This window comes from Burkholderia sp. BCC1996, assembly GCF_905339955.1.
In the GTDB taxonomy this organism is placed as follows: Bacteria; Pseudomonadota; Gammaproteobacteria; order Burkholderiales; family Burkholderiaceae; genus Burkholderia.
This window is the reverse complement of record NZ_CAJPHM010000005.1, coordinates 1-418,951: the sequence shown is the minus strand read 5'-3', so window position 1 is coordinate 418,951 and position 418,951 is coordinate 1. Positions and strand designations below refer to the sequence as shown.

380 protein-coding genes, 1 tRNA gene and 10 pseudogenes are annotated in these 418,951 nt (G+C 65.4%); 169 read left to right on the top strand and 222 right to left on the bottom strand.

Features of this window, described 5'->3' with window-relative positions; all coding sequences use genetic code 11:
• The 4 genes from U4Z64_RS10045 to U4Z64_RS10030 form a co-directional block, all read right to left on the bottom strand.
• Window positions 1-337, bottom strand: a 337-nt coding sequence (locus tag U4Z64_RS10045; RefSeq protein WP_415750560.1) for an ABC transporter permease subunit, incomplete at its 3' end; no start/stop codon positions are given.
• A gap of 10 nt (window positions 338-347) precedes the next feature.
• Window positions 348-1,298 carry a branched-chain amino acid ABC transporter permease gene (locus tag U4Z64_RS10040; RefSeq protein ID WP_321819881.1) on the bottom strand — a complete coding sequence of 317 codons (951 nt, stop codon included), beginning with the start codon at window positions 1,296-1,298 and terminating at the stop codon, window positions 348-350.
• 319 nt (window positions 1,299-1,617) lie between these two features.
• Window positions 1,618-2,763, bottom strand: coding sequence for a branched-chain amino acid ABC transporter substrate-binding protein (locus U4Z64_RS10035; protein ID WP_321819890.1), 1,146 nt, complete (start codon window positions 2,761-2,763; stop codon window positions 1,618-1,620).
• 460 nt (window positions 2,764-3,223) lie between these two features.
• Window positions 3,224-3,973: an IclR family transcriptional regulator gene (locus U4Z64_RS10030; protein WP_321819889.1), complete on the bottom strand. Its 750-nt coding sequence runs from the start codon at window positions 3,971-3,973 to the stop codon at window positions 3,224-3,226.
• A 128-nt stretch (window positions 3,974-4,101) separates the two neighbouring features.
• Between U4Z64_RS10030 and U4Z64_RS10025 the strand changes: the two genes are divergently transcribed.
• Together U4Z64_RS10025 and U4Z64_RS10020 are read left to right on the top strand one after the other, a co-directional pair.
• Complete coding sequence (locus U4Z64_RS10025; RefSeq protein WP_321819880.1) at window positions 4,102-5,286, top strand: fumarylacetoacetate hydrolase family protein; 1,185 nt, start codon at window positions 4,102-4,104, stop codon at window positions 5,284-5,286.
• Window positions 5,287-5,321: 35 nt separating this feature from the next.
• The gene (locus tag U4Z64_RS10020) at window positions 5,322-6,764 is read left to right on the top strand and encodes an aldehyde dehydrogenase family protein (protein WP_321819879.1); all 1,443 of its coding nucleotides are present in this window, start codon (window positions 5,322-5,324) and stop codon (window positions 6,762-6,764) included.
• 139 nt (window positions 6,765-6,903) lie between these two features.
• Here U4Z64_RS10020 and U4Z64_RS10015 read toward each other — a convergent pair whose 3' ends face one another.
• The gene (locus tag U4Z64_RS10015; protein ID WP_319017703.1) at window positions 6,904-7,350 is read right to left on the bottom strand and encodes an Lrp/AsnC family transcriptional regulator; all 447 of its coding nucleotides are present in this window, start codon (window positions 7,348-7,350) and stop codon (window positions 6,904-6,906) included.
• Between the two features lie 174 nt (window positions 7,351-7,524).
• Here U4Z64_RS10015 and U4Z64_RS10010 point away from each other — a divergent pair, with 174 nt between their 5' ends.
• Together U4Z64_RS10010 and U4Z64_RS10005 are read left to right on the top strand one after the other, a co-directional pair.
• The gene (locus tag U4Z64_RS10010; RefSeq protein ID WP_193093160.1) at window positions 7,525-8,319 is read left to right on the top strand and encodes an HpcH/HpaI aldolase family protein; all 795 of its coding nucleotides are present in this window, start codon (window positions 7,525-7,527) and stop codon (window positions 8,317-8,319) included.
• A complete protein-coding gene (locus tag U4Z64_RS10005) occupies window positions 8,312-9,535 on the top strand; it encodes a pyridoxal phosphate-dependent aminotransferase (RefSeq protein WP_321819878.1) in 1,224 nt (407 codons plus the stop codon). Before U4Z64_RS10010 ends, U4Z64_RS10005 begins: the two co-directional genes overlap by 8 nt.
• Window positions 9,536-10,286: 751 nt before the next feature.
• Here the strand turns inward: U4Z64_RS10005 and U4Z64_RS10000 are convergent.
• From U4Z64_RS10000 to U4Z64_RS09960, 9 genes are all read right to left on the bottom strand, one after another.
• On the bottom strand, window positions 10,287-11,234 hold the full coding sequence (locus U4Z64_RS10000) for a proline dehydrogenase family protein (RefSeq protein WP_321819877.1): 948 nt from the start codon (window positions 11,232-11,234) through the stop codon (window positions 10,287-10,289).
• A 264-nt stretch (window positions 11,235-11,498) separates the two neighbouring features.
• Window positions 11,499-12,596: a CaiB/BaiF CoA-transferase family protein gene (locus U4Z64_RS09995; RefSeq protein WP_321819876.1), complete on the bottom strand. Its 1,098-nt coding sequence runs from the start codon at window positions 12,594-12,596 to the stop codon at window positions 11,499-11,501.
• The gene (locus U4Z64_RS09990) at window positions 12,596-13,627 is read right to left on the bottom strand and encodes a phosphotransferase family protein (protein WP_321819875.1); all 1,032 of its coding nucleotides are present in this window, start codon (window positions 13,625-13,627) and stop codon (window positions 12,596-12,598) included. Before U4Z64_RS09990 ends, U4Z64_RS09995 begins: the two co-directional genes overlap by 1 nt.
• Window positions 13,624-14,640, bottom strand: a complete 1,017-nt coding sequence (locus U4Z64_RS09985; RefSeq protein WP_321819874.1) for a branched-chain amino acid ABC transporter permease — start codon at window positions 14,638-14,640, stop codon at window positions 13,624-13,626. The genes U4Z64_RS09990 and U4Z64_RS09985 overlap by 4 nt, the downstream gene beginning before the upstream one ends.
• Window positions 14,641-14,643: 3 nt before the next feature.
• Complete coding sequence (locus U4Z64_RS09980; protein WP_321819873.1) at window positions 14,644-15,516, bottom strand: branched-chain amino acid ABC transporter permease; 873 nt, start codon at window positions 15,514-15,516, stop codon at window positions 14,644-14,646.
• 2 nt (window positions 15,517-15,518) lie between these two features.
• Window positions 15,519-16,235, bottom strand: a complete 717-nt coding sequence (locus U4Z64_RS09975; RefSeq protein ID WP_321819872.1) for an ABC transporter ATP-binding protein — start codon at window positions 16,233-16,235, stop codon at window positions 15,519-15,521.
• Window positions 16,232-17,035, bottom strand: a complete 804-nt coding sequence (locus tag U4Z64_RS09970) for an ABC transporter ATP-binding protein (protein WP_321819871.1) — start codon at window positions 17,033-17,035, stop codon at window positions 16,232-16,234. The genes U4Z64_RS09975 and U4Z64_RS09970 overlap by 4 nt, the downstream gene beginning before the upstream one ends.
• A gap of 41 nt (window positions 17,036-17,076) precedes the next feature.
• Window positions 17,077-18,255, bottom strand: coding sequence for an acetyl-CoA C-acetyltransferase (locus U4Z64_RS09965; RefSeq protein WP_321819870.1), 1,179 nt, complete (start codon window positions 18,253-18,255; stop codon window positions 17,077-17,079).
• Between the two features lie 32 nt (window positions 18,256-18,287).
• Window positions 18,288-19,070 (bottom strand): SDR family NAD(P)-dependent oxidoreductase, encoded by a 783-nt coding sequence (locus U4Z64_RS09960; protein ID WP_321819869.1) that lies wholly within the window; start codon window positions 19,068-19,070, stop codon window positions 18,288-18,290.
• A 193-nt stretch (window positions 19,071-19,263) separates the two neighbouring features.
• On the opposite strand from U4Z64_RS09960, the gene U4Z64_RS09955 reads away from it, so the two are divergent.
• The 6 genes from U4Z64_RS09955 to U4Z64_RS09930 all read left to right on the top strand — a co-directional run bounded on the left by U4Z64_RS09955 (window position 19,264) and on the right by U4Z64_RS09930 (window position 26,554).
• On the top strand, window positions 19,264-21,891 hold the full coding sequence (locus U4Z64_RS09955) for a LuxR C-terminal-related transcriptional regulator (protein ID WP_321819868.1): 2,628 nt from the start codon (window positions 19,264-19,266) through the stop codon (window positions 21,889-21,891).
• 131 nt (window positions 21,892-22,022) lie between these two features.
• The gene (locus U4Z64_RS09950; RefSeq protein ID WP_321819867.1) at window positions 22,023-23,246 is read left to right on the top strand and encodes an ABC transporter substrate-binding protein; all 1,224 of its coding nucleotides are present in this window, start codon (window positions 22,023-22,025) and stop codon (window positions 23,244-23,246) included.
• A 56-nt stretch (window positions 23,247-23,302) separates the two neighbouring features.
• Entirely contained in the window at window positions 23,303-24,076 is a 774-nt protein-coding gene (locus tag U4Z64_RS09945) for an enoyl-CoA hydratase-related protein (protein ID WP_321819866.1), read from the top strand.
• Window positions 24,077-24,119: 43 nt separating this feature from the next.
• A complete protein-coding gene (locus tag U4Z64_RS09940) occupies window positions 24,120-24,803 on the top strand; it encodes a nitroreductase (RefSeq protein ID WP_321819865.1) in 684 nt (227 codons plus the stop codon).
• 260 nt (window positions 24,804-25,063) lie between these two features.
• On the top strand, window positions 25,064-25,681 hold the full coding sequence (locus U4Z64_RS09935; RefSeq protein WP_059731761.1) for a TetR/AcrR family transcriptional regulator: 618 nt from the start codon (window positions 25,064-25,066) through the stop codon (window positions 25,679-25,681).
• A 447-nt stretch (window positions 25,682-26,128) separates the two neighbouring features.
• Window positions 26,129-26,554 carry an ATP-binding protein gene (locus U4Z64_RS09930; protein ID WP_321819864.1) on the top strand — a complete coding sequence of 142 codons (426 nt, stop codon included), beginning with the start codon at window positions 26,129-26,131 and terminating at the stop codon, window positions 26,552-26,554.
• Between the two features lie 602 nt (window positions 26,555-27,156).
• Here the strand turns inward: U4Z64_RS09930 and U4Z64_RS09925 are convergent.
• The 4 genes from U4Z64_RS09925 to U4Z64_RS09910 all read right to left on the bottom strand — a co-directional run bounded on the left by U4Z64_RS09925 (window position 27,157) and on the right by U4Z64_RS09910 (window position 32,227).
• A complete protein-coding gene (locus tag U4Z64_RS09925; RefSeq protein ID WP_321819863.1) occupies window positions 27,157-27,933 on the bottom strand; it encodes an enoyl-CoA hydratase/isomerase family protein in 777 nt (258 codons plus the stop codon).
• 147 nt (window positions 27,934-28,080) lie between these two features.
• Window positions 28,081-28,842, bottom strand: a complete 762-nt coding sequence (locus U4Z64_RS09920; RefSeq protein ID WP_193093144.1) for an SDR family NAD(P)-dependent oxidoreductase — start codon at window positions 28,840-28,842, stop codon at window positions 28,081-28,083.
• 261 nt (window positions 28,843-29,103) lie between these two features.
• Entirely contained in the window at window positions 29,104-30,282 is a 1,179-nt protein-coding gene (locus U4Z64_RS09915; protein ID WP_321819862.1) for a porin, read from the bottom strand.
• Between the two features lie 268 nt (window positions 30,283-30,550).
• On the bottom strand, window positions 30,551-32,227 hold the full coding sequence (locus U4Z64_RS09910) for a tannase/feruloyl esterase family alpha/beta hydrolase (protein WP_321819861.1): 1,677 nt from the start codon (window positions 32,225-32,227) through the stop codon (window positions 30,551-30,553).
• A gap of 529 nt (window positions 32,228-32,756) precedes the next feature.
• Between U4Z64_RS09910 and U4Z64_RS09905 the strand changes: the two genes are divergently transcribed.
• The 4 genes from U4Z64_RS09905 (at window position 32,757) to U4Z64_RS09890 (ending at window position 37,065) form a co-directional block, all read left to right on the top strand.
• Complete coding sequence (locus U4Z64_RS09905) at window positions 32,757-32,903, top strand: hypothetical protein (RefSeq protein ID WP_321819860.1); 147 nt, start codon at window positions 32,757-32,759, stop codon at window positions 32,901-32,903.
• A gap of 94 nt (window positions 32,904-32,997) precedes the next feature.
• Window positions 32,998-34,539, top strand: coding sequence for an acyl-CoA synthetase (locus U4Z64_RS09900; protein WP_415750559.1), 1,542 nt, complete (start codon window positions 32,998-33,000; stop codon window positions 34,537-34,539).
• A 491-nt stretch (window positions 34,540-35,030) separates the two neighbouring features.
• Entirely contained in the window at window positions 35,031-36,167 is a 1,137-nt protein-coding gene (locus U4Z64_RS09895) for an acyl-CoA dehydrogenase (RefSeq protein WP_321819859.1), read from the top strand.
• A 184-nt stretch (window positions 36,168-36,351) separates the two neighbouring features.
• The gene (locus tag U4Z64_RS09890; RefSeq protein WP_321819858.1) at window positions 36,352-37,065 is read left to right on the top strand and encodes a helix-turn-helix domain-containing protein; all 714 of its coding nucleotides are present in this window, start codon (window positions 36,352-36,354) and stop codon (window positions 37,063-37,065) included.
• A 143-nt stretch (window positions 37,066-37,208) separates the two neighbouring features.
• Here the strand turns inward: U4Z64_RS09890 and U4Z64_RS09885 are convergent, their stop codons facing one another.
• The 11 genes from U4Z64_RS09885 to U4Z64_RS09835 all read right to left on the bottom strand — a co-directional run bounded on the left by U4Z64_RS09885 (window position 37,209) and on the right by U4Z64_RS09835 (window position 51,892).
• Entirely contained in the window at window positions 37,209-38,357 is a 1,149-nt protein-coding gene (locus tag U4Z64_RS09885; protein WP_193093139.1) for an acyl-CoA dehydrogenase family protein, read from the bottom strand.
• A gap of 62 nt (window positions 38,358-38,419) precedes the next feature.
• Window positions 38,420-39,421, bottom strand: coding sequence for an NADPH:quinone oxidoreductase family protein (locus U4Z64_RS09880; protein ID WP_321819857.1), 1,002 nt, complete (start codon window positions 39,419-39,421; stop codon window positions 38,420-38,422).
• Window positions 39,415-40,401, bottom strand: coding sequence for a nitronate monooxygenase family protein (locus tag U4Z64_RS09875; RefSeq protein ID WP_321819856.1), 987 nt, complete (start codon window positions 40,399-40,401; stop codon window positions 39,415-39,417). The genes U4Z64_RS09880 and U4Z64_RS09875 overlap by 7 nt, the downstream gene beginning before the upstream one ends.
• A gap of 222 nt (window positions 40,402-40,623) precedes the next feature.
• Window positions 40,624-41,871 (bottom strand): acyl-CoA dehydrogenase family protein, encoded by a 1,248-nt coding sequence (locus U4Z64_RS09870; protein ID WP_321819855.1) that lies wholly within the window; start codon window positions 41,869-41,871, stop codon window positions 40,624-40,626.
• 9 nt (window positions 41,872-41,880) lie between these two features.
• Entirely contained in the window at window positions 41,881-44,043 is a 2,163-nt protein-coding gene (gene fadB / locus U4Z64_RS09865; protein ID WP_321819854.1) for a fatty acid oxidation complex subunit alpha FadB, read from the bottom strand.
• Between the two features lie 508 nt (window positions 44,044-44,551).
• The gene (locus tag U4Z64_RS09860; RefSeq protein ID WP_321819853.1) at window positions 44,552-45,802 is read right to left on the bottom strand and encodes an MFS transporter; all 1,251 of its coding nucleotides are present in this window, start codon (window positions 45,800-45,802) and stop codon (window positions 44,552-44,554) included.
• A 380-nt stretch (window positions 45,803-46,182) separates the two neighbouring features.
• Window positions 46,183-47,388 (bottom strand): 3-sulfinopropanoyl-CoA desulfinase, encoded by a 1,206-nt coding sequence (gene acdA / locus U4Z64_RS09855; protein WP_193093133.1) that lies wholly within the window; start codon window positions 47,386-47,388, stop codon window positions 46,183-46,185.
• A complete protein-coding gene (locus U4Z64_RS09850; RefSeq protein WP_321819852.1) occupies window positions 47,361-48,596 on the bottom strand; it encodes a CaiB/BaiF CoA-transferase family protein in 1,236 nt (411 codons plus the stop codon). Before U4Z64_RS09850 ends, acdA begins: the two co-directional genes overlap by 28 nt.
• Window positions 48,597-48,836: 240 nt before the next feature.
• Window positions 48,837-50,063: a MalY/PatB family protein gene (locus U4Z64_RS09845; protein WP_321819851.1), complete on the bottom strand. Its 1,227-nt coding sequence runs from the start codon at window positions 50,061-50,063 to the stop codon at window positions 48,837-48,839.
• A gap of 49 nt (window positions 50,064-50,112) precedes the next feature.
• A complete protein-coding gene (locus U4Z64_RS09840; RefSeq protein WP_321819850.1) occupies window positions 50,113-51,333 on the bottom strand; it encodes an amino acid permease in 1,221 nt (406 codons plus the stop codon).
• A 187-nt stretch (window positions 51,334-51,520) separates the two neighbouring features.
• A complete protein-coding gene (locus U4Z64_RS09835; RefSeq protein ID WP_319017700.1) occupies window positions 51,521-51,892 on the bottom strand; it encodes a PaaI family thioesterase in 372 nt (123 codons plus the stop codon).
• A gap of 494 nt (window positions 51,893-52,386) precedes the next feature.
• Between U4Z64_RS09835 and U4Z64_RS09830 the strand changes: the two genes are divergently transcribed.
• Together U4Z64_RS09830 and U4Z64_RS09825 are read left to right on the top strand one after the other, a co-directional pair.
• Window positions 52,387-53,283 (top strand): LysR family transcriptional regulator, encoded by an 897-nt coding sequence (locus U4Z64_RS09830; protein ID WP_321819849.1) that lies wholly within the window; start codon window positions 52,387-52,389, stop codon window positions 53,281-53,283.
• A gap of 187 nt (window positions 53,284-53,470) precedes the next feature.
• Window positions 53,471-54,067: a cysteine dioxygenase gene (locus U4Z64_RS09825; protein ID WP_321819848.1), complete on the top strand. Its 597-nt coding sequence runs from the start codon at window positions 53,471-53,473 to the stop codon at window positions 54,065-54,067.
• Between the two features lie 267 nt (window positions 54,068-54,334).
• Here U4Z64_RS09825 and U4Z64_RS09820 read toward each other — a convergent pair.
• Together U4Z64_RS09820 and U4Z64_RS09815 are read right to left on the bottom strand one after the other, a co-directional pair.
• Window positions 54,335-55,005: pseudogene (locus U4Z64_RS09820) on the bottom strand (SDR family NAD(P)-dependent oxidoreductase).
• Window positions 55,006-55,430: 425 nt separating this feature from the next.
• Window positions 55,431-56,039, bottom strand: a complete 609-nt coding sequence (locus tag U4Z64_RS09815) for a helix-turn-helix domain-containing protein (RefSeq protein WP_321819846.1) — start codon at window positions 56,037-56,039, stop codon at window positions 55,431-55,433.
• A gap of 107 nt (window positions 56,040-56,146) precedes the next feature.
• On the opposite strand from U4Z64_RS09815, the gene U4Z64_RS09810 reads away from it, so the two are divergent.
• Both U4Z64_RS09810 and U4Z64_RS09805 read left to right on the top strand, forming a co-directional pair.
• Window positions 56,147-56,896, top strand: a complete 750-nt coding sequence (locus U4Z64_RS09810; protein ID WP_193093124.1) for an SDR family oxidoreductase — start codon at window positions 56,147-56,149, stop codon at window positions 56,894-56,896.
• 4 nt (window positions 56,897-56,900) lie between these two features.
• Window positions 56,901-57,150: pseudogene (locus U4Z64_RS09805) on the top strand (4Fe-4S dicluster domain-containing protein); the annotation flags it as partial.
• A gap of 18 nt (window positions 57,151-57,168) precedes the next feature.
• Here U4Z64_RS09805 and U4Z64_RS09800 read toward each other — a convergent pair.
• The 11 genes and pseudogenes from U4Z64_RS09800 to U4Z64_RS09750 form a co-directional block, all read right to left on the bottom strand.
• Window positions 57,169-58,740 carry a methyl-accepting chemotaxis protein gene (locus U4Z64_RS09800; RefSeq protein WP_321819845.1) on the bottom strand — a complete coding sequence of 524 codons (1,572 nt, stop codon included), beginning with the start codon at window positions 58,738-58,740 and terminating at the stop codon, window positions 57,169-57,171.
• Window positions 58,741-59,102: 362 nt separating this feature from the next.
• Complete coding sequence (locus U4Z64_RS09795; RefSeq protein ID WP_321819844.1) at window positions 59,103-60,476, bottom strand: MFS transporter; 1,374 nt, start codon at window positions 60,474-60,476, stop codon at window positions 59,103-59,105.
• Between the two features lie 37 nt (window positions 60,477-60,513).
• The gene (locus U4Z64_RS09790; RefSeq protein ID WP_321819843.1) at window positions 60,514-61,974 is read right to left on the bottom strand and encodes an NAD-dependent succinate-semialdehyde dehydrogenase; all 1,461 of its coding nucleotides are present in this window, start codon (window positions 61,972-61,974) and stop codon (window positions 60,514-60,516) included.
• 104 nt (window positions 61,975-62,078) lie between these two features.
• A complete protein-coding gene (locus U4Z64_RS09785) occupies window positions 62,079-62,786 on the bottom strand; it encodes a GntR family transcriptional regulator (protein WP_321819842.1) in 708 nt (235 codons plus the stop codon).
• 11 nt (window positions 62,787-62,797) lie between these two features.
• The gene (locus U4Z64_RS09780; protein ID WP_321819841.1) at window positions 62,798-63,904 is read right to left on the bottom strand and encodes an ABC transporter ATP-binding protein; all 1,107 of its coding nucleotides are present in this window, start codon (window positions 63,902-63,904) and stop codon (window positions 62,798-62,800) included.
• Between the two features lie 11 nt (window positions 63,905-63,915).
• On the bottom strand, window positions 63,916-64,716 hold the full coding sequence (locus U4Z64_RS09775) for an ABC transporter permease (protein ID WP_205672899.1): 801 nt from the start codon (window positions 64,714-64,716) through the stop codon (window positions 63,916-63,918).
• A 1-nt stretch (window position 64,717) separates the two neighbouring features.
• On the bottom strand, window positions 64,718-65,602 hold the full coding sequence (locus U4Z64_RS09770; RefSeq protein ID WP_193093110.1) for an ABC transporter permease: 885 nt from the start codon (window positions 65,600-65,602) through the stop codon (window positions 64,718-64,720).
• A 162-nt stretch (window positions 65,603-65,764) separates the two neighbouring features.
• The gene (locus U4Z64_RS09765) at window positions 65,765-66,805 is read right to left on the bottom strand and encodes an ABC transporter substrate-binding protein (protein ID WP_321819840.1); all 1,041 of its coding nucleotides are present in this window, start codon (window positions 66,803-66,805) and stop codon (window positions 65,765-65,767) included.
• Between the two features lie 176 nt (window positions 66,806-66,981).
• Window positions 66,982-67,434: pseudogene (locus U4Z64_RS09760) on the bottom strand (flavin reductase); the annotation flags it as partial.
• 287 nt (window positions 67,435-67,721) lie between these two features.
• On the bottom strand, window positions 67,722-68,408 hold the full coding sequence (locus U4Z64_RS09755) for a GntR family transcriptional regulator (protein WP_205672897.1): 687 nt from the start codon (window positions 68,406-68,408) through the stop codon (window positions 67,722-67,724).
• A 150-nt stretch (window positions 68,409-68,558) separates the two neighbouring features.
• Entirely contained in the window at window positions 68,559-68,849 is a 291-nt protein-coding gene (locus tag U4Z64_RS09750) for a DUF1330 domain-containing protein (RefSeq protein WP_205672896.1), read from the bottom strand.
• A 111-nt stretch (window positions 68,850-68,960) separates the two neighbouring features.
• Here U4Z64_RS09750 and U4Z64_RS09745 point away from each other — a divergent pair, with 111 nt between their 5' ends.
• The 7 genes from U4Z64_RS09745 to U4Z64_RS09715 all read left to right on the top strand — a co-directional run bounded on the left by U4Z64_RS09745 (window position 68,961) and on the right by U4Z64_RS09715 (window position 75,751).
• Window positions 68,961-69,563, top strand: a complete 603-nt coding sequence (locus U4Z64_RS09745) for an amino acid synthesis family protein (RefSeq protein ID WP_071335971.1) — start codon at window positions 68,961-68,963, stop codon at window positions 69,561-69,563.
• Entirely contained in the window at window positions 69,532-70,350 is an 819-nt protein-coding gene (locus U4Z64_RS09740) for an alpha/beta hydrolase (RefSeq protein ID WP_321819839.1), read from the top strand. The genes U4Z64_RS09745 and U4Z64_RS09740 overlap by 32 nt, the downstream gene beginning before the upstream one ends.
• Window position 70,351: 1 nt before the next feature.
• Window positions 70,352-71,287 carry a flavin reductase gene (locus tag U4Z64_RS09735; RefSeq protein WP_321819838.1) on the top strand — a complete coding sequence of 312 codons (936 nt, stop codon included), beginning with the start codon at window positions 70,352-70,354 and terminating at the stop codon, window positions 71,285-71,287.
• 11 nt (window positions 71,288-71,298) lie between these two features.
• Complete coding sequence (locus U4Z64_RS09730; RefSeq protein WP_321819837.1) at window positions 71,299-72,336, top strand: LLM class flavin-dependent oxidoreductase; 1,038 nt, start codon at window positions 71,299-71,301, stop codon at window positions 72,334-72,336.
• Between the two features lie 12 nt (window positions 72,337-72,348).
• Complete coding sequence (locus U4Z64_RS09725; RefSeq protein WP_321819836.1) at window positions 72,349-73,818, top strand: aldehyde dehydrogenase; 1,470 nt, start codon at window positions 72,349-72,351, stop codon at window positions 73,816-73,818.
• A gap of 115 nt (window positions 73,819-73,933) precedes the next feature.
• Window positions 73,934-75,346 (top strand): purine-cytosine permease family protein, encoded by a 1,413-nt coding sequence (locus U4Z64_RS09720; RefSeq protein WP_321819835.1) that lies wholly within the window; start codon window positions 73,934-73,936, stop codon window positions 75,344-75,346.
• Window positions 75,347-75,361: 15 nt separating this feature from the next.
• The gene (locus U4Z64_RS09715) at window positions 75,362-75,751 is read left to right on the top strand and encodes a carboxymuconolactone decarboxylase family protein (RefSeq protein ID WP_321819834.1); all 390 of its coding nucleotides are present in this window, start codon (window positions 75,362-75,364) and stop codon (window positions 75,749-75,751) included.
• 583 nt (window positions 75,752-76,334) lie between these two features.
• Here U4Z64_RS09715 and U4Z64_RS09710 read toward each other — a convergent pair.
• A pseudogene (locus tag U4Z64_RS09710) lies at window positions 76,335-76,571 on the bottom strand (transposase); the annotation flags it as partial.
• Window positions 76,572-76,945: 374 nt separating this feature from the next.
• Between U4Z64_RS09710 and U4Z64_RS09705 the strand changes: the two are divergent.
• The 5 genes from U4Z64_RS09705 to U4Z64_RS09685 are packed head-to-tail and all read left to right on the top strand — an operon-like array spanning window position 76,946 to window position 82,689.
• Entirely contained in the window at window positions 76,946-78,547 is a 1,602-nt protein-coding gene (locus U4Z64_RS09705; protein ID WP_321819833.1) for an SAVED domain-containing protein, read from the top strand.
• Between the two features lie 12 nt (window positions 78,548-78,559).
• Window positions 78,560-79,894 (top strand): nucleotidyltransferase, encoded by a 1,335-nt coding sequence (locus U4Z64_RS09700; RefSeq protein ID WP_321819832.1) that lies wholly within the window; start codon window positions 78,560-78,562, stop codon window positions 79,892-79,894.
• A 10-nt stretch (window positions 79,895-79,904) separates the two neighbouring features.
• The gene (locus tag U4Z64_RS09695) at window positions 79,905-81,596 is read left to right on the top strand and encodes a HesA/MoeB/ThiF family protein (protein WP_321819831.1); all 1,692 of its coding nucleotides are present in this window, start codon (window positions 79,905-79,907) and stop codon (window positions 81,594-81,596) included.
• Window positions 81,593-82,117 (top strand): Mov34/MPN/PAD-1 family protein, encoded by a 525-nt coding sequence (locus tag U4Z64_RS09690; RefSeq protein ID WP_321819830.1) that lies wholly within the window; start codon window positions 81,593-81,595, stop codon window positions 82,115-82,117. Before U4Z64_RS09695 ends, U4Z64_RS09690 begins: the two co-directional genes overlap by 4 nt.
• Window positions 82,118-82,131: 14 nt before the next feature.
• Entirely contained in the window at window positions 82,132-82,689 is a 558-nt protein-coding gene (locus U4Z64_RS09685) for a 3'-5' exonuclease (protein WP_321819829.1), read from the top strand.
• Window positions 82,690-83,141: 452 nt separating this feature from the next.
• Here the strand turns inward: U4Z64_RS09685 and U4Z64_RS09680 are convergent, their stop codons facing one another.
• The 3 genes from U4Z64_RS09680 to U4Z64_RS09670 form a co-directional block, all read right to left on the bottom strand.
• On the bottom strand, window positions 83,142-85,418 hold the full coding sequence (locus tag U4Z64_RS09680; RefSeq protein ID WP_321819828.1) for a S8 family peptidase: 2,277 nt from the start codon (window positions 85,416-85,418) through the stop codon (window positions 83,142-83,144).
• A 187-nt stretch (window positions 85,419-85,605) separates the two neighbouring features.
• Window positions 85,606-86,631: an ATP-binding protein gene (locus tag U4Z64_RS09675; RefSeq protein WP_321819827.1), complete on the bottom strand. Its 1,026-nt coding sequence runs from the start codon at window positions 86,629-86,631 to the stop codon at window positions 85,606-85,608.
• Window positions 86,632-86,669: 38 nt separating this feature from the next.
• Entirely contained in the window at window positions 86,670-86,972 is a 303-nt protein-coding gene (locus U4Z64_RS09670; protein ID WP_212266549.1) for a helix-turn-helix domain-containing protein, read from the bottom strand.
• A 2,123-nt stretch (window positions 86,973-89,095) separates the two neighbouring features.
• On the opposite strand from U4Z64_RS09670, the gene U4Z64_RS09660 reads away from it, so the two are divergent.
• Together U4Z64_RS09660 and U4Z64_RS09655 are read left to right on the top strand one after the other, a co-directional pair.
• Window positions 89,096-89,404 carry an ArsR/SmtB family transcription factor gene (locus U4Z64_RS09660; RefSeq protein ID WP_059449595.1) on the top strand — a complete coding sequence of 103 codons (309 nt, stop codon included), beginning with the start codon at window positions 89,096-89,098 and terminating at the stop codon, window positions 89,402-89,404.
• 71 nt (window positions 89,405-89,475) lie between these two features.
• On the top strand, window positions 89,476-90,537 hold the full coding sequence (locus U4Z64_RS09655; RefSeq protein ID WP_321819826.1) for an alkene reductase: 1,062 nt from the start codon (window positions 89,476-89,478) through the stop codon (window positions 90,535-90,537).
• A gap of 15 nt (window positions 90,538-90,552) precedes the next feature.
• Here the strand turns inward: U4Z64_RS09655 and U4Z64_RS09650 are convergent, their stop codons facing one another.
• A complete protein-coding gene (locus U4Z64_RS09650; protein ID WP_321819825.1) occupies window positions 90,553-91,080 on the bottom strand; it encodes a GNAT family N-acetyltransferase in 528 nt (175 codons plus the stop codon).
• An 83-nt stretch (window positions 91,081-91,163) separates the two neighbouring features.
• On the opposite strand from U4Z64_RS09650, the gene U4Z64_RS09645 reads away from it, so the two are divergent.
• Window positions 91,164-91,775 (top strand): LysE family translocator, encoded by a 612-nt coding sequence (locus U4Z64_RS09645; protein WP_044846680.1) that lies wholly within the window; start codon window positions 91,164-91,166, stop codon window positions 91,773-91,775.
• Window positions 91,776-91,815: 40 nt separating this feature from the next.
• A complete protein-coding gene (locus tag U4Z64_RS09640; RefSeq protein WP_257769430.1) occupies window positions 91,816-92,154 on the top strand; it encodes a hypothetical protein in 339 nt (112 codons plus the stop codon).
• Window positions 92,155-92,268: 114 nt separating this feature from the next.
• Here the strand turns inward: U4Z64_RS09640 and U4Z64_RS09635 are convergent, their stop codons facing one another.
• Window positions 92,269-93,189 carry a phosphatidylinositol-specific phospholipase C gene (locus U4Z64_RS09635; protein ID WP_321819824.1) on the bottom strand — a complete coding sequence of 307 codons (921 nt, stop codon included), beginning with the start codon at window positions 93,187-93,189 and terminating at the stop codon, window positions 92,269-92,271.
• 6 nt (window positions 93,190-93,195) lie between these two features.
• Here U4Z64_RS09635 and U4Z64_RS09630 point away from each other — a divergent pair, with 6 nt between their 5' ends.
• A complete protein-coding gene (locus U4Z64_RS09630) occupies window positions 93,196-94,218 on the top strand; it encodes a LacI family DNA-binding transcriptional regulator (protein WP_321819823.1) in 1,023 nt (340 codons plus the stop codon).
• Window positions 94,219-94,227: 9 nt separating this feature from the next.
• On the opposite strand, the gene U4Z64_RS09625 is transcribed toward U4Z64_RS09630, so the two are convergent.
• The 11 genes from U4Z64_RS09625 to U4Z64_RS09575 form a co-directional block, all read right to left on the bottom strand.
• A complete protein-coding gene (locus U4Z64_RS09625; protein ID WP_044846678.1) occupies window positions 94,228-95,088 on the bottom strand; it encodes a carbohydrate ABC transporter permease in 861 nt (286 codons plus the stop codon).
• Window positions 95,085-95,954, bottom strand: coding sequence for a sugar ABC transporter permease (locus U4Z64_RS09620; protein WP_321819822.1), 870 nt, complete (start codon window positions 95,952-95,954; stop codon window positions 95,085-95,087). Before U4Z64_RS09620 ends, U4Z64_RS09625 begins: the two co-directional genes overlap by 4 nt.
• Window positions 95,955-95,988: 34 nt before the next feature.
• The gene (locus tag U4Z64_RS09615) at window positions 95,989-97,227 is read right to left on the bottom strand and encodes an ABC transporter substrate-binding protein (RefSeq protein WP_321819821.1); all 1,239 of its coding nucleotides are present in this window, start codon (window positions 97,225-97,227) and stop codon (window positions 95,989-95,991) included.
• 193 nt (window positions 97,228-97,420) lie between these two features.
• Window positions 97,421-98,629, bottom strand: a complete 1,209-nt coding sequence (locus U4Z64_RS09610) for a porin (RefSeq protein WP_321819820.1) — start codon at window positions 98,627-98,629, stop codon at window positions 97,421-97,423.
• A gap of 176 nt (window positions 98,630-98,805) precedes the next feature.
• Entirely contained in the window at window positions 98,806-99,744 is a 939-nt protein-coding gene (locus U4Z64_RS09605) for a helix-turn-helix domain-containing protein (protein ID WP_044846726.1), read from the bottom strand.
• A 60-nt stretch (window positions 99,745-99,804) separates the two neighbouring features.
• Complete coding sequence (locus U4Z64_RS09600; protein WP_321819819.1) at window positions 99,805-100,395, bottom strand: DUF3156 family protein; 591 nt, start codon at window positions 100,393-100,395, stop codon at window positions 99,805-99,807.
• On the bottom strand, window positions 100,392-101,894 hold the full coding sequence (locus U4Z64_RS09595; RefSeq protein ID WP_321819818.1) for an APC family permease: 1,503 nt from the start codon (window positions 101,892-101,894) through the stop codon (window positions 100,392-100,394). Before U4Z64_RS09595 ends, U4Z64_RS09600 begins: the two co-directional genes overlap by 4 nt.
• A gap of 252 nt (window positions 101,895-102,146) precedes the next feature.
• A complete protein-coding gene (locus U4Z64_RS09590) occupies window positions 102,147-103,487 on the bottom strand; it encodes an aspartate aminotransferase family protein (protein WP_044846672.1) in 1,341 nt (446 codons plus the stop codon).
• A gap of 106 nt (window positions 103,488-103,593) precedes the next feature.
• Window positions 103,594-105,096, bottom strand: a complete 1,503-nt coding sequence (locus U4Z64_RS09585; RefSeq protein ID WP_321819817.1) for an aldehyde dehydrogenase family protein — start codon at window positions 105,094-105,096, stop codon at window positions 103,594-103,596.
• 306 nt (window positions 105,097-105,402) lie between these two features.
• A complete protein-coding gene (locus U4Z64_RS09580) occupies window positions 105,403-106,134 on the bottom strand; it encodes a helix-turn-helix transcriptional regulator (RefSeq protein ID WP_124489048.1) in 732 nt (243 codons plus the stop codon).
• A 524-nt stretch (window positions 106,135-106,658) separates the two neighbouring features.
• Window positions 106,659-107,534 carry a neutral zinc metallopeptidase gene (locus tag U4Z64_RS09575; protein WP_321819816.1) on the bottom strand — a complete coding sequence of 292 codons (876 nt, stop codon included), beginning with the start codon at window positions 107,532-107,534 and terminating at the stop codon, window positions 106,659-106,661.
• A 425-nt stretch (window positions 107,535-107,959) separates the two neighbouring features.
• Here U4Z64_RS09575 and U4Z64_RS09570 point away from each other — a divergent pair, with 425 nt between their 5' ends.
• From U4Z64_RS09570 to U4Z64_RS09550, 5 genes are all read left to right on the top strand, one after another.
• Complete coding sequence (locus tag U4Z64_RS09570; RefSeq protein WP_321819815.1) at window positions 107,960-108,751, top strand: SDR family oxidoreductase; 792 nt, start codon at window positions 107,960-107,962, stop codon at window positions 108,749-108,751.
• 222 nt (window positions 108,752-108,973) lie between these two features.
• Window positions 108,974-110,080, top strand: a complete 1,107-nt coding sequence (locus U4Z64_RS09565) for a LysR family transcriptional regulator (RefSeq protein ID WP_321819814.1) — start codon at window positions 108,974-108,976, stop codon at window positions 110,078-110,080.
• A gap of 99 nt (window positions 110,081-110,179) precedes the next feature.
• Window positions 110,180-110,866 carry a DUF4286 family protein gene (locus U4Z64_RS09560; RefSeq protein WP_044846664.1) on the top strand — a complete coding sequence of 229 codons (687 nt, stop codon included), beginning with the start codon at window positions 110,180-110,182 and terminating at the stop codon, window positions 110,864-110,866.
• A 90-nt stretch (window positions 110,867-110,956) separates the two neighbouring features.
• Window positions 110,957-112,276, top strand: coding sequence for an MFS transporter (locus U4Z64_RS09555; RefSeq protein ID WP_044846663.1), 1,320 nt, complete (start codon window positions 110,957-110,959; stop codon window positions 112,274-112,276).
• A 49-nt stretch (window positions 112,277-112,325) separates the two neighbouring features.
• A complete protein-coding gene (locus tag U4Z64_RS09550; RefSeq protein ID WP_321819813.1) occupies window positions 112,326-113,027 on the top strand; it encodes a DUF2848 domain-containing protein in 702 nt (233 codons plus the stop codon).
• A 74-nt stretch (window positions 113,028-113,101) separates the two neighbouring features.
• On the opposite strand, the gene U4Z64_RS09545 is transcribed toward U4Z64_RS09550, so the two are convergent.
• Window positions 113,102-114,082 carry an NAD-dependent epimerase/dehydratase family protein gene (locus tag U4Z64_RS09545; protein ID WP_321819812.1) on the bottom strand — a complete coding sequence of 327 codons (981 nt, stop codon included), beginning with the start codon at window positions 114,080-114,082 and terminating at the stop codon, window positions 113,102-113,104.
• A 99-nt stretch (window positions 114,083-114,181) separates the two neighbouring features.
• On the opposite strand from U4Z64_RS09545, the gene U4Z64_RS09540 reads away from it, so the two are divergent.
• On the top strand, window positions 114,182-115,081 hold the full coding sequence (locus U4Z64_RS09540; protein ID WP_124489057.1) for a LysR family transcriptional regulator: 900 nt from the start codon (window positions 114,182-114,184) through the stop codon (window positions 115,079-115,081).
• A gap of 42 nt (window positions 115,082-115,123) precedes the next feature.
• On the opposite strand, the gene U4Z64_RS09535 is transcribed toward U4Z64_RS09540, so the two are convergent.
• The 3 genes from U4Z64_RS09535 to U4Z64_RS09525 are packed head-to-tail and all read right to left on the bottom strand — an operon-like array spanning window position 115,124 to window position 116,669.
• Window positions 115,124-115,444 carry a hypothetical protein gene (locus tag U4Z64_RS09535; protein WP_257769343.1) on the bottom strand — a complete coding sequence of 107 codons (321 nt, stop codon included), beginning with the start codon at window positions 115,442-115,444 and terminating at the stop codon, window positions 115,124-115,126.
• Between the two features lie 26 nt (window positions 115,445-115,470).
• Entirely contained in the window at window positions 115,471-115,737 is a 267-nt protein-coding gene (locus U4Z64_RS09530) for a hypothetical protein (RefSeq protein WP_321819811.1), read from the bottom strand.
• Between the two features lie 59 nt (window positions 115,738-115,796).
• Entirely contained in the window at window positions 115,797-116,669 is an 873-nt protein-coding gene (locus U4Z64_RS09525; protein WP_321819810.1) for a LysR family transcriptional regulator, read from the bottom strand.
• 159 nt (window positions 116,670-116,828) lie between these two features.
• On the opposite strand from U4Z64_RS09525, the gene U4Z64_RS09520 reads away from it, so the two are divergent.
• Window positions 116,829-118,289, top strand: coding sequence for an MFS transporter (locus tag U4Z64_RS09520; protein ID WP_321819809.1), 1,461 nt, complete (start codon window positions 116,829-116,831; stop codon window positions 118,287-118,289).
• 72 nt (window positions 118,290-118,361) lie between these two features.
• Here U4Z64_RS09520 and U4Z64_RS09515 read toward each other — a convergent pair whose 3' ends face one another.
• Window positions 118,362-118,556 (bottom strand): oxidoreductase-like domain-containing protein, encoded by a 195-nt coding sequence (locus tag U4Z64_RS09515; RefSeq protein ID WP_374692674.1) that lies wholly within the window; start codon window positions 118,554-118,556, stop codon window positions 118,362-118,364.
• A 105-nt stretch (window positions 118,557-118,661) separates the two neighbouring features.
• Here U4Z64_RS09515 and U4Z64_RS09510 point away from each other — a divergent pair.
• A pseudogene (locus U4Z64_RS09510) lies at window positions 118,662-118,745 on the top strand (RidA family protein); the annotation flags it as partial.
• A gap of 88 nt (window positions 118,746-118,833) precedes the next feature.
• Here the strand turns inward: U4Z64_RS09510 and U4Z64_RS09505 are convergent.
• The gene (locus U4Z64_RS09505; protein WP_257769334.1) at window positions 118,834-119,547 is read right to left on the bottom strand and encodes an SDR family NAD(P)-dependent oxidoreductase; all 714 of its coding nucleotides are present in this window, start codon (window positions 119,545-119,547) and stop codon (window positions 118,834-118,836) included.
• Between the two features lie 422 nt (window positions 119,548-119,969).
• On the opposite strand from U4Z64_RS09505, the gene U4Z64_RS09500 reads away from it, so the two are divergent.
• Window positions 119,970-120,647: a dihydrodipicolinate reductase gene (locus tag U4Z64_RS09500; protein ID WP_321819808.1), complete on the top strand. Its 678-nt coding sequence runs from the start codon at window positions 119,970-119,972 to the stop codon at window positions 120,645-120,647.
• Between the two features lie 82 nt (window positions 120,648-120,729).
• On the opposite strand, the gene U4Z64_RS09495 is transcribed toward U4Z64_RS09500, so the two are convergent.
• Window positions 120,730-121,539 (bottom strand): SDR family oxidoreductase, encoded by an 810-nt coding sequence (locus tag U4Z64_RS09495; protein ID WP_321819807.1) that lies wholly within the window; start codon window positions 121,537-121,539, stop codon window positions 120,730-120,732.
• On the bottom strand, window positions 121,536-122,369 hold the full coding sequence (locus U4Z64_RS09490; RefSeq protein WP_321819887.1) for a molybdenum cofactor biosynthesis F family protein: 834 nt from the start codon (window positions 122,367-122,369) through the stop codon (window positions 121,536-121,538). The genes U4Z64_RS09495 and U4Z64_RS09490 overlap by 4 nt, the downstream gene beginning before the upstream one ends.
• 170 nt (window positions 122,370-122,539) lie before the next feature.
• On the opposite strand from U4Z64_RS09490, the gene U4Z64_RS09485 reads away from it, so the two are divergent.
• From U4Z64_RS09485 to U4Z64_RS09475, 3 genes are all read left to right on the top strand, one after another.
• Complete coding sequence (locus U4Z64_RS09485; RefSeq protein WP_321798962.1) at window positions 122,540-123,334, top strand: AraC family transcriptional regulator; 795 nt, start codon at window positions 122,540-122,542, stop codon at window positions 123,332-123,334.
• A gap of 206 nt (window positions 123,335-123,540) precedes the next feature.
• Window positions 123,541-124,500: a DMT family transporter gene (locus tag U4Z64_RS09480; protein WP_321819806.1), complete on the top strand. Its 960-nt coding sequence runs from the start codon at window positions 123,541-123,543 to the stop codon at window positions 124,498-124,500.
• Between the two features lie 125 nt (window positions 124,501-124,625).
• Complete coding sequence (locus U4Z64_RS09475; RefSeq protein WP_321799050.1) at window positions 124,626-125,174, top strand: permease; 549 nt, start codon at window positions 124,626-124,628, stop codon at window positions 125,172-125,174.
• A 97-nt stretch (window positions 125,175-125,271) separates the two neighbouring features.
• Here the strand turns inward: U4Z64_RS09475 and U4Z64_RS09470 are convergent, their stop codons facing one another.
• A complete protein-coding gene (locus tag U4Z64_RS09470; protein WP_006752948.1) occupies window positions 125,272-125,406 on the bottom strand; it encodes an entericidin A/B family lipoprotein in 135 nt (44 codons plus the stop codon).
• A 234-nt stretch (window positions 125,407-125,640) separates the two neighbouring features.
• On the opposite strand from U4Z64_RS09470, the gene U4Z64_RS09465 reads away from it, so the two are divergent.
• Window positions 125,641-126,936: an aspartate carbamoyltransferase gene (locus tag U4Z64_RS09465; protein WP_044846652.1), complete on the top strand. Its 1,296-nt coding sequence runs from the start codon at window positions 125,641-125,643 to the stop codon at window positions 126,934-126,936.
• A gap of 138 nt (window positions 126,937-127,074) precedes the next feature.
• Here the strand turns inward: U4Z64_RS09465 and U4Z64_RS09460 are convergent, their stop codons facing one another.
• Together U4Z64_RS09460 and U4Z64_RS09455 are read right to left on the bottom strand one after the other, a co-directional pair.
• Window positions 127,075-127,494, bottom strand: coding sequence for a type II toxin-antitoxin system VapC family toxin (locus tag U4Z64_RS09460; protein ID WP_044846651.1), 420 nt, complete (start codon window positions 127,492-127,494; stop codon window positions 127,075-127,077).
• Complete coding sequence (locus U4Z64_RS09455) at window positions 127,491-127,730, bottom strand: FitA-like ribbon-helix-helix domain-containing protein (protein WP_257769310.1); 240 nt, start codon at window positions 127,728-127,730, stop codon at window positions 127,491-127,493. The genes U4Z64_RS09460 and U4Z64_RS09455 overlap by 4 nt, the downstream gene beginning before the upstream one ends.
• A gap of 321 nt (window positions 127,731-128,051) precedes the next feature.
• Between U4Z64_RS09455 and U4Z64_RS09450 the strand changes: the two genes are divergently transcribed.
• The 6 genes from U4Z64_RS09450 (at window position 128,052) to U4Z64_RS09425 (ending at window position 133,432) form a co-directional block, all read left to right on the top strand.
• On the top strand, window positions 128,052-130,295 hold the full coding sequence (locus U4Z64_RS09450; protein ID WP_321819805.1) for a TonB-dependent siderophore receptor: 2,244 nt from the start codon (window positions 128,052-128,054) through the stop codon (window positions 130,293-130,295).
• 3 nt (window positions 130,296-130,298) lie between these two features.
• Window positions 130,299-131,054: a tetratricopeptide repeat protein gene (locus U4Z64_RS09445; RefSeq protein ID WP_124489071.1), complete on the top strand. Its 756-nt coding sequence runs from the start codon at window positions 130,299-130,301 to the stop codon at window positions 131,052-131,054.
• The gene (locus tag U4Z64_RS09440; RefSeq protein WP_321819804.1) at window positions 131,051-131,734 is read left to right on the top strand and encodes a Fe2+-dependent dioxygenase; all 684 of its coding nucleotides are present in this window, start codon (window positions 131,051-131,053) and stop codon (window positions 131,732-131,734) included. Before U4Z64_RS09445 ends, U4Z64_RS09440 begins: the two co-directional genes overlap by 4 nt.
• Window positions 131,735-131,846: 112 nt before the next feature.
• On the top strand, window positions 131,847-132,086 hold the full coding sequence (locus U4Z64_RS09435) for a type II toxin-antitoxin system Phd/YefM family antitoxin (RefSeq protein ID WP_011659184.1): 240 nt from the start codon (window positions 131,847-131,849) through the stop codon (window positions 132,084-132,086).
• The gene (locus tag U4Z64_RS09430) at window positions 132,083-132,478 is read left to right on the top strand and encodes a type II toxin-antitoxin system VapC family toxin (protein ID WP_044846647.1); all 396 of its coding nucleotides are present in this window, start codon (window positions 132,083-132,085) and stop codon (window positions 132,476-132,478) included. The genes U4Z64_RS09435 and U4Z64_RS09430 overlap by 4 nt, the downstream gene beginning before the upstream one ends.
• Before the next feature lie 369 nt (window positions 132,479-132,847).
• Entirely contained in the window at window positions 132,848-133,432 is a 585-nt protein-coding gene (locus U4Z64_RS09425; RefSeq protein WP_044846646.1) for an NTP transferase domain-containing protein, read from the top strand.
• 411 nt (window positions 133,433-133,843) lie between these two features.
• Here U4Z64_RS09425 and panE read toward each other — a convergent pair whose 3' ends face one another.
• Complete coding sequence (gene panE / locus U4Z64_RS09420) at window positions 133,844-134,782, bottom strand: 2-dehydropantoate 2-reductase (protein ID WP_257769293.1); 939 nt, start codon at window positions 134,780-134,782, stop codon at window positions 133,844-133,846.
• A gap of 246 nt (window positions 134,783-135,028) precedes the next feature.
• On the opposite strand from panE, the gene U4Z64_RS09415 reads away from it, so the two are divergent.
• Window positions 135,029-136,582 carry a methyl-accepting chemotaxis protein gene (locus U4Z64_RS09415; RefSeq protein WP_321798954.1) on the top strand — a complete coding sequence of 518 codons (1,554 nt, stop codon included), beginning with the start codon at window positions 135,029-135,031 and terminating at the stop codon, window positions 136,580-136,582.
• 227 nt (window positions 136,583-136,809) lie between these two features.
• Here U4Z64_RS09415 and U4Z64_RS09410 read toward each other — a convergent pair whose 3' ends face one another.
• From U4Z64_RS09410 to U4Z64_RS09400, 3 genes are all read right to left on the bottom strand, one after another.
• The gene (locus U4Z64_RS09410; RefSeq protein WP_321819803.1) at window positions 136,810-138,153 is read right to left on the bottom strand and encodes a virulence factor; all 1,344 of its coding nucleotides are present in this window, start codon (window positions 138,151-138,153) and stop codon (window positions 136,810-136,812) included.
• A gap of 134 nt (window positions 138,154-138,287) precedes the next feature.
• Complete coding sequence (locus U4Z64_RS09405) at window positions 138,288-140,600, bottom strand: hypothetical protein (protein ID WP_321819802.1); 2,313 nt, start codon at window positions 140,598-140,600, stop codon at window positions 138,288-138,290.
• 333 nt (window positions 140,601-140,933) lie between these two features.
• Window positions 140,934-141,653 (bottom strand): response regulator transcription factor, encoded by a 720-nt coding sequence (locus tag U4Z64_RS09400; RefSeq protein ID WP_321819801.1) that lies wholly within the window; start codon window positions 141,651-141,653, stop codon window positions 140,934-140,936.
• A 376-nt stretch (window positions 141,654-142,029) separates the two neighbouring features.
• Between U4Z64_RS09400 and U4Z64_RS09395 the strand changes: the two genes are divergently transcribed.
• Window positions 142,030-142,521: a hypothetical protein gene (locus U4Z64_RS09395; RefSeq protein WP_321798950.1), complete on the top strand. Its 492-nt coding sequence runs from the start codon at window positions 142,030-142,032 to the stop codon at window positions 142,519-142,521.
• Between the two features lie 79 nt (window positions 142,522-142,600).
• Here U4Z64_RS09395 and U4Z64_RS09390 read toward each other — a convergent pair whose 3' ends face one another.
• The 6 genes from U4Z64_RS09390 to U4Z64_RS09365 form a co-directional block, all read right to left on the bottom strand.
• The gene (locus U4Z64_RS09390; protein WP_321819800.1) at window positions 142,601-144,022 is read right to left on the bottom strand and encodes a sigma-54 dependent transcriptional regulator; all 1,422 of its coding nucleotides are present in this window, start codon (window positions 144,020-144,022) and stop codon (window positions 142,601-142,603) included.
• Between the two features lie 112 nt (window positions 144,023-144,134).
• Window positions 144,135-144,719, bottom strand: coding sequence for a hypothetical protein (locus tag U4Z64_RS09385; RefSeq protein WP_321819799.1), 585 nt, complete (start codon window positions 144,717-144,719; stop codon window positions 144,135-144,137).
• Between the two features lie 155 nt (window positions 144,720-144,874).
• On the bottom strand, window positions 144,875-146,530 hold the full coding sequence (locus U4Z64_RS09380; RefSeq protein WP_321819798.1) for a chemotaxis protein CheA: 1,656 nt from the start codon (window positions 146,528-146,530) through the stop codon (window positions 144,875-144,877).
• A gap of 44 nt (window positions 146,531-146,574) precedes the next feature.
• The gene (locus U4Z64_RS09375) at window positions 146,575-146,847 is read right to left on the bottom strand and encodes a hypothetical protein (protein WP_321819797.1); all 273 of its coding nucleotides are present in this window, start codon (window positions 146,845-146,847) and stop codon (window positions 146,575-146,577) included.
• A gap of 72 nt (window positions 146,848-146,919) precedes the next feature.
• On the bottom strand, window positions 146,920-147,510 hold the full coding sequence (locus U4Z64_RS09370) for a hypothetical protein (protein WP_321819796.1): 591 nt from the start codon (window positions 147,508-147,510) through the stop codon (window positions 146,920-146,922).
• A gap of 111 nt (window positions 147,511-147,621) precedes the next feature.
• Window positions 147,622-147,945, bottom strand: coding sequence for a hypothetical protein (locus U4Z64_RS09365; RefSeq protein ID WP_321819795.1), 324 nt, complete (start codon window positions 147,943-147,945; stop codon window positions 147,622-147,624).
• A 774-nt stretch (window positions 147,946-148,719) separates the two neighbouring features.
• Here U4Z64_RS09365 and U4Z64_RS09360 point away from each other — a divergent pair.
• A complete protein-coding gene (locus U4Z64_RS09360; RefSeq protein ID WP_321819794.1) occupies window positions 148,720-149,079 on the top strand; it encodes a hypothetical protein in 360 nt (119 codons plus the stop codon).
• A gap of 778 nt (window positions 149,080-149,857) precedes the next feature.
• On the opposite strand, the gene U4Z64_RS09355 is transcribed toward U4Z64_RS09360, so the two are convergent.
• Window positions 149,858-150,784 (bottom strand): AraC family transcriptional regulator, encoded by a 927-nt coding sequence (locus U4Z64_RS09355; protein ID WP_321819793.1) that lies wholly within the window; start codon window positions 150,782-150,784, stop codon window positions 149,858-149,860.
• A gap of 180 nt (window positions 150,785-150,964) precedes the next feature.
• On the opposite strand from U4Z64_RS09355, the gene U4Z64_RS09350 reads away from it, so the two are divergent.
• From U4Z64_RS09350 to U4Z64_RS09325, 6 genes are all read left to right on the top strand, one after another.
• Window positions 150,965-151,426, top strand: coding sequence for a (2Fe-2S)-binding protein (locus tag U4Z64_RS09350; protein ID WP_044846636.1), 462 nt, complete (start codon window positions 150,965-150,967; stop codon window positions 151,424-151,426).
• Window positions 151,427-151,428: 2 nt separating this feature from the next.
• A complete protein-coding gene (locus U4Z64_RS09345) occupies window positions 151,429-153,639 on the top strand; it encodes a xanthine dehydrogenase family protein molybdopterin-binding subunit (RefSeq protein WP_321819792.1) in 2,211 nt (736 codons plus the stop codon).
• Window positions 153,640-154,102: 463 nt separating this feature from the next.
• Window positions 154,103-154,501 carry a winged helix-turn-helix domain-containing protein gene (locus tag U4Z64_RS09340; RefSeq protein WP_044846633.1) on the top strand — a complete coding sequence of 133 codons (399 nt, stop codon included), beginning with the start codon at window positions 154,103-154,105 and terminating at the stop codon, window positions 154,499-154,501.
• Between the two features lie 420 nt (window positions 154,502-154,921).
• Complete coding sequence (sctQ, locus tag U4Z64_RS09335) at window positions 154,922-156,100, top strand: type III secretion system cytoplasmic ring protein SctQ (RefSeq protein WP_321819791.1); 1,179 nt, start codon at window positions 154,922-154,924, stop codon at window positions 156,098-156,100.
• A gap of 3 nt (window positions 156,101-156,103) precedes the next feature.
• Complete coding sequence (gene sctR / locus U4Z64_RS09330) at window positions 156,104-156,778, top strand: type III secretion system export apparatus subunit SctR (protein WP_044847619.1); 675 nt, start codon at window positions 156,104-156,106, stop codon at window positions 156,776-156,778.
• A complete protein-coding gene (locus tag U4Z64_RS09325) occupies window positions 156,775-157,593 on the top strand; it encodes a lytic transglycosylase domain-containing protein (protein ID WP_321819790.1) in 819 nt (272 codons plus the stop codon). The genes sctR and U4Z64_RS09325 overlap by 4 nt, the downstream gene beginning before the upstream one ends.
• 168 nt (window positions 157,594-157,761) lie before the next feature.
• On the opposite strand, the gene asnB is transcribed toward U4Z64_RS09325, so the two are convergent.
• From asnB to U4Z64_RS09250, 15 genes are all read right to left on the bottom strand, one after another.
• Window positions 157,762-159,729 (bottom strand): asparagine synthase (glutamine-hydrolyzing), encoded by a 1,968-nt coding sequence (asnB, locus tag U4Z64_RS09320; protein WP_321819789.1) that lies wholly within the window; start codon window positions 159,727-159,729, stop codon window positions 157,762-157,764.
• A 256-nt stretch (window positions 159,730-159,985) separates the two neighbouring features.
• Window positions 159,986-161,017, bottom strand: coding sequence for an EscU/YscU/HrcU family type III secretion system export apparatus switch protein (locus U4Z64_RS09315; protein ID WP_321819788.1), 1,032 nt, complete (start codon window positions 161,015-161,017; stop codon window positions 159,986-159,988).
• Window positions 161,018-161,042: 25 nt separating this feature from the next.
• Entirely contained in the window at window positions 161,043-161,852 is an 810-nt protein-coding gene (gene sctT / locus U4Z64_RS09310) for a type III secretion system export apparatus subunit SctT (RefSeq protein WP_044847615.1), read from the bottom strand.
• Window positions 161,846-162,550, bottom strand: a complete 705-nt coding sequence (locus tag U4Z64_RS09305) for a hypothetical protein (RefSeq protein ID WP_321819787.1) — start codon at window positions 162,548-162,550, stop codon at window positions 161,846-161,848. The genes sctT and U4Z64_RS09305 overlap by 7 nt, the downstream gene beginning before the upstream one ends.
• The gene (gene sctN, locus U4Z64_RS09300) at window positions 162,543-163,928 is read right to left on the bottom strand and encodes a type III secretion system ATPase SctN (protein WP_321819786.1); all 1,386 of its coding nucleotides are present in this window, start codon (window positions 163,926-163,928) and stop codon (window positions 162,543-162,545) included. Before sctN ends, U4Z64_RS09305 begins: the two co-directional genes overlap by 8 nt.
• Window positions 163,925-164,554 carry a type III secretion system stator protein SctL gene (gene sctL, locus U4Z64_RS09295; protein WP_321798919.1) on the bottom strand — a complete coding sequence of 210 codons (630 nt, stop codon included), beginning with the start codon at window positions 164,552-164,554 and terminating at the stop codon, window positions 163,925-163,927. Before sctL ends, sctN begins: the two co-directional genes overlap by 4 nt.
• Entirely contained in the window at window positions 164,536-165,276 is a 741-nt protein-coding gene (locus U4Z64_RS09290; protein WP_044847611.1) for a SctK family type III secretion system sorting platform protein, read from the bottom strand. Before U4Z64_RS09290 ends, sctL begins: the two co-directional genes overlap by 19 nt.
• Window positions 165,273-166,160, bottom strand: a complete 888-nt coding sequence (sctJ, locus tag U4Z64_RS09285; protein WP_044847610.1) for a type III secretion system inner membrane ring lipoprotein SctJ — start codon at window positions 166,158-166,160, stop codon at window positions 165,273-165,275. Before sctJ ends, U4Z64_RS09290 begins: the two co-directional genes overlap by 4 nt.
• Window positions 166,161-166,213: 53 nt before the next feature.
• Window positions 166,214-166,708 (bottom strand): hypothetical protein, encoded by a 495-nt coding sequence (locus U4Z64_RS09280; RefSeq protein WP_321819886.1) that lies wholly within the window; start codon window positions 166,706-166,708, stop codon window positions 166,214-166,216.
• 124 nt (window positions 166,709-166,832) lie between these two features.
• On the bottom strand, window positions 166,833-167,042 hold the full coding sequence (locus U4Z64_RS09275) for a hypothetical protein (protein ID WP_044847609.1): 210 nt from the start codon (window positions 167,040-167,042) through the stop codon (window positions 166,833-166,835).
• Between the two features lie 151 nt (window positions 167,043-167,193).
• The gene (sctD, locus tag U4Z64_RS09270; RefSeq protein WP_321819785.1) at window positions 167,194-168,552 is read right to left on the bottom strand and encodes a type III secretion system inner membrane ring subunit SctD; all 1,359 of its coding nucleotides are present in this window, start codon (window positions 168,550-168,552) and stop codon (window positions 167,194-167,196) included.
• Entirely contained in the window at window positions 168,533-170,572 is a 2,040-nt protein-coding gene (gene sctC, locus U4Z64_RS09265) for a type III secretion system outer membrane ring subunit SctC (RefSeq protein ID WP_321819784.1), read from the bottom strand. The genes sctD and sctC overlap by 20 nt, the downstream gene beginning before the upstream one ends.
• Window positions 170,572-170,850 carry a type III secretion system export apparatus subunit SctS gene (gene sctS, locus U4Z64_RS09260; protein ID WP_044847606.1) on the bottom strand — a complete coding sequence of 93 codons (279 nt, stop codon included), beginning with the start codon at window positions 170,848-170,850 and terminating at the stop codon, window positions 170,572-170,574. The genes sctC and sctS overlap by 1 nt, the downstream gene beginning before the upstream one ends.
• Window positions 170,847-173,060: a type III secretion system export apparatus subunit SctV gene (gene sctV, locus U4Z64_RS09255; RefSeq protein ID WP_321798907.1), complete on the bottom strand. Its 2,214-nt coding sequence runs from the start codon at window positions 173,058-173,060 to the stop codon at window positions 170,847-170,849. Before sctV ends, sctS begins: the two co-directional genes overlap by 4 nt.
• 238 nt (window positions 173,061-173,298) lie before the next feature.
• Window positions 173,299-174,132 (bottom strand): helix-turn-helix transcriptional regulator, encoded by an 834-nt coding sequence (locus tag U4Z64_RS09250; RefSeq protein WP_044847604.1) that lies wholly within the window; start codon window positions 174,130-174,132, stop codon window positions 173,299-173,301.
• Between the two features lie 280 nt (window positions 174,133-174,412).
• On the opposite strand from U4Z64_RS09250, the gene U4Z64_RS09245 reads away from it, so the two are divergent.
• Complete coding sequence (locus tag U4Z64_RS09245) at window positions 174,413-175,318, top strand: helix-turn-helix transcriptional regulator (protein ID WP_321798903.1); 906 nt, start codon at window positions 174,413-174,415, stop codon at window positions 175,316-175,318.
• A gap of 87 nt (window positions 175,319-175,405) precedes the next feature.
• Here U4Z64_RS09245 and U4Z64_RS09240 read toward each other — a convergent pair whose 3' ends face one another.
• Both U4Z64_RS09240 and U4Z64_RS09235 read right to left on the bottom strand, forming a co-directional pair.
• Window positions 175,406-177,052 carry an Nramp family divalent metal transporter gene (locus tag U4Z64_RS09240; RefSeq protein ID WP_044847603.1) on the bottom strand — a complete coding sequence of 549 codons (1,647 nt, stop codon included), beginning with the start codon at window positions 177,050-177,052 and terminating at the stop codon, window positions 175,406-175,408.
• A gap of 112 nt (window positions 177,053-177,164) precedes the next feature.
• A complete protein-coding gene (locus U4Z64_RS09235; protein ID WP_193759822.1) occupies window positions 177,165-177,302 on the bottom strand; it encodes a hypothetical protein in 138 nt (45 codons plus the stop codon).
• A 252-nt stretch (window positions 177,303-177,554) separates the two neighbouring features.
• On the opposite strand from U4Z64_RS09235, the gene U4Z64_RS09230 reads away from it, so the two are divergent.
• The 3 genes from U4Z64_RS09230 to U4Z64_RS09220 all read left to right on the top strand — a co-directional run bounded on the left by U4Z64_RS09230 (window position 177,555) and on the right by U4Z64_RS09220 (window position 180,244).
• The gene (locus tag U4Z64_RS09230; RefSeq protein ID WP_321819783.1) at window positions 177,555-177,884 is read left to right on the top strand and encodes a hypothetical protein; all 330 of its coding nucleotides are present in this window, start codon (window positions 177,555-177,557) and stop codon (window positions 177,882-177,884) included.
• A 487-nt stretch (window positions 177,885-178,371) separates the two neighbouring features.
• Entirely contained in the window at window positions 178,372-178,641 is a 270-nt protein-coding gene (locus U4Z64_RS09225) for a hypothetical protein (protein ID WP_321819782.1), read from the top strand.
• 112 nt (window positions 178,642-178,753) lie between these two features.
• The gene (locus U4Z64_RS09220) at window positions 178,754-180,244 is read left to right on the top strand and encodes a carbohydrate porin (protein WP_321819781.1); all 1,491 of its coding nucleotides are present in this window, start codon (window positions 178,754-178,756) and stop codon (window positions 180,242-180,244) included.
• Between the two features lie 89 nt (window positions 180,245-180,333).
• Here the strand turns inward: U4Z64_RS09220 and treA are convergent, their stop codons facing one another.
• Together treA and U4Z64_RS09210 are read right to left on the bottom strand one after the other, a co-directional pair.
• The gene (treA, locus tag U4Z64_RS09215; protein ID WP_321819780.1) at window positions 180,334-182,049 is read right to left on the bottom strand and encodes an alpha,alpha-trehalase TreA; all 1,716 of its coding nucleotides are present in this window, start codon (window positions 182,047-182,049) and stop codon (window positions 180,334-180,336) included.
• Between the two features lie 179 nt (window positions 182,050-182,228).
• A complete protein-coding gene (locus tag U4Z64_RS09210; RefSeq protein WP_185500302.1) occupies window positions 182,229-182,429 on the bottom strand; it encodes a hypothetical protein in 201 nt (66 codons plus the stop codon).
• Here U4Z64_RS09210 and U4Z64_RS09205 point away from each other — a divergent pair.
• Both U4Z64_RS09205 and U4Z64_RS09200 read left to right on the top strand, forming a co-directional pair.
• Complete coding sequence (locus tag U4Z64_RS09205; protein WP_124485360.1) at window positions 182,380-183,768, top strand: MFS transporter; 1,389 nt, start codon at window positions 182,380-182,382, stop codon at window positions 183,766-183,768. The two genes, U4Z64_RS09210 and U4Z64_RS09205, sit on opposite strands and share 50 nt — an antisense overlap.
• Window positions 183,769-184,114: 346 nt before the next feature.
• A complete protein-coding gene (locus U4Z64_RS09200) occupies window positions 184,115-185,326 on the top strand; it encodes a winged helix-turn-helix domain-containing protein (protein WP_321819779.1) in 1,212 nt (403 codons plus the stop codon).
• 168 nt (window positions 185,327-185,494) lie between these two features.
• On the opposite strand, the gene U4Z64_RS09195 is transcribed toward U4Z64_RS09200, so the two are convergent.
• Window positions 185,495-186,553, bottom strand: a complete 1,059-nt coding sequence (locus tag U4Z64_RS09195; RefSeq protein ID WP_415750563.1) for an alpha/beta fold hydrolase — start codon at window positions 186,551-186,553, stop codon at window positions 185,495-185,497.
• A 479-nt stretch (window positions 186,554-187,032) separates the two neighbouring features.
• On the opposite strand from U4Z64_RS09195, the gene atpG reads away from it, so the two are divergent.
• Both atpG and atpC read left to right on the top strand, forming a co-directional pair.
• Entirely contained in the window at window positions 187,033-187,902 is an 870-nt protein-coding gene (atpG, locus tag U4Z64_RS09190) for an ATP synthase F1 subunit gamma (protein WP_321798890.1), read from the top strand.
• Window positions 187,903-187,913: 11 nt separating this feature from the next.
• Window positions 187,914-188,375 (top strand): ATP synthase F1 subunit epsilon, encoded by a 462-nt coding sequence (atpC, locus tag U4Z64_RS09185; protein ID WP_044847595.1) that lies wholly within the window; start codon window positions 187,914-187,916, stop codon window positions 188,373-188,375.
• Window positions 188,376-188,422: 47 nt separating this feature from the next.
• Here the strand turns inward: atpC and U4Z64_RS09180 are convergent, their stop codons facing one another.
• The 3 genes from U4Z64_RS09180 to U4Z64_RS09170 all read right to left on the bottom strand — a co-directional run bounded on the left by U4Z64_RS09180 (window position 188,423) and on the right by U4Z64_RS09170 (window position 189,631).
• Window positions 188,423-188,641, bottom strand: coding sequence for a DUF1653 domain-containing protein (locus U4Z64_RS09180; protein ID WP_006751720.1), 219 nt, complete (start codon window positions 188,639-188,641; stop codon window positions 188,423-188,425).
• A 55-nt stretch (window positions 188,642-188,696) separates the two neighbouring features.
• Window positions 188,697-189,140, bottom strand: coding sequence for a GNAT family N-acetyltransferase (locus U4Z64_RS09175; RefSeq protein ID WP_044847594.1), 444 nt, complete (start codon window positions 189,138-189,140; stop codon window positions 188,697-188,699).
• A 110-nt stretch (window positions 189,141-189,250) separates the two neighbouring features.
• Window positions 189,251-189,631, bottom strand: coding sequence for a DUF4087 domain-containing protein (locus U4Z64_RS09170; RefSeq protein ID WP_207671168.1), 381 nt, complete (start codon window positions 189,629-189,631; stop codon window positions 189,251-189,253).
• Window positions 189,632-189,857: 226 nt separating this feature from the next.
• Here U4Z64_RS09170 and U4Z64_RS09165 point away from each other — a divergent pair, with 226 nt between their 5' ends.
• Entirely contained in the window at window positions 189,858-190,481 is a 624-nt protein-coding gene (locus U4Z64_RS09165; RefSeq protein ID WP_321798885.1) for an HAD hydrolase-like protein, read from the top strand.
• A 387-nt stretch (window positions 190,482-190,868) separates the two neighbouring features.
• Window positions 190,869-191,441 carry a DUF4142 domain-containing protein gene (locus U4Z64_RS09160; RefSeq protein WP_321819777.1) on the top strand — a complete coding sequence of 191 codons (573 nt, stop codon included), beginning with the start codon at window positions 190,869-190,871 and terminating at the stop codon, window positions 191,439-191,441.
• A gap of 98 nt (window positions 191,442-191,539) precedes the next feature.
• On the opposite strand, the gene U4Z64_RS09155 is transcribed toward U4Z64_RS09160, so the two are convergent.
• Window positions 191,540-192,139: a GNAT family protein gene (locus U4Z64_RS09155; RefSeq protein WP_321819776.1), complete on the bottom strand. Its 600-nt coding sequence runs from the start codon at window positions 192,137-192,139 to the stop codon at window positions 191,540-191,542.
• 75 nt (window positions 192,140-192,214) lie between these two features.
• Entirely contained in the window at window positions 192,215-193,129 is a 915-nt protein-coding gene (locus U4Z64_RS09150) for a LysR family transcriptional regulator (protein ID WP_044847589.1), read from the bottom strand.
• 109 nt (window positions 193,130-193,238) lie between these two features.
• On the opposite strand from U4Z64_RS09150, the gene lysA reads away from it, so the two are divergent.
• From lysA to U4Z64_RS09125, 5 genes are all read left to right on the top strand, one after another.
• Window positions 193,239-194,477 (top strand): diaminopimelate decarboxylase, encoded by a 1,239-nt coding sequence (lysA, locus tag U4Z64_RS09145; RefSeq protein ID WP_321819775.1) that lies wholly within the window; start codon window positions 193,239-193,241, stop codon window positions 194,475-194,477.
• 352 nt (window positions 194,478-194,829) lie between these two features.
• The gene (locus tag U4Z64_RS09140) at window positions 194,830-195,438 is read left to right on the top strand and encodes a ribosome-inactivating family protein (protein ID WP_321819774.1); all 609 of its coding nucleotides are present in this window, start codon (window positions 194,830-194,832) and stop codon (window positions 195,436-195,438) included.
• 20 nt (window positions 195,439-195,458) lie between these two features.
• Entirely contained in the window at window positions 195,459-196,100 is a 642-nt protein-coding gene (locus tag U4Z64_RS09135) for a hypothetical protein (protein WP_321819773.1), read from the top strand.
• 59 nt (window positions 196,101-196,159) lie between these two features.
• Window positions 196,160-197,278 carry a hypothetical protein gene (locus U4Z64_RS09130; protein ID WP_321819772.1) on the top strand — a complete coding sequence of 373 codons (1,119 nt, stop codon included), beginning with the start codon at window positions 196,160-196,162 and terminating at the stop codon, window positions 197,276-197,278.
• A gap of 1 nt (window position 197,279) precedes the next feature.
• A complete protein-coding gene (locus tag U4Z64_RS09125) occupies window positions 197,280-198,344 on the top strand; it encodes a hypothetical protein (RefSeq protein WP_321819771.1) in 1,065 nt (354 codons plus the stop codon).
• Between the two features lie 101 nt (window positions 198,345-198,445).
• Here U4Z64_RS09125 and U4Z64_RS09120 read toward each other — a convergent pair whose 3' ends face one another.
• Window positions 198,446-199,129, bottom strand: coding sequence for a helix-turn-helix transcriptional regulator (locus U4Z64_RS09120; protein WP_044847586.1), 684 nt, complete (start codon window positions 199,127-199,129; stop codon window positions 198,446-198,448).
• A 283-nt stretch (window positions 199,130-199,412) separates the two neighbouring features.
• Here U4Z64_RS09120 and U4Z64_RS09115 point away from each other — a divergent pair, with 283 nt between their 5' ends.
• The 8 genes from U4Z64_RS09115 (at window position 199,413) to U4Z64_RS09080 (ending at window position 205,469) form a co-directional block, all read left to right on the top strand.
• Window positions 199,413-200,105, top strand: a complete 693-nt coding sequence (locus U4Z64_RS09115; protein ID WP_124485342.1) for a DUF2589 domain-containing protein — start codon at window positions 199,413-199,415, stop codon at window positions 200,103-200,105.
• Window positions 200,106-200,120: 15 nt separating this feature from the next.
• A complete protein-coding gene (locus U4Z64_RS09110; protein ID WP_321819770.1) occupies window positions 200,121-201,098 on the top strand; it encodes a DUF2589 domain-containing protein in 978 nt (325 codons plus the stop codon).
• On the top strand, window positions 201,082-201,528 hold the full coding sequence (locus tag U4Z64_RS09105) for a lysozyme (RefSeq protein ID WP_044848970.1): 447 nt from the start codon (window positions 201,082-201,084) through the stop codon (window positions 201,526-201,528). The genes U4Z64_RS09110 and U4Z64_RS09105 overlap by 17 nt, the downstream gene beginning before the upstream one ends.
• 166 nt (window positions 201,529-201,694) lie before the next feature.
• A complete protein-coding gene (locus U4Z64_RS09100) occupies window positions 201,695-202,837 on the top strand; it encodes a poly(3-hydroxybutyrate) depolymerase (RefSeq protein ID WP_321819769.1) in 1,143 nt (380 codons plus the stop codon).
• 55 nt (window positions 202,838-202,892) lie between these two features.
• Window positions 202,893-203,435: a hypothetical protein gene (locus tag U4Z64_RS09095; protein ID WP_044848968.1), complete on the top strand. Its 543-nt coding sequence runs from the start codon at window positions 202,893-202,895 to the stop codon at window positions 203,433-203,435.
• Entirely contained in the window at window positions 203,432-204,052 is a 621-nt protein-coding gene (locus U4Z64_RS09090) for a hypothetical protein (RefSeq protein WP_044848967.1), read from the top strand. Before U4Z64_RS09095 ends, U4Z64_RS09090 begins: the two co-directional genes overlap by 4 nt.
• A gap of 111 nt (window positions 204,053-204,163) precedes the next feature.
• Window positions 204,164-204,781, top strand: coding sequence for a hypothetical protein (locus U4Z64_RS09085; protein ID WP_044848966.1), 618 nt, complete (start codon window positions 204,164-204,166; stop codon window positions 204,779-204,781).
• Between the two features lie 70 nt (window positions 204,782-204,851).
• On the top strand, window positions 204,852-205,469 hold the full coding sequence (locus U4Z64_RS09080; protein ID WP_044848965.1) for a hypothetical protein: 618 nt from the start codon (window positions 204,852-204,854) through the stop codon (window positions 205,467-205,469).
• A gap of 67 nt (window positions 205,470-205,536) precedes the next feature.
• On the opposite strand, the gene U4Z64_RS09075 is transcribed toward U4Z64_RS09080, so the two are convergent.
• On the bottom strand, window positions 205,537-206,424 hold the full coding sequence (locus U4Z64_RS09075) for a DMT family transporter (RefSeq protein WP_124485338.1): 888 nt from the start codon (window positions 206,422-206,424) through the stop codon (window positions 205,537-205,539).
• Window positions 206,425-206,550: 126 nt separating this feature from the next.
• Between U4Z64_RS09075 and U4Z64_RS09070 the strand changes: the two genes are divergently transcribed.
• Window positions 206,551-208,029: a PLP-dependent aminotransferase family protein gene (locus U4Z64_RS09070; RefSeq protein ID WP_321798846.1), complete on the top strand. Its 1,479-nt coding sequence runs from the start codon at window positions 206,551-206,553 to the stop codon at window positions 208,027-208,029.
• A gap of 148 nt (window positions 208,030-208,177) precedes the next feature.
• On the opposite strand, the gene U4Z64_RS09065 is transcribed toward U4Z64_RS09070, so the two are convergent.
• Together U4Z64_RS09065 and U4Z64_RS09060 are read right to left on the bottom strand one after the other, a co-directional pair.
• Window positions 208,178-209,611, bottom strand: coding sequence for a nicotinate phosphoribosyltransferase (locus U4Z64_RS09065; RefSeq protein ID WP_321819768.1), 1,434 nt, complete (start codon window positions 209,609-209,611; stop codon window positions 208,178-208,180).
• A 74-nt stretch (window positions 209,612-209,685) separates the two neighbouring features.
• Complete coding sequence (locus U4Z64_RS09060) at window positions 209,686-210,726, bottom strand: bifunctional nicotinamide-nucleotide adenylyltransferase/Nudix hydroxylase (protein WP_124485334.1); 1,041 nt, start codon at window positions 210,724-210,726, stop codon at window positions 209,686-209,688.
• Window positions 210,727-210,910: 184 nt separating this feature from the next.
• Between U4Z64_RS09060 and U4Z64_RS09055 the strand changes: the two genes are divergently transcribed.
• A complete protein-coding gene (locus U4Z64_RS09055; RefSeq protein WP_124485333.1) occupies window positions 210,911-211,363 on the top strand; it encodes a type II toxin-antitoxin system RatA family toxin in 453 nt (150 codons plus the stop codon).
• A gap of 18 nt (window positions 211,364-211,381) precedes the next feature.
• Here U4Z64_RS09055 and U4Z64_RS09050 read toward each other — a convergent pair whose 3' ends face one another.
• The 6 genes from U4Z64_RS09050 to U4Z64_RS09025 form a co-directional block, all read right to left on the bottom strand.
• Entirely contained in the window at window positions 211,382-211,978 is a 597-nt protein-coding gene (locus U4Z64_RS09050; protein ID WP_321798838.1) for a DJ-1/PfpI family protein, read from the bottom strand.
• A gap of 103 nt (window positions 211,979-212,081) precedes the next feature.
• Complete coding sequence (gene speD / locus U4Z64_RS09045; protein ID WP_124485331.1) at window positions 212,082-212,459, bottom strand: adenosylmethionine decarboxylase; 378 nt, start codon at window positions 212,457-212,459, stop codon at window positions 212,082-212,084.
• On the bottom strand, window positions 212,456-212,602 hold the full coding sequence (locus U4Z64_RS09040; RefSeq protein ID WP_170296473.1) for a hypothetical protein: 147 nt from the start codon (window positions 212,600-212,602) through the stop codon (window positions 212,456-212,458). Before U4Z64_RS09040 ends, speD begins: the two co-directional genes overlap by 4 nt.
• Entirely contained in the window at window positions 212,602-214,122 is a 1,521-nt protein-coding gene (locus U4Z64_RS09035; protein ID WP_321819767.1) for a DUF4178 domain-containing protein, read from the bottom strand. Before U4Z64_RS09035 ends, U4Z64_RS09040 begins: the two co-directional genes overlap by 1 nt.
• A 9-nt stretch (window positions 214,123-214,131) precedes the next feature.
• Entirely contained in the window at window positions 214,132-215,184 is a 1,053-nt protein-coding gene (locus tag U4Z64_RS09030; protein WP_321819766.1) for an SPFH domain-containing protein, read from the bottom strand.
• Between the two features lie 26 nt (window positions 215,185-215,210).
• On the bottom strand, window positions 215,211-215,597 hold the full coding sequence (locus U4Z64_RS09025) for a DUF350 domain-containing protein (protein ID WP_014898735.1): 387 nt from the start codon (window positions 215,595-215,597) through the stop codon (window positions 215,211-215,213).
• Window positions 215,598-215,718: 121 nt separating this feature from the next.
• Between U4Z64_RS09025 and U4Z64_RS09020 the strand changes: the two genes are divergently transcribed.
• The 5 genes from U4Z64_RS09020 (at window position 215,719) to U4Z64_RS09000 (ending at window position 220,837) form a co-directional block, all read left to right on the top strand.
• Window positions 215,719-217,233 (top strand): polyamine aminopropyltransferase, encoded by a 1,515-nt coding sequence (locus tag U4Z64_RS09020; RefSeq protein WP_321819765.1) that lies wholly within the window; start codon window positions 215,719-215,721, stop codon window positions 217,231-217,233.
• Window positions 217,233-218,852, top strand: a complete 1,620-nt coding sequence (locus U4Z64_RS09015; RefSeq protein ID WP_321819764.1) for an FAD-dependent oxidoreductase — start codon at window positions 217,233-217,235, stop codon at window positions 218,850-218,852. Before U4Z64_RS09020 ends, U4Z64_RS09015 begins: the two co-directional genes overlap by 1 nt.
• Window positions 218,853-218,999: 147 nt before the next feature.
• Window positions 219,000-219,761, top strand: coding sequence for an N-acetylmuramoyl-L-alanine amidase (locus U4Z64_RS09010; RefSeq protein WP_321819763.1), 762 nt, complete (start codon window positions 219,000-219,002; stop codon window positions 219,759-219,761).
• Window positions 219,762-219,811: 50 nt separating this feature from the next.
• Window positions 219,812-220,201, top strand: a complete 390-nt coding sequence (locus tag U4Z64_RS09005; RefSeq protein ID WP_321819762.1) for a lysozyme inhibitor LprI family protein — start codon at window positions 219,812-219,814, stop codon at window positions 220,199-220,201.
• Window positions 220,202-220,309: 108 nt separating this feature from the next.
• Entirely contained in the window at window positions 220,310-220,837 is a 528-nt protein-coding gene (locus U4Z64_RS09000) for a GNAT family N-acetyltransferase (RefSeq protein ID WP_321819761.1), read from the top strand.
• A gap of 23 nt (window positions 220,838-220,860) precedes the next feature.
• Here U4Z64_RS09000 and U4Z64_RS08995 read toward each other — a convergent pair whose 3' ends face one another.
• The 3 genes from U4Z64_RS08995 to U4Z64_RS08985 form a co-directional block, all read right to left on the bottom strand.
• Entirely contained in the window at window positions 220,861-222,207 is a 1,347-nt protein-coding gene (locus U4Z64_RS08995; RefSeq protein WP_321819760.1) for a glutamine synthetase family protein, read from the bottom strand.
• A 147-nt stretch (window positions 222,208-222,354) separates the two neighbouring features.
• A complete protein-coding gene (locus U4Z64_RS08990; protein ID WP_044847929.1) occupies window positions 222,355-222,912 on the bottom strand; it encodes a helix-turn-helix domain-containing protein in 558 nt (185 codons plus the stop codon).
• 16 nt (window positions 222,913-222,928) lie between these two features.
• Window positions 222,929-224,218 (bottom strand): FAD-binding oxidoreductase, encoded by a 1,290-nt coding sequence (locus tag U4Z64_RS08985; protein WP_321819759.1) that lies wholly within the window; start codon window positions 224,216-224,218, stop codon window positions 222,929-222,931.
• A 448-nt stretch (window positions 224,219-224,666) separates the two neighbouring features.
• Here U4Z64_RS08985 and U4Z64_RS08980 point away from each other — a divergent pair, with 448 nt between their 5' ends.
• Together U4Z64_RS08980 and U4Z64_RS08975 are read left to right on the top strand one after the other, a co-directional pair.
• Entirely contained in the window at window positions 224,667-225,032 is a 366-nt protein-coding gene (locus tag U4Z64_RS08980) for a hypothetical protein (protein ID WP_321819758.1), read from the top strand.
• Window positions 225,033-225,537: 505 nt separating this feature from the next.
• A complete protein-coding gene (locus tag U4Z64_RS08975; protein WP_321819757.1) occupies window positions 225,538-225,999 on the top strand; it encodes a hypothetical protein in 462 nt (153 codons plus the stop codon).
• A gap of 66 nt (window positions 226,000-226,065) precedes the next feature.
• Here the strand turns inward: U4Z64_RS08975 and U4Z64_RS08970 are convergent.
• The 17 genes and pseudogenes from U4Z64_RS08970 to nac form a co-directional block, all read right to left on the bottom strand.
• Window positions 226,066-226,249, bottom strand: a pseudogene (locus U4Z64_RS08970) (SDR family NAD(P)-dependent oxidoreductase); the annotation flags it as partial.
• 23 nt (window positions 226,250-226,272) lie between these two features.
• Window positions 226,273-226,812 carry a gluconokinase, GntK/IdnK-type gene (locus U4Z64_RS08965; RefSeq protein WP_321819756.1) on the bottom strand — a complete coding sequence of 180 codons (540 nt, stop codon included), beginning with the start codon at window positions 226,810-226,812 and terminating at the stop codon, window positions 226,273-226,275.
• Window positions 226,813-226,869: 57 nt separating this feature from the next.
• A complete protein-coding gene (locus tag U4Z64_RS08960) occupies window positions 226,870-227,718 on the bottom strand; it encodes a transporter substrate-binding domain-containing protein (RefSeq protein ID WP_321819755.1) in 849 nt (282 codons plus the stop codon).
• Between the two features lie 86 nt (window positions 227,719-227,804).
• Entirely contained in the window at window positions 227,805-228,533 is a 729-nt protein-coding gene (locus U4Z64_RS08955) for an amino acid ABC transporter ATP-binding protein (RefSeq protein ID WP_321819754.1), read from the bottom strand.
• Window positions 228,534-228,560: 27 nt separating this feature from the next.
• The gene (locus U4Z64_RS08950) at window positions 228,561-229,310 is read right to left on the bottom strand and encodes an amino acid ABC transporter permease (protein WP_321819753.1); all 750 of its coding nucleotides are present in this window, start codon (window positions 229,308-229,310) and stop codon (window positions 228,561-228,563) included.
• Window positions 229,311-229,312: 2 nt separating this feature from the next.
• Window positions 229,313-230,014 (bottom strand): amino acid ABC transporter permease, encoded by a 702-nt coding sequence (locus tag U4Z64_RS08945; RefSeq protein WP_321819752.1) that lies wholly within the window; start codon window positions 230,012-230,014, stop codon window positions 229,313-229,315.
• 300 nt (window positions 230,015-230,314) lie between these two features.
• Window positions 230,315-231,328, bottom strand: a complete 1,014-nt coding sequence (locus tag U4Z64_RS08940; protein ID WP_321819751.1) for a D-glycerate dehydrogenase — start codon at window positions 231,326-231,328, stop codon at window positions 230,315-230,317.
• Between the two features lie 122 nt (window positions 231,329-231,450).
• Window positions 231,451-234,243 (bottom strand): phosphoenolpyruvate carboxylase, encoded by a 2,793-nt coding sequence (locus tag U4Z64_RS08935; protein ID WP_321819750.1) that lies wholly within the window; start codon window positions 234,241-234,243, stop codon window positions 231,451-231,453.
• A gap of 3 nt (window positions 234,244-234,246) precedes the next feature.
• Complete coding sequence (locus U4Z64_RS08930) at window positions 234,247-234,915, bottom strand: RraA family protein (protein ID WP_174419884.1); 669 nt, start codon at window positions 234,913-234,915, stop codon at window positions 234,247-234,249.
• 42 nt (window positions 234,916-234,957) lie between these two features.
• Complete coding sequence (locus U4Z64_RS08925; RefSeq protein WP_124646086.1) at window positions 234,958-235,701, bottom strand: SDR family oxidoreductase; 744 nt, start codon at window positions 235,699-235,701, stop codon at window positions 234,958-234,960.
• 121 nt (window positions 235,702-235,822) lie between these two features.
• Complete coding sequence (locus U4Z64_RS08920; RefSeq protein ID WP_321819885.1) at window positions 235,823-236,605, bottom strand: 5-oxoprolinase subunit PxpA; 783 nt, start codon at window positions 236,603-236,605, stop codon at window positions 235,823-235,825.
• On the bottom strand, window positions 236,595-237,068 hold the full coding sequence (locus U4Z64_RS08915) for an acetyl-CoA carboxylase biotin carboxyl carrier protein subunit (protein WP_321819749.1): 474 nt from the start codon (window positions 237,066-237,068) through the stop codon (window positions 236,595-236,597). The genes U4Z64_RS08920 and U4Z64_RS08915 overlap by 11 nt, the downstream gene beginning before the upstream one ends.
• Before the next feature lie 3 nt (window positions 237,069-237,071).
• On the bottom strand, window positions 237,072-238,076 hold the full coding sequence (locus U4Z64_RS08910; protein ID WP_321819748.1) for a biotin-dependent carboxyltransferase family protein: 1,005 nt from the start codon (window positions 238,074-238,076) through the stop codon (window positions 237,072-237,074).
• Entirely contained in the window at window positions 238,073-238,744 is a 672-nt protein-coding gene (gene pxpB / locus U4Z64_RS08905; protein ID WP_321819747.1) for a 5-oxoprolinase subunit PxpB, read from the bottom strand. The genes U4Z64_RS08910 and pxpB overlap by 4 nt, the downstream gene beginning before the upstream one ends.
• Window positions 238,745-238,827: 83 nt before the next feature.
• Window positions 238,828-240,180, bottom strand: coding sequence for an acetyl-CoA carboxylase biotin carboxylase subunit (gene accC / locus U4Z64_RS08900; protein ID WP_321819746.1), 1,353 nt, complete (start codon window positions 240,178-240,180; stop codon window positions 238,828-238,830).
• A gap of 69 nt (window positions 240,181-240,249) precedes the next feature.
• On the bottom strand, window positions 240,250-240,714 hold the full coding sequence (locus U4Z64_RS08895) for an acetyl-CoA carboxylase biotin carboxyl carrier protein subunit (protein ID WP_321819745.1): 465 nt from the start codon (window positions 240,712-240,714) through the stop codon (window positions 240,250-240,252).
• A 223-nt stretch (window positions 240,715-240,937) separates the two neighbouring features.
• Complete coding sequence (gene nac / locus U4Z64_RS08890; protein WP_321819744.1) at window positions 240,938-241,873, bottom strand: nitrogen assimilation transcriptional regulator NAC; 936 nt, start codon at window positions 241,871-241,873, stop codon at window positions 240,938-240,940.
• 228 nt (window positions 241,874-242,101) lie between these two features.
• On the opposite strand from nac, the gene U4Z64_RS08885 reads away from it, so the two are divergent.
• The 6 genes from U4Z64_RS08885 to U4Z64_RS08860 all read left to right on the top strand — a co-directional run bounded on the left by U4Z64_RS08885 (window position 242,102) and on the right by U4Z64_RS08860 (window position 248,699).
• Window positions 242,102-243,310, top strand: a complete 1,209-nt coding sequence (locus U4Z64_RS08885; RefSeq protein ID WP_321819743.1) for an aspartate transaminase — start codon at window positions 242,102-242,104, stop codon at window positions 243,308-243,310.
• Between the two features lie 156 nt (window positions 243,311-243,466).
• Window positions 243,467-244,537 carry a porin gene (locus U4Z64_RS08880; protein ID WP_321819742.1) on the top strand — a complete coding sequence of 357 codons (1,071 nt, stop codon included), beginning with the start codon at window positions 243,467-243,469 and terminating at the stop codon, window positions 244,535-244,537.
• A 108-nt stretch (window positions 244,538-244,645) separates the two neighbouring features.
• Window positions 244,646-245,788, top strand: coding sequence for a Re/Si-specific NAD(P)(+) transhydrogenase subunit alpha (locus tag U4Z64_RS08875; RefSeq protein WP_321819741.1), 1,143 nt, complete (start codon window positions 244,646-244,648; stop codon window positions 245,786-245,788).
• A gap of 10 nt (window positions 245,789-245,798) precedes the next feature.
• Window positions 245,799-246,119, top strand: coding sequence for an NAD(P) transhydrogenase subunit alpha (locus U4Z64_RS08870; RefSeq protein ID WP_174380120.1), 321 nt, complete (start codon window positions 245,799-245,801; stop codon window positions 246,117-246,119).
• The gene (locus tag U4Z64_RS08865; RefSeq protein ID WP_321819740.1) at window positions 246,116-247,555 is read left to right on the top strand and encodes an NAD(P)(+) transhydrogenase (Re/Si-specific) subunit beta; all 1,440 of its coding nucleotides are present in this window, start codon (window positions 246,116-246,118) and stop codon (window positions 247,553-247,555) included. The genes U4Z64_RS08870 and U4Z64_RS08865 overlap by 4 nt, the downstream gene beginning before the upstream one ends.
• Before the next feature lie 109 nt (window positions 247,556-247,664).
• Complete coding sequence (locus U4Z64_RS08860) at window positions 247,665-248,699, top strand: L-idonate 5-dehydrogenase (protein WP_321819739.1); 1,035 nt, start codon at window positions 247,665-247,667, stop codon at window positions 248,697-248,699.
• A 538-nt stretch (window positions 248,700-249,237) separates the two neighbouring features.
• On the opposite strand, the gene U4Z64_RS08855 is transcribed toward U4Z64_RS08860, so the two are convergent.
• Genes U4Z64_RS08855 through U4Z64_RS08840 form a run of 4 tightly spaced genes read right to left on the bottom strand, consistent with a single transcriptional unit; the run spans window position 249,238 to window position 252,805 of the window.
• Complete coding sequence (locus U4Z64_RS08855) at window positions 249,238-250,689, bottom strand: DHA2 family efflux MFS transporter permease subunit (RefSeq protein WP_321819738.1); 1,452 nt, start codon at window positions 250,687-250,689, stop codon at window positions 249,238-249,240.
• Between the two features lie 16 nt (window positions 250,690-250,705).
• Window positions 250,706-251,557, bottom strand: coding sequence for a pirin family protein (locus U4Z64_RS08850; protein ID WP_321819737.1), 852 nt, complete (start codon window positions 251,555-251,557; stop codon window positions 250,706-250,708).
• 36 nt (window positions 251,558-251,593) lie between these two features.
• Complete coding sequence (locus U4Z64_RS08845; RefSeq protein ID WP_321819736.1) at window positions 251,594-252,199, bottom strand: FMN-dependent NADH-azoreductase; 606 nt, start codon at window positions 252,197-252,199, stop codon at window positions 251,594-251,596.
• A 27-nt stretch (window positions 252,200-252,226) separates the two neighbouring features.
• On the bottom strand, window positions 252,227-252,805 hold the full coding sequence (locus U4Z64_RS08840) for a YceI family protein (RefSeq protein ID WP_321819735.1): 579 nt from the start codon (window positions 252,803-252,805) through the stop codon (window positions 252,227-252,229).
• A 118-nt stretch (window positions 252,806-252,923) separates the two neighbouring features.
• Between U4Z64_RS08840 and U4Z64_RS08835 the strand changes: the two genes are divergently transcribed.
• From U4Z64_RS08835 to U4Z64_RS08825, 3 genes are all read left to right on the top strand, one after another.
• Complete coding sequence (locus U4Z64_RS08835; protein WP_321819734.1) at window positions 252,924-253,847, top strand: LysR family transcriptional regulator; 924 nt, start codon at window positions 252,924-252,926, stop codon at window positions 253,845-253,847.
• A 131-nt stretch (window positions 253,848-253,978) separates the two neighbouring features.
• Window positions 253,979-254,845, top strand: a complete 867-nt coding sequence (locus U4Z64_RS08830) for an MFS transporter (protein WP_321819733.1) — start codon at window positions 253,979-253,981, stop codon at window positions 254,843-254,845.
• On the top strand, window positions 254,778-255,047 hold the full coding sequence (locus U4Z64_RS08825) for an IclR family transcriptional regulator domain-containing protein (protein ID WP_321819884.1): 270 nt from the start codon (window positions 254,778-254,780) through the stop codon (window positions 255,045-255,047). Before U4Z64_RS08830 ends, U4Z64_RS08825 begins: the two co-directional genes overlap by 68 nt.
• A gap of 84 nt (window positions 255,048-255,131) precedes the next feature.
• Here the strand turns inward: U4Z64_RS08825 and U4Z64_RS08820 are convergent, their stop codons facing one another.
• The 10 genes from U4Z64_RS08820 to U4Z64_RS08775 form a co-directional block, all read right to left on the bottom strand.
• Window positions 255,132-256,193 (bottom strand): maleylacetate reductase, encoded by a 1,062-nt coding sequence (locus U4Z64_RS08820; RefSeq protein ID WP_321819732.1) that lies wholly within the window; start codon window positions 256,191-256,193, stop codon window positions 255,132-255,134.
• Between the two features lie 38 nt (window positions 256,194-256,231).
• Window positions 256,232-256,528, bottom strand: a complete 297-nt coding sequence (locus U4Z64_RS08815) for a Dabb family protein (protein ID WP_321819731.1) — start codon at window positions 256,526-256,528, stop codon at window positions 256,232-256,234.
• A gap of 161 nt (window positions 256,529-256,689) precedes the next feature.
• Window positions 256,690-257,913, bottom strand: a complete 1,224-nt coding sequence (gene mmsB / locus U4Z64_RS08810; RefSeq protein WP_415750562.1) for a multiple monosaccharide ABC transporter permease — start codon at window positions 257,911-257,913, stop codon at window positions 256,690-256,692.
• Window positions 257,900-259,429: a multiple monosaccharide ABC transporter ATP-binding protein gene (gene mmsA, locus U4Z64_RS08805; protein ID WP_321819730.1), complete on the bottom strand. Its 1,530-nt coding sequence runs from the start codon at window positions 259,427-259,429 to the stop codon at window positions 257,900-257,902. Before mmsA ends, mmsB (U4Z64_RS08810) begins: the two co-directional genes overlap by 14 nt.
• A gap of 56 nt (window positions 259,430-259,485) precedes the next feature.
• Complete coding sequence (chvE, locus tag U4Z64_RS08800; protein ID WP_321819729.1) at window positions 259,486-260,556, bottom strand: multiple monosaccharide ABC transporter substrate-binding protein; 1,071 nt, start codon at window positions 260,554-260,556, stop codon at window positions 259,486-259,488.
• A gap of 82 nt (window positions 260,557-260,638) precedes the next feature.
• A complete protein-coding gene (locus U4Z64_RS08795; RefSeq protein ID WP_321819728.1) occupies window positions 260,639-261,727 on the bottom strand; it encodes a Gfo/Idh/MocA family oxidoreductase in 1,089 nt (362 codons plus the stop codon).
• A gap of 24 nt (window positions 261,728-261,751) precedes the next feature.
• Entirely contained in the window at window positions 261,752-262,744 is a 993-nt protein-coding gene (gene iolG / locus U4Z64_RS08790; RefSeq protein ID WP_321819727.1) for an inositol 2-dehydrogenase, read from the bottom strand.
• 53 nt (window positions 262,745-262,797) lie between these two features.
• A complete protein-coding gene (locus U4Z64_RS08785; RefSeq protein ID WP_321819726.1) occupies window positions 262,798-263,679 on the bottom strand; it encodes a sugar phosphate isomerase/epimerase family protein in 882 nt (293 codons plus the stop codon).
• Window positions 263,680-263,746: 67 nt separating this feature from the next.
• On the bottom strand, window positions 263,747-264,670 hold the full coding sequence (locus tag U4Z64_RS08780; protein WP_321819725.1) for an intradiol ring-cleavage dioxygenase: 924 nt from the start codon (window positions 264,668-264,670) through the stop codon (window positions 263,747-263,749).
• A gap of 144 nt (window positions 264,671-264,814) precedes the next feature.
• Entirely contained in the window at window positions 264,815-265,729 is a 915-nt protein-coding gene (locus U4Z64_RS08775) for a LysR family transcriptional regulator (protein ID WP_321819724.1), read from the bottom strand.
• A 358-nt stretch (window positions 265,730-266,087) separates the two neighbouring features.
• Here U4Z64_RS08775 and U4Z64_RS08770 point away from each other — a divergent pair, with 358 nt between their 5' ends.
• On the top strand, window positions 266,088-267,131 hold the full coding sequence (locus U4Z64_RS08770) for a LacI family DNA-binding transcriptional regulator (RefSeq protein ID WP_321819723.1): 1,044 nt from the start codon (window positions 266,088-266,090) through the stop codon (window positions 267,129-267,131).
• Between the two features lie 60 nt (window positions 267,132-267,191).
• Here the strand turns inward: U4Z64_RS08770 and U4Z64_RS08765 are convergent, their stop codons facing one another.
• Window positions 267,192-268,379 carry a porin gene (locus U4Z64_RS08765; protein WP_321819722.1) on the bottom strand — a complete coding sequence of 396 codons (1,188 nt, stop codon included), beginning with the start codon at window positions 268,377-268,379 and terminating at the stop codon, window positions 267,192-267,194.
• 560 nt (window positions 268,380-268,939) lie between these two features.
• On the opposite strand from U4Z64_RS08765, the gene U4Z64_RS08760 reads away from it, so the two are divergent.
• Complete coding sequence (locus tag U4Z64_RS08760) at window positions 268,940-269,326, top strand: hypothetical protein (RefSeq protein ID WP_321819721.1); 387 nt, start codon at window positions 268,940-268,942, stop codon at window positions 269,324-269,326.
• Between the two features lie 1,449 nt (window positions 269,327-270,775).
• On the opposite strand, the gene U4Z64_RS08755 is transcribed toward U4Z64_RS08760, so the two are convergent.
• The 3 genes from U4Z64_RS08755 to U4Z64_RS08745 all read right to left on the bottom strand — a co-directional run bounded on the left by U4Z64_RS08755 (window position 270,776) and on the right by U4Z64_RS08745 (window position 274,794).
• Complete coding sequence (locus tag U4Z64_RS08755) at window positions 270,776-271,564, bottom strand: enoyl-CoA hydratase/isomerase family protein (RefSeq protein WP_321819720.1); 789 nt, start codon at window positions 271,562-271,564, stop codon at window positions 270,776-270,778.
• 32 nt (window positions 271,565-271,596) lie between these two features.
• The gene (locus U4Z64_RS08750; protein ID WP_321819719.1) at window positions 271,597-273,333 is read right to left on the bottom strand and encodes an AMP-binding protein; all 1,737 of its coding nucleotides are present in this window, start codon (window positions 273,331-273,333) and stop codon (window positions 271,597-271,599) included.
• Between the two features lie 345 nt (window positions 273,334-273,678).
• Window positions 273,679-274,794, bottom strand: coding sequence for a porin (locus U4Z64_RS08745; protein WP_321819718.1), 1,116 nt, complete (start codon window positions 274,792-274,794; stop codon window positions 273,679-273,681).
• A gap of 276 nt (window positions 274,795-275,070) precedes the next feature.
• Between U4Z64_RS08745 and U4Z64_RS08740 the strand changes: the two genes are divergently transcribed.
• From U4Z64_RS08740 to U4Z64_RS08710, 7 genes are all read left to right on the top strand, one after another.
• Window positions 275,071-275,568, top strand: a complete 498-nt coding sequence (locus U4Z64_RS08740) for a hemerythrin family protein (RefSeq protein WP_321819717.1) — start codon at window positions 275,071-275,073, stop codon at window positions 275,566-275,568.
• A 32-nt stretch (window positions 275,569-275,600) separates the two neighbouring features.
• Window positions 275,601-276,599, top strand: coding sequence for a PDR/VanB family oxidoreductase (locus U4Z64_RS08735; RefSeq protein WP_321819716.1), 999 nt, complete (start codon window positions 275,601-275,603; stop codon window positions 276,597-276,599).
• A gap of 45 nt (window positions 276,600-276,644) precedes the next feature.
• Window positions 276,645-277,946, top strand: a complete 1,302-nt coding sequence (locus tag U4Z64_RS08730; RefSeq protein WP_321819715.1) for a Rieske 2Fe-2S domain-containing protein — start codon at window positions 276,645-276,647, stop codon at window positions 277,944-277,946.
• 24 nt (window positions 277,947-277,970) lie between these two features.
• Window positions 277,971-279,248, top strand: a complete 1,278-nt coding sequence (locus U4Z64_RS08725) for a Rieske 2Fe-2S domain-containing protein (protein ID WP_321819714.1) — start codon at window positions 277,971-277,973, stop codon at window positions 279,246-279,248.
• A gap of 11 nt (window positions 279,249-279,259) precedes the next feature.
• The gene (locus U4Z64_RS08720) at window positions 279,260-280,087 is read left to right on the top strand and encodes an SDR family oxidoreductase (protein WP_321819713.1); all 828 of its coding nucleotides are present in this window, start codon (window positions 279,260-279,262) and stop codon (window positions 280,085-280,087) included.
• Between the two features lie 5 nt (window positions 280,088-280,092).
• Entirely contained in the window at window positions 280,093-281,040 is a 948-nt protein-coding gene (locus U4Z64_RS08715; protein WP_321819712.1) for an alpha/beta hydrolase, read from the top strand.
• 112 nt (window positions 281,041-281,152) lie between these two features.
• Complete coding sequence (locus U4Z64_RS08710) at window positions 281,153-281,836, top strand: MarR family winged helix-turn-helix transcriptional regulator (RefSeq protein WP_321819711.1); 684 nt, start codon at window positions 281,153-281,155, stop codon at window positions 281,834-281,836.
• A gap of 462 nt (window positions 281,837-282,298) precedes the next feature.
• Here U4Z64_RS08710 and U4Z64_RS08705 read toward each other — a convergent pair whose 3' ends face one another.
• The 3 genes from U4Z64_RS08705 to U4Z64_RS08695 all read right to left on the bottom strand — a co-directional run bounded on the left by U4Z64_RS08705 (window position 282,299) and on the right by U4Z64_RS08695 (window position 284,164).
• Window positions 282,299-282,694: a hypothetical protein gene (locus U4Z64_RS08705; RefSeq protein ID WP_321819710.1), complete on the bottom strand. Its 396-nt coding sequence runs from the start codon at window positions 282,692-282,694 to the stop codon at window positions 282,299-282,301.
• A 3-nt stretch (window positions 282,695-282,697) separates the two neighbouring features.
• A complete protein-coding gene (locus U4Z64_RS08700) occupies window positions 282,698-282,844 on the bottom strand; it encodes a hypothetical protein (RefSeq protein ID WP_321819709.1) in 147 nt (48 codons plus the stop codon).
• A 204-nt stretch (window positions 282,845-283,048) separates the two neighbouring features.
• A complete protein-coding gene (locus U4Z64_RS08695; protein WP_321819708.1) occupies window positions 283,049-284,164 on the bottom strand; it encodes a porin in 1,116 nt (371 codons plus the stop codon).
• 459 nt (window positions 284,165-284,623) lie between these two features.
• On the opposite strand from U4Z64_RS08695, the gene bamA reads away from it, so the two are divergent.
• A complete protein-coding gene (gene bamA / locus U4Z64_RS08690) occupies window positions 284,624-286,936 on the top strand; it encodes an outer membrane protein assembly factor BamA (RefSeq protein ID WP_321819707.1) in 2,313 nt (770 codons plus the stop codon).
• Between the two features lie 55 nt (window positions 286,937-286,991).
• Here the strand turns inward: bamA and U4Z64_RS08685 are convergent, their stop codons facing one another.
• From U4Z64_RS08685 to U4Z64_RS08670, 4 genes are all read right to left on the bottom strand, one after another.
• The gene (locus U4Z64_RS08685) at window positions 286,992-287,861 is read right to left on the bottom strand and encodes a response regulator transcription factor (protein ID WP_321819706.1); all 870 of its coding nucleotides are present in this window, start codon (window positions 287,859-287,861) and stop codon (window positions 286,992-286,994) included.
• Between the two features lie 158 nt (window positions 287,862-288,019).
• Window positions 288,020-289,492: an efflux transporter outer membrane subunit gene (locus U4Z64_RS08680; protein ID WP_321819705.1), complete on the bottom strand. Its 1,473-nt coding sequence runs from the start codon at window positions 289,490-289,492 to the stop codon at window positions 288,020-288,022.
• Window positions 289,489-292,653: an efflux RND transporter permease subunit gene (locus U4Z64_RS08675; RefSeq protein ID WP_321819704.1), complete on the bottom strand. Its 3,165-nt coding sequence runs from the start codon at window positions 292,651-292,653 to the stop codon at window positions 289,489-289,491. Before U4Z64_RS08675 ends, U4Z64_RS08680 begins: the two co-directional genes overlap by 4 nt.
• Window positions 292,654-292,662: 9 nt before the next feature.
• Window positions 292,663-293,967 (bottom strand): efflux RND transporter periplasmic adaptor subunit, encoded by a 1,305-nt coding sequence (locus U4Z64_RS08670; protein WP_415750561.1) that lies wholly within the window; start codon window positions 293,965-293,967, stop codon window positions 292,663-292,665.
• A 220-nt stretch (window positions 293,968-294,187) separates the two neighbouring features.
• Here U4Z64_RS08670 and U4Z64_RS08665 point away from each other — a divergent pair, with 220 nt between their 5' ends.
• Window positions 294,188-294,910: a response regulator transcription factor gene (locus U4Z64_RS08665; RefSeq protein WP_321819702.1), complete on the top strand. Its 723-nt coding sequence runs from the start codon at window positions 294,188-294,190 to the stop codon at window positions 294,908-294,910.
• Window positions 294,910-296,205 carry an ATP-binding protein gene (locus tag U4Z64_RS08660; RefSeq protein WP_321819701.1) on the top strand — a complete coding sequence of 432 codons (1,296 nt, stop codon included), beginning with the start codon at window positions 294,910-294,912 and terminating at the stop codon, window positions 296,203-296,205. The genes U4Z64_RS08665 and U4Z64_RS08660 overlap by 1 nt, the downstream gene beginning before the upstream one ends.
• Before the next feature lie 78 nt (window positions 296,206-296,283).
• On the opposite strand, the pseudogene U4Z64_RS08655 reads toward U4Z64_RS08660, so the two are convergent.
• From U4Z64_RS08655 to U4Z64_RS08630, 6 genes and pseudogenes are all read right to left on the bottom strand, one after another.
• Window positions 296,284-296,544 (bottom strand): annotated as a pseudogene (locus U4Z64_RS08655) (fumarylacetoacetate hydrolase family protein); the annotation flags it as partial.
• A 141-nt stretch (window positions 296,545-296,685) separates the two neighbouring features.
• The gene (locus tag U4Z64_RS08650; RefSeq protein ID WP_321819700.1) at window positions 296,686-297,612 is read right to left on the bottom strand and encodes a LysR substrate-binding domain-containing protein; all 927 of its coding nucleotides are present in this window, start codon (window positions 297,610-297,612) and stop codon (window positions 296,686-296,688) included.
• A gap of 298 nt (window positions 297,613-297,910) precedes the next feature.
• Entirely contained in the window at window positions 297,911-298,774 is an 864-nt protein-coding gene (locus tag U4Z64_RS08645) for a transporter substrate-binding domain-containing protein (protein ID WP_415750558.1), read from the bottom strand.
• 103 nt (window positions 298,775-298,877) lie between these two features.
• On the bottom strand, window positions 298,878-300,440 hold the full coding sequence (gene hutH, locus U4Z64_RS08640; protein WP_321819699.1) for a histidine ammonia-lyase: 1,563 nt from the start codon (window positions 300,438-300,440) through the stop codon (window positions 298,878-298,880).
• 40 nt (window positions 300,441-300,480) lie between these two features.
• The gene (locus tag U4Z64_RS08635) at window positions 300,481-300,735 is read right to left on the bottom strand and encodes a hypothetical protein (RefSeq protein ID WP_321819698.1); all 255 of its coding nucleotides are present in this window, start codon (window positions 300,733-300,735) and stop codon (window positions 300,481-300,483) included.
• 54 nt (window positions 300,736-300,789) lie between these two features.
• Window positions 300,790-301,322: pseudogene (locus tag U4Z64_RS08630) on the bottom strand (SDR family oxidoreductase); the annotation flags it as partial.
• A 46-nt stretch (window positions 301,323-301,368) separates the two neighbouring features.
• Here U4Z64_RS08630 and U4Z64_RS08625 point away from each other — a divergent pair.
• Both U4Z64_RS08625 and U4Z64_RS08620 read left to right on the top strand, forming a co-directional pair.
• Window positions 301,369-301,565, top strand: a pseudogene (locus U4Z64_RS08625) (integrase); the annotation flags it as partial.
• Window positions 301,566-301,892: 327 nt separating this feature from the next.
• On the top strand, window positions 301,893-302,630 hold the full coding sequence (locus U4Z64_RS08620) for a sulfite exporter TauE/SafE family protein (protein WP_124485404.1): 738 nt from the start codon (window positions 301,893-301,895) through the stop codon (window positions 302,628-302,630).
• Window positions 302,631-302,810: 180 nt separating this feature from the next.
• Here U4Z64_RS08620 and U4Z64_RS08615 read toward each other — a convergent pair whose 3' ends face one another.
• The 5 genes from U4Z64_RS08615 to U4Z64_RS08595 all read right to left on the bottom strand — a co-directional run bounded on the left by U4Z64_RS08615 (window position 302,811) and on the right by U4Z64_RS08595 (window position 307,828).
• On the bottom strand, window positions 302,811-303,389 hold the full coding sequence (locus U4Z64_RS08615) for an NnrU family protein (RefSeq protein WP_044847924.1): 579 nt from the start codon (window positions 303,387-303,389) through the stop codon (window positions 302,811-302,813).
• Between the two features lie 86 nt (window positions 303,390-303,475).
• Window positions 303,476-304,009, bottom strand: a complete 534-nt coding sequence (locus tag U4Z64_RS08610; protein WP_321819697.1) for a TfoX/Sxy family protein — start codon at window positions 304,007-304,009, stop codon at window positions 303,476-303,478.
• Window positions 304,006-305,115: a malate/lactate/ureidoglycolate dehydrogenase gene (locus U4Z64_RS08605; RefSeq protein ID WP_321819696.1), complete on the bottom strand. Its 1,110-nt coding sequence runs from the start codon at window positions 305,113-305,115 to the stop codon at window positions 304,006-304,008. Before U4Z64_RS08605 ends, U4Z64_RS08610 begins: the two co-directional genes overlap by 4 nt.
• 60 nt (window positions 305,116-305,175) lie before the next feature.
• Window positions 305,176-306,630, bottom strand: a complete 1,455-nt coding sequence (locus tag U4Z64_RS08600; RefSeq protein ID WP_059506616.1) for a M20 family metallopeptidase — start codon at window positions 306,628-306,630, stop codon at window positions 305,176-305,178.
• Between the two features lie 127 nt (window positions 306,631-306,757).
• Window positions 306,758-307,828, bottom strand: a complete 1,071-nt coding sequence (locus U4Z64_RS08595; protein ID WP_321819695.1) for a nitronate monooxygenase — start codon at window positions 307,826-307,828, stop codon at window positions 306,758-306,760.
• A gap of 428 nt (window positions 307,829-308,256) precedes the next feature.
• Between U4Z64_RS08595 and adiC the strand changes: the two genes are divergently transcribed.
• Both adiC and U4Z64_RS08585 read left to right on the top strand, forming a co-directional pair.
• Window positions 308,257-309,789 carry an arginine/agmatine antiporter gene (adiC, locus tag U4Z64_RS08590; protein ID WP_044847919.1) on the top strand — a complete coding sequence of 511 codons (1,533 nt, stop codon included), beginning with the start codon at window positions 308,257-308,259 and terminating at the stop codon, window positions 309,787-309,789.
• A gap of 3 nt (window positions 309,790-309,792) precedes the next feature.
• On the top strand, window positions 309,793-312,141 hold the full coding sequence (locus U4Z64_RS08585; RefSeq protein ID WP_321819694.1) for an Orn/Lys/Arg decarboxylase N-terminal domain-containing protein: 2,349 nt from the start codon (window positions 309,793-309,795) through the stop codon (window positions 312,139-312,141).
• A 67-nt stretch (window positions 312,142-312,208) separates the two neighbouring features.
• On the opposite strand, the gene U4Z64_RS08580 is transcribed toward U4Z64_RS08585, so the two are convergent.
• Complete coding sequence (locus tag U4Z64_RS08580) at window positions 312,209-312,952, bottom strand: hypothetical protein (protein ID WP_044847917.1); 744 nt, start codon at window positions 312,950-312,952, stop codon at window positions 312,209-312,211.
• A 149-nt stretch (window positions 312,953-313,101) separates the two neighbouring features.
• Window positions 313,102-314,076, bottom strand: a complete 975-nt coding sequence (ftrA, locus tag U4Z64_RS08575) for a transcriptional regulator FtrA (RefSeq protein ID WP_044847916.1) — start codon at window positions 314,074-314,076, stop codon at window positions 313,102-313,104.
• A 111-nt stretch (window positions 314,077-314,187) separates the two neighbouring features.
• Between ftrA and U4Z64_RS08570 the strand changes: the two genes are divergently transcribed.
• Entirely contained in the window at window positions 314,188-314,607 is a 420-nt protein-coding gene (locus U4Z64_RS08570) for a rhodanese-like domain-containing protein (protein ID WP_321819693.1), read from the top strand.
• Window positions 314,608-314,697: 90 nt separating this feature from the next.
• Window positions 314,698-315,024, top strand: coding sequence for a superinfection immunity protein (locus tag U4Z64_RS08565; protein ID WP_044847914.1), 327 nt, complete (start codon window positions 314,698-314,700; stop codon window positions 315,022-315,024).
• Between the two features lie 18 nt (window positions 315,025-315,042).
• On the opposite strand, the gene U4Z64_RS08560 is transcribed toward U4Z64_RS08565, so the two are convergent.
• The 5 genes from U4Z64_RS08560 to U4Z64_RS08540 form a co-directional block, all read right to left on the bottom strand.
• Window positions 315,043-316,218: a cytochrome P450 gene (locus tag U4Z64_RS08560; protein WP_321819692.1), complete on the bottom strand. Its 1,176-nt coding sequence runs from the start codon at window positions 316,216-316,218 to the stop codon at window positions 315,043-315,045.
• Window positions 316,219-316,363: 145 nt separating this feature from the next.
• Entirely contained in the window at window positions 316,364-316,630 is a 267-nt protein-coding gene (locus tag U4Z64_RS08555; RefSeq protein WP_044847912.1) for a YodC family protein, read from the bottom strand.
• 334 nt (window positions 316,631-316,964) lie between these two features.
• Window positions 316,965-317,825 carry an isocitrate lyase/phosphoenolpyruvate mutase family protein gene (locus U4Z64_RS08550; protein ID WP_321819691.1) on the bottom strand — a complete coding sequence of 287 codons (861 nt, stop codon included), beginning with the start codon at window positions 317,823-317,825 and terminating at the stop codon, window positions 316,965-316,967.
• A gap of 216 nt (window positions 317,826-318,041) precedes the next feature.
• On the bottom strand, window positions 318,042-318,902 hold the full coding sequence (locus tag U4Z64_RS08545; RefSeq protein ID WP_044847909.1) for a MurR/RpiR family transcriptional regulator: 861 nt from the start codon (window positions 318,900-318,902) through the stop codon (window positions 318,042-318,044).
• A 63-nt stretch (window positions 318,903-318,965) separates the two neighbouring features.
• Window positions 318,966-319,319, bottom strand: a complete 354-nt coding sequence (locus U4Z64_RS08540) for a NirD/YgiW/YdeI family stress tolerance protein (RefSeq protein ID WP_321819690.1) — start codon at window positions 319,317-319,319, stop codon at window positions 318,966-318,968.
• A 226-nt stretch (window positions 319,320-319,545) separates the two neighbouring features.
• Here U4Z64_RS08540 and U4Z64_RS08535 point away from each other — a divergent pair, with 226 nt between their 5' ends.
• The 3 genes from U4Z64_RS08535 to U4Z64_RS08520 all read left to right on the top strand — a co-directional run bounded on the left by U4Z64_RS08535 (window position 319,546) and on the right by U4Z64_RS08520 (window position 322,641).
• Window positions 319,546-320,208, top strand: coding sequence for a response regulator (locus U4Z64_RS08535; protein WP_044847907.1), 663 nt, complete (start codon window positions 319,546-319,548; stop codon window positions 320,206-320,208).
• Window positions 320,205-321,581 (top strand): ATP-binding protein, encoded by a 1,377-nt coding sequence (locus U4Z64_RS08530; protein ID WP_321819689.1) that lies wholly within the window; start codon window positions 320,205-320,207, stop codon window positions 321,579-321,581. The genes U4Z64_RS08535 and U4Z64_RS08530 overlap by 4 nt, the downstream gene beginning before the upstream one ends.
• 859 nt (window positions 321,582-322,440) lie before the next feature.
• Complete coding sequence (locus U4Z64_RS08520) at window positions 322,441-322,641, top strand: membrane protein (protein ID WP_044847905.1); 201 nt, start codon at window positions 322,441-322,443, stop codon at window positions 322,639-322,641.
• Window positions 322,642-323,161: 520 nt separating this feature from the next.
• Here the strand turns inward: U4Z64_RS08520 and blaPEN-bcc are convergent.
• On the bottom strand, window positions 323,162-324,055 hold the full coding sequence (gene blaPEN-bcc, locus U4Z64_RS08515; RefSeq protein WP_321819688.1) for a PEN family class A beta-lactamase, Bcc-type: 894 nt from the start codon (window positions 324,053-324,055) through the stop codon (window positions 323,162-323,164).
• Between the two features lie 116 nt (window positions 324,056-324,171).
• Here blaPEN-bcc and penR point away from each other — a divergent pair, with 116 nt between their 5' ends.
• Window positions 324,172-325,062: a beta-lactamase transcriptional regulator PenR gene (gene penR, locus U4Z64_RS08510; RefSeq protein ID WP_044847903.1), complete on the top strand. Its 891-nt coding sequence runs from the start codon at window positions 324,172-324,174 to the stop codon at window positions 325,060-325,062.
• A gap of 494 nt (window positions 325,063-325,556) precedes the next feature.
• Here the strand turns inward: penR and U4Z64_RS08505 are convergent, their stop codons facing one another.
• The 3 genes from U4Z64_RS08505 to U4Z64_RS08495 all read right to left on the bottom strand — a co-directional run bounded on the left by U4Z64_RS08505 (window position 325,557) and on the right by U4Z64_RS08495 (window position 335,395).
• Window positions 325,557-325,811 (bottom strand): hypothetical protein, encoded by a 255-nt coding sequence (locus U4Z64_RS08505; RefSeq protein ID WP_044847902.1) that lies wholly within the window; start codon window positions 325,809-325,811, stop codon window positions 325,557-325,559.
• Between the two features lie 101 nt (window positions 325,812-325,912).
• On the bottom strand, window positions 325,913-328,138 hold the full coding sequence (locus tag U4Z64_RS08500) for an amylo-alpha-1,6-glucosidase (protein ID WP_044847901.1): 2,226 nt from the start codon (window positions 328,136-328,138) through the stop codon (window positions 325,913-325,915).
• A 156-nt stretch (window positions 328,139-328,294) separates the two neighbouring features.
• A complete protein-coding gene (locus tag U4Z64_RS08495; protein ID WP_321819687.1) occupies window positions 328,295-335,395 on the bottom strand; it encodes an autotransporter-associated beta strand repeat-containing protein in 7,101 nt (2,366 codons plus the stop codon).
• Here U4Z64_RS08495 and U4Z64_RS08490 point away from each other — a divergent pair.
• Window positions 335,388-335,606, top strand: coding sequence for a hypothetical protein (locus tag U4Z64_RS08490; protein WP_135801009.1), 219 nt, complete (start codon window positions 335,388-335,390; stop codon window positions 335,604-335,606). The genes U4Z64_RS08495 and U4Z64_RS08490 overlap by 8 nt on opposite strands.
• 644 nt (window positions 335,607-336,250) lie before the next feature.
• Here the strand turns inward: U4Z64_RS08490 and U4Z64_RS08485 are convergent.
• Entirely contained in the window at window positions 336,251-337,285 is a 1,035-nt protein-coding gene (locus U4Z64_RS08485) for a rod shape-determining protein (protein ID WP_044847899.1), read from the bottom strand.
• A 270-nt stretch (window positions 337,286-337,555) separates the two neighbouring features.
• On the opposite strand from U4Z64_RS08485, the gene U4Z64_RS08480 reads away from it, so the two are divergent.
• Window positions 337,556-339,982: a patatin-like phospholipase family protein gene (locus tag U4Z64_RS08480; protein ID WP_321819686.1), complete on the top strand. Its 2,427-nt coding sequence runs from the start codon at window positions 337,556-337,558 to the stop codon at window positions 339,980-339,982.
• Between the two features lie 70 nt (window positions 339,983-340,052).
• On the opposite strand, the gene U4Z64_RS08475 is transcribed toward U4Z64_RS08480, so the two are convergent.
• Together U4Z64_RS08475 and U4Z64_RS08470 are read right to left on the bottom strand one after the other, a co-directional pair.
• Window positions 340,053-341,183: an ATP-binding protein gene (locus tag U4Z64_RS08475; RefSeq protein WP_321798764.1), complete on the bottom strand. Its 1,131-nt coding sequence runs from the start codon at window positions 341,181-341,183 to the stop codon at window positions 340,053-340,055.
• Between the two features lie 64 nt (window positions 341,184-341,247).
• Window positions 341,248-341,958, bottom strand: coding sequence for a response regulator (locus U4Z64_RS08470; RefSeq protein WP_044846903.1), 711 nt, complete (start codon window positions 341,956-341,958; stop codon window positions 341,248-341,250).
• A gap of 221 nt (window positions 341,959-342,179) precedes the next feature.
• Here U4Z64_RS08470 and U4Z64_RS08465 point away from each other — a divergent pair, with 221 nt between their 5' ends.
• Window positions 342,180-343,094 (top strand): glutaminase, encoded by a 915-nt coding sequence (locus tag U4Z64_RS08465; protein WP_044846902.1) that lies wholly within the window; start codon window positions 342,180-342,182, stop codon window positions 343,092-343,094.
• Between the two features lie 228 nt (window positions 343,095-343,322).
• Here U4Z64_RS08465 and U4Z64_RS08460 read toward each other — a convergent pair whose 3' ends face one another.
• On the bottom strand, window positions 343,323-344,114 hold the full coding sequence (locus U4Z64_RS08460) for an SDR family NAD(P)-dependent oxidoreductase (RefSeq protein ID WP_044846901.1): 792 nt from the start codon (window positions 344,112-344,114) through the stop codon (window positions 343,323-343,325).
• A gap of 75 nt (window positions 344,115-344,189) precedes the next feature.
• The gene (locus tag U4Z64_RS08455) at window positions 344,190-344,954 is read right to left on the bottom strand and encodes an SDR family oxidoreductase (RefSeq protein WP_124485304.1); all 765 of its coding nucleotides are present in this window, start codon (window positions 344,952-344,954) and stop codon (window positions 344,190-344,192) included.
• 138 nt (window positions 344,955-345,092) lie between these two features.
• Here U4Z64_RS08455 and U4Z64_RS08450 point away from each other — a divergent pair, with 138 nt between their 5' ends.
• Window positions 345,093-345,998 carry a LysR family transcriptional regulator gene (locus U4Z64_RS08450; protein WP_321819685.1) on the top strand — a complete coding sequence of 302 codons (906 nt, stop codon included), beginning with the start codon at window positions 345,093-345,095 and terminating at the stop codon, window positions 345,996-345,998.
• 224 nt (window positions 345,999-346,222) lie between these two features.
• On the opposite strand, the gene U4Z64_RS08445 is transcribed toward U4Z64_RS08450, so the two are convergent.
• From U4Z64_RS08445 to U4Z64_RS08435, 3 genes are all read right to left on the bottom strand, one after another.
• Window positions 346,223-346,783: a hypothetical protein gene (locus tag U4Z64_RS08445; protein ID WP_321819684.1), complete on the bottom strand. Its 561-nt coding sequence runs from the start codon at window positions 346,781-346,783 to the stop codon at window positions 346,223-346,225.
• 149 nt (window positions 346,784-346,932) lie between these two features.
• Window positions 346,933-347,316, bottom strand: coding sequence for an ATP-dependent protease (locus U4Z64_RS08440; protein ID WP_321819683.1), 384 nt, complete (start codon window positions 347,314-347,316; stop codon window positions 346,933-346,935).
• A gap of 270 nt (window positions 347,317-347,586) precedes the next feature.
• Window positions 347,587-348,213 (bottom strand): class I SAM-dependent methyltransferase, encoded by a 627-nt coding sequence (locus tag U4Z64_RS08435; RefSeq protein WP_321819682.1) that lies wholly within the window; start codon window positions 348,211-348,213, stop codon window positions 347,587-347,589.
• 260 nt (window positions 348,214-348,473) lie between these two features.
• Here U4Z64_RS08435 and U4Z64_RS08430 point away from each other — a divergent pair, with 260 nt between their 5' ends.
• Window positions 348,474-349,109 (top strand): isochorismatase family cysteine hydrolase, encoded by a 636-nt coding sequence (locus tag U4Z64_RS08430; protein WP_321819681.1) that lies wholly within the window; start codon window positions 348,474-348,476, stop codon window positions 349,107-349,109.
• A gap of 79 nt (window positions 349,110-349,188) precedes the next feature.
• Here U4Z64_RS08430 and U4Z64_RS08425 read toward each other — a convergent pair whose 3' ends face one another.
• Window positions 349,189-349,920: a ribonuclease T2 gene (locus U4Z64_RS08425; protein ID WP_321819680.1), complete on the bottom strand. Its 732-nt coding sequence runs from the start codon at window positions 349,918-349,920 to the stop codon at window positions 349,189-349,191.
• Window positions 349,921-350,334: 414 nt separating this feature from the next.
• Complete coding sequence (locus U4Z64_RS08420; protein ID WP_257769070.1) at window positions 350,335-351,738, bottom strand: HdeD family acid-resistance protein; 1,404 nt, start codon at window positions 351,736-351,738, stop codon at window positions 350,335-350,337.
• A 545-nt stretch (window positions 351,739-352,283) separates the two neighbouring features.
• On the opposite strand from U4Z64_RS08420, the gene U4Z64_RS08415 reads away from it, so the two are divergent.
• Together U4Z64_RS08415 and U4Z64_RS08410 are read left to right on the top strand one after the other, a co-directional pair.
• On the top strand, window positions 352,284-352,841 hold the full coding sequence (locus tag U4Z64_RS08415) for a helix-turn-helix domain-containing protein (protein WP_044846911.1): 558 nt from the start codon (window positions 352,284-352,286) through the stop codon (window positions 352,839-352,841).
• Between the two features lie 109 nt (window positions 352,842-352,950).
• Entirely contained in the window at window positions 352,951-353,532 is a 582-nt protein-coding gene (locus tag U4Z64_RS08410) for an HD domain-containing protein (protein WP_321819679.1), read from the top strand.
• 176 nt (window positions 353,533-353,708) lie between these two features.
• Here the strand turns inward: U4Z64_RS08410 and U4Z64_RS08405 are convergent, their stop codons facing one another.
• Window positions 353,709-355,247, bottom strand: a complete 1,539-nt coding sequence (locus U4Z64_RS08405; RefSeq protein WP_321819678.1) for an MFS transporter — start codon at window positions 355,245-355,247, stop codon at window positions 353,709-353,711.
• Window positions 355,248-355,435: 188 nt separating this feature from the next.
• Here U4Z64_RS08405 and U4Z64_RS08400 point away from each other — a divergent pair, with 188 nt between their 5' ends.
• Window positions 355,436-356,371: a LysR family transcriptional regulator gene (locus tag U4Z64_RS08400; RefSeq protein WP_044846889.1), complete on the top strand. Its 936-nt coding sequence runs from the start codon at window positions 355,436-355,438 to the stop codon at window positions 356,369-356,371.
• A 42-nt stretch (window positions 356,372-356,413) separates the two neighbouring features.
• Here U4Z64_RS08400 and U4Z64_RS08395 read toward each other — a convergent pair whose 3' ends face one another.
• From U4Z64_RS08395 to U4Z64_RS08370, 6 genes are all read right to left on the bottom strand, one after another.
• Window positions 356,414-357,553: an enoyl-CoA hydratase/isomerase family protein gene (locus U4Z64_RS08395; RefSeq protein WP_321819677.1), complete on the bottom strand. Its 1,140-nt coding sequence runs from the start codon at window positions 357,551-357,553 to the stop codon at window positions 356,414-356,416.
• Window positions 357,550-358,341 carry an enoyl-CoA hydratase gene (locus tag U4Z64_RS08390; protein ID WP_321819676.1) on the bottom strand — a complete coding sequence of 264 codons (792 nt, stop codon included), beginning with the start codon at window positions 358,339-358,341 and terminating at the stop codon, window positions 357,550-357,552. The genes U4Z64_RS08395 and U4Z64_RS08390 overlap by 4 nt, the downstream gene beginning before the upstream one ends.
• A complete protein-coding gene (gene mmsB / locus U4Z64_RS08385) occupies window positions 358,338-359,240 on the bottom strand; it encodes a 3-hydroxyisobutyrate dehydrogenase (RefSeq protein ID WP_321819675.1) in 903 nt (300 codons plus the stop codon). Before mmsB (U4Z64_RS08385) ends, U4Z64_RS08390 begins: the two co-directional genes overlap by 4 nt.
• 18 nt (window positions 359,241-359,258) lie before the next feature.
• Window positions 359,259-360,788, bottom strand: coding sequence for a CoA-acylating methylmalonate-semialdehyde dehydrogenase (locus U4Z64_RS08380; protein ID WP_124667451.1), 1,530 nt, complete (start codon window positions 360,786-360,788; stop codon window positions 359,259-359,261).
• 114 nt (window positions 360,789-360,902) lie between these two features.
• Window positions 360,903-362,609, bottom strand: a complete 1,707-nt coding sequence (locus tag U4Z64_RS08375; protein ID WP_321819674.1) for an AMP-binding protein — start codon at window positions 362,607-362,609, stop codon at window positions 360,903-360,905.
• Between the two features lie 402 nt (window positions 362,610-363,011).
• Window positions 363,012-364,145, bottom strand: coding sequence for an acyl-CoA dehydrogenase family protein (locus tag U4Z64_RS08370; protein ID WP_044846910.1), 1,134 nt, complete (start codon window positions 364,143-364,145; stop codon window positions 363,012-363,014).
• 137 nt (window positions 364,146-364,282) lie between these two features.
• On the opposite strand from U4Z64_RS08370, the gene U4Z64_RS08365 reads away from it, so the two are divergent.
• The 3 genes from U4Z64_RS08365 to U4Z64_RS08355 all read left to right on the top strand — a co-directional run bounded on the left by U4Z64_RS08365 (window position 364,283) and on the right by U4Z64_RS08355 (window position 367,768).
• Window positions 364,283-365,317 carry an AraC family transcriptional regulator gene (locus U4Z64_RS08365; protein ID WP_321819673.1) on the top strand — a complete coding sequence of 345 codons (1,035 nt, stop codon included), beginning with the start codon at window positions 364,283-364,285 and terminating at the stop codon, window positions 365,315-365,317.
• A gap of 121 nt (window positions 365,318-365,438) precedes the next feature.
• Window positions 365,439-366,998: a nodulation protein NfeD gene (locus U4Z64_RS08360; RefSeq protein ID WP_321819672.1), complete on the top strand. Its 1,560-nt coding sequence runs from the start codon at window positions 365,439-365,441 to the stop codon at window positions 366,996-366,998.
• Window positions 366,995-367,768, top strand: a complete 774-nt coding sequence (locus U4Z64_RS08355; protein WP_044846881.1) for a slipin family protein — start codon at window positions 366,995-366,997, stop codon at window positions 367,766-367,768. Before U4Z64_RS08360 ends, U4Z64_RS08355 begins: the two co-directional genes overlap by 4 nt.
• Before the next feature lie 127 nt (window positions 367,769-367,895).
• On the opposite strand, the gene U4Z64_RS08350 is transcribed toward U4Z64_RS08355, so the two are convergent.
• On the bottom strand, window positions 367,896-369,173 hold the full coding sequence (locus U4Z64_RS08350) for a haloacid dehalogenase-like hydrolase (protein WP_044846880.1): 1,278 nt from the start codon (window positions 369,171-369,173) through the stop codon (window positions 367,896-367,898).
• A gap of 499 nt (window positions 369,174-369,672) precedes the next feature.
• Here U4Z64_RS08350 and U4Z64_RS08345 point away from each other — a divergent pair, with 499 nt between their 5' ends.
• The 5 genes from U4Z64_RS08345 (at window position 369,673) to U4Z64_RS08325 (ending at window position 374,354) form a co-directional block, all read left to right on the top strand.
• The gene (locus U4Z64_RS08345; RefSeq protein WP_321819671.1) at window positions 369,673-370,572 is read left to right on the top strand and encodes a M24 family metallopeptidase; all 900 of its coding nucleotides are present in this window, start codon (window positions 369,673-369,675) and stop codon (window positions 370,570-370,572) included.
• A gap of 49 nt (window positions 370,573-370,621) precedes the next feature.
• A complete protein-coding gene (locus U4Z64_RS08340; RefSeq protein ID WP_321819670.1) occupies window positions 370,622-372,409 on the top strand; it encodes an SDR family oxidoreductase in 1,788 nt (595 codons plus the stop codon).
• A 34-nt stretch (window positions 372,410-372,443) separates the two neighbouring features.
• Window positions 372,444-373,349 carry a metal-dependent hydrolase gene (locus tag U4Z64_RS08335; RefSeq protein ID WP_044846877.1) on the top strand — a complete coding sequence of 302 codons (906 nt, stop codon included), beginning with the start codon at window positions 372,444-372,446 and terminating at the stop codon, window positions 373,347-373,349.
• A 90-nt stretch (window positions 373,350-373,439) separates the two neighbouring features.
• Complete coding sequence (locus tag U4Z64_RS08330) at window positions 373,440-373,727, top strand: hypothetical protein (protein ID WP_044846876.1); 288 nt, start codon at window positions 373,440-373,442, stop codon at window positions 373,725-373,727.
• A gap of 252 nt (window positions 373,728-373,979) precedes the next feature.
• Window positions 373,980-374,354 (top strand): DUF2917 domain-containing protein, encoded by a 375-nt coding sequence (locus U4Z64_RS08325; RefSeq protein ID WP_321798710.1) that lies wholly within the window; start codon window positions 373,980-373,982, stop codon window positions 374,352-374,354.
• A gap of 173 nt (window positions 374,355-374,527) precedes the next feature.
• On the opposite strand, the gene U4Z64_RS08320 is transcribed toward U4Z64_RS08325, so the two are convergent.
• Window positions 374,528-374,806, bottom strand: a complete 279-nt coding sequence (locus U4Z64_RS08320) for a hypothetical protein (protein ID WP_027807295.1) — start codon at window positions 374,804-374,806, stop codon at window positions 374,528-374,530.
• A 768-nt stretch (window positions 374,807-375,574) separates the two neighbouring features.
• Here U4Z64_RS08320 and U4Z64_RS08315 point away from each other — a divergent pair.
• Complete coding sequence (locus tag U4Z64_RS08315; protein ID WP_044846874.1) at window positions 375,575-376,876, top strand: NCS2 family permease; 1,302 nt, start codon at window positions 375,575-375,577, stop codon at window positions 376,874-376,876.
• Between the two features lie 174 nt (window positions 376,877-377,050).
• Here the strand turns inward: U4Z64_RS08315 and U4Z64_RS08310 are convergent, their stop codons facing one another.
• Complete coding sequence (locus U4Z64_RS08310) at window positions 377,051-377,902, bottom strand: LysR substrate-binding domain-containing protein (protein WP_044846873.1); 852 nt, start codon at window positions 377,900-377,902, stop codon at window positions 377,051-377,053.
• A 202-nt stretch (window positions 377,903-378,104) separates the two neighbouring features.
• Between U4Z64_RS08310 and U4Z64_RS08305 the strand changes: the two genes are divergently transcribed.
• The 3 genes from U4Z64_RS08305 to U4Z64_RS08295 are packed head-to-tail and all read left to right on the top strand — an operon-like array spanning window position 378,105 to window position 379,852.
• Window positions 378,105-378,644 carry a sugar ABC transporter gene (locus tag U4Z64_RS08305; RefSeq protein WP_321819669.1) on the top strand — a complete coding sequence of 180 codons (540 nt, stop codon included), beginning with the start codon at window positions 378,105-378,107 and terminating at the stop codon, window positions 378,642-378,644.
• Window positions 378,645-378,657: 13 nt separating this feature from the next.
• Complete coding sequence (locus tag U4Z64_RS08300; protein ID WP_321819668.1) at window positions 378,658-378,984, top strand: hypothetical protein; 327 nt, start codon at window positions 378,658-378,660, stop codon at window positions 378,982-378,984.
• Window positions 378,985-378,988: 4 nt separating this feature from the next.
• Window positions 378,989-379,852 (top strand): MBL fold metallo-hydrolase, encoded by an 864-nt coding sequence (locus tag U4Z64_RS08295; RefSeq protein ID WP_321819667.1) that lies wholly within the window; start codon window positions 378,989-378,991, stop codon window positions 379,850-379,852.
• Between the two features lie 171 nt (window positions 379,853-380,023).
• Here U4Z64_RS08295 and U4Z64_RS08290 read toward each other — a convergent pair whose 3' ends face one another.
• Both U4Z64_RS08290 and U4Z64_RS08285 read right to left on the bottom strand, forming a co-directional pair.
• The gene (locus U4Z64_RS08290) at window positions 380,024-380,311 is read right to left on the bottom strand and encodes a DUF1488 domain-containing protein (RefSeq protein WP_014898618.1); all 288 of its coding nucleotides are present in this window, start codon (window positions 380,309-380,311) and stop codon (window positions 380,024-380,026) included.
• Window positions 380,312-380,554: 243 nt separating this feature from the next.
• On the bottom strand, window positions 380,555-380,830 hold the full coding sequence (locus tag U4Z64_RS08285) for a DUF2964 family protein (RefSeq protein WP_235879236.1): 276 nt from the start codon (window positions 380,828-380,830) through the stop codon (window positions 380,555-380,557).
• 343 nt (window positions 380,831-381,173) lie between these two features.
• Here U4Z64_RS08285 and U4Z64_RS08280 point away from each other — a divergent pair, with 343 nt between their 5' ends.
• The 9 genes from U4Z64_RS08280 (at window position 381,174) to U4Z64_RS08240 (ending at window position 386,540) form a co-directional block, all read left to right on the top strand.
• Window positions 381,174-383,063, top strand: a complete 1,890-nt coding sequence (locus U4Z64_RS08280; protein WP_321819666.1) for a sigma-54-dependent Fis family transcriptional regulator — start codon at window positions 381,174-381,176, stop codon at window positions 383,061-383,063.
• A gap of 134 nt (window positions 383,064-383,197) precedes the next feature.
• Entirely contained in the window at window positions 383,198-383,500 is a 303-nt protein-coding gene (locus tag U4Z64_RS08275; protein WP_321819665.1) for a 2Fe-2S iron-sulfur cluster-binding protein, read from the top strand.
• A 56-nt stretch (window positions 383,501-383,556) separates the two neighbouring features.
• Window positions 383,557-384,051, top strand: a complete 495-nt coding sequence (locus U4Z64_RS08270) for an SRPBCC family protein (RefSeq protein WP_044846907.1) — start codon at window positions 383,557-383,559, stop codon at window positions 384,049-384,051.
• 103 nt (window positions 384,052-384,154) lie between these two features.
• The gene (locus tag U4Z64_RS08265; protein ID WP_044846867.1) at window positions 384,155-384,532 is read left to right on the top strand and encodes a DUF2946 domain-containing protein; all 378 of its coding nucleotides are present in this window, start codon (window positions 384,155-384,157) and stop codon (window positions 384,530-384,532) included.
• Window positions 384,533-384,621: 89 nt separating this feature from the next.
• Window positions 384,622-384,765, top strand: coding sequence for a hypothetical protein (locus U4Z64_RS08260; protein ID WP_321819664.1), 144 nt, complete (start codon window positions 384,622-384,624; stop codon window positions 384,763-384,765).
• The gene (copC, locus tag U4Z64_RS08255) at window positions 384,762-385,127 is read left to right on the top strand and encodes a copper homeostasis periplasmic binding protein CopC (protein ID WP_044846865.1); all 366 of its coding nucleotides are present in this window, start codon (window positions 384,762-384,764) and stop codon (window positions 385,125-385,127) included. Before U4Z64_RS08260 ends, copC begins: the two co-directional genes overlap by 4 nt.
• A 43-nt stretch (window positions 385,128-385,170) precedes the next feature.
• A complete protein-coding gene (locus U4Z64_RS08250; RefSeq protein ID WP_044846864.1) occupies window positions 385,171-385,617 on the top strand; it encodes a copper chaperone PCu(A)C in 447 nt (148 codons plus the stop codon).
• 32 nt (window positions 385,618-385,649) lie between these two features.
• A complete protein-coding gene (locus U4Z64_RS08245; protein WP_185733800.1) occupies window positions 385,650-385,826 on the top strand; it encodes a hypothetical protein in 177 nt (58 codons plus the stop codon).
• 84 nt (window positions 385,827-385,910) lie between these two features.
• Window positions 385,911-386,540 (top strand): LysE family translocator, encoded by a 630-nt coding sequence (locus U4Z64_RS08240; protein WP_321819663.1) that lies wholly within the window; start codon window positions 385,911-385,913, stop codon window positions 386,538-386,540.
• A gap of 44 nt (window positions 386,541-386,584) precedes the next feature.
• On the opposite strand, the gene U4Z64_RS08235 is transcribed toward U4Z64_RS08240, so the two are convergent.
• Entirely contained in the window at window positions 386,585-387,910 is a 1,326-nt protein-coding gene (locus U4Z64_RS08235; protein ID WP_321819662.1) for a leucine-rich repeat-containing protein kinase family protein, read from the bottom strand.
• 150 nt (window positions 387,911-388,060) lie between these two features.
• Here U4Z64_RS08235 and U4Z64_RS08230 point away from each other — a divergent pair.
• Window positions 388,061-388,145, top strand: a tRNA-Leu gene (locus U4Z64_RS08230).
• 249 nt (window positions 388,146-388,394) lie between these two features.
• Here U4Z64_RS08230 and U4Z64_RS08225 read toward each other — a convergent pair.
• Entirely contained in the window at window positions 388,395-389,741 is a 1,347-nt protein-coding gene (locus tag U4Z64_RS08225; protein WP_321819661.1) for an MFS transporter, read from the bottom strand.
• A 202-nt stretch (window positions 389,742-389,943) separates the two neighbouring features.
• Here U4Z64_RS08225 and U4Z64_RS08220 point away from each other — a divergent pair, with 202 nt between their 5' ends.
• The 4 genes from U4Z64_RS08220 (at window position 389,944) to U4Z64_RS08205 (ending at window position 392,453) form a co-directional block, all read left to right on the top strand.
• Window positions 389,944-390,672 carry a winged helix-turn-helix domain-containing protein gene (locus U4Z64_RS08220; RefSeq protein WP_321819660.1) on the top strand — a complete coding sequence of 243 codons (729 nt, stop codon included), beginning with the start codon at window positions 389,944-389,946 and terminating at the stop codon, window positions 390,670-390,672.
• A 108-nt stretch (window positions 390,673-390,780) separates the two neighbouring features.
• Entirely contained in the window at window positions 390,781-391,035 is a 255-nt protein-coding gene (locus U4Z64_RS08215; protein ID WP_321819659.1) for a hypothetical protein, read from the top strand.
• Between the two features lie 93 nt (window positions 391,036-391,128).
• On the top strand, window positions 391,129-391,512 hold the full coding sequence (locus U4Z64_RS08210) for a cytochrome c (protein WP_321819658.1): 384 nt from the start codon (window positions 391,129-391,131) through the stop codon (window positions 391,510-391,512).
• Between the two features lie 302 nt (window positions 391,513-391,814).
• The gene (locus U4Z64_RS08205) at window positions 391,815-392,453 is read left to right on the top strand and encodes an SGNH/GDSL hydrolase family protein (protein WP_321819657.1); all 639 of its coding nucleotides are present in this window, start codon (window positions 391,815-391,817) and stop codon (window positions 392,451-392,453) included.
• 126 nt (window positions 392,454-392,579) lie between these two features.
• Here U4Z64_RS08205 and U4Z64_RS08200 read toward each other — a convergent pair whose 3' ends face one another.
• A complete protein-coding gene (locus U4Z64_RS08200) occupies window positions 392,580-392,813 on the bottom strand; it encodes a hypothetical protein (protein ID WP_321819656.1) in 234 nt (77 codons plus the stop codon).
• A gap of 1,073 nt (window positions 392,814-393,886) precedes the next feature.
• Between U4Z64_RS08200 and U4Z64_RS08195 the strand changes: the two genes are divergently transcribed.
• Together U4Z64_RS08195 and U4Z64_RS08190 are read left to right on the top strand one after the other, a co-directional pair.
• Window positions 393,887-394,249 (top strand): hypothetical protein, encoded by a 363-nt coding sequence (locus U4Z64_RS08195; protein ID WP_321819655.1) that lies wholly within the window; start codon window positions 393,887-393,889, stop codon window positions 394,247-394,249.
• Window positions 394,250-395,045: 796 nt separating this feature from the next.
• Complete coding sequence (locus U4Z64_RS08190; RefSeq protein ID WP_321819654.1) at window positions 395,046-395,714, top strand: hypothetical protein; 669 nt, start codon at window positions 395,046-395,048, stop codon at window positions 395,712-395,714.
• A 236-nt stretch (window positions 395,715-395,950) separates the two neighbouring features.
• On the opposite strand, the gene U4Z64_RS08185 is transcribed toward U4Z64_RS08190, so the two are convergent.
• Together U4Z64_RS08185 and U4Z64_RS08180 are read right to left on the bottom strand one after the other, a co-directional pair.
• Window positions 395,951-396,280, bottom strand: coding sequence for a hypothetical protein (locus U4Z64_RS08185; protein WP_321819653.1), 330 nt, complete (start codon window positions 396,278-396,280; stop codon window positions 395,951-395,953).
• A gap of 354 nt (window positions 396,281-396,634) precedes the next feature.
• Window positions 396,635-397,519 (bottom strand): LysR family transcriptional regulator, encoded by an 885-nt coding sequence (locus U4Z64_RS08180; protein WP_193759824.1) that lies wholly within the window; start codon window positions 397,517-397,519, stop codon window positions 396,635-396,637.
• A 77-nt stretch (window positions 397,520-397,596) separates the two neighbouring features.
• Between U4Z64_RS08180 and U4Z64_RS08175 the strand changes: the two genes are divergently transcribed.
• The 3 genes from U4Z64_RS08175 (at window position 397,597) to U4Z64_RS08165 (ending at window position 400,306) form a co-directional block, all read left to right on the top strand.
• Entirely contained in the window at window positions 397,597-398,898 is a 1,302-nt protein-coding gene (locus tag U4Z64_RS08175) for an aspartate aminotransferase family protein (protein WP_321819652.1), read from the top strand.
• Between the two features lie 86 nt (window positions 398,899-398,984).
• The gene (locus U4Z64_RS08170) at window positions 398,985-399,854 is read left to right on the top strand and encodes an AraC family transcriptional regulator (RefSeq protein ID WP_321819651.1); all 870 of its coding nucleotides are present in this window, start codon (window positions 398,985-398,987) and stop codon (window positions 399,852-399,854) included.
• Window positions 399,855-399,898: 44 nt separating this feature from the next.
• Window positions 399,899-400,306 carry a DUF2000 domain-containing protein gene (locus U4Z64_RS08165; RefSeq protein ID WP_082088634.1) on the top strand — a complete coding sequence of 136 codons (408 nt, stop codon included), beginning with the start codon at window positions 399,899-399,901 and terminating at the stop codon, window positions 400,304-400,306.
• Between the two features lie 136 nt (window positions 400,307-400,442).
• Here U4Z64_RS08165 and U4Z64_RS08160 read toward each other — a convergent pair.
• From U4Z64_RS08160 to U4Z64_RS08150, 3 genes and pseudogenes are all read right to left on the bottom strand, one after another.
• Window positions 400,443-401,246 (bottom strand): annotated as a pseudogene (locus tag U4Z64_RS08160) (DMT family transporter); the annotation flags it as partial.
• A gap of 14 nt (window positions 401,247-401,260) precedes the next feature.
• Window positions 401,261-402,247: a 2OG-Fe(II) oxygenase gene (locus U4Z64_RS08155; protein ID WP_321819650.1), complete on the bottom strand. Its 987-nt coding sequence runs from the start codon at window positions 402,245-402,247 to the stop codon at window positions 401,261-401,263.
• A gap of 36 nt (window positions 402,248-402,283) precedes the next feature.
• A complete protein-coding gene (locus U4Z64_RS08150) occupies window positions 402,284-403,264 on the bottom strand; it encodes a hypothetical protein (protein WP_321819649.1) in 981 nt (326 codons plus the stop codon).
• A gap of 133 nt (window positions 403,265-403,397) precedes the next feature.
• Here U4Z64_RS08150 and U4Z64_RS08145 point away from each other — a divergent pair, with 133 nt between their 5' ends.
• The gene (locus U4Z64_RS08145; protein ID WP_044846850.1) at window positions 403,398-404,249 is read left to right on the top strand and encodes a LysR substrate-binding domain-containing protein; all 852 of its coding nucleotides are present in this window, start codon (window positions 403,398-403,400) and stop codon (window positions 404,247-404,249) included.
• Window positions 404,250-404,435: 186 nt separating this feature from the next.
• On the opposite strand, the gene U4Z64_RS08140 is transcribed toward U4Z64_RS08145, so the two are convergent.
• The 5 genes from U4Z64_RS08140 to U4Z64_RS08120 form a co-directional block, all read right to left on the bottom strand.
• Window positions 404,436-405,137 carry an ABC transporter ATP-binding protein gene (locus U4Z64_RS08140; protein ID WP_044846849.1) on the bottom strand — a complete coding sequence of 234 codons (702 nt, stop codon included), beginning with the start codon at window positions 405,135-405,137 and terminating at the stop codon, window positions 404,436-404,438.
• Window positions 405,137-405,910 carry a high-affinity branched-chain amino acid ABC transporter ATP-binding protein LivG gene (gene livG / locus U4Z64_RS08135; RefSeq protein WP_044846848.1) on the bottom strand — a complete coding sequence of 258 codons (774 nt, stop codon included), beginning with the start codon at window positions 405,908-405,910 and terminating at the stop codon, window positions 405,137-405,139. Before livG ends, U4Z64_RS08140 begins: the two co-directional genes overlap by 1 nt.
• Window positions 405,907-407,178 (bottom strand): high-affinity branched-chain amino acid ABC transporter permease LivM, encoded by a 1,272-nt coding sequence (locus tag U4Z64_RS08130; RefSeq protein ID WP_044846847.1) that lies wholly within the window; start codon window positions 407,176-407,178, stop codon window positions 405,907-405,909. Before U4Z64_RS08130 ends, livG begins: the two co-directional genes overlap by 4 nt.
• 11 nt (window positions 407,179-407,189) lie before the next feature.
• Window positions 407,190-408,116, bottom strand: a complete 927-nt coding sequence (gene livH / locus U4Z64_RS08125; protein ID WP_044846846.1) for a high-affinity branched-chain amino acid ABC transporter permease LivH — start codon at window positions 408,114-408,116, stop codon at window positions 407,190-407,192.
• Window positions 408,117-408,301: 185 nt separating this feature from the next.
• Window positions 408,302-409,420 carry a branched-chain amino acid ABC transporter substrate-binding protein gene (locus tag U4Z64_RS08120; protein ID WP_044846845.1) on the bottom strand — a complete coding sequence of 373 codons (1,119 nt, stop codon included), beginning with the start codon at window positions 409,418-409,420 and terminating at the stop codon, window positions 408,302-408,304.
• A 784-nt stretch (window positions 409,421-410,204) separates the two neighbouring features.
• Here U4Z64_RS08120 and U4Z64_RS08115 point away from each other — a divergent pair.
• Window positions 410,205-410,849, top strand: coding sequence for a hypothetical protein (locus tag U4Z64_RS08115; protein ID WP_415750557.1), 645 nt, complete (start codon window positions 410,205-410,207; stop codon window positions 410,847-410,849).
• Between the two features lie 85 nt (window positions 410,850-410,934).
• Here the strand turns inward: U4Z64_RS08115 and U4Z64_RS08110 are convergent, their stop codons facing one another.
• A complete protein-coding gene (locus U4Z64_RS08110; protein WP_124920914.1) occupies window positions 410,935-411,153 on the bottom strand; it encodes a hypothetical protein in 219 nt (72 codons plus the stop codon).
• 820 nt (window positions 411,154-411,973) lie between these two features.
• On the opposite strand from U4Z64_RS08110, the gene U4Z64_RS08105 reads away from it, so the two are divergent.
• Complete coding sequence (locus U4Z64_RS08105; RefSeq protein WP_321819647.1) at window positions 411,974-415,684, top strand: SIR2 family protein; 3,711 nt, start codon at window positions 411,974-411,976, stop codon at window positions 415,682-415,684.
• 116 nt (window positions 415,685-415,800) lie between these two features.
• The gene (locus tag U4Z64_RS08100; protein ID WP_321819646.1) at window positions 415,801-416,520 is read left to right on the top strand and encodes a DUF4145 domain-containing protein; all 720 of its coding nucleotides are present in this window, start codon (window positions 415,801-415,803) and stop codon (window positions 416,518-416,520) included.
• A gap of 310 nt (window positions 416,521-416,830) precedes the next feature.
• Here the strand turns inward: U4Z64_RS08100 and U4Z64_RS08095 are convergent, their stop codons facing one another.
• The 3 genes from U4Z64_RS08095 to U4Z64_RS08085 are packed head-to-tail and all read right to left on the bottom strand — an operon-like array spanning window position 416,831 to window position 418,811.
• Window positions 416,831-417,337 (bottom strand): hypothetical protein, encoded by a 507-nt coding sequence (locus tag U4Z64_RS08095; RefSeq protein ID WP_321819645.1) that lies wholly within the window; start codon window positions 417,335-417,337, stop codon window positions 416,831-416,833.
• A 46-nt stretch (window positions 417,338-417,383) separates the two neighbouring features.
• The gene (locus U4Z64_RS08090) at window positions 417,384-417,962 is read right to left on the bottom strand and encodes a hypothetical protein (RefSeq protein WP_321819644.1); all 579 of its coding nucleotides are present in this window, start codon (window positions 417,960-417,962) and stop codon (window positions 417,384-417,386) included.
• Window positions 417,963-418,811: a hypothetical protein gene (locus tag U4Z64_RS08085; protein ID WP_321819643.1), complete on the bottom strand. Its 849-nt coding sequence runs from the start codon at window positions 418,809-418,811 to the stop codon at window positions 417,963-417,965.
• Between the last annotated feature and the right edge of the window lie 140 nt (window positions 418,812-418,951).

Genomic DNA, 418,951 nt, shown 5'->3' with positions numbered 1-418,951 from the left:
ACCCGCCGGGCGCGAGCGCCGCGATCCACTCGAACTGCGAGCTCAGGTGCGGCGAGCTCAGCAGTGCCGCCGTGTACGCGCCCACCGCGTAGAACGCGATGTAGCCAAGGTCAAGCAGGCCGGCGAAGCCGACCACGACGTTCAGGCCGAGCGCGAGCATCACGTACAGCATCGCGAAGTCGAGCACGCGGACCCAGTAGTTGCCGCCTGCCGAGCCGATGACGATCGGCGCCGCGATCACGAAGGCCGCGGTCAGGATGCCGATGACGACGGTCTTGGCGGTATTGCGCTCTTCGACGAGAGTCAGCGAAGATTCAATCTGTTGGGTGGAATTCATCTAATTCTCCTTATGCGCGATCGGCCACACGCTCGCCGAGCAGACCCGACGGACGGAACACCAGCACGATGATCAGCACGATGAATGCGAACACGTCCTGGTAGTTGCTGCCGAAGAGGCCGCCCGTGAGGTTGCCGATATAGCCCGCGCCGAGCTGCTCGATCAGGCCGAGCACCATGCCCCCTACCATCGCGCCACCGAGGTTGCCGATCCCACCAAGCACTGCTGCCGTGAATGCCTTGAGACCCGGGATGAAGCCCATGTAGAAATGCACGTTGCCGTATTCCGACGCCACCATGACACCCGCAAGTGCCGCAAGCGCTGAGCCGATCATGAACGTCGCCGAGATCACGAAGTTCGGGTTCACACCCATCAGGCTCGCGTTATTGGGGTTCTCCGCAATCGCGCGCATCGCGCGGCCGAGCTTGGTCTTGTGCACGAGCAGCAAGAGGCCGCCCATCACGATGAACGCCACCGCGATGATCACAATTTCGGTCAGCGAGATCACGGCGCCGGGCATCGTGTCGGTCGCCTTGATCACGTTGATCGGATCGGTCGGCAGCAATTGCGGGAACGGCAGCGGGTTGCGCGACCAGATGATCATCGCAGCCGTCTGCAGCAGGATCGACACGCCGATCGCGGTGATCAGCGGCGCGAGACGCGGCGCGCGGCGCAGCGGCCGGTACGCGACCCGCTCGATCGTGTAGCCCACGCACGCGCAGACGATCGCCGCGATGCCCAGGCCGATCGTCAGTGTCGCGACGTTGCCGAGTCCGGGGAAATGATTCTGAAGCACGGTGATCGCCGATAACGCTACCATCGCGCCGATCATCAATACGTCCGCATGGGCGAAGTTGATGATGCCGAGAATGCCGTACACCATCGTGTAACCCAACGCGATGATGGCGTACACACTACCGAGCACCAGCCCGTTGAGAATCTGCTGGACGAAGATGTCCATATAAAACTCCTTAGCTTTCGCAATCCGCCCCGCACGACGGGCCTTCATACACCGACGAGCTTTGGCGAAACATAGTGACGAAAAATCGTGGCTGACCTTCGCCACTCGGAATATGCGAAGCTGCGATGAAATACTCCAACACCGCTCCACTTAAGGACCGACACCACGATGCAACTCTGTGCCATCGCCTATGACAAATCCATACGCATCGTGCATCAGCACGTCGTACGCGTTTCAATCCATTTCGAATGAGAACGCTTGCAGTCAGCATCGAGTGATGCCGACTGCGTCCGATAGCGCGTATAAACCCTTTTGATGTTTACTGCTTAACAGTGCTCAACAAACCCTTCTTCCCGTCGACGAACTGATACACCGAGATGCCCGTATTGTTGAGATCGCCGTTGGGCTGGAACGAAATGGGGCCGATCACACCTTTGACTTGCGTGGCAGGAAGCGCAGCGAGAACCTTAGCCGGATCCGTTGAGTTGGCGCGCTTCATCGCATCGACGATCACGTTGACCGCATCGTAGCCGAATGGTGCATACCCCTGGATCGGTTGATTGAATCGCGCTGCAAAGCGCTTTGCGAATCCGGGTCCGCCTGGCATCTTCTCGAGCGGCACGCTCGCTTCCGAACAAATCAAATTCTTGGACGCAACGCCTGTCAACGCCGCGGATTTCTCGGTGCACATCCCGTCTCCGCCAAGAATCTTAGCCCGCAACCCCAGCTGGAACGCTTGCTTCACCAACTGCGACCCCGCCGCGTCAGTACCCCCGTACATAATGACGTCAGGATTCTCGCCCTTGATCTTCGTGAGAATACCTTTGAAGTCAATGGTCTTATCTGTACTCGAATCACGAGAAATGACCTTCATTCCCTGTTGGGACGCGCCTTTTGCGAATTGATCCGCTAAGCCCTGACCGTATGCAGTCGCATCGTCGACGACAGCGACCGTCTTTGCACCGAGTTGCTTTGCAGCGAATGTAGCGAGCGCCGGCCCTTGTTGAGCGTCCGTCGCCATCAGGCGATAGGTTGTCTTGAAACCCTGCTGGGTATAGAGCGGATTGGTTGCCGCCGGCGAGATCTGTACGATACCTGCGTCGGAGTAGATTTTGGACGCAGGGATAGACGTCCCGGAAGTTTGATGCCCCACGACTGCAATAACTTTGTCGTCGGCGAGCTTCTGAGCCACTTGGGTTGCGGTTCTAGGGTCACCGCCGTCGTCTTGGGAATCGAGCACCAACACGACGTTTTTGCCGTTAATGGTCAATCCTTTGGCATTCGTCTCCTCCACCGCGAGTCGCGCACCGCTCTCAGAATCCTTTCCGAGATGCGCGAGTCCGCCCGTCAGCGCAAGTGCAGCGCCGATCTTGACTGTCTCAGTACTTGCAGCCGAAGCAAGTGACGAGGCGCCGATCGATGCCATAACCATCACCGGCACGAATGTTCTCTTCTTGGACATCATCATGATTGCATCCCAAACATGTAAGTTGATCGGTATGGTGCGCACCGACATTGTTAGCAATAGAAACCACACGTCGCAGAAGTCGTATCCGGACGAGCTAAGCACCCGAAAACCATCGAGCGCGGCGGGGAACTATAGCCAGCCAATTAATCTGTTTCGTTCCGATCTCACGGCCGTGATCAGGATTTTGTAGAACGCTTGGGTGACGAACACGACATGAGCGCAATGATCATTGCGTCGGCCACTCTGGTATCGATGTAACCGCTATCCCGCCCAAGGTCGAGTCTAGCTTTATACGTTTTCGCAAGCCCGGGTTTCCACTAGGCAGATGTCGTTGAAGCATCTTCGAGTTGCACGTTCTGGGACCACTGGAATCGAAGCGACAGAATGTTCACCGCTTTTGGCGTGTCAATTTTTCTGGCATCCCGCCCAAGAGTTGGCAAACCAACTAAATCCGAGATCATGTAAGAACACGACCAATGCGCTGCGCCATGGTTACCACACCGACCCGTATCTGCTTCTCCAACTTAGCTGATAGCCGACCAAGTGGAGCACTACAACTCACCGCAACGCGCTTGCCCAACGGGGTGATGCCGACGAAGGCGGCGAAACACATAAGTCCGAGAACGGCTTCTTCTCGCTCGGTTGCAATCCCCGTGCGTCGGATCGCATCCAACTCGATAAGCAATTTCGATCGATGCGTTTGCGTGTGTTCCGTTAAACCTTCAAGCCTTGCTGGCAGCAAGCTAGTGACGGTCTCGTCGTCGAGTCCCGCAAGCAGCGCCTTCCCCAACGCGCAGCAATGCACAGGCAATCGCGATCCTAGGTCAGAGACAAGGCGGACCGGGCGTGGAGCGTCCTCACGTGCGATATAGACGACGTGTGCACCGTCGAGCACGGCCAATTGCACGACTTCATTGTGCCGCAGTACAAACGCGGCGGACTCGCGTCGAAACGCAGCAAGTAGGCTATCGTGACGGACATATGCGTTCCCAAATTCGAACAGGGTCAGCCCGATGATGTAGCCGTCCACGCGCCTCTCAATCCACTTTCGACGCTCGAGCGCATCCAACAACAGGTACAGCGTACTTCGCGACATCCCCGTCATCTCGGCAAGCACTGGGGCTTTAACCGGTCGCATGGAGGTCGACAGAATACTCAACACATCGTGCGCCCGCTTCAATGCAGGGACGTCATATTCGTCTTTCATATGGAGATAAGAAGGAAGCAGTCGACGTTCCATTTTATTCCAGCCTGTTGGAATCCAGGTTGCTATGTTGGACGCCTTTGACTTCCTACTCTACGATTTCCCCATCATTTTTTTATGGGACGTCGACCATGTCTGTTGCAGCTACCTATCTCCCGAGCGATCTTGACCGTTCACTCCTCATCGGACGCGTCTGGATTGAATCCCCAGAAGCCTCGGGCCCGAGCGTGGTCCTTGTGAGGGAGGGTCGTGTATTCGACATTACCCGCGTGACTCCGACGGTGTCCGACCTTCTCGAGCGGGACGATCTGGTCGAATTCGCACGCCAGGTCGACGGTGAATCCCTGGGTCACGTAAACGAGCTTATCGAGCACAGCCTCACCAGCGAGGACGATTCGAGCCAGCCGCGGCTGCTTGCTCCTTGCGATCTGCAGGCGATCAAAGCATGTGGCGTCACGTTCGCTGTGAGTCTGCTTGAGCGGGTTATTGAAGAACAGGCGGGGGGCGATCCATCAAAGGCAGTGGAGGTTAGGAATGCCATTACGAAATTCATCGGCACGGACCTCTCGAAGATACAACCGGGGTCGGAAGCATCGGTCAAACTGAAGGAAGAGCTGCAACGTCGTGGCGCCTGGTCGCAATACATGGAGGTCGGTATCGGCCCGGACGCGGAAGTATTTTCTAAATCACAGCCGATGTCTGCAGTCGGCTTCGGTTCGCAAATCGGTCTCCACCCGGCCTCGAAGTGGAACAATCCGGAACCGGAGATTGTCTTGGCAGTGAATAGCAAAGGGAAAGTCGTCGGAGCGACCCTCGGTAACGATGTAAACCTTCGCGACATCGAAGGTCGATCGGCGCTCCTTCTCGGCAAGTGCAAAGACAACAACGGATCGTGCGCTATCGGGCCCTTTATCCGACTGTTCGACGACGAGTTCACCATGAACACCATCCGGGGGACCAGCGTCTCCCTTCGTGTCGATGGCGTCGACGATGATTTCTCGCTCGAGGGCATCAGCCATATGTCTGAGATTAGCCGCGACCCGCTCGACCTCGTATCTCAAGTATGGGGTCGCTATCACCAGTATCCGGATGGATTCATGCTTTTCCTCGGCACGATGTTCTCGCCAATCAAGGATCGCGACGCAGTGGGTGGCGGCTTTACACATCATCTCGGCGATCAGGTCACTATTAGTGCCCCGCCTCTTGGCGCTATCGTCAATACGGTTCAGCTTTCAACCGAGATCGCGCCGTGGAGCTTTGGCGTGCGTGCGTTGTACGCCAATCTGGCCCAGCGGGGCCTCGTAACGGCCGCGTAAACAGGTGTATGGATCAAAGACCGAACGGAATTTACATGACTCAGTTCAACAATTTCATTGGCGGTGAATGGCTGGACGGACACGACTTCGCTCAAAACGTGAATCCGTCCAATCTTGACGACATAATCGGTGAATTTGCCCGCGCCAGCGAGGAGCAAACTGTGGCAGCTGTAGCCGCTGCGCGATCCGCGTTTCGGACGTGGTCACTCAGCACGCCTCAGCGACGATTCGATCTCCTCGACCAAGTTGGCACAACCATCCTTTCGCGCAAGGATGAACTCGGCAAGTTGCTCGCGCGCGAAGAGGGTAAAACGCTGCAGGAGGCAATTGGGGAAGTTGCCCGCGCCGGCCAAATCTTCAAATTCTTTGCCGGCGAAGCGCTCCGAATCGGCGGGGAAATTGTCCCCTCCGTGCGCCCGGGCCTGACCGTAGAAGTGACACGGGAGCCACTTGGTGTAATCGGACTGATCACCCCATGGAATTTCCCGATTGCAATACCTGCATGGAAGATCGCACCGGCGCTCGCTTACGGCAACTGCGTCGTCATCAAACCCGCTGAACTGGTTCCAGCGAGCGTATGGGAACTGGTCAAGATCATCGCCGAAGCAGGTGCTCCAGCTGGCGTTATCAATCTCGTGATGGGTCGCGGTTCCGTGGTTGGCGAGGCGCTCGTTGGCTCACCTGACGTCGATGCTATAAGCTTCACCGGGTCCGTCTCCACCGGCCAAGCGATTGCTGCTAAATGCGTTGCTACGGGAAAGAAGGTCCAGCTTGAGATGGGCGGAAAGAATCCGATGGTGGTCCTTGATGACGCTGATCTTGATGTGGCAGTTGAAGCGTGTATCAACGGGTCTTTTTACTCGACCGGGCAACGTTGCACCGCGTCAAGCCGGTTGATCGTGACGGCGGGCATCCACGATCGTTTCGTTCAAGCGATGCTGGAACGCATGAACGCCCTCAAGGTCGGCGATGCGCTGGAGTCAGCAACGCAGATCGGTCCGGTGGTCGACGCCTCGCAGCTGGCACAAGACGAACGCTATATCGCGATTGCACGCGAGGAAGGTGGTTTTGTGCATGGAGGAAACCGTGTCGACTCGTCGACTCGTGGCTTCTTCCTCGCGCCCGCGCTCGTAACCAACACCACACGTGAGATGACAATCAACCGCGAAGAGGTTTTTGGTCCGGTCGCATCGGTGATCAAGGTCAAGGACTACGAAGAAGCACTTGAGGTCGCGAACGACTCGCGTTTTGGCCTATCTGCTGGTATTTGTACTACCTCACTACGGTATGCCAGTCATTTCAAACGCCATGCTCAGGCCGGTATGGTGATGGTCAACGCGGCTACGGCAGGCGTTGACTACCACGTTCCCTTTGGCGGGCGAAAAGGCTCGAGCTACGGGCCGCGAGAACAAGGAAGCTACGCGCGCGAGTTCTACACTTCCGTGAAGACGGCATATATCAGCTCGGGTGCACTGTAAGAATTCAAAGCACCGATACTTTGAGCACAAAGCCCAACGGGCCGGCTGCACAGGCAGCCGGCCCGTTGTTACGTCTTCCCTTCGAGCTGAAATACATCGGCGGCAAGGCGCAATAAGTAGACCGCTCCTCACAAGATCGTCACGCCGGCGGCGCCACCTCCGACTTAATTTCTTCGAGAACAAACGACGTGTAGACATCCTTAACATGTGGCAAGCTATTGATGTAGTCCTTAGCGTAGGCGCCGAAGCTTCCGAGATCCTCTGCCACGACCAACATTTGGTAGTCAAAGCGCCCCGAGACCCGATGGCACGACAAAATTTCGGGGAGCGATCGCACGACGTTTTGAAATTCGTCCAATCGCGTGCTGTCGACCCGCTCAAGCGATACAAACACAAAGGCCTTTACCGCGTAACCCATGCGTTCCGCGCTAATTTTCGCGTGATATCCCGCGATAACTCCTGCCTCCTCAAGCTGCTTCACGCGTCGCCAGCACGGTGACGCAGTAAGTGCGACCTTATCCGCCAATTCTGCACTCGACAGTCGTGCATCGTTCTGCAGTGCACGAATGATCTTCAGATCAAGCACATCAAGCTTGACCCCCGAAGACGGTTCTCTCGCCCTCATCGTACCCCCAAAAATGTTGGAACATTCATTTCAATTATAGTCCACCGCCTGCGTAAATTTGGAAAAACTTCGCGCTTTGTTAGAACTAATATTTCCTTCATCGGTTGTGGAGCCGCTAATCGAAGGAGACATCTCGTGAAAGACAATTGGAACGACCCAAGCGCTCGGACTCATCCTACGTTGCTTGGCTGCTGGCTAACACTGGCTAGTGCCGCTGCGGCCGAGGCGCTTGCACATGTCGGATTCGATTGGTTGCTCATCGACACGGAGCATGCGCCCAACGACACAAAAGACGTTGCGGAACAACTCAGAGCGATCGACGCGGCACGCGCTCACGGTGCATCGCCGGACGTCGCCGTCCGAGTCGCCTGGAACGATCCCGTTCTCGTGAAGCGGGTGATGGATTGCGGCGCGCAAACGATCTTTTTTCCAACAATCGATACAGTCGAGCAAGCAAGGCGCGCAGTGGCGTCGACGCGGTTTCCCGACGGCGCAAACGGTGGGACCCGCGGCGTAGCAGGCCTCGTTCGTGGTGGAAAGTTCGGCATGGATCCGGCATACGTGCCTGCCGCAAATGCGAAAGCTTGTGCAGTGGTTCAGATTGAGTCCGTTACTGCAGTCGAAAACGTTGAAGAGATATCACAAGTCGAAGGCGTCGATTGTCTGTTCATCGGGCCAGCTGACCTCAGTGCAAGCCTTGGGCAAATCGGAAAAGGCAGGTCACCCGTGCTCCTTCAAGCAATCGACCGGGTATTGCGTGCCTGTGAGCACGCCGGCAAACCAGCCGGAATCTTTGCGGCAGACGTGGAGGAAGCCGCGTTCTATCGTGGGCGAGGAATTTCGGTCATCGCACTCCACTCGGACGTGGCGTGGCTCACCCGTGGAGCTACGAGCGCCATTAAATCATTTGAGGAATTTCGCAATGCATGAAGTTGAAAGCAATACAACGTTTGCGCCTGTAGCACGTAGCGCAGTGACTGAACTTCGTTCGTCGAAGATTCGGGAAGTCGCCAACGCAGCAATGGGCAAGCCCGAAGTTCTACCATTCTGGTTCGGTGAACCTGATGTGCCCACTTCGGCAGGAATTCGCGCCGCAGCGATCAAAAGCATCAACGATGCAGAGACACTCTACGTCCAGACGCTGGGGTTACCTGCATTGCGGGAGCAATTGGCACAGTATGTTAGTGATCTTCACTCGACAAGATCTGTTGAGAACATCGCTGTGACGAGCGGTGGCGTAACGTCGTTGATGATTGCCGTGCAATCGATTGTCGGCTATGGCGACACTGTCGTGGCGGTGACGCCGATTTGGCCTAATCTCGTCGAGATGCCGAAGGTTCTAGGCGCATCTGTCACGAACGTGAGCCTCGAGTTCACCGAGCAGGGGTGGCAGCTCGATATGAACAAACTGATCGACGCGCTGCGTCCAGGCACAAGGGCATTGCTGATCAATTCGCCGAACAATCCGACCGGATGGGTGATGTCGCGCCAGGAACGTGAGCTGGTGCTCAATCATTGTCGGAAGCATGGTATCTGGATTATCTCCGACGACGTCTATGAGCGCTATTACTTCGAAGGGAAAGTCGCGCCCACGTTCCTCGATTTCGCACACCAGGAAGATCGAGTTATCAGCTGCAACTCATTCTCAAAGACATGGAGAATGACCGGGTGGCGTGCGGGCTGGATTGTTATGCCCCACCAGCTGCTTGCGGATATCGGGAAGCTGATCGAATACAACAGCACCTGCGCCCCCGCATTTGTGCAACGAGGCGCAATTCATGCGCTCGTGCACGGCGAAGACGAAATCAAGAGTGATGTCGAACGCCTGAAGCGAGCCCGCGATCGGCTTGCTGCCGGACTCGCAGCGATTCCCGGCGTGTTGTCCGCGCCCCCAGCGAGCGGTGCTATGTACACGTTCTTCAAAGTCGAGGGGCTGCAGGACAGCCTCACCTTCGCCAAAGAGCTCGTGTCGAGGGGCAAACTCGGACTCGCGCCCGGTATCGCGTTTGGTCCCGAAGGGGAAGGATTCCTCCGCTGGTGCTTCGCAAGTAGCGACGAGCGGTTGGACGAGGGCATCGCTCGCCTAAAGGACTACCTCGCACGATACGGGGTGGCTGGTACGGCCTCGATCACCACCGCGGCGTAATCTCCCCGCCAGTTATCAATTTTGATTAAACCGACAGAGGGCTTTACGAATATGCTCGTTAGCCCATGTCGGCATCATAGCCTGCGCGATGTTACCGCTGACGATGCATCGAAAAAATCGATCGAGCTATTGCACAGTGGGGGAATGGATTATCCGTGAAATTCGCCTGAAGGCCCCTAAGAGTTTGGCACTAAAATCGCCTTTTCTCGTATTCGTGACGTCGCTTTCTCTGACAGTCTCGACGTTAGGCTCATGTTCCCTTCTTTTCGGGATAGTGTGTCTGCCGCGCTGGCGAATCGTTGTAGCGTTGTTGACACTATTCGCATACGCCGGCGTCGTACTAGTGTCGCATCTATGGCTTACACGGCAGAAGCACTCAGAGCGGACGGAACCAACTTCATGACTTGGCTCCGAGGTCCTTGTGTCCCTGAGCTTGAATGGAGCGGAGCGTGCGGACATTGTTAAACATGCTCGATATCGACTCGTCCCTTCGCTTAACGTCATCGTGACGATCAAGGCGTGCTTCGGGGCTGTCGCCTACTGTGACATGAGCAAGCTGCCCCCCGTTACTATCTTCACGCCCCGATTATCGGGGCGTGAAGATAGTAACGGGGGCGATATTGAACGGATTGGCCAGATCGGCGCGCTGCAGGCCGTGACAATCATTGCCCACCTGCACGACCGTCTTCTGCTCGACCAGTGTGGAACGCGATTGACCGTTCAGTTCGAGAAGCGACGTTCACCGCACGAATCATTGACGCACCGATCGTCGGTTGTGTTCGACACGCGCCGGGTTAAGAAACAGGGATCCAATCCCACGCCAGATGGCGTCAGGGTACTCGTTGAGAATTCGATTGCTGTAGCCATTCCGATTCTTGCCAAATGGCACGTAGACTCGCACACGAAATCCCATTTGCCTTAGCCTGCCCCGCACCTCTTCACGCATGCCAAGCGCCACCTGGAACTCGAAGCGACCTCGCTCGACGCCGCATCGCAAACTACGCGCGACAACTTGATCGATCAAATTTTCGTCGTGGGTCGCAATCGTGACGAACAGATCCGCTTCGAAGCAACGCTCAACATGATGCAAAAAATATGATGAAATCTCGTCCCGACTGCCAACCGTACCCGCAACAAGGCGGACGGGAGTTTCCTGGTGCATGACGTTGTTTATTCCTGCGGCGGACCGTTGCCTCGCAAAGGAAGCGAGGACGGAATACGTGTGAGGAACGCCTGCACGCAATGCGAAGCTTACATTTCGGTACTTACCCGGCCATTGCTCCGTGGCATCGAGTCCCCCGTGAGCAAGCCGTATGTCTTCCATGTCGATCCGTACGACGACGTTACCGCGGCCTGCCCATGCGATGATGGATTCAACCCGCTCTATCGATCTGCATTCTTTTCCCGTTGCACCGAGACCTGACACCTTGATCGCGGCTTCCGCGTCCAGATTATTTCGCTCGATAGCGTCGATCAAATCCATGTAGGGTTCGGCCATCGTGCGAGCCTCATCCCCCCGCACCGGGGCATCACCAAGGTAGTCCAGCGTCGCGGAAAAACCTTCGGCATTAAGGAAACGAACACACCTGACCGCATCCTCAAGGGTCTCACCCGCAAAGAGGCAACGCGACATTCCGGCCACGACTAGATCGGGCAGGAGTTGGCGCATACACGCAGCAATCGTGCTGAGGAAATGCATCGCGCTCATCCAATGACTACGGCATAAATCGGCGCCGGACCACCGATCTGGTAGAACGGCTGCAGCGATATCATATGCATCGCACGGCCGATTCCACTCGGCCAACACATCAGACCGGTCGACCACGTTAAACAGTCGCACTCCAGAACCGTTTATAAAAAACCGCCTCTCAAAAAGACGAGAGGCGAAAGGCACCGCAAGGAACGGAAATCAAGAGATCCCTATCTCACCATCGCCGTCTGGCCGCTTCATGCACTGCATCGGTCACGTCGCACTCGGCGACGCGTCGACGCTCCAGGTTGCTAATGCCTCTTGTATCGACATGGACCGTGTCGGCTGAGGTACCGCGTTGGCGGACCTCGAGAAGCGCGGCGCCGGTGCCGGCTGTGCCACACCTTCCACAGTCAGATAGGTCTCCCGGGCAACGTTGTGAGGATGCTGCAACGCTTCATCCCAATCCAGCACCGGCGCAAAGCAGGCATCGGTGCCCTCGAGAAGGTCACACCATTCTTGTCGAGTACGCGTCCGGAACACGTTTGCCAGGCGCAGCTTCAACAGCGGCCATCGTGCGACATCGAGTTGCTCGTCGAACAACGGATCATCGAGTCCGCATAGTTCGCGCAATTCTGCGTAGAACTGCGGCTCGATCGCACCGATCGCGATGAACTTGCCGTCGGCACATGCATACGTGTCATAGAAATGAGCGCCCCCGTCGAGCAGGTTTTCACCGCGCTGGTTACCCCATTGCCCCATGGCCCTGAGTCCATACAGGAAAGCTGACAACAGAGCCGTACCATCCGTCATCGCCGCGTCGACGACCTGACCGTGACCCGAGTTCTTCGCCTCCAGCAATGCCGCCAGCAGGCCGACGGCCAACAGCATGCCCCCTCCACCGAAATCTCCGACGTAATTCAACGGCGGCGGCGGTGCCTCGTCAGGCCGGCCGATCGCGTTCAGCGCACCGGAGATGGCGATGTAATTGATGTCATGCCCCGCGGCCTGCGACAGCGGCCCGTGTTGCCCCCATCCCGTCATCCGGCCATAGACCAGCCTCGGGTTGACCTCGAGGCAGTCTTGCGGCCCCAGGCCCAACCGCTCCATTACGCCGGGACGGAATCCCTCGATCAGGCAATCGGCCGCACCGATCAACGACATGACCTGTTCCCGCGCGCCATCGGCACGCAGGTCCAGTTGCACCGTGCGTCGGTTGCGGGTCGTCACGTCACGCGCATCCGGTGACTGGCCCGGCCGTGCGATGCGCACCACGTCGGCACCCAGGTCCCCCAATACCATCGCGCAGAAAGGGCCCGGGCCGATCCCCGCGAATTCCACGACCTTCAATCCTGCCAGCGGTCCGGCCATCATTGTTCTCCCTTATCGATCGCAATCAATTCCACCGCATAACGCGCAAAGCGAGACGACAGGCTACCGACCGCCACGGCGTCGTCGGCGACGGCGTTGCCGGCCTTCGCTCGTGCCGTGATTCCCTCCAGGATCACGGCGAAGCGGAAAAGAGAAAACGCGTGATGGAAGGGCCGAACCGCGTTCGCTCGGCCACTGGCGGCCAGGTAGGCTGCAAGGTATTCCTGCTGAGCGGGCAGTTGCAATGCCTGCAGATCGAGGCCCTTGACGCCTTCGAACACGTCCGGCTCGGTCAGCCACGGCAAGCTGCTGTACGCGGCGTCCGCCAACGGATGGCCCAGTGTCGAGAGTTCCCAGTCCAGCACCGCGATCACGCGCGGCTCAGTGGGGTGAAACATCACGTTGCCGAGGCGGAAGTCACCATGGGCAATCGTCGTTTCGTCGCCCGGCGGAATATGGCTCGGCAGCCATTCAATCAGGCGTTCGATATCCGGATTGTCACCAGTCCTGGACGCCTGCCACTGGCGCGTCCACCGATCGATTTGACGCGCGAAGAAGTTGCCCGGCTTTCCGTAGTCAGCCAAGCCGACGCTGACCCAGTCGACTGCGTGCAGTTGAGCCAGCGTCTCGGCCAGAGCGAACAGATAGCTGCGCCGCCGTTCCGGGTCAATCTCGGGCATCGCGTAGTTGCTCATGACTCGACCTTCAAGACGCTCCATCACATAAAACGGCGTCCCGATGATTTCCCGGTCGTCGCAATACAAGAGTGCATGGGGTACCGGTACGTCTGTCTTGTGCAACGCGCGCAGGATACGAAACTCCCGGTCGATCGCGTGCGCCGACTTCAGCAGTTCCCCCGGCGGCTGCTTGCGCAGGACCAGGCGCGGGCCGTTTTCGAACGTGACGAAGAACGTCGGATTGGACTGACCGCCTCCGATGCGTTGCAGCGCCATCCGGCCACGCAGCTCCGGCATGCGGGTTCGCAGATAGTCGGCGAGGACAACCGGATCGAACTCGGGTTGGTGGCTCATGCTTGCCCTCCGTCTCGTTGCTGCAGTCGCGAACGTACGCGTGTGATCAGGCCCATCACGCCGCCTGGTAGAACGAAAACGAAGAGGATCAATACCAGCCCGTAGATGCCCCAGGCCGCATCCTTGGAAATCGTCTCGGCAACGCTTGGCACGAACATGATGAAGGCGGCACCGAACAGCGCGCCCCAAAGCGTGCCGATGCCGCCGACGACCACGCCGACCAGCAGCGAGATCGACAGGAACATCGTGAACGAATCCGGTGAAACGAACTGAACGGCAAGCGCAGACAGCCCCCCGCCGATGCCGGTAAATGCAGCGGATACGCCGAACGTCATGGATTTGTAGTGCCGGTTGTCGATGCCCATGGACTCGGCGGCGAGCTCGTGATCGCGGATGGCACGCAGTGCACGGCCCGTGCCGCTGTCGATCATGTTCCGGGCCAGGACGAAGACCACCGCCGCCACGACCAGCGCGAAGAGGTACAGATACTGATCGGAATCGAGCGGCAGACCGAACGGCGCATCCGGCTTGGTCAACACGATACCGCCGACGCCGCCGGTCCACGGTTCCAGGTACTTGTACTTCAGCAGCTGCGGCGTCACCACACCGAGCGCGAAGGTCGCGAGCGCCAGATAAAGGCCCTGCAACTTCAGCGCCGGTCGACCGAACAGGTACCCGACCAGCAGGCACACCAGGCCGGCGGCAGGAATGCAAAGCCAGTAAGGAACCGAGGCCTTGTCCATCAGAATGGCAACGGTGTACGCACCGATCGCATAGAAGGCGCCGTGTCCCAGCGAGATCTGGCCGTTGTAACCGGTCAGCATGTTCAGTCCGACCAGTGCGACGGCATACGAAAGCACCATGGTGATCTGGAACAGGACATACCCATGAGCGGCGAACATCGGGACGATCGCGAGCGCCAACAGAGCCAGACTTCGCGGCAAGCGGGCACGCTGGCTGCGCGCGGGCCCCGAAAAGGGAGCAGGATGAGAGGTCATGGACTTCGGATTCATGGCTTAGACACGTTGTACGATGCGCCGCCCCAGCAGGCCCGCGGGCCGTACGATGAGGACGACGACGATAAGAACCAGCGCCACCGAAAGCTTGAGCTCGGTGCCGACGACGTAGGTGCCGATCAGGTTTTCGAGCACGCCCACCAGGAACCCGCCGATCACGGCACCGACCGGGTTGTCGATACCTCCGATGAGCGCCCCCGCGAACGCGTAGATGAGGACGCCGCTCATCATGCCGGGGTCGAGGAAGACCACCGGCGCGACCATCATTCCGGCAACCGCGCCGATGGCGCCGGCCAGGCCCCATCCGAGCATGAGCATCCGGCCCACACGAATGCCCAGCAGACGCGACGACCCCGGGTTCTGCGCAGCGGCGCGCATGGCGAGACCCAGCGTGGTAAAGCGGAAGAAGGTGAACAGTGCGGCGACGATGCACAACGCGACGAAGATCGTCCCGACCTGATGCGCCGACATCAGCGCACTTCCGAACCACGCATCTTTCGGAAATGGACTCGGGAACGCCTTGATCTGGCTGCCGAACAACCAGCCTGCCATACTATGGAAGATCACCATGAGACCGATGAAGACCACCACGACGCTCAGTTCGGGCGCCTTGTGCAACGGCCGTATTACGATGAACTCCAATGCCGCCCCCATCGCGAAGGACAACACGATCGTGACGAAGAACGCGCCCCAGTACGGCACGCCTGCCTGAATCAACGCCCATGCAATGAAGGTCGAGAACATCGCCATCTCGCCTTGCGCAAAGTTCACCTGATGCGTCGCCTGATAGATCATGACGAGCGCGAGCGCGAGGCACGCATAGATGCCGCCGGTCGACAGGCCGGTTACCAGTTGCTGAACGAAAGACTCCATGGTCACTCTCCGAGGTAGGCGCGACGCACGGCGTCGTCGCCGCGCATCGACTCGCTGGTGCCGTGCTTGACAATGCGGCCCGACTCGAGAAGATAGGCCGTGTCCGCCAGCTCCAGCGCGATCCGCGCGTTCTGCTCCACCAGCAGGATGGCAACCTGCTGCTCGTCGCGGATGCGGCGCATGATGGCGAAAATGTCGCGCACCATCATCGGTGCCAGGCCGAACGAAGGCTCGTCCAGCAGTAGCAACGCGGGACGCGCCATCAGTGCACGCGCGATCGCCAGCATTTGCTGCTCCCCACCGGAAAGCGTGCCGGCCTGCTGCGCGCGACGCTCCTTCAACCGGGGAAAGTAGTCGTACATGCGCTCCACGTCTTCCTCGACCGCCCGCCGGTCCTTGCGCGCATGGCATCCGAGATACAGGTTCTCCCTGGTCGTCAGCCCCAGGAACGTGCCACGGCCATCGGGCACATGCCCGACGCCGAGCACGGCGATCTGTTCGGTCGAACGGTTCTCGATCTGCTGCCCGCGAAACGTGACCGTGCCGCTCGTACGCGCCATGAAGCGGCAGATCGCGCGCAACGTGGTCGTCTTGCCGGCTCCGTTCGCGCCGAGCAGGGCCGTCACCTGACCGGCTTCCACGTTCATGTCGATGCCGTGCAGGACTTCCGACGCGTTATAGCTTGCCCGCAGATCGCGGATTTCCAGGAGCCGGGTCATGCTGTCTCCCCTTCTTCCGCGCCGAGATAGGCCCGAATCACGTCGGGATGGTTGCGCACATCCTCGGGGCGTCCGTCGGCGATCTTGCGACCGAAGTTCAACGCGACGATCCGGTCGCATACGCCCATGATCAGCCCCATGTGGTGCTCCACCAGCAATACCGTCAGGTTCAGGCGCTTGCGGATGTCCAGGATCAGTTCGCCGAGACCGCTCAGCTCCTCGTGGTTCAGGCCGCACGCGGGCTCGTCCAGCAACAGCAACGACGGCTCGCTTGCAAGCGCACGCGCCAGCTCGACCCGCTTTTGCGTTCCGAACGGCAGGTCGGCGACGATCCGGTGGGAAAACGCCGACAACCCGACGAGCTCCAATGCCTCATCCACGCGTGCCTGGGCCGCGCGCTCGGTGCCGACAGCCCCCGGCAGTCGAAGCGCGTCCGCAAGGAAGCCGTTGTGGTGATGCGAATGGACGCCGACCAGTACGTTGTCGCGCACCGTCATGGTCCGGAACAACGCCAGATTCTGGAAGGTTCTACCCACGCCCAGCTTCGCGATGCGATGTCGCGGCATTCGGGACAACACATGGCCATCGAAGTGGATCGTGCCGCTGTCGCAGCGATAGAGTCGGGACAGGCAGTTGAACAAGGTGCTCTTGCCTGCGCCGTTCGGACCGATCAGGCCGCGAACTTCACCCCGACGCACATCGAAACTGACGCGGTCCAGTGCCACGATCCCGCCGAAGCGCACGGACACGCTGTCCACCGTCAGCAAAGGCGCCTCCACACGTTCTTGTCTTTGTTGCATCCCAGTCTCCATGGGTGGGCCTGCCCGGCCCGCGCGCCGTATCAGAGGCGTTCGACGATCGTCACGTTCGCCATGCCACCGCCTTCGCACATGGTTTGCAGGCCGTAGCGACCGCCGCGCTGTTGAAGGACGTTGATCAGCGTGGTCATCAATTTGGTTCCCGACGCACCCAGCGGGTGGCCCAGCGCGATCGCGCCGCCATTGACGTTCAGCCGCTCGGGATCCGCACCAATCGCTTGCAGCCAGGCCAACGGTACCGGTGCAAACGCTTCGTTGACCTCGTACGCATCGATGTCCTGAATGTTCAGGCCGGCCTTGCGCAACGCACGCTCGGTCGCGGGAATGGGCGCCTCGAGCATGATGACGGGATCGTGGCCCATCACCGACATGTGATGCACGCGCGCGATGGGTTCGAGTCCGAAGGTCTTGAGCGCGCGCTCGTTGACAACCAGGACACCCGCTGCGCCATCGCAGATCTGGCTGGCATTGGCCGCGGTGATGACGCCGCCTTCCTGCAGGAGTTTCACGCCGGCGATGCCTTCGAGGGTTGCATCGAAACGGATGCCCTCGTCCGCGGCATGCATATCTCCCGTGGCTCCGCTTTCCTTGGTACGGGCTTCCAGCGCGATGATCTCGCGCGCGAAACGCCCCTCCCGCGTCGCCACGGCAGCGCGCCGGTGGCTCTCGAGCGAATACGCGTCGAGTTGCTGCTTGGTCAGTTCGTACTTCCGGGCGATCATCTCGGCACCGGAGAACTGACTGAACTGGACACCGGGGAATCGCTCGTCCATGCGCGGGCTGTTGTATACGCCCAAGCCTGCCTTCCGCGGAAGTTCGCTCGGCGTGAACATCGGCACGCGCGTCATGCTCTCGACGCCGGCTGCAATCACACAGTCCATGGTGCCCGACATCACGGCCTGCGCCGCGAAATGCAGCGCCTGCTGCGATGACCCGCACTGCCGGTCGACCGACGTCGCGGGCACCGAATCCGGCAGCGTGGATGCCAGCACCGCATTGCGGGCGATGTTCATCGACTGCTCGCCGGCCTGACCGACGCAGCCCATGATCACGTCCTCGACTGCAGCCGGATCGATCCCGGTGTCTTCCATCAGAGTGTCCAGGACGACGGACGCCAGGTCGGCAGGATGCCAGCCCGACAGGCGGCCATTGCGGCGGCCGCCCGCGGTGCGGCGGGCGGCGACGATATATGCTTCAGCCATGAATACTTCTCCTGCGGTAATGAAGGGATTGATCAGCGGGGCGCCATGCGAATCGCGCCATCGAGACGGACGCACTCGCCGTTGAGGTATCCATTGGTGATCGTGATTTCGACCATCTGGGCGAACTCGGTTGGCGAACCGAAGCGTTTGGGGAACGGAACCGATGCGGCCAGCGCGTCCTTCACCTTGTCGGGCGCGGCCTGCATCAGCGGCGTGTCGAAGATGCCGGGGAGGATGGTGTTGACACGGATGCCGTCGTCCATCAGGTCGCGGGCGATCGGCAGCGTCATGCCTGCGATCGCAGCCTTCGACGCAGCGTAGGCCACCTGCCCCATCTGGCCATCCTGCGCGGCGACCGACGCCGTGTTGACGATGACGCCGCGCTCTCCATCCGGGCCCGGCGGCAAGTCGAGCATTCCTGCTGCGGACTTTGCTGCACAGCGAAAGGTCCCGAGCAGGTTGATCTGGATGACCCGCTCGAAATCCTTCATCGGAAAATGTCGACCCGCGCCGGTGGTCTTGTCGCGGCTCGCCGTCTTCGCGGGGTGGCCGATACCGGCGCAGTTGATCATGATGCGTTCCTGGCCGTGTGCAGCACGCGCTTTGACGAAAGCAGCGTCGACCTGCTCGTCGGACGTGACGTCCACGGAGCAGTAGATGCCGCCGATCTCGCTGGCCAGGGCTTCACCAAGCTCGGCGTTGAGATCGAACACGGCGACTTTGACACCGCGGGCCGCCAGACGACGCGCCGTGGCAGCCCCGAGGCCGGAAGCGCCGCCGGTCACGACGGCAGCAATGGAAGAATCAAGTTGCATAGTGAGAGCAATGTCTGCTGGACGGCCATCCGTCCACTGCGATTCGTAGTCTAGGGACGCACCGGGTGCGATACCATCGTCGGAAGAGACGAGTGCACGCCGGACCTTCACACGCAACAATTCGACACCCCCCCGTATGCGATCCACTTCTGCGCCCCCAGTGTCCGCCTATCCTCCCCATCACACCACGCCGATGATTTCACTGGCCAAGCTGGCACCGTTGGTGCAGCGCGCGGCCGAGGTGAAGCGCGCCGGCGTTGCCGGCCGACTCGCCAACGCCGGCGCGGTCAAGTTGATCCTCGTGCGCGCCCCCGCCGGGTTCGGCAAAACGATGGCAATGGTCCAGATCCGCGAAGCGCTCGAAGATCGCGGCGTGGCGACTGCATGGCTGACGCTGGATGCCGCCGACAACGACGTGCCGCGTTTTCTGGCCGGCCTGTCAGCCGCGCTGGGCCAGATGGGCCTCGAGCGCGGGGCCGCCGCGCAGGATCCGCTGGCGCAACTGGTTTCGGAACAAACCCCCTACGCGTTGTTCCTGGACGATTTCGAGGTAATCCGGGAAGGAGGCGTGCTCGGCCTGGTGCGAGAGCTGCTGGAGCAGTTGCCGCGCAACGGGCAAGTGATCATCGGCTCGCGCAACCTGCCCGACCTCGGCGTCGGTCGTCTGCGCGCGCGCGGCCTGCTCCTGGAACTCGAAACGGATTCGCTGCGTTTCTCGCCCTCCGAGGCTGCTGAATTCTTCCGGCTGCGCGGGGCCGAACTGTCGCTGGAAACGCTGGACCGCGTCCTCGGGAAGACCGAAGGCTGGGTAGCGGCCCTTTGGCTGCTGTCGCTGGCGCTGCAACGTTCGGATCAATCCGCGGATGTCGTCGCGCGACTCTCCGCATCGGACCGCGACGTGGCCGACTACCTCACCGAAGAGGTGTTCTCTCAGCAAGAGCCCGTCGTTCGGGAGTTTCTGCTGCGCACGAGCGTGTTGCATCACCTCAGCGCGCCCGTCTGCCAGGCGTTGCTCCCGCAGGCGGATTGCGATGCCATGCTGCAGTCGCTGCACCGCGGTAATGTTTTTCTGATCCCGGTCGAAGACGCGCCCGATCTGTTCAGGTACCACAGCCTGTTCGCGGACTTCCTGCGCCGTCAGCTTGAGCGGGAACGCCCCGACGATGCCGCGCGACTGCACCTGGCCGCCTCCGGCTGGTACGAGTCGCAGCAGCGGCCCGTGCCCGCGATCGACCACGCCATTGCCGGTGGCGACTATCCGCATGCGCTGGAACTGCTCGAGCGCCACGCGCACGGGCTCCTCGAACAAGGCCGCATGCGGCTGCTCGACCGCTGGTTTACCACGATCACACCCGAATTGCTGCGCGCGCGACCCCGGCTGCAGGTGATCGCGGTATGGGCACGCTGTTTCAGCCAGGGCCCGTGGACCGCGATGAAGTGGCTGGAAGAGTCAGGCTGCCGGGAGAGCGACGATCCGCAGGTTCAGGCCCATGTCCGCGCACTCCTGCCGGTGCTGCTGGCGATGATGGATCGCTACGAAGAGGCCAATGACGCCGGCCATTCCGGCCTGGCTCGACTACCGACCGGCAACGCGTTCGTCGACAGCGTGCTGCTCAACGCGATGGCGCATATCCTGTCGGTCATCGGCGAGCGCAAGGAAGCGCACCGCTTCCTCGAGGACGCCCGCCACGCCCAGGCGGACGGCGCCTTCAACCGCATGTACACCGAGACCGTCGGCGGGATGCTGGACCTGCGCGAAGGTCATCTGCGACAGGCGACCGCCCGCTTTCGCATGGCGGTCACTGCAACGTCGAGCACGTCGGCCTACAACTACGCGCACGGCAATGCATGGGCCGGGGTGCCCTATGCAGGCGCGCTTTACGAAGCCGACGATCTCGTGGCGGCCGAACGACTGTTGAACGTCTACCTGCCGCTGGCCCGGGATGTCGGGCTGCCAGACCACATGATTTCCAGTCACCGCCTGCGTGCGCGTCTTGCGTTCCTGCGCGGAGAAGTGGACACCGCGTTGCTTACGTTGACGGAGCTCGAATATCTGGGCCATCAGCGCCAGTTGCCGCGCGTCACGGCCAGCGCGAAGCTGGAACGTTCGAGACTGCTGACGTTGCAAGGGCATGCCGTTGCAGCACGCGAGGAATTGGCGCGAGCCCTGGCGCTGGACGCCCTCAACTCCGATACGAAGCCCGCACAGGACGTCGACGATGCTTTCATCACACAGATGCGGCTCGATCTCCATGCCGGCGATCCCGGCGCGCTGGTGCAACCGCTCGAAGTTCAGTTGCGCGTTGCCCAACAGTCCGGCCGCCAGCATCGCGCGCTCAAGCTGCGCCTGTTTCTGGCGCTCGCCTTCTTCCGCCATGGTGACGTGGGGCGCGCGATGAACTGGGCGAATCCGCTTCTACAGGAAACCTGTCGCGAGGGTTTCGTCCGCTTGCTGCTGGATGAAGGCCCGATCGTCGCGCCGCTCCTGCATCGCATGCAATCGGGTTCGGCGGATTCCGCCCAGGACCCGATCCTGCAGGAGTATGTCCAGCGCCTGGCCGACCGACTGGGCCCGATCGGCGCCGACGATGAAGCCGACACCAGCCACGCTGTATCCGGGCCTAGCGAACCGCTTACGCGCAAAGAGATTCGCGTTCTCCAGCTGCTCGCGGAGGGTTACTCCAATACCGCGATGGCCGAGAAGCTGTTCATTTCCGACAGCACCGTACGCACGCATCTTCGCAACATCAACACCAAGCTCGACAGTCGCAGCCGAACCCAAGCCGTCGCAATCGCGCGCCGACTGGGCATTGTGCGCTGACCGGCTTGTCTCCGGATGTGCAATTCGTCGCTTCCGACGATGGGGGGCCGGCCATACCGCGCCTAGGATGCCAAGGGACCACCAGCAGAAAAAACACAGGGGCATCCGCACCCTGCATCCCAGGAGACACTATGACCGTCCGAATCGATCGCAGAGCGTTTATCGCAGGCGTGGCCGCCGCTTCACTGATGCTGGCCACGACCGAGGCCCACGCGCAAAAGAAATACGATCCCGGCGCCACCGATACCGAGATCAGGATCGGCAACATCCTGCCCTACTCGGGCCCGGTATCGGCGTATGGCACGATCGGCAAATCGGCGGCCGCCTATTTCGCGAAGATCAACGCCGAAGGCGGTGTCAACGGCCGCAAGATCAATTTCATCTCGGTTGACGATGCCTATACGCCGTCCAAGACTGTCGAGCAGGCGCGCAAGCTGGTCGAACAGGATCAGGTACTGGCAATCTTCCTGCCGCTCGGTACGGCCAACAACCTCGCGATCCAGAAATACCTGACGATCAAGAAGGTGCCACAGCTCTTCGTCGGCTCGGGTGCCACCCGCTTCGGCGAAGTCAGGCAGAACCCGTGGACCATCGGCTGGCAACCCACCAATCATGCCGAGGCCGTCGCATACGCACAGCACATCCTGCAAACCCAGCCGAATGCGAAGGTCGCGATCCTGATGCAGAACGACGACTTCGGCAAGGACTATTACCAGGGCATCGTCGACGGCCTGGGCAGCAAGGCCAAGTCGATGGTGGTGTCGTTCCAGACGTATGAGACGACCGACCCCACGGTCGACAGCCAGATCGTGTCGATGAAGGGTTCGGGCGCCGATACGCTGATTCTGCTGACCACGCCGAAGTTCTCGGCAATGGCGATCAAGAAGGCGGCCGAAATCGGCTGGCAACCCGCTCGGTATGTCGTCAGTTCCGCCAGCTCCGTGGGTACGGTTCTCAAGCCGGCTGGCTTTGGCGCGTCGAAGGGCGTGATCAGCGCGACCTATCTGAGGGATCCGACGGATCCGGCCACGAAGACCACGAAGGAATATCAGGATTACGCGGCGTTCATGAACCAGTACTACCCGGCGGGTGACGTGTCGGACACGCTGAACGTGCTCGGTTACTCGATTGCGCAGACGCTGGTGCAAACCTTGAAGCAGGCAGGCGACAACCTCACGCGAGAGAATGTGATGAAGCAGGCGCTTAGCCTGAATGTGACCCTGCCGATGCTTCAACCCGGGATCACCGTGCAGACGTCGCCAACGGACGCCTATCCGATCAAGAAGCTGCAGCTGATGCAATTCAACGGCACACGCTACGAGCTCATGGCCGGCGTGTTCGGCAGCGGCAAGTGACGCAACCGGTGTTGCGCGGGCGCCGTCCGGCGGCGCCCGCTTCGCGGAGAGCAACTTTGGATTTCCGATTTGAGCGCATCGAGTCTGGTGCCGTCTTCACGATCACCCGTCCCGATCGGTTGAATGCACTGAATCGCGCAGTCTGGGACGGACTAGCGTCTTGTCTGGACACGGTGGAACGGGACGGCACGCGATTTCTGCTGATCACGGCAGAAGGCACCCGTGCGTTCAGCGCCGGTAGCGATCTGAAGGACAACGCGATTGAGACCTGGGACCAGCAAGCCGAGAAGAACGACCGCATTCGAAATCTGCTGCTGCGACTTTCGCAATCGCCAGTGTTCACGATCGCGGCGATCAACGGCGCCGCGTTCGGCGGAGGACTGGAGCTCGCGCTCGCGTGCACCGTGCGGGCCGCAGTGAACGACGCCACGTTCGCGATGCCGGAAATCCGGTTGGGCGTGATGCCGACATACGGCGGAACCCAATTCTTGCCGGCCATCGTCGGTCGTTCGCGCGCGGCGGAATTGATGCTGACCGGACGCGTGCTGAACGCTCGGGAAGCCCTCATGTGGGGACTCGTGAGCTTCGTGAAAGAAGACCACGCTGCCCTGCTGGCCCACGCGATCGCGTTAGGGACCGAGGTGGCCGGGTTCGGCGCCATCGCGTATCGGAGCATCCTCGACAGCCTTCCCGCGACCGACGGCCCTGCCGACCAGGCCGGGATGGACAGGGAAGCCGCACTGATGCGGCGGGTGCTCGAAACCGACGACGCGAAGGAAGGTATTGCTGCGTTCCTGGAGAAACGCAGGCCGGTCTTCAAAGGCCAATGAGATTCCCCAACACGAACCCACGCGCGCATGCGCGACAGGACCCATGACAGACACGCCCCTTTTCGACGCTCTGCGTTCCGTTCTCGACGCCCGTTTCAGTTGCCGCGGCTATCTCTCCCGCGAGGTGCCTGGCGAAACGATCGACGCAATTCTCTCGATCGCACAACGCACGCCGTCCTGGTGCAATTCGCAACCGTGGCAAATCATCGTCACGAGGCCCGCCGCCACGGATCGGCTTCGTTCCGCATTGCAGGCCGCGTCCGCGTTACCCAACGATCGGTGGGAAATCGCTCCGCCCGCGGAATATCGCGGCGTGTACCGCGATCGCAGACGCACCTGCGGCTTGCAGCTGTATGAAAGTGTCGGCATCGCCGCCGGAGACCGCGAGGCATCCGCTCGCCAAGCCGAAGAAAATTTCAGGCTGTTCGGCGCGCCGCATGTGGCCGTCATCACGACCGACGCACTGCTCGGCACCTATGGCGTTCTCGATTGCGGCTCATACGTGAACAACTTCATGCTCGCTGCAGCGAGCCTTGGTGTGTCGGCGATCGCGCAAGCCGCCCTTGCGTCCAAAGCGCACGTCCTGCGCGAGATCCTGTCGATCCCGCCGGAGCGGCGCGTCGTCTGCGGCATTTCCTTCGGATATGCGGATCCTTCGCATCCCGCGAATGCGTTTCGAACCGAACGGGCGCCGCTGGACCAGGTTGCCAGGTTCGTCACGGAGTAGGACTCCGACTGGCTCGCGATCCCGGCGCCCCGGATCATGAGCGCGCTCTCGAAACGACATCGCGCCGACGCCCCCGCGTCGCGATGCGTGCCGTGAGACTCACCGACACGCAGCACTACCCGGAAGTATAGATTCGACGTCATGGTAGTATCCGCCATTCGCATACTGCGGTTGCCGCCACCGCTTGTCGATCCGTTACTTTGCCTCGTGCAAGGCAGACATGCACGGGAGGCGGACACGACGAATCCGAGGGAGTCTTCATGGGCGCTACCGCTTCACCGTGGAAGAAGGCTGAAGCTCGCGAAAGCGAGAGAGAACGAAAGCGGCTGGCCGTGCTTCGAACCGCCGCACGCCTTTTCAATGAAAAGGGGTTTCACGCATCGTCGCTGGACGAGGTTGCCGAGCGCCTCCACATCACGAAGCCGACGGTCTATTACTACGCAAAGAACAAGGACGAAATCCTGTTCGAATGCGTACGCATGGGCCTGGACATGATGCAACAGGCGATCCGCGATATCACGGTGACGGGTGGCAGCGCAGTCGAGAAGTTTGAAGCGGCCATGCTCGAATACGCGAAGATCGTCACGATGGATTTCGGCATGTGCGTCATTCGCATCGGTGAAGAATCCCTGATTCCGGAGAACCGGGTCAAGCTTCGCAGGCTCAAGGCGGACATCGATCACGAGTTCCGGATCCTGCTCGAAAAGGCCATCGAGGAGAAAGCCTTCGCCCCGATCGAGCCCAAGCTCGGTGCCTTCGTCGTCGCGGGCGCGCTGAGCTGGATTGGCCGGTGGTATCGCGAGGACGGACAAATGACCGCGGAGGAAATCGCTCGCCAGGCAACTTCCATCTTGCTGAACGGCCTGCGAGCGCGATAAGCGCGCAGCAGATGCGCAACCGCGGTTACTGGGCGAAGCTCCGCCGCATCTGCCTGCATCCTGTGATCGTCGTCACGCGTTGCGTCACAATCGAGTCCTCCCCCCTTCCCGTTCCTCCGCGTCATTCCGGAAAGCCAGGACGTTCAGCACCAGAACTCCCGCACCGCAGGCAGCAACAGCGCCGCGCGTCTATCCAAATGCATTCGGGGCACAGGGGCACCTCCCCGCTTCCCGCGCTCCGATGCCATGACCCGGATCAGGCCTGCCCCCGCTTCATGCGAGGCAAACGACATCGGTCGTATCGCTCTAAATCCGTGCTCGCTTGACTTTCCGCGCGCATACCGGCGGGCCACAAAAAAATATCGGATCGGCGGGAATAAAGCGCTCTGCCGCGCGTCTACTGCGTGATTCAGCGTAACCGATACACCCCACTCCCAAGGAAAACAAATGAACCAGCTCAAGTCCTTTCCCCACTCCATCGCGCGGCAGTCGCTTGTCCTAGCCGCAACAGCAGTCGCGCTGAATCTCACCGGGTGCGCAAGCCAAAGCATCGGCACGTCGTCGGTCCCGATGTCGGTCAAAACGGCCAATGGTGTCCTGACCGATGCACGCGGAATGACGCTATACACCTTTGATCGCGATAGCGTCGCCGGCAAGAGCGCATGCATCGGCAATTGCGCAATCAAGTGGCCGCCGCTGACCGCCGATGGTACCGACAAGGAGGTGGGAGACTACACCGTTATCGTCCGCGACGACGGCACGAAGCAGTGGGCCTATCGCGGCAAGCCGCTATATCGCTGGTCGCAGGACAAGGCGCCCGGCCAGACCACCGGCGACGGCTTCATGAACGTCTGGCATACCGCAAAGCCGTAATGCCGCCGCAGCCCCATGCTGATCCTCGCAGGGCGCTCGTTCGCACGCTCGCCCAGGCGGCTGTGGCGCGCGGGCGGTCTCGAAGGCGATGCCACCCTAGCCGGGGATCTCGCCTGGCACACGCCGAAACGCGCGTGGCGCTTGCGTTTCGGCAGTCACCGACGGCCGGCAGTAGCCACGCGTGTTGAATCGGAAGCAGTGCCCTGCTCGTGTCGGTTCCGAGGCGGTGTTTCGCAACCGATGCGTTCGTGTTGCCCGTTGTATGTGCGCCAGGGACCCGAGCATCGGGTGGAGCACGGCCGGAGATGAAGCACATCCAGTGGCATGGTCATCGGAGCGACTGGATGCCCGCTCCTACATCCGGTTCCCCCCCGCCGGCGTACCGATTAGTCGGCGGGCGCCCGCGCGTGGCAAGAGATTTCCGGCGGCCGTGCGGATGCATGAAAACGAAACCGGCAAATGGGCCTCGATGTGTTGCGAGCATGCCAGACGATCAAGACACGTCGCTACGGAGATGTCCGGAAGTCGTCGGGCTCCTCTCCCGTGGCCCTGCATCACACTGTATCCCGCACGGCGATCACCGCGGCGGCACACCAGCTAACTCAGATGCCTCGACGAAACTGGGGTTTTCGCCGTTCGGTGAAAGCCCGAATGCCTTCGCCAGCCTCGTCTCCAGCGCCGAGCGCGGCGATCGAGCGCGCTTCCCGCTCGAGGTGCGCCTCGAACTCCCCGTGAAACGATTCGAGCAGCAGCTCACGACTAGCCGCAATGGCTTTCGTCGCGGAGTCCACGAGCGTACGCGCAGTTGCTCGCCCCTCACTCACGAGATCGTCATCATCGACGACTCGGTTGATCAGCCCCATTGCCTGTGCATCGTCGGCCCGGACACGCTGGTTCAAAAGGAGCATTTCCTGGGCGCGCCTGAATCCCACCAGGCGGGGAAGTTGCCATGACATCCCGCCATCCGGACTGAGCCCAACCGCACCATACGCAGGCGTGAAATGTGCGGAGCGCGTGGCAATGACGATATCTCCAGCGATTGCCAGGCTGAAGCCCGCACCGGCGGCGGGCCCGTTGACCAGAACGAGAAGCGGTTTGGGCATTCGCATGAAGCGCGAAAGCGAAAGATGAAGCGTACCCGCCAGTTCACTGAGAAAGCCGGGCAGGTCATTGCCGACCGCCCCGAACGAGCCCAGATCGCCCCCCGCGCAGAAGAGCCGTCCCATGCCCGTGAGTACGACACAGCGAATGGAAGGATCCTGATCGCACCGGATAGCGGCCCGCATGAGCGCCTGTGCCAGGGGCAAATCGATTGCATTTCCCGATTCCGGCCGATTGAGTGCAAGGGTTGCGATGCCATCCTCGACGTCGACCAGCAAGCTTTCTCCATTCATACACGTTCCCAAGTTTCAGGATCGGAAACGCCAATGTCGTTTCCAATCGTCTACCGCACAGCGTCACAAGTCTGCTTTCAGCGCGACGGCTTGTAGCGCACGTTCGAATGCTCGGCCGGCACCCGCGTTACATCATCGCGGCGCCATCCGGATTGCACCGTCGAGCCGAATCACCTCCCCGTTGAGCATCGAGTTCTCGACGATGGACTGCACGAGCTTGGCGAATTCGTCGGGTTGCCCGAGACGGCTCGGAAACGGGACCTGCTTGCCAAGGGAGTCCTGAGCGTCCTGCGGCAAGCTAGCCAGCAACGGGGTAAGGAAAATGCCGGGAGCGATCGTCATGACCCGAATCCCGTACCGCGCAAACTCGCGTGCTATGGGAAGCGTCATGCCGACAATGCCCGCCTTCGATGCGGCATAAGCGGGCTGACCGATCTGTCCATCGAATGCCGCTACGCTCGCGGTATTGACGATGACGCCGCGCTCCTCGCCGATCGGTGCTTCCGTGTGCAATCGAGCCGCGAATTTCGACAAGACGTTGAAGGTCCCCATCAGGTTGATGTTGACGATCCGCGCGAAGTCGTCTAGCGCGAGCGGAGATCCATCGCGATTGATGACCTTTCCCGGCGGCCCGATGCCGGCGCAGTTCACCAGCAAGCGCGCCTTTCCATGGAGCCCTTCCGCCGTCGCGAGCGCCGCATCGACCGCAACCTCGTCGCACACGTCGACCTTGACGAAATGGCCGCCGACTTGCCGGGCACAGGCGCGGCCCAATTCCTCGTTGAGATCGAGAATCGTGACCTTGGCACCTTTCTCCGCCAGCAGGCGCGCGACCGCACCGCCGAGTCCGGACGCGCCCCCCGTTACAATTGCAGCCAATCCCTCGATATGCATGCCAATCTCCATTCGGATAACAGTACAACGCGTCTCTCAGCCGTCTCGGGAAACGTCACGAACCCGAAAATACTTAAAAGTATGTTTTATACTCGTGAGTAGATATTGGGGCGGCGCTCTCCCACTGTCAAGCATCGAGGCGTTGTCCGCGTCTTGATCTTCGCCGTCGATGAAGAGGGGCGACTGGGTCCGCGCTACGTTCGTGGAGAGTTGCACGCGGCACGGTCTCGTGGACGCGTCCGCATGCAGCCCCGCCCAGATTTAGAAGCGATGGCGCAATGCCGCGCGAATCAGAATCTGATGATTGTTCGACGAATCGCCATAGTTGCCGATATCCGCAACGGCAGCCTTTCCGGTCGACGAGATGCCAGACGCGCGTTGCCAACCCATGGTCCAGTAAACGTCCGTCCGTTTGGAAAGGAAGTAGTCGGCCATCAATCCGATCTGGTTGTAGTGTTGACCACCAATCGTCGCGCCGCTGGCTGTACCGACACCCCGGCCGTTCAGGTAGTTGTACATGATGCCGGCGAAGAAGAACGGCGAAAACTGGTACTGCGCACCGATGTCGAAGTTGTTGAAGCGTGCCGTTCCGCCCAGCAACTCACCGTTGAGGTGGCCATACTGAATGTTCGAGTACGACGCCGCCAGTGTCAGTGCCCCGATCTTGTAGTTGGCCGCTACGATCGCGTTCTGAAAGGACTGCGCGCTCTTGTATCCGGAGTTGAGCGAAAATGCCAGCGGCGATGCCCCGCTGGCGTTGTCAGTGAAGAAGCCGGATCCGGCCGTCGCCGAAGTCGGATTCTTGAAGTACTCGTACGCACCCGCAACCTTAAACGGCCCGTATTCATAAGACGCGCCGACCGAGTAGCCGCTATTGGCCGTCAGGTTGCCGGCAACACCGCCGACGCTGTATTCGCCACCGAATTTGAACCCGTTGAATGTCGGGCTCATGTAGCGAATCGCGTTATTCACGCGAATGGTATTGGCGGCATTATCGAGATCGCCCGGATGCGACGAGGCCGGACCGCCGAGCAGCCCTTCGGCGGTCAGGGGCTCCGGGAAGTAGAAAATCATGTCATATTGCCGCCCAAGGGTAAGGCTGCCGAGGCGATCGCTGCTGAGACCCACGAATGCCTGACGCCCGAATGCGGTTCCACCCTGGCCGAATGCACCATTGTTCAAGTTGACGCCCGATTCGAGCGTGAAGATCGCCTTGAGGCCCGCGCCCAGATCCTCGCTGCCCGTCATCCCCCACCGACTGCCGAAAATGCCGCCCAGCGAGTCGAGCGAGACCCGCTTGCCGGCTCCGCTATTGCTTTGGAACACCACACCTTCGTCAATGACGCCATACAACGTAACGGTGCTTTGCGCATAGGTTGCGGCCGAAAACACACCCAGCAGTGCCGTACAGAGAAGGTTTCGATAGAACGGATTTTTCATACATAGATCTCCTAACCAAAATGTAAGAATATTTTTTTGTTTCCGGATAGTTGTTTGCCGTCAAGCAAACTCGCTTGCTCCAACGCCTCCGCTCGATCTCCGGGAACGCGAGCATGGCTTGCTAGGGCGGGTGCTCCGATTAAGCAATCCAGGATCACAAGCGGCGCATTCGGCCAGACAGCCGCCTGCTCATGCCGATCCTTGCATCCGGATGGCCCCCTCGCATATGCTTGGACTCGGGCCATCAGGTGGAACCGAGTCCTGCCCTTTAGCTGTCAGCGCAAACGAAGCTGGAAGCAATATTCGCGTCGCCGGTTCCCTTGTACTTCGGGAACTGCGGGTATTCGCACAATGGCCGAGTACGCCCCGCCGTGGAAGAATTGCCATCCGTCACGACTGGACCAATGGGCGCCTGTCCGGATGCTACCCAGCCGTCCAGCGCTGCCAGAGAGTCCCACTGCAACGCAAACGCGCCGTTGCCGTGGCCAAACCCCGGCGCAACGTAATACCGGACAAAGCTGGTTATAGAGTCTCCATATCGGGCCGCGACCTTGTTGAAGTAAGCGGTTGTTTGATTCGGTGTCACGAGCATGTCGGTAGTGCCTTGCACCAGAATCAGCTTTCCGCCCTTCTTCTGAAACGCGTCGAGATTCGGATTCGTCGCGTCCAGTTCGGTGGATAACTGGGTGACACGAGACTGCCACGCACGATAGTCAAAACCAACGCTCGTAGCATTCGGATTTTGAAGGTCGAAATACGTGATGACGGCATTGGCAAGGCCGAAGTACCCGGTATGAGTACCGTCGGTGCCCAAGGGGTCGAATAGCGTTCCCTCCATGTCCCCCCCCTGAAACACAGGGTAAGGCCCATTGCTCGTGACTCCGTTCGCCAGCGGGAAAGCAAACTCCATCGGCGTCGCCGCAGTGATCAACGTATTGATCTGGGCATCGGACAGACAGGTATCGCCTGTGTCCGCTCCGCCGGAGCAGCGCAAGCTGTTGATCGAGAATGTGGCCTGGCAAGCCGGAATGTTGCTCACGATGCCATCCACGACACCATCCAGTCCGTCGCATGCAGCCACAACTTTGGCTCGAACCAGAGCCTGTTTGGCCGGATCGAGCGCCCCACCACTGGTTGAATATGCAGCATTCCACATCCGGAACCACGACATCACCATGGCCTGATTCTGGTTCGCGGGATAGTACGCGACGATTCCGTCATAGTCGCTCGCATACCGTTGCGCCGCCACCAGGCTCTCATGCCCCCCCTTGGACCCACCGATGTGATACATGCGATGTGGCGCGGTCTTGTAGAACGCATTGATAAGGAATAGTGCCGTGTCATGCGTGCGCTTAACGCTCTCCCCGCCATAATTGGCGAGTGCTTGAGCGTTGAGGCCGAACGATCCATCAAAGGTTGTACCGCCGTCGCTGCCGAAAGTCACATAGTTCATCGACAGCGGTTGCTTTTCGCCCGACGGCCAGTTGGGCACACCACCGATCTGTCCACCAAGACCGGTCACCAGGATGCCATTGAAGCCCCCGCCCCCCAACTGCAATGCCTTGAAGTTCCAGGTAGTCGGGAGATTGACTTCGAAGTTGATCGCGGGGTCAGCGGCATTGGCAGCCAGCACCTTGCCAAGCACTTGGCAGTATTCCGGAAGGCCTGTCTTGCTGTCAGCTGCGACGAGTGAAGCGGATGTGATGGTTGCGCCTTGCGTCGGCAATGCAATGGCGCTGGCGGGGACGCCGGCGCCGACAAGAGCCGCACATGCACTCGCAGCATTCTGCACTTGCATCGTCGTCGGTGCCGCCGGTGTCGGCGCTGCGGCATTGTCTACCTCCCCCCCACAAGCAGCGAGGCCCAAAGCCACCACCGCGCCCACGATGCCAGTCGCGGCCAACCCCCTGCGAAAGCGCGAGGTTGTCTGATATTCGTCGGTCATGTTGTCTCCACCTTGTCTGAGTGTGCCGACCCGCGATCCGCGTCACGGCCGGCACACGGATTAGGCGCGCACTCGCGCAGGTGAGACCATCGTCGAAATAGACGAGATCGCAGTGCGCAGAACTAACGACTCAGCAGATACCCCAATCCCCGGGAATCAGGATGTGACGCAGGACCGGTTCCAAGGTGAACTAGTTCATATGAACAGCATTACAAAGAACTACAGCACGCCTTGCACTGCGCTTATCCACGGATTGATACGAGAAATTAGGGCGTACTTGAACACGTTACCGACATGCAACGAATCGACCAATGAACCGCGCGATATATTGATCGCGCGCTGATCGCGCGCGCGTCGCCGGCCGACTGCGCCGGAGACATACAAACACACAGTCGACATTGTTCTTACGTCGAAGTATTGTATATACTTCAAAGTAGGATTCGGACTCGATGAAGCGCGACTCAGCGACACAGCAGCGCTATCGCGCGAAGCCCTGATTCGCAGAACGATGCAAGATGGAGAGGAGACGATGTGCCAGTTCAACATGCTCATGGAGTCGGTCGCCGTCGACTCGTCACGAACTTTGCAGCGCGATCGCGGCGCCAGCGCGGCGGCGATCGGCACCCATCCGCTGGAGTCTTTCGCGTCTTCGCAAACGCCGAGCGCTCCTTCGTGATCCGGAAGTCGCCCGCGATGCCGCCTTCTTATCGATCCGCCATGCCATCCAGGCTGGCTCTCGCCTCCAGAGCAACCCTACTTTCCTGACAGCAATGTACCCCGGAACGCACGCACAAACCCATCCCTCGAAGCCCGCCGTGATCATGGCTGCATCGGGGTTCCATGTAACCTTTTCCGAGCTCGAAGAACGGTCTCTCAGGATCGCGAACTGGCTTCGCGCGCAAGGGATGAACCGAGGCGACGTCGTCGCCATCCTTTCGGAGAACGACCACCGCATATTCGACGTCTACTGGGCGGCGCAGCGCTCGGGGCTCTACGTCGCGGCGATAAACTTTCATCTCAAGAGCGACGAGATCGAGTACATCCTGCGGAACTCCGGGGCGAAATGTCTCTTCGTCGGAGGCGTGGGTCAGGACCTCGCGCGTCCATGGGCCGACCTCCCGTCTCTTTCGCATGTCGTGCATTTCGACGCGGCCTTGCCCGGCTCCATCTCGTTGGGCTCCGTGCTGGAAGCGGCATCATCGGAACGTCCAAGGGACGAACCGCGGGGCGCGGACATGCTCTATTCGTCGGGAACGACCGGACGTCCGAAGGGGGTGCGACTTCCGCTGCCCGACCGTCAGGTGTCGGACGACGGCGACAGCATGGTCGCCATGTTCGGCGGTCATTTTCGGTGCGGCAGCGATACGGTCTATCTCTCCCCGGCGCCGCTCTATCACGCCGCACCGCTGCGGACGTGCGCCGCGATTCAGGCCATGGGCGGCACCGTCGTCGTGATGGACAAATTCGATGCCGAAGCCGCACTCGCGGCAATCGAGAAATATCGCGTGAACGTCAGCCAATGGGTGCCGACAATGTTCGTCCGGATGTTGAAACTGCCGGACGACATCAGAAGCGCGTATGACGTCAGCAGCATGAAAGTTGCAATACACGCGGCGGCCCCGTGTCCTGTCGACGTGAAGCGCAAGATGATGGACTGGTGGGGGCCGGTACTCTACGAGTTCTATGCAAGCACTGAGCTGAACGGGATTACGACCATCAGTCCGTCGGAATGGCTGAACAAGCCGGGGTCGGTCGGACGTTCGATACTCGGCACAATTCACATCTGCGACGAAAGCGGCGATGAACTGCCGGCCGGCTCGGACGGGCTCGTCTATTTCGAGCGTGAAACGGTGCCATTCGCGTATCACGAGGATCCCGACAAGACACGTGCGTCCCAACACCCCGTTCATTCGACGTGGACGATGGTGGGCGACATCGGCCATGTCGACGACGATGGATTCCTTTACTTGACCGACAGAAAGGGCTTTATGATCATTTCCGGCGGGGTGAACATCTATCCGCAGGAAGTCGAAAACGCGCTCGCACTCCACCCGGCCATTCTGGACGTGGCGGTCATCGGCATCCCCGACCCGGAAATGGGGGAACGCGTAAAGGCCGTCGTCACCCTCGCGGAAGGCTATGCAGGAACGGCCGAACTCGAGAAGGAGATTATCGATTTCGCGAAGTCGCGGATTGCCTCGTACAAGGCACCGAAGAGCGTCGACTTTGTCGACGCATTGCCGCGAACGCCTACCGGAAAGCTGCAGAAGGGCGAATTGCGAAAACAGTATCTCGCTCGCGAAAGCGCCTGATGTGCATGACGCGCCCGCAACCTCTTCTCGCATTCCTTCGCGCGGTAACGGCGCGCTCTTCCCGGATGAGACGGATGATCCCATGAGCACAGGCGCGAAATCCCTGCATACGCTGGTCGAGTATTGGCTGGGGCGGCCCTCGACCAGGCAAACCAGAGTGGTTCGCTTGGCAGGACGCGGCGCTCGACGATGCGTGTATGTCGAGCTCGCCGGTCCTGGCGAGCTCGTGAGCATGTACTTCTTCCGCCACCCCGACCGGGTGTGGCGGGTATTCCCGCCTTCGCACGAACGCCCCGCCATGCGGGTTTGATGAGGCGCGCGTGGGCGTCTGCAGGCTCGCACTCGGACACGTTCGAGTGATATCCGTTCCCCCGATATCGATCATTAAATTCGTCGTCCGATTCATCTTGATTGGCGTGACATCTCACGTGCAGACGCAGTTCTTAAAGCGTCCGCCGAACTTCTAACCTGAACGAAATACGGAACCCGGAATGATGCTGAACGATGAGCAGGAGATGATTCGCGACTCGATGCATGCGTATGCGCAGGAGAGACTTGCGCCTAATGCGGCAGAGTGGAGTCGCAACCACACGTTTCCGTCCGAAGCCCTGAAAGAGCTTGGCGAACTCGGTGCACTGGGCGTCGTGGTGCCCGAAGAATGGGGTGGCGCCGGCCTCGACTATCTTTCCCTGGCCGTGGCACTGGAGGAAATCGCCGCGGGTGACGGCGCTACTTCGACGATCGTAAGCGTTCAAAACTCGCTCGTCTGCGGCATCACGCTCAAGTATGGCTCGATGCAGCAGAAGCAGGAATGGCTGCCCTCGCTTGCGCAAGGAAAGTCGTTGGGGTGCTTCTGCCTGACAGAGCCGCATGCGGGATCGGACGCGGCAGCCATCCGGACGACCGCGGTACGCGACGGCGACGAGTGGGTCATCAACGGCGTGAAGCAGTTCATTACGACGGGAAAGAACGCCGACGTCGCGATCGTGTTCGCCGTAACCGACAAAAGTGCCGGCAGGCACGGCATCTCCTGCTTTCTGGTGCCGACGCGCACGAACGGCTACATCGTCGGCCGCATCGAGGAAAAGATGGGCCAACACGCGTCCGATACCGCGCAAATCCTGTTTGAAGATTGCCGGGTTCCCGGATCCGCCCTGATGGGGAATACGGGTGACGGCTACCGCATCGCATTGTCCAACCTCGAGGCTGGCAGGATCGGCATCGCCGCGCAAGCCGTCGGGATGGCGCGCGCTGCATTCGAGGCAGCGTTGCGCTACGCAAAAGAGCGAACCGCTTTCGGCAAGCCCATCATCGAACAACAGGCCGTTTCCTTCCGGCTTGCCGACATGGCAACGTCCCTCGATGCGGCCCGCTTGATGGTGTGGCGCGCGGCGCAGCTGAAGGATCGCGGTTTGCCGTGCCTGAAGGAAGCATCGATGGCAAAGATGTTCGCGTCCGAAGTAGCCGAGCGCATTAGCTCGGACGCGATTCAGATCCATGGCGGCTACGGCTACGTGGCGGATTTCCCGGTCGAACGCATCTATCGCGACGTCAGGGTTTGCCAGATTTACGAAGGAGCCAACGACATCCAGCGCCTGGTGATCGGCCGGGCACTCGCGGAAGAGTAACGTCGATCGGTTCCCCCGGAAAATTCTGCTAGCCACGCTGGCCCAGCAGAGAATGACTATCTGTACGCTGCGATCTCGATCATGCTGCCAGTCAAACACGAGGTATTCGTGCGAGATGTCGGCAACGGACTGCGCCGGGGGCTAGGAGAGCCACCCACGACGCAACGCGCGACGATCGTCCAACATGATTCATACCGTTCATTCGCCGACCGTGGTCGATGCGAACACCGTCTCCGCCAGGGAGCCCACCACGCGCGGCGGCCGTCCGCTGCGCCTCTACAACCTGCGCCTGCCGTTTCCGATCCATTTGAGCGCTCGGCGCGGACATCATCTGCTCGCCGGCGAGCGACGCCGTGGCGTGCTGACGCAGGGGCGGTCGGCCGTCCTCGCGCCGTATCGCACCGTGCATTACGAAGGCGCGGTCGCCATTGATCCGCGAACCGGTTACGAGTTGCATCTCACCATCGACCGGCACGTCGAGCACGTTGCGACAGACGCGTGGGATACGACCGCGACACCCGTCCTTGCAGTCCGTGTCGCCCGCGCGGTATTCAGCGATCCAGCCTCGGCGTGGTCGGTTCCGTTCACGGCGGAACGGCTGCAGATGACCCCGCGAACGCTCACCGGACAGCTGTTCCGCGAAAATAACGCGCTCACCGCGATCGTCCGCGAACAGCGCTTGATGCGCGCACTGCTAGCATTGCTCGCGTACCCGCAGACACGCGACGACTTGGGCGCCCTTGCGGTCCAGCTCGGCTTCGCGTCGGCGGCACGCCTGAACGACACATTCGACGAGCATTTCGGCAGCACCGCGACGCGCATCGCCACGCTCGCATGGTATCCGGCATTGACATGGTCGTTTGCGGGCCGTCCGCGTTCGCGCGACTCGTTGGGCTGACGCGTACGCGGAGGGCCGTACGCATTCGAACCGCCGTCACGAGCTCGAGTCGGAAACACAAAAGGCCCTGCGAACTTCCCGGTTTCGCAGGGCCTTACGTGCAGTTCGTACGCCATGCATGATGCTCGGCGCAACCCGCACGGTCACAATGCGCGTGCGATCACTTCCTTCATGATTTCGCTCGTGCCGCCGTAGATGCGCTGAACCCGGGCATCCGTGTACATCCTCGCTATCGTGTACTCGTTCATGTAGCCGTAGCCGCCGAACAACTGCAGGCACGCATCGACCACTCTGCCCTGGGCCTCCGAACCCCAGAGTTTCGCCATCGAAGCGGTTGCGGTATCCAGACGACCGACCAGCAAGTCCTGTACGCAGCGATCGACGAAGGCCCGCCCGACCTGTATTTCCGTGGCGACCTCCGCCAGCTTGAAGCGCGTGTTCTGGAATGCGGAAATTGCCTGCCCGAATGCCTGCCGATCACGCACATACGCGAGTGTTTCCGCATAGGCGCCCTCCATTGCGGCCAAGGCCATCACGCCGATGAGCAGCCGTTCGTAGGGAAGATCGGCCATCAGCTGGTAGAACCCCTGTCCTGGCAGTCCGCCCAGGATCTGATCCTCACCGACGAGCACGTCGTCGAAAAACAGCTCGGCGGTGTCCTGCGCCTTCATGCCGATCTTGTCCAGCAACCGTCCAACCCGGAATCCGGCGCAATCGGCCGTCTCCAGCAGGAAGATCGACATGCCGCGCGCACCCTCACCCGACTCCGTCTTCGCCACCACTAGGACAAGGCCGGCCAAAAACCCGTTCGAAATGAACGTCTTGGCGCCATTGATACACCATCCGTCCTGCGTGCGCTGGGCCCGGGTACGAATGCCCTTCAGATCCGATCCGGTGCCTGGTTCAGTCATCGCAATCGCGCCGACCAGTTCGCCCGCTATCAGACGCGGCAGGTAGCGACGTTTCTGCGCCTCCGTACCGTGGTTCAGGAGATAGTGAGCCACGATCGCGTGCACAGATGCATTCATGCCCGAGAGCGCTCGTCGAGCCATCTCTTCATGGAATACGGCTTCGTGACGGAAGTCGCCCCCCGCACCGCCCCATTCCTCCGGGAGATCGGCACACAGGATCCCAAGTTCTCCAGCTTTCCGCCACAAATCATGCCCAACGTGGCCGCGATGGCGAGCAGCCTCGTCGTGCGGAAGCATTTCCTCTTCGATGAACCGTACGACGGTGTCGCGATACTGCTCGAGATCGGGATCACTCCACGAGCGGTTGAATTGGATCGTCATAGATATGATTTTCCTAGTAGAACGCCGGCTGCCCTGCTAATTCGCCGTGGTCCTCGACGCGGTCAACCCAGCGCCTTCGGTGAATTCATTCCCCAGTCCAGAACGACTCGGCCCACTGTCGAAACGTCCTGAGCTTGCCTGATCGCCTTTGCCCAATCGGGAGCGGCATAAACCTGGGCCACGCGCGGTCGAAGCTGACCGGCCGCCAGCATCGCAACCGCTTCGGCCAGATTGGCTCGTGCACGGTCAGGCTCGCGCTCTCGGAACTGGCGAATGTCCACGCCGACGAGCGAGGCACCCTTGAGTAGCGGCAAGTTGGAGCGGATTGCGGGAATATTGCCGCCGGCAAAACCGATAACCAAATGACGGCCGCCCCATCGAAGGGTGCGGAATGCCGTCTCCGTGAACGAATCGCCAAGCATGTCTATCACGACATCGATTCCTTCGGGCACGGCTGCCTGCACAGCGGTACGCCACTCAGCGTTTCCAACGTCGACGACGTGATCTGCCCCTTCTTGCTGAGCGACTTTCATCTTTTCGTCCCCGGTCACACCGGCAACGACGGTTGCACCAAGTGCCTTCGCGACTTGTACGCAAGCAAGGCCGACGCCTCCTGCCGCCCCCAGCACTAAAACGGTCTCCCCTAGCTGAAGGGCTCCACGGCGCTTCAACGCATACAGTGCCGTCGCGTACGTAACGGGCAGTGCCGATGCCGCGTGCATGTCCACATGCGGGGGCAAGACCTCCAGCGCACTGGCAGGGACATTGGTGCGCTCGGCCCATGCTCCACCCACAGTCATGCCCACAACATGCTGTCCCACTTGCAAGCCCCCCTCGACGCCGGGACCAAGGGCCGCAACGATACCGGTGAACTCAGTGCCGGGCACGAGGGGTAGCGGCGGCTTTACCTGATAACCTCCTCGCGCAAAGAGTAAATCCACATACGAAATCGCACTTGCCAGAACGCTGACCTGGACCTCACCGAAACCGGGCGAGACTTCCGGTGCCTGCTCCAGCATCCATTGATGAAGACCGTCAAATCCGTGTACGCGCAGCGCTAGCATGATTCAGCTCCAGTCGCCCGTCTAGACGCGCTCGCGAGTGCGGCCCGGCAATCGGCCACCATCCGCTCCAGCAGTTCACCACAGGTCGGAATATCCTTAACCAAGCCGACAGTTTGTCCTGCCCATACGAGGCCGGCGTTCACCTGGCCACTTTGCAACGCGGCACGCCCCCGCTGACCAGACACCAGCGGCTGGATGTCTTTGAACTCACACCCGCCCGGCCGGCGTTCGATCGAGACGACTTCGTCCGACACTTGATTTCGCAGAACCCGACCAGTGTTGTGCAAGGTCCGGAAGATCAGGTTCGTCTCCCGCTCACTGGCGTAGACTAGTGCCTCTTTGATCTCTTTGTGGATCGGTGCTTCGACGGTCGCGCAGAAGCGCGTCCCCATGTTTACGCCCTCTGCCCCCAAGGCCAATGCTGCAGCCAGCCCCCGGCCATCAGCGATGCCGCCGGACGCAATCACCGGGATGCTCAGTGCACGTGCCGCAAGCGGAATGAGCACCAATCCCCCGACATCATCTTCTCCAGGGTGACCGGCACATTCAAAGCCGTCGATGCTGACAACGTCGACACCATTGCGTTCAGCCGAGAGTGCGTGGCGAATACTCGTGCACTTGTGGATCACCCGAACGCCAGCTGCCTTCAAGCGCGCGGTAAACTCCTTGGGGCTGCTGCCAGCGGTTTCGACCACCGGAATACCTTTCGCAATCACAACTTCGAGATACTCGTCATACGGAGGCGGCTTGACTGTAGGCAGAATGGTCAGGTTGACGCCGAACGGGCGATCGGTCATCTTCCTGCATCGGTCGATCTCGGCGCCCAACGCGTCCGGCGTCGGCTGGGTGAGTGCCGTGAGGATGCCCAACCCGCCTGCATTCGACACCGCGGAAGCCATTTCGGCGGTGCCAACCCATTGCATTCCGCCCTGAATGATCGGGTAGCGGATGTCGAACATCTCAGTGATACGAGTCTTCATCGTTCAACTTCCTTGAAAGCTGGTGTTACGTTTGATGAGGAAGGCATTCGGGCCACCCTCAGAATCAGCGGCAATACCGCGTACCTAAGCGACAGTGTTGGCCATACCGACGGACACATCGAGTACGGTCGGCCCGGGCTAGTCCCGAGGAACGATGCTCCCTCGCCCCGTCACTGCCAGACCGTTGCCCGCGATGGCATGGACGTGACATACAGCGAGCCTTCAATGGTGACGGTAGTACGGCGCCGTCGACCCGAGCTGTTCCTTGGCCTTTGCCAACTCGGCGCGAGCGATGGCGCGCAGGTGAACTTCGTCGGGACCATCGAAGAAGCGCATTGCCCGCCCCCAGGACCAGAGGTAAGCCAGCGGCGTGTCGGGCGTGATACCCATCGCGCCGAATACCTGGATCGCACGATCGACGACGCGTGTCTGCAGCTGTGCCGCGACGAGCTTGATGGCCGAAACATCCAGGTGTGCGGACTTGTTGCCATAGGTGTCCATCTTCCAGGCCGCCTGCAAAACGAACAGGCGAGCCTGGTCGATCTCGACGCGCGAATAGGCGATCCAGTCCTGAATGTTGGCGAAGTCCGACAAGGTCTTGCCAAACGCGCGGCGTGACAGCGCGCGCTCGCACATCAGATCCAGCGCGACTTCGCACTGGCCGATCGTTCGCATGCAGTGGTGGACCCGCCCGGGCCCCAGGCGGGCTTGCGCCAACGCGAACCCGCTGTTCTCTTCGCCAAGCAGGCTGGACAGCGGCACGCGCACGTTCTCGAACGCGATTTCGCAGTGCCCCTCCGGCAGATGGTGGCTCATGATCGGCACGTTGCGGACGATGCGCACACCCGGCGTGTCCATCGGAACAAGCACCATCGAATGTCGGCGATGCTTGGCCGCGTCCGGATCGAAGTCGGTCACCCCCATCACGATCGCCAGCTTGCAATTGGGGTGCATCGCGCCCGTGGTGAACCATTTTCGGCCGTTGATGACGTACGCGTCGCCCTCGCGCCTGATAGACGTCTGGATGTTGGTTGCGTCTGACGAAGCCACGTCGGGTTCAGTCATGGCGAAGCACGAGCGAATGGTCCCTTCGAGGAGCGGAACCAGCCATCGATCCCGCTGTGCGGAATTCGCGAAGAGGTGCAGCAACTCCATGTTGCCGGTGTCCGGCGCGTTGCAGTTGAACACCTCGGATGCCCACGCAACCCGCCCCATGATCTCGGCCAGCGGCGCGTACTGCATATTGGTCAGCCGCGTACCCGGCTCGTTGTCGAGCAGCCCCGGCAGAAACAGATTCCATAGACCCGCGTCGCGCGCCTGCTGCTTGAGCGGTTCGACGATCTCCGTCGGGAAGCGGCCGGAATCGGCGATGCGCTGATACTCGTTGTCGCGAGGGAGTATCCGCTCATCCACGAACCGGCGCAGCGTCTGCTGCATTTGCTGAACGTCTTCGGGAAGCTGGAAGTGCACGTCATGCCCTCACTGGGAAATCGGATAGAAGCGTTCGTTGGCCGACGCCATCTCGCGCAGTTGCTGGCCGGGCTCATAGGCCGGCCCCAGTGCATTCAGCTCGTCGCAACGGCGCACCACTTCGGCAAGGCCCAGCCAATCGGCATACTTGAGGGGGCCGCCGGCATAGGCTGGGAAGCCGAGACCAAGCTGCATCGCCAGGTCCACTTCCGCCGCGGTTCCGACCACACCCTCGTGCAACGTCCGCGCCGCCTCGAGCACCATCGGGAGCATCATGCGGTCGACGATCTGTTCGTGAGTAAAATTCCGGCGCCCCTCCGACTGCAGTTGCGCAAGCAGCGCGTGTGCGTCCGTCGACGACGTACGCCGCGGCTTGCCGCCGGTCGCACTGGCCTCGTAGCGGTAAAAGCCCAGGCCGTTCTTCTGACCGAAGCGGCCATGTCGCACCATCACGCGCAACGCATCGTCGGCGAGCTCGGGCATGCGATCCGCATAGCCCGCTGAAATGACATTGTTGACATGGCTACCCGTGTCCATGCCGACCACGTCTTCGAGATACGCCGGCCCCATCGGCCAGCCGAACGACTCCATGACCTTGTCGACCTGCTCGAAGTCCGCGCCGTCGGCAATCAGTTTCAGAAAACCACGCATGTATGCGGTCAGCACCCGGTTGACGAGAAACCCGGGGCAATCGCGTACGACAATGGCGGTTTTGCCCAGCGCTGTCGCGTAGGCCACCGCGGTCGCCACGGCCCGATCGGAGGTACGCGTGCCGCGCACGACTTCCACGAGCGGCATCATCGGAACCGGGTTGAAGAAATGCATGCCGACAAACCGTTCGGGACGCTTGAGCGGCGCCGCGATGTCGTCGATGCGCAGACTTGACGTGTTGGACACCAGGATCGCCCCTTCCTTGAGCGACGGCTCCAGATCTGCGAGGACCTTGCGCTTGACGTCCAGGTTCTCGACGATCGCCTCGACCACGGCATCGGCGTCGCCGATTCCGGCAAGATCCAGCTGCGGCTGGACAGCCGACAGAATCTCGACGCTTGCGGATTCGCTCAGGCGCCCGGTCTTGACCTGACGGGCAACCTGCTTGCGCGCCTCGGCCATGCCCTGATCGAGCGCTCGCTGCTGCAGATCGTACATGCGGGCCGGGATCTTCCGCAGCGCGTGGGTGATCGCTATCCCGCCGCCCATGATCCCCGCGCCCAGCACCAACGCGCCGGACACCTTGCCCGCCTCTTTTGCCTTGTGGCGCGCGATCTTCTTGACCGCCTGTTCGCTCAGAAAGGTCTGAACCATCGACGATGCGGCCTGGGTACGGGCGATTTCGCCGAACACCTTCGCTTCGAGCGCCAGCGCACCGGCACGGTCGAGGGCCGCCCCCTCGGCCATCATGTCGATCGCCGCGAGTGCGGCAGGCTGGTGCGGCGAGCCACGTTCGGCTGCGATGGCGCGAGCTTGCTCGAAAGCAGCCGCGGCTTGCGCTGATTCCGCTGACAGCGGTTTGCGTTTTCGATCCTGCAGCGCTTGCCAATCGACTTCGTTCGCGATCGCCCGTTCGAGCAAATGGATCGCACGGGACCGCAGTTCGTCCGGTGCCGCGATATCGTCCACCACGCCGGCGGCGAAGGCCGCCGCAGGCTTGGCAGGTTTGCCGCCGGCAACCCAGTCGCACGCCACCGCGGCCCCTGCAATGCGCACCAGCCGGACCGTGCCCCCGAACCCGGGGAACAGGCCGAGCTTCACTTCCGGCACACCGATCTGCGCGTCGCTCGACATGACGCGCATCGCGCCAGTCAGTGCAAATTCGAGGCCCCCGCCCAACGCGAAGCCGTTGATCGCCACCACGGAAGGAACCGGCAGGTCTTCGAACTGGATGAAGGCGTCGTTGCTTCCCGCGACGTCCGCGGCAATGGCCGCCGCCGGCTGCGCGAACTTGGACCCAAATTCGGTGATATCCGCTCCGACGATGAAAACGTCCTTCGCGCTCGTCACCAGGACGCCTCGCAGGCCGGCCTGATTCAGCAGGTACTGATTGGCCTGCCGCAATTCGTCGATCGTCCTGCGGTCGAATTTGTTGATGGATTCGCCCTGACGATCGAAGCACAATTCGAAAATGCCGCTATCGCCCAGCGGCGAGACGCGCAAGCTTTGCCCTTGAAACACGATGACTCCTACTGGCACCGACCAGAATGCAGTGAAGTCTAGAAGGCTGCGCGTGGAGCGCCCATCGTCGGAAGCGACGAATCCATTCGCCCTAGAACCGGCGAAAGTCCGGTTGGGGTACACATTGCGGCAACCCAGTATCGGTATCCTTCCGGAAGATAATACTCGGCCATCCCATCCCACTTCTCGGCAACGTCAACGCATGCTTAAAATAGCTACCTAGGGGCAGTTCGGCGTTGCTCCGGAACGAACTTCCTGAACCTCGAAGGCGGTGCTGGCAAATTCTGGGCACGTGTTCCGTACCTGCATCGCCGTTCGCGCAAGGCCGCTCACGCGTTCGCAAGCAGCGAGGATCCAAACCTCCATGGCGGCAGCAATCCTGATTGCAGCATCCCCTCGATCGAGGTGAGTATTACCCAGTATCCTCGTCTATTTGTATCTACCTTTCGGAATGTACAATACGTCGCAGCGGACAACTTTTTGCTGTGAACGCAAAGCCTGCACTCGTTCAAGTTCGAATCTTACGTACGTTCGAAGTCGCGCTTGTGGACGATGGCGATTGATGCGACTCGATCTCGCTTGACTGGCTGCTCTTTCGCAACACCAAAGCAGCAAGGGACGCAACGATTCCGCCCGCGGCCAGCGGCATATACGCCCATCCCCAGTGATGAGTCCAATCGAGTGTTGCCCCGAATGTCACCGGTGCAAATGCTCCAACTCCAAACCCCAGGATCGACCTGACGCCCATCACCCGTCCCAGATACGCTGCGGGCACCTCGTCGGTCATGGCGGCCGAAAGTACGCCCGAATCGGCAAGGATGAAGAAGCTGCCGGTCGCGGCCAAAGCGATCACCCAGCCTGGCCCCCACTCTTCGGACCAGCCCATCAGCATCGAACACAACGCCCCCATTGCACCGACGCAAATGAGTACGCGCGCTCGCCCCCAGCGATCGGACAGCGCCCCGACAACTCCCGTGGCAATCATGCCCGACAGGTGAATTGTGCCGGCCACAACCAGGCTCGTCGTCATCGCGCCCAGGTTGCGCGCGTGCAGTGTTGTCGCCAGCAAGGTTGGAGTCCAGGCCCAGCTTCCCAGCAGCTCCCAGCAGTGGGCAACATAACCGACCAGAAGGCACAAAGAGGTCGTGCCAAACACGCTCCGCCACTTGAGGGGCTCGGACGACACCGACGCCTCGCTACCGTGCCGTCGATTCTCCACGCCTTTGAGAGCGATCTGGCCAGATACGGCACCGGCCAATGCACCTATCGCACAAATGGTGAACCCCGCAGCCGCGCCATAGGTGGTCGCTGCCCACATGGAAAGAAACACCGAGAGCAGATAACCCAACGAGGCTGCAGCCAGAATCTGTCCCATCCTGCGACCCCGCTCCGCTGCCGGGCTCAGTTCCGCAACGAGGAGCAGCACCGGCGCGTACGCGCCCCCTTGCGTCAGGCCGACGAACACGATCAGAGGCAGCGCGGTGTGAGGTGAGCGGGCGAAAATCGCGAAGACCATCAATGCTGCAGCACCCGCCCAAGTACTGGCCAAGTACACACGTTTTGCGCCCAGACTATCGGAAAGCCACGCGGTAACCAGGAGTGCAAGCGCATTGGACAGATTGAACGCGGTCTGAATCGAACCTGCAGTAGCGGCATCCATGTGCCATGCGGAGCGAAGTATTGGCAATGCGCCGGCAAATGCCATCGTACCCATGCACGTGCCGACACGACTGAGGCACAGAAGGAGCTGTCGATTCACGCGCACCTCCCTGTAGCACGACATCTTTGTTGCACAGAGCGATATGCACGACGGCTAGACCGAAAGCGAGACACGATAGTCGTAAGAATATTGAATTGCTTGACCCTTTGCGCATGGACAGGCCCGCGCATTAACGGTCGTGGACATGGCACATGCCATCGGAATACTGCAGCCGGTCAGCCGCCGTTCCACCATTCCTTCCATGAGATCACCTCCTCGATTGTCGACAACGTACGATGCACTCTCGATCTGCTTCCCGGGCGGACTCGGCACTGACGTCGATAGTCCGCCCGCAAGCTCACGAGCGCCGGCGCTCGGAGCCGATACCTTGAGCACACCAGGTTTCGGTTCGCGTCATCGGTGACGTAACGCGTGCTGGCTCAGGGGTTACTGCTCTGCACCGCCTTCAGAAAACCTTCACGCGTCTGCGGCAGCTTCATGCCCAGCAACGTGGCAGCGACCTGCGTGCGCAAGATCTGCGCCGTCCCGCCTGCGATGGTGAACATGCGCGCATCCCGCACGTGCCTCTCCATCGGGTTATGACGGCCATACCCGGAAGACCCATAGAACTGCAGCGAATCATTGGTGACCTTGTTGGCCGTTTCAGCCGCAAAGATCTTCGCCCGCGCTGCCTTGTCGATATCCGGAAAGTCCGCACCACTGGCGGCGGCGGAGCGCAGCAGCAATCTCGCGGCTTCCAGTTGAGTCGACATGTCGGCAAGCATCCACTGCAACCCCTGGAATTCTGCGATCGGCCGGCCAAACTGCTGCCTGGATTTGAGGTAAGCCATGCCTTCCTCGAATGCGCCTTGAGCAATACCCAGGGCAACCGTTCCCGCGCCGACACGCTGGGCGTTGTAGGCCGTCATCAAGGATGCGAACCCGCGCTTGAGACCACCGGGAGGCATCACAAGCATCGACTTGTGCACCTTGAGGTCGCGGAACTCGAGATGGGTTTCCGGAATGCCGCGCACGCCCATCGCGTAAAGCCTGCGACCAACAACGAGTTCGGCGGGTGTGTTTCCGTCTCGCACGCAGATAAATGCACCGATGCCCTGTTCGACACCATCATCGAATACCCGCGCAAAGATGAGGTGTAGCTTCGAAACGCCGCCGCCGGTAATCCAGTACTTCTCGCCATTCAGGACGTAGTCGTCCCCTTTCCTGTCGGCGCGCGTCGTCATCTCGCTGGCCGCGCTGCCGGCATCAGGCTCCGAGATGCAGATCGCCGGCTTGTCCCCCGCCAGGACGAGATCAGCCGCCACCTTCAATTGGGCCTCGGTCCCGTACTTGGCAATGGCACCGATCGCGCCCATGTTTGCCTCGACGGTGATTCGCCCCATGGTCGCGCACGCCTTGGCCATCTCTTCAATGACGACCACGGTATCCAGATAGGAAAGACCGCGTCCGCCGAGGCTCTTGGGCAACGTCATTCCCATGAATCCGGCATCGCGCAGTGTTGCGACGTTGTCCCACGGATACTGTTCGGTGAGGTCCGTATTCGCGGCAGTCGGAGCGAATACTGACTGCGCGAGTTCCCGTGCTTGCACCTGGAGATTCAGTTGTTCGGGAGTGAGGTCGTACATGGTGCCTCCTTATAAGTTTGATTGTTTTGAAGCCAATCCATCAGGACTTCTTCGGCGTGCTCGTCGAGCCGCGGCGGCGGGCGCCTGTAGCTCGGCGGCGTCGCGGACATCTTCAACGGGTTTGCGAGGAGGCGAATCTCGCCGCCCATCGCCCACTCGCACGGCATATGCAGCTCGGCACCGCGAGCCTGGACATGGGGGTCGGCGAACACGTCTTCCAGATCGTTCACCGGCCCGCACGGAACCCCGACCGCCTCGAGTTCTTGCAGCCAGGTCGCGCGCTGCTTGCCTCTCAGCGCTTTGCCCACGAGTTCACACAGTTCAATCCGATGCCGGATACGCATCGGGTTCGTCGCAAAGCGTTCATCGGATGCGAGCGCACCAATTCCTGCGACCTCGCAAAACCGGCGGAACTGTGCATCGTTTCCAACGGCGAGGATCATCGGCGAATCCGCTGTCAAGAACACCTGGTATGGGGCGATGTTCGGATGACCGTTCCCCAAACGCGACGGCACTTTCCCGTCAGCCAGATAATTTGTTCCGGCATTGACTAGCCAGGAGATCTGCGTATCGAGAAGGGCAATGTCAATATGTTGCCCTTCCCCGGTTTGCTGACGATGGTGCAAAGCGGTCAGGATGCCGACCGTGGCATACATCCCAGTCATGACATCGGCGATTCCGACACCCACCTTCATCGGCTCCCCATCCGGCACGCCGGTCAGACTCATGATTCCACCCATCCCCTGGATCAGAAAGTCGTATCCGGGTCGGGAGGCGTACGGGCCCGTTTGCCCGAAGCCGGTGACGGAGCAATAGATCAAGCGAGGATAGCGATCCTTGATTTGCTCATACGCCAGGCCGTACCTGGCGAGACCGCCCACCTTGTAGTTCTCCACCAGCACATCTGCCTGTGCAATGAGCCGATGCACAAGCTCCCTACCCGAATCGGAACCGATGTCGATCGCGATCGAACGCTTGTTGCGATTGGCCGAGAGGTAATAGGCACTTTCGTCGGTGTCCTCACCGGATGTCCCGCGCACATAGGGCGGGCCCCATTTACGCGTATCGTCGCCCTCATTGGGCTTTTCGACCTTGACGACATCCGCGCCCAGATCGCCGAGGAGTTGCGCCGCGCTCGGCCCCGCCAGGATGCGGGACAAGTCTATGACTTTGATTCCTGCCAACGCCATCTTCTGATCTGCCGTCATGCAGCACCACCGTTTGAGCGTTGTTCGGCAAACGTCATGATGCAACCATCTGACCACATGGAACCGCGCGAAAAGACAACCCGATCCATCGTCTTCCTCCTCACTCCAGTGACTTGGTTAATATCGTATGACTCACGTCTTTCACAAACAAATGAATCCGACTTCAATCACACTTCGCAAACCGGCCGTCGAGCGACGCGCAGGCCGTTGACCATCCCGTCCACACGCTGATGCGGCTACTTAGCGCGCGGCAAGTGCCCGCGAGATGCGGTCGATCGCCAGGTCCACCGTTTGCCGCGAACAGCCCAGATTTGCCCGCATGAAACCGTGCCCCTCCGCGCCAAATTTGGGTCCCTTGTCGAGCCACACCTGCGCCTTGACAAGCATGAAGTCCTCCAGCGCTTCGGGTGTCATTCCCAGCGCGCGGCAGTCCATCCATGCGAGGTAGAGCGAATCCATTTCAATCACGCTCACACCCGCATCGAGCGCGTTGATCCGATGGGCGAAGTGCTTCTGGTTCTGCGAAACGTAGGCGACGAGCGCTTCAACCCACTCCGCTCCATGCGTGAAAGCGGCTTCGGTCGCGACCATTCCCAGCAGATTGATGCGCGTGTTGTGGTTTCGGTCAATCGTCCGTACGACTTCGTCACGCTTGATCTTGTCGGCGATGAACATGTTTCCGCATTGCAGTCCCGCCAGATTGAACGTCTTGCTGGCAGAGGTGCACGTGATGCTGTTGTGCGCGAATCGCGCATCGAGCGATGCAAACGGCGTATGTTTCCTTCCTGCCGCAAGCACGAAATCGCAATGAATCTCGTCGGCCAGTACGAGCACACCATGCTTCAGGCAGATTTCGCCCATGGTGCGCAGTTCATCACCTGTCCACACATTACCCGTGGGATTGTGCGGGTTCGAGAGGATGAAAACCTTGGTGTTGTCGCGAATCGCGTCCTCGAACACCTTTGCATCGAAGCGGTATCGCACTCCATCGAACTGCAGCGGCGCCGCGGCGACGTGGCGACCATTGATCACGACGTCATTGTGAAAGTGGACGTAGACCGGCGGCTGGATCAACACCGAATCGCCAGGCTGCGAGAAGGCCTGCACGACGATCTTGATCGCCGCAACGACGCTCGCGACGGGCACGACCCACTCCGGGCGGACGTCCCAACCGAAGCGCTTGTGCTGCCATCCGGTCACCGCATCGAGGTATCCCTGCGTCGGCCCTGCGGGATAGCCGTAGACACCGTGCGACACCGCTTCGTACAACGCTTCGTTCACGGCAGGCGGCGACTTGAAATCCATGTCCGCGACCCACATCGGCAATGGCCTGGCGCGTGCCTGCTCAGCGCTCATGAAAGCAGCCGGGTCGCCCCACTTCATTGAATTGCTTCGACTGCGGTCCACAACGGTATCGAAGTCGAATCGAGGCTTGTCAGCCGGGAACATGTTCGTAACTTGAGTCATAACGTTCAACCTCACTCGGTCTTGCCTGAGCTGAAACTGCGCGGCGGAATCAGTAGCCCATCGCCTTGAGAACGGGCGACAAGCTCACGACGACACCCAACAAAAACACGAAAAACACGCGGCTAGACCGGTACTTTTCAAGCGCGGGCACCTTGTACACGAGTACGCAGGGAATGATGAACGACGCAATCCCGTAGATCGGAGATGCGAGCTGTTGCAACAGCAGAATCGAGAAGCGCGTCTGCACCCATAACCACAAGCTGAGCACGATGAATACGCACACGTAGACAGATACCACGCGGGAATCGATACGCTCTTGCGGAACGAAGCGCGTGATGATGTTCATCACCACACCTTTAATCGATTCCTCGAACCCGAGGTAGATCCCGAGAAACGCAGTGAGAATGGCGAACACGTTGAGCGCGGTTGTCATGTACAGCACACCGTTCCCGGGCATGACGCTACCCGCCAACGCCAGGGCCGAAATGTTCTGCGCTTTGGCCGAAAGCGCCTGTTCGTGCGAAATCGAAAACGAAAATGACGTAGCAAAGAAGAGCACCGCGACAACGAGTACCGCGTATGCAATACGGCTGGCTCGAATGGCTCGGTACGTCGCAACTCGCGGATCGTTCTCTACCCTGCGAAACGCAACGTTCATCGGGCTGAGGATCTGCACGAACAGGATGGAAAACAGCGTGAACGGAACGGTCAGGATGGTGTCGGCGACGAAGCGCTTGAGCTCGGGCAAGGGCGGCAAATTCGCCCGCATATCCCAATGGGGAATCATCACAATGCCGAGCAGAACGATCACGCCGAGCTTGAAGATCACCAGTGGGCCCGATACCTTGAAGATCAGCCTCTCGCCCTGTGCCGCGATCAGCACCAACCCGCTCAGGATGGCCAGCGAGAACAGCGGGCTGTCGGAAAGCAATCCCGTCGTTACGCCGAAGCTTTGCAGGTATTTGGCCGTGTCGAAGGTGACTGCCAGCGAGTACGTGAGCATGCCTTTGACGAGCATGAGGAAATACACTATGGCGAGGACGATGCCCCAGTTCTTGCCGAAGTACTGCGAGATGATTCCCGCATAGTTCTCGCATTCGTCGCTTTCGGACAGGGTCTGCAAGTAGAGCTTCTGCATCATGTACAACGCCGGGTATGCGAGCGTCACCGAGGCAGCAAACACCCACACGCCGACAATTCCGATCTGTACCGGAAGAAAGACGATGCCGGCGCCAATCGCCATGCCGATGCAAAGGATGACCCATCCCATGTCATATCGGGTGAACGGTATCCTGGTCGGAGATTCGACGGACAATCCCAAATCAGCTAGCGCACTCAATGTTGTCTCCTTTGTTTGTGAGCGGTGCAACGCGTGCAATTTCATGTACAGCGTCGACCCGTTCAGTATTTCTTATTATTTTATGAAGCAGGCTTCGGACGCCTGGAGTGGAACCCGGCTAAGCGCCGTTTTGTTCCGGCAACCGAATTGCCAGCATTTCGCCGACGGCGCATGTGACGCCATTTGCAGTCAACGTCAAGTCGATCCATGCCTTTCGCCCTTCCAGCGATCGAAGCTTGCCGGTCACGACGAGTTCGATTCCGAGCGGAGTCGGCTGCCTGAAGTCGACCTTCAGCGAGGCCGTCACGAAACGAATCGGCTGTGGACCGTCGCCGATCTCACGCCCTTCTCTCTGACAGGCAAATGCGGCGGCCGACGCAGCGCCGTGGCAGTCGAGCAGCGACGCAATCATCCCGCCGTAAACGTGATCGGGAACACCCCCGCTGTATCGGGCTTCAGGCGTGAACCTGGCGACTGTCTGGTCACCCACGAGGTGGCTCTTCAGGTGATGACCGTGCTGGTTTTGAGGTCCGCAACCATAGCAATGAGCAAACTCCGGGGAGTACAAGTCCTGTATTGCGCATGTCGACATCTGGCGCCTCCATTTTTTGAATTTGAGCCTCCAACAGCGACCCGGAACCCATTGACGGGAGCCGCTGTTGGCTGCTTTCCGATCTTGAAGTTATCGTATGTTTCATCACATTCATGAACAATTGAATTTGACCTCAAGTCATCCGATTGAACACAAACTCGGTAATTGCGCATCGCTGCTGCCTCCCCCGGGTCTGTGGAAAGCGTGCTTCGTCACCGACCGACAGCCCTGCCGATCGCTGCCGGTCTCATCCAGCTCCGGTACATTCGTTCGATCATTGCACTGGTGAAGTACATGCATCGCCGTCCATCTTGCAAGTGAACCAGTCCGGAAATAGGATTCATGTATTCGAAAATTACTTGAAGGCAAGCTCAATGACGCGTCGACCCGGCATGACCACCCCCACCCTCAGGCAGCTCGAGCTTCTGCTGGCCCTCACTTCGTCTGATGGAATAGCCGGTGCCGGAGCGAAGCTCGGCATGTCGCCGTCAGCTACCAGTCACGCATTGCGCGCACTTGAGACGGCACTTGGTACAGAACTGATCGACCGGAATGCCTCTGGCGTCGCACTGACCTATACCGGGGAACATGTCCTTCCCCATGTACGCGATGTCTTTGCGTCCCTGCAGCTGGTTCAGGCGACGGCGCTCGCCGGTGCCGAGCTGAAGACGGGCTTGCTACGCCTCGGTTCGTTCGGTGCGAGCGCCACGATCAGGGTTCTTCCGGCGCTGATAGAACGCTTCAAGGCCCGATATCCCGGTGTCGACGTCATGGTGACGGAGAAGCCGGACGAACAAACGTTACGAGATTTGATCGAGCGGCGGCTCGAACTCGCCGCAGTCACGCTTCCGAAGTCAGACTTCGATTCGCAAACGCTTGCCGTTGATGAACTCGTAGCAGTCTTACCGTCCAACCATCGTCTGGCCAAGCTGGAGGTCGTACCGCTCAAGGAACTGACAGCGGACCCTTTCATCCTGACTCGTGCCGGTTCACAGGCGCTGGTGACGAAGCTGTTCGCGAGGAACAACCTCCATCCGCGAGTGGCTTACGAACTTCTTCAGTTGATGTCGATACTCGAACTGGTCGCGAGAGGCAAGGGAGTCTCCGTCCTCGCAAAACTCGCGCTTCCGGACCGGTACGACGGCACAGTTTTCCGTCCTATTTCGCCGAGCACTTCGCGGCGTATCGGTCTGGTATGCCTGAACGAGAACCGCCTTTCTCCAGTTGCTCGTGCGTTTTGGCAAGAAACACGTCGGCATCAAACGAGCCTCAAGCCTACGACTCGCTGATCATTCGGCAGAGGGAAGGAGCGGCGCAGAGCAAGCTTGATGATTGAAATCAGATTCAATTGCTCGTGACGATTGCTGAGAGGAGAATCATCTCTAAACGCCCAACGCCGTGTCATGATGCCAAATACAAGGCTTACCGAAGAGCACTTGGGTGACCGTGACAACATCCAACATCCGGAGACATCTGATGCCTGTTTCATCCCCTCGCTTCGGGCGCTTCGTCCGCGACTTTACCCGGCTTGTTGACACCTTCTCCGGCGACGAGCACCAAATCTTGAGCACGGGGCGAGAGCTCCTTCAGGACATCGTCCGCAACGATGACTGGCTTCCCGACGAATACGCGCAGCCGCATCCTCAGTACTATCAGCAGTACCTGCTCCATGCGGATCCGGCCAACCGCTTCTCGGTGGTCAGTTTCGTTTGGGGGCCTGGCCAGCAGACCCCGATCCACAATCATACGGTCTGGGCACTGATCGGCATGCTGCGAGGCGGAGAGCGTGCCGAATCATACGAGCTGGGTCTGCCAAACTGTCCTATGCGATCACGTGGCGTGGACTATCTCGAGCCAGGCATCGTCGAAAGCATTTCTCCGCGCACGGGCGATATTCATCGGGTCTCCAACATGTATGAGGATCGCGTCTCGATCAGCGTCCATATCTATGGTGGAAACATCGGAAGGATTTCGCGTTACGTCTTCGATCCCGAAACGAGTGCGCTCAAACCCTTCGTTTCCGGTTACTCCAACGAAAGCGAGCTTTCACGACAAGACGTAAGTCATTCGTGAGTGACTGACGCGGCCATCGCGGGTTCGTACTTCAGACAGAAATCCAGGATCTGCCTCCGATCGCCCCACGCAGTCCACATCTCGCAGATTTTCGATGCGAGGTGTGGAGAGCATGTTTTTGACGCTAGGCGGACCGATCACGCTCACCGATGCCATAAATGCGGGCTCGTCGTTCGGCCGTCGCCCATGCAAGACACCGCAAACGACAAAGGTATGGCAGGTTGCGGTACTGAGGCATGCCAAGATTGCTCCTGTCGTGGAGTCAAGTCACCACGGAATATGGCCACCGTCGTCGGAAAAGGTTCCGGTCGTTCCACGCGCGTCAAGGAGCGCCAAGCGGACCGGCTCTCGTGCTGCATCCTCAACCGATCCCGCCCCTGCAGCAAAGTTGCTCAGATCCGTTGCGGTAAAGCCCGGACATGCTGCGTTGACCTTGATGCCCGTCCCTTCCAGCTCGATCGCAAACGCTTGAGTGATCGCGTTGAGCGCAGTCTTCGACGCATGGTACACCCCGACCTGGCTTCGAAATGGGTTTGATGGATCGTCCTTCAATCCAAACGAGCCAGTAGCGCTCGATATGTTGACGATACGTCCAGCCGGTGATTTGCGAAGAAGTGGCAGCATCGCCTGCGTTACCGCGACAACCCCAAACACGTTTGTCTCAAACACGATACGCAGATCGTCGGCAGCGATGCGGCTTAACCTGCCCGACTGAATAACGTCATCCAGATGAGTCCCCGGCTTCGCAGGGTTCGAGATCCCTGCGTTATTGACCAGCACGTCAAGACGTCCGAGCGTCTCGTCAATTTGCTTGGCAGCTGCGGAAATTGACAGGATTCAAGGTGCTTGTCGGAGCCTTTCGATGCCAGATCCTTGGCGATCTGAAGACCGATCCCTTTGTTTGCGCCCGTAACGAGTGCGACAGGTTTGCAATGCATGTTTGCTCCCTTCGAAACGATTATCGGTATCGACGAGCGCGGCCACAACCATAACCGGAACGCCGATCCGGTTACAGACTATACGGAACATCGTTCCGGTTATCAAGGCGATAATTGCGTGTCAGAGCAGCCAGCCATTGAAACGCATAGCAACATGTCTATATGCTCGGCGCTACCGATACCGCCCTACCGGCTACCGGACAGCATCCGACACTGTTGAAGTCAACGCCCGTATGCGAGATCACCGACGAAGAAGAGATTTCCAGGAGTTGCTCAAACATTGGGATGAAGTGAGCGCGATAGCCTGTTCACAGAGTGAAGGGATGGTTCGACGCGGAATTTGCATTTTCTAGTTCGCTGTGCCTTGGCCTATCGCCCCCACCTATAACTCTCGCCATAGCCGTTTCACAGGAGCACCCTACAAGTCAGCCTGCGCGGTAGCGCAAGCCGTCCATGAACATTCCGACCATGCGTTGCGGATCAGTAGGTTCGCCACAATGAGACGGAACACACAGCATCGCAACAGCATGGAGAAGTTCGCTCGCCTTCACACCGGCACGAACTTCCCCGGCTTCTGCCGCGGCATCCAGTAAGTCTTGAACGGCTGGCCGCAATCGCTCGTAGAAATGCGCCGGCAAACCCTTGAGGGCGGGATCGCCCGAATTCAGTGCCTCTGCAAGTCCACGATGGGTGTCGATGAATTTGACGTAATGCTCGACCCATCGCGCAAGCGCATCGGCGGGCGGGTAGCCGGCTATCAACACGGACACCGTATCAACGCACCCGTCGACCTCTTTGCGAAACACCGCAACGACGAGGTCGGCACGCGTTGGAAAATGGCGATAGAGCGTGCCGACACCGACCCCTGCACGCTCGGCGATCTCGCGCACGGATACATCGACGCCCGAACGGCTGAAGCTCTTCGCGGCAGTGCGAAGAATGGCGTCGATATTCCGCTGCGCATCGGCCCGCACGTGACGTCGCGCGTCCACGGTCGTCAGAGCACTCTTCAATCTCTTTTCGTTGTCTGCCAATTCTGCCTCTTGATAAACGGAGCGATGTTCCGTATATTACAAACGGAACTATGTTCCACATATAGCGCAAATGCGCGACTTTGTCTATTTTCGTTCGGAGATTGAGTATGCATGACACTCCCGTTGCCCTCATTACCGGAGCCAACAAGGGAATCGGCCTGCAGATCGCCAAGGATCTTGCCAAGAACGGCTTCACTGTTTTACTCGGCTCGCGCCAGCTTGAGGCAGGCGAAGCCGTTGTCAAGAGCGTCGGCACCAATGCGGACGTGGTTCAACTCGACGTTACCGACCCGGAGTCCATCGCAGTAGCGGCACGATATATCCGTCAAACGTATGGACGGCTCGATGTTCTCGTGAACAATGCGGGAATCTCTCACGCCGGTCCGTCAACCCGGACGCCTGAACAAATGATGGGGGAAACGTATCTATCGGTCGTCGATATGGACGAATTGCGAGCGGTATACGAAACCAACGTCTTCGGCGTCATCGCTGTCACACAGGTCATGTTGCCGCTACTTCGCGAAGCGCCCGAAGGCAAAATTGTCAACATATCGAGCATCACCGGCTCGTTGACGCAAAATGCAGATCCTTCGAACCCGTTCCGCCGCTATGCCGGAACCTACTCTTCATCGAAAACGGCTCTGAATGCGGTCACACAGGCGTTCGCAATCGAGCTTCAGGACACCAACATCAAGGTAAATGCCGTATGCCCGGGGTTCACGGCCACCGACAACAATAAATTCATCGGGCCCGGTACAGTCGAGGAAGCTGCGCGTGAGCCCGTCCGACTGATTTTGCTTGGCCGTGATTGTCCGATGGGCGGCTTCACAAACGTCGAGGGTCCGCTCCCGTGGTGAACTGCCGGCCCGGCCGACGCTGAAGGATGCAACGTCCGGTGAACATGAACCTGCGTACGTATGCTGGGCCGGAGGGTCGATTCTGCTCTGCAGACGTGTACGAATTCGTGAAGAACGACGACGGCAGCGACCGCCTCGTGATCAACGCGCAGAACTGCGTGCACTGCAAGAGCTGCGACATCAAGGACCCGACGCAGAACATCGCGTGGGTCACACCCGAAGGCGGCGGCGGGCCGAATTATCCAGGCATGTGACGTTGAGTTCGCTCAATTTTATGCAGACGATTCGCTCTCGGAGACCTTGAATACCGAGACAGCATCGCTCAGATTCATTGCCTGCTCTTCCAGCGAATGTGCCGCTGCTGCTGCCTGCTCGACGAGAGCCGCATTCTGCTGTGTGACCGTATCCATCTGCACGACGGCCTGATTGACCTGTTCGATCCCGCAGCTCTGCTCGTCCGAAGCAGCAGCGATCTCGCCGACGATTTCGGACACCTGCTTAATCGCCTGCTTGACTTGCCCCATCGTCCCGCCGACGTCCGTCGCCTGCTTCGCACCGTCCTGGATCATGGCAACGGACGTGCTGATCAGTTCCTTGATTTCTTTCGCAGCTGAAGCAGAGCGCTGTGCCAGACTGCGCACTTCGCTCGCAACCACAGCGAAGCCGCGCCCCTGCTCGCCAGCGCGGGCAGCCTCGACGGCAGCGTTAAGTGCAAGGATGTTCGTCTGGAAGGCAATGCTCTCGATAGTTCCGGTGATTTCCGAAATCTTGGTCGAACTGTCACGGATCTCACCGATAGTCTGAACCATACTTTGCACGGCATCGTTGCCCATATCGGCCACGTCGGTCGCACGCATTGCCAGTGCGTTGGCCTGGCGTGCGTTATCTGCATTCTGCTTCACTGTTTCAGTGAGTTGCGTCATGCTGGAAGCAGTTTCTTCGAGCGAGGCCGCCTGTTCCTCGGTTCGACTGGAAAGATCGATATTGCCCGCCGCGATCTGAGACGTGCCGTCTTTTACCGCCTGACACCCGGATCGAACCTTCTCGATAATGGAGAGGAGCGACAGTTGCATCTGCTGAATCGCATGCAGCAACCGCCCCGTTTCATCCATGCCATATGTTCTGACCGCCCTATCGAGATGGCCATTTGCTACCATCTCCGCGGCTTGCACCGCTTGGGCTAGCGGATCGCGGATATTTCGTGCCAGCCATCGCCCTGCAAATACGGCTGCGACCACTGCACCGGTTGATGCAAGCAGCATGCTGATCGAAATCGTGAACCCGAACGCATCGAGTTCGGCTTGCCGTTTGATCACCTGCGCTGTTTCGTACTGTTCCAGCCTCGCAATTGACCCTACAAGCGCGTCGGTGCCCAAATATGAGCCAAAACTTTCCGTAAGTTCGGAGAGGTCACTGATGTTCGAACTGTATGCATCGACCTTGGCTCGCATCGCGAAGAGCGGATCGACCACCTTGCGTTTCCATGCGTTGTAGTTGGCGATGCTATCGTCAACCAGCCTGTCGCGCGCACCATCCCCTTCCAGCGCCTTGATGTCGAGTAGTCTTCGCCTGAAGTCGTTGATGTGTTCTGTTTTCCACTTTTTGTGACCGGGTTGGCCGTTCAAGTTGTTCGCAAGCACTGCCCAGATGATATTGAGATAGTCGGTGTCGCCGTCCTTGATCAGTTTCAGCGCCTGTTCGGACAATGCAACCTGCTTTTCCTTCTCGGCAATCGCCTGGACGCTGTAGAAACAGACACCCGAACTGGTCAGGAACATGAGAATTAAGCTCGCAAACGCAATGGTGAGCTTCATCCCGATTGATAGATCGCCGGTCTTCTTCATTTGTCGTCCTCGCCCCGTTGGTATGCCATATTACGGCGCGTAACGACACTACTTTAGCCCCACATGGTTCCGGACGACCAATATTCACAAACCTAATTGTGATTGTGTCCGCATAGAAACGCTGAAGTGGCTGTCGCAGTTTGCGCCGGACATGAAGGGGCCCCGATCCGGACGCGCGCCGGCTGCGTTTTCTGGTCGTTCGCCACGTCCCCAGACACTGTCGGAACCAAGGCAATGCTCCCTTGATGCAATGGCGGAAACGCCCGTTGGCGTTCACCCAGAGTCGACGCGCGCGAACCTGTAGCGGGTCAAAACTCGGTAATCGCCAACAGGAAACGCCTACCACTTCCACACGAGGGCTTTCATGGCACGACGAGGACAGCGACGGCAGCCGCCACCCCGGCACCAGCAAATGCGTAAAAGTTCCAAGGCAACGGCGCCCCGGCTTGCGCGAGCCATCCGCCGATCAACGGCCCCGCGATCGCACCGAACCGGCCGATTCCCAGCGCCCACCCGATCCCGGTCGCCCGGTTGTGCGGCGGGTAATACCGCGTGATGAATGCGCCGAGCAGCATGGTATTGCCGATCGTGCCGACTCCGGCGATGCCGACGAGCACATAGGTCTGCACCGTGCCGTGAGCGAACGGCAGCGCGCACAGGCTCGCAGCCGCCAGCAGATAGAGCACGCTGACGACCGGCCGCGAACCCAGGCGGTCGGCCACCACCCCGCCGGCGAGCGAACCCAGCGCCGCGGTCGCATTGAGCATGACGAGCAACCCGAGGCTCGACCCGAGCGCGAAACCGGACTTTCGCATCAATTGCGGCAGCCACGTGCTCAATCCATAGAGCAGCAGCAGGCCCATGAACATCGCGACCCAGAACGCGAGAGTTGCGCGTAGCGTCGACGCTTCGAACAATGACCGGACCGGCGCGGCCGCTTCTCGATCGCCGGCGATGCGATCGTGCATTGCCCGCTCGTCGGACTGCCCGTTCGCCAGAGCATCGAGTGCCGGATGTCGAATCGCCAGCGTTCGTGCGAGCACTCGCGCGTCGCCCACCCGATTCCTGGCCAGCAGAAAATCCAGCGATTCAGGCACATAGCGCGCCGCCAGCAGCACGATGAGCAGCGGCGTGGCACCAAGCCCGAACAGCAGCCGCCAGCCGTACAATGGCAGCCAGTTCATCGCGAGCAGCGCAACCAGGATGCCGCCAACTGAATATCCGGTGTAGATCAACGCATAGTTGAACGATCGACGCCCGGGTGGCGAATACTCGACGGTAAGCGCCGCCGCGGTCGGCACCACGCCGCCGAGCCCCAGCCCGCCGACGACGCGCGCAACGACGAACCACATCGGCGTGGGCGCGAGCGCGGCGGCGGCCATCATCGCGGAAAACAACGTCACGCTGCCGAGCAGCATCCGGCGCCTGCCGATGAGGTCGCTCAACGTACCGGCGCCCATCGCGCCGAGCATCATGCCCACGAGCGAGCAACTGGCAATCGCGCCGAGCTGGAACGGCGACAACGACCAGTCGGTGCCGTGTGTGAGCATCGGGAGCACGGCGCCATAGATCGCGACGTCGTAACCTTCAGCGAGGATCATCGCGAGGCAGATCGACACGACGCTCCGTGTCACCCGGGCAGGTATCGCGATGCCTGCAACCTCGCCTGCATTGAAGACCGTGTGCCCGGTGCGATCGCGCGTGAGCTCGGCGTTTCTGGACGACCACGTATTCATGTCAGCATGCCCCTTTTTCAGTCAAACGAACCGACGATCAGACCGCCATGCACAGGTACTTGATGACCAGGTAATCGTCGATGCCGTAGTGCGATCCTTCGCGGCCGAGCCCCGATTGCTTGACACCGCCGAACGGCGCGACCTCGTTCGAGATGAGCCCCGTATTGATGCCGACCATCCCGTATTCGAGCTGCTCGGCCACCCGCCACACGCGCCCGATATCGCGGCTGTAGAAGTATGCGGCAAGCCCGAATTCGGTGTCGTTGGCGAGCTTCACGACCTCGTCGTCGCTCGAGAAGCGGAACAGCGGCGCGAGCGGCCCGAACGTCTCTTCTCGCGCGACGTCCATCTGCGCAGTGGCATTCAGAAGCACGGTCGGTTCGAAGAACCCGTGTCCGAGCGCATGTCGCTTGCCACCTGTGGCGAGCGTCGCACCCTTGGCGAGTGCGTCTACGATATGTGCCTCGACCTTGCCTAGCGCCGCGTCGTTGATCAGCGGCCCGAGGGTCACGCCGCCTTCGGTGCCGTGCCCGACCTTCAGGCCCTGCACCGCAGCCACCAGCTTCGCGGCGAACGCGTCGTACACGCGGTCGTGTACGTAGAAGCGATTGGTGCACACGCACGTCTGTCCGTTGTTGCGGTACTTGGACGCGATCGCTCCTTCGACGGCGGCATCAAGATCGGCATCGTCGAACACGATGAACGGCGCGTTCCCGCCGAGCTCGAGCGTCACCTTCTTCACGGTGGGCGCGCTTTGCGCCATCAGCAGCCTCCCCACACCGGTCGATCCGGTAAACGACAGCTTGCGCACCACGGGACTGCTTGTCATCACGCCGCCGATCGCCTTCGGGTCGCCGGTAATGATGTTGAGCACGCCGTTCGGCACCCCCGCGCGCTCGGCAAGCACCGCGAGTGCAAGCGCCGAAAACGGCGTGGCTTCGGCCGGCTTGACGACGATCGGGCAGCCGGCCGCAAGTGCTGGCCCAACCTTACGCGTGATCATCGCGTTCGGGAAATTCCACGGCGTGATCGCCGCGCATACGCCGATCGGCTCCTTGACGACCACGAGGCGCTTATCGGACGCGGGCGTCGCGAGCGTTTCGCCGGCCACGCGCTTGCCCTCTTCCGCGAACCATTCGATGAACGACGCGCCGTAGACGATTTCACCCTTCGCTTCGGCCAGTGGCTTGCCCTGCTCGGCAGTGAGGATCAGCGCGAGATCATCGGCGTTTTCGATCATGAGCTCGTACCAGCGGCGCAGGACGCGCGCGCGCTCCTTCGCCGTCTTCGCACGCCACGTCGGCCATGCGGCATTCGCGGCGTCGATCGCGCGCGACGTCTCCGCCGCCCCCATCGACGGCACGCTGCCGAGCGTTGCGCCCGTCGCCGGGTCGAGCACGTCGAAGCGCCCGCCCGAGTCGGCGTCGCACCATTGCCCGTCCACAAAAGCCTGCTGACGCAAGAGCGCCGGATCCTTCAACAGCGTGTTCAATTTCACGATCGTTCCTTCCGGGATAAAAATGCATGAGGCGACCCGAGTACGACTCGGGCCGCGAATACAGTGAATGTCGAATTGCGGCCGGCAGTGACTCCGCGGCGTCTCTATCCGGCCTGCCGCCAGGAAGCGCTCTCGTGACCATGGGTCAGCAGCTTGCGCGCGATCTCGGCCACCCTGGCCACATGCGCGACGGCTGCGTTGCGCGCCGCCACCCCGTTGCCGGCCGCGATGCCCGCGAGAATCGCGTGCATCTCCTCGACCGCCTGGTGCCCGCGATCGTCGGACGCAATCGTCAGCGCACGCAACCGGTTGATCCGCGCGATTAGCGTCTGCACGATCTCCCACGCGACGTGCTTTCTTCCGGCGTTGAACATGCGCTCGTAGAACGCCGACGTGAGCGCCTTCACCGCCTGATGGTCCTGTGCGTCGAACGCTTGGCGGATCTGGTCGATATACGCGGCCAGCTCGGCGACGAGCAATTCGTCCGCATGCTGCGCACAGGCCATCGCGGCCTCGCCTTCCAGCAACGCGCGTATTTCGTAGATCTCGGCGGCCGTGTCGAAATCGAGAACCGCGACGATCGGCCCCTGGTTCGGTATCGAGTCGACGAGGCCTTCCGTTTCCAGATGCCGCAGGACCTCTCGCACGACGGTTCGGCTCACGCCCAGGATCTCGCAAAGCGAGCGCTCGACCAGCCGCTCGCCCGGCTGGAAATGCGCGTCCAGGATCGCGGTACGCATCTTCTCGAGCGCAAGCTCGCGCAGCGTCGCGGTGGGCCGCTGGACTTTCAGGGACGGCAGTGCGGGATTCATGGCTGCCGCCGTCAGGCCTGCGCGAACAGGCGCACGTCGCGTGCGTCCCAGTCGACGAGTGCCTGCGCACCGATCACGATGCCGTTGTCGTGCCGATGGGCGGCCGGCATGCGGATCGAGATTTCCTGCTGCCACGGGGTCGCGACCGCGTAGTGCATCGCATCGCCGAGATAGGTAACGTCGCGCACGGTCACGGGCAGGCCCGCGGTGCCGTTCGAACCGTTCGACCCGCCGGCGCGTTGCAGCGAGCTGATGCGCATCTGTTCCGGGCGGATCATCAGCGCGCCTTCGTCGCCGGTGGCGAGCGTCGGGTGGAACAGGTCGGACGGCATTTCGAGGCCGTTGGGCAACACGCCGCCGATACGGCCGTCGCCGTGCTTCGTCACCTTGACCGGCAGGAAATTCGAATTGCCGATGAAGCTCGCGACAAAACGCGACGCCGGATTCGCATAAAGCTCCTCGCCGGTGCCGACCTGCTCGATGCGCCCCTGGTTGAACACGGCGATGCGGTCGGACAGGCGCAGCGCCTCTTCCTGGTCGTGCGTGACGTACAGGATCGTCACGCCGGTTTCCTGGTGAATGCGGCGCAATTCCAGCTGGATTTCCTCGCGCAGCTTCTTGTCGAGCGCGGAGAGCGGCTCGTCCATCAGCAGCACCGGCGGATCGTAAGCCAGCGCACGCGCGATGGCGACGCGCTGCTGTTGCCCGCCCGAGAGCTGCGCGGGCATGCGGTCGCGGCATTCGGACAGGTGCACGAGTTTCAGCATTTGCTCGACCTTCGCGCGCACTTCGGCATCGGGCCGGCGGCGCACGCGCAGCGGGAACGCGACGTTCTCGCCGACAGTCAGGTGCGGGAACAGCGTGTAGCGCTGAAACACCATGCCGATGTTGCGCTGGTTCGGCGCGACCGACAGCAGCGGCTTGCCGTCGAGCAGCACGCGGCCGTCGGTCGGCTCCTGGAAGCCCGCGACGATATAGAGCGTCGTGCTCTTGCCCGAACCCGACGGCCCGAGGAAGGTCATGAATTCGCCCTTCCGAATGTCGAGCGACACCTGGTCGATCGCGACGACGTCGCCGTAGGTCTTGCGCAGGCGCTGGATTTGCAGGAATGCAGTCATGGCGTGTTACCTCAGTTAGCGCGTGCGCGGCGCACTAGGGCGCCCGCCAGCATCAATACGGTTGTCAGTGCGACGAGCAGCGACGACGCGGCCGCGACGACGGGTGTCAGGTCTTGCCGCAATGTCGCCCAGATCCGCACGGGCAGCGTTTGCAGCGTCGGGCTCGACATGAAGATCGACACCACGACTTCGTCCCACGACGCGAGGAACGCGAAGATCGCGGCGGCGAACAACCCGAGTCGGATCGCGGGAAGCGTGACGCGCAGCTTCACGGTGAGCGGCGACGCGCCGCAGATCAGCGCGGCGTCTTCGAGCGCGGTGTCGAAGCTCACGAGCGAGTTGCTGATCGAGATGATCGAAAACGGCAGCGCGATGATCAGGTGGCCGATCACGAAGCCTGTCATCGTCCCGTTCAGGCCGATGCGCAGGAAGAACGCATAGAGCGCGACGGCGAGCACGACGACGGGCAGCACCATCGGCGTCAGGAAGAAGCCCCGCACGGCCTCGCGGCCGCGAAACTTGCCGCGCACGAGCGCCAGCGACGCGAGAAACCCGATCGCGACCGACAGCGCCGTGACGATCACCGCGAGCTTCGCGCTGGTCATCAACGAGTCGATCCAGCCGGCATCGGTAAACAGCTGCCGGTACCATTCGAGCGTCCAGCCCGGCGGCGGGAAGATGAGCCACTGCGAATCGCCGAACGACAGCGCGACAATGAAGAAGATCGGCAACAGCAGGAACAACGCAACGGCCGCGCCCACGGCCACGAGGATCCAGCGCAGCGCGCCCAGGCGATCGAAATCGAGCAGCATCTCAGCGACCTCCGGTGGTAGCTTGCGCGCGGTTGGTAAAACGCAGCTGCAACGCATAAAGCGCGAGCGTCACGGCGAGCAGCACGAATGCCGCGGCTCCCGCAAGGCCCCAGTTCAGCAGTTCCTGCACGAGCTGCGCGATGAGTTCCGCGAGCATCATGTAGGACGGGCCGCCCAGCAGCGTCGGGGTGACGAAGTAGCCGAGCGCCATCACGAACACCATCAGCGCGCCCGATGCGACACCGGGCATCGCGAGCGGCACGAGGATGCGCCAGAACGCCTGCCAGCGGCTCGCGCCGCACACGGCGGCGGCGCGCAGCGTCGACGGGTCGATGCCGCGCAGCGTCGCGTGCAGCGGCATCACGAGGAACGGCAGCATGATGTAGGTCATGCCGATGGTCACGCCGGTCAGGTTGTTCACGAGCGCCAGCGGCTCGTGAATCACGCCGATCGCCATCAGCGCGCGGTTGATCGGCCCCGTCCCCTGCAGCAGCACCATCCACGCGAAGGTCCGCGCGAGCAGGTTGGTCCACATCGACAGCAGCAGGATCGCGAACAGCACGGCACTGAGCTTGCGCGGCGCGATCGCGAGCAGCCACGCCATCGGGAAGCCGACCAGCAGCGTGACGAGCGTCACGACCGTCGCGACGAGAAACGTATTGCCGAACACGCGCACGTAGGTCGTCGAGCCGAGCAGTTGCTCATAGTTGTGCAATCCGGGCGTCGGCTCGAGCACGCTGCGCAGCAGCAGCGACAGCACGGGCAGCAGGAAGAAAATCACGAGCAGCAGCATCGCGGGCGTCAGCAGCCGGATGCTGCGCCAGTCGCGCCGCTTGCGCGCGGCCGCCAAGGGCGGATGTGCGACGGTACTCAATACGTTGGGCATGGTGTCTCCTTTGTCGGCCAGGGCCGGCGTTTCAGCGCCCTTCAGCGCCCGCCACCCATGGCCCCATGCAGATGCGTTGCTCGGCCGGCTCGGTCCGATTCGATTCGATTCGATTCGCGATCCTGATCGGAACGCGTGCCGGCACCCTGCTTCCGGGCCTGCTTACTTCGATTGCCACGCGTACCAGCGCTTCGCGATCGCGTCGCGGTTCTCGGCCCAGTACTTCATGTCGAGATTGATCTGCGAGCTCTTGTACTGGTCGGGCAGCGTCTTCGCGATGGCCGGCGGCATCAGCGCGGCCGACTTAACGTTGATCGGCGCATAGCCGGTATCGGCCGCGAATTTCGCCTGGGACTGCGCGCTCGTCGCGGCGGCGAGGAACTTCATCGCCGCGTCGCGATGCTTCGCACCCTTCGGGATCACGAGCATGTCGGCTGCGGTCAGGTTCTGGTTCCACGACATGCCGACCGGCACGCCGGTCTGCGCAAGCGCATGCAGGCGGCCGTTCCAGAACATGCCGACTGGCGCCTCGCCCGACGCGAGCAGCTGCTGCGACTGCGCACCGCCGCTCCACCAGACGATTTCGCCCTTGATCGAATCGAGCTTCTTGAACGCGCGATCGAGATCGAGCGGATACAGCTTGTCGGGTGCGACGCCGTCGGCGAGCAGCGCGATTTCGAGCACGCCCGGCGCCGACCACTTGTAGAACGTGCGCTTGCCCGGGAAGCGCTTGGTATCGAACAGGTCGGCCCAGTTCTGCGGCTGCGCGCCCGTGTACTTCGCCTTGTTGTAGCCAAGCACGAACGAGTAATAGAAGCTGCCCACCGCGGAAGGCGTCGCGAAGCGCGGATCCAGGTCGGCCTTCTTCACCACGCCGTAGTCGATCGGCTCGATCAGGCCGGCCTTCTCCGCTGCGTACGCGAAGTCACCTTCGACGTCGACCACGTCCCAGCTGACATTGCCGCTGTCGACCATCGCCTTGAGCTTGCCGTAGTCGGTCGGCCCGTCCATCAGCACGCTGACGCCGCTCGCCTGCGTGAACGGCTGTGCCCAGTCCTTCTGTTGCGACGACTGGGTCGTGCCGCCCCAGCTCGTGAAGACGATCTGATCCGCGGCCATTGCCGGCACGGCGCACAGCGCGACCAACGGGGCGATACGGACGAGGCGCGATGCTGCGAAACGCGGGATGCTTCTGCTGCTCATGGTCTCTCTCCAGTGAAACGGGTGCGGGTTGCGGCTACCGGGACGGCGGCCATCCGAATACGCGTGTTCAGGCCGGCAGCATCAGCGCGCCGGCTTCTCGATCTTGTCGTTCATCGCCGCGCGACGTTGGCGTCGAGAGCCACCCGCGCGCGGCACGTCGGCTCCAGGCGGCGCCGTCAGTGCGCGAATGCGAGCGGCTGCACCGTGCCGGCTTCCGTGTCGCCGACATAGATGCCGTATGCGTCCTGCCGGCGTTCGCGCACGTAGCGCTCGAGCATCGAACGCACGGCGGTGTCGGTGATTTCGTCCCACGGCACTTGCCAGAGCGGCACGATGCGAATGCTGCTATCGAACCACGGCGATGCGGTCGGAATCACGCGACCGCGGTAATAGATATGGACGCCCGGCTCGCGCTTGCCGGTCGCCTCGAATACGGCAAACAGGAAGTCGAGATGCGCATTGAGGCCGAGCTTCGCGAGCACGCCGCACAGGCTCGCCGCGTCGCTCGCAGGTTCGAGCCGGGTGCCGGTCGGCAAGCGCAGCCCTTCCGGCGTATCGACGAGCACCAGCCCGTCGCGATGTTCGAGGATCGCGCCCACATGGGCACGCTCCCCGGCAGCGGACAACGCGCGACGGAATCCGAGCGTATTGAATGCCTGTTGCTGCGCGGTTGGTCCGGTCATCGACTCAGTCATGGCGTGCTCCCGTAATCACTGCGTTACCCGATGAGATTATGGTATGCCATCTTATGGGCTACAACAATGAACATCGTATTATGGAATACCATGAGTCGAATCCACCGACAAAACGGCATGGAAAAGCGACTGGCAAAACAAAAGGCCGCCGGCGTTGTGCGCCGGCGGCCTTTGATGTGCAGCCCGAACCGCGCGGATCGAAACCCGCGCGCCGGATCCCGTCAGCTTTCGTCGACGGCCTCGTCCTGTTGTGCGAGCGCCGACAACGCCAGCTCGGCCACCCGCTTGATGTGCGCGGCCGATGCGGCCGACGCCGCGTCGCCGTCGCGCCGCTCGATCGCGTCGAGCAGGCGGTTCATCTCGGTATTGGAATCGCCGCCGCGCCCCGGCATCGCAATGGTCAACGCCCGCAGCCGGTTGATGCGCGCGTTGAGCGTCTTGACGACCGTCAGCGACACCTGCTTGCCCGCGGCCTCGAACAGCGCTTCGTAGAAACGCTCGGTGTATTCGAGCACGCGCGGCAGTTCCTGCTTCTCGAACGCGTCTTCGATCGTTGCGCGGATCTCGCGCAGCTGCCGCACGACGTCGGGCGTCGCGCCCGCGGCGCACGCGCGTGCGGCATTGGCCTCGAGCAGGCCACGCAACTCATAGATCTCGCCGACCTGCGCCGGATCGAGCCGCGCGACCACCGGGCCTTGGCGCGACACGGTCTCGACCAGCCCTTCGGTCTCCAGATGCCGCAGCACTTCGCGCACCACCGTGCGGCTCACGCCGAGTTCGTCGCACAGCGTGCGCTCGACGAGCCGCGCGCCGGGGCGGAAATAACCCTGCACGATCGCGCCGCGCAGTTTGTCGAGCGTCAGTTCGCGCAAGGTCTTGGCATTGCGGTCGATTTTGAGGTCTTGCATGGGCGGCACTCTGAAAACGGATGGGCGGCTGGCACCCGGCGATGCGCCGGACACGGACATGGAATGCCATATTATGACTTAACTGCCGGTCGGCTTTCCATACCGCGCCGCCACACGCCGCCGTCCCACGCAATACCAGCCCTCGCGCCCTCAGCCCTCCAGCCCCTCGACGATCGAGACCTGCGCGCGGCAATGCCCATCCCGCTTCGCCTTCGCCGCCTGGTACTCGGGCGAGTGATAGCACGCGAGCGCCGTCTCCATATTCGGGAAGCGGATCACGACGTGGCGCTCGAACGACTCCCCCTCCAGCACCTGCGATGCGCCCCCGCGCGCGAGGAATACCGCGCCGAACTGCTTGAACGCCTGCGGCGCGAGGTCCGTGTAGTCCTTGTACTTCGCGGGGTCCAGCACCTGCACGTGGGCAATCCAGTACGCACTCATTTTTCACCTCCACTGTCGGGAAATTTCGAGACACGGGTTAACACTCATGGCATGCCGTAACATGGTATACCACAATGAATCCCACAATCAACGCACGAAAGGAAAGGTGCCATGAGCCTGATTCGGAAATCCGTCCTCCATGTCGAGACGCTCTACGTGGATGGCGACAAGGTCGCTGCCAAACCGCTGAAGATGATCGGCGCGGTTGCCGTGATCAAGAACCCGTGGGCAGGCCGCGGGTATGTCGAGGACCTGTCGCCGGAGATCCGCGCGCTGGCGCCGCAGTTGAGCGAACACCTGACCAAACTGATCCTCGACGAAGCCGGTTCGGGCGACGCGGTCGAAGCGTTCGGCAAGAGCGCGATCGTCGGCCTCGACGGTGAGATCGAGCATGCGTCCGCGCTGATCCACACGCTGCACTTCGGCAACACGTATCGCACGGCCGTCGGCGCGAAGTCGTACCTCGCGTTCAACAACACGCGCGGCCCGGCCAATGCGCCGCTGCTGATTCCGATGATGGACAAGAACGACGAAGGCCGCCGTTCGCACTACCTGACGCTCCAGTTCTCGATTCCGGACGCCCCGGCCGCCGACGAGCTGGTCATCGCCATCGGCGCCGCCACCGCCGGCCGCCCGCACCACCGCATCGGCGACCGCTACAAAGATCTCGCAGAGCTCGGAAATGACGTCAAGAACCCTGCCGCTGTCAAATAAGCGCGTCGCCCACTATCTCGACCAGGGCGCCGGCGAACCGTTGGTGCTGATTCACGGCGTCGGCATGCAGGCGAGCGCGTGGTATCCGCAGATCGACGACCTGTCGCGCGACTTCCGCGTGATTTCGGTCGACATGCCCGGTCACGGCACGAGCGATGCGCTCGCCACCGACGCCGACCTGCAGCAATTCGTGCAATGGGCGATCGAATTCATCGAGGCGCTGCAGGTCGGCCCCGTCAACCTGGCCGGCCATTCGATGGGCTCGCTGATCGCCGCCGGCGTCGCGGTGACGCGGCCCGACCTGGTCAAGCGCGTGGCAGTCCTGAACGGTGTGTACCGCCGCACCGAGCAGGCGCGCGAAGCCGTGCTGCAACGCGCCGCCGAACTGCGCTCGGGCACCATCGACGTCGATACGCCGCTGCGCCGCTGGTTCAACGCCGAGGAAGCGCAGCAGGTCGCCGCGCGAAAGGTGGAATCGTGGCTGCAGTCCGTCGACCTGGCAGGCTACGCGACCGCGTACACCGCGTTCGCGAAGGGTGACGAGGTGTATGCCGACGGCTGGCACCGGATTACCTGCCCTGCCCTCGTGCTCACCGGATCGGACGACCCGAACTCGACGCCCGAGATGGCCCGGCAGATGGCGCAGGCCGCGCATGACGGCACAGCCGTCGTGATCGAGAACGAGCGCCACATGGTGAACCTGACCGCGCCCGAGGAAGTCAATCGCGCCCTGCGTGCCTGGTTGCAGACCGAGCCACAGGCGGAAACCCTGAAATCGGAAGTGTGACATGAGCCAAGCAACCAGCCAGGAAGCCCCGACCATCAACACCCGGGAGCTGCGCGACGCGTTCGGTGCGTTCATGACCGGCGTGACGATCGTCACCACCGCCCGCGACGACGGCCAGCCGCTCGGCTTCACCGCGAACTCGTTTTCGTCGGTGTCGCTGGACCCCGCGCTGCTGCTCGTCAGCATCGCGAAGACGTCGAGCAATTTCCAGACGTTTTCCACCACCGGCCACTTCGCGATCAACATCCTCGCGGAAGGGCAAAAGGATCTGTCCAACACGTTCGCGCGACCCAGCGACGATCGCTTCGCGAAGGTCGGCTGGCACCTGAGCGCGCATCGCAACCCCCTGATCGACGACGTCAGCGCGTGGTTCGACTGCACGACGCACGCGGTGATCGACGCGGGCGATCACGCGCTCATCGTCGGCAAGGTCGAGGCGTTCCATTCCGCCGGCTACGCAGGGCTCGGCTATTACCGCGGCGGCTATTTCACGCCGGCGAAGCTGTCGGCCGAGGTGATCGCCGGCCCGAAGGTCATCGTGAGCGCGATCATCACGCGCGACGACAAGGTTCTCATGGTTCGGACGACCGACGGCAAGTGGGCGCTGCCGACGAAGGAGATCGGCAACGAAGGCGCGGACAAGGCGCTCGCCGAACTCTTCAGGCAATACCAGCCGGACGCTTCGGCAAGCTTTATTTATTCGGTCTACAACAATACCGAAACGCACTACCAGTACATCTCGTTCCTCTGCAGCGCACCGGACGAAGTGGCGGCCGCCGGCGAATTCGTGAGCCTCGACGACATCGAGGCCGACGCGTTCCAGGACAGCGCCCTCGCCAGCATGCTCGAGCGCTATCGCAAGGAGAGCCAGTTGAAGAGCTACGGCCTCTACTTCGGCGATCACAGCACCGGCACCGTCCGCCCGCTTCTTTCCTGAAAGGTCACATCATGCGTTTTTCGCTTTTCGTTCACATGGAGCGCGTCTCCGACCAGACCAGCCAAAAGCAGCTGTACGACGAAATGGTCGAGCTGTGCCAGATCGCCGATCGCGGCGGCATGCACGCCGTCTGGACCGGCGAGCACCACGGCATGGACTTCACGATCGCGCCGAATCCGTTCATCAACCTCGCCGATCTCGCCAACAAGACGAAGCGCGTGCGGCTCGGCACCGGCACGGTCATCGCACCGTTCTGGCACCCGATCAAGCTCGCCGGCGAAGCCGCGATGACCGACATCATCTCGGGCGGCCGCCTGGAACTGGGCATCGCGCGCGGCGCCTACTCGTTCGAATACGAGCGCCTGATGCCGGGCCTCGACGCGTGGGGCGCGGGCCAGCGCATGCGCGAACTCATCCCGGCCGTGAAGAAGCTGTGGGAAGGCGACTACGCGCACGAAGGCGAGTTCTGGCAATTCCCGTCGACGACGTCGTCGCCGCTGCCGCTGCAGCGCCCGCATCCGCCGATCTGGGTGGCCGCGCGCGATCCGAACAGCCATGAGTTCGCGGTGGCGAACGGCTGCAACGTGCAGGTCACGCCGCTGCACTTCGGCGACGAGGAAGTCGAGAAGCTGGTCGGCCACTTCAACGCCGCGTGCGAGAAGTTCCCCGACGTGCCGCGCCCGCAGATCATGCTGCTGCGCCACACCTACGTGGCGAGCAGCGAGGACGACGCGCAAGTGGCCGCCGACGAAGTGAACGTGTTCTACAACTACTTCGGCGCGTGGTTCAAGAACGAGCGGCCGGTCAGCCGCGGGATGATCAAGCCGCTGAGCCGCGACGAAATCGCCGCGCACCCGTTCTACACGCCGGAAGCGATGCGCAAGAACAACGTGATCGGCACGCCCGCCGAGGTCATCGAGCGTCTGAAGGCATACGAAGCGCTCGGCTTCGACGAGTACTCGTTCTGGATCGATACCGGCATGAGCTTCGAGCGCAAGAAGGCGTCGCTCGAACGGATGATCCGCGACGTGATGCCTGCGTTCCAATAAGGGGACGACGCCATGAACGTGCATTTTCAGCTGTATATCGACGGGCAGTTCGAGCCCGGCGCCGCGACCTTCGGCAGCCTCAATCCGGCAACCGGCGCAGTATGGGCGCAGATGCCGGAAGCGCGGACCGACGAAGTCAATCGTGCGGTGGCGGCAGCCGGCCGTGCGTTGACCGATCCGGCCTGGGCCGGGCTGTCGGCGTCCGCGCGCGGCAAGCTGCTGTACAAACTTGCGGATCTCGTCGAACGGGCCGCGCCGCGACTCGCTGAAATCGAAACGACCGACACCGGCAAGATCATCCGCGAAACGTCGAGCCAGATCGCGTATGTCGCCGAGTATTACCGCTACTACGCGGGTATCGCCGACAAGCTCGAAGGCAGCAGCATCCCCGTCGACAAGCCCGACATGCAGGTGTGGCTCGAGCGGCAGCCCGTCGGCGTGGTCGCCGCGATCGTGCCCTGGAACAGCCAGCTGTTCCTGTCCGCGGTCAAGGTCGGCCCGGCCCTCGCGGCCGGCTGCACGGTGGTGCTGAAGGCATCCGAGGAAGCGCCGGGGCCGTTGCTGGAATTCGCGCGCCTCGTGCACGAGGCCGGATTCCCGCCGGGCGTCGTCAACGTCATTACCGGCTTCGGCCCGGAATGCGGTGCGGTGCTGAGCAGCCATCCTGGCGTGGACAAGGTCGCGTTCACCGGCGGCCCCGAGACCGCGCGCCACATCGTGCGGAACACGGCCAACAACCTCGCGAAGGTGTCGCTGGAACTCGGCGGCAAGTCGCCGTTCATCGTGTTCGCCGATACCGATATCCAGAGCGCGGTGAATGCGCAGGTCGCCGCGATCTTCGCGGCGAGCGGCCAGAGCTGCGTCGCGGGTTCGCGTCTGCTGATCGAGGCGTCCGTCAAGGAGCGGTTCCTTGCGTTGCTGGTCGAGCGTGTGTCGCGCATTCGCGTCGGATCGCCCAACGAGCGGGAAACCGAGTACGGCCCGCTGTGTACCGAGCGGCAGCTTCGCAACATCGAGGCAGTAGTCGCGAGCTCGGTGCGCCAGGGCGCGAAGGTGCTCGCCGGCGGAAAGAAGCTGGAGCGCGACGGGTTCTACTACGCACCGACGATCCTCGACTGCACCGGCGTCGCCCAAACCGACAGCATCACGACCGAACTGTTCGGCCCGGTGCTGTCGATCGATACGTTCGCATCCGAACAGGAAGCGATCGACAAGGCGAACAGCACGGCCTATGGCCTCGCGGCCGGCATCTTTACGACCAATCTCACGCGCGCGCACCGCGTGTCGAAGCGCGTGCGCTCGGGCATCGTCTGGATCAACACCTATCGGGCGGTATCGCCGCTCGTGCCGTTCGGCGGCTTCGGCCTGTCCGGGCACGGCCGTGAAGGCGGCCTGAGCGCCGCGCTCGAATACACGACCACGAAGTCCGTGTGGCTGCGCACGTCGGACGATCCGATCAGCGATCCGTTCGTGATGCGTTGAGCGGCTGCGCGTTAGCCTGCAGTATCAATTCAAGGCTGCGAAAACCATGCATCGCCGCGCGCGTCATCAAACGCGTGCGGTGACGCATGGCCCCGGCAATAAAGATGGAGACAGCATGACAAAGCAGGAAAGCGACGGCGGCGTTCTCGCCATCGAAAGCAACTCGATTGAATATGTTCCGCCGGAGGCGCGGCACGGCAAGCCGGCCGACCTCTTCACCCTGTGGTTCTGCACGAACCTCGCCCCGCTGGCCGTGATCTCCGGCGCGACGTCGGTACTGGTGTTCCACCTCGACCTGATAAGCGCGATCGTCGCGATCGCGGCCGGACAGTTCTTCGGCGCGATCTTTCATGCGCTCACTTCCGCGCAGGGGCCACTGGTCGGCGTGCCGCAGATGATCCAGAGCCGCGCGCAATTCGGCCGCTACGGGTCGCTGCTGGTGGTGGGATTCACCACGCTGATCTATCTCGGCTTCTTCGTGTCGAACATCATTCTTGCGGGCAAGACGCTGCACACGGCGGCGCCCGCGGTGCCCGTGCCGGTCGCGACGGTGATCGGCGCGATGCTCGCAACGCTCGTCGGCGTGATCGGCTGCCACTTCATTCATCGCTTCAACAAGATCGGCGCGTGGTTCATGGGCGGTGCGCTCGCGATCGGCATCGCGCTGATGGCGCCGGGCCTCGACGCGCGGATCTTCGCGCAGGGCCATTTCGACTTCGCGAACTGGTTCGCGATGTTCGGGCTGTGTGCGGTGTGGCAGATCAGCTTCGCCCCCTATACGTCCGACTATTCGCGCTATCTGCCGGCTTCCGCCGGATTCGGGAGGACCTTTGCGTACACGTACTTCGGCACGTCACTGGGGACGATCTTCGCGTTCCTGTTCGGCGTGCTCGCCGTCAGCACCGGCCATTCGTCGGACGCGATGCAGGCGATCCGCGAGCAGACCGGCGCGTTCGGCTACGTGCTGATCTTCCTGTTTCTGGTCAACATCATCGGCCACAACGGGATGAACCTGTATGGCGCGGTGCTGTCGTTCATCACCGCCGCGCAGACGTTCCGGCCGCACTGGGTGCCCGGCCGCAATGTGCGCGTCGTCGTGTCGGCGGTGCTGCTTGTGGCGTCGACCGCGGCTGCACTGTGGGCATCGAGCAATTTCATCTCGATCTTCCTCAACGCGATCTTCGCGCTGCGCATCGTGCTGGCGCCGTGGATCGCGATCAACCTGATCGACTTCTACCTGGTCAACAACCGCCGCTACCGGGTCACGGAAATCATCAGCAGCAGTGGTGGCGTGTACGGGGCGTTCAACGTCAAGGCCATCGCGATCTACGCGCTCGGGATTGCGGTCCAGGTGCCGTTCATGGAGGAGAGCTTCTTCCACGGCGCGTGGGCATCGGTTCTCGGCGGCGCGGACGTGTCGTGGATGGTGGGCCTCGTCGTCACCGCGACGGTCTGCTACCTGTTCGCGTCGAAGGACGGTTCGCGTTCGCGCGGACGGTGCCCGGCGGGCGCCGGGGCTTTGGAATAACGGAGGAAATCACTCATGAACGAAGACGATGCACTGTTTCAAAAGGGTTTGCCGATTCGCCGGGAAGTGCTCGGCCCGGAATACGTCGACGCGTCGATGGAAAAGGCCGATGCCTTCATGATGGCGTTCCAGCGCGCCACCACAGCGTGGGCGTGGGGCTGGGCGTGGGGCGACGAGACTCTCGATCGCAAGACGCGCAGCCTGCTCAATCTCGCGATGCTGACCGCGGCCGGTCATACGAACGAACTCAAGCTTCACGTGAAAGGCGCGCTCAACAACGGCGTGAGCGTCGATGAAATCAAGGCGACGCTGCTGCATGCGACCGCCTATTCGGGCATTCCGAACGGGCTCAGTGCGTTCAAGGCCGCGCATGAGGTACTGGTGGCCGAGGGAGCATTGAAATGAGCGGACCGCTTGAGAATAAGTGAACTTGTCACGTCGACGATCGCAGTCTCCCGAAGCATGCGAAAACCTCCTGAATTCAGGAGGCACCGCGCACTGCTGTCGTCACCGAGAGTGCTGTCACGAAGACCAGTGTCGACTCGCCCACTGCTCCGTTGCAGCATCTGCGGCGGTGGTCACGCTGGGCGTAGACCAAAATAAAGTCGTCACCGTTTGCGAAGCAAAGATGTCACTTCGTCCGTCGTCGTTGACCAAAGAATCCGAAACCCTCGGGAATTCATGAGGTTGCACATCGCGCAATAAAGTTGTTACTGTGCGTGGCATCGCGAAGAGCGGTGTCAACTCCCCCGCGCTCCCGTTGTAGCGTCGGCCATCGCGGTCACTCGTCGATCGAAACCTGAGTTTGAACGCACAATAGTGCAGTAGCGATAAGGTTCCCTATCGCTAGAGCGTCGATCCCGATGCCCCGAACTGCACGCGACAGTGAATGGCGGCTCTGCAGCGACGCGAACGACTCTTAACGACGGTGGATTCAACCCGTCGAGCAACAAGCTTGATGGAATCGTTCAGCCGGTATATCGAAGTTTAGTGTCTTGCGTGGACGTTCGTTGAGCATTGATTCGGCCAACAGGCGCTTGAGCTTGTTGTTCAGTTCCTTCAGGCGCCGCGCTTCGGAGACCGTCATCCCGCCGAACTTCGCTTTCCAGTTGTAGTAGGTCGCTTCCGAGATGCCGTACTTGCGGCACAGCTCCGCCGGCTTCAGGCCAGCCTCAGCTTCCTTCAAGATGCCGATGATTTGTTCTTCGGTGAATCGCTTTTTCATTGCCGTTCCTCTCTGGAACGGACTCTACACCGTCACCGTACTAAAACGCGGGAAGCAGGTCAGACGCGCCCCAATCCACCGCGGGCTGACGGAGGCATATCGTGAAAGACGAGGCAGGCGACTCTGACCTCACAGCGCGGAGGGAGGCCGTCGTTGCGGTCAGCTTGCATGTCCACCATCATTCAATGTGCAAAAAAATGAAGGATCACCTTCTTGTTTTCATTGGGCAAACGTTTGCAATTCCAAAAAAGTGAAATTAAAAAACTCCTTTGCGAGTCGCAAAAATAATTTCCCATTATTCGTAAAACGATGTCTTGAATTGGTTCAGGTGCGCGCATATATAGTGTCCGCCCGTCACCACGAACTCCTGGCCCATGACAGTTGCATCGACCGCAGTCCCAACCTCGCCCGCCACCGGCCCAAGCTCGGCTGCGCTCACTGGACTTGACGACGTCGCTCTTTCCGCGTGGCTGAAACAACAAAAGACCAATAGGAATGAGGTCGTTCTCGTCTACGCTGGAACTACTTGCAAGGTGTACGAGAAGGCTAGTGACCGTGGCGTCCTTCAGTCGGCGGACCCGGAAGGTAAGTCGAAGACTGCCTTCAAGGCGCTGGCGAGGCAGGGGCGTCTCTACTCCGTCGAGATTCCGTCCGCAGAAATGGCTGCTGTGGCGACGGCGAACGCAGCGTGGGCTCCACAAAAGATGTCCGAGGAAGACATCGACGAATTCGTGGAGCGGCGCAAGGTGCACTTGGGACGCGTGGAAGGGCGCGGGGAGGCAATCACCCCGGACACGGCGAATCAGGTTTGGGCTGATGCCGGTGGATGCTGCATGTTCCAGGGTTGCGGACATGATTTGAGCATCGTGCCGTTGTACAACAAGGGGGCACGGATTGCCTATCTGGCACACATCATTGCCTCTGACCCGTGCGGCCCGCGAGGAACCGACGAGGACTCCCACAGGCTTTCCAACGCACCCGAAAACATCATGCTGATGTGCGATGCACATCACCGATTGATTGACAGCTTCGCACCTGATCGTTTCGACGCTCAACGATTGCGCGACATGCGGCGGCACCACACTGCGATGGTCCGGAGCTATCGCGCTGCAATGCGGCACCGCGTAGCGCAGGTAGTGACCATTTTCGGCGACATCGGCGCTACACCAACGCACTTTCCTGATAGCGAGTTCATGGAGGCACTCCTGTCCGAGGAGCTCTCCATGCACCCTGACGTGAAACGGCATCTGGTATATCAGAGCCGTGACGACCGGACAGCTCCTGGTTTCTGGGGAAACTATCTGCGGGAAATGCAGCTACAAATCGGGCTGATGGTGCAATCGCTCAGTCGACCCAGTGCATCCGCGCCAGACGAACTCGCGGTGTTTCCGCTGCATCACTCGGCAACTCTCGTGCTCGCCGGTCGCATCGTCGGCGAGGCGCGCCGGGTTCGGGTGTTTCAGCCTTCGCGCGGGCGCAGGTCGTGGTTGTGGAACCGGGACGCCGAGGCACATCCGGCCGGTACCTTCAAGGTTATCGGGGATACGGACTCGCCGACCGATGAAGTGCTTCTCACGGTCGAACTGACTGCACATCTCGATGAGAGCGCCATTCCGCAGAGCCTCGCCACAGCCGTCGTCAGCGGTGCTATTCCGCGGATTCGACTCACGACTGACACGCCGAATGGTGAGTGCCTCCAGCGGAAAGAGGACCTCGACCAGGTCATACGTATTGCTCGAAATGCCATCAACGACATCCAGGACAAGATGCACGCTCGACGTGTGCACCTCATCGTCGTCGCTCCGGCAAGCGCGGCGTTCAGCATCGGGCAACTCCTGCAGGCGGGGCACCACACCCAATTCACCCTGTATGACCGCGCGAACTGGGAACAACCGTTCGGAGAGGCTTTCACCATCAATGGCCACAGTGTTGTTCCGCCTGCTGGGTCTGACCAAACCCCTATAACGATTCGCTAAAGGAGACATCGCATGGCCTTGACCAAAAACGCAATGCTCGTTGAGCAAGCCATCAAACGCCGCGGTGGTGTTGCGGAGCTAACGAAATCCATGGTTATCGCCATGGACAGCTACGCGGACAGCGTGTTCGATGGCGTCCAACGCTCAGACCTGCCCACGAAAATCATTCGCGAGCGAGAGCCGTTCACGCATGCTTTGAGCCTAATAAACGACCACATCACCGTACGGCAGGAGGAAATCGAAGCTGCTTCCGCCGCCTATGAGGATATTTCCACACGGCTGGTGAACAGGCTCGATTGGCCAAAGAATGCCATCAACATCCATCCGCAAGGCTCCGCAAGTACCAAAACCCTGATTCGCATGCCAGATCGCACAAAGTTCGATATTGATGCGGTCTGCGAAGTCGACATTACCAAGGTACAGGCGCAAGACCCCATGGCATTCTTCGAGGCTATCGGCGAAGCATTGGATGGGCTGGAGGTTGAACCCAAGAAGCGCTGCTGGAAAATCAACTTCAGCGGCAAGCCGTTCTATATTGAGTTCACGCCTTCCGTACCCTTGGAAACGATTGCAGTGTCGCAGCGGGAAGCGTTGCACCTCAAGCCGGCCGAACCTGAGTTCGCAAACACCGCGTTGGCGGTCGTCGACACGCCGCAAAAAAAGTGGAAGACCTCGAATCCAGCCGGAATTCGAAACTGGGTCGAACGTGTTTCTGCTCGGACCATCGTCGCGAACATGGTGTTGGAAGCATTCGCGAAGTCCGCACACGCGAACATTCAGCCAGTGTCCAAGCAGAGCGTTGAGGTGGAAGAAACTCTCCGCGTGGCCATTCGTCTCTTTAAGAGGCACCGAGACATGCGTGTCCATAGACACGAAATCGATAGAGATTTTCAACCCATCTCCATTATTCTTGTCACGCTAGTTACAACCTGCTACGACGGCCTCGCAGATCTCATTGATGCAGGAGAGCTACCGCCCTTCGCGCACCCGGTTGATGCTCTTATCGCAATAGCTGACCTGCTTCCTGAAATGATTCCGCACAACCCTGATTGGGGCTACCAGTTGGCGAATCCGACTGTGGTCGGCGAGAACTTTGCGGAACGCTGGAATGACGATGACGGCGAACGCGCGCAGACGTTCGATGCCTGGTGTGGGCTTCTGCGCGCAGACCTCGAGAGAATCGCAGCGTTGACCGATCCCAAGGAGATTGAAGCGGAAACTCGTGACGTCTTCGGCTGCCATGCGGAAAGCAATCCGTCCGGCTCTGGTGGCTCGGGTGGTTCCGGACCTTCCATCTCGATTCCCCGCCCGCCTTCGCCTGCTCCCAGCACCCCGGGCTTGGCATAACGGTCATCGCATGAGCGTCGAACTCTCGTCCCTTCGTGATGAGCTCTCGGAGGTACTGCTTGAACCTCCGATCCGAAACCGTGACGGCTCCACCGCGTACAGGCTCGCATTGTCGAACGTTCCAGCGTGGGGGCCAATATCGACCGCCGAAGTCGTCTTTCCGACAGGATTCCCGGACCGTGCTATCGCTCGCGTCCGTCTTTCGTCGGATGCGGTGCTTCAGGTACCTCACGTTGAGGAGGGAGGGTTCCTCTGTATCGACGGTGACCCTGGTCCAGGGCGAGGTCTGACCACGCTCGAGCGAGTGCAGAACCTCCTTATCAGCTTCCAGGAGCAGTTCCTCGTCCCATGGGCAAACGGAGACCTCAACGACGACTTCGCGAAAGAATCCCAGAACTATTGGGATATTTACGTCGCTCGCCTTTCGACCAAGGATGATGTAACTCGCGCGGTCTGGACTGTTGGCCCGGCCCCGCGACGAGCTCAAGTTCGTGAAGGTTTGCTTCTGCAGGGGGGCGGACTCATCGTGGCGGGAGAACTCGACAATCCGTTCGTGCAGCGGCTGATTAAGTCGCTCGGTCACAACGCGCCCCCGCACCGCCGCGTCATCATTGCTGAAATTCCCATCTCCCATCCCTTTGTACCATCAACGTGGCCGCGGAACACGGAGGCTCTACTTCGAATTTTGAAAGCACGACTCAAGGCGCCTGACTTCCGCCGCTTTCTCGATCAGAGCATACGTCGACAACGGTCTCGCGAACACCGGATAGCTCTGTTTCGCTCCCGCGAAGGAGCATTTGCGTTTGCGCTGCCCGGCGGCCCTCCAACGATTCGTCCTGCAATGCGGCCCTACAGCGGACAACGTGCGCGGTCGCGCCGATCGCTCCAGCCGTTGTTGGTCGAGCGCGTTGACCCAGACTGGACAGTCGGACGTGACCAGTTTCCGCAGGTATCTTCTCGACAAGCCAAGCACGTAGTCGTGTTTGGTGCGGGAGCCCTTGGTAGCCCGGTCGTCGAACAACTTGCAAAGGCCGGCATCGGCCGCATAACGCTCGTCGATTTCGACAATATGGAAACAGCCAACATTGGGCGCCATCTCCTTGGTCTTCAACATGTCGGCCATCGCAAAGTAACGGCAGTCGCCGATGCTATCAACAAAAGTCACCCTTCCTGTGTCGTCATCCCATTTTCGGGGAAGGCTCAGAAATGGCTCCAAGGAAATTCACTCCGTGATTTTGATTTGGCCATCGATTTGACCGGCGAGCCCACGGTGCAGTGGTATCTGAACGAGGCCCGACGCAACGAGCCATGTCCGCTCATTGTCGGCTGGATGGAACCGTTTGTCGCCGCGGCGCACGTCTGTATGTTGATGCCTCATACGCTCTGGTTCCCGAATGGGGCCCGCACAGACCGGCTCAAGCTTCTCGAAGCTATCGATTGGCCTAGCGATGTCACGCGACAGGTTCCTGGATGCAGCAGCCGCTTCCAGGCATATACGTCGGCAAACGCAGCATATGCTGTGGCTCTAGTGTCAGAAAATGTTCTCCGGGTCATCGACGGTGAAGTGGAGAGTTCCACGATTCTGAGCTGGGTACGAGGCCGGCAATTCCTCGATAAGCAGGGGCAAGATTTGAGGTATCGAGAGTGGGCAGCCGACGCAGCGGAACACGTCGGCATTACGAAGGAGCGTCCGTTCGTATGAGTTGTCGCACCTTCTTTTCGCACGACAAAGCGCGCTACGTGTTATTCACCGAAAGCGTGCTGCAGCATATGTATGGGTATGCACAGCGGGCCCGACACCAAACGGAAGCAGGCGGTGAGCTATTTTCGCCTTCGCCGTACTCCGCTAGCCTACTGGTGGATGCCATCGCAGGGCCTCACCCAGGAGACCGTCGCAGTCGATGTGCATGCAACCCCGATGTTCAAGCTACAACACAAGCTCGCAACACGCAGTATGCGTGCGGCCGTCATGCTGTCGGCCTGTGGCACACACACCCCGAGGCTCGGCCTAGCCCGTCTGGCCGGGACAGAGCGACTACGGAAGACTATCTTCGGGCGTTTAACGAGGACCGCGAGCGATATTTGACCGTCATTCTCGGGAATCGCGGTGATACGCCAGCGCTGACGGTTTGGTCCGCGGAGAAATGTGGGAGCTGGCAGCGTTGGACCGAATTCCGTGGGCAGCCGTCCGAGTTGCCGCTGGCAACACTTTCGATGCGATAAAGGTGGAGATTCGAATGGAAGTTCGGAATGAGGTTTTCATATCAGTCGACGTCGAAACGTCCGGCCCAGTCCCCGGCGAATACAGCATGCTCTCCATCGGAGCGTGCCTGGTCGATGCTCCTGAGTCGAGCTTCGAGCGCACGTTGAAGCCGTTGAATCGGAACGCCGACCCTGAAGCACTCGCTGTGACCGGGTTCTCGATCGAAGAGCTTGAGCAGAACGGAGCGGAGCCTCGTCAAGTCATGACCGAGTTCGGTGCTTGGGTCAAAGCTGCCTGTAGCGAAGGAGAAGTGCCGGTGTTCGTCGGGTTGAACGCCCCATTCGACTGGTCCTTCGTCAACTACTACTTCCACCGTTTTCACGTTGAAAATCCGTTTGGCTTTACCGCGCTCGACATCAAGGCCTACTACATGGGAGTGACGGGGTGCTCGTGGAGAGACACGCGCTCGAGCGCTATGGCTGGCCACCTACATCCCGCGCAAAAAGGAAATCACAATGCGGTTCAGGATGCCGTCTACCAGGCGGAGCTGTTTCGCTTAACTCGAGAGCACCGGAAGAAAGGCGGAAGCTGACCGAATTGCCGCACGACGGCAGTCGGTGCAGGCGGCAACCAACAAGCGCTGGCTGGGTCGACGGGACAGCGATAGCCCTGCTGCAATGGTTCGTTATCTCGGTGGCGCGCCTTATCTCAATGGCTCGCCTTGCGGCAATGTGTCTGGATGAAAGACTGCGACATCAAGTGACCGATGTGGCGAGATGCGAATAGGTGCTTGCGACCCAACGCGGTCATCCGACATGTCGGCCGTCGGATAGCCGCTTCTCGGCGCGCTGCTGTCAGCTTATCCCTTGGTGGGGGATAACGAGTAATTGGGCCGCTGGCCCCGTTCAAAGCATCCTCGAGCGGGGCTTCGGAACGCCCTGACCTCTGACTGAATTGGTAACGGCAATGATAACCTTGTCCAGATTGCTTGCGGCGTCATTTGCGCGTATGGAGGTGAGCGCTTTGCGGCGTTCGAGCCGACTATCAGACCTCGATCGCAATCTTGTTCGCGATCACGCTGTACAGGTCTATGTCCGTCTGCTCCGTCCGCAACGAAACGATGAGGCTATAGCGAGCCGGCAAGGCGTAGCGCTCGAGACCAGGACGCGTACGCCACCAGCCTGCGGCCGGATAGACCGCGAGAAAACCGCGGCTGGCCAACTCCGCGGCGGTGCCTTCCCAGACATCCTGATGTAGCGAGCCTCGGTGCCGCTGTCGATCGCCCAAGTGCCACCCGGTGTCGCTAAGGTTGGGAGCAGAGCCATCGCCTTCCTGCTGCGCGGCCGCGTTGATCCGAGCCACGAAATCCTCGACTGATGCCTCAAGGGGCCGCTTGAGGTCAAACCGCAGGCGATGCGACGGATAGTGGAATTTCGAGGCTGCACCGCGGGCAGAAGGATTGGGCTCCACAAAGTAAGACAGCGTCACCCGCATCTCCACCCGGACGTCCTGCAGGGCCTCAAGCTCCTCCTTCGGCCATGGCAGCGCATGCAGATTCATGTCGCGGCTGACCACGCCGCGCCCCCTCTCCTTGGTGTAAGGGTGGACTGCATCCTCGATGACCAAAGACAAAGAGTTGCCCGCGCTCCACAGGGCGAGCTCGAGGTCCGGCGTCCCCCAGCCGCAATGACGAATCAGGTTCACGTAGTCTTGCTTACTGGGTTTTCCAGCCGCAGGCAGGAACATCTGTCGCATCGCTGGCGTCCACTCAGCGGCGTGAACGATCAGGGCCCGTACGGTTTCCGGCCGGAATTGCGGGTACGCCGCCATGATCTGCGCTGCCATCCTCGCGCAAAGCGCCGATGCCGCACTCGTCGCATTGGTGGTCGTAAACAGACGCTCATTCGGTACGTTATGCGTAGTGAGCAGATTGAGGGCGGGAACTCCAGAAGCACCCAGCTCGTCCTTGCCGACATTGCCCCCTTCGAAAACCACGTCGGGTTTTAAGGGCCACGCGCTGTCCCAAGTACGCGATGTCGTGGTGTAGGGGCTGAGGCCGCCTTCTGCAGCAATCGCCGCCAGACCCGCGATCTCAGTGTCGATCTTGTGGGTACAGGCGCCGACGGTCAGTGCATTCCAGGTTTGCCCCGGGTCGTGCACGAGATTCGTCGCCAAGCTATCGGGATACGTCATCCAGGCGTCATGACTGCGGGTGTTGCCGGCTGCCAGAACGAACAGCCGCGGGGTTTCGCCGCCGCCGTCGACATCTGATGCAAGGCGGTCGAGCATCGCCGACCACGAGGAGGGGCGACCACGATCACGGTAGTCGGATGCGGTAACCGCCGTCGCGAAAACCCGCGCACGGTCGGGCTGGGTAATCTCGGGTCGGCTGACCGCCTCGGCGAACAGATAGGCATGATGCCTGGCGTCACCCGCGTTGTCACCCTCTGCGGAAACGAGCTTCACGGATTCGAGCCGATGCGTCACTGTGACAGGCGCGGCCTCTCCAACGGCCGCGGTGAGTTCGCCGTAGGCAGCCAGACCAGCTAGGCCCGTCCCGTGATTGGCGGTATCGTCGACCCCCCAAGTCGGGTCGACAGTGTGCTGGTCGGGCCCGTCCAGCAGCGGCGCCAGCATCGGATGACCACGATTGACCCCGGAGTCGATGAGGCAGATATGCGGCGCGCCGGCAGCAGGCCAAACGGCGTGCTCCAGCATGTCGTCCATCCACGTGCCTTGCTCTTCGATCCCCATCCCATCGAAGAACTCAGCCGTGTCCTTCGCCTTGCGAAGTTCGGCAACGCAGTTGAGTAGCAGTACTGACTGGCTCAACTGCGCTTCGGATCCGAACATTGTGATGACCGTTCGCTCGGGAAAATTCGCCTGGTGCTCGTTGACTTCGCAACCCGCAGATTGCGCAAGTTTCTGAAAATCTTCAACAACCGCCTGCCGATCCTCTCGTACCGGCAGCCACACTTCCCACCAGAACGCCGTGTCAGCGTCGTCGGGTAGGAGTGCCGAGTCGTCGGTCCACAGTGCGCGTAGCTCCGCTCGACGGATAGACGCGATGGTATTCAACAGTGGCTTGTGGTCGAGCGATTGACCAGATGCACCCTTGCGATCAGCTAGGTACTCGGCGACGTAGGTCTCAAAGTGCTCCAGCTTGCCATCAGGAACGAACACGTTCGCAAAGGTCACGTCGCCCGCCTTGCGGACGCTGAGCAGCTCGATGCGCTTCGTCTCGTTTCCGAGGCTCTGGAATGCCAGTTCAACGTCGGGCTGGCCCTCGAATTCGACCTGAAGGCCGACACCGCTTTCCATGCCGCGTTCTCGCTGGGCCTGTGTTGCCTGCACCATCAACGGTCTGAGGGCCTGCAACTGTCTCTGGAGCGCCCGGCCATGTGTTTGTCGATCCCTCGCTGGTAGTGGCGGCGACGAACCACCACCCGGGCTGTGTGCTGTAAAGGCAACGGCCTCAGACGTGTTGGGAAGTACGAGGTGGGGTCGCTTATCGGCCTCTAGTGGCATCTCTAGATGGTTTGTTGTTATTTTCGAGTCGCGCGCTCAGGCGGCGTCGCTCCTCCAATGCCCGAACGAGCATCTGCGCCGAAACCTGCTCGCCTTCGTGCATCACAGTTTCCTTGATAGCTTCGTCCACCGCGCGCCGGATCTCTGCATAGCTGAGACCTTCCGCTTTGGCCGCCAGGGACTTCAACGCGAGCGGCTTCGGCGCAAATCGCGCGAGTCGACTGCGGATCAGTTCTCCCGCTTGCTGAGCGCTGGGTAGGTGGTACTCCAGGACATCATCAAATCGGCGAAAGAGCGCGTAGTCGAGGATCTCGGGATGGTTGGTCGCGGCGACGATCAGACTGTGCGATTGGTCGTGCTCGATCATCTGCAGGAAGCTGTTGAGCACGCGTCGTATTTCTCCCACGTCGTCCGCCAGCCCACGCTGAGATCCAATGGCATCGAACTCGTCGAAAAAATACACCCCGCGCACGTCACTGATGGCGTCGAACACCTGCCGCAGCTTAGCCGCGGTTTCGCCCATAAATTTGGTGATCAGCGCATCGAGGCGCACCAGAAAGAGCGGCACGCCAAGTTCGCCGGCTAGCACCGAGGCGGTCATTGTCTTTCCGGTGCCAGGGGGCCCTACGAGCAGCAACTTGCGTCGCGGCGATAGCCCGTGCTCGCGTATGCGCGCGCTCAACCGCTGCTCCTTCAGGATGCGCTGAATCTGTTCGCCGGCGCCTGCATCCAGGACCATGTCGACCAGCCGGCTCTTGGGATAGGTCACATGTAGCAGATTGGCCAGTTCGCCGCGTGGTTTGGCAAGCGGCACCAGCTTGCCTGCCTCTGCGTTGAGTCCACGAGACCTCGCGATGTCGATCATGTCACGCAGCTCTTCAGCCAACTTGCCGTGGCCGACCTTGGCCTCATGCGCTGCCACCTGCATCGCCACGGAGTAGAACTGGCCATCGTCACGATTGATATGTGACTTAACGAGCGCTCTGAGTTGATCAGCGCTGGCCATGATGGACTACCTCCCTACGAATCGTTGCAAGCTGCGAATCAGCCATGCGCGACCTCATCCTCATCAGCAGGCGCCGATGACACCACCGCGCGCCGCAATTCATCAACCAGACGTTCGTCGATGCGCCCCAGGTCGGAAGGCTCGGCAGCCACCAGAAACAATGTCCCGAGAGGCACATGCAAAGCGTCTGCAATTTTCGCGACCGTAGAAAGCGTAGGGTCGCGCTTGTTGTTCTCAAGAAGCGACAGGTAAGAGACAGAACATGCGGCGCGGCGGGCCACATCGCCCTGTGAGACCCCTTTATGCTGGCGAAACCAGCGAATCGCTCGTCCTACGTTCATGTTGATCCTCGACGGCGACCACTTGACTCGCCTCAACCCATCTAGACCTCACCATTTTACCAGTAGTCAAATGGATCGGGGGCCCTTTCGAAGGCTGCGGCACGATACCTCAAAGGGTCCCCGTGGCAGTCTGAGCTCTCGGGACGTTTGCGCGCCCTGCGCAAGCATCTAGGCCTCCAAGGGACATTGCTCCGACCAGATTCGCTGGGCATTACCGCTACTGGCGAGCGCTCATAGTGAGTTCAAACATTGTCGCCATCCTCGATGGCTTTGGAAACAGCCAGGATGTCGGTCAAGAGGGGGGCGGAGACGAGTTCGGGCATCTTGTCAGGAGTGGAGGAATCGGCGGGTCGGCGCGCGCCAGCAGTGGCCACGTTACCGGAATCTCAGCAACGGCGGAACCCTGCCGGGCGCTCCCCCAATTCTCTCCGCACCGCGGAGAGAATTCAGCCACCTAGCCGCCGAGGCCCTCACCTCTCACCTTGCTATTTGGGAGCGCTCGCAATTGAGCTTCCGCACCACCTGAGGCGAAGCCGTCTCTCCAGCAGCCCCGCCCGCATCGAAAAACCTCCAAGCCCGCGTGTGACGCAATGCCCAATGAACCCGCCCACCGGCACGTCGTCGCCTGCGCCAGAAACACAGGGGCGCCGAAACGGTGGCGGCAGCGTTTTTCGATCGCCGCGGCGGGGGCGCTCAATGCCCCTCGGACACGGTGCCTCGCGCGCGGAGGCTTCGCTCGATATCCCGAAATGAAGGGTAACATAGCCATTACTATGTGCCCCTCCACTTAAGGTGACTGCGTACAGCGACATCAATGACGCTGAATCCCCCTTCGTCCCCTCTCCACCCAATATTCCGATGAACGACGGTGCATGATGATACTTATTAACATCGTGCCGAGCGATCGACTTCCCCGCACCTCAACGTCGCACACCCGCGCCTGATCGACAACGCGGCGATCCGACGCGATGTGGTCGTCAGATGGCCGGCCGACCGCAATCGTGCAGACGTCTGCACGCTCCGACCGGTATGCTCCCGACAATCTGAGCCGGCGCTCAAGACGCGTTTTCGGCATCTTTGAACGACTTGCCCGTCGCCGCTACTGCGATTGCTATCTCAACGCCCGCCATCGGATTTCTACCGGTTCGTGCTGCCCGTTGCCCTTGAGCATTTCCGCGGAAGTCGGCAGACCACCGATTTCCCGAAAACCCTTGTTGGACAGCGATAGGACGGGTTCTCTGCGGATCTGGGCGCACATCGGAGACAACGATCACAATCGTTTACGTTTGGGCCGTGCCGGCCTGGATTTTTTAATTCCAACCGGACTCTCCACTCCGGCCGCACGCGACCGTCTGCGTGTACGGGCTATCGCTATCGTCTCGCCAGTCCGGCAACAGCGTCGCGAGCACGCCGGCCCCGGCGAAGTCGAGCAACTGCCGGCGGCGCACGCTCGCCGACGTCGGTGCCCGGCAGGAGATTGAACCGATACGACACGGTTTCGTCGTCGCCCCACCACCAGCCGTCGCCGCTATACACGTAGGGCGCGCTACTCGGGCAGACGGCCGCCACGTCCCTTTCCATTTCGTCAACGTCAGACTGCCGTCCGCGTCCACGGCGAGCGTCGTGGTCGCGCGTTGGCGTGGATCGCCAGTCTGAACTGGCGATCGAACTGTCGTGCTAGGGAGGCCAATCTTGCTGCTGCCTTGTCGGCAACGTCAGCATTGACGTTTGTTTAGGCAAAACCCGCGCCTTAATTCGAAAGCATTCTGAAATAATTTCGTTTCCCCTTGCCAGATCGCTCGCGTGCAAACTTTCACTTAGGACTATTGATTATTCACTCCGCAGTAGTAAGTTCTCGCGCTCGCTCTTGAACCTCCGACGCATCCAACAAAAAAATGCACACAACCCCTTTACATCAATCATTTACGTGACATTCGTCACATACTGAAATGTGAGGTGTGGACTTTTTTGTACGTTACCTCGCCATACCCCCAAGTGCGGGCTTTTTTGTTTGTCGACACCAACACCCCCACTTCCATCAGTGCCTTCATGCGTATCGTTATATTACGATATATGATTCGCCCATCGACGATACCCGTTTGCCCCGAACACCACGCCCTTCCATGCCGACCGAACTCGACATCGACGCGATCCTGAAAGCGCTCTCGAACCCCGTGCGCCGTGAAATCCTCGTCTGGCTGAAAACGCCGGGCGCGCACTTCCCGGAGCAGACGCTGCCGTACGACCACGGCGTCTGCGCCGGGCAGATCGACGCGCGCTGCGGGCTGTCGCAGTCGACTGTCTCCGCGCACCTCGCGACGCTGCAGCGCGCGGGGCTCGTGACGTCGACGCGGATCGGCCAGTGGGCGTTCTTCCGGCGCAACGAGGCCGTCATCGACGCATTTCTCGACGCCCTGCGTCGCGAACTCTGACCCAGGCCATGCGGGCCACCCGCCGCGCACGACGCGACGGCCATCCCGTCTTTCGTGAAAAGGTTATCTCCATGCCCACCCTCTTCGACCCCGTTACCCTCGGCGACCTGACCCTGCCGAACCGCGTCGTGATGGCGCCGCTCACCCGTGCCCGCGCCGGCAGCGCGCGCGTGCCCAACGACCTGATGGCTCGCTATTACGCCGAGCGCGCGTCGGCCGGCCTGATCATCAGCGAAGCGACTTCGGTCACGCCGCAGGGCGTCGGCTACGCGGACACGCCGGGCATCTGGTCCGACGAGCAGGTGGAAGGCTGGAAGCGCGTGACGCAGGCCGTGCACGCGGCGGGCGGCCGCATCGTGCTGCAGCTCTGGCACGTCGGCCGGATTTCCGATCCGGTGTTCCTGGACGGCGACCTGCCGGTCGCGCCGAGCGCGATCGCCGCGGGCGGTCACGTGAGCCTCGTGCGGCCGCCGCGTCCGTACGTGACGCCGCGCGCGCTCGACATCGATGAAATTCCGGGTATCGTCGCCGCGTACCGCAGGGGCGCGGAAAACGCGAAGAAGGCGGGCTTCGACGGCGTCGAGATCCACGGCGCGAACGGCTACCTGCTCGATCAGTTCCTGCAGGACAGCACCAACCTGCGCACCGACGCGTACGGCGGCCCGATCGAGAACCGCGCGCGCCTGCTGCTCGAAGCGGTCGACGCGGCGATCGACGTGTGGGGCGCGGGCCGTGTCGGCGTGCACCTCGCACCGCGCGGCGACGCGCACACGATGGGCGATTCCGATCCGGCCGCGACGTTCGGCTACGTCGCACGCGAACTCGGCCGCCGCAAGATCGCGTTCATCTTCACGCGTGAATCGTATTCGGGCGACCAGCTGAGCCCGCGTCTGAAGGAAGCGTTCGGCGGCCCGCTGATCGCGAACGAGCAGTTCACGCTCGAATCGGCGCAGGACACGCTCGCGAGCGGCCACGCCGACGCGATCGCGTGGGGCAAGCTGTTCATCGCGAATCCGGACCTGCCGCGTCGACTCGAACTCGGCGCACCGCTGAACAAGCCGGTGCCGGAGACGTTCTACGCCGAAGGCGAGACGGGTTACACCGACTACCCGGCGCTCAGCGACGCGGCATGACGGCCGGCGGCACGTTCATGCGCGCACGTCCGCGCGCATGAACACACGCTGCGTCTCGTCGAGCCCGCGTGCGACGTGATGCGCGCGGATCGCATGCAGCGTGTCGTCGAGCGATGTGTCGTCGATGATGTGGAAGCCCAGGCGCGCGTAGTACGGCGCATTCCACGGCGCGTCGCGGAACGTCGACAGCACGACCTGTGCGATGCCGTCTTGCGCGGCGCGCGTCATGATCCGATCGATCAGGCGCGCGCCGATCCGCTGCCCCGCATGCGACGGCGCGACGTCCAGCTCCTCCAGATAAAGCCGCTGCGCATCGAGCAGCCGGTAGAACGCGAAACCCACGCAGGCCCCCGCTTCGTCCGTCGCCACATACGCGCGACCGTCGTCGATGCGTGCGAGCACGTCGGCCGCATCGGTCGGCTCGCCTTCGGCGATGTCGGACATGCCGATGTCGCGAAAGCGCTGGGCGGCGGCCACTTCCACGGCGGCCATCGCGGCCGCGTCTTCCCGCGTGGCGGGACGAATCCGGATCGATACTGTCATCACGACGAGGTAGGCAGGCGGGAACGGCCGTCACTATAATCGAAACTTCATACCTTTCGAACGCCTTGCCCACGAGGTTCGCCATGACGCTGTCCGCGCTCGCCGTGTTCGCCATCGCCCTGCTCGTCACCGCCGGCACGCCCGGCCCGAGCGTCGCCGCGCTCGTCGCGCGCGTGCTGACGAACGGCGTGCGAGACGTGCTGCCGTTCCTCGCCGCGATGTGGATCGGCGAGGCGCTGTGGCTCACGCTGGCGGTGGCCGGGCTGTCGGCGTTCGCACGCACGTTCGAGACGGGCCTGCTCGTGCTGAAGCTGCTCGGCGTCGCGTACCTGCTGTTCCTCGCGTGGAAGATGTGGACCGCGCCGACCGACACGCAGGCCGGCGACCTGCCGCGCGGGCAGTCGCCGTGGCGCATGTTCGTCGCGGGCACGCTGGTCACGCTCGGCAACCCGAAGATCATGCTGTTCTATCTCGCGCTGCTGCCGACGATCGTCGATCTGACGCATGTCGGTGTGCTCGCGTGGGCCGAGCTCGTCGGCACGATGCTCGCGATCCTGATCCTCGCCGACTGCTTCTGGTCGCTGCTCGCGGTGCGTGCGCGGGCATTTCTGACGTCGGCACGCGCGAAGCGGGTCGCGAACCGCACGAGCGCGACCGCGATGGCGGGTGCGGCGGTGGCGATCGCGACGCGGTAGTCCGTCGATCGCACACCCTACCGCTCTCTGCAGACCTGCGATGCCGCAACTCGAGAAAATTCCCGCGGCACTTGCCGCACTGTCGATTTCTCGTCGCGAGATCGTGCTTCCGCTCGACGCCGCGCTCGAATGCATTGACTATTGCGAGCGTCATCGCATTCCGATCTATGGTTGGGAAGGTTGGGTCCTGACTGCCGACGGACGTGTCGGACATGGCAGCGCTCCGCAGGGCACCGTGAGTCTTGATGATTGGCCGCTGGCGGAGGCCGCCGCGTTCTGCCGCAGCACGATGGTGTCCGAATCGAAGGTGTGGCACAACGAATACCCCGGGACAACCGACCAGCTGCATTTCTGCATCACGATCGGCGACACGTACTGATTGCCCCACCCGCGCGATCGGTCCTCAATATCGACGGCGTCTCGAATGCCACGCATTTCACCTTTCTCAGGCAGTGCCCCGATCAGCTAGTTCGCGATCGTCAATGCGAATGCGCTAACAACCCACCGACCTGCGCCTGCCACCCGCCACAGGCACATCCTCATTACACTCAACCAACGCCCGCACCAACGCCCAGTCATCGTCGTCGCAGAAGTCGAGCAGCATCGCGCCACACGGCCCGCGCGCTTCTCGCAACCGCGCCGCGAGCCGCGCCTGAATCCCGACCACCCTGCCGTCGCCGCGCGCGACCACCGACGGATTCGCGCCCATCCCCGTGCCGCTGCAGAAATTGATCGCCCAGCGCCCGCTCTCCGGCGACGGCATGCGGCTCAGCAGCGCATCGATCACACGCCACTTGTAGTGGATCGACCCGGCGGCAGGCACACGGTATTCATCCTGGATCACGAACGCCGCATCCGGATGATCGACCGTAAACGTCGCATTGTCGGGCCACGCGGTCAGGTCGATGCCCAGCGGCCGGCTGCTGCGGAACCGCCGCAACAGCACCACCGCGCCGCGCACGTCGCCGAGCGCCGGCAGCGCGCGGCCCGCATGCCAGCGCAGCCGCGGATGCCGCGCGCAATGCGCATCGAACGTCGCGTCGAAACTGCGCGTGCACGCATGCGCGGGCCATTCGTCCTTCACCGACATCACGATGCATTCGCGCGGATGCGCATCGAGAAAGCGCGTGCAGTCCGCGAGCACGTCGTCGAACGACAGGCCGAGCGCGATGCCGCCGTGATGGATGTCGAACGTATCGCCCCGGTGCCGGCAGCGAATGTCGAGCAGCCGCACGCCATGCGCGAGCTGCGCATCGAGCGGCGCGCGCTGCGTGCGCACGAGCGGATCGTCGACCGTATACGCACAGGTGTCATGGCTGCCCGGTAGGGTCAGCGTATGCAGCGGCCGCGCGTCGTCGAGTGCCGACATCCAGTCGGCCAGCGGCGTGGAGGCTTCGTGTCGCGAAGGGATCATGAATCGATGACTGACAAGGAAAGAAAGACATGGGTGACCGCGTCGGATGTCGCCGTGCGGGCCGGCGTGTCGCGCTCCGCGGTGTCGCGCGCGTTCTCGCCGACGGCGAGCATCGCGCCCGAGACGCGCGAACGCGTGATGGCGGCCGCGCGTGCGCTCGGCTACCAGGTCAACCTGATCGCGCGCGACATGATCACGCAGCGCAGCAGCATGATCGGCGTCGTGACGGCCGGGTTCGAGAATCCGTTCCGCGCGCGGCTGCTGTCGGACCTGATGGCCGCGCTCGGGCAGCGCGCGTTCACGCCGCTCGTGACCAATGCGGACGATCCGCATCAAGTCCGGCAATCGCTCGAACGGCTGCTCAGCTACCGGATCGCGGGCCTGGTGATGACGTCCGCTTCGCCGCCGCTGTCGGTCGCGCAGCAGTATCTCGATCACCGGATTCCCGTCGTGATGATCAACCGCGAAGCGAACCTGCCGGGCGCGGACGTCGTCGTCAGCGACAACGCGGCGGGCGCCGTCCATGCGGCGCAACGGCTCGTGCGGACCGGCGCGCGCCGGCTCGCGTTCGTCGGGCCGCGCACCGCGAGCTACAGCGCACGCGCGCGCGCGGATGCGTTCGCGCAGGCGCTGCAACACGGCGACGCGTACGATGCGGCGCTCGTCCGCGTGATCGATACGGACTCCGACACGCATGCATGCGGCCTCGACGCCGCACGGCAACTGTTCGCGACGGGCGAGCGGCCGGACGGTGTGTTCTGCTCGTCCGACCTGCTCGCGCTCGGCATGATCGACGCCGCGCGCGACGCCTTCGGCTTGCGCGTGCCCGACGACCTGCGCGTGATCGGCTTCGACGACATCCCCGCCGCCGCATACGACGCCTACCGGCTCTCGACGCTGCGCCAGGACACGCAAGGCCTCGCGCACGCGGCCGTCGACCTGCTCGCCGACCGGATCCAGACGTTCGACGGCGCGTCGCGCACGCGGGTCGTGCCGGTTACGCACGTGGTGCGGCATAGCTGCGCGTAACGCGTCGCGTCACTTCAGCCCGCCGGCGAAGCCGCGCAGCAGGTAGCGCTGCACGTAGCCGGCCACCGCAAGGGTCGGTAGCGACGCCAGCAGCCCCGCGCTCATCAGGTCGCCCCAGTCGATGCCGTTCTCCGTCACGTAGCCGGCAATCGCGAGCGGCAGCGTAAAGCGGCTCGGCGTCGACACGAACAGCAGCGCGATCAGGAACTCGTTCCATGCGGCGATGAACACGAAGATCGCGGTCGCGATCAGCCCCGGCGCGCACAGCGGCAACACGATCTGCACGAGCCGCCGCGCGAGCCCCGCGCCGTCGATGCACGCGGCCTCCTCGTATTCGACGGGCACGTCGCGCACGAACGCGAGCAGCATCCAGATCGCCATCGGCAGCGCGTAGATCTGGTAAGCAAGCATCAGCCCGAGCGTCGAATCGAGCAGATGCAACCGCTTCGCGAGCGCGAACAGCGGCACCGCGATCGTGATCGGCGGCATCAGCTTCAACGCCAGCACGAGCATCAGGAACAGCACATCCAGCCGTGCCGGAAACCGCAGCCGCACGAGCGCGTATGCGGCCGGAAACGCGAGCGTCAGCGCGAGCAGCGTCGTGCCGAACCCGACCAGCAGCGAATTGGCGAGCGGCGCGCCGATACCGTTCGACCACACCGACGCGAAATGCTCGAACGTCGGTGCAGCCGGCCAGATCCGCAGCGGATGATCGAGGCGTTCGAGCGTCGGCATGAACGCCGCGCCGGCCATCCACAGACACGGCAGCAACAACAGCGCGAGCGCAATGATGCGCAGCGCCCACGGCGCGGCATGCGCGAACGCGGCACCCTTTCGCGCGTGCGCGAGGTACGCGGATCGCGCCGTCATGCGCGCCGCTTGCGAACCGTCTGCCATACGTACCCCGAAACGAGCAGCGCGGACGCCGCGAGCATCAGCACCGACGCGGCGCTCGCCGGCCCGACGTTGAAGAAGCGGAAGCCCGTGTCGTAGATGTAGGTCGACAGCGTCTGCGTCGCGTTGCCGGGGCCGCCGCCCGTCAGCGCGTAGACCTTGTCGAACAGCTTGAACGTGTCGATCGAGCGCAGCAGCAGCGCGAGGCCGATCTGCGGCGCCGCGAGCGGCAGCGTGATGTCGCGCAGGCACTGCCATTCGCTCGCGCCGTCGGTGCGCGCGGCTTCGTACAGTTCCTGCGGGATCGATTGCAGCCCGGCCAGCACGATCAGGAACGCCATCGGCGTCCACTGCCATACGTCGACGAGCGCGAGCGACCACAACGCAAGATGCGGATCGGACAGCCAGCGCACGCCTTCGACGCCGAACGCGGCGAGCAGCGCGTTCAGGAAGCCGTCGAAGTTGAGCCAGTTGCGCCAGATCGCCGAGCACACGAGCGTCGAGAGCATCATCGGCAGGATCGCGAGCGGCAGCGCAATGCGCCGCCCCGGAAACGCGCGCACGAACAGCAGCGCGAGACCGAAGCCGAGCGCGACCTCGACGAGCGACGCCGCGATCGTGAAGCGCAGCGTGTTGCCGAAACCGGCCGCGAACGCGTCGTCGCCGAGCACCGCGCGATAGTTCGCGAGCCCCGCGAATGCGCGACGGCCCGCCGTGTAGTCGACCTGGCAGAACGAGTCGATCAGCACCTGCGCGACCGGGTACAGCGTGAGCGCGGCCAGCACCAGCAGCGCGGGCCCGAGCAGCGCGACGAACGGCAGGCTGCGGCCGAGGGCTTTCATGCGCGGATTCCGGACGATGCGTGGCGGCGTGCCGTCATTTGCCGGGCGCAGCCATCGCCTGCGCGATCTTCTGCTGCGCCTGGCGCAGCGCGGCGTCGGGAGCGGCCTGCCCGGTCAGCGCGAGCTGCAGCTGGTCGCCGAGAATGCTCTCGACCTGCTGCCAGTCCTTCACGCGCGGCCGCGCACGGCCGGCCTCGAGCGCCTTCAGCTGATCGGGGTACCAGCGGTACTGGCGCACCAGCGCCGGATCGGCGAACACGCTGCGGCGCGTCGGCGGAATGCCGATCCCGGCGAGACGCGTTTGCGTGTCGCGCGAGCTCAGGTAGGCCAGGAAATCCTGCGCGAGCTTCGCGTGCGGCGCATCCTTCGGAATGCCCATCTGCCAGATGCCGAGCATCGGCGCCGGGCCGGCCGTCTGCCCGGGCGGCGGCTGCAGCGCGATCTGCCCGACCACGCGCGACTGCTTCGGATCGTCGAGCGCCGGGATCCACGCCGGCCACACCTCGATCGACTGCGCGGCCGTGCCGCGCTGCAGTGCGTCGCGCACCTCGGCGGCGCCGTATACGTCGACGTCCTTCGGCGCGGCGGTCTTCAGCGCAAGGAAAGTCTTGAGCGCGGCCTGCGACTCGCGCGAATCGATCGTCACGTTGCCGGCACGGTCGAACACGTCGCCGCCGTAGGCCCACAGGATCGGCAGGAAGCCCGTCACGACCGGGTTGCCCTTGGTGCCGCGGAACACGACGCCCGACACGCTCTTGTCCGCGCCGCCGATGGTCTGCGCGATCTTCAGCACGTCGTCCCAGTTGCGCGGCGGCTGCAGCTGGTACTTCGCGAGCAGGTCCCTCCGGTACGCGAACATCTCGACGTTGCCGACGATCGGCAGCGCGTACAGCGCGCCCGCCGCGTTGCGGCCGAGCGCGACCGCCGACGGCACGAGATCGGCGTCGGCGAGCGCTGCGGGCAGCGGCTTCAGCCAGCCGTTGCCGATGAATTCGGGTGCCCACGTATCGTCCATCATCACGAGGTCGTACGTGCCGGTGCCTTCGCGCATCGACAGCTTCAGCTTCTGGTACAGGTTCGCGTTCGGCAGCTTGAGCAACTCGATGTCGGTGCCCGGATGCAGCTTGGTGAAGCCGGCGACGGCGTCGGCCAGCCCCTTGCCGTAGATGTCGTCGCGGCCCGCGATGACGAGGTCCGCCGCGAAGGCGTGCGAGGCGGCAACGGACAGCGCAACGGCGGCGGACAGCGCGCGCAGGCGGCTCAGCAGGGTCATGTGGTCTCTCTCGATCGGCGTGGTGGCGAGCCGCCGGGCGTTGCACACGTGTGCAACGCGGGCGACGCTTCGGGCGGCCTGAAGCGAACGCCATTGTTCACGTCGATCGTTAAGAATTTGTGGCACGCGGCGAAAGCGGCCGACGGTGCGGCCGCCCGCCCCGCCCGCCGCCCGTGCCGTCGTGTGCGTGCCGTCAGAAGTTCACGCGAATCCCGGCCATCACCGCGAGCTGCCGGCTCGAATTGCTGTTCGCGAGCACCGGAATCTGCGCGTAGTTCACCGCATTGCCGTTCGCGTCGGTGCCGAGCCCCGTGCCGCTCGCGATCTGCCCGATCGCGACCGCATACAGCGCGGTGCGCTTCGACAGGCTGTAGTTCGTGCCGACGTTGACCTGGTGAAAGCGCGTCGTGCCGCGGCCGTCCGTGTGCGCGGCGTTGAAGATGTACGCGACGCCGCCCTGCAGCGCGGGCGTGAACATGTACGTGACGTTCAGCTCGCCGATGTCGAACGTGAACGCCTGCGTGCGCGGCTGCGCGCCGGTCGAGAAATAGCGGCTGTCGCCGAGGCGCGTGTGCGTGTAGGTCAGCGCGACCGTCGCCGCGCCGAGCGTCACCGAGCCGCCCGCGCCGAACGCGCGCATCGAGCCGGCGTCCTGCAGCAGGCAGTACATCGCGCCCGGGTTGCTGCACGCGAAGTCGCCGATATAGCCGCTCGCGCCGCCGAGCGCCGCGTCGAGCGGCTGGTGCAGGTCGAGATAGCCGACCGAGAACGCGACCGGCGCACGCGTGTAGGTCGCGGCGACCGCATAGCCGCGCTTCGCGGAAAAGTCGCCGGCCTGGCCGCCGAAGCTGAACGTGCCGCCGAACGTCAGGCCGTTGAAATCCGCGCTGGTGAACTTCACCGCGTTGTTGAAGTTGAACGCGGCGTTCAGGTTGTCGACGTCGCCGAGGTGCGAGCCGTACGGCGTCGCCCAGTTGTTGCTCGATACGTATGCGCCGAGCATGTCCGTGTACGAGTCGTATTGCCGGCCGAGGCCGAGCGTGCCGATCGCCTCCTGGCGCAGCCCGACCCACGCCTGCCGGCTGAACGCGGTGCCGCCCTGCAGCGCCTGCCCATTCGCGGACAGGAACTGCTGCTCGAGCGAAAACACCGCGTCGAGCCCGCCGCCGAGCGGCTCGGCACCCTGAAATCCGAAGCGGGACGGCACGAGGTTGCCGCCGCCCATCTGCCATGCATGGCCGCCGCCCGTGCTGCCGTCGGCGCGCGTGAACTGCTGGTTCGTCGAATAGATGACGCCGGTGTCCACGGTGCCGTACAGCGTCACGCTGCCGGAGGTCTGCGCGTGCGCGTGCATGCAACCCAGCGTGGCCGCGGCCGCGGCCAGTCTTCGTCCGATCTTCATGTCCCGTCCCTCTGTTGTCATCGATTCGCAGTGCGAACAGATGATGTTGTCGATTTCGGTGACAGGACTCTATCCAGCGAAAATTCGGGACCCCTATCCCAAATCAGCAAATGGTGAAGCGAACGGAACGGGCGGCACGCGACGACGCCCGGCGGCGCCGTCGCGATGCGAAGACGTCATTCGGGGCGCAAGGTTTGCGACGGCAGCTCGCCGAACAGGTCGCGATACTCGCGCGCGAAATAGCCGAGATGCGTGAAGCCCCAGCTTGCTGCGGCCTCGCCGACGCCGAGCTGATGCGCGGACGTCGTGCGCAGCAGGCGCCGCACCGCGTTCAACCGGATCGTGCGCAGATAGCCGACGGGCGTGACGTCGGCGACGCGCTGGAAGCTCGTCTGCAGCGTGCGGCGGCTGCAGCGCAGCGCGCGGCACAGCTCGAGCACGGTGACGGGTTCCTCGGGCCGGTCGCGCAGGTGTTTCTCGCAACGGCTGACGATATCGCTGTAGGTGGCGTGCGTGATGTCGCGGCGCTCGACGCCGATGCCCTGCTCGAGCGCATCGAGGAACATGCCGAGCATCGTGTCGCGGAACATCTTGCGGGTGGCCGCGTATTCGAGGCAGCCGGGGTTGCGCTGTGCGTCGTCGATCAGCGACGACAGCCGCGCGCCGAGCGCGACGCCTTGCGCGTCCGACAGCCGCGTGACGTGCCGCAGCTTGCGCGCGCCGGCTGCGCCGAATTCGGCCTCGCAGAGCTCGTCGACCATGTCCGACGCCGCGCTGATCCCGACCAGCCCCATCCCTTCCGGCGTATGGAATTCGAAATCCTCGCCGGCGCGCAGCGCGAGCAGCGCATAGCCGTCGACCGGCTGGCTCTGGAACGTGCCGGCGAGCGGCACCGACAGCGGCACCGCGAGCGACGTGCGCCCGGCCGGTGCGAGGCCGGTTTGCGCGACACGCCGGTTGGTCGTCTCGCGGAAGAAATGGAAATCGTCGTACAGCACCTGCGTGACGGTGCCCCTGAAGCGGCCCGGCGTCATCTGGCGGTAGACCTGATGCCAACCCGCGATCGCGAGCCCGTGGTCATGCACGTCTTCGTGTGAGCGTGACTGGAACAGCATCGGCATCTCCGGTAAAACCCTGATTCCACGCTGCGGCCGCACGGCACGCAGCGCCACAGCTTACCCCCGCAAAATTCCGCGCAGTGCAGTTTCGAATGCAAGACAGGCCGCCGACAGCGCGGCGGCCTGCTCGCCGGTCACGCGCACGTAGCGGCGAAACGACGGCATCCGGTTCACGACCTCGCTGCCGCCGAACGGCACGACGGCGAGCGTCCAGCGGCCGTCGCGCGCGGCGATCGTACAGTCGGTCAGGTGCAGCGGGCGCAGCGCGCCGGCGAGCGACGGCTGCGCGGCGAGTGCGGCCACCGTCCGCGCGAATCCGGGGTCGCTTCCCGGCTCGGGCGCGGCCGCGATGCCGGTGCGCCGCAGCCAGCCGGTCTGCAGCACGCGCGTGAGACCCTGCCCGGCCGGGCCGTCTGCGTGGATCGACAGTTGCACGCTGACCGTATGCATCAGGAACTGCCGGTCGATGCGCTCTTCGATGCTCACGCGCACGCCGTTCGGCAGCCGGGCCAGGATTTCGGCCGCGCCGCCGTCCGCGTCGCGCACCGCACCGAGGTCGGCGAGCACGCGCGCGGCGATCGCGCCGGGCCGGTGGCCGGGCGGCGGTGCGTCGGGCGCCGCGCGCCAGCGGGCGAGCGCGGCCCTCACGAGGCGACGTGCTCGTTGCGCAGCACTTCCTCGACCGGCACCGGCCTGAACGGATGCCGGCGCTGCACGACGAGCGTCCAGAACAGCGCGTACAGCGCGGTGAGCCCGAGCATCACGCCGAACGGCACGTAGATGTCGCGCGCATTCATGCCGGGCGGCGTGATGTACCAGATCGCGAGCACGATGCCGACGCTCGACACGATCTGCGGCAGCGGAAACAGCGGCGAACGGTACGGGCGCGGCAGGTCCGGGCGGCGGATGCGCAGCATCACGACCGACGCGGTCACGAGCAGGTATGCGGTGCCCCATGCGCAGGTCGCGGCGAGCACCAGGTGCAGGATGCTGTCGAGATTGCCGTTGATCAGCCACGCATGGAAGATCGGCACGACCGCCGCCGCGACGATGCCGACCACCGGCGTCTTGAAGCGCGGATGCAGGTATGCGAAGCAGCGTGGCAGCGCACCGTCGATCGCCATCCCGTACAGGATGCGTGGCAGCCCGGCCATCAGCGTGTTGATCGTCGCGGCGCCCGCGCACAGGAACGCGATGCCGAACCAGATGCGGCCGAAGGGCCCGAGCACCTGCAGCGCGAACGCGGGAATCGCGCCCGGCGTGTCGAGCAGGTGCGTGAGGCCGTCCGCGCTCACCGGCACGTTCGCGACCTGGCGCCGGATCGCCGCGCCGTACAGGAACATGCAGATCGCGACGCCGACGAGGCCGAGCGCCATCGCGCGCGGAATCGTGCGGCCCGGCGCCTTCATTTCCGGCGCGAGCGGCGTGACGAACTCGCAGCCGACGAACATGAACATCGCCATCCCGACCAGCGACAGCACGGCCGGCACCGACGTGCCGACTTCCGAGCCGCCGAACCAGCCGTCGAGATGCACGGCCGGCGCGGCCGCGAGGCCGAGGATGCCGAAGATCATCAGCGACAGCCACATGCCGGCCGTCAGCACGATCTCGAGCTTGCTGAACACCTTGATGCCGATGATGTTGGTGATCGCGAACGTGACCACGAGGCCGACGCCGACGAGCCACGAGCTGTTGTGCTTCTCGAGCGCGGCGTTCAGCGATTCGAAGTTCACGAGCGCCATGATGCCGCTCAGGATCGTCTCCGCCGTGCCGGCGAACACGTGCACGAGGAAATACGCGGAAATCGTGCCGGTGATCGCCCAGAAGCGGCCGAGCCCGCATGACAGGTAATCGTAAACCGAGCCGGCCGTCGGCAGCATCGCGGCGGCTTCGGAGAACGTCGTCGCCTGCGCCTGCATCATCACGAACGCGATGATCATCGCGACCGCGAACGCCCAGCCGCCCATCCCGAAGCCCGAGGTCGCGGTGAGAATCACCGGGCTCGCCATGATGAGGCCGACGGCGCTCGCCAGCGCGGTCGGAAACCCGACCGCACCGGCCTTCAGCACCGTGCCGCCGCCCGCTTCAGCCGACGCACCGGCGGGCGTGTCGCCCGCTGCGCCGGTCATTCCAGACCATCCCGACATCTTCGTCTCCTTCCCTTTTCGGGCCGGAACCGGCGCTGCGGCGCCCGCTCCGAGCCATGCTTCGCGGTCGGCCCGGGGCGGCGCTCAAGCGCCGGCACCCGGACCCCTGTCGATCCAAACCTGATCCGATGTCGAAAAAATACGCAGGCAAAATAATCCGGTCATAGCGCAAATCGGCAAACCGGCGGTGGCGAACGGGTTATCCCGCCCTCCACCGCCGGTTCGGCGTCATGCGCTCATGCCGTCACGGCCTCATGCGAACGGCACGGCCTCGAAGCCCGCCGCGAGCGCGTCGACGATCCGGTCGAGCTGCTCGCGCTGGATCACGAGCGGCGGCGACAGGATGATCTTCGTGCCGACCGGCCGCACCAGCACGCCGTGCTCGCGCGCCACTTCCGCGACCGCGTTCGCATAGCCGGACAGCGGGTCGATCGGCTCGCGGGTCTGCTTGTTCGCGACGAGATCGAGCGCGAGCATCAGCCCCTTGCCGCGCACCTCGCCGACCGCCGCGAAGCGTTCCGGGAACGACTGCAGCGCTTCGAGCAGATACGCGCCCTGCTTCGCCGCGTTCGCCGGCAGGTCTTCCTTCACGACGATGTCGAGGCTCGCGATCGCGGCCGCGCAGGCGACCGGGTGCCCTGCGTACGTGTAGCCGTGCATGATCGCGCCGCCGAAGTCCGCGTTCGCGGCGAACGCATCCTCGATCCGCGCGTTCACGGCCGTCGCGCCGAGCGGCACGTAGCCGGACGAGATCCCCTTCGCGAGACACATGATGTCGGGGCGCACGCCCCAGCCGCGGCTACCGAACAGGCTGCCGCTGCGGCCGAAGCCGGTCACGACTTCGTCGGCGATCAGCAGCACGCCGTACCGGTCGCACACCTCGCGCACGAGCGGCCAGTAGTTGGCCGGCGGCACGATCACGCCGCCCGCGCCCTGCACCGGCTCGGCAATGAACGCGGCGACCGTGTCGGGGCTCTGGAACTGGATCTCGCGCTCCAGCATTTCCGCGCAGATCCGGCCGAGCTCCTCCGGATCCTGCGTGAACGGGTTGCGGTACAGCCACGGCGTCTCGACGTGGAAACAGCCGGGCAGGTTCGGCTCGTAATTACGGCGGAACACCGTGTTGCCGTTCACCGACGCGCCGCCGAAGTGCGTGCCGTGATAGCCCTGCTTCAGCGAGATGAACTTGGTGCGGTCGGCCTGGCCGCGCACCTTCCAGTACTGGCGCGCGATTTTCAGCGCGGTCTCGATCGAGTCCGAGCCGCCCGAGCTGTACAGCACGCGGCGCATCCCTTCCGGCTCCATCATGTCGATCAGCTTCTTCGACAACTCTTCCGCGCGCGGATGCGAGATGCCGTCGAACAGCTGGAAGTATTCGAGTTCGTCGAGCTGGCGCACGATCGCATCCTTCACTTCCTGGCGGTTGTGCCCGACGTTCACGTTCCACAGGCCCGCGACGCCGTCGACCAGCTGCTTGCCGGTTTCGTCGAACACGTAGCAGCCGTCGCCGCGCACGATGCGGATCGGCTTGCGCTGTTTCATTTCGTTCGGGTGCAGCATCGGGTGCCAGAATTTCGCTTCGTTGTAGCTCATTGCAATCTCCACTTTCGGATCGTTTGAACCTCGACCGTCCGGGGTCGGGGTTCGAGGTTTTCGGGTTGTTCGCGGGGTTCGTGGTGTTCGGAGCAGGCGCCGCGCGTCAGTGCGCGATGCAGACGGATTTGGTTTCGGTGAAGCCTTCGATCGCGTACTGGCCGAACTCGCGGCCGATGCCCGATTGCTTGTAGCCGCCGAACGGCATCGACGGGTCGAGCGGAATGTGACAGTTCACCCACACGGTGCCGGCCTCGATCTGCGGCACGAGGTTCATCACGCGCTTCAGGTCGTTGCTCCAGATGCTCGCGGCGAGGCCGTACGGCGACGCGTTCGCGAGACGCACCGCGTCGGCCGCATCGTCGAACGGCACGACGACGATCACCGGGCCGAACACTTCGTCGCGCACGATCGCGCTGTCCGGATGCGGATCGGCGATCACGGCCGGCTTCACGTAGTAGCCGGGCAGGTCGTCGGCCGGCGTGCCGCCCGCGAGGAACGTGAGGCCCGCGCGGCGCGCGCCTTCGATGTGCTCGACGACCTTGTCGCGATGGTGCGCGGACACCAGCGGGTTGATCTGCGCGGTGGTATCGAGCCCCGCGCCGAGCTTCATCGACTGCGCGACGCCCGCGAGGCCGTCCGCGAGCTGCGCGAATTTGCTGCGGTGGACGTAAATACGCGACGCGGCCGCGCACACCTGTCCCTGGTTGAAGAACGCGCCGGCGGCGACGCCGTCGAGCGCCTGCGCGACGTCGACGTCGTCGAGCATCACGATCGGGTTCTTGCCGCCGAGTTCGAGCGAGAAGCGCGTCATGTTCTGCACGGCCGCCGCGCCGACCAGCTTGCCGGTCGCGGTCGAACCCGTGAACGAAATCTTCGCGATCGACGGATGGCTCGACAGCGCGGCGCCGCACGTGCGGCCGCCGGTGACGACGTTGAACACGCCGGGCGGCACGCCGGCGTCGAGGGCGAGTTCGGCGAGACGCAGCGCGGTGAGCGGCGTTTCCGGCGACGGCTTCAGCACGATCGTGCAGCCGGCCGCGAGCGCGGGAATCAGCTTCCACACCGCGATCATCAGCGGGAAATTCCACGGCACGATCGCCGCGACCACGCCGACCGGCTCCTTGCGCGTATAGGCCGTATAGCGCGCGCCGGGCGGAAACGGGATCGACACGTCGAGCGTCTGGCCGGTGATCTTGGTCGCCCAGCCGGCCATGTAGCGCACGTATTCGACGCTCGCGCCGACCTCGATCGCGCGCGACACGTGGATCGACTTGCCCTGGTTCAGCGTTTCGAGTTGCGCGAGCGTTTCGGCGTCGGCCTCGATCAGGTCGGCGAGCTTCAGCAGGATGCGCTCGCGGTCCGCCGGGCGTAGCCCGCTCCACACGCTGGTGTCGAACGCCTGCTTCGCGCTCGCGACCGCGCGGTCGACGTCGTGCGCGTCGGCATCGGCGACCGTCGCGAGCCGCTCGCCCGTCGCCGGGTCGTACACGTCGAGCCGCGCGGGCGAGTGCGCGCGCTGCATGGCGCCGTCGATGAAAAGGCCGAAGTCGCGTGCGACGAAGGTGCGCACGGTGTCGCTGACCGCGACGAAGTTCGTGGTGCTCATGGGCGTCTCGATGATTGTCATGACTGGGCCGCGTGCGCTTCGGCATGCGGGTGTCGAACCACTGTATCGACGGGGGATCGCGCCCGGTGAGCGCAAATTGGCAAGCGCGTGCGGGACCGGAACGCGGGTGACTCGGGAACGTGGAATGGCGGCGTGCGAGCGTCGCGTTATCGTCGGATCGATGGCGGGGTGTGGCGTGATGCGATGCGGTGCGATCGGTGCGACGTGGACGCGGGTGCGGGTGCGGGTGCGGGTGCGGGTGCGGGTGCGGGTGCGGGTGCGGATGCGGATGCGGATGCGGAAAAGCTACAGGAACAACGCGCCGACCAGCTCGGTGCGGTTCGACACGCCGAGCTTCCGGTACATGCGCATCAGATGCGTCTTGATGGTCGGCTGGCCGAGCGCGAGATCGCGTGCGATTTCCTTGTTCGAGCGGCCGTCGCGTACGAGTCGGGCGATCTGCTCCTCGCGGTAGGTCAACCGCTCCTCGCAACCGATCCGGTGAATGCCGCGCCGCGCGCGCAGCAGCGGCGCCAGCGCGGCTTCGGCGACCGGCTGCAGCCGTGCCAGCGCGTCGATCTCGCCTGATGCGAACCGGCCCGCCGTGCGGTTGCCGTCCGCGTCGCCCGTCCCGAAGCGCAGCAGCGAAAACGCGCCGACCGTGCGGCCCGCGTCGTCGCGCAGCCAGATCTCGACGACGTCGGCCACATCGTGCCGTCGCAGGAAACGGGTCCAGTACGCGGACGCATCGCGTCTTTCGTCAGGCAATTGGGACGCGAGCGTCACGACCGCACGTTCACCTGCCGCGCAGCGCGACGGGTGCAGCGGATCGAGCATCCGGTAGCGCGCGATGTAGGTGCGATGCATCGCCTCCGGCATCCCGAACAGCTCGAAATCGGCCGGCTCGCCGCTCAGGTCGAGCCGGTAGAACACGGTCGCGGACGGGCTCGCAAACGCGTCGAACGCATCGACGCACGCGCGTAGCGCGCGCTGCCAGTCGGCGGCTTCGTGGTCGGCGGAAGCGGATGAGGTCGGCATGATGGGAGCGGCCGGCGGCCGAACGCGTCGAAGGTCGGGCCAGCCTACCCGCGCCGAAATGGGCCGGTGAGCACAAATCGGCAATTCGTCCGCAGGGGGCGGATGACGAAGCTGCCGGCCATGTCGCGACAACGGAGTCTGCGTCGGGAAGGCATGCGCCGCGAGCCGTGCGGACGATGATGGCTGTCGACGGTGGCGCGGGTCATCGCACGCGCCGGCCGTGTCCCGACGACAGAATCCGCACCGGGAAGTCTTGCGCCGCGAGCCGTGCGGACGATGATGGCTGTCGACGGTGGCACGAGACATCGCACGCACCGGCCGTGTCCCGACGACAGAATCCGCGTCGGATAGGCATGCGCCGCGCGCCGTGCGATCGAAAATGGATGTCGAGGGCGGCGCGGAAAATCGCGCGCCGATCGAGCATGATCGGAATGATCAGCGAAATGCGCGGAGCGGCCGCACGCGCGGCCGCGAAACGGCGGCGCGGCAGCGTGTGCGCCGCGCCCGGTCAGTCAGGGTCCGCGTCAGTGCGCGTTCGCGGCGAACGTGTCGCAGGCACTTACTTCACCCGACTCCATCCCGCGCCGCAGCCAGTACACGCGCTGCTCGCTGGTGCCGTGCGTGAAGCTCTCCGGTACGACATAGCCCTGGCCTTGCTGCTGCAGCCGATCGTCGCCGATCGCAGCCGCCGCCTTCAGCCCCTGTTCGAAATCGCCGGGCTCCATCAGCCGCTGGTTCGCGCGCTGCGCGTTGTTCGCCCACACGCCGGCGAAGCAGTCGGCCTGCAGTTCCATCCGCACCGACAGCGCGTTCGAGCGCGCTTCGCTCGAACGGCGGCGCGCGGCATCGACCTTGTCGGAAATGCCGAGCAGGTTCTGCACGTGATGGCCGACTTCGTGCGCGATCACGTAGGCCTGCGCGAAATCGCCGCCCGCGCCGAAGCGCTTGCGCAGTTCGTCGTAGAAGCCGAGATCGATGTACACGTTGCGATCGCCCGGACAGTAGAACGGCCCCATCGCGGTCTGGCCGGTGCCGCACGCGGTCGGCGTCGAGTTCGTGAACATCACGAGCTTCGGCGGCTGGTACTGCGCATGCAGCTGGGTGTTGAAGACGCCCGTCCACGTGCGCTCGATATTGCCGAGCACCTTGCGCGTAAATACCGCACCGGGATCGTTCGCCGGCTCGCCCTGATGCTGCGTGGGCGCGGGCTGCGCCTGCTGCTGGCGGCCCTGCAGCGCCGATGCGCCTTCGAGCACGACGCGCGGGTCGATCCCGAAGAAATACGATGCGGCCAGCGCGACCACGATCGTGCCGATGCCGATCGTCGCGCGTCCGCCGCCGAACCCGCCGCCGCGTCGATCCTCGACGTTCACGCTTTCTCTTTCGTCGTCCAGCCTCATTGCCGGCCCCTCCCTGTTCTTGTCGATGGTCCGGCCGCGCGATGCGCAACCGGGCGATCAGCCGGCGCGCCTTGCGCGATCGGCAGACGCACCGCATCCGTATCGGGCGCGCACCCACGCCGATCTCGCCGCCTGCCGCTCCGCTTGCACGACGGAATCGGCCGGCCGGCGCGCACCGTACCGGTGCGCTGGCTCGCCCGCGCTATTTTGCCGGGCTTTCGCGAACTATCTCAAAAATACGGAGGATAGAGCGATTCGGCGCCGAACATCGTCAGCCTTTGCAAAATGGCTGCGGTCCTGCGTTCGGCCCGGTGCCGGGCGCGGCCGTCGACCGTCCGGCCGGTGCGCGTTCATCCTTTCGGCGGATACCGGCGCGCGTCGGCGCCGCCTAAAGTGACCGGAACGCCCCCCTTCCGGAGAACGACATGACGCACCCGCAACCCCGCACGATCGTGATCACCGGCGCCGGCACCGGCATCGGCGCAGCGTGCGCGCGCCGCTTCGCCGCCCGCGGCGATCACGTCGTGCTGATCGGGCGGCGCCGCGCACCGCTCGACGCGCACGCCGCCGAGACGGGCGGCCTCGCGCTCGCCGGCGACGCCGCGAGCACGGCCGACTGGGCCCGCTTCCTGCCGGAGATCGCCGGGCGGTTCGGCCCCGTCGATGCGCTCGTCGCGTGCGCGGGCGGCCACGGTCTCGGCCGCGCGGACGAAACCGACGACGCGCAATGGCGCGACGCGCTGCATGCGAACCTCGATACCGCGTTCGTCAGCGCACGCGCGTGCCTGCCCGACTTGATCGCGCAGCGCGGCAGCATCGTGCTGGTCGCGTCGATCGCCGCGCTCGCGGCCGGGCCCGGCGTATGCGGCTATACGGTCGGCAAGCATGCGCTGCTCGGGCTCGCGCGATCGCTGGCACGCGACTACGGGCCGCACGGCGTGCGCGCGAACGCGGTGTGCCCGGGCTGGGTCCGCACGCCGATGGCCGATGCGGAAATGGAACCGCTGATGTCCGCATACGGCGACACGCTCGACGGCGCGTATGCCCGCGTGAGCGCCGACGTGCCGCTGCGGCGCGCGGCCGATCCGGACGAGATCGCGGCCGTATGCGCATTCCTGGCATCACCGGATGCGTCGTTCGTAACGGGCGCGACGCTCGTCGCCGACGGCGGCGCAACGGTCGTCGACGTGCCGACCCTCGCATTCGACACGCTTTGATGCATGGGGATACGCCGCCCGCACGACGCCTCTTCGCTGCACGGGGACGCATCGCCCGCGCGCGCATCGTGACGGGCGGCCGCGCTTGCCCGGCGGTACGCGACCGCCCGTTCCCTCGCCCGGCGCATGCACCAGGCCGCGCGCGCTTCCCGCCCCGGAAATCCGCTAACATCGACCGATCCCGCCGCCCCCGCGCGGCACTGCCTCACCGATCGGCATTCGATGAACATCCGGTTTCTTGAAACCTTCGTCTGGCTCGCGAAGCTGGAGAACTTCCGGCTCACGGCCGAGAAACTGCACACGACGCAGGCGGCCGTGTCGAGCCGCATCGCGTCGCTGGAAGAAGCGTTCGACGTGCGGCTGTTCGACCGCAACACGCGCTCGGCCACGCTCACGCCCGCGGGGCGGCGCATGCTCGCATACGCGGAGCGGATCGTGCGGCTCGACAGCGAGATGCGGCGCGACATCGACGCGGCGAGCGACGCGGGGCTGATCCGGATCGGCGTGATCGAGTCGATCGTCCACAGCTGGTTTCCGGCACTGATGGCGCAATTGCGCGAGCGCTATCCGCGCCTCGACGTCGAGATCACCAGCGACACGACACTGCACCTGATCCGCCTGCTGAGCACCGACGGCGTCGACCTGATCCTGCAGACTGACCCGGTGCCGGGCCCCGACTTCACGAACCTACCGCTGTGCGAATTCCCGGTGCGCTGGGCGGCGAGCCCGCGTCTCGGGCTCGGCGGCGAACGGCTCGACGTCGCGCGGCTTGCCGCGTACCCGATCATCAGCTTCTCGCGCCACTCGGGCCCGCACGCGACGATCGAGCGGCTGTTCGCGGCCGTCGAGCGGCCGGCCAGCATCAACTGCATCACGTCGGTCGCCGCGATGATCCGGCTCGTCGCCGACGGGTTCGGCGTGGCCGCGCTGCCGCCCGCAATCATCGGGCGCGAACTGCAGGAAGGCGCGCTCGAACTGCTCGACGTCGAACCCGAATTCCCCGCGCTGCCGCTCGTCGCGTCGTATCGCACGCAGGGCCTGCCGGTTGCCGCGCGCATCGCGGAACTGGCGAGCGAGGTCGCGCGCGCGATGCCGGCGGCTTCCAGTCATGCGAAGCCCGCCGCGTCGGCAAAGGCCGAGGCCGAGGCCGAAACCGAAACCGAAACCGAAACCGAGGCCGAGACCGAGGCCGGGGCCGGGGCCGGGGCCGACATCGTCGACGAGTCCCCCGCCCGCCCGGCGAAAAGAGCCCGACCCGCGTCGGCAAGACGCACCCCGAAATCCGCGTCGCCCGCCCCCTCGGCGAAACGCCGCCCGCGCCGCTCATAAGAAAACCTGTTCACCGCGAATTTGTTTTCTTGTTGGACGGGTGCGGCCCGTCTTCGGGACACTGCGGTTCCTGACACACCCCGTCACAAGGAACCCGCCATGTCCCGCCTTTCCCTTCCGCACGGCCAGCTCTGCGTCTGGACGGACATCGATCCCGCGCACGAAGCCGATTTCAACGCGTGGTACGACCGCGAGCACATGCAGGAGCGTGTCGCGATTCCCGGCTTCACGCATGCGCGGCGGTTTCGCGCGACCGACGGCGGCCCGCGCAAGTACCTCGCGCTGTACGTGACGGACACGCTCGACGTATTCCATAGCGACGCGTACCGGCGAGCGTTCACGCAGCAGACCGCGTGGTCGCTCGCGAACTTCGAACGGATGACGGGCACGCAGCGGCGGGTCGGCGACCTGACGATCGAGGCCGGCGACGGCGAAGGCATGCATCTCGCGCTGTTCGTGCTGCCGCCGGAGCGCGTCGACGTGCCGCACCTGCGCGAGCGCTTCGACGCGGCGCTGCACGAACCGGGCATCCACGCGGCCCGGCTGTTCCGCACCGCGCCGGACCTGTCCGCGCCGATCGGCGCCGATGCGGCCGCGCGTCCGGCCGCCGACGCGCTCGTGCTGATCGAGGGCAGCGATGCCGCGGCCACGCGCCGCGTCGCCGCCGCGATCGCCGGTCACGACGACGTGCGCACCTTCGACCTGCTGTGGCGCGCCGCCGCGCCGCAGCCGGCCGCCGGTCGCGACGCCCAAGCAAAACCAGCCGCCGCCGCGCTGCCGGCCTGAACGCCGACGCCGCCACCGGCCGCGCCGTCCGTGATCCACACGCGGCCCGCGCATCGGTCCCCGCGCGTCACCCCCGTCCTTCTTCACGACATGCCCGACACCATGAGCACTCTCGCCCAGCCCGCCGCCCACGCGCCCCGCCGCGTCCGCAACAGCCGACTCGCGACCGCGAGCATGATCGGCACGTCGCTCGAGTGGTACGACTTCACGATCTACAACACGCTCGCCGCGCTCGTCTTCAACCACCTGTTCTTTCCGTCGGTCGATCCGCTGGCCGGCACGATCCTCGCGTTCTCGACCTATGCGGTCGGCTACGTGTCGCGTCCGCTCGGCGGCTTCGTGTTCGGCAACCTCGGCGACCGCATCGGCCGCCGCGCCGTGCTGATGCTCACGCTCGTGCTGATGGGTGTCACGACCGCGCTGATGGGCGCGCTGCCGACCTATGCGCAGGCCGGCATCCTGAGCCCGATCCTGCTCGTCGCGCTGCGCTTCGTGCAGGGTGTCGCGCTCGGCGGCGAATGGGCCGGCGCGGTGCTGCTGTCGGTCGAGCACGGCGACCAGAAACGGCGCGGACTGTCCGCGTCGTGGACGCAGATCGGCCCGTCGTTCGGCACGCTGCTCGGCACCGGCTGCATCGCGCTCGTGACGCTCTCCACCACGTCCGACGCCTTCCTGTCGTGGGGCTGGCGCGTGCCGTTCGCGGCCAGCGCGCTGCTCGTCGTATTCGGTTTCTGGCTGCGGCGCGGCGTCGACGAAACGCCGCAGTTCGAGCAGCTCGCCGAGTCGCACGCGACCGCCGACGTGCCTGTCGCCGAAGTGCTGAAGTGTCACTGGCGGCGCCTGCTGATCGCCGGCGGCTCGCGGATCGGCTCCGACGTGCTGTACGCGCTGATCGTCGTGTTCACGCTGACCTACGTGACGACCGTGCTGCACCTGTCGCGCCCGGTCGCGCTGACGGCCGTGATGATCGGCACGGCCTGCAACGCGCTCGCGGTGCCGTTCTTCGGCGCGCTGTCGGACCGCTTCGGACGCCGTCCGGTATACCTCGCCGGCGCGATCGCCGGGATCGTGTGGGCGTTCGTGTTCTTCGCGATGCTCGATTCGGCGCGGCCGGGCGCGATCGTCGCGGCGGTCGCGATCGGCCTCGTGATCCATGCTGTGATGTACGGCCCGCAAGGCGCGTTCGTCACCGAACAGTTCCCGACCCGCGTGCGTTATGCGGGCTCGTCGCTGGCCTACACGCTCGCCGGCATCGCCGGCGGCGGCTTCGCACCGCTCGTGATCGCCACGCTGTTCCGCCAGACGGGCACGACGACGGCCGTGTCGCTGTACGTCACCGCGGCGCTCGTCGTCACGTCGATCGCGCTGCTGGCCGCGCGCGAGACCGCGCACCGGCCGCTCGCGGATTGAACATCCCCGCCGGTCGTTTCACTCATTCGCACTTCGAACGGATACCCGCATGCAAGCCCTGTCGTTCAACGTGATGTCCCTGCAAGGCGCGCCCGCCCAGGTCGACGTCGAGATCGAACGTGTCGTGATCGCCGGCTGGGCCGGGCGCGATCCGGACGCGATCCGCGCACACATCGACGAACTCGCGGCGCTCGGCGTCGCGCCGCCGTCGGCCACGCCGTGTTTCTATCGCGTGTCGTCCGCGCTGCTCACGCAGGCGCCGTCGATCGGCGTGCTCGGCGCACGCTCGGGCGGCGAGATCGAGTGCGTGCTGATCGACAGCCCGGTCGGCACGCTGGTGACGGTCGGCTCCGATCATACGGATCGGGAAGTCGAGGCCTACGGCGTCGCGGTGTCGAAACAGGTGTGCGCGAAACCGCTCGCCCGCGACGCGTGGCGTCATGCGGACGTTGCCGATCATTGGGACGCGATCGAGATGCGTTCGTGGTGGATCAAACCCGGCGGCGAGCGCGTCGCGTATCAGCACGGCGCGGTCAGCGGGCTGCTAGCGCCCGCCGCACTGTGGCACCGCTTCGACGACCGGCGCACGATGCCCGCGCGCTGCGCGATGTTCGGCGGCACGGTCGCCGTACACGGCGCGATCGCGGCGATGGGCGACGGTGACGCGTTCGAGATGGAACTCCACGATCCGGTGCTCGGGCGCAGCCTGCGGCACCGGTACGAGGTCGAGGTATTGCCGGTTGTCGCGTAAAGGCGGTGGCAGGTGCGCAGACAATAAAGAACCCGCCCGCACGCGGCCCCGTCACCCGCCTTCAGCGCTCGCCGTCATCGCAAGCAGCCCAGCCCGGCCAGCGTCGCCTCCACCGCCGTATCGAGCGGCGTCACCGGCTCGCGGCCCAGCACCGCCGTCACCCGCGCGTTGTCCATCCGGAGCGGCTCGCGCCACAGATAGCGCATCTCGAGCATCTCGCGCATCGTCGTGACGAACGGCGCCGCGACCCACACGAGCCACCACGGGAAACGCCGCACCGTCGGCCGCATCCCGTGCCGCTGCGCGACGCGGCGCACGGCCTGCGCCATCTGCGTGCCGTCCGCGTCCCAGTGACCGCCGAAGTGGAAGCGCGCGAACGGCGCCAGCGTGTCGCGCCGCTCGAGCAGCTCGACCATCGTGCGCGCGACGTCCGGCAGGTACGCCCATTGATGGCCGACGCCCGGCCGGCCCGGCACGCTGATGGCCGCGACGGGCCGCCCGGCCTTGACGAGCGCCTGCCCGAACCAGTTGTTGCCGGCGTGCGCCCCGAAGAAATCGCCGGCCCGCACGATGATCGTCCGGACGCCCTGCGCGGTCGCCGCCTGCAACCGCCGCTCCATCTCGACGCGGATCGCGCCCTTGCGCGTCACCGGATGCTGCGGCGCCTCTTCGCGCAGCACCGGAAACACGTCGGGGCCATAGTTGTAGACCGTCCCCGGCAGCACGACGGTCGCCTGCGCCAGCGTCGCCGCCGCGATCGTGTTGTCGAGCATCGGCAGCACCTGCGTCGACCAGTTCCGGTAGCCGGGCGGATTCACCGCATGCACGATCACGCTGCAGCCGCGCGCCGCGCGAACCACCGCCTCGCGGTCGAGCGCGTCGCCGCGCAGCCACGCGATCCCGTCGCGCTCCACCGTCTCGGCGTCGAGCCCGCGCTTGAGCGCGCGCACCTGCCAGCCGGCATCGCGCAACTGACGCGCGACCTCGCCGCCGATACCTCCGCTCGCGCCGAGCACGAGTGCCTGTCGTTGCGTCCCGCCTGCGTTCGCCGTCATTGCCGTTCTCCGTGAATGAACCGTTGTCAGCACCCATTCTGGCGCGAGGCAGCCTAACAAGGAATTGCCTAACCAGATGCATCGGCTATACATTTATGCATGGCCATCGATCTGAACTGGGAACGCTACCGCACCTTCCTCGCCGTGCTGACGGAAGGCTCGCTGTCGGGCGCGGCGCGCGCGCTCGGCATCACGCAGCCGACGGCCGGCCGCCACGTCGCGGCGCTCGAAGCCGCGTTCGGCCAGACGCTGTTCACGCGCTCGCCGTCGGGGCTGCTGCCGACCGAGGCGGCCCTGGCGCTGCGCGGCCATGCCGAGGCGCTGCGCAGCGCGGCGGCCGCGTTCGAGCGCGCGGCCGCGAGCCACGGCGCGGGCGTGCGCGGCACCGTGCGGATCTCGGCCAGCGACGTGATCGCGGTCGAGGTGCTGCCGCCGATGCTCGCGCAGTTGCGGCGCGACCATCCGGGGCTCGTGATCGAACTGGTGCCGACCGACCGCATCCAGGACGTGCTGAATCGCGAGGCCGACATCGCGGTGCGGATGGCGCCGCCCGCGCAGGAGGCGCTCGTCGCGCGGCGCATCGGCGCGCTGGAAGTCGGGCTGCATGCGCGCGACGACTACCTGGCGCGCAACGGTACGCCGTCATCGACGGACGAACTCGCCCATCACGCGCTGATCGGCTTCGATACGGTCACGCCGTTCATCCGCGCGGCGGGGCGCGGGATGCCGCTGTGGAATCGCGATGCGTTCGCGCTGCGCACCGACAGCAATCTCGCGCAGCTCGCGATGATTCGCGCGGGCTACGGGATCGGCTTCTGCCAGAACCGGCTCGCGCAGCGCGATGCGCGGCTCGTGCGCGTGCTGCCGGACGGGCCCGCGACGAAACTGGAAACCTGGATGGTCATGCACGAGGATCTGCGGACGAGCCCGCGTTGCCGGGCCGTATTCGATGCGCTGGCGAACGGGCTGCGTGCGTATGCCGAAGGGACGGCCGACTAGGCCGTTCCCGCCCGCCGCACGCGCGAATCGCCACGGCGCGCGCTATTCGTGAATCTTGCCGGCGAACAGGATGTCGGCCATGCGCCGCCACGGGTTGTCGGGCAGGTCGTAGCAGCGCAGCCCCTCGTCGGACGCCTCGGCCCAGTCGACCATCGCCTCCAGGTACTCGCCGATCGAGCGGTTTTCCCAGCCGAGCGCGGCGGCCGCATACGGCGCCGGCGGCAAGTCGGCCTCAAGCTGGCGCTCCTTGTGCCAGTCATGGCCGAGCACGCGGAGGAAACGGATCAGCGAGCGCTCGTCGATCACCCGCTCGAGCGCGTGCGCCAACCGCGCGGCCATCTCGCTTTTCAGTTCGTCGTTCATGCGTATCGCCCCCTGCTACGCAACGTTCAAAACGCTTCCAGCTCGCACCAACCGGGATACGTTTGCTCGACGATGAAGAAATCGTCGAAGTAGACCAGCCCGAGCCGTTCGAGCGACCTCATGCACGCATCGGCGGCGTCGCCGCCGAAGAACGGGCCGAGCGACACCAGCCGGTCCGACTCGTCGAAACAGTCGGCGAAATTGAATTCGCGCATGAGCGCGGACAGGTCGACGTCTTTCTCGACCAGCGCCGCGCGTCGAACGACGATCCCGAAATCTCTCGATATTTTCATCGGTACCGACTCCCGTCGAATACGTGCCGCTGCGCCGACGCGCATGCGTGCTTCATGCTTTACATCAGCAACTGCCGCGACAGCACCTCGCGCGCCTGCGTGACCGTCTCGCGCTCGCCCGGCATCGGCGGCGTCAGCGAGAACACCGCGTCGGGCAGCGTCGGCAGCCGGTATTTCGCGCCGAGCCGCACGAGGCCCTCGCCGATCGCCGACGCGCACAGGCAGCCGACGCCGAGCCCCGCCGCCAGTATCGACTGCAGCCCCGCGACGCCCGACGCGCTGTGCACGAGCACGTACGGCGCGTGCTGCTCGTCGAGCGAGCGCACCGCGATCTGATGCATCATGCAGTCGTCCGGCAGCAGCACGAGCGGCAACGGCTCGGGCAACTGCTCGGCGAGCGCGGGCGACGTGACCCACGACAGCGGCTCGCGCCGCAGCACCCAGCGCGTATCGGCCGACGCGGGCCGGAACGGGCCGCTCGACAGGTTCATCACGACGCCAAGATCGATCTGCCCGCGCGCATGGGCAGCTTCGATCTCCGCGCTCTTCATCGCGCTCACGTGCAGGCTCAGTTGCGGGTAGCACTCCCGCAACCGCGCGAGCAGGCCCGCGACTTCATGCGTCCGGTAGTAGTCGGTGATCGCGACGCGCAATTCGCCCTTGATCGCCTGTCCACGCACTTCGTCGAACGCGGCCTCGTTCAGCGCGACGATGCGCCGCGCATGCTGCAGCAGGCGCGCGCCGGCCGGCGTCGGCTCGACGCCGCGCTTGCTGCGCACGAACAGTGGCACGCCGGCGCGCGACTCGAGCTTGCGCACCTGCTCGCTGACCGTCGACTGTGACAGATGCAGCAGCGGCGCGGCCGCCGTAAGGCTGCCCGCATCCGCCACCGCCGCGAACGTGCGTAACTGATCCAGGTCGAAACCGCGCATCGCACTCTCCATCCATCGAATAACCCGATGGATGCTACCACCAATTCCCGCTTTTCCGATTCATCGGCGGTCCGCAGAATATCGGTTCAACGGCCCGCCGCACCCGTTTCCACGGGATTCGGCATGCGTTGCGGCCGCCATTCTTCCGGATTTCCTTTCATGACCGACAACACCCTCGCCCGTTGCGCACCGGCCGGCGCGGCCGCCGCGGCACCGCCGCGCAGCCATCACGGCTGGGCGCTCGTGGTCCTGCTGGTCGGCGCCATTCTGCCGCCGCTCGACTACTTCATCGTGAATCTCGCGCTGCCGGCCATCCGCGACGGCATCGGCGCGCGGCCGGCCGAGCTGCAGCTCGTCGTGTCGGCCTACGCGTGCGCGAACGCGGTCGTGCAGATCACCGGCGGGCGTCTCGGCGACCTGTACGGCCGCAAGCGGATGTTCATGATCGGGATGGCCGGGTTCGTCGTCGCGTCGGCACTGTGCGGGCTCGCCGGCAGCGGCGCGGTGCTGGTCGGCGGCCGCGTGCTGCAGGGCCTGTTCGCCGCGATCCTCGCGCCGCAGGTGCTCGCGACGATCCGCAGCGTGTTCAGCCCGCAGGAGCAGGTGCGCGTGATGGGCTTCTACGGTTTCGTGTTCGGCCTCGCGGCCGTGATCGGCCAGCTCGGCGGCGGCGCGCTGATCGACCTGCATCCGTTCGGGCTCGGCTGGCGCGCGATCTTCCTGGTCAACGTGCCGATCGGCATCCTTGCGCTGCTCGGCAGCTGGCGCTTCATCCCGGAAAGCCGGCCGCCGCGCGGCCAGCGCATCGACGTGCCCGGCATGGTGCTGCTGTCGCTGTTCCTGCTGATGCTCGTCTATCCGCTCACGCACGGACGCGAGGCGGGCTGGCCGCTGTGGATGATCGCATGCGTCGTCGGTGCGCTGCCGATGCTCGGCGCGCTGCTGGCGGTCGAAGCGCGCCGGCTCGCCAGCGGCCGTGATCCGCTGCTCGACGTGCGCCTGCTGCGCAATCCGGCCGTCGCGCTCGGGCTCACGCTCGCGTTCCTGTTCTACATGCTGAGCGCGTTCTTCCTGAGCTACGGCATCTATCTGCAGGGCTGCCTGAACTGGTCGCCGCTCGCGTCGGGGCTGGCGATCCTGCCGCTCGGCATCGGCTTCCTCGCGAGCCCGCTGCTGATGCCGCGTCTCGTCGAGCGGTTCGGCGGCTATCGCGTGCTCACGCTCGGCTTCGCGATGCTCGCGGCCGGGGTCGCGACCGCCGCCGCGCTGGCCGGCGATCATGCGCCCGGCCCGGGCTTTTACGCGGGCATCGCGGCGATCGGCATCGGGCAAGGCCTCGTGCTGCCGTCGGTCGTGCGGATCGTGCTCGCGGAAGTCGACGCGGCGCGCGCCGGGGTCGCATCCGGCATGGTCACCGCGATGCTGCAGATCGGCGCGGCCGTCGGCGCCGCGACGCTGGGCGGGCTGTTCTTCGCGCGGCTCGGCGCGCAGCCGCGTGCGCTCGACTACGTGCAGGGGTTCAGGACGGCGATGTGGGCGCTGGCGGCCGTGCTGCTGGCGTGCGTCGCGTTGTCGGCCGCATTGGGGCCGATGCATCGGCGGGGGCGGGCAATCGCGTGACGACGCCGGCCAGGGAAGCCCTCGCCGGCAGCGAATCGCGGCATGCGCGACCGCTTGTCGGCGGCGGGCTCGCTAATGATGCTTGTGTTGCGCGTGCCGTGCTTCCCATTCGGCCAGTTCGACGCGATAGCGCGCCAGCGCTTCGTCGTACAGGTCGAACACGCACGGCGAGCAGCCGCTGTTGCAGCAGTCTTCCAGTTCGGGTTGTTCGGGCGGGGTCGGACGCGGATCGTCTGCGAGCGTATCCGCGGAGGCAGGCTTGGTCACGGCTTCAGTCATATGGTGTGGAACGCCCAGTATACGGTGATGGTCGGCGGCATGCAGGCACGCACCGGGCGCAGCCGCGCATCCCGCACCGACAGGAATCGCGCCATGGCCGAAGCAGTGAATCCACCGGAACGCCGGGCGCCGTTCGGCGCCTTCTCAATGGCCGCGATCCAGGGCGACGGCGGGATCCGATCGAAATCGCGGCAATCACGGAAATCTCGCGTGCGCGATTTCGCATGCCCTGACGTCGCACTCGAGTGCGATCACCCGCTCCCTGCTACGCCACGCGACCGCTCACCGGAATCGATGCGCCTGTGATCGCCTGCGCGTCGGGCGACAGCAGGAATCCGATCGTCGCCGCCAGCTGCTCGGGCCGGACCCAGCGCGTGAAATCCGCATCCGGCATGTCCGCACGGTTTGGCGGCGTGTCGATGATGCTCGGCAGCAGCGCGTTCACGGTCACGCCGCGATCGAGCAGTTCCGCCGCCAGCGCCTCGGTGAGCCGCGCGACGCCCGCCTTCGCGGCCGCATAGGCACCCATCCCGGTGCCCGCCTTGAACGCCGCGCCCGCGCCGATGTTGACGATGCGGCCGGCCGGGCTCGTCACCAGATACGGCAGCGCGGCCTTCGACGCGTTCAATGCCGTCTTCACGTTCAGTTCGTACATGCGGTCCCACGTGGCCGCGTCGCCGTCGGCGATCGTCTGCCAGACGAACGCGCCCGCGATGTTCAGCAGCGCGTCGACCCGGCCGAATTCGCGATTCACCGCTTCAAGGGCGCGCGCAGCCGCCTGCGGATCGACAAGGTCGATGCCGCCGATGCGCAGCGCATCGGCCGGCACGCCGGGCAACGCCTGCGCGTCCGGCGCCGCGCCGCGGCCGATCAGCGCGACGCGCGCGCCGCGCTGGCCGAGCCAGGCGGCCGTGGCGACGCCGAGATGGCCGAATCCGCCGGTGATCGCGACTGCCTTGCCTTTCAGGTCGTGTTCCATCGATGTGCTCTCCTGGGTCGAGGGGGTTGGATGATACGTGGTTCGGGGCGATGCCGGTACCGACACGGACGCGCGTGGCCAGCGTTTCGACAGCGTAGCGCCGTTCATGCTTGCGCGCGCACGGCGATCAATGCGTCACCGCCAACGCAGCCGCTCGGTTGATCCGCAGCCGTGAAGGCGCGCACCGCGCATGACGGTGGACGGTGGACGGCAGGAGGTAGGCGTTAGGCGTTAGGCGGTGGGCGGTGGGCGGTGGGCGGGGGAAGGCGGACGGTGGACGGCGGACAGCCGACGGCCGACGGCCGACGGCCGGGCATAATGCGCGAACACGGTGCGCCGCGCGGTGCCCCGTGATCGCGCCGGGTCCTTGAACGGCCCGCGTCGTTTCCGTAACGAAACCCGAACCTCAACCCGTCTATCCCATGCAAGTACTCGTCGTTGGCACCGGCAAGCTGGCAACCGAACTGCTCGGCTCGCACCGGCTCGACCCCGCAACCTGTCGCGTGACGGCCTGGTCGGACCCCGCACGCACCGAGACGCGTTCGATCGTCGTGCACGCCGGATCCGGCCGCGAGCTGCCTGCCGCGATCGAATTCTGCCGCGCAACGGGCTCGCCGCTCGTCGAGCTGTCCACCGGCTCCGAGCTCGAAACCGGATCGCACGACTTCCCCGTCGTGCTTTGTCCGAATACGAACATCCTGATGCTGAAGTTCATGAGCATGCTGGAAACCAGCGGCCATCTGTTTCGCGACTGCCGCATCAGCGTGACGGAGTCGCACCAGGCCAGCAAGACGTCCGTGCCGGGCACCGCGGTCGGCATCGGTCAGGCACTCGGCGTGCCGGCGCAGGACATCCGCTCCGTGCGCGACCCCGACGAACAGCGCGACGCCCTGCAGATTCCCGACGATCAGCTCGGCCGCCATGCGTTCCACCGGATCCGCATCGAGGATGGCGCATGCAGCCTGCAGTTCGAATCGCGCGTGTACGGCGCGTCGCCTTACGCGGACGGCGTGTCGCGGATCGTCGAGACCGTCCGGCAGCACGAACTCGAACCCCGCCGATACTCGATCGTGGAGCTCATCCGCAACGGCTGGCTGTAGGCGCGACGGTGCGCGGATCGCACCGACGACACCGCGGCCGGCACATTCGACGGCCGCGATCGCACGATCGCGCACGCGCCGCTTACCCGTCGCCCAGCACGGCCCCGCTCTCCGGCAGCGTCGCGCCGCCGTCGACGACGATCGTCTGCCCGGTGATGTACGCCGCATCGGCCGACGCGAGAAACAGCATCGCGTTCGCGATGTCCTCCGGCTCGCCCACCCGCGCGAGCGGAATGTCGCGCGCGATCTGCGCGGCGACCGACGCGTCGCCGAGATTGCCGGCGGCCGGCGTGCGGATCATCCCCGGCTCGACGCCGTTGACCGTCACGTTGCGACGCGCGAGTTCGAGCGCCGCCGCGCGGATGAAGCCGTTCACGCCGGCCTTCGACGCCGCGTAGTGCGCGAGCCCCGGATAGACGACGCGCGGCCCGGTCACCGACGACGTGACGAGCAGCCGCCCCGCTCCCGCACGCTCGAACGCCGGCAGCGCGGCCTGCGCGAGCCAGAACAGCGCCGACAGGTTGACCGACAGCGTGCGCTCGAGCATCGGCTCGTCGATCTGCGCAAACGGGGTCAGCGGGAAGTACGCGGCGTTGTGAACGACGACGTCGAGCCGGCCGCCGTCGCGCTCGACCGCCGCGACGAGCGCGCCGAGTTCGTCGCGGCTCGCGGCGTCGACGCGATACGCGCGCGCGTCGCCGCCCGCACTGACGAGGGCGTCCGCCTGCGCGGCAGCGGCATCGCCGTTGAGATCGGCAAGCGCGACGAACGCATCGGATTCCGCGAAACGGCGCGCGATTGCCGCGCCGATCCCCTGCGCGGCGCCCGTGACCAGCACGACGCGCCCACTGAAATCCGCACGCAGGCGGGCGCTGCCCGGCACGGCGCTCATCGCTGCGCCTCGCCGCCGAGCGGATGCACGGTTTCGTTCAGCACCTGCGCATGCGCACCGATCGGGAAGTTCGACAACGTGCCGAAGTCGCCGCCCTGATAGCCGAAGATCTTGCCGTCCGTCTTGCGTTGAGCGAGATCGATCAGCACGACGCCGAGCGTCGGCACCACCTTTTCGCGCCACACGAACAGATACAGTTCATCGGCAATCCTGAAGTAATGGCAGCGATCCACGTCCGCCAGCCCGCCTTCTACGCCCTGCAGGCACTGCCATGCGTAGAAGTTCTCGTTCAGGTAGATGTGCTCGTAGCATTCGGTCGGGCTGTAGCGATACATCGTCCGCTTGCCGATCAGTTCGCGCGTAGGCCCATGCAGCGGGCCCGGCTGCGCATGGCCGCCGAGCGTGCCGTGCCGGAATGCCGCGTCGACGCCAGTCAGCGGCAACCCGCGCGAAACGCGCGTGAACGCGTCGACATGCGTGTCGGCCTCGGTCGGCAGCGTGCCGATCACCGACGTCCACACGCCGCGGCCGACGTCGATCACGAGGCTGACGGACGTCGCGCGCGCCACCGGATCGATGTAGTCGACGAAGTACAGGTCGTCGCGCAGCCGCGTGACGCGGCACGGCGCACGGCCGCCCGTGTCGGTCGCCGCATCGCGCCATTGCAGCGCACCCGCCTCGAACGTATAGACGCGCCATGCGCCCGTTACGTCGCCAAGGGCCAGGGACCGCCCGACGAGCGCGTTCACGGGCGCGAGGATGTTCGCGTCCGGTGCAAAGCCGTCCGCGAGCGCGCCAACCTGAATGAATACCGGATCCTGTCGTTCCACCTGCCGTCTCCCGCGCAGCTTCAGGCCCGGCGGGCCGTGTACGCTGCTCATGTGCACATGGTGCGGGCTGCGCGCGCCGCACGGTATCGGCCAAAAGGATGAAGGGCGCGCGGCGCCGGAACGCGCTACAGTGCACGTGATCCGCGCCGCTGCCGGCGCGAGGAGCCCCCATGCACCGTGTCACCCACTACCGACGGACCGATGAAGGCATCGAGGCGATCAGCCTCGAGTCCGACCGCACGTTTCCGCGGCACGCGCACGACGAATTCGGGGTCGGCGTGATCGTCAGCGGCGCGCACCGGTCCTGGAGCGGCCGCGGGCAGGTCGACGCGCTGGCCGGCGACGCGATCATGGTCAATCCGGGCGAAATGCACGACGGCATGCCGATCGGGACGGGCACGGCCCGGCGCTGGCGGATGCTGTACCTCGCGCCGGCGCTGGTCGCGGGCGTCGCGGCGGAAGAAGGCGTCGGCGGCGTCGAGCTCGCGCATCCCGCGGTGCGCGACGCGCGGCTCGCGGCCGCGTTCGGCCGGCTGCATGCTCGAATCGTCGCAGGAGATACCATGCCGCTCGCCCGCGACGAGGCGCTCGTGACACTGGTCGCCGGGCTGCTTGCGCGGCATTCGAACCGGGCGCTGCCGGCCGCCGGCGTCGCGCCGGCGATCCGCGTGGCCCGCGAGCGGCTCGATGCGGCGCCCGCCGCACCCGTCTCGCTGGCCGAACTCGCCGGCCTGAGCGGCGTGAGCCGCTTCCAGTTGCTGCGCGGGTTCGCGCGCGAACTCGGCATCACGCCGCACGCGTACCTGGTGCAGTCGCGCACGCGGCTGGCGCGGGCACTGCTCGCGAGCGGCCGGCCGATCGCGGATGCCGCGGCCGAAGCCGGTTTTGCCGACCAGAGCCACCTGACGCGCGCGTTCGCACGCCAGTTCGGGATCACGCCGGGACGATTCACGCAGGCCGGCTGACGGACCTCGCGGTCCCGGCACGACCGCCGCCGTGGCGCGACGTCGTCGATCGCCGCCGTTCGGCAACAACGATGGCGCTTGATAGCAGCGCCACCGGTCATCCGGAGACACCGAGCGCAATACCCTTCCGTTCACCCGCTCCGCTCGCCGGCGCCGCTGCAATTTCGTTCAAGACGCCCGCGCCGCCGCACGCGACCATGCGGCACATGAAAACACGACTGATCGGCTATCTCTATCTCGCCGCCGCGATGGCGGGCGTCGGCAGCACCGTCATCGCGAGCCGCCTCGCGGCGGGCGGCCTGCCGCCGTTCGCCGCCACCGCGCTGCGCTTCCTGATCGCAACCCCGTTGCTGTTCGCGCTGATGCGGGCGCAGCGGCTGCGATGGCCGCGGCTCTCCGCACGCGACGCCGTGCTGCTGGTCGTGCAGGCTGCGGCGGGCGGGGTCGGCTATACGGTGCTGCTGATCAGCGGCACGAAGCTGTCGTCGCCCATCGATGCGGGCGTGATGCTCGGCACGCTGCCGGCGATGTCGACGCTGATCGCGGCGGTCGTGCTGCGCGAGCGGCAGACCCGGCGCGACTGGAGCGCGGCCGCGCTCGCCACCGCCGGCGTGCTGCTGGTCACGTTCGCGCCCGGCCAGGCCATGCCGTCGCTCCGAACGCTCGCCGGCGACGCGCTGGTGCTGGCGGCCGTCGCATGCGAGGCCGTGTTCATCCTGCTCAACCGGCGGCTGTCGGCGCCGTTGCCGCCGCTCACGCTGTCGACGGCGATGTCGGGCCTCGGCTTCGTGCTCGCACTGGTGCCGGCCGCGTTCGAATGGCACGCGCTGGCGACGAGCTGGAACATCGGCGCGGTGTCGGCGATCGTGTACTACGCGCTGGTGCCGACCGTGCTCGGTTATCTGTGCTGGTATGCGGGTTCGGCGCGCTCGAGCGGCACCGAAGCCGCGCTGTTCACGGCGGTTGCGCCGGTCTCGGCCGTGCTGTTCGCCGTCGCACTGTTCGGCGAGACCCTGGGCGGCACGCGACTCCTCGGCATCGCGCTCGTCGTCGCGGGAATGCTGGTGGGCGCGACGCGGCGGCGCGAGCCGCCGGCACGCGCAACGGACTCACGGTCGAGGTCGCCAGCGCGCCCAGCGGCATCCACGTCGACTGCTACCGATTGATCCGCGTGCGCGGCGACTGTAGGAATGTGTCCGCCCGCGGCAAAATCGTTGCGCACCGTCGCACAAGATGCAATATTCGCGTGGCCGGGCCATTTGACAACCACCGAACAATAATTCGCATCATCATGAACAAGAAGGAAGCCAAAACAAGAATCGCGGCGCTGCTGTCCGCGGGTGCGAGGAAAGCCGACGTGCTGGCCGAACTGGCCGGACAGGGCCTCAAGGATCGCGTGCTCGCGCGCCTGATCGCGTCGCGCCCCGACCCTGAGCTGTGCAGGAAGAACAAGGTGCATACACGGGTCCTGATCGGGCTCGGCATCGCGCAGTTGGTGATCAGCGTCGCACTCGCCTATCTCATCCTGGTGGACACACTCAGCATCGGCGCCGCGGTGCTGTTCCTCGCACTGACGGTGCCGCTGTCGCTGCTGTTCATCTGGGGCTTCGCGACCCATCGCGTCGGCGCATATCACGCGTTCATCATTCTGTCGCTGCTGCAGGTACCGAAGACCATCGCCGATCTCGGCCGCGATCCGTCGGCCGCGCTGCCTACCCTCGGGGTGACCGTCATCCTGGTCGGCTACGTCTGGTTCGTCCGCAACCGGCTGTTCCCCGACTTCGGCTGGTTCACGCCGCGCAAGGTCGAGGGCCGTTACGCGTTCGTGGAAACCGCCTGATACCGCACACCACGCACCACGCACCGTGAAAAAGGCGCCGGGCCGCCCCGCAATCGCGGGACGGCCCGGCGCCTTCTGCATTCCGGAACCCGGCAGCTTATTTGGCCTTCTCAGCCGTATCGCTGATTGCCTGGCCACCCTTCGAAATGTCCTGCCCCACGCCTGCAACGGTATTGCAACCGGCGAGCGCGGCGGTCACCACCAGCAGCACTGCAGCAATCGTACGCGTCATGCTCATTCTCCTTCGAGTCAACATGCCCGACCGGGCGAATCGTATGCGGCGCGGTGCCCTGCGGTGTGCAGGACACGGGGCCTGACCTGATTATACGGAGACGGCCGCCGTGCGCCAGTGCCGACCGGGCCGGCGTCCCACGCACGACACGGCCGGGTCGCGCAGATTTTCCTTGACTTCGTCGGCGCGCGAACTAATATACGCACCGCGTATATTTCTCATCAGGTGCCGCCGATGACCGTTCCCCAGCAAGCCTTCCTGCGCGACGCGATGCGCCGCCTCAACATGACCCGCGAAGCGTTCGCGAACCGCATCGGTGTAAGCCGCCGCGCACTGGACACGTGGCTGTTGCCCGACGACTCGCAGGAATCGCGCGGGATGCCCGAGATCGTCGAACGCTTCGTGTCGGAAATCGTCGAGCGCTCGGCACCGGACGGCGGAGACTATACGCAAAGCGTAGACAAACAGGAGCTCGCAAAGCAATTCCTGTTCGAAGGCAAGCCGCAGTTGATCTCGGTGGACCAGTTCTCGCGCGACTCGGTCGAGGCGCTGTTCCGCGTCGCCGACGTGATGCAGCCGATCGCGCGCCGCCACAAGATCTCGCGCGTGCTCGAGGGCGCAGTGCTCGGCAACCTGTTCTTCGAAGCCAGCACGCGCACGCGCGTGTCGTTCGGCGCGGCCTTCTGCCGGCTCGGCGGCTCGGTGTGCGACACGACCGGCTTCACGTTCTCGTCGATGGCCAAGGGCGAATCGATCTACGACACGAGCCGCGTGATGGCCGGCTACGTCGACGCACTCGTGATCCGCCACCCGGAGAAAGGCTCGGTTGCCGAATTCGCGCGCGCGACCAACCTGCCGGTGATCAACGGCGGCGACGGCCCTGGCGAGCACCCGAGCCAGGCACTCCTCGATCTCTATACGATCCAGCGCGAGTTCTCGCGGCTCGGCAAAATCGTCGACGGCGCGCATATCGCGCTCGTCGGCGACCTGAAATACGGTCGCACCGTGCATTCGCTCGTCAAGCTGCTCGCGCTGTACCGCGGACTGAAGTTCACGCTCGTGTCGCCGCCGACGCTCGAAATGCCCGCGTACATCATCGACCAGATCGCGACGAACGGCCACGTGATCGAGCAGACGAACGACCTCGCGGGCGGGCTGCGCGGCGCGGACGTCGTCTATGCGACGCGGATCCAGAAGGAGCGCTTCACCGACGAGTCGTTCGAGGGCTATACGCCGGATTTCCAGATCAACCAGGCGCTCGTCGACTCCGTCTGCAAGCCCGACACGCTGATCATGCACCCGCTGCCGCGCGACAGCCGGCCCGGCGCGAACGACCTGTCGGTCGACTTGAACCGCGATCCGCGGCTCGCGATCTTCCGGCAGACCGACAACGGCATTCCGGTGCGGATGGCGATCTTCGCGGTGCTGCTCGGCGTCGAGAATCTCGTCCAGCATTCGATGCGCGATGCGACGTGGCGCCCGCCGGCGTACCTCGGGCCGGAGGATGCGGTGTTTCACGGAATCGATTGACCGGCATCCAGTGTCGCGCGGCCAGACTCGAGATTGCTGAAGTTCGAGCGCCGCGCGCCGAAGCAACGCACGACGCGCCGCCTTGCACGGCGCGTTTTCATTTTCGGCGCGGGTGATATCGAGGCGACCGGCCGGAAGTTACCGAACCCACGGATCGATCACGCGCAGGCCCGCTGCTTCGAACGGTGCGACGTCGCGCGTGGCCACGATCAACCCGTTGGCTGCGGCGGTTGCAGCGATGAAGCCATCGGCAGGCGCCATCGTGTGCCCCAGGGCGCGCGCCTTCGCGCGTAGGCTCGCATATGCGTCACTGGCCGCATCGTCGAACGGCAGAATCCGCCCGCGAAACAACGGCACGACGCGTTGCTCGATGTTTTGGTGCAGCCAGTCTCGCCTGCGCCCCTCCGGCAACGCGGCCACGCCGAATCGCATCTCGGCCAGACTGATCGCGGCAAGAAACAGCGTCTCGACGTTTTGCGCGTCGAGCCATTCGATCACGGCCGCGCTCGGTTCGCGTCGCAGCGGCTCCGAAATGACGTTGGTATCGACCAGAATCATTCGAAGCTCATCGGATCGGTTGGCGATTGATCGCGCTGAACCTCGAAATCGATGCCGCCAGCCTCTCGCCCGATCTCCGCCAGCAGCGTTCCCAGCTTGGGCCGTCCGCCGGGCCGAACGGCCTGCTCGAGGATATCGCGCACCTCGGCCTCGGTACTGCGGCCATGTTGTGCGGCACGGATTCGAAGCGCGCGATGCACCTCGTCGGGCAGGTTTCTAACAGTGATCACAGGCATGATGCGCCTCACTACATTTGCTTGCAATGCAGTCATATTATCACCTTGCTGTCATTTTGGACGAGTGAAGACCCGATCACTGTAAATCGCCCGCCTCGCCTTTCCCACTCGGCCATTCGGCCATCGCCGCAACCCCGCACGCGCTCGGCAGCCCTCGCCACATTCGCCAACATTCCTCCCACAAATGAGAACGCGAACGCTTCTCATTTAAAAAGAAATTACATAGAATGCCACCTGAAAACAAATCGTAATAATTCCCGGCGGCATGCACATTTCCGTAGCGCGTCGTTCCGGGGCCATACTGCGAGGTCGAAGCGCACCATGAAGTCCCGTCCTGACGAGCAGAAGCTCGGCAAATTCACCACCCTGTGCAGCGTGCTCGCCGCGAGCCCGGCGTTCGCCGACGGCACGCCGCCATCCGCCCCGGTCAGCACCGAAGGCCATCTCGCACCGATCGAGGTCCAGGGCAAGGCCGAGCACAGCTACAAGGCCGACTTTTCCGCATCCGCGAAATTCACCGCGCCGCTCGTCGACACGCCGAAGTCGGTGACTGTGATCCCGCAGGAACTGATCCAGAGCAGCGGCGCGGCGACGCTGACCGAAGCGCTGCGCACCGTGCCCGGCATCACGTTCGGCGCCGGCGAAGGCGGCAACCCGCTCGGCGACCGCCCGTTCATCCGCGGCTACGACACGCAGGGCAGCATGTTCGTCGACGGGATGCGCGACACGGGCGCGACCACGCGCGAGATCTTCAACACGGAACGCGTCGAGATCACCAAGGGCTCCGACGGCGCGTACGGCGGCCGCGGCGGCGCGGGCGGCAGCATCAACCTGATCACGAAGGCGCCGCACCTCGGCACGACGGCCGCCGCGAGCGCGGGCCTCGGCACCGACCGCTACCGCCGCTTCACCGCCGACGGCAACTGGCAGTTCGCCGATCACGCGGCGTTCCGCCTGAACCTGATGAGCCACAACAACGACGTCGCCGGCCGCGACGCCGTCAACAACGAGCGCTGGGGCGTCGCGCCGTCGATCGCGTTCGGCCTCGGCACGCCGACGCGCGTGACCGCAAGCTACTACCACCTGTCGACCGACGACATGCCCGACGGCGGCATTCCGTACTTCTACACGACGTCGAACAAGCCCGCGAACGTCGACACGATCTATCCGGCGCCGGTCGACCGTCACAACTTCTACGGCCTGATCGACCGCGACTTCCGCAAGACCACGTCGGACATCAGCACGATCAAGATCGAGCACGACATCACGTCGAATCTGACGGTGCGCAACACCACGCGCTACACGGAATCGACGCAGGACTACATCTGGACGCAGCCCGACGACAGCCAGGGCAACGTGGTCAACGGCCGTGTCTGGCGCCGCAACAACAATCGCGACAGCTCGATCAACAGCCTCGCGAACCTGACCGAACTGTTCGGCGAATTCCGCACCGGCCCGTTCAAGCACAGCTTCACGACCGGCATCGAGCTGACGCGCGAATGGGGCAAGCGCGATTCGTACACGGTCGCGACCGACAAGGGCACCATCTGCCAGCAAGGCATCGGCGCGCCGTCCGGCTACAACTGCACGAGCCTGTGGTCGCCTGATCCGAACGATCCGTGGGCCGGCTCCGTCACGCGCAACAACGACTATGCGCATGCACGCACCACGACCAAGTCGATCTATGGCTTCGACACGATCGAGCTCACGCCGCGCTGGCAGGTGAACGCCGGCGTGCGCGTCGACGATTACTCGACCCGCTTCACCGACACCAAGGCGAACGGCGGCAAGACCTACACGCGCGACGACACGCTCTTCAACTGGCAGGCCGGCCTCGTGTTCAAGCCGGCGCAGAACGGCAGCATCTACGCGTCGTATGCGACGTCGTCGACGCCGGCCGGCATGCTGCTCGGCGAAGGCAGCGAAACGCAGTCGCTCACGCCGGGCCGCGGCGGCGTCGGCCCGAACGCCGATCAGATGGCCCCCGAGAAGAACCGCAGCATCGAGCTCGGCACGAAGTGGAACGTGCTGAACGACAAGCTGTCGCTGACCGCCGCGCTGTTCCAGATCGACACGACGAATGCGCGCGTGACGCTGCCGAACAACCAGTACGCGATGGTCGGCAACAAGCGCGTGCAGGGTCTCGAACTCGGCGTCGCCGGGCAGATCACGAAGCAGTGGCAGGTGTTCGGCGGCTATACGTACATGAAGAGCGAGCTGCGCGACAACGGCAAGGATGTCGCGAACGACGGCAACCGCTTCCCCAACACGCCGAAGCACAGCCTGACGATGTGGTCGAACTACGACGTGACGCCGAAGTTCACCGTCGGCGGCGGCGCGTTCTACATGTCGGAAGTGTTCGGCGATCCCGCGAACCTGCGTGCGGTGCCGTCGTACTGGCGCTTCGACGCGATGGCGCAATACCGGATCAACAAGAAGCTCGACCTGCAGCTGAACGTGAACAACCTGTTCAACCGCACGTACTTCGATCAGGCGTATCCGGCGCACTACGCGTCGATCGCGCCGGGCCGCTCGGCGTTCATCACGCTGAACGCGCGCTACTGATCGATGGAAACCGTCTCGCTGAAGGCGCTCGCGTCGGTGTCGCCGCGCGCGTTCGCCGACATCCTGGCCGGGCCGCCCGAGCGCGCCGCCGCGTGGGTCGCGGCGGCCGCCGATAACGGGATCGTCGACGCGCAGGCCGTCTACGGCCAGTACCTGCTCGACGGGCACGGCGTCGCGCGCGATCCGGCCGCCGCATGCGGCTGGTTCCGGCACGCGGCGCGGGCCGGTCACCCGATGGCGATGAACATGCTCGGCCGCTGCTACGAGTTCGGCTGGGGGACGGCGGCATGCGCGCCGGTGGCCGTGTACTGGTATCGGCTCGCCGCGCAGGCCGGGCTCGACTGGGGCATGTACAACTACGCGACGGCGCTCGCGCTCGGCAACGGCATCGACGAGGATCGCGCCGCCGCGCTCGACTGGTTTCGCCGCGCGGCCGCGCTCGGCCATGCGAAATCGATCAACCTGATCGGCGGCTTCTACGAGGACGGCTGGGTCGTGACCGCCGATGCCGACGCCGCGTTCGACCACTATCGGCGCGCCGCCGAGGCCGGCGATTTTCGCGGCCAGTTCAACCATGCGCGGCTGCTCGCCGAGCGCGGGCGCGTCGACGAAGCCCTCGTCTGGCTCGCGCGCGTGCCGGCCACCGCTACCCCCGCGTTCGTCGCGAAGATGCGCGCGTATCTCGCGTCGTCGCCGCTCGATGCGTTGCGCGCGGCGGCGATGCAGTTGCCGTCTCACGGCATGGAATCCGAATCATGATGCTTCATATCCCGGGCGTGTTGACCAAGGCACAGGTCGCGCAATGCCGCGAGATGCTGGATGCCGCCGACTGGGTCGACGGCAACGCGACATCCGGCGCGCAGTCGGCGCTCGCGAAACGCAACCGGCAATTGCCGGAAGGCTCGCCGGTCGCGCGCGCGGCCGGCGATGCGATCCAGGATGCGCTGGCCCGGCATGCGCTGTTCTTTTCGGCGGCGCTGCCGCTGAAGGTGTTTCCGCCGCTGTTCAATCGCTATGCAGGCGGCGAGATGTTCGGCACGCATGTCGACAACGCGATCCGGCTGCTGCGCGGCACGGATTTCCGCGTGCGCAGCGATCTGTCGGCGACGCTGTTTCTCGAGGAACCGGACGCGTACGACGGCGGCGAGCTGTGCGTCGAAGATACGTACGGCGTGCATCGCGCGAAGCTGCCGGCCGGCGATCTCGTGCTGTATCCGGCGTCGAGCCTGCATCACGTCACGCCGGTCACGCGCGGCGAGCGCGTCGCGTCGTTCTTCTGGATCCAGAGCATGGTGCGCGACGATGGCGACCGCACGCTGCTGTTTCAGCTCGATACGCAGATTCAGGCGCTTTCCGCGGAAAAAGGCGCGAAGGATCCGATGGTCATTTCCCTGACGGGGATTTATCACAACCTGTTGAGGAAGTGGGCGGATGCGTAGGGCGGCAACTCGCCCAGCGCCGCCCCACTCGGCCAGGAAGGCCGACTACGCTACTTGCACCACTTCATCCCGATAACTAAAATGACCATCGTCAAATGACCATGCTCAAATCATGATGCCGCACGCTCCCGTATCGAAATCCGAATTCAAGGCTCGCGCACTCGAATACTTCCGGCTCGTCGAGGCGTCGGGCGAAAGCCTGATCGTCACCGACCATGGCAAGCCAACGCTCGAAATCCGGCCGTATCACGCACGCGAGGCTCAGCCGTTGGACATATTGCGCGGCTCGGTCATGCGCTACGACAATCCTCTCGATCCGATTGCGGAAGATGACTGGGAGGCGTCGCGGTGATCGTGCTGGATACGCATGCATTGGTGTGGTGGGTGGCGGGCGATCCGTCGCTCAGCAAGAAGGCGCGAAGCGCGATCGATCGCGCGCGCGGCGAGGGCGCACTCGCTGCGTCCGCGATCTCCGCATGGGAAATCGCGATGCTGGTGCGCAACGAGCGCCTCGCATTGACGATGGATGTCGATGCGTGGCTCGCGACGGTCGCGCAAATCGACGGCATGCGCTTCGTGCCGGTCGACGCCGACATCGCCGCGAGGTCCACCGCGCTGCCCGGTACTTTTCACAAGGATCCAGCCGACCGCATGATCGTCGCGACTGCGCGCCGGCTCGGTGCGCCGCTCGTCACCCGTGACGAGAAGATCCGTGCATACGCGCACGTCAAGACACTTTGGTAACCGTCATGGGCACGTCGGCCGAATCGCAACACCGACACATCCGCATGCCCCTCGACAGACGATTCGTCTGACGGAACCGATGACGGCGATCACGCGAAGCCGTCCATGACCGATCGAGGTTTTACCTCGCACCCGCTTCACGTATTACCCGTCGGGTTAGCGGCATTGGCCGTTCAGCGACCGCGATTGAACCGTGATGTAACGAGAATCGCACTCCATATACGGCCCTGTCGAGGAAACCATGCTCGACGAACGCGCCCGCCGACATTCTTTCCGACGACAACGCCCCCGCGTCGGTAACATCCGCACTTGCCGATCCCCGCCCGCTCCCGCACAATCGGGCCACCTGCCTTCCCTCCCCCCGCGCCGATGTCCTATGCGTCACTCGCCACCGGCGTCCTGCTCGCCGGCGGTCTCGGTCAACGCTTCGACCCAAGCGGTCTGCACAGCAAGCTGCTCGCGCGGCTTCCCGACGGCACGCCGGTTGCGGTCGCCGCCGCCCGTCGTCTGGCGGCGGCCACGGCCGAAGTGATCGCCGTCGTGCGTCCCGGCGCCGAAAAACTCGCGATTTTGCTGAACGACGCCGGCTGCCAGGTCGTCTATGCGCCCGACGCGATGCGCGGCATGGGCGCGAGCCTGGCAGCCGGCGTTCGCACCTCGCCGGACGCGCCCGGCTGGCTGGTCGCGCTCGGCGACATGCCGTGGATCGCGGCGTCCACCTACGAAGCGGTCACACGCGCCCTCGACGCCGACGATGCATCGATCGTCGCCCCCGTGCACCGCGGCGTGCGCGGCCATCCGGTCGGCTTTGCCGCGCACCACTACGAGGCGCTCGCCGCGCTGGACGGCGATACGGGCGCCCGCGCGCTGTTCGCCAGCGCGCCGGTGAACCTGCTCGAGGTCGACGATCCCGGCATCCTGCGCGACGTCGATACGCCCGCCGATCTGCGCTGACCGCGGCGCGCGCCGGCCGCACCCGCATCGTGGCGCTGTTTGCGCGCGATCCGGCGCGATACCTGCAGCGGCTCGCCTGTCGCCGGCAATCCGCATGCCGCCGCGAGAATCCCCCGGCAAACACCCGTCCGATTGCCTATAACGGAGACGAGACGCGCCCGCCGCGCCACCGCCGTCACGCCTTGCGCGAGTTCCCCATGGACCACACGACCCCGATGCCCGAGCCCCCGGCCGACCCGAACCGCGATCCGGAAGACGATCCGCTGTCACCGCCGCCACCGGGGCATCCTCACGACAATCCGCAGCAACCCAACGGACCGCCAAGCAAGGATCCTGTCTAGCCGGCATCCGCCTGCGCCATCAGGCCTGCCCCGGCACTCGCCCTGACAAACGACACGGCCGCTGCCGCGGCTACGCCGCCGCGCCTTCCCGCGCCACGCGCACCTCGTACGTCTTGAGGTGGTTGTACGCGATCCGCAGCAGCGACAGCGCATCCGCCGCCTGCGGGTCGCGGCGCGCGAGCAGGTCGCCGATCACGTGATCGGCTTCGACCCGCGCGCGATTTTCGACGTCGCGCAGCATCGACGCGGTCAGCGGCGACGGCGTCAGCACCATCCGCTGCATCCGCTCGACCGCGGCGGGATCGGGCCGGTAACCGTTGTGCGCGGCGATCGCGCTGCACTCGTCGAGCATCGTCTCGAGCAGGCGGCGGCCGTCCGGCGCGGCCAGAATGTCGCCGATCGAACCGCGAAACAGCGACGTGCTCGCCGCGAGCGTCGCGAGGAACACCCACTTGTCCCACATCCGCGCGGCGATGTCGTCGCTGAGCGTCGCATCGAAGCCCGCGCCGCCGAGCACGTCGGCCACCGCGCGCACGCGCGCCGATTCGCCGCCGGCGAGTTCGCCGAACGACAGCCCTGCCGTGTCGTTCAGGTGCACGACCCGCTGTTCGCGATCGAGCGTCGCCGCGATCACGCACAGGCCGCCGAGCACCTGCGCGGCACCGAACCGTTCGCGCAGCACGTCGAGGTGGCGCATCCCGTTGAGCATCGGCAGGATCAGCGTCGACGGCCCGACGAATGGCGCGAACGATGCAATCGCATCGTCGAGGCTGTAGGCCTTGCAGCTCAGCAGCACCAGGTCGAACGGCCCGGCCGTGTCGCTCGCGCGCACCGTCTGCACGTTCGCGAGCGTCAGGTCGCCGCGCGGGCTGCGAATCAGGAGCCCGTCGCGCGCGAGCGCGGCCGCGCGGCCGTCGCGCACCAGGAACGTTACGTCGCGCCCCGCCGCCGCGAGCCGGCCGCCGAAGTATCCGCCGACCGCGCCGGCCCCCACCACCAGAATTCGCATCGTTGCCTCCTTTCAGGTTCGTTCGCCGCCGTGCGCCCGACCGTCGGGGCACGGCACGCCATCGCCCGACAGTATAGCGACGCCGAATATGTATATGCATAGATGCCCGCACCGCGCTCACCGGTATCGGGCCGCTGCCGTTTCTAAGGGATTTCCCGCCTACGGCAACGTTCGTTGCATGCCGTCAACGAGTTATCCCGTCACGCCGTTCCGGCGCGCCTGTTCGACCGACCGACCTCACTACCCATGCGCACCCTTTCCCTGAATCAGAAACTCGCCTCGATGATCGTCATTCTGTGGCTCGGTCTGCTCGTGATCGCCGGCATCGGCGCGTGGCAGACGCGCGCGTCGATGATCACGGACCGCCGCGATCAGCTTGCGTCGCTGGTCGCGCAGGCAACGAACGTCGCCGACCACTACTACAAGCTGTCGCAACAGAATGCATTGCCGGAGGCCGACGCGAAGCAGAAGGCGCTCGAGGCGATCGCCGCGATGCGCTACGGCACCGACGGCTACATCTCGATCAACGATTCGAAGCCGGTGATCGTGATGCATCCGATCAAGAGCGAGCTCAACGGCAAGGACGTGTCGAATTTCGCGGATCCGAGCGGCAAGCATCTGTTCGTCGAGATCGTGAAGGCCGGCAACATGGAAGGGGGCAAGGGTTTCGTCGAGTATCTGTGGCCGAAGCCGGGTGCCGACAAGCCGCAGGACAAGACTAGTGCGGTGCAGCGCTTCGCGCCGTGGGACTGGTATCTCGTGACGGGCATGTACATGGACGACGTGCGGTCGGCCGTGCTCGCGAGCGTCGGCCGCTGGCTCGCGATGACGGCCGTGCTCGGCGCGATCGCGACCGCCGTGATGGTGCTCGTGCTGAAAAGCGTGCGCGCGAACCTCGGCGGCGAACTCGAAGTGGCGCTCGACGCCGCGCGGCGCATCGCGCAGGGCGACCTGACCGCGCGCGTGAACGTCAAGCATGACGACCGCGGCAGCCTGCTGCATGCGCTGCACACGATGCAGAGCGGACTGATCGACATGGTGTCGCGCGTACGGATGGGCACGGAGAACATCAACGTCGGCGCGAGCGAGATCGCGTCGGGCAACACCGACCTGTCGCAGCGCACCGAAGAACAGGCGGCCGCGCTCGTGCAGACCGCGTCGAGCATGGATCAGATGACCGCGAACGTGAAGCAGAACGCGGACAGCGCCGCGCAGGCCGCCACGCTCGCCGGTCAGGCCGCGCAAGTCGCGACGCGCGGCAGCGAGGTGGTCGACGATGTCGTGCGCACGATGAACGAGATCACCGACCGCTCGCACAAGATCGGCGACATCATCGGCGTGATCGACGGGATCGCGTTCCAGACCAACATCCTCGCGCTGAACGCGGCCGTCGAAGCGGCGCGCGCGGGCGAACAGGGCCGCGGCTTCGCGGTGGTCGCGGCCGAGGTGCGCTCGCTCGCGCAACGCTCGGCCACGGCCGCGAAGGAGATCAAGTCGCTCATCGAGTCATCGAACGAAACCGTCGGGCACGGCGCGACGCTCGTCACGAACGCGGGCGAGACGATGGCCGAGATCGTGCAGTCGGTGCGGCGCGTGAACGAGATCCTCGACGAGATCAGCCATGCATCGCGCGAGCAGAGCGCGGGGATCGAGCAGGTCAACCGTGCAGTGGGCGAGATGGATCAGGTCACGCAGCAAAACGCGGCACTCGTCGAGGAAGCCGCGGCGGCCGCGCATTCGCTGCGCGACCAAGCCGAAGCGCTGCGCGACGCCGTTACGCGGTTCGCGTTGCCGGTTTGACGGCCGGGGTCCTGCCCCGCCCTTCCGCGCGTGTCGCGCCGGAGGGCGGGAGTGGCGTGTACCTCAACACGGCCAACCGCTGAATCCGCTTCCGTTCGGCGTCGCGATTGACGGCATCTCGTAGCCACACTCGTTGGAACTGTCGACCGGTCATGTGTCCAGTCGATCGCGTTCCGACACGTTGCGAATCCGCAAGCGAAGCAATCACGCCACAGCGCTGCCTTACGTCACCACGAATAGCCCTGCATGCCGTAATCGGTGTCGTGTCGACGCCCCCACCAAGGGAGGTACGCGTTGTTTCCACCGCGTGCGCGGAACCAGTCTTGGTCCGGATCGATCGGAGTGAGCTTCGACGGTGGTCTGACGACGACCGCGACGGGGTGCTCGGGGTCGGTCGTGCCTGCGACCAAAGCGTTGCCGCCGAAATGGTTGATCCGGCCGATTGCGAGTGCGACGTCGGTCAACGCGCTGCCGGTTCCCATGTCGCCGAGGAGTGCTGCCGTGTTGAACGTCTGATTCCTGTGGTCGTATTCCGGAAGGGTTTCGGTCAAGGTCTGCGCGAGCGAGACAACGCGTAACGACGCTGCGTCGCTGGGTACACCTGCGTCGTGGACGATGTAATTCAGGTCCGTGACCGCGACACCGGCGTTGCGTGCTGCTTCGTCGATCGTGGCTTTCCATGCCTGCACCGTTCGCGTCGTGCCGACCTTCGGCGAAAAATCGTGCGTGTTGCCGGTTGCGGCCTTGCCGATCCAGGCTAGCGGCTCGCGCTCGGTGTTGAAGTTCGGGCCGGCGAGGAACAGCACGACGAGGTTCTCGTTGATCTGCGCATCCGTGGGCGGGAAGTTAGGAGCGTCCCAGTTCATTGCCCATACGGTCTTGTCGGGGTTCGCCTGCAAGTAATCCAGCGCGTTGTTCAGCGATGTGAAGCCGGCGTTTGCGCCGCCTTGAGTGATTTGCACGTCGGGAGGCGTGTCGCGGCTCCACATCGTCGGGAAATGTCGATTGCCGATCGAGAACGTCTTTCGGATCGAATCTTGCAAGTAGGTTTGCGAGTCTTCGATTTCGAGTCGATTCGGAATGGCAAGTTCGACACGAATGCCCGCCAGTTCGCGCCAGTCCTTTTTATTGACCGGGCTCACCGTGTAGAAATATTTTGGATTGGATGCGTAGCGTGAGCTAAGTAGGAGCGGAAACTTGTACATGTACTTGTGGTAAAAACCCTTGAAAGTCTCTGTTCCGCGGTTGCCGTAAACGAGTGCCCCGATCGAGCGAAGGGACGAAAACTTTTCGGGTTTCGTGCGCACCATGTCATCATTTTTGTTCGGCGTAACAAGCCCTTGCGTCCACAATAATTGCCATTCGGTCGGGTAGTCCATACGTTGCAACGGGTTCAACCAAATCATGCCGACAACCTGCGCGACGAACGGCCTAGCGGGCTCTTCAGTCAATGACACTGCACTCTCTGCAGTTTCTGCCTCAGGCGCGGCTTGCGCGGGACGCATTAGTGCTGTGGTGAACAGAAACACCATGAGCGCAGCCAGGCCAGGTACAACAATGAAGCGTTTCATCCAATCTCCTATTTCCACATGTGCCGGATCGGGGTGCTCTACGTAAGCCATCAGCATGGCCATGAGCACGACGGTAATCAGCCATGCCGAAACGGCAATAGCGACACGTCGCGGCCATGTAGCGATTAGCGCCTTCAAATCACACCCCCGACCTTCAAATAAAGTTCTCCTTCACGTTGATCCACGATCGCGCCGGGAATATTTCCTTCGCTGCCCTCGGTCTGTACCCATTCATGCAGCGGCAAGTCGTCGAATTTTCCGCGTGAAAAATATTCGTAATACTTCTTGTTTGGATTGTCATCCGGAATACCTTCACCCATCCGCCAGTCCGCCTCGATGCGCAAGTCGTAGAGTTGTTCGGGCGTGATGTAGCACAGGCCCACCGCAACGTCGTACGAAAGCGCTTTTTCGGCATGCTCGGGATTGGTCATCGTCGTGGAGTGATTCGTCGGGCTGTTGGTCGCACCGCGATCGAGCCAATCGACGATCTGTTTGTCGCGCCAATCCTTGTAGCCTTCGGGCATCGCGCTTTTGCCGTCCTCGCCGATCACGTGGCCGTCGCCGTCGAGCCATTCGGTGTTCAACGTCCGACGCGCTTCCATTCGCATCAGCGCGCGGTCCTCGTAACGCTGTCCGGCTTCCGTTGAGGCCGTACCTTGAGCGATGCTGTCCCGGTTCTTCGCCTTGTACTGGTCGTAGGGGTCGTCGGCTCGCTTTTCTGCATCGTCCTTGTTCGCATCGCGCCATGCAGCCGGCGGATCGTTGCCTTCGTTGAAGTCGCTGATCGCGTCGCCGTCCTTGGTCTCGACTGACTTGCCGAATCGCAAGGCCTTCGGCGGGAAAGGTTCGTCAAGCGCCGGGGCATCCGCCACCACTGTCCAGCCCTTCGGCGGATCGGCGTTCACGCGGAGCATGTTCAATGCCGAACTGATGCCGGTCACGACGAACATGAGTGGCGCAGTCACGAGCGTCGCCGCCATGCCCAGAACCGATTCATTTCCTTTGATCGCGCCGACGAGATTGAATTTGGCCGGCGGCGAGGGCGGATACCAGAACCCCGGCTTCGTTCCCTGTTTGCCATGCCGCCAATCGTCTTCCCAGTATCGGTAAGGTTTCTGCACGCCGACCGGAAAACCGGAAGCAAAGACCCGTTGCGTCAGGATGCCGGCTGCCCCGATATCGTCGAGTTCGTGCTTGCTGATGCCACGCCAGCCGATCCCTTGCACCGTCACCGCCGAAATCACTTGGTCGTGCGGGCAGCAATATGCGGTGACGCGGCCATACGTCGATTCATTCAGCCCGTGCCTCGCGCGATCCTCTTGCGCCGCATAAGACCGCTTGCTCGTCGGCGAGACCCGCTCGTTTTCCATGTCCTCATCGATTTTGCCGGCAGGCTGTTCGTAAGCTTTTCGAGCGCCGATGATCGACAGGAATTTGCCGAATGTCTTCGTGCGCGCGGCGTAGGTTTGTCGTCCACGCCGGCCGCTGTCGTCTTTCGTCGCGCGTTGCGACCATGTATCCATGAATGTGTCGGACTTGTTCGGGCCGTCAGCGTTGGCGAGACTGTACGGTGCGTTCGCCAGCACGTAGGCGTCTGCCACGCAGTGGCCCGTGCGTCCCCACGGATCTTCGACATCGGGAAATGCGTCGCCGAAGAACGCCGCAGTGAGGCCCACGATATTTCCTTGGCTGTGACACACGACGGTAATCGGCACGTCGGCCTGCATGCTTCGGATCGACTCGATCAGCCTGGCCAAGCGCAACGCGGCGAGTACGCCATACGCTCGAGGCGGCGCGCGGTACAGCGGCCGATTGGTCGGGTTGATGCCTTGCACGGTCATCCAGCCCATCGTTCGATCATCCAGACCGCCGTGCCAAAGATCGGGCAGGCTGGCACAGCCGTTCGTGAACGGGCCGCCGCCCCAATAGTCCTTCTCGTTCAGGAAGATCTTGTCGCCATACTCCTTCAATTCCGCAGCAGTCGCGCGATAGCCCCAGCGGAAATGAATGACGGGCGAAAACGACGGCTCGGGCTTGATGTAATTGTCTGCCAGCAAATCAGGGTTCAGGAACCCATCCGGCGTCACACTCTCCGTGTACTTCGCGGGCGTCAATTGCCCCGCATCGATACCGTGATACATCATCTGATCGTCCAGACGCCCGAGCCTGCGATTCAGGCCTTTGCATAGCCCATCCTCCGACGCCTCGAACCATTCGCCTTCGGAATTCACCCCATGCACGAAGATCACGATACCGGGCAAGGGCAATTGCTTGATGCAGATGAGTGGCGTGTTCTTCGCGAACATCGTCACGCCTTCGACGCGGCCGACGACGATCGGCGGCGGTTTCGGTCGCGGCGCCGGCCCGTCTCGGGCTATGGCTTCAGCGCCGCGCGCCCCCGTTCGAGCGGCTGCTACTGGCCGCGCATCGGAAAATGAATCGCTCATCTGCATTCCTTCATATATCTTGACCATTCTTCTTGATGAACCGCGTCGCCGGCCTCCCGAACCGGTCTGCGTCGGCCGCCGGTCGCTTTCATGTACGCGCAACCCTAGGCCGCACATAACGCCGGAGCGATATCGGCACGCGCTTCCTTTCGTTCCGACCGATGATCGTGGGGGAGGCATGCAAAGTGCCCCCCTGCATCGGCCCTCCTCAGACGTCAGCAAGACGAAGCGCCGACGCACTGGACAATCACGCGTTCAGCCTTTCGATATGAAGGACAACCAAACGATTGTCCCAGTCGACGCGGCCCTAAGAAAGATTCCGGAATGTCACTGCTACCGAGATAGCGCTCGTGATTCCTGTTCTCGGCTCCCCGCCTGCTCCGCGCCGCCCAGGCAGCTCGCAACCTTGCCGCCGTCGAGCCCTAGCGCGGCCGCTCGCTGAACCAGCTCGATGTCGTTGCTCGCACCGAGTTTCTTCATCGCGCTGATCTTCTGCGCGCTGACCGTTTGCTTGCCCTTGTTCAGCCGCTGCGCGATCGCCTTGATCGGCATGCCGGCCAGATAAAGGCGAATCACCTCGATCTCGCGCGTCGAAAGCTTCACCGGCGGCGCCTCGTGTCCGGCCAACGCATCGAGCGCGCGGCGCACAAGCGGCGACAGATAGTGACCGCCGCTATAGCTCGAGTGAATCGCAGTGACGATATGGCCCACCTCGTCGAACTTGCTCACGAGGCTCGCGCCGACTTGCGAGAGAATCGAGCGGAAGATCACCGGGTTCTCGTTCCCGACCAACGCAACGATCCCGACGTTCGGACGCATGCGTCGCAGCCACTCGCACAGTGCGAAGCCGTTCATCTGCGCATCGCCGCGGACCGAATAATCGACCAGCGCGATGTCGCAATCGAGCGTGTCGAGGGTCGCGACGAGTTCGTCCGGCGTCCGGCAGACACCGACGAGATCGATTGCGCACACGTCGCCGGCAATGTGCTCCATGCCGGCGAGCGTCAACGGCCAGTCGTATGCAAAGATGGTGCGAATATTGAATTTCCCCATGCGCGGTTCCAGAAGGTTCACCGGGCGCGCGGCGCGGAATGCGCGTACGACCGGCGTGGCGTTGAATTTACGAGCGAGATATTTTTATCTCGATCGTTATTCTATGAGGCGACGCTTGGACGGGATATCGGACGGTGAATAGAGCGGCCTGCGGGGACGTAGTACAAGTTTGATTTTTGGCGCCGGCCCGACCGTTTGGCCGGTGTCGCCCTCGTCCTGACAGCCAACGTTACAGGTCGCACGGGCCGCACCGACGGCCCGCGGGGTAAAATTGCGGCCTTTGCATGCCATTCCGGGCGACCGGCCAGGGGCAGCGCGCCGTTGCCGGCCGCGCGCCCCGCCCGTTCGCCGGCGGCCCGTACTCCCCGCTTCCTCCATGACCGAATCCGATCTGCAATCCGACGACATCACCATCCACGAAGACGGCCTCTGGCGCGACAACGGCTGGACGGCCCGCATCATCAAGAACGAAGACGACGACGGCTGGGCCGTCGAGATGATCAAGGACGGCGAAGCCGAGCCCGCGCTCGTCGGCCCGTGGACCATGGGTCGCGACAAGAAGAACCCGAAGCCGATGGACGCGAACGCGTTCCGCACGCTGGTGAAGACCGCGACCGAGGTGCTGATGCGTCACGAGCAGCAGCGCCGCGCGATGCTGCACAAGGAAGTGACGGTGCAGGACGGCGACGGGCAGGATGTGTCGGTCACGCTCGACATCGTGCCGGACGAGTTCGAGCCGTATGCGCAACTGAAGGCGTTCGACCCGTACGGCGAACTGCTGGCCGACGCGAAAGTGTCCGCCGGGTTCAAGCTCAACAAGGCCAGCGCCGCACGCTGGGTCGAATCGGGCTTCGAACGGCCGGCCTGACGCCGCGAGCCGCGAGCCGCGAGCCGTGGGCCGTGGGCCGCGCGACGTCGGGCCGCGTGCCGCGCGGCCGCAACCGGCGTCAGCCGTGCAGGCCGAGCGCGGTCATCAGCCGGTACAGCGTCGCGCGCGAGATGCCGAGTTCCGCCGCAACGTCGGCATGCTGATGCCGATGCCGCAACAGCGTTTCCTCGATCGTGCGCCGCTCGGCCTGCCGGCGCGATTCCGCGAGCGTCGGCGGCCGATGCGACGTGTACTGGTTCAGTTGGAGATCGACGGCCGAGATCAGCGGGCCGTTCGTCATCACGACCGCGAAACGAATCCGGTTGATCAGTTCGCGCACGTTGCCGGGCCACGCATAGTTGTGGATCGCCTCGATCGCGCACGGCATGAAGCCGCGAATCCGGTGCGAACTTTCGCCGCGATAGCGCCGCAACACATGATCGGCGAGCAGCATGATGTCGCGGCCGCGCGCGCGCAGCGGCGGCTCGTCGATGCGCAGCACGCACAGCCGATAGTACAGGTCCGGGCGGAACCGCCCCGCCTGCATCGCGGACTCGAGATCGACGTGAGTCGCGGACACGATCCGCACGTCGACCGGAATCGACTCGCGCCCGCCGAGCCGCTCGATCTTGCCCTCCTGCAGGAACCGCAGCAAGCTCGCCTGGCTCTCGAACGGCATGTCGCCGATTTCGTCGAGAAACAGCGTGCCGCCGTGCGCAGCCTCGATGCGGCCGATCTTGCGCTGATGCGCGCCGGTAAACGCGCCACGCTCATGACCGAACAGTTCGGCCTGCAGCAGCGTCGACGGAATCGCCGCGCAATTCACGGCGACGAACGGCGCGTCGGCGCGCGACGAATGCTGGTGGATCGCCGATGCGGTCAACTCCTTGCCGGTGCCGGATTCGCCGGCGATGAACACGGTGGCTTCGGTGTTCGCGACCTTGCGGATCGTCGCGAACAGGCGGCGCATCGCGGCGCACGCGCCGATCATCACACCGCCGGGCGGCGCGGCATCGTCGGCCGGATCGCTTTCCGCCAGTTTCAGCATCCCGTATGCATGGCCGACGAGATAACCGATCGTCGTGTAGGCCGTCACATTGCGCACGTAGTCGAAGCAGCACTGGCGAATCAGGCGCGCGATGGTGGCATCGCGCAGCCGCTCGCCGTCGGCGAGCGCGACCCAGCCGATCCGCGGATCGCGCAGCAGCGTCTCGAACGACGCGAAGTCGGGCGACGCGAAGCCGTCGAAATCGACGATGCCCGCATGCAGGCGGTTCGCCTTCACGAGATTGAATGCGTCCGCAACTGATTTCGCGCGCCACACCTCCCAGCCGCGCGACGCGAGACAGTCGACGAGCCCCGCATCGGGACGCCGCGACAGATAGACGAGCGGGCGCGACAGCACGGTTAGGTGACGCCGGGCCGCAACGAACGGCGGCGCGTATGCGGCCCGTTCGTCCTCGTGCGGGCCTGACAGGCTGATCTGGCAGCAATGGTTCATGATGGCCTCGCCGCATAGGGTTGTCTGACGGAGCGGGCGGCGCGAAGCGGTGCGCGGCGGGCCTCCCTGCCCGCACGCGGCGCTACCGGCATGTCCGCTCCGGAAAGTTTCGTCATCGGCAGAACACGACACGCTGCGTGTAGATCTGCGGTTCGACGACGGGCCGCGCGGCCTGGTTGAGTTCCTCGCGATACGTGCGGTAGGTCTTGCCGTTCACCGTCACTTGCGTCGCGGGCGCCGTCTCGATCGTGTTCAATCCTTTGCGCTGCCAGTCGCTGACCCGCGCCGACGCGGACAGGTTCGACTCGCCGGCGATCTTCTGCGTGATCGCACTGCTGTCGCTCCACGGCTGTGTCTGCATGTCCTCCGCGTGCTGCATCGCGCCGATCGTCTTGCCGGTCGCGGTCGGCCCGTTCTGCGCCTCGAACGGCGTGCCGCGGCCGTACACCGGCGATTGCCACGACGGGGCGTGTCCCTCCTCCGGCATCATGTAGACCATCTGCGGATCGCCGACCATCATCATCGGCACGCATGCCGTGTTGTCCGCGCGGCCGAGCGTCGTCAGCGCCTGCTGGACGCTCGCGGCGTTCGCGAGGGTCTGCTCGCTCAGGATGACAAAGACCGCGGGATTCTGGAAAACCGACTGTGCGGCGGCTTGTGTGTCGACCAGCAGCAGCGCGACCCAAAAGATCCTCATGATTGAGGCCTCCTCGTACCCTCGTCAGGCAAAAAGAGGTGTTGACCTCGGGGAGGGATCAACACCCGTCCAACTTGCACCGTGCGTCGCACAGCGGATCCCGGCGTTCCCGTGCGGCCCGGCTTGCCGGTCGCGCGGAAGCGTCGCCCGCGTGCTTACGACGATGTGCTCGTCGAGATGACGGTCGGAGCCGGCATCGCCGGCGCGGCCGGGGCGACCTGCTGGTCGGCCGCGGTCGGGGCTGGATCCGGCGCGGCCGGCATGTCGGCGGACGGCGCGGGCGCGGCGGCGGATTCGACCAAGCCGGTCGCCTTTGCGTCGACGGCTGGCGTGTCGGCAGCGGCTGCCGCCGTGGCGCGCGACGCGGCCTCCGGTGCGGGCGCTTCGGCTGCCGCCTGCGTTGCCGGCTCGGCAGCCTTCGCATCGACCGCGGGCTCGGGCGCTGCAGCGTAGGCCGGGGCCGGTGCGGCTTGCGCGGTGTCCGGCACCTTCGCGTCGACGGCAAGCGCTGCCGGGGCTTGCGCTGCGGTGTCGGTTGCAACCGGTGCCGGTTCCGGTGCCGTGTCGGCGACCGTCGACGCGGGTTCCGGCGCCTTGTCGGCAACCGCCGGCGCGGGTTCCGGCGCCATGTCAGCGGCCGCCAGCGCGGGTACCGGCGCCTTGTCCGCAACCGCTGGCGCAGATTCCGGCGCCTTGTCCGCGAAGCCCCCCGCGGCAACGATGGCGGCACCCGGCACCGCGCTCATCGCAGCCGGTGCGCCTGCGGGCGCGGCACTCACCGCGGCCGGGGCAACTGCCGGCACCACGCTCATCGCAGCCGGTGCAACGGCAGGCGCAGCACTCACCGCCGGTGCTGCCGCGGCAACCGGCGCGGTGACGACGGCAGGCACGACGGCAGCCGCTTGCGATGCCTTCACGGCGGCCGCCTGCGTCGCGGCAGGCACCGCGCTGACGGCCGGCGCGACCATCGACGGCGCGGGCACCGGAACCGGAATCGGCGCCGCCTGGACCGCGGTCGTCGCCAGCGGGCGAATCTGCACGGGCGCGGCGGCATCGAGCGGCGGCAGGCCCATGCGGTTTCGCACGAGCGGATCGCGATACTTCACGTCGTCGGCAACGGTCGCTTCGGCGGACGGCGCCACATTCGAGCGCGCGAGCGGCGTGGTCGTCCCCGGGCACAGATGCCCGGTCGCTTCCACCGCGCGCCGGTTCGCATCGCTCTGGCAGAGCAGCGCGAGCGCGACGTCGGTCAACCCCATCGCGCGGAATTCCCGCGCATCGAGACGACGCACGCACGCCTGGTCGACCAGGGTCGTGCCGCCCGTCGCGCCGAAGCCCGGGAACGACACGCCGACGCTCACCGAGCCCATGCAGGTATCGGACAGCGTGGTCGTGAGGCCGGGCGCCTGGATCGACGGGTTCGTCTTGATCGTCTGGGTACCCGAATAGTTGACGTTTTCCGACGCCTGGGTGTTGTAGGGGTTGGTGCCGGGTGAGCCGGCCGACTGGAGCGAGCTCACGCTCTGCGGCGTCACGTTCGAGCCGCCGCTCGTGCTGGATGGCATCGTAACGTTCACGTTCACGCTCGAATTGCCGCTGCCGCGCACGCCGCTCGTGCTGGCACTGCTGGCGTTGCCGCCGCGCGAACTGGTGACGTTCGTGTTCATGCTCGAGCCGCCGCCCTGGCTGATCGCCGTCGACGACGTCGAGGACTGCGAACTTGAAGTCGAGTCGGCAGTCTGCGCCTGCGCACCGATCGCGGCCATCGCGAACATTGCGGCACATGCCGCCCTGATCTTGTTGCTGTTCATTTCACTCTCCGGACGAGGTTTGACCTCCGACCCAGGCAACCGCACTAATTCCCCCGAATGCCTTCAGCTTTGCCCGCTTCCCCGAACTGCTTCCAGCCGCTACCCAGCTGGGACCACGAACCGCCCGACATTCCCGGCCACGCCAGGGAATCCGGTGTGCCGATGGCACTGCCCGACGAAAGCGTGTGTTGTTCTGACGGATTGGTTGCAGGGTTCGACGTCTGCAAATTTGATTGCACGTCCTCGGCAGCGCGGTCAGCGCAATATGCCGTCAGAGACGCGAGCATCAGAGCGGCGGCAATCAGGTTCTGCTTCATGCCAACTCCTTACTTGAACAACAGTACGGAAAAGAGACCAGCGTCGCTGGGAAACTGGTCCCCCGCACCCGACTAGTGACTGCTCCCGGTCGCGCTCGAACTCCCCTGGCTTCCGCCCGATGCAGACGGCGAACCAGCCGGACCGGTACTCCACACGGTCGACGCATTGTAGTGATTCGAACCCGCGATCGCGCCCGACCCGCCGCTGCCCGTCAACCCGGCAGCACCCGCGTTGGCGATACCCTGATCGCTCCCGCCGCTGGCCGTGTAGTGGTTCGCGCCGAGGACGATCGTGGCGGTCACCCCTCCCGACAGCGCATTCGCGTTCTCGTTCGTGCTGCTGTTTCCACCGTACGAACCTGCGGCACCGATACCGCCGCCTGCCGCGAACGCGCCCCCGTTCGAGCCCCAGCCGCTGGCCGTCGAAGTCGAGTTGTGGAAGGCCGATGCCGTGCCGGTGGAACCAGCGGGTGTCACGGTACTTCCTGCGCTTGCGCCCGCGACCGAATTCGAATTGCTCGTATAGCTGCCTGAGCCGACCAGCACCGAACCGGACACACCCGCTGCAACGGATTGCGTCTGGTTGGTCGTGGACGGACCGGCTGCCGATACGGCCGACGAAAGGACGGTGAGCGCTGTCGCTAAAATGACTTTGGCTTTCATAGCAATTCCTTGCCGTGAGAAAGTTTGATGGCGAGGTCGCCGGGCTCGCCCTCGCGAAACGAAACCCGGCGTCCGTGCCACCAGCCAATGACGAACGCTGCGCGCCGCGGCTCAGTGGTGATACGTCCAGCCGATCGAGCCGGCATTCGCACCGCTGTTGCCGCCCGCTTGTGCGCCGCCGAAGCCGAAGCCGCCCACCGTCGACGTTTGGACGTGGCTCGTGTACGAGATCGAACCGCTGCTGCCGCCGCCAGCCGTGGCACCGGCTGCGCCGAGTGCGGCACCCGAATCGGTCGCGGTGAAATGGCCGAATCCGGCAACCCCGGCAATCGTCGAGCCGCCGCTCGACGAATTGCTGGTCGATACCGTGCCGCTGCCGGCGAACGCTGCACCCGAAACCGCCAGAACTGCGGTTGCAATCAGAAGCTTCTTCATGGTCGACTCCATAACGGCGTGGACGGAACAAGCGAGGAAAGCTGCACGCCTTCAACTTTCCAGCCCTGAGCAATCCCCACAACATAAGGATCACTATCTAATTACAAAGAATTGATTCACCTCGAATCCGATGGCCGCACAATTTTTCGGCGATCCGAATCCTGGTTTCGTATTTTTTTAGTTTTCCGAAATTTTTATATTTATTCTCGATATGAGTTATCGATCATTTATCAATCGGAAAACGAATCGACGCACGCACCCGGAAACAGGCATTCGCCATTCGGGATCAGTCGTTTTCGAAATTTTCTTACACGGCATACCGGCACATGGCATCCGCTTCAGCGATCGAAAATGCGTGAGTACAGTTATCTACCGTGAATGCAGTGCCATCGAAAACATGCGCGTTATCGCGGCGATAACGGGCCTGCATTACAGTCAGGCAGCATCGCTTCTCCCTGGGCTACCGATCAAAGATCTTCCGGGCAATCCGGCCGACGGGTATGCGAGCTAGTCCAGCCAGCGCCAGCATCGGCCCGGCGCAGCGGATACGGCTCGGCACGAGCGGAAACGATTCGGCGTCGAGCTGTCCGGCACGGACAGCATGGCCCATCCGGACGAGCTGAATGAAGGGGAGCACGGCTGTCGGCCGGTTGTCGTGAGAAACGACAGGCGGTCCAGCACGCGCAACGCGCGGATACCGGGAAACCGGCAACGAACCCGCGAAGCTGGCACTGCATCGCGAGTCCTGTTCCGAGCTGTCCGACTACCCCACGGGTGCGCAAGGAATGCGCGCATCAAGTTGTTGCTTCTGGTCTTCATCGCTATTTCCCCGACTGCTTATTGACGAACGGGCCGCCCCCCATCTTTGTTGCATCAGGTCGACCGCTCGCCGGTGCGTCCAATATCGCAAACGGCATGCCATGCGTGATTCCACCGATGGTTGCGCGTCGCGTATCGTTCGCGGCGCCCGCAATATCGCCGGGAATCGAATTTTTTGTTTCAGGAATGTATCGCGATAACGGTCGGCAGCACGCGCCGATCATCGAATGGCGCGAAGCAATGCCGGAAAAGGCGGACGAACGCGGCCCGCGGAGCCTCGCGCAAGGGGGTGTCGAACGGATGTTTCATACTTGAGAACTGCACCGTCGCATATCCCGGCCGATGTACATTTCGGCCCCGGCAAACCGCCTGCCGCAGCCCGTTCGGCAGCCTTCCCGTACGCGAAAAAATCGTGAATCTAAGCGCGCGACAACCGGTTCTGCGGGACCCGCGCGGCCGACATCGCTATCGTTCCGGACGTGCGCACCCGCCGCCGCGAAACGCAATTGATTCATCCGTGAAAATACCGACGATATCGAGCATCGGCCGGCGATGCGATCGCGCGGCAAAAACCGGTAAATACGACGCAAGCCGACATGGCTTTCACGCCGCATATCGGAAAAAACGACGGCAGGTGCGCCATGCGGCCTTGAACACACTTTATCGATTTTTACTGTTTTCCTTCAATTCACCGACATCCAGTGCCGGCAACCATCGTGCTCCAACGGCTGGGATGAGAACACGCGCTGCGCGCGAGAAACATTTTCGAATCGATTTCGACTGCGAATCTCATCGCGCGAAACATGGTCGTGAAATGCGCGATCCATGCAGAATGTGCGGAGCGGCGCGGCGTTATTGCGCGTTTCGCGCCCGTCGGTTCGCATCCCGCCGGTATTTTCCGTATCGGTTCGCCCGTTTCCGGGATGCATGCTTGAAACAGAAGTTCGTGCGCGGCGCGGCGGCACGCTCCGCTGCCCCGTTGCGCCTGCGTGCGGCGGCCATGGCACATCGATTGCGTGTCATCCCGTTCCGGCGAGCCGCGCATCGCGCGACGAAGCCGGGCCCTATGCGGTCGACACGACCGGCACTCCCGTCAGGTGCCGAGCAATTCCTTCTTGCGCAGATGCACGACATCGCGCATCGGCGGCGCGCCGAACAGCCGGCTGTATTCGCGGCTGAACTGCGACGCGCTCTCATAGCCGACCGTCGCCGCCACCGACCCGACGTCGCCGCCCTGCCGCAACAGCAAACGCCGCGCCTCGTGCAGCCGCAGCTGCTTCTGGTACTGCAGCGGACTCAGCGTGGTCACGTGCTTGACGTGATGGTGCAGCGACGACACGCTCATGTTGACCGCCTGCGCGAGCGTGTCGACGCGCATCGGCTCCGCGTAGTGATCGCGGATCCATTCGATCGCACGTGCGATCCGGTGCGTCTGGCTGCTCGCGACGGCCATGTGCCGCAGCCGCGTGCCCTGCCCGCTCGTCATCAGCCGGTACAGCAGTTCCTTTTCGATCAGCGGCGCGATCACCGGAATGTCGGCCGGCGTATCGAGCAGCCGCAACAGCCGCAGCGCGGCATCGAGCAGCGGCGGCGTCAACTCGGCGAGCGCGATGCCCTCGCCTTCCGGGCCCGCATCGGGCTCGGGCAGCCGCATCTCGGCCGCGAGTTCGACGATGCGCTGCAGATCGAGCGTGAGCGACAGGCACAGGTAAGGCGCGTCGGGCGACGCCTGCGTGACGCGCGAGAGGATCGGCAAGTCGATCGACGTAATCAGGCAATTGCGCGTGTCGTATTCGTAGGCCTGGCCGGCCACGATCACGCGCTTCGCGCCCTGCGCGGCGATCACGAGCGCGGCACGCGACACGCCGCAGCCGAGATCGACCGGATGCGCATGCCGATGCAGCATCAGCGCCGGCACGGCCGTCGCGTGGGAGCCGTCCGTCGGCGCGAAACGGCCGATCAGCGACGCCAGTTCGCGCCGCCCGGATTCGCGCGACGCCGCGATATCGGTCATGTCCATGACGGATTCCTCGCTTGATTTCCCTGAATCGCGGGAGCATAGCGAATCGCTCGCCGCCGCGCCGGGGATTTGCAGAATTGTTCAATAAATTTGCAGGATTGGGTAGACGTAAAAATCGGCCGTTCGCGCACACTGCCACCTGATCCGGCGCATGCCGGGTTTTCCCCACGGAGACAAAAAATGCCCACCACGTTTGTCCTGAACGGCAAGAGTGTCACGCTCGACGCCGATCCGTCGATGCCCGTCCTCTGGGCAATCCGCGAGCACGCGGGGCTGACCGGCACGAAGTTCGGCTGCGGCATGGCGCAGTGCGGCGCGTGCACCGTCCATCTCGAAGGCCAGGCCGTGCGCTCGTGCGTGCTGCCGCTCGCCGGCATCGCGGGCAAGCACATCACGACGATCGAAGGCCTCGAGAGCAAGCCCGCGCAGGCCGTGCAGGCCGCCTGGGTGAAGCTGCAGGTGCCGCAGTGCGGCTATTGCCAGTCCGGCCAGATCATGTCGGCAACCGCCCTGCTCGAACAGAACCCGAAGCCGACCGACGCGGACATCGACGCCGCGATGAACGGCAACATCTGCCGCTGTGCGACCTACGCCCGGATCCGGGCCGCGATCCACGACGCGGCCGCGACGCTGGGAGCCTGACCATGACGATCGAACTCGACAACGCCGGCTCGGTGCGACCGTCGCGCCGCACGTTCCTGAAGGCCGTGGGTGCCGCGGCCGCCGTCAGCCTGACGATCGGCTTCGAATGGGCCGGCCTCGGCCGCCGCGCGCTCGCCGCGACGGCGCCCGCCGCCGACTTCGCGCCGAATGCATTCCTGCGCATCACGCCCGACGGCACGGTCACGGTCATCGCAAAACATGTCGAAATGGGCCAGGGCGCGTACACGGGCATCGCGACGATCGTCGCCGAGGAACTCGACGCGGACTGGTCGAGCGTGCGCGTCGAAAGCGCACCGGCCGATGCGAAGCGCTATGCGAACCTCGCGTTCGGCACGATGCAGGGCACGGGCGGCAGCTCGGCCATGGCGAACTCGTGGCAGCAATTGCGCGAAGCGGGCGGCAAGGCCCGCGCGATGCTCGTGTCGGCCGCGGCGGCGCGCTGGAAGGTGCCGGCCGGCGAACTGACCACCGCCAACGGCGTCGTCACGCATGCGAAGAGCGGCAAGACGGCCGCCTACGGCACGCTCGTCGCCGACGCGTCGAAACTGCCGGTGCCCGACAAGGTCACGCTGAAGCAGCCAGCCGACTTCAAGCTGATCGGCCATCGCATTGCGCGCGTCGACGGGTCGGCCAAGTCGAACGGCACCGCGCATTTCACGCTCGACACGACCTTCCCCGGCATGCGCGTCGCGCTGCTGCAGCGCCCGCCGCGCTTCGGCGCGACGGTCAAGTCGTTCGACGCGACGGCCGCGAAGGCCGTGCCGGGCGTGGTGTCGGTCGTGCAGGTGCCGGGTGGCGTCGCGGTCGTCGCGAACGGTTTCTGGGCCGCGAAGCAGGGCCGCGACGCGCTGAAGGTCGACTGGGACGAAACCAACGCCGAAAAGCGCAGCTCGGACCAGCTCATGCGCGAGTACCGGCAGCTCGCCGCGCAGCCCGGCGCGTCGGCCCGCAAGGACGGCGATGCCGACGCGGCGATCGCGGGCGCCGCGCGCAAGGTCAACGCGACCTACGAATTTCCGTATCTCGCGCACGCGCCGATGGAGCCGCTCGACGCGGTCGTCAAGCTGACCGCGAACAGCTGCGAGATCTGGGCCGGCGACCAGTTCCAGACGGTCGACCAGGGCAACGCCGCCAGGGTCGCGGGCCTGAAGCCCGAGCAGGTGCAGATCCACACGCTGTATGCGGGCGGCAGCTTCGGCCGGCGCGCGAACGCGTGGTCGGACTACGTGGTCGAGGCCGTGTCGATCGCGAAGGCGCTCGGCGCGGACGGCAAGCCGGTCAAGCTGCAGTGGACGCGCGAGGACGACATCCAGGGCGGCTTCTATCGCCCGATGTACTTCCACAAGCTCGACGCGGGGCTGACCGCGGACGGCCGGCTGGTCGGCTGGCGCCACCGGATCGTCGGCCAGTCGATCCTCGCCGGCACGCCGTTCGAGGCGTTCATGGTCAAGGACGGAATCGACGCGACGTCGGTCGAGGGTGCGGCGAACCTGCCGTACGCGGTGCCGAACGTGTCGGTCGAACTGACCACCACCAAGGTCGGCCTGCCCGTGCTGTGGTGGCGCGTGGTCGGCAGCTCGCACACGGCCTACGCGGTCGAGGCGTTCATCGACGAAGCCGCGCACGCGGCGGGCAAGGATCCGTACCTGTTCCGCCGCGACCTGCTCGCGAAGGAGCCGCGGATGCGCGCGGTGCTCGAACTGGCCGCGCAGAAGGCCGGCTGGGATCCGGCGAAGCCGCTGCCGAAGGGCCGCGGGCGCGGGATAGCGGTGGCCGAGGCGTTCAAGAGCTATGTCGCGCAGGTCGCGGAAGTGTCGGTCGACGCCGACGGCAAGGTGAAGGTCGAGCGCGTGGTGTGCGCGGTCGACTGCGGGATCGCGATCAATCCCGACATCGTCGCCGCGCAGATGGAAGGCGGCATCGGCTTCGGGCTCGGCGCGGCGCTGCACAGCGCGATCACGCTGAAGGACGGCCATGTCGAGCAGCGCAACTTCGACGGCTATCACGTGCTGCGGATGGCCGAGATGCCGAAGGTCGAGGTGCATATCGTGCCGTCGGCCGAGGCGCCGACGGGCGTCGGCGAGCCGGGTGTCGCTCCGGTCGGGCCGGCGGTCGCCAACGCGATCTTCGCGGCGACCGGCAAGCGGCATTACGTGCTGCCGTTCGATTCGGGCGATACGGCGAAGGCTTGACGGGCAGAACGAAGAGACGCCGGGCCGGCCGCGTGACGGGAACGTTGCGCGGCCGGTTTTTTATTGCCGAGCCTGCGGCTTCCAATGTAGGGTTCCAAGTCGGCAAAAATCTTCTGCAAACTATTGATTCACTTATAAAAACGGCTAACCCGGATAGGGTTCAATGTAGGGTTCGTCATCCGCCCGAAACCCCGTTCGCGCTGGGCGAACCGCGCGTTCCGCACGTTACGCCGCCCGTAACGCCCGTAACGTTCCCGCCGGATGCTACGTAACAATCCTTCAATGTTGCTCCGACCCTTCCGAAGCACACCACACGCCCCACGTTAAAAATTCTTTTAGATTCAACGCTGGCGCGCCGCCCACCCCGCTCCGACCATTCGTCGATCCCTGTCAGCGCGTCCCTGGCCCGGAAGTTGCGGTACATGACCCGCAAACACTCCTTTACGGACATGCGAGGGCCAACATGGATTGCAAATACCTGTACATCGACAACATAAAAATCAACTTCGTGCGCCGCACGATCGAAATCGACAACAAAGTCGTCGACGTCACGCCGCGCGAATTCGATGTCGTCGAATTCCTGCTCGACAACATGAACAAGATCGTGCCGCGGCAAGCGATCCAGGAAGCGGTCTGGGGCCGCGAGCTCGGCGTGTCGTCGCGCACGCTCGACACCCATATCTCGCGCATCCGTTCGAAGCTGCAGCTCGATCACGACAAGAACCTGCGGATCATCCCGATCTATGCGGTCGGCTATCGGCTGGTGCTGTTCGGCGCGGCCATGACGCACGTCGAACGCCACGATGTGGCGCCGATCCTACGCGCCGCACCCCAGCAGGCGCTGGCCGCCGACTACGCGTAACGCGTAGCGGCTCACCCGCGCGCCGCCGCAGCGCGGCGCGCCGGCAAGGCTCCTCCACGGCGCTGCACGCGCGACCCGGAGCGTCTCGTGGCCGGGCACGCCTTCCCCGCCGCGACACGACCGCCGCCATCGGGCGGCGGCCGCGTTTGCGGCAGTCGCATGCAAGCGCGCGCGCCGTCGATTAGCGGCTGCGCTATCGCACGCCAGGCCGCCGCGACACCGCGCCGACCCGCCACGCCCCCCGACAAAAGGCTTCGTAGCTCGCCGCCGCCCGCGCGGCCCCGCGCTGCACACGACTACGGATTCCGGCGCGGCACGCGGCCGGCGGCGTCCCTACAATCGACGCAGCAGCCGCGCGCCCCCTGCGCCGCCGGCCACAACAACCCGTCGAACCAACGCCGAATCCGCCCTGATCCCGCCGTGCCTGCGCTGTCCCTGACGAATGCCGACGCCGGCGACGCCGCGAATCGGGCTCCGCCCGCCGCCGCCACCCCGGCCGCCGCCGCGCCCGCCATCCCGCCCCCGCCGGCCGCGGTCGCGCTCGACGCGTCGCCCTGGCTGCCGCGCCTGTCCGCCGCCGCCGCGCGCGGGCTGTCGCATGCGTACGGCGCGACGGCCGCGGTCCCGGTCACGCTCGGCGAATACGCGTACGAGGTGCGCTGGCGCGTCGATGCCGAACCGGCCGCCGACGCGCATGCCTACCGCTTCGTCATCGGCCCGGCCGCCGGCACGCTGTGGATCGATCCGGTCGCGGAAAGCGCATGGCTCGGCGACGCGGCCGACCCGGCCGTGCCGGCCGTGATCCGCGCGGCGCTGCTCGCCGACCTCGCCGCGCCGCTCTCGGCCGTGTTGCAGGCCGCGACGCGGCAGCGCGTGGAATTGCTGCCGCCGCCGGCGAGCGTGCCCGCGTGGCGCACCGCGCCGGCCGCGCTGCGCTTCGAGCTGCGTCGCGCCGACGGCGCCTGGCGCTGCCACGGCGCGCTGCTGTTCGATGCGCCGGACGCGCTCGCGGTGTTCTTCGCAGCACCGACGCCGGCGGCCGCGCGGCCCGACACCCGCGCCGCGTATGCGGGCCTGCCGGTGCCGCTGGTATTCGAGATCGGCCGGACGGAGCTGACGATGGCCGAGCTGGCCGACGTCGTCGGCGGCGACATCATCGCGATCGAGCGCTGGCGCGCGCACGAGCAGAACCTGCTGTGCGTCGCGCGGGTGCCGGCCGCGCCGGCGTGGGAAATCACCGGACGGCCGTCGGGCAACCGGCTGACCGTCGAACGAATCAGGGAGATGCCATTGGAACCGACCCGCACCGACACCCCGCCCGCAAGCGCGCACGATGCGCCGCCCGACGATGCGCCGCGCTCGCTCGACGGCCTCGCGGTCGACCTGCGTTTCGAATTGCCGCCCACGTCGATCCCGCTCGGCGAACTCGGCGCGCTGCAACCGGGCGCGGTGATCGAGCTGCAGCAAGGCATCAACCAGAGCGTGATCCATCTCGTCGCGAACGGGATGCTGATCGGCACCGGCCACCTGATCGCGGTCGGCCAGAAGCTCGGCGTGCGCGTCGTCACGCTGACGCAGCCCGCGCCGCGCGAGCGCTGAACGATGGGCAGCCTGCCGAATCCGGTCGCGCTGATCGCGGTGATCGCCGCGCTCGGCATCGCGCCGTTCGCCGCGCTGATGGTGACGAGCTATACGAAGCTCGTGGTCGTGCTCGGCCTGCTGCGCTCCGCGCTCGGGATCCAGCAGGTGCCGCCGAACCTCGTGCTGAACGGCATCGCGCTGATCCTGTCGCTGTTCATCATGGCGCCGGTCGGGATGTCGATCCGCGACGCGCTGCAGGCACGCCACTTCGACGCGTCGGGGCAGCTGTCGACCGCCGATATCGGCGCGCTCGCCGATGCCGCGCTGCCGCCGGTCAAGGATTTCCTGGTGTCGCACACGCGGCAGCGCGACCGCGAATTCTTCGTGCGCACGGCAACCTCGGTCTGGCCGAAGAACCGCGCGGACGGCATCAAGGACGACGACCTGCTCGTGCTGGTGCCGAGCTTCACGCTCGCCGAGCTGACCAAGGCGTTCCAGATCGGCTTCGTGATCTACATCGTGTTCATCGTCGTCGACCTGCTGGTCGCGAACATCCTGCTCGCGCTCGGGATGCAGATGATCTCGCCGACGACGATTTCGGTGCCGTTCAAGCTGCTGCTGTTCGTCGCGCTCGACGGCTGGTCGCTGCTCGTGCACGGGCTCGTGCTGTCGTATCGCGTGGCGGGGGCGGGATGAACGCGCGCGCGTTGCGCAGCGTCGTGGCGAACCTGCGCGCAGTGATCGCGCCGGCCGTGCTAATCGTGCTGGCGTTGACGCTAGCCTGCGCGGGCCTGCAGCCGCGCAGCGCGCACGCGGCCGGCAGCGCCGCCGGCTTCGCGCGGCTCGCGCGCGCGTGCGCGCCGAACGTCGATCCCGACACGCTCGCCGCGCTGGTGCGCACCGAATCCGGTTTCAACCCGTATGCGATCGGCGTGGTCGGCGGCCACCTGACGCGCCAGCCCGCGTCGCTCGACGAAGCGCGCGCGACCACGAGCGAGCTGGCCGCGCGCGGCTTCAGCTACAGTGTCGGCCTCGCTCAGGTAAACGAACGAAACTTCGCGAAATACGGCCTCGACGACACGACGATGTTCGAACCGTGCCGCAACCTGCGGGCGGGCGGCGCGATCCTGACCGAATGCTTCGCGCGCTCGTCGAATACCGGCCGTCCCGCGCAGGCCGCGTTGCGCGCGGCGCTGTCGTGCTACTACAGCGGCAACTTCACGACCGGGTTCTCGAGCGGCTACGTGAGCCGCGTCGTCGCGAGCGCGCAACGCAATGCGCGCGAAGGCGGCGTCGAACCGATTCCGGTGGTGAGCGATACGCCGCCACCCGCGCGACAACGGCGCATGGACGCGGCCGCGACCACACCGCCCGAACGCGCGCGCAGGCTCGCGTCGCCCGCGGCCTCCGCCGACGCGCCGTCGTGCCATGCGCGCCCGGTCGTGATGATGTGCCGCGGCTTGCCGGCGAGCCAGGCGAAGCGGCTGTGCGTGCGCTGTCTCGATCAGTGAGCGTCGACGCGACGCCGGCATGACGTGCATCGGATGACGCGGCGTGCCGCGTCGCCCCGCTTCATGCGGCGCGCTGTGCCTCCAGCCGTGCCCGGAATTTCCGAACCGCGCCGCGTCATCCCGCTTCATGCAGCGCGCTGTGCCTCCAAGCGTGCGCGAAACCCCGCTTCACGCAGCGCGCTGCGCCTCCAGCCATGCCTGGAACATCAGCACCGTCCACAGCTGATGCTGCCAGTTCATCCGGCCCGACTGGTGCTGGCGCCACAGCCGGTCGACCGCCGCCGCGTCGAAGAAGCCCTCGTCACGCAGCCGCGACGGCTGCAGCAACGCATCGGCCCAGTCGCGCAGCGCGCCGCGCAGCCAGTGATCGACGGGCGCGCAGAAGCCCTGCTTCGGCCGGTCGATCAGCGCGGACGGCACGTACCGGTCCAGCAGCCGGCGCAGCAGCGCCTTCGACTGCCCTTCCGGCAAACGCACCGACGCGGGCACGCGCCATGCGAATTCGACGACGTGATGATCAAGGAACGGCATGCGCGTCTCGAGGCTCACCGCCATCGCCGCGCGGTCGACCTTCGCGAGGATGTCGGTCGGCAGGTACGTGAGCGTGTCGATCGCCATCGCCTGCTCGGCGAAGCTCAGGTTCGCGGGCCACGCGGACACCGTATCGAGCGGGGTCGGCGGTTCCTGTCCGGCCAGCGCGATGCGCTCCGGATGATGCACCGACGACATCAGCAGCCGGTACAGCGCGATGCGGCTCTCGGCCGTCATCACGTGGCCGAGCTTGTGCAGCCGGTCGCCGATGCGGGTCGCCGAGTCGCGCGCTTCCACGCCGCTCCATGCGCCCTGCGCGACCGCCGCGAGCTGGTCCGCATGATCGGGACGCAGCGCATGCAGCGCGGCGGCGATCCGCGCGCGCACCGCCGCCGGCACGCGATGCAGCTTGCGCCACAGGCGCGGCGTCAGGAAGTAGCGCGTATAGCCGCCGAACAGCTCGTCGCCGCCGTCGCCGGACAGGCTCACCTTCACGTGCCGGCGCGTCAGTTCCGACACGAGGAAGGTCGGAATCTGCGACGCATCGGAGAACGGCTCGTCATAGATCGTCGGCAGTTTCGGCACGACGCCGAGCGCATGGTCAGCCGTCACGTAGAGCTCGGTATGCCGCGTGCCGAGGTGACGCGCGACCGCCTTCGCATAGCCGGCCTCGTCGTAGCCGGCCTCGTGAAAGCCGATCGTGAACGTGTCGACCGGCTTCGCCGACTGTGCCTGCATCAGCGCGACGATCGCCGACGAATCGATGCCACCCGACAGGAACGCGCCGAGCGGTACGTCGGCTTCCATCTGCCGCGCGACGGCCTGGCGCAGGATCGTATCGAGCTGATCGACGGCCTCGTCGGCGCTGCCCTCGAACGGCTGCTCGCGGCCGGCTTCGATCGCCTGCTCGAGCGTCCAGTACGCGCGCGGGCGCGGCGTGTCGCGCGCATGCTCGAACTGGATGAAGGTGCCCGGCGGCAGCTTGCTGATGCCGCGATAGATCGTATGCGGCGCGGGCACGCTCGACTGGCGCAGGTACAGGCACAGCGCGTCGCGATCGATCGTGCCGTCGAAGCCCGGGTAGCCGCGCAGCGCCTTGAGCTCCGACGCGAACACCAGTGCGTCGCCGATCCGGCCGTAGTAGAGCGGCTTCTCGCCGATCCGGTCGCGCGCGAGCGTCAGCACCCGCGACGCGCGATTCCACAGCGCGAACGCGAACATGCCGGTCGCGCGCCGCAGCGCCGCCTCGATGCCCCACGCGGCGATCGCCGCGATCAGCACCTCGCTGTCGGAGTGGCCGCGCCACGCCGGTGCGCGACCCGCGCGCCCGAGCTCCGCGCGCAACTCGCGATGGTTATAGATTTCGCCGTTGAAGACCATGACGTAGCGGCCGCACGCGGATGCCATCGGCTGCCGGCCGTGGACCGACAGATCGACGATCGCAAGCCGCCGGTGGCCGAGCGCGATACCGGCTTCCGGGTCGACCCAGAGGCCCTGCCCGTCGGGGCCGCGATGCGCGAGGCTCGCCGTCATTCGCGCGAGCGTGCCGCGCGCTGTCTCCTCATCGAAGGCGACGCTATTCAGAAAGCCGTCGATTCCGCACATTGATTTGTCTGCCTCTGTTGACCTGTTCCGTCAGCGGCGGCGCAACCTCGCAGCCCAGCCGTCCGGCTGACGGTCGAGCCATATTACGAAGAAATAAATCAGCAATAATTCATGGGTGAATCTCGGATGAACCCGGAAAAAAACCGGCGTCAAGCACCGCGTGCGACCGGTCCGGTGAAGCGAAAACGGGTCCGCATCACGACGCATCGCTGAACCGCGCGCCTTTCGATGTTCCGGCCCCGACAGTTCGAGCACGTCAGGCCGCGCCGGTCGCCCACTTCAGCAACTGCGCGACTTCGCGGAAATGCTGTTGCTGGATCGTGCCCTTTTCAGGCGTACTCTCGTACAGCGCCTGCGCGAGGCCGGCGTTCGCGAGCGTCGGACGCAGCGCGTCGCGCGCGAGCCGTACGATCCGTTCGGCCGCCTCGCCCTCGCCGCGCGCGAGCACCCATGGCAGCGTGCCGACGCCGCCGTAATAAAGCGCGACCGCGACGCTCGACGAATAGACGACCACCGACGCGAAGCCGATCCGGTCGGGCAGCGACGAGAACTGCGCTTCGCGCGCGAGCTGCCGGCGCTTCGCCTCGATGTGCGGATCGCCTTCGTCTTCCTTGTGCTCGCGCCGCACTTCCTCGATCGACATCTTCATCTTCTGATTGAACTCGCGCCGCTGATGCACGATGTCGATCAGCGCCATCACGATATAGATCAGCGCGGCCCAGCCGAACAGCAGCATCAGCAGCTTCACGATCAGCGCGAGAATCGACATCGGCCGCGTGAAGCCGGACTGCACCGCCGGGTCGAGCGACTCGACGATCAGCCAGCCGAGCGTCGCGACCAGCAGCACGGTCTTCAGCAGCATCTTCGCGAGGTTCACGAGATTGCGCATCGACACCATGTTCTTCAGCCCCTCGGCGGGATTGAGCCGCGACAGCTGCGGCACGAGCCGGCTCCACGCCATCACGCCGCCCACCTGCACGAAGCCCGCGAGCAGGCCGGCCAGCAGCCCGGCCGCGACGATCTGCGCGGACAGCAGCGCCCAGTCGCGCGCGGCGCCGTCGATCAGCACCGCGAGCCGCGCGGAAGGATCGGTGGCGCCCGCCGCATCGAACACGAGCCGGAACAGCGCCTGCAGCCGCGCGAACAACGTGCCGAGCCCGACCGCGAGCGCGACGCACACGCCGACGAAGAACGCGGACGAGATCGTCTCCGCGCTCTTCGGCACATCGCCTTTCTGCCGCGCCTCGCGCAGGCGCTTCGCGGTCGGCTGCTGGTTCTTTTCGGCCATCGTCGCTCCGGTTCCGGCGGGGCCGTCACGCGCCGCCGTGCGCGGCGAACAGCGCGCGCAGCAGCGCCATCAACCCGCTATCGGGGCTCAGCAGCGCGTGCAGCGACGCGTATACCACCGGCAGGAACAGCACCATCATCAGCACCGCGAGCGCGCTCTTCAGCGGCTGCGCGAACACGAAGACGTTCAGCTGCGGCACCGCGCGCCCGACGAGGCCGATGCCGAGCTCGACCAGCACCAGCACGATGATCACCGGCGCGGCGAGCTTCACCATCCATTCGAAGATCGTGTCGGTCTGCCGCACGACGAAGGTCTGCAGCATCGACGAGAAATCAGGGCCGAGCGAGCCGATCGGCCACCACGCGTACGACTGCGCGAACAGCTGCACGAGCACCTGCAGCCCGCCCGCGGTGACGAACAGCGCGATCGCGACGAAATTCAGGAACCCTGACGTCGGGCCGCCCTCGTGCCCGCCCATCGGATCGAAGAACGCGGCGCTGCCGCTGCCGGTCTGGAAATCGATCAGGTAGCCGACGCCCTGGATCGCGAACAGCACCGCGCTGAACGCGCCCGCGAGCAGCATGCCGATCACCGCCTCCTTCGCGACGAGCAGGCACCACATCAGGAACGGCAGCGCGGCGACCTGCGCCGGGTCGATCACCGGCGCGACGAACGCGGCGATCACGACCGCGATGCCGTTGCGCACGAGGCCCGTGACGATCTGCTCGTTGAACACCGGCACGACGAACATGATCGGCAGCAGGCGCGGCATCACGTAGAGCAGCGGACGCAGCGTGCCGGCGATGTCGTTGAAGTTCGCGGCGTGGTCTAGCATCGGCGCTCCGCGGCGGCGGGCGGCGCCGGATCGTCGACGGCGGCGGCCGGGACAGTTGCGCCGCCCGGGTCGGCGTTGCCGGCCGCCGCGCCCGGGTTTGCCGTGTCCGTCGCGTCTACCCCCGCCGGTCGCGACACCATTTCCGCATCGAACGCGGCCGCCATGTCACGCTGCCCCGATGCATGCCCCTGCGCGTCGCCCGCCCACACGCCTGCCGTCGCGAAGCGCCGCACCGCATGCGCATCCGCGACTTCGTCGGCATCACGCTCGACCCGCGCCGCGCGCGCGTGCAGGGCCTTCTCGCCGGCCTTGTCGAGCTTGTCCTCGGCGGCCTTCGCCTTGCGCGCGGCGCGTTGCAGGTCGGCGAGCGTGGCCTCGTGATCGCGGTGCACGTGCGCGGCCTCGCTGACCGACGCGTGCGCGACACCGATATGGCGATCTAACGTGCGCGTATCGGCCGCCGCGTTCTGCAACGCGCGCGCCTCGCGCACGTCGTCGGCGAGGCGCGTCTGGATCGCGGCCTTCGCCGCGACCTGCTGCGCAAGCTGCGCGTGCGCGGCGTCGAGCGCGCGCCGGCTCTGCGCGGCGATGCCCTGCTGGCGCGCGGCCGCCACGCGCGCGATCTGGCTGCGCATCTCGCGCATGCGCTTCAGGCGTGCGAGCGTCGCGAGCACGAGACGGTCGTCGGCTTCAGACATGGTCGTTCGCGAGTTTCGTCAGCTTCGCGAGCAGCGCGTCGAAACGCACGTCCTCGTGCGACGCCTGCGCGCAGAACGCAGCGATCGCATCGCGCGCACGCAGCGCGAGATCGCCAAGCCGGTCGCTGCCTTCGCGGTACTCGCCGATCTGCACGAGCAGCTCGATTTCCTGGTACTTCGCGATCAGCTCGCGCACGCGCGCGGCCGCTTGCTGATGCGCGCGGCTCGCGACGAGCGGCATCACGCGCGACAGGCTCGCGAGCACGTCGATCGCCGGATAGCGGTTCGCGAGCGCGATCTTGCGCGACAGCACGATGTGACCGTCGAGGATCGAGCGCACTTCCTCGGCGATCGGATCGGATTCCTCATCGCCTTCAACGAGCACCGTATACAGCGCGGTGATCGAGCCGGTCGCGCCCTGCCCCGCGCGTTCGAGCAGGCGCGGCAGCACGGCGAACGTCGACGGCGGGAAGCTGCGCCGCGTCGGCGGCTCGCCGCTCGCGAGGCCGACCTCGCGCTGCGCGCGCGCGAAACGCGTGAGCGAATCGACCAGCAGCAGCACGCGCTTGCCCGCATCGCGGAAGTGCTCGGCGATCGCGGTCGCGACCAGCGCGGATTTCACGCGCTCCATCGCGGGACGATCGGACGTCGACACGACGACGATCGAGCGCGCGCGCACCTCGGGCGACAGGCTGTGCTCGATGAACTCGCGCACTTCGCGGCCGCGTTCGCCGACCAGCGCGATCACGTTCACGTCGGCCTGCGCGCCGCGCGCGATCATCCCGAGCAGCGTGCTCTTGCCGACGCCGGACGGCGCGAAGATGCCGACGCGCTGGCCGATGCCGAGCGTCATCAGGCCGTCGATCACGCGCACGCCGGTCGGAAACGGCGTGTCGATCAGCTTGCGCGCGAGCGGGTTCGGCGGGTCCTGCTGCGTCGACACCCACGCGGCGCCCGTCACCGGCCCGCGATCGTCGAGCGGCCGGCCGAGCCCGTCGAGCACGCGGCCGAACAGCGCTTCGCCCACCGGAAACACGTGCTCGCGCCCGGACGGCACGACGCTCGTCTCCGGCGACAGCCCGGCCACGTCGCCGAGCGGCGTAAGCAGCGTGGTCTGCCGCGAGAAGCCGACCACTTCGGCGAGCAGCGTCGGCTGGTTCGGCGTGCGCAGTTCGCAGATCTCGCCGAGCCGCGCGCGAATGCCCGTCGCATTGAGGATCTGCCCGACCGCGTGATTGACGCGGCCCTGCACCGACACCGGCGAGAAGAACGCGAGCCCCGCGTCGAGATCGCCGACGAGGCGGCCGCGATCGAACGGCGCGGCATCGTCGTCGCTCTCGCGGCCGTTCGGTTGCGGATCGTCGAGCGGCGCATTCATCGCGGCGAGCCCTTCAGCGCGTCGCGGCGGATCGCCTGGCGCAGCGCGTCGATCTGCAGGTCGAGGCTCGCATCGATGCGCCCGGACGGCGTCTCGACCGTGCACGCGTGGCGTTCGAGCTGCGCATCCTCGACGATGCGGATCCGTTGCCGGTTCGACTGGCCGGCGAACGCGCGCTCGAGCGCGTCGCGCATCTCGTCCTCGCGGCCCGGCGCGACCCGCACGATCAGGAACGCCTCGTCGCGCACGAGCGGCGCGATCCGCGCGAGCGCGGCCTCGTACAGCTTCTGCGTGGCCATCTCGCCGACGATCGCGCGCACGGCCTTCACGACGATGTCGGCCATCGAATCCTTCATCGACTCCATCGTGCGCGCGGCGGCCAGCGCCTGCGTATAAGCCTGCGCCGCATGCTCGCGCTGCGCGCGGCGCATCCCTTCGTCGTAGCCGGCCGCCTGGCGCTTGTCGAATTCGCGCTGCGCATCGGCGACGATGCGCGCGGCCTCGTCGCGCGCGGTCGCGATCACCGCGGACGCGTCGAGCAGCGCCGCGTATTCGCGCTCCTTGAGTACCTTGCGCTCCGACAGCAGCTGCAGGTTGTCGCTCGTGATCAGAAAAGCCAGTCCCATGACGCAAGCCTCTCGGGAATCAGAAACAGGAACAGCAATTCGCCGAACTGGTCGCGCTGCGCGCGGTTCAGCCAGTACGGCGCTTCGTCGTCGATCGCGCGGTTGAATTTCAGCCGCGCGCGCCGCGCGACCGCGTCGCCCGCCACGCCGATGAAATCCGCGAGCAGCCGCCCGCCGCGTGCACGGATCACCACCGGCAGCGCGGCCGGATCGGCGCGCCACGGTTCGAGCGTGTCCGCCAGCGCGCCGAACTCCGGCGCGCGCTCGAGCGCGAGCTCCAATGCATCGCCGCCGAGCTTCGCCGCGACTTCCGCGCGAATGCGGCGCACGGCCAGCGCGTCGCGCAGCCAGCCGCGATGCAGCAGCAAGCCCGCATACGACGCGAGCTGTTCGAGCGCCGCGCCGGGCAGCAGCGCGAGCCGCGCGCACGGATTCGCGAGGTCGAAGTCGTGATGTTCGGCCACGCCGTTCGCATCGAGCAGATGGCGCGCAAGCAGCTTGCGACCGGCCGGGCCGAACGCGTCGGGCGAACGGTAACGCGCGGGCCAGTCGGCCGGCACGCGCGTCACGTGCAGATAACGGTCGGGCCGCAGGTTGAATTCGCAGACGAGCGCATGAAACGCCGCGCGCCGCGCAGCGGGCGGCGCCGCGAGAGATTGCAGCCACGGCAGCGACACGGCGTCGGGCGCAACGCCCGGCGGCAGCACATGCGGCTCGTTCATGCGCCGTCGCGCGCGCCGTCCGGCGTGCGCAGGCTGCCGCCCGACTGCGCGGACGCGCCGCCTGCACCGTTGCCGCCGCGCGGTGCGCCGCCGACCAGCCCGGCCAGCCGCGCGCCGAACATCCCGCGCCGCGCGGCCGACAGCGCGATCACCGCGCAGGTCAGCAGGATCAGCGCGAACACCAGCCAGCCGAGCGGCGAGCGCAGCCGCAGGATGTCCGACACCGCGCTGCCGATCCCGTCCACGCGCGCCGTGCGCGCGGCGGCCGGCTGCAGGAACAGCGACACGTTGTCGTACTGCAGCCCTTCGATGCTGTGCGCGACGAGATCCTTGACCATCGGCGCCATCGCGCGCAGATCCACGCCGGGCCGGTAGCGGATGTACACGGCCGCCGACGACGGCTTGATCTTGTCCGCAAGCGGATCGTTCTCCGGAATCACGACCTGCACGCGCGCGACTACCACGCCCTCGATGTCCTGCAGCGTGCGCGACAGGTCCTGCGACACGCCATACAGGTAGCGCACGCGCTCCTCGGCCGGCGTCGACACGAGCCCCTGCTTCTGGAACAGCTCGCCGAGGCTCGCGTAGCTCGGCTTCGGCAGCCCGTTCGCCTGCAGCACGGTGAGCGCCGACTGCATGTCGCCGTCCGCGACGCTCACCTGCCATGCGTTGCGATCCGACGTGTCGCGCGCGTCGTTGTCCTTCGCCGCGCTGATGCCCGCGTCGCCGAGCACGGCAACCATCTGGTTCGCATCGCGCTCCGACAGGCCGGAGTAAAGCTCCTTCTGGCAGCCCGCCAGCAGCGCGAGCAGTCCCGCGAGCAGCGCACGCGCCGCCCGGCTGCGCCACGCATGCAGGCGCGGCGTCGAATCGATCGTCGTCATCGTTTGTCCGCTTCAGGGCGCGCGGCCGGTTCAGGCGCACGCACCGGCTTTCGCTACTCCTGGGTCTTCAGCACCGTGTGCGTGAAGCCGTTCGCCGCCTGCGCGACCGACAGGCTCAACTGGTATTCCGAAATCGTGGTGGTCGCGGTCCACTGGAAATCCATCGCCTTCACCATCGTCATCAGCGGATCGCTGCGGTTGTCCGCCATCGACGTCAGCATCTCGGTGCGATGCTTGTCGATGTTCGCGTACCGCGTGTCGAGATCGTTGCCGTAGGTGCGCAACCGCTCGACGAGCGACGAATGGTTCGCCTGCGCGGGTGTCGCGGGCGTCATCTGCACGGCCGGCGCCGCATCGGCCGGCGCACGCGACATCGCGACGCCCGACGCTGACGCCGACGGCGACGCCGCGGCCGGCGCGGCACCCGGCTGCATCAACGCATCGAACTGGCGCACCTGCGCCGGATCGGACGCCGTGCCCGCCTGCTGCACGGCACCCGCGAGCGCGGCCGCGCCCGGGGGTGCCGCGCCTACGCCTGTTACCGACATGATCGTGTCCTCCTTGACCGGCAGCGCCGGGAACGGGCCGGCCGCCACGCGCATACGCCCCGCCGGGCGCCCGTCGCGGGCGGCCCCGGCATCCGGCGTCGCGCGGCACGGCCGGCGACCGGCGTCATGCGCGGCCGGCGGAACTCAGGTGTTGCGCAACCTGGGCGTTCGCCGTCCCTTCCTGCGCGGTCACTGCGTTGCTGGTTTCGAACGTCGCGGTCGACTGCTGGACCTGGAAGTTGATCTTCGTCAGTTCGAGCTGCGTCTTGGTCAGGTCGTCCGCCTGCTGCTGGACCTGTTGTGTGTTGTTGGCACCAGTCGGGGGGGTACTCATGTTTCGCTCCTTTGCATGTACGTCATTGAACTGCTTGCCTGTTCCGGCGGCGGCCCCATGCCCCGCCGGCGACGTGACGCGCCGCATGCACGCGGCGTGTCGCGTAATGCGCGCACCGCGCGACACGCGATGCGCAAGTCCTGTCGCGGCGCTAACGCGCCGCCGCCTTCGATGCGCCGGCCGCGGCAACCGCCGGTACCGCCGGCGCATCCGGCAACAACGCCGGTCCGGGCACCGGCTGCGCGACGCCGGCCGCCGCGCCGCTCGCGAGCGGCGGCACGGGCGGCGCCGATGCCCGCTCGGGCGCGCTCGAGGACGGACCGCCGAGCGGCATCGTGATGCGCTGGCCATTGCGTTCGAACACCACTTCGTCGGGGCCGATCGACACCACGGTCGGCCCTTCCTTCAGCCGCGCGCCTTCGAAATAGCGGCTGCCATCGGCCGTCTCGATGTAGCGCTGGTCGCCGTCGCCCGCGAACACCGTCGTGATCTCCGGAATCCCCGCGACGCCGCCGAGCGTCGTCGCGGTGCGCGGCGCGGCGGCATCGGCGTCGCGCACGTGGTCGACCACCTCGAGCGCCGGGCGCGCGTCCTTCATGTAGTTGCGGATACGCGGCTCGATCTGCGCGCGCTCGGCCGCCCCCGTCAATTCGATCCGGCCGCGGCCGAGATAGGTGACCGTCAGCGCCGTGTCGCTGAAATACGTCTGCGCGGTCGCGACGAGGTCGCTGACCACGTAGAGGTTGCCGAGCGCCGCGTTGTCCACGCCCGCGACGATCTGCGCGACGCGCTCGCGCGCGGCCGGGTCGCTCACGTAGCCCGACACGATCACGCCGTCGTCGCGCGGCGCGACGGCGAGCTCCGGATACGCGTGCAGCAGCTGCTGCAGCCGGTGCGTGCGCGCGAGCACCGACTCGTGCTGCCACGGCAGGCGCCCCGACCATGCGACGAAGCCGTAACCGAGCGCGCCGAGCAGCACGCCGATCCACAGCGCGACGACCGCGATCACGAGCCGCCGGCTGCCGAGACGGCGCAGCCCGCCGGTGAGCCAGCCGAGCCACGCGGCCTCGCGCGCGGCGTCCGGCGCGTCGGCCTCGTCGGGCACCGCGACGCTCGCCTGCGCATGACGCGCGATGCCGAGCTTGATCGAGCCGACCGTCACGACGTCCTGCGGCGTCATCGAGCGGCGGCCCGCGCCGAGCGGCGCGTCGTTGAACAGCACCGGCGCGCCGCCGTCGCCGCCGTGGTTCTGCACCGTCACCGCGAGCGCGCCGACCTGCAGGCATACCTGTTTCGCGCCGATCTCGCGATCGGGCAGGATCACTTCGCAGTCGGCCGCGGTGCCGACCCAGTTCGCGCCGCGCGCGAGCGACATCGTGCGGCCGTACATCGGCCCGCTGAGGAAGCACAGGTTCCACGGCGACGCGAGCGCGGGCGCCCCGGCCGCGGCGCCCGCCGTGCCGCCATGCAATGCGCCGTCGCCGTGCGGGTCAATGATGGTCGTCGACATGGGTGGACGCTCCTGCGGTCGTCGCCACCGGCTGCGCCGCCGAATCCTTCGGCGGCGGCAGCGCGGGCGGGCCGAACTTGGTGCCGGGCAGCGGTGCGGGCGTGAGCGGCACCGCGATGTCGTTGTCCGGCGGGCGATACATCGACGTGCCGTTCGAACCGGCCGGCCCGTCCGCGCCCGGGTTCACCGGCGAGCCGTCCGGCGCGTACATCGACGCGGTCGTCACCACGCGCGGCGTCAGCAGGTAGAACCGCTCCATGTGGTTGCCCGACTTGTCGGTGTACTTGAACAGGTTGCCGATCAGCGGGATGTCCGACAGCCACGGCACGCCGCTCTTGTTCAGCCGCACCTCGTCGTCGTTGAAGCCCGCGATCAGGAGGCTCTTGCCTTCGTCGATCATCGTCTTGGTGACGATGTTGCGCTGCTGGATCACCGGCACGTTCGACACGGCCTGGCCCGGCACGATGTTGCCGTCCTGGATGTCGATCGACATCATCACGCTCTGCGGGTTGCCGGACACGGCGGCCGCATTGCGGATCGCCTCGTCGACGATCATCGGCGTCACCTTGATGCTGGTGCCGGTCGTCACGCTGTACAGCGACGAATCCTGGTAGCCCTGCACCTGCACGTAGAACTGCGTGAGGTTCTCGAGAATGGCCTCGGTGTTGTCGAGCGCGAGAACCTTCGGCTTCGAGCGCAGCTGCGCCTGCCCCTTCTGCGCGAGCGCGTTCACGCGCGTGAGCAGGTAGTTGCGCAGCGAGCCGCCGATCGACGCGGTCAGCGCGATGCCGGTCGGCATGAAGGTGCCGGTCTGCCCCGTCTCCGACGCGCCGACGCCGAACGTCAGCGGCGGATTGCCGGCGCCGTTGTACTGCGTGTTGCCGTTCAGCGGATTCGCGCCGTTGCCGATCTGCACGTCGCCGTGCGTCGTGTGCAGGCGCCAGTCGATCCCGAGACTGTCGAGCGAATCCTCGTTGATGTCGATGATCGTCACGTTGATCTCGACGATGCGCGGCCGCTCGTCGAGCTGGTTGATCAGCGCCTGGTAGCGGTACATGTTCTCCGGCAGGTCGCGCACGATCACCGCGTTGATCGCCGGATCGGCGACGATCTGCGGCAGCGTGTCGCCACCGCCGCCGTTCGAGAACGGCGATACCCCGCCGGCAGCGCCGTCGGCACCGCCATAGCCGGCCTGGCGCGGGCCGCCGGCAATGTCCGGAAAATCGAGCCGCGGCACCGCGATCGTCAGCCCCGAGCCGAGCTTCACCTGGCGCGCGGCCTGCCCGAGCGGCGTGCTCGACGGCAGTTCGCTCGTGCCGCCGCCCTTGCCGAACAGCCGGCGCAGGATCGTCGCGACGCCCGGCACCGTCACTTCCTTGCCCGAGCGGTTGATCGTGAAGTCGGACGCCCAGCCGTACCGGAGCCGGAACGCGCGGATGTCCGCATGCGCGCCGTTCGCCGACGGATCGCCGACCGAGCCGACCGCCTGCCGCACGAGCTCCACGTAACGACGCGGGCCGGCGACGTACACGCTGTTCGCGCGATCGTTGATCACGAGCGTGTAGCGCTTGTCGGGAATCTGCATCGCCTGCAGCGCGCGGCCGATCTCGCCGGCCGCGTTCGGCGGGATCGGGATCATCTGCGTCTGCGACTGGTCGGCCGGGTCGACGTACAGGAACGAGCCGTCGTAGTACCACGTGAGCCCGTAGGTCGAGCAGATCGTGTCGAGCGTCTGCTGCGGCGTGCCCGAGAAGCGGCCGCTGATCACGCCGTCGACCTTCGGGTCGACCACGGCCGTCACGCCCTGCGACGATGCGAGCTCGCGAATGAAGTCGCCGATCTTCTTGCCGTTCGCGACGATCGTGAACGGCTTGTTGCGCCAGCGCAGGTCCGCCGCGCGCGCCGGCTGCGCGACCGTCACGCACAGCGACGCGGCGAGCAGCGCGGTCGCGCACATGGCGAGCGCGGCCCGTTGCAGGCGGCGCGGTTGAAACCGGATCGGGGCGACGCGTCGACGCATCAAGACACTCCTGTGGAAGAAACGAACATGCGTTCCAGCGCCTGCTGCGCGAAGCGCAGCACCTCGCTGCCGAGCCAGCCCGACAGCAGCACGAGCGCGACCATCACGGCGATCAGCCGCACCGCGATGCCGAGGTTGGCGTCCTGCACCTGCGTGACGGCCTGCAGGATCGCGACGACGAGGCCGGTGACGGTGGCGATCAGCACGATCGGCAACGACAGCAGCAGCACCAGCATCAGCGCCTGCCGGGTCAGGTCGAGGATGGTCGAGCTCGTCATTGCACGACTCCCGGCGCACGCACGCCGGCGCCCGCGCCGAGCGTGCCGTCGTCGGGCGGGTTCTTCACCCAGCCGACCGTATGCAGCTGCACGTCCTCCTCGACCTCCTGGTACGACAGCACCGCGAGTTCCGGCAGCACCGGCTGCAAAATCGTCTTCACGTAGCGGCGCGCGCCGAGCGCGACCATCACCGCGAGCCGCGCGGCGCCCGGCGGGTTGCCGTGACCGCCCGCGCCGGCCGGCTGCGCCGCCGTCGCGGCCTGCACGATCGCGCGCACCTGTTCGCCGATGTCCTGCTTGATCGCGCTCGACAGCGCGAGGAAATTGCCCTGCTTCGTGCGCATCACCGCGTTCTCGATCCGCTCCTGCAGGTTCTGCTCGAACAGCACGACGCGCAGCTGCCGCGTCGCGCCCGCATGGCGATCGGTGATCATCCGGCGCAGGTCGACGCGCACCAGCTCGACCAGCGCGATCACGTCGTCCGGCTCGTTCGGCGCCCACGTGATCAGGCTTTCGAAAATCACGCGCAGGTTGCGGATCGGCACCTGCTCGGCCAGCAGCCGGCGCAGCACCTCGGTCACCCGCTGCAGCGGCACGAGCCGCGTCAGTTCGCCGACGAGTTCCGGATGCTCGCGGCGCACCAGGTGCACGAGCGCCTGCGTTTCCTGGATGCCGAGCAGCTCGTCCGCATGCTGGCGCACGATCTGCTCGACGTGCGCGGCGAGCGCGCCTTCGCTCGTCAGCCACTTGCCGTCCGGCGCCGCGCCGTCGGGCTTGATCCACAGCGCGGTCGCGAACGGGCCGAACGCCTCGGCCGGCTGGCGCTCCGCGCGCTCCGGCAGCGGCGCGACGCCGTCCCACAGCAGCCAGCCCGGCTTCAGCGCGCCCTGCGCGGCGAGCACGTCCTGCAGATAGATCCGGTACGTGCCGGCCGCCGCCCCTTCGTCGTCGTTCAGCGTGATGCGTGGAAACACCGTGCCGATGTCCGCGTCGACGCGCGCCTTCGCGCTCGACAGCGCGGTCTGCAGCTGCGCGAGGTTCAGCGTCGTGCGCAGGTCGTCCGACAGCGACACCGCGATCAGCGACGTGACGCCTGCCGCATGCGACACCTTCGCGGGCTGGCCGTCGTCGGTCGCGCCGATGCGACCCGCGATATGAATCAGGTTGAAGCTCGGCGCGGTCGTCTTGCGCTTGAGCTGCGTGAAGGCGAACGCGCCGAGGCCGAGCGCGATCAGCGCGAACGACCATTTCGGAAAACCGGGCACGACGAGGAACCCGGCCAGCACCAGCGCCGCGATCAGCAGCGCGCGCGGATGCGCGCCGAGCTGCTCGCCCAGCTGTTCGCCGAGCTGGCGCTGCCGCGTGTCGCGCGTCGCGACGCGCGTCGTCACGATGCCCGCCGCGATCGACACCAGCAGCGACGGGATCTGCGACGCCATCCCGTCGCCGACCGTCAGGATCGCGTAGCGCTGCAGCGCCTCGCCGATATCCATCCCGTGCATCAGCGTGCCGACCGCGATGCCCGCGACGATGTTGATGAACGCGATCACGAGGCCCGCGATTGCATCGCCCTTCACGAACTTCATCGCGCCGTCCATCGCGCCGTGCATCTGCGATTCCTGTTCGAGCTTCTCGCGGCGCTCGCGCGCTTCGTCGGCGCTGATGATGCCCGCGCGCAGGTCCGCGTCGATGCTCATCTGCTTGCCCGGCATCGCGTCGAGCGAGAAGCGCGCGCCGACTTCGGCGACCCGCTCCGAACCCTTCGCGATCACGATGAACTGCACGACGGCGATCACGAGGAACACCACGCCGCCCACCACGACGTTGTTGCCGACCACGAGCCGGCCGAACGCGTCGATCACGTGGCCCGCGTTCGCGTGCAGCAGGATCAGCTTGCACGACGCGATGTTCAGCGCGAGCCGAAACAGCGTGGTGAACAGCAGCAGCGCGGGAAACGACGAGAAGCTGACCGCCGACGGCACGTAGGTCGATACCGTCAGCAGCACGACGCTCGCGGCGAGGTTCAGCGAGATCATCCCGTCGAGCGCGGCTTGCGGCAGCGGCAGGATGAACAGTGCGACCACCGACACGATGAACGCGGCGAGAAACAAGTCGGCGCGCGGCGATGCCCCGAGACGTCGCCCGGACACGCTGCGGCCGGCGGAAAAGATCCGCTGCCAGTCGCGAGGGAGCGCCTTCGGTTCTGCCATCGTGCCGTCGTCCTGTCGTTGTCGCCGGCGGGCGCGGGCCGTCATGCCCCGCGTCGCGCGGACCGTTGAATGGGACGAGTGTAGCGACGCGCAACCGCGTAAAAAGGGAAGCGCCTCGTAGCGTCGCGGCCGTTTTCCGGTGACGATCGGATCGGACTACGAAACCCGGCGGCGCCTGCGCGCGCGCATCGCCGGAACCGCTTCCATCGCGCGGCTGGCGCCGCGCGGGGAGACAGGGTCAGGACTCCAGACGGCGCGCGGCGAGATACGCGAGCTGCGCGCGGTTCTGCACGTTGAAGAGTTTTTCGAGCGAGCGGATATGGTGACCGACCTTGTGCAGCGACGTGCGCAGCGCGCTCGCGATCTCCTGGTCGGACAGCCCGTGCACGAGCCGGTCGAGCACCTGCTGCTGCTCGTCGCCGAGCGCGAAGCCGCGCATGCGCGCGATGCGCGCCTCGAGAAACGGCAGCGCGACGCGATGCACGGCGAGGCTCACCGACAGCGCGCCGCCGATCACGCGATCGTCGATCCATTCGGTGCCGTGGGCTTCCGACGTCACGTTCACGGCAACGCGCAGGTCGAGCCGCGGCGCCGACAGGCTGAAGATCACGCCGCTGTTCATTGCATGCGCGCGCAGATGGCCGGCCAGCGCGAGCACCTTGCGGTCGCCGCTGCCCTGCGCCGCCGACTCGATCTCGTCGAGCCGCCATGCGACCGGGAAGCCGCTGCTGCGCACCTGCGCGAAACGCGGGTCGCTCTCGTAGAGCATGCCCTCGATATACGGCTGCATGAACGTCGCAGGCGCGAGGTCGCGCAGCAGATGCGCGCACAGGATGCGCCGCCCGATCATCTCGTAGGCGCCGTAGCCGAGCGTGCTGAAACCGATTTGCCGCAAGCGCGCATGGCATTGGGAGAAATCGACGGAAGCGAGGTCGGATTTACCGGGCGCGATTTGAATGCCGGTAAAAACGTCGCGCTCGATTGCATGAATTTCTTTCGAATAAGCGGCAGCGGCCGCGATATCGGCTTGCGAGAACCACTCGACGCGTGGCGCGTCGTCAGCATATGTCATGAGGAGCCCACCCCTTCCCAATATGTGAACCTGCCCCGTCACGATTTGGTCTTTTCTTTATGATTTTCTGGTCGACTCTATACCGGTGCGAATATGAACCTTTCGCCCGAATTAGTATTACGGCATATTACGCGCAGACAGGCATTTTTGTACAATGCCCCCGCGTTTCGTCTGGATGACGATCGGCGCAAATCATAAAGATGCTCGATCGCATCGTCGCGGGCACCGTGCACGACACGGCTGCCGCTGCGCGATGCGCGTCGATTCCGAGGGATGGCTCATGTCCGATATTGCATTGCAAGAAGAAGCGGTCGCCCCAACCTTGCCCCGTCCGCCGCGGCGGACGGTCGCCTGTGCCGACGCGTCGAGAGCGCGCCCGGTGCAGGTCGTCTGGTGCGACGACGTCAAGCGCGACGACATCGCGCAGCCGCACGCGCCGAAGCTCGGCGTCGCCGATACGCTCGCGCACGCGCAGAGCACCGCCGAACGCAACCGGATCGTCACCAGCCTGCTGCACCTGACGGGCTTCTCGACGTTCGCGTATTTCGCGCTCGAATTCTCGCGGGAGCGTGTCGAAAGTCTCTACCTGCACGAGGCGTTCACGCCGCCCACCTATCGCGGCGACTACGTCCGGCACAACCATCACGACATCGATCCGCGCACGCTCGACGCGCGCGTGTGCAACATGCCGATCGTGTGGGACCTGCAGCAGCTGCGCCGCGAACACCGCGAGCGCGACGGCGGCCCGTGCGTGAGCCCGGCCGCGCTCGACGGTTTCCTGCAGACGATGCAGGACGACGGCATGTGCAGCGGCATCATGTATTCGATGGCCGTGCCCGGCACGAGGCTGCACGCGTTCATGAGCTTCACCGCGCCGCGCCGCACGCGCGAGTGGATCACGCCGGCGACGATCGAGCAGGCGCTTTCGATCGGGCTGTCGGTGCACAAGTTCGCGTCGCCGCAACTGATCGCGACGTCGCGCGAACGCGCCGTGAACGGGCTCACGCCGTTCGAGCAGGAACTGCTGCTGGGCATCGCGGAAGGCGCGTCGGACAAGGAGATCGGCCGGCGCCTCGACACCAGCGCGCACAACGTCGACTATCACCTGCGCAAGCTGCGCAAGCGCTTCGGCGTCGCGAACCGGATCCAGCTCACGTACCTGACGTCGAAGCTCGAGCTGATCTGACGCGCGCGCGCTCTGCCCGCGTAAACGCACATGCCGGCCTCGCGGGCCGGCATGTGCGCACACCTGGCGATGACGTCTCGAACGGCGTTACTTCAGCAGCGTCATCTGCACGACCTTGACGATCACGAGACCGACCGCGATCACCAGATAGCCGCGCAGCACGGCCATCCAGACGCGCGTCGCGACCGTCATGTTCTGCGGTTCGAGCGTGTCGAGCGGCGGCATGCGCCAGGTGGCGCGCAGCGCGCGATCGATGCCCGGCTCGACGACGCGCTTGTTGCGGCGGATCAGCACCGTCGCGAGATAGCCGGTGATCGCGAGCACGGTGCCGCCGACCAGCACGTCGATGATCGCTTCGCCGCTGATGTCCGGATACATCACCGACGCGGTCAGGATGATCGACAGCAGCACGAGCACCCAGATCACCGCGCCCGTGAAGATGTTGAGCTTCGTCGAGTTGACCCACGGGCCGAGCACCTGGCGATCGTTGCACAGCACGAGCAGGAACACCGTCGCGCTCGGCAGCAGCACGCCCGCGAGCGTCTGCACCGCTTCGGTCAGCAGGCCGAGCGGGCTGCCCGGGATCAGCACGAGCGCGGCAGCGGCCGCGACGATCCCGAAGTAGACGAGATAGAAGCCCTTCGCATCGGACACGCCGCGATGCAGCGAATGACGGATCTTGAACACGTCGCCGATCGCGTACGCGGTCGACAGCGACACCGCCGCCGCGCCGATGATGCACGCGTCGAGCAGCGCGACCGCGAACAGCGTCGCGCTGGTGCGGCCCGCATACTTCTCGAGGCCCGCGATCACGCCGCCCGCGTCGCTGAAGTTGCCCGCTTCCGAATGGCCGCCGAACAGCGCCGCGCTGAAGCCGATCATCGCGACCGCGCCGATCAGCACGAACGCGATGCCGATCCACAGATCGACCTTCTCGTACTTCATGAAGCGCGGCGTGATGCGCTTGTCGATCACGTAGCTCTGCTGGAAGAACAGCTGCCACGGCGCGACCGTCGTGCCGACGATGCCGATCACGAGCAGCATCACGTCGGACAGCTTCGCGTGCGTGGGCCAGTTCGGCACGAAGAAGTCGCGCGACATCTGCGCCACCGGCGGGTGGATCGACACGAGCACCGGCACGAGCAGCAGGCTCAGCACGCACAGCACGATCGCGAACCGCTCGAAGCGCCTGAAGTCGCCGGTACTCACGGCCGCCATCGTCAGCGCGGCCGCCACGCACACGCCCGCGATCTTCGGGAGCCCGAAGAAAGCCAGCACGAACGTGATGCCGATGAACTCGGTGACGATCGTCAGCGCGTTGAGCAGGAACAGGTCGATCACGCTGAACGCGCCCCAGAACTTGCCGAAACGCTCGAAGATCAGGCGCGCATGGCCGACGCCCGTGACCGCGCCGAGGCGCAGCACCATTTCCTGGTTTACGTACAGCACCGGCACGAGCAGCAGCAGCGTCCACAGCAGCGTCGTCCCGTAGTTCTGGCCGGCCTGCGTATAGGTGCCGAAGGCGCCCGCGTCGTTGTCGCCGACCATCACGATGAGGCCGGGCCCGATGATCGCGAGCAGCGTGCGCAGGCGCGCCCACCACGTGCCGCGCGCGGCGGTGTCGTGATGCGCGATGGTGCCGAGCGCGCCGCGGATGTCGCCCAGGTGGGCTTCGTCGAGCACGGCACTGCGTTCGACGGCGATCGGTGGAGAGACGTTGGATGGCGTGGACATGATGAATTCCGTACGACTGGTTTTTTTCGGTCAAGCGTGTGGTCTTGGAATACGCACGCGTAACGAGCCCGGAGCCCGCGCGCGCATGCCGAGACGCGCTCGGTGTTTCAGTTCAGCAAAGCAGCGATTTCAACCGGTTGAACAAACGGGAAAACACCCGCGGACGGGCGTCGAGCATCGGCATCGCGTCGTAGTGCGGATGCGATCGCGTGACTTGCGGAAGATTCGACAGCAGAAGGCCGAAGTTCATGGTCTGGCTCCTGACGGCAGCGGCATGCATGCCGGCCGCGTGGTGGGTGCGGGGCCAGTCCGGGGCCTGAACGACGTGTCAGGCTAGTTGGCCGGAATGTCCCTGCGACCCGGGTTCAAAAGGGTCTGTTGGTGCAACGGGCATAAGGGACAACTGTCACTGTCGTTCATGGCGGCTCCTGTGCGGTGTTCCGGAGAACACGGTTGGCCGCCGCCCGGCGCGCGGGCCGCCGTTCGGGTGCATGCGAAACGCATGCGCGAACGCGGCCGCGCGCCGGGCGGCGGCGAAACCGGATCGCGCATGCGCAAACGCATCACGCTGACCGGCGCGAATCTGGGTGCACGAGGGGGTTACTGCGAAATACTGCTGCGCGCACCGTTTGCCTGGGGGACAAACGGCGGCTTCGATGAGGCGCGGACGTCGGTCGCTCAGGCGGAAACTTCGTTCGAAGATCGACTACTGCAGGCGTCCAAGGCGGCGGCCCCAAGAGTGAAGATGGCGGATTCTATGGACCGGCCGAAACGGAAGTCAACCCTTTGGAACAGGCTTGACGGAATATTTTTTCGGGTTCATGCGAGCTGAAAGAATCGCGCCCGGAATGACGCGCCGCAACCTTTCAGCGCCTCGACGCGCACGCGCCGCCGATGCGTGCGAGCAACAGTCGCCGCGCGCCGCCGGCGGGCGGTCGCAGCGGGCATCGACCGGCCCGGATGGGGCGGCGCACGCGGTGCGAAATGCGCAACGCCGCCGCCTTTTTTGCTTGCACCGCAGCAAAACTCGCGACTACAATCCGCCCCAATTCATCAAGGGAGTCCCTTCGTGGACGCATGCTCCAGTTGCAGTTCGATGCCGGTCCAGGCCGGCCAAGCCATCGCGAGATAGCAGCCAGGCGCATGTCTTTCGCCGCTAGCTCGCAGTCGTCGGGTTAGCGCGCTTCCTCCCGGGCCGGCATCGCCGGATCGTCCGTGTCGCACGCTCCGTTACGTTCCAACCGCCGAGCGCCGGTCGCGTCATGCACCCGCGCTCGATCACGTCGTCCGGCATGCGCCGGACGGGACGGAGGCACGTCATGTTGTTTCAATCGCTCATGGTCAGACTCAGGCAACTCGCGCGTGTCGTGTCCGACCGCTCGTTCGCTTCGGCCCTTGCACCGCTCGCCCACACGTTCGGCAACTGGCGCGGCAGCGCGCTCGCGCACCTGCCGGCGGCACCGCGCCCGCTTGACTGCGTGCTGGCCGGCGCGATGGCGGCCGCCGTCGCGCTCGTCGCGCTGCTCTGTGCGACCGCGTCGCGCCTCGGCTTCGCGCACGTATGGCGAATCGGCGGCTGGCTGCCGTAACGGGTCGCGCGCGCAACGCGCAGCATGCCCGCGCGCCGCCGCCCGCACCTGCGCCATCGCTTCACGTTTTCACTGCTTCAGCCAAACCAATCACTCGAATCATGGAGCCCGCATGAAAAATCGCTTCGCATCCGCGCCGCGCACAGCGCGCCTCGACGCGCTCGCCGCGCTGTTGCTGTCGCTCGCGGCCGCGCCTGCATTCGCGCAATCGTCGTCACCGGCCAGCGCGGCCGAACCGGCGGCCGGAGCCAGCGACACCGCCGCCGCCCCCGCCCAAGCCGCCGATGCTGCCGCGCCCGCCCCCACCGGTTTCTGGGAACGGTCGAACCTGCTCGGCAACATGGGCGGCCTGCGCGACGTGCTCGGCGATCACGGCGTCACGCTGAACCTGCAGGAAACCAGCGAGTACCTGTACAACGCCGCGGGCGGCACGCAGCGCGGCGGTGCCTACCAGGGCCTCACGCAATTCGGCTTCAACGTCGATACGGAGAAGGCGATCGGCCTGCCGGGCGGCACGTTCAACGTGTCCGGGTTGCAGATCCACGGCACCAACCTCACGCAGCGCTATTTGCAGACGCTGCAGACCGCGACCGGCATCGAGGCGAATTCGACCACGCGGCTGTGGGAGCTCTGGTACCAGCAGGCGTTCCTCGCCGGCAAGGCCGACGTGAAGGTCGGCCAGCAAAGCGTCGACCAGGAATTCATGGTCAGCCAGTACGCGGCGACGTTCATGAACGCGACGTTCGGCTGGCCCGTGCTGCCGGCGACCGACCTGCCGGCCGGCGGTGCTGCCTATCCGCTGTCGTCGCTCGGCGTGCGGCTGCGCGTGAAGCCGGCCGACGCGTGGACCGCGATGGTCGGCGTGTTCGACGGCAACCCGGCCGGCCGCAGCGACGGCGATGCGCAGGCGCTGAACGCGCACGGCACCAACTTCAACCTGCGCAGCGGCGCGTTCGTGATCGGCGAACTCCAGTACGCGCTGAACGCGCCGCCCGCCGACCCGAAGGCACCGCAACCGGCCGGCCTGCCCGGCACGTACAAGCTCGGCTTCTGGTATCAGTCGCAGCACGCGAACGATCCGCGCGTCGGCACCGACGGGCTGTCGCTCGCGGATCCGGCCAGCAACGGGATCCCCGCCACGCATCGCGGTAACTACGGTTTCTATGCGGTCGCGGATCAGATGGTATGGCGGTCGTCGGCGGACAGCCCGCGCTCGGTCGGCGTGTTCGCGCGCGTGATGGGCGCGCCGGGCGATCGCAACGTCGTCGATTTCGCGGCGAATGCGGGCGTGACGCTCAAGGCGCCGTTCAAGGGCCGCGACGACGATACGGCCGGCATCGCGGTCGGCTACGCGAAGATCGGCTCGCATGCGCGTGCGCTCGACGGCGACACCGGCAAACTCGCGACGCCCGGCTATCCGGTGCGGCGCGCGGAAACGGTGATCGAGGCGACCTACCAGTACCAGGTCGCGCCGTGGTGGCAGGTGCAGGCCGACCTGCAGCACTTCTTCCGGCCGGGCGGCGGCATTCCGGACCCGAACGCGGCCGGCGCACGCATCGGCGACGAAACGGTGGTCGGCGTGCGCACGACGATCACGTTCTGACATCCGTGCATGCAAAACGGGCCGGACTGCCGCGCGCGGCGATCCGGCCCGTGCTCGTTCAGGTGCGTGCATGCAACGCACGCGGCCTGTCACTCGCCATACAGCCCGAGCAGTTTCAGCGTGACGCCGTTGGTCCAGCCGAAGCCGTCCTGCAGCGGATATTCGCCACCCCCGCCGCCGCCCGCGCCAGCCCCTTCGACCACGTACTTCTCGACGAGCTTGCCTTCGGTTGCATATACATGCTTCACGTCGGCCAGAAAGCGCGTGCCGATGTCCTTCGCGAGCGCCGGCTCGCCGTAGCGGCGCAGCCCGTCGATCGCGATCCACTGCAGCGGCGCCCAGCCGTTCGGCGCATCCCACTGCTGGCCCGTGTTCGCGGTCGTCGTCGCGAGGCCGCCCGGCTGCAGCAGCGTCTTGCGCACCTCGCGCGCGGTCGCCTTCGCACGCTCGGGCCACGCGACGCCCGCGAACAGCGGATACAGCGCGGCCGCCGTCACGCCGTCGCGCGGCTTGCGCAACTGCCAGTCGTAGTCGCCGTAATAGCCGCGACGGTTCCACAGATAGTGGTTGATCGCGGACGCGCGCCGCGCCGCCCGTCCGGAGAAATCCGCGACGCACGCGAAGTCGCGCGTGACCGCGCAGCCCTTCACGATCGTCGTCTCGAGATGGAACATCAGGCTGTTCAGGTCGACCGGCACGATCGCCGTCGTGCGGATCGTCGCGAGCGTCCGGCCGTCGCCGAACCAGCGCGAGCTGTAGTCCCAGCCGCTCTCGGCACCCGCGCGCAGGTCGCGGTACACCTCGTTCGCGGGGCGATCCGGCACGGCCTTCGCGGTCGTCACGTCCTCGAGATACGACTCGTCGCGCGGCGTGTCGCTCGCGTCCCAGTAGCGGTTCAGCACCGCACCGTCCGGCATCGCGACCACGTTGCGCGCGGCCTGCCCGCGCGGCGTCGACGTTTCGCCCTGCATCCAGTACGCATGCTCCTTGCGCAGCGCCGGCAGGTATTTCTGGTAGACCTTGTCGCCTTCGGCCTGCGCGGCGAGCGTGACCATGTACGCGAAGAACGGCGGCTGCGAGCGGCTCGCGTAGTACGTGCGGTTGCCGTTCGGGATGTGGCCGATCGTGTCGATCAGGTATGCGAAGTTGTCGAGCATGTCGTCGACGAGATCCTCGCGCCCCGACACCTGCAGCCCGAGCATCGTGAAATAGGTATCCCAGTAGTAGCCTTCGCGGAAGCGGCCGCCCGGCACCACATACGGCTTCGGCAACGCGATCAGCGAACTGTACGGCGGCACCGTCGTGCTGGTGCGCGTGAGCTGCGGCCACAGCCAGTCGATGTGCTGGCGCAGCGTCTGGTTCGCGGGCGGCGTGACGCCGCCTTCCGGCGGCGGCGTGAAGTGCTGGTCGACGAACGCCTTCAGCGAGAAGCCCGGCTGCGACTTCTGTTGCTGATACAACTGTACGATCGTCGCCGGATCGGCGTTGGGCGTCGCGTCGACGAAGGTCTTCTGGTCGGGATAGAGTTGCGCCGTCTGCACCGCGACGAACAGGTCGCCGTAGAGCTGGCTCGGCGGCGGCAGCAGCGTGCCGGAAGCCGGCGCCGTGGCGGGCGCGGCGGACTGGCTGGCCGCCTGCATCGCGGCCTGGTTCGCGGCCTGGTTCGCACTGTCGGCCTGCGCGGCGCAGCCGGCAACCGCGAGGTAAGCGACGGCGAGCACGGCGGCCCAGCGCAGACGCGGCGCGGGCACGGATGGATGCGAGGCAGGATGCGATGCGGTCGATGCGGCGCGACGTGACGTCATGACGTGTCCCCTCCTTTCGATGATGAATGGTTCGGCAGGGGTCTCGTTCGCGCGTGCGCTCGTCTCGATGGCCGTCGATCGATGCGCGTCGTTGTCATCCGCGGATGAGTTCCGACTGTCGCACGAAACGCGCATCGCACGCAAGTTTCGCGGCGGCCCCCGCGGGCGCGCGTCATATGTCATGTCATGGACCGCACCGGCAGCGCGGTCGTCTCTTCTTCCACGCGCGCTAACAGGAACGACTGTTGCAACATGCGGAACGAGCGTTGTCTCGCGTGACGCAACGACCACATTGTGGGCATAATGGCGTCTTTACCGCGCGCCCTGCCCATGTCGCCCGTCTTTCTAGCACCGCTCATCGTTGCCTGTGCGTTGTTCATGGAAAGCGTCGACGCGAACATCATCGTCACCGCCCTGCCCGCGATGGCGAGGGACTTCGGGCACAATCCCGTCACACTGAACATTGCGATCACGGCCTACGTGGTCGGCCTCGGCGTGTTCATCCCGATCTGCGGATGGCTCGCCGACCGCTTCAGCGCGCGCTCCGTGTTCCGCACCGCGATCGGCATCTTCGTCGCCGGCTCGCTGATGTGCGCGGCCTCCAACTCGCTCGGCGTGCTCACGTTCGCGCGCTTCGTGCAGGGCGTCGGCGGCGCGATGATGGTGCCGGTCGGCCGGATCATCATCTTCCGCGCGGTGCCGCGCTCCGATCTCGTGCGCGCGATGAACTACCTCGCGATTCCCGCTCTGTTCGGGCCGACGGTCGGGCCGCTCGTCGGCGGCTTCATCACGACCTACCTGCACTGGCGGATGATCTTCTTCATCAACGTGCCGATCGGCATCTACGGGATCTACCTCGCGAGCAAGCACATCGCGAACACGCACGAGGCCGATCCCGGCCCGCTCGACTGGTTCGGCTTCCTGCTGTCGGCGAGCGGCGCCGCGCTGCTGCTGATGGGGCTCACGCTGATCGACGGCGCGCTCACGTCGCGCGGCAACGCGCTCCTGATGTGCGCGGCCGGCGCGGCGATGCTCGCGCTCTACGTGCCGTACGCGCGCCGCAAGGCGCGCCCCGTGCTCGACCTCAGTTTCCTGAAGATCCCGACTTACCACGCGAGCGTGGTCGGCGGGTCGCTGTTCCGCATCGGCCTCGGCGCCGTGCCGTTCCTGCTGCCGCTCGCGCTGCAGGAAGGCCTCGGCATGAGCGCGTTCCACTCCGGGCTGATCACCTGCGCATCGGCACTCGGCGGCGCGGTGAGCCGCTCGACGGCCACCCATACGCTGCGCCGCTTCGGCTTTCGCACGGTGCTGATCTACAACGCCGCGTTCGCCGGGCTCGCGATCGCCGCCTACGGCGTGTTCCATCCGGGCATGGCGACCTGGGCGATCTGGATGATCGTGCTGGTCGGCGGGATCTTCCCCGCGCTGCAGTTCACGAGCCTGAATTCGATGATCTACGCGGATATTTCGCAGGCCGATGCAGGCCGCGCGACGAGCCTCGGCAGTGTCGTGCAGCAGATGTCGCTCGGCCTCGGCGTGACGGTCGCCGGCCTCGTGCTGCACCTGTCGCACTGGCTGCAGGGGCATCAGACGATGGTGTGGTCGGATTTCTGGCCCGCGTTCGTCGTGGTCGGGCTGTGTTCGTTCGCATCGATTCCGATCACGCGGCGGCTGCCGCCCGGCGCCGGCGACGAGGTCGCGCGCGGCAAGCGGCAATGAACGGGCTGGCTGGCGGAAAAAGGCAGGCGGCGGGAAAGCGAAACAACAAAAAAATCAGCGGACATCCACACGGGGCCGGTGCACAGCCGCATGGATGTCCGCTCAGGGCTCCGGGTCTCTCGTTGGGGGTTGAGAATCCCGGATCTGCTTCCTGCGTGCCATGGACATATGTGCGTCGGAAGCCGAATCGTTGCGCGCACATTTCGTCGCGCCATGACTGCACTATAGGGAAAGTCGCGCCGCGCATCTGTCAAGCATTGTCAGACGTGTCGCGCGAAAGCGTCGCACACGTGCGCCGCTTTCGCGCTAAAGTGGTGCCCGACCGCCACCTTCAGCCGCCGCTCCGATGCTCACGCTTTCGCCCGCCGCCGCCCGCGCGCTGCATCTCGCCGCGCAGGGCCTGCTGACCCCGCCCCGCCGCAAGGCCACCAAGGCCGACGTGCTCGACACGATCCGCCGGATGGCGCAGTTACAGATCGATACGATTCATGTCGTCGCGCGCAGTCCGTATCTCGTGCTGTTCAGCCGTCTCGGCGACTTCGCCCCGCAGTGGCTCGACGAGCATCTCGCCGAGGCGCGCCTGTTCGAATACTGGTCGCACGAAGCGTGCTTCCTGCCGGTCGAGCAATTCGGGCTGATGCGCTACAAGATGCTCGATCCGTCGGGGATGGGCTGGAAATACGCGGCCGACTGGCACGCGCAGAACCGCACCGAGATCGAGCGGCTGCTCGCGCGGATTCGCGACGAAGGCCCCGTGCGGTCCGCCGATTTCATCCGCGAAGACGGGGTGAAAGGCAACGGCTGGTGGGACCGCAAGCCCGAGAAAAAACACCTGGAAGTGCTGTTCACGACCGGCCACCTGATGGTGTCCGAGCGCCGCAATTTCCAGCGCATCTACGACGTGCGCGAACGCGTGCTGCCCGACTGGGACGATGCGCGCGACCTGCCGCCGCGCGACGCGGTGCTGCCCGCGCTGCTCGACTACACGTGCCGCGCACTCGGGATCGTGCGCGCGGACTGGGTGGCCGATTACTACCGGCTGCCGCGCCGTTCGTACCGCGCGGAACTCGAGCAGCTCGCGGACGCGGGCGAGCTGATCCCGGTGGAGGTCGCCGACTGGAACGAGCCGGCCTACGTGCATCGCTCGCTCGACGCGCTGCTGCCGGCCGCCGCGGCAGACACGCTGCGCTCGACGGTCACGACGCTGCTGTCGCCGTTCGATCCGGTGGTGTGGGACCGGCGGCGCGCCTCGACGCTGTTCGGGTTCGACTACACGATCGAGTGCTATACGCCCGCGCACAAGCGACGCTACGGCTATTTCTGCCTGCCGGTGCTGCATCGCGGCCGGCTGATCGGGCGCGTCGACGCGAAAGCGCATCGCGCGCTCCGCACGTTCGAGTTGAAGACGGTGCATGTCGAGCCGGGCGTGCGGTTCGGCACGGGGCTCGCGGCCGACGTCGCGAAGGCCGTGAAACGGCTGGCGGCGTGGCATGGCACGCCGGAAGTCACGATCGGGCACGCGCCGCCAGCGCTCGCGAACGCGCTGCTCGGCGGCTGATCTGGCGCGGCGGCGCGACCGCTCGCCCGCCGCCTGCGTGCGCGCCGGCACCGTTGCCGTACCGACGCGCCGACGCATCGACCCATCGACCCATCGACCCATCGACGCACCGACGCATCGAGGCGCCGCCGCGCATGCCCACCGCGCGGTGGGCCTCCGCTGCAACCGCTACCGCTTCGCGGCAATCCAGCGGGCAATGCCCGGCCACACGTCCTTCAGCGTGCGCGATCCCATGAACAGCCCGATATGTCCGCCCGGCACGAGCTGGCGCGTCACCTGCGAGGCGGGCGTCCCCACCAGGTCCTGCGCGGCGAACACCTGCTCCTGCGTCGTGATGTCGTCGGCCGCGCCGGCAAGCAGATAAACGGGGCACGTGATCGCCTTCAGGTCGAGCATCCGCCCGAGCGCGACGAACGTGCCCTTCGCGAGCCGGTTCTCCTTGAAGATCTGCACGATCGCCTGCAGATACCAGCGCCCCGGCAGGTCGATCGGACTTTCGTACCAGTTCGCGAATGCTTCGCGCTTGCGCAGGTAGTCCGCATCGTCGAGGTGTTCGTACAGGTCGACGTGCTCGGCGAGATAGTGCTGGTCGGGATGCATGTTCTTCCAGCCGCGCAGCATGAAACGCCCGCGCATCAGGCCGCCGCCCATCGTCACCAGTTCCTCGTAGAACGACGTCGGATAGATGTGCGCCATCCGCTTGATCGGACCGTCGCCCGCATCCGTGTCGATCGGCGCGCCCGCGAGCACGAGGCTCGCGACCTTGTGCGGAAAGCGCGCCGCATACATCGCGGACATCCACCCGCCCTGGCACAGACCGACGAGATTCACGCGCCCGCCGAGCTCGTCGACGCAGACGTTCAGCTCGGCCAGGTACTGGTCGATCTCAAGGTCCCGCATGTCTTCGGTCGCCGAGCGCCAGTCGGTCAGATACACGCGCGTCACACCGTGCTCGCGCAGCGTCTGCATCAAACTCTGCCCCGGCTGATAGTCGGCGATCATCGCCCGGTGTCCCGCATACGGCGCTTCGACGATCGTCGGCAGCCCGTGCGCCGGCGCGACCGAATAATCGCGGAACGTCATCGTGCGCAGTTCCAGCAGCGCGCGGTTCGGCGACGCCAGCGCCGGATGCGGTTCGCAATGCAGCTTCTCCTCTTCCGCGACGAAACGCAGGTTGCGCGCGGTGAGTGCCGAGCCGAGCCGGACCATCGCGGCGGCGGCGGCCATCGGCCAGAAGATCGGCAACGCCGGCGCGCTGGCGGACGTCGCGGAAGGCGGGATGGTATCGGTATCGCTCGAATTCATTGAATTCCTGGCTACTGGGAACATGAAGGGGAAAGCCGTACGCGGGCTGCGCGACGATCGTCCGCGCTACACCCGCGGCGAATCGCACGTCACGCGCGCGGCCGTGACGTATGCGTGACGTTTGCGTCTTTCGATGCGTTCGCAACGATCTTCCGATGCGGACGGCAATCGGTCATCGAACGCCCGGTGCGACGATCGGCGAAACCATTCTGGTCCGTAACCGGAAGCGATCGCTTGATCGCGGTCAAACGTTTCAGGTGAAATCCCGATAGCATGAAATCGCGCGATGACAGTTCGATGGCCGCGGCGCGATATCCGCCGACCTCGCTGCCGCACTCGCGGCCGACATCGCGTCGCCACAGCGCACCGGCGACACCGGGCGACCTGCCTCCCCGCCTCACATGCACATCCGCGAAATCCGCTCGAAGATCAGCAGTACCTCGTCCACGCGCAAGATCACGAAGGCGATGGAAATGATGGCCCGCACCAAGATGGCGGGCGCGCAGCGGCGGGCACGCGATTTCCGGCCCTATGCGGCGCGCATCCGGGAGATGGCCGAGCGCGTGCTGCGCGACCGGTCCGGCCACGTCTCCGCGCTGATGGCGAGACGCACGCCCGTGCGCCGCGTCGGCCTGATCGTCGTCAGCACCGATCGCGGGCTGTGCGGCCCGCTCAATACGCGGCTGCTGGTCGAATGCGTGGATGCGCTCGAACGCTGGAACCGCGCCGGCGTCGCGTGCGAACTCAGCGTGATCGGCGCACGCGGCATTGCGCCGCTGATGCGCCACGGCGCGACCATCACCGCCCGCGCCAGCGGCCTCGCCGCCGCGCCGCACTTCGAGCAGCTGCTCGGCGCGCTGCTCGTGCCGCTCACCGCGTTCGTCAACGGCGAACTGGACGAACTGCACATCGCGTACAACCAGTTGACGAGCCCGCTCGCGTATTCGCCGCGCATCGACGCGGTGCTGCCGCTCACCGGCCTCGACACCGGCACGCCGCCCGGCGACACCGCGACATCCGACTATCTGTACGAGCCCGCACCGAAACCGGCCGTGGATACCTTGCTGCTGCGCTACGTCGAGGCGACGCTCTACCAGGCCGTCGTCGAGAATTACGCGTGCGAGCAGTGCGCGCGGATGTTCAGCATGCAGACCGCGACGGAGAACGCCGATCGCGTGCTGCGCGAGCTGCGGCACCTGTATCAGAAGACGCGCCAGGCGCAGATCACCACCGAGCTGTGCGAGATCGTCGCCGGCGCGGCGGCGGTTTGAAGGAGGCACGCATGCCGACGTCGATGAAGCTCGACATCCTCAGCGTGGAAGACGTGCTGTATTCGGGCGACGCACATTTCGTCGTCGTGCCCGGAGAAAGCGGCGAGCTGGGCATCTACCCGCATCACGCGCCGCTGCTCACGCGGCTGCGGCCCGGCGTCGTGACGCTCGTTGCCGCACCGGGCGGCGAACACCGCCGGCTGCTCGTCGCGGGCGGCCTGCTGGAAGTCAGCCGCGACGGCGTGACGCTGATTGCCGACCACGCACTGCGCACGCCCGAACTCGACGACCTGCGCGCACGCGAAGCACGGCATGCGGCGGACGAGTGGCGCCGGCGCTTCGCGCACGACAACCGGCGCGCCTTCGATTTCGCATCGGCGCGTGCGGAGTTGATGGACGAAATCCGGCGCTTCTTCGCGCTGGCGATGCACCGGGAGTCCGCGCCGCGCGACACGCCGGGCGCCGCCGGCTAGGCCGGGCGCTGGAACCGCTCGTCGTGCGGTCGACGGGCGCGCTCAGTTCAGTCGCGCAGCTTGCGAAAACGCGGCGTGCCGTCCGGCAGGTTCTCGTTGAACATTGCTTCCGGCCGCACCCACAAGCCGCGCGCATGCGGCCACAGATGCTCGTACACGACCACCGACTCCTCGGTTTCGGAATGACGGGCGACGCCGATGTAGCGATACAGCCCGCCCTTGTAGTGACGATGCGTGGCGAGCTGTTCGGCTTCCTGTTCGGTCATGATCTGCTTCCCTTCGGCAAAAACGAAAGCGCGTATTGTATGCGCTCGCCGCGCGTCAGCGTTTCGCGTAGATATCGGGGCGGCGGATTTCCATCAGCCGCTCGGGATTCGCGGACGGCCCGAAGCCGACCGGCCGGTACAGTTCGTGCGCGTCGGTCGTCACGAGCATGATGCGGCGCAGGCCCTGCACCATCGGCTGCGCGAATACGTGGTCGATCAGCGCGCGGCCATAGCCGTTGCCGCGCTCGGCCGGCAAGACGAATACGTCGCACAGGTAGGCGAACGTCGCGTGGTCGGTCACGAGCCGCGCGAACCCGACGAGCCGGTCGCCCACATACGCGCCGAAGCACAGCGAGCCGTCGATCGCGCGCTCGACGACGTCGCGCGGAATGCCCTGCGACCAGTACGCATCGCGGTGCAGGAAATCGAAGATCGCGTCGATGTCGAGCTCGCGCTTGTCGGTGGAAAATCTCAGCGGGGCGGGGGTGGCTGCGGGCACGTCGGCTCTCCGGTCGGCTCGGGGTGGAGCAGCAACGATAGCGCGGCGCGGGGTGGGCGACAAGCGATGCCGCCGATTCACGATCGCGTCGCTCCCACCAACCTGCCCCCTTACGGCGCCGGCAACGCCCGATCGGCCTTGCAACGCTTCAGCGGCAGCGGCCGGGCCGCCACGATCCGCGTGACCTCGCGGGTGCGCGGGTCGATTTCCAGGTCGAGGCACGCGCAGCCGTAACCGTGCATCCCCGCATTGGTGACGACCCAGCCGCGCGTCGACATGTCCGGCATCTCGTCGAGGCCCGGCACCGGCGGGCTGCCCTGGGTCGACAGCGTCCAGCTGTTGTCCTTGTCGACGAGCCACCAGTTGGCCGGCGTCGGATTCTCGAGCCATCCGCAGCGCTTCTCCGCGGCGGCGGCCGCGGGCGTCGCGGACGTCAACGCGACGAACACACCAAGCATCCACATCGCGGAACGGGCACGGGCGATTTTCATTTCAGGGAAGTCCAGACGAAGGAAACGGGGGGAAACGATAGCGTCGACAGCATACCGGGCTTTCACGCCCGTTATGTCATGCACCGCGTTTCGCGGGCGGCATTCCGGTCGATGCAAGGAAGCTGTCCAACGCTCCCGCTTCGCTACGGCCCCAACCGCTCGCGCGGGCCACGCGGCCCGATTCGGTGATATCGTCACCGGCTCGATCAACTCGCGGCATCGCTTCATGCCTTATCGACTCATCGCGTTCGACTTCGACGGCACCCTCGCCGATTCGCTCGACTGCTTTCTCGCGGCGCTCACGGAGGCATCGCGCCTGCACGGCTTTCGCGACGCGACGCCCGAGCTGCGCCCGGCGCTGCGCGGCATGTCGGCACGCGAGATCATCCGCGCGCTCGAGGTGCCGATGTGGAAAGTGCCGCGCGTGACGCTCGACATGCGCCGGCTGATGCGGCCGCGCATCGCGCACGTGACGCTGTTCCCCGGCGTCGACGCGACCTTCGACGCGCTCGCCGCACGCGGCATCCGCATCGCGATCGCGACGTCGAACACCGAGGACATCGTGCGCGACCGGCTCGGCCCGCACGCGAGCCGCTGCGTCGACACGTTCGCGTGCGGCATTCCGCTGTTCGGCAAGGCGCGCCGGCTGCGCGCGCTCGTGCGCGAAGCGGGCATGCAGCCCGACGACGTGCTGTATGTCGGCGACGAGATCCGCGATGCCGAAGCGGCGCGCCGCGCGCGTATCGCATTCCAAGGCGTCGCATGGGGTTACACGGCGCCCGACGCGCTGCAGGCGCATTGCGCGACGCCGTTGCTGCCGCGTCTCGACGCATTGCTCGATCGCGTGTGAGGACGCCGTACGAATCGCGCGCTCGATTCGACGGATCGCGAAACAATCCGCCCGCACGACGATGAAACGTCGATGACATGCGCGCGCATTGCAGCGATCGCATGCACGTCGCGCACGCAAAAATTGCCGCCACGATGCACGCAACAGGTACGCCCTACCTGGCCGCGCGCGCACCCATCGTTTCGTCTTACCAACCGTTACACAAACCACAGCGCGGTTGCACCTGCTACCTGAGCGCTCTCCTAGAATCAGTCGGGCCGGGAAACACTTCGAACGCCGCCGCGGCAGAGCGGCGATCGAGCCCGGCCCGGGCGCGCCCGGTCTCTCGCACAGCTGCGGATCACGCGATCCGTCCGTTAATCAGAGCCCCGATAGAAAGGAGGTCCCATGAACCGCTTTCCCCAAGTCTCGCGCCTTGCATTGTCTGCCGCTAGCCTGCTTCTCGTCGCCGTGACGGCGACCGCGCAAACCGCGCAACCGGCGCCGTCCGCACCGGCCGCCGCCACGCAGACGCGCATCCACGAAGCCGACCAGGCCTTCATCAACGACGGCACGAAAACCGTATCGACCCAGCACGACGCCGCACGCATCGCCGATTCGCGCACGTCGGACAGCCAGGTGAAGGCGTTCGCGCAACGCGTGTCGACCGACGATGAGAAGATCATCCAGGCGATGCGCGCGGCCAGCCCGCGCGGCGTCGACGTGCCGGCCAACGATCCCGACACGGCCGTGCTGGACAGCATCAAGACCCTGCGCGGCGCGGAATTCGACAAGGCGTATATCGAGCAGGTCGCGCTCGCCGGCCAGCAGAAGACGATCTCGGCATTCCAGGCCGAAATCGCGTCGGGCCGCGACACGAAGCTGAAGGAAGTCGCACGCCAGGCGCTGCCGATCCTGCAGGCGCACTACGCGGCCGCGCAGAAGCTCGCGCAGCGTCATCACCTCGCATCGGCGCAGTAACGCGCCGCCACGCCGCGCATCGCGCGCGGCACGCCGCTTCCCCCCTCGTCGCGTCGCCGCCCCCTCTCCGGCGGCGCGACGCCTGCGGCTCCTTCGCGTCAGGTCGCGAGCTTCGCCCGCAACCGCTCGCGCACCTCCGGCCATTCGTCGTCGATGATGCTGAAGCGCACCGAATTGCGCTTGCGGCCATCGGGCATGATCCGCTCGTGACGCACGATCCCTTCCTGCTGCGCACCGAGCCGCAGAACCGCCGCGCGTGACTTCTCGTTCAGCTCGTCGGTCGTGAACTGCACGCGCACACAGTGCAGCGTATCGAACGCATACGCGAGCAGCAGCCATTTCGCTTCGGTATTCGCGCGCGTGCGCTGCGCCGATGCGCTCAGCCACGTATGACCGATCTCGAGCTTGCGGTTCTTGCGGTCGATCTTCCAGAAGCGCGTGCTGCCGATCACGCGGCCCGACGCACGCTCGACGATCACGAACGGCATCACGGTGCCGGCCGCGCGGCCTTGCAGCGCTGTGTCGAGATAGGCGTCGACCGTCTCCTCGCCCGGCACGACCGTGACCTTCAGGTTCCACAGCTCGCCGTCCGCCGCCGCATCGAGCAAAGCCTGCCGGTCGGATGCTTCGAGCGGCCGCAGCGCGATGCGCGCGCCGGTGAGCGTCGGTTGTTCGAGGGAAGATGCAGCATCGGTCATGACGGGTTCCGTTTCCGTGAAGATGACGAAGAGGAGCAGGCTGCGCGCAGCGAAACGCCCATCATACGGCGATCGTCAGCCGGGCAGCGCGGCGAGCCGCTCGCGAATCGCCTGCGCTTCGCCACGCAGCGCTTCGGCGAATGCGTCGACGAGCAGGCTCTTCGGCCGGTGCTCGGGCACGATCACGCTGACGCGGTAGGGAAACGAGCGCGTGAGCGGCCGCACGTGCAGGTCGCGCCCGACGAAATCGAGCGCGGTCAGCGGATTGACGATCGCGGCGCCCAGCCCCTGCCGCACGAACGCGCACACCGACACGGCCGACGGCGTCTCGACCACCGAACGCGGCGCGACACCGAGCTGCGCGAACGCCTCGTCGATCAGGATCCGGTACGGGTCGTTCAGCGACAGGCTCACGAACGGGCGATCGGCGAGATCCGCGAGATCGATCGCGCGCTGCGCGAGCAGCGGATGGCCGTCCGGCAGCACGCACACCTCGTCGACTTCGAGCAGCGGCGTGAGCACGGTGCCGGCCGGCGCGACGTCGTGCTCGGTCAGCCCGAGATCGTAGCGCTGCGCGGTCAGCCACTCCTCGAGCACCGGCGACTCCTGCGTCGCAACCGACACGCTGACGCCCGCATGCGCGTCGTGAAAGCGCCGGCATGCGCCGGGCAGGATCGCGTGCGAAAACGCCGGCAGCGCGATCACCGACAACTGGCCGTCGCGAAACTCGCGCAGCCGCGCGGCCGTCGCCGCGACGCGCTCGAGCCCCACATACGCGAGCCGCACGTCGTCGAACAGCGTGAGCGCGGCCATCGTCGGCCGCAGCCGGCCATGCGAGCGCTCGAACAGCGCGAAGCCGACCACCTGTTCCATCCGCGCGAGCTCGCGGCTGATCGTGGGCTGCGACGTATAGAGCATCTCGGCCGCGCGCGTCGTGCTGCCGGTAACCATCAGCGCGCGGAAGACCTCGATGTGCCGGTGTGTGAGCATGGCCGCCTATATCAGAAATGAATCGAATGTCGACAAACAGGCATTTTACTGTATAGCCATTCAGGCGCATCATTCACGCTGTCCGTTCATTCGATCCGATTCATCCGCCATGTCCCTCGATTCCCGCCAGCTCGCGACGCTCGCGCAGCAATACGGCACCCCGCTGTGGGTGTACGACGCCGACGTCATCCGCGACCGCATCGCCCAACTGCGCCAGTTCGACGTGATCCGCTATGCGCAGAAGGCGAACTCGAACCTGCATATCCTGAAGCTGATGCGCGAGGAAGGCGCGTGCGTCGACGCCGTGTCGCTCGGCGAGATCGAGCGCAGCCTCGCGGCCGGGTTCAGTCCGGCGGGCGAGCCGGAAGGCGTCGTGTTCACGGCCGACCTGATCGACCGTCCGACGCTCGCGGCCGTGCTGAAGCACGGCGTGACCGTGAACGCCGGCTCGCTCGACATGCTCGCACGCGTCGGCGAGCATGCGCCCGGCCATCGCGTGTGGCTGCGCGTGAATCCCGGCTTCGGCCACGGCCACAGCAACAAGACCAACACCGGCGGCCCGCAGAGCAAGCACGGGATCTGGATCGACGACGTGCCGCGCGCGATCGAGATCGTGCGCCAGTACGGGCTGAAGCTGGTCGGCATCCACATGCATATCGGCTCGGGCGTCGACTACGGCCACCTGTCGCAGGTGTGCGATGCGATGGTCGACCTCGTCACGTCGCTCGGCCACGACATCGAAGCGATCTCCGCCGGCGGCGGGCTGTCGATTCCGTATCGCGACGGCGAGCCGCGCGTCGACGTCGGTCACTACTTCAGCCAGTGGGATGCCGCGCGCAAGCGGATCGAACGGCATCTCGGCCACGCGGTGCGCATCGAGATCGAACCGGGCCGCTTCCTCGTCGCCGAGGCCGGCACGCTCGTCACCGAAGTGCAGGCCGTGAACCGCCGTCCGAAGCACGACTTCGTGCTGATCGACGCGGGCTTCAACGACCTGATGCGTCCGTCGATGTACGGCAGCTACCACGCGGTGTCCGTCCACACGCAGGACGGCGCGCTGCCGGCCGGCCGGCCGCTCGTCGACATCGCGATCGCGGGGCCGCTGTGCGAGTCCGGCGACGTGTTCACGCAGGACGCGGGCGGCGTGGTCACGCACCGCAAGCTCGCGCAGCCGCAGATCGGCGACCTGCTGTTCCTGCACGATGCGGGCGCCTACGGCGCGTCGATGTCCTCGAACTACAACAGCCGGCCGCTCGCGCCGGAAGTGCTCGTCGATCGCGGCACGCCGCGGCTGATCCGCCGCCGGCAAACGATCGACGAACTGCTCGCGCTCGAAACGTTCGGGTAACACGCGTTCGGCGGCAGTCACGCCAACGGCCAGGTTTGCCGCTACCGGCAAATCTGGCCGTTGTGCTTTTCGGCGCGCGGCGGTCATGCCGCCCGGCAACGCATGAAACACGCCGCCGAAGTCGCCGATCTTCCACACGCGGTCGCCTCGCCCCTTCTCCCCTTCGCCACCTGCGCCGAACAAATCCGACACCCGCTTCCCGGGTGTTCGGTCACACCCCGGCCAATGACTTCTGCCGCATTGTTCGCCCGCCGCGCGCCGCGCACAGTGGCCGCACGGCAGCGCATTCGCTTCGACCCGCGCGCCGTCTCGACGGCCGAGCAACGCCGGGTTATCTGCAGGAGCGAACATCGTGCAACTTCGACTCACCACCGGCCGTGACTACCAGGACGACCTCACTGCGCTGCGCGACGCGATCCGCCAGAACGGCACGCGCGCGACGCGGCAAGCCGTCGACGTCGTGATCGGCGACGACACCGGCGCGCCGCGCGTGTCGCTGTTGTTGAACCTCGCGTGGCAAGCCGCGAAGAACGGCCCAGCCGTCGACGCGTCGCTGTACACGCTCGGCTTCGTCAGCCAGGGCGGCACCTTCGTATTCGACATCCGACCGTTTCCGGGCGGCACGCCGGCCGGCGCGACAGCGCTCGGCGGCGACGGTTCGTACGGCTGGCTCGGCTACGCGACCGATCCATTGCCGACGATCAATCCGAGCAACCTCCATCAGGCCGTGTGGACGCTGTCGAAACTCAAGCCGGCGGACGCGTCGAAGCCCGCACCGTTCAAGCCCGATCTCACACGGCTCGTGATCGCGTTGTCCGAGGCGCTGCGCTTCGCGCGCACCGAGCATGCGATCGCCGGCCTGCTCGACGGCACGCTCGCGACCTACGCGCCGAACGACGATCGCACGGCCTGCTTCAACAACTGGGCGGCGAAGGGTTTCCCGCTCGGCGAGCCGGCCTGATGCCGGCGAAGGAGCCACTCATGTCTGGACTCGACTTCAACGCGTCGCTGCGCTGGGAAGCGTTCGTACTGGGCCTGATCGCGAATGCCGGCGATACGCCGCGCGCGGGCAAGCAGCAGACCGGCTGCGCACTGCCGATGTACGTGATTCCGTTCGCGCGGCTCGACGCGCCGCCCGAGCTGCGGGCGCTGATGTCCGAAATCGCCACGTCCGCGCGCGTCGTCGATCGCGGCACGCCCGGGCGCCACATCGGCGGCGACGTGCTCGGCGCGATGCGGCAGATCCACCAGAACGTGCCGCGCTACCTGCCGACCTTCACCTACGGCACGGCGACGGACCCGTTCGCCGGGCTCACCGAGCGCGCGAAGCTGTACGAACGCCATGCGGCCACGTTCAAGGCGAATTCGAACGGTCGCGGCGGCGGCGCGCAAACGACCGGCTACGTCGAATACACCGCCGGCACGAATGCGCTGTTCCGCGGCGGCAATCGCGCGCGCATCGCGTTCGACTACGTGTTCGGCCGCCTGTACTTCTCGCCGATCCATTACGAAGCCTGGGTGCCCGGCACGCTCGATCCGGGGCCCGGACAGACCGTCGCCAAGGTCATCGACGGGCCGTACGCGAACCCGTGGTTCTGGATCACTGACATCACGTCCGTTTGAAGCCGCGGCGGTGCGGCCTGAAGCGCCGCGCCGCCATCATCAAGGAAGAGGAAACCATCATGAAACAGCCAGTCCGAATCGTTTCCGTGCGCTATTCATGCGACTGCAAACCCCTGCGTGCGCCCGACGAAGCGCTCGATGCGTATGCAGCGCGCGTGCAGGGGGTCTTGTTCAATCACCTGAACGGTGCGCTGTCGAGCGCGTTCGAAGCCGTGCGGCGCGACGCGAAAGACGACGATGCACGCCGCGTCACGTTCGTCACCGCGCCCGAGTTCTACTGGAACGTGCCGTGGGACGCGCTGAACGACGTCGACGAACTCCATGCGATCGTCGACTTGCAGCTCGATCCCGTGCGGCGCGCGATCGGCGCGGTCGCCGATCGCTTTCCGGTGGATCAGTACGGGCCGATCGTGTTCCTGCCCGGTACCGTCGCGATGCTCGTCAAGCACGAGACGGCGGCCGACGTGCCCGATGACGGCGCGTTCGTCGGGCCGTACGTGTCGCTGAATTTCACGTTCGCGACGACCAATTTCCTGCCGCCGCTCGCGCGCGGCGCAGGGGGCGATGGTGACGGCGACGACGACGGAACGCGCCGCGCGGCGATCTGGCCGAAGCGGCATACGTCGTGGATCGACTACGGCGACTCGGTCGATGCGCTCGAGACGCCGCTCGCCCACACGTTCCAGCTCGGCGACGGCACGCTGGTCGAGGTGCTGAAGAAGAGCGACGTGTCGCCGCAAAGCGCGACGGCCGACGCGCCGCCGTCGTCGCCGTATCAGGGCCCGCGCCTGTCGGACAGCTTCGACAATCGGCTCGGCGAAGCGCCGCCGTTCGGCATCGACATCTGCCTCGACTTCCTCGAATGGCGCGAGTATCCCGGCAACGACGTCAAGCCGCCGCATCTCGACGACGGCGCGCTCGTGCTCGACTTCGTGCTGTCGTACGGCGTGAATCCGACCGATGACGCGTTCGACGTGCCCGACTCGCTGCAATACATCGCGCACAACGACGGCCGCCGCCACAAGGAAGTCGTCGTGTTCGCGGTCGACCGCACGCAGACGCACTGGCAGCGGGTCGCCGAAGCGCCGTGCGTGCGCCACCTGTCGAGCGCGGAACGCGAACGCGTCGCAATCCACGCGTTCGACGTGGACGTGCCGGATGCGGACGGCGCACCGTGACATGGGCGCCCCGCGCTTCGGGCGCTGGCGCGCGCGGCCGGCGCTGCAGGAGCCGCCACGCGCGCCGGACGATCTCGCCGCGCAGCTGTGCGACGAATGCGAGGCGATGGCGCGCTACGCGCTCCATCACGGGCTGCCGATCGAGCCCGAACTCGTCGCGCGGCTCGCGGCGCTGATCGCGGCCGCCGCTTCGTCCAACCCGGCGTCCAACCCGGCGCCGGGCGCGTCGACCACCACGCCGCTGGCGCCCGCGCAGCAGCACGCGCTCGCGGCGATCCACCGCAAGCTCGCGACGCTCGTCGCGCCCGCGACGCCACAGGCCGTCACGCTGCTCGACATGCACCGGCGCCAGGCGCACCCGTTCGCGTGGCTCGGCCCGGTGCCGCTGATCCGGCTGCTGACCGGGTCGGCGCTCGGTTTCCTGCTCGCGGTCGTGCTGACGAGCCTGTCGCCGCATGTGTCGGGCGAGAACATCGAGCGCGGCTTCCTGCAATCCAACGGCGTGCAGCTGCTGTGGAACACCACCTTCCTGCTGTGCTGCGCGGGGCTCGGCGCGTCGTTCGCGACGCTGTTCCAGGCGCACCACTACGTCGCCGCGTCGACCTACGATCCGAAATACGACGCATCGTATGGCGCGCGGCTGATTCTCGGCGTGATCGCCGGCCTGATCATCGTCCAGATGCTGCCGGCCCAGTTGTTCGCGCAGGGCAGCATGCACAACTTCGGGCGGCCGGCGCTCGCGATGCTCGGCGGCTTCTCGGCGACGGCCGTGCATCGCGTGCTGCAAAGGCTCGTCGAGACGCTCGAGACGCTGGTGCAGGGCGACCGCTCGACCGACGTCGGCGCGGCGCTCGCCGCGAATCGCGCGCGCGCCGCCAGCGAACGCGCGCAGTGGCAGGGCGAACTGGCGGCCAACCTGCTCGATCTGCAGCAATCGCTCGACGGCGCGGCATCCGCCGAGGCCGTCCGCGCGCGGCTCGCCGAATTCACGCGTGCGATGCTCGCGGCCCACCCCGCGCCGTCGGCCGCGGACGATCCGCTTCCGCCCGACGCGCCCCGGCAGTAGCGCGACGCGGCGCGGGCGCACCGTTGCCGCCGCAGCGCGAAACCCGCCTTCGCCCGCGGCACGCTCGCGTGCCGGCCCGATCGGTGCGCCCGTCGCACGCATCAGCCGGGCGAATGGCACGCCGGCGCGAACGTGAATCCGGCCGGCTCGGCCGGAACGTGGCGCGCGAGCCACAATGCGGCCTCCGTCCGGTTGCTCACGCCGATCTGGCGGAACAACGCGTACAGATGGTTCTTGATCGTGCCCTCCGCGACATTCAGTACACGGCAGATCTGCTTGTTCGACTTGCCTTCGGCCAGCAGCCGCAGCACCTCGCGCTGGCGCGGCGTGAGGCGCTCGAATGCGCGATCGTCGCCGGCCGGCACGCCGCCCGGGGGCGCCTGCGTCGCGCCGCCGTCGTTCGGCGGCACGTAGATCGCGCCGGCCGCGACGCGGCCGAGCGCATCCGCGAATTCGTCGGCGCTCGCGTGCCGGTCGATGATGCCGGCCGCCCCCGCCAGCAGCGCATCGGCAATCGTGCGGCGGCACACGGCGGCCACCACGCACAGCCACGGCGCGCCGGCGAACGTCTCGTTCAGTACGCTCGGCCAGCTCGGCCGCGCGGCGTGCTCGCCGCATTCGATCGTGATCGCCTCGACCGTCCCGGGCAGCAACGCGTCGCGCAAGCGCAAGACGTCCTCGGGACGGCGGGCCGACCACACATGCCAGTCGACATCGCGTTTACACAGTACGTCCGCCACGCCCGCGACGAATAACGGCGGGCTATCGATCATCAGAACGTTCATTGCGCGGTTTCCTCGAAATCGGGATGCTCGGTTTAGGATTTTTTGCTTCCCTACCCGGCGTTTTTTTTACCGCTGTTTTACGCACCGCGCACTAGGCCCGTCGCTCCGTGACGAATGGCCTAATTCGTCCACGCCGCGCCCCGCCGCGCATACCGATGCCCGCCGCGCGCCGGCCCGGGCCGCCGGACGTGACGGACGTCATATTTGGTAAACGTCTTCAATTTCCTAATGTGAATAACGACAGCGAATTTCCGTTGTCTTCAACACGAAGAGGAGTTTATTCATGGACGCGAATTTCATTGGCTCGGTGATTAACGCTTTACCCATGGACCAAATGATCGCCGGCCCGTTAAAGGCGATGATCAGCGCGCAGACGCAGGCTGCAAAGAGCTACGCGGATTTCCTGATGCAGGTCTGCATCCAGGGCGGCAAGGCCGTGGCCGTCCAGTTCGACTACGACGAGACGCTGGTGGACGAAAGCGGCGTGTCGAAAGGCGTCGTGCAGAAGACGATGCGCATCCCGCTGCTCGCGGCGATCGTCCATCCGATCATCGCGATCGAGGAAGGCACGATCGACTTCGAGATGGAGATCACGCAGTCGGAGAAGTCGTCGTCGTCGACCGAGGCCGGCGGCGAATTCCAGGCGAAGTTCGGCTGGGGGCCGATCAGCGTCAGCGTGTCCGGGCGCGTGTCGCACAAGGCGGAGCAGACGCGCAGCACCGACACGCGCGCAAAATACTCGATCCATACGCAGGTGAAGCGCCAGTCGCCGCCCGAAGCGCTGATGCGCGTGATCGACTTCCTGACCGAGGCCGCGACCAAGCCGGTCGTCACCGAAGGCAACGCGAAGGACGTGAAGCCGCTGCCGGCGACGCCGACCGACGGCAAGCTGGTCGGCGACGCGTCGGGTGCCGGCGGCAAGGCGGCCGCGCCGGCCGGAGCCGATGCGGGCGCCCAGCAGCCGGCGCACGCGTAAGCGCGCGGACCGGCCATGTTCAGGCTCTTCAGACGGTCGCGCCGCGCGGGCGGCGGCGGGCACGACGACGCGGATGCGCGTCCGGGCGGCGGCACTGCCCGGCAGGAACCGGACGGGCCGGTCCCGCCGCCGGCCGGGGCGGTGGCGGGCCGTAGCGGCGCGGTCGCCGGCGCGGGCCCGGACGCGGTCGCCGGCACGGGCGGCGCGGTGCCGGCGGCGGCAGGCGTCGATCCGCCGCGCCACGCGACGCCCGGTTCCGCCGGCTGGCCGGCCGGCGCCGCGTCGGGCGTGAATGATGCCCCGGCCGCCGCGGCCGGCGCATCGACCGGCGGCTTGCCGCCCGCTGCGCCTGTCTCGCCCGCTGCGCCTGTCTCGCCCGCTTCGCCGACACCACCCGCTTCGCCGACGCCACCCGCGCCGCCCACGCCGCCGCCCGGCGCCCCGGCCGACGACGAACGCCCGCCGCCGCGCGGCATCGCGCTCGACGAGATCGCACGCGGGATGCAGCACGCGGCCGCCGCCGCGAACCAGCTACTCGCGCACCAGTACACCGCCGTGCTCGACCAGTTCTTCGATCTGCGCGACGACGGCCTGCTCGCGCCGCGCGAGGTCACGGTCGCACTCGACGCGGAGCACACGATGCCGGTGCCGCTCGTCGCGCTCGCCACGCCGCGCGGGCTCGCGCTCGACCGGATGGTCGTGCACCTGACCGTGCGCGGCGACTTCACCGAGGCGCTGCCGGCCGGCGGCATCTCGGGCAACGACGACCAGCGCGGCCGCTTCTACGTGACGTTCGCGCCGCGCTCGGAGAAGAAGGACGCCGCGCCGGGCAGTGCGCGGCAGCGCGACACCGAGCACATCGACATCGAAATGCAGTTCGCGGCGCTGCCGCCGCCCGAAGCGATCATGCGCGTGATCGACGAATACACGCATCGCCTGGTGCCGCGCGCACGGCCGGGCGGCAAGGAGAACGACGATGGCGAACCAGCCTGAACGCACCGGCGAGCAAGGCATCGCGCTGATCAAGCAGTTCGAGGGGCTGCGGCTCGCGCGCTATCTCGACGCGGTCGGCAAGCCGACGATCGGCTACGGGCACCTGATCCTGCCGAACGAGCGCTTCACGCGCCCGCTGACGCCGGCCGAAGCGGAGGCGCTGCTGCGGCATGACCTTCGCGGCGCCGAGCTGAACCTGCGCAAGCTGTTGCGCGTGCCGGTCACGCAGCAGCAGTTCGATGCGCTGATGTCGTTCGTCTTCAACCTCGGCGCCGGACGGCTGCGCTCGTCGACGTTGCTGCGCTACCTGAACGCCGGCGCGAGCGCGCGGGCGGCCGACCAGTTCCTCGTCTGGAACAAGGCCGGCGGCAAGCCGCTCGCGGGCCTCACGAAGCGCCGCCGGGCCGAGCGCGCGCTGTTTCTGTCGTGAGCGCCGTGACGCCGCACCGGCCGAACGTCACGGGTCGCCGTGCGTGTCGTTCGCGCCATTTCGCATGTCGTCGGCTGCCCGTAAGCTGAAACCGTCGCTGAAGTCTTGCTGCATCCGTACCGTTACAACCCTTGTCATTCACCACTCGTCACGACAGGAGCCCCGCATGAACGTCACCCGCTCGCCCGGCCGCAAGACGCTGCCCCGCACCGCCGCCTCGCACGTAGTGCGCCGCGCGCTGGGCGCCGCTTGCGCCGCCGTCACCGCCACCGTTACCGTTGCCGTCGCCGCCCTGGCTGCGCTCGCGCCGCACGCCGCGCTCGCCGCCCCCGCCGATCCGCTTCCCGCATACGGCGCCGACCTGCAGCGCACGTCGGTGTCGGGGCTGTCGTCCGGCGGCTTCATGGCCGCGCAGTTCGACGTCGCGTTCTCGAGCCGGCTGATCGGCGCGGGCATCGTCGCGGGCGGGCCGTTCTATTGCGCGGGCGTGAACGCGCTGATCCCGCCGGCGGTGGCCGCGACCACGCTGTGCATGCAGCCGATCGGCCCTGCGCCCTCCGCGGCCGACGCATGGCGCGCCGCGCGCACGTTCGCGCAGCGCGACGAGATCGACGATCCGGCCAACCTGCGCGGCCAACGCATCTACGTGTTCAGCGGGGCGAAGGATACGGTGGTGTTCACGCGCGTCGTCGACCAGACCGCGCGCTTCTACACGCTCGCGCAGGTTCCGGCCGCGAACCTTCAGTATCGCCGATCGCCGGACGCCGGGCATGCGTTCATCACGAACCGCCCCGAGGACAACGCGTGCAGTGCGAACGCGAGCCCGTATATCGACAACTGCGGCTTCCAGCAGGCGCACGACATCGTGCGCTGGATCTACGGCACGCCCGACAAGCCGCTCAACGCGCCCGCCGCGCAGGCTGGCGGCAAGCTGCTGGCGTTCGACCAGCGCGCGTTCGATCCGCAGCGCCGCGCGTCGCTCGGCGATACGGGCTACGCGTACGTGCCGGCCGATTGCGAACGCGCGACCTGCGCGGTCCACGTCGTCTTCCACGGCTGCGTGCAGAACGTCGCGACCGTCGGTGAGCGGATGATTCGCGGCGTCGGCTACAACGAGATCGCCGACACGAACCGGCTGATCGTGCTGTATCCGCAGGTCGAGAAATCGGCCGTCAATCCGCTCGGCTGCTGGGATTTCTGGGGTTATACGAGCACCGATCCGCTCCAACCCGGCTTCTACCGCCGCGACGCGCCGCAGATGGCCGCCGTGATGCAGATGGTGCAGCGCCTCGGCGCCGCGCGTCGGTAATCCGCGTAGCGGCTGCCGTCGCGCCGTCATCGCTCCTTCTTCACGAGGAATCGCCATGTTCTCCACGTTCATCGCCCAATGGGAACGCGCGCACGCCGACGCGCTCCAGCTGTTCGGCAAGCTCGCCGCGCAGACGACCGGCACCGGCGGCACGTCCGCCAGCCCCGCGTGGCGCGCGTTCGCGCACACCGCGCTGCTCGCCGGCCATCGCTACACGGATGCATGCCAGGCCGCGACCGACGCACTGTGGCGCGGCCAGCTCGAACGGTTCGGGCTCGGCAGTTCGGCCGCCGCGGTCAAGGAGCTGGCGGCCCTGAATGCGGATCTCGCGACGCGCTTCACACAGAGCCACCTCCAGCACGCGGGCGCGATGGCCGACGCGGCCGCGCAATACCTCGACGATCTCGGCCGCACGCGCGGCCCGGCCGATGCCGCGATGGCGCTCGGGCGCTTCGCCGGCGACCTGCAGGCGCAGGCGCGTGCGCATGCGCTGCACGTCGCGTCGCTCGCGAACGGCGTCGCGCCCGCGCTCGCGCAGTGGGCCGACCGCACGCTGCGCGACGAACGCGGCACGCCGGATGAGGAGCAAGCATCATGAACATCAAGCTCCGCTTCGTGAACCGCTCGAACGACTGCGGCAACAGCGAGGTCGTGCTGTTCCAGCGCGACGTGATCCCCGATCTGGATACGTTCGCGATCGCGTGGAAGGTGATCCGTTATTGCGGACGCGACTGCTTCCATCCGTTCGACTACTCGACCGACATCGACGTCGCGCTCGGCGACGAGCACGGCAACTTCTCGCCGCGCGTCACGGCGCCCGCCGGCGTGCGCTTCGTGATCGACGCGCAGCCGACCGGACGCGGCCGGCTCGTGCCCGACCCGGCCGACGCACCGGGCGGCGACATCGAAATCGTCAATCGGCTGCGGCGCGGCGCCGTGAACGTCAACGCGTTCAGCGCGGGCCGGCTGATCGCGGTGAAGGAAGCGGTCGCACCCGGGCAGAAGGCGGTATTCCGCTTCACGCCGACGCTGTGGATCGGCGTGGCGTCGCAGGTACAGGAAAGCCGCGCACTGCACGCGGCGGTGATGTCGAGCGCGAACACGATGCTGCCGCTGGCGGGCGTCGCCGCGGCCGACATCGTGATGACGGGCGGCGGCACCGGCACCGACGCGCAGCCGTTCGCGTTCGCGCTCGAACACATCGTGCGCGCGTAGTGCCGCCCGACATGGCTTGAACCGGCTTGACGGCACGGCTTCTCGGCCGGGCCGGCGGGAAAGGTGTGCGGCAGACCGACTGCCGTTTTTTCAAACTCAAGGAGCAACGACGTGGATATCCAACTGAACCTGATCAACCGCTCGAACGACGCCAACAACTCGAGCGTCGTGATCTTCCAGAAGAACGTGGCGACCGACTTCGACGAACTCGCGATCGCGTGGAAGGTGATCCGCAATTGTGGCCAGGGCGACAACCATCCGTTCAAGTTCCCGATGACGATGAGCGTGAGCGCGAGCGACAGCTGGGGCAACTACATGCCGCAGCAGGTCGCGGCGAACGGCCAGGTGTTCCAGGTCGTGCGCTCCAGCTCGGGCGACGTGCTGCAGCTCGGCGGCGACCCGGGCGCGAGCTCCGAGGTGCAGGTGCGCAACGACCTGCCGGCTGGTGCGATCAACGCGACGATCTACAAGGACGGCAACGCGCTCGCGCGCAAGACCTCCGTCGCGCCGGGCCAGAAGGCGGTGTTCCAGTTCAAGCCGACGATCTGGATCGGTGTCGCGTCGCAGATCGAACAGGGCGCGCTGATGAATTCCGCGGTGATCTCCGACATCAACACGGAACTGTCGCTGCTCGGCATCGCGAGCGCCGACATCGTGATGACCGGCGGCGGCCCCGGCCCGCGCTCGACGCCGTTCACGTTCCGGCTGGAAAACGTGGTGATGGCGTAACGGTCCGTGCGCCGGCGATGCACGGCCGGCGCCCGTTCAATCAGTTATCCGAATCGAATCAAGGTGACTCATGGACATCAATCTCAACTTCGTCAACCTGTCGAACGACGTCAACAACAGCCAGATCGTGATCTTCCAGAAGAACGTGTCGACGGACTTCGACGAGCTCGCGATCGCGTGGAAGGTCATCACCAACTGCGGACGCGGCGACAACCATCCGTTCGTGTTCCCGTTGTTGACGACCGTCTCCGCGAGCGATGCCGACGGCAACTACATGCCGCAAAAGCGCGCGGACAACGGACAGGTCTTCAACGTGTCGCGCTCGACGTCGGGCAACGTGCTCGCGCTCGCCGGCCCCGCCCCGACGTCGCGCGAGATCCAGCTGCGCAACGACCTGAGCCAGGGAGCGATCACCGCGTCGGTCTTCAAGGACAACCGGCTGCTCGCGCACAAGACGGGGATCGTGCCGGGCCAGAAGGCCGTGTTCGAGTTCAAGCCGACGCTGTGGATCGGCACCGCGTCGCAGATCGAACAGGGCGCGGTGATGAATTCGGCCGTGCTGTCCGACATCAACACCGAACTGTCGCTGCTCGGCATCAAGAGCGCCGACATCGTGATGACGGGCGGCGGTGGCGGCACGACCGCGACCGCGTACCAGTTCCGGCTCGCGAACGTGGTGATGGGGTAAACGGCGCACGCGCGACGGCGCACGGGCGGCACCCGTCACGTCGTCGCGCGACCGCTCCGTGCGTGAATCAGCCCGCGCGCCGCACCGGCGCCATCTTCGAGAAATACTTCGCACCGGCCACGCAGCCGACGACCACGACCGTCACGACGAGCATCGACGGCGGCACCGTCTCGTGCAGCAGCCCGGCCGCGAGCAGGAAACCGAAGAACGGCTGCAGCAGCTGCAACTGGCCGACGCCCGCGATCCCGCCGAGCGCGAGGCCGCGATACCAGAACACGAAGCCGATCAGCATGCTGAACAGCGACACGTATGCGAGCCCCCACAGCGCGGCGGCGTCGACGCCGTCGAACGTCGCGGGCCACGTGAACCACGTGAGCGGCAGCATCACCGGCAGCGACAGCACGAGCGCCCACGAGATCACCTGCCAGCCGCCGAGCTGGCGCGACAGCCGCGCGCCCTCCGCATAGCCGAGCCCGCACGCGACGATCGCGGCGAGCATCAGCGCATCGCCCGCCACCGACGCTCGACCGCCGTTGCGCAGCGCGAACGCGGCCACCGCGCCGCTGCCGACCAGCGAGAAGACCCAGAACGGCAGCCGCGGCCGTTCGCCGCCGCGCCAGACGCCGAACAGCGCGGTCGCGAGCGGCAGCAGCCCGACGAACACGATCGCATGCGCGGACGTCACGTGCTTGAGCGCGAGCGCGGTCAGCAGCGGAAAACCGACCACGACCCCGAGCGCGACGACGATGAGCGACGCGGTCTCGACACGCGTCGGCCGCTTCTGCTTCAGCGCGACGAGCAGGATCAGGCCGAGCACGCCGGCGATCGTCGCGCGCGCGAACGTGAGGAACAGCGGGTCGAGCCCCTGCACCGCGATGCGCGTCGCGGGCAGCGAGCCACTGAAGATGATCACGCCCAGCAGGCCGCTGAGCCATCCGTCGGTCGTCTTTTGCACGGGAAATCCTGGTCGGAACAAGGTGGATGACCGATGATCCGCCGCCCGCGAAAAGCGCGTAAGCTACAGCCCAATACAATTCGGACAAACTGTACTGGACAACCGGCCGTACAGTTCCCTCTCGCCATGAGCCGTTCCGTGCAAGACCCTGCTCCGCCCGCGCCGTCGCGCACGCGCGTGGAAACCGTGATGGATACGCTGCGCGCGCGGATCGCGAGCCGCGCGCTGATGCCCGGCGCGCGCGTGCCGTCGATCCGGATGATGGCCGACGCGCTGCACGTATCGAAATCGACCGTCGTCGATGCGTACGAGCGGCTCGCGAGCGAAGGCGTGCTCGTCGCGCGGCGCGGCTCCGGCTTCTACGTGTCGGGCCACGCGCCGCCGCTCGCGCTCGCCGAACTCGGCCCGCGCCTCGATCGCGAACTCGATCCGCTGTGGCTGTCGCGCCAGTCGCTCGAGGCGGCGCCCGGCTCGGTGAAGCCCGGTTGCGGCTGGCTGCCGTCGTCGTGGTTGCCGGACGAGAGCCTGCGACGTGCGCTGCGCGCGGTGTCGCGCGACGAACCCGACGCGCTGACCGACTACGCGACACCGCTCGGGCTGCCCGCGTTGCGCCAGCAACTCGCGTGGCGGCTCGCGCAGCACGGCGTTCATGCGGAGCCCGCGCAGATCATGCTGACCGACGGCGGCACGCATGCGCTCGATCTCGTGTGCCGGCTGCTGCTGGAGCCGGGCGACACCGTCGTGCTCGACGATCCTTGCTACTTCAACTTCCAGGCGCTGCTGCGCGCGCATCGCGCACGGATCGTCAGCGTGCCGTACACGCCGAATGGCCCCGATCTCGCGCGCTTCGAGCAGGTGCTCGCCGAACACCGCCCGCGCCTGTACATCACGAACGCGGCGCTGCACAACCCGACCGGCGCGACGCTCGCGCCGCCGGTCGCGCACCGGTTGCTCACGCTCGCGGCCGAGCACGGCCTGCTGATCGTCGAGGACGACATCTTCGCGGATTTCGAAAGCACGCCCGCGCCGCGCCTCGCGGCATTCGACGGGCTCTCGCGCGTCGTGTCGATCGGCAGCTTCTCGAAGACGCTGTCGGCCGCGATCCGCTGCGGCTACATCGCCGCGCGCCCCGAATGGATCGACGCGCTCGTCGACCTGAAGCTCGCGACGTCGTTCGGCAATGCGCAGATCGGCGCGAACGTCGTGCACCGGCTGCTGGTCGACGGCACCTACCGCCGCCATCTCGACGGCCTGCGTATGCAGTTGGCCGATGCGATGGGCGAAACGATCCGGCGGCTCGCGCGCGCCGGGCTCGGGATCTGGACGGAACCGCGCGGCGGGTTGTTCGTGTGGGCCGAGCTGCCCGACGGGCTCGATGCCGCGCGCGTCGCGCGCCATGCGCTCGACCACGATGTGGTGCTCGCGCCGGGCAACGTGTTCAGCGCGTCGCACGGCGCGACGTCGTTCATGCGCTTCAACGTGTCGCGCTGCAAGGGGCCGGCGGTGTTCGATGCGCTCGGGCGGGCGATGGAGGCGGCGCGGATGTCGGAGCACGCGGTCGCGCAACCGGATACGAATGGGCGCGCGCTCGCCGGCGAACGTTGACGGCGGGCGAGCGCGCTAATTGCCGGTCGCCACGATTTCCGCGACGAAATCGACGCGGACGCCGTGCTGCACGCCCTCGTCGCCCGCGTCGCCTGAGCGCGACCGGGGTGGCGGCTGACGTTGCCACGCCGCCGCCCCGGTCGCCCGATCACGCCTCCCCCGCGTGCGCCCTCGCCCGCACCTCGGCGAACGTCGTATCGACCAGCATTTTCCCGGTATCGAACACCGTTTCGAGCGCGTCATCCCACTCGCCTTCCAGCGCGCGATCGTTCCACGCGACCGGCAGCGTCACCGTCCGGTATTCTCCCGTGCGCCGATTGCGCAGCAACGTGAGCCGGCCCTGCTTCGAGCGCTTGCCCGGATCGGTAACCGGATCCTTGCTCACGCCGTGCCACACGTCGCCGCGCAGGATCGCCGAGCACTTCATCGCAAAGCGCTGCGTGTCGCGATTCACCTGCTGCAGCAGCGCGCCGCCCATCCCGAACACGACGTTGCCGGCCGCATAACCCGCGTCGTCGAGTGCGGACAGGATCGCGTCGATCGACAGCTCGTCGACGCCGTCGCCCTGGATCACGCGCACGCGATTCAGCACGCGCCGCCCCTTGCCGTTCACGGTCGAGCCGAACGAAGCGTCGAGCGCGCGCACGGTCTGCAGCACGATCTTCACCGGGTCGCCCGAATCGGGACGCACGACGAGCGTCGCGCCCGAGTCGATCACCGCCTGGCGCAGCGGGCCACCCCACAGTTCAAGCGCGGCGAACAGATCATAGGAGTCCGACACGACCGACACGATCGCGCCGGGCAAACCGAAGCGAGCGATCATGTTCCGGTACGCATCGGCTTCGTGCTCACGCCCCCACGACGTGATCGTGCTGTGCTCGGCCGCGGGCACCGAATACGCGGCCATCGGCTCGCGATAGAAGCGGTTCGCGGCCAGCACGCCGAGCACCGTGTCCGAACCCATGAAGCTCACGAGGTGCGCCGCGCCGCCGATCGCGGCCGACTCCGCGCTCGATACGCCGCGCGCGCCGAAGTCGTGCAGCTTGAACGGCAGCTGCGCGAGATCGTCGTCGGTCTTCTCGAGAAAGCGGCGGATCGTCTGCCGCAGATGCCAGCTGCGCGTCGCGACCGTCACCGGGTACCACACGCGCAGCAGCATCGTCTCCAGATACGACGCGAGCCAGAACACCTTCGGGTCGTCGCATTCGACGGTCATCAGCACGTTGTGCACGGGCACGATCGAACCTTCGGGCACCGCGCGGATCCTCACGGGCAGGTAGCCGTCGTAGTGCTCGACGACATGGCGCCAGCCGTCCTCGTTGAACGGCTCGCCGTGCACCGCGAAGAAATCGCGCGCATCGTCGATCATCGCGTGCGTGACCGGCCGGCACAGATAGTCCTTCAGCAACATCTGCAGGCCGAAGAACAGCGTGCGGTCATAGCGGCCGCCGCGCGACTCGACGTACGAGAACATCGCCTGCGCGTCGGGCGGGTATTGCAGGAAGTGGGAAGCCTTGTACGAATCCGTGTTGAGGATCGGATTGGCGAGAACCGCGGCAAAGCCGCCGGGATCGTTTTGCATGGCTAGAGCTCCTCTAGGCCGTTGAAGTGCCGCCGCGTCTGTCGCGGCGGACCGGAATCCGGGGAATCAGCGTGTCACAGCTTCCCCAGGAAGTGATACGCGATCTCGAAGTGATCCTCGAACATCACGTTGCGCATCTGCGCGAATTCGTTGAGCGGCACCCAGCGCGCCTTGTCAGCGTCGTCGCTGCCCTTCACGCGCGGCAACTCGCCGGTCGGGAAGTTGAACAGGCACGCGTGCGTGATCGTGCGGCCGCGCAGCGAACGCGTCGGATGATCGAATACCTGGCGATCCTTGATCGAGCCGCGCAGCACGGGCTCCGGCAGCTTCAGGCCGGTCTCCTCGCGCAGTTCGCGGATGCAGGCCGCGTCGAGCCGTTCGTCCTGGTTCACGAACCCGCCCGGCAGCGCCCACAGGCCGCGGCCCGGTTCGCTGCGCCGGCGCACGAGCAGGAGATGGCCCGAGTGCACGACCACCGCGTCGACCGTCACGAACGTGACCGGATACGGTGCGGCCGACCACGCCTTGCGATAGCCGGCGATGAATTCGGCCTCGGCCTTCAGCTGCGCGAATGCCGGCTGCGTGCGAAAGCGTTCGAGCCAGCCGAACACGGGTTCCGGCACGGCCCATTGCACGAAGCTGTTGGTGCGTTCGGCGAAGTACTGGTCGCGGATTTCGGTGGCGGAGATGTCTTCGGTCGCATCGACGTCGACGAGCTCCCATTGCGGGAACATCCGCAGGTAATACGACGTGGCGTCCTTCTCGTGGCCGATCAGCCCGACCCTGCGCTGCGCGACCTCGCCGAGCGAGGCGGCCACGGCATCCTGCACCCAGCGCACCCAGTCGCCGTCGTTGTACGTCGAATCCTGCACGGGCGCGACCGTCACGCGCTCGCGCTCGGACGGCTCGAGCAGCGAAGCCAGCATCTGGCGGCGCTCGTCAAACGAGAACGGATCCTTGATGGTGCGGGGCTTGTCGGTCGATCCGATCAGCACGCATACGCGCTCGGCCCGGCTCAGTGCGGACTTCAGCACGTTCAGGTGACCACGATGCGGAGGCTGGAAACGACCAATGAAAACGAGCGCGTCGAAGCGCCGGTTCTGTTGCGTACTCATGAGGCTCCCTCAAGAGATTGAAACGCTTCGGGTCTTTCCCGAAGGCATGGAATCGATCGTAGGGGAATTCCCGGAGAAGGTCAATCGAGCGCGCGCTCGACTTGACGAAGTCTGAAGAATTGCCCGGCTTTGGCGGGTTACACTCGATTTCATCCCGATTACAGCGTTGCGCTTGCTACCCATCATGAGGATCTCAGTCAGCCGGATCGTCGGCGTCGATCGCAGACGCCTCTTCACGTGGTCGCAGGACTATGCGCGGCGGCTCGTGTGGGACAGCTTCCTTGCCGACGCGTACCTGCCCGACGGGATGACGGCCGACGTCGGCGTCGATGCGTTTTGCCGCAGCCAGTCGGGCGCGACGATGGTGTCGCGCTACATCTCGTACCGTCCGCCGCAGGTCGCGGCCGTCGAAATGGTCGACGGGCCGAAGGTGCTCGAACGCTTCAGCGGCAGCTGGAATTTCACCGAGCACACACCGGGCACGACCGAAGTGAAGTTCACGTATCACTTCCGTGCGCAGCCGTCCTGGCTGCGCTGGCTGCTCGAACCGCTGATCGGCGCGTTCTATCTCGTGCACACGCGCCGGCGTCTCGACTCGTTCAAGCGTTGGGCCGAAGCCGAAGCGCTGCCGCGCTGACGCGCGACGCCGCACGCATCAGAGGAACGGCGAAATGTTCGCGATCGCGCGCGACACGTAATCGTCCTTCTCGCCCACCGGCGCGACATAGTGAATCGCACTGCGCGCGGCCTCGATGCCGGCCAGACGCGCGATGAACCACGCAGCCAGATACTGCGACGACAGGCACCCGCCGGCGGTCGCGACGTTCCCGCTGGCCACGAACGGCTGGTCGAGCACGGCCACGCCGGCTTCCTGCACCCACGGCTTCGTGGTCAGGTCGGTACACGCGGGGACATCGCCGAGCCAGCCCAGCTTCGCCAGCACGAGCGTGCCCGAGCACTGCGCGCCGAGCAACTGCCGCGCGGGGTCGAACTGCAATTGCGCCATCAACGCGGCATCGGCGACGACGTCGCGGGTACGCACGCCGCTGCCAACCAGCACGGCGTCCGCGTCGCGGGCGTCCTGCAGCGACGCTTGCGCGTCGATCGTCACGCCGTTCATCGAGCGCACGCGGGCGGTCGGGCTCGCGATCGACACCCGCCAGCCCGGCTGCTTGACCCGGTTGAGAATCCCGAGCGCGATCAGCGAATCGAGTTCGTTGAAACCGTCGAAGGTCAGGATGGCGATGTGCATGGGGGCCTCTGTGCGGGGACGTCGTACCGCACGATCATAAGCGGTTCGCGAAATCGGTGCAGCGCGTCGTCGCATGCGCGACCACCGCTGTCGCCCCGGTCGCTCATGCGACGCCGCGCGCCACCTGCTGCCGGACCTGCGCGTGCGTGCCGAGCGCGGCGGCGATCGCATCGACCGCCTCGGCCGCGCGCGCGGCGCCGCACATGAACGCATCGACGGCCGCGAAGCCGTGCTCCGGCCACGTATGAATCGTGATGTGCGACTCCGCGAGCAGCACGACACCCGTCACCCCATGCTCACCGCCGAAATGATGGAAATGCGCGCCGATCACGCGTGCGCCGGCCTGCTGCGCGGCGTCGGTGAGTATCGTCTCGAGCCGCGCGGCGTCGCGCAGCAGTGCCGCGTCGATGCCGGCGAGATCGGCCAGCACGTGCGAGCCGAGCGTCGCACGCGGCGCGGCGATACCGTCTCGCGCCGTCATTTGTGCGACCCGTACGACGAATAGCCGCTGCGCGCCGACGAACTGCCCCACCCGCTGCCGCCCGAACCGCTGCCGCCGAGCGACGCGCAGCTGAACAGCGTGACGACGATCAGCCCGTACAGTCCGTAGAGGATGTAACGCATTACGAGTTGCCCCCGTCGGACGCGAAGCCCTTCCACAGCCATTCCGGCAGCCACAGCACGAGCAGGCCGATCAGCACGTAGACGGAGCGGCCGCTGAACGAGAACAGCGAACCCAGGTTGAAGATCACGAGCATCGCGCTGAACACGATCGGCAGCGGTGCGAAGCTATGCGGCTGCTTCGCGCCGAACAGGCCCGTCGACGTCCCGGCGGAACCCGTTGCGGACGCAACCGCTGCCGTCGCGAGCGCCGGCGTCGCGAAGCGTTCGGCCAGTGCGCCGGCCGACAACGGCCGCGCACGCGACCAGACGATTTCCGCGGCGCTGCGCTCGCGCGTGAGCTTGTCCTTCTGCCAGCCGTAGTCGGCGATCGACGTGCGGTCGCCGACCTGCACGCGCCAGTTGAACGCGCCGACCACGTACACGACTTCCGAGTCGTACGTCTCGCGCAGTCGATAGGTCTTGCCTTCGTCGGTGACGTCGGACTCGCCGCCGATCGTCGGCCAGTGATCGAGCACCTGCACGCGTTCCCAGCGCCCTTCGCTCTGCACGAGCCACAGGAAGCCGCGTTTCGGATTCAGCAGCAGGTATTCGTCCCACGTCTCGTCGTCGTCCGGCACGCGGCAACGCATCATGCCGATCACCGTGTACTTCACGCCGTCGAACGTGCCGGTCGCGCCGAGTTCCAGCGCGCCCTTCACCGCATCGAGCTTGCGCTGCGCGGCGAACACGGTCTGCTGCTCGGCCGTGCACTGCACGCCCGCGTGACAGCTGCCGCACACGACGTAGTCGGCCAGGTTCGGTGCATACGACAGCGGCGCGCCGCAGCTCGGGCACGCGAACGGCACCATCTGCGCGCCCCGTTTCTCCCGCGTGTCGTTGTCGGTATCGCGCAGCCCCGTGAATGCGAGCGCGTCGAATTCCATCGCTTCGCCGCTGTAGACGGCCGGGCTCCCGCCGTTCGCGTCGGCGTCGGAATAGTCGTAGGTCGCGAATGCGTTGCCGGTGCGCAGGTCGACGACGCGCGCTTCCCAGCCCGCGTCGATGCGGAACGGCAACTCGCCGTCGCCACCCGTGCAGCGCGCGGTACGCACGTCGGACACGAGATACGCGCGGCCGCCGTGGTCGATCCGCATGCCCGGTTCGAGCGTGCCGAACGCGGGCCACGCGCCGCCCGACGCATCGTCGGGCTCGCGCACCGTGACCGCATACTGGCCCGACGCATCCGACAGCCAGCCGAACGCGCCGTCGTCGAACACGACGTACCACTCGCTCCACGCGCCGGCGTCGTAGGTCATCTGGATGCGGCCGAGCACCGTGAACGTGCGCTTGCCGTAGCGCCCGGCCGTGCCGATCTGGATCGGCGACGCGTCGTCGAGCACCGTGGCCAGCTCGCCGATGCGCTCGACGTCGGCACCGCGCTTGAGCAGCGTGCTGCGACAGAACGCGCAGACGGCCATCACCGCCGCCGCCGAGCGAAACTCGACCGGCGCGCCGCACTGGGGGCACGAAGTACTGAACATGCGTGACGCTTACCGGGTGAGCTTCGCGAGGATGTCCGCCTTCGCGCGCGCATAGTCCTCTTCGGTGACGAGGCCCTTGTCGAGCAGCGCCTTCAGCTGTTCGAGGCGTTGCACGTAATCGGTCCCTTCGGCCGGTGCGGCCGGCTGCGCGGCGGCAACCGGTGCCGCGACGGGCGCGGGCGGTGCGGCCGGCGCCGGTTGCGCGGCGCCCGCGATCTGGCCGGCCATCGCCTGCCCGATCGCCGCGCCGGCCGCGAGCCCCGCGCCGACACCCGCGATGCCGCCCGGGTTCTGCGCGGCCAGCGGAATCGCCTGCGCCGTCTGGTATTGCGTCGCGCGGGCGAGATCGCCGGCCATCCCCGCGCCGATCCGCAGGTCGAGCGCCTTCTGCAGCTCGGCGGGCAGCGACACGCTTTCGACCGCGAATGCATCGAGCGCGAGGCCGTAGCGCGTGAACACCGGCACCAGCGCCTCGGCGACGCGTTGCGACAGCAGCGTCTGGTTCGCGGCCATGTCGACGAACGGCACGTCGGCGGAACCGAACGTCGTGCTCATCGCGGTGACGACCAGGTTGCGCAGCTGCTGCTCGAGATCGTCGACCGTGTACTGCGCGCGCGTGCCGCTCACCTCGCGGTGGAACGCGGCCGCATCGACGATCCGGTACGAGTAGATGCCGAACGCGCGCAGCTGCACGAAGCCGAATTCGCGATCGCGGATCGTCACCGGCTGCGCGGTGCCCCAGCGCCGGCCGAGCTGCAGCCGCGTGCTGAAGAAGTAGACATCCGACTTGAAAGGCGACTGAAAGAACTTGTCCCAGTTCTTCAGGTACGTGAGCACCGGCAGCGTGCGCGTTTCCAGCTTGTACAGCCCGGGCTGGAACACGTCGGCGACCTTGCCTTCGTTGACGAAGACCGCGACCTGCGTTTCGCGCACGGTCAGCTGGCCGCCGTACTGGATCTCCTGGTCTTCCATCGGATAGCGCCAGGCCAGCACGCCGTCGGTGTCTTCCGTCCATTGCAGGACGTCGATGAACTGCTTGCGGATAAACGAACCCAGACTCATGTCGGTCTCCCAGGACGCGTGGCGTGTCAGGTCAGGCAGGCGGCATTGATGATGCCGACGACGAGCGACGCGGTGCCCATCAGGCCACCCATCGCGACGTTGCGATCCTCGATCGCATGGTTCATGCCGGGAATCAGGCGGGTCAGCACCGCGTAGGTGACGAGCTGCACGGCCATCGCGCCGACGGCCCACAGCACGACTTCGCCGAGCGTCGAGTTGTGCGCGATGCTGGACGCGAGCGTCAGGCAGAAGCCGACCAGCGCGCCGCCGAACGACAGCGTCGCGGCCGCGTTGCCGTCGCGGATCAAGGCCAGTTCGTCGAACGGGGTGACCTTCAGGTACACTGCCGCGAACACGAAAAGCAGCACGAACGCCGACAGCAAATGAACCGCATAAAGATAGGCACTATTCATTCTTTTCCTCGGATTTTGTGCTCGGTTCGCCGCCCCGTCGCAGGCTGGCCCATGGCGGGCCACCCCACGAAAATCCGCGCCAGTATATCCACATTGACGAGCACTGCACAACGGACGCGCCATGCTGCATAAGCGCGCGCTCGTCCTGTCGATCCTCGTGCTCGCGTCGTGCGGGCTCGGCTACGAACTGATCAGCAGCGCGCTGTCGAGCTACCTGCTCGGCGATTCGATCCTGCAGTTCTCGTCGGTGATCGGCAGCTACCTGTTCGCGATGGGGATCGGCTCGTGGCTCGCGAAGTTCGTCGAGGACGACGACGTGCTCGACCGCTTCGTCGACATCGAGCTGCTCGTCGGCCTGCTCGGCGGCGTGTCGGCAGCACTGCTGTTCGCGGTGTTCGCGTGGCTGGCTGCGCCGTTCCGCGCGGCGCTCTATGCGCTCGTGCTCGCGCTCGGCCTGCTGATCGGGATGGAGATTCCGCTCGTGATGCGCGCGTTCCAGCAGCGCCGCCAGGCGTTCCGCCATACCGTCAGCGAAGTGCTGACCTTCGACTATCTCGGCTCGCTCGCCGTGTCGCTGATCTTCCCGCTCGTGCTCGCGCCGCGTCTCGGCCTGTTGCGCACGAGCTTCCTGTTCGGGCTGCTGAACGCGTTCGTCGCACTGTGGACCACGCACCTGTTCCGCGCCGAGATCCGCAACGTGCGCGGCAAGCTGATGCGCGCGTCGCTCGTGATCGGGCTGCTCGTCGCCGGCTTCGCGCTGTCGGACCGCATCACGCACTGGGCCGAGCACGGCGTGTACGGCGACGAGACCATCTATTCGGAAACGACGCCGTACCAGCGCATCGTGCTCACGCAGTGGCACGACGACATGCGGCTGTACCTGAACGGCAACCTGCAGTTCTCGTCGCGCGACGAGCATCGCTATCACGAGGCGCTGATCCATCCGACGATCGAGGCGCTGCCGTGGGCGAAGCGCGTGCTCGTGCTCGGCGGCGGCGACGGCCTCGCGGTGCGCGAACTGCTCAAGCACCGCAATCTCGAACGGATCACGCTCGTCGATCTCGATCCCGCGATGACGAAGCTGTTCTCGACTTCGGCGCCGCTCGTGAAGCTGAACCAGGGTTCGCTGAAGGACCCGCGCGTACAGGTGATCAACGACGATGCGGTGCGCTGGCTCGAATCGAACGCCGACGTGTACGACGCGATCGTCGTCGACTTCCCCGATCCGACCAACTTCGGGCTCGGCCGGCTGTATTCGGTGCCGGTGTTCCGGCTGCTCGCGCGCCAACTGTCCGAGAACGGCTATGCGGTGATCCAGTCGACGTCGCCGTACTTCGCGCCGCACGCGTACTGGACGATCATCGCGACGCTGCGCGAAGCCGGGCTCAACACCTGGCCGTACCACTGCTACGTGCCGTCGTTCGGCGACTGGGGGTTCGTGATCGCCGGCAAGCGTCGCGACTTCACCGTGCCGACACGCTATTCGGTGCCGACGCGCTGGCTCGACGCGCAGACGGCCGCCGAGATGTTCCACTTCCCGGCCGACATGCCGGCGCTGCCGATGTCGCCGAACGAACTCAACGACCAGCCGCTCGTGCGCCGCTTCGACGACGACTGGAAGCACGTGCTGCGCTGATGGATCGCCGCACGTTCCTCGTCGCGTCCGCGGCGGCGTCGCTCGCCGCGTGCGGCCGCACCGGCTGGATCGAGACGACGCCGCGCGTCGGCTACCCCGGCATGCGCGAAGGCCATGCGCTGCGCGACCACGCGGCGCTGCCGCCGCCGTCCGGCACGATCGAGACCGACGTCGCGGTCCTCGGCTCGGGCGCGGCCGGGTTGTCGTGCGCGTGGCAGCTCGCGCGCGCGGGACACACACGCTTCGTCGTGCTCGCCGGTCCCGAATTCGGCGGCAATGCGGCCGGCGGCCGCTTCGGCGAACTCGGCTATCCGAAGGGCGCGCACTACCTGCCGCTGCCGTCGCTCGAATCCGCACATCTGCGCGACATGCTCGCCGATCTCGGCGTGATCGAAGCGGCGCCGTTCTCCGCGCAACCCGCGTACGACGAACGCGCGCTCGTGCATGCACCCGACGAACGGCTGTTCATCGGCGGCCAGTGGCAGGACGGCATCGTGCCGACGGCCGGCCTCGACGCCGACGCGCTCGCGCAGCAAACGCGCTTCTTCGCCTACACCGACAGCCTGCGCACCGCGCGCGGCGCGGACGGCCGCAAGGTGTTCTGCATCCCGCTCGCGGAATCGTCGCGCGACCCGCGTTGGCGCGCGCTCGACCGGCGCTCGTTCAGGCAGTGGCTGCTCGACGAGGGCTACACCGCGACCGCGCTGCACTGGTACCTGAACTACTGCTGCCGCGACGACTACGGTGCGGGTTACGAGCACGTGTCCGCGTGGGCCGGCCTGCACTATTTCTCGTCGCGCGGCGGCCACGCGAGCGATGCGGGCGACGGCGCCGTGCTGACCTGGCCCGACGGGCTGCATACGATGGTGACGAAGCTGAGCGACTCGATCACCGCGCGCACCGGCTCGAACGCGTGGTCGCGGCACGGCTTCGCCGTTCGCGCGACCGAGGGCGCGGGCGGCGTCGACGTGCTGTGTGCGCGTGTCGGTGACGACGGCACGCTGTCGACGTTCACGCTGAAGGCGCGGCGCGTCGTCAGCGCCATGCCGCTGTTCGTCGCGGCTCGCGTGTTTCCGCAGCTGCGCGCCTACGGCTTCGATCCCGCGCGCGACCTGCCGCCGCGCGCGCCGTGGCTCGTGTCCAATTTCCTGCTCGACGGGATGCCGGCCGAGGCAGCCGGCGTTCCGCTCGCGTGGGACAACGTCGTCTACGACGGCGCGGGGCTCGGCTATGTCGTGTCGACGCACCAGTTGATCCGGATGTCGCCGCCGACGCGTTCGGTGTTCTCCGCCTATCAGGCGTTGAGTACGCAAACGCCGGACGACACGCGCCGCTGGCTTGCCCAGGCAAAGCCCGATGCGTTGCGCGAACAGGCGGCGATCGACCTGCAGGCCGTCTACGGACGCGAACTGTGGAAGCACGCGACGGCGCTCGAGATCACCGTGCGCGGCCACGCGATGGCGACACCCGATGTCGGCTTCCTGAGCCGGCCGGGGCTGCTCGCGCTGCGCGATGCCGACGGCCCCGTCGTGTTCGCGCATGCGGACCTGTCCGGACTGTCGCTGTTCGAGGAAGCATCGTACTGGGGCATGCTCGCGGCCCGGCGCGTGCTCGCCTGAGCGCCGATTTCCGGCGCGCGCGACGCCGCGCATTCCGTCATTGCGGCGCCGCCGGCAACCGCTATAATCGCGCGACATTCCGACTGCATTGAGCAGGCCGACGGTGCGCGCCATACGACGCGCCGCATACCCTCCTCGACAACAACAATGACAAACCGAACCCTTCGACGCCTTCGTCCGTTCGTGCGCGCCGCCGCGCGCCTGCTCGCATGCGTCCCGCTGTTTGGCGCGCCGCTCGCGCTGCATGCGGCCGATGCGGCAGGTCCGGACGCACAGCCGGCCTCCGGCCGCTACGTCGTCGTCGACACCGGCCATACGCCGGCCCACCCGGGTGCCACCGGCGCAAGCGGTCGCGTCGAATACCGGTACAACCTCGACCTGTCCACCGCCGTCGCGCAGACGCTCGCCGCGCACGGCGATCGCGTGCTGCGCACGTCGGCCGACGGCCGCGAGATCGCGCTCGACCAGCGCTCGACGCAGGCGTCGGACGCAAATCTGTTCGTGTCGATCCATCACGATTCGATGCAGCAGCAGTTCATCGACGCGGGCCGGCAGCGCGAATTCCGCGGTTTCGCCGTGTTCGTGTCCGAGCGCAATCCGCACTACGCGGAAAGCCTGCGTTGCGCGAAAGCGATCGCCGAACGCCTGGTCGCGGCCGGCGAACGGCCGTCGCTGTATCACGCGCAGCCGATCAAGGGCGAGAATCGCCCGCTGATCGATCCGCAACTCGGCATCCACCGCTTCGACGATCTCGTCGTGCTGCGTACCGCGCCGATCCCGGCCGTTCTGGTCGAGGCGGGCGTGATCGTCAATCCCGACGAGGAAAAACGGCTCGCGCAGCGCGAGACGATCCAGCGCCTCGCCACCGCGATCGCGGGCGGGATCGACGCATGTACGGCGGCCAGGTAAAGGCGCCGCCGGTCGGTTTCAACGATTTTCACCCAGTGAGGAGCACCACAATGATGAAGAAGAATCTGCTCGTTTCCTGCGCGCTGCTCGCGCTTGCCGTGCCGTTCTCCGCGCAGGCGGCCGGCTGCGGCAAACCGCGCAGCGCGTTCGACCAGGTGTACTGCAGCAGCAACGAGTTCTCGCAGGTCGACCGCGAACTGAACGACCAGTACGGCCGCGTGCGCAAGCAACTGAGCGGCGACCAGCAGGCGAAGCTGAAGACCGGCCAGCTCGCGTGGATGAAGCGGCGCGACGACCGCTGCAGCGAAACACGCGACGACGGCTATCTCGTGAACCTGCAATGCGCGATCGACTTCACGCAATCGCGCCTGTCGTTCCTGCGCGAACGCGAGCGCGAATGCTCGAGCACGGGGTGCGTGACGGCGAAGCTCGGCGAGTAAGGACGGTGCAGGTGCGGCGCGACACCGCACCTGCATGCACGCCCGATTCACGGCGTTGAACGGGGCTGCTTCATCGTTGTATCCCGCAACCGGTCAAACCACGCACGCATGCCATCGAACACGACCACGATCGCCATCCGCGCAGCCACGCCGCCCGATGCCGCAGCCATCGCCGCGATCCACGTCGCATCGTGGCGGGCAACCTACGATGGCATCATGCCGGCGTCGTTCCTTGCAGGTTTGTCGGTCGAACAACGTACCGACTTCTGGCACCGCGCGCTCGCGGCAGGCGAAACGCGCGTCACGGTCGCATTCGACGCAGACGGCGTGACGGGCTGGGTCGCGTACGGCACGACGCGCGACGCCGACAAGGATCGCGCGTGGGGTGAAATCCACGCGATCTATCTGCATCCGCTGCATTGCGGCAAAGGAATCGGCACGGCGCTGGTCCGGCATGCTTGCCGGTCGCTGCACGACGGGGGGCATGCATGGGTGTCGCTCTGGGCAATCGTCGAGAACCGCCGCGCGCGAGCGTTCTACGAACGTGAAGGCTTCGTCGCCGAAAGCGACATCAAGACGTTCGACATCGACGGGACGCCGATCGACGAAGTGCGCTACTGGCGCGCACTTCCATAGTCCGCGCGGGTCGGCGCAGCACGTCAAAGAAACCACCGATACTCGCGCGCCCCGATCTCGTTGCGAAAATCCAGCTCCTCCTGCCGCTTGTTCTCGCAATACACCATCACGAATTCACTGCCGAGCCCGTCGCGCACGGCCGCGTGATCCTGCATCGCAGCGACGGCCGACAGCATCTCCTTCGGGAAATCGATCCCGCTGCCGCGATCGTCGTTGAGCGGCGCGATCGGCTCGATCCGTGCGTCGAGCCCATGCTCCATCCCGGACAGGATCGCCGCGAGCACCAGGTACGGATTCGCGTCCGCGCTCGCGAGCCGATGCTCGATGCGCAGATTGCGCGCATCCGAATCCGGAATCCGGATGCACGCGTCGCGATCCTCGAAGCCCCAGCTTGCGCGGCTCGCCGCATTCACCATCGAGCCGTAGCGGCGGAACGCATTGTGGTTCGGCGCGAATACCGGCATGCAGTGCGGCAGCAGCGCGAGGCAGCCGGCCACCGCATGCCGCAGCGGCCGCTGCGCGTCCGCGGCGAGCAGGTTGCGGCCCGCGTCGTCATACAGGCTCACGTGCACGTGCATCCCGCTGCCCGGCGCATGCAGGTACGGCTTGCCCATGAAGCTCGCACGATAGCCGTGCTGCAGCGCGACGCCGCGCGTGCTGCGGCAGAACAGCGCCGACCAGTCGGCCGCGCGCAGTGCGTCGTCGGTGTGGCCGAAGTTGATCTCGAACTGGCCGGGCCCGAGCTCGGCCGTGATCACCGTCGCGTCGACGCCCTGCTCGCGCGCGGCCTCGACCATCTCGTGCAGCACATCGGAAAACCGCGACAGGCGTTCGATGTGCATGTTCGGCTGGTCGTCGCGGTCGTCGCTCAAGCGGTCGCGCGGATACTGCGGCAGCCCGTCCGCGAGTTGCGCGGCGAACAGGTAGAACTCGAGCTCGAACGCGACGACCGGCCGGATGCCGCGCGCCGCGAACCGCCGCAGCACGCGCGCCAGCACCTCGCGCGGTTCGAACTCGATCGGCGCGTCCGTGCCGTCGGAGCTGATCAGCATCTGCGCGAGCGGCTGCCGCTCCCAGCGCACCGGCTTCAGCGTGCCGGGAATCAGGCGACGCGGCGCGTCGGGGTCGCCGTCGTTGAAGCAGTAATCGCCGATCTTGTAGAGGCCGCCCTGCGTGCCGAGCAGCACGCAGTTCTGCGGCAGCTTCAGCAGCGAGCCCGACGCGACCTTCTCGAGCGCATCGATCGGATAACGCTTGCCGTAGAAATGGCCCGGCAGGTCGAGACAGATCAGGTCGACATAACGGATCTCGGGATGCGCCTGCCGGAATGCGCGGACTTCATCGACCAGCACGGGAACGACGTCAGCCATGTCTCATCCTTTCCATGTCTTGTATGACGGTGCCGCGGCGCGGCGAACCGGACTCATCGGCATGCGGCACGCCACATGCCCGATGTCGATCAGTACTGCAAACCAGCAGCACGGCGCGACGATCCGTGGGACCGCCCGCCGGCGAACTCAGGTGAACACCCAGATCACGCGCGCCGGCGCGTCGCCCAGGTTCGCGTAACGAAACCGCTTGTGCGCGGGAAGCTGGAATGCGTCGTTCGGGCCGAGCGTGACGGGCGTGTCGTCGCCGTCGATCCAGATCGTCAGCTCGCCTTCGAGCACGAAGCCGCCCTGCTCGTCGCTGTCGTCGACGGAGCGCTCGCCGCTGCTCGCGCCGGGCGCGAGATGGCTCTCGAGGATCGAGAAGCGCGAGCGCATGTTCGGCGACACGAGGATGTCCGTGATGCCGGCCGCGTAATACACGGTGCGCCGCTCGTCGGGCCGCGTGACCCACGGCACGCTGCGCGGCTTGCTGAGGCTGTAGAAATACGTGGTCGGCACGCCGAGCGCCTCGCCGATCGCGGTGAGATCCGCGACCGTCGGGCGCGACAGCCCGCGCTCGACCTGCGACAGAAAGCCGACCGAGCGGCCGATCCGTTCCGCGAGATCGTTGAGCGTGACCTTGCGATGCTTGCGCAGGTCGCGGATCAGGATCGCCAGACTTTCTATCTCTTCCTGTTCGTTCATGATGAGTTCCGGTACGTCAGACGGTATCGCGCAAACGGTACCAGGCCTTGCCGATCGCTTCCAGCGGCGCGGCGAGGCGGCCGCCGCCGGGAAAGCGCGGGTTGCGGATGCGCTGGTACTGCGCGAGCAGGCGATCGTCGCCGAGCACGGCATCGGCGACCGCGCGCGCGCCGGCGAGCGTCGGCAGCACGCCGTGCCCCGAGAAGCCCTGCAGCCAGAAGCGCTGGCCGCGGCGGCCGATGTCGGGCGTGCGACGCATGCTGATGTCGATGTGACCGCCCCACACAAAGTCGAGCGGCACGCCGGCCAGTTGCGGGAACACGCGTTCGAGATGCGGGCGCGTCGCGGCCGCGATGTCGGCCGGAATCCCGCCGAGATACGTGCAGCCGCCGCCGAACAGCAGGCGGTTGTCGGGGCTCAGGCGGAAGTAGTCGGGCACGAACTGGTTGTCGATCACACAGCTGTTCCGCGGCAGCAGCGAGCGGGCGACGTCCGCCGAAAGCGGTGCGGTCGCGACCTGGTAGGTGCCGACCGGCAGCAACCGGCGCGACAGCTCGGGATCGAGCCGGTCGACGTACGCGTTGCACGCGAGCACCAGCGCGTCCGCGCGCACTTCGCCGTGCGCGGTGCGTGCGACGTGACCGCCGGCTGTCTCGCGACAGTCGAGCACGCGGCTTTGCTCGAAGATGCGGCCGCCGGCCCGTTCGATCGTTTGCGCAAGACCGAGCGCGAGCTTCAGCGGATTCAGATGGCCGGCCTCGGGATCGTAGAGCGCGGCGAGATAGCGCGCGCTGCCGATCCATTCGGGCATCTCGTCCTGCCCGATCACGCGCAGCCGGTCGTAGCCCCAGCGCTGCGCGGCTTCGTCGCGGGCCTGTGCGAGCAACGCAACGCGACGCGGCCGCACCGCGGCCCACAGGCTGCCGGGCCGATAGTCGATGTCGAAGCCGTGCCGCGCGGGCAGTTCGCGCACTTCGGCCGCGGCCCAGCGCATGCTGTCCCACAGCATGCGCGCGCCGTCGCGGCCGAGCGAATCCTCGAGCGGCTGCATGTCGCACGACCAGCCGAGCAGCGCCTGTCCGCCGTTGCGGCCCGATGCGGCCCACGCGACGCGGCTCGCTTCGAGCACGACCACGCGCTTGCCCGCGAGCGCCAGGCGCAACGCCGTGTGCAGCCCGCTGAAGCCCGCGCCGACGACCAGTACGTCGGCGTCGATGCGTTCGTCCAGTTCGGGACGGCGCGGGATCGGCGCCGGGTAGGTGCCGGCGTAGTAGCTTGCGACGTGACGGTCGGACTGCACGAACATGCGGGTTCCCGTGAAATTTCAGTCGGCTAATTTCATGAAAAATTAGCACGTCAATTTCACGGAGGCAAGTGGGGGAATGGGATCGTCATCGTTGGGAAAAGGAAGTCCGAAAATGTGCGGTCCCGGGCGGTTTATATTTCAGCCGTGCAGGTTTGCTGCCGCCGCAACTCAACCCTGTCCAGAAAACCCAAATAGTCCCGCAGCGCCAAGCTTGGCGGGCGGCTTTAGCGCTTCGGAGGAAAGATATGTGGTTTGGGCGCGTTTACATTCCAGCCACGTAGATTTGCTCCGGACGAAAAATCGCACATTTCAATCGGATGGAATTGCCCCTTGCCGGGTCTCCGGTGTGACCCGAGAAGCACCGACCTTGTTGTCCTGGAGTAAAGTCGCACCGAACGTGCTTGCGTACCTTAGCGCGCATCCACTGGACTAGCACAGCGAGGCGTCCGTGCGCACCGAAATCCGGCTTTCTGCCCAGTCCCAGGCGGCGATCGCCCGATTGTCAGCCGACGACCGTCCGCGCGGCGCCAATCAGTCGGATCTCGCCCTGAGCCAGATCCGGGCCCGCAACGATGTCGAGGCGATTCAGGCTTGGCTGAAGAACTACGAGAGTCCGAACACACATGCGAACTACCGCAAGGAAGCCGAGCGGTTTCTGCTGTGGGCGCTGGCCGAGTTGATCGGGCTGACGAAGATCCCTGTAGACGATCTGCGTCAGTTCCGCCTGTTCCTGGACGCACCCAAGCCCTCCCATATGCTCTGGGCGCTCATTTCGGAAATGCGGCCGCTCGCGTCATCGCCCACAACGACGTGATCCGCTACCGTCACTTCCTCGACGATCCCCGACCGGCCGCAACTTGGGTCACATGGAATGGCGCGCGCTATGGTACGCAGGATCCCGCTGGCGGCCGTTCGCGGGCAGGCTGAGCAAAGCCAGCATCCAGCAATCGATGCTGGTCATCGACAGTCTGTTCCGTTGGCTGGTCGACGCAGGCTATCTGCGGGGCAACCCGGTGGCCTTGGTCAGGAAGCGACGCCGCGGCAACGCCGAAAAGCGACGCGGAGCATCAGCTCAACTATTTGATAGAGTACGAACGTCAGATTGTGGAGGAGTTTGCGCGCAAGGACTTGGCGGTCGAATGTTTTCGCGTATGCGCGTTGCCGAAGAGGGATTAAGCGATTGGTTTCGTCGGCCTCGACGAAACCGTGAGGCGGTGGACCGCACCGTTGTCGTTACCAAGCATCCAGCCCGTTGCTCTCCCCATCCTGCCGCGGCAGATTGACCGAATCCTGGCCAAAACCGAACCCTTGGAGCAGGAATGAATCCGCATCGATACATGGTTCTCGGTTTCCACGGCTCAGGCAAATCCACTTTCGCGGCTGCACTGTGGCATCTGCTCGATAGCAGGGAGTTACAGACCGTCCTGCAGAAGGGTAAGCATTCGGGAGACTTCCGATATCTCGAGGAAATCGCGCAGTCCTGGTCCGAAGGTTGGGAGGTCGAACGGACGAAAAGCGATCAGGTGGAAGATATCGCAATCAACCTCCGACATCCGCAATCGGCTACGGATTTGACACTGGAGTTCACCGACCTCCCGGGCGAGAGGTTCGAAGCCGCATTCGCCAATCGCCTCAGCTCCGCCGAGTTTATCGAACTAGTGAACGATTCGTCCGGCACGCTCCTGTTCGTGAGCGCCGATCGGAACATCGACGAAGTGACAATTCTGGATGCTCTTGGATCGGACGACTCCGACGACGAGGCGGAGGAAGAATTGCCGTGAACCGCGGACAATCCAGCGACGGATGTTGCATCGGGCGAGGATTCGCCGTGGCTTCCAGAACGGACATCCCTGGGCGCGAAGCCGGGCAGCGGCTTGTTCGAGCTTGTCTGGGTCGCGTCCGTTCAGAACGACTTCAGCCCCGGCCTCGGAGAGTCCTTTCGCCAGAGCAAAAGCCAATACCGGCGCTTGATCCGGTCACCAGCGCCCGACGGCCCGACAAATCGAATAAATCCAGTCCCTTTGCCACCACGTCTCTCCTATCACGAAAATTCGTCACGTGCCGATGGCGTCCATCGTTCCATCCAGCCATCGAATGACCGACGCAAGATTCCGCTCTTTCCGGTCGCAGCCGAGCAAACGCAGCACACGATTCTCGCCGACCGGCGACTCGAGGATATCGAATTGACTCGCAACGAGTCCGGCTGGAAACACATGCCCGACTCTATCCGATACGCGCTTCAACGCATGCGCCATTTCGATCTCGAGATAAACGAATCGCAGCCCGGGAATACGTGATCGCAACCGAGCGCGATAGGCCGCCGTCAGCGCCGAGCACGACAACACCACGGAAGTGTCCGGTGCCGTCGTCAAAGCTGCCAGCCGATCCAACCACGGCTCCCGGTCCGCATCGTCCAACGCGATGCCGTTGCGCATCTTGCCTTTGCTCGCCGGCAGGTGGTGATCGTCGCCCTCGATGAACACGCCGCCGATGGTGGTCGCCAACATCGCGCCAAGCGTCGACTTCCCGCAACCAGATACGCCCATTACGGCAATCCTGTGCCTCGTATCTCCAAGCGCAATTTCGATTGTCATTGGCAATCTCCGGGTGCCGTCTTCGATGGCGTGCTCCAACGCCATCGAATGGTCACGTTACGAAACCGGCGTGAACTTCAGTTGATCGATCGGCGTCACCTTGTCGGAGCGCACGATGCCGTAGGTCGTCTTCGGCCCGAGCCACTTGTCGAAGATCGCGCCCAGTTGCCCTCTCTGCTCGAGCGACGACAGCGCCTGGTTCACCGCGCCGAGCATCCCCGCTTCATTCAGCCGCAGCCCGACCGCGATCGGCTCGATCAGCATGGGCTCGGCGACGATGGTCACCGCACCGTCCGTACCCTCGACCTGCTTCGCGATCTTGATCGCCGTCATCTGGTTGGTCACGAAACCCTTAACCTTGCCTTGTGCGAGGGCGAGAAACGCCGAACTCGTGTCGTGGAACGTAACCGCCTGGCCATCCTTGATCGACAGCGGGATCGATTGCGCCGACGTCGATCCATCAGCCGCGCTGATCTTCTGGCCCGTGAAATCGGCTAGCTTCTTCCCGCCGTCGGCCTTTTTCACGACCAGCACTTCCTTGGTCGAGTAATACGCATCGCTGAACGCGATCTGGGTCGCCCGCGTCTTCGTATAAGCGAGGTTGGCGACGACGATATCCACCCGCCCGAGCTTCAATTGCGGAATGCGCGCCTCAACGGCCAGCGGCGAGAGTTTCGCCTTCACGCCGATCTGCTTCGCGATCGCGTTGCAGAGGTCGACGTCCATCCCCTCGAGCTGGCGTGTTTGCGCGTTCGGATAGGAAAATGGCTCGACGTTCGAATACACGCCGCAGTTCAGTTCGCCGCGTGCCTTGACATCGGCCAACTGATCGGCGCGAGCGGGCGCGACGTACATGAAGATGCCGACCGACAGCAGCATTCCGGCGATGACTTTCAACTTTTCCATCGTGTAACCCCTTGAGGCTTGACTGACAAACATGTTTTGAAATGAACTACGGAAACCCTGCAGTGCCCGGCCGGCTGCGCTCGCGATCAATGCGAACGCAGATCCGACAGGAATTTTTTCGCGCGATCGTGCTTCGGCGCCGTGAAGAACGCGTCGGGATCGGCCTTCTCGAGAATCGTTCCCGCGTCCATGAACCAGATGCGGTCGGCGACTTCGCGCGCAAATCCCATTTCGTGCGTCACGCACATCATCGTCATGCCTTCTTGCGCGAGACTCTTCATCACGCTCAGCACCTCGCCGACCATCTCCGGATCGAGCGCGCTGGTTGGTTCGTCGAACAACATCGCCGGCGGATTCATCGCGAGCGCCCGCGCAATCGCGACGCGTTGTTGTTGCCCGCCCGACAACTGGGGAGGATAGGCGTTTGCCTTGTTCGACAATCCGACGCGGGCGAGCAAATCCAGTGCCTTGCTCTCCGCCTCTGCGCGCTTCACGCCGCTGACGCGGATCGGCGCGAGCGTGATGTTCTCCAGTACCGACAGATGCGGGAAGAGATTGAATTGCTGGAACACGAACCCGATACGGCTTCGATAGGCGTTCACGCTCATCTTCCGGTCGTGGATGTCCTGTCCGTCGAATGAAATCTTGCCGCGATTGATTTCTTCCAGCCGGTTGACCGTGCGAATCAGTGTCGACTTCCCGGAACCCGACGGCCCGCAGACAACCACCACTTCGCCCTTGCGCACCTCGGCGTTGATGTCGACGAGCGCGTGATATTCGCCGTACCACTTGTTGACATTGGAAAACTTGATCATGCGAGTTCCTTGAGAGAGTCCGGTCACTCAGTTCCCGGTGGATACCGAGCCCGCCAGCGAAACCGCGTTCGCCGACTTCTCGCGAACGTTCATGCCGGCACGCTTGCGTGTCACACGGCGTTCCAGGTATTGCGCGAACTGCGTCAGCGCATAACAGAGCGCGAAGTAGCAGAGCGCGAGGATCAGGTAGACAGGGAACGGCTTCGTCAGCAGCCGGTTGTTGATCTGGTCGGCCGCGAACGAGATCTCCTGGACGTTGATGATGTAGCCGAGCGACGTCTCCTTGATGGTCGATACGAACTGCGTCAGCATGCTCGGCACCACGTTGTACAGGGTCTGCGGCAGGACCACGCACCGCATGGTTTTCAGGTAGCTCATGCCGAGCGCACGCGACGCTTCGATCTGTCCTTTCGGCAGCGCTTCGATGCCGCCGCGAATGATCTCGCCGAGGTACGCCGAGTCGTAGACGACGAGCGCGCACAGCATCGTGACGAACCCCGTTACCGGATAGCCGGTGAGCACGGGCACGAGGAAGTACACCCAGAACACGACCATCAGCAGCGGCACACCACGCACCGCGTAGACAAGCGCGGTGGCCGGCGCGCGCAGCACCGGAAACGGGCTGATTCTCGCGAGCGCAACAAGTATCCCGAGCGGAAACGCGATTGCGAGCGCTGCGACGGAAAGGAGGATCGTCAGCACGATGCCGCCGAGTGGCCCGTGCGGATACTGACCGATCAGCAACAGCGCCCAGTTGTCCCGAATGATCTCGAACATGGTCATTTCACTCCCGGAATACGGTAGAACGCTGCGAGCTGTGCGCCCAGGAGCATGATCAGCAGCGAGATGGCCAGATACATCACGGTTGCGACGAAATACGATTCGAACGACAGAAACGTGTCGTTCTCAATCTGCCGCGTCACGTAGGTCAGCTCCGCGGCACCGATCGCCATCGCGAGGCTCGTGTTCTTGAAGAGCAGCACCGCATGATTGACCATCGGCGGGATTGCGTTTCGCAGCGCCTGCGGCAGGACGACATGGCGCATTCCCTTCAGGAAGTTCAGGCCGAGCGCGCGGCAGGCTTCGTACTGGCCGTACGGAACGGCGCGCAACCCGCTGCGGATGTCTTCCGAGAAATAGGCGCCGCTGCACAGCCCGATCGCGACGACCGCGAACACAAACTGGCCGTTGTACTGGTTGAGAAACGCCTGGATCCCGGCAGGCAGGATGTTCGAGATGCCGAAGTACCAGAACAGGATCTGCACGAGCATCGGCACGTTGCGGTGATACGCGACGAACGCGGCGACGAAGCGCTCCGCGATCCGGATATTCGTCATGCGAATCAACGTCAGTGTCAACCCGACCACGATTGACAGCAGCCAGGCCGAAATGGCCATCAACAGCGTCAGCTCGATGCCGTGCAGAAACAGTGCACCGTAGTCGCCTCGCAGCACTGCAGAAAGGTCAAAATGCAGCTTCATAGTCCGCGCCTCTGGAATGAATCCGGATCAAGGCGTGTCGCGATGCGCGCCTCGCCATGACTTCGTGGTTGAACGCGGTGGCCGCCATCGACGACTGCGTTGAATTCATACTAGCCCGCAAAAAAAACCGCTTGCAGACGCCTTTGCTCTGGTGCGATAAGCTCGAGCAATGACCGGTCGGCACACTTGCTCGAGCCCCGTGCGGCGGCGCTGTGCGCCGCGTTCCGGTCGACTGTCGCGCCCCCGGTCGGCGATGCGTCCGGGCAAACACCCATACGTCGATCGGTGCGCCAATGGCGGCTATCGACCGACGCGCGATGCGTCGGTCAACACCTGCGGATTCACAGGCGTCGGCGGCCGGCCGGCATGGGGTCCGGATCCCAGCGCCGCGATCAGGTTGTCGACGGCGAGCGACGCCATCGCCCGTCGCGTCGCCACCGATGCGCTGCCGATATGCGGCGTCAGCACCACGTTCTTCTGCGCGAGCAATGCCGGACATACGACCGGCTCGCCCTCGAAGACATCGAGCCCCGCCGCGGCAATCGCGCCTTCGGCGAGCGCGGCAGCCAGTGCGCTGTCGTCGACCACGCCACCCCGTGCGATATTCGTCAGCGTTGCCGTCGATTTCATCTGCCTGAGCTCGCGCGCGCCGATCGCATGATGTGAGGTCGACGAATACGGCACCACGATGATCAGGTGATCGGATTCGCGCAGCAGCGCGTCCTTGTCGACATAGCGCGCGCCGCATCCCGCCTCCACTTCCGGCGATAGTCGCGAACGATTGTGATAGATCACGTTCATGCCGAAACCGAGCGCGCCGCGACGCGCGATCGCCTGGCCGATGCGGCCCATGCCCAGTATCCCGAGCGTCGCGCCATGAATGTCCGAGCCGACGAACATGTCGTAACGTCCCGTCTTCGTCCACGCGCCGCTGCGCAGAAAGTGCTCGGACTCGGTGATGCGCCGCGCGGTCGCCATCATCAGCGCGAACCCGAAATCCGCGGTCGTGTCGGTCAGCACGTCCGGCGTGTTGGTCACGACCACGCCGCGCGCCGAGCACGCGTCGACATCGATGTTGTTGTAGCCGACACCGATGTTGCAGACTGCCTCGAGCCCGGGGCAAGCATCGAGCAGGGTCGCGTCGATCCGGTCGCTGCCTGCGGTGACGGCGCCGCGTTTCCCCTGCAGCCGGGCGATCAGTTCCGGTTGCGACCAGATCGTGTCGTCCGGGTTGTCGGTCACGTCGAAGGGCTCCCTCAAACGCTCGACAATGTCGGGAAACGACGCCCGTGTCACAAGAATCGACGCTCGCATGACAACACTCCTTGTTGGATTTCGGTAAGGGTTGAATGAGTCGGACCGCGTCGGCGCCCGAGGCCCCCCGGTGCGCGTCGCATCGCGAACGCCATCGCCCGCGATACGCGTGCGGGGCGGCGTCAGCCGAACGTGCCGACTTCGTGGCTCACGGCCACGGAGATTTCGCGTATCGATTCGAACCACTGCCGCATCGGCACGAAAATCTCGCGGTGCTCTCTCGCATAGGAACCTGGCGCTCGCGGCGCGGCGGGCTCGGCATACTCGTATTCGGCCGTGTCGTCCGTCCGCTCGGGAAATATCCGCGCGAGTACCGGCAGCACGGACGGCATGTCGAGGCCGACGATCGCCCGTTGCAGGTCGTCGACCGTCACATCGGGCCGTGGCGAAAACTCTGGAATCTCCGTCGCCTTCAACCAGACCAGCTGGATCAGCGCAAGCCGCAGCGCATGCAGCAGCATTTCGCGATCGCTCATGCGCGCGCGATTCGGCCATACGGCGCGCAGCGCCAGATCGTCGGCCAGCGCGCGGCGGAACATCGCCCGCGTCGCAGCGGACGCGTCGATCCGCTCCAGCATCGCGGCGACCGCGAGCATTGCATCCCGCGCACCGCCATCCGCCGTGTGAAGCGCGCGGTCGAGCCACGTGCCGGGATCGAGCAAGGATGTCACGGCTCTCAGCACCTCGATGTCGGAGTGCGCGAACGCGGCTTCCGCGAGATCGAGCGCGCGCCTGAATCTGCGGCTGCGCCCGCGCATCTCCGCGAAGCCCTCCGGCTGCCGGGCGGCCGCGGCGCCCAGGCCGTGCACAGTGTTCGCGCACCAGCCGAGCTGCTGCAGGATCGCGTTGTTCGGGATCGCGCGCAGTTCGCTCGGGTGGCGAATCCGGGCGCGGAACGCGGCGCCGTCCGCTTGCCGCGCCGCAGGCCGCGAGCCCGTGCGGTCGAGCAGCGCGGGACCGAACGCGCTGAGCATCGCCGTATAGCCTGCGTCGTCGACGAGCGCCGTCATCGTCGCGCGGATCGAGCCGAAGAAGTCGGCGGCAAAATCCGGATCGTCGTAGATCGGATCGTCGACCGGGCCGACCGCATGATGGAACGCATGCTCGGCGATCCGCGCGACCGTCGCGAGCGCCAGCGCCGGCGTGCCGAACAGCAGATAGCCGTCGCCGCCCTGGAATGCGCTCTCCTCCCTTACCTGCAACCCCCAATCGTTCAGCGCATGGCGCGACGCCGTCGGCGACAGGTATTTGAGGCGATCGGCCAGCGAGCCCGGATGCGCGCCGCGGCCGACGCTTTCGCCGTGCGTGTCGAACAGCACGACCTCTACGCCGTTCAGCCCGTGGCGCGCGAGCACGCCGGTGATCTTCATCCTGAGTCGCTCGATCAGGTAGCTCGCGGCAAGCTGACCGACATAACGGCCGGAATCCGAATAGCCGAATTGCAATGCCAACCGTCCGTGCGATTTCACGTAGGCGCGATAGTGCGGGCTGCGCAGCGCTTCATCGAGGACATGCGCGCCATGCTCGAGCGCCTCCTCGGTCTCGAACAGCGGACTGATTTCCACGTGCCGATCCACACCGAACAGCCGTGCAAGCCACAATGCGACCAGCAACGTGTATCCGCTCTCCGTCTCCGCGATCAGGAATCGAACCGGTGTCGCGCCATCGATGTGCTTGACGAGCTGCGCGATCGTCATCATCGTCCGCGCTGCCGTCGCCTGCTCCGCGAGCAGCGCGCCGAAGTCGACCGGCAGCGGCTGCACCTTGTCCAGCTCGGCGTTGATCGCCGCCAGCATCGCGCGCCGATGCAGCGGCGCATCGACGGAATCGGCGATATTGAGCCTTTGACGCGCGGCGTTATGAAGCTGCGCGGCGTTCAGCCGGAAATGCGTATGCGCGAGCGCAAGCCCGTGCGATGCGAGGCCCGCGCGCGACACGGCCAGCGCCAGCTTGTCGCGATCGGGCGCATCAGCGATCGCGCCGCGATAAAGTTCGTCCAGGGTTTCCGGGGCCACCAGCGCGTCGTCGCGGTGCGCGACGAGCGCCCATGCGAACCGGGAAGTCTGGCGCGCATCCGCGCCGTCCGGGCATGCTGCGATCTGACGGTCCAGCACGTCGAGTGCCTCCGCGACACGTACGGTCAGCTTCCGCGCGCTGCCGATGGCGGACGTCTGTCGATGAATGCGCGCGAGCTGCAGACGCTTGATCCGCAGGCGAAATCGCAGCGTATCCCACCAACCGATGTCGGTTCGCCCGTCGGTGTCGTAGCCGACCCAGGTCGACACGATCAACGGCCGCGGCACCAGCTCCAGCCAGCGGTCCGGAAATGCCCGGCGTGCCGCCGACAGCAACGCGGCGTTGAAGCGATCCAGCGCATCGCGGGCATGATCGATCGCCTGCACCGATTGCTCGAACTCCGCGTCGAGCGTCACCGTCCCCGGGCGATGCGACTCGAATCGCCGCGGCGCCGCGCCGCATGCGCGATCCGCGAGATGGCGCGCGACCGCCGGATTCAGCGCGAAGGTCGGATGGCCGGTGAATACCGCCGCATAGCGGGTGCGCTCGGCGCGCGCGCGAAAGCCGTCCCAATCGTTCGCGTCGCCCACGACACGACCCGCAATCGATTCGAGCGCCGCTTCGTTCGCGTCGACACCGACGCCGCCGACATAGTCGGCGATCCGCGCCGCCCGATCCGAGAACGCCTGATCGCGCAGCTGTCTCACCAGCTCGAGCGTGTCTTCGCCGCCGATTCGCCCGTCGCCGATCGACTGCATGATCGAACATGCGAGCGACAGCACCGGATTGGCGAACGGGTCACCCTCCGAGCGCTCGCGCGTCGCCGCGGTCAGCTCGAGAAGCCGGTTCGCCAGCGCCGTGACTGCAATGCCTTCGCATGCTTCGCCGCGAGGTTCCATCGCTCAGCCAGCCATGTTCGCTTCGAACGCGTCGATCCACGAACGGTCGAAGCGGCCTTCCTTGATCGACTGGATCGTGTCGGCTTCCTTGCGCATCTGCGCGCGCGCCTTCCCGATCAGGTATTCGGCCTCTTCCTGCGGAAACGCAACGAGACCGTCGTCGTCGCCGACGACGATATCGCCGGGATGGATCACCAGGCCATCGATCGACACGGGCACGTTGATCTCGCCGGGACCGGCCTTGTACGGCCCCTTGTGCGTGACGCCTCGTGCGAACACCGGGAAATCCTTCTCGCGGATCGCCGCGACGTCGCGGATCGCGCCGTCGAGCACGAGCCCGGCCACGCCGATGCTCTCCGCATACATCGACATGATTTCGCCGAGCAGCGCCTGGGTGACGTCGCCGCCGCCGTCAACGACCAGCACGTCGCCCGGCCGGCAATACTCGAAGGCGCGGTGAATCGCGAGATTGTCGCCGCGGCGCACGCGTACCGTGACCGCGGTGCCGACCATCCCGCCCGACCGGTGATACGGGCGCAACGCGGCCGTGCCGACGATGCGTCGCATGTTGTCGCTGATCAGCGCGGCCGGAATGTCGCGCAGCGCGTCGATGATCGCAGGATCGGCCTGCGGTGCCGACGCGTTCTTTCGGGAACCGATACGTTGTTGCATGATGTGCTCTCCGTTCGTGTGGACGTGACCGAATCGATCCGCTTATGCGTCGCGCTTGACCGTCGTGAGGCCGCCCGGCACCTGCAGGGTCGGGAGGATTTCCATGTTGCTGATGTTGACTGCGAGCGGCGCGGCGATCGCGAACGCGATCGCATCCGCGATGTCGGACGGCTGCGGCAGCTCGAACCCTTCGATGAACTGCTTGCGCGCCGCTTCGATGTCGCCGTGCACGTGGCCGAAAATGTCGGTCGCGACGCGACCCGGGCAGATCTCCGTCACGCGCACGCGCCGGCCGGTCGCGTCGACGCGAAGCTGTCGCGACAGCGCATGAATGGCCGCTTTCGTCGCGTGATAGATCGAGTTGCCGTTGAAGTTGTAGATCGCCGCGATCGAACTGATGTTGACGATGTGCCCGCGGTCGCGCTCGACCATGCCCGGCATCGTGAGCCGCACGATATGCAGCACGGCCTGCAGGTTCACTTCCACCTGCGTGTCGATGTCGTCGACGCTCGCGTCGAGAATCGAGCCCTTGCTCGATACCCCCGCGTTGTTCACGACGATGTCGAATTCGACGTCCTGGGTCAGCTTCGTGACCGCGTCCAGGTCGCAGACGTCGATCGCATGCGGAATGCACCCTGTGCGTTTCGCGAGCGCGTCGAGCCGGTCCGCGCTGCGCGCCAGTGCATGCACCTCGAGCCCTTCGCGGCAGAAGCGCTCGACGATCGCGGCGCCCATCCCCGTCGAAGCGCCCGTGACGAGTGCGGTTTTGTAATCGGAAAACGGCATGGTTCACCTCTGTGGAATCGCGTTGCATCGGCATGCCGATGAACGCTGTCGATATCTGGCAATGTATTCGGCGCCGAATTCGTGCGCCAATACGGATTCGGTGTGGTGCGATAAGGCGGACTTATGACGGCGACGGGCGATCGACGAGCTTCGATACCGGCACGACGCGCCCGCCCGTCGCTTCGATCGCGCCGCGCACGGTGCGCGCGAGTTCCACCGCGCCCGGCGTGTCGCCATGAAGCAGGATCGACTTCGCGCGCATCCTGATGGTGTTGCCCTCGATCGTGGTGACCGTGCCGTCCTCGAGCAGTTGCTGCACGCGCGCGAGCACCGCCGCCCGGTCCTTGATCACCGCGCCCGCGAGCTGGCGGGACACTAGCGCGCCCTGATCGTCATAGGCGCGGTCGGCGAGGAAGGTATTCGCGGTACGCATGCCGATCCGGTCGGCCGCGCGCTCGATCTCGGTGTTGGTCGACACGCTGATCACGAGATTCCGGTCGAACTCCGCGACCGCCCGCACCAGCGGCTCCGCGAGTTCATACGACGCGGCGGCCATATTGCCGAGCGCGCCGTGAAAGCTCATGTGGGTCAGGCGGTGGCCCGCCGCGCGCGCGATCCCTTCGAGGGCGCCCATCTGGTACAGCACGTACTTCGCGAGTTCGAGCGGGTCCGCCTGAATGGGCCGCCGCCCGAACCCGAGCAGATCGGGAAAGCCGACGTGCGCGCCCAGGTCGATTCCCTTCGCGCCGGCAACGTGCACGGTCCGGTCCATGATCACCGGATCGCCCGCGTGATAACCGCACGCGATATTGATCGACGAGACGATATCGAACATCGCTTCGTCGTCGCCCATCCGATACGGGCCGAATCCTTCGCCGACATCCGCGTTCAGGTCAATTTCCATCATCTGCTCTCTCGATGCGTGGGAGGTATGGCGGCGGCACGTCGGCCGCCAGTTCGAACAGCGGCGCCCCATACCCGACGAGGCCCCCCGGTTCCGCAGGAATCGCCGAGATCGCGCCGTCGCGCTCCGCGACGACCGGCCGGTACAACTCGGCGATCTGCAGCAAAGCGACGACGTTCCCGGCCTCGACCCGATGGCCGATCGCGGCTTGCGGCGCCGCTCGGTCGGGATGCGTGGTCACGAAGATGCCGGTCGACGGCGACCTGACGATCGACGTCGGGCCGGCGACCGGCGACGGCTTTCCGATCGCCCCCGCTTCGCCGGAGGTCGACGCCGCAGGTTCGAGCGTCAGACGGACCGTTGATCCCGCATGCCGGATCTCCGCGAATTCGATCTCGGCCGCGGCAAGCCACGACGAGATCTGGCGAAGTTCTTGAATGTCCACTTCGTTGTTGTTTGTCATCGGTCAATATTTCGACGCACGGAACAGCCCGGCGAGATTGCGGACCTTGGCGAGATAGCGCTCCACTTCGTCGAGCGCGGCAACCGCTTCTTCGTAAGTGGTCCTGGCAAAGCGGATCCGCGTGCCGATCCGGGCTTGCGCGAGCCGCCACAGATCGGCTTCGATCACCGTGCCGATCTTCGGATAGCCGCCCGACGGCTGAGCGTCGCGCAGCTGAATGATCGGCTGGCCGCTGTGCGGCACCTGGATGACGCCCGGCACGATGCCGTGCGAGCGTTTCTCGATCGGCCGGCGGGCCGCGAGCGTCGGGCCGGCAAGCCGGTATCCGTAGCGATCGCTCTGCGGCGTCACTTTCCAGCCTTCACGCCAGAACGCGTCGAGCGAATCGGCTTCGTAGCACTCGTACTCCGCGGCCGGCAGCACCCTCACCACCGTGTCGCCGCCTTCGGCGGCCGGCGTGGCCGCAGGCGTCGGCAACAGGTACGCCGGCGGCACCGCGCCGAACCCGCCATTCGCGGCGGACTGCAACGGTGCACGCGCATCGAGCCCGATCGCGTGCAGCACGTCGCCCTTCTGCAACTGCCGTCCGTTGAAACCGCCGAACTCCCCGCGCAACTGCGTGCTGCGCGACCCGAGCACGCGCGGCACGTCGACGCCGCCCGCAAGCGACAGGTAGCAGCGCGTTCCCGACGCGGGGATGCCGATCGTCAGCACTTCGCCCCGCTTGGCCTCGATCGTCCACCACGGGAGAATCGGCCGCTCGTCGAGCCGGGCCGCGCAATCGGCGCCCGTAATCGCAAATGCCAGATCCTCGAGGAAGCGGACGCGAAACGGAAACATCGGGATTTCGATCGCGGCCGCGTCGTCCGGATTGCCGAGCAGCAGATTGCCGATCGCGAGCGCAACCCGGTCCATTGCACCGGACGTGCCGACACCGAATCGCAGGTAGCCCTCGCGCCCGCGGTCCTGCACCGTTGCCAACGCGGATGAAGACAAGATCTCGATCATCGGACAATCCTTTCGGCACGGAAACGAATCATGTCGCCGGGCGCGAGCGTGGCCGGCTGCTCGCGCCCGGGGTCGAAGAACGTCATCGCCGTGCGGCCGATCGTGTTCCACCCGCTGGGGCCGGCGGATGCCGACACGCCCGTCTGCACGCCGCCGATCGAGACGGCGCCGCCGGGCAGCCCGAGCACGGGCACCTTGCGCCTCGGCGTGGCGATCCGCGGATCCATGCCGCCGAGATAGCAGTAGCCCGGATGGCTGCCGAGCGCGTAGACGGTGTAAAGCGGCGCGCAATGAATCTCGACGACCTCGTCGACCGACAGGCCCGTATGCGCGACCACGTCGTCGAGATGCGGTCCGAACTCCCCGCCGTACTGCACCGCGAGCTCGACGACATTGCCCGCGATGTCGAGTTCGCCGGCCGCATGCCATGCATCGACCAGCCGCGCTTCCAGCGCGGCAGGATCGGTCGGCGGATGCGTGAACGTGAGCATCAGGTTGGTCACGCCGGGCACGGCCTCGCGCACGCCGGGCCATCCGCCGACCGTGCGCGCGAGCGTCCAGATGCGACGTTGCACCCGCAGGTCGAGCGCACCCGGCGCCTCGAACAGCATCGCGGTGGTGCCGAGCAGGCTGACGCGCAGTGTTTGTTCCGAATCGTCCTGTTTCATTGCGAGAGCTTTTCCTTCCGGCTCGGCACACGCGACTGCCGGATCGTCATGCAGTCTGGGAGGCGCAGGCTCGATGATTCGCGTCATACGGCCTCCCGCGCGGCAAGCCAGCGTTCCAGATGATGAATATCCACGCCGCCGTCGCCGAACGCCGGATCGTCCAGGATCGCGCGATGAAGCGGCACGTTGGTTCGTATCCCTTCGATGCGCATCTCCGACAGCGCGACGCGCATCCGCGCGATCGCCTCGTCGCGAGTCGCGCCGTGCGTCACGACCTTCGCGATCAGCGAGTCGTAGTACGGCGGCACGACATGACCAGCGCTCAGGTGCGAATCCACGCGAATGCCGTTCCCGCCGGGCACTTCCCATTCGACGATCCGGCCCGGACACGGGACGAAGGTGAACGGATCTTCCGCGTTGATCCGGCATTCGAGCGCGTGTCCGGCCGAGCGAAGGTCGGCCTGCGTCCACGTCAGCGCATCGCCCTGCGCGATGCGGATCTGCTCGCGCACGATGTCGATGCCGGTAATCGCCTCCGTCACCGGATGCTCGACCTGAAGCCGTGTGTTCATTTCGATGAAATAGAACCGGCCGTTCTCGAACAGAAACTCGAACGTCCCTGCGCCGCGATATCCGATCTGCCGGCACGCATCCGCGCAACGCTCGCCCACCTCGCGAATCAGTCCGGGATCGATGTGAGGCGCGGGCGCCTCCTCCAGTACTTTCTGATGGCGCCGCTGCAGCGAACAATCGCGCGACCCGAGCCACAGCGCCGTGCCGTGACTGTCGCAAAGCACCTGGATTTCGACGTGACGCGGATGCTCGAGGAACTTCTCGACATAAAGCTCGGGCTTGCCGAACGCACGTCGTGCCTCCTCGCGCGTCACGGCCACCGCTTCGAGCAGTTGCGGCGCGGCGTGCACGACACGCATGCCGCGGCCGCCGCCGCCGCCCGCCGCCTTCACGATGACGGGATAGCCGATCTCGGCCGCGATATTCAGGATCGCGTCTGGATCGTCGGGCAGGCTGCCGTCCGGACCCGGCACGCAGGGCACGCCGGCCGCGCGCATCGCCCGCTTGGCCGCCACCTTGTCCCCCATCGTGCGAATCGCTTCGGCCGTCGGTCCGATGAACGCCAGCCCGGCCGCCTCGACCTGTTCCGCGAACGCGGCGTTTTCGGACAGGAAGCCGTAACCGGGGTGGATCGCCCCCGCGCCACTCACACGGGCAGCGAGCAGGATGGCCTCCTGGTTCAGATAGCTTCGATCCGGCGCCGCCGGCCCGATACAGAGGGCCTGATCCGCCAGACGAACGTAGCGTGCGCCGGCATCCGCCTCCGAATGAACGGCGACGGTCCGCAAGCCCAGCTCGCGGCACGCGCGCTGAATCCGGAGCGCAATTTCACCTCGATTCGCAATCAGCACCTTATCGAACATGGTCGCCCCGCTCGTGGGTTCCGATGGCGCCGCGGCCGGTCGCCGCCCGGCTGTCAGGAGTAAAGCCCATCATCGTTCGATCCGGAACAGCGGCTGGCCGGCTTCGACCTCGTCGCCGGAATTCACGAGCACCTCGGCTACCCGGCCCTCGTATTCCGATTCGATCGCGTGAAACACCTTCATCGCCTCGATCGTGCAAAGCACCTGACCGGCCTGCACGCGATCGTCGGGGTCGACGAAGTCGGAATCGTTCGGCGACGGCCGAAGATGCGCGATGCCGAACATCGGCGCACGCACGAAACACGGCTCGATACGCTGCATGTCGGTCGACGCGACCGGCAGCGGCGCCGCCTCCTGCGCGCTGCGCGATTGCGGCTCGCGCGCGGGAGCCGCGTCGCGTGCCGGCGCGGCGGCGGCATCGCCCCGGTTCCGCTTGACCAGCCTGACCTTGTCGTTGCCCTCGATCAATTCGAGTTCCAGCAGCGGCGAGTCCGCCAGCAGGTCGATCAGAGACTTAATCTTCTTGAGATCCATCGTTTGGCCCGTAGCCCGGTTGGCGAGCAACGGCGAACGGAGATTCGCCGCTGCATACGTTGCGCGACGACGATCGCTGCGGCAGCCTCACCGGCTGCGCAGACCGCGTCGCGGCACGCCCCGTTGCCCCGCGCGCAGCGCCGGGCAACTGACGATGGATTCAATGTATCGGGCGCAGAAAAATTACGCCAAGACGGATTCGCTTTGTAGCGATAAGGCGAGCTTATGTATCCGCGGTATCCGCGTTCGGCTCCGACCGCGTGTCGAAAGCGAGATCGCCCGCGAGCTCGAGCAGGATGTCCTTGACCGCCGCGGCCGGCTCGGACAGCGGAAGATGGTCGGACAGGCAGACCGACAACGGGATCTTGATCACCGGCGACACGATGCGGCACTGGACGACGTCGCCGGACTCCGCGACGACGCGCGCGGTCGAGTCCGGCAGGATCGTCGCGCCGATCCCGGCCCCGACGGCCGCGGACAGCGTCGTGGCCGACTCGATCTCGGCGATCACGTTCGGAATCATCTGCATCCGAGCGAAGGCCTCGTCGACGTATTTGCGCAGATAGTTGTACGGGCGCGGCAGCAACAGCGGAACATTGCGCAGCGCGGTCACGTCGATTTCGCCCGCCCCGATGCCCATGCTGCGCGGTGCGACGAGGAACAGTTCCTCGTTCATCAGCAGCTGGAACGACAGGCCGTGCACGGGCCTGTCGCCGTACAGCACGGCCATGTCCATGCGGCCGTTCATGATCAGTTCGCTCAGCGTCGTGCCGAAATTTTCGTTGATGTACAGGAGGATCGACGGATGGCGCGCGCGGACCGCGCGCAACAACGGCAGCGACAACGCGGAGGCGCCGGTGCCGGGCGCGAGCCCGACCGAGACCTGGCCGGCCAGCGTCTGTCCTGCGCTCTTCACGTCGGCCTGCGCCTGCTCGAACTGGCGCAGGATGAGCTGCGCATGGCGGTAGAGCGTCGCGCCGGCCTCCGTCGGCGTCACGCCGCGCTTCGTGCGGACGAGAAGCTGCTGCTGGAATTCGTCTTCGAGCGTGATCAGTTGCTGACTGAGTGCCGGCTGGGCGATGTGCAGCACCTCCGCGGCCTGCGTCAGGCTGCCGATGTCGACACTCTTCACGAAATACTTCAGGCGCCGCAGGTTCACGGTAGTCAGCTCTTCAATGCAGGAATCGGCTAATGGTAGGACGAAGCCTTCGGCCCGGAAAGTGGACAAAAACCCTAGCGATCGCGGGCGACGACACGAATCGCGCCCGGGCATCGTCGGACGATTCGTCATAAGCGGATGCTCTCGCCCCAGCGGAAAGACATCTTGGCGCGCGCGTTTTCGCCCGCTTACTGTTAAGGCTACTCATATTTCGTTCAGGAGCCTAGAGTGAGTGCATCGCGCATCGCCGCCCGTGTCCAGCGCATCAAACCCTCTCCGAGCAGCGCGGCGGCCGACCGCGCCGCCGAATTGCGGCGTCAAGGCAAGGCCATCGTCAATCTCGTCGTCGGCGAACCCGACTTCGACACGCCCGCGCATATTCGCCAGGCTGCCGTCGACGCCATGGAACGTGGCGAAACCCGCTACACGCCGACCGCCGGCACGCCCTCGCTGCGCGCCGCGATCGCCGCGAAACTCGAACGCGAAAACGGCCTCACCTACGATCCGAAGCAGATCATCGTGACCTGCGGCGCGAAGCACGCCATCTTCAACGCGCTCGCGATCACGGTCGAAGCAGGCGACGAAGTGCTGATCCCCGCGCCTTACTGGGTGTCCTATCCCGACATGACGCTCGCGTGCGACGGCGTGCCCGTCGTCGTGCCGTGCACCGAAGCACACGGCTTCAAGCTCACCGCGCCGGCGCTCGACGCCGCGATCACGCCGCGCACCAAGTGGCTGATCATCAATTCGCCGACGAACCCGACCGGCGCGGCGTATTCGGCAGACGAACTGCGCGCGCTCGCCGACGTGCTGCTGCGTCATCCTCACGTCCTCGTGATGATGGACGACATCTACGAGCACATTCGCTACGCCGACGGCCGCACGCCGCACCTGCTGACGGTCGAGCCGGCCCTCGCGTCGCGCACGCTGGTCGTCAACGGCGTGTCGAAGACCTACGCGATGACGGGCTGGCGCATCGGCTATGCAACGGGCCCGGCCGACCTGATCGGCGCCATGGACACGCTGCAGTCGCAATCGACCAGCAATGCCTGTTCGATCAGCCAGGCCGCCGCGCTTGCGGCGCTGACCGGCGACCAGACGTTCGTCGCGCAATCGGTGGGCGTCTATCGGGATCGCCGCGATCATGCGCTCGCCGCGCTCAATGCGATTCCCGGCATCAGCTGCGGCGCGCCCGACGGCGCGTTCTACCTGTACGTCAATTGCGGCGGGCTGCTCGGCAAGACCACGCCGCTCGGCAAGCGCCTCGATACCGATTCGGACGTCGTCCTGTATCTGCTCGAGCACGCAGGCGTGGCGGTGGTCGCGGGAACGTCGTACGGCCTCTCGCCTTACTTCCGGATGTCGATCGCCACCAGCGTGGACACCATCGGCGAGGGCTGCCGAAAGATCGCCGAAGCGGTCCGTGCACTGAACTGAGGGATCGGCCGGACTCGCCGCTGCGCTTTCCGTCCGCATGACATAAAGGCATGCCGCGCCTGCGGACGCGGCAGCCGGACCCGATATCGCTTTACTTTCACTGACAAGGGGATGCAGATGAATACCAGAATATTAGTTGCCCTAATCGGTTGCGGAATGCTCGTCTCCGTGACGGCGCGCGCCCAGTCGAGCGTCACGCTGTACGGCATCATCGACGAAGCGGTCCGCTTCGACACGCACCAGAGCAAGACGGGCGGCAAGCTCTTCACGATGGGCAGCGGCGGCCAGATCCAGGGCAGCCGCTGGGGCCTCCAGGGCGCCGAGGATCTCGGCAACGGCATGAAGGCCATTTTCCAGCTCGAGTCAGGATTCACGCCGAATACCGGGATTTCCCAGCAGTCGACCCCGTCCGGCACCCAGCGGCTGTTCGGCCGGACCGCGATGGTCGGGTTGAGCAGCCCCTACGGAACGATCTCGGGCGGGCGCCTCTATACGCTGGCCCACGAGATGGCCTGGTCCCACGACCTCTACGCGCTCGCCAACTACACGGGCACGCTGGGCTTCCAGGGCGCAGGGCTCACGGGCGGCGGCCGCCTCGACAATTCCGTGCGCTATACGTCGCCGACGATCGCCGGCTTCACCGCCAAGGCATCCTATACGTTCGGCCAGACCGCGGGCGATATTCACCGCAACTCGTCCCCGGCCGTCAGCCTGTCGTACGACCGGGGCCCCTTGAGCGTCGGCGCCGCATACCAGATCGTCAACGACATCGGCGGCCTGACTCCGGCGTCGAGCGTGTACGGCAGCACGTATTTCGGCGTCACGATTCCGGACAGCTCGCAGAAGATCTTCACGGTCGGCGCGACGTATACGTTCAGCCGCGCGAAGCTCTACGGCTCGTACATCTACAGCCACGTCTACCCGGCCGATTACCGCAACGATTCGTTTTCCGCGGCACTCGACTACTCCTTCACGCCGTACCTGACGCTCAAGCTGCCCGTCTACGTGGACGTCGTCCATCACGCCGGGCAAAGCGGCACGCGGATCACCAGCGGCCCGACGCTCGACTACTTCCTGAGCAAGCGGACCGACGTGTATGTCGGCGTCGACTACAACCACCTGACCGGAGCGTGGACGACCCTCGCGGCGGCCTCCGGCTCGAACCAGCCGTTCTATGGCTACAACTCGCTGTTCGAGGCGGCGATCGGCTTGCGGCATAAATTCTAACGATCGCGTCGAACGGGGCCGGCCCCATGCGGGCCGGCCCCGTCCGTTCGCCCGACGCGTCGCGTCACGCGCGGGCGAGCGGCACGCGCCATTCAGGAGGTAGAACACATGAGAATCGGCATTCCCGCCGAAATCGTGGCGGGCGAAGCGCGCGTCGCCGCCACGCCGGAAACCGTCAGGAAGCTCGCTGCGCGAGGGCACGAAGTACTCGTTCAACGTAGCGCCGGTGAACGGGCGAATTTCACGGATGACGCGTACGCGTCGTCCGGCGCGACGCTCGTCGATGTGCAGCGCGCACTGGCGGCCGATGTCGTCCTGAAGGTCCAGGCGCCTACGGATACCGAGTTCGCGCTGTTGCGAAAAGGCGCCGTGCTGATCGGCATGCTCGATCCGTTCAATGCCGAACGTGTCGCGCGTCTGACGACAGCGGGCATTACTGCATTCGCACTGGAGGCGATCCCCAGAACGACGCGCGCACAGAGCATGGACGTCCTGTCGTCGCAGGCCAACATCGCCGGGTACAAGGCCGTGCTGATCGCCGCTGGGCTCTACCAGCGATTCTTCCCGATGCTGATGACGGCGGCAGGGACCGTCAAGGCCGCGCGCGTCCTGATTCTCGGCGCGGGCGTGGCTGGCTTGCAGGCGATCGCGACGGCGAAGCGCATGGGCGCGGTGATCGAGGCGTCGGACGTGCGCCCGGCGGTCAGGGAACAGATCGAATCGCTCGGCGCCAAATTCCTCGACGTGCCGCTCGAAACGAACGAAGAGCGCGAGGCCGCCGAGGGAACCGGCGGTTATGCACGTCCGATGCCCGCGTCGTGGCTGGCCCGCCAGAGCGCGCTGGTGCGCGAGCGCGCCCGCTCGGCCGATATCGTCATCTCGACCGCATTGATCCCCGGCAGAACGGCGCCCTCCCTGCTGCCGGAGGACATCGTGCGGGACATGAAGCCCGGTTCGGTCATCGTGGATCTCGCCGCCGGACGCGGCGCGGAGACAAACGGCCGGCGCGGCGGAAATTGCCCGCTGACCGAAGCAGATCGCGTCGTCACGCGTCACGGCGTCCACATCGCGGGATTCACCAACCTGCCGGCCATGGTCGCATCCGACGCGTCGTCGCTCTACGCGCGCAACGTGCTCGACTTTCTCAAGCTGATCATCGACGACGACGGCCGGCTCAGGATCGATACGACCGACGACATCGTGGCCGCCACGCTGCTCGGTCACGATGTGTCGCATCAGCAATCCGCCTAGAGGCTGCACGATGGAACTGATCAATCACACCACCCTCAATCTCATCATCTTCACGCTGGCGATCTACGTCGGCTACCACGTCGTGTGGAACGTCACGCCGGCACTGCATACGCCGCTGATGGCCGTCACGAACGCGATCTCGGCAATCGTCATCGTCGGCGCGATGCTAGCCACTGGGCTGACGGTCGGCGTACCCGGCAAGACCTTCGGCGCGGCAGCCGTCGCTCTCGCCGCGGTCAACGTATTCGGCGGATTCCTGGTGACGCGGCGCATGCTCGAGATGTTCCGGAAGAAAGACAACCGCCGGCAAGGTTCCGGAGCCGCACAATGAGCATGAACCTCGTCACCCTGCTGTATCTCGTCGCCTCCGTCTGCTTCATCCAGGCGCTCAAGGGCCTCTCCCATCCACGCACCGCAAGACTGGGCAACGCGTTCGGCATGGCGGGCATGGCCATCGCGATCGTCACGACGATCGCGTTGATCGGCATGCAAGCCACCTCGCTTGGGGCGAACCTCACACTCGGGCTCGGCCTGCTGGTAGGCGCACTCGCGATCGGCGGCATCGTCGGTGCGTTCGTCGCTGCCCGCGTCGAAATGACCAAGATGCCCGAGCTCGTCGCGGCTATGCATTCGCTCATCGGTCTGGCCGCGGTGTGCATTGCGTACGCGGTGGTCTGCGAACCCTCCGCGTTCGGGCTCGCCACGGACGGTCGCGGCATCCCCTACGGCAATCGGGTCGAACTGTTCGTCGGCACTTTCATCGGCGCCATCACGTTCTCCGGCTCGGTCATCGCGTTCGGCAAGCTGGCCGGCAAATACCGGTTCCGGCTGTTCCAGGGCGCGCCCGTCGTCTATCCGTTCCAGCATCCGCTCAATCTGGCGCTCGCGATCGCGATGCTCGGCTTCGGCATTGCGTTCGTCGTCACGCAGTCGTGGCCGCCGTTCGTCGCGATGACCGTGCTCGCGTTCGTGCTCGGCGTGCTGATCATCATTCCGATCGGCGGCGCCGACATGCCGGTCGTCGTATCGATGCTGAATTCGTACTCGGGCTGGGCCGCAGCCGGCATCGGCTTTTCGCTGAACAATCCGATGCTGATCATTTCGGGTTCGCTGGTCGGTTCGTCGGGCGCGATCCTGTCGTACATCATGTGCCGCGCGATGAACCGTTCGTTCGTCAACGTGCTGCTGGGCGGGTTCGGCACCGAAGCGGCGGCGCAAGGTGGTGCGAAGCAGGAGCAGCGGCCCGTCAAGTCGGGGTCCGCCGACGACGCGGCGTTCCTGCTCGGCAACGCGGAATCGGTCGTCATCGTGCCGGGATACGGCCTCGCCGTCGCCCGCGCGCAGCACGCGCTCAAGGAACTCTCGGACAAGCTGGCCGCCAGGGGCATCGACGTCCGTTATGCGATCCACCCGGTGGCAGGACGGATGCCGGGCCATATGAACGTGCTGCTGGCCGAGGCGGAAGTGCCTTACGAGCAGGTGTTCGAGATGGAGGACATCAACGCGGAATTCGGCCAGACCGATGTCGTGCTCGTGCTGGGCGCCAACGACGTGGTCAATCCTGCCGCCAGGAACGATCCGGCGTCGCCCATCGCGGGCATGCCGATTCTCGACGCATACAAGGCCCGCACGGTCATCGTGAACAAGCGATCGATGGCGTCGGGATACGCAGGCCTCGACAACGAGCTGTTCTATATGGACAAGACCATGATGGTGTTCTCCGATGCGAAGAAGGTCATTGAGAACATGACGAAAGCGCTGGACTGAGCGTCATTCGCGGCACCTCTCGCGCCAGACGCAAATCGTCTTTGCGGAACGCGTCTGGCGCGCCTATCGTGGGGTCACCCCTTCCTCTTCAAAGCCGGAGACACCTTTCATGCAGGCACTCGTCATTCATGCCCCGCTCGATCTGCGGATCGAGGACGTTCCGACGCCGGAAGCCGGACCGGACCAGATGCTGATCCGCGTCCGCGCGGGCGGCATCTGCGGATCGGATCTGCATTACTACCATCACGGCGGATTCGGTACGGTTCGCATCAAGGAACCGATGGTGCTGGGCCATGAAGTATCCGGCGTCGTCAGCCGGGTCGGCGCGAACGTTCGCGGTTTCTCGCCGGGCCAGCGTATCGCGATCAGCCCCAGCCGGCCGTGCGGATCGTGCGAATACTGTCAGCAAGGGCTGCAAAACCATTGCATGGACATGCGCTACTACGGCAGCGCCATGCGTACGCCGCACGTCCAGGGCGCGTTCCGGCAGGAAGTCGTGATCGACAGCACGCAGGCGCATTGCGTCGCCGATACCGTCAGCGATGCGGAAGCCGCGATGGCCGAACCACTGTCGGTCGCGCTGCATGCGGTACGCCGTGCCGGGCCGCTGCTCGGCAAGCGCGTACTCGTCACCGGCTGTGGGCCGATCGGCTCGCTGATCGTCGCGGCTGCCCGACGGGCGGGGGCAGCAACGATCGTCGCCACCGACGTCAACGCGATGCCGCTCGACAGCGCCCGGCAGGTCGGCGCGGATATCACGGTCAACGTCGCTGATGCCCCCTCCGGGCTCGAGCGGTTCTCGACCGGCAAGGGCACCTTCGACGTGCTGTTCGAGGCGAGCGGCAACGCGGCCGCGCTGCGCGCCGCATTCGACGTGCTGCGGCCGCGCGGCATCGTCGTTCAGGTCGGGCTCGGTGGCGATAGCGCGTTGCCGATGAACGTCATCGTCGCCAAGGAATTCGACCTGCGCGGGGCCTTTCGATTCCACGAGGAATTTGCGGTCGCCGTCGAACTACTCAACAAGGGCCTGGTCGACGTCAAACCGTTGATTTCCGACATCTTCCCATATCAGGAATGCGTCAAGGCGTTTCAGACGGCCGGCGATCGCACAAAGGCGATGAAGGTGCTGGTTACCTTCGACTGACGTCCCCGGAACTACATCCCGATGCCGCAGGAACCGACGGGGCACGTGTACGATGGCCCAAAATTCACGCCGGCACAGCCGCCGCAACGCGTCAGGTCAGGCCAAGCCGAAGCAGCCGGGGCGCCCCCTCCCTTTGGACACGCGCCGTCGATGCCGTGAGAAAGTTGGCGCGCGAGCAAGACAAGGAACCGGGCGCGCTGATGTTCAGTCGGCAGATTTCGAGTTCAGGTCACGCTACTATCGCTCGAACGTGATATCGGTACCCCCGCCATCAGTTGTCAGGCCGCGAGTCATCGGTGCCAAGCACCACTGTTGATTCGAGTAATTGCGTGCCAAACAGCAACTATCTGATGTTACAGAAATATTAATTCTGGCCTCATCGCAAGCCTATATGCAGTCTACATTGCTCTAACCGGATACTTGCACGGGAATCAAGACTCCCCCCCTTGCGGTGACCAATGCGCGAAGGCCGGCGCATTGGTGAAATGCGCCGGCCGGATCGTGAAGCCGCAAGGGAAAATGAAGCTGCGAGCCCGATTCAGATCGAAGCGGCAGACGGTGCATCGCGGGGCGCCCCCGCGGGCATGCGCGCCCGGATGAGCGCCCAGGCCAGCAGCGACGCCGCGACCGCCGAGCCGGCGCCCAGCAGGAACGCGAGGTGGTAGCCGCGATTGAGCGCGCCGACGGCATCCGCGCCGGCCGCCACCAGCCCCTCGGTGCGGGCCGCCGCCAGACTCGCGAGGATCGCCAGCCCGAGCGCGCCGCCCATCATGAACGACGTGTTGACGGCGCCCGACGCAAGCCCCGATTCGTCCGGCGTCACGTCGCTCATCGCGGCCAGCATCACCGGATTGAACACCGCGCCAGCCCCGAGACCCATCAGCAGCATGCCGGGCAGCACGTCCGCGACGAAGCGGCCGGCGGCCGGCGCGCGTGCCAGCAGCATCAGCCCGGACGCGGCGACCAGCAGCCCGGACGACAGCGTCGCGCGAATCCCGAACCGCATCACCAGCTTCGGCGACAAGCCCAGCGAAAACCCCGCCATGACGACGCTGGCCGGCAGGAACGCGAGCCCGACCTGCATCGCGCCGTAGTGCAGCACGCGCTGCAGGTACAGCGCGGAAATGAACGACCACGCGAACATCGCGGCCGCCCACAGCACGCCCACCGCGTTGGCGGCGGCCAGGTTGCGCCGCGCGAAAAGGCGCAGCGGCATCAGCGGATGCGGCACACGCGATTCGACGACGACGAACGCGATCGCGAGCGCGGCCGCGGCGCCGAGCTGGACGAGCGTCTGCGCCGACGTCCAGCCTGCCGCATTGCCATGCACGATCGCATAGACGGCCAGCATCAGCGCCCCGGTAACGGTCACCGCGCCCGCGAGATCCAGCGGCGCGCGTTCGGCCGGCGGCGTGCGCGCCGGCAGCAGCGCCGTGCACGCGGCATACACGGCCACGCCGAGCGGCAGGTTGACGAGAAAGATCCAGTGCCAGCTCAACGCGCTGGTCAGCACGCCGCCGAGCAGCACGCCGAGGCTGCCGCCGCTCGCGGCGACGAACCCGTACACGCCCATCGCCTTTGCACGATCCGCCGGCGACGTGAACAGGTTCATGATGATCGACAGCGACACAGCCGACACCAGCGCGCCGCCGAGCCCCTGCACCGCGCGCGCCGCGATCAGCAGCCCTTGCGTGTTCGCGAGCCCGCACGCGACCGACGCGAGCGTGAACAGCGCGATGCCGCGCAGGAACAGCCGGCGGTGGCCATACAGGTCACCGAGCCGCCCGCCGAGCAGCAGGAACCCGCCGAACGTCAGCAGGTACGCGTTCACCACCCAGACGAGTGACGTCTCGGCAAAGCCGAGGTCGATCCGGATGGACGGCAGCGCGACGTTCACGATGGTCGTGTCCAGCACGATCATCAGCATGCCCAGGCAAAGCACGACCAGCGCCAGCCAGCGCTTGCGTTCGTCGATCCCGTGCGTCGTCATGAAACCTCCCGTCGAATCAGCGCATCACGCCCTTGGCGCGCATTTCATGGCCGATGCGCACGATTTCGCGCTCGCCTTCCGCCAGCGCGGCCGCGCTCGTATGCACCGAGTAGTAGCCGAGATGGAGGTCGTGCGGATGCGGAATCGCGGTGCCGACCACGAAGCGCGTGTCGGTCACGGCCTCGAATTCGATCGCCGCGTCGGACTCTTCAAACACGACCAGTTCACCCTGACCGACCGCATCCGGCGTACGCAGGCTGCCGTCCATCACGGCCGTCCAGCCGACCCGGTGACCCTGCGGCGGCCGGCAGGTCCAGCGCTCGCCGGCCTTCAGCTGCACGACCAGGTAGTTGATGCCCGGCGGCGCATCGATCGGGCTGACCGCGTCGCCGCTGCGGCCGAGCAGCACGCGCGCCGGGCCGTCGGTCGGGATATCGTCGATCGACAGGTGCTGGCTGAACGCCGGTGCCAGCTCGCGCCCCGGCGGCAGTGCGACCCACAGCTGGAACGCCTTGACGGGCGGCGTGACGGAACCCGTATGCCAGACGCCGCGCCCGGCGCTCATCCATTCGATGTCGCCCGGCGCCATCGTGCCTTCGTGGCCGGTGGATTCGGCATAGGTGCCGCGTCCGTCGATCGCGAGCGTCAGCGTTGCGATGCCTGAATGCGGATGCCAGCCGAAAGCCGGCTGCCCGATCGGCGCCTGCGTGTCGATCAGGTCGAGAAACACGAACGGCTTGATCAGCTCGCCGACGTCGGACGGGCTCGCCATCCGCACGACCGGCCCGTGTGCGTGGCCGCGCGTGCGGAACACGACGTGACGCCCGGCGACGGCGGCTAGCAGCGCGGGTTCGACAGCATTCGACATGGTGGTTCTCCTGTGGCCGGCATCCGGCCCGTTGCGTCAGGCCGCGAGTGCCGCCGCCGCTTCCTTCGCCGACGCGATCGCGCCGCTGCGCTTGTCCGGCCCCATCGCGACGCCTTCCGCGCGAATGAACGTGATGTCCGTGATGCCGAGGAAGCCGAACGCATCTCTCAGATAGGTTTCCTGATGATCGAACGCGGCCACCGGCGAGCCTGCGCTGTACACGCCGCCGCGCGACGACGCGACCACCAGCTTCTTGCCGACGCACAGGCCCTCCGGCCCGTTCTCAGTGTAGCGGAACGTCTTGCCGGCCACGGAGATGCGGTCGATCCACGCCTTCAGCTGCGACGCGATGCCGAAGTTGTACATCGGTGCGCCGATGACCACGATGTCGGCCGCGAGAAAGTCGTCGAGCGCGCGCTGGCCGATCTCGACATCCGCCTGCAACGCGTCGTCGACAGGCGCGCCTTGCGCGGCCGCCAGGTGCTGGCCTGTCAGATGGCCGATCGGCGTCGCGGCGAGATCGAGGCGCGTGACCGTGAGGCCGGGATCGCGCGTGCGGAAGGTCGCGACGACCTCCGCCGACAGTTCGCGGCTGACCGAGCCTTGGCCGAGGATGCTGGAATCGATGTGCAGCAGTTTCATGAGGATGCTCCGAACGGGATGACGGGATTACTGCTTGATGGCTTCGGCCGTGATGAGCAGGCGCGTCTTCATGCTGAAGCCGTACGCCTTGCCGAAATCGACGCCGAAGTCGCCGCGGTCGAACTCGCCCACCGCGTCGACGCCGCACACTTCGCGCTTGAGCATCGGATGCGGCATGCACTTGAACGAATCGATCTTCAGCGTGAGCGGACGCGTGACGCCGTGCATCGTGAGATTGCCGACGACCGTCGCCGGCTTATCGCCATCGAACGTGATCGCCCCCTTGTAAGTCGCTTGCGGGAACTTCGCTGCGTCGAAGAACTGGTTCGACTGCAGATCCTGGTCGAGCTTCGCGCTGCCGGTATGCACCGACGCAATCGCCGTCGTCACGTCGACGGTGCCGGTTTTCGCCGCGCGGTCGAGCGTCACGGTGCCGCCCGATTTGTCGAACTTGCCGCGCCAGACCGACAGGCCGCCGATATGATCGGCCTCGAAGCTCGGATACGTATGGTCCGGATCGAACTGGTACGTCGATGCGGCGGCGAATGCGGAAAACGACAACGAGGCGGCGAGCACGCCGGCCGCGATCGTCAGGGGCTTGTTCAATTCAATCTCCTTCGGACATCAGGGGTTCGTCTGTTGCGTGAAACCAGTATGGAGATCGAAGCCGCTTTACACTAGACGGATAAATAGGATTTGATTAATCCATTTTTGGAGGAATCCAATGCTCGATCTGAATGATCTCGCGCTGTTCGTCCAGGTCGTCCGGGCCGGCAGCTTCTCGGAGGCCGCGCGACGCCTGCGCATGCCGGCCAATACGCTGAGCCGGCGCATCGACCAGCTCGAGGGGCAGATCGGCACGCGCCTGCTGCACCGCTCGACCCGCAAGCTCGCGCCGAGCACCGAAGGCCAGGCGCTGTTCGAGCGCTATGCGCCGGCGCTCGACCGGATCTTCGAGATCGAGCGGATGCATGCGGACGGGCAGGAACCGTCCGGCACGGTGCGCGTGGCGGCCATGGCCGGCCTGTTCGAATTCTTCAAGCTGGAATGGCTCGCCGAGTTCTATGCGCACTATCCGCTAATCAGCATCGACTTCCTGCTCGACGACACGCCGTCCGACCTGATCGCCGAGCGCATCGACCTCGCGTTGCGCATCGGCATCGAGACGGGCGGCAGCTTTCGCGTTCGCCGGATCGCGCCGGGCACGATGATCCTCGCCGCGAGCCCTGCCTACGTCGAACGGCGTGGCGCGCCGCGCACGCCGCGCGACCTGGCCGACCACGATTGCCTCACCGTGTCGAGCCGCCAGGGGCGCAGCATATGGCGGCTGCAGGGGCCGCGCGGCACGCAGGAAATCTCGATCGCCGGCCGCTTTTCGGTCAACGACATGCGCGTGGTCGTGCAGGCCTGCATCGCCGGACTCGGCATCGCGCTGGTGCCGCAGCTGCTCGTCGAGCCGGCGATCGAGCAAGGCAGGATGGTGCGCGTGCTGCCGTCCTATCGACGCTCGAGCACCGGCCTCGGGCTGCAGCTCGTCTACACGAGCCGCCCGCCGTTGCCGCCGGCGGTCACGCTCGTCGCCGAGTTCCTGCTGGAAAAGCTGGGGCAAGGGATACCGGGGTACCCGAAGCACACGGCCGACCGATAAGGTTTCGTTGTCGCGGCGAACGGAATTTCTTGTTGGACGTGGAATTTCGGCGCACGAACACTGCGGGGCATCGCGTCGGGCAGCAACCGAGGCCAATGCCAGGGCCCGGGGCTCCATCGCAGGAGACAGCCATGCCGGCATCAGGAAACACCATCAACGTTCGGGAATTCATCGACGAACGCCCCGTCAGCCCGTTTCAGTGGCTCGTGGGGCTGCTCACGTTCGTCGTGATCTCGCTGGACGGCTGGGATACCGTCATCATCGGCTTCGTCGTGCCGGAACTCATCAAGGAATGGGGCGTCACGAAGAGCGCACTGGCGCCGGTGCTCAGCGCCGCGCTGTTCGGTCTGGCGGCCGGCGCGCTGTTGGGCGGGCCGATCGCCGACCGGTTCGGCCGCAAGCGCGTACTGGTCGCGAGCGTGCTGGTCATCGGCGTCGGGACGCTGGCCACCGCGCACGCGACGTCGGTCGCGACGATGCTGCCGATCCGCTTCGTCACCGGGCTCGGTCTCGGCGCCGTAATGCCGAACGTCGTGACGCTGTGGTCCGAGTACGTGCCGGAGCGCCGGCGCTCGTTCCTCGTGACGGTCGTGTACAGCGGGTTCACGGTTGGTGCCGCGCTGTGCGGGTTCATCGCGGCGTGGATCATCCCGAACTACGGGTGGCGCGCAATGCTGACGGTAGGCGGTGCGCTGGCGGTGGTCTGCGTGCCGATCCTGATGCGCTGGCTGCCCGAATCGGTCGCATTCCTGACGGTTCAGCACAAGCGTCCCGAACTGATCGCGACGATCCTTTCCGCGATCGGCCGCACGCGCGTGGCCGCCGATACGACATTCTTCCTGCCCGCGCAACCGAAGGTGAAAGGCGGCGCGATCGGCACGATCCTGTCGACGCGCTATGTCGCGGGAACGGTCCTGATCTGGCTGTGCTATTTCGTCGGGCTGTTCGTCCTTTACCTGCTGTACAACTGGCTGCCGACGATGGTCGACCGACGATGAAGAACAGGAAGCGGGCATCTCATGCTACGGTGCGGCCATCCTGGGGCGTGACGGACAGCCGATCGCGGCGGTCAGCGTCAGCACCTTGCGATTCCGGCAAAAGGAGGATGTGCTCGACGCCTACGTCAAACCTCTGATGGAAGTCTGCGAAATCATTTCCAGGCGCTTCACTGATGCACCCACCATGCCCGGCGCCTTTTGATCGCCGGGCATACACGGACGTGCGAGCGATGCGGGTCCCCATCCATTGTTCCGGAAACGGCTGCAACGCGAACCCGGAGCGGCTTCATGCATGCGGCCGGCTTCCCGCCCAGGCCCGTTGAAGGAGATCGCGAAGCGGGCCCGCCTCGATAGGGCGTGGGTTCCAATACGGGTTGGACATCGCCACCTCACAGGCGCGGTCAAGGTCCTGCTCACGCAGACCGATTTCCCCCAGGCCGCCCGGCACCCCCAGTTCCCGATTCAATTCATAGAGCCCATCCGGAGCATTCTGCGCATCGAGTGCCCTCGCGATACGCGCCATCGCGTCTTCCACCACCGTGCTGTTGTACGCCAGCGCATGCGGAAGGACGATCGCATGCGTCTCGGCGTGAGGGAGGTTGAACGTGCCGCCGAGCGTATGACACAGCTTGTGATGCAGCGCCATACCGACCGTCCCGAGCACCATGCCGCACAGCCAGGCACCGTAAAGCGCGTCGCTGCGCGCCTCCATGTCCCGGTTCTGCTTCTTGATGCCCCGCAGCCCCTTCGCGAGCGAGCGGATACCCTCTTCCGCCATCAACGCCATGACGGGATTGCCGTCTTTCGCATACAAGCCCTCCGCCGCATGCGCAATTGCGTTCAGGCCACTGACGAACGATAGCTGCGCAGGCAACCCGGCCGATAGCTCCGGATCGTAGAGCACAGTCCTTGGCAGCACGTTCGCATCGCGTCCGGTCCTCTTCAAGCCGTCCTCGGTAATGCCGTAGATGGGTGTCATCTCCGAACCGGCATAGGTGGTCGGAATCGCGATGATGGGCAGCGACGACTCGAGCGCAATCGCCTTGCCGAGCCCGATCGTCGATCCGCCGCCGATGGCAACCGCGCAGTCAGCGCCGACTTCCGCCGCGTATGCCCGTGCACGACGGGCATTCTCGATGGGCACATGCATTTGCGCGCCGTCGAACACACCCGCGCTCGCCGGGCCGAGCAACGCAGCGACCGATTCTGCCTGCGATTTCTGCTGCGGCGTACACAGAATGATCGCCCGACGCGCCCCCAACCTCTCGACTTCCTGCTGGACCAGATTCATGCTGCCGGCGCCAAAAATCACGCGCGACGCATGCGTCGTATATGTAAAGTCGTACATGGAAAGGCCTTTCGCTATGAGTCAGACCGATGGGGACATCAGACGTAGTCGACCTGATGCCGCGCAATCCGGCAGTCGCCAAGCACCTGCTTGACTCTCAGATGTTCCGGGTGGGAAGCGTACGCTTCGAGATGCTCGATACTCTCGAACTCCGTGTACAGCACGACGTCGCACGCATAGTCGACCTTGCTTAAGTCCATACCGACTTCCAGTTTCGTCAGACCGGGAATCCTTCCTTCCAGGCTCTCGAATGCCGTCTTGACGAACTGCGCGGTTTCCCGCTTTTGTTCGGGCGTCTCGCCTCGAACGTCCCACATCACGATGTGCTTGATCATGTCGCTTCCGTCATTGACGCTTGTTCTCGGACAAGCGACACGTTTCCCGGAGTCGCCGCAGGCGGCGACTTGGATCATGTCGCTTGTCGCATTGCTCGCCCGTGTTCAACCGCTCGCACGGAGCGAGTCCTCCCGGTTGCTCTCGTCCGGTGCCGCGTGCCTCAACCCTTGTTCTTGTTGTACACGTCGACGAACACCGCCGCGAGCAACACGACACCCTTGATGACCTGCTGATAGTCGACACCGATGCCCATGATCGACATGCCGTTGTTCATCACGCCCATGATGAATGCGCCGACCACGGCACCGACCACCTTGCCCACCCCGCCGGACGCCGATGCGCCGCCGATGAAGCACGCTGCGATGACGTCGAGTTCGAAGCCGGTTCCCGCCTTGGGCGTGCCGCTGTTGAGCCGCGCCGCGAAGATGATGCCCGCCAGCGCGGCGAGCACACCCATGTTGACGAACGTTAGGAAACTCACTGCGGGCACGCTGACCCCGGAAAGCCGCGCCGCTTTCGCGTTACCCCCGACCGCGTAGACGCGACGGCCGATCGTCGTACGGTTCATCACGAACGTGTACACCCCGATCAGCGCGCCCATGATGACGAGCACCGTCGGCAAACCCCGGTACGACGCGAGGAGGTAGCAGAAGTAGACGATCAATCCGGTCAGCACGGCGTTCTTGGCGATCATCATCGAGAATGAGCCCTTGCCCATGCCGTACTTCGCCGCGCTCGCGCGATGGCGAAGTTCGATCGCGAAGAACGCTGCACCCACCAGGACACCGAGCACGATCGACGTGATATGAAGGTCCTCACCGCGGAACACATCGGGAATGAAACCCGAACTCACTGCCGCGAAACCGTCGGGGAACGGGCCGATCGACTGGCCCTGCAGGACCAGATTGGTCAATCCGCGAAACACCAGCATGCCGGCCAGCGTAACGATGAACGACGGCATCCGCCAGAAGGCAATCCAGTACCCCTGCACCGCGCCGATGAGCGCGCCAGTCGCAATGCAAATGACGGTGGCCGACACGTAGTTGACGTTGAACTGCACCATCAACACGGCGGCAAGCGCGCCCACGAGGCCTGCCGTCGAGCCGACCGAAAGGTCGATGTGACCGGCAACGATCACCATCAGCATCCCGAGCGCCATGATGACGATGTAGCTGTTCTGCAGCACGAGATTCGTCAGGTTCAGCGGCTGCATCAGCACGCCGCCGGTCGCGACCTGGAAGAAGACCATGATCACGATGAGCGAAAACAGCAAACCGTATTCGCTCACACCGCGCTTGATCGCGCTCATGATGTCGCTGTTCCTGGCTTCGCCTTCTTGCGGAGCCGTTGGCGAGAGAGCCTTGCGCATTTCAGATGCCTCCATTTCGCATGATTGCCCGCATGATCTTTTCCTGCGAGACTTCTTCCGAGGTGAACTCGCCGACAAACCGGCCTTCGTTCATCACATAGACGCGGTCGCACATGCCGAGAAGCTCCGGCATCTCCGAGGAAATCATGACGACGCACTTGCCCGCCGCAACCGCTTGATTGATGATGCTGTAGATCTCGTACTTCGCACCCACATCGATTCCACGGGTCGGCTCGTCGAGAATGAGCACGTCCGGCCCGGAAAACAGCCACTTGCTCAACACGACCTTCTGCTGATTGCCGCCCGACAGGTTGCCGACGACGTGCGATACCCCCTGCGCCCGGATGCGCAGCTTGGCGAGGAAGTCCGACGCAACGCTGACTTCCGCGTGTTCATTCACGACACCGTATTTCGACACGCCCGCGAGATTGGCCAGCGAGATGTTCGTCCGGATATCGTCGTCCAGGAGCAGGCCGTTGCCCTTTCTGTCCTCGGTGACATAAGCAAGCCCGGCATCGATGGCTTTACGCACGGACGACACGTTGACCGGCTTTCCATGGATCAGTACCGAGCCGCTGATGTCCTGACCGTACGTACCGCCGAATATGCTCATCGCCAGCTCGGTACGCCCCGATCCCATCAAACCGGCGATGCCGACGATTTCTCCGGCACGTGCAACCAGGTCGACACCCTTGATGACCGCACGATCCCGCTGCGTCGGATGCCGGACACGCCAGTCCCTGACTTCGAAGATGACGTCGCCGACGTTCGGTGTCCGCTTTGGATACCGATCGGACATTTCGCGACCGACCATGGCCTTGATGATGCGATCCTCGCTCACGCTTTCCGCGCGGCAATCCAGTTCGTCGACGGTCGAACCGTCGCGGATCACCGTAATGCTGTCGGCGACACGCGAGATTTCGTTGAGCTTGTGCGAGATAATGATGGACGTCACCCCGCGCTGCTTCAGGTCCAGCAGCAAATCGAGCAACGTTTCGCTGTCTCTTTCGTTCAGGCTGGCCGTGGGTTCGTCCAGAATCAGCAACCTGACCTCCTTCGACAACGCCTTCGCAATTTCCACCAGTTGCTGCTTGCCGATGCCGAGCGTACCGACCGGCGTATCGGGCGAATCGCCGAGACCGACCTTTTGAAGCAATGCCTTCGCGCACGCACGCGAGCCTTGCCAGTCGATCACGCCTCTGCGCGACTGCTCGTTGCCCAGGAAAATGTTCTCGGTGATCGACAGCATGGGCACCAGAGCGAGCTCCTGATGGATGATGATGATGCCTACCGCCTCGCTGTCGGTGATGTCCGAAAACCTGCGCTCCTCGCCGTCATACACGACCGTGCCGGCGTAAGACCCGTGCGCGTAGACGCCGCTCAGGATCTTCATCAGCGTCGATTTTCCGGCACCGTTCTCCCCGCAGATGGCATGAATCTCGCCCCTTCCGACTCGCAGGTTGACGTTATTCAGGGCCTTGACCTGGCCGAATGCCTTCCGGATGCCGTTCATCTCCAGAATGGTGTCCATCTTGATCCTCCTCGTTTCTCGCACGCCGGGTTGCGTCTCGCGCGACCGCGCTGCGGTTACTTGAGTTGCGCCTGCGTGTAATAGCCGCTGTTGATGAGCATCGCCTGAACGTTGTCCTTGTCCACGAGGACGGGTTTCACCAGATACGTCGGTACGATCTTCGCGCCGTTGTTGTAGCTCTTCGTGTCGTTCACCGCGACCGTCTTGCCGGCGAGCGCGTCGTCGACCATCGCGGCCGTGACGCTCGCGAGCTTGCGCGTATCCTTGAACACCGTCGTCGCCTGATCGCCGCGGATGATCGCCTTGATGTTCTGGATATCGGCGTCCTGCCCCGTCACCACCGGCATCGGCGCTTGCGCGGAGCCGTAGCCCACCCCCTTGAGCGACGAAATCACCCCGATGGCGATCGCGTCGTTCGGCGTCCAGACCGCATCGAGACGATCCTTGCCGTAGAACGCGCTCAGCAGGTTGTCCATGCGCGACTGGGCCGTCGCGCCATCCCAGTTGCGGGTCGCGATCTTCTCGAATGCGAGCTGCTTGCTGCGAATCACGAACTTGCCGCTGTCGATGTAGGGCTTGAGCACCGACATGCCGCCCGCGTAGACCATGTGCGCGTTGTTGTCGTCCGAGGAGCCGCCGAAGACCTCGATGTTGAACGGCGTCTTGCCGCCCTTCTTCTGCCACGCGGCGACGATGCTCTGCGCCTGCAGCACGCCCACGCCATAGTTGTCGAACGTGGCGTAGTAGTCGACGTCCTTCGTCTGGCTGATCAGGCGGTCGTACGAAATGACCTTGATGTGTTTCTTCTGCGCGTATGCGAGCACATCGGAAAAGGTCTTGCCGTCGATCGGCGCGATGATCAGCGCCTTCACACCCTTGGCGAGCATGTTCTCGACCTGGTTCACCTGCGTCGGGACATCGTAGTTTGCGTACTGCAGATCGGCCGCATAGCCCTTCGCCTTCAGTGCGTCGACCATGCTCTTGCCGTCGGTGAGCCACCGCGATTCGGTCTTGTCGGGCAGCGAGATGCCGACGACACCCTTGTTCTGCGCGAACGACGAAGCCGACACGGCGGCCAGTCCGATGCTGATACCCGCTGCAATCGCGAGGCGCTTGATGATGTTCATTTCTGTCTCCTGATATGGACTGCTATTTATTGGACGATCGTGTGATCCGATGATCCGGCCTCGATGCGAGGCCGGATCGCGCCTACTCGATGAAGACCTCGGCGCCCGCCTTGTGCGACGACGCGAACATTGCCTCGATCACGCGGCTGATGTTGTATGCCTGGGTAGCCGGAACGACCGACGGCGTGCCGTTGCGCAGCGCGTCGAAGAATGCATGCGATTCACGGTCGAAGTAGACCGGATTGCCGATTTCGGCGATGTCCGGCGAATACTCGGTCTTCTTCGTTGCCCAGATTTCCGGGAAGCTCGTTTCCTGCCACTCGGTCCAGCCCTCCGGATAGTCGCCCTTGCCTGCGTCGTAGATCTTGTAGCTCGCCGGCAGCGATCGCGACGACATGATGCCTTCCGTGCCGTAGGCCGTGATGTCCCAGCTTTCCGTCCACGGCAGCACGTCCCACGACATGAAGTCGATGGACACGATCTTGTCTTCGTAGTTGAGAACCGCGCCCGCCGCGTCTTCGCGCGACTCGTCGCCGTGGAAGCCCGGGAACTTCGTGATGCGCGCATTGACCGACCGCGGCGTGCCGAAGTGAAGCAGAATGCGGTCCACCAGATGGCATCCGATCACGAACACGGCGCCGCCGATATCGCCCGGCTGGGTCATGTGCGCCGTCCCGGCTTCGTCGTGCGAGCAGCCGCCGTGCGCACGCACCTGGACCACCTTGCCAAGACGCCCGCTCGTCAGCGCTGCCTGCATCGCGTCCACCGACGGCGCGAAGCGCCAGCAGTAACCGACCTGGACCAGGCCGCCCGTGCGCTCGACGGCCTGCACGATACGCTTCGCGTCCTCGGAGCTGCGGCCCGCCGGCTTTTCGCACAGCACGGCCTTGCCGGCTTCGAGCGCCTCGATCGTCAGATCGGCCATCCTGTCGCTTTTCGAGTGCACAAGGACCACGTGCACGTTCTCGTCGGCGAGGATGTCCTCCTTCGAGCGGGCTTCGAGCCCCAGCGCATCCACGAACGGCGTGAGCAGCGGGCTGGTGTCCCACGCGCCGAGCATCCTTGCGTCGGTTCTGCGCTGGATCGCCTTGACCCGCCCCGACGTGTGCGGGTGCGTGATGCCGAGGCATGCCACGCCAACCGTTTCTCCAGAACCCATCTTTTGCACCATGACGTATTTCCTCCCGCTCGATGGTTAGACCGTGACTGCCTTGCCGGACGTCGCGGACTCGAGCGCGCACTCCGCGAGGCGCAGCGCCTTGAGGCCGTCGTCGACCGAAGTCGGCAGCGGCGTGTTGTCGATCAGCGCGCCCACAAACGCCTGCAGTTCGCCCTTGTAGGCGTCGACGTAACGCTCCAGGAAGAAGTTGAGCAGCGGTTCGCGTACGTCGGTCGCTTCCTTGCTCCATCGACGGATGGTCGACGGGCGCAGGTTCTCCTGCAGCAGCATTCCCTTGGAGCCCGACACTTCCATGCGCTGGTCGTAGCCGTAGACGGCCTCGCGGCAGCAGTTGATGTGGCATTGCTTGCCGGACGCCGTGCGCAGCTGCACCATGACCGTGTCGAAATCGCCCAGTTCCGACAGTGACGAATCCACGAGACGACTCGCCATCGCCATCACCTCGACCGGCTCCTCGCCGAGCAGCCAGCGGGCCATGTCCAGGTCGTGGATCACCATGTCGCGGAAAATGCCGCCCGAATGCTCCACGTAGTCGCGCGGCGGCATGCCCGGATCGCGGCTCGATATGATGACCTGACGAACGTCGCCGACGTCGCCCGCGTCGATCGCCGCACGGAATGCCTGGGACGTCGGGTCGAAGCGGCGGTTGAAGGCGAGCATCACGCGCCCGTTCAGACGCTCGACTTCGCGAGCCGCGGCGAGCGATTTCTCCATGTCGAGATCGATCGGCTTTTCGCAGAGCACGGCCTTGCCGCGCGCCACGGCTTCCAGCATGAACGAGATATGGGTGTCCGTCGGGGCGCCGATGACCACCGCGTCGATATCGTCGCGCTGGAGCACGGCCATGCAGTCGGTCGACGCCTCGCAACCCAGGCGTTCGGCGAGCGAGTTGGCTGCGGCGGCGACCGGATCCGCGACCACGACGAGCTTCGCGTTCGGAATGGATGCTGCGTTGGCAGCATGGATGCGGCCGATGCGGCCAGCGCCGAGTACGGCGATTCGAATCATTTTTGTCTCCAGAAATAATGGGTTTGTACGTGGGACGCGATGCGAGCGATCCGTCAGGCCGCAGCGCCGGCTCGCGTGGAAAACTGCGCGATGGTCGTCTCGTACGCGCGTTTGGCCATCTGCTCGAGCGGCAGCTTGCGGAACGGCTCCGAAATCAGTTCGACCCCGTAGTACGGCAGGTCGCAGCCCGCCTGCTCGAGTGCATCGACGAATGCGCGGCAATCGGCCGCCCCTTCGCCGCACAGCTGGCGGTTGAAGGTCGAGTCATCCAGCAGCGTGCCGCGGATTTGCGCGGCGACATCATCCAGTTCCACGCCCTTGATGAAGCGCGCCGGAATACTGGCGACTTCGCTGTAGGGGCTGCCAAAACGGGCAACGTGCCAGTGATCGACCATCAGGCCGCCATTGGGCTGGTTGGCCTCTCGCGCAATCTTCAGTGCATCGCCGATGTTCCGGATCACGGAGAACGGCATGAACTCGATCGCGACCGTTGCACCGACCGCAGCCACGTCCTCGCACAGCTTCGCGAATGCATCCGTCATGCGCTGGAAGTCGGCCGGGCTTTCGTCGAAAGGGCTCGCACCGATCTTCAGGTTACGCATCCCCAGCTCGGCGCCCAGTTCGATCGCGCGGTGGCGGAAGCGGTCCGATCTGGCGCGCGGCTCGCCATCGAGGTACCAGTCCATCAGGATTTCGAGTTCGAAGTACTTCATTCCCGTATCGTCGAGAATCCGCTTCACGCCCGAAATCCCGTACTGCCCGACGCTGTGTTCCAGATCGTCGAGGATGAGGCCGATGCCGCGCCAGCCGGCTTGCGACGCAGCCGCTGCGCGATCGCGCAATGAATATGGACTGATTTCGGTCGGGGCGCCGGGGTAGACATCGCCGGCAAGCGTCCAGTAGGCGGCCAGCAGTTCTTTGCGTTTCGCGTTCATGTTCAGGAGTCCAATAGTTCTGATCGTTGCGAGTGTTCAGCGGTGCGCTTTTGCGCGTGCCGTGCGATTACGGGTGGCGTGGCTCGCGCTCGCCGACGGGCGCTAGCGTGAAATCCCACTTCACCGACCAGAACGGCGCGTCGAGGCCGGCCTTCTGTGCGGTGTCACGGTCGTCGATCTTCCGAAAGTCGGCGATCAATTCGCGCTTGACGCCGAATACGGCGTCTTCCGGCAGATACGGGCAGTCGGGTGTGAAGATGTGCGTGATCACTGGCTCGTAGCCCGGCGCGGTCACGATGAAGTGCAAATGCGCAGCGCGGTTCGGATGCCGCCCCATCGCGCCGAGCAGCTTGCCCACGGGGCCGTCGGACGGAATCGGATAGTGGCGCGGCTTGACCGACCTGAACGCATAAGCACCGTCGCGATCCGACGTGAACACGCCGCGCAGGTTCGAATCAGGCTGGATGCCTTTCTGCTGCACATCGTAGAAGCCGTCGTCGTTCGTCTGCCAGACTTCGAGCTTCGCGCCCGGAATCGGCTCGCCCGCGATGTCCGTCACACGTCCGGACACGACGAGCGGTTCGCCCTTGCCGTCGAGGCAGATGTTCGCGCCGTTCTCGTACGCCGGCGCGTTCGCAACATAGAACGGGCCGAGAATCGTGTTCGGCGTCGCGCCGTTCGGGCGGCGATGATTGATCGCATCGACCAGCATCGAGATGCCGAGAATGTCGGACAGCAGGATGTATTCCTGTCGCCACTCGTTGCACATCTGGCCGGTCTCGGTGAGAAAGCGAATGGCGGCAAACCACTCTTCGTGCGTGGGTTCGATTTCTTTCACGGCCGCGTGAAGATGCTTGACCAGCACCGACATCACTCGCTTGAGGCGCGGATCGACCGGTTCGCCCATGCGGGCGTTCACCACGTCGGCGGAATGTTCCTCGTCGAAATACGGCGAAGGGAATGGCGAATCAGAGGATGCAACCTGTTGCATGAAGCGTCTCCTTCAATGTCTTGTGCAGCTTTGAAGGCAGTCTATATTTGCCCTTGCCGGCAAAACAGAGTCAAAAAGAGAATCTATTTCCCGGACCGCGGGAAAGTCGCTCGCGGCTCGCTATCGACATGATGGCGTGCGCCATCACTCGGTCCAGAGCCGCTCGAAATCATTCCCGCGGAATCGTTCGACGAGCGCGTCGATGAACAAACGAACCTTCACGGGCATGTGCGAGCGCGTCTGGAACGCGATGTTCATCGTGAGTCGCGGCAAGTCCCACTCGTCCAGCACGGGGATGAGTCGGCCAGCCTTGATGTCGTCGTAGATGATGTACTTGGGCTGAACCAGAATGCCCATGCCGTCGAGCGCGGCGACTCGCAATATCTGACCGTCGTTCGATTCGAGCAAGGGCTTGACCTTGACGAGCACGCATTCGCCGTCGCGCTGGAACGCGAGGTCGCGCGGGTTGTCCGCGAGCCCGTAGTTGAGCAGTTTGTGCTTGCCGAGCTCCGCGGGAAATCTTGGCGAACCATGCACCGCCAAGTAGCTCGGCGCGGCGGCAAGCACGCGCCGTGTCGACGCGAGCCGGCGCACGGTGATGTTGCTGTCGGCCTCCAGCACCTTCGTCCGGACCGCGACATCGATGCCGTTTTCGATGATGTCGTAATAGCGATTGGCAGCAACGACATCAACCGTGATATCCGGATAGCGCGCGGTAAATTCCGGAAGCATCGGCGCGATGTGCAACATGCAGAACGACAGCGAGGCCGTCACCTTGAGCACGCCGCTCGGGCGCGCCGTTGCGTCCTTGACGACCAGCTCGGCCTCTCCGAGGTCCGCCAGGATCGATTTGCAGCGCCGATGGAACTCCGCGCCCGCCTCGGTCAGAAAGAGATTGCGCGTCGTCCGGCGCACGAGTTGCACGCCGAGACGGCTCTCGAGAGAAATCAGGTAGCGGCTCGCTGCGGAGATGGACAGGTCGACCGCCTCGGCGGCCCGGCTGATGCTGCCGGTCTCCGCCACCTCCACGAACAGTTGCACTTCCTTGAACTGATCCATCGCCCTGTTTCATCCCGGTGATTCACATGTCCCGGACGGTGCCGCACGCCACATGCCACCGCCGGACGAACGCCACTGCCCTTCAAGCGTGGAAAGAATACGACAGCCCACGCATCAATATCACTTCAGAAATCCATCAAAAAACCATCAGACTCGGGGATTTCCCGGCACTGTTCGTGCCGCCGTCGTGGCCAGAGGTAGCTCTGGTTCTGGCGCCCCAATTTTCGACAATGGGGATAGAAGCGAAGCCCCACGGGTTCCGGAATACTCGGGAATCCCGGCGTCACGACCACAGCGGCATGTACGGGATTGAGCTATCATCGTTCCATCAAAAGAACATCATGTGGAGACGCACGCCGTGGCCCACCGCTTTCTGATCAAGGAAATCGCCCTTCAGGCGGGCGTTGGTGTCGCGACGGTCGATCGCGTCGTCAACAACCGCGGCAACGTGCGCGACCACACGCGAAAACGTGTGGAGCAAGCGATCAAGGAATTGGAAAAGCAGGCGCTCTATTCGGTTGCGGCCGGAAGAAAGCTCAGCGTCGACGTGGTCGTGGAAGCGCCCAACCGATTCGCGGCTGAAATCAAGGACGCGCTGGAAGCGGAACTGCCCACGCTGCAACCCGCGATATTCCGCCCGCGGTATTTCATGCAGGAGACGATGCAGACACGGGAGGTCGTCGATGCGCTGCGTTCGATTGCCAATCACGGCAGCCACGGCGTTTTTCTGAAAGCGCGCGACGTGCCCGAGATCGCGAACGCCATCGGCGAACTCAAACGCGCCGGCATTCCCGTCGTCACGACATTCACCGACATCCCGCTCTCCGATCGAATCGCCTATACGGGCCTCGACAATCGGGTCGCGGGAGCGACCGCCGCCTACCTGCTCACGCAATGGCTGCCCGACCAGCCCGCCAACGTGCTCATCACCATGAGCGATGAACGCTTCAGGGGCGAAGAGGAGCGCGAAATCAGCTTCCGACGCGCGTTGCGCACCCGGCACCCGCGCGTTTCGCTCATTGACGCGAGCGGAGGGCATGGGCTCGACGGCCCGACTGAAAAGCTGGTCAGTCAGGCGCTCGGTCGCGAGGACAACATCGCCGCCGTCTATTCGATGGGCGGCGGCAATCGCGCGATCCTGCGAGCACTGGATGCACTGGGAAAAACACCGAAGTGCTTCATCGGCCACGACCTCGACTGCGACAACATCGAGTTGCTGAGAGAAGGCAGGATTCACGCAATCCTTTACCACGACCTTCGACAGGACATGCGCGCGGCGTGCCAGCACGTGATGAGCTTTCACAAGATGTTGCCTGCATCGGCGATTTCGCATACGTCATCGGTCGTCGTCATCACACCGGAGAACGTGCCAGAACACGTCGCCGGCCGCTTTCGCGGTTAGCCGCGCGAATTGCCCTCGAGTAACCAGGGCATTCGAGCGGCCGGGTCACTACGCCCCACGTCAAAAACGCGTAGCGATGCCCGCGATCACGCCAAACTGGCTTTTTCCGTAATCCGGATTCGTCGCGGAAGCACTGGCGCTGGCCCGATCGAAGTCAGAATTGGCGCCATACAGCCCGCTATCGAGACCGAGGTTCGACGTCGAACTGTTGCGGACGTAGCCCAGCTCCGTATACAGGAGCGTACGTTTGGATAACGAATAGTTCACGCCCAGCGTAAACAGCGTCGCATTGCCGTTACCCCGATTCGCGTTGGCGTGATAGACCGCCCCGGTAATGGCCAGCGCCGGCGTGCTCTGCCAGATCGCGCCAATCCATTCATGATCGACTGCCGTGGGCAGCGACGTGCCGGCCGGCAGCGCGGTCGGCGCGGCGCTGCCGAAATACCCTGCGTTCGATGCATCGGGTGCGCTCAAGTGCTGATACCCGACATACGCGACGACCGGCCCGAACGCATACGTTGCCCCCGTGAGTATCGAGCGCGACGCGAGATACACGTTACTGAACTTTCCGTTCTGGTCGCGGACTTCGTCATACGTCGCCTGCCAGAACAGGCCGGCGTTCTGGTATGACAGCTTGATGCCATCCGTGCGCCCCTGCGCGCTACCGAGGCCCGTCGACGTGCCGAGCTGTCCGGGCGCGCTGCCGGGATTGCCGGCATTCCATTTCGGTGAATTCGTCAGATCGTATTGCGCCTGGAGGACGAAGCCGGCGATCTTCGGCGACAGGTATTCGATGCCATTGCCCGCCTGCGAAAAGATCCGGCCTCGCACCAGCGTCCCGATCGCGTACTTCTTCGTCTGCTGCGGATCGACATCGCCGGAATACTGGCTGATCTCCGCCGAGCCCATGTTGCCGAACTTGAGTTGACCCCAGGTGGCATTTTTCAGCCCGACCGTTGCCTGACCCGCGAAGAAACTGCCGTTTGCCAGACTGCCGTTCTGCGTGTTCAGACGCGACTCCAGCTGGAAGATGGCCTCGGTGCCGCCGCCGAGATCCTCCGCGCCCGTCAGTCCGAATCGCGATTGCGCCCAACCGCCGCTTTGCGCTCCGAAGACACGCCCCTTCGCCTGCCCGGTCTCGTATTGAAGCCCATTGTCGACAATGCCATAGAGCGTCACGTTGCTCTGTGCGCTAGCCGAAACCGCCGCCGTCACTGCCGTTATCCCAAACAACACCTTTTTCATCATGTCTCCGCTCCTGTATTTGGACTTTCTCTTTTTTGTCTGGCGAGCTGGATCTTTCCCCTGCTCGCCGGTACAGCGCCATCGTTCATCGTTATTGAGTAAGGTGCCTCCCGGAGATCGAACCGAACCAGTCGTCGAACCTCGTCCTTCTCGAAAACAAGATAGGAATGCGAATCAGATATGATCGTTGTTCGCCTATCTTTAGACGTAGGTAAGCAATGCGACCTTTCCGGAGGATGCGGTCAGGAGAAAAGGGGAGACGTCAACTCGAACGCATGGTAAGCGTCCATCTGTACGTCGCCATATTGTCGACTCCGTTCGTGTCCGTATCCTGCTTTCCGGCGAGTGTATATTCGTCGCACGCAACAACCCAGATCGGAATGAGGAATCTATTTCCCAATCACCGGGAAAGTGGCAAGAAGTCAGACGCGGCGAACTGCTGACGGCTACAACCTGCTCTCACGGCAGTCTCGACATCAAGCTCTCTTCGCCAAGGGAGGAAGGTATTCGGCCCGTACGAGATCACTTCGCATCGTCGCGACGACAACCGCGATTCGGTCGATATGCTCGCCGTGCTGCTGAAGATGGAGAATTATGCGCCGCGCATCGCGTGCCGCTACGCGCCGCCCTTGATGCGCCTCGACCGGTCGATGCACGAAGTCGATGGGTTCGAGCTGCGGCAGCAGTCATCCTTCGATGAACGCTTCGACACCTTTGGGCGCGCATGCTCATGGGGATCCGCTACCAAGCTCGCATCGAATCCGAGATGCTTTCTAACCACGGTCCACAGTGACTTCAGGTCCTGCTTCGCCCGCAAAAATGCCAACAGCAGGTCGCAACGCGAACGGATCGGGTTCAGCCGACAGGGTGCGGAAATTCTAAACGCGCATGCTCTGGCAATGGAATCGAAGGCCGTGCCGGGATTCCCGGCGACGCGTAATAGGCGATAATCGAGGCTATAGGCACAAGACAATGAGCGGCAAGGGACTAGGTGTTTTGCCGCTCATCGGCGAGATCCGCACAGTTCGCTCGCTGCTTCCGCGACGGCTTCAGGCGTTACGGCCGCGGCGGCCTTTCCAGCCGCCTTCTTTGCGACGACTGCCCGTCGGCTTCTCGTCTTTTTTCGGCAACGCTGCTCGACGGGCGCCCTTTCGTGCGAGCCACTGTCGTACGCGTCGATTTTGTGGGTTTCGATTCCGTTGCGCAACTACAGCAAGGCGCTCGAGCAAACGGTGAGGGAAGCGGAGACGCGCGATCGCGGCGAACCAGGTCGGCGCCGCCGACCGGCGCGCGACGCCGACAGGAACGCGCCGTGGGTCACGGCACTTGCTGCAGGCTGCGTCAGCCTCGGCTGCAACATTGGGGATCGCGCGCAGCGCGTCGCCGCTGAAGGTGCCTTGTGAAGCGGTCCCCTGCCCGCCTTTGTCCGCAAATGAAAGCCCGGATAGTCGCTACTATCCGCGCCTTCATTTTCTAATTCCCCGTCGGGCTGATGATAAGCCCGGGAAGCGCAGGCTCGGCACTCAAACAGCAACCATTTGATTTAAAACCAATATTTATTGGGGCCAGCCTGGAGCGCCGCATGCAGTCTAGATTGCTCTAACCGGAAAATTGCACGGAAGGCAAAGTCACCTCGTCAAGCGGCGGTGAGGCCCTGTTCTGGTAAGGCCTCGAGCGCCGCTGTTGCCGGACTCCTTGTCGAGGCTGCGGCGAGATAGCGCGCGCAACTCTGTGCTTTGCCGTGCGCATTTCGGAAGACGGTCTGTTTTCACCGTTAGTGCTTCAGCCTGACTGTCTTGGCTATAAAATTTACGAATCACGAGCAAGGTCACGAAGGGAATCGCGAGGAACAGACATGCGTACCGGCACAGCATCATGTCTGCCCCCCGCTACCTATTCCCACTCGGCGATCAGGGATGCGTTCCGGTGAGGCTGCGTACTGCCCGCAAACCCAGTCTCCACGGGCATCCTCCATAACTAGAGAAAGAGCGACTCTAGTTTCTCGGGCTCGAGGCAACGATCGCGATGGGCAGCAGCGGAGAGGATTCGTCTGGAATCTCGTGGGAGCCGACGGTCAGGCCACGACCGTCGTGCATGTGTCCGCGACTGGCGACCGATGATCGGGCCAGCCTGCGGATCGCGGCAATGCCCGGCATCGGCGTCGAGGTTCTGCCGCGAGAGCAGAAGACATCCGGCATCGCGACCGGCCGGTTATCGCATCTACTTCCCGATCTCTGTACGACGCCAGGCCTCATCCATGCAATCTTCCCGACGCGCCGCGAGTAGGGTTCCGGCCGTTCGTCATCGGCTCGGCGTGCTCGTCGACGGATTTGAAGCACTGGATCGTTGCCATTAGCGCTCCGTCCGCACTGGCTCGGCATGCGCGCAAGGCCGACCCATCAGCGACCATAAAACGTAACCGGTTCGGGTTCCACACCCTGCTTCATCGCTTCGACGCGCGCGGTCCGTCCCCTCCGCGCGTCCTCGGTATTGTGCAGCGGCATCCCGAGATCGAGCACGACCTGGTCGGCGCCCGGCACGCCGCCCGCCGACCAGGCCTTCAGCAGTGCGCGGATCGCAGCATACGAACGTGTCGGGCCATTCGAGAGCCGGACCGCCAGATCCCGCGCCGCTTGCTCGACCTCTTCTTCCGGCACCACGAAGGCGGCGATACCCAGTTCGCCGGCCGTCGTCCCCGACATCACCTCGCTCAACATCACGTAGCGCGCCGCACGGGCCGGCCCCGCTCGCTCCGCAATCCGCTGAACTGCGCCGCAGACGGGTATCGTGCCGACCGACGGCTCGATGCAGCGGAACGATGCGTTGTCCGCCGCGACGACCAGGTCGCACGCGAGCGCCAGTTCGAACGCCCCGCCCCACGCACGGCCGCGCACCGCGCATACGGTCGGAATCTGCAGCGCCTCGATCTTGCGGTATGCGTGATGCATGTCGCTGATGAACGTGCGCCACGCGTTGAACTCCTTGTCGATGAAATCGAGGATATCGCCGCCCTGACTGAAGTTCGGGCCCGCTGCGCGGACGAGCAGCACGCGGATATCCGACTCGCTGGCCGCATGAATCGCGTCGCTCAGGTGTTCGGAAAACGCGTTGGCGATCAGGTTGAGCGGCGGGTTGTCGAGCACGATGTGGCCAACGGAACCGTGACGCTCGAAACGGACGGATGTCATGGGTGTCTCCTTGATGGAAATGGTGCCCGGGTTCAGGTCGGGCTGCTTGCGTGCAGTTCGAGCTCGCGGATCATGGCTTCGCGCATCGCGAACTTCTGCGCCTTGCCGGTCACCGTCATCGGCATGTCGTCGACGAAGCGGATGTAGCGCGGAATCTTGAAGTGCGCGATCTGGTCGCGGCAGAACGCGCGGATCTCGTCCTCGGACGCATCCTGACCGGGCTTGAGCACGATCCACGCGCAGATTTCCTCGCCGTACTTCTGATCGGGTACGCCGAATACCTGCACGGTCTGCACCTTCGGATGGCGAAACAGGAACTCCTCGATCTCGCGCGGGTACACGTTCTCGCCGCCGCGAATGAGCATGTCCTTCACGCGGCCGACGATGTTGCAGTAGCCGTCGGCGTCGATCGTCGCGAGGTCGCCGGTATGCATCCAGCCGTCGCGGATCGATTCCCGCGTGCGCGCGTCGTCGTCCCAGTAGCCGAGCATGACCGAGTAGCCGCGCGTGCACAGCTCGCCCGTCTCGCCGACCGGCACGACGTTCCCGTTCATGTCGACGACCTTGCATTCCAGATGCGGCTGGATGTGCCCGACCGTCGAGACCCGCTTGTCGAGTGGATCGTCCGTCGCGCTCTGGAACGACACCGGGCTGGTTTCCGTCATGCCGTAGGCGATGGTGACTTCCGTCATGTGCATGTTCGCGACGACCCGCTTCATCACCTCGATCGGGCACGGCGCGCCGGCCATGATGCCGGTACGCAGGCTGGAGAAATCATGCCGCGCGAAGTCCGGGTGATCGAGCTGCGCGATGAACATCGTCGGCACGCCGTGCAGCGCGGTGCAACGCTCGTCGCTCACGGCCGCCATCGTGGCTGCCGCATCGAACGCCTCGCCCGGAAAGACCATGCACGCGCCGCTGGCCGTACACGCGAGCACCGACATCACCATGCCGAAGCAGTGATAGAGCGGCACGGGCACACACAGCCGGTCCGCTTCGCTCAGGTTCATGGCCGCGGCGACGAACCGCGCATTGTTGACGATGTTCCGGTGCGTCAGCGTGGCGCCCTTCGGCGCGCCGGTGGTGCCGCTCGTGAACTGGATGTTGATCGGGTCGTTGGCGTCGAGCGTCGCCGCGATCGCGTCGAGTTCGTCCGTCGAGACGTGTGCGCCGCGCGCGAGCACCTGCCGGTACGTCAGCATGCCCGGCGTGGGGATGTCCTCCATGCGGATCACCCAGCGCAGCGCGGGAAGCCTCGCAGAATCCAGTGTGCCGGGCTCGCAATGCGGCAGTTCGGGGGCCAGCGTCCGCAGCATGTCCAGGTAACGGGACGTCTTGAACGACTCGGGCGCGACGACCGCCTTGCAGCCCACCTTGTTCAGCGCATATTCCAGTTCCGCGAGCCGATACGCGGGATTGACGTTGACGAGGATCAGCCCGAGCCGGGCGGTCGCGAACTGGGTCACGGTCCACTCGAACCGGTTGGGCGACCAGATGCCGATGCGATCGCCCCGGCGCAAGCCCAGCGCATGCAGGCCGGCCGCCATCGCATCGACCTCTGCCGCGAACGCTCGCCAGGTCCAGCGCACGCCCTGCTCGCGGAAGACGACGGCGGGGCGTTCGCCATGGCGCTTCACGGTGTCGGCCAGCAGTGCCGCGACCGTCAGTTCGCTCAACGCGGGATCGCCGGCGCCCCTGACATAGGACAGTCCGCCGACCGGCAGCGTCGAATCGGCACCCGGATCTTGTGTTCCAGCCTGCATGCTCATGCGTGTCTCCAGAGTTTCGGCGGAGACGGGCTCACATCGCAAGGCGCGTAAGGCTCTCTCCGGGATGTTTCTGAAAATCATCATCGTATCTTCCATGGAAGACGTCAATATGGGATTGACCTGAAACGAGCGAATGGTCGTGATCCGCATGGATATTGATAATTCACGGGTTTGAAGTGACTGTTTCGCTCCTGCAACGCTGTATTGCATATAGCGTCCTGCATGTTTTCTGCAGAAGATCATCCTGAAATCATCCGTGGAAGTTGCTCCGCTCGAGTCCCCTCCGTGACGCTTACCCGCCAGAACGATCGCCGGCACACGCGTCCCGACGCGTGTGCCGTTCCGTCAGAACATATGACGAATGCCGAGCATCACCCCGGTCTGGTCCACGCCGGCGGCCGGCCACGACGACGTGCCCGCGGTGCCACCGTCGATCGTCAGCACGGAGTTGCGCTGATTGAAGATGCGCCCTGCGGTCACGTACACCGAGCTGCGCTTCGACAGCAGGTACATCGCGCGCGCCGCGATGACCGACGCGCCGGCATCGTGCCCGCTCACGGTGAGATGGCCGTACTGCGCGTCGAGGATGACACTTGGCACCGGCAGATAGGTCGCGCCGAGCCACCAGTAATTGCTGTTTGCGTCGACGACGCCCGGTGCGAGCTCGCCGTGATCGATACGGTGCAGGAAGCCGCCGCCGATCGTCGCGGTGCCGAACTTCACGTAGCCGTCGATGACGGCACGCGTGTCGGTCTGCGAACTGCTCGGTAGGGGCGAGCCGGGGCCGCCGCCGCCATTGTTCCTGTCGATCGCGGTGGCGATTCCCCAACTGTCGGACTCGTACTTCAGCATCGCGGCGATCGTCTTGCACGCGCGGTAGTCGGTCGGCGACTGGCCCGCGCATCCACCGGCGGCCGCGGGCGCGACCGCATCGCGTCCGAGCGAATAGCTGACGCCGAAGGTGAAGCCCGACGCCGTAATGCTGTAGACGATCGCGTTGTCGAGACGCGCCTGCGCCAGATACGTGTCGAGCAGCCCCGCCGCATAGATGTTCGGCCCCATCGTGTCGCCGGGTATCGCCCAGTAGATCTGCGAATACTGGCGGCCGAACGACAGCGTGCCCCACCGCCCCGACAGGCCGACGTACGCCTGCCGGCCGAACAGGCGGCCGCTCTGGTTCAGCGTGCCCTGCCCCGGCGAAAAGCCCGACTCCAGCACGAAGACGGCGCTCAGGCCGCCGCCCAGGTCTTCCTTGCCGCGTATGCCCCACCGCGACGGCAGCGAGCCGGTGAGCTGCGGCACCTTCACCACGCTCTGCTTCTGCGGGCCGACGTTCGTGATGTATTCGACGCCTGTATCGATGATCCCGTACAGCGTGACGCTCGATTGCGCGTGCACGGCGCCCGACGCGCACGCCGCGAGCGCCGACAGTCCGACGCAAGCCGTCTTGCACCGTTCCAACCCTTTTCCAAACCCGCTTGTCCGCAGACTCATTTTGATGCCTCCATGTAATTCTGTTCTTCCGTGGAAGATAGTAATCACACATCTTCCATGTCAACCGAGCGGCGGATCGTGAGTTACCCCTAGGCTGGCCCATGATGGCGGTCGCATGGGGCTTCAGCGGAGAATTCAGGTTATTCATAGTTTTCCCTACCTCGACATTTGGAACGCGCCACCATATCTTCCACGGAAGACGAAAACGATTCGTCGGATCCGCTTCATGGAACGAGGTATGAAATGAATGAGTCAGAAGGTCACGGGACCGGTGCCCGGAACGGGCCTGCGCCGTCGCCGGCGGACGCTGCCGGCTTCGTCTGGAACGACGACTACGCGCTCGGTCACGGGTCGATGGACGACACCCATCACGAATTCGTCACGTGCGTGAACGCACTGCTCACGACGCCGGACGACGATCTCGGGCGCGCGCTCGACGCATTTGCCGCGCACGCATACAGCCATTTCGGCGACGAAGACGATGCGATGCGCGAGACGGCTTACGGCTCCGCGGGCTGCCATATCGACGAGCACGCGGCCGTGCTGCAGTCGACCGACGAGGTGCGCGCCGCGCTGGCCGAAGGCCGGCCGCAGGTCGTCCGTGCATTCGCCCGTGCATTGGCCGGGTGGTTTCCCGAGCATGTGCGCGTCATGGACCAGGGTCTTGCGCGCTGGCTCATCCAGCAACAACTGGGCGCGTCGCCGGTAGTCATCCGGCGCCGTCTTCCCGTCGCGGCCTGACGCACGCGCCCCTTTTCATACGAGCGTCCATCATGGAACAGAACACTCCGTCATCGAACGCGCTGCTGCAGGTCTGCGTATCCGCGAAGACGTGGCTCGCCGACGGCATCGTCGGTTACGAACTCGCGCCGCTGTCGGACGACAGCCTGCCCGACTTCGAAGCCGGCGCGCATATCGACGTGCACCTGCCCGGCGGGCTCGTGCGCCAGTACTCGCTGGTCGACCTGCCCGACGAACGGTCGCGCTACCGCATCGGCGTGCTGCGCGATCCGCAATCGCGCGGCGGATCGACGTGCCTGCACGACGATGTCCGCGCTGGCGACACGCTGTCGATCAGCGCGCCGCGCAATCACTTCGCGCTGCACCGCGGCCCGGAGCGGTCGCTGCTGTTCGCGGGCGGCATCGGCATCACGCCGATCCTCTGCATGGCGCAGCAACTGGCGCGCGAGCACCGCCCGTTCGATCTGCACTACTGCGGCCGCTCGCTGTCGCGCATGGCATTCGTCGAACGCGTGCAGCAACTGTCGTCCGCGGATGATCCGCACGCCCGCGTGCAGGTTCATGTCGACGACGGTCCCGACGGACAGCATCTCGATGCGCACGCCGCGATCGGCACGCCGTCGGCCGACAAGCATCTGTACGTGTGCGGGCCGACAGGATTCATGGATCACGTCCTGCAGACCGCGCGCGCGCTCGGCTGGGACGACGCGCATCTGCACCGCGAGTATTTCGCGGGGCCGACGCTCGAGCCGTCGGACGAAGACGGCCCGTTCGAGATCGAAATCCATAGCAGCGGCGAAGTGATCGAAGTGGGCGCCGGCCAGACGGCCGCGCATGCGCTGCTGGATGCCGGCTTCAACCTGCCGCTGTCGTGCGAGCAAGGCGTGTGCGGCACCTGCATGACCGGGGTGCTGGCCGGCGAGCCCGACCACCGGGACCTGTATCTGACCGACGACGAGAAAGCGCGCAACGACAGCTTCATGCCGTGCTGCTCGCGTGCGAAGACTGCGCGGCTGGTGCTCGATCTCTGACGCCACCGCGCACATGCCACTGAACACTGGAACGAGGAACTCAACATGCTGACCAAGCAGGACAATGAACTGATGTGCCGCACGGGCCCCGGCACCGCGATGGGCAACGCGATGCGCCGCTTCTGGCTGCCGGTGATCCAGTCGTCGGACCTCCCGCAGCCGAACGGCGATCCGCAAACGATCGAGCTGCTCGGGCAGCGGTTCGTGGTCTGGCGCGATCGCGATGGTCGGCCCGGCCTCTACGACGAAGGCTGCCTGCATCGCGGCGCGTCGATGCAGCTCGCCCGCGCGGACGGCGACGGCCTGCGCTGCATCTATCACGGCTGGAAATTCGCGGTGGACGGCACGGTGCTCGAAACGCCGAATGTCCCCGATCCGAAGTTCAAGAGCCGCATCCGCGGCCGCACGTATCCGGTGCGCGAGGCGGGCGGCCTGATGTGGGCGTACCTCGGGCCCGAAGGCAAGGCGCCGCCGTTCCCGCACCGCGCGTTCATGGATCAGCCCGATGCCCACCGCATCAACGTGTGCGCGATCGTCAACTGCAACTTCGTGCAGGTGATCGAGGGTCTCGTCGATTCGTCGCACCTGACGGTGCTGCACAGTTCCGCCCTCGCGCAGACCAACGCGTCCGACCTGGACTATGCGGGGAAGATCACGCACATGCAGTTCGACGCGGCCCCGACGATCGAGGCGGACGAGACGGATTTCGGCTTTCACTATGTCGCGATCCGCCAGGCCGGCGACAACCGCATCGCGCGCGTCACGTCATTCATCGCGCCGAGCTTCATCGCGAACGCGAACGGCGACGTATGGCTCGCCGCGGTGCCGATCAACGACGAGCGCTGCTACTTCTTCCACGTGTGGTGGGACGCGCAGAAGCCGGTCGGCGAAGAGCCGCTGCGCAGCGCGCAGCTCAAGTTCGTCGGTCTCGACGAACCGACGCTGCGCAAATACGGGATGACGCTCGATACCTGCGACTCCCCGGCCGCGATGTCGTTCGTCAACGGCTATCGCCAGGATCGCCGGGCGCAGCGCGACGGCCACTTCACCGGATTCGACGGCATCACGCAGGAAGACGCCGCCTGCAGCATTTCGAGCGGCGCGATCCGCGACCGGTCGCAGGAAATGCTGTCGACGGCCGATCTCGCGATCAGCCGCCTGCACCGCACGCTGCTCGCGTGCGCACGTGCGGAGCGCGATCAGCAGGACATTGCGGCGCTGCGGGCAGATTCGGGCGGCGCGATCGGCGTATCCGGCGAGATCGGCCCGGGCGAGGACTGGCGTCGGCTGGTACCGCACCACCGGATCGTGTCGCCGGCGGGCACGCGCACGCAACGCAATGCATGACCACCATTTGAACAGGAGTCCAACATGTTGAGCCACGAAGATAACGAGATGTTGTGCCGCGTCGGTCCGGGCACGCCAGGCGGCGCGTTGATGCGGCGCTACTGGCACCCGGTCTGCACGTCCGCGCAACTTCCGGAGCCGGACTGCGCGCCGCTGCGCGTGCGTCTGCTCGGCGAGCAGTACGTCGCGTTCCGCGATTCGAACGGCGAGGTCGGCCTGCTCGAGGAGCTGTGCATGCATCGCGGCGCGTCGCTCGCGCTCGGCCGCGTCGAGGAAGGCGGCATTCGCTGCCTGTATCACGGCTGGAAGTTCAGCGTGTCCGGCGCGGTGCTGGAAACGCCTAACCATGCGGACCCGAAGTACGCGGCACGGATGAACGCGCCCGCGTTCCCGGTGCGCGAGGCCGGCGGCATCGTGTGGGCGTATGTCGGCCCGAAGGAACTTGAACCCGCGTTCTCCCGCTATGCGTTCATGGATGCGGCGCCGGACCATCGCGTCGTGCTGCGCATCAACGTCGCCTGCAACTACCTGCAGCTGGTCGAAGGCGGCGAGGACAGCTCGCACGTCGGCGTGCTGCATACCAACATGGCGCGGCCGGGCTGGAAGGACGATTCATTCACGCGCAATCCGGACGTCGTGAATCCGGCCGCGCTCGCGTCGAACGACCTCGAACCGTCGCTGAAGATCGAGGACACGGCGTTCGGTTTTCACTATGTTGCGCTGCGCAAGACCGGCGAGCCGGGTGTGCGCAACGCGCGCGTCGTGCCGTTCATCGTGCCGTACGGCCGCATCATTCCCGCGCCGGCGTTCCTGTTCACCGTGCTCGAGGTGCCGGAAGACGACATGCATACGAGCACCTATATCGTCGTGCACGGCGACTCGCCGGTCACCGAGGACAAGATCATCGAGCTGCTGGGCCTGGATGATCCGAAGTACTACGATCGCAAGAACTGCACGTTCAACGCGAGTTGGGCCGATTCGTTCGGCCAGAGCCGCGCGCTGATGAAGGAAAACTGGACCGGCCTGCGCGGCGTCGAAGTCGAGGATGCGACGATCGGGCTGTCCCAGGGGCCGCTGTACGACCGCTCGCGCGAGCATCTGGTGCCTGCGGACCAGGCCGTCGTGCGAGTACGCCGCGCACTGCTGGCAGCGGTCAAGCGCGTGATGAACAACGAGCAGCCGCCCGCGCTCGGGCTCGATCTGCGCGGCGTCAGCGCGTGCGACCGGCCGCTCGCGGACGATGCGGCCTGGCAGGATCTGCTGCCCGCGCATCGCGACACCACCGAAGCCGTCGGAGCCTGAGGAGAACCTTGATGACCCACGATCCAACCCGCGGCCACACGCCGGATTACCTGTCCCTGTTGCGCCTCGACGGACGCGGTTTCGTCGTGCTCGGCGCCGGCCAGGGCATCGGCGAGCAGACGGTTCATGCGCTTGCGCAGGCCGGTGCACGCGTGCTTTGCGTCGACCGCGACGAGACGCTCGCGCGCCGCATCGCCGAAGCTGTCGACGGTATTCCATGCACGGCCGACGCCACGTCTCGCAACGACATGCAGCGCGTGTTCGACACGGCGCGCGAGCAATTCGGCCGCATCCACGGCGTGGTCGACATTATCGGCGTGGCGGGCATCAAGCCGCTGGCCGCCGTCGACGACGCGTCTTGGGCGCAGCAGTTCGACATCGTCGTGCGCCATGCGTACCTCGCGCTGCAGATCGGCGGAGAAATGATGAAGCGCGACGGCGGCGGCACGTTTGCGTTCGTCGGCTCGCTCGCGGGCGATCGCGCGGTGCCGAGCGAGGTCGCGTATGCGGCGTCGAAGGCCGCGCTGCACCATCTCGTGCGCTGCGCGGGTGTCGAGTATGCGCCGTACAACGTGCGCATCAACGCGGTGTCGCCGGGGTTCGTGCGCACGCCGCGGCTTAACCAGCGGCTGGACGCCGCGACCTGGGTGCGCGTCGGCGAAGCGATCCCGATCGGGCGCGCGGCCACGCCCGCCGAGATCGCCGGCCACCTGCTGTTCCTCGCGTCCGACCTGAGCGCGCACATGGCCGGCGAGATCGTCACCGTCGACGGCGGCCTGAGCGTGAAGGCCGCGATTCCCGCGATCACGTTTGCCCCGTCGGCCACGCCCACGCCATGAGCACAATGAAACAGCCTTCCCCGCGCGACCTGATTCATCCGTCTCTACGCGCGTTCGCCGACGCGGCTGCCGCGCGGCCGAGCCTGGCGCAGATGAGTGCCGACGATGCACGCGCGGGCATCGCCGCGCGCACGGCCGCACGGGCGGCCGGCCCACGCATCGACAAGGTGTTCGACCTCGCGATTCCCGGCCCGGGCGGCGGCATCCCGGTGCGCATCTACCATCCCGACGGCGCGACCGGCGTGACACTGGCCTTTCACGGCGGCGGATGGCGAATGGGCAATCTCGACAGCTTCGACGCCGTGTGCCGGCACCTCGCCAACGACTCGGGGCTGGCCGTGATCAGTGTCGACTATCGGCTCGCGCCCGAGCATCCGTTCCCCGCCGCGCTCGAAGACGTATGGGCGGCGACCTGCTGGGCGGCCGAACACGGGCACGAGCACGGGCTGCCGACCGCACGGCTCACGGTATTCGGCGAATCGGCGGGCGGCAATCTCGCCGCCGTCGTGTCCCTGCTCGCGCGCGAGAATGCGCGGCCGCGGCTCCTCGCACAAGCGCTCGTGTACCCGGCGACGGACGCGCGCCAGCAGCACGCATCGCGGTCGGTGTACGCGGAAGGCTTCGTGCAACGCACGGCCGACGTCGCGCACGCCTTTCGCGAGTACGCGCTCGATCACGGCGTGTCGCCGTCGGTCTGGACGCTGTCGCCTTTCCATGCAGCGAGCCACGCGGGCCTGCCGCCGGCCCTCGTGATCACCGCCGAGTGCGACGTGCTGTGCGACGACGGCGAAGCGTATGCGCGCAAGCTTGCCGATGCGGGCGTGCCGACGACCTGCGTGCGCTATGCGGGCATGTTGCACACGTTCTACGGCATGCGCGGCGAGGTCGACGCCGCCGCGCTCGCCCAGCGACAGGTGGCCGACATGCTGCGGGCGGCCGTGCAGGCAGGGTAGCGATGCGCGTGGACGTGCGACCGGGAAACTTACGTACAATGGCGGATAGCGGTACCTGTCGCCGCCCCGTTACGATCGATCCGGTCGCACCCCTTCCAAGGAAGCCATCGAGATGAGCACCGCAGACGCGAAGCAGCCCACCCGTCGCCGAACCGCCGGCAGCGCGGCGGCCCCGACGCAGACGGAATCCGCCGCCAAGGCGAGCCTGCCGCGCAACAGCCTGATCGAACTGATCACGTTGCAGTGGCAGCACGAGCACAGCGATCTCGACTTGTCGAATTTCCTGCTGGCGATCTACTTCATGCGGATCGGCACGCTCGTCGAGCAGTCGTTCGACAAGATGTGCCAGCGCATGTGGGGCATCAGCGGCTCCGACATGCGCGTGCTGCTTGCACTGCGCCGCGGCGGGCAACCATACGCGAAACGCCCGACCGACCTGTACCGCGCGCTGCTCGTGACGTCGGGTGCAATCACCAAGAAGATCGACCGCCTGGCGAGTCTCGGGATGGTCGAGCGCCGACCCGATCCTGGCCATGCCGGCGGATTCATCGTGCACCTGACGCGAAAGGGGCTCGACGTCGTCGAAAAGGCCGTCGTGAAGCTCGCGAACGAGTCGTCGATTGCACCTGCGATGGCGTATTTCTCCGACGCCGAGCGTACTGCCGGTAACGAATTTTGCATGCGTACGCTGGCGTTGCTGGAAGAGCACGTGCTGTCGGAAGTCGGCGACGCCAACGACGCGCCGTCTGACCAGCAGACCAAGAAAGCGCGGCATTCACCACGCAGTCGCAAGTAAGCAACGAAGCAGCGCTTTCGTCCGCTATCACATCACCGCAGTACGACCTCGTCTTTCAGCATTTTCATGAGCGCGTCAGCTCGGTCGCTGGATACCTGAGCGCCCACGGGCAAGCGCAATGCGGCAAATCCCGCACCGGGGCCGAGCAAACTGTCGCGGCACGGGTGGAAACACGGTGTCGGCCCGCCGGTCGCTTCGTGCTCTGGCTCGAACTGCCGAAGCACGTTGATTCACGCACGCTCTTCGACGCAGCACTGGAACACGGCATCTTCTTCGCCTTGGGAGACTGATTCTCCGCCAGCCGGCGTTTCCGCAACTGTTTGCGCCTGAGCGTCGCCTACGAGTGCACCAGCATCGAATACGGCGTCCGCCTTCTGTGGACGCAGCCCTCACGCCAGATGGCGCGTTGGCGACACGAGAGCGGCGATCAAACCGCCCGCTCCCCGCGCCGCCGATCGCCCGTTACTGAAGCGTGATGCCGGCAACCGGCGGCATCGCCGGCGTCACGCCTGCCGCCGCACAGAGGGCCTCCACGATCGAGGGTACCTGCTCGCCCGGAACGGAAAACCCGACGCCGGCGCCGCCCGGCACATAGAACCGGACGATCACATCGGTCGTGTCGCCGATCCGGCCGATTTCCCAACCGACGGAATGCACCGCGAACCGGGCGCCGTGGTTGTCGTTTGCGATGCGCTCGGCGCACTCGATCGCATGCGGAAGTGCGATCAGCAGTTCGTTGAACGTCGAGCGATGCAGCGTGACCGTCGGATGTGCGCCGCGGATCAGCAGGAACTGGCCGTCGTCGGACATCTCCATCGCGTCGATCGCGCGAATCGCCGGATCGTGGGAGTCGACCATGCATCACCCCCGCTTCCAGACCGGCGTGCGGCATGCGACGACAGCGGCCCGCGGCACACACCTGGCGTCGGACAGCAATACGAACGCCGCGGGCGACGAACTCGCCCGGAGCAGGGCGGCAAAGATCCGGGCGGACAGATATTTCTTCATGATTGACCTCGTTTCAGGCATCGGCAGGACGGAAACCCGGTTCGGGCTTCTCGCGTCGTGGACGTCTTACGCACGCTCGCCAGTGTCGCGGCGCTCCCGTCATTCCGATGCGCTGTTGGCACTTCGCCGCGCCACGCGACTTGCCGAAGCGCATCGGCATGTACGCCCGACGGCCCGGTCGTCGCATGGCAGTTCGTCACGCGATCAGAAGCGGTGACGCAACCCCAGCGTGACGGCGGATTGATAATTCGAACTCGACGCTGTCAATCCGGCAATCGATGCCGTGATGCCGCTGTCTCCCGTACCGTGCACGTTCTGGTACACGCCTCGCAGATAGACGTCGGTGCGTTTCGACAGCGCATAATCGGCCGTCAATACGAACTGGTTCCACTTCGGACTCACGCCGGCCACCTTGCCGTCCGTGTACGTATAGGCACCGGTCACGCTGAACGCGGGCGACAGGTCGTAACGTGCCTGCAACTCGTAGTTGTTGAAGCGAGCACCGCTACCCGAAAACGACAATCCGTTCGACGTGCCCGACGCGGACGAACTGATCCCGGTCAGGTTATCGAGGTGCGTCTGCGTGAAGATCGCGCCGACCGTGGCCTGTCCGAACGTGTAGTTCGCGCCCAAGCCCCAGGTACGCTGGGCATCGGCCGTAAACGTGGTGTCGTCGCTCACCGCGCCGCCGGAATTGGTTGACGAACCGGCGTGCCCGAGTTGCATGTACCCCGCGCCGACGTTGAGGCCGCCATACTGATAAGACGCACCGAAGCTGTACGCGCGATTGTTCGCGAAACCGCTCGCCGAGTTCGAGAAGCCGTACAGACCATTGAACGTCAGCCCGCCGTAATTCACGCTCTGATACTTGACGGAATTGCTGATTCGAAACGAATTCTGGAGGTTGTCGTTGTCGTACGGATGCGCGGTGGCCGACATTTCCAGCGCGCCGAGCGTATCGACGATGGAGTCGTACTGGCGGCCGAGCGTAAGCGTGCCGAAGCGGTCGCTCGACAGCCCGACGAACGCCTGGCGGCCGAACTCGCGGCCGCCCTGACCGAGCTTGCCGTTCATCACGTCGAAGCCGCTTTCGAGCGTGAAGATCGCCTTCAATCCGCCGCCGAGCTCCTCGCTGCCCTTCAGGCCGAACCGGCTACCGCTCAACGTGCCGCTCGTCGCGGCGACGTTGCCCTTGCCGCCCTGGTTGCTGGTATACGTGATGCCGGCATCGATCAAGCCGTAGAGCGTCACCGTGCTTTGTGCGTGTGCGGACGCGGCAAACGCCGCGCACGCGGCCACCGCAGGAAGCGATCTTTTCATTCAATTCTCCGAAACAGTTTCTTTCCATCACGACGGGCAAGCGCGTGCCTACCCGCTTCATGTCAGCCCGGAATCCTGCGATCCCGGGTGATTCGCATTAGATCGCATTGCAACGCTGCTTCGGTTTCATCGGGCCCGTCCGGATGTTTCCTCGCATTAATTCGATGAACGGCTGTAACAGAAGCGCGAGCGCGCTTCGGACGCCGCGCCTGCCGGCTGCATCGAGCGTCTCGCGCCACCGGCACGTCGACCGCGTGGCCGCTGGCCACGCATCCGCGGAGCAGCATTCGAGATCCGAATTGAATCGGCAACGCTCGCCCGCGTCGCCATGTCGATGAAATTTTCGGACACGCGGCCGTAACCGGAAGTCACACCGCGGCTCCTACACTCCGGGCTCGATTTCAACCTGGAACGCGTGCGGCGCACCCGTGCCGCGCCCTCCCCTGTCCATCCTTCCGCATGATCCAGAAAGCTCCCGCGAGATCCGCCGCCGTCGGCCTGCTGCTCGCCTGCGGTATCGCACCCGGCTTCGCGCAAGTCACCCAGCCCGTCCCGATTCGCGACATTCGCGTCAACGGTTTGAAGCGCATCGCATTGCGAACGATCAACGCCTATCTGCCCGTCAAGATCGGCGACGTGCCGTCCAACGACACGAGTACGCAACTGATCCGCACGCTGTATGCGACCGGCTTCTTCAGCGACGTGAAGGTCTCGACCGATAACGGCGTCCTCGTCATCGACGTCGTCGAACGCCCCACGCTGACCGCCGTGGAATTCACGGGCACGAAGGAATTCGACAAGGACAATCTGGGCAAGGCGATGAAATCCGTCGGTTTGTCGACGGGCGCCGCGTACGACCGGTCGCTCGTGCAGAAGGCCGAGCAGGAACTCAAGCGTCAGTACCTGACGCGCGGCTACTACGCGGCCGAAGTGACGACGACCGTCACGCCGCTCGACGAAAACCGCGTCGAGGTGCTGTTCGCGGTCAACGAGGGCCCCAGCGCGAAGATCAGGCAGATCGAGTTCATCGGCAACGCTACGTTCAGCACGAAGACACTGCTGGACGAGATGCAGTTGTCGACGCCGACCTGGTCGAGCTGGTACACACGAAACGATCTGTACTCGAAGGACAAGCTGACCGGCGACCTCGACAACGTACGCGCGTACTACCTGAACCGAGGCTATCTCGAGTTCAACATCGAGTCGACGCAGGTATCGATTTCGCCGGACCGGAAGGACATGTATCTGACCGTTACCGTGCACGAAGGCGAGCCGTACACGGTCTCCGAGGTCAAATTGTCGGGCGACCTGCTCGGCCGCGGCCCGGCGTTCGAGAAACTGCTGCCCGCCATGCAGGGTCGCCGCTTCTCGGCGGAAACACTGAAGCAAGCGACCAAGGCGATCGTCGACCGGCTCGGCGAATACGGTTACGCGTTCGCGACGGTCAATGCGCAACCGGACATCGACCGGGCGACGCATCGGGTCGGCCTTACGCTCGTCGTCGATCCGGGACGCCGCGTATCCGTGCGTCGTATCGATATCGTCGGCAATTCGCGAACGCGCGACGAAGTCGTGCGCCGTGAAATGCGTCAGTTCGAGGGGGCCTGGTTCGACTCGGAACGGATCACGCAGTCGAAGGACCGGATCAATCGGCTCGGATACTTCACCGACGTCGACGTGACGACGATGCCGGTCGACGGCTCGCAGGACCAGGTCGACCTGCAGATCAAGGTTGCCGAGAAACCGACCGGCTCCATCACGCTCGGCGGCGGCTTCTCGTCGTCGGACAAGGTCGTGCTGTCGGCAGGCGTCACGCAGGACAACGTATTCGGTTCGGGCACGAGCCTGTCGGTCAACGTCAACACTGCGAAGAGCTACCGAACGCTCGCGGTCACGCAAACCGATCCCTACTTCACGATCGACGGCATCCAGCGGATCACGAGCGTGTATTACCGGACGAGCCAGCCGCTCTACTACTCGTCGTCGAGCGACACGAGCTTCAGGATCGTCACGGTGGGCGCGAGCCTCAAGTTCGGCATCCCGTTCTCCGAGACCGACATGGTCTACTTCAGCGCCGCGCTCGAGCAATACCGGCTCACCGTGGATTCGGCAACACCGCAGAGCTACGTCGACTACGTGAACACGTTCGGCCGCGTGTCGAACACGGTGCCGTTATCGGTCAGCTGGTCGCACGACGCGCGCGACAGCTCGCTCTCCCCGAATCGCGGCTACTTCGCGCAGGCTTCCGCCGAGTACGGTACGCCCGCCACGTCGACGCAATATTACAAGGCCGACGTGAACGCGCAGTATTACTACTCGTTCGCACGCGGCTTCGTACTGGGCCTCAATTTCCGCGGCGGCTACGGCAACGGACTCGGCGGCAAGCCCTATCCGATCTTCCAGAACTACTATGCGGGCGGCATCGGCACCGTGCGCGGTTATGAATCGAGTTCGCTCGGGCCGCGCGATACGAAAACCGGCGATGCGATCGGCGGTTCGAAACTGATCGTCGGCAACGTGGAGTTGTCGATCCCGCTGCCGGGATCAGGCTACGACCGCACACTGCGGGTCTTTACGTTCGTGGACGGCGGCAACGTCTGGGGCACGGAAGGCAGCAGCACCGGCGCGAACGGGCTGAGGTACTCGTACGGCGCCGGCCTGTCGTGGATCTCGCCGATCGGGCCGCTCAAGTTCAGCCTGGGGTTCCCGATCGTGCGTCACAGCAACGACAACTATCAGAAGTTCCAGTTTCAGATCGGTACGTCATTCTGAGCGCGGCTACGGCGCACCTGCGTGTCGCGGTCGACGCGCCGGTGCTCACGTTCCGTCACCGCGTGGCCGTCGGCCCGGAGATTGCGCCCGGCGACTCGCACGCGCGTGCACGGCCGGCCACGCCCGGGCCCGATTCGACGCTGGCCGGCACGAAAATATAGCCGCGGCTGCGCACGGTCTGGATATACCGATGTTCACCGAGCGCATCCCGGAGGATCGTCCGCAAGCGGAACACCAGGACATCGAGCCCGCGCTCCGAACGGTCGAGCGTACTCTTGCCCATCAGCGACAGGATGTTGGCCCGCGACAGCACCCGCATCGGGTGCAGGACGAATACCTTGAGCAGCGCGAACTCGCTCGCCCGCAAGCCGACATCCTGCTCGCCGCGGGTCACGCGCCGCGCGAGGAAGTCGACTTCGAAGTCGCCGAACCGATAACGGTCCCGCACTTCCGGCAGCTCGCGAAGGTTCCCGGTATAGCGGCGCAACACGCTCCGGACCCGCACCATCAGTTCCATCGGATCCACCGGCTCGACCACGTAGTCGTCCGCGCCGAGTTCGAACGCGACGATCCTGTCGACGAGGTCCGCCGAGCAGCCGACCATGATGACCGGCATGTCGTAGGCGGCCGCCCGCAACTGCCGCAGCGCCGCGTGCGAATCGGCGGCCGGTTGCTCCACGCGCATGACGATCGCCGACGGCGGCTCCCGTTCCACGCGAGCGAGCAGCGACGGCGTGTCGTAAAGGACCGACATTTCGATCTGGTATTTGTTCAGGCAGGCACGCAGCAGGTCGCGCGTGCGCTGGCACGGTTCGATGACGAGAATCCGGGAAGTCATGGGAATTGAGCGGTTCGGGAAAAGGCCGAGGACAGACCACTGAACACAACGCAGCGGGGCGCCCCGGCGCATCGACAGGTGCGTCATGAACCGGCGGCGCCCGTTCCATGCCGTGCGCGCCGATCGTGAATTCAGCCGTCGTTTTGCGGCGTCGGGTACCGGCGCGGGTGCGGCGACGGAAGCGCCGGGTCCGCGCACACGCGCCGCGCGTGTATCGCGGCGCGGCGACGGGCAAGCGTCGCCGTTCACATCGCGGCCGCCGACCGCTTCCCGTCATCCGCAGCGACGGCCGCATCGGCGCCGCCCGTCTTTTGCCAGCCGCCGCCGAGCACCTTGTACAGCGTGACGAGATTCGACAGCTTCGCGAGCTGGTCGGTCACGAGCTGCTGCTGCGCGGTGTACAGCGTTCGCTGCGCGGTGAGCACGGTCAGGAAGCTGTCCGTTCCGGCCCGGTAGCGCGCTTGCGCAAGATCGTAGTAGTCCTGCGCGGATCGAACGTACTCGCGATCGGCACCGACCTGCGTCACGTAGGTCTCGCGACCGGCAAGCGCATTCGACACCTCCTTGAACGCGGTCTGGATCGCTTTTTCGTAGTCCGCGACGTCGATGTCCTTCTCGATCTTCGCGACGTCGAGCGACGCCTTGTTGCTGCCGTAGTCGAAGATCGGCAGCGAAACCGACGGCGCGAACGCCCACGCGCCCGTGCCGGCCTTGAAGAGTGTCGACAGGCTGGAGCTGGCCGTGCCGGCCGTCGCCGTCAGCTCGATCTTCGGGAAGAACGCGGCGCGCGCGGCGCCGATGTTCGCATTCGCCGCCTTCAGCGTGTGCTCGGCCGCCACGATGTCGGGCCGGCGCGTCAGCAGGTCCGACGGCAGACCGGCGCCGACGTCCGCGAACATCGCATCGCTGTCGAGCAGCGTCGGGCCGCCGTCGAGGTCGTCCGGCAGTGCGCAGCCGATCGCTGCGGACAGATCGTTGCGGTCCTGCGCCACGGCGCGCGTGTAAGACGCGACGCTCGCCTTCGCCGACGCCAGCGATGTCTGCGCTTCGCGCACGTCCTGCAGCGACGCGCTACCGATCTTCCGCATCGCGACCGTGAGGTCGTAGGTACGCTGGTTGGCCGCCACAGTGTCGGTCGCTATCGCGAGCATCGCTTCGTCGGCTCGCAGTTGCAGGTAGTCGGCCGCGACCGTCGCGATGAGCGCGAGTTGCGTGCTGGTGTGCGACGCATCCGTCGACAGGTAGTTCTCGAGCGCCTGCCGCTTCAGGCTGCGCAGGCGTCCGAAGAAATCGATTTCCCACGACGTGGTGCCGACCGACACGCTGCTCGAGCGGCTGATCGTGCCGGCGCTGCGGGAATTCGTCAGCGAACCGCTCGCGTCGATCGACGGTCCGAGCGACGCACGGGTGATGCGGTACTGCGCCTCATACTCGGCCACCTGAAGCGCCGCGACGCGCAAGTCGCGGTTGTTGTCGAGGGCGAGCGCGATCAGCTTCTGCAGTCGCGCGTCCTTGTAGAAGTCGCGCCAGCCGAGGTCGGCGGCGAGCGGTGCCGCCGCGCCGGTCGACGCCGCCGCCGGCGCCGCGGCGCTCGTTCCATATGCGGCACCCGCAGGCCACGTGCTTGCGACAGGCGCGGCTGGCCGTTGATAGACGGGGTCGAGCGAACACGCGCCGAGCGCGGCGACGCACATCAGCGCCAGCAATTTCCGTTTCATGCTTCTTCCTTTGCGTGCCGCGCATCATCGCGACCGTGCTCGTTGAACAGTTTGCGCACGACGATGAAGAACACCGGCACGAAGAATATCGCCAGCACCGTCGCGGCGATCATCCCGCCGGCGACGCCGGTGCCGATCGCGTGCCGGGCAGCCGAGCCGGCGCCGGTACTGACCACGAGCGGCAGCACGCCGAACACGAACGCGAGCGACGTCATCAGGATCGGCCGCAACCGGAGATGCGCGGCCTCGAGCGTCGCCTCGATCAGCCCTTTCCCCTGCGCCTGCAGGTCCTTCGCGAATTCCACGATCAGGATCGCGTTCTTCGTCGACAGGCCGATCGTCGTCAGCAGACCGACCTTGAAATACACGTCGTTCGACAGCCCGCGCAGGTGCGCGGCGGCGAGTGCACCCAGCACGCCGATCGGCACGACGAGGATCACCGCCAGCGGCACCGACCAGCTTTCGTACAACCCGGCAAGACACAGGAACACGACGATCAGCGAGATCGCGTACAGATAGGTCGACTGCGAACCGGCGAGCACTTCCTGATACGACTGGCCGGTCCACTCGATGCCGAAGCCGGACGGCAGCTGCTTCGCGATCTTCTCGACCGCCTTCATCGCCTGGCCGGTGCTGACACCGGGCGCCGTCTGCGCGCTCATCTGCATCGCGAGCGTACGGTTGTAGCGTTCGATCTGCGGCGGCCCGAAGGTCCAGCGCGTGGTCGAGAACGCGGAGAACGGCACCATCGCGCCGTCGTAGGTCGTCGTCGAGGTCGACGACGCATTCGACGAGGAATCGGCGCGCACAAACCACTGCCCGACGTCGGTCGGCATCATCCGGAACGGCGCATCGGCCTGGACGTACACCTTCTGGATCCGTCCGGTATCGATGTAGTTGTTCACGTAGGACGACCCGAACGCGGTCGACAGCGTCGAGTTGATGTCCGAGATCGACAGCCCGAGCGCGCCTGCCTTCTCGCGATCGATGTCGACATGGAGTTGCGGCGAGTCCTCGAGACCGGCCGAGCGCGTCATCGCGAGGGACGCATCCTTCGCGGCGAGCGCAATGAAACGGTTGCGCGCGGCCAGCAGCTTGTCGTGCCCCTGCCCCGAGCGATCCTCGATCTCGAAGTCGAGACCGCTCTGCGTGCCGAGCCCCTGGATCGCCGGCTGGTTCATCACGAAGACCTGCGCATCGCGGCGCTTCGCGAACGCGGCATTCGCGCGGCCGATCACCGCTTGCGCGCCGTCGTTCGATCCGCGCTGGCCCCAGTCCTTCAACTGGACGAACGCGAACGCGTTGTTCTGCCCTTGCCCGTTGAAACTGAAGCCGTTGACGGCCATCACGTGCGCGACGGCCGGCTGCTTCAGGAAATACTGCTCGACGGCCTCGACGGTTTTCAGCGTGCTCGATGCGGGCGTGCCCACGGGTGCCGACACCGATACCATGATCGAGCCCTGATCCTCTTCCGGCAGGTACGACGACGGCAACGTCATGAACAGCAGCCCGACGACGCCGGCGATCAGTGCGTACGCAATCATCCAGCGCATCGGCTTCGCGACGACGCGCGCGAGCGACGCGCTGTATCCGGCGTTGCCTTTGTCGAACAGCCGGTTGAATGCGCCGATGAATCCCCGACGCTCGTGATGCGGGATGGAAGAAGGCGTCAGCAGCGTGGCGCACAGCGCCGGTGTCAGCGTCAGCGCCAGCAGCACCGACAGCACCATCGCGGACACGATCGTCACCGAGAACTGCCGGTAGATCGCGCCCGTCGAGCCGGAGAAGAACGCCATCGGAATGAACACGGCCGTCAGCACCGTCGTCACGCCGACGAGCGCGCCGGTGATCTGCCCCATCGCCTTGCGCGTCGCTTCCTTCGGCCCGAGTCCTTCATCGGCCATGATCCGCTCGACGTTCTCGACGACGACGATCGCATCGTCGACCAGCAGCCCGATCGCGAGCACCATCGCGAACATCGACAGCACGTTGATCGAGAAGCCGATCGCCGACATCACGCCGAGCGTGCCCAGCAGCGCGACCGGCACGACGATCGTCGGAATCAGCGTCGCGCGCAGGTTCTGCAGGAACAGGTACATCACGAGGAACACCAGCACGACGGCCTCGATCAGCGTCTTCACGACTTCCTCGATCGAGATCTTCACAAACGGCGTCGAGTCGTACGGGTAACTGATCGCGATGTCCTTCGGCAGCTGCGGCTGCAGCTCGGCGAGCTTCGCGCGCACCTTGTTCGCCGTCGACATCGCGTTCGCGCCGGTCGACAGCTTGATCGCGAGCGCCGCGGCCGGTTTGCCGTCGAGCCGCGACGACGTGTCGTACGAATCGCCGCCCACTTCCACGCGCGCGACGTCCTTCAGCCGCACCTTCGACCCGTCGGTGTTCACGCGCAGCAGGATGTCGCCGAACTGCTCGGGCGTCGTCAGCAGGCTCGACGATGCGATGGTCGCGTTGATCGCCTGCGTGTCCGTCGCGGGCGCGCCGCCCAGCTCGCCGACCGACAGCTGCACGTTCTGGTTCGAGATGGCCGTCGTGACGTCGGACGCGGTCAGCCCGACACTTTTCAGCCGGACCGGATTCAGCCAGATTCGCATCGCGTGCTGCGCGCCGAACAGCGTGACGTCGCCGACGCCGCTCAGCTGGGTGAGCTGGTCCTGGATCTGCGTCGAGATCACGTTGCCGAGTTCGATCGAACTGAGCGAGCCGCCCGGCGACGACAGCGCGACGATCATCAGGAAGTTGCTGGACGCCTTCGCCACCTGGACGCCCTGTTCCTGCACCGTCTGCGGCAGCGACGCGGACGCCTGCGTCACCTTGTTCTGCACCTGCACCTGAGCGATGTCGGCGTCGGTGCCGGGCGCGAACGTCAGCGTGATCGATGCCTGTCCCGCGTTGCTGCTGGTCGACGACATGTACAACAGGTTATCGATGCCGGACAGTTTCTGCTCGATCACCTGCGTGACGGTCTTCGCCACCGTGTCGGCCGATGCGCCGGGATAGGTCGCGCTCACCATCACCGAAGGCGGCGCGATCGTCGGATACTGTTCTACCGGCAGCTTCGTGGTCGCCGCGCCGCCGATCAGCATGATCACGATCGCGATGACCCATGCGAGGACCGGACGCTGGATGAAAAATCTCGCCATGCGCCCTCCTTACGACTTCGCCGCCGGCGTGCCGGACGCCGGTGCGGCGCTCGTCGCGGCCGCACCATCGGTCACCACCCGAACCGCCACGCCGGCCTGCACTTTCTGCAGCCCGTCGACGATCACGCGATCGCCGGCCTTCAATCCGCTCGATACGACCCATCGGTCGCGATACGCGTTGTCGGCATGCACGACCACCTGCTTCGCGTGGCCGGTCGCGTCGACGATCCAGACGCTCGCGCTGCCATCCGATGCGCGCGTGACGGCGAGCTGCGGCACCAGCAGCGCATTCGTGTCGACGCCTTCGTCGAGTTGCGCGCGTACGAACATGCCCGGCAGCAGCTCGCCTTCGGGGTTCGGGAACACGATCCGCAGCGTGACGGAGCCGGTCGTCTGGTCGACGGTGATGCCCGAGAACTGCAGCACGCCGTCGTGCGGATACGGCGTGCCGTCCTCCATCGTGAGCCGGACGACCGCGCCGGCGCCGGCGCGCTGCAGCCGGCCCGACGCATAGGCCTTGCGCAGCCGCAGCCATTCGGCGCTCGAGCGCGTGACGTCGAGATACATCCGGTCATACGCTTGAATGGTCGCGAGCGCGGTGGTCTGGTCGGCCGTCACCAGCGCGCCCGCCGTCACCGACGATGCGCCGATCCGCCCGGCAATCGGTGCGGTGATCCGCGTGTAGCCGAGATTGACGCGCGCCGATTCCAGCGCGGCGCGATCGGCGAGCACGTCGGCCTCGGCCTCGCGCATGGCGGCGATCGCGTCATCGTTGTCCTGCGCGCTGACCGCGCTGATCTTCACGAGCTGCGCATAGCGCGCTGCCTTCGTGCGCGCCGACCCGAGCGTCGCCTCGGCCTTCGCGAGGGTGCCGCGCGCCTGGTCGTAGGCGGCTTGATAGCTGGCCGGGTCGATCTCGTAAAGCACCTGGCCGGCCTTCACGTCGGTGCCTTCGGTGAACAGCCGCTTGCGGACGATCCCGCCGATCTGCGGGCGGACGTCGGACACCAGCTGCGCCGACAGCCGCCCCGACAGTTCCGTTTGCTCGACGATTCGCTGCGGCGCGACGGTCTCGACGGCGACTTCGACTGCGCCGCCGCCCATGCCGGCCGGCGCGACGGCGCCGTCGCGCTTGCCGCACCCGGCGATGCCGAGCGCCGCGCATAAGGCCAGCGCAACGGACCAGCCCGCGATTCGGCGATTCCGACGCCGCCCCGGCAACGACGCCGGCGACGCTTTCCCGTCCTGCCCGGCAATCGGCATCGACGGCCGTGCGCTGCAGGACGCTGACTGCTTGTTCATGTGTACGACCATTACCTTCGTTCGAATGTCGGCCACGATAAGCGAATCATCATCTAAGTTGTTGATTCTTATGTGCATTCACATAATGTGTCGGGATTGACACAGACCGATTCCGCGCACCGGAGTACATTTGTCGGCACATGCGCACGGCGCACGCCGGCCCGACGCGCCCGATACGCGCCCGGTGCCTGCCGCGCGCGACACAACAAGATCGCAACAACGGTGACCCGAATTGACCGGTACTTCCATCCTGATCGTCGAGGACGACGCTGACATCAGCACGCCGCTCGCCGCCTTCCTGTCCGGCAAGGGCTATGTCACGCACGTGGCCGGCAGCGTCGAAGCTGCGGACGCGCTCCTCGCGACCGTCGAGGTCGATCTGGTCCTGCTCGACGTGATGCTGCCGGGCAAGGACGGACTCGACCTGTGCCGCCGCCTGCATGCCGTCAAAGGCGGCCCGCGCATCATCATGCTCACCGCGCTCGACGATCCCACCGACAAGGTCGTCGGCCTCGAGCTCGGCGCCGACGATTACGTACCGAAGCCGTTCGACCCGCGCGAGCTGCTCGCGCGCATCCGCGCGGTGCTGCGGCGCCCGGGCGCGTCGGACGACGACGAGCGTCGGCCGACCGCCGAACTGGTCATGCAGTTCTCGGGCTTCACCTTCTATCCGTATCGGCGCTTCGTGCGCTCGCCGGCCGGCCTGCGCATTCCGCTCACCGGCGCCGAAACGGACCTGCTGCTCGTGCTTTGCCAGCACGTGCGCAAGGTGCTGTCGCGCGAGGAACTCATCGGCCTCACGCGCGGCACGAACTTCCCGATCTCCGAACGCTCGGTCGACCTGCTTGTGAGCCGGCTGCGCCGCAAGCTCGCGGGCGACGATCCTCTGGAAGAAACGATCCGCACCGTGCGCGCGGACGGCTACGCATTCCAGCCCGACGTGACGATCGCGTGATGCGCCGCGCCCTGTCCACCACGCTCGGGCAGATCCTGCTCATCCTGACGTGCTCGTCGATCGCAACCGCGCTGCTGTTCATCGCGCTGTTGTCGCACCACTCGCCGCCGCCGCCGTGGCCATGGCAGAGCGCCTATCGGATCGCGAGTCTCGTCGAGAGCCTCCAGGCCGCGCCGGAAAGCGCGCGCGACGCGATCGTCGACGCGGCACGGCAGCCGGCGCTTGTGTTCCGGCTCACGCCGGCACCGCCCACCTGTGCCGGCGTGAGCCCGGACACCCAAAGCCTCGAAGCGATCCTGAAATCCGAATTGACCGCCGTCGCGGACATCACCGTGCGCGCGTGCCCGGGCGGTGGGCCCGGTGCGTCGATCCAGGTGCGCGTTCCGCTCGGCAACCGGACGCTCGAAATCCTGACGGACCGGAACAAGGCCGATCCGCCGCGGTATTCGTTTCCCTTTTACGCCGCGCTGATCTTTCTGTGCATGGGCGTCGCGGCGCTGTCCACGTGGGCCATTTCACGCGTGATCCGGCCGCTGCGGCGGCTGTCCGAGCAGGCCGATGCATTCGGCCGCGCGATGTCGGTCACGCCGATCGCGGAGGAAGGCCCGCTCGAGATCCGTCGCGCTGCGCATGCGTTCAACCTGATGCAGGAGCGCATCACCGCTTCGATCCAGAACCGCACGCGCATGCTGGCCGCCATCAGTCACGACCTGCGTACGCCGCTGACCCGCATGCGGCTGCAACTCGAAATGGAGCAGACGGACAGCGTGCGCGACAAGCTGATCCGCAATATCGACCTGATGCAGACGATGGTCACGTCCGCGCTCGCGTTTCTCGGCAGTGGCGCGGACCGCGAACAGAAGGAGTGGCTCGATCTCGGCGCCCTGATCGCGACGCTGTGCGACGAATACGAGGAAGCCGGCACGCTCATTCGCTACCACGGCCCCGAACAGATCCGCTTCTTCTGCCGGCCTGACGCGATGCATCGCATGCTGACGAACCTGATCGACAACGCGATCCACTTCGGCAATCACGTCGCGGTGACCGCCGCGGTCGATGGCCCGCGCGTGCGAATCGAGGTCGTCGACGACGGTCCGGGCATTCCCGACGACCGGCTACAGGACGTGATCGAACCGTTCGTGCGGCTCGACGCGGCGCGCAACGAGCGGCCCGGCAGCGTCGGGCTCGGGCTGTCCATCGTGCGCGAGATCGTGCAGATGCACGGCGGCACGTTCGTGCTCGTCAACCGGAAACCGACGGGGCTGATTGCGCGTGTCATGCTCCCGCTAGCGTGACGACGGTCGTCGATCGAACTCAACGTCGCCGGGCGGCGACACGCGCGGCGCGGTGCCGCTCGGCGCCGTGCCGGGCAATCAGCCGGCTGCCTCGTCGACGATCACGTTCCGCAGGGTCCCGATCCCCTCCACGCTGACTTCGCAAACATCGCCGGCCTTCATCAAGAGTCTCGGCGTGCGGGCCCCGCCGATCCCGGACGGAGTGCCCGAAACGATGACGTCCCCGGCCTCGATCGTCATCGCCTCACTGATGATGCTGATCAGGCTCGCCACATCGAACACCATCTCGTCAGTACTTGCCGACTGAACAACCTCGCCATTCAGACGGGTTTCGAGGCGACAGCGGAACGGACAAGCCCAGCCTGCCTGGCAATCGAAAATAGACCATGCTCGGTGGTTTGTTCGAGTACCTGCACCTCGACTTCCGCTACGCGGCGCAAGGCAGTCTGATAGCGGCGGCACAAATCGACATCGCGGCAACTAGCCGAACAGGGCCGCGATATCTCGCCCCGTTTGCTCGGCTTCGTCGATCAGCCAGTCGAGGAACTGTTGAGCGGCGGGAGATTGCGTGACCGCCGGTTTCCAGCACACAAAATAGGGAAACGGCATCGGCAGCGCAATCTTGAACGGCGCGACAAGTTCGCCACGCTTGATGCTGTCGGCGGCAAAGAAGCCTTGCCCAAGCGAAACACCTCGCCCCCGGATGGCGGCATCGATTGCCATGCTCGATACCGAGTAAGTGAGCGGTGACAGCGCATCGGGAAGCTGTACGCCGACGGCATGCAGCCATTGGGCCCACGTCGGCGGTGACAGGTTCGCCCAGCCCCATTCGACGTGAATCAGCGGATAACGCAAAAGGTCGGCCGGTTGCGAAATCGGACCCGACGCTTGCAACAGCGACGGCGCACACACCGGTGCGACCTTGTCCGTAAAAAGCATGTGATACGGCGTTTCGTCGCGGGGAAGTGCGCCGTACGTTATCCGGATGTCCGCGTTTCTCGCCGCCACGCTGGTTTCGTGATCGACCACTTCGACGTGAACCTGCACGTGCGGGCAGAGGTTGTGCCACTTGTCCAATCTCGATGCAAGCCAGTGCGTCGCCACGGATGGAAACGTCATCAACGTGAGTCGGCGTCCGGTCTGTGCATTGAGTGCTGCCTGGGCATCGTGGAAGCACTCGAATCCCCGCGCGATGTGCGAGTGGTACAGCTCGCAGAGCGGGGGCGGGCGCAGGCCCGTGTTCTCACGCTCGAACAGTACGATACCGAGGAACGTCTCGAGCACGCGAATCTGCTGGCTAATCGCGCCTGGGGTGACATGTAGCGCCTCGGTCGCGGCGATGACACCGCCGTGGCGCATCACGGCATCAAAAATCTGCAGGGCGCGAAGCGGCGGAAGGCGGTTCATGAAGCGAATCCGGAAGGGCAATCGGAGGCTGCGCCCACGCACGGTGTCGAACGGTGCCCGGGCGAGCGCGGGGAATGGTCGAAGTCAGTCTAGCAAAGACTGATGCAAGGCGGGCATGCAGAAGAACGTGCGCCCTTCACGCTCTCTCAAGGGTGCGGAACGGTGGCGGGCGGCTCGGTATCGGGCCGGAGGGGTCGGGAGAAACGCGGTGAACCCGTCGTCTTTTCATACGAAAGAGGAACCGCGCGTCCCCCTCTTTCATCCGGCGGTCGTCGCACCGTACGACGTTACCGCACGCCTACGGCCGCACATTGGTCTTGAACCATTTCTCCGACAATCTTGCCACGGTTCCGTCCGCCAGCGCTTCCGTAATCGCGGCATCGAACTTTGCCTTCAGATCCGCGTCCTGCTTGCGGAATCCCAGACCTTCTCCCGGCCCCCAGATGGCGCCGCCGATCGTCGGCCCGACGATCCGGATACGAGCGGTATCCTTGTTGCCGCCGATGCCGGCGTAGTAGGTCACGTCGTCGAACGCCATGTCAATGCGTCCGTTGACCAGGTCGAGATCGCGTTCGGCCGACGTCTTGTACAGCCGTACCGAAGCGACGTCCTTGAAGTTGTCGGAGATGAATCGCGTATAGACCGTGCCGGATTGAATGCCGATCGATTTCCCTTTCAGCTGCGCACGCAGTGGCGCAATCAGCGCACGGTCGGCCTGGACATTGCCGGTCAGCTTGAGGGGCGCGGCCGTGCCGGTGCCCTTCGTCAATCCCTGCCCGTCGAGCGACGCAAATGCGGCCGGCGTTGCCGCATAGGGTCTGGAAAAGGCGATGATTCGTTCGCGGTCCGGCGTGATCGCGAGCGCGTCCATCACCGCGTCGAACTTGCCGGCCTGCAGGCCGGTAATGAGGCCATCGAAGTCCTGGGCAACCGTGTCGCATTGCAGGTTGACGCGCTTGCAGAGATTGTCGAGCAATTCCGGCTCGAACCCCGAGAGTTTGCCGCTCGGCAATGTGAGATTCCACGGCGCGTAGCTGCCTTCCAGCGCGACCTTGACGGATTTCCATTCCCTGGCTTGCGCGTCGCTTCCGACGAGTGCGAGCGCACCCACGAGGGTAAGGAACGACACCTTCATCAACACCTTCCGGGAAATCATCTTCATGCTGCACCTCCTGTCATTGAAGCGATTTCGCCGCAGCGGGAATCGCCGAATTGTCGTGCCATGTCCGATCGTGGCCGTCGGCGCGTTGCCGACGGCGCGGATGTCAGCCGTGTAGCGTGCCGGCGATGCGCTCGACGACGCTCAGCAGGTCGCCCTGTTCGACCAGCCGATGCACGGCCATCATGTCCGGGTAGAAGAAGCGGTCGCTTTCCGCGGTCGGGACCGCCTCGCGGATACGCGCATAGACCGCCGCGGTTGCAGGCGACGCATCGGCGGGGTCGTAGAAGTCGAGCGCCTGGGCAGCGGTGAGCAACTCGATTGCCAGCACATGCTGCAGCTTGTGGGATGTGGCATAGGCTTTCCGCGCGGCGTGATACGCGAAACTCACCGGGTCTTCCTGATTGCCGCTCGTCGGCACACTGTCGACGCTGGCCGGTTGGGCGAGCGTGCGCATTTCGCCCAGCAGGCCTGCCGCGGTGTATTGAATGATCATGTAGCCGCTGTTCAGCCCCGGGTCTTTCGAAAGGAACGCCGGCAGCTCGCTGAAGTACGGGTTGACGAGCCGATCCGTCCGGCGCTCTGAAATCTTTGCAAGCGTGGTCATCGCGATGCAAAGGAGGTCGCTGGCAATGCCGACGAACGTGCCGTCGAAGTTCGCGCCAGAGATTGCCGTGCCGTCGTCGCCTTCCGGGTAAATGACGGGATTGTCGCCGCTCGATCCGACTTCATCGAGAATCGCGTCGCGCGCGTTCCTGATCGCCTGCCGGGATGCGCCGTGTACCTGGGCAACGCCGCGAAGGCTATAAGTGTCCTGTAGCCTGTAGTCTGAAAAGCGTTCGCATAGTGCGCTGCCGGCAAGCAGCCGCCGGATGTTGTCGGCCGAATTCTGCTGTTCCGCGTGCTTTTTGACGGCGTGATACCGTGGATCCAGCGAGCGCGTGGTTGCTTTGAGCGGTTGCAGCGTCATCGATGCCGCGATGTCGGCAACCTTCGACAGTTCGATTGCGTTGTAAAGCGCCAGCATGCCGATCGCCGTCACCGACGTCGTGCCGTTGGTGAGTGCGAGGCCTTCCTTGCAGCGCAGCGCGTGCGGCTCGATTCCCGCGCGCGCCAATGCGTCGGCGCCGCTCATCCGTTCGTCGCGGAAGAACGCCTCTCCCTCGCCGATCAGCACGAGTGCCATATGCGCCTCCGGCGCAAGGTACCCGACCGATCCGTCGCCCGGCGCGAACGGCGTGATGTCGTGGTTCAGTAGCGCGGCGATCTGCTTCAGCAACTCGAGACTGACGCCGGAGTAACCCTTGCCGAGGCTGATCAGCATCATTAGCAGTGTCGCGCGAACGACTTCCCGCGGCAGCCCTTCGCCGACCGAGACGGCATGGGAGCGTACGATATTTCGCTGAAGCAGCTCGGCGTCACCCGGGCTGACGACACGTGTCGAATTTGCACCAAAGCCGGACGTCACCCCGTACACCAACCTGTTTTGATCGAGGAATCGCTCGACAAGACGACGCGAGCTCAATACGCGTTCGCAATAGGCCGATGAAAACGTCACTTGCGCACCGTGCCGCGCAATTGCAACGAACTGTTCGATCGAAATATCGGATGCGCCGAGCTGGACTTCGGAGATTGCACTGCTGCGGGTTTGGGCGGGTGCCAAAGACATGCTGAACTTCCTCTATCGATGGGATGCAATGATGGGGCAACTATCCGGGGCGGGACGCCTGCTGATCGTTGTTGTGTTGTTCGCAAGCGTAGGGGTGGTCATTTTGTGCAACAAGCGATTTGATCTGCACCCCGGGTTTAGTTTTTCTAAATTCCGGGTATTCAAAAAAATCGAATGCTTGGGACAGCCATGGACAGGCTTCAGGGAAGCCGCAGCCCCGATCGCCGCTCACGCGCAAGAGCAGCACCGGGAGCGCGACCCCGATGATGATGAAGCCCGCCAGCACCGCGGTCATCACGGGCTCATCCTTCTCCGAAATTCGACGACGACCGCATGCGCGCGGCCGCGCTCAATAGGCCTGATTCGTGGGCCGGAACAGCACTTCGTTGATGTCCACGTCATCGGGCTGACTCATCGCGTACTCCACCGCACGCGCGAACGCCGACGCCGGAATGGCCTGCCGATAGACCTGGTTCATGCCCTTCGCGACGTCCGGGTCGGTAATGGTCCGTGTCAGCTCGGTTGCCACCGCGCCCGGCGACAGGATGGTCGTGCGGATGTTGTGCGGCTTGACCTCCTGCCGCAAGCCTTCGGAAAGCGCGCGCACCGCATGCTTGTCGCCGCATACACGGCGCCGCCCGGGCCGACCTTGTGCCCCGCCACGGACGACACGTTGATGATGTGCCCGCCCTTCTGCCGGATCATGTGCGGCAGCGCCGCGGCGATGCCGCACAGCACGCCCTTGATGTTGACGTCGATCATCCGGTCCCATTCATCCACGTGCAGGCGTTCGAGCCTCGAGCTCGGCATCAGCCCCGCGTTGTTCAGCATCACGTCGATGCGGCCGTGCAGGTCGACCGCGCGGTCGACCAGGCGCTGGACTCAAATCATCGGCATCTTGAAGGACGCTGAGGCCGACAGGAATCAGGCGTCACCGCTTATCGCGAATCTTACGAAAGACGGCGCAGGCTTCGAGAGCACCTGACCGTGGCGCGTGCTGCGACGGTTCTTGGTACTGGCCACCGAAGCGATCCAGCACGAGCGGCGAGAAATAGCGGAGAACTTGCGTCGCGCTAGTCTGCATCGCATGCGCTGGCGCGGGGGGCCGAATTAATCTCAGTGCGCGGGAGCCCGTGCGTCGTACTGCCGGCGCGGTGATCCGGGACGACGGTACGATCGTCTATCCGGACGTCGAAGGCGATGCGCCAGCGGAAACACCGACACGCAGCCGAACGCGTGACGCGACACCGGTCGCGTGCGTGACGGCGCGGGCGAAACGCGAAACGGCGCGAAAGCGTCACGCCCGACGCAACGCCCCACGTCGATCGCCCGCGCCCCCGCGCCCCCGCAACGCCGCGCGCCGGCCCGCTTTGCGCCGCCGCGATCCTGCATTACCATCGGGCGTCCGCCGCGCGTACCCGCGCGCCCCGCCACTTCTCCGCTTCCGCACCCATGCTCGCCCTCATCATCGTCGCCGGCCTGTGGGCCGGCCTGCAAAACGCCCTCGCGGGCGGCGGCTCGTTCGTCACGCTGCCCGCGCTGATCGTGTCGGGAATGTCGCCGCTCGCGGCGAACATCACGTCGACGGTCGCGCTGTTTCCCGGCCAGGTCACGACAGGCTGGGCCAGCCGGAACATGGTGCGCGGCGCGGGCAAGCTGTCGTTTCGCGCGCTGTTCGCGATCAGCGTGGTCGGCGGCGCGCTCGGCGGCCTGCTGCTGCTGAAAACCCCGTCGTCGATCTTCTCGCACCTCGTGCCGTGGCTCGTGCTGTTCGCGACGGTCGTGTTCGCATGGGGCAGCTTCTTCCGCAAGACCGGCGCCGGCACGCAGCATGTCGGCCCCGTCACGGCCGCGATCTCGCAATTCCTGATCGCGATCTACGGCGGCTACTTCGGCGGCGGCATCGGCTTCCTGATGATGGCCGCGCTGACGATGGCCGGCCTGTCGCCGCGTCATGCGATGTCGACCAAGAACGCGCTCGCGGGCGTGATGAACGCGTCGGCGGTCGTGCTGTTCCTGACCTCGCCGCACCTGCACTGGCAGGCGGCGATCGCGCTCGGCGGCGGCGCGATCGTCGGCGGCCTGCTCGGCGCGTGGGCGCTGCACCGCGTGAACGAGCGCGTGCTGCGGATTGCGATCGTCTGCATCGGCGCCGCGCTGACCGTGGGGCTGTTCGTCAAGCCGATCTGACGCACGCGCGCCGATCGCGCCGACGGCACGCATGCCGCCGGTCGCGACGAACTCGCCATCGATGGGCAGGTGCGTCGAGCGATGGGGGGGCAATGCGCCCGCCTCGATGCCGCGGGCGGATTCGCGGGCGCGGCAGGCGGCTTGCGCGCCGCGCTCGTCAATGCTTGCAGGCGCGCGCGTTCAACCGAACGGCCGCACACCGATCAGCGGGCCGTGCAGGAACCAGGCGAAGACGGCCCATACGACGAGTCCGGCGACGATCGTCACGGCATCGCCCGACAGGCTGCCGGCCGGATAGCGGACGCCGTTGCGGCGATCGCGCGCGCGCCACACGACGAAATCGACCAGCGACCACACGAAGAATGCGCCGAACAGCACGACCGCGTGCAGCGTGCCGTTCGCGAGCAGGTGCGCGATCGCCCATACCATCACGCCGGCCACCATCGGATGGCCGACGAGCGTCTTGATGCGGTTGCGCGGCACGTAGGATGCGGCGATCAGCACGAACGCGATCGCGGTCAGCATGCCGGTGAGATGGCGAACGCCGACGGGCGACACCCACAGCAGCGTCCCGCCCTGGCGCGCGATCCCGTAACCCCAGATGATCAGCACGAAGCCGACGATCGACGCGATCGCATAGGGGCCCTTCCAGCGTTTCTCGCCGATCCGCTCGATGGTCGCGGATCGCCAGCCGTCCGCGACGATCCGAATCGAATGCACACCGAGGAAGATCGCTAAACCGAGAATCAGGACGAGCATCGGTTGTCTCCGTCTGGAACGATGAGTGGGGAATCATTCGCGCGGCTTTCGATGCGCCGTTCGCGAGGCCGGCGACACGGCCGGCGCTACGGTTGCTTGCGCTTCGCCACGGATTTCGCGGCCGGTTTCGAAACGGGTTTCGGCGCCGCTTTCGCGGAAGGTTTCGCGGACGCTTTCGCAGACGACTTCACACTCCGTTTCGCCGCCGGCGTCGACGCGGCTGCCGTCTTCGGCTCCGCAGGCGGCTTGGGCGCCGCCTTCACCTTCGCCTTGCGCTTCGGCGCCCCCGCCAGCAATGCCGCCCGATACGCGCCGCGGCACCAGTCGAACAGCGCGCCCGCATCCTCGAGCACGTCGGCCGGCGTTTCGTAATAACCCTCGAGCGCAACGGTGCGCGTGGGACGCTCATACGAGAACGGCCCCATCCCCGCCGCCACGAACGCGGGACGGTTCACGTCGTCGACGCGCAGGAACAGCGACCCGCGCGACATGAAGCCGAACATCACGCCGTCGAGCCGCATCGCGGCACCGCTGAAGAACCGCACGACCTCGACCTTGCCGAGCGGCGCGAGCCGGTACGCGATCTCCTCGCCGTGCGCCTTCTCCGATTGCCAGCTCATGCGGGCTCCGTGCAGCGCTGTGTCCACACGTCGAGTTCCGCGTCGTCGAAGCCGACGGCCGCCGCGCTCTCGCGGATCTGCCGCCACGTCGCGCGATCGACCGGAATGCCGTCCACGCCGCGTGCGGCGCGGCTCGCCTCCTCCGGCTCGCCGGGCATCCGCACCGGCGCATCGCCCGCCTGCGGCGACGCCTTCGCCCATGCGACGAACGCATCGGCTTCGCGCTGCGCATCGGCCGCATCGAACGCGTCCGGATCGATCAGCACCGACAGCATCCCGTTGACGATCGCGCTCGTCTTCTGCAGCGTGCCGCCGTAGGTCGTATCCCCGCCGACCAGCGCGCCGCCGAAGATCTCGCACATCGCGGCCAGCGCATACCCCTTGTGCAGCCCGAACGGCAGCAGTGCGCCGAACGGCTGCTCGTGCATGACGGCCGGATCGTCGGTCGGCTGGCCGCGATGATCGATCAGCGACCCCGCCGGCACGCGCTTGCCCTGGTTGTACGCGACCCGCGTCTTGCCGTACGCGATCGCGCTCGTCGCGAAATCGAGCAGCAGCGGCGGCCGCCCCGCGCGCGGATACGCGGCGCAGAACGGATTCGTGCCGAAGCGCGGATCGGTGCCGTGCAGCGGCGCGACGAGCAAGTCGCCCGGCACGTTGACGAAATGGAACGACACGAGCCCCGAGCGCGCGCACTGCTCGGCCCAGTGCCCGATGCGGCCGAGGTGATGGACGTCGCGCAGCCCGATCGCACAGATACCCATGCGCCGTGCCCGCTCGATGCCTTCGACCATCGCCTCGAATGCGATCACCTGGCCGAAGCCGCGCCCGCCGTCGATGGTGAGCACCGCGCCGCCGTCGCGGACGATCGACGCGTGCCCGTTCAACTGCAACTGCCCTTCCCGCCACGACGCGACGTAGTTCGGGGTCATCCCGATCCCGTGCGAATCGTGACCGGCCAGATTCGCGCCGACCAGATGATCGGCGACGAGCCGCGCCTCGCGCTCGCTGCTGCCGGCCCGCTCCCAGAGTGCCGCGACGAACGCGTGCAGCGGTTCGGCGCGCATGCGCAGCGGGTCGGTATCGGGGGTCGGCAGCGCGGTCATCGGCAAGGCTCCGTCAGGTCGGGTTGGATCCGGTCGGGTCGGGACGGACAGCGCGAACGCTCAGCGCGCGGACGCGATCACGTCCGCCACCGCCGCGGTCAGCTTCTTCGCGTACGGCACATGCAGGAACTCGTTCGGGCCGTGCGCATTCGACTTCGGCCCGAGCACGCCGCACACCATGAACTGCGCGGACGGGAAGCCGGCCTGCAGCACGTTCATCAGCGGGATCGTGCCGCCGAGGCCCATGTACGCGCAGTCCGCGCCGAAGTGGCGGCGCGACGCGGCGTCGAGCGACGACGCGAGCCAAGGCGCGAGATCCGGCGCGCTCCAGCCGGTCGCGGCGCCCGCATCCGGCTTGAACGTGACCTTCGCGTTGTACGGCGGATCGAGTTCGAGCAGTTCCTTCAGCTGCTGCACGGCCTGAGCGGCATCGACCAGCGGCGGCAGGCGCAGCGACAGCTTGAACGCGGTGCGCGGACGCAGCACGTTGCCCGCGTCGGCGAGCGCCGGCAGGCCGGCCGCGCCCGTCACCGACAGCGACGGACGCCACGTCGAATTCAGCAGCGCCTCGCGCGGATCGGTGGTGGTCGGCAGCACCGGCTTGCCGTCCGCGCCGCATGCCCACGGCAGCCCCTTCCATACGGCGTCGCCGAGGATCGCGGCGGCCGCGTCGGCTTCGCGCACGCGGCTGTCGGGAATCTCGCAATGGAACACGCCCGGCAGCAGGTTGCCGTTCTTCGCGTCTTCCAGGCGCTCGAACAGCTGGCGCATCACGCGGAAGCTCGACGGCGCGATGCCGCCGAACACGCCCGAGTGCACACCCTCCTCGAGCACCTCGACCTGCAGGTCGCCGGACACCAGCCCGCGCAGCGACGTCGTGAGCCACATCTGGTCGTAGTTGCCGGCGCCCGAATCGAGGCACACGACGAGCGACACCTGGCCGAGCCGGTCGCGCAGCGCATCGACGTACGGCAGCAGGTCGTAGCTGCCCGACTCCTCGCAGGTCTCGATCAGGCCGACGCAGCGCGGGCGTTCGACGCCCTGCTCGTCGAGCGCGCCGAGCGCGGCGAGGCTCGCGTAGATCGCGTAGCCGTCGTCCGCGCCGCCGCGGCCGTACAGCTTGCCGTTCTCGAACTTCGGCGTCCACGGGCCGAGGTCCGCGCGCCAGCCGTCGAATTCGGGCTGCTTGTCGAGGTGGCCGTACAGCAGGATCGTGTCGGTGCTGCCCGAGCGGGTTGCAGGGGTTTCGAAGAAGATCACCGGCGTGCGGCCGGGCAAGCGCACGATCTCGAGCTTCAGGCCTTTCACCGGCTGGCGTTCGGCCCACTGCGCGGCATCGGTGACGACCCGTTCGAGATAGCCGCGCTTCGCCCAGTCGGGGTCGAAGGCGGGGCTCTTCGCGGGGATCGCGATGTAGTCGGTCAGTGCGTGGAGGATTTCATCGTTCCACTTGCGCTCGACGAAGGTAACGAGCTTGTCATGGTCGAGGACGGGGGTAGTGTCGACGGAGGTCATGGTGGGGTGCCTGGATAGGGCTGACGAAAAACCGGATGATACGCCGATGGCCCCGCCCCGGGGCGCTTTCCGTGGCCGTATTCAGGGCCCGTTCGAGCCCGTTTCCCGCGGCGCGTCGCGCCCCCGCTCAAACAGCCTGCGGGAATGCGTCGCGCAACCCCGCCGCGCACGCGATCGCGTCGTCCCACAGCCGCCGGGTCAGCGCCCCGGCATCCTCTTCCCGCGCAAGCGCCGCGGCCTCGCCCGACCACAGCAGCGAGAAATCGTCGCGCCCCTGCCGCTCGAACGCGCCGCGCAGCGGATCGACTGCCGCCGTCGCGAGCGGGAACGCGGGCGCAAGCGCGCTCATCGGCCCCTGCTCGCGCATGAAGCGCGTCAGCAGGCCGCGTCCGGGGCGGCCCGTGTAGAGGTTGGTCACGCGCGTACCGTCGTCGCGTGCGGCCCGCAGCGCCGCGCGATGCTGCGCCGAGCGGCCGGCCTGCGGCGTCAGCAGGTAGCCGGTGCCGATCTGCACCGCGCGTGCGCCGAGCGCGAACGCGGCCGCGATGCCGCGGCCATCGGCGATCGCGCCGGCGGCGATCACCGGCGCGCGCACCGCGTCGACGATCTGCGGCAGCAGCGCGAACAGGCCCGGCTGCGCGTGGATGTCGTCGGTCAGGAACATCCCGCGATGCCCGCCCGCCTCGGCGCCTTGCGCGACGATCGCATCGACGCCGCGCGCATCGAGCCAGCGCGCTTCCTCGACGGTCGTCGCGGACGACACGATCAACGCGCCCGTGCGCCGCACCCGTTCGAGCAGCGCTTCGTCCGGCAAACCGAAATGGAAGCTCACGACGGCCGGGCACAGTTCCTCGACGACCGCGCACATCGCGTCGTCGAACGGCGCGCGGCCAGGGCCGCCCTTCACGTCGGCCGGATCGAGCCCGGCTTCCGCGTAGTAGCCGGCCAGCGCCGCGCGCCAGCGCGCGTCGACCTCGGCGTCGGGCGCGGGCGGCGCATGACAGAAGAAGTTGACGTTGAACGGCGCCGGCGTGCGTGCGTGGATCGCCGCGATCTCGTCGCGCAACTGCTGCGGGCCGAGCGCCGCGCATGCGAGCGAGCCGAGCCCGCCCGCCTCGCAGACCGCAATCGTCAGCGGGCTCAGGGAACCGACCATCGGAGCCTGGATCAGCGGCAGGCGGGAAGGCAGCATCGTCATCGGAATCACCGTTCGGTAGAAATAATCAATGGTGCGGGCGAGCGCATTTCGAGCGCTCGATAATAACCGACTAATTCAATCAGGGTTTGCCGACTCATTCAGCCCGCAAATTTAATTAACCGGTTCGGCAAAAATCGATTATCCGTTCAACCTGCACCGCATCTCACCTTCGCCCCGAAACCACCACCCGGACGGCCCGGACAGGCCATTCCCCCCGGTGCGGCCACCTTCAGCCGCACCAAAGCGTTTCACCCCTTTCAATGATCGACATCAATATTCAAGATATTAAATGGCCTCGCTTACCCTTATTAAACTTCATTAGGCGATAAGATGCTGTCGTTCAATAAAACGACGATCCATTCCGGAATCGTCGACCGGCGCCGGGCCGCGCCACCTCAACCGCATCACGACCATTCAAGGAGCCTCGCATGTCCGATGCCAGCTCGTCCTCCTCCCGTTCCGCCGCCGCGCCAGCCGCGACCGCCGCGCCGAAAATCGGTGTCATCCCCGCCACGCTGATGGTCGCGGGCAACATGATGGGCTCCGGCGTATTCATGCTGCCCGCGAACCTCGCCGCCACCGGCGGCATCGCGATCTTCGGCTGGCTGATCACCGTGGTCGGCGCCGTGTCGCTCGCGCTGGTGTTCGCGAAGCTCGCGGCGATCGACCCGGCCGCCGGCGGCCCGTATGCGTATGCGCGCAAGGCCTTCGGCCCGTACATCGGCTACCAGACCAACCTGATCTACTGGCTCGCGAACGTGCTCGGCAACGTCGGCCTCGCGGTCGCCGGCCTCGGCTACCTGACGCACTTCTTCCCGGTCCTGCACGACCCGCTCGTGTTCGCGCTCGCGCAGATCTTCGTGATCTGGCTGTTCACCTACGCGAACATCCTCGGGCCGAACGTGGTCGGCCGCGTGCAGTCGGTCACGACGATCTTCGCGCTCGTGCCGATCCTCGGGATGGCCGTGTTCGGCTGGTTCTGGTTCAGCAAGGACGTGTACTTCGCCGGCTGGAACGTGTCGGGCGCGAGCAGCTTCAGCGCGATCGGCGCGACGCTGAACTTCACGCTGTGGGCGTTCATCGGCGTCGAGAGCGCGTCGGTGTCGGCCGGCGTCGTCGAGAACCCGTCGCGCAACGTGCCGATCGCGACCGTCGGCGGCGTCGTGCTCGCGGCCGTGTGCTACGTGCTCAGCTCGACCGTGATCATGGGGATGATCCCGAACAAGGCGCTGCTCGCGTCGAGCGCGCCGTTCGCGGATGCCGCGCGCCTCGCGCTCGGCGACACCGCCGCGAACGCGGTCGCGATCTGCGCGGCGCTCGGCTGCCTCGGCTCGCTCGCGGGCTGGACGCTGCTGGTCGGCCAGACCGCGAAGGCCGCGGCCGACGACGGCCTGTTCGCCGGCGTGTTCGCCCGCGTCAACTCGAAGAACGTGCCGTCGGCGGGCCTCGCGATCGTCGCGGTCATCATGTCGGTGCAGGTGCTCGCGACGATGTCGCCGAGCGCGAGCGAGCAGTTCGGCAAGATCGCGTCGATCGCCGTGATCATGACGCTGTTGCCGTACATCTACTCGTGCATCGCGATCAAGGTGCTCGGCTACGGCAAGATGCCGTCGCACCAGTTCACCTTCTACACGATCGTCGGCCTGATCGGCGCCGTCTACGCGCTGTGGGCGATGGTCGGCTCCGACGGCCAGCAGACGCGCTGGTCGCTGATCTTCGTGATCGCGACGATCGTGTTCTACGAGCTGTCGATCAACCGCCAGCGCGAAATCGAGGAAACCCATGTCCATCCGGGCGGCCGCTCGCCGCGCTGGGTGCGCTACCTCGCGCTCGGCGTGACCATCGTCGCGCTCGTCGCGGCCTTCTGGATCTCCGTCGGCCAACACGAGGCCGCCCGCCTTCACGCACGCTCGCCGGCCGCCGCAGCAGGCATCCCGGCAACTCAACAAACGGGGGAATGACCCATGACCGCTTCCTTGACCCAACCGGCGTTCCGCCGCCTCGGCATGAAGGCGCTGCTCGTGCAGCACGACATCGACGAACGCACGGCCACCGGACGCGCGGCCACCGCGCTCGTCGAAGAATTGCGCACGCGGCTCGTCGACGTCGTGATCGCGACCTCAGCCGAAGACGCACGCGCGGTGGTCGACGCCGATCCCGCGATCCAGTGCCTGCTGCTCAACTGGGAGCTCGGCAACGATCCCGGTCATGCGCCCGCGCAGGCCGTGCTCGACGCGATGCGTGCGCGCAATGCGACGGTGCCGGTGTTCCTGCTCGCGAGCCGCGCGAGCGCGGCGGCGATTCCCGTCGACGCGATGCGCAAGGCCGACGACTTCATCTGGATGCTGGAGGACACGACCGCGTTCATCGGCGGGCGGATCGTCGCCGCGATCGAACGCTACCGCGAAACCGTGCTGCCGCCGATGTTCCGCGCGCTCGCGCAGTTCTCGCGCGTGTACGAATACTCGTGGCACACGCCGGGCCACACGGGCGGCACCGCGTTCCTGAAATCGCCGGTCGGGCGCGCGTACTTCGAATTCTTCGGCGAAGCGCTGTTCCGCTCGGACCTGTCGATCTCGGTCGGCGAACTCGGCTCGCTGCTCGACCACTCGGGCCCGATCGGCGAAAGCGAACGCTACGCGGCGCGCGTGTTCGGCGCGCACCGCACGTATCACGTGACGAACGGCTCGTCGATGTCGAACCGCGTGATCCTGATGGCGAGCGTCACGCGCAACCAGGTCGCGCTGTGCGATCGCAACTGCCACAAGTCGGCCGAACATGCGATGACGATGTCCGGCGCGATTCCGACCTACCTGATACCGTCGCGCAACCATTACGGGATCATCGGGCCGATCATGCCGGAACGGCTCACGGCCGCCGCCGTGCGTCTCGCGATCGACGCGAACCCGCTCGTGCGCGGCCGCGACGGCATCGACCCGGCGCCCGTGCATGCGCTGATCACGAACTCGACGTACGACGGCCTCTGCTACAACGTCACGCGCATCGAGGAACTGCTCGGCCAGAGCGTCGACCGGTTGCATTTCGACGAGGCGTGGTACGGCTACGCGCGCTTCAACCCGATCTACCGCGATCGCCACGCGATGCACGGCGATCCGTCGCAGCACGACGCGAGCAAGCCGACCGTGTTCGCGACACAGTCGACGCACAAGCTGCTCGCCGCGCTGTCGCAGGCGTCGTTCATCCATGTCCGCAACGGCCGCAACCCGATCGAGCACGCGCGCTTCAACGAGGCGTACATGATGCATGCATCGACGTCGCCGAACTACGCGATCATCGCGTCGAACGACGTGAGCGCCGCGATGATGGACGGCCCCGGCGGCGAGGCGCTGACCACCGACGCGATCCGCGAGGCCGTGTCGTTCCGCCGAATGCTCGCGCGGCTGCATGCGGAATGCGAGGAGAACGACGACTGGTTCTTCAACGGCTGGCAGCCGGACACCGTGGTCGATCGCAAGACGGGCCGGCGCGTGCGCTTCCATGAAGCGGACGAAACGCTGCTCGCCACCGATCCGTCATGCTGGGTGCTGCATCCGGGCGACACATGGCACGGCTTCGGCGAGATCGAGGACGATTACTGCATGCTCGATCCGATCAAGGTGTCGATCGTCACGCCGGGCGTCGCGCCGCATGGCGGGCTGATGCCGGTCGGCATTCCGGCGTCGGTCGTCACCGCGTACCTGGACCGGCACGGCATCGTCGTCGAGAAGACGACCGACTTCACGATCCTGTTCCTGTTCTCGCTCGGCGTGACGAAGGGCAAGTGGGGCACGCTCGTCAACACGCTGCTCGACTTCAAGCGCGACTACGATGCGAACGCGCCGCTCGAGCAGGCGCTGCCGGAACTCGTCGCGCGCTATCCGGACCGCTACGGCACGCTCGGCCTGCGCGATCTGTGCGACCTGATGTTCAGCGCGATGAGCGACCTGAAGACGACCGAGATGATGTCGCGCGGCTTCTCGACGCTGCCGCAGCCCGACTTCAGCCCGGCCGAGGCGTACGAGCATCTCGTGCACAACGACATCGAGATGCTGGAACTCGCCGAGATGGCGGGCCGCACCGTCGCGACGGGCGTGGTGCCCTATCCGCCCGGCATTCCGCTGCTGATGCCCGGCGAGAACGCGGGGCCGGCCGACGGCCCGCTGCTCGGCTACCTGAAGGCGCTCGAGCAGTACGACCTGCGCTTCCCCGGCTTCACGCACGACACGCATGGCGTCGAAGTCGAGGACGGCGTGTACCGGATCGCGTGCATCAAGCAAACCGCGCGCGATACCCGCAATACCAACACGCGCTGAGCATGCGCGCCGCGACGCCGCGCCGGCAGGATGCGGCAGGCGTCGCGACGCGCGATGAACCGGCCGGTCATGCCGGCAACTGATTAACCCACGCGGCAAGCTGCGCTTCGCCTTCTTCGTCGAGCTTGCCCTTCAGTTCCCCGTACCACGGCGCGATCGCGTCGGCCGGCTGCGTGGCCTTCAGGATCTCGAGACTGTTCTCGAGGAACGACGAAAAGAACGGAATGCCGCGCATGTAGAGGAAGGTCGAATCGGTGATCCGCACGTGGCCGTACACGTCGCGCACCCACGCGAGATGCGGCAGCGCCTCGCGCAGGTGGCCGCCTTGCATCAGCGCCGAAATGAAGTTCACGCGCGCCGCGACGTCGGACTGCTCGTGCGTGTCGTGATTGACCTCGGCGGCCTTCTGCATCCACGCTTCGCCGCGCTCCACTTCGTCGCACATCACCGACGTCGTCGCGAGCTGCACCGCGTTGTGCGCGCTCGGCTCATGGTCGAACAGCGCGAGCCAGTACGGAAACGCTTCCGGGTAACGCTTCATCGCCGAGTATGAAAGCGCGCAGAGGCGCGCCGCATCGGCCAGCCGCTCCGCGTGCGGCGCGGCGGCCGCGATCGCGGCCTCGTGCCGGCCGGCCTGGAATGCCCTCAGCGCGGGCGCGAGTTCCGGCGCGATGTCCGGGCCGCCTTGTTCGTTCGTATCGTCGGATCCTTCCGTTGCTTCCGACGCTCCGCCTGCGTCGTGCGCGGAACGCGCAGGCGCTGCCGCTTCGTCACGTGTTTTCTTTCCGAACAGCTTGCCCAGCAGGCCCATGATGATTGTCCTTGTCGTTGTCGTTGCGAGCGGGAATGGCGGCGCCGCATCTACGGTCGCCGCACGGCGATCGCCATCTTACGCGTGCTCGAAGTCGACAAGAAGCAAACGACGGACTGATTCCGCCGCTGCGCGGAAAGACGCACCACTCACGCGTCCGTGGACCTCACACCGCGATCCATCCCGCGCCGGTACGCAGCCGGGCTCGTCGCCGCGACGCGCCGGAAATGCCGGCGCAACGACTCCTCGGAACCGAACCCCGCGCGCGCGGCAATCTGCGCGAGCGACAGCCCGGGATGCGCTTCGAGCATGTCCTTCGCGACGTTCACGCGCTCGCGGATCAGCCATGCGAGCGGCGACATCCCCGTTGCATCCGCGAACTGCCGCTGCAGCGTGCGCGTGCTCATCGCGGCCTGCGCGGCCAGCGACGCGAGCGTGTGCGGCTCGGCCGCGTGCGCGCGCATCCAGTCGATCAGCTTAGCGAGCCGGTCGCTGCCGCCCGGCGCGACCGGGCGCGGCACGAACTGCGCCTGGCCGCCGTCGCGATGCGGCGGCAGCACGAGGCGCTGCGCGACGCGGTTCGCGATCGCGCCGCCATGATCGCGGCGCACGAGATGCAGCAGCATGTCGAGCCCCGCCGCCGAGCCGGCCGACGTGACGATCTGCCCTTCGTCGACGTACAGCGCATCGGGATTCACGCGCAGCGCCGGATAGCGCGCCTGCAGGCGCTCGGCGTAGCGCCAGTGCGTCGTCACGGTGAGCCCGTCGAGCACGCCGGCCGCCGCGAGCACGAACACGCCCGAGCAGATCGAACAGAGCCGCGCGCCGCGGCGATGCGCGGCACGCAGCTTCTTCAGCAGCGGCTCCGGCGGCAGCTCGTCCGGATCGCGCCAGCCGGGAATCACGATGGTGTCCGCGCGATCGAGCATCGCGAGCCGGTACGGCGCGGCGACCGTGATGCCGCCCGCCGCGCGCACGGGCCCGGGCTCGCTCGCGCAGACCGCGAAGCGATACCAGTCGACGCCGAGTTCCGGGCGTTCGAGCGCGAACAGTTCGACCACGCAGCCGAACTCGAAGGTGCAGAGGCGATCGTAGGCGAGCGCGACGACGAGATGATTGTGCATGGCGCGATGTTACCGGAACTTGTCGATCGCGCCACTGCCGCGACGGCCGCCGAACCGCGATACTGCCCTTCATTCCGGCGCATCCCGCGCCGTCCTTCAGGAGCGCCTTTCATGTCATACGTCACCGACGTCCCCGCCGCCGACAGCGCCACCGCCCTTGCGCACTTCGAAGCATCGCTGCGCTTCGAGACCGATTGCTGGGACGTCCACGATGCACTTGCGTCCGGCGCGCCGGATTTCGTGCTGCTCGACGTCCGGGGTCCGGAGCAGTTCGCCGCCGGCCACGTGCCCGGCGCGCACAACCTGCCGCACCGCAAGATCGTCGCCGGCAAGCTCGCCGAACATCCGGCCGACACGCTGTTCGTCGTCTACTGCGCGGGCCCGCACTGCAACGGCGCCGCGCGCGCGGCGATCCGGCTCGCGCGCCTCGGCCGCCCGGTGAAGCTGATGATCGGCGGCGTCACGGGCTGGCTCGACGAAGGTTTCGCGTTGAGCAACGAAGTGCGGCCGGAGGGCGTCGCCATGCGCTGATCGTTATTGAAAACGCAACAATCAATTGCCGGCACACGAACGGAAAAAGCGCGACAATCAGCCTCATTGCAGTTCGGACGGAGCAGCAACATGGAACACACAGTCCTGATTCAGGTGGCCGGTTCGGTCGCAGCGATCGCGCTCTATTTTCTTCCGGCCATCGTCGCCGATCGGCGCAGCCGGCACGACAAGCTGACGATCGCGATGTTCAACGCGCTGTTCGCGTGGACGGGCATCGGCTGGCTGATGACGCTGTACTGGGCATGCCAGCCGAACCCGCAGACCGACGTCGCGCAAACCATCCTCGCGAAGCGCCGCGGCATCAGCATGCGGACCTTCTCGACCGGTCTCGTCGAACGCGTGCAACGCCGCGTCGCCGCCCAGCAACAATGGGCCGAGAAGCAAGGTTGCCGCTAGGCAGTCCCGCCGTTCCGCTTACCTCGCCACGCCGAACTTCGGCATCCTGACATTGGTCGAGGCCCGGTAGTCCCACACCAGCCTGTCGCGCGGCGCGTCACCGCCCGCGCGCAACCACGCCCCGAACGCCCCCGCCGTGACCGCCCGCGCGATCCGCTCGCCCGGACAGCCGTGCGGCCCCGTGCCGAACCCGAAGTTCGGCCCCGGCGCGCGGCCCGGCAGCAATCGGTGCGGCTCGCGATGCACGGCCGGATCGCGGTTCGCCGCCGCAAGCACGACCAGGATCGCCGCACCGGCATCGACGGTCACGCCGTCGATCGTCGTGCGCGCCGCGACGAAGCGGCGCGTGTTCTGCACCGGCGCATCGAATCGGCCGACCTCGGCGACGAATGCGTCGAGGGCGGCCGTATCCGGCATCGCGCGTTCGCCGTCCGTGTCGTCCGTGCCGTCCCATGCGACCAGCACGTTGCCGAGCCACGCGGCCGTCGCCTCGCACGTCTGCGACAGCAACCCGACCAGATTCGCGACCAGCGCGCCGCTCGCGTGCCAGCCCGCGGCGCCGGCCGCCTGCTGAACCGCGGCGACGAGTGAACCGTCCTGGGCCCGTGTGCGCGCGACGCGTTCCGTCATGCGGTCGAGCAGTTGCCGCGCGGCTTCGCTCGCGCGGGCCAGCGCGGCGTCGTCCGACAGCGGCGACAGCGCGGCGACGAAGTCGACGACCAGCGCGGCGATATCGTCGAGTTGCGCGCTGTCGAAGCCGAGCAGATCGGCGACCGCGCAAACGGGCACCGTCAGGCACCACGCGTTCAATGCATCGGCGTCATACGGCGCGCGCAGCCGGCTGCCGGCGAGTTGGGCGGCCCGTTCGCGCAACGCGTTCGCATCGATCGGCGCGAACGCCGCGCGCAGCGCCTGCTTCGGCACGTCGTGCCGCAATGCGCCGTCGTTCATGCGCACCAGTTCGCCGAACAGCGCACCCGCCGTCGACCCGCGCAACGCGGGCGGTACCGGCGCATCGAGCGGCCTGACGCGGCACGCCGGGTGGCCGAGCACGGCCGTCACGCTCGCCGCCCGGCTCGCGACCCACAGGCCGAGCGAGGCGTCGAACGCAAGCGGCGGCCCGTCGACGAGCGTCGCGTAATACGGGTAGGGATCGCGGTGCGTGACCGCGGCAATCGGATGGGTCGGGTTCATGCGTGCAGTATCGGCGCGCCGGGCCGCCGCATGTTTCGGGTTGACGTGAAATGTCGTGGATGTCGTCGGCATGCCGGCACGGCGGGCCACGGCGATGCGGCAACCTGCGGCCGGCAAGCGGCGCGGTGCCGCGGCGGGCGCGGCGTCAGGCTGCCGACCGGTAACGGTGCCCCTGCATGCGCACGCGGACACGCCCGGCGGAAATCGCGCGCGGTTCGGGCACCACCGTTTCGTGATGAAACATTTCCTGCCGGAAGTGGCCGCTGTCGTCGAACCACTGGCAGATCAGCCAGTCGGCATCGTCGAACACGACCGGCCCCGCGTAGGTGACGGTCATGCGCGGCCCGCCAGTTTTCAGCGTCACGACATCGCCGACGCGAACGCCACTGCGGTGATTTTCTCGGATTGTCATCGCTCTCTCGATTTTTTATATATTCATTTTCCGGCTGCCCGCTGGCAGGTCATTCGGATATGCGGGAGATTACCAATCCGATAAATAACCGGCAACTCCCGAATACGAAAAAAACAGCGACCGGAAAATCGCAACAATATGCGGCACCGGTTCGCGTGGCGGGCGGCTGACGCCAGAACCGGCGCGGCTTGCGTGCCGGTTCCGGTCGCACCGCCGGAATACGGAGAATAATCGATGGTTTTCGCGCCGTCATCGAACTTCAAATCGGCAGTGGTTTCGATTGATTACCGTCAATCAGCTTTCGGTTGGAAACGTTCCCACGTTTCACCGGCCCTTATTGTTCGAACTGAACGGGCGAATTGTCCGGCGCCGAAAACCAGCGATTGAGGTCGCGCCCCGGCACCGCCGCCTGCGTGAACGTGAACGTGCCGTCGCGCGCCATTTCCGTCGCGGCGCGCAGGAACGCGCCGAATGCGGCCCGCGCCAGCGCGCCGCCGACGCTGACGCGCTTCACGCCGAGCGCCGCGAGCGCCTCGAGGCTCAGCAACCCGCCCTGCAGCCCCATCACGACGTTGACCGGCGCGCCGACCGCGCGCGTGAGCGCCGCGATCTCGTCGGGATCGGTCACGCCCGGTGCGTACAGCACGTCGGCGCCCGCGTCACGGTACGCGACCAGCCGCGCGATCGTGTCGGCCAGGTCGTGGCGGCCGTGCAGGTAGTTTTCGCAGCGCGCGGTCAGCGTGAACGGAAACGGCAGCGCGCGCGCCGCGTCGACCGCCGCCGCGATGCGCTCGACCGCCGCGTCGTACGGATAGATCGGTGCATCGGCGCGGCCGGTCGCATCCTCGATCGAGCCGCCCACCGCGCCGGCGCCGGCCGCCAGGCGGATCGTCTCGGCGACCGTGTCGGGTGCGTCGCCGAAGCCGTTCTCGAGATCGGCGCTGACCGGCAGGCCGCCCGCCGCGACGATCTCGGCGATGTGGGCGAGCATTTCGTCACGGCCGATCGCGTTGTCGGGCCGCCCTCTCGAAAACGCGAAACCGGCGCTCGTGGTGGCGAGCGATTCGAAGCCGGCCATCGCGAGCAGCCGGGCGGACCCGGCATCCCACGGGTTCGGGATGATGAAGGCGCCGGGGCGCGCGTGCAGCGCGCGGAAGGTTTCGGCCTGGCGGAACTGCACGTTGGAATCGGACATTGACGTCTCCTCGGAATGGAGACGTCAGCATACGCGCGCGCGGTGCCGCGACGGTTCAGGTCGCGATGAAATATCGATGCGGATGTCAGGGCCCGGCGCGGCGCGGTGTGCGGCCGGTCGCGTCGCCGGCGTCGGTCACGTCGTAGGTGAACGTCATCGGTTACGTCGGATCAAGGAGAAAACGGGAGCGGAAGAAAGGCGGAGCCGCGCGTGCGGCTACACGACATACGCGCCCTTCGCATGCAGTTCCGCTTCCGTGCGCTCGAGCGCCGTGATCGCATCGCTGCCTTCGAGCGCCAGCAACTGCGCGACCAGCGCCTCGGCCATCGCATGCGCGGCGACCAGCGACGGAAAGAACGACGGGCTGTCGTGCGTGAAGATCAGCTGCGCGTCCGCATGCAGCGCGATCGGCGACACCGCGCTGTCGGTGATCGCGACGATCCTGCTGCCCTGCGCTTTCGCCGCCTGCGCGACGCGCGTCGCTTCCGCCGAATACGGCGCGAAACTGATGATCACGGTCACGCTCTGCTTCGCGATCGTGCGCAACTCCATCTCGAGCGAGCCGGCGACACCGTTGAGCAACGACACGGTCGGCCGGAACAGCCGGTAGCCGTACACGAAACCGAACGCAACCGGATAGCACGACCGGAACCCCGCGACATGCACGTGCGACGCCTTGCGGATCAGCTTCGCGGCGTCCGCGAGCGCGTGCCCGTTTTGTGCGGCGGTGGCGGCAAGATTGTGCTGCTGTGCGGCGAGCAGGTCGTGCGCGAGCGACGCCTTCGCGTCGGGCCGCACGAGCGAACGCGCACGCTGCGTGAGCGGCTCGGGACGCGTGCGCACGCGCGCGACGCACAGGTCGCGCAGCTCGTTCCAGCCGGGGAAACCGAATTGCTGCGCGAGCCGCACGAGCGATGCGGGTTGAACCTGCGCGCGCTGCGCGACCTTGCGCATCGACGAGGTGGCGACCTCGTCGGGATGATCGAGCAGAAATGCAGCGCCCGCCTGGAATTGCGGGCTCAGTTCGGAAAATTGCGCCCGGATCCGGGACGCGAGTTCATCGAAATTGGCAGCCATCTTGGTGAGAACGGGAACCGGTCGTCCATGGTATCACCGGCCCCGTATGCACCGGTGCACCGGTCAGTGCAGCACTTCCACGTGATCGGCGTCGACCTTCACCTTGCCCGACCACTTGCGCTCGAACTCGCCGGTCAGCTTCACTTCGTTCTTGTCGCTGACGGGCTGGCCGGCCGCCCACAGCTTGTGGTCGATCTCGACGCGGATCGTGCCCGTCGCATCGGCGAACTCGTAGTCCTCGCCGCCGGCATGCTTGACGATGCGCCCCTGCAACTGCACGTGCTGGTCGTCCTTGCCGTTCGCGAGCAGTTCCTTCACGGTCGTCGTGGTCAGCGCGGACGGCCCCGTGTATTGCGCGTAGACGGCGGCGGGCAGCACGGCAAGCGCGACCGCCAGGATTCTCGTCAGGTGTTTCATGATCTCGTTCCTCCATTTTTTCGAGTGCGCCGCGCTCCGTTGAACGCGACGGCCCCAGATTACGGACCGTAAGATTAAGCAAAGCTGAAGACCGTGCGCCGCGGCATGCCGTCGCAACGTTCCGGTGCGCGAACGCACGCAGGCGCCCGTGTTTAAGCTCGGCCTAAGACACCTGCGCTTATCATGGGAACCCCGGGCGCCCGCGCCCGCCAACAGACACGAATCCATGCGCGTACTGCTCGTCGAGGACGATCCGCTGATCGGCAGCGGGCTCGAACAGGGCCTCAAACAGGAAGGCTTCGCGGTCGACTGGGTCAAGGACGGCGACGCCGCGACGCTCGCGCTGCGCTCGACCGGCTACGGCCTGCTGCTGCTCGACCTCGGGCTGCCGAACCGCGACGGCCTGTCGGTGCTCGCGTCGCTGCGCCGCCGCGACGAAACCCTGCCCGCGATCATCATCACCGCGCGCGACGGCGTGCCGGACCGCATCGCCGGCCTCGACAGCGGTGCCGACGACTACCTCGTCAAGCCGTTCGTGCTCGAGGAACTGCTCGCCCGCATTCGTGCGGTCAACCGCCGCCACGCAGGGCGCGCGCAGACGACGCTCGCGATCGGCCCGCTGCGGCTCGATCCGGTCAAGCACCTGGTCTGGCTCAACGACGAAGAAGTCACGCTGTCGCCGAAGGAGTTCGTGCTGCTGCACGAACTGATGCGCGACCCCGGCGCCGTGATCTCGCGCGAACAGTTCGAGGAACGGTTGTACAGCTGGGGCGAGGAAATCGAGAGCAACGCGGTGCAGGTACACATCCACAACCTGCGCAAGAAACTCGGCCACGACATGATCCGCACGGTGCGCGGCGTCGGCTACCGGATCGGTGACGCCGCATGATGCGTCTGCAACACGCGATCGCGCGCTGGCGCAGCGCATCGCTGCGGCGGCGCCTGTTGACGTGGCTGCTGCCGGCCGCGTGCGTGATCGGGCTGGTCGCAAGCGCGGGCACCTACTGGGGCGCACTGCGCGAGCTCGACGATCTCCTCGACGACCAGATGCGCAGCATGTCGAAGCAGATCGTCGTCGGCCCGAACGGCGAACTGTCGTTCAGCAACCATCGCGACGGCAAGCACGAATTCGAGGCCGGTGACCCCGACGCCGTGCTGCTGCAGGTCTGGCGCAACGGCACGCTGGTGTATTCGACCGATCGCAAGTCCGCGCTGCCGCCGCCCGCGCAGACGGGCATCGGCAGCGTCGACGTCGGCGGCCAGCCGTGGCGCACCTACGTGACCGAACGCGGCGGCACGACGATCCGGCTCGCGCAGGCGCGCCATGCGCGCTGGGAAGCGATCGCGGGCATCGCGGTGCACCTGCTGTGGCCGGTGTTCTCGATGCTGCCGGTGCTCGCGATCGGGCTGTGGTTCGGCATCGGCGCGGGGCTGCGGCCGCTGCGCACGATCGCGGCCGGCCTGAAGCGCAGGAATGCGAACAATCTCGAGCCGGTCGACGTCGCGTCGATGCCGAACGAAGTCCGCCCGCTCGCCGAAGCGATCAACGACCTGCTCGCGCGGCTCGACCGTTCGTTCACGCTGCAGCGGCACTTCATCGCCGATGCCGCGCACGAATTGCGCACGCCGATCATGGGGCTGTCGATCCAGTCGCAATTGCTGCGGCGCGCGTCGACGGCCGACGAACGCGAGCAGATCCTCGCGCAAATCCATGCCGGCACGACACGCCTCGGCCACCTCGCCGAACAATTGCTGACGCTCGCGCGCCTCGAACCCGACGCGCAGGCGTCCGCCGCGGCCTCCGCGCCCGTCGATCTCGCCGCGCTGTGCCGCTCGGTGGTCGCCGAGCGCACGCGCGTCGCGGATGCGCACCGCATCGACCTCGGCGCGATCGTGTCGTCGCCGGTGATGGCCGCCGGCAACATCGACACGTTGCGCGTGCTGCTGAACAACCTCGTCGACAACGCGATCCGCTACGCAGGCGCAGGCGCGCGCGTCGACGTGTCCGCGCGTCTCGATGGCGCAACGCCCGTACTCGAAGTCGCCGACGACGGCCCCGGCATTCCGGAAGCCGAGCGCACGGACGTGTGGGAGCGCTTCTATCGCGGCGAAGGCGCGCAGGCGGTCACGTCGTCGGGCAGCGGGCTCGGGCTGTCGATCGTCAAGCGGATCGCCGAACAGCATCGCGCAACCGTCGCGCTCGGCACGACGCAAGGCGGGCGCGGGCTGACCGTGACGGTGCGCTTTCCGGCGCCAGCCTGACACACGCCCGACGGGCCGCTTTTCCACAGATTGTGTTGGCAAGCTTGTGGACAACCGGCCGCTAACGGCAGCAAACCATTGATCCGAAAGGGTTTGGCGCTCGTGCGCAGCGAATGCGCCAACCCGCGCCGAGCAGGCGCTCGCCTCGACGCGACATCGCGTACCGATCCCTTCCCTCCGAGTCGTCGCCGCACTACTTGCAGGGGCGCCCAATGCCACATTTCAAATCGATGGACCCGAACTTCCCGATCCGGCAACAGCTCGGCGTCGACGCGCAACCCGTCGTGCTCCTCAACGTCTTCACGGTGGATCCGGCAGACGAGGCGGTTTGCACGATGTGCCGCGCCGCGCGATCGCCACGCGGACTTCTCCACAGAAAATGTTGGCAAGCTTGTGGATATCCTGCGCACCGCAACGCTAAGCCGTTGATCCGACGGACTTTGGCACGCGTGATGCAGACGCGGCGCGCGCCGGGCCGTCACACGCGCCGGTTCGCCGCACTTCGCATCACGATGCCACGTCGATGCCCCAATGATGTGCGATGCGATCGTCGCAGCACTTACCCACAGATTTTGTTGGCAAGCTTGTGGATATCCTGCGCACGCATCGGCTAACCCGTTGATCGGCCAATGATTCATGCGCCGCGTCACCGTTGCGGCAGCACGCGGTTCGCCCGCGCGCGCAGACGGACGATCCGGCGCAACAGCGGCACCCTGCCCGCCGCTTGACGCCCGCACCTGCCACGCGTCACGATCACACGAGCCGCACGCGCCACGCATCGCGAGACTTCACGCAGCGGCACCACGGTGCCGGCCGTTGCGCCCGCATCGGACAACGACACATCATTCCGAGGAAGACTATGGAACACTTCACCGCAGGGCAGTTGATCGTCTCGCTCGTGCTCGTCGCGATCGTCGTCTATCCGTATGTCCGCATCGTTCGGCGTACCGGGCATTCAGGCTGGTGGATCCTGACGATGTTCGTCCCGGTCCTGAACTTCATCATGCTGTGGGTGTTCGCGTTCGCGCGCTGGCCCTCGGTCGACGATCGGCATGGCTGAACATCGGGCGGGCTTGTCCACAGATTGTGTTGGCAAGCATGTGGATAGCCTGCGCATACCGCGATCAAGCGCTTGATCCGTAAGACTTTGTCCGCGCCGCTTCGAATCGGGCACGCGGCCACGCGATGTGCCGTTCACGCATCGTCGCGCGACGCGACGGACCGCATGTCGCGCGCGCCACGCCGCTTGTCCACAGATTGTGTTGGCAAGCGTGTGGATAGCCTGCGCATACCACGCACAAGCGCTTGATCCGAAAGGTTTTGTCCGTGTCGCTTCGAACCCGGCAGGCAAGCCTGACGCACGCCGGCGCCGCGCCCGCTGCGCGATGAACGCGGCCGCGCGCGGGCTTGTCCACAATTTTTGTTGGCAAGGATGTGGATATCCTGAGCATGCGTCATCTAAGTCGTTGATCGCACAACGTTTCGACATGCCGGTCACGACTGCGGCACCGCGTGCATTCATCGACACATCGCTTCATCGTTCCGTGCATTCATCGATGAACGCACGCCGCGCCGCCCGCTCACGCGAACGTCGCGACCGCGATACGCGCGGCGGCCGCGATCACGTCGTCCTTCGCCTTCGCATCGGCACGCGTCTGCGTGTAATACACGGCGATCACGATCGGTGCGCGCGACGGCGGCCAGATCACGCCCGCGTCGTTCGTCGTCCCGTAGTCGCCGGTGCCGGTCTTGTCGGCCACCTGCCACCCGGCCGGCACGCCCGCGCGGATCCGCTTGTCGCCGACCTTGTTGCCGCGCAGCCACGCGACGAGCTGCGCACGCTGCGCGGGCGGCAGCGCGTCGCCGAGCGTGAGCAGGCGCAGGCTCGCGGCCATCGCGGCCGGCGTCGTGGTGTCGCGCGGGTCGCCCGGCAACGCGGTGTTCAGTTCGGTCTCCCAGCGATCGAGCCGGAACGTGTCGTCGCCGATCGAACGTGCAAACGCGGTCACCGCCGCCGGCCCGCCGATTAGCTTCATCGCCAGGTTCGCGGCCGAGTTGTCGCTGTACTGGATCGCCGCCTCGCACAACTCGGCGACGGTCATCCCGGTGCCGACATGCTTGCCCGACACCGGCGAGTAGTTCACGAGATCGGACTGCGCAACGGCCACGCGCTGCTGCAGCAGCCCCGGGCGCTCGACGCTCTGCGCGAGCACCGCCGCACTCAGCATCGCCTTGAACGTGCTGCAGAACGGGAAGCGCTCGTCCGCGCGATGCTGCACGCGCCGGCCGCCCGCGGTGTCGATCGCGCACACGCCGAGACGGCCGCCCGCCGCGCGCTCGAGCGCGGCAAACGACGTCGCGGACGAAACGTCCTGCGCGGCAGCCGGCGGCGACGCGCACGCGCTGACGGTCAGGACGAGCGGCGCCGTCGCGGCGGCCAGCAGCAGGGTTCGACGTTGCGATGAGTAGGTCATGGAGTGTCTCTCGTGGTGGAGTGGAGGCAGAACGGCCGGCCGGCGAGACAGCACTATCGTGACTTTACGGTTGCCTGACAAGCAACGATAATTGAGCGCTGACAAAAGAAATTCTTATGACGAAGCTCCGCCCTCATCTTCCGCTCAATGCATTGCGCGCGTTCGAATCGTCGGCGCGCCACCTGAACTTCACGCGCGCCGGCCTCGAGCTGAGCGTGACCCAGGCGGCCGTGAGCCAGCAGGTGCGCTCGCTCGAGGAGCGGCTCGGCTGTGCGCTGTTCACCCGCTTGCCGCGCGGCCTCGGGCTCACTGACGAAGGGCGCGCGCTGTTGCCGGTGCTCAGCGACGCATTCAGCCGGATCGAAACCGTGCTCAAGCAGTTCGACGGCGGGCGCTTCCACGAAGTGCTGACGCTCGGCGCGGTCGGCACCTTTGCCATAGGCTGGCTAATGCCACGGCTGAAGCGCTTCGGCGACACGCACCCGTTCGTCGAGCTGCGGCTGCGGACCCACAACAACGTCGTCGACCTCGCGGCCGAGGGTCTCGATTTCGCGATCCGCTTCGGGGAAGGCAACTGGCCGGCGACGCGCAACGAGCGGCTGCTCGACGCCCCGCTCACCGCGCTGTGCGCGCCGGAGATCGCGCGGCGCCTCGCGCGGCCGGCCGATCTCGCGAACGAAACGCTGCTGCGCTCGTACCGCACCGACGAATGGCTCGGCTGGTTCGATGCCGCGCCGCTCGAACCGTGGGCGGTGAACGGGCCCGTGTTCGATTCGTCGCGGCTGATGGTCGAGGCCGCGATGCAGGGCGCCGGCATCGCGCTCGCGCCAGCCTGCATGTTCGCGCGCGAACTGCAGCTCGGCCTGCTCGCGCGGCCGTTCGACATCGATGTGCGCGCGGGCGGCTACTGGCTCACGTCGCTGAAGTCGAAGCCGCTCTCGCCGGCGATGACGCTGTTTCGCGACTGGATCGTCGCGGAGGCGGCCGACACTGCGCCGGTCGAATGATGCGGCCCGGCTTGTCCACAGATTGTGTTGGCAAGGATGTGGATATCCTGGGTACCCGAGGCCTAACCCGTTGATCGCGCACGAATTATCGCGCCGACGCGCGCAGCGGGCAGCCCGTGCGCAAAGGCTTCGACGCCGCGGCCGCCGCGCGCCGGATCGTCAACCATCAGGAAGCAATCACGTCAGACTTATCCACAGATTTTGTTGGCAAGCCTGTGGATATTCCGCCAATGTGACGCGTAACATCCTGATACAAAAGGGGATTCAGTAGATCGGGCCAGACAGGTCAATGACGCGTCATCGTGTGCGGGCTCGCGGCGCCGCTTGCGCGGCCGGTCGGGGGCCGGCCGGTTCTCCACAGATTGTGTTGGCAAGCTTGTGGATATCCTGCGCACCGGCCGGCTAACTCATTGAGCGCACGGGGTTTTGTGCGCGCCGTGCAGGATTGGGCAGCGCCGGCGCGGGCCACGCGGCCGACGCCGGCTACCGCTTCGTCAATGCCGGTCGAGCCCGCGGCGCAATTCGCTCGCCTTGTCGCGCAGCGCCTCGTACCCGGAGCGCGCATGTTCGGGCAGGTCGGGATCGCCGATCAGCGCGCCGAGCGTTTCGATCAGGCTGAACAGGATGCCCTTCGCCGCGCCAGCCGCGATGCTCTGCGACTCGATCGACTTGTGCAGGTGGTCGACCGCCGCTTCCAGGTTCTCGAGCTTCTTCTGCTCGCCGTCGTCGGGCCGGTTGTCGGTCGTCATCGTAGGTGCCTCCGCCATCGTTCAAGGGTCATGTCACGATTCTATGCCGCTGCGTGCGGACGTGGCACGACATCGCGCAACGTCCGTGCAGCCGCATTGCGCTACAGCACCGCGACCACCTTCACCCGCCCCGGCTGCTCCGCCGACGCGATCACCTGGCCGTCGACGCGCCGGAACGTCAGCGATACCGTTTCGTCGCCGACGCGCAGTTCGTCGATGCGCAGCCAGTCGACACCTTCGGGCAGCGCCGGGCGCTCGACCCGCACCTCGTGGCGCGCCGCGTCGACGCTCACGCCGAGACACGCCTGCAGCATCATGAACGGCGCACCGGCCGCCCACGCCTGCGGCAGGCACGCGACCGGATAGGCGGTCGGCGGCTCGCCGCGCCGGCGCGGGAACCCGCAGAACAGCTCCGGCAGCCGCATCTCGAAGCTGACCGCGGCTTCGAACAGCGCGCGCAGCAGGTTCACCGCGGCCGTCTTGTCGCCGTAGCGCGCGAGCCCGCGCGCGATCAGCGCATTGTCGTGCGGCCACACCGAGCCGTTGTGATAGGCCATCGGGTTGAAGCGCGGCTGGCCGGCCGCGAGCGTGCGCACGCCCCAACCCGTCTGGAACAGCGTCGAGCCGAGCACGCCGGCGACCGCCGCGCCGCGCTCGGCGTCGGGCAGGCCGAACGCGAGCAGATGGCCCGCGTTCGACGCCAGCACGCGGCACAGGTCGCCGTGACCGTCGAGCGCGATCCCGTAGAACTGGCCTTCCGGCATCCAGAACAGCGTCTCGACCTGGTCGCGCAGCGCCTTCGCGCGCAGCGCATAGCGTGTCGCGTCGGCCGCGTGGCCGCGCCGGTGCGAGCACATCGACATCGCATCGAGCGCCGCGCACGCATACGCCTGCACTTCGACGAGCGCGATCGGGCCGTCGGGAAAACGGCCGTCCGCGTGAAACACCGAATCGTGGCTGTCCTTCCAGCCCTGGTTCGCGAGACCGCGCTCCGACGTGCGCTGGTAGTCGAGCAGACCGTACGGATTGCGGTCGCACTTGTCGATCACCCACTGCGCGGCGCGCTCGAGCGCGGGCCACAGCTCGTCGATCAGCGCATCGTCGCCGGTGTGTTCGACGTACGCGCCCGCGAGCACGATGAACAGCGGGGTCGTGTCGACGCCGCCGTAATAGAGCGCGAACGGCACCTCGCCCGTCGCGGCCATTTCGCTGCGGCGGAATTCGTGCATGATCTTGCCGGGCTCCGCATCGCGAAACGCGGACGTCTCGCGCGCCTGGTGCTCCGCGAGAAAGCGCAGCACGCCGCGCGCGAGCGACGGCTGCAGCCACAGCATCTGCAGCGACGTGATCACCGCGTCGCGGCCGAACGGCGTCGAGAACCACGGAATGCCCGCATACGGATACGGCCCGGTATCGAGCTGCGTCGTGAGCAGCCCGAGATCCGCGAGCGAGCGGTCGAGCCACGCATCGAACAGCGGATTGCCGGTGTGCACGCGCGCCATCGACTCGCGGCGCGAGCGCATCTCGCGATGCACGCCGACGAGCGCGGTGCGCAGCGCGACGCGCCCGCATCCCGGGCCTTCACCGTCGTGCGCGCGGCCGAGCGTCGCGTCGACGGTCAGGTAGATCGACACGCACGCCTGCGCGGCGATCGTCAGCGTGTAATCGGCACGATCGACCGACAACGCGTCGGGCGCCGGCGAGAAATGCACGGTCACGTTGCGCTCGACCTTGTCGAGGCCGTCGTAGCGAAGCCGCACCGCACCGCCGTCGACGCGCGGCGCAACCACCGTGCCGCGCTTCGGGCGCGGCGTGCCGCGCACTTCGAACATGTCCTTGAAATCCGCCGCGAACGACAGCGACAGCGGCACCTCGGCCTCGCTCGCGCCGTAGTTGGTCAGCGTCAGCGCTTCGTACAGCACGTCGCCCGCGAGCACGCGCATCCGTTCGATGTGGATCACGCCCTCGGGCGTCTCGCGACCGCCGAGCGGCGGCAGCGGGCGGTTCGTCAGGTGCGCGGTGAACGACGCGTTGTCCGCGCTCGTCGCGCCCGACAGCAGCGACGGCGCGCGGCCGCCGAACGTCAGGCGCCAGGTCGACAGCACGCGCATGTCGTCGACGAACAGGCCGTCGTCGTGGCCGCCGACGTCGCCGAGCGCGTCGCTGACGACGAACGCGTCGCCGGATTTCAGCACGTACTGGTTGTTGCGTGCGAGCGCCTGCGGATCGGCTTCGGGCGCGATGAATGCGGGGCCTGTCGCCTGGGTCGGGGGGACGGGCGCGACTTGCGGCGCCTGCGTCGTGGTGGCTTCGGCGTGATTCGGCATCGATGCTCCTGTGTCGAGGCGCAACGCGCGGCGCGCGTCGCGTGTTTCGCACAGGATAGGCCAGAACGGGGGACGCGCGCAGCGCCGAAAAAGACGCGACCCCGATGCGGGCATTGCCGTCGCATCGGGATCGCGCACAGGCACCTCAGGCGCCGGTCAGAACTTCCACAGGATGTTGCCGAGCACCGCGTTGTCGCGCACGCCGCTGCCGTACTGGCCGCTGAACGTGAGACCGAGCGTCAGGCGCTTCGTGATGGTCGCGTCGATGCCCGCTTCGAGCACCGCGCTGTCGCGCGCGATCGGCACGCCCGACACCTGGAACGACGTGCCGCCGTTCGCGAACGTGAACGCCGACGACGGCCGCACGTTGCCGAACGCATGCCGCCAGCCGACCGTCCCGCGCGCGGTGAACGTGCCGCTCGCGAGCGTGCCGAGCTGCGAGGCCGCGCGCACGCCGAGCGTCGAGAAACCGACGTGGGTCGTCTGGCCGCCGGCCTGCAGCGCGGCCGCGCCGCCGGTTTCCGTATAGCCGTCGGTATGCAGGTTCACGTAGGCAAGACCCGCGAACGGTTCGAGCGCGACCGGCCCGACCGGCAGCGCATAGCCGACTTCACCGAACACCTGCTCGGAATGCGCGTTGTAGCCGGCCGAATCGTGATCGGAGAAGCCCGCGAAGCCCGGATTGCGGTCGCTGTTGATGCGGTACCACGTGTACGACGCGCCGCCGCGCACGCCGAGCGCGCCGTACTGCGCGCCGCCGTACAGCGACAGGTAGTAGCTGTTGACCGACGCCGACGCGCTCTGGTCGTTGTCGAGCGAGCTGTGCGTGACGCCCGCGGCGAGACCGGCACGCCACTGGTCGTTGAGCGCCATGTCGGCACCGGCGATGAAGCCCGTCATGCTGCGGTTGATGGTCGACGCGTTGCCGTCGCCCGCGAGCCGGCTGCGGCCGCCGAACGCCTGCCCCCAGACCACCGGCTGATACGGCGTGCCGCCGTAGCAACCTGCGCGCGAACCGATCCGGCGTTCCGGCGGCAGCGTCGGATCGGTCGCGCCGGCCGTGTTGTCGCCGCACAGCGCGGCACCGCCCGACGACAGCGCGGCGAGCGGCCCGGCTCCGGGCGCGAGGCCCTGGCGCACGCGATCGGTCACGGCTTCGCGCACGTAGCGGCTGTCGAGCAGCAGCATGCTCTTCAGGCTCGCCTGCAGTTCCCCGTCGAGCATCCCGTAGGCCCGCCGCGCGGTGGCCGCATCGGTCGTCAGCACCGTGTCGTACAGCGGGTTGCCCGCGCCGAGCCCACCGATCGCGGTCGCGACCGCGCGCTGGTTCGGCGTCGCCGCGACATCGGGCAGCGCCGTGCCGTTCGCGACGAGCTGCAGGTACACGTGGTCCGGATCGTAGCTGAGCGTCGGCATCAGGAACGCGTAGTTCGAATTCACCTGGCTGAACGTGCCCTGCACGCCCGCCGATGCGCTGAGGATCGTGTACTTCGTGGTCGGCTGGTAGCTGGCCTGGTTCGCGAGCACCTGCACGGTGCCGCCGTTCAGCGTGGCCGTGCCGCCCGCCGCGATGCTGCCGGCCTGCTGCGGCGTCACCGCGACCTGCAGCGTCGAGCCCGGCTGGAACGTGACGTTGCCGGCCACGTTCAGCGCCGCGCCCGGCTGCGACGCGGCCGCGAACGCGCCGCCCTGCACGACGAAGCCGCCAACCGTGCCGGTGCCCGTCAGCGTCGCGCCGTTCTGCACGGTCACGGTCGACTGGCCGAGCGAACCGTCGACCGCGAGCGTACCCGCCGCGACGGTGGTCGGGCCGCTCAGCGTACTGGTACCGGTCAGCGTCAGTTGCCCGCTGCCGGCCTGGGTCAGCGAACCGGTGCCGGACAGCACGCTCGCGAGCGTCACGTTGGCGGACTGGTTGAAGATCAGCGCGCCGTTGTCGACGACATTGCCGACCACGCTGCCCGACGTGCCGCCGTTGCCGAGCTGCAGCGTGCCGCCCGATGCGATCGTCGTGCCGCCCGTATAGGTGTTGCTGCCGGTCAGCGTCTGAATGCCGGTGCCCGCGACCGTCAGGCCGCCGGTGCCGCCGACCGTCCCGCCGAACGTGCTGGCGCCGCTGCCGCTCAGCGCCAGCGCGTTCGCGCCGAGGTTCACGGTGCTGCCGGCCGCGCCCGACAGCGCGCCGATCGTCTGCGCACCCGCTGCGCCGCTCACGTCGAACGTCGCACCCGCGCCGGCGAGGTTCACCGCGCCCGTCGACGCGAGGCTGCCGCCCGCGCCGAGCGCGAGCGTGCTGCCGCCGTTGATCGTCGTGCCGCCGGTGTAGGTGTTCGCGCCCGTCAGCGTCTGCGTGCCGCTGCCCGCGAGCGTCACGCCGCCGCTGCCGCCGATCGTCCCGCCGAACGTGCTGGCGCCGCTACCGCTCAGCGCGAGGGCGTTCGCGCCGAGGTTTACGGTGCTGCCCGCCGCGCCCGACAGCGCGCCGATCGTCTGCCCGCCCGTTGCGCCGCTGAGATCGAACGTCGCGCCCGCGCCGGCCAGATTCACCGCGCCGCTCGCCGCGAGGCTGCCGCCCGAACCGAGCGCGAGCGTGCTGCCGCCGTTGATCGTCGTGCCGCCGGTATACGTATTCGCGCCCGTCAGTGTCTGCGTGCCGGTGCCCGCGAGCGTCACGCTGCCGGTGCCGCCGATCGCGCCGCCGAACGTGCCGTTGCCGCTGCCGTTCAGCGTCAGCACATTCGCGCCGAGGTTCACGTTCGTGCCGGCCGCGCCGGTCAGCGTGCCGAGCGTCTGCGCGCCTGCGGCGCCGCTCAGGTCGAACGTCGCGCCCGTGCCGGCCAGGTTCACCGTGCTGCCCGCGGCGAGGCTGCCGCCCGCGCCGAGCGCGAGCGTGCTGCCGCCGTTGATCGTCGTGCCGCCGGTGTACGTGTTCGCCCCCGTCAGCGTCTGCGTGCCGACGCCCGCGACCGTCACGCCGCCGCTGCCGCCGATCGTCCCGCCGAATGTACCGGCGGTGCTGCCGTTCAGCGTCAGCGCGTTGCCGCCGAGGTTCACGCTCGTACCCGCCGCGCCGGTCAGCGTGCCGATCGTCTGCGCGCCCGTTGCGCCGCTCAGGTCGAATGTCGCGCCCGTGCCGGCCAGGTTCACCGCGCCGCTCGACGCAAGGCTGCCGCCCGCGCCCAGCGCCAGCGTGCCGCCGTTGATCGTCGTGCCGCCGGTGTACGTGTTCGCGCCCGTCAGCGTCTGCGTACCGGTGCCGGCCAGCGTCAGGCTGCCGGTGCCGCCGATCGCACCGCCGAAGGTGTTGCTGCCGTTGCCGCTCAGCGTCAGCGCAGTCGCGCCGAGATTCACGTTCGTGCCGGCCGCGCCGGTCAGCGCGCCGATCGTCTGCGCACCGGACGCGCCGCCCAGGTCGAACGTCGCGCCCGTGCCGGCCAGATTCACCGTGCCGCTCGCCGCGAGGCTGCCGCCCGCGCCCAGCGCCAGCGTGCTGCCGCCGTTGATCGTCGTGCCGCCCGTATACGTGTTCGCGCCGGACAGCGTCTGCGTGCCGGTACCCGCGAGCGTCAGCCCGCCGGTGCCGCCGATCACGCCGCTGAACGTGCCGCTGGCGGTTCCGCCCAGCGTCAGCGCGTTGCCGCCGAGGCTCACGTTCGTGCCGGCCACGCCCGACAGCGCACCGAGCGTCTGCGCACCCGACGCGCCGCTCAGGTCGAGCGCCGCGCCCGCGTTCGCGAGGTTCATCGTGCCGGTCGATGCGAGGCTGCCTCCCGCGCCGATCGCGAGCGTGCCCGCATTGATCGTCGTGCCGCCCGTGTAGGTGTTCGCGCCCGTCAGCGTGGTCGTCGCCGCGCCGTTCTTCACGAGCGCGCCCGTACCGGTAATCGCGCCGCCCAATCCGAGCGCGTTGCTGCCGCCGAGCGTGAGCGTCGAGCCCGCGCCGAGACCGATTGCATTCGCCACTGTCAGGTTCGTGTTCGTATCGAGTGTCGCCGAACCGCCGACATTCAGCGCGCCGGTGCCGAGTGCCGCGGCGTTGCCGAGCACCAGTCCGCCACTATTGAGGTTCGTGCCGCCCGAATAAGTGCTCGCGCCGTTCAGCGTCTGCGTACCGGTGCCGGCCAGCGTCAGGCTGCCGGTGCCGCCGATCGCGCCGCTGTACGTGCCGCTCGCGGTTCCGCCTAGCGTCAGCGCGTTCGCGCCGAGATTCAGGCTCGTGCCGGTCACGCCCGACAGCGCGCCGAGCGTTTGCGCACCCGACGCATTGCTCAGGTCGAGCGTCGCGCCCGCGTTCGCGAGATTCATCGCGCCGGTCGCCGCCAGGCTGCCGCCCGCGCCGATCGCCAGCGTGCCGGCATTGATCGTCGTGCCGCCCGTGTAGGTGTTCGCGCCCGTCAGCGTGGTCGTCGCCGCGCCGTTCTTCACGAGCGCGCCCGTACCGGTAATCGCGCCGCCCAATCCGAGCGCGTTGCTGCCGCCGAGCGTGAGCGCCGCACCCGTGCCGAGATCGATCGCGTTGGCGACCGACAGGCTCGTATTCGTATCGAGCGTCGCCGCACCGCCGACGGTCAGCGTGCCGGTGCCCAGCGCCGCGGCGTTGCCGAGCACCAGTCCGCCACTATTGAGGTTCGTGCCGCCCGAATAAGTGCTCGCGCCGTTCAGCGTCTGCGTGCCGGTGCCATCCAGCGTCAGGCTGCCGGCGCCGCCGATTACGCCGCTGAAGGTGCCGCTGGCCGTTCCGCCCAGCGTCAGCGCGTTCGCGCCGAGATTCACGTTCGTGCCGGCCACGCCCGACAGCGCGCCGAGCGTTTGCGCGCCCGACGCATTGCTCAGGTCGAGCGCCGCGCCCGCGTTCGCGAGATTCATCGTGCCGGTCGCCGCCAGGCTGCCGCCCGCGCCGATCGCCAGCGTGCCGGCATTGATCGTCGTGCCGCCCGTGTAGGTGTTCGCGCCCGTCAGTGTCACCGTCGCCGCGCCGTTCTTCACGAGCGCGCCGGCGCCGGAAATCACGCCGCCCAGCGCGAGCGCATTGCTGCCGCCGAGCGTGAGTGCCGTGGCCGTGCCGAGATCGATCGCGTTGGCGACCGACAGGCTCGTATTCGCATCGAGCGTCGCCGCGCCGCCGACGGTCAGCGTGCCGGTGCCGAGCGCCGCGGCGTTGCCAAGCACGAGGGTGCCGGCGTTCAGCGTCGTGCCGCCCGTGTAATTGTTCGCGCCGCTCAGCGTCAGCGCCGCCGCGCCGTTCTTCACGAGCCCCCCGCCGCCGGAGATCGTCCCGCCGAGCCCTAGATCGGTGCTGCCGCCCAGCGTCAGCGTCGTGCCGGTGGCGACGTTGATGCCGTTCGCGAGCGACACGTTGGTGGTCGCATCGAGCGTCGACGAGCCGTTGACGTTCACCGCGCCGGAGCCCAGCGCCGTGTTGCTGCCGACGACGAGGTTGCCGCCGTTCAGGTTCGTGCCGCCGGAGTAGACGTTCGTGCCGGTCAGCGATTGCGTCCCGGGGCCGGACAGCGTCACGCTGCCCGAGCCGCCGATCGTGCCCGCGTAGGTCGCGTTGATGGTGCCGTTGAGCGTCAGCGAATTGCTGCCGAGGTCCACGTTCGTGCCGGCCGCGCCCGCCAGCGCTCCGATCGTCTGCGCGCCCGACGCGCCGCTCAGGTCGAACGTCGCGCCCGCGCCGGTCAGGTTCACCGTGCCGGTCGCCGCGAGGCTGCCGGCGCCGCTCAGTGCGAGCGTGCCGCTGTTGATCGTCGTGTCGCCCGTGTAGGTGTTCGCGGCCGTCAGCGTGGCCGTCGCGGCGCCGTTCTTCACGAGGCCGCCGTTTCCGCTGATCGTGCCGGACAGCCCGAGGCTGTTGCTGCCGCCGAGCGTCAGCGTCGCGCTGTTGTTGAGATTGATCGCATTGTCGAGCGTGACGTTCGCGCTCGTGTCGAGCAACGCCGACGCATTGACGTTCACCGCGCCGGTGCCGAGCGCCCCGTTGTTGCCGACCACGAGGTTGCCGCCGTTCAGGTTCGTGCCGCCCGTATAGGTATTGGCACCCGACAGCGCCAGCGTGCCGCCGTCGTTCTTCGTCAGCGCGCCGCTGCCCGACACCGTGCCCGACAGCGTGAGCCCGGTCGCGCCCTGCACCGTCAGGCCGGTGCCGAGCGTCACGTTGTTCGACACGTTGAGCCCCGCCGTGCCCGCCTGCAGCGCGCCGCCGTTGGCCGTGATCGTGCCGGTGCCGAGCGACGCGTTGTCGTTGATGATCGCGACGCCGCCGCTCGACAGCGTCGCGTCCTGCACGGTCGACGCGCCGTTGATCGTCCAGTTGCCGCTCGCGACGTCGAGGTGATTGAAGTTGACGTAGTTACTGATCGCGATCGTGCCGTTCGCGGAGGTGCCCTGCTGGAGGTTCAGCGTGTTGTTGCCGCCCGCGCCGCCGTCGACGATCCCCGTCGCCGCCACGTTGAGCGTGTTCGGGCCGACCGTGATGTTGAACGCGCCGCCGGTGCCGCCCGCCGCGTTGACCGACGAGCCCGTCACCGCGTTGAACGTGTTGGTGCTGTTCGCGCCCATCGACACGCTGCCGTTGATCGTGCCCGAGTTGGTGAACGTGTTGCCGCCCCCGGGCGTGCCGTTCGTGGCGAGCGACACGCGGCCGTTGATCGTGCCGCTGTTCGTCATGTTGACCGTGCCGCCGCCGTATGCGGCGACCACCGGCGCATCCGCGCCGGACAGCGTCGCGCCGACCAGCGGGTTCGAACCGATCGTGCCGGTGTTGTTGATGGTCGACGTGCCGCCGGTGCCGTTCTGGACCGACAGCGCCATGCCGGTCACGCCGCTGATCGCGACCCCGGTCGAGCCGAGCATCGTGCCGTTGTTGGTGACGGTGGTATTGCTCGCCGACGCATTGCCGAGCACCGCGCCGCTCGACAGCACGCCGAGCCCCGAGCCGAGCGCGGACGGGTCGATCGTGCCGTTGTTGGTCAGCGTGTTGTTGTTGCCGGTCAGCGACATCGCGGTGCCGCCGACGCCGAGCAGCACGCCGACGCTCGCGCCGGGATTGACGGTGACGTTCAGGTTGTTGGCGCTGTTTGCATAGCTCGGCGCCAGCGGATTCGCGACGCCCGAGCAGGTGACGGTGGTGCCTGCCGTGCTGCAGGTCGCGTACGCGGGAACGATGCCCGCGCCGGACAAGGCCAGGAAGACGCCCGTCGGCAACAGGAATTTCGGAAACGGCTCTCCGCTCTTCTTCGAATGCGCAATGTTCATGCTTCCCCTCGTGCTCGGCATGGCCGGTGAATCGATCCGGCGGCGGCGGAAAATCCGGGACGCAAGCGTGCCCTCCGGCGGTCGCGGAACGACGTCGGTCTATTCGTGGATGAACTGCGGGTTAATCGATTCTCGTTTGCGAGTGCAAACTCAACCGGACGACATGATCGTGGCCCCTTGTTCTTATGCAGCGACTTTCTGGTTGATTTGATTACCGCCCTGCTTTTTGTCAGACAAGGCTATATCAAATAAACAGGGTTTTCCAGTCGATGTTTGGTTATCGGAGCGAGGTCGATGGAATACGTATTTTTTACTCGTTAGATTGCGTGAAACGACCGGATTAAAAGGGTATTTCGGTCATTCCGTCATGCCAGGAAAAGTTACCTGTACCACGAGATCAGTAAAAACACTGATAATTCATACTAATCGCCGGCCGGGTTTTCGCGACTCAATTTAAATGATGACGGCGGCAGTCGGCGCAAATAATCCGAACCCATTTTATTTAAAGAATTGAAAGCATGGATTTTCAACACACTTGCAGAGTGCCTTCGAATTCGGCGCACATGATCCCGCCGCCTTGAAATGAAAAATGAAAGCCGCAAGGTCAATTGCCCCCCGGCCACGCGGCCCCACTTGAAACGCAGGTTCAAAGGTGTCGGACTTCAGGAGAAGCGTGCCGCCGGCTTGCACGGCACGCGGCCCGGCATGCTGCCACGGCCGGCTCGCGCATGGCCAGGCACTGCGGTCGACACGGCGTGTCGAGCGTGTCCGGAGCAGCCGGACGATGTTCGGCATGCCGGAGCTTCGGGGTTCGAAGGATGTTCAACGAACGTCGACGGGCCTGCCCGGCCGTCGTCAATCCACCGGACACATCGCGAGCCGCCCCATCGCCTCCCCGGCGCCGCGCACCGCGCAGGTGGCCGGCTCGTCGGCGATCCGCGCGCTCAGCCCGGTCTCGTCGCGCAGCAGGCGTTCGAGATCCGCGAGCAGCGCGCCGCCTCCCGTCAGCACCACGCCGCGATGCGCGATGTCGGTCACGAGTTCGGCCGGCGCGTTTTCCAGCACCGACTTCACCGCGCCGATCACCTGCTTGAGCGGCGCGGCCAGCGCGTCCGCCACATCGTGGTTGGACAGCTCGATCGAACGCGGCAGGCCGTCCTTGACGCTGCGCCCGATCGCGCGCGTCGACGCGCGCGGCACGGCGCTGGTGGCCGAGCCGATCGTCTCCTTCACGCGCTCGGCGGTCTGCTCGCCGAGCAGCACGCCGTACAGGTTGCGCACGTGATTGACGATCGCCGCGTCGAACTGGTTGCCGCCGACCCGGATCGCCTCGCGATAGACGACGCCGCCGAGCGCGATCACCGCGACTTCGGTCGTCCCGGCGCCGATGTCGACGACCATCGAGCCGACCGGCTCGGTCACCGGCAGGCCCGCGCCGAGCGCGGCGGCGAGCGCTTCCTCGATCAGTTCGACGTCCGATACACCGGCCGCGAACGCCGCCTCGCGCATCGCGCGGCGCTCGACCGCCGTCGCATCCGACGGCACGCACAGCGTGACCTCGACGCGGCGGCTGAAGCGCGAGCGCGTGCGCGACATGTCGATGAAGCGCCGAAACATCTGCTCGGCGGCGTGCGCATCGGCGATCACGCCGTGCCGCATGGGCCGCACGGCCTCGAGATGCCCCGGCTCGCGGCCGAGCAGCGCCTTCGCGAGTTCGCCGACCGCCTCGAGCGTCGGTCGCGCGTCGGACGCGCCGCCCTTGCGAAAGCACACGACCGACGGCTGATCCAGCACCACGCCGCGCTCGTGCGTATAAATCCGCGTACTCGCCGTTCCAGGGTCGATCGCAACGGGTTGCGCAAACAACTTTCCGAACAGCGGTGTCGACATGGTTACCCTTTTCTTGAACAAACGGCCGAAGCGGCCAGGCCGCATCCCCGCGGCGCGCCTTCGCCGCCCCATTGAAGTCTTAGCGGCAAATCGTGCCGATACTTTAAGCAATTCCAATGATTATTTCGCGACGAAATTGCCGAAACCGCGTTTCGGCAGGCCCGCGGCTACGCATCGGCCGCTCGCGTTGCGCTTGTAAAACACGGTAATCTCTCGGTCTTGCCTGCTCCCGGCAGGCGCCCGACGCCCGATCACGCCAGGTATTCCACCATGACAGCGACCGCCTCTCTCCGCTGGCTCGGGGTGCGCCGGCTCGGCGCCACGCTCGTTGCGCTGTGGTGCTGCACCGTTGCCGCGCAGCCCTTGCCGGCCGCCGACACCGCCGCGCGCACCGCGCCGGCGGCCACTGCCGCCGCACCGGCCGCCCCTGCCACGGCGGCCGCCCCCGCCGCCACGCCCGCCACGCCCGCCTCGACCTGCAACGCCGACGGCGGTCCGGCCGGCCGGCCGCCGGTCGGCCTCGTGCTGTCCGGCGGCGGCGCGCGCGGTTACGCGCACCTGGGCGTGCTGAAGGTACTCGAGGAGAACCGCATCCCGATCGACTGCATCGCCGGCACGAGCATGGGCGCCGTGGTCGGCGGCCTGTATGCGAGCGGGATGGCCGCCGACGAGATGCAGAAGCAGCTGTCGGAGGTGAACCTGGCCGACATCGCGTTCGACGTGACCGACCGCGCCGACCTGCCGCAAACCAGCCGCGAGGACGAGCGCCTGTACATCAACAGCCTGACGCTGGGCTTCGGCAAGAAAGGCGTGAAGGCGCCGGTCGGCCTCGTGCAGGGCAACCGGCTGCAGGCGCTGCTCGCGAACTGGACCGCCGCCGTGCCGACCAACCAGCCGTTCGACCAGCTGCCGATCCCGTATCGCGCGGTCGCGACCGACCTGCAGACCGGCCAGATGGTCGTGCTGGACCGCGGCTCGCTGCCGCTCGCGATCCGCGCGAGCATGGCGATGCCCGGCCTGTTCGCGCCGGCCGAGATCAACGGCCGCGCGCTCGTCGACGGCGGGCTCGTCAGCAACCTGCCGGTCGACACCGCGCGGCAGATGGGCGCGAAGGTCGTGATCGCCGTCGACATCGGCTCGCAGCTGCGTCCGCTCGACGCGCTCGCGTCGCCGGCGGACGTGATGCAGCAGATGGTCGGCATCCTGATCCGCCAGAACGTGACGTCGCAGCGCAAGCAGCTCGCCGCGCAGGACGTGCTGCTCACGCCCGACCTCGGCGCGCTCGCGTTCACCGATTTCCAGAACGCGAAGCAGGCGATCGCCGCCGGTGCGGCCGCCGCGACTGCGGCGCTGCCGCGGCTCAGGCACCTCGCGCTCACGCCGGAACAGTACGCGGCCTACCGGTCCGCGCACGCGCAGCCGCTGCCGCCGCCGATCCGCATCACGCGGATCGAGATCAAGACGACCGGCGGCGTGCCGAAGCGCGTCGTCGCCGATGCGCTGCACGTGAAACCGGGCGACACCTACGATCCGGCGACCGTCAGCCAGGACCTGCTCGGGCTGACGACCGGCGGCAATTTCGAGAGCGTGACGCAGCAGATCGTGAGCCACGGCGACGAGAACGTGCTCGAGATCGATGCGCGGGAGAAATACTGGGGGCCGAATTTCCTGCTGTTCGGCGTCGGGATGTCGAGCAGCTCGACCGACGAAGGCGGCTTCCGCCTGCACGTCGGCTACCGGCGGCCGTGGCTCACGGAGTCGGGGCTCGAATTCCGCGCGGACACGACGATCGGCAGCGACCTGCAATCGGCGCGCGTCGAACTGCGCCAGCCGTTGCCGGCCGCATACGGCTTGTACATTTCGCCCTATGCGGAATATCAGCGTCGCTACGTGAACCTGTACGACAACAGCGGCGAAGTGAAGCTGAACCAGTACTTGATGCAGACGGCGCGCACCGGGCTCGACTTCGGCCTGCCGATCGCGCGGCTCGGCGACTTCCGGATGGGGATCGGCTACGCGACCGGGCACGGCTCGCCGAACTACAACCTGCCGTTCCCGTTCGATGACGGCAGCTCGACGCTGATCTGGCCGAGCTTCACGTCGCAGGCGCTGACCGCGCGTGCGCGGCTCGTCATCGATCAGCTCGACGATCCGATGTTCCCGCGTCGCGGCTACTACGGCGAATTCCGTGTCGAACGGTCGCTGTGGTCGCACAACAGCCAGTCCGCGGAGGACCTCGCCGATACATCCAACACGCCTTACACCGAGCTCTACGCCAAGGCGATGATCGCGCAGCAGTTCGGCCGGCACAGCGTCAGTGCAACGATCGAGGGCGGCAAGAGCATCGGCGGCACCAACCTGATCAATGCGTTCAACTTCACGCTCGGCGGGTTCCAGCATCTGGCCGCGTATGCGGCCGACCAGCTGACGGGCAACGAACTCGCGTACGGCAACGTGACCTACATGAACCAGCTGATGACGTTCAACGCGTCCCCGATCAAGGCGCTGTCGGTCGGCGCCAGCGCGGAACTCGGCAACGTGTGGTCGAGCGGCGTGAACGTCGGCGGCGGCACGCTCAAGCAGAGCTATACGTTCTTCACGAGCCTGTCGACCTCATTCGGTCCGCTGTACATGGGTATCGCGCTCGCGCCGGGCGGCCGGCGCAACATCTACCTGCAGCTCGGCCGCACATACTGATGGCGGCGCGCGCGGATGGCGGCGGGCATCCGCCGCGTCATCGCCCGCGCCTTGCGCGGTCGGACGCCGGCTAGATCGGCCAGCTGATCTCGAAGCGCGCGCCGCCGAGTTCGGCCGGATCGACGACCGCGATCCGGCCGTTGTGCGCGTGGAGCACCTGCCGCGTGATCGCGAGGCCGAGCCCGTAGCCGCCGGTGCGGCGGTCGAGCCGCACGAACGCGTCGAAGATCCGCTCGCGTTCGCTCTCCGGCACGCCCGGCCCGTCGTCCTCGACATAGATCGCGATGTTGCCGTGCTCGATCGCGATCCCGACGACGATCCGCGACGCCGCATATTTGCTCGCATTGCGCAGCAGGTTGCGCATCGCGTACGACATCAGCCGCCGGTCCATCTTCACGCGCAGGTCCGACGCGATCGCGATGCGCGACTCGATCGCGCGCTCCGGATACAGCAGCTGCGCGTCGCTGACCTGGTGCTCGAACCACGCGACCGGCGCGGTCAGCTCGAGGCTCGACTGCAGCGAGCTGTATTCGAGCCGCGCGTACGTGAGGCTCATGTCGATCAGTTCCTCGAGTTCCGTCACGTCCTGCGCGATGCTCTCCAGCGCACCGTGGTATTCGGCGGCCGAGCCCGGTTCGCGCAGCATCTCGAGCGCGAAGCGCACGCGCGCGAGCGGCGTGCGCAGCTCGTGCGAGATCCCGTTCGTCAGGTCGCGCTGCGCGGCGATCAGCCGCTCCATGCGCATCGCGAGCGCATTCAGCGTGCGCGCGAGCGGGCCGATGATCACGCTGTGCGACTCCCGTGCGCGCGTGTTGAAGCGCCCGCCGGTGAAATCGATCGCGCGCTCGCGCACCATCACGAGATCCGACCAGACCGGCCGCATCCACCGATACGCGGCGAGTGCGGGCGCGGTGAACACGAACGCGAGCACGATCCAGATATCGCCCGGCAGCGCGTCGAACGCATGCCACACGACTTCCGGCGACAACACCACGCACAGCGCGAGCGCCGGCACCAGCGCGGTCAGCAGCACGAGGCCGAGCAGGTGCAGGTAGGTGCGCACGTACAGGCGCGACCAGCTCGGAATGCGGTCGGCGCGCGTGTCGGTCCACGCGCGGCGGAAATGCAGCCAGCGCCATTTGACATAGCGCAGCGCGGAAAGCGGCGCTGCGTCGGGGTGCGAACGGGTGCGTCGGATCATCGCGGCTTCCGGCTATCGTGCGATGCGGGGACGCGGCGGCCGACGGCGTCGCGCCGGGGTGGCGTCATTCCCACGCATGCTTGCTGAACTGGTAACCCTTGCTGCGGATCGTCTTGATCCGCTGCGGGTTGCCTGCATCGTCGTGCAGCTTGCGGCGCAGCTTCGAGATGCGCCCGTCGATCGTGCGGTCGAGGCCGTCGAATTCGACCCCGCGCAGCTGCAGCATCAGGTCGTCGCGGCTGACGACCTCCCCCGCACGGCACACCAGCACCCACAGCAGGTCGAACTCGGCCGACGTGAGGTCGGGCGAGCCGCCGCCGGGCAGCACGACCGAGCGGTCGGTGCGGTCGATCGAGAACTGGCCGAACGTGTAGCGTTCCGGCTGCGGCGCGGCGCCCTCGGCCGCGCGCGCGGGGACGCGGCGCAGCTGCGCCTTGATCCGCGCGAGCAGGATGCGCGGCTCGACCGGCTTGTGCACGTAGTCGTCGGCGCCGAATTCGAGGCCGAGCAGTTCGTCGAACGGCTCGTCGCGCGCCGTCACCATGATGATCACGCCGTCGTATTGCTTGCGTGCCTCGCGGCAGATCTCGAACCCGTCCTTGCCCGGCAGGTTCACGTCGAGAATGACGAGATCCGGGCGCGTGGACAGGATCGCCGGCACGGCGGCGTCACCATGCAGCACAGTGTCGACTTCATAGTCGTTCTTGCGCAGGTAGCCGGCGATCAGCGTGGACAGGCGGGTGTCGTCTTCGACGAGCAGGATGCGAAAGGGCATGGGCAACGGTCGGATCGTACGGGGAGACCGCGGCGGCGGCAGGCTTGCGCCGGTTGCCGGCCATCGGTCGAAACGTACCGCATGATACTGCGCCCACCGCTCGCCTGTTTGCCCGATCCGATAAATAAGGGCGCGATTGCTGCCGCGCTTGACGAACCGGCGCCGAAACGGTTCCATACGGGCTCTTTGGAAACCGGGCCGCCCGCCCTGCCTCGCACGCGATGAACTATCAGCCGATCCTCGAACGCATCCATACCGAACTCGCCCCCTGGATCGGCCAGGGACGCGTCGCCGACTACATTCCCGAGCTCGCGAAAGTGCCCGCAGACAAGTTCGGGATGGCCGTCGTGACGCTGGACGGAAACGTTTACACGGTCGGCGACGCGCGGGAGCGCTTCTCGATCCAGAGCATCTCGAAGCTGTTCGCGTGCACGCTCGCGTTCCAGTTGCTGGGCGACGCGCTGTGGGAACGGGTCGGCCGCGAGCCGTCCGGCACCGCGTTCAATTCGCTCGTTCAGCTCGAGAGCGAGCGCGGCAAGCCGCGCAACCCGTTCATCAACGCCGGCGCGCTGGTCGTCACCGACGTGCTGTGCCGCCGCTTCGTCAGGGCCGAGACGGCGCTCGTCGAGTTCGTGCGGCGGCTGATCGGCGCGACCGACCTCGACTACGATTCGCGCGTCGCGCTGTCGGAGCTGCAGCACGCGGAACGCAACCGCGCGATGGCGCATTTCATGGCGAGCTTCGGCAACATGCAGATGCCGCCCGATACGGTGGTCGACGCGTATTGCCGCCAATGCGCGATCACGATGAACTGCGTCGAGCTGGCGCAGGCCGCGCTGTTTCTTGCGAACGGGGGCGTCGCGCCCGTTACCGGCGAGCGGGTCGTCGACGCGAGTTCGGCAAAGCGGCTGTCGGCGCTGATGCTGACCTGCGGCACCTATGACGCGGCGGGCGACTTCGTTTATCGCGTCGGCTTGCCTGCGAAGAGCGGTGTCGGCGGCGGGATCGTCGCGGTGCTGCCGGGGGAGATGGCCGTGTGCGTGTGGGCGCCGGGGCTCGATGCGAACGGGAACTCGCTGGCGGGGACGTTGGCGCTGGAGTGGTTGACGACTTATACGGGGCGGTCGATTTTTTGACGCACCGAATTCACGCGCAATGCATTCTTTGAAATGTGACGATCGATTCGGCACGCACCTGCAGGTTGAATCGGGAATGCGTCCTCGGGTAGCGATCGACCCGGAGGACACACTCGCCGCTCCCGAAACCGGACGTTGCGCTCGTCACAATTGGCACGCGTCAACTCATCGCATCGGAACACTGAGCGAGCAAAATTCGGATAGGCCGGCGCAAGTCCGGCCACGCAGCTAGAAGGCGCTCTTTATCACGCCCCCGTCGGCTCGCAACGCAGCGCCGGTCGTCGCCGACGAAAGCGGGCTGGCGATATAAGCGACGAGGGACGCCACTTCCTGCGGCGAACCGAATCGCTTGATGAGCGATGTGGGACGGACCTTCTCGAAGAATTCCTTCTCGAACGCTTCGAACGATTTGCCGTCGGCCTTCGCGAGCGTCTCCACGAATTCGCCCACGCCGCGCGATTTCGTCGGCCCCGGCAGGATGCTGTTGACCGTGATACCCGTGCCCGCAACGGCTTCGGCCAGCCCGCGCGCAACCGCGATCTGCGCGGTCTTCGTCACCCCGTAGTGGATCATTTCGGCCGGAATCTGCACCCCGCTTTCGCTCGAAATGAAAATGATGCGCCCCCAGTCGGCCTGCTTCATCGCCGGCAGAAACAGCCGGGCGAGGCGTACGCCACTCAGGACGTTGACCTCGAAGAAACGCTTCCAGTCCGCGTCAGGAATCTCTTCGAATGGCTTGGGCTCGAAGATGCCGAGGTTATTGATCAGGATTTCCACGCCCGGATAGCGTTGCGCCAGTTCGTCGGCCGCTTCGGCCGTACTCAGGTCGCCCGCAAATCCAGCCACATCGCCGCCGGTATCCGCTTTCAGTTGCGCGACTACGTCATCGACAGATGACTGGGAGCGTCCGTTCACGATCACACGAGCGCCTTCCTGGGCCAGCGTGCTGGCGATAGCGAGGCCAATGCCGGCTGTGCTGCCGCTCACCAGTGCGAGTTTGCCTGTCAGATTCAGGTTCATGAGTGATTCCTTTTTCCGTGGACAAAGTAGACGTGACGACATCGAGTCTCGAACGACCGGATGTCGCCGACGGGTTTACGTACGCGTAATCGATGCGCCGCCATCGACCAGCGAGGCAGTGCCGGTGACAAAGGACGAATCGTCCGATGCGAGATAAAGCACTGAACGCGCCAGTTCTTCCGGCTTTGCCACGCGCTTGAGCGCATGCAGCCCGGTCACGAACGCCTGCGATTCTTGAGTGTCGTTCATGCCGCGATACATCTCCGTGTCCACGGCACCCGGCAACACCGCGTTGACCCGCACACCTTGCGCGCCGTACTCCGCGGCGAGTGCCTGCGTCAAGCCGATCAGCCCGGCCTTGCTCGCCGCGTAGGCCGCCGTGCCGGGAAACGCGAACGAGTAACCGACGAAGGTCGACGTGAAGATGATCGATCCGCCGCCCTGCTTCAGCATTTCGGGAATCTGGTGCTTCGCGCCCAGGAAGGCACTGGTCAGATTGGTCGCCAGCGCGGCGTTCCAGCCTGCTTCGGAAATACCGGTGGTCGGGCCCATCTCGCCGAGCGTACCTGCGTTGTTATAGGCGATGTCCAGACGGCCGAAGCGGCTCACTGCAAGCGCGACCAGCGCTTTCGCGAAGTCCTCCGACTGTACGTCGCCGGCCAGATACGCGGCTTCGCCGCCTTCGCTGGCGATCTCCGCCGCGAGCGCTTCGAGTTCCGCCGCGCGCCGCGCCGCAATGACTACCTTGGCGCCTTCCTTCGCGAACAGCTTCGCAGTGGCACGGCCAATACCTGCGCTGGCACCCGTCACGATGGCGACTTTTCCTGTCAAACGTTGCATTTCCAATCTCCTGACCCGCTGCGTCGGCCAGCGCCCGATGCGTTGGCCCGTGACAGCAATATAGGCTTCAGTCTTGATTGCAGAAAGGCATAAAAAATGGTTCTATCATTAAGTTTTTGTGAATGATCGAGGATCGGTATGGATCGCCTTCGCGCCTTCGAGGTTTTCGTGACGGTGGTGAGCCGTGGCGGCTTCGCGCGCGCGGCGGAAGCGCTGGGCACGTCGCCGGCCAACGTCACGCGGTACGTGCATGAACTGGAAGCGCACCTCGGCACGCGCCTCCTGAATCGCACGTCACGCACGCTGTCCCTGACGGAGGGCGGCGAGACACTCTACGCCCGCTGCAAGTCCATCCTCGACGAGGTTGCGGAGACGGAGGGGCTTGTGTCATCCGCGTCGGTCGAACCACGTGGACGACTGCGCATCAATGCGCCCGTGAGCTTCGGCATTCTGTATCTGGCGCCGCTATGGCCCGGGTTCATGCAGAAATATCCGCGAATCGAACTCGACATCGGGCTGATCGACCGCGTCGTCGATATCGTCGACGAGGGCTACGATCTCGCCATTCGCATCTCGCGCGCCGGCTCGACCAACCACGCGGCACGCAAGCTGGCGACATCGCAAAACATCTTGTGTGCGTCGCCGGCCTATCTGGCCCGCTTCGGACATCCGACCGCGCTGACGGACCTGATCGAGCATCGCTGCATCGGGTACACATATGCGGCCACTGGCGACGAATGGGAACTGATCGATGGTAACGGCAAGACCCATCCTGTGAGGGTCGACTGCCATATGCATACCAATAACGGCGATACGGCGCGCTCGGCAGCGCTCGCCGGGCAAGGGCTGATCTGGCAACCCACGTTCCTGATCAACGACGATCTGCGTGCAGGCAAACTCGTTCACGTGTTGCCTGAGTATCGTCTACCCGAGATCGACATACTTGCTGTCTACCCGAGCCGCCGACACTTGAGCGCCAGAGTGCGCGTCATGATCGATTTCCTGGTCGATGCGTTCGGTGGCGTGCCGCCGTGGGACCGCTAGGACAAAAAGCGAGCAGTCGCCACGCCGGTGACAAGTTGCAAGCACTTCCAGACCGTACGCGTGATCGTCCTGCGCGATGGCGGAAGCACATCAAAACCGGCGAGCCGTGGATCACGGCTGGCGACTCAATGGGCTGTTTGGCACGATCTACGCGGACAGCCCTGGCATTGTCGGTTTTACGCTTCGGGATGTGCAGAGGTACGCGATCCGGCTTCCAGTGAGGGCTACGATCCTGTCCGTCCAGGTAGCGTAGCAACCGAGACCTGAATGCCGGCGAGCATCCTGTTCGCTCGGCGCACGAACACCCAGTGCCAAACCCAGAGCAAAACCGCAACGCCGCCCGCGATGGAGCCAATGGTATTGGGTATTAGCGAAAGAACCTGGGCAAGACACCACCCGATCCCGCTGATCCGGCCGAACGAGCGCAAACCCGACAGAGCCGGATTGATACGAGACTCCGCTTCCAGGGACTTCGCGACGTTGGAAATAATGAAGAAGTCCTCGATGAAGTTGTATGGCAAGAGGAACATGAGCCAGACGCTGTTGGGTTCGGCCGCACGCGATCCTCGGTTGACCGATTTCAGGGTGGTCCTGAGGTCGCTCGCGTAGGCATAGACCAGCGCCAGGAAAACCGCGACGACGACGATGCCACCGATCGGCCCAAGCATCTCCATTTCGCCGAGAACGCCTCCGCCTTCAGCGGGATAGATAAGGGGATAGGCGAGCCCAAAGGCAACGGGGATGCTCAGAATGGCTTTGAGAATGGTCCGCGCAGTTGTGCTCATGTGTATCGGATGGAATAGATGCGTTGTCACAGGCAGCATAGCGAACGATCATTCTCGCCGTGCGATTTTTTCCTGATATATGCCGCCTTTTCTCGCGACTCCAGCCGAGTTGGTGTCCTCGATTGATTCGACCCGTTCGATGGCAACGATCAGAGATCTCCGCGCACTTCACCGGTTCCCAGCGCGCTGCGCTGCCGGTTGACTTCCGCCCAAAGCTCGTCGCTGTCGTCATTGCGCAGCACGATCATCCAGTCGAGTTGATCGTCGGTCACGCCGAAGTATTCCAGGATTTCCCGGCGAATCGCATCGACGAACTGCGCGTATTCCGGGGTTGCCTGGGCCTGCGCGTGCAGGGCGTCGTATGCGGCATCGTCCGCGCCGCCGCCGTGCTCGTCGATATAGCGCGAGATCCATTGGTCCAGTTCGCGGTCGTAATCGGCCTCGGCGCGCATCGCTTGCACAGCCGTGTAGAAATCCAATTGGGCGAACGCGGCGATTGCCGCCGTTGTCGCTTCGTCGAAGGTAGTCGTCATTCCATCCCTCATGTCGGTCATGGCACATCATCGCACGGGCCGCACCCGGGCCGGTACCGCGAATCCGGACGGTGCAACACACCGCCTCGCGCCACCAGTCGACCGGGGCAAAGGCGCCGTGAACGGGGGGCACGCCTTCCAGTGCGCCACTCATCGGGGCCGCCCGGCAATAAGACGCTCATTTTGCCGCATTGCGAGCACAGTGAAGAAAGCAACCGGGCGCGGCAAATCGCGGAACAAGTTTCGAGCGTATCGCCGCAAGCGACATATCTAACCCCGCGTGCCGCTTTTGACGAATGCCAATCGGCTCCACGTCACACCCGCACGCCGGTTTCCACACTGCATGGATTCGGTCTGGACATTCAGCACATTGCGCAAGCCATGAGTTCGCGCGAGCTGGATGGTTTCTTCCGCTGAAACGTCGAACATCCGTCGTCCTTCCGGAACTGGTCCGTAACGCAAGGACATGACCAGCATCGCGCCATCGCACAGGAGAGCGCTGACGTTCGGCATCGCCCGACGGCGCTCGTCTTCGTCAAGGTGCATCCAGACGGCCGACAGCATCACGAAGTCAAATTCCTTTCGTCTCGTACGCAAGATCGCGAGATCCGGCAGGCTATCGTCCAGCCATTCGATCCGCGGAGACGAATGCCGCCTGATTCCCGCATCGCGCAGCGCATCCACCGGTTCGACGGCTACGACCGAATGCCCCATCGCCGCGAATGCAGCCGCATCGGTTCCGATACCGGCTCCGACATCGAGAATGCAAGACGGGAGCACGGGAACGAGATGCAGGATGGGCTGATGATGTTCCTCGAACGAGATGTCTTGCCATTGCTCGATGAGCGAATGTGCATGCTCCGCGTAGCCTTCCGTGCCGCGTACATTGATGGACACCACCGTTCTCCAAATGTCGGTGTTTCGCGAAGTTTGCCAGATTGCCAGCGTTTCAGTACCGTCGACCGAAGGTCCAGAGCTGACCGAACCCGGTCGTCCAGGGCGGCACCGCACTCGCCTGCTCGGTCGGTCTGCACCAAGATGAAATGTCGGTTTATATTGCCGGAGTTCCAACACGCTCGCGCCGGAATGGTTGACGACGTATACGGGGCGGTCGCTTTTCAGAAAACACCGAAGTGACTCATGGGAGAGCATCAGTCATGCAACCGGAACACGCTTCAGATCTCGCAACGACTCGCCATGCAGGTGCGGAAGGCGGCACGCACGCGCCGATACCCTCGATCGTTCCGGCACAAACCGCGCTCATCGTGATGCACTACCAGACCGACATCCTCGGCCTCTTTCCGTCAGTCGCCCCCACCCTGCTCGCCAACACGCGCAAGCTGTGCGATGCAGCGCGGGCGAGCGGTGTCCACGTCTGCTTCGCGAATCTCCGCTTCAGCCCCGGCTATCCGGAAGTCAGTCCGCGCAACAAGAACGGGCAAGGGGTCAAGCAACTCGGGCTGTTCGTCGACGACGGCCCGTGCCCGGAGCTCGGCCGGCTAGACAGCGAGCCGCTGACTATCGCGCATCGCGCGAGCGTGTTCTTCCGCACCGACCTGCAGGCGCGGCTCATCGCGCGCGGTATCGATACGCTGATCCTGGTCGGGATTGCGTCGACCGGTGTCGTGCTGTCGTCGGTCGCGCACGCCAGCGACGCGGATTTCCGGCTGTATACGGTGAAGGACTGCTGCTACGACCCGGATCAGGTCGTGCACGAGCATCTGTTCGCGACGGCGTTCGAGACGCGCACGACGGTGCTGTCGCTCGCGGACGCGCTGCGGCTGCTCGCTTAGGCGCACGATATCCACGCCACGCCGGCCGGAACGCTTCCGGCCGGCGCCTCGCGCATCACGCCGTGCGCAACTTCGCGCGTTACTTCGCGATATACACGCCCGACGTCGGGCACGTCCCCTGCGTATTCCCGTCCGTCACGAGCGACGCCGCGCTCGGAAACTGCGTGGTCGCGTTCGTCTTGACCGCGATCCACGCTTCCGTGAAATAGCTGACGCCATTGGTCTTCGTGCACTTCAGCGACACCGCGCTGCGCGTATTGCTGCCGAACGCGCCTTCGAACGCGGACAGCAGCTGGTTGCGCGTCACCGTCTTGCCTGCGTTCGCCTGCAGGAACGCGTTGAACGACGTGTTGCCGAGCCGGCTGATCATTCCCGCCGCCTGATTCCAGTACGCATCCGGCGACGCCGCGTTCGAGCAGGTGCCGTGCTTGAACCATTCGTGCTTGTCGAGGCACGACGCCACGCCCGGCATGTAGGTCGACAGCGTGTTGCGGGTCGCGGTGCTGACCGGATACGCATCCATGCTGCACCACTGGTGCGCGTTGTCGAGATCGACGTCGCTCTGCGGCACGCCGCAGTAGAACGGCTGGTTGCCGTCGTACCGGTTCGGCCAGAGACCATGCAGCGACAGGCTCGTCGCCGCGTACGTGCCGGCGAGGTTCGTACACTCCGGCGTGTCGTGCGACGCGCAGAAGCCGGGTTCCCACGAAGCAGCGAGCAGCAGGTAGTCGTAGCTGGTCTGCGCGACGGCGTGCAGCGAGGCGAATGCAACCGCGATTGCGGCCGCGGCGCGGGCGAGCGTCTTGAGCATGGCGTTTCCTCGGAAAAGGCTTGCGGTCGCGGGATGCGCCACAAGGTTGTCGAATGTCTGCCCGCGATTGTTGCTCGCGCAACGTGGCATCAATATGAAGGTGGACGAAGGAATTCGTAGTCGAACGCCACCCTTGTCAGCGCCGGCACCGGTACCAATACGCGCCCTTCTCCGCCGGAGACGCCGCCCAACCCTGCAACGGAGCATCCCCACGTTGACGGCCTGCCGGCCGGGCAAGCCCTATCGCGTCGCGATCGGAACGGGCAAAGCATCGAACTCGCGGACAGCATGCCCCTGCTCACGGCTCGCTGCCAAGCGTGCATGCACGCACGCGCGGCCGAATCCGGGCCTTCGAGCGCGAGAATCTGCCACACGCAGATGCTCACGCGCAGGCCCTCGTCCGGCGCCACGCGATCATTTCACCGACGCGGCTTCCGATCCGCCGGACGACAGCGCAGCGCTGTCCTGCTCGCGCCACGCGCGGCGCGACGCGATGATCGCCTGCACGGCCGAGCGCGCGACCTTCCACCACGCGAACGGACGCGGATCGGCGAGCATGCTGAGCGCGCGCGCATAGTCGAGCGTGAGCCCGGGCGTCCAGGCCATCGTCACCGCACGCTTGCGGATCTGCGCGGCGACCCACAGCTCGGGCGTGAGCAGCAGCCGCACGAATGCGCCCCACCCGGCCCGCGTGCCCTTGAGCCGCCACACCGCGCCGTCGAGCGCCGCTTCGAGCGCGTTCGACACGGTGCTCGAACAGTTGCGGTGCGTGAGGTTGTACGTGACCGTCTGCCGATACGACGACCAGAACGCGGCCAGCTTCGCCGGATCGTAGTTGCGGATCCGCACGCGCACGGTCGACGGACACCACGCCTTCGACTCGGTCGCATAGTCGGGCTGGAACAGCCCGGGCACGTCGTTCTCGCGCGTCGCGCGCAGGATCCGCGTGAATTCATCGGGAGAACGATCGATCTCGACGGCCGGATACAGGCTGATGTAGATGCCCTCGGGCGACTCCAGCGCCGCATGGCCGGTGGAGATCACCCCGTTGACGTCCACCGCCGCGATGTAGCGGTCGATCACCGGATAGCGCTGCGCCTCGGCCTTCGACGTGCCGGTCGGCGTCCACACGTGCACGGTCAGCGCGTGCTCGTGGTCGGCCGGCGGACCATCCCATTCGGATTGCGTGAAGCGCGGGAGGTCGGCAGCCGTGTCGATGTCGGGGACGATCGCCGGCGCCGGCGACGTGACGAACGCGGGGTTGCGCGTCAGCCGCCGCACGCGCGCGGCAAGGCTCAGCATGTGCATCCCGCCGAACATCAGCAGCAGGCCGAGGCAGTACGGCACGGTGCCCACATAATGAGTCGGATACGGCTGGTAGAAGAAGATCGCGAGCAGGATCTCGACGACGCCCCACGCAAATGCGACGTGCCAGCGCCGGTAACGCACCATCCACGCGGACGTGCACTGCAGCAGCCCGTCGACGAGGAACAGCGTGCCGAAGATCATCGACAGCAGGAAGTGTCCGTGATGATGGCCGGCGAACACGAGCGCGGCGGCCACCACGACCGCGATGCCCTTCACGTAGCGCAGGATGCGCTGCCCGCCGACGCCGCTGCCGGCCACCGCGAGCGTCGCGAGCCCCTCGATCAGGAACAGCCACGCGAACAGTTCGATCGGAAAATGCAGCGCGCCGTCGAGTGCGTCGACGAAGATGCCGACGCCCGCGACGACCCACAGCCAGCCCAGCACGGTCAGTCCACGCCAGCGCGTTCGCAGATATTCGATGCCCAGCAGCAGCAACACCAGTCGTACCATGGCGCCCTCGTATTGATTTTTTCGGGATACGCGCAGATCACGCGCCTCCGGTCGTGCCGATCGTGCATCGTGCGATGCGGAAGTCGGACGGTGGCAATGCTGACCGGCGCGTCATGCGTCGACATGTCCAATGACGGCCGGCGCGCTCCGCTTTCGCCGAATAATAAGATATGGCGGAGCCGGTTGAAAGCCTGTCGAAAACATTGCCGGCGGAGCCGGACGCCCGGCGTGTCGATAGAGACGGCGCGATTGGCGGAGTTGCGGCTGCTATTCCGCCGAGGGTTTCGACGTACCGTCCGGGATGGCCGCACCGTTGCTCGACCAGCCGTACACGATCTAAGCTCGGCATGTCACGATGGCGATCGCAGGTCTGGATCTCACGATGCAGCGCACACCGATCACCGCCGACGGCTCACCCACCCTTGGCGGACGACGCGCGTTCCGATCGGGTTCGTCGTAATCCAGGCATCCCGGAAATGACGGCCCCATTCATCCATTGCGCAACGCGGCGCCTGCGCGGCCCGCATCCCGAACGGAATACGAACATGCCCGCCTCACCGCTTCACACCCCGCCGCTCGGCCCGCAACTCAAGCGTTGGCGCACGCTGCATCGCGTGAAGCAGAGCCATGCTGCCGAATTGTTCGGCGTCGCCCAATCGACGATCTCGCGCTGGGAAGCCGGCATCCAGCAGATGTCGCCGGACGAGCGCGCGACGGCCGAGCGGCTGCTTGCCGCGCGTCTCGATTCGGCTGGCGACCACGCGCTCGCGCGGCTGATCGCGAGCAGCGCGGCGCGCATGCATCTCGTGTGCGACCTCACGCACCGTCTGCTCGCGTGCTCGCCGTCGCGCGCGGCCGAGTTCTCGCGGCCGCTGCCGACGCTGCTCGGCACGTCGCTGTGGCGCTATGCGTCGCCGGAGATCGTCCGCATGGAAGCCGCGCTCGACCCGCTCGGCTGGCACGATCATGCGGGGCCGCCGAGCGTCGAATTCGCGACCGGCGCCAATGCGTCGCGCGTCGTGCCGATCCGCGGCAGCACCTGCCGATGGACGCGGATGACGCTGTCGGACGGCTCCGCCGCGCGCCTCGTCGAAACGCTGTAGCACGCGCGGCGGGCGCGGGGTGCGAGCGCGGCGCGCATATTTCATGCGTGGACGCAGCGCGGCCGCACGGCGTACGCTAGACGGCACGATTCGAGCATTCCCACCAGCCATGAACCTCGACACGATCCACGCGCGGCTCGATTTCCTGCGCGAAGCCGAACGCCTGAAAGACGTGCTGCGCAGCGGCCACACGTCGAGCGGGCGCGCCGAAAGCACGGCCGAGCACAGCTGGCGGCTGTGCCTGATGGCGCTCGTGTTCGCCGACGCGCTGCCCGACGTCGACACGACGAAGCTGCTGAAACTGTGCGTCGTCCACGATCTCGGCGAAGCGCTGCACGGCGACATCCCCGCGATCGAGCAGGCCGCGCATCCGGACAAGAGCACGCACGAACGCGACGACCTGCTCACGCTGACGGCCGGGCTCGATCGCGCGCTGCGCGACGAGATCGTCGCACTGTGGGACGAATACGAGGCGGCGACATCACCGGAAGCGCGCGCCGCGAAGGCACTCGACAAGCTCGAGACGATCCTGCAGCACAACCAGGGCAGCAATCCGCCGGACTTCGACTACGCGTTCAATCTCGGCTACGGCCGGCGCTACATCGACGCCGCGCCGCTGTTCAACGCGATCCGTGCGATCGTCGACGCGGACACGCAACGCAGGATCGATGCCCGCGGCGACGGCGCGTAAGCGCGCGGAACCAGCCGCGCACCACACCGCGTGCGGCAATCGCACAAGATGCGCACGCACCTGAACGGACGGGAATCGGCGCGATGCCCGCGCGCGGCGAGGAACACGACCGGCCGATGATGGCGCTCGTTGCCGCGTCACGGCAACGACGCGTCACCCGACGCGCGGCGCACGCGTCATTCACACACCGTCACCCCCCGCCGCGCCGGCGCGAACGCCACCGCGCTTGCCGTCGCGAGCACGGCCACGCCGGCCGCGCCGTACACCATCACCCAGCCGAAGCCGTGCACGAGCGCCGCGTGCAGCGCCGCACCGCTCGGGTCGGCCTTGGCGAGCGCCGGCGCGATCGCCTGCAGCCCGTCGGTGCGGCCCGACGCGATCTGCTGCGCCAGCGCGCGCAGCGCCTCCGCATCGACCGCTCCCGCGACGCCGGCCTTCAGGCTCGCGACGATCCCCGCGACCAGCACGAAGCCCATCGTCGCGATGTTCAGCGCGAGCGAGATCATCCGCGCGCTCATGTCGATGCCCGACGCCATCCCGGCCCGCGAACTCGGCACCGCGCCCGTCGTCGTGTTCGTGACCGGCGTGTTGGTGAGCCCGAGCCCGATGCCGGCGATCACGCAGCCGGGCAGCATCGTGAGCCAGCTCGCGTGCTCCACGCCGCTGCCGATCCGCATCAGCGCGAAGCCGGCGGCGATCGTAAACAGGCCGCCCGGAATCACGACGCCTGGCCCGTAGCGCAGCGCGAGCCGCTCGCCGAACGGCGGCGCGACCAGCGTCGGCAGCGTGTACGCGAGCAGCGCGAGGCCGGCCGTCACGCTGTCGTAGCCGAGCGCGACCTGGAACCAGATCGGCAGGTAGATCATGAACGGCCAGAAGCTGAAGTTCATCCCCATCGAGCCGAAGATCGCACCGGTGAACGCGCGAATCCGGAACACGGAGAAGTCGAACATCGGCCGCGCGCTCGTGCGCTCCGCGACGAAGAAGCCGGCCAGCGCGAGCACGGTCGCGCCGAGCACGCCGAGGCCGGCCGCACTCGTGAGCCCCAATTCGGCGCTCTGGGTAATGTAGAACGCGAGACCGAGCACCGCGAGCGACAGCGTGACGATGCCCGCGACGTCGAGCGTGCCCGCATGCGGATCGCGCGACTCCTGCACCGCGCCGCCGATCAGCACGAGCGCGACGGCCGCGAGCGGCGCATGCACGAGAAACACCCACGGCCAGCTCGCCGCCGCGACGATCGCGCCGCCGACGATCGGCCCGAAGCCGAGGCCGATCCCGAACACGATGCCCCAGATCCCGAACGCGCGGCCACGCTCGCGCCCTTCGCGGAACTGATGCGACAGCACCGCGATCTGGCAGATCAGCATCGCGCCGCCGCTCGCGCCCTGCAGCAGCCGGCCCGCGACCAGCACCGGCACGTTCGGCGCGAGCCCGCACAGCAGCGAGGTCGCGCCGAACAGCACGGTGCCGATCACGTACACGCGCTTGCGGCCGAACCGGTCGGCGAGCGTGCCGGCCGCCATCAGCACCGTCGTGCACGCGATCGTGTACGCGTTCATGATCCACTGCATGCCGTTGAAGTCGCCGTGCAGCACACGTTCGAGCGTCGGCAGGATCACCGGCACGCTCGAGATCTCGAGGCCGAACATCAGCGACGTGAGACAGACGGCCGCCAGCGCGACCGCATTCCTGCGGGAGTCGGATAGGGTCATGCGTATTGCGCGACGGCCCTCGACAGGCCGTGCGCCTCCAGGTGAGAAGGATGCGCCGCGTGCGGCCGGCAACGCACGCTGGGCGGGAATCGGTACTATAGTGAGAATTTCCCTCCCCATTGATGCGTCCATTTCCCCGGACTCGGGAATCACAGGACGCAATCAGGGCAACCCCAGCACACCCCGCCATGACCGACAAACTCGACGGCGTAACGACCTTCGTCCAGGTCGTGGAATCCGGCAGCTTCGCGCTCGCCGCGGAACGGCTCGACATGACGCGCTCGGCGGTCGGCAAGGCAATCGCGCGGCTCGAGAAGCGGCTCGGCGCGCGGCTGCTGCAGCGCACGACGCGCAGCCAGAGCCTGACCGACGACGGCCAGGCGTACTACGACCGCTGCGTGCGCGCGCTGGCGGAGCTGGAAGCGGCCGAAGCCGATCTCGATTGCGGCCGCAACGAAGCGCGCGGCAAGCTGCGGCTGAGCGTGCCGCTCGCGTTCGGGCATCACTGCGTGACGCCGATCGTGCTCGATCTCGCGCGCACCTATCCGCACCTGCGGATCGACGTGTCGATCACCGACCGCTTCGTCGACCTGGTCGAGGAAGGCATCGACCTCGCGGTGCGGATCGGTTCGCTCGCGGACAGCACGAGCCTCGCGGTGCGGCGGCTCGGCACGCAATACGGGAGCCTCGGCGCCGCGCCGTCGTATCTCGCGCGCTACGGGATGCCGCAATCGCTCGACGATCTGAGGAACCACCGGACGATCGCGTACTCACGCTCGGGCGTCGCGCAGCCGTGGGACCTGCGCGCGCCGGACGGCTCGACGGTGCGCATCGACATGCCGCACCAGCTCAGCTTCGACGACGTGCAGGCGATCGCGGCGGCCGGCGCATCGGGGTTCGGGATCGCGTGGCTGCCGAGCTGGCTGCTCGATCATTACGTGAAGCGCGGCGAGATGGTCGTCGTGCTCGATCGCTGCTTCGTATGCGAAGGCGACATTCACGCGATCTGGCCGAAAACGCGCTACCTGCCGCGCAAGACGCGCTGCGTGATCGACGCGCTCGTGCAGGCGGTGCCGCCGATGATCGAGCGGCCGGAGCCCGCGAGCCTCAAGAAAACCGGTTGAAACCGACGCGCCGCACGGGCGCGCCGGGCCGTCACGCGGCGCTCACGCCGCGCCGAGATCGGCGAGCGGATGGGCGAACAGCTTCCACGGCGACGTCAGGAAATGCCGCACGCGCTCGGCGCGCAGCTCGACGAGCGACGCCGGCGCCCAGCGCGGCTTGCGATCCTTGTCAACGAGATGCGCGCGCACGCCTTCGCAGAAGTCGCCCTCCTCGATCGCGCGCGCGACGATGCCGAGCTCCATCCGGAACGATTCGGCGAGCGTCATCTGGCGGCCGCGCAGCAGCGCTTCGCGCGTCACGCACAGCATCGTCGGCGAATGGCCGGCGAGTGCATCGAGCGTCGCCTGCAGCCATTGACGGTGCTCGCGCGACAGCTCGTCGCGCGCGAGCTCCTGCGTGAGCGTCGCGACGATCCGCTCGACGGTCGAGCGCTTGTCGAAGTGACGGACGATCCACGCCATCTGCGTATCGAGCGCCGCATGCGGCACGACGTTGCAGGGCGGCTCGAACACCTTGCGCAGCGCCGGCAGCACGTCGCCGTCCCACTTGATGCTGTCGATGCGCGTCTCGAACGTATCGAGCCACGCCGACGGCACGCACAGATCCGCGAGTTTCGCGCTCAGCGCGTCGGCACCCGACAGCATCGCGCCCGTCAGCCCCACGTACAGCTCGAGCTCGACCGGCATGCGCGCCAGGAAATGCGTCGCGCCGACGTCGGGCACGAGGCCGATGCGCGTCTCGGGCATCGCGATCTTGCTGCGCTCGGTCGCGACGCGCAGCGCCGCGCCTTGCGCGAGCCCCATTCCGCCACCCATCGTCACGCCGTCCATCAGCGCGACCACCGGCTTCGGGAACGTGTGGATTGCGTAGTCGAGCCGGTATTCGTCGACGAAGAACGGCAGCCAGGTCTCGCGCTGCGCGACCATTCGGTGCAGCGCGCGCACGTCGCCGCCCGCGCAGAAGCCCTTCTCGCCCGCACCGCGCAGCACGACCGCGACGATCTGGTCGTCGGTGCGGCAACGTTCGAGCAGCGCCGCCAGCTCGCCGATCATCGAATAGGACAACGCATTGAGCGCGGCCGGCCGGTTCAGCGTAATGAGCGCCACGCGGTTCACCACGCGAAACAGCACCTCCGGCGCGGGTTGCGCGAAGCTGTCATGAGTCGTCACCGGCGTGCTCATCGTTGCGGCTCCCCGTCGGTGTGCCATTGCGGCGCGCGCTTGCCGAGAAACGCGGCCACGCCCTCGCGCGGATCGTTCGTGTCGAACAGGTCGACGAAGCGCTCGCGCTCGACCGCGAGCGCCGCGCCGCGCGGCACGCCGCGGCGCGCGAGGCCGATCAGCTCCTTGCTGTAGGCGACCGCATGCGGGCTCTGTCGCGCGACGTTGCGCGCGAGCGCCAGCGCCGCATCGCGGGCCGCGCCCCTTTCGACTACGTCCTCGACGAGGCCGATCCTGAGGGCCGTCGCCGCGTCGACGCGCGTGCCGGCCAGGATGATCTTCTTCGCCCAGCCTTCACCGACGAGCCAGGGCAGCGTCTGCGTGCCGAGCCCGCACGGCAGCAGGCCGACCGACGGCTCGGGCAGCGCCATCTGCGCGTGCGTCTCGGCGATCCGCAGGTCGCACGCGAGCGCGCATTCGAGGCCGCCGCCCATCGCATAGCCGTTGATCGCCGCGATCGTCACGACGCGCGCGTCGTGCAGCGCCTCGAATGCCGCGCCGAAACGTGCGGCCATCGCGCGCGCGACCGCGCGATCGCCGTCGGCGAACGTGTTCAGGTCCGCGCCCGCGCTGAAGAACTTCGGGCCGTCGCCGGTGATCACCAGCGCACGCACGCGCGGGTTCGCATTCAATTCGGCGACGGTGGCCTGCAGCTGCTGCAGGCCGTCGGCGGTGAAGGCGTTCGCGGGCGGACGCTTGAGCGTCGCGCACGCGATCGCGCCGTCGTCGACGTAGTCCAGTTCGATCATGAGGCGTCCTTCTTGATGGCCGGTTGGTACAGGCGGATCACCGCCGAGAAATCGAGCTGCCCGTCGCCGCGGCTGCTCATCGTCTGGTACAGCTGCTGCGCGAGCGCACCGAGATAGACGGGCTGGCGCGCCTGCTTCGCGGCGTCGTTCGCGAGGCCGAGATCCTTCAGCATCAGGTCGGTGCCGAAGCCGCCGCTGTAGCCGCGCGACGACGGCGCGGTGTCGATCACGCCCGGATACGGGTTGTAGGTGTCCGAGCTCCAGCAGCGGCCCGTCGACGTGTTGACGATGCCGGCCAGCACCTTCGGGTCGATGCCGAGCGCGACGCCGAGCGACATCGCCTCCGACACGGCCGCCATCGAGATGCCGAGCACGAGGTTGTTGCAGACCTTCGCGACCTGCCCCATCCCCGTCGGCCCGCAGTGGACGATGTTCTTGCCCATCCCGGCGAGCACCGGCTTCACGCGCTCGAAATCCGCATCGCTGCCGCCGACCATGAAGGTCAAGGTGCCGGCCGCCGCGCCGCCGGTGCCGCCCGACACGGGCGCGTCGACGAACGCGCCGCCGTGCTCGCGCACGAGCGCGCCGAACGCCTGTGCGCTCGCCGGGTCGATCGTGCTCGAATCGATCACGGTCGCGCCGGCGCCGAGGCCGGCCAGCACGCCGTTCTCGCCGGCGAGCACCGAGCGCACGTGCGGCGCGGCCGGCAGCATCGTGATCACGAAGGCCGCGCCCGATGCCGCGTCGCGCGGCGATGCGGCGACCTGCGCGCCGGCGTCCTGCAGCGCGCGCAATGCGTCGGCGCTCAGGTCGAACGCATGCACTTCATGGCCGGCCTTCAACAGGTTCAGCGCCATCGGCGCCCCCATGTGGCCCAGTCCGATAAAACCGATCTTCATGTTCGTGTCCTCCGCGGCTCAATGCAGCCGGATCGTCGTGTTCACCGGGCCGGCCGTCGTGTCGTCGTCGAACCAGCGCGCGGTGACCGTCTTGGTCTGCGTGTAGAACTGCACGACCTGCTTGCCGTACGGGCCGAGATCGCCGAGCTTCGAGCCGCGCGAACCGGTGAAGCTGAAGAACGGCACCGGCACCGGGATCGGGATGTTGATGCCGACCTGGCCGACGTCGATCTCGCTCTGGAACTTGCGTGCCGCCGCGCCGCTCTGCGTGAAGATGCCCACGCCGTTGCCCATCGGGTTCGCGTTGACGAGCGCGATCGCTTCGTCGAGCGTGTCGGCTTCGAGCACGACCAGCACCGGACCGAAGATCTCGTGCGTGTAGATCGACATGTCGGTCTTTACGCCGGAGAAGATCGTCGGGCCGACGAAATTGCCCTCCTCGTAACCGGCCACCTTCACGTCGCGACCGTCGAGCTCGAGCTTCGCGCCTTCCTTCACGCCCGCTTCGATCAGCGACAGGATGCGCGCCTTCGCTCCGCGCGACACGACCGGGCCGACGTCGGTGCCGGCTTCCGCGCCCGCGTTCACCTTCAGCAGCTTCGCCTTCGCGACGAGATCGGGCAGCCAGTCGCGCGCCTCGCCGACCAGCACCGCGACCGACGTCGCCATGCAGCGCTGCCCGGCCGCGCCGAAGCCCGCGCCGACGAGCGCGTTGAGGGTCTGCTCGCGATTCGCATCGGGCAGCACCACCGCGTGGTTCTTCGCGCCCATCATCGACTGCACGCGCTTGCCGTGCTGGCTGCCGAGGTTGTACACGTGCGTGCCGACCGCCGTCGAGCCGACGAACGAGATCGCCTTCACGAGCGGATGCGTGCAGATCGCGTCGACCACTTCCTTGCCGCCGTGCACGACGTTCAGCACGCCCTTCGGCACGCCGGCCTCGATCGCGAGTTCGACGAGTTGCATCGTCGACATCGGGTCTTGCTCGGACGGCTTCAGCACGAACGTGTTGCCGCATACGATCGCCATCGGGAACATCCACAGCGGAATCATCGCGGGGAAATTGAACGGCGTGATGCCCGCGCACACGCCGAGCGGCTGGCGCAGCGTGTAGGTGTCGACGCCGCCCGCGACGTTCTCCGCGAATTCGCCGAGTTGCAGCGTACCGATCGAGCACGCGTGCTCGACCACTTCGAGGCCGCGGAAGATGTCGCCTTCGGCGTCGGGCAGCGTCTTGCCCTGCTCGGCCGTCAGCGTCTTCGCGATGCGCTGCAGGTTCGCGCGCACCAGATCCTGGAACTTCAGCATGATGCGCATGCGCGCGGCGATCGGCGTGTTCTTCCACGTCGCAAACGCGGCGTGCGCGGCCTGCACGGCCGCGTCGACTTCGGCGACGGTCGCGAACGGCACGCGCGCGAGGACCTGCTGCGTCGCCGGGTTGACGATGTCGCGCCACTCGCTCGTGGTGGACTCGACGAAGGCGCCGTCGATCAGCAGCTTGACCGTCGGCACGTCTTGCCCCGTGCGGGGCGTCGGATTCGCGTTCATCAGTGCACTCTCCTTGCAGTGGGCCGCGTGGCGTGATGCCACGCCCGGCCGGTTCGGTTCAGTCCGGTGGCGGGCGACGCACGGCCAAACGCGGCGCGCGCGGCCCGCGGCCGGTCATTTCAGTTCGGCGGCGAAATCTTCTTCCCAGTATTCGCCGGGCATCCGCGTGCTCGCATCGTCGCCGCGCTCGATCTCGCGGCGGCGCAACTCGACGCGGCGGATCTTCCCCGAGATCGTCTTCGGCAGCTCCGCGAACTGCAGGCGGCGAATGCGCTTGTACGGCGCGAGCTTCTCGCGCGAGAAGCGGAAGATCTCCAGCGCGAGCGCGGGACTTTCCTCGTAGCCCTGGCGCAGCGTAATGAAAGTCTTCGGCACCGACAGCCGCAGCGGGTCCGGGCTCGGCACGACGGCCGCTTCCGCGATCGCCGGATGCTCGATCAGCACGCTTTCCAGTTCGAACGGGCTCAGCCGGTAGTCGGACGACTTGAACACGTCGTCCGCGCGGCCGATGTACACGTAGTAGCCGTCGTCGCCGCGCATCGCGATGTCCGACGTGCGGTAATGGCCGTCGCGCATCGCGTGGGCCGTCGCGTCGGGATTGTTCGCATAGCCGGTCATCAGGCCGACCGGGCGCGTCACGCCGGCGCCGATCGGCAGCGCGACCTCGCCTTCGGTCACCGGCGCGCCGTCCGGGTCGAGCAGCGCGATCCGGTAGCCGGGCAGCGGCCGCCCCATCGAGCCCGCGACGACCGGCTGGCCCGGCGTGTTGCCGATCAGGCAGGTCGTCTCGGTCTGGCCGTAGCCGTCGCGAATCGTGATGCCCCACGCCTTCTTCACGCGCTCGATGATCTCGGGATTCAGCGGCTCGCCCGCGCCGACGATCTCGCGCAGCTTCACGTCGAACGACGCGAGCGGCTGCTGCACGAGCATGCGCCACACGGTCGGCGGCGCGCACAGCGTGGTCACCTGGTATTTGACGAGCGCATCGAGCACGACCTTCGGCTCGAAGCGCGCGTAATTGAATGCGAACACGCACGCCTGCGCATTCCACGGCGCGAAGAAGCAGCTCCATGCATGCTTCGCCCAGCCCGGCGAGCTGATGTTCCAGTGGATGTCGCCCGGCTGCAGGCCGACCCAGTACATCGTCGACAGGTGCCCGACCGGATAGGTGCGATGCGTGTGCTCGACGAGCTTCGGCTTCGACGTCGTGCCCGACGTGAAGTACAGCAGCATCGGATCGCTCGCGTGCGTGACGGCGTCCGGCTCGAACGCGGCGCTCGCCGCATAGCCGTCGTTCATCGCAAGCCAGCCCGCGCGCGGCGCGCCGGCGACGACCTTCTGCGCGAGGCCGAGATCGGCCTGTTCGAACTTCGCGGTTTCGTTCTCGTCGACGATCGCGTATTTCGCGCCGCCGATCTGCACGCGATCGCGTACGTCGTCGGCCGACAGCTGCGTGGTCGCGGGCAGCACGATTGCGCCGAGCTTCATCGCGGCGAGCATCGCGTCCCACAGCTCGACACGGTTCGGCAGCATCAGCAGGATCCGGTCGCCGCGCACGACGCCGATGCCGCGCAGCCAGTTCGCGATCCGCGACGAGCGCTCGGACATCTGCGCGAACGAATACGGGTCGCCCGTGCCGGTTGCCGCGTCGACGATCCACAGCGCGGGCTTGTCGTTGCCGCGCGCCATCGGGTCGAAGTAGTCGAGCGCCCAGTTGAACGCATCGAGCACCGGCCATTCGAAATCGCGGTAAGCGGTTTCGTAGTCGGTGCGATGGCGCAGCAGAAAGTCGCGTGCGTCCAGGAATGCCTGTACCGTCATCGTGTCGTCTCCTGTCTCCTGTCGACGTGAGTTAGCGCTTTAGCGCTTACTCGCGTCCCATGCCTCGTGCGGTCGACGTGAGTTAGCGCTTTAGCGCTTACTCACGTCCCATGCCTCGCGCGGTCGACGTGAGTTAGCGCTTTAGCGCTTACTCACGTCCCATGCCTCGCGCGGTCGACGTGAGTTAGCGCTTTAGCGCTTACTCGCGTCCCATGCCTTGGCGAGTCTCCATGCCCAGCGGTCAACCGGGCACGCGCTGCAGCGAATGCCCGGTTCCGTATCGCGCGGCGCACGGTCACGTCGTTGCGTGCCGCGTTTGCCGCGCTGCCCTCGTGCCCTGCCTGTTTGCCTGCCTGTATGTCTGGTTGTTTGCGTGGTTGTCGATGGAGCGCCCGTCGCGACTCAAAGCTGTCGCGCGATCACCATCCGCTGCACTTCGCTGGTGCCTTCGTAAATCTGCGTGATGCGCGCGTCGCGATAGTGACGCTCGACTTCGTAATCGACGAGGTAGCCATAACCGCCGTGGATCTGGATCGCGTCCGAGCACACGCGCTCGGCCATCTCGGACGCGAACAGCTTCGCCTGCGATGCTTCCGACAGGCACGGCAGCCCGGCGGTGCGCAGCTTCGCCGCGTGATGCACGAGCAGGCGCGCCGCGTTGATCTGGGTGGCCATGTCGGCGAGCTTCTGCTGGATCGCCTGGTGCTCGGCGAGCGGCTTGCCGAACTGCACGCGCTCGCCCGCATAGCGGCGCGCCTTGTCGAATGCGGCGCGCGCGATGCCGAGCGCCTGCGCGGCGATGCCGATGCGCCCGCCTTCCAGGTTCGACAGCGCGATCTTCAGCCCTTCGCCGCGATTGCCGAGCAGGTTCTCTTCCGGAATCGCGCAGTTCTCGAACGTGATCGGGCATGTGTCGGATGCACGGATGCCCATCTTCTTCTCCGGCTTGCCGACGATGAAGCCCGGCGTGTCGGTCGGCACCAGGAACGCGGAAATGCCGCGCTTGCCGGCTTCCGGGTCGGTCATGGCAAAAACGATCGCCACGCCGGCGCGCTGGCCGTTGGTCACGAACTGCTTCGCGCCGTTCAGCACCCACTTGCCGTCGCGCAGCTCCGCCCGCGTGCGCAGGTTGTGCGCCTCGGAGCCGGCCTGCGGCTCGGTCAGGCAGAACGCGCCGATGATGCGGCCCGCCGCCATCTCGGCCAGCCAGCGATCCTTCTGCGCGGGCGTGCCGAAGCCGAGGATCGGGCCGCAGCCGACCGAGTTGTGCACGCTCATCATCGTCGCGCAGGCGGCGTCGCCCGCCGCGATCTCTTCCATCGCCAGCGCATAGGCGACGTAATCCGTATACGCGCCGCCCAGCTCCTGCGGCACGATCATCCCGAGCAGGCCGAGTTCGCCGAGCTGCGCGACGACGGCGTCGGGCAGGTGCGCGTCGTGGTCCCACTGCGCGGCGTTCGGTGCCAGCACCTCGGTGGCAAAAGCGCGCGCGGCGTCGCGGATCATCCGCTGGTCTTCGGTGTAAAGCTCGTCCATGGCGCTGCTGTCTCCCGCGGCCGCGTACCGCGACCGACCTTTCGTTTCGATGCAACAAGTGTAGGCAAGCGCGCGCGACTGTTCGATGCTCGCGCCGCTCATTTACACTGAGCGTTTTTGCCATACCGGCGGCTTCGATGAAGCAGGAAGAGAAGGGAACCGTCGCGATCAGCCTCGTCGCCTATAGCGTCGCGCTCGCCACCCGGCGCGGCGTCGCGGCCGAGCCGCTGCTCGCGCAGGCCGGCATCGCGCCCGCGCTGCTCGTGCAGCCGCGCGCGCGGGTGTCGGCGCAGCAATACGGCGCGCTGTGGAACGCGATTGCGCGCGCGCTCGACGACGAGTTTTTCGGGCAGGATCGCCACCCGATGCGTAGCGGCAGCTTCATTGCGATGAGCCAGGCCGCGCTGTCCGCGCAGGACGGACTGCACGCGATGGCGCGCGCGGTGAATTTCATGCACTGCGTGCTCGACGACCTGCACGCGGAGCTCGACGCGAACCCGCAGCGCGTGCGGCTGCGCTTCGTGCACCGCAACAGCGCCGCGGCACCCGCGATGTTTACGTACGCGACCTATTTCATCATCGTGTACGGGCTCACCTGCTGGCTGATCGGACGCCGCATCCCGGTGCTGCACGCGAGCTTCCGCTGCGACACGCCGCCGGCCGACCACGAATACCCGTCGATGCTGTGCGACGACATGCGCTTCAACCAGCCCGATTCGTATGTCGATTTCGATCCCGAATTCGCGACGCTGCCGATCGTGCAGAACGCGAAGACGCTGAAGACCTTCCTGCGCAATGCGCCGGCCAGCTTCATCGTCAAGTACCGCAACCCGAACGCGCTCGCGCAGCGCGTGCGCACGGTGCTGCGCGGGATGCCGCCCGCCGCGTGGCCCGGCGCCGGCGGGATGGCCGCGCGGCTGCACGTGGCCGAGGCGACGCTGCGCCGCAAGCTGCACCAGGAAGGCCACGCGTACCAGTCGATCAAGGACACGCTGCGGCGCGACCTCGCATTCGAGGCGCTGGCCGATCCGGCGCGGACCATCGCCGACGTCGCGGCCGCCGCCGGTTTCGCGGAACCGAGCGCGTTCTACCGCGCGTTTCGCAAATGGAGCGGGCGCAGCCCGGCCGAGTACCGGGAAGAAGCGCTCGCGCGGGGCAGCGCCGCCGGCTGAGTGCGCGGCCGGCGGCACCGCCTTCGCGCTTTCCGCCGAAACCGCCTAATCTTCAAATATCGGGCCAACGCCCTTTCCGCGAGCCGGACGGCGTGCGGCCGCGCGCCGCCCGGACGCCCCGATGCACATTCACCGTCATGGGCCGCCGTCGGCACCTGCATCGCCCGGCGGCCGCCCCCGTCACCCGCTGTCCGCGCGGGTCGCGCGCGCCGCGCTGTTCGCGGCGCTGCTCGTCGTGTGCGCGGCGGTTGCCGCGCCGCCCCCCGCTACCCAGCCCGCCACCGCACCCGTCGCCGCACCGCCGGTCGTCGTGATTCCGGTCAACGGCGCGATCGGGCCGGCCAGCGCCGACTTCATCGTCCGCTCGCTCGACCGCGCGGCGCGCGAGCACGCGCCGCTCGCGATCCTGCAACTCGATACGCCCGGCGGGCTCGACACGTCGATGCGGCTGATCATCAAGGCGATCCTCGGCTCGCCGGTGCCGGTCGCCGCGTTCGTCGCGCCGGGTGGCGCACGGGCCGCGAGCGCCGGTACCTATATCGTCTACGCGAGCCACATTGCCGCGATGGCGCCCGGCACCAATCTCGGCGCGGCATCGCCGGTGCAGTTCGGCATCGGCGGCGGCGCGCCGGGAGCGCCGGGGGCGACGAAGCCGTCGCCGGCCGGCGCGTCCGGCGCATCCGCGACGCCAGCCGAGTTGCCGAACGACACGCAGTCGACCGAGATCCGCAAGGCGACCCAGGACGCCGCCGCGTACATCCGCGGCCTCGCGCAGTTGCGCGGACGCAATGCCGAGTGGGCCGAGCGCGCGGTGCGCGAGGCGTTGAGCCTGTCGGCAACGGAGGCGCGCGCGCAACATGTCGTCGACCTGGTCGCGCAGGACCCGGCCGACCTCGCGCGCCAGCTCGACGGGCGCACCGTGACGACGACCGCCGGCACGCTGCACCTCGCGACCGCGCATGCGCCTCTCGTCGTGCTGGCGCCCGACTGGCGCAGCCGCTTCCTGTCGATCATCACCGATCCGAACGTCGCGCTGATCCTGCTGACGATCGGCATCTACGGGCTGTTCTTCGAGTTCGCGAATCCCGGCTTCGTGCTGCCGGGCGTCGCCGGCACCATCTGCCTGCTGATCGGGCTGTTCGCGATGCAATTGCTGCCGGTCAGCTATGCGGGCCTCGGACTCGTGCTGCTCGGGCTCGGCTGCCTCGTCGCCGAGGCGTTCCTGCCGACCTTCGGCGTGCTCGGTTTCGGCGGGATCGTCGCCTTCACGATCGGCGCGCTGATGCTGATCGACACCGACGTGCCCGGCTACGGCATTCCGTGGCCGGTGATCGTGGGCCTCGCGGCCGGCGGCGGGCTGCTCGTCGCCGTCGTGTCGAGCGTCGCGCTGCGCGCGCGGCGGCGGCCGGTGGTGACGGGCGCCGAGGCGATGGTCGGCAGCATCGGCGAAGTGCTCGACGACGGCCTGCACGCCGACCAGCCGCAGGGCGCGGCCGGCGCCGCACCGTCGGCGGCGGGCTGGGCGCGCGTGCACGGCGAGCGCTGGCGCGTCGCGAGCAGCACGCCGCTGGCCGCCGGTTGCCGCGTGCGCGTGACCGGCCGCCACGGGCTGACGCTCACCGTCGCGCCGCTCTACGACGTGCCGGCACACGAACAACAACACCAGGGAGCACCGTCATGATGGGCTACACGTTTGGCTTCAGCAGCGTCCTGATCGTCTTCGTCGTGGTGCTCGTCGCATCGTCGATCCGCATCTTCCGCGAGTACGAGCGCGGCGTCGTCTTCATGCTCGGTCGATTCTGGAAGGTGAAGGGGCCGGGGCTCGTGCTGATCATCCCGATCGTCCAGCAGGTCGTGCGGATCGACCTGCGCACCGTCGTGTTCGACGTGCCCGCGCAGGACGTGATCACGCGCGACAACGTGTCGGTGAAGGTCAATGCGGTCGTGTATTTCCGCGTCGTCGATCCGGAGAAGGCCGTGATCCAGGTCGCGCGCTTCTTCGAGGCGACGAGCCAGCTCGCGCAGACGACGCTGCGCGCGGTGCTCGGCAAGCACGAGCTCGACGCGTTGCTCGCCGAACGCGAGCAGTTGAATGCCGACATCCAGAAGACGCTCGACGCGCAGACCGATGCGTGGGGCATCAAGGTGTCGACGGTCGAGATCAAGCACGTCGACCTGAACGAGACGATGATCCGCGCGATCGCGCGGCAGGCCGAGGCCGAACGCGAGCGGCGCGCGAAGGTGATCCATGCGGAAGGCGAACTGCAGGCGTCGGAGAAGCTGCTGCAGGCCGCGCAGCGGCTCGCGCTGCAGCCGCAGGCGATGCAGCTGCGCTACCTGCAGACACTGACGACGATCGCGGCGGACAAGAATTCGACGATCGTGTTTCCGCTGCCGGTGGATCTGCTGGGGGCGTTGCTGGAGCGATTGAGGCCGCCGCGCGAGCAGTGAGACGGGCGGGCGCCGGCCCGAGCGACGCCGCGGCCGATGCCGACGGGCGACGCTCGGGCGCGGGGCCGCCGCGGCCGGAAACCGGATGCCGGATGCCGGATGCCCGCCGCCCGCCGCCCGGCCCGCGTCAGGCCAGCAGCTTGCGGTCGGTCTTGCCGTACTTGATCGACTTCTCGTCCGGGATCATCAGCCCCGTGTGCTCGTCGCGGCCCTGCAGCAGGAAGCGCGCGTCCGGCTTGCCGATCTGCTCGGCCGCGAGCTTGCTGTCCGCGCCGATCTCGCCCTTCTTCATCCGGTTCACGATCACGCCGGCCGCGGTGTCCTTGAAGTCGCGCAGCATCCACGCGTCGCCGTCGCTGTCGCCGAACACCAGCAGCGGGCCGTAGCCCTTCTTCGACGCGAGGACGTTGCGGATGCCCACCGTCTTGCCGGGCCCCCAGTTGAAATGCCAGCCGGCCGGATAGGTGCTCGTGTACTTGCCGTCCTGCATGTCGAGACGCAGGCCGATCACGTTCTCGGGCGGCACGCCGTAGCCATAGTTCGGATTGCCGGCGAATACGCGCACGACATCGTCGAGCGACGCGGTACTCACGTACACGTCGATGCCGTTCGCCCGCAGCGTATGCATCACCGCGCGGATTTCCTCGTGAATGCGGATGCCGTGGAAATGCGTGTCGGCCACCACGCCGGCCTTGCCCGGCAGCGCCTTCGGGCTTTCGTAGCGGACCTTGCGCAGCGCGTCGCCGATCCCGTAGTTGTTCGACGCTTCCGCCATCGCCTGGAGCTCGGCGGTCGTCATGTTCTTGTAGAAATAGATGATCCACTTGTAGCCGACTTCGAGCGGATGCGTATCGCAGATCGCGTCGTACATGAAGTACAGCTTCGCGCGAAAATCCTTGAACTGGTCGGTCTCGCGAATCTCGTCGAGGCTCTTGTCGCCGCCGAAACCCTTGTAGTTCGCGTAGAGCCAGCGGTAGTCGGACTCGACGTCGGCGGCGAGATCCTCCATCGTCACCGGCTTGCCGTCGACGGTCGTGTAGTCCTTCATGAACGCGCCCTTCGGCACGTCCTTCCACATCACGCCGACGAACTCGTCCGGCGTCAGCTTGTACTGCAGATGGTTGATCTGGTACATCAGCAACGCTTCTTCGCAGTCGTTCATGATGCACGTGTTGTCCCAGTCGAACACCGCATACGGGCGGCGCTTCCCGTCGTAGCGCGCGCTCGCGACGCCGTGCTGGTCGAGTACCGCCTGCAGGCGCGCGGCGTTGAACGGCGACCAGCGGCCCGGGTCCAGCGCGTCCGGCGCGGTCGCGCTCTTCGCGCCGGCCATGCCGGCCTTGAGCATCAGCGGCGTCGCAGCGGTCGCCGCGGCCAGGGTGTTCATGAACTTGCGGCGTTGCATGGTCTGTCTCCACAGGAAGGTCGAATCGGCTTCGGTCGCTGCCCCCGCGCGACGCGCGGCACACCGGCCCCGCGAAGCCGCGAAGGCTTCGAATCGGGGGCGAATGATGTGACGAAATTATTTCGGCAATTTGACAGCGTCGCGCCGCGACACGACAGGGAGTTGATCCAGCGCGACATGCCAGGCCCGCGCCGCGGCCTCGCGTGGCGCTCCCCGGCCGGCTGCCCCGCTCGGGATGCGTGCGCAGCGACGGCCATCCGCCCCGACCGCCGCAAACCTAGAGCTTCCCCTCCATTTCGGCCTTCATTAGGAGAAATCCTCACCTCCGCGCCACGTCGAACCCGCTATGATCTTTACATTGATCAATGACACATTAAATGCTGACTGAATAATCCGCCGCCGGATCACCGGCGGATGCATTCCGGATCAGCGCCCCAGCCTTGCACCGGACCCGCGTCGCGCCGAGGCGCGAACCCGGGCCGACACACGGAGACGCACTATGACCGCCCACCATCCGCTGCCGGAAGTCCATCTCGACGAGCTGCCGCAATTCCGCGCGGTCCAGCAGCTTGCATACCGCTGCGTCGAGACCGTCGGCGCGATGCTCTACCCCGGCATCACCGAGAAGGAAGCCGCGCGCCTGCTGACCGAATGGCTGCAGGACAACGGCGTGCACGACTGGCTGCACAAGCCGTTCGCGTGGTTCGGCGACCGCACCGCGTTCCAGGGCTTCTCGGGCCTGAAGCACATGGGCGGCTTCAACCTCGCGTTCTTCCCGAGCAACCGCCAGCTCGAAACCGACATGCCGGTGATCCTCGACGTCGCGCCCGTGCTCGACGGGATCATCGCGGACGTCGGCTACGCGCACTGCCTCGGCCACAACCCGATCCTCGAACAGCTGCAGGACGACCTGATGGACCATCGCGACCTGATCGTGCAGCTCGTGAAGGCGCGTCGTCCGATGGCCGAGGTCGCACAGGCGGTCGACGCGCTGTGCCGTCGCCAGGGCGTAGAGCCGCGCCACAAGGCCTATCCGTTCAAGGTGCTCGCGCATCGCGTCGCGAAGATCCACAAGCTGTCGAAGCCGCGCTTCGTCGCACGCTTCGGGCTGAACGCGACACGCAACCTGCTGCTCGACCAGGGCCGCGCAGCGAAGCAGCAGGGCTGGTCGCCGCTGTGGTCGATCGACCGCCGCTCCGAGCACGCGCCCGTGCCGGGCCTGTGGGCCGTGGAGCCGCATCTCGGCTTCGCCGGCGTCGGCGCGAAATTCGAGGAGCTGCTGGTGATCACCGACGACGATGCGTACTGGCTCGACGACGACCTGCCGCACGTGCGCCGCTGGCAGCGCCGCCAGGCCGAACGCGCGCCGGCCGTCGCGACCGTGCAGGCCGCCGCCTGACAGGCACGCGTTGCGCCTTCCTCCCGAATCCCTGAACGACGGACTCACGATGCAGCCTCTTTCCGACGAAGCGCCGCTGGCCCTGTTCGAATCGGTCCACAGCGAAACGGCCGTCGCCTCCGGCGACCTGACGCTCGCGGTGCGAACCTGGGGCGACCCGGCCCGCTCGCCGGTCGTGCTCGTACACGGCTACCCCGACGACAGCAGCGTCTGGCAGCAGGTCGCGCCGCTGCTCGCGCGCAGGCACTACGTGATCGCCTATGACGTGCGCGGCGCGGGCCTGTCCGGCGTACCGAAGCGCACGGCCGACTACCACCTCGCGAAGCTGACCGACGACTTCATCGCGGTGATCGATACGCTCTGCCCCGGCCGCGCGGTGCACCTGATCGCGCACGACTGGGGTTCGATCCAGGGCTGGGAGTTCGTCACCGATCCGCGGCTCGCCGGCCGCATCGCGTCGTACACGTCGTGCTCGGGGCCGTGCCTCGACCACGTCGGCTTCTGGCTGCGCGAACGCGTGCTGCACCCGACGCCCGCGTCGCTCGGCAAACTCGGCGGCCAGCTCGTGCGCTCGTGGTACGTGTACCTGTTCCACCTGCCGTTCGTCCCTGAACTCGGCTGGCGACTGTGGCTCGGCCGCGCGTGGCCGGGCCTGCTGCGCCGGGTCGAGAAGACGCCGGCCGCGCCGCGCCCGACGCAGGCCGACGACGGCGCGCGCGGCGTGCGCCTCTATCGCGCGAACTTCATCCGCTGCCTGTTCGCGCCGCGCGAGCGCTACGCGCACGCACCGGTGCAGACGATCGTGCCGCTCGGCGACAAATACGTGAGCCCGGCGCTGTCCGAGAACCTGTCGCGCTGGGTGCCGCAGTACTACCGCCGTGAAGTCGCGGCCGGCCACTGGCTGCCGCTCGCCGATCCCGCACGCTTCGCGGGCCTCGCCGAGCAACTGATCGCCGCGGTCGAATCGGGCGAGGAACCGCCTGCGCTCGCGAACGCACGCCGCCGCGCGACCAGCGGCCGGTTCAGCGGCAAGGTCGCGGTCGTCACCGGCGCGGGCAGCGGCATCGGCCGCTGCGCGGCGCTCGCGTTCGCCCGCGAAGGCGCGACCGTCGTCGCGTGCGATATCGATCTCGCGAGCGCCGAGCGCACCGCGCTGCTGCTCGGGCTGACCGGTGCGCGGGCATACGCGAAACGCGTGGACGTCGGCGCCGCCGACGAGATGGAAGCGCTCGCGGCATGGGTCGGCAGCGAGCTCGGCGGCGCGGACATCGTGATCAACAACGCGGGCATCGGCATGGCCGGCGGCATTCTCGACACGAGCGAGCGGCACTGGGAGCGCATCCTGCACGTGAACCTGTGGGGCGTGATCCACGGCTCGCGGCTGTTCGCGCAGCAGATGGCCGCGCGCGGCGCGGGCGGCCACATCGTCAACACCGCGTCGGCCGCCGCGTTCGGGCCGTCGCGCGACCTGCCCGCTTACGCGACGACGAAGGCCGCCGTGCTGATGCTCAGCGAATGCATGCGCGCGGAACTGGCGGAAAAAGGCATCGGCGTGACGGCCGTATGCCCGGGTTTCGCGGAAACCGGAATCATGGCGTCGACGCAATACGCGGGCGCCAACGCACAGGACGAAGCGCGGCTGCGCAAGCGCGCGACGAAGCTGTACCAGATGCGCGGCCTGAAGCCGGAAACCGTCGCGCAGGCGATGGTCGACGGCGTGCTGCGCAACCGGCCGGTCGTGGCGGTGGGCACCGAGGCGCATGCGCTGCGCTTCGTCGGCCGCTTCATGCCGTGGCTCGGCCGGATGCTGGCCCGCATCAGCATGGCATCGCATTGACGGCGCAGCGCGCCGCACAGGAACGGAGACACAGATGACCGCTACCGCCGACTATCACAAGATCAAGGCCCGGCACGTGAAGTTCGACTTCAGCGACACGCCGATCACCTGGGTGCCGAACGACCCGGGCAGCACGCACATCATCAACACGCTGAACCTGCTGTTCCCGGAAGGCGAACTGTGGTTCTGCCGCGTGTACAACAAGGCGCTGCCGCACATCACCGATGCGCGCCTGCGCGACGAAGCCGAAGGCTTCCTGCGCCAGGAAGCGGTGCATTCGCGCTCGCACGGCGGCGTGCTCAAGCATTATTACGACCGGCACGGGATCGACACGAAGCCGTTCACGCAGAAGCTGAACTGGCTGTTCACGCGCGTGCTGGGCGAAGCGCCGTTCGGGCTGAAGATCGGCCATACGCGCTTCTGGCTGCGGCAGCAGCTCGCGGTGATCGCGTCGCTCGAGCATTTCTTCGGCTACCTCGGCAACTGGGTGCTCAACGCGCACGGGCTCGACGAAGGCCGTGCCGACCCGACGATGGTCGACCTGCTGCGCTGGCACGGCGCGGAGGAAGTCGAGCACCGGACCGTCGCGTTCGACATCTACAACCACATGGGCGGCAACTACCCGGAGCGCTGCCTGCACATGGCGTTCGTGATCGTGCTGCTGCTCTACTTCATCACGAGCGGCGCGAAGTTCATGTACCGGCGCGATCCGGCCGCCGGCCGCTATCCGGGTTTCGTGCTCGCGTGGTGGAAGGGTTCGCGGCGCGGGCACCTGCCGTCGTTCTGGAAAGTGATCGGCGCGGCGCTGCGCTATTTCAAGCCGGGCTATACGCCGCACCACGAAGGCTCGACCGAGCAGGCGCTCGCGTATCTGGCGCGCTCGCCGGCCGCGCAGGCGGCCGCGCACGGCGGCAACTGGGGCACGACGAAGGGCGCGTGAGCCGGTTCGTCGACGGCTTCGTCACGGCGTCGGCGGGCGGCGTCCGCCGAAATGCGTACAATCGCGGCTTCATTTCCCGGAGGTGCCGCGATGGCCATGAAGAAAACCGATCTAGAAAAGAACAAGGCGCTCAAGCTGACGCACGCGATGAAGCAGTCGAGCTCCGCCCGTTTCGGCAAGGGCGCCGAGGACGCGGCGAAGCTCGATCGCCGCGCGCAGCGCAAGCTCGACCAGGAACAGGGCCTCGTGCCGTTCGCGTGCAAGCTCAACGCCGAACTCGTCGAACAGCTGAAGGCACGCGCCGCCACGCATCCGAACGGCATGACGGGCCTGCTGTCCGAACTGCTCGTCAACGGCCTCGCCCAGCGCGACGCGTGACGCGCCACGTTTCTCGAAAATAGTCGTTGACAACGCCGTACGACATCGACAAACTCGTTCGCATGCCTACGTTCAAGCTCATCGCCATCGCGAATCATTGCCCGGTGAACATTCGAAAGAATGGATCACGGGAGGCGCTTGTGCGTTAGCATCCGAGCAGTACCGCATGTCACACGAGGCCTCACCGGAAACGGATGAGGCCTTTTTGTTCTGGTGCGCGTCATCCGTCCGGCTCAACGAATGGAGAAGACGATGGACCAGGCAAGCCCGTTGTTCGACCGTCCCGATTCACGCCGCGCCGGCGCGATCGCGTTACCGACCGTCGTGATCCGTTTCGCGGTTGCGCCGCGCACGACGCTGACCTGGCGCGCGCCGGGCGATGCGGAAATTCGTGCGCACGGTGCGCCGCTGTGGATCACGCGGCCGCCGAGCGTCGACGACTACTGGGTGCAACCCGGCGACGTGCTGCGCATCGCGCGCGGCGATCGCATCTGGCTCGGCACCGATGACGACCGGCCGGCCGAAGCGTCGATCACGACGGCGTACGTGCAGCGCGGCGAACGGCTGAGACGCGCGCTCGCGCGAATGCAACGTTTGCTCGCCGGACGATGGCGAAGACGGGAGTGACGATGCGCGATTCCGTCGCGCGACGGGACACCGGAACGCGCGGAATCAACGCATCCGGAAACGGACGCACCCGCGGCGCCATGCGTCGCGGGTGCGCATCGAATGACGCGGCACGCGCGTGCGTGCCGCGAGCGATCGCGCGCCGTGCGCAACCCTTGCATGCATCGCGTGCATCAGGTGCTGGCGGCGAGACGCGGGCCCGTGCTGCGAGGAGTGGCATCGAGGTCGGGGCGTTGCGCCGCCTGCGAGGTCACCCACGGGTCGATGCCTTGCTTTTGCACCTCCTCGAGAAATGACACCCGCGTACGCCAGTAATCCGCCTGTAATTTCGCATCGATGACGCGCTGTTCGGCTGCGAACAGTTCCATGCGCGCCGTCACGAGCATCGACGCAGCGGTTTTTTCCGGCGTGGGGGCGTGCCGCATCGCCCAACGGCTGATCCAGTTCAACATGCTCACCTCCGGGATGACGGACGAACCCGCATCGGGCAATCGCAACCGGTCGCGCCTGCCCGAATGCGCAACGACCGTCACCGCACTTCACCGCCTGCCCTGCACGGACTGCGACTCCCCCGCGTCGGCAACGACTGGCCGGCGTGTGTGCGCGGTGTATCTATCCTAGAAAGACTTGCCGGTTAACGCGATGACGTCTTGCAATCTTTTACACAGAAACCACAGTCGCGCCCGCGTCGCGAAATGACAGTTGCGGACGGAACGGGTTCGGCGCAGGATAGCCCGATATCTGCAACCGCCTGGACTGATGAATGGCCGCTGCACGCCGCTGCGCACCCGCGCCGGTCATGCCGCGCGCGTTCGCGCATGCATTGCGACCGTCCTGCGTTCGGCCAGCATGCGGGTGCGCCATTGCAGTCGCATGTCATCGCGCGGCGGCCGCGCGCCGCATGCCGGTCATGTCGTTGCGCCCGCATCGGCCGGCCCGGCCCGCCGCCCGTCATCGAATCGTTTCCATCGTTTCTGCCTGCCCGCCTCGTCCGAACCGGTAAAATGCGCGCCTTCCTCGCGCGGCCGGCCTGTCCGACCGTTCGCGCGAACGCGGCCGATCGTGCCCCGCAACTATATCGTCCGAGCTATCCGCGCTATTACAATCCGCCGATAGCGCGGCAATAGTGGCTGGTTACAGTAGGCCGGCCTCGCGCTGCCTTACAACAATTCGGCACGAACAACAAGCAACACGACAACCCGACCGGAGAAAACGCCTTCATGGAATCCATCAAGCGGTATTTCGGCTTCGCTGAAGCCGGCACCGACTTCCGCACCGAAATACTCGCGGGCGTCACCACGTTCCTGACGATGGCCTACATCATCTTCGTCAACCCCGCGATCCTCGGCGATGCCGGCATGCCGAAGGAATCCGTGTTCGTCGCGACCTGCCTCGTCGCGGCGCTGGCATCGATCATCATGGGGCTGTACGCGAACTATCCGATCGCGTGCGCACCCGGCATGGGCCTGAACGCGTATTTCGCGTATACGGTCGTCAAGGGGATGGGCTTCACGTGGCAGGCCGCGCTCGGCGCCGTGTTCATCTCCGGCTGCCTGTTCCTGCTCGTCACGCTGTTCCGCGTGCGCGAGGCGATCGTCAACGGCATTCCGAAATCGCTGCGCATCTCGATCACCGCCGGCATCGGCCTGTTCCTCGGCATCATCTCGCTGAAGACCTCGGGCGTGATCGTCGGCAGCCCGGCCACGCTCGTCACGCTCGGCGACCTGCACAAGCCCACGACGATCCTCGCGATCATCGGCTTCTTCACGATCGTCACGCTCGACCACCTGCGCGTGCGCGGCGCGATCCTGATCGGCATCATCGGTGTCACCGTCCTGTCGTTCTTCTTCGGCGGCAACCAGTTCCACGGCGTGTTCTCCGCGCCGCCGTCGATCGACGCGACGCTGTTCAAGCTCGACATCGGCGCCGCGCTGTCGACCGGCATCATCAACGTGATCCTCGTGTTCTTCCTCGTCGAGCTGTTCGATGCGACCGGCACGCTGATGGGCGTCGCGAACCGCGCGGGCCTGCTCGTCGAAGGCAAGATGAACCGCCTGAACAAGGCGCTGCTCGCCGACAGCACCGCGATCGTCGCGGGCTCGGTGCTCGGCACGTCGTCGACCACCGCGTATATCGAAAGCGCATCGGGCGTGCAGGCCGGCGGCCGCACCGGCGTGACGGCGATCACCGTCGCCGTGCTGTTCCTCGCGTGCCTGTTCATCGCGCCGCTCGCCGGCGTCGTGCCGGGCTACGCAACGGCACCGGCACTGCTGTACGTGTCGTGCCTGATGCTGCGCGAGATGGTCGACGTGCCGTGGGACGACGCGACCGAAGCCGTGCCGGCCGCGCTGACCGCGCTGCTGATGCCGTTCACGTACTCGATCGCGAACGGCGTCGCATTCGGCTTCATCGCGTACGGCGGCCTGAAGCTGCTGACGGGCCAGGCCCGCACGGTCAAGCCGATCGTGTGGATCATCGCGGCCGTGTTCCTGTTCCGCTTCTTCTATCTCGGCAGCGAGTGACGCACGCGCATCGGTGCGATGCATGATGAAAAGACGCCACCTTCAGGTGTAGTGCCGCCCGGTTCCTGTCGCGGAACCGAACGGCATGGCGAGAAGGATGGCCCCTGACGACCCGGTCGCATTTGCGGCCGGGTCGTTTCACATGGGCGCCCGCCTGGTGCGGGCGACGTCAGGTCACGCGTCCGCCTGCCGGAGCACCCAGCGCGCGAAGGTCTGCAACGGCCCCTCGCCCAGTTCCAGCGCCTCCGGCAACACGAGACAGAAGCGCTTGACCACGCCCCGCCCGTCCGGCCAGGGCGCCGCGAGCAGCCCCTGCGCGATTTCGGCGTCGACATAGAGGCGCGGCACCAGTGCGACGCCGAGCCCGGCCAGCGCCGCGGCGATCAGCATCGAGTAAAGATCGTAGCGGGCGCCGGCGGCCGGATTGTTCACGGGCAACCCCGTTTCCTGCACGTAAGCCGACCACGCATCGGGCGTCTGGCGCTTGTGCAGGCGCGGCAGCGTGCCCAGCAAGGTGTCCGGCTGCCCGCCCGCGAGCAGCGACGGATGGCAGACCGGCACCAGCACCTCCTCGCACAACCGGTACGTATGCATGCCGGCCCAGGCCGGATGCTCGAAGTGAATCGCCGCGTCGAAGCCGCTGCCGGCCAGCACGAACGGCTCGGCGCGATCGGCGAAATGCACCGTGATGTTCGGATGCTGCGTCTGGAATCCCTTGAGCCGCGGAATCAGCCAGCGCGTCGCAAACGTCGGCGTCACGGCGATATCGACGCTGCCGCCGTCGCCGGGCTGCCCCATCATGTACTGGCTGTCGCGCTCGAGCCGGTCCAGCACTTCGCGAACCTGCGCCGCGTAGCGCGCGCCGTTCGGCGCCACCCGCACGCGGTTGCCGACCCGTTCGAACAGCGCGACGCCCAGGAACGTCTCCAGCCGGCCGATCTGCCGGCTGATCGCGCCTTCCGTCAACGCCAGTTCGTCGGCGGCGCGCGCGAAGCTCCCATGCCGCGCCGCGGCCTCGAATGCCATCAATGCCGAATTGCTCGGAATCCTGCGTCGCGTCACGATTGCTCCCGGTCCGACCGCCGTCGGTCATGGCTTGATCAAATGTCATTGAACGGTGACGAATCATCGTTTTCCGCCCATTCTTCCGCTCATTATCATGACAAAAACTCAACCCGTCGAGCCGGCCAATCGCGCCCGAAGGCCGCTCGCCACCCGTGGAGATGTCATGATCTATGCCGTTGAATGCAGCATCGCCGAGCCCGCCGTCGAAGCCGGGTGGAACGACTTCTACAGCCGCGTCAAACTGCCGGCGCTGATCTCGGTATCCGGCTTCCGTACGTCGCAACGCTTTCGCGCCCTCGGCGGCGACGGCCCCGTCTACCTCGCGCTGCATACGATCGACGGCCCCGACGTGCTGACGTCGGACGAGTATCGCGACAAGGGCGGCGGCAATTTCGCGCGCTGGCAGCCGCACATCGTCGAATGGCGCCGTAACGTGTACGACAGCGCGGCACCTGCGCCGGCCGTCTCCGGCCATCAATGGCTGGCCGTTTGCGACGACGCCGCCCCGTTCGCGCGAGCAGGTATCGCAGCCACCACCATGCATGCGGTTGCGCTGGACCGCCAGCCGGCCGCTCGCTGGCTGGCGGTCCTCGATCACGATCAGGCGCGGCTCGCGTCGGATGCGTCGGGCGCCGCGATCCGGTGCTATGCGCCGATGGGCGACCGGCTCGTCAGCGCGACGGCAACGTCGGCCGCACGCTGACGGGAGCCCGGCCATGCCCAGCGTCACGATTTTCATCCCCGAAACGAACATGCCGTCCAGCGCGGCACTCGACGCACTGTCGTCAGCCTGCGAGACGCTCTGCACCGAGGTGTTGCGCGCCGCACCCGGCACGATCCACGTCGCGTACGTGCCGATCCGGCACGGCCGCGGACATCCGGTCAGCGCGGAGATCCGCTTTCGCATCGCATCATTTCGTACCACTGAATTGATGGACCGGTTCATGGCCGAACTGGATCGCGAGATTCTCCGGCACACCGGATTCGTCGCACGCATCCGCTGCTTCGGCTACGACACCACCCACCTTCACGCCCGACATTGACCCCATGAGCGCACCCGTTCCACGCCCTTCTTTCCGGCGCCGTCAGGTCGGCGATTTCACGGTGACCGCGATCAGCGACGGCACGCTGACGGCCGGCCTCGATCTGCTGTCGAACATCGACGTCGACGACGCGACCCGCATCATGCACCGGGCCGGCATGCACACGCCGTCGGCGGTCAACATCAACTGCTACGTGATACGCGGCAACGGCCGCACCGTGCTCGTCGACACCGGTGCCGGCGGCATCCGGAACTGGGGCGGCCTGCTGCGTCCGTCGCTGTCGCAAGCCGGCATCGATGCACGCGAGATCGACACGGTCCTGCTGACGCACGCGCATCCGGACCACATCGGCGGCCTGCTCGACGCAGACGGGCGCCCGGCCTTTCCGCAAGCGGAGGTGCTCATCGACGAACGGGAACGCATATTCTGGCTGGACGACGATATGTACGAGAGGGCCAGCGAGCGCGCGCGCGTCAATGTCCGAATCGCGCGGCGCGCGTTCGACGCCTGCGCGGCGCAACTGCGCACCATCGCGGCAGGCGACGTGCTGCCCGGTATCGCCGCCGTGCCGCTGCCGGGGCACACGCCCGGCCACACCGGCTATCGCGTCGAATCGCAGGGCGAGCGCCTGCTGATCTGGGGCGATCTCGTGCATTTCGCGCCGATCCAGGTTGCTCGCCCAGACGTGTCGATCGCGTTCGATCACGATCCGTCGCAGGCATCGGCGACCCGCGCGGCCACGCTCGCCGAAGTCGCTTCGGATCGCTTGCTGATTGCCGGCATGCACCTCGCCGACGCAGGCTTCGCACGCATCGCGCGCACGCACGACGCAACGAGCGGCGCGTATGCGCTGATCGGCGCAGATTGAGCGAAACGGGATCAACCGAAACGGAACGCGGGCACGCCATCGCGCCGCACGATGCCCGGACCGTGCAGCGCATCGTCCCGCACAAGCGATCGATCTACCGGACGAGCCAGCGCCGATATGACACGGGCGCCGGTATCCGGCGCCCGCTCCGTCGCTGCCCGGTCGTCCGGCTCAGCGCCAGTTCGCTTCGTAGAAGCGCACGTAGCCGCTGCGCAGCGTCACGCATTGCGCGCGCGTCTCGGACAGCAACCGCCGTGCGGCTGCCTCGATCCGCTCGCGGTGCTGATCGTACGCACCGACCATGTCCTCGAAGCGCGGCGATGCCGCACCGAAATGATCCTCCAGCGCCTCGGCGGTGATCTGACATTGGACGCGCTCGCCATTGACCAGCGCCGTGAAACCCAGCATCAGGTCGCGCCCCGAATATTCGGGCTTCTCATTCGTGAAATGGATCTGCATGGGAGCCGCCTCGACCGGTAGAAAGCAAATGACCGCGTCCGTCGTCCGCTACCGGCCGGACGAAAATTTACGCGGGCTCGCCGGCAGAGGCACGATCCACGGGGGTATGGCGCGGACTAATGCATGCCGGTTGCATTCCACTTTAGACGGTTTCGCGCAGGAGGCAAAATTTGCGATGTGCGTCGTCCCGACGCGCATTTCCTCTGACCAGCGCGACATCCGGCACCGTTTTGCCGAACGGCGTCAGTGAGGATCGGTAGGCCAGACGTTCAGCGCGATCGCGGCGGTCGTGGCGCCCGCCGCAATCGCGGCCGCTCCGTATTGCACCGCGTCGCTCAGGTCGAACAGCAGACCGTGGATCGCCACGGCGATGCCGCCCAGCATGATGAAGGTGGCGATGGCCGCCAGCACGACTCTCAGTTCCGTCCGAACCATGATGCGTCTCCCGAACGGATGCATGTCGCGTCGCATGCATGTTGCGATGCGGAACACGGCGCGTGCGTGTTCCATTTCCATCATTGCAGGCGGGCGCTTAAAAGCAAGGGGTTTTTGTACGCAGTCGCACAACGTGCGCGGCGCTTGTATGATGAGGCGATATCGACGGCGGCGGCCCGGGTGGCGGATGGTGCGGTGCAGGGCGTCCAAGGGGTTCGACTGCGAAGCGGGGGCCTCGGAACGCGCTGATGTGCGGATTCGGGTCGACCGCGAAGCATGGGACCAGAGTAAGCGCTAAAGCGCTAACTCCGGCCGACCGCGAAGCATGGGACCAGAGTAAGCGCTGAAGCGCCAACTCCGGCCGACCGCGAAGCATGGGACCAGAGTAAGCGCTAAAGCGCTAACTCTGGTCGACAGGAGACAAGACATGCCTCAATCTTTCGTGCTGCCCGCCACCGCGGGCCGCACCGACCTGCTCGCGCAGGCGCATGCCCGTTCGACCGCGGTCGGCCTGCGCGCGAACGAGCGCCCCGATTTCTCGCCGCTGTCGCGGCTCGCGCTGCGCGAACTGCTCGACACGAACCACGCATTGTTCGCGCACGCGCGCCCGGTGATGGAAAACCTCCACGCGCAAATCGCCGACACGCAAAGCCTCGTGCTGCTCACCGATGCCGACGGCGTGATCCTGCACAGCATCGGCGACGCGGACTTCATCGAGAAGGCGAACCGCGTCGCGCTGTGCACCGGCGTGTCATGGGCCGAAGGCGCACGCGGCACCAACGCGATCGGCACCGCGCTCGCATCGGGCCAGGCGGTCGCCGTGCACGGCTCGGAACACTTCCTGCGCGCGAACCATATCCTCACCTGCTCGTGCGCGCCGATCATCGATCCGTTCGGCCGTACCCTCGGCACGCTCGACGTGAGCGGCGACCCGCGCGGCTTCAGCCCCCATACGCTCGCGCTGGTGCGGATGTCCGCGCAGCTGATCGAGAACCACCTGTTCGCGAACCAGTGCGCGGAAGCGCTGCGGCTGCGCTTCCACGCCCACGAGGATTGCGTCGACTCGCTGTTCGCCGGGCTCGTCGCGTTCGGCCCCGACGGGGGGCTGATCGCCGCGAACCGGAGCGCGCAATTCCAGCTCGGCGCGACGTTCGATGCATTGCAGCATCAAGGCTGCGACGCGCTGTTCGGCATGCACTTCGGCCAGCTCGCGCAGCAGGCGGCCCGCGCGGCCGGCGCACCGTTTCGCCTGACGCTGTCGACCGGCGTGCGCGTGCTCGCCCGCTGCGAATTCGCGGAAGCGCACAAGACGGCCGTCGCCGTCACGCCGCCCGCCCCCGCCGTGCGCACGCGAGCGCCGGACCCCGACGCGATCACGTTCGCGACGCTCGACACCGGCGATGCGCGGATGGCCGCCGTGCTCGAACGCGTCGCGAAGATCCGCGGACGCGACCTGCCGTTGCTGATCCTCGGCCAGACCGGCACCGGCAAGGAATGGCTCGCGCGTGCGCTGCACCAGGCATCGCCGCGCGCAGACGGCCCGTTCGTCGCGGTCAACTGCGCGGCGCTGCCGGATTCGCTGATCGAGGCCGAACTGTTCGGCTATGAGGACGGTGCGTTCACCGGCGCGCGCAAGCGCGGCAGCCCCGGCAAGATCGTGCAGGCCGACGGCGGCACGCTGTTTCTCGACGAAATCGGCGACATGCCGCTCGCGCAGCAGGTCAGGCTGATGCGCGTGCTGCAGGAGCGCGCGGTGATGCCGCTCGGCGGCGCACGCGCTGTGCCGGTCGACGTGCGGGTGGTCTGCGCGACCCACCGCGACCTGCGCGCGATGATCGCCGCAGGCACGTTCCGCGAAGACCTGTTCTACCGGATCAACGGGCTCGCGGTCACGCTGCCGCCGCTCGCCGCGCGCACCGACCTGCCCGCGCTGGTCGAGCGGATCCTCGCGCGGCTGGCGCGCAGCGAGCCGATGCCGGACCGCCTCGCGGCCGACGTGCTCGACGCGTTCATGCGGCACCGCTGGCCCGGCAACCTGCGGCAAATGACCAACGTGCTGCGCACGGCCGGCATGCTCGCCGAAGACGAAGCCGAAATCACGCTCGCGCACCTGCCCGACGATTTCTGGCTCGACTGCGACGACGCACCCGCGGCGCAAGCCGCACCGGCCGACGTGCGCGAAGCGACGACGCTGCAGAGCCACCAGGCCGCGGTGATCGATGCCGTGCTCGCACGGCACGGCGGCAACGTATCGGCCGCCGCGCGGGAGCTCGGGCTCGCGCGCAATACCGTGTACCGCTACCTGCGCCGGCACTGACACGTTCCGGGCCGGTTGCCCGCCCGACGGGCGCCGGCCGCAGGCGGCTTCGGGTATGCTTGGCGCTTGCGTTGCCTTCCGGCATCGCGCTGCCTTGCCTCGCTTCGCTGCCGATTCGCCGCCCGCTTTCACCCATGACCGATCCCGACCACCCGCCTCTCGTGCGCATCGAGCCGCTCGGCGCGACGTTCGACGCGCCCGATTCGCTGACGCTGCTCGAGGCCGCCGCGTTCGCGCACGTCAGGCTGCCGCGCTCGTGCCGCAACGGCACGTGCCGAAGCTGCCTGTGCAGGATCGTCAGCGGCAGCGTACGCTATACGATCGAATGGCCCGGTCTGAGCCGCGAGGAAAAGGCCGATGGCTATACGCTGCCGTGCGTGGCCGTCGCGACTTCGGATGTCGTGCTCGACGTGCCCGACGCGGTGATGATCGGCTGAACGCGGCGCGCTGCTGCGCGCCGTCCCGCAACGATGATGCCTGCCTGGAGAAGATGATGACCCAGTCCACCGATCGCATCGAGAAGCAAGCCTTGCTCGCCGCGCCGCTGGCGCGCGTCTGGGAAGCCGTCAGCAATGCCGGCGAATTCGGCATCTGGTTCGGCGTGTCGTTCGACGGGCCGTTCGTGCCCGACCAGCCGCTGTTCGGCCGCATCACGCCGACGCGCGTCGACGACGACATCGCCAAGGCACAGGAGCCGTATGCGGGCACTGTGTTCGAAATCGTCGTCGATCGCGTCGAGCCGAAACAACTGTTCTCCTTTCGCTGGCACCCGTTCGCGATCGACCCGAACTTCGATTACACGTCCGAGCCGATGACGCTCGTCACGTTCGCGCTCGCGGAAAAAGACGGCGGCACGCTGCTGACGGTCACCGAGACGGGTTTCGACCAGCTGATCGAAGCGCGCCGTGCGAAGGCGCGCGAGATGAACGATCACGGCTGGGCCGCGCAGATGATGCTGATCACGAAATATCTGGCGAAGCACGCGTGAGCGCGGCGCGCGTCGTGCCCGGTATGCGCGTGCCCGCATGCCCTAGCCGCGGGTGCATGGCATAATCCGCTCCATCGTTACCCTACGCCGCCCCGCGCATCGCATGCTGAGTCGTCGTTTCCGGAAGATCGTCAGTCTGATCGGGATGCTCGCCATCCTGATGACGGCGCTCGCGCCGACGATCTCGCAGGCGCTGACGACACAAGGCCGCGTCGACGCACTGCTTGCCGGCCACTGCACGGCCGCGCCGGCTGACGGCGGCCACGCCGGCGATGCGTCGTCGAAAAGCCTGCAGGCGCATCTGCAGGCCTGCGGCTATTGCAGCCTGCTCGCCCATACGCCGGCCCTGCCCGCGCCCGAACTGACGTTCGCGGCCAACGTCCACCCGCTCCAGCACCGCGAAGCAACCCGCTTCGAAAGCCTGCGCCGCGCGCTGCCGCTCACGGCCGCGCAGCCGCGCGCCCCGCCGCTCGCGTCCTGATTCGTCGTCACCGCGCGTGATGCCGAAGCGCATCGCGCCGTCCGCACGCGTCCGCGCGTGCATGCCGTGTCACGTTTCGAAGGACGATCATGTTCGACCGTATTGCTCGCGGCGCCGTGCCGTGCGTGCGCTCGCCCGCTTCAGGCGGTTGCGCGTGCGCGAACGCGCGGCCGCGTGCCGAATTCAAATACATCGTTTTCCTTATTATTTCCAACCGGATCATCCCGTCATGAAAACCACTGCATTCCTCCGCGGCGCACTCGTCGCTCTCGGCTTCGTCGTCGCCCAGGCCGCACACGCGCACGCGCACCCGAAAACCCTGGAACCGGCCGCCGACGCCACGCTGTCGAGCGCGCCGCACGCGGTCACGATCGACTTCAGCGAAACGCTCGAACCCGCATTCAGTTCGATCGCCGTCACCGACAGCCACGGCCAGTCGGTCGCCGACGGGAAATCCGCGGTCGACGCCGGCAACCGGAAGCGGATGCATGTCGCACTGGCGAACCTGACGCCCGGCACGTACACGGTCGCATGGGTCGCGGTGGCGAGCGACGGCCATCGCACGCAGGGCCGCTACGCGTTCACGCTGAAGTAACGCACACGCTGCCCGCTTCCGTACCCGATCAGGAACACCAACAATGAAACGCTCGATTCCGACCAGCCTGCTGTTCGCACTACTGGCGCTGCAGGCGCCCGCCACGTTCGCCGCGTCGGCCGTCCAGGCCGATGCATGCTGGATCCGCACGATGCCGGCGACGGTGCCGTCATCCGGCTATTTCACGCTGAAGAACGACGGCGACAAGCCCGTCACGCTCACGGGCATCGATACGCCCGCGTTCGGGATGGCGATGATGCACGAAACGCAGACGGCCGGCAGCACCGCGAAGATGGTTCACGTCGAAGCGGTCGACGTGCCCGCGCACGGCACGGTGACGTTCAGGCCGAAGGGCTATCACGTGATGCTGGAGGAGCCGCGCCAGCCCGTCGCGCCCGGCGCGAAGGTGCCGTTGCGGCTGCATTTCGCCGACGGCGCGACGGCGTCCGTGACCTGCGACGCGAAGGCGCCGTCGTACACCGGCCAGTAACGCCGCCTGCGCAACGACCGAAGGAGATGCACATGAGCAAGGAACGCCTGCCGCTGGCCAACCTGATCGTCCGCTACCGGACGCCGTTGAATGTCGCCGTGCTGATCGTCTGCGGGTTATGGGCGGGGTGGATCGCCTGGATGACGCGGCCGTCCGCGATCGACTCGCCGTCGTCGATCGCCGCCTACTGCGTGCGCGACGCGCGCTGACGCCGTGTGTCGGGGTGAACCGCGCCGCCGTGGCATCATGCACGGATTCACCCCGACCGCAGAACCCGCCTTTCGGAGCGCCGCATGTCCATTCAGACCTGGCTGCTGTTTGCCGCCGCCTATCTCGCCACCACGCTGTCGCCGGGCCCCAACGTGCTGCTCGTCATCCGCAATACGGTGCGCTACGGCTCGCGCGGCACCGCCGCGACGATCGCGGGCAACCTCGTCGCGCAAGGCGCGGTGGTCATGCTCGTCGCGTTCGGCGTCGGCGCCGTGCTGGCCGAGATGCCGCCGCTGTTCATCGCGATGAAGGTCGTCGGCGCCGCGTATCTGATCTATCTGGGCATCCGGCAACTGCGCGGCGGGCGCAACCCCCGTTCGCCGGACGGCGAGGCCGCGATCGTCGAGCCCGACCGCAGGAAACTGTTCCGCGAAGCGCTGTTCGTGTCGGGCAGCAATCCGAAGACGATGATCTTCCTGTCGGCATTCATGCCGCAGTTCATCGCGCACGATCGCCCGCTCGCGATGCAGTTCGTCGCGATGTACGCGACGATCGCCTGCACCGTCGTCATCGTGCACAGCGTCTATTCGTTCGGCGTGCGCCGGCTCCATCGCGGCCTCGGCATCAGCCCGTGGGTACGCGCGGCCAAGCGCGCGAGCGGGCTGCTGTTCGTCGGGCTCGGGATCAAGCTGCTGACCGCGCGGCAGGCGTAAGCGTCCGCACGGCGACGGCCCGCGCCGCGGCGCGGGCGGAATCGTCAGTCCTTCGATGCGGCCAGCGCTGCCGCAATCTCGCCGAACGACGGCCGCGCGTCGATATCCTCGTTCAGGCACGCGGCCGCCAGCGCGTCGAGTGCGTGCGAGTCTTCCCACGCACGCGGCTCGCAGCGCGCCAGCAACTCGCCGAGCAGATGACCGAACGCCCTGACCTCCAGCCGTTCGAGCCGCGCCGCGCGCTCGCGGTCGTTCACGTCGTAGACCGACGCCGCGCCGAAATCGCCGAGCAGCGCGCCGCCGTTGCCGTCGTGCAGGATGTTGTGCGCGTACAGGTCGCCGTGCATGATGCCGCGCGCGTGCAGATGCGCGGCGACCGACGCGATGCCGAGCGCGATCCGCGACGCGTCGGCCGGCGCGAATCGCGCGTCGGCCGCATACACGTCGCGCGTGCAGGACGCGAAGCTCGGCGGCCCGGCGAGATTGGTCAGCGCCGGATCGACCAGTTCCATCACGAGGCCGTGCGTGCCGTCCGGATGACCGCGCACCTTGCCGATCACCGGAATCATGTTCGGATGGCGCCCGGCGTGCAGGCAGGCGGCCATTTCGCAATCGGGCAGGCCGTCGCTCGTCACCGCGCCCTTGAACAGCTTGACCGCGACCGCTCGCGGCGCGGCGCCGTCCACACGCCATTGCGCGCGGTAGATTACGCCCGACGCGCCTTCGCCGAGCTTCTCGTCGCAGGTCAGCGACGTCCAGTCGATGTCCGCGACGCCCGGCTCGGCCGAAGCCACGGCTTCCGGCGCGGCGCCGAACGGATTGCCCGCCGATGCGAGCCACGCGAGGCGCGGCAGGCGCAACAGCCAGTCCGGCAGCGCGTCGAGCCGGTTCGCCGACAGCCGCACCAGCTCCAGCGCACGGCAGGCGGCCATTTCGGGCGGCAACGCACGCAGCCGGTTACCCGCGAGCATCAGCTTCTGCAGGCGCGCGCAATCGCCGATCTCGGCGGGCAGCGCGTCGATTGCGTTGTCGGTCAGGATCAGCCAGCGCAGTGCGCGCGGCAGCGAATCGCGCGGCACCGTGCGGATCCGGTTCGCCTTGAAGCCGATCATGTCGAGCTGCGCGCACGTGCCGAGCACTTCAGGAAATTCGGTGAAGCGATTGCCGGACGCGAACAGGATGCGCAGGCGATGCAGCCGCGACAGGTCGTCCGGCAGCGCGGACAGCGCATTGCCGGACAGGTCGAGCACTTCGAGCGTGTCCGCCAGATCGAAGATCTCGCGCGGAAATTCGGTCAGCCCGCACGCGAGCTTCAGTTGCCGGGCGCCCGACAGCTGGCCGGCCTGCAGTTGTTCGAGGGTCGTCGTCACGGGGAGAAAACGGGTTGCGGTTGTGAGGATCGTCGGATCGATCCGGCGAATTTTACTGGGATCGCCGTCGCCTGCCTCGCGATCGCGTCACATCCCCCTTCACAAACGCGCAATGTGGCGCTAGAATTGCGCCCCTTGCAGTACTGAAGTGCCGACGTGGTGAAATTGGTAGACACGCTATCTTGAGGGGGTAGTGGCGAAAGCTGTGCGAGTTCGAGTCTCGCCGTCGGCACCAGAACACGGTTGCTCCGTGTTTCGGGAACGTTAAAAGAACCGCGACAGCGCAAGGCTTCGCGGTTTTTTTTATTGCATCGGCAAGCCGGGCCGATGCGTGGACCGGCGCGTCATCGAAGAACGAGACGCGGCTGCCGGCCGGCGTCGCGCCATCGATGCGCGAAACGGCGGCCCGGACACGCAATGCGCGCCCGCCGACACGGTGTCGCGGACCGCGTCCAACGGCGATCCGGTTGAATGCTCGAGTGAATCAGATTGCGGTTTTCGGCTCGCGGACTGCTCGCACGAGCGTGATGCGCCAGCATCCAGCCGCCGCCAGCGACAACCCGATCGCAACGAAGATCGCGACGCGCACGCCTCCCCCCGGGGTCTGCGCGGTGCTCATCAGCGCGCCGAAGATCGCCACGCCGAATGCGGAGCCGCTTTGCCTGCTCGCATTGAGCACGCCAGCCGCGATGCCCGCACGGCTCTTCTCGACGGCGCCCATCATCGCGGCCGTGACGGCCGACGTGATCACGCCCGAGCCGAATCCGACCGCGGGAAAACACAACGCCACGCGCCAGTACGGCGCATCGCTCGCCAACGCCAGCAACCCCGCGAAACCCGCTGCGTAGAGCAGGAATCCCGCGACCACGACCCGGCGCGCACCGAACGACCGGCACAACCGGCCTGCCGAGAAACTGCCGGCCGTCACCAGCACGGTGAGCGGCAGAAATGCGAGACCGGTCCGCAACGGCGGCCAGCCGCGGTTTTCCTGGAAATACAGGCTGAGCAGGAACAGCAATCCGTAGAAAATCAACGCCGACACCAGTGAGACGAATACCGACGCGGAAAACACCGGAAGACGAAACAGGCCGGGGGGAAGCATCGGCTGCGCGCGGCGGCGCTCGATCGTGACGAAGCCGGTCCAGGCCGCGACGGCCAGCACGATGCCGCCGAGAATCGGCGTCGATCCCCATCCCAGTTTCGCGCCTTCGATCAGGATCGCAACCGAACTGCCGAGCGCGATGATCGCCGCCACCTGGCCGGCAAAATCCATATGCGCTCCACCCTGGCGATGCGATGCGCGAGGAATGTGCGTCGTCAGCCATGCACCACAAACGGCGAGCGGAACGTTCACGAAAAAGATGCTTCGCCATCCGAACCAGTGGATCAGGAGACCACCCGCGAGCGGGCCGGCCGCCATCGCGATGCCGCCGCAACCGGCCCACACGCTGATCGCCCCGGCCCGCTCCTGCTCGTCCGGGTACGCCGAGGTGATGAGCGTCAGCGAACACGGCACGAGCAGCGCGGCGCCGACACCTTGCAGCACGCGCGCAATGACCAGCGTCGCGAGATCAGGCGCGGCGCCGCATAACGCCGACGCGGCTGCAAACACCAGCAAGCCGGTCAGGTACACGTTCTTCGCGCCGAGACGATCGCCGAGCAAGCCTCCCGTCAGCAGCAGGCTCGCGAACGTCAGCGTGTAGGCATTGACGACCCACTGCAGCCCCGAAACATCCGAGCCGAGTGTCGCCGCGATCCGTGCGAGCGCAACGTTGACGATCGACGTGTCGAGTATGACGACGACATAGCTGAGGCTCGTCGCCAACAGCACGCTTTTCTTAAATGCGATTGTTTCATTCACGTGAATGAGGCCCCTTGCGGAATAGCGCGTTGACTATAAGCGCGGGGCCTTCGACAATGCTTCGGCGCGTATCGAAGTATGGAAGTGTGCCGAACCGAACATCGGTTCGCGATACGAAAAAGACAATAAATGGAACCGGAGAGAAACAGTGAGTCAGCACAATATTTCAACCGTGGCCCACCTGATCGCGGAGCCCGTGCGTGCCGTGATCTTGATCACACTGACGGACGGTTGTGCCCGCTCGGCGAGCGCGCTTGCGGAAGTCGCCGGCGTCACCGCTCAAACGGCGAGTTCGCACCTCGCAAAACTGCTTGACGGCGGCCTCCTGAAAGTGGAAAGCAAGGGCCGGCACCGCTACTACAGTCTGGCCGGCCCGCACGTTCCCCGCGTGCTCGAGAGCCTCGCGTCCGTTGGCCCCGTCTCGCAGGCATGGCGCACGACGCCGAATCGTTCCGCGCGGGAATTGCGCTTTGCGCGCTGCTGCTACGACCATCTCGCCGGACAGATCGGCGTTGCCGTCACACAGCGCTTGCTCGAGCGCGGCTACCTCGTCGAGCACGGCGAATACGCGTACGAACTCACACCGAGCGGGCATTCGTGGCTGCAGCAACTCGGCCTCGACGTCGGCAGTCCCTTCGCCAATCAGGCAGGATACGCGCACCGGTGCCTCGACTGGACCGAGCGGCAATTTCATATTGCCGGCGCACTCGGCGCCCATTTGATGAATGCATTCTGTACGTGGGGATGGATGACCCGCGGTCATGAGACCCGCGTCGTCGCCGTGACGCCGGCCGGCTGGGGCGCGCTGCGTGAACATTTCGGCATCGAGCGCGACGCCGAACTGGACGCGCAGGCGCAGCGCGGCGCGCCGCGCTTCGCCGAACAACGCGAGACGGCCTGATCGGCAGGCCGCGGGGGCATCACGCAGGCGCGCCGACCGCCTGCAACGCCGGTTGGCGGCGGTAGCGGCCGGCGGCTGTCGGCTGCGGAGGACGTGGAGATCGCAGATATGAACAAGACTCGAAAATTCTTGCTACCGTTCGGAATCGACCTCAGGGTTGAAGATGGAATCGCAAGTATTGAATCCGACTTGCCGGAAGCGCTCCCCAGCTTCAATGATCCCGTCGAAAACGGACGCATCGTAGGGGTTGTTGAAGGCGTCGAGCAATTGCTGCCTTCGCTTGCGCGTGTCGGTGTCGATTTATCCAATCCGCAGTTCGAACAGGCAATCAACGATTGCGTAGCCAACCTCCAATCAGGCTGATCGGCAATTTCCATGTACGGCCAAGAGCGACCATTCCACGATCACGCGTTTATACTCCCAGGCACAGCAATCTGCGTGATACGACAAGGCCAAATGAAAACGAGAAAATTGTTGATCGCTTCGCTAGGAGCGTTGGTGTTGACTCAACCTTCACCATCCTTCTCGCAAAACATCAACGGGAAAAATCTCTATATACAAAGATGCGCGATGTGCCATGGCGCAGATATCAAGGGCACCGGGCCATTGGCCAGGAAAAGCAATCCTGCCACGCCTGACCTCACAACTGCTGCGTTCAAAAAGCGACTCCATGATTATCCAGGCGTCATTGTTTCATCGGTAATACTTCGTCCGAACGGGGACCTGATTCCGAGAACTTTGAGGGAGAACGGCGTAAAGCTTGCGCCGCACTCCTGGACCGTTCAGGATTTTCGCGATCTGAATAACTACATGAGTGACGTGATTTCCAAAAGCCGATGATTCCGTGTTGACCGTCTGACCGCGATGGGTCGGGTACTGTCGGATTCGGAAGCATCATCGGCAGAGCGCATTGCCGGCTCATCGTCGGGGCCGGGTTCGGCCCGGACCGTGTCAAAACGTGCATGGGGCTACCGTTGTTCCTCTTCTGATCTGAACTGAAAATGTTGCCACTCTACAAGTTTGTCCTCGGCCCAATTCTGGTGATACAGGCACGCAGGCTAAGGCGAACGGCGCTACGCCTACCGGAAGCAGCAGGGCCTCGTTGCGGGAGGGAAGGCTCGCGAGAGGCCCTGCAACCGGCCTTGCGAATTCTGGTTGTCGGTGACTCGTCGGCGGCAGGAGTGGGGGTCGACGATCAGATACAGGCATTAGCGCAACCGGTTGCCAAAATGCTGGCTATCAAACTGGGCAGGCCCGTTACATGGCAACTGGTGGCAAAGTCGGGTGTCAACACTGAAGAGTCTCTAGCGCTATTAAGGCAGAGCGAATTACAGCCGGCGGACTTTCTCGTAACCGCATTGGGTACTAACGATGTAACGTCGCAACGTTCGCCACGCCAGTTCCTGCAAGACTATCGGCGACTGGTTGAAGAAGTCCGCCGTCGCACCGGCGCATTCGGTCTGGTAGCAACAGGGCTACCGCCATTGCGAATTCTGCCAGCGGCGCAGCACCCGCTGCGCTGGTACCTGGGCCGATATGCCGCGTCTCTGGACCGCACGCTGCGGCGGTGGATTAGCCAGGATGTTGCCGCGCGCTATATATCACTTGATTGGGCAGCAAAGCCGCTCGAGATGGCCCGTGATCGATTTCACCCCGGGGCTGGGCAATATCGCTGTTGGGCTGAGCTCGTCAGCGAGCAGATCGTGGATTTACTGGTTAAGGATTCCGGGCCAGTGGTCGATCTGGGCATGTGCAACGTAAAGCTTGAACGTCCGCTGTAGAGGAAAGCGACTGGCTGAATCCGCCGTCGGCTACGGCCGACCGCGTCGGGCGGCAGTCGGCCACAAACGGCCGTTCGACACAGCTTTTTAGACCGTCGACAATCGGTGCAGATAAGGGCGTGGTCTTTAGCGGTTACCGTCGATCAGATCGTTCAGCAGCGCATCGAACGCGGCCTGTGCGTCTTCAAGTTCCTGCAGGGCGGCATCAAAGGTTTGCAGCGCGAACGGCGAAGGCTCGCCGCTGCCTTGCGGCGGAAATTGCTTCTGCATCGAGGCGAACGCACTCTGCACGCGCAGCGTGGCGGCCACCATGCGCTCCATCGCCTGGGTTTCTTCGGCTCGGGCCTGTTCCGGATTCATTCCTCTCTCCTTGGATGGTTTTCTATCCCCGTGCAGGGACGCGTCTGGTGAGCGTAGAAGTATGCGTAGATTGGTTCGCTAGGCCCCGTCAGATAAGGTGCAGGTACTGCTGCATCATTGGGATGACGGGTGCAGCTGCGGCAGCGGGTTACGTGCTCATGTGACCGGGAAAAGTTGCTTTGGCAGCCCGAGTTTATCAGCGGCCTGAGCGGGACCGCTCGAAGTTCGCCATTCGGCCAGTTGCAGGTGTTGGGAATCGGCAGCGACGAGTGACCCGTCCTAGCTCCTGTGCGTACGCTTCTTGCTATTTTCAACTTCCGCCAGAATTCGCTGGCCTACCGCGCCGAAAAAGCGCAGACCTGTAGAGCAACCGTTAATACGTAATGTGACCGTGCGTGAAAAGAACATATCTCTTTGTGAAGCATTTATGACATCCCAAGGTATACAGATCGTGGGAAGTCGCAAGTTCAAAGGAAAGCTGGGTCGGACCCATAAGTATTGAGGATAGAGTTCAACGGCCACGGTAAATCTTGTCCATTTTGCTCGACACGAAACCCAGCGATAGGAGCCATTGGAGATTTGCCTTTCGCTCGGGGCGGCCCGCCTCGTCTCGTACGGCTCAAGATACTTCCAACCGGACAGCCGCCGCATAGCCTCAAGCCAAGAGCCAAAGAAAACAATCGCGACGAAGAAAAATCGGACGGTATCGAGCATATTTCGTGGAGTTAGGATGGCCGAGTTTGCCAGTGCGACTGCCCGAGTTTACCAGCAGGCCGCACGGTATCGCTCGAAGATCGCCGTTCGGCCAGTTGCCGGAGATCACGACCGATTGAATCCGCTGCCACTTTCGGGCGTTCGTGGCAGCCACGTAAATCACCGACCATGAGAGCTGCGCCGGTCCCAACCTGCGAACGTTCGTGATTTACGAATACGACCTTAAGGTAATATTGCCTCGTCTTACCGGCTCTCTCCGAGAGAGAGCCGACGTTACAAAGAGCGGTGCGCAGATTCGCAAAAGACATCCAGCCTGAAGGTAGGATTTTGTATCCTGGTAACTACAACATGAGGCGTTAATGAGCAACCACATTCCCTCCTTCATCGTTGCTGCGGCATGTGCCTTCCCGGGCGTCCATGCGCTGGCTGCAGACCCGGACTGCACGGGGCTTGATCGTTGGCCTACTAGTATGGCATTCGTAAAGCTTAAGAACGCAGGGCTAACCGACAACGACAAACTCGACTTCAACAAGACCACGACGGTTCGACTCGCATCGGAACGAATTGGAAATGACTTGTACCGTCAAGTTCATCACGTCATCTTCACTGAAAAAAGTGGTGAGACGATAGAGGTTATCACTGCAAGCGATGCATCGAGTGAAGAATGCTCTATGTCAGATGTCGAGGTGTTCGTGATCTCAAGACGGCTTGGTGGGAAATAACGCCTACGCCCTTTGCATCCACGTTCCTAATAATGAAAATGATCGTCAACTCATTCCAAACAATAGTTCGCTACTTTTGGCTATGGCTTGTCGCCATTTTCTGCTCGTCAACGGCCCTAGGTGACACACGAGTTTGTACAGCAGCGGAGGCTCAGAAGGCAGAAGCTGTAGTTGCAGTTGGTAGGTCGCGGAAGCAGTTGCATCTACAATTTTTACAATATGCACATTGCGACGATGGAGCCATTGCGGAAGGTTTCAGCGAGTCAATTACTCATTTGCTTGCCGATCACTGGGAAACTATTCGACAGATTCAACCCATGATCGCGTCAGATCCAGCTTTCCGTAAATTCATTATCCGGCATATTGACGAAACTGTGCCTGCAGACCGATTGCAGCGGATCGCTAGAAATGCGAGCGACCAATGTCCTCGAAATCTAAAGAACCTTTGTCAAGATATTAGAGCAGCGGCCATGAAATAAGCCTACGAACATCCATGCATAAAAAAATGAGGCTCCGCGTAGGATGGCAACCCGGCATCACGCTCGACCAGTATTACTGGGTGTCCCCTTGAGGGCATGTGGTAGATCGAACGACCGTTTTCGGGAAATGTGTCAGACCGCTCCGGGTCGGAAGCGGGCCTCCACGTGAGTCTGATACCGCCAAAAGGGGACATTCGATTTATGAAGCAAATTCGTTGATAATTTGATGCACTCCCCCACGTCTGTCCCTGTTATTCTTGTTGCCGGTAATGTGGGAAAAAGATCACCTGATTCAATATACATACGGGGGAAAAATAATGCTCTATCGACAACTTGTTGCAATGGCGAGCGCGGTGGTTTGTTTCGCCGGATATACGCTTGTCGTGCAGGCACAGCCAGACCTCGTTCAGTTTCGCGAACATACAGAGCTCGCCCAAAACCATTACTCCGATCGCCCTGAGGTCAACCCGGCGCCGCAAAGAATCCTGGTTATACAAGTACACAAGGATCCACGTATCGAACTTTGGCTCGACTCCCTTTATGGCACGACGAATGCTAAATGCATGACTCAGACTGCATTCGCACGCTTCGCGGGAGCTCCTGACGTCCCGCAAGATGTATATGATTCGGTTCGGCTGCCAGCGGGTCAAAGCGATTTTTCGGTGCGCTTCTTTCTTGATCACTATCTGCCCGGTGAATGCAAGTGGCAACCGATGGGCATTGGCCACTCCGAGTTTCTGCCGGAGGACTCTCTCCATCCTCAGGTCCATAGTGGAGTCGTCGGAGTAGCTCATAAAGAGATAATCCCATGGGGACCTGTAGGTCTGAGCGAGACAGAGCTTGTTTGGGATTGCCATCGCAAAGAGAATTCTGACACCCGCGTGAAGGGACTATTTTGTATGGCAAGACCTGATTCGGTTGAAAAGCAGACTATGTCAATCGACGGCGGGCTCGTGAAAATCGAATTCACGTTGGCACCGGATTGAGCCAGGTCTCTTTGACGTTCGACCCTGCGCCGGGCATCGGTGATAATCGGCTCCGCGAGCGTCGGCATTTCAAGAAATGCGAGTGGCTGATTCGGGTCGGTAACGGCCCATCGCTGAAACGTCTGGCGTAGGTCTCGGCGTAGGTTTGTGATCTGCGTCTTGTCAGATAAGGTGCAGGTATGATCACAGTGGACTCGGATATGAAGATGTATTCGCAACTATTAACGCCCCCCTGTTTACGGCGCCGCCACAATGAATATTCGAATTATTGCTACCGTGCCGATGATGATCGTAATCATTGTAAATAATGGAATGAATATTGTTTTTCTTCTCTCTCCTTTTGCGTTAAAGGTAGCGAAGTTATATATACTCGGATATGATTTTTTTACTCGAAATGGAACGACAAACATCGCGATAAGCGTCAAGACGAAGCATACGTCTCGCCAATGAGCCATTTGGGTTGATATTGGTGCTCGACCGTGACCGTGAAATGCGCGAACGTAGTAAAAAAACAAAACCGCCGCGACCAATGCGGCGTCCATCAAATGCAAGGCAATTTTCTTCATGATGCTACCCCGCCAAGCTTTGATTGTTGCGTTTGATAGCAATTAGATGCAATGGCAGCGGAGTTTTCAAGGAATCGTTAACCCCATTGCATTTCACACACGTCAATCCGAATGAGTTGTAAACTTTCGCGCGGCGTTTGGCCCATCTGAAGCGAATGGCTGCTTTGTAGAAGGGCGGCTGTCCGCTCCGGGTCGGCATCGGCCAGTCCTGAAAAGATCGAGCGTAGGTCGTGGCGTAGCTTCGTGTGCCGATCCCTATCAGACAAGGCGCAGGTACTGCTGCATCAGCATTCCCCCTCTCCATCAGAAAACGGCGCATCGCTCGACCGCTCACCCACACGCCCTACCCCGCCCTCACAGCACCGGCAAGACCGCCCGAATATGCTCCGCGAACGCCGCCGTCAGATGCGACGGTCGCTTCCGGTCGAACCGCAGCGTAATGCCGACCGCCGGCAGCGGCGGCAGCCCGCGATCGCCGGCGAGGATGGCCAGATCGGCCGGCACCGCCGTCTGCGTCATCACCGCAAACGCCTGCCCCGAACGCACCAGCGCGGTCAGCCCCGCGAGGCTGCTGCTCGCATACGCGACGCGATAATCGCGGCCGGCGCGACGCAGCGCCTCACAGGCCGCAATATGATCGAGCGTATCGGGATCGGACAGCGCGAGCGGCAACGGATCGAACCGCGCGGCATCGAGCCCCGGATAGCCGATCCAGACCAGTTGCTCACGGCGGATAAAGTCGCCGTCCGAACCATCGTCCGGCACGGACACCATCGCCAGATCGACCGCCCGCTTGTCGAGTTGTTCGAGCAGCCGCGGCGTCGGCCCGCACACGACCTCGACGATCGCCTGCGGATGCTGGCTCGAAAACTGCCGCAGCAGCGACGGCAGGAACACGCCCGCGTAATCGTCCGGACAGCCGAACCGGATCGTGCCCGACAACCCGGTGCCGCACAGGTCGGCCATCGCTTCGTCGTGCTGCCGCAGGATGCGCTGCGCATGCACGAGCAGCCGCTCGCCGGGATGGGTGAGCAGCACGCCGCGGCCGGTGCGCTGGAACAGCGGCTGGTCGACGCTTTCCTCGAGCCGCCGCATCTGCTGGCTGAGCGCGGATTGCGTACGGCCGACCCGCGCCGCCGCGCGGCTGAGCGAGCGCACTTCGGCGATCACGACGAACGAGCGCAGCAGGTCGATTTCGAGCGAGCGTGCCAAGGTATTAGCTCCTTTTCTACCTTGCATAAGAACTATTCGTTTCCATAAAACCAGACCGGCGCCTAGACTGCAAGCGATCCTTGGCCCTTGTCCGGAGAAGCCCGATGTCCCTGAACGACGACGCAACCTTCTGGCACAACGCCAGGCAGCACCTGATCCGCTACGGCGGCACGTTCGAGCCGATGATCATCGAGCGCGCGCAAGGCAGCTTCGTCTACGACGCGGACGGCCGCGCGATCCTCGATTTCACGTCGGGCCAGATGAGCGCGGTGCTCGGGCACAGCCATCCGGAGATCGTCTCCGTCATCAACGAATACGCGGGCAAGCTCGATCACCTGTTCAGCGGGATGCTGTCGCGCCCCGTCGTCGACCTCGCGACGCGCCTCGCCGACCTCACGCCGCCCGGGCTCGATCGCGCGCTGCTGCTGAGCACCGGCGCGGAATCGAACGAAGCGGCGATCCGGATGGCGAAGCTCGTCACCGGCAAGTACGAGATCGTCGGCTTCGCGCAGTCGTGGCACGGGATGACGGGCGCGGCGGCGTCCGCCACGTACAGCGCCGGCCGCAAGGGCGTCGGGCCGGCCGCCGTCGGTTCGTTCGCGATTCCGGCGCCGTTCGCGTACCGGCCGCGCTTCGAGCGCAACGGCACGTACGACTATCTCGCCGAACTCGACTACGCATTCGACCTGATCGATCGCCAGTCGAGCGGCAACCTCGCCGCGTTCATCGCGGAGCCGATCCTCAGTTCGGGCGGCATCATCGAACTGCCGGAAGGCTACATGGCGGCGCTCAAGCGCAAATGCGAGGAGCGCGCGATGCTGCTGATCCTCGACGAAGCGCAAACCGGCGTCGGGCGCACCGGCACGATGTTTGCATGCCAGCGCGACGGCGTGACGCCCGACCTCCTCACGCTGTCGAAGACGCTCGGCGCGGGGCTGCCGCTCGCGGCAGTCGTCACGTCCGCGCGGATCGAGGAACGCGCGCACGAACTCGGCTACCTGTTCTACACGACGCACGTGTCGGACCCGCTGCCGGCCGCGGTCGGCCTGCGCGTGCTCGACGTGGTGCAGCGCGACGGCCTCGTCCAGCGGGCGAACGTGATGGGCGACCGGCTGCGGCGCGGGCTGCTCGACCTGATGGAGCGCTTCGACTGCATCGGCGACGTGCGCGGACGCGGCTTGCTGCTCGGCGTCGAGATCGTCAAGGACCGGCGGACGAAGGAACCGGCGGACGGGCTCGGCGCGAAGATCACGCGCGAGTGCATGAACCTCGGGCTCAGCATGAACATCGTGCAGTTGCCCGGCATGGGCGGCGTGTTCCGGATCGCGCCGCCGCTGACCGTCAGCGAAGCGGAAATCGATCTCGGGCTGTCGCTGCTGGAACAGGCGATCGCACGCGCGCTGTAACCCCGCCGCCCGTCGCTGCCGCACGAAGCGCGTACGATCTGCGTACACTATCCGGCAGGCAACGACCACGGGCAGCGAGGCGAGCGATGGCGAGCGCGGCAAACGACAACGGCACGAACGAGCACTGGCTCGTCGCGCACCGCGATCCGGAAACGGGGATCGAAAGCCTGCGCGCGCATTTCAGCGGGCATGCGTACGATCCGCACGATCACGACGACATGCTGATCGGCTTCACGGAACAAGGCGTGCAGCGTTTCCAGTGTCATCGGTCGCTGCACACGAGCGTGCCGGGCCGCGCGATCCTGATCGAGCCGGGCGCGCTGCACGACGGCCATGCGCCGGAAGCCGGCGGCTTCACCTACTCGATGCTGTACCTGCCGCAGGCGTGGGTCGAACGTGCGGCACGCCGAATCGATCTTCCCGGCCTGAGCGGCGTCGAAGCCGCGTTCGGCCATACGCTCGTCGACGATCGCAGCCTCGTCGACGCGATCCGCCACGCGTTTCTCGCGATCCACGGCAACGAAGGCAAGCTCGCGCGCGACCAGACGCTCGACCGTCTGCTCACGCGCCTCGGCAGCCAATTGCGCGATTCGGTCGCGGCAAGCGCCGACACGAGCACGGGCACCGTGCCGCCGGCGATCGTGCGCGTGCGCGACCTGCTGCACGCGCATCTGGACGGCAATCTCGGCCTCGACGAACTCGCCGAGTTGGCCGGCACCGACCGCTTCCGGCTCACGCGGCTGTTCCAGCGCGCATACGGGACGTCGCCGCACGCGTACCTGGTTCGCCTGCGCCTGCGCGCGGCGCGCCGGCTGCTCGCGGCAGGCCGCACGCCGGCGCAGGCTGCCGCGGACGTCGGCTTCGCCGACCAGAGTCACCTCGGCCGCTGGTTCCGCCGCGCGTACCGGATGACGCCGGCCGCCTATCGGCGGATGTGCACAAACGTTCCAGACTGATCGCGCCGGCTATCCGATCATGAGCGCTTCAACGAGGAGCACTCATGTTCGATACGAAAGTGGCATTGATCGTGCGCGACGATCTCGCGGCGTGGCAGAAACTCAATGTGGTCGCATTTCTCGCGACGGGCGTCGCGGCCGGCGCGCCCGAAGCGCTCGGCGAGCCTTACGAGGATGCGGCCGGGAATCGCTACGGCCGCATGTTCGGCCAGCCGATGCTGGTGTTCGCGGCCGATCTCGACGGCCTGCAGGCCGCGCATCGGCACGCGCTGTCGCGCGAAGTCAGGATCGTGCCGTACGTGCGCGCGATGTTCTCGACCGGGCACGACGCGGCCAATCGCGAAGCGTTTCGCGCCGGGGACGCGACGAATCTCGATCTGGTCGGCCTTGCATTGCACGGGCCGAAGAAGGCCGTGGATAAAGCCGTGAAGGGTCTGGCGCTGCACGCGTGAACCCGGCGTCCGGCTCGCTGCCGCGGGCCGCTTCCATGCCTGCCCGCCGCGCCCGGCCGAACCGTTCGCCGTGCTTGCTGGCGAGCCACACGCCGAGCGCGACGACGACGATGCCGAGATAGGTCGTCACCGGAATCCGGTCGCCGAACATCCACGCGGCCCAGGTCAGCGTCACGGGCGGTTCGAGATAGACGAGCGTCGCCACGCGCGTCGCGGGCATGCGCTTGAGCAGCGCCCATAACGTCAGGTAAGCCATGAACGTCGAGAACACCGTCAGCCACACGACGGACAACCAGACGTTCGGCTGCGTCGGCACATGCAGATCGCCGGTGACGAGCCCGCATGCCGCGAACAGCACGAGGCTCACGCACCCCTGCACGAACAGCGGCAGAAACAACCCGTCCTCGTTGCTGCGCGCCGTCGTGAGCGCGCGCCGCCGCTGATAGATCGTCGCGATCGACAGCCCCAGCGCGGACACCAGCGGCAGCATGTACATGACGATGCCGACCGATTCGGTCGGCAGCGCGTATTGCCCGCCGATCACGATGCCGACGCCGATGAATCCGAGCACGAGCCCGGCCCACTGGCGCGCGCCGCTGCGCTCGCTGCCTTCGAACGTCGTCATCGCCGCCGTGATGAGCGGCTGCAACGCCGCGACGATCGCCGCGATGCCCGGCGGCAGCCCATGCTGGATCGCGACGTAGACGCAGGCCAGGTAGAGGAACTGCGACAGAAAGCCGATCACCGCGTGATAGCGGATCTTCTCCAGCGTCAGGCGCCCGAGCCGCCTGTTGAGGACGATCGCCAGACAGAGCGTGACGAGCAGAAAACGCCAGAACAGCAGGTTGAACGCACCGGCCGTCTCCGCGCCGAGCTTGGCGCCGATGAAGCCGGAACTCCACGACAACACGAAAACGAGCTGGATCAGGAAAAGCTGCATCGGAACGGCGCCCCTCAGAACGTGACCGTGGATGTGCGCGCGTCGCCCAGGTCTTCGAACCGGATCGGTTCGAGACCGAGGCGAAGGTACTGCATCGCCGCGTCGTCGCGAAGGCTGCGTTGCAGTGCAAGCCAGTTGACGACCGTGCGCGGGATGCCGTCGTCCGACGCGAGATGCCAGAAGCCGTTGTCGTCCTCGCGCGTGTAAGGGCAATGAAACGACAGCACCAGCGACATGCGCCGCCCTGCCTCGACCGGTTCGACGCCATGGAACAGCTTGCTGCCGTAGATCAGCAGCGCGTCGCCCGCCTGGCTCAAATCCGCCGTCTTCACATGCGCGCGTTCGCGATCGTGCCGATCGAACGTCTCGGCAGTCGATTCGTAGAACAGAAAGTTTCCGCCCTCGTATTCGGATCGATCCGACAGCACGATGTTCAGCACGAAACTGGTGCCGTCGGTGTGCCACATGCCGACCTGTTCCTTGTCGTCGCGCTCGCGCGTCGGGTAGTAATAGTTGAACTGCGAGCGCGCATTGATCATCGGATACGGGATCAACGGCGCGCCGGCCAGACGCGACAGCCGCAGCAGGAACGCGCGGTCGTGCATCATCGCGTCGATGAAGCGCGAGCGGTTCGTCACCGCACGCACCCGCTTCGAGATGATCCAGTTGCTGTGCGACGCGCTGCGTTCCAGCGTGCGGCCGATCTCGCGCAACGCGTGAACCGCTTCGTCGGAGAACAACCCGCGCAGGCTGCACACCGCGTTGAGCGCGTTCGACTGCGTGCCGCGCATCGGCACGTCGCGATAGCCGAGATCGTCGAGGTTGCGGCGATACCGCACCTGATAGCCGTCGCGCAGGAAGCCGCTCGTCCAGCGCATCCGTTCCGCAACGGTAACCGTGTCGTCCGCGACATTCGCGTCGCCGGCCAGCGAGGTCCGCAGCGCAAGCCTCACCCGATCGAACCCGCGCGCAAACACCGGCAGTGCATTTCCCTTGTTCATCGCGTGCCTCGCTCTCGTCGTTGCGGCCCCGGGGCGCTAGCCCTTGAACTGCGCAATCTGGTACACGACGCTGCCGTCCCCGCTGCGCAGTTCGTCGATCACCCGGCAGTTGCCGTGACTGCTGCGCACGTGGCGGAATTGCTCGGGCGTGTATTTCAGGCAGACGTTGGTGATCAGATGCCCGTGGACGTCAGCCTTCGACACCGGCTGCAGCGTAACCGCAACGTGGAACTGATCGCCCAGCAGGTTCAGCCGGACGATCGACACGTCATGCTCGCCGTGCGGCTCGAAGCCCTGCTGCCGGCTGACGACTTCGGAGAACCGCATCATGTTCTCGTTGCGGTAGAAGTCGTAGATGTGCGCTTCGCGGCCTTCGACGAACAGTTGCATCTCCGACACCACGTAGGTCGACTTGCCGCCGAGATTGCGGATCAGCCGGCCGATCGTCACCGGCAACTCGTTGCCTTCCTGGAACCCGAGCATCGTGATGAAGGTCATGTCTTGGCCCAGATCGATGTGGTTCCATTGCACGTTCCGGTAGTCGTCGGCGATGTAGTTGAAACAGCCGGGCGTCTTCAGGAACGGCATGATCGCGTCGCGCATCGCGTGTTCCGACGACTCGTTGATGTCGACCGCCGTGTAGCGCAGATGGTCCGGCCCGCCACCGCTGACGCCCTTCATCAGTTCGGTCGTCTTGACCGGCTCGGGCCCGAGTTCGATGTAGTGAACGTGGCGGCCGCGCGACAACGTGGCGAGACGCTCGCTCAACGCACCGATCGCTTCGCGCAACGATCCTTTTCCGTTGCGATCCGCACATAATGCAGGACTCCGAACCCCCAATTCGTTCAGGTTCCGCATCAAGGAGAAGACTTCACGCCCTGCCTCGCGTTGCCGCGCGGCATCGTCCGTGCGCTGCAACGTCGAATACTTCTCGTGATTCTCGACCGTCCATACCGACTCCGCCTTCAGCTTCCTGTCCCGCACCAATGCATCCACTACAAAATCATTGATAGACATGAATCGTTCCCCGGGATACGTGTCACGCTCGATCGAATGCCTGCCGTCGTCCGCCTGTTGACCCGAGGATAGGGACGCGCAATAATTCCGTCAATCGACATTACCTGAATCACTGATTCGGAAAATCAAAATCATGCCGCGCACCCTGGACGTCGACCTGCTGCGTACCTTCCACGCCGTCGCGAAGCTCGGCCGCTTCAAGGATGCGGCCGCGTATGTGAATCGCAGCCCGTCGTCGGTCACCGCACAGATCCAGAAGCTCGAGGAGATGGTCGCGCAGCGGCTGTTTACGCGAAACAACCAGGCCGTCGAGCTCACGCAGTTCGGCCACAAGCTGCTCGGCGATACCACCGAGTTCCTGTCGAGCCACGACCGCCTGGTCGAATCGCTGTCGCCGCAGATCCTGACCGGCAAGTTGCGGCTCGGCATCCCCGATTCGTATGCCGCGCATTTCATGGCGGAATTCCTGCCGCGCTTCGCCGCCGACCGGCCGTTGCTCGAACTGACCGTCGAAGCGCGCTCCAGCGAGGAACTGCAGCAGCTGTTTTCCCGCGGCCAGCTCGACATCACGATTGCCGTCGTGCCGAAAGCGCTGCCGCACGCGGAACTGCTCAGCAAGACCCATCCGGTGTGGGTCGCCGCGCGCACGTTCAAGTTCAATCCCGACGCGCCGCTGCCGATCGCCGTGCAGCTGCAGGGATGTCCGTACCGCGACACCGCGCTGAACGCGCTGAAGAAGGCGAAGATCGCGCACCGGATGCTGCTCGAGAGCGCGAGCTCGCCGGCGGTCGAAGCGTGCATCGCGAATGGCCTCGCGGTCGGCATCATCGAGCACGATCGCGTGTCCGGCAACCTGACGAGCAACGTCGCGGGGATCGCGCTGCCGGATCTGCCGCCGCATCTGATCACGATCCTCACGGACGACAGCAATCGCGCCGCGCTGCATTTGCGCGACGTGCTGAAAAGCACGTTCAGGATCGGCTAGGGTAGAAGAGTCATCAGCAGGTCGAGGCCGAACCGCTGCTGATAGAGGTGTTTCGCGTCGTCGTAGTGATTTTGCGTCGATCCGAGTGCTTCGCCAGGTGTAGCCGAATTTGCTACGATCGAAGCCGAATCGGCTACACCATTCCCGTAGACCGCCGGCCCGTTGCAGGCCGGCGGCTTTCTCTCGTCAACCGCCGAGATACGCCTGCTTGATCCGGTCGTTCGCGAGCAGGTTCGCGCCCGTGTCGGCGAGCACCACGCGCCCCGTTTCGAGCACGTAGCCGCGATCGGCCACACCCAGCGCCTTGTTCGCGTTCTGCTCGACGAGGAACACCGTGACACCCTCGTCACGAATCGTCCGGATGATGTCGAAGATCTGCGCGATCACGAGCGGCGCGAGGCCGAGCGTCGGCTCGTCGAGCAGCAGCAAACGCGGCTTGCTCATCAGCGCGCGGCCGATCGCCAGCATCTGCTGCTCGCCGCCCGACATCGTGCCGGCCCGCTGCGCCGCGCGTTCCTTCAGGCGCGGGAACAGCTTGAACACGTGCTCGATGCCGTCGTCGATTTCATGACGACTCGCGAAGAACCCGCCCATCTTCAGGTTCTCGAGCACCGTCAGGCTCGGGAACACGCGCCGCCCTTCCGGCGAGATCGCCATCCCCTGCCGCATGATTTGGTGCGTCGACATCGCGGTGATGTCGTTGCCCTCGAACAGCACGCGGCCCGACGACGCGCGCGGCGTGCCGCACACGGTCATCATCAGCGTCGTCTTGCCGGCGCCGTTGCTGCCGATCAGCGTGACGATCTCGCCCTTCTTCACCTCGATCGACACGCCCGCGAGCGCCTCGACCGCGCCGTAGTGCGTATGGACCTGTTCCAGCTTCAGCATCACTCTTCCCCCAGATACGCCTTGATCACGCGCGGGTCGTTGCGGACCGCTTCCGGCGTGCCGATCACGATCGGCCGGCCATGCTCCATCACGAGGATGCGGTCGGACACGCCCATCACGAGGCTCATGTCGTGTTCGATCAGCAGCACCGACACGCCGAACTCGTGGCGCAGCTTGTCGATCAGGTGCTGCAGCTCGATCTTTTCCTGCGGGTTGAGACCGGCCGCCGGTTCGTCCAGCATCAACAGGCGCGGCTCGGTGATCATGCAGCGCGCGATCTCCAGGCGCCGCTGGTGCCCGTACGACAGCGTGCCCGCCTGCCGGTTGGCGACCGACTTCAGCCCCATCCGGTCGAGCCACACGGCCGCGCGTTCGAGCGCTTCCTTCTCGGCGCGACGATACGCGGGCGTCGAGAACAGGCCCGGCAACAGCCCCGACTTCACCTTGCGATGCTGCGCGACGAGCAGGTTCTCGACCACCGTCAGCGACTTGAACAGGCGGATGTTCTGGAACGTGCGCACGAGGCCCTTCAACGCGATCTGGTGGCTCGGCAGCCCCGCGATCGCGTGGCCGTCGAGCACGACGTCGCCGCCGGTCGGCTTGTAGAAGCCGCCGACGCAGTTGAACACCGTGGTCTTGCCCGCGCCGTTCGGCCCGATGATCGCGAACACCTCGTTGCGGCGCACGTCGAAATCGATGCCGTCCACCGCGAGCAACCCGCCGAAGCGCATCTGCAGCCCGGCGACCTTCAACAGTTCCGTATTCGCGCTCATTGCGGCAGCTCCACGTGGGGACGGCTCGCGGGCAGCAGGCCCTGCGGACGCCACATCATCATCAACACCATCACCAGACCGAAGATCAGCATCCGGTACTCGGCGAAGCCACGCGCGACTTCCGGCAGCACGGTCAGCAGGATCGCCGCGAGAATCACGCCGAGCTGCGAGCCCATCCCGCCGAGCACGACGATCGCGAGGATCAGCGCCGACTCGATGAAGGTGAACGATTCAGGATTCACGAGGCCCTGACGCGCCGCGAAGAACGCGCCGCCGATGCCCGCGAACGCCGCGCCGAGCGTGAACGCCGACAGCTTGATGCGCGTCGGGTTGAGACCCAGCGAACGGCAGGCGATCTCGTCGTCGCGCAGCGCTTCCCACGCGCGGCCCATCGGCATGCGGATCAGGCGGCTCGTCACGAACAGCGTGAAGCCAACCAGCACCAGCGCGATCAGGTACAGGAAGATCACCATGTGTTCGCCGCTGTATTCCAGCCCGATCAGTTCATGGAAGGTCTTCGCACCTTCGACGCTCGCCGAGCGCGCCATCTCGAAGCCGAACACCGTCGGTTTCGGAATGCTCGAGATGCCGTCCGGGCCGCCGGTGAGGCTCGTCAGGTTGTTCGCGAGCAGGCGGATGATTTCGCCGAAGCCGAGCGTGACGATCGCGAGATAGTCGCCGCGCAGACGCAGCACCGGGAAGCCGAGCAGGAAGCCGAACGTCGCCGCGGCGATCGCCGCGATCGGCAGGCACTCCCAGAACGACAGCCCGAAATACTGGTTCAGCATCGCGTACGTATAGCCGCCGACCGCGTAGAACCCGACATAGCCGAGATCCAGCAGCCCCGCGAAACCGACCACGATGTTCAGCCCGAGGCCGAGGATCACGTAGATCAGCGCGAGCGTCGCGACGTCTACCGCGCCGCGCGAACCGAAGAACGGCCACACGAGGCCGACCGCGAGCAGCACCCAGATGATCGCGCGCTGCTGCTGCGCGCCCATCGCGGGCATCGCCGGCAGCTTCACCGCCGATTTCGCGCGCACGAGCCACGGCTTGAACAGCTGGAACAGGAACACGGCCGCGACCGCGATCCACACCGGACGCCAGTGCGGCGTGAGCACCACCTGATAGCCGTCGAGCTTCAGCTGCAGGCCGAGCACTGGAATCGTGAGGATCGCCGTCAGCAGTGCGGCGGCCGCGGCATTCTTCAGCGCCTGGCCGACCGACGCGTCGGCGGCCGGGCGGCGAACGGAAATGACTTGACTCATCTGCGTCTCCCTCAGACCTTTTCGATGTCCGACTTGCCGAGCAGGCCGGTCGGGCGGAAGAGCAGGATCAGCACGAGCAGGCCGAACGCGACCACGTCCTTGTACTCGGCCGGCATGTAGCCTGCGGCGAAGGTTTCGGCGAGGCCCAGCAGCACGCCGCCGAGCATCGCGCCCGGGATGCTGCCGATGCCGCCCAGCACCGCGGCGGTGAACGCCTTGATGCCCGCGACGAAGCCGATGTACGGATTCAGCTTGCCGATCGTCAGGCCGATCAGCACGCCGCCGACGGCCGCCAGCATCGCGCCGAGCACGAACGTGAACGAGATCACGCGGTTCGTGTCGATGCCGAGCAGGTTCGCCATCTTCATGTCTTCGGCGCACGCGCGGCACGCGCGGCCCATCCGCGAATGCGAGATGAACAGCGTGAGCGCGATCATCAGCACGACCGTCACGCAGACGATCAGCAGACGTGCGTACGGAATCGTCACGTCGTAATCGCCGCCGAGATGGATGTCGAATGCGCCGGAGATCAGCACCGGCACGGACACGTCGCGCGCGCCCTGGCCGATCTGCACGTAGTTCTGCAGGAAGATCGACATGCCGATCGCGGAGATCAGCGGCACGAGGCGCGGGCCGCCGCGCAGCGGACGATAGGCAACGCGTTCGACCGCGAAGCCGTACAGGCCGGTGACGAGCACCGACACGATCAGCGCGGCGCCGAGCACGAGCGGCAGCGGATAGCCGGCGGAGATGCCGATGGCGGTCAGGGTCACGAGGCCCACGTATGCGCCGATCATGTAGATCTCGCCGTGGGCGAAGTTGATCATGCCGATGATGCCGTAGACCATCGAGTAGCCGATGGCGATCAACGCATAGATCGCACCCAGCGTCAGGCCGTTGACCAGCTGCTGGGCGAATTGAGGAAAGAAGTCAGTCATGTGCGGGAAGCTCCCGTTGGCGCTGGGTCGCAGGCCGTCGCCGGATCACGGCGTTCGGCCGCGCGCAACGCACGGTGTCGTCTCGGGCCGCCCGTCGGCCGCGCAATGCGGTCATGCGCGGCGCGAATGCACGCCCGCCCCGTCCGGGTCTCGGACAGGGCGGGCGCGCGGGCGGGTACGCCGGATTACTTGGCGGCGGTCTTCGTCGCGTCCTTGTGCCACGTGTAGACGACGAACTTGAACGCCTTCAGGTCGCCCTGGGCGTCATACGCGACCTTGCCGATCGGCGTGTCGAACGTCGTCTTGTGCATGTACGCGGCGACCTTCGTCGGGTCGGTCGTCTTCGCGCCGGCGATCGCGTCGGCGATGATCTTCACCGCTGCGTACGACGGCATCTGGAACGGGCCGTTCGGGTCGCGCTTCTTGTCCGCGAACGCCTTCACGAGCGCCGCGTTGGCCGGGTCGGCCGAGAAATCTGCCGGCAGCGTGACGAGCATGCCTTCCGAAGCCGGGCCGGCGATCGCCGTCACGTCCTTGTTGCCCACGCCTTCGGGGCCCATGAACGTCGCCTTCACGCCCTGCTCGCGCGCCTGGCGCATCAGCAGGCCCATTTCCGGGTGATAGCCGCCGAAGTAGACGAAGTCGACGCCTTGCGACTTCAGCTTCGTGATGATCGCCGAGTAGTCCGAATCGCCGGCGTTGATGCCTTCGAACAGCACGACCGGGATCTTCGCGCCTTCGAGGTCCTTCTTCACCGACGACGCGATGCCCTGGCCGTACGACTGCTTGTCGTGCAGGATCGCGACCTTCTTCGGCTTCACGTTGTTGATGATGTAGTGCGCGGCGGCCGGGCCTTGCTGGTCGTCACGGCCGATCGTGCGGAAGATGAAGTGGCGCTTCTTGCCTTCCGTCAGCTGCGGCGCAGTGGCCGACGGCGTGACCATCACGATGCCTTCGTTCTCGTAGATGTCGGAGGCGGGGATCGTCGAACCCGAGCACACGTGGCCGATCACGTACTTGATCTTCTGGCTGACGATCTTGTTGGCGACGGCGACGGCCTGCTTCGGTTCGCATGCGTCGTCCATCTGCACGACTTCGAACTTGTTGCCGCCCGCGCCGCCTGCCGCGTTGATCTGTTCGATCGCGGTCAGCGCGCCGGCCTTCACCATGTCGCCGTATTGGGCGACCGAGCCGCTCATCGGACCAGCGATGGCGATCTTCACGGTTTCCGCTTGCGCGGCGGCGGCGCCGGCGGCGAACAGCACGGCGGCGACGGAAATGGACGTAAGACGGGACAGCGTCATCTGGGAGCTCCTCGATGTTGTTTAGTCATACGGGCAAAGGCGGCATGACTTGCGCAATCGAACAGCACCCGGGGCGAGGACATGGGACACGCCCGAGACACATGAAGACGGACCTGCGGATGAATGTTGCGTAGCGGGGCCCGGCTCTTGCAGTCCCCCAAGGGGGACGTCTGGTTCGGAAAGACATCGTGATGCGTCTTGCATTGCGCAAGCGTTTCGCCTGCCCCGCTTGCCAACTGCTTGTTCGGAGGGATGGTCCGACAGCCGTTGGCAAGGCAGTCGAAATTATATGGGGGTTTTTAAATCGTCTGTCAAAAATGCCGCTTCTATGAGGGAAAACACGGAGAAACTGGGCGGGGACGAGGTGGCGATTTGGGAGCAACTCGGGTGGATGGAGAACGTTTGCGGTGGGCAATTGGGTTGCGATTTTGGGTGGGTTCGTAGCGTTGTGCCTTGATGGGTGGGGATTTGCGGCGATTTGTGGTTGTGGATCGTGCGATTTTTTGTTTTTAGGGGTCGGTGTGTTTTAAATCAATCGACTGAGGGTTGAGCGGGGGCGCACCAACGCGGGGCGGCGGGTTGGATCGGTTAATCCTTCCATATGCTGACGTTTACGGCACCTACGAAAGCTCGTTGTTATTTTTATGAAATAATGCGAACTCGCCTCTGCAATCCAGCCAGCCTCCCCGCGAACCGCGCCCGCCGCGCTTCGCCGTCGCTTCCGGGCCGCTTCAACGCCCGTCCGTCGTTCAGTCTCGCCAGCCAGTGATCTGCCGTTTTTTCAATGCACATCACCTGCTTCGGATCGCATATGAATCATCCCTTCCGTCTTTCTTCCGCCGCCGCGCTTGCTTGTGCGCTTTCTGTTTCTACCGTCGACGCCTCGGGCCGCGATTCGCTGGTCGATCGCTCGGGCGGTGCCAATGTATTTCGTTCGGAACGTCGGGCCGTGGCTCGCGATGATGGGCGCTCGGCACGCGCAACCCAGCACGTAAAGTACGCGGCGCCGGCTGAACGCAGCCCGTTCGATACGCCTGATACGCGGCCGGTGCGTGTGTCAGGCGATACGCTCGAATCGCACACTCCGTCCGAACACGAATCCGATTTCGTATTGCCCGCGAATCGCGTTGCGCTCGGCGCGGGTGGGAGCGACAGCCTTGGGCGCGCTTTGCCCGGATATGAACAGCGCGCGCAGAACTGGGACGAATACCTGCGGGCGAATGGTTCGCGACCTGTCGGCAGCGGCGGCTCGTATGCACCAACGCGGACTTACGATGCCGCGCGCGGGCCGCACGGTACGCCGAATCCGTTTGATCCGTCAGTGCCGCAACCGGAGACACGGACGTTCTATGACAACGGCGCCGGTACGCATTGCACGGCTACAGGTGGCGCGGGAACGTCGCGGTCGTCGTGCAATATTGCCTGGTGATGCATTGGGGTGGCTGATAGCGGCTACCCTGCCCGGCGCGCTGCGCGACGTCGCGCAGCGCGGCCGCGTCTTGCGGCGTTGCCTTTTACAGTTTCGTGATGATCAGCCTGCCAGGCTCAATATCGATCCGCGCCTTCTGGCCGGGTACAAAACACGCATCTTCAATCAGCCACATTCCACCAATCTTCATGTACGGGTAGAACCTCTCCGGCTTGATGTCCGTTTTCGGGGTACCCCACATTTCCTGGATCGTGACGAAACGTTCCGTCTTCGGTGGTCGTGCTTTATGATTCGGCTTAGCCATGGGCAACTCCTATGTAGTTGGCTTTGGTTAGCGGGTCGTGAGTGTTGGTAGCACTTGCGGCCCGCGCTCGTTTACTGCGGTGTTTTTTGTGGTCGGGATTCCTCCTTTGTTTTTGCCCCGATGAAAGCGATGTTTCGATAGGGCCTACCGGTTACGTTGTGTCCATTCGCGCGCGCGATGCATGCGCGATCATCATTGGACAGTGCCTATTAGACCATCGCTGACGCCCAATATTTGCGGCTTGTGCGAACGTTAGCCGTTAGGCATAGGCACGTAATTTCGCCTGCGTGCGTAGTGCCATTGCATGCGTAGATGTGGCAGGAAAAGCTAGTCGACGCGGACGTCGATCGGCCTCGGGACGCGATCATTCGAAACAGTTCGAATGAATTGGCTTCACTCACGGCACAAGCACAGTTCGATATAGAAGCGACCGCTGCTCCGTCTCTTCCGATTTCCCGACATAAGGAAGTTGCCCGCTGGGAACGTTTTTTCTACAGCCTCCACAGGATACAATCGACTGTGGATTCAACCCGGAGCGGACAGTCAGCCGATCACAAACCGAGCGCCGCGTTCGGGGCCTTTGCTGATATTCGAGTGCCGGTCACTGTGAGGCAGCAGCTGATAGGCGCTTTACCACCATTCGCACTGTCACAACCTCGAATGTCAGGTGCCGATGCAAGTGGATGAGTACGCACGTCCCACCGGCTGCCGAAAGTCACGTAAGTAATAACGCAGATTATCGACGCCGCAACCAACACGCTTTCCCTCGAATCACAAACAACGGTTAAAGTAGCACCCTACCTGTTCTTCGGAAATCAATATGGCAACAGAGCCTAAAATTTTGGACCTGCCTGATTATCCTGCGATTCGAAAGCTCGCTTCCGCGCTACATCGCCTTGATTCGCACCAGCACGGCGCCGCTATCATGGTTGGTGCCGGATTTAGTCGCAGTGCGGCTCATCATGTCGGCGACAGTAAGAAGATGCCTCTTTGGGGTAACTTCACGCAGAAGCTTGCCCGCGATCTTTACCCTGACGATGCGAATCTAAATTTCGCCGACCCATTGAGGGTTGCCGAAGAGTTTAGAACTTACTTCGGCACGGGCGCCCTTAACGACCGAATTCGGTCTGAGATAGATGATCAAGCGTGGCGAACCGGTCCCCTCTATAAATCGCTCTTGTCGCTCCCGTGGACGGACGTCCTGACCACCAATTGGGATACTCTGCTAGAGCGCGCTGCAGATAGCGTTCACGGTCCGTACTACACCGTAGTCACCAAGGCGTCGGATTTGGCTTGGGCTCAGTCTCCGCGAATCGTGAAACTGCACGGCACGATTGGAATCACTGACACCCTCATCGCCGCGCAAGAGGACTATCGAACGTACCCAGAACGTTTCGCACCATTTGTCAACATGGCCAGACAAGTGTTCATCGAAAACGAGCTGTGTCTGCTTGGATTTTCCGGTGACGACCCGAACTTTCTACAATGGGCGGGGTGGGTGCGTGACCACTTGGCGAATCACGCTCGAAAAATATATCTTGCCGGGGCTTTAAATCTCTCCCCAGCTCGCCGTAAGTATCTGGAATCAATCAATGTCGCTCCCATTGATCTGTATCCCACAGTGGCATATCTCGAGGACCGTGATCTTCAACATCACGAAGCAACCAGACTGTTCCTACAGGCGATGCGGGATGCAGAAAAGTCAAAGCCTAAGCCGCACGAGTGGTACCCAACTTCTCTCGTTCGCACGAACAGTAGCGCAGAAGATCATGCAAAGTTGCACAGAGATCCGGAATATGGTGCGCAGGCCTTGACGGAGCAGATTCCAATCTTGCAACAAGATCGAATGTCGTACCCGAATTGGGTTGTCTGCCCTCCATCGCTACGATCCGCGATTGCTAATCAGGTGAGCACACCATTCCCCAATCCGCAAAATATTGCGGCGCTAACCCCCGATAATCGCTCTGCCCTACTGTACGAACTAGCGTGGCGCCAAGCTATCGCCCACTTCCATATCCGACCGTGGCTCGTTGATGCGCTTTTTTCTCTGGTTTATCCGAGCCCATCTAACGCTATCACCAAACGTCAGCAAGGTGATATTGCCCTCTGGCTATTGAACAACTCGAGATGGGATACAACCGAAAGCGAGGAAAGGAAGCGGGCCATTAAAACACGCAGCGCCGCACTTATCAAGGTCATTGAGGACAATGCGATTTATATCCAGGATGCGAACGCAGAAATAGCCTATCATCGCGCCCTGATTGCCCGCGACTCTTTAGACTATATCAAGTTGACGGAAATGATTCCCCGCATCGCTGGCAAAGACCCAGTCTGGAAACTGAGGAAAATGGCGATGCTCGCGGAACTCGGTCGATCGGCAGAAGCGATTGACCTGATCGCCTCTGCGTATGGGGACCTTCGTGAACAGCATCGCCGAAATCAACAATCCATCCAGATCATGTCGCGTCTTCTATGGGCGCGTTGGCTGCTGGATGCTGTTAGTGATGGCAATGATGACCAGGGCATCGAAGACTTACCATCTTTTGTAGAAAGTAATTTCCGAAAGTGGAAGTGTGACCCGTGGTCATGGTTAGATTCGTTCCGTCGTGATGTCGACCAGCGACGCGAGGCGTACGATAGACAACAGAACCCCATCGAGCCACAGTTTCAGCAAGGCCACTACCTCGACCACTCAGAGGACGGTGCAAACAATAGTCCCGACTCCTCGGATTTTCTCTTCCTCGATGGACTCACCAGGGTCTGTGGAATCCCGTTGCGCCTAAGGGCTCGCGGCTTCAACGTTAGTCTGTTCGTGCAAGCGACCACTAACCTGCTACTTCACGGTGGAACAGGGGATGACCTCATAGACTTGGCATTAACCGTCCGCTCTTCGGTCAGCAACGATTCGGAAGCTATCAAGGATGGGCTTGGACGCATCCGTGTGGCGTGTCTTGAGCCGCACGCTGTGGAGGCTTCAGTCCGTCAACTTACCTCCGCCATCAAGTATTGGCATCAAGAATGTAGACAAGCGTCCGACGAGGCGCGAGACCACCGCTTGAGCAGACTCCGCGTCTTACTGGAAGTATTAGGACGGCTCGTTGTTCGAGTGTCGTCAACGGAAGCGAAGGACCTGTTTCGACTAGCAACAGAAATGGGCCACGACCCCGAGTTACAGGACCACTGGCTGTCAAAATCGCTCGAATCACTTCTCGTGAATTCGATGACTAGTATTCCATCATCTGAGCAAGGAGAATTGCTTCTTGACGCGCTTAAGTTCCCTCTCCCTCAGGAAATCAAAGCTGGCACCACCTGGTTATGGCCAAATCCCGTTATTGAGCACCCTGGGACACGCGAAAGGTCGTCCGTTCTGGATGAGCGCGTCGCCGGCCTAATTCGCGCCGTTAGGGAGGCCAACGGGACAGAGAAAAGCGCATCGCTGCTTCGGCTTCTGCCTTTATCTGCAACCGACAGTTTTCTCACGGCAGGCGAATCTGTTGACTTATTTCATGCAATTTGGGGCGGTTATCAAAACTACGAAGAACTGCCGGAAACAGGTCTGTATCCTCATACGTTGGCCGTTCTACCAGCCGGCGATCGCCCCCGTGTCGAAAAGCTCATCCGTTCTTGTTTGTACGACCATGGCCCTGAGATTCTCGATAATACGCAAAAAGACCTTCGAGTCCTTCCTTCGCCGGAAATCCGCGCAGCCATGTGGACTTACAACGGCATGGCTGCGGCTGCGAGCAGTGATAAGACTCGGTTATACCCTGACGCTAACCAAGCCCTCGCGTTATTTGATCGCCTGACGAGTTGGAGACCCGTCACGGTAGCCGAGAATATTTCGGATATGGTCGCAAACGCCCGGCATTCGCTTGCCTTGAGCATCGGTCGCGCTCTATCGTACGCTATTGTTCCCTCGTTATCTTCTGAAGCCAAGACATCGGGCCGATTTGAACAACTCCACGGGCTTTACTCTGATGTCGACGGCGCAATGACTGCTTTGCCTGCTCTCGCCAGCTTCGCAGAGATCGATTCGAGCACCGCTAGTGCCGTGGCGAGAGATATTGCCATCGCCCTTCGGGGCGGAAATCCGACATTAGTGAGTCAAGCCGCTATCGCTATACATAGATGGATGAAGTTACCTGACAACAGCCAATCCACCGAATTTAAGAGGCTCGTAACACTGGTGATTGGCATCATCGAATCAGGCCGGATGATGGAGCTGCAACAACTTCTGTGGCTATCGGGAGAGCTATTAACTGCCGGTCGTTTCTCTGATGAGCAGCAACAGACTCTTCGCGAAGTGATCCCGGAAATCTATAAGTCGACCGATTATGTGAACATCATTCGAAGGAGTCGCCAGGCTGTCGTGGCGTCTACCGTACGCGTTGTGTGCGTGAAGTTAGCCTCGACACTCGCAGCCATGTTTCCTGATGACGAGGCGCTCCGCGGACTGATTGCCGATTCGAAAACGGATGCGCTGCCCGAGGTTCGCTTTGCTGCCGCGGACAAGGCACTTGTTGTCGATTGAGGCGATGCAAAAACCTAGCCACTATCGCGAATGGCTACGCCAAGACCTACGCTCACCATATTGAGAATCGGCTGTTATTCTTTCGGCCTGAGAAGCAAAGAAAAAAGGATCAAACGATGGCGGAACTCATCACTGACTGCGCGCGGTGCGGAAGCAAACGAATTTCCTTCGATGTCCGGGGAGCGAACCACGTTGGCAGGCCATACGACTGGCAGAATAAATATGAGGTGTTCGGCGTCTGCCGCGGTTGCCATAGGGGCAGCATATTCCTTATCACGCAAACTATCGTCGACCACGACTTCGATAACTTGGGCGCTGTGATGGCCTACAAAGGCTCGCTGACTGATATGTTCCGCGTCGATGGCCCGATCACACTGAAAGACCGCGACGTTGCCCCACCACCTGAGCACCTGCCGGAAAACATCGACAGCGCATTCCGTGAGGGTGCGACCTGTATGGGGGCGCGATGCTATAACGCCTCGGCGACAATGTTCAGACTGTGTCTCGACTTCGCAACGAAAGCGCTGATGCCCGCTGAGACACCCGGCCTCAACGCGCAAGGCCAGCGGAGCCTTGGCCTACGGATGAAATGGATGTTCGAGAACAACGTGCTTCCGGCAGCACTTCAAGACTTGGCGGAGTGCGTGAAAGACGATGGCAACGATGGTGCGCACGACGGTACGCTGTCGGCCGTCGATGCAGAGGACCTACAGGAATTCACATTTGAACTGCTCGAGCGCCTTTACACCGAGCCGAAACGTCTTGAGATCGCGAAGGAGCGGCGCGCGGCGCGACATGCGGCGGCCGCCAAAGCGAAGACAGCGAAGGCTAGCTAGCCGACAAGTCCAAGCCTTGCGATCGATCCAACATTTGATGCGGACCAGTCGGAAATGGCCGACGCTGTAGCCTTTGTAGTTGGTCTTTGTTAGTGCCCATCCAGAATCCACGCTACTGCCCAGCCTCCGCCCCTGGGATGCGCCCCCCCCAAAGAGTAGCCCCGCCGAAGCGGGGCTTTATCTAAAAGCTGGCCGGATTCGAACCGGCTTAAACGGCGTTGCAGGCCGTCATTTCTTCTCGAAAATCAGTGAACTACGGTCGTTGACCACGGAGATAAACGCTCTACCACTCGTGTTCCGCCGCCGAAGTTCAGCAGCGAATGAGTTCAGTCATGGCGAACAGCTCATAACGCACGCTCCTGGCAGCCTGCGTACTATGAACCAGCTGGCACACATCCGCGTGGGCACGATTATCAGGCAGACCGGTATCGTATACGCCGAATGCTTGAGTATTGTCGCACTGCACGCGTCGAATCTGCTCTACGCTCAGCTTACCGAGCGAGTGCAGCGTCACCTGCTTTTCAGCATTTTCTGGTTTGGAATTCCGCTCGTTCGCCCGTCTTTTTGCTCTCTCGATAACCTCGTCGATTGTGGTAAGAGCGAGTCGATCACTCGAAAAGCCTTTGTTAGTCACGTCATCAAACCATATAGGCTTAATCTTATTTTCAGTGTCCACAAAATTCGGGTGCGTCACTTGACGGACTATTGACTCATCGTTCGCCACAGGGCCGGGAGAGTGATCAGATGCAGTTTCATCTTCCCATGCAAGAGCTTCAGGAATTTTCTGCAATGCCTTCACTTTCTGAGCGTCACCCACGTGTTGCGCAAAGAAATCTTTACATGCGTTCCCCGCCATAGCGTCCCTATGCGTTATGTTTGCGGCCAAGCATTTGGAAGAGCTGGTCTTGACTTAAATTCCGGACATCGTCAATCCGGTCGAAGCTTTCAACGCCAGAATTCTTGTTCTTCGCAAAAAGAGAAAATGCGCCGCCCCCTTCGAAGGCGATGTCAGCATAAAACTCCGGAAGATCCCAATAAAGACCAATGTCACCAGATGATCCAATCATTGGCGTGGGTATAGCGATGCCTCCAGGTAGCTGATCGAGGAAGCTAAGCGCATCGCTCAGATGTTCCTCATTGGCAATCGAGGCGCCATTACCATCCCAGTCCTCGCCGAGTCTTGAGTAGCTGGCGAGTTCCTCTCGAGCCAATGTGAGTCGATCCACTTGCATCCCCGCTTTCTCATAAGCCGGCTTGATGTCGGTCTGTAATAGATCGCTCTGAACGTCGATGTATGAGTATGCAAACGACGAATTAAACTCTGAAGGACTATTTATAGGTGCGTCATACCCGAAGGCTAACCAATTCGGTGCTTCCGTTACGCTGGGGTGAGCAAGCACGGCCATGTTGAACGCAACGCTCGCCACGGTGGCAATGTTCATTTACTCCCCCTCCCGAAGGGTCAATCCAATTTTGTCTCTGACCGCATCCGTAAACAAGCGATGCAGAATGGATTTATTCGCCTGATGAAGTTCTGGCATCACGACACGGAGGGCGGTCATTGCACGCTCCAGTGACCAAATTGGCGTCCCAAAAGTAACTTTGTGCGTCAGCATGGTTCCGATTTGACGCACCCCGTTTAAGTCGCCAACGTTGATGTTCACATTGTTCAGTAAATGGCCGGGCCATTCACCATCGTACGGCTCGATGTAGCCGTGATGCGAATGCCACGCCGATTTCAAGTCGTAGACGTTCGCCGGAATGTATGGTGACTCAGAGGCAAAGACCTCGCGTAACTGTAGATTCGCGGGATCATCTCGCCAAAAGAAGAGATCCTGATATTGGAGCGTGAAAGCATTAAGTGAGCGCCCGGTCAAAATGACGGGCAAAACGATCTCAAGCCAGCCGCAAACTTTGGGCCAAACCGCGTCCCATCGGGAGTATTCATTCAAGGCGACCAGGCAGCTCTCTCGCTGCACCTGGATCATCCGAGTAAACGATCCCGGAGCGGCACCACTGGTGTGCAAGAACTGAATCCCACCGAGTTGCGTCGCGGGCGTAGGGGGCAGCTTCGGCTTGTGATGCTTGGTAATCGCTTGCTTTGGCGCCTCAACGTTGACAGTGATGAGTTGCTGCTCTTGGACGACGGGAAAGTTACTACGAAATTGGGGTGCGAGTCGTTTGATGGCTTCGAGCGCTGACCGGTCCAAGGGTGTGGCCCACTCAAGGACGAACGCAACATTCTGAACGGCGTGATCGCCAGCGAAGGGATGGAGCGAATCTATGGTCATTTTATTCTTGCATGTTCATGCCGGCGCCCACCTGAAGGAGCGGTGACTGCACAGCACGCATTTGTCCTCAATATAAGTGCCATGTTATGGATAAGGGGGCTCATGCGCAATATCTAGCGCGCCAAACAGCGCATTTTTTG

Excerpts from the sequence above, each read along its gene's own strand:
- U4Z64_RS08795 (WP_321819728.1), bottom strand. The coding sequence starts at position 261,727 with ATGGTGCAAAAGATGGGTTCTGGAGAAACGGTTGGCGTGGCATGCCTC.
- copC (WP_044846865.1), top strand. The coding sequence starts at position 384,762 with ATGAAAACCACTGCATTCCTCCGCGGCGCACTCGTCGCTCTCGGCTTC.
- U4Z64_RS09640 (WP_257769430.1), top strand. The coding sequence starts at position 91,816 with ATGCCGCAACTCGAGAAAATTCCCGCGGCACTTGCCGCACTGTCGATT.
- U4Z64_RS08695 (WP_321819708.1), bottom strand. The coding sequence starts at position 284,164 with ATGAAAAGATCGCTTCCTGCGGTGGCCGCGTGCGCGGCGTTTGCCGCG.
- U4Z64_RS08375 (WP_321819674.1), bottom strand. The coding sequence starts at position 362,609 with ATGACGGTACAGGCATTCCTGGACGCACGCGACTTTCTGCTGCGCCAT.
- U4Z64_RS10020 (WP_321819879.1), top strand. The coding sequence starts at position 5,322 with ATGACTCAGTTCAACAATTTCATTGGCGGTGAATGGCTGGACGGACAC.
- U4Z64_RS08750 (WP_321819719.1), bottom strand. The coding sequence starts at position 273,333 with ATGAGCATGCAGGCTGGAACACAAGATCCGGGTGCCGATTCGACGCTG.
- U4Z64_RS09935 (WP_059731761.1), top strand. The coding sequence starts at position 25,064 with ATGGGCGCTACCGCTTCACCGTGGAAGAAGGCTGAAGCTCGCGAAAGC.
- U4Z64_RS08355 (WP_044846881.1), top strand. The coding sequence starts at position 366,995 with ATGATGGGCTACACGTTTGGCTTCAGCAGCGTCCTGATCGTCTTCGTC.
- U4Z64_RS08100 (WP_321819646.1), top strand. The coding sequence starts at position 415,801 with ATGGCGGAACTCATCACTGACTGCGCGCGGTGCGGAAGCAAACGAATT.
- U4Z64_RS09225 (WP_321819782.1), top strand. The coding sequence starts at position 178,372 with ATGTTGTTTCAATCGCTCATGGTCAGACTCAGGCAACTCGCGCGTGTC.
- U4Z64_RS10040 (WP_321819881.1), bottom strand. The coding sequence starts at position 1,298 with ATGGACATCTTCGTCCAGCAGATTCTCAACGGGCTGGTGCTCGGTAGT.
- U4Z64_RS09675 (WP_321819827.1), bottom strand. The coding sequence starts at position 86,631 with ATGGCCAGCGCTGATCAACTCAGAGCGCTCGTTAAGTCACATATCAAT.
- U4Z64_RS08985 (WP_321819759.1), bottom strand. The coding sequence starts at position 224,218 with ATGTTCGTGCAGTCCGACCGTCACGTCGCAAGCTACTACGCCGGCACC.
- U4Z64_RS09910 (WP_321819861.1), bottom strand. The coding sequence starts at position 32,227 with ATGACCGACGAATATCAGACAACCTCGCGCTTTCGCAGGGGGTTGGCC.
- U4Z64_RS09040 (WP_170296473.1), bottom strand. The coding sequence starts at position 212,602 with ATGCGTTACATCCTCTACGGACTGTACGGGCTGATCGTCGTCACGCTG.
- U4Z64_RS09985 (WP_321819874.1), bottom strand. The coding sequence starts at position 14,640 with ATGAATCCGAAGTCCATGACCTCTCATCCTGCTCCCTTTTCGGGGCCC.
- U4Z64_RS08250 (WP_044846864.1), top strand. The coding sequence starts at position 385,171 with ATGAAACGCTCGATTCCGACCAGCCTGCTGTTCGCACTACTGGCGCTG.
- U4Z64_RS09445 (WP_124489071.1), top strand. The coding sequence starts at position 130,299 with ATGGAAACCGTCTCGCTGAAGGCGCTCGCGTCGGTGTCGCCGCGCGCG.
- U4Z64_RS08340 (WP_321819670.1), top strand. The coding sequence starts at position 370,622 with ATGCAGCCTCTTTCCGACGAAGCGCCGCTGGCCCTGTTCGAATCGGTC.
- U4Z64_RS09465 (WP_044846652.1), top strand. The coding sequence starts at position 125,641 with ATGACCGTTCCCCAGCAAGCCTTCCTGCGCGACGCGATGCGCCGCCTC.
- U4Z64_RS09780 (WP_321819841.1), bottom strand. The coding sequence starts at position 63,904 with ATGACTGCATTCCTGCAAATCCAGCGCCTGCGCAAGACCTACGGCGAC.
- U4Z64_RS08195 (WP_321819655.1), top strand. The coding sequence starts at position 393,887 with ATGAGCAACCACATTCCCTCCTTCATCGTTGCTGCGGCATGTGCCTTC.
- U4Z64_RS09390 (WP_321819800.1), bottom strand. The coding sequence starts at position 144,022 with ATGAACCATTGCTGCCAGATCAGCCTGTCAGGCCCGCACGAGGACGAA.
- U4Z64_RS09545 (WP_321819812.1), bottom strand. The coding sequence starts at position 114,082 with ATGACGGCGAACGCAGGCGGGACGCAACGACAGGCACTCGTGCTCGGC.
- U4Z64_RS08875 (WP_321819741.1), top strand. The coding sequence starts at position 244,646 with ATGAGAATCGGCATTCCCGCCGAAATCGTGGCGGGCGAAGCGCGCGTC.
- U4Z64_RS09555 (WP_044846663.1), top strand. The coding sequence starts at position 110,957 with ATGCCCGACACCATGAGCACTCTCGCCCAGCCCGCCGCCCACGCGCCC.
- U4Z64_RS09635 (WP_321819824.1), bottom strand. The coding sequence starts at position 93,189 with ATGATCCCTTCGCGACACGAAGCCTCCACGCCGCTGGCCGACTGGATG.
- U4Z64_RS08140 (WP_044846849.1), bottom strand. The coding sequence starts at position 405,137 with ATGCTGAAGCTGGAACAGGTCCATACGCACTACGGCGCGGTCGAGGCG.
- U4Z64_RS09355 (WP_321819793.1), bottom strand. The coding sequence starts at position 150,784 with ATGGACATGACCGATATCGCGGCGTCGCGCGAATCCGGGCGGCGCGAA.
- penR (WP_044847903.1), top strand. The coding sequence starts at position 324,172 with ATGACGAAGCTCCGCCCTCATCTTCCGCTCAATGCATTGCGCGCGTTC.
- U4Z64_RS08660 (WP_321819701.1), top strand. The coding sequence starts at position 294,910 with ATGCGCCGCGCCCTGTCCACCACGCTCGGGCAGATCCTGCTCATCCTG.
- U4Z64_RS09100 (WP_321819769.1), top strand. The coding sequence starts at position 201,695 with ATGAACGTCACCCGCTCGCCCGGCCGCAAGACGCTGCCCCGCACCGCC.
- U4Z64_RS09210 (WP_185500302.1), bottom strand. The coding sequence starts at position 182,429 with ATGAACAACGCACAGGCAACGATGAGCGGTGCTAGAAAGACGGGCGAC.
- U4Z64_RS09705 (WP_321819833.1), top strand. The coding sequence starts at position 76,946 with ATGACAGTTGCATCGACCGCAGTCCCAACCTCGCCCGCCACCGGCCCA.
- U4Z64_RS08725 (WP_321819714.1), top strand. The coding sequence starts at position 277,971 with ATGTTGAGCCACGAAGATAACGAGATGTTGTGCCGCGTCGGTCCGGGC.
- U4Z64_RS08505 (WP_044847902.1), bottom strand. The coding sequence starts at position 325,811 with ATGACGACCGACAACCGGCCCGACGACGGCGAGCAGAAGAAGCTCGAG.
- U4Z64_RS08820 (WP_321819732.1), bottom strand. The coding sequence starts at position 256,193 with ATGTACGACTTTACATATACGACGCATGCGTCGCGCGTGATTTTTGGC.
- U4Z64_RS09615 (WP_321819821.1), bottom strand. The coding sequence starts at position 97,227 with ATGACCCTGCTGAGCCGCCTGCGCGCGCTGTCCGCCGCCGTTGCGCTG.
- U4Z64_RS08925 (WP_124646086.1), bottom strand. The coding sequence starts at position 235,701 with ATGCCGTTTTCCGATTACAAAACCGCACTCGTCACGGGCGCTTCGACG.
- U4Z64_RS09775 (WP_205672899.1), bottom strand. The coding sequence starts at position 64,716 with ATGCTGCTCGATTTCGATCGCCTGGGCGCGCTGCGCTGGATCCTCGTG.
- U4Z64_RS08480 (WP_321819686.1), top strand. The coding sequence starts at position 337,556 with ATGACAGCGACCGCCTCTCTCCGCTGGCTCGGGGTGCGCCGGCTCGGC.
- U4Z64_RS09395 (WP_321798950.1), top strand. The coding sequence starts at position 142,030 with ATGACCGAATCCGATCTGCAATCCGACGACATCACCATCCACGAAGAC.
- U4Z64_RS08460 (WP_044846901.1), bottom strand. The coding sequence starts at position 344,114 with ATGAACCTGAATCTGACAGGCAAACTCGCACTGGTGAGCGGCAGCACA.
- accC (WP_321819746.1), bottom strand. The coding sequence starts at position 240,180 with ATGTTCGATAAGGTGCTGATTGCGAATCGAGGTGAAATTGCGCTCCGG.
- mmsB (WP_415750562.1), bottom strand. The coding sequence starts at position 257,913 with ATGGAGGCATCTGAAATGCGCAAGGCTCTCTCGCCAACGGCTCCGCAA.
- U4Z64_RS08535 (WP_044847907.1), top strand. The coding sequence starts at position 319,546 with ATGCGCGTACTGCTCGTCGAGGACGATCCGCTGATCGGCAGCGGGCTC.
- atpG (WP_321798890.1), top strand. The coding sequence starts at position 187,033 with ATGCACATCCGCGAAATCCGCTCGAAGATCAGCAGTACCTCGTCCACG.
- U4Z64_RS09670 (WP_212266549.1), bottom strand. The coding sequence starts at position 86,972 with ATGAACGTAGGACGAGCGATTCGCTGGTTTCGCCAGCATAAAGGGGTC.
- U4Z64_RS09385 (WP_321819799.1), bottom strand. The coding sequence starts at position 144,719 with ATGAGGATCTTTTGGGTCGCGCTGCTGCTGGTCGACACACAAGCCGCC.
- U4Z64_RS09590 (WP_044846672.1), bottom strand. The coding sequence starts at position 103,487 with ATGAGCTACAACGAAGCGAAATTCTGGCACCCGATGCTGCACCCGAAC.
- adiC (WP_044847919.1), top strand. The coding sequence starts at position 308,257 with ATGTCCGATGCCAGCTCGTCCTCCTCCCGTTCCGCCGCCGCGCCAGCC.
- U4Z64_RS09845 (WP_321819851.1), bottom strand. The coding sequence starts at position 50,063 with ATGACTCAAGTTACGAACATGTTCCCGGCTGACAAGCCTCGATTCGAC.
- U4Z64_RS09460 (WP_044846651.1), bottom strand. The coding sequence starts at position 127,494 with ATGATTCTGGTCGATACCAACGTCATTTCGGAGCCGCTGCGACGCGAA.
- U4Z64_RS08465 (WP_044846902.1), top strand. The coding sequence starts at position 342,180 with ATGAACTATCAGCCGATCCTCGAACGCATCCATACCGAACTCGCCCCC.
- blaPEN-bcc (WP_321819688.1), bottom strand. The coding sequence starts at position 324,055 with ATGACCTACTCATCGCAACGTCGAACCCTGCTGCTGGCCGCCGCGACG.
- U4Z64_RS09930 (WP_321819864.1), top strand. The coding sequence starts at position 26,129 with ATGAACCAGCTCAAGTCCTTTCCCCACTCCATCGCGCGGCAGTCGCTT.
- U4Z64_RS09500 (WP_321819808.1), top strand. The coding sequence starts at position 119,970 with ATGCAAGTACTCGTCGTTGGCACCGGCAAGCTGGCAACCGAACTGCTC.
- U4Z64_RS08735 (WP_321819716.1), top strand. The coding sequence starts at position 275,601 with ATGGAACAGAACACTCCGTCATCGAACGCGCTGCTGCAGGTCTGCGTA.
- U4Z64_RS09425 (WP_044846646.1), top strand. The coding sequence starts at position 132,848 with ATGTCCTATGCGTCACTCGCCACCGGCGTCCTGCTCGCCGGCGGTCTC.
- U4Z64_RS09690 (WP_321819830.1), top strand. The coding sequence starts at position 81,593 with ATGAGTTGTCGCACCTTCTTTTCGCACGACAAAGCGCGCTACGTGTTA.
- U4Z64_RS09680 (WP_321819828.1), bottom strand. The coding sequence starts at position 85,418 with ATGGAAAGCGGTGTCGGCCTTCAGGTCGAATTCGAGGGCCAGCCCGAC.
- U4Z64_RS08200 (WP_321819656.1), bottom strand. The coding sequence starts at position 392,813 with ATGAATCCGGAACAGGCCCGAGCCGAAGAAACCCAGGCGATGGAGCGC.
- U4Z64_RS08635 (WP_321819698.1), bottom strand. The coding sequence starts at position 300,735 with ATGACCGCGGTGCTGGCGGGCTTCATCATCATCGGGGTCGCGCTCCCG.
- U4Z64_RS08315 (WP_044846874.1), top strand. The coding sequence starts at position 375,575 with ATGGAATCCATCAAGCGGTATTTCGGCTTCGCTGAAGCCGGCACCGAC.
- U4Z64_RS08995 (WP_321819760.1), bottom strand. The coding sequence starts at position 222,207 with ATGGCTGACGTCGTTCCCGTGCTGGTCGATGAAGTCCGCGCATTCCGG.
- U4Z64_RS09050 (WP_321798838.1), bottom strand. The coding sequence starts at position 211,978 with ATGCACATCGCCATCCTGACCTTCGACGGTTTCAACGAACTCGATTCG.
- U4Z64_RS08330 (WP_044846876.1), top strand. The coding sequence starts at position 373,440 with ATGGCCATGAAGAAAACCGATCTAGAAAAGAACAAGGCGCTCAAGCTG.
- U4Z64_RS08155 (WP_321819650.1), bottom strand. The coding sequence starts at position 402,247 with ATGAACAAGGGAAATGCACTGCCGGTGTTTGCGCGCGGGTTCGATCGG.
- U4Z64_RS08145 (WP_044846850.1), top strand. The coding sequence starts at position 403,398 with ATGCCGCGCACCCTGGACGTCGACCTGCTGCGTACCTTCCACGCCGTC.
- U4Z64_RS09015 (WP_321819764.1), top strand. The coding sequence starts at position 217,233 with ATGGATCGCCGCACGTTCCTCGTCGCGTCCGCGGCGGCGTCGCTCGCC.
- U4Z64_RS09715 (WP_321819834.1), top strand. The coding sequence starts at position 75,362 with ATGAACGAAGACGATGCACTGTTTCAAAAGGGTTTGCCGATTCGCCGG.
- U4Z64_RS08935 (WP_321819750.1), bottom strand. The coding sequence starts at position 234,243 with ATGGAACCTCGCGGCGAAGCATGCGAAGGCATTGCAGTCACGGCGCTG.
- U4Z64_RS08565 (WP_044847914.1), top strand. The coding sequence starts at position 314,698 with ATGGAACACACAGTCCTGATTCAGGTGGCCGGTTCGGTCGCAGCGATC.
- U4Z64_RS09405 (WP_321819802.1), bottom strand. The coding sequence starts at position 140,600 with ATGAGCGATTCATTTTCCGATGCGCGGCCAGTAGCAGCCGCTCGAACG.
- U4Z64_RS09030 (WP_321819766.1), bottom strand. The coding sequence starts at position 215,184 with ATGAGTCTGGGTTCGTTTATCCGCAAGCAGTTCATCGACGTCCTGCAA.
- U4Z64_RS09575 (WP_321819816.1), bottom strand. The coding sequence starts at position 107,534 with ATGAGGCTGGACGACGAAAGAGAAAGCGTGAACGTCGAGGATCGACGC.
- U4Z64_RS08880 (WP_321819742.1), top strand. The coding sequence starts at position 243,467 with ATGCTCGTCTCCGTGACGGCGCGCGCCCAGTCGAGCGTCACGCTGTAC.
- U4Z64_RS09305 (WP_321819787.1), bottom strand. The coding sequence starts at position 162,550 with ATGTCTGAAGCCGACGACCGTCTCGTGCTCGCGACGCTCGCACGCCTG.
- U4Z64_RS09905 (WP_321819860.1), top strand. The coding sequence starts at position 32,757 with ATGTGCCAGTTCAACATGCTCATGGAGTCGGTCGCCGTCGACTCGTCA.
- U4Z64_RS09345 (WP_321819792.1), top strand. The coding sequence starts at position 151,429 with ATGACGATCGAACTCGACAACGCCGGCTCGGTGCGACCGTCGCGCCGC.
- U4Z64_RS09290 (WP_044847611.1), bottom strand. The coding sequence starts at position 165,276 with ATGAACGAGCCGCATGTGCTGCCGCCGGGCGTTGCGCCCGACGCCGTG.
- U4Z64_RS09035 (WP_321819767.1), bottom strand. The coding sequence starts at position 214,122 with ATGTTCAGTACTTCGTGCCCCCAGTGCGGCGCGCCGGTCGAGTTTCGC.
- U4Z64_RS09275 (WP_044847609.1), bottom strand. The coding sequence starts at position 167,042 with ATGAGTACCCCCCCGACTGGTGCCAACAACACACAACAGGTCCAGCAG.
- U4Z64_RS09810 (WP_193093124.1), top strand. The coding sequence starts at position 56,147 with ATGCATGACACTCCCGTTGCCCTCATTACCGGAGCCAACAAGGGAATC.
- U4Z64_RS09025 (WP_014898735.1), bottom strand. The coding sequence starts at position 215,597 with ATGAATAGTGCCTATCTTTATGCGGTTCATTTGCTGTCGGCGTTCGTG.
- U4Z64_RS08860 (WP_321819739.1), top strand. The coding sequence starts at position 247,665 with ATGCAGGCACTCGTCATTCATGCCCCGCTCGATCTGCGGATCGAGGAC.
- U4Z64_RS09115 (WP_124485342.1), top strand. The coding sequence starts at position 199,413 with ATGGACGCGAATTTCATTGGCTCGGTGATTAACGCTTTACCCATGGAC.
- U4Z64_RS08345 (WP_321819671.1), top strand. The coding sequence starts at position 369,673 with ATGACCGCCCACCATCCGCTGCCGGAAGTCCATCTCGACGAGCTGCCG.
- U4Z64_RS08280 (WP_321819666.1), top strand. The coding sequence starts at position 381,174 with ATGCCTCAATCTTTCGTGCTGCCCGCCACCGCGGGCCGCACCGACCTG.
- U4Z64_RS08170 (WP_321819651.1), top strand. The coding sequence starts at position 398,985 with ATGGCGAGCGCGGCAAACGACAACGGCACGAACGAGCACTGGCTCGTC.
- U4Z64_RS09970 (WP_321819871.1), bottom strand. The coding sequence starts at position 17,035 with ATGCAACAAAGACAAGAACGTGTGGAGGCGCCTTTGCTGACGGTGGAC.
- U4Z64_RS09165 (WP_321798885.1), top strand. The coding sequence starts at position 189,858 with ATGCCTTATCGACTCATCGCGTTCGACTTCGACGGCACCCTCGCCGAT.
- U4Z64_RS09055 (WP_124485333.1), top strand. The coding sequence starts at position 210,911 with ATGAGGATCTCAGTCAGCCGGATCGTCGGCGTCGATCGCAGACGCCTC.
- U4Z64_RS09160 (WP_321819777.1), top strand. The coding sequence starts at position 190,869 with ATGAACCGCTTTCCCCAAGTCTCGCGCCTTGCATTGTCTGCCGCTAGC.
- U4Z64_RS09975 (WP_321819872.1), bottom strand. The coding sequence starts at position 16,235 with ATGACCCGGCTCCTGGAAATCCGCGATCTGCGGGCAAGCTATAACGCG.
- U4Z64_RS09375 (WP_321819797.1), bottom strand. The coding sequence starts at position 146,847 with ATGAAGCAGAACCTGATTGCCGCCGCTCTGATGCTCGCGTCTCTGACG.
- U4Z64_RS09740 (WP_321819839.1), top strand. The coding sequence starts at position 69,532 with ATGACGTCAAGAACCCTGCCGCTGTCAAATAAGCGCGTCGCCCACTAT.
- U4Z64_RS09990 (WP_321819875.1), bottom strand. The coding sequence starts at position 13,627 with ATGAGCCACCAACCCGAGTTCGATCCGGTTGTCCTCGCCGACTATCTG.
- U4Z64_RS09995 (WP_321819876.1), bottom strand. The coding sequence starts at position 12,596 with ATGGCCGGACCGCTGGCAGGATTGAAGGTCGTGGAATTCGCGGGGATC.
- U4Z64_RS08400 (WP_044846889.1), top strand. The coding sequence starts at position 355,436 with ATGACCGACAAACTCGACGGCGTAACGACCTTCGTCCAGGTCGTGGAA.
- atpC (WP_044847595.1), top strand. The coding sequence starts at position 187,914 with ATGCCGACGTCGATGAAGCTCGACATCCTCAGCGTGGAAGACGTGCTG.
- U4Z64_RS08920 (WP_321819885.1), bottom strand. The coding sequence starts at position 236,605 with ATGGAAATTGACCTGAACGCGGATGTCGGCGAAGGATTCGGCCCGTAT.
- acdA (WP_193093133.1), bottom strand. The coding sequence starts at position 47,388 with ATGTACGACCTCACTCCCGAACAACTGAATCTCCAGGTGCAAGCACGG.
- U4Z64_RS08185 (WP_321819653.1), bottom strand. The coding sequence starts at position 396,280 with ATGAAGAAAATTGCCTTGCATTTGATGGACGCCGCATTGGTCGCGGCG.
- U4Z64_RS08950 (WP_321819753.1), bottom strand. The coding sequence starts at position 229,310 with ATGTTCGAGATCATTCGGGACAACTGGGCGCTGTTGCTGATCGGTCAG.
- U4Z64_RS08110 (WP_124920914.1), bottom strand. The coding sequence starts at position 411,153 with ATGGCTAAGCCGAATCATAAAGCACGACCACCGAAGACGGAACGTTTC.
- U4Z64_RS08895 (WP_321819745.1), bottom strand. The coding sequence starts at position 240,714 with ATGGATCTCAAGAAGATTAAGTCTCTGATCGACCTGCTGGCGGACTCG.
- U4Z64_RS09440 (WP_321819804.1), top strand. The coding sequence starts at position 131,051 with ATGATGCTTCATATCCCGGGCGTGTTGACCAAGGCACAGGTCGCGCAA.
- U4Z64_RS09540 (WP_124489057.1), top strand. The coding sequence starts at position 114,182 with ATGGCCATCGATCTGAACTGGGAACGCTACCGCACCTTCCTCGCCGTG.
- U4Z64_RS09090 (WP_044848967.1), top strand. The coding sequence starts at position 203,432 with ATGAACATCAAGCTCCGCTTCGTGAACCGCTCGAACGACTGCGGCAAC.
- U4Z64_RS09595 (WP_321819818.1), bottom strand. The coding sequence starts at position 101,894 with ATGTCGGGATGGTCTGGAATGACCGGCGCAGCGGGCGACACGCCCGCC.
- U4Z64_RS09630 (WP_321819823.1), top strand. The coding sequence starts at position 93,196 with ATGACTGACAAGGAAAGAAAGACATGGGTGACCGCGTCGGATGTCGCC.
- U4Z64_RS08430 (WP_321819681.1), top strand. The coding sequence starts at position 348,474 with ATGCAACCGGAACACGCTTCAGATCTCGCAACGACTCGCCATGCAGGT.
- U4Z64_RS08855 (WP_321819738.1), bottom strand. The coding sequence starts at position 250,689 with ATGACGACGCACGGGATCGACGAACGCAAGCGCTGGCTGGCGCTGGTC.
- U4Z64_RS08850 (WP_321819737.1), bottom strand. The coding sequence starts at position 251,557 with ATGTCGAATGCTGTCGAACCCGCGCTGCTAGCCGCCGTCGCCGGGCGT.
- mmsA (WP_321819730.1), bottom strand. The coding sequence starts at position 259,429 with ATGGACACCATTCTGGAGATGAACGGCATCCGGAAGGCATTCGGCCAG.
- U4Z64_RS09875 (WP_321819856.1), bottom strand. The coding sequence starts at position 40,401 with ATGAAGACTCGTATCACTGAGATGTTCGACATCCGCTACCCGATCATT.
- U4Z64_RS08240 (WP_321819663.1), top strand. The coding sequence starts at position 385,911 with ATGTCCATTCAGACCTGGCTGCTGTTTGCCGCCGCCTATCTCGCCACC.
- U4Z64_RS09220 (WP_321819781.1), top strand. The coding sequence starts at position 178,754 with ATGAAAAATCGCTTCGCATCCGCGCCGCGCACAGCGCGCCTCGACGCG.
- U4Z64_RS08710 (WP_321819711.1), top strand. The coding sequence starts at position 281,153 with ATGAGCACCGCAGACGCGAAGCAGCCCACCCGTCGCCGAACCGCCGGC.
- U4Z64_RS09965 (WP_321819870.1), bottom strand. The coding sequence starts at position 18,255 with ATGGCTGAAGCATATATCGTCGCCGCCCGCCGCACCGCGGGCGGCCGC.
- U4Z64_RS09485 (WP_321798962.1), top strand. The coding sequence starts at position 122,540 with ATGCACCGTGTCACCCACTACCGACGGACCGATGAAGGCATCGAGGCG.
- U4Z64_RS08275 (WP_321819665.1), top strand. The coding sequence starts at position 383,198 with ATGACCGATCCCGACCACCCGCCTCTCGTGCGCATCGAGCCGCTCGGC.
- U4Z64_RS08675 (WP_321819704.1), bottom strand. The coding sequence starts at position 292,653 with ATGGCGAGATTTTTCATCCAGCGTCCGGTCCTCGCATGGGTCATCGCG.
- U4Z64_RS08785 (WP_321819726.1), bottom strand. The coding sequence starts at position 263,679 with ATGAACGCGAAACGCAAAGAACTGCTGGCCGCCTACTGGACGCTTGCC.
- U4Z64_RS08685 (WP_321819706.1), bottom strand. The coding sequence starts at position 287,861 with ATGACGCACCTGTCGATGCGCCGGGGCGCCCCGCTGCGTTGTGTTCAG.
- U4Z64_RS09105 (WP_044848970.1), top strand. The coding sequence starts at position 201,082 with ATGGCGAACCAGCCTGAACGCACCGGCGAGCAAGGCATCGCGCTGATC.
- U4Z64_RS09770 (WP_193093110.1), bottom strand. The coding sequence starts at position 65,602 with ATGCCCAACGTATTGAGTACCGTCGCACATCCGCCCTTGGCGGCCGCG.
- U4Z64_RS09825 (WP_321819848.1), top strand. The coding sequence starts at position 53,471 with ATGCCTGTTTCATCCCCTCGCTTCGGGCGCTTCGTCCGCGACTTTACC.
- U4Z64_RS09560 (WP_044846664.1), top strand. The coding sequence starts at position 110,180 with ATGTCCCGCCTTTCCCTTCCGCACGGCCAGCTCTGCGTCTGGACGGAC.
- hutH (WP_321819699.1), bottom strand. The coding sequence starts at position 300,440 with ATGTCTTTGGCACCCGCCCAAACCCGCAGCAGTGCAATCTCCGAAGTC.
- U4Z64_RS09695 (WP_321819831.1), top strand. The coding sequence starts at position 79,905 with ATGAGCGTCGAACTCTCGTCCCTTCGTGATGAGCTCTCGGAGGTACTG.
- U4Z64_RS09365 (WP_321819795.1), bottom strand. The coding sequence starts at position 147,945 with ATGAAGAAGCTTCTGATTGCAACCGCAGTTCTGGCGGTTTCGGGTGCA.
- U4Z64_RS09830 (WP_321819849.1), top strand. The coding sequence starts at position 52,387 with ATGACCACCCCCACCCTCAGGCAGCTCGAGCTTCTGCTGGCCCTCACT.
- U4Z64_RS09200 (WP_321819779.1), top strand. The coding sequence starts at position 184,115 with ATGCTCACGCTTTCGCCCGCCGCCGCCCGCGCGCTGCATCTCGCCGCG.
- U4Z64_RS09010 (WP_321819763.1), top strand. The coding sequence starts at position 219,000 with ATGACAAACCGAACCCTTCGACGCCTTCGTCCGTTCGTGCGCGCCGCC.
- livG (WP_044846848.1), bottom strand. The coding sequence starts at position 405,910 with ATGAGCGCGAATACGGAACTGTTGAAGGTCGCCGGGCTGCAGATGCGC.
- U4Z64_RS08360 (WP_321819672.1), top strand. The coding sequence starts at position 365,439 with ATGCACATTCACCGTCATGGGCCGCCGTCGGCACCTGCATCGCCCGGC.
- U4Z64_RS09315 (WP_321819788.1), bottom strand. The coding sequence starts at position 161,017 with ATGGCCGAAAAGAACCAGCAGCCGACCGCGAAGCGCCTGCGCGAGGCG.
- U4Z64_RS10000 (WP_321819877.1), bottom strand. The coding sequence starts at position 11,234 with ATGCATTTCCTCAGCACGATTGCTGCGTGTATGCGCCAACTCCTGCCC.
- U4Z64_RS08320 (WP_027807295.1), bottom strand. The coding sequence starts at position 374,806 with ATGTTGAACTGGATCAGCCGTTGGGCGATGCGGCACGCCCCCACGCCG.
- U4Z64_RS09530 (WP_321819811.1), bottom strand. The coding sequence starts at position 115,737 with ATGAAAATATCGAGAGATTTCGGGATCGTCGTTCGACGCGCGGCGCTG.
- U4Z64_RS09450 (WP_321819805.1), top strand. The coding sequence starts at position 128,052 with ATGAAGTCCCGTCCTGACGAGCAGAAGCTCGGCAAATTCACCACCCTG.
- U4Z64_RS08830 (WP_321819733.1), top strand. The coding sequence starts at position 253,979 with ATGCCGGCATCAGGAAACACCATCAACGTTCGGGAATTCATCGACGAA.
- U4Z64_RS09110 (WP_321819770.1), top strand. The coding sequence starts at position 200,121 with ATGTTCAGGCTCTTCAGACGGTCGCGCCGCGCGGGCGGCGGCGGGCAC.
- U4Z64_RS08115 (WP_415750557.1), top strand. The coding sequence starts at position 410,205 with ATGCACATCACCTGCTTCGGATCGCATATGAATCATCCCTTCCGTCTT.
- U4Z64_RS09720 (WP_321819835.1), top strand. The coding sequence starts at position 73,934 with ATGACAAAGCAGGAAAGCGACGGCGGCGTTCTCGCCATCGAAAGCAAC.
- U4Z64_RS09955 (WP_321819868.1), top strand. The coding sequence starts at position 19,264 with ATGATTTCACTGGCCAAGCTGGCACCGTTGGTGCAGCGCGCGGCCGAG.
- U4Z64_RS08470 (WP_044846903.1), bottom strand. The coding sequence starts at position 341,958 with ATGCCCTTTCGCATCCTGCTCGTCGAAGACGACACCCGCCTGTCCACG.
- U4Z64_RS09940 (WP_321819865.1), top strand. The coding sequence starts at position 24,120 with ATGACAGACACGCCCCTTTTCGACGCTCTGCGTTCCGTTCTCGACGCC.
- U4Z64_RS08945 (WP_321819752.1), bottom strand. The coding sequence starts at position 230,014 with ATGAAGCTGCATTTTGACCTTTCTGCAGTGCTGCGAGGCGACTACGGT.
- U4Z64_RS08335 (WP_044846877.1), top strand. The coding sequence starts at position 372,444 with ATGACCGCTACCGCCGACTATCACAAGATCAAGGCCCGGCACGTGAAG.
- U4Z64_RS09235 (WP_193759822.1), bottom strand. The coding sequence starts at position 177,302 with ATGAACTTCGGCCTTCTGCTGTCGAATCTTCCGCAAGTCACGCGATCG.
- sctV (WP_321798907.1), bottom strand. The coding sequence starts at position 173,060 with ATGGCAGAACCGAAGGCGCTCCCTCGCGACTGGCAGCGGATCTTTTCC.
- U4Z64_RS09550 (WP_321819813.1), top strand. The coding sequence starts at position 112,326 with ATGCAAGCCCTGTCGTTCAACGTGATGTCCCTGCAAGGCGCGCCCGCC.
- U4Z64_RS09400 (WP_321819801.1), bottom strand. The coding sequence starts at position 141,653 with ATGGGGAAATTCAATATTCGCACCATCTTTGCATACGACTGGCCGTTG.
- U4Z64_RS09205 (WP_124485360.1), top strand. The coding sequence starts at position 182,380 with ATGTCGCCCGTCTTTCTAGCACCGCTCATCGTTGCCTGTGCGTTGTTC.
- U4Z64_RS09885 (WP_193093139.1), bottom strand. The coding sequence starts at position 38,357 with ATGACGATCCAATTCAACCGCTCGTGGAGTGATCCCGATCTCGAGCAG.
- U4Z64_RS09000 (WP_321819761.1), top strand. The coding sequence starts at position 220,310 with ATGCCATCGAACACGACCACGATCGCCATCCGCGCAGCCACGCCGCCC.
- U4Z64_RS09070 (WP_321798846.1), top strand. The coding sequence starts at position 206,551 with ATGAGCCGTTCCGTGCAAGACCCTGCTCCGCCCGCGCCGTCGCGCACG.
- U4Z64_RS08670 (WP_415750561.1), bottom strand. The coding sequence starts at position 293,967 with ATGGTCGTACACATGAACAAGCAGTCAGCGTCCTGCAGCGCACGGCCG.
- mmsB (WP_321819675.1), bottom strand. The coding sequence starts at position 359,240 with ATGAAGATCGGTTTTATCGGACTGGGCCACATGGGGGCGCCGATGGCG.
- U4Z64_RS08835 (WP_321819734.1), top strand. The coding sequence starts at position 252,924 with ATGCTCGATCTGAATGATCTCGCGCTGTTCGTCCAGGTCGTCCGGGCC.
- U4Z64_RS08450 (WP_321819685.1), top strand. The coding sequence starts at position 345,093 with ATGGATCGCCTTCGCGCCTTCGAGGTTTTCGTGACGGTGGTGAGCCGT.
- U4Z64_RS09900 (WP_415750559.1), top strand. The coding sequence starts at position 32,998 with ATGTACCCCGGAACGCACGCACAAACCCATCCCTCGAAGCCCGCCGTG.
- U4Z64_RS09525 (WP_321819810.1), bottom strand. The coding sequence starts at position 116,669 with ATGCGCGGTTTCGACCTGGATCAGTTACGCACGTTCGCGGCGGTGGCG.
- U4Z64_RS08595 (WP_321819695.1), bottom strand. The coding sequence starts at position 307,828 with ATGACGATGCTGCCTTCCCGCCTGCCGCTGATCCAGGCTCCGATGGTC.
- U4Z64_RS08370 (WP_044846910.1), bottom strand. The coding sequence starts at position 364,145 with ATGGACGAGCTTTACACCGAAGACCAGCGGATGATCCGCGACGCCGCG.
- sctT (WP_044847615.1), bottom strand. The coding sequence starts at position 161,852 with ATGCTAGACCACGCCGCGAACTTCAACGACATCGCCGGCACGCTGCGT.
- U4Z64_RS08910 (WP_321819748.1), bottom strand. The coding sequence starts at position 238,076 with ATGATCGAGATCTTGTCTTCATCCGCGTTGGCAACGGTGCAGGACCGC.
- iolG (WP_321819727.1), bottom strand. The coding sequence starts at position 262,744 with ATGATTCGAATCGCCGTACTCGGCGCTGGCCGCATCGGCCGCATCCAT.
- U4Z64_RS09745 (WP_071335971.1), top strand. The coding sequence starts at position 68,961 with ATGAGCCTGATTCGGAAATCCGTCCTCCATGTCGAGACGCTCTACGTG.
- U4Z64_RS08490 (WP_135801009.1), top strand. The coding sequence starts at position 335,388 with ATGTTCATGCTTCCCCTCGTGCTCGGCATGGCCGGTGAATCGATCCGG.
- U4Z64_RS09230 (WP_321819783.1), top strand. The coding sequence starts at position 177,555 with ATGCGCGAACGCGGCCGCGCGCCGGGCGGCGGCGAAACCGGATCGCGC.
- sctL (WP_321798919.1), bottom strand. The coding sequence starts at position 164,554 with ATGGGACTGGCTTTTCTGATCACGAGCGACAACCTGCAGCTGCTGTCG.
- U4Z64_RS08265 (WP_044846867.1), top strand. The coding sequence starts at position 384,155 with ATGCTGAGTCGTCGTTTCCGGAAGATCGTCAGTCTGATCGGGATGCTC.
- U4Z64_RS08150 (WP_321819649.1), bottom strand. The coding sequence starts at position 403,264 with ATGTCTATCAATGATTTTGTAGTGGATGCATTGGTGCGGGACAGGAAG.
- U4Z64_RS09080 (WP_044848965.1), top strand. The coding sequence starts at position 204,852 with ATGGACATCAATCTCAACTTCGTCAACCTGTCGAACGACGTCAACAAC.
- U4Z64_RS08650 (WP_321819700.1), bottom strand. The coding sequence starts at position 297,612 with ATGAACCGCCTTCCGCCGCTTCGCGCCCTGCAGATTTTTGATGCCGTG.
- U4Z64_RS09350 (WP_044846636.1), top strand. The coding sequence starts at position 150,965 with ATGCCCACCACGTTTGTCCTGAACGGCAAGAGTGTCACGCTCGACGCC.
- U4Z64_RS09250 (WP_044847604.1), bottom strand. The coding sequence starts at position 174,132 with ATGACATATGCTGACGACGCGCCACGCGTCGAGTGGTTCTCGCAAGCC.
- lysA (WP_321819775.1), top strand. The coding sequence starts at position 193,239 with ATGTCCCTCGATTCCCGCCAGCTCGCGACGCTCGCGCAGCAATACGGC.
- U4Z64_RS09765 (WP_321819840.1), bottom strand. The coding sequence starts at position 66,805 with ATGAGCAGCAGAAGCATCCCGCGTTTCGCAGCATCGCGCCTCGTCCGT.
- U4Z64_RS09245 (WP_321798903.1), top strand. The coding sequence starts at position 174,413 with ATGTCCGATATTGCATTGCAAGAAGAAGCGGTCGCCCCAACCTTGCCC.
- U4Z64_RS08365 (WP_321819673.1), top strand. The coding sequence starts at position 364,283 with ATGAAGCAGGAAGAGAAGGGAACCGTCGCGATCAGCCTCGTCGCCTAT.
- U4Z64_RS08500 (WP_044847901.1), bottom strand. The coding sequence starts at position 328,138 with ATGCCGAATCACGCCGAAGCCACCACGACGCAGGCGCCGCAAGTCGCG.
- sctD (WP_321819785.1), bottom strand. The coding sequence starts at position 168,552 with ATGTCGACGACCATCATTGACCCGCACGGCGACGGCGCATTGCATGGC.
- U4Z64_RS09480 (WP_321819806.1), top strand. The coding sequence starts at position 123,541 with ATGAAAACACGACTGATCGGCTATCTCTATCTCGCCGCCGCGATGGCG.
- chvE (WP_321819729.1), bottom strand. The coding sequence starts at position 260,556 with ATGAACATCATCAAGCGCCTCGCGATTGCAGCGGGTATCAGCATCGGA.
- U4Z64_RS08865 (WP_321819740.1), top strand. The coding sequence starts at position 246,116 with ATGAGCATGAACCTCGTCACCCTGCTGTATCTCGTCGCCTCCGTCTGC.
- speD (WP_124485331.1), bottom strand. The coding sequence starts at position 212,459 with ATGACGGCGCGAGACGGTATCGCCGCGCCGCGTGCGACGCTCGGCTCG.
- U4Z64_RS09470 (WP_006752948.1), bottom strand. The coding sequence starts at position 125,406 with ATGACGCGTACGATTGCTGCAGTGCTGCTGGTGGTGACCGCCGCGCTC.
- U4Z64_RS08940 (WP_321819751.1), bottom strand. The coding sequence starts at position 231,328 with ATGCGAGCGTCGATTCTTGTGACACGGGCGTCGTTTCCCGACATTGTC.
- U4Z64_RS09585 (WP_321819817.1), bottom strand. The coding sequence starts at position 105,096 with ATGAGCACCACGAACTTCGTCGCGGTCAGCGACACCGTGCGCACCTTC.
- U4Z64_RS08765 (WP_321819722.1), bottom strand. The coding sequence starts at position 268,379 with ATGATGAAAAAGGTGTTGTTTGGGATAACGGCAGTGACGGCGGCGGTT.
- U4Z64_RS09895 (WP_321819859.1), top strand. The coding sequence starts at position 35,031 with ATGATGCTGAACGATGAGCAGGAGATGATTCGCGACTCGATGCATGCG.
- U4Z64_RS08530 (WP_321819689.1), top strand. The coding sequence starts at position 320,205 with ATGATGCGTCTGCAACACGCGATCGCGCGCTGGCGCAGCGCATCGCTG.
- bamA (WP_321819707.1), top strand. The coding sequence starts at position 284,624 with ATGATCCAGAAAGCTCCCGCGAGATCCGCCGCCGTCGGCCTGCTGCTC.
- U4Z64_RS09700 (WP_321819832.1), top strand. The coding sequence starts at position 78,560 with ATGGCCTTGACCAAAAACGCAATGCTCGTTGAGCAAGCCATCAAACGC.
- U4Z64_RS09890 (WP_321819858.1), top strand. The coding sequence starts at position 36,352 with ATGATTCATACCGTTCATTCGCCGACCGTGGTCGATGCGAACACCGTC.
- U4Z64_RS08405 (WP_321819678.1), bottom strand. The coding sequence starts at position 355,247 with ATGACCCTATCCGACTCCCGCAGGAATGCGGTCGCGCTGGCGGCCGTC.
- U4Z64_RS09020 (WP_321819765.1), top strand. The coding sequence starts at position 215,719 with ATGCTGCATAAGCGCGCGCTCGTCCTGTCGATCCTCGTGCTCGCGTCG.
- U4Z64_RS09570 (WP_321819815.1), top strand. The coding sequence starts at position 107,960 with ATGACGCACCCGCAACCCCGCACGATCGTGATCACCGGCGCCGGCACC.
- U4Z64_RS08680 (WP_321819705.1), bottom strand. The coding sequence starts at position 289,492 with ATGAAACGGAAATTGCTGGCGCTGATGTGCGTCGCCGCGCTCGGCGCG.
- U4Z64_RS08310 (WP_044846873.1), bottom strand. The coding sequence starts at position 377,902 with ATGGCATTCGAGGCCGCGGCGCGGCATGGGAGCTTCGCGCGCGCCGCC.
- U4Z64_RS09880 (WP_321819857.1), bottom strand. The coding sequence starts at position 39,421 with ATGCTAGCGCTGCGCGTACACGGATTTGACGGTCTTCATCAATGGATG.
- pxpB (WP_321819747.1), bottom strand. The coding sequence starts at position 238,744 with ATGAAACAGGACGATTCGGAACAAACACTGCGCGTCAGCCTGCTCGGC.
- U4Z64_RS09535 (WP_257769343.1), bottom strand. The coding sequence starts at position 115,444 with ATGAACGACGAACTGAAAAGCGAGATGGCCGCGCGGTTGGCGCACGCG.
- U4Z64_RS08740 (WP_321819717.1), top strand. The coding sequence starts at position 275,071 with ATGAATGAGTCAGAAGGTCACGGGACCGGTGCCCGGAACGGGCCTGCG.
- sctN (WP_321819786.1), bottom strand. The coding sequence starts at position 163,928 with ATGAATGCGCCGCTCGACGATCCGCAACCGAACGGCCGCGAGAGCGAC.
- U4Z64_RS08600 (WP_059506616.1), bottom strand. The coding sequence starts at position 306,630 with ATGACCTCCGTCGACACTACCCCCGTCCTCGACCATGACAAGCTCGTT.
- U4Z64_RS08485 (WP_044847899.1), bottom strand. The coding sequence starts at position 337,285 with ATGTCGACACCGCTGTTCGGAAAGTTGTTTGCGCAACCCGTTGCGATC.
- U4Z64_RS09135 (WP_321819773.1), top strand. The coding sequence starts at position 195,459 with ATGTCTGGACTCGACTTCAACGCGTCGCTGCGCTGGGAAGCGTTCGTA.
- U4Z64_RS10025 (WP_321819880.1), top strand. The coding sequence starts at position 4,102 with ATGTCTGTTGCAGCTACCTATCTCCCGAGCGATCTTGACCGTTCACTC.
- U4Z64_RS08210 (WP_321819658.1), top strand. The coding sequence starts at position 391,129 with ATGAAAACGAGAAAATTGTTGATCGCTTCGCTAGGAGCGTTGGTGTTG.
- U4Z64_RS09495 (WP_321819807.1), bottom strand. The coding sequence starts at position 121,539 with ATGAGCGCCGTGCCGGGCAGCGCCCGCCTGCGTGCGGATTTCAGTGGG.
- U4Z64_RS09455 (WP_257769310.1), bottom strand. The coding sequence starts at position 127,730 with ATGCCTGTGATCACTGTTAGAAACCTGCCCGACGAGGTGCATCGCGCG.
- U4Z64_RS09410 (WP_321819803.1), bottom strand. The coding sequence starts at position 138,153 with ATGAAACGCTTCATTGTTGTACCTGGCCTGGCTGCGCTCATGGTGTTT.
- U4Z64_RS08305 (WP_321819669.1), top strand. The coding sequence starts at position 378,105 with ATGATCTATGCCGTTGAATGCAGCATCGCCGAGCCCGCCGTCGAAGCC.
- U4Z64_RS08605 (WP_321819696.1), bottom strand. The coding sequence starts at position 305,115 with ATGACCGCGCTGCCGACCCCCGATACCGACCCGCTGCGCATGCGCGCC.
- U4Z64_RS08295 (WP_321819667.1), top strand. The coding sequence starts at position 378,989 with ATGAGCGCACCCGTTCCACGCCCTTCTTTCCGGCGCCGTCAGGTCGGC.
- U4Z64_RS09125 (WP_321819771.1), top strand. The coding sequence starts at position 197,280 with ATGGGCGCCCCGCGCTTCGGGCGCTGGCGCGCGCGGCCGGCGCTGCAG.
- U4Z64_RS08300 (WP_321819668.1), top strand. The coding sequence starts at position 378,658 with ATGCCCAGCGTCACGATTTTCATCCCCGAAACGAACATGCCGTCCAGC.
- U4Z64_RS08620 (WP_124485404.1), top strand. The coding sequence starts at position 301,893 with ATGCTCGCCCTCATCATCGTCGCCGGCCTGTGGGCCGGCCTGCAAAAC.
- U4Z64_RS09380 (WP_321819798.1), bottom strand. The coding sequence starts at position 146,530 with ATGAACAGCAACAAGATCAGGGCGGCATGTGCCGCAATGTTCGCGATG.
- U4Z64_RS08180 (WP_193759824.1), bottom strand. The coding sequence starts at position 397,519 with ATGCAAGGTAGAAAAGGAGCTAATACCTTGGCACGCTCGCTCGAAATC.
- sctS (WP_044847606.1), bottom strand. The coding sequence starts at position 170,850 with ATGACGAGCTCGACCATCCTCGACCTGACCCGGCAGGCGCTGATGCTG.
- asnB (WP_321819789.1), bottom strand. The coding sequence starts at position 159,729 with ATGTGCGGAATCGACGGCTTTCTGAATAGCGTCGCCTTCGATGAGGAG.
- U4Z64_RS08915 (WP_321819749.1), bottom strand. The coding sequence starts at position 237,068 with ATGACAAACAACAACGAAGTGGACATTCAAGAACTTCGCCAGATCTCG.
- U4Z64_RS08990 (WP_044847929.1), bottom strand. The coding sequence starts at position 222,912 with ATGAACGAACAGGAAGAGATAGAAAGTCTGGCGATCCTGATCCGCGAC.
- U4Z64_RS08545 (WP_044847909.1), bottom strand. The coding sequence starts at position 318,902 with ATGGCTGCCAATTTCGATGAACTCGCGTCCCGGATCCGGGCGCAATTT.
- U4Z64_RS09580 (WP_124489048.1), bottom strand. The coding sequence starts at position 106,134 with ATGCCGACCTCATCCGCTTCCGCCGACCACGAAGCCGCCGACTGGCAG.
- U4Z64_RS08425 (WP_321819680.1), bottom strand. The coding sequence starts at position 349,920 with ATGCTCAAGACGCTCGCCCGCGCCGCGGCCGCAATCGCGGTTGCATTC.
- U4Z64_RS09660 (WP_059449595.1), top strand. The coding sequence starts at position 89,096 with ATGCCGACCGAACTCGACATCGACGCGATCCTGAAAGCGCTCTCGAAC.
- U4Z64_RS08285 (WP_235879236.1), bottom strand. The coding sequence starts at position 380,830 with ATGATGGAAATGGAACACGCACGCGCCGTGTTCCGCATCGCAACATGC.
- U4Z64_RS08730 (WP_321819715.1), top strand. The coding sequence starts at position 276,645 with ATGCTGACCAAGCAGGACAATGAACTGATGTGCCGCACGGGCCCCGGC.
- U4Z64_RS08965 (WP_321819756.1), bottom strand. The coding sequence starts at position 226,812 with ATGACAATCGAAATTGCGCTTGGAGATACGAGGCACAGGATTGCCGTA.
- U4Z64_RS09095 (WP_044848968.1), top strand. The coding sequence starts at position 202,893 with ATGTTCTCCACGTTCATCGCCCAATGGGAACGCGCGCACGCCGACGCG.
- U4Z64_RS09120 (WP_044847586.1), bottom strand. The coding sequence starts at position 199,129 with ATGAACGTTCTGATGATCGATAGCCCGCCGTTATTCGTCGCGGGCGTG.
- U4Z64_RS09980 (WP_321819873.1), bottom strand. The coding sequence starts at position 15,516 with ATGGAGTCTTTCGTTCAGCAACTGGTAACCGGCCTGTCGACCGGCGGC.
- U4Z64_RS09950 (WP_321819867.1), top strand. The coding sequence starts at position 22,023 with ATGACCGTCCGAATCGATCGCAGAGCGTTTATCGCAGGCGTGGCCGCC.
- U4Z64_RS08520 (WP_044847905.1), top strand. The coding sequence starts at position 322,441 with ATGGAACACTTCACCGCAGGGCAGTTGATCGTCTCGCTCGTGCTCGTC.
- U4Z64_RS08870 (WP_174380120.1), top strand. The coding sequence starts at position 245,799 with ATGGAACTGATCAATCACACCACCCTCAATCTCATCATCTTCACGCTG.
- U4Z64_RS08270 (WP_044846907.1), top strand. The coding sequence starts at position 383,557 with ATGACCCAGTCCACCGATCGCATCGAGAAGCAAGCCTTGCTCGCCGCG.
- U4Z64_RS09370 (WP_321819796.1), bottom strand. The coding sequence starts at position 147,510 with ATGAAAGCCAAAGTCATTTTAGCGACAGCGCTCACCGTCCTTTCGTCG.
- U4Z64_RS08455 (WP_124485304.1), bottom strand. The coding sequence starts at position 344,954 with ATGCAACGTTTGACAGGAAAAGTCGCCATCGTGACGGGTGCCAGCGCA.
- U4Z64_RS09195 (WP_415750563.1), bottom strand. The coding sequence starts at position 186,553 with ATGGCCGCCGCCGCCGCGATGGTCCGGCTCGGCTCGGCACTCACCGCG.
- U4Z64_RS10005 (WP_321819878.1), top strand. The coding sequence starts at position 8,312 with ATGCATGAAGTTGAAAGCAATACAACGTTTGCGCCTGTAGCACGTAGC.
- U4Z64_RS08130 (WP_044846847.1), bottom strand. The coding sequence starts at position 407,178 with ATGAGTCAAGTCATTTCCGTTCGCCGCCCGGCCGCCGACGCGTCGGTC.
- U4Z64_RS08380 (WP_124667451.1), bottom strand. The coding sequence starts at position 360,788 with ATGAACGCGAATCCGACGCCCCGCACGGGGCAAGACGTGCCGACGGTC.
- U4Z64_RS08390 (WP_321819676.1), bottom strand. The coding sequence starts at position 358,341 with ATGATCGAACTGGACTACGTCGACGACGGCGCGATCGCGTGCGCGACG.
- U4Z64_RS08775 (WP_321819724.1), bottom strand. The coding sequence starts at position 265,729 with ATGGATCAGTTCAAGGAAGTGCAACTGTTCGTGGAGGTGGCGGAGACC.
- U4Z64_RS08540 (WP_321819690.1), bottom strand. The coding sequence starts at position 319,319 with ATGAAACACCTGACGAGAATCCTGGCGGTCGCGCTTGCCGTGCTGCCC.
- U4Z64_RS08610 (WP_321819697.1), bottom strand. The coding sequence starts at position 304,009 with ATGAGCTGGCAATCGGAGAAGGCGCACGGCGAGGAGATCGCGTACCGG.
- U4Z64_RS09755 (WP_205672897.1), bottom strand. The coding sequence starts at position 68,408 with ATGCAAGACCTCAAAATCGACCGCAATGCCAAGACCTTGCGCGAACTG.
- U4Z64_RS09240 (WP_044847603.1), bottom strand. The coding sequence starts at position 177,052 with ATGTCCACGCCATCCAACGTCTCTCCACCGATCGCCGTCGAACGCAGT.
- U4Z64_RS08440 (WP_321819683.1), bottom strand. The coding sequence starts at position 347,316 with ATGACGACTACCTTCGACGAAGCGACAACGGCGGCAATCGCCGCGTTC.
- U4Z64_RS09785 (WP_321819842.1), bottom strand. The coding sequence starts at position 62,786 with ATGAATCCCGCACTGCCGTCCCTGAAAGTCCAGCGGCCCACCGCGACG.
- U4Z64_RS08085 (WP_321819643.1), bottom strand. The coding sequence starts at position 418,811 with ATGACCATAGATTCGCTCCATCCCTTCGCTGGCGATCACGCCGTTCAG.
- U4Z64_RS09325 (WP_321819790.1), top strand. The coding sequence starts at position 156,775 with ATGAACGCGCGCGCGTTGCGCAGCGTCGTGGCGAACCTGCGCGCAGTG.
- U4Z64_RS09605 (WP_044846726.1), bottom strand. The coding sequence starts at position 99,744 with ATGCTGTTCCAGTCACGCTCACACGAAGACGTGCATGACCACGGGCTC.
- U4Z64_RS08580 (WP_044847917.1), bottom strand. The coding sequence starts at position 312,952 with ATGGGCCTGCTGGGCAAGCTGTTCGGAAAGAAAACACGTGACGAAGCG.
- U4Z64_RS08930 (WP_174419884.1), bottom strand. The coding sequence starts at position 234,915 with ATGCAACAACGTATCGGTTCCCGAAAGAACGCGTCGGCACCGCAGGCC.
- U4Z64_RS09475 (WP_321799050.1), top strand. The coding sequence starts at position 124,626 with ATGAACAAGAAGGAAGCCAAAACAAGAATCGCGGCGCTGCTGTCCGCG.
- U4Z64_RS09435 (WP_011659184.1), top strand. The coding sequence starts at position 131,847 with ATGATGCCGCACGCTCCCGTATCGAAATCCGAATTCAAGGCTCGCGCA.
- U4Z64_RS09170 (WP_207671168.1), bottom strand. The coding sequence starts at position 189,631 with ATGAAAATCGCCCGTGCCCGTTCCGCGATGTGGATGCTTGGTGTGTTC.
- U4Z64_RS08120 (WP_044846845.1), bottom strand. The coding sequence starts at position 409,420 with ATGACGCTGTCCCGTCTTACGTCCATTTCCGTCGCCGCCGTGCTGTTC.
- U4Z64_RS08555 (WP_044847912.1), bottom strand. The coding sequence starts at position 316,630 with ATGACAATCCGAGAAAATCACCGCAGTGGCGTTCGCGTCGGCGATGTC.
- U4Z64_RS08090 (WP_321819644.1), bottom strand. The coding sequence starts at position 417,962 with ATGAACATTGCCACCGTGGCGAGCGTTGCGTTCAACATGGCCGTGCTT.
- U4Z64_RS08290 (WP_014898618.1), bottom strand. The coding sequence starts at position 380,311 with ATGCAGATCCATTTCACGAATGAGAAGCCCGAATATTCGGGGCGCGAC.
- U4Z64_RS08260 (WP_321819664.1), top strand. The coding sequence starts at position 384,622 with ATGTTCGACCGTATTGCTCGCGGCGCCGTGCCGTGCGTGCGCTCGCCC.
- U4Z64_RS09730 (WP_321819837.1), top strand. The coding sequence starts at position 71,299 with ATGCGTTTTTCGCTTTTCGTTCACATGGAGCGCGTCTCCGACCAGACC.
- U4Z64_RS08705 (WP_321819710.1), bottom strand. The coding sequence starts at position 282,694 with ATGGTCGACTCCCACGATCCGGCGATTCGCGCGATCGACGCGATGGAG.
- U4Z64_RS08975 (WP_321819757.1), top strand. The coding sequence starts at position 225,538 with ATGAATCCGCATCGATACATGGTTCTCGGTTTCCACGGCTCAGGCAAA.
- U4Z64_RS09625 (WP_044846678.1), bottom strand. The coding sequence starts at position 95,088 with ATGACGGCGCGATCCGCGTACCTCGCGCACGCGCGAAAGGGTGCCGCG.
- U4Z64_RS09850 (WP_321819852.1), bottom strand. The coding sequence starts at position 48,596 with ATGACGGCAGATCAGAAGATGGCGTTGGCAGGAATCAAAGTCATAGAC.
- U4Z64_RS08190 (WP_321819654.1), top strand. The coding sequence starts at position 395,046 with ATGCTCTATCGACAACTTGTTGCAATGGCGAGCGCGGTGGTTTGTTTC.
- U4Z64_RS09620 (WP_321819822.1), bottom strand. The coding sequence starts at position 95,954 with ATGAAAGCCCTCGGCCGCAGCCTGCCGTTCGTCGCGCTGCTCGGGCCC.
- U4Z64_RS09750 (WP_205672896.1), bottom strand. The coding sequence starts at position 68,849 with ATGAGTGCGTACTGGATTGCCCACGTGCAGGTGCTGGACCCCGCGAAG.
- U4Z64_RS09280 (WP_321819886.1), bottom strand. The coding sequence starts at position 166,708 with ATGTCGGTAACAGGCGTAGGCGCGGCACCCCCGGGCGCGGCCGCGCTC.
- U4Z64_RS09610 (WP_321819820.1), bottom strand. The coding sequence starts at position 98,629 with ATGAAGATCGGACGAAGACTGGCCGCGGCCGCGGCCACGCTGGGTTGC.
- U4Z64_RS08645 (WP_415750558.1), bottom strand. The coding sequence starts at position 298,774 with ATGAAGATGATTTCCCGGAAGGTGTTGATGAAGGTGTCGTTCCTTACC.
- U4Z64_RS09735 (WP_321819838.1), top strand. The coding sequence starts at position 70,352 with ATGAGCCAAGCAACCAGCCAGGAAGCCCCGACCATCAACACCCGGGAG.
- U4Z64_RS09685 (WP_321819829.1), top strand. The coding sequence starts at position 82,132 with ATGGAAGTTCGGAATGAGGTTTTCATATCAGTCGACGTCGAAACGTCC.
- U4Z64_RS08560 (WP_321819692.1), bottom strand. The coding sequence starts at position 316,218 with ATGAACCCGACCCATCCGATTGCCGCGGTCACGCACCGCGATCCCTAC.
- U4Z64_RS09005 (WP_321819762.1), top strand. The coding sequence starts at position 219,812 with ATGATGAAGAAGAATCTGCTCGTTTCCTGCGCGCTGCTCGCGCTTGCC.
- U4Z64_RS08415 (WP_044846911.1), top strand. The coding sequence starts at position 352,284 with ATGCCCGCCTCACCGCTTCACACCCCGCCGCTCGGCCCGCAACTCAAG.
- U4Z64_RS10030 (WP_321819889.1), bottom strand. The coding sequence starts at position 3,973 with ATGAAAGACGAATATGACGTCCCTGCATTGAAGCGGGCGCACGATGTG.
- U4Z64_RS09505 (WP_257769334.1), bottom strand. The coding sequence starts at position 119,547 with ATGGAACACGACCTGAAAGGCAAGGCAGTCGCGATCACCGGCGGATTC.
- U4Z64_RS08815 (WP_321819731.1), bottom strand. The coding sequence starts at position 256,528 with ATGATCAAGCACATCGTGATGTGGGACGTTCGAGGCGAGACGCCCGAA.
- livH (WP_044846846.1), bottom strand. The coding sequence starts at position 408,116 with ATGACTGACTTCTTTCCTCAATTCGCCCAGCAGCTGGTCAACGGCCTG.
- U4Z64_RS09060 (WP_124485334.1), bottom strand. The coding sequence starts at position 210,726 with ATGAGTACGCAACAGAACCGGCGCTTCGACGCGCTCGTTTTCATTGGT.
- U4Z64_RS09960 (WP_321819869.1), bottom strand. The coding sequence starts at position 19,070 with ATGCAACTTGATTCTTCCATTGCTGCCGTCGTGACCGGCGGCGCTTCC.
- U4Z64_RS08955 (WP_321819754.1), bottom strand. The coding sequence starts at position 228,533 with ATGATCAAGTTTTCCAATGTCAACAAGTGGTACGGCGAATATCACGCG.
- U4Z64_RS08445 (WP_321819684.1), bottom strand. The coding sequence starts at position 346,783 with ATGAGCACAACTGCGCGGACCATTCTCAAAGCCATTCTGAGCATCCCC.
- U4Z64_RS08395 (WP_321819677.1), bottom strand. The coding sequence starts at position 357,553 with ATGAGCACGCCGGTGACGACTCATGACAGCTTCGCGCAACCCGCGCCG.
- U4Z64_RS09065 (WP_321819768.1), bottom strand. The coding sequence starts at position 209,611 with ATGCAAAACGATCCCGGCGGCTTTGCCGCGGTTCTCGCCAATCCGATC.
- U4Z64_RS08165 (WP_082088634.1), top strand. The coding sequence starts at position 399,899 with ATGTTCGATACGAAAGTGGCATTGATCGTGCGCGACGATCTCGCGGCG.
- U4Z64_RS08700 (WP_321819709.1), bottom strand. The coding sequence starts at position 282,844 with ATGAAGAAATATCTGTCCGCCCGGATCTTTGCCGCCCTGCTCCGGGCG.
- U4Z64_RS09340 (WP_044846633.1), top strand. The coding sequence starts at position 154,103 with ATGGATTGCAAATACCTGTACATCGACAACATAAAAATCAACTTCGTG.
- U4Z64_RS08325 (WP_321798710.1), top strand. The coding sequence starts at position 373,980 with ATGGACCAGGCAAGCCCGTTGTTCGACCGTCCCGATTCACGCCGCGCC.
- U4Z64_RS08720 (WP_321819713.1), top strand. The coding sequence starts at position 279,260 with ATGACCCACGATCCAACCCGCGGCCACACGCCGGATTACCTGTCCCTG.
- U4Z64_RS09645 (WP_044846680.1), top strand. The coding sequence starts at position 91,164 with ATGACGCTGTCCGCGCTCGCCGTGTTCGCCATCGCCCTGCTCGTCACC.
- U4Z64_RS09915 (WP_321819862.1), bottom strand. The coding sequence starts at position 30,282 with ATGAAAAATCCGTTCTATCGAAACCTTCTCTGTACGGCACTGCTGGGT.
- U4Z64_RS10035 (WP_321819890.1), bottom strand. The coding sequence starts at position 2,763 with ATGATGTCCAAGAAGAGAACATTCGTGCCGGTGATGGTTATGGCATCG.
- U4Z64_RS08175 (WP_321819652.1), top strand. The coding sequence starts at position 397,597 with ATGTCCCTGAACGACGACGCAACCTTCTGGCACAACGCCAGGCAGCAC.
- U4Z64_RS09795 (WP_321819844.1), bottom strand. The coding sequence starts at position 60,476 with ATGAATACGTGGTCGTCCAGAAACGCCGAGCTCACGCGCGATCGCACC.
- U4Z64_RS09840 (WP_321819850.1), bottom strand. The coding sequence starts at position 51,333 with ATGGGATGGGTCATCCTTTGCATCGGCATGGCGATTGGCGCCGGCATC.
- U4Z64_RS09150 (WP_044847589.1), bottom strand. The coding sequence starts at position 193,129 with ATGCTCACACACCGGCACATCGAGGTCTTCCGCGCGCTGATGGTTACC.
- ftrA (WP_044847916.1), bottom strand. The coding sequence starts at position 314,076 with ATGCACAATCATCTCGTCGTCGCGCTCGCCTACGATCGCCTCTGCACC.
- U4Z64_RS08550 (WP_321819691.1), bottom strand. The coding sequence starts at position 317,825 with ATGTCCGATTCCAACGTGCAGTTCCGCCAGGCCGAAACCTTCCGCGCG.
- U4Z64_RS08755 (WP_321819720.1), bottom strand. The coding sequence starts at position 271,564 with ATGACATCCGTCCGTTTCGAGCGTCACGGTTCCGTTGGCCACATCGTG.
- U4Z64_RS08760 (WP_321819721.1), top strand. The coding sequence starts at position 268,940 with ATGCTCGCCGTGCTGCTGAAGATGGAGAATTATGCGCCGCGCATCGCG.
- panE (WP_257769293.1), bottom strand. The coding sequence starts at position 134,782 with ATGCGAATTCTGGTGGTGGGGGCCGGCGCGGTCGGCGGATACTTCGGC.
- U4Z64_RS08420 (WP_257769070.1), bottom strand. The coding sequence starts at position 351,738 with ATGGTACGACTGGTGTTGCTGCTGCTGGGCATCGAATATCTGCGAACG.
- U4Z64_RS08960 (WP_321819755.1), bottom strand. The coding sequence starts at position 227,718 with ATGGAAAAGTTGAAAGTCATCGCCGGAATGCTGCTGTCGGTCGGCATC.
- U4Z64_RS08475 (WP_321798764.1), bottom strand. The coding sequence starts at position 341,183 with ATGATCCGACGCACCCGTTCGCACCCCGACGCAGCGCCGCTTTCCGCG.
- U4Z64_RS09800 (WP_321819845.1), bottom strand. The coding sequence starts at position 58,740 with ATGAAGAAGACCGGCGATCTATCAATCGGGATGAAGCTCACCATTGCG.
- sctR (WP_044847619.1), top strand. The coding sequence starts at position 156,104 with ATGGGCAGCCTGCCGAATCCGGTCGCGCTGATCGCGGTGATCGCCGCG.
- U4Z64_RS08615 (WP_044847924.1), bottom strand. The coding sequence starts at position 303,389 with ATGCTCGTCCTGATTCTCGGTTTAGCGATCTTCCTCGGTGTGCATTCG.
- U4Z64_RS09130 (WP_321819772.1), top strand. The coding sequence starts at position 196,160 with ATGAAACAGCCAGTCCGAATCGTTTCCGTGCGCTATTCATGCGACTGC.
- U4Z64_RS08410 (WP_321819679.1), top strand. The coding sequence starts at position 352,951 with ATGAACCTCGACACGATCCACGCGCGGCTCGATTTCCTGCGCGAAGCC.
- U4Z64_RS08215 (WP_321819659.1), top strand. The coding sequence starts at position 390,781 with ATGAACAAGACTCGAAAATTCTTGCTACCGTTCGGAATCGACCTCAGG.
- U4Z64_RS09725 (WP_321819836.1), top strand. The coding sequence starts at position 72,349 with ATGAACGTGCATTTTCAGCTGTATATCGACGGGCAGTTCGAGCCCGGC.
- U4Z64_RS08245 (WP_185733800.1), top strand. The coding sequence starts at position 385,650 with ATGAGCAAGGAACGCCTGCCGCTGGCCAACCTGATCGTCCGCTACCGG.
- treA (WP_321819780.1), bottom strand. The coding sequence starts at position 182,049 with ATGACGTCACGTCGCGCCGCATCGACCGCATCGCATCCTGCCTCGCAT.
- U4Z64_RS09565 (WP_321819814.1), top strand. The coding sequence starts at position 108,974 with ATGAACATCCGGTTTCTTGAAACCTTCGTCTGGCTCGCGAAGCTGGAG.
- U4Z64_RS08780 (WP_321819725.1), bottom strand. The coding sequence starts at position 264,670 with ATGCAACAGGTTGCATCCTCTGATTCGCCATTCCCTTCGCCGTATTTC.
- U4Z64_RS09650 (WP_321819825.1), bottom strand. The coding sequence starts at position 91,080 with ATGACAGTATCGATCCGGATTCGTCCCGCCACGCGGGAAGACGCGGCC.
- U4Z64_RS08715 (WP_321819712.1), top strand. The coding sequence starts at position 280,093 with ATGAAACAGCCTTCCCCGCGCGACCTGATTCATCCGTCTCTACGCGCG.
- sctC (WP_321819784.1), bottom strand. The coding sequence starts at position 170,572 with ATGCGTCGACGCGTCGCCCCGATCCGGTTTCAACCGCGCCGCCTGCAA.
- U4Z64_RS09920 (WP_193093144.1), bottom strand. The coding sequence starts at position 28,842 with ATGCATATCGAGGGATTGGCTGCAATTGTAACGGGGGGCGCGTCCGGA.
- U4Z64_RS09155 (WP_321819776.1), bottom strand. The coding sequence starts at position 192,139 with ATGACCGATGCTGCATCTTCCCTCGAACAACCGACGCTCACCGGCGCG.
- U4Z64_RS08495 (WP_321819687.1), bottom strand. The coding sequence starts at position 335,395 with ATGAACATTGCGCATTCGAAGAAGAGCGGAGAGCCGTTTCCGAAATTC.
- U4Z64_RS08585 (WP_321819694.1), top strand. The coding sequence starts at position 309,793 with ATGACCGCTTCCTTGACCCAACCGGCGTTCCGCCGCCTCGGCATGAAG.
- U4Z64_RS08105 (WP_321819647.1), top strand. The coding sequence starts at position 411,974 with ATGGCAACAGAGCCTAAAATTTTGGACCTGCCTGATTATCCTGCGATT.
- U4Z64_RS08570 (WP_321819693.1), top strand. The coding sequence starts at position 314,188 with ATGTCATACGTCACCGACGTCCCCGCCGCCGACAGCGCCACCGCCCTT.
- U4Z64_RS09520 (WP_321819809.1), top strand. The coding sequence starts at position 116,829 with ATGACCGACAACACCCTCGCCCGTTGCGCACCGGCCGGCGCGGCCGCC.
- sctJ (WP_044847610.1), bottom strand. The coding sequence starts at position 166,160 with ATGACGACGATCGATTCGACGCCGCGCCTGCATGCGTGGCGCAGCCGG.
- U4Z64_RS08845 (WP_321819736.1), bottom strand. The coding sequence starts at position 252,199 with ATGAAACTGCTGCACATCGATTCCAGCATCCTCGGCCAAGGCTCGGTC.
- U4Z64_RS09415 (WP_321798954.1), top strand. The coding sequence starts at position 135,029 with ATGCGCACCCTTTCCCTGAATCAGAAACTCGCCTCGATGATCGTCATT.
- U4Z64_RS08350 (WP_044846880.1), bottom strand. The coding sequence starts at position 369,173 with ATGCAACGCCGCAAGTTCATGAACACCCTGGCCGCGGCGACCGCTGCG.
- U4Z64_RS09655 (WP_321819826.1), top strand. The coding sequence starts at position 89,476 with ATGCCCACCCTCTTCGACCCCGTTACCCTCGGCGACCTGACCCTGCCG.
- U4Z64_RS09180 (WP_006751720.1), bottom strand. The coding sequence starts at position 188,641 with ATGACCGAACAGGAAGCCGAACAGCTCGCCACGCATCGTCACTACAAG.